Below are 365578 nucleotides of genomic sequence, written 5' to 3'. Positions count from 1 at the left end.
GGATGCTCGACACCAGCATCCTCTTCAATATCGAAGGCGACGGACAGAAATCCGTCGGCGCTAAAGTCGCCGCAAGCAAGAAATTCTAAAAATACGAAGGCGTTCAGTGGAGTCATCGAGGAGGCCGGCGCAACGTCCGGCCTCAAATCACTTGAGGGAAGCTGAACACACGCTTCTGACCCTGAGCGTTAAAGCATCGATCGCGACGTCTCTTTCCTTCACCAGCCCGTAATATGCGTGAGGTCGAGAGGGTGAAAATATGCCGTCTCGGGAAGTTTGTTCGACCCGAATGGAACAACGCTTCAAGGCGATGTCTCATCGGCCCCAATCAAAGATATTATGCTCGTAAAGAGGACAACCGGCCGGCTCGCAAGGCAAGCGGCTACCCTTTGGCGTGCGAGCAGGCCATAAGGAGGAATCTCCGGCGCTTTCGGTCATGTATTTTAAATTTATACAACCAAATAACCTGATGATAATGTTTATTATTCGCCATTTTTTGCACTCATCTTTCAACCTTCAGTATTTAAAAAAACTATTAAAAATACCCTGAACTTTTATACCTATGATGGTCAAAATTTTTCTTGCTTTTATCGCATTGATTGAGTGATGATAGCATTCGATATAATTAGAATACACACGGGGTATGGTATGACAGAAGTCTTTCTCGGCCAGATTATGCTCGCAGGATTTCAGTTCGCACCCAAGGGCTTTGCCCTGTGCAACGGCCAGATCCTCCCCATCGCACAGAACCAGGCCCTGTTCTCACTTTTGGGAACTTATTACGGCGGGGATGGAATTCGAACGTTTGGCCTGCCCAACATGCAGAGCCGCACACCAGTTGGATTTGGATCATCCGTCGATTCCTCGTGGCAACCCGCACCTTACGAGATTGGTGAGCTCGGCGGTGTCGAGAATGTGACGTTGCAGCAGCAGCAGCTGCCGCAGCACGTTCACGTCGCGACCGGAACGACCGGTACCGGCACGGTGCGCAGCCCGAGCAATGCACTCTATGGAACCAACAGTGCGAATATCTACGGTCCTTCCGCCGGAGCTCAGGTTGTTCTGGCGAACCAGACCGTGACTCCGGCCGGCAACGGCCAACCTCATGCGAATTTGCAGCCCTACGACGTGATCAATTTCTGCATTGCGCTATCGGGAGTTTTTCCGTCCCGCAATTGATCATCGCCCGTCAACCTACTGCTCGGAGGAATAACCATGAGCATGCCCTATGTCGGAGAAATTCGGCTCTTTGGCTTTTCGCGCGTGCCCAACGGGTGGCTGCCGTGCAACAACTCCTTGCAGCCTATCTCCGAATATGAAGCCCTGTACACGCTTATCGGCACGACTTATGGCGGCGATGGAACAACAACGTTTGCGACACCGAATTTGTGTGGCCGCGTGCCGATCCATCAGGGCACCGGGCAGGGCCTTTCGACCTATGTGATCGGTCAGGCTGCCGGCAGCGAGAACGTCACGCTTCTATCCATGCAGATGCCGTCGCATACGCATCCGTATCTTGCCACCACAGGCCTTGCGAACAGCAAGACGGTAGGCACGTCGTTGGAACTCGCCGCGGTGACCGGAGATACAATGTATGCCTCGGACATAAGCGGAGCCACTCCGATCATTACATCACAACTGGCAACGCAGGCAACGGGATCGACGAATCCGCATGACAATGAGATGCCGACGCTAACGGTGCAGTATTGCATCGCATGGGCAGGCGTCTTCCCCACACAGGGCTGAACCGCGCGCAATCCACCAAGGACATTGCTATGACACAACCTTTTCTCGGCGAGATCCAACTGTTCGGTTTCAACTTCCCGCCCTACCGTTGGGCATTCTGCAATGGCGCGACGCTCCCTATCCAGCAAAATACCGCGCTTTTTTCTCTGCTTGGCATCCAGTATGGCGGCAACGGCACCAGCACATTCCAACTGCCGAATTTTACCAACCGTGCCGGCTGCAACCAAGGTCGAGGGCCAGGCCTGACGCCGCGTACCGCGGGAGAGAACTTCGGCAGCAACAACATAACGCTGACACAGGCGGAAATGCCGGCGCACATGCACTCCCTAACCGTGTTCAATCAGGGCGATACGGCCAAGCGCGCCGCCGCACCGAGCACCGGCGCGGGCCTCAGCTTGCCGAATTCGAGCACTCCGTTTCTGCCCAGCGCCCAGCCGAATGCGCAGTTCGCGCCGAACGTCATTGGCATTGGAGGCGGAAGCCAGCCGCATGAAAATCGCCAGCCCTATCTCGCGGTCAACTTCAGCATCGCGTTGGCAGGCGTATTTCCATCCTTCGGTTGATGTTTGCCCAGTGACAGGCCCGCTACCGGAGTTTCCCGCGCGAACAGGCCATGACAGGCTTCGGATTACCGGCTGTATCCTGCGCCCTGCAACGCTGGATGATCTCCCGTTTCTGCGCCAGCTATACGGCTCGTTTCGGAAGGACGAACTGGCTCACGTGCCGTGGCGGCAAGAGGACAAGCAGGCATTTCTCAACCAGCAATTTGATCTCCAGCATCGCTATTATATTATCGCGTTCCCACAGACAGACTTCCTGATCATCGAGAAGGACGGCATCCCAATCGGTCGCCTTTACGTCAATCTCAACGCGGAGATGTGGCAGATTATCGATATCGGGTTCCTGCCGGAATGGCGCGGCCTGGGTTTGGGCTCTGCAGCGCTGAAAGCTATCCAGAGTGCGGCATCAGCAGGCAAAAGCCTGGGCATCGCCTTGCATGTCGATCGAAACAACCCGCGTGCATACGAGCTTTATCAGGCTCTCGGATTCAAGGCCGTTGACGCCACCGAAACCCACATAGGCATGGAGTGGCGCTCGCACCACCTCCTGCCGGAGCGGACGGATCAATCGGCAGACCTCAGTTGAAGACTGCCTGATAGATGATCCCGTCCTTGTCCCTGGCAACCGGCACCAGGAAAATGTCGAGAATTCCAAGGGTAGAGTTGTTCAGCCGGTAGATCTGCTGCGGCAGCAGTACCTTCGACTCGCTACGGAACAGAAGCGCGAACGGTGCTCTCGTCATCCCCGGAAAGCCGCGTTCGGGCAGGGGCCTTGCCTCCGTCAGCGTAAAGGCGACGGATCCAGTGCCCATATCGATTTCGAACCCCTCCCCGACACAGCGGGCGAAATGATCCAGCGTTACAATCCCCATCCCAACCCCAATTGCTCGTTTCTTTGATTGTCGAGCCTTACGATTAATAGCCTTCATCGAAATCTATCAAGAGATTGGGGAGAAGCAAGTAACTCCTCGTTTATTCAGCGGTTTCGCGCTGTATAGACGAAGTTGGCCGATCGGAATCATCGCTCCGCGGGCAAGTTCTCAAAGTTCTATAGAGTGACGCCTATTATCCGGAACTGCGATGCGCGGCGACATGCCTGCGCGAGGGAACATTGCCATCAACGGTACCGACCTTATCTGCGTGAGGAGCTTCGCTCGGGATATGGAGCTTTCCCGACGGCCAGGTCACCACACCTCAATTCACTTCATCATCCCTCAAGGGGAAAGACCCGAATTGCGATAGGCTTCGATACATTGGTCGAAGATCGCGATATCGCCCCTGCCGCGCGCGATCAGTTGGGCGCCCTCGATCGCCGCGAAAATTGCGGTAGCGTGGCTTTGCTTTTCCTCGGCCGTGGCCTTCGGCCTGTGGCGCGAGAGCACCTTGGTCAACCAGTCGATGTTGACCTCCGCGAAGCGGTCCACCTCCACCCGGACGGCATCAGGAAGATCAACATATTCGGCCGACATGATGCCACAGAGGCACATGCGGTTGTCTTTCTCCAGGGCGGCACGAAACACAGCAGTATATTTCGCAAAACACTCGTGGATGTCGAGCGGTTCATCCAGAAGGCTGTTCAGGAAGGCCGTTGCCACATCTGTATATCGCCTGGCGAGCGCAGCGCCCAGATCGCCTTTGGTCGGAAAATGATAGTGAACCGAAGCACTCTTCACGCCCACGGCAGCCGCGACATCCCGGAAACTCAGCGCGTTGTAACCACGGTCCTGCACCATTAGGCGGGCCGCCTCCATGATCATCTCGCGGGTGTCTTGCACATTCATCAAAACCTTCCTTCCGTCTATCAACTGATAGATAGCACTTGACGGGGCCGTTTAATAGGTATCTGCTGCGCCTATCTACTGATAGATAAAGGAGAGAAAAATGAAGATCTATGACCGTGAGGGCTTCCCCAACCCCGCACGCATCCGCATCGTCCTGGCCGAAAAGAACCTGGACTCGAAAGTCGAGTTCGTATCCGTCGATCTGATTGCGGCGGAACACAAGCAACCCGCGTTTCTCGCGAAAAACCCCGCCGGGACTATCCCAGTCCTCGAACTGGATGACGGCACACTCATCGCCGAGTCGACCGCCATCACCGAATATCTCGACAACCTCGATGGCAATCCCACCCTGACTGGAACGACGCCTCTAGAGAAGGCAAGCATCCACATGATGCAGCGCCGAGCTGAACGCGAAATCACCGATGCCGTGGGTATTTACTTTCATTACGGGACACCGGGCCTCGGTGAGGCGCTTCAACGCTACAAGGCGCCCGAATGGGCGGCACGCAAGGAATGGGCGGAAAGACATCGCGAACAGGTGATTGCCGGCATGTTGTATTTCGACGGCATCCTCAGCACACGCCCATTCGTCGCCGGCGCGAAATTCTCGATGGCTGACATCACAATCTTCGCGGGGCTGATACACGCAGACGCCGCCGGCATATCAATCCCCGAAAAGGCGACTTTCCTGAAGGCCTGGCGGGCAAAAGTCTCGGAATTGCCGAGCGTCAAGAACCGCAGCGGTCAGCACTTCGTGGCGGAGGATCTGCGTCGCTTCGGCCTCTGATACAGGACTGCAATAACTCGAGTGCCCCCGATTTTCTGGCGCAACGACAGCCAACGAGGATTACTTCTCGAAACCTCGCCGGCCTCTCCTCGGAGAAAGTATCTTCTCTCTCCGAGTATTGAATTCTCAGCTGACATAAATGGGGGCCGGTTGTTCAGACCGGCCCCCAATTCGCGTTCATGAAATTTGTCGATCTCGACTACAAAAGCAATGGCTCCTTAAGATGCATCTGATGCTGATGGCATTTTCGCCCTTAACTACTTTGGTTAGACCAGCAAGATCGTTCCAGAAACGCAACAATGTTCCAAAGCCGGATCAGGCGAAATGCAGTCGAGCCAAGGCACCGGCAGCGAGCCGCAGGCACTCCCCTCCCATCGGGCCGAGGCGGGTTCAGTCGGGTCTTTCGTTGACGATGGCAATATGGACGTCCATAATGGCGGCATGTCGAGACCATCCAATCGCGAAAAAATCCTCGAAGAAGGACTGAAGGTCGTGCATGAGCGCGGCTTTGCCTCCTCTTCCGTGCGAGACATCGTCACTGCCGCCGGCGTGCCTTTGGGCTCTTTCAGCAATCATTTCGCGTCCAAGGATGCCTTTGGACTGGAAATTGTCGAACGTTACTCCACCCATATTCGGAGTCTCATCGGCGAAACCCTGCGCAACGACGCCGAGCCGCCCCTGGCGCGATTGCGGGAATATATCGAGCGCGGCAAGGCCAAACAGAATTGCGATGGCGGCACACAGGGCTGCCTGCTCGGAAATTTTGCGGCCGAAACGACCACTGCTTCCGATGCCATACGGCAACGGCTGAACCAGATTTTTGCCGAGTTGACCGATGGCGTCACCTATTGCCTGGAAGCGGCAGTGAGCGCGGGCGAAGTGCCCGCCGATCTCGATTGCCGGGAAATCGGTGGCTTCATCGTCTCCTCCCTGCAAGGCGCGATGCTTCTTTGCAAGGCAGAGCGCAGCGTGGCTCCGATCGAACGGTTCCAACATGTCCTATTCTCGGTGATCCTCCGGCCGCGACGAGGCTGACATGACAAATATGTACGTACGTCCTTTTTGACTTGACCAATACGTACGATCGTACGTATTGGAGAGACGGCGCCCCCCACGCCGCCTCTCAACGATCCAGTCAAAGGATTTTCCATGCCCTCTCCTATCGTTCTCATCACCGGCGCACTCACCGGCATCGGCCGCGCCACAGCACTGGCCTTTGCGCAGGAAGGCGCAAGTATCGTCGTGTCCGGTCGCCGCGATCAACTCGGTCACGAACTTGTTGACGAGCTTCGCGGCCTCGGCGCCGAAGCCGAATACATCCGTACAGATGTCCGCCGCGATGACGAGGTGAGAACCTTAGTCGACCAGACAGTTTCGCGTTTCGGACGCCTCGATGTCGCCGTCAACAATGCCGGCACGGAGGGCACTTTTGGTCCCGTAAGCACCCAGACGGAGGAGAATTACGCCGCAACCTTCGACACGAATGTCCTCGGCACGCTGCTCAGCATGAAGCATGAATTGCGGGTCATGCAGGTGCAGGGATCCGGCAATATTATCAACGTCTCCTCGGTGCTCGGCAAAATCGGTACGGCCAATGGCTCGGTCTATGTCGCGAGCAAGCATGCGGTCGAGGGACTTACCAAGTCTGCCGCACTGGAGGTGGCGACCGCGGGCATCCGCGTCAACGCTGTCGCGCCAGGCCCGATCGATACCGGCTTCATCGACCGCGTCACGGGCGGCTCCCAGGAGCGGATGGACTATATGAAGGCCTATGTGCCGATGCGCCGTCTTGGCCAATCAGAAGAAGTAGCCGCCGCGATCCTGTTCCTTGCGTCGCCTAAAGCCGCATTCCTGACTGGCCATTCGTTGGCGATCGATGGCGGCAAGCTCGCGGGCTAGGCTCCATCTTGGCACCCAATCAGGCCATCCATCGGTAGAAATCGAGACCGAAGGATTTGGGATGTTCGTCCTGTGCGCATTGAGGTTTGTCGTGCTGGTGACGCTTTGCGTCATCAGTGAAGAGAAGGCGCCCCGATCCATCGACGGAGGTAACCGGATGACAGTGTCGCCACATAGAGGCCTCAAGCTCTCCGTTCTCGAAAGTCGAGCAGCGAACATCTGCAAGCTGTGATGCAGGTAAGATACATCAGAGTAATCTCGAAGAGTCTATTCGACAATATACTACCCATGGTATATAAGTAATATCAAATACAACAAAAAGATTAAACTCAACTTCATAAAATACATTGCAACGCACATGAGTCGACCGACTGCCAAAGTAAAATAATATTACAGAAATATATTTAATAATAATTGACTAAAATTGCGATCTTAATAATCTGTTGAGGATTTATATTTGCGCGGCTTCTTAGAGCACAGCGGAGGTGTTTTGCATGAGTGTGCTGGGAACAATGCCCGAGGGGCTGACTTGCCGTCCGATTGAAAAGGCCGATTGGCAGGGCGTGATAGATTGCCTGCGGAGAGGCTTCCCCGATCGCTCGCGCCAGTACTGGCACAATGCACTCAGCCGCATTGATGATATGCCGGTGGTTGGTGATTTTCCGCGCTACGGCTACATCCTTGACCACGCCGGAACGGTTGTTGGCGCGATGTTGACCCTCTATTTTCGACATGCGAATGCGGATGGGGAATCCATTCGCTGCAACCTCTCGAGCTGGACAGTCGACACGGATTTTCGTGCCTATGCAGGCAAGCTGATCATGGCCGCCCTGCGTCAACGGGATGTAACCTTTCTGAGCGTTACCCCTGCTCCGGTAACACGCAAGGTCGTAGAAGCATTGCGTTTCAAGCGCTTTGCCGATGGTCAACATGCGTTCCTGCCCGTGCTGAGCCCCGTGCGGGCAAGGTCTCGCGTGGTTAAGGTCCATGCCGACGCACCGGAATTGCTTCAGTTGCCGGAACACGAGCGACGCATTCTTTTGGAGCATACCGCTTTGGGATGCGATGCCCTGATGTGCATAATCGACGGTTCGGTGCATCCATTTGTGTTCAAGGCCCGTCGCGTGCTGAAAGGCTTCATCCCTGCAAGTCAGGTCATCTACTGCCGATCGCATTCCGACCTCAGCCAATGTGCCGGTGTACTTGGACGATACCTGCTGAGGCAGGGCAAAATCTTTTGCCTGGTCGATGCTCGAGCGCCGGTTCCGGGATTGGTGGGGCGCTATTTTGCCGAAATCGGCCCAAAATATTTCAAGGGACCGAATTTGCCAGCTCCGGGTGATCTGGCTTTCACGGAGTTTGCCCTATTTAACGAATGAACATACCAATGAAGGCCATACAGCAATCTGGCGCGCACCCAGAAGCCCCCTCGCCGCGTCAATTGCCAACTACCCGCCGGCTTCAATTGTCGGCCCCCGGGGTCGGAAACCGGCCCGGAAAATCCGAATGCCCATGCACGCTTGCCGGGCATTCCTATGATTATAGCGAGAGAGAGGGCGCTATGGAAACGACTGACCTGCAGGCATGCCGGATCGAAGAAGCCGGCATTTGGACCTGGAGCATCGAGAGCGACCTGGTGTTTGCCGATACGGCGGTCGCAAAACTCTTTGGCATCGATCAGGAAGAGACGCTGCATGGCCTGCCAGTCGAACGCTTCCTGACGCGTATCCATGTTTCGGACAGGCCGCGTATCGCGAGAAAACTCAGCCAGGCCATCATCGGCGGGCAGCCATATCGGGAAGAATATCGCGTGGAGGATTATCGCGGCACGATCCGTTGGGTCATGGCCCACGGCCGCTGCTTTCGCGATCGATCTGGAAACCCGGTACAGTATGCAGGCATCGTTCACCCGATAGAATATCCCCCGAACCTCAAGGTAACTACCTAGATCTGCTCAGCACCTGTTCGGCAGGAGCCTGTATGAACAGGATTCACATCTTGTAGCAGCCGCACGGTCGAGGTTGCTGGATCTCGTCAGCTCCGAGCAGCTGCTGATCACGGGCATGCATCTCGGCGAGTTCGGTTTCGCGCGCATCGAGAAAACAGGCGAAAACTATCGCGTTATTTATCAGAGGCTTTCCCGAGAAAAGTTCCAAAGCGAGCCGCCGGAGAAGATCTCACGCTCTTGCTCATCTAGACAATCGAAGAAATGGCGCTGAACAACGCCATGTTCAGCGACTTCAGCCTGTCATCCACCGGATCGGGTTGCGAAGAAAACTTCACGATCACCACCTCCGAGCGAGGGTTCACGAAAAGCCATTGTCCATGAATGCCCAGAGCGAAGAACGCGCCATCTTCGTTTCCGGTCTGATACCACTGATTGCGATAGGAACCTGAAGGAAGCCAGTCGGCGAAATTGCCGGTTGTCCAGGCATCACGGCTGCCGCCGTTTACAGTATCCCGAACCCACTCAGATGGAATTATCCGACGGCCTTCGACCTCACCTTCGCGGCGGACAAGTTCGCCAAGGCGGGCAAAATCGCGAGCCGTAACAAACAAGCCGCCGCCGGCACGCGCTGTCCCCTCGCGATCGACCGTAACAAGTGCATTCGATCTGGCGCCGAGCGGTTGCCAGAGCTTCTGTGACAACAAATCCGCAAAACGAAGGCCGGAGGCTCGTTCGACGACCAGACCGAGCGCATCGGAATTGGGCGAGCAATAGAAGAACGGTCCGCCGTGATCCCTCTGCGCCTTTTTCAAGGAAGCAAGGAAGGAGATCACCGTTTCAACCGGCTCGCCATCGAGCGCGGGATCAAGCAGCCCCGCCCGACGATACCGCGCAAAGTCGCCCCTTGGGTCGCTGTAATCCTCGTTGAAAACGAGGCTCGTGCGCATGTCGAGCGCATGTCGAACCTTCGCATCGCCAAAGGCTGACGTCGCCAACTCAGGAACATGACGGGCGATTGGCTCATCTGGATCCAGAGTGCCTTCGCCCGCCAGGATCCCGGCCAGCATGCCGGTAACCGACTTGCTTGACGAAAACAGTATGTGCCTCGACCGGGTCGTGAAACCGGGAGCATGGAATTCCGCGACGACAACGCCTTTCTTCATGACGACAAGGGTGTCGGCATAGGTTTCCTGAAGAACCGCGGAAATGCTGATCCTGCGGTCGCCGATCGGTATTTCCTGTGACGTCAGCCAGGTCTCATCGACCTTGGGTTCTTCGACGCCGTTGTCCGTCGCCGGCACTTCCGCTGTTGGTATAAATTCATGAATGTTGCGAAACGCCCAGGTGTTGAAAGGCCTGTTGCGCCAATTTTCCAGACTGACGCTGTCACGCCGAAACCCGTGCTGTTTCTCGAATAGTTGAAGCATTGCTTTCCAATCAATCCATACGGATCATAGCACCGTAGTTTACGTTGACGGCAAGGTTGCCCGATCATTTAGCGTCTGAGTTTCTGGCTCCTGGAGATAGACCCCCAGGAGCATTTGCGGCGCGAGATGCAACGCCTGTTAACCAAACCATTTGTCGCAAATTGCCTTGTAGCGCCCATCCGCCTTCATCGCGGCCAGCTGGATATTGGTTGGCGCCACCAATGGGCTGCCCTTCTGAAACCCGATACCGACATTCTGGCCAGCAAGGGTCGGCTGGATGACCTTGACCTTACCCTTGCCGGCCGTCTTGGCATAGTAGAGCAAAAGCGGAGTATCGTAGATAACGGCATCGGTTCGGCCGGCTTGCAGTGCCAGGAGCGCATTGTTGATGCTTGGAAGCTGCTCGAGCGTGGCATTCTTGAGATTGTTCTTGATGTAGTCGACGGCGATCGTACCCGTTTCCGTGCCAATTGTTTTGCCGTTGAGATCAGCGGGCGATTGAATGGAATTATCGTCCACCCGCGCCACGGCGACGAGACCACTGTCATAGTAGGGGTCCGAAAAATCGATGACCTGCTGACGAGCAGGCTTGATGAAAAGCTGAGAAACGATCGCGTCGATATTGTTGGTCTGCAAGGCGGGGATCAGCGCGCCGAACTCCATCGGCTGTATCCGCCATTTTCGATTGAGACCTTTGGCAACCTCCGCCCAAATCTCGACGTCAAAGCCTGTATACGTGTCACCCTGCTTGAATGCGAATGGCGGAGCACCAACGTTCGAACCAACGATAAGCTCGGCATCTTCCGCTTTGGATATCCGGGCGAGTGAAATTGCCGGAATGGCGGCAAGACCAAATTTGAGCAGCGAGCGACGATCCATTTTCTTGTTCCCTCTGTGGTTAGGACCAGTGGACGTGTTCGGACTCTGAAAATGGCCGATATATGCTCTCCGTCACTGGCAACCGGCACTCTATTCGGAACACTCGTCGCAGATCGCCGCCAAACGGGCCGAATTTATTGACCGAGCGGGCCAAAACGAAGGAGCTTTGCCCATGGGCCCCGGTTGGATCTTTGACATGGAGACCGCACAGCCACGGCTCGCGCTTGATCGAACCTGCGAGGCGAGGCGGTGCCGATTCCTGTTGATTTTCGCTTGTTCACGCTGCTAGCTTGCTAGGCTGACATATAGAGTGCGCAAATGCTGCGATCATTTGAACAGGTTTCCCATCCCAGCGACGCTAATCTTTTGATTTCCGCCGACGAAGAGTGTGCCGCTCTTTCGGTTGGGGGCGATTATGCGATGCCATGGCATTGGCATGATTGCTTGATGTTTATCTTGCCAAGCCGCGGAACCGTCGAACTCAAGCACGAGGACCGGCGTGATGGCGCCTGGCTATCGCAGGACCGGTTTGCCGTCATACCCTCCAGCCGCGCGCATGAGACACGAGCTGGTATAGGCGGACAAAGCCATGTCGCCGTCTACGTGACGAATGACAGCCTGCGCAAATTCGACAGCAAAATCGGCTCGCTCGGCGAGTTTTACAGGCGGACGCGCAGCACGGCGCTAGTCGCGCGGTCACCGACATTGCGCGCGATACAGGAGCTGGCGATACGCAAGGATACAGGCCCCTACGCAAGCTCTATGATACGTCATTCCTTCTCCTCTGCATTGATTCTGCAGTGTATTGCCGACGTCATGACCGGGGATATCCTGCCCAATGCCTCCCATCAGGATCACGGCATGGCGGTTGTCGAGGATCTGAAAACATATCTGCTAGAACATGCCGACGAAAACATTCCGCTCGACATGCTGAGCGAGCATTTCAGGATCTCCAGGCGCCACATCACACGCCTGTTTCGCGAAAGAACCGGGTTTTCGATTGGTGAGTTTCAGCTGCAGACGCGACTGAAAAGGGCTCGGCAGCTTCTCGTCGAGACAAACTTGCCGGTCGGAGAAATCGCCTTCCGAGTCGGGTTTGAAAGCGGCGCCGCGCTGGCCCGGGCAATGCGACGCGAGAACGGACTTTCGCCATCGAATATCAGGACTGGCTTGGCCCATTAGATCAATTTTTAAGGCCCGTTGAGCCGCGCTTATAAGCGATCGGCATGTTTTATCCTGACAGCTCACGTTGCATGCGAGGGCAGGATAGGCAATGCAGACCAGTGATAAGGTTCAAGTCGTCAGTGTATTTGCCACGGGGCCGCAGGGCGGTAACCCGGCGCCGATCGTTGTTGACGCAACAGGCATGACGGACGTGGAGATGCAGTCCGTCGCAAGAGCCTATGGTCACGAAAGCGGCTTTGTTCTTCCGGCTTCCGCAGACACGGAATGTGACTTCGATTTCCGTTTTTGGGTGCCCAATCACGAGATGTCGATGTGTGGGCATGCCACTATCGGATGCGTATGGCTCCTTGATAGTCTCGGCAGGCTGCCGCGCCCGGAAGTCTCGATATCGACGAAGAGCGGAAAGGTCGAAGCACGCGTTCTCGGCCATTCCGAGCAGGGCGCCGAGGTGGAAATTTCGCAGCCGGCGGGGATCGTCGAACCCCTCCCCGACGAGCGGACGCAAATCGCGGATATCGTCAGCGTGCTCGGCATTCAAGCATCTGAGCTTGCGGACTACCCTATCCAGAATGCTCGAACCAGCCGGGTAAAAACCCTCATTCCATTGAAAAGCGAGGCCGTGCTTTCGAGCCTGCGTCCGGACTTTTCTAGAATGGAGGATGTGTGCACGCGCATTGGCTCGACCGGGCTCTATCCCTACGCGGTTCTCGACCATGCGAGACAGATATTCGACGCAAGACAATTCCCGCAATCATCGGGCTATCCTGAAGATGCGGCGACCGGCATTGCCGCATCCGCCCTTTCGTTCGGGTTGCTGGAAAACGGGATTGTGGAACGATCTGACAGGCAGATCACGATCCGCCAGGGACGCGCCATGAAACGCCCATCCGCCATCTCCGTTCGCTTTCACATGGATGATAGCGGCCCGAAAGGATGCTGGATCGGCGGTGCCGTTCGGATTGGCGCCTGAATGCGCGGCCTCATGGAGAACAATCTTCGCGCTCGCCTTGGCGAACTGGGTTTGCAGCTTCCCGAAGCGCCGAGGCCACGGGGCAAGTATGTCGGCGTGACGGTCCATAACGGGATAGCCTATGTGAGCGGTCAGGTCAGCCGCCTCGGGGACGACGTGATTTGTGGACCCGTCGATGAGAACACCTCTTCTCACACCATAAAGCTTGCAGCCGAGACCTGCGTACTGCGGGCTCTGAGTGCCTTGACCGCAGTCGAGAATGCCTATGGTTTCGACCGCATATTGTTCATGCGGGGCTATATAAACGCAGTTCCCGGCTTCACCGCCCATTCCGCCGTGCTGGATGCTGCGTCCGAGCTTCTCCACGCCATTTTCGGAGAGCAGGGAGTTCACTCGCGATCGGCGGTGGGCGTTTCCAGCCTGCCGAATTGCGGGCTTCTGGAAATTGAATTGGTTGTCTCGCTGATAGCCAATCCTCCGCGGGATGCAGGAACCGCCTTACCGAAAGTAACCCAATGCCTTTGACGGGGGATTTCTCATGACGTTCGATTGGAGCGCAGTGGTATCCGCCCTGCCAGATTTGCTCGACGGGCTAAAGCTCACGATCCTGATCGCCATCGGCGGCCTGGCGGGCGGCATGGTGCTGGGCACGCTTACCGGTGCCGTATTGACCTATGGCGGTTGGCTGGCTGTCGTGCCGGCACAGATCTATGTCGCGTTGATCCGCGGCACGCCCATCGTTGTCCAGGTCATGTTCATCTATTTTGCATTGCCGATCATGATGGGAATCCGCATCAGCGCGACAAGCGCCGCCATCATAACGCTGATCGTCAACTCGGGTGCCTACAATGCGGAGATCGTTCGCGGGGCACTGGACGGCGTCCCCGTGGGGTTGAAGGAGGCCGGCCTTTCCATGGGGCTGCGCTTCCGCACTGTTCTGGCCCATGTCATTGCACCCCTCGCGTTCCGCCGCGCGCTGCCGGCAATGGGAAACCAATTCGTCAGCGTCGTCAAAGACACCTCGATTTTCCTCGTTATCGGCGTCGGAGAACTCACCCGCCGCGGACAGGAAATCATGTCGGAAAATTTCCATGCCGTGGAAATCTGGACCGCCGTAGCCGCGATCTATCTGATTGTCATCAGCATTCTTGCATTCAGCCTGCGTCTGGTCGAACGAGGAGCGCGCCTGCCATGAGCATGATCGAGTTTAAGGACACCACCAAGAAATTCGGCACCCACCTCGTTCTGGATCCGATCAATCTTGCCATCGATCGCGGCGAAGTGGCAGTCGTGATCGGCCCGTCCGGCTCCGGTAAATCGACGATGCTCCGATGCATCAATGTTCTGGAAAAAATCAGTGGCGGAGACCTCAAGGTCGATGGCATCAGCGTGCTGGGCTCTCAAAGCGACATACGGCGGATCAGGCTCGAAGCCGGAATGGTCTTCCAGCAATTCAACCTGTTTCCGCACCTGACGGCGATAGAGAACGTGATGTTCGGACCAATTCGTGCAAGAGGCCGCACAAAGGCAGAAGCAAGGGACATAGCGGCATCGCTGCTGGAAAAAGTCGGCCTTGCCGAACGGATGAAGCATTATCCTTCGCAGTTGTCCGGAGGACAACAGCAACGCGTCGCAATTGCACGGTCCCTGGCCGTTGGCCCGAAATTGATGCTGTTCGACGAACCCACATCGGCGCTAGACCCCGAATTACGCGAGGAAGTTCTCAAGGTCATGCAAACCCTCGCCGTCGAAGGAATGACGATGGTCGTCGTGACCCATGAAATCGGCTTTGCGAGGCGCGTCGGATCAAGATTGTTGTTCATGGATCGCGGTCAACTGGCCCACGACGGAAGCCCGAACGAACTGCTGACGGAGCCGCCCAGCGAGCGGTTTCGAGATTTCCTGCGGCATGTGCATTAATTCAGCCATCGGCGTTCTTCAAGAATCGCTTAGCCATTTCTCTGGATTGAGAATGTCCAAGACCCTGCTCTCCACCGGTAGAAATCCGCACCGGGTCTCGCACGCTATCGCGTGGAGGTTTACCCAGAGCAAAGCTGTTCCTGGGAAGCCAGGAAATCAACGAATGTGCGAACCTTGGCGGAAAGGAATTTCCTGCTTGGATAGACGGCGTACAGGTTCACATAAAACGTCGTGACATCGGGAAGCACCTCTTCCAGCCGGCCATCGGCGATATCGGTTTGCGTCATCCAGGTCGGCAGGAAAACCAGCCCCATACCCTCCAGCGCAGCCTGATGAAGCATTATCTCGTTTTCGCTCTGCATCACGATGCGGAACTTGAGCGCGCCGGCATCTTTTGAGCTGTTCACGACCACGCTGCCTATCTCACCCATTCCACTATAGAGCAGGAGGGAGTGGCCATCGAGGTCGGCTTGCCGCTTCGGACGAGTTGCGCGCGATAGATAGGCGGGCGATCCGACCAGATGAAAGGCAACCTTCGCCAAGGGCCGCGAAATCAGGCTGGGATCAAGACGGTCGGGCAGCGTTGCACGCAGCGCAAGATCGAAACCCTCATCGACCAAATTGACAATTCGACCACTGATATCGATGTCCAGCCGAACATCCGGGTAGCGGCGATGGTAGTCGGCGAAGGCGCGGGCAATCAAAGTATTCGCGATCCAAACGGGTGCGCTCAACCGAAGAGTACCGCGCGGCAGGACCGTGACATTGCTGACGGCCGCCTCCACCTCGTCCAGCCCGTCGAGCATCTGCTTTGCGTAGTTGAAATAGAGCGTACCGCTTTCTGTCAGGCTTACGCGACGGCTGGTCCGATTGAGCAGCCGGGTGCCCAGCCGGCTTTCCAAATGCATCAGATGCTTACTCGCCATCGCAGGTGAAAGCTTCAGGCGCGTCGCAGCGGTGGAGAAGCTTTTAAATTCGGCGACGACGACGAAAACGCGGAGGCTCATCAAGGTATCCATAGATCATCTACCTATAGGAAACGGTTCTTCAACAAAAGCCATCTTGATCAACAGAGATGAAAAGCTCACTTCTGACGGCAGAACGCTGACGCCCCACTCGCTTACCCGGCTTCATCGAACCAATTTGCCGCCGGGCTTGTGATGACCGGCCACTATCCATTCTTTTTGATGGGCCATATTCATGCAGGGCATTGCGACAATATTCGATAATCCTATCGTGATGATGGTGGTTGTCGGGCTGGCGGTGGGGCTGGCCGGCGGTATCCTGGGCTGCTTTTTTACTCCCATCGGCCGGTTGACACCTGCGTCTGTATTTTTAGCCAGCTACTATTCCGCCTATGGCACGATCCCGGATTTTCCGCCGATCGCTTCTACGGGAAAAGTTTTCTATTCAGTGATCGGCCTGGCTGCTTTCGGCCTCCTCTTCGACTATGGCCTGAAGAAGCGCCCTGTGGCCGCCGCCAGTGCCGCGATCGCGCCGGCCTTGCTGATTGCATGGATCGGCTACAACCGATTGACGACTGCGTTCAGCGCCGAACTGGCGGTGATCGCCCTCCTCTTCATCATCGTCGGTGCCTTTGCTTTTCTCTGGGTGCGCGCGATCGATTCCGCCCCGGCTGACGCAAGCCGTGGGCCGGTGGCCAGCATCTCGATATTGCTGTCGCTTGCTGTGGGATATGCGCCGATTGCGCTCGTCGGCGGCTCGTCAACGGGCCTGGGCCTGTTCGCCGGATTTGCCGCAGGCCTTGGAGGCCTCGGTCTTGTTCAATTCATCTTTCCGTCAGCGTCTCTCGGCTGGACCGGCATCCTGTCAGGTCTTGGAGCGGTGCTGGCGTTTAACGACAGTGTCACACTGATCAATGGCAAGATGGATTTCGCGCTTCTGATCCTGCTTTGCCTGTCTCTAATCCTTGGCCAGCTGGTTGGGCTCACGCTTCCACGCAATCAGGCGGGAGTCCCACGCCTGAGCCAGATCGTCGTCGGAATATCGACGCTCATTCCGAGCATCGCCGTCGTGTGCCTTGCCTATCTTCGTCACGCCGACGCTTTCCATCCGTAGTCCAACCCCACCCCCATAAGGATTAGTTGAATGAACAAGAAATTCGCACTGGCGCTTTTTGCCTTTTCGTCGATCGCCGCTCCTGCCTTCGCGGCGGATTACGCGATCGATCCCACCCATACGCACGTCGCCTTCAAGATCGACCACGTCGGCTTCTCGCACGTACTCGGCTACTTCGCCACCGTGGCCGGCACGCTGAGCTTTGATCCGGCGAATGCTGGCGCCTCCAAGCTCAACGTAACAATCCAGGCCGACAGCCTGAACACCAACTTCGCGCAGCGCGATACGGACCTCAAGGGTGCCGACTGGCTGGACACTGCAGAGTTTTCAACTATCACCTATGTCGGCAAGACGTTCACGAAAACCGATGACACGCACGGCACGATCGCAGGCGACCTGACCATTCGCGGCGTCGCCAAGCCAGTCACCCTGAACGTCACGCTCAACAAGATCGGCGTTCATCCCATGACCAAGGATGACGCCGTCGGTTTCGATGCTACGGCGACATTCAAACGCTCGGACTTCGGCATAAAGACCTATCTCCCCTATATCGGCGATGACATCACCGTCGACATCTCCACGGAAGCTCACGCAGCAAAGTAACAATGCTCCAGTGTCGGAGCGCTTCTTGTGAGGCGTTCCGACGCTGAATCTGGTGCCACTGACGATGTCACCGAAGGCGCTCGCGCAGCCTGGCATGCACCTGGACATTGGCCAAACCGCGCAGGCGATCACAGGCTAAACGCTTCCAGCGTCGAGGGATGAAACAGTTCCTCCGCCGTCAGCAGCCTCGAAGACAGGCCCTGGCGGAAATGGGTGGAGAGGAATGCATCCAATGTCTTGCGATTGTTCGGCACGCCGTAGGACCAGTAGTCCGGGCCCATGAGGTTTTTAACCGTTTCGAGGTGATCCTCGACGAAGGGCATGGTGACCTTGGTCGCCGACGTGTCCTCCAGCTCGGCCAAGGCGAACTTGCGCGCCGCTTCAAAGGCCTTGAAAAGAGCGCCCGGGACAAACGGATATCGATCGGCGATCTCCCGGCGAACTCCCAGAATGTGCATGATCGGAAAAATCCCCGTTCGCCTGAAATAGGAGCTGGCGGTGTCGATCGTATCCGCAAACAGGCGACGTATTTTCGGATGTCTTTCCTGATAGCATCGCGGCGCGCGCGGACCGATGAAACCGTCTATATCTCCCGAAAGAAGAAGATCGTTCAGAGACCTGCCCTCCGGCGCCGCTTCAATATGGATATCGCCGGGCAGCTCAACCTTGATTTTCTCCGGCCTGCCTGGTGTGTCCATCCCGCCGCGAACCCATCTTATTTCAGAGGGCTTCACGCCGTAATCGTCCTCAAGCAGGGCCCTGACCCAAACATTGGCGGTCAGCTGATATTCGGCAAGACCGATGCGTTTTCCCCTGAGATCTGCGGGCGCATCGATATTTCTGTCGGTGCGAACATAGATCGAAGTATGCCGGAATGCGCGTGAGAGAAAGACCGGAACGGCGAGATAACGATCGTCGCCACGCGCAAGCGCAACACAATAGGATGAAAGCGACAGTTCGCTGATATCAAACGCCTCATGGCGAAAGGACCGGAAGAACATCTCCTCCGGCGACAACACGTTGAAGACCGGGTCGATGCCGTCAATCAACACACGCCGGTCCAGCAGAGCGCGAGTACGGTCGTAATTGCCCATGGCAAGCGACAGAGAAAGTCTGCTCATCGGAAGCTCCTATATGATGGCCGCGATGCCTGTGCGATTGCTCAATCGGCCAATGCGGGCGTTCCGAGTGGATCAGTCTTCGAGCCCGGCAACCGAAGGATCATGCAGGCGAGACCACTTATGCAGGCGCCGCCGGCAATGATCGCAAAGATGGCAGGCGGGCTGAAGGTGGCCGTCACGAAAAAGCCGATCAAGAGTGGTCCGCAGAAGGAGCCAAGCCTCCCGGCTGCTGTGGCCCAGCCCACGCCGGTGGAACGAATGGTGCTTGGGTAATAGACTGCGCCAAGGCCGATCAGACCGGAACTGCCGCATCCCATCAGGAGGCCAAACAATGCCTCTGCGATGAAAACCCCGGAAAACATTGGCGCAATCAGGCCCACTGCCGCATAGGCAACCGCTCCGCCGATGATGCTGACGGCGAGCACGATCTTGGGGCGAAAGCGCGTCATGAGATAGCCAGCACCTGCCGAGCCGAAGATCGAGCCGAAATTGTAGACGGCCATAGCCAGCGAGGACTGTTGAACCGGAATGTCCTGCGACTTCAGAAGCAGGGGTGTCCAAGCGGAATTCGTCACGAGGATCATGAACACGAAAAAGAAGGCGATCCAGAACAGGATCGTGCCGGGCCCCCGGCCCTCACTGAAAAGCTCGGAAACGCTGGTGGAGCGATCCGCAGCTTTCGAATAGAGAAACTCCCGCACAGCGCCGAAGTTATGGCGTGGAAAGATCCACGTCATGACCGACGCAATGCGTTGTTCGCCGCGGCGATTGTTGATGAGCCATGCCACAGATTCAGGCATCAGGACCGCCAGAGCGACGGCCAGCGCGATCGGCAAAAGGCCGCCCACCCAGAAGATCGAATGCCAGCCGTAAGTCGGGATCAGATGTGCACCGAGAAGGCCGCTCACCACGCCGCCAAGCGGAAAGCCTGCCCAGACCAGGCTGACGATCGCTGCACGCCGAGGGCTTGGCACATATTCACTCGCCAGAGCGATGAAGCTTGGCATTGCGCCTCCAAGGCCGATACCGGTCAGAAAGCGATAGGCCAGCAGCTGGGAAAAGAACTGCGAGGACGCGGTGGCCAGTGTGAAGAGGCCAAACATAAGCGTCGAGCCGATCAGGACACGCTTGCGGCCAACGCGGTCTGCGAGCGGCCCCAGAAACAGCGCGCCAAGCGCCAGACCCGCCAAAGCCGAGCTGAATACGGCGCCGAAGCTGGTTGGGGCAATGTTCAGCTCCGCCCCTATTCCAGCAGCGGCGAGCCCTATCGATTGAACGTCCATCCCGTCCAGCAGGGCGACACCGGCGCATAGCGCGATTATTGCCCATTGCCGAGCCCCGATCGGCTCGGCATCTATCAATGCTGCGACATCAATTGCGCCTGCTTCGTTCATGATTTCCTCCCACGGATCAAAATTTTCGTAAGCGCGCTCAGCTTTTTTCGTGCGAGCTTCCATCCAGATTTTCGATGATGGTCTCAAGCACGCGGCGAGCCGTTTCCGCATCGCGCGGATTGATCCGGGCGAGCGCCAGGTTGTTGTTCAATATGCCGTAGGGCACGAGCGTCTTTTCGAGGTCGCGGCCCTTCTCGGTCAGCTCCAGATGAATCTTGCGCCGGTCTTCGCCACGAATGCGCTGGATGCATTCCTTGCGCTCCAGAGCGGTCAAAGTGGGCGTCAGTGACGCCTTGTGTACGCGCATGCGCTGGGCGAGTTCGACCTGGGTCATGCCCTCCCTTTGCCAGAGAACGCGCAGGATAGCCCATTCGGCAACGTTCAGATCATAAGGCGCCAGCTCCTCTGCCAAGCACCTGACGAAAGCGCGATGGGCGTGGCGAACAAGGTAGCTAAGGCTTCGTTCCGTCAGTTGTCCGGGAACGATGTCTTCGAGATCGTCCCTGATTTCCGCGCCGATCACCTTTTTCATTTTTTCCTCTCTCCCGGATTGCCCAATGAGCAACGTCCCGCTAAATATCGTAAGGTACCATACGGTATCAATAGATACTATTTTAGGTCAAGTGAGATGAGAACTGATTTTGAAAGCACCGTTGCGAATCTGGTCGATGCAAATCGCATCCTTTTCAATGAGGAGGTTGTCGACGGATTCGGCCATGTGAGCGTACGGCACCCCGACCGGGCAGATCGCTTCCTGATCTCTCGCAGCCTTGCCCCGGCCCTTGTGACGGCCAATGACATAGTCGACCTCGATCTGGACGGAGAGTCAGCGAACTCCGAAGGACCGAAACTCTACCTCGAGCGCTTCATCCATGCCGCAATTTACAAGCGACGCCCGGATGTTCATGCGGTGGTTCACAGTCACAGCGCGACCTTGGTGCAGTTCGGAATTGTCAGGGGGCTTCGGTTGCAGCCCGTTTGCCACATGTGCGGCTTTCTTGGCGCGGGCGCGCCCGTGTTCGAGATCAGGGAAGCGTTTGGAGATGGCACCGATTTGCTGATCCGTGATGCCGAACGAGGGAGCGAACTTGCTAACTCCCTGGGCGACCACGCAGCCATACTCATGAGGGGCCACGGTTCCACCGTCGTCGGCGGAAGCTTGCAGGAAGCAGTGTTTCGATCTGTCTACCTTGAAAAGAACGCGAAAATTCAATCGGAAGCAATGAAGATGGGAGACATCGTGCCCCTGACGCTGGCCGAAGCCGAGGCAGCCGATGCCGCCAACTTCGCGCAGATCGGCAGAGCTTGGGATCTCTGGAAACGAGCCGCCGACAATCGATGAAGGTCCAGGCGACTCTTGAAGTCTCCGCCTGGAACTCTCCAAACCCGCAATCACCACCTCGCCGGTCTTGCCCAGTGGAAAGGTGCGATCGACGAGAGCAGGCGTGCCTCAGCGCAGAACGGCCTCCGCACGCGCAAGTGCCGTCGAAAACCCGTTGAGCGAAATGCCGAACGAGACTGGATTGCCTTTGTCGGCGACGATCGCGTGGACATGCAATATCTTGCCGGTCTTGAGCAGAGCGAGCCGCAAGGCGTCGATCTCGAGTTCGACGACGAAGCCCATCGGCAGGGCCGTGCGGAACGGCACGGCGGGTGCCGGGCTGTGCTCATCGATCTGCAGGACGATGCCCTTCTGGAACAGGAGACCGAATGGCAGGACGAGCGTACCCTTGATCCGCCCGGCTTCTGGCCGCAACTCGATGAGGAGCAACCGCTGGCGCGTGTCGTTGTGGATCTGTTCCTGGGCGATGACGCAGGTTTTCTGGGCCCCGGTTTCGCCCGGCTGAACGGAGCCGATGAGCAGCCAGTCGCCGTGGATTTCACGCACGGCATCGGCTCCGCCGGGCAGGCGGACTGTTGGGGTGGCGACAATCGGATTGGGAGCGATCTGGTCGGTCATGGGAAACGTCTGTCCTTTTTGATGGAATGCGAGCATGCCTGGTGGTGGCGAGCGCGTGCCAGCGCACTGGAGAAACCACTGAGCGGAATGGAGAAATTGACTTCCTCACCTGTGTCGGCTGTCGCCATCACATGCAGGCGGTGGCTGGACATCAACAGCACGGTCATAGCCTCGTCAAAGTCCAGATCGACGAGAACACCGTTGGGCAATGCCGTCTGGATTTGCCGGGCAGGCCCCGGTTCACTCTCCTCGAATTGCAGCACGACGCCGGGCTCGCGCATCAAGCCCGACGGCAGCAGGAGCGAGCCTGTCACACGCCCTTTTCTGGGGCGCAGCTCAATCACCAGCAGGCGCTTACGTGTTTCCTCGTCAAGCTGCACCTGTGAGATCGTACAGGACGCTTCATGGAGTAAGCTCTCCGTATCGAGCGGGGCAAAGACGGTCCATTCGCCGTGGACTTCTCGCAGGGAGCGCGGGCGAGCGGCTACGCGGGTGGTATCGGCGGCCATCTCAAATCTCTCACTTGGTCAGCTCGCCGACACGGGCAAGTGCTGCGGAAAAGCCTTTCAAGGAGACCTTGAGTGCGACCGGCTGAGGCGGCGCGAGCGCCGTCGCGCTCAGATTGAGATTGGTTCCAGTCTTGAGCTTTGCCGCCTGCCCGGCATCGAAGCTGATCGATGCAAGGCAGCCCTGCGGAATACAGGTCGAGAAGGCGGCCGGACTGCCCGCCGGGGCATCGTCGATCCGCACGGTCACGCCCTGGGCGAGCGCCAGGCCGAACGGCATCAGCAGCGCTGCCTGCAGTTTGCCATCGGCGCTATTGGCGACTTCGATCGTTAGGACGTTCTGGCCGGTGTCCTTGTTGCTCTGGACCTGCCGCATCACGCACTGCGTCGCATTGTTTTCCGCCCGGCAGGCGACAATCCAGTCCTGATAGGTTTCGACGAGCGAACCGGCGCCACCGGGGAGCGGTGCCGCCGGGGCCGAGGCAGCGGCAAGCAGAAGGCCGACAAGGGCAGCCGATCCGGCAACGGCTCGTGACTGTCGCTGAAGATTGTCGATGATTGTCACGTTGCAAATTCCTTCTTCAAATGCGGATTGCGTGGGTTTGCCGAGCGCCCCACCACTGACTTCCAGCGCATGGCAGCCACACAGGTGGCTTTGCGCGAGAGCCGAACAAGACACGGGTTCATCTTGTGGTTACGGCGTCGGCGGCTGAACGATGCAGCTCATTCCGTCCCCAAAGCAGACGACGCTTCCGGCGAAGCGCGGATCGGTCAGGAAGTCCCGAGTGCCATCATCCGCAAAGGAGAAGGTGTCTTTCTCGCCCCCCGGCACCGGCGGCAGCGGATCTGTGCCCGGTGCATAGGATCGCGGCACGATCGCACTCGCCAGATCCGTGGTCGGGCTCGATGGCGCTGCCGTTACCGTCAACAGGCCGCCGACGAAGCTGACATCATAGTTGGCAGAACCGGCAAGCGTCCCCTGACCAATGGCATAGCTGCCGGGGGCGGAGCGCCGGTCGGCCGCCGAGAAAAGTGCCCCGGTCAATCGATCGCCATTGACGAGACCAGCCCCGCCGATCGTATAGGCGAAGGTCGGATTGGCGGCACCGGTTACCCGGCTGGCATTCGAGGCGATGACGCTGATCAGGCGCGGGGTGATGGTCAAGCCGGCGGCGGTGTAGCTGATCGTATAATTGGCGTTGCCGAGCGAACCAAGTTCTATGGCATAGGTGCCGACACCAGAAGTAGCCGTTGCCGGGCTCGCAAGGCTGCCCGAGAAACTGTCGCCATTGATGAGACCGCCTGCGACATAGGTGAAGACCGGGTTGGCATCGCCATAGGTGCGGATTGCGCCGTTGGCCACGACGGTGATGGCGCGCGGCGTGACCGCAAGTGTGCCGCCAAGGAAGGTCAGGTCGTAATTGCCGGAGGCGGCAAGCGAGCCCTGGCCGATGCCGTAGCTGCCAACGCCTGAATTCGCCGTGGCCGACGTTGCCAGTGTGCCGGAGAGGCTGTCGTTGTTGACCAGCCCGGCGCCGCCGACCGTGTAGGAAAACGCCGGATTGGCATCGCCGTAGATGCGGGTGGCATTGCCGGCCGCAACCGTGATCGCCCGCCTGCTGACGGTAAGGTCGGCACCGGTGAAGGTGAGCGCATAATTGCCGGAGGCGGCAAGCGTCCCCTGCGTGATGGCATAGGCACCGACATTCGAGGTGCCAGTGGCCGAAGTCACAAGATCTCCCGACAGCGTATCGTTGTTGACGAGGCCTGCGCCGCCGATCGTGTAGCTGAGGAGCGGGTTGGCATCGCCATAGGCGCGGCTTGCCGCATTGGCGCTGACGGCGATGGCCCGTGGGACCACCGTCAGACCGGCGCCGGTATAGCTTATGGCATAGTTTGAGTTGTCGAGCGTTCCCTGGGTGATGGCATAGGTGCCGACATTCGAGGCCGTGGTCGCACTCGTCGCCAGCGAACCCGACAGGCTGTCGCCGCTCACCAGCCCCGCCCCGCCGATCACATAGGAAAGCGCCGGGTTGGCATCGCCATAGGCCCGGCTGTCGCCATTGGCGGCGACCGTGATCGCACGGCGGGCGATATCGGCGAATGTCGTGGCAGTTGCATCCGCCAGCGTGTAGTTGGCCGCATCCGTGCCATCAAGGCTGAGCCCGGAGATGCTGACTACCTTGCCGTTGCCGGCATTGGCATCGGCGAAGGCGCCGATCGCGCCGCTGCCAAGCGTCAGGTTGTCACCCAGAACCTTGCCGTTGAAGGCTGCGTTCGAGGCATCGAGTGTAGCACCGGTCGTGCCGTCATAGGTCTTGTTGCCGGCCGTAATACCACTGACCGACGAGATCACCGCTCTGGCGATGCTGGCCGTATCGGTGCCGCCGATCAGTGTATAGTTCGACGCCAGTCCACCGCCGCTGCCATTGCCGAGACCCAGCGAACCGAGCGCGACGGCCTTGCCGGATCCGGCATTCTTGTCGGTCATCGCACCGGTGCCCGACAGCGTCAGCGTCTGGCCGACCACCAGATTGGACAGCGTGAAGATCGACGCATCGAGATCCGCCGATCCGTCGTAGGTACGGCTGCCCGACAGTGAGATGATCCGCTGACCGATATCGGCCAGCGTCGTGGCCGTCGCATTGGCCAGCGTGTAGTTGCCGGCATCCGCGCCGGAGAGGCTGAGTCCGGAGATGCTGACCACCTTGCCGGTGCCGGCATTGGCATCGGCGAAGATGCCGATCGGAGCGCCGCCGAGCGTCAGCGTGTCGCCGGTGACCTTGCCGTTGAAGATTGCACCGTTAGTGTTCAGCGTCGCATTGGCGGAGCCATCATAGGTCTTATTGCCGGCGGTAATGCCGCCGATCGAAGAGATCGCCGCCCTGGCGATGTTGACGGTATCGAGGCCGCCAGCCAGCGTGTAGTTCGAGGCAAGGCCGCCATCGCCGTGGATGCTGTCGCCGAGCAGAAGCGAGGCGAGTGCCACGCCCTTGCTGGAGCCGGCATTCTTGTCCGCCATCGAGCCGGTGCCTGTAAGCGTCAAGGTCTCGTTGCCGACGAGGTTCGACAGCGTGAAGATCGAAGCATCGACATCGCTGGAACCGTCATACGTACGGCTGCCCGAAAGCGAGATCACCCGCTGGCCGATATCGGCTGTGGTCGCCGCCGTGCTCGAGGCGAGTGAATAGTTGCCGGCATCGGCGCCACCGAGGCTCAGGCCCGTTATGTTGACGGTCTTTCCGCTCCCTGCATTGGCATCCGCGAAGGCGCCCGTGCTGCCGCCAGCCGTCAGGCTGTCGCCAGAGACCATGCCGTTGAAGATGGCGCCTGATGTATTCAGCGTCGCGATGGCCGAACCGTCATAGGTCTTGCCACTCGCGGTGATGCCGGTGACCGACGAGATCACCGCCCTGGTGATATCAGCCGTATAGGTTCCACCCGACAGAGTATAGTTCGAAGCGAGGCCGCCGCCCGTACCATTGCCGAGGGTGAGCGTGCCGAGATTGACGTTCTTGGCCGTGCCGACATTCTTGTCGGCCATCCTGCCGATGCCCGACAGCGACAGCGTCTCTCCGGTCACCAGATTGGAGAGCTGGAAGATCGATGCTGCGAGATTGGAAGAACCATTATAGGTGCGGCTGCCCGACAGCGAAATCACCCGCTGGCCGATATCGGCTGTGGCTGTCGCCACGTTCGAGGCCAGCGTGTAGTTGCCGGCATCTGCCCCCAGAAGGCTGAGCCCGGAGATGTTCACCGTCTTGCCCGATCCGGCATTCTGGTCGGAGAAGGCGCCGCTGAAGCCGGCGTAAAGCGCAAGCGTATCGCCCGCCACCATGCCGTTGAAGACCACACCCGACGCGTCGAGCGCCACGGTCGTCGCGCCGTCATAGGTCTTGTTGCCGGCGGTAATGCCACCGATGGAGGAGATCACCGCCTTGGCGATGTCGACCGTGTCGGTGCCGCCGGTGAACGTATAGTTCGCGGCAAGTCCACCGCCCGTGCCATTGCCAAGCGAGAGTGAGCCGAGCGCCACGCCCTTGCCCAGGCCGGCATTCTTGTCGGCCATCGAGCCCGTGCCCGACAGCGTCAGCGTCTCGCCACTCACGAGGTTCGACAGCGTAAAGATCGAGGCGGCCAGATCTGCGGAGCCGTCATAGGTTCGGCTGCCCGAGAGATTGATCACGCGCTGGCCGATATCGGCTGTGGTCGTCACCGGGTTCGACGACAGTGTATAGTTGGCCGCATCGGAACCATCGAGGCTGAGGCCGGAGACCATCACCGTCTTGCCGGTCCCTGCATTGGCATCGGCAAAGGCGCCGGCAAAACCGCTACCGAGGCTCAGATTGTCGCCCGTGACCTTGCCGTTGAGGATCACGCCGCTGGTGTCTAGCGTTGCGCCGGTCGTGCCGTCATAGGTCTTGTTGCCGGCGGTGATTCCGCCGACGGCGATAACCGCCCTGGCGATGTCGGCGATGTCGGTGCCGCCGCTCAGCGTATAGTTCGAAGCAAGGCCGGTATCGTCGCCCAGTGCCAGCGAACCGAGCGTCACGCCCTTGCCCAAACCGGCATTCTTGTCGGCCATCGAGCCGGTGCCGGACAGCGTCAGCGTCTCGCCGTCGACGAGGTTCGACAGCGTGAAGATCGAGGCATCGAGGTCGCTGGAGCCGTTATAGGTACGGCTGCCCGAAAGCGAGATTACTCTCTGGCCGATATCGGCGAGTGCTACGGCCGTCGTCGTGTCCAGTCTGTAGTTCAGGGCATCGATGCCACCCAGTGTCAGGCCCGAGATTGTCACCGTCTTGCCGGTCCCGACATTCTGGTCGGAGAAGGCACCCAGCGCAGTGGCGACCGTCAAATTATCGTTTGCGATCACGCCGTTGAAGATGGCACCCGATGTATTCAGCGTCGCTGTGGTCGAACCGTCATAGGTCTTGCCATTGGCAGTGATGCCGTCGATCGAGGATATGATGGCGGGCGTTATGGTGGCAAAAGTGTTGTGGCTGGTGATGGCGAGCTGGTAATTGCCGGCATCCGCGCCGGTTATGTAAAGTCCATCGACGGCGACCGTCTTGGAAATGCCTGCATTCTTGTCGGAGAAGTTGGCACTCGTGTAGGCCACATGCATGTCATCGGTGTTGACCGCCGGGATAGTGGAGATATTGACCGTGGCTGTTGTCGTGCCGTCATAGACCTTGCTGCTGGCGGTGATGCCGGTGAAGAACACATAGGCCTTGGCGATATCCGCAGTCGTCGTCGCGGTGTTCGAAGCAAGCGTATAGTTGCCCGCATCCACACCGCCAAGCGAAAGCCCGGTAATACCAACTGTCTTGCCGATCCCGACATTCTTGTCCGAGAAGGCGCCGGTGGCGCTACCGACCGTCAGGACATCGTTCGCGATCATGCCGGTGAAGCCGGCGCCTGACGTGTTCAGCGTCGCGTTGACGGTGCCGTTATAGGTCTTGTTGGCGGCAGTGATGCCGGTGATCGAGGAGATGCTGGCCTTCGCGATATCCGCCGTCGTCGTCGCGGTATCCGAAGCAAGCGTGTAGTTGCCCGCATCCGTGCCGCCGAGCGAAAGCCCGGTGATGCCAACGGTCTTGCCGGTTCCCGCATTCTTATCGGAGAACGTGCCGATGGACGTCGCAACCGTCAGCGCGTCACCCGCAACCATGCCGGTGAAGCCTGCGCCGGAGGTCACAAGCGTCGCAGCGGTAGTGCCGTCATAGGTCTTGTTATCAGCGGTGATGCCGGTGATCGAGGCGATGCTGGCCTTCGCGATATCCGCCGTCGTCGTCGCAGTGTCGGAGATGAGCGTGTAGTTGCCCGCATCCGCACCGCCAAGCGAAAGCCCAGTGATGCCAACGGTCTTGCCGGTCCCGGCATTCTTGTCGGAGAAGACGCCGATGGCCGTCGCAACCGTCAGCGCGTCACCCGCGGCCATGCCGGTGAAGCCGGCACCGGAGGTCACCAGCGTCGCGTCGGCTGTGCCGTCATAGGTCTTGTCGTCGGCAGTGATGCCGGTAATCGAGGCGATGGTGGCCTTGGCGATGTCGACCGTGCCACTGCCCAGAATATAGTTCGAGGCCAGGCCGGTATCATCGCCGAGCAGCAGCGTGCCGAGCGAGAGTGCCTTGCCGGTGCCGACATTCTTGTCGGCCATGGAGCCCGCGCCAGCCAATGTCAGGGTCTCGCCGTTGGCGAGATTGCCGAGCGTCAGATTACCAGCCGTAACATCGGTGCTGCCGTCATAGGTGCGACCGCCCGTGAAGCTCAGCACGCGCTGCGATATCGTCAATGTGCCGCTATAATCGACATAGGCCGTGCGGGGACCGGTCTCCGTCACCGAGACGATGTTGGGGTCCGAATAATTATAGGTTCCGGCGTTCGTCGTAGACGCGATGGCGTTGCCCCAGGTGAGTGAAACATTGCCTGTGCAGACTCCCGTCAGCGTCGCGCCGGTGATTCTGGTATTCGAGTCACCATAGGTACGCGTGCCGTTGCCGATCGAGACATAGTCATCGTAAAGCCCTGTGCTGAGCGCGCGCAGCATCATGTAGCCATCATTCGCGCCGCTCGTCGATTTGCCCCAGACACCGGCAAAATCCCAGCCAGCATTGATAAAGCTGAAGGGATTCTGCATCTGTGCTGTGGTAAGGCCGGTCATTCCGGCCGAGGAGCCGGTATTGATGCCCGAGGCTTGTCCGGTCATGGCCATGTCCCAGAACGAAGCCGTGACGGTTCCGTCGTTCTGGCCGATCAGCCCGCCGCCGGCTCCGTTAACGGCGCCAATCGCGTAGCTGTTGCTGATCGTGGCAGCGGCGTAGTTCCCGCCTACGAGCCCACCTACAGTGTCGGTGCCACTAACAGCACCGCTGGCATAGGCATTGGTGATCGTGCCGCCGTTGTCGCCCGCCAGACCACCTGCACGACTGCCGCCGCTGACGGAGCCGGTGGCATAGGAGTTGTTGATCGTGCCCCCCCTATCCGAGTTGCTGCCCACCAGCCCGCCCATACCGATAGCGCCGCCGCTGACGGCACCGGTCGCATAGGCGTTGATGATCGCGCCAGAGTTGTAGCCAACCAGCCCACCCACAAAGGCGTTGCTGCCGCTGACGGAGCCGGTGGTATAAGAACTGCTGATCGTACCGATGTTCATGCCAACCAGCCCGCCGACGTCAAACAGGCCGGAGACCGTAGCAGTGCTGTAGGAATTGCTGATCGTGCCGTAGTTCCAGCCGGCCAGCGCGCCGACGTCGGTGCGGACACCAGCGACCGATCCGCCAACGAGCCCAAGATTGCTGATCGAGCCTGCCGAGACTGAGAACAAACCAACTTGGTCGTAGCCGGTCACGGTGAGGGCGTTGATGGTGTGGTTGTTGCCGTCGAAGCTGCCTCTGAACATCGTGTTGATGTTTCCGAGTGGCACCCAGCCGCCTGTCGACCAGATGCCGGAGGCGTTGGCGCCCGACGTCTCGCTGGCGTCGATATCGTTGGCGAGCGTATAGTTGCCCGTAAGGTTTGCACCGATCAGCGCAAGCTGATGGAGATTCCAGATGCTGGCCACACCGTTCGAATCCGCCGTCGCGGCCTCCGAGCGCAGGATAGGGCGCATGTCCCCGGCCTGATACCAGACACCTCCGAAATCCCAGCCGGAATAGCTCGACGCGCTACGCGCCTGCCCGGTGGTGAGGCCTATCGCCGAAAACGTGCCCGAAAAGGACTGGCCGTAACCACTGGATCGGCCGGTTGTAGAGACATCCCAGAAGCTGTTGGTGATGGTGCTGTAGAAATTTCGGCCCACCAGGCCCCCAACAGCGACACTCCCGTTAACCGCGCCGGAGGCGTAGGCATTGTCTATGGTGCTTCCGGAATCATTATAGCCCACCAATCCGCCGACATATGTATTGCCGCTTACGGCGCCAGTGGCATAGGCAAATTTGATTGTGCTATCATTGAAGCCGGCCAGACCACCAGCATAGGTATTCGAGCCGTAGATTGCGCCGGTGGCGTAACTATTGCTGATCGATCCATGATTGTGACCGACCAATCCACCGACATCATAGTTGCCGAAGGTGGAAGTAGTGGCGTAACTGTTGCTGACCGAACCGGAATTCCATCCTGTCAGCCCTCCGACATATTGCATGCCGTTGACCGTGCCGGTCGCATAAGCGTTACTGATCGTGCCGGTATTGTTACCGACCAATCCTCCCGTATAGGAGTAGCCGTAGACAGATTCGCCGATCAGCCCGATGTTTTGGATGGTTCCCGCCGAGTTACCGAACAGCCCGAGAAAACTAGCCGCTCGACTGATCACCAGGCCGGTAATGGTGTGGCCCGCACCGTCAAAGACGCCGGTAAAGGCGGTGCCGTAGGTGCCGACGGGCACCCAGCCGCCGGTCGACCAGATGTCGGCAGCATTGGTGCCGACCGCGGCGCCCGCGTCAATATCGACCGCGAGTTTGTAGTTACCCGCCAGATTCGCGCCCATCAGCGCAAGCTGGTGCAGGTTGGAGATGGTGACGACGCCGTTTGCGTCGGCTGCCGCCGCTTCCGAACGCAGGATCGGGCGCAGGTCTCCGGACTGGTACCAGTAGGCGTTGAAATCCCAGTCCGAATAGTTCGACGCGCTACGCGCCTGCGTCGAGTTCAGGCCGCTGATGCCGGAGGTGAAACCATTACCAACACCTGACGACTGCAGGGTCGTGCTCATATCGAAGTAAGACGCCACGACCGTGCCGCTGTTCCCACCGACAAGGCCACCTAAATTGCCCATCCCCGAGACCGCGCCGGATGCATAAACCTGGTTCATCGTACCGAAGTTCATGCCGAGCAGGCCGCCAACATTCATGCCTCCCGAGACCGAGGCAGTCGAGTAGGATAGGTTGATCGCACCTGTATTGTAACCAACGAGGCCGCCGGTATGAGTCGCCCCTGAAACGCTGCCGCTGATATAGGACTGGACGATCCCGCCGGCGTTCGAGCCCGCGAGCCCGCCGGTCATCGATCGGCCCGAAACACTGGCGTTGACCAGGCCAAGACCAGAGACCCCACCGCCCTGGCCGATAATGCCGAACAGGCCAACGGTGTTGGTGTTCGGCCTATTTATGGTCAGCCCGGTGATCGTATGGCTCGCGCCGTCGAGACTACCTGTAAAGGTGATGTTACCATCGCCGATGGGATCGAACCCCGCACCATTATTCCAGATCGCGGTACCCGAGGCGTCGATGTCACCCGCAAGCTTCCATTTGGCCGAGAGATAGTCACTGGATGAGCCAATGCCTTGAAGGCCATAGACATCCGCGACCGTATAGGGTGTGGCGCTGGTCCCATCGCCGCCGGTGACGCGCAGGAACGACGTGCCGTCGGTGATGCGGAAGTCCTGCGCGGAGAAGGCAGGCAAGACGGCGCCGTTCTGCACCCAGCTTCCCGATGCGAGGATGAAGGCGCCGATATCCACCGCAGCCATCGTCGTGATCGTGCCGCCGGACGACACGATCAGCCCGCTATTATGTGCCGAGATCGCAGCATTGATGTTGATATCGGAGGCCGCCGCAAGCGTCAGCGTCGTCGGTGCATTCCAGGCGATCGGCGCGGCTATGGTGATGGTACCGGCCTGCGGATTGTTCGCATCCGACGACGATCCGGTCGTCACTCTGACATTGGCGGTTGCCAGCGCATTGGTCAGCGTGTTGACGTTGATGATGCTGTCATTGCCGGTGGCATTGAAACCGCCATCGGTGTTGCTGCCCGTCCCTGTCGAGATCGTTACATTATAGGGATCGAGCAGCAGATTGCCGAAGGCGCCTTGGGCTGCGGTCAGATCGGTCAGGCCGGTGTAGGAGAGTTTTGCCTTGCCAGAGACTTCGACCTCGCCGCCATTTCCGGACAACGTCCCACCCTTCGCCGTGATCGTGCCGGCAAAGCGGGTGAGATCGTCCGACCACAGGACGATATTGCCGCCATTGCCCGCTGTGATCGCGTCAGCATTGATAACCGTGTTGGCATCAACCGTCAGCGTCTCGGCCCGCTGCAGCGCGCCCTTGCCCTGACGCTCGCCGCCGATATTGACCGTGCCGCCGCCCGTCTTGCCAGAGGCATTGATCTTTGCGCCGGCAAGCGTGATCTTGCGGCCGGTCACCTGCACCTTGCCGCCCGCGCCCTTGGCGTTGCCAGCATCGATCCGGCCGGAAACAGCAACCTCGCCATCGCCGCCAGACAGCACGATATCGCCGCTGCGGCCCGACACGCCCTTTGCCTCGATCGTGCCGGACATGTTGACCGCTTGCCGCGCCATGTCCTTGGCCGCCGCCGCCGTCAGCTGTACCGTGCCGCCCCTGGCGGAAATCCTGCCGCTATTGCTGACCAGTGCCTGATTGCCGCCTGCCTTGGTCGGCACCGCCACCTGCAGGAAGCCGTCGCCGGACAGATCCAGTGTTGCCTGTTCGCCCGAGCCAAGTGCGGCCTTGCCCATCGGCACGGTGATCACACCGGAGTTGGCGACCGAGCCGCCGATCAGCGCCATGTAGCCGCCGCGGTTGATGGTGATCGTGCCGGCATTCGTTACCGGCGCCGACGCGCCATTGCCGGTAAAGGTTCTTTTTCCAGACATGAAGTCGTCGTCGGAAATGCCGAGCGTCGAGGCGACGAACGCGCCCGTCTTCACCGTGCCTGAATTGGTAATGGCGATGCCGTTCGGATTGATCAGGTAGACCTGGCCATTGGCATTGATCTGCCCGGCAATGGTCGAGCTTGTCTGGCCGGTGACGCGGTTGAGGATAGCGGCATTCGCATCCGGCTGAACGAAAGTAACGCGGTTACCCTTGCCGACGTTGAAGCTCTGCCAGTTGACAACGGCGCTGCCGCTGGTCTGGGTGACCGTCAGCGCACCTGCCGATGGCGTGCCGATCGAGGCACTACCCGCCGCCACCTGTCCGCCTGTCGGCAAGGACTGCGCCAGCGCCACCGTCGAATGCACCAGGGCCGTCGAGGCGAGCAGCGCCACAAGGCGGGTCTTATGCGAAAGCGTCATGCGGGTCATTTGTTTGGTCATTGCCATTGCCCTAAAACTGAAATGCCGCCGAGACGGTGAAGCGGCTATCGTCATCGCCATCGCCGAAGCGCTCGATGCGGCCATATTCGAGATTGACGTTGGTGCTGTTGAAGCTCGCCTGTTCGGCCGCCGCCAGTCGCAGGCCGATGCCGTAGGCTGCCCCACGCGAAAAGCCGCTTTCCAGGACCGTCGGATTGAAGAGCTTGACGCCGCCATAGGCGCCGAACACGTAAGGCGAGATCACCACCGCGCCGGCCGTGCTGTTGCCATCCGGAAGGTTGGTGCCCTGCTGGGCCGGCAAATCGGGCCAGCCGAACGGCAGGGTGAAGCTGCTCGTGAACGGGAATTGCGCCTCGGCGCGCAGCACGAAACCGGAATCGCCCTGCATGGCCCCAACCGGGAAACTCGACAGGCCCGCGGACGAAACGATACCGATCTGTTCGGAATTAAGCAGCGGCTGACCGAAGGAGGTCTGTGCCCTTGCCCGCAAATCGAAGGTCAGATGCTCGGCAACCGGCTGGCGATAGCCGAGCGTCACTTCGAGCTTCTGGAAATCGTCATCCGCTCCCTGGCGCGACAGCGGCGTACCGCTGGCGCTCGCCTCGGCCGCACTACGCGCACCAAGTCCATCGATGCCGAAGGAGCCGGTCAGGCTTGCGCTGACCAGCGCATCGCCCGACACATACCAGGAAAGATCGGTGCCGGTGCGCAGGATGCGCAGCCGGTCTTTCGACAGGCTTATGCCGCCGCCATTGAGCAGCTCCAGCTCTTCGTTCTGTACGTCCAGGCCGCCATTGAGGTTGAGAGTGAATTCCCGCGAACGGATCAACGGATAGGCAAGCCGCGCCGAATAGCGGGTGAAGTCGGACATGAACTGCAACCCGAACAGGCCGGCCTCCGGCGTCGTGCGCGAGGCGGTCGCCTCCAGGTTCAGCGTCAAGCCGTCGATGCCGATCGGCAGCGTCACGCCGCCGGCCAGCGACCGGTTGCGCGGCGAGCCGGTGAAATAGCCCTCGTCGCCGCCGAAACGCGGCGCGCCGGAGGCTCTGAGATAGAAAAGCTCACCGAAGCCGAACACGGAATTGAAGTCGAGACCGACGCCGGTGTTGTAGTGGCCCAGGGCCTCGGTAGAATTGTTGTCTGCCGAAACGAAGCCGGTCACCGGCTTGTAGCGCGCCTCGATCGTCAGCACGCTGCCGCCGGGCTGCGTGCCGCGCGACAGCGTCGAGCGCAGCACCGTGCCGGGAAGATCGCCGGCCAATAGCAGCTGGCGCTCGATCTCGTCGTTGGAAATCCCCTTCTTGCCCACCAGCGGTGCCAGCATTCTCGCGACGCGCTCACGGATATTGTCGGGAAGGTGTGCTGTGTCGATGGTTTCGAGGAAGCCATTGATAACGACGATGCGTAACGCCGCTCCGTCGGTCAGGCGCTGGGCCGGCAGCACCACGCGGACCAGACCGTATCCCTTTGCCGCGTAGGCACGCTCGAGCTGACCGGCTGCCTCGAACAGGGCAGCGGCAGTCACCTGCTTGTCCGTCAGGCTGTTCGTCACACGTGTTTCGTCATCGGCAAAGCCCGGGAGCCCGCCTTCGATCCTGACGCTCTTCAGCCGTACGGTGAGCTTCTCGGCGCCCTTCGGCGCAACGGGGCCTGAGGCCTCGGGAATGACGATGCCGCTGCTCTGCTTCTGCAGTTGCGGTTCAAACGTCTGCGGTGTCACCTGCGATGCTGTCTGGGCGAAGGCAACGCATGCCGGTGCCGTCACCGCAACGCCTACGGCCAGCCCCCAAGATCGCGCGAAACGGTATCCGAAAATCAAAACGAACCTCTATTCATCCCTTGTCCACGACAACCGTTTCCAGTCGCCGTGGAATTCCCTCTGGAGCGGTTTCAGGCCGCTCGCTGTTCTCTCAATGCGCGCCGCAATGCACGAAAAAATGCCGCCCGAAATGGCCGCAACAACCTCTTCCCCGACCAGAGCTAATCAAAATGGCCGCAGGCGTCAGCATCCATTTTTGACGTGAGATGGCTTGGGAACTTTGCGCAGATGAACCTCCGCAAGTTTGGCCAGGGGAGACAGATTGCCTCATTCGCAATGACGGTCTCCTTGAAATGCCAAGCACCCGCCGGCCAAAGCTTTCGCGAGCGCGCCATCGAGAATGACCAGCTTTTGCGCCTGGAACTGCGCATATTCCTCGTAGAAGCCGCGAGAAATCCAGATCGGCGAATATCCCGGCCGCCCAATCCAGCCCAGCGCTCCGGTCGATTGAGCTTCCGACATCTTCCGGCTCGCATGCGTGTTCGAAAGACCGGTGGATCGGGCGAGATAGGTAATCGAGCGGACATCCGTGAGATACCGGTCATGCCCCGGGAAGCTCTCCTGATCGACACCCGCGATCAGCCGGTCCATCAGCCAGCCACCTGAATCAATCGAGGTGAAGATCCTGTAATGGGGTCCCGGCGCGCGCACCTGCGGACTGAAGAACAAGGCATCCGCCACGATCGGCTGGATCAATGGCAGCAAGCTTTCCCATTGCGTGGAAAAGCGCGCGTATCTTTGCCCGTCATCGAGCAGATCGAGTGCCTGGAAGTGCAGGTTGTACCAGAGCGCCAGGAGAGACAGGGATTGCGGGGATGGTTTGGCCAGTCGACCATGGCCAACCGCCCGATCGTCTATCAGCTGAATCACGCCGTACTTCATGGATTCTTCGAAGAACGTATAGGCTGTGTTGCGGCTCGAGAGACCAAGAAAGGTTCCAAGAAGGCCAAGACTCCGGCGACTGAGGCCTGGCTCTATGTCACCGATGGGCCGGAAAAAATGCGCCATTGCCGCATGGCTTAGAAGCCAGCGCTGCTGTGTCGCAAACAGTGCAGCGGTCCGCGGCGACGTCTTGTGGGCCTCGAACATCCCGGAAGCCAGGAAAAAAACGGCGCGCGGGAACGATTGCTGCGCAATCAGGTTGCCGACGTCGCGAGAGGGCGGAACATTAGCACCCTGCCTTGCGAGAGGCGGCGCTGATGCCGGACGTTCTATAATCTGCTCCATGCGCCCTCCGGCTGGCGCATCAGCCAGCGCAATAATTCCAGGTCCTCGCTTGAGCATGCCGATCCGCGCATTGCCCGGAACCGCGCTGGGGCAGTACCGCCGAGGCTAAAAAACTTCTCACATTCTCAAAATATGAGAAGTAAATGCCTCATCATTTATGACTTGTCAACGACAATGTTTCTCATATTATCCAAATCTGAGAAGCGAAGGGGATCGAATGGCGTATTCGCCAAAAAGGTGGGTATTCTAAAGCGTGAGTCACAAACCTCACCAAAACCACTGGTTCTCCCAAAAGGAACTGAGCGGATGCCCGTAGCCAGACCCATTAGCCCGTCCTACACCCTGGGCGTCCTGACCGTTGCCTGCACCTTGTCCTATCTCGACCGGCAGATTCTTGGCCTTCTGGTGGAGCCCCTGAAGCAGGATCTCAATCTGACGGATGTGCAGATCGGCCTTCTGCAAGGCTTCACCTTCGCCATTGTCCTGGCAGCGGCCGGATTGCCGCTGGGTCGCTGGGTCGATACCGGAAGCCGTGTACGGATTGCCGCCGTCGGAATCGCGCTCTGGAGCATCATGACAGCCGCCTGCGGCTTTGCCGGCAGTTTTGAAACTCTTTTGCTGTGCCGGGCAGGTGTCGCTCTGGGAGAAGCGGCCCTCACGCCTGCCGCCTATTCCCTCATCAGCGATCTGTTTCCAAGCCGGCGACGTGGGTTCGCAATAGGCATTTACAGCTCAGGCGCGTTCATGGGAGCCGGCCTATCACTGGTTTTGGGAGCAACGGTTCTTCATCAGTTGCTGCAGACCGGCAATGGGTTCCTTCTGCCCGGTACGGAGCATATATGGCAGATCGTATTCGTCGTGATCGGGCTGCCGGGTATCGCCATCGCCTTCTGGGTGGCAAGCCTCAGAGAGCCCGCGAGACGCTCCGTGACGAATCCAGGCACGGTACCCGGCGCAGCGGAGGTGCGGTCTTATTTTGCCGACAATCGGGTAGAACTCGCCAGCCTTTATCTCTGCCTGGCCTTCGCGGCGATCCAGTCCTACAGCTATAGCGCCTGGGTTCCCAGCGTGCTGATCCGCACCTTTCACATGCCGCCCATCGCCATCGGCTTCAGTTTGGGGCCGATCTTTATCGCTTGCAGCGTTTCCGGGCTGATCTTTGGCGCGGTGCTGGGCGATATCCTGGTCAGGCGCGGTATTACCGCCGCTCGCCCCATGCTCATGCTCGGCGGGGCGCTTGCCGCGTCCCTGTTCACGGCAGCGCTCCCCTTCGCATCGACCCTGAACACCGCGCTCGTCCTGATAGCCATCGCGTCATTTTTTACCACCATCATCGTGGCAAACGGTCCTCCCGCGCTTCAGGACATCACGCCGGCGCGCATGCGCGGCGTATCCAGCGCGGTCGGCATCATGATCGTCACGCTCATCGGTATGGGCCTTGGCCCGACACTGGTCGGGTTTATCGGTCAGAACATCATCGGCGATCCAAACAAGATCGGTATCGCACTCAGCATCGTTTCGACCGTCGCTCTTGTCATCTCCTCGGCCTTGGCACTGGTGGCGAGCCTCAACTATAGGCTGGAGCCGGACAACAGCGCATCGCCCGCAGCGTAAGGGCCGACGTTCCCCAAGCAATGCCACCTTTTAAGGATTGAGATTGTTATGCTTCCTGCTCTCACCAACGAGAACTTTTGTCAGAAGACCAACAATCCTGATAAGCGCGGCTGGTCGCATATCCAATGCTCCCTATTCTTGTGAGACGTTCACACCGCTCTTATAGAACGCCCCGAGAGAATTTTTGAAAGCGCATTGAATGTCGGCCTACGAAGTCCTGGTTTCCAACATCACCCAGAGTTTTCTCGATCATGGCTATGAGGTCATGACGATGAGCAAACTGGCAAAATGTTGCAATATCACCCGGCGCGGGCTCTACCATCACTTCAGCAGCAAGGAAGAAGCCTTCCAGGCGATGGTCTACCAGAACAACGCCCGCACACGGCAAGACAGTATGCGGGAGGGCGCACGGCTCTTCCTGGCCGGCTCGAATGTGCTTGATATCGTCACGGCTGTTCTTGATGTCCGCTATGGCGATACGAGAAGAAGGCTGGCGCGGTCGCCCTTCGCGCTTGAAGTCAACGACTACGCGTTTCGCCTCTGCCGTCCGGTGATGATTGAAGCTGCAGCACTTTTCCAGGCAGATTTCGCCGCATTGCTCGAACAGACCATAGCGACAGGTCTCCTGGCGCTCCGGCCCACAATCTCGGTCGAAACCCTGGTGCAGCTGCTCTGCGACGGTGCTCGCGGAACCAACCAGAGCTTCTTTGCGCCATTGCCAGAGGAAATTGCCGTGCGCTACCGGGAAATGAGCCAAGCAATCCTTTATGGTTGTGCGGGACAGGCCAAGCTGTAGCGGATTTATCAAAGCTCCCGCGACTGCCACGCGCCCAAGGATAACGAGCGGCGACATCGGCATGGGTGCCACAGAAGCGGGCAAGCGCCCTTTTGCGTGGTCGAAGCTGCCCTAATGTCATACTATCCGGTGACCTTGGCGAGCCCAGTCTATCCGGGGAGGAGCAGAGCGCATGGCTGTCACCGAACCCAAACCAATATCCCGTGCCGCGGCGATGGCCTATGCGATCGGTTTGCCGCTGATGTTGCTCGCGCTCGTCTTTCTGCCGGTCGGACGCCTCGGCTGGCGGCCCGGATGGATCTTCATCGCCTTCCTGGTCGTCATCTACGGTGTGGCGATCTCGGTCCTGAAGCGGGTGAATCCGGCGATCTTCAGGGCACGCAATCGCTTTCAGGCCGGCACCAAGCGCTGGGATGTAATCCTGGTGTCATTGATTTGCTTGGGCATGGTCGCGGAAATTCCGCTCGGGACGCTTGATGCCGGCAGAATGTTGTGGTCGGTCGTGCCGCTTTCCGTCGTCATCCTCGGCTATGCCCTGCTTGCTGCCGGCATCGCGCTCGGTGCCTGGGCGCAGGCGGTCAATCGCTTCTTCGAACCCGGCGTGCGTCTGCAGCGCGAGCGCGGCCAGCATGTCATCAGCACCGGCCCCTACGCATATGTGCGCCATCCCGGCTATGTCAGCGCGATCCTGGTGTTTGCCGGCCTGGCCTTGGCATTGGCGTCCTGGTGGGCGCTGGTACCGGCTGCCTGGGCAAGCGGGCTTCTGGTCTTGCGGACAAGCTGGGAGGATGCATTGCTGCGCGCCGAGCTCGATGGCTATGCCGATTACGCCAGACGTGTGCGGTTTCGGTTGGTGCCAGGCCTCTGGTGAACGCCGGGGCAAACCTTGGCTACCACCTTCGGCGCTGCCTACCCTGTGACATAACCGATAGCATGCTAATCGCATATTGACTGCCAGGGCCTGCTTTGATCTTTTGGCGGGAAAGCACAATGCCTGACGTTCCAACGAGTTGGGGCGTCCGGGAGGAACAGCAGGGCATATGATGATGGAGGCGGTGCGGGCGGTCAGCCTGAAGAAGGTGGCGATTTCGTTTGAAATGGCCAACAAGACCCGGTTCGATGCCGTGTCCGCGACCGATCTGGATGTCGGCGCGCATGAGTTCGTGGCCATCGTCGGCCCGACAGGTTGCGGCAAATCCACACTCTTGAATGCGGCAGCTGGGCTTTTGACACCGGCATCCGGCACGGTCGAAATATTCGGCCAGCCGCTGAAAGCGATCAATCGGCAGGCCGGCTATCTCTTCCAGCAGGATTCGCTGATGCCGTGGAAGACGGTGCTGCAGAATGTTGCGATCGGGCTGGAGATCGCTGGTGTCGCTCCGACCGAGGCAAAGAAGAGCGCTCGCGAATGGCTGGCGCGTGTCGGCCTTGCCGCTTTCGCCGATCGATTCCCCCGCATGCTCTCAGGCGGCCAGCGCAAGCGTGTCGGTCTCGCACAGGTGCTGATCCGCGATCCGAAGCTGCTCTTGATGGACGAGCCGTTCGGCCCGCTCGATGCCCAGACCCGCCTGATCATGGGCGATCTTCTCTTGAAGCTCTGGTCGGAGGATCGCAAGGCCGTCATGTTCGTCACCCATGACTTGGACGAGGCGATCGCTCTTGCCGACAGGGTCGTCATTATGTCCGCCGGTCCGAAATCCCGCATCATCGGCGACTTCAAGGTCACGCTCGAACGGCCGCGCGATATCGCCGAGATCCGGCATGATCCCGTGTTCATTCAGCTGCACCGGGATATCTGGCAGGCACTGCGCGATGAAGTCATGACGGCCTATCTCCAGACCAGCGGAGAGACCGCATGAACCGCTCCCTCCTCCTGTTGCTGCAGATCCTTGTGGCCGTCGTGATCCTGCTGGTCTGGCATCTGGCGACCACCACCACGCTTTTCGGCAATCCGAAGACCGTATCCTTCTTCTTTGCCGATCCCTTGAAGGTGGCGCAGCGCGTCGTGCAATGGTTCGCAAGCGGATCGATCTGGTACCACCTCTGGATCACGCTGTCGGAATCCCTCCTGGCCTTCCTGCTGGGCTCCTTCGGCGGCATCGTTTTCGGCTTCTGGTTCGCGCGCAAGCCGTTGGTCGCCGCCGTCTTCGACCCCTATGTAAAGGCGGCGAATGCGCTACCCCGCGTCGTGCTGGCGCCGATTTTCGCCCTGTGGTTCGGCCTCGGCATCTGGTCCAAAGTCGCGCTCGGCATCACGCTTGTCTTCTTCATCGTGTTTTTCAACGTCTACCAGGGCGTCAAGGAAGTCAGCCAGCCTGTCCTGTCCAATGCGCGGATGCTTGGCATGAACGAGCGCCAACTGCTGCGCCATGTCTACCTGCCCTCGGCATTGTCGTGGGTATTTTCCAGCCTGCATACTTCCGTGGGTTTTGCGGTTGTCGGTGCTGTTGTCGGCGAATATCTGGGCTCGGCTGCTGGCCTCGGCTACCTGATCCAGCAGGCGGAAGGCGTTTTCGACGTGACGGGCGTCTTTGCCGGCATGGTCGTGCTGACGGCCTTCGTCCTGATCGTCGATTGGCTGGTGACCGTGGCCGAACGCCGGCTACTCGCCTGGCGCGGCCAGTAGAACACATAGAATGAGGAAATGGAGGAGGACGACATGGAACGCAGGACATTTCTGATCGCAACGGCAAGCCTTGGCATCGGGGCTTCGCTTAGCGGCATTCTGCCGGCTGCGGCGCAGGATGCCAAACCGGAGAAGCCCGATCTCTTGATCGGTGTCGGCGGCAAGCCGCTGCTCTACTATCTGCCGCTGACGATCGCCGAGCGAAAGGGCTTCTTCAAGGAAGAGGGCTTGAACGTCACCATCAATGATTTCGCCGGCGGCTCGAAGTCGCTGGAAGGCCTGATCGGCGGTTCGCTCGATGTGGTGGCCGGCGCCTATGAACACACGATCCGCATGCAGAACAAGGGACAGGACATCGTCGCGATCTGCAATCTCGGCCGCTTCCCAGGGATCGTCATCGCTGTGCGCAAGGAACTTGCTGGCGAGATCAAGTCCATGGCCGATATGAAGGGCCGCAAGATCGGCGTGACCGCACCCGGCTCATCGACGGCGCTGATGTTCCAATATGCCATGCTGAAGAACGGACTGAAGGTCGACGACGCCTCGCTGATCGGCGTCGGAGGCGGTGCCGGGGCAGTTGCGGCGGTCAAGAGCGGGCAGATCGACGGGCTCTCCCATCTCGATCCGGTCATCGCGCAATTGCAGTATGACGGCGATATCACCGTCCTGCTTGATACCCGCACCGAAGCCGGCACGCGCGCGCTCTTCGGAGGTCCGAACCCGGCCGCCACCGTTTATATCAAGCGCGAGTTTGCCCAGGCCAATCCGATAACGACGCAACGGACGGTCAATGCCTTCATGAAGGCGCTGAAATGGCTCGGGACGGCGAGCCCCGAGGATGTCGCCGGCGTCGTGCCCGAGGAATATCTGCTCGGCAATCGCGACCTCTACATGCAGGCCTTCAAGAATTCGAAGGAAATGTATTCGCCTGACGGCATGGTCACAAAGGAAGGCTATGATTCGATGATGGGCGTCCTGAAGACACTCGATCCGGAACTCGCCAATATTGACGTGCCTTTCGAGAAGACATTCGATCCGACCTTTGCCAAGGCCGCAAAGACCTGATCGACGCAACATCGAACGCGGATAAGTTGAGAACCGGCTCAAGCGAGCCGGCTCTCAATCTCTGGGCGGAATGCCTTAGGCGATGACGGCGCGCTCTTCGCTCCGGGCGTGCTCCTGCCGCAGGCTGCGGGCGGCTTCGACCATGTTGACGAGTGCCGGCTTCACCTCTTCCCATTTGCGGGTCTTCAATCCGCAATCCGGATTGACCCATAGCTGGCCATCCTGAAGACGCCTGCGTGCCAGCGACAGAAGATCGGTCATCTCGCTGACGTCTGGAATGCGCGGCGAATGGATGTCGTAGACGCCGGGGCCGATCTCATTCGGATATTTGAAGTTCCTGAACGCATCGAGAAGCTCCATCTTCGAGCGAGACGTCTCGATGGAGATGACATCGGCATCCATCGCGGCAATGGCGATGATGATGTCGTTGAACTCCGAGTAGCACATATGCGTATGGACCTGGGTCCCATCCGCAACACCGCTTGAGCACAAGCGGAAGCTTTCGACTGCCCAATCGAGATAGGCCTGTTTGTCCTTGTGTCTGAGCGGAAGACCCTCGCGAAGGGCTGCCTCATCGATCTGGATCATCCTGGCACCGGCCTTTTCCAGATCGACGACCTCGTCACGGATCGCAAGCGCAATCTGTCGGCACGTTTCGCTGCGGGCGATGTCGTCCCGAACGAAGGACCAATTGAGGATGGTGACCGGTCCGGTCAACATGCCCTTCACCGGCTTCTGCGTCAGCGATTGGGAATATTCCCACCAGCGAACGGTCATCGGGTTCGGCCGGGAGACGTCACCGAAGATGATCGGCGGACGGACATAGCGCGAGCCGTAGCTCTGCACCCATGCATGCTGGGTGAAGGCAAAGCCCAACAATTGCTCGCCGAAATACTGCACCATGTCGTTGCGCTCGAATTCGCCATGGACCAGCACGTCGAGACCGATTTCTTCCTGCCAGCGGATGGTGGCTTCCGTTTCCTTGCGCAGGAAGGCCTCGTAGTCGACATAGCTGAGCGTGCCCTTGGCGTGGGCCGAGCGAGCCTTGCGAACCTCCGGCGTCTGCGGGAAGGAGCCGATCGTCGTCGTCGGGAAGAGCGGCAGCTTGATCGTTTCCGCTTGCACCGACCGACGCTGCACAAACGCGCTCTTGCGCTGCTTCATGGCGGCATCGACCCCGGCAAGGCGGCCGCGCACCAACGGGTCGGTCACTTTCGGCGAGGAGGCGCGTGCAGCGATAGCCCTGGATGCGGCGTCGACTTCCACTGAAACGGCAGCCTTTCCTTCGGCAAGGCCACGGCCGAGCGTCGCAAGCTCAACGAGCTTCTGGGTGGCGAATGCCAGCCAGCTCTTGAGGTCGGCATCAAGCGCCGTCTCAAGCTCAAGATCGATCGGAACATGCAGCAGCGAGCAAGATGCCGCCACTTCGACGCCTTCGACACCGCGAGCCGCCGCGACAGGCTGAAGGCGGTTGATGATCGACGCGAGGTCCGCCCTCCAGATGTTACGGCCATCGATGATGCCGAGTGACAGAACCTGATCTCTGCGAACGGCCTTCACGACATCATCGAGTTGGCCCGGCGCACGCGTCAGGTCGACGTGAAGACCGGCAACCGGCAGGTCGGTGATAGCAGCCAGATTGTCGGCAAGGCCGCCGAAATAGGTCGTCAGCATGATCTTCAGATCCGGCACCGCCTCGGTCAACGCCTTGTAGGCGACCGAGAAGGCATGACGCTCGCCCTCGGTCAGATCAAGAACGGCGATCGGTTCGTCGATCTGCACCCAATCGGCACCGGCAGCGCTCAGCCGGCGCAGCAGTTCCACGTAGACCGGAAGCAGTTTCGACAGCAGGCCCAGCGGCTTGAAGGTTGCCGATCGGGCCTTGGCGAGCTTCAGGAAAGTGACCGGTCCGAGAATGACCGGGCGCGTGTGAATGCCGAGCGCCCTTGCCTCGAGGAAATGATCGACGGGCTTCTGCGAGGTCAGCGTGAAGTCTTGGTCCTCGGCAACCTCGGGCACCATGTAGTGATAGTTGGTGTCGAACCACTTGGTCATTTCAAGCGCCGGCACACCATGGCCATGATGCGTATGGCCGCAATCGGCATGGCCATCGCCCTGGCTGCCGCGCGCCATGGCGAAGTAGGTCGACAATGAAACGTCGCCGCCCTTCCAGCCGTAGCCGGAGGGGATGGCACCGACCATGACGGCGGTGTCGAGGACGTGATCGTAGAAGGAGAAATCGTTGGAAGGGATGCGGGTGATCCCGCTGTCGCGCTGAAGCGACCAGTTTTCAGCCCGGAGCTTCCTGGCGGTTTCGATGAGTTCGCTCTCGGGAATCTTTCCGGACCAGTAGGCTTCGAGCGCGAATTTCAGTTCGCGATGGCGACCGATACGCGGAAAGCCAAGAGAAGCGACTGGGACAGTTTTGGTTGGCATAGTCATACCCCATTGGTTGTGGGGGCATGGGTCAAGCGGACGCGTGCGGACACGGCCAATATCGGCCAGCCGCAGCAACCACCGGGACACCCCGCCCGTGGACGTTATTTTGTTGTGGCAGGTCTCCTGGCTTACGGGTCGTCACCTTTGTCCGTCTTCCCAAGGCTCATCGCCTCAGTGACATGAATGGACATTGGCTCGCCGCTCACAGTTGCGGGGGCAGCCCCGGAGTAGCCGATCTCTCGACGCACCGGATTCCCTCTTAGCTCTGGAGCGAATAGAGTGCCCCAGAGAAACATAACGCTGGGGATTTCGCACCAAGCGCGCAAAATTGTCAATAGATATAAACAAATCTTTATATGTTTATTTGCTCCGGCTGCTCTCTTTAATCCAACCGGAAGCTAACCCGGATCATCGCGGCTGCGAGGTTGGTTCAAGGACCGGCCTGACCGCATCCACTGGATTTCGTTGCAGAAAATAGGTGGGGGTCCATGGCCGCATGCAGGTCAGAATAAAGCGCCGATAAACGAGGGTTCGAAGCTTGTTCCGCAGATTGGCATTCTTCCGCTGCGCCCTGGCAATAGGCCCGTGCGACTGGAGCTGAATGGCGGCAAAGCCCGCTGCCGACAGTAGCGGGGTCAACTCTTCGGAACGCAGGCCGCTGCCAAAAGGCAAGGCCTCCATGATGCGAGAGTGGCGGCTGCCTAGAGCCCCGTCATAGTTCTGGTCAGCGCCGATGAAGCGGTCGATCAACGAAATCAGCAGCCTGGCAATCTGGCCGCTCGGCTTCGGCTTGGCCCAATCGCCGTCGAAGATCACGAGGCGTCCGCCGGGCTTGAGCAGCCGAAGCCATTCCTTGAAGGTCTCTTCCGGCTGCGTCAGCGTCCAGACGAGATGCCTGCAGACGATCGCATCATAGGCCGCATCCGGTTCCATCGTCTGTTCGGCATCGGCCAGCAGAAACCGAAGACGCGGCTTGCCGGCATGCTTCTTGCGCGCAACAGCGAGCATCGCTTCGGAAAAATCCAGCGCCGTCACCTCGTGACCGAGATCATGGATGAGCCGCGTTACCTCGCCGGTGCCGCAGGCAAGTTCCAGCACGCGCTTTGGCTGGGAGCCAAGTGCGGCGCGGATCGGCCTCTGCCAAGCATCGGCCTCGGGGCCGGGCGCAATCCTGTGGCCGAACGCTAGATCGAAGGTCTCCGATCGTTTCGACCAATAGTCCCTGATTTCTTCCTTGAGGTGGAAATTGGCACCGTCCATCAGATCAGCCCGCCATATATTGAATGTTGCAGCGGCCGTGGACGGTGGACTTCTGGACATGGGCGCGTACGCCGAAGACCCGCTCGATCAGCTCCTGCGTCAAGACTTCCTCCGGCGGTCCGGCCGCCACCACCTCACCCTTTTGCAGCACGGCGAGACTGTCGCAGAACATCGCCGCCAGATTGAGATCGTGCAACGCGACGATGGAGGTCACGTCGAGCTTGGAAACCAGGCCCAGAATGTCGAGCTGATGCTGGATATCGAGATGGTTCGTCGGCTCATCGAGCAGCAATTCGCTCGGGGTCTGTGCCAGCGCCCTGGCAATATGAACACGCTGCCGCTCACCGCCGGACAGGGTCTGCCACAGCTGCCCGGCCCGATCGCGCATGCCGACACGCGCAAGCGCATCGAAGACCGCCGTATCATCGCCGGTGCTCCAGGAGGAAAGCGGGCCGCGATGCGGTGTCCGGCCAAGACGGACGACATCGATGACGGTCACCTGCATGTCGGTGGTCGCCTGCTGCTCCACCAGCGCGACACGGCGGGCGATATCGCCACGCGAAATGGAGGCGATATCATCACCGCCGAGGCGGATGACGCCGCTCTTCACCTTGCGGAGCCGGCAGATCAGCCGCAGAAGGCTGGATTTGCCGGAACCGTTCGGCCCGAGGAGACCCAGCACCTTTCCCTTTTCCACCGTCAGGCTGATGCCGTTGACGATCAGCGTGTTGCCGGCGGCAAAGGTCACCTTGTCGACCGCGATGCTCATGCCGTCCTCCGGGCGCGATAAAGAATGATGGCGAAGGCGGGAGCGCCGAACAGTGCGGTCACCACACCGATCGGCAGGATCTGCTGGGGAATGATGATCCTCGAGACGATATCGGCCCCGACCATGAAGATCGCCCCGCCGAGCGCCGACGCCGGCAACAAGCGATCGTGATTGGGACCGACCATGAAACGGGCCGCATGCGGAATGACGAGCCCGACGAAGCCGATCGAGCCGACAATGCTGACCACCGCCGCCGTCATGAATGCCGTCGTTCCGAGCAAGACTATTTGCGCGCGGCGCACCGCTATGCCGAGCGAAGCCGCGGCATCGGTTCCGAAGACGAAAGCGTCGAGCACCCGGACGTGCGCCATGCAGATCGCAAAGCCGATAATGGCGATCGGCCCGGACAAATAGACATCCGGCCAACGCACACCGCTCATGGAGCCGAGCAGCCAGAACATGACGCCCCTCGCCTGCTCGGCATTGGCCGATGTGGTGACGATATAAGAGGTCAGTGCATTGAAGAGCTGCGAGCCGGCGACGCCACAGAGAATGATGCGCTCGCTGGTGCCGCCGACACCGGCTGCCAGCAGGCCGACAAACAGAAATGCCACAACCGCACCAATGAAGGCGCCGCTGGAAAGAGTGAGTATTCCATAGCCGAGCCCGAGGATCATGATGCAGACGGCGCCCGTGGAGGCACCCGCCGAAATGCCGAGCACATAGGGCTCCGCAAGCGGATTGCGCAGCAGGGCCTGCAGGATCACACCGCTCAAGGCCAGCGATGCACCGGTGCTTGCGGCAACGAGCGCCCGGCTCAGGCGATAGTCCCAGACGATGCCCTGATGAATCCGGCTAAGCGCGAAATCCGTTCCGAGCAGCCGGTTGGCGACCGCCTTGGCGGTCGTCGACAACGGGATCGAAATCTCGCCGATCGAGACCGCAAGGCTGATCATGAATGCCAGAAGCGCCAGCGCAGCCATGGTGAGCGCCAATAGCGCCCACCTCTGCCGCCGTTCTGCAATCAGGCGCATTCTACTCTGCCAGACCGAAGGACTTGATGCCCTTGGCCAGCGTCTCGATGCCATCGATAGTGCGGATGGTCGGGTTCATCGACTGCGCATCCATCATGACGAAATGCTTGTTCTTGACCGCATCGAGCTGGCTGGTGACCGGATCCTTCTGGAGGAAGTCGAGCTTGACCTTCGGGTCGTCGGCGGCGTAGCGGCGGCGATCCATGGTCGCGATGACGATGACGGCGGGATTTGCCTGCGCGATCGTTTCCCATCCCACAAGCGGCCATTCCTCCTCGGTCGTCACGACATTCTTCGCGCCGATCGTCTTCAGGATATAGGCCGGCGCGCTATTCTTGCCGGCGATATAGGCGTCACCGTTCACTTCCTTGCTGGAAAACCAGAACACGATCGGCAGGTTCTTCGCCTGCGCACCGGAGATCGAAGCGACGGCATCGGCCTCGCGCTTCTTCAGCTGCGCGACCAGCGCATCGCCGCGATCTTTAACGTCGAAGATCTCGGCGAGTTCATCGATCTCCTGATAGATCAGGCCCATCGTGAACAGCTCCTTGCGCACGCCGTCACCGCCTTCGGCATTGATCTTGGCGACGCAGTCGGTCGGCGCGATATAGGTGTTGATGCCGAGTTCGGAAAACTGCTCGCGCTTGCCGACCGCGCCTTGCGCGCCGATATGCCACTCGAATTCAGCGCCGACGAAATCCGGTTCCTTGCCGACCACGGACTCAAAGCTCGGATCATTGTCGGCCAGACGCGGGATCTTGGCATTGGCTTCGGTATATTGCGGCAAGACCGGGCCGACCCATACGGCCGTTCCTGCGATCTTATCGGCAAGGCCGAGTGACAGCAGGATCTCGGTCATGCCCTGGCCGATGGAGACGATCTTGGTCGGAGCCTTCTGAAAGGTAACCTGCTGACCGCAATTGTTGATGGTCAGCGGATATTGCGTCGACGCGAAGGCGGACGCAGCAAACCCGCTAAGCCCAAGTGCAAATGTAATGGTCGTCAAAAAATGGCGCATGAAAGGTCTCGATGAGAATGGAAATCTGGCAGCCTCGGCGCAATGGCGCTCAGACAGACCGCCGCCGGTTGCAAAGACCGCAATCAAGGCCGAAAAACGCCTGGTAATATCGAAGGCTCAGGTCAATCATTCTCTGTCCTTTCCAGGCATCCCCGCCCGGTTGATTGGATCGTGATCGACGGCAGGTCTCCTGGCTCGCGAATGTCTGACGATCATCTGCCTTCCCGCGATTTGTCTTCGCAGTGGCATGGCCCTGAAGCCACCTGAGGCGGCCAGCAGGCTGGTCGCACCCGGGATGATCGGCAATCCGCTTACAGTTGCGGGGGCAGCCACGGTCTAGGTCCCTTTTGGGTCGTCCTCACCGTGTTCCCTATTAATCCCCTCGAAGCCTTCCTCGGGGAACCGTCGCATCCAGTTACGCCGGACTGCCGTCCGGCGTCAAGGACACATGGCCACCCCCATGACGATGAAATCATGAGCATTTGCTACAAATCTCAAGATTTTACGCAGCTTCACAATTTCCACACCGATACCGGCACCTGGCCATCGGAAAGGCGACGAAAGCTTCGCGGTCGCCAAGAGCATGAGACATGCTATGCGCTCAATAACATTTCCAATAACACCCTCATGAATTCTCATTTAAACTTGAACACTGAAGAAAATATCAGTACTCTTTAGTGGCTATGTGAATTAATACACGCGGGAGGCAAATGTGGATAATTTGAATTCTGTAAATCTCAAAACTTTTTTGAGGGCGGTAGAAGAGGGTATTGCCGCAGAAGAATTGTCTCGTTCACCAAGAGACACATCGCAAGCAGATTTGGGCGTATTTTTCTCGGATGAATCTCTTACAAGGTGCAGCCCTTGCGGTGAAAAGAATACCACTTTTTCGACTTGCACTAAAATAGATACGCAAACGAATCCGTCGATCAGTTTGGACATGGTAAGCCGCTTTATAACTGCAGACATTGAAGCCTTGAAAGGTGATGGAGTTTAAAAAATCTTCGCCACACTTGTGTGATGATGCCAATCAACAACACGATCGAGTTGGCGGAGACTTGTGGTCTGGCGGTGCTTTCAAGCCTGGAAGCTCGCAGCCACTTTCACTCTCCAAACAATATTTACGGTGGCGACTTGGGATCGTCTTTAGCGGTCGCCGTCGTATCGCAATTTTTTCCAAAATTGGAACGGCGATGCCTAACGGTGTTGGCCGATTTATTTAGCTTACCTCACCCATCTCAGTCAGCCGGCATATTGGACGGGGTAGGAGGGCGAGCTTACGCGAGTGCATTCGCGTTCAAGCACATGAGCAACACAAATGAGATCTGCGAAGGCCAGCTGATCCGGGATCCGGCAACCAATCTTACAGCCTATCCGCTGACCATATCCGATCTCGATCTTCTGCATGGCCGAATTGGCCTATGTGCAGGCTTGGTTCGCCTCTCAGAGGCCCGCAATCAGCCTCTACCGCCCGCGCTTTCAGCGCTCTGCGACGAAATTGTCATGTATGTCGAAACTCAAGGCGACGAGACCTTGATCTCCCAGATGGGAACAGGACTGGCGCATGGGCTGAGCGGAGTTTCGCTTGGTCTGCATATATTGAGCCGAGGCGCCAAGCATTATGCCGCGCAAGTGCAATCTCTTCGTTGCATAGAGATCGAAGATCGCATTTTGGAAACTGATCCAACTTATTCAGCGGCAACAATAGTCACTTCGGCAACCCTGTCATGGTGTCGAGGGATCGCCGGTCATCTCGTCGCCCGGCTCGCAAATTGGAACGCGCTTAGCCTTGCCCAACAGGAAGTCGCTCGGCGAAAGCTTGCTCTGCTCGCAGCATCTACTGAAAACTCGCTTATGAGCTTGTGCTGCGGTTCACTGGGCCAAGCTGAAGTTCTGTTCAAAGCGGCCGAAATCGTCGGGGATCAATCCTTATCAGAGGCGGCCCGGGTTAAGCTCAACAGCGTGATCTCCTCGTTTTGCCTATCGGTACCAACCGATATCGGCGGCATTGGCCTGTTCCGCGGTCTTTCCGGATTATGTTGGGTAATGGGCAGGGCACTCGGAGGTCCCGCCAAACCCAGCCCGCTGTTTTTCCAAATCTAGGCTGGAGCAATCACCTTTGGCGGAGAAACCTCGGATAATGCCTGCAGCAAAGGAAGATTGGTCGAAGACAGCAGACTTTTTAGCTCGGGAGATGGAGAGAGAGCCGACATTTCAGGACACCGCCCTTTCCCCCCTGAGAAAATCGACATTGCGATATGTCTACAGTGAACTCGCACCGTTAGCACCGTCCGATCATGCGCTTGATATCGCAAGATCGGTGACGGGACATATTCTGAGCAGATACGTGGATCTTATGGCATTCACGAGCGCCAAGTTCTCCGTCGAGCAAGACAAAAATATATCTCAGCAGTGGTTGGATGTTCTCCGCGCCTATCCGGCACTCAATCAAGGAATCGCCATTCGGCTGATGCTGACTGTCCGATCTGTCCGCGTCATTCTCGAAAATAGAGAAAGACACCGTCTTCGGCTAAGCGATGACTTCGCGATCGATCCCAGCGATGAGATCGCCAACATCGCGATAGGTTTGGGCGACGCGCACTATGGTGGTGCGACGGTTTCACGAATCCATTTCAAGTCTGGCAAAACACTCATCTACAAGCCACGAAGCGCCTCATCGGCCATGGCATTTCGGCAAATCCACGATCTTGTTTCAGGCAGGCTGCCAGGGGAGCTTCGGTTGCGATTCCCAAAGATACTCCATGGTGGAAACCACACATGGGAAGAAGAGGTCGCGCAGGAAGACTGTCGAACCACCAGTGAGGTTGAACAATTCTATCGCAGAGCAGGTCTGCTTTTGGCGATTTGCCAGCTCTGCCGTTCGGCAGATATGCATAACGAAAACATCATCGCAACTGGACCAAATCCGGTTCCAATAGACACCGAGGCATTTGCCGCACCAAGTCCCTATGGGGTATCTAGATACGATATGCGATCAAAGCTTTGGTTTTCAAAAACCAGCGTGACCGACCTTGCCATGCTGCCTCATGATGTTCTCACAAGCGATGGCTTGTCTCGTCGAGAAAGCACGTTTCACTCTCGTACCGTGAACATTTCGGAGGAGACCTGCGGCCCGAGAATCAACGGACACCGGATACCGATTGAGGATTTCGCGAGTTTTTTTACGGAGGGCTTTTCAGCAGCTTGTGCTTCCATCTGGTATTTGCAGGCAGACTCGAACTGGACATCGCATCTGCGCGATCTGTGCCAATCTCAGCCCAGAATCATATTAAGGCCAACGCAGTTCTACGCGAATATCGCCCGCGAGATCTACGGATGTTACATTGATCTGGATGTCTCTAGCGTTAGACAGAAGTTTCTTGAAAAGTCGAGGGGAACAAGCCCGTCAAAAGAAGTTGAGGCAATCGCCTGCGCCGAAGCTGATGCCATGATGCTCGGCGATATCCCTACCTTTATTCTTGATCGAGAAGCTTTTGACCGCTTGGCTCTTCCTCCTGTATCAACTTCTTTACCCACGCCGCCGGCGTCTTTGTGCGAGTTGAGCGATTTTGCGCCCGACTCCGTTACTCGCGAGACCAATCTCCTTAAACAAGCTCTTGCTATTTGATTTGCAGTGCTTGTCGTTTTTCTCGTTATGAAGTCCGCGGCCTTCTGGGCATGTGTTCAGAACAGCTCTACGCAGTCTCCGCCAGTTCGACGCGATTGCGGCCGCTTGCCTTTGCGCGGTAGAGCGCCTTGTCCGCCGCTTCGAGGACATGCTTGAAGTCGGCCGAGGGTTCATGGGAACAGGCAATGCCCATACTCACGGTGACGTGGATCGTTTCCTGCTCGAACATCAGCACGGTGGTCTCGATGTCGTTGCGGATTTTCTCGGCAAGGTTTCCGGCCGCCCTCATGTCGGTGTTCGGTAACAGCACGACGATCTCCTCGCCGCCGTAGCGGGCTGCGATGTCGGTCTTGCGCACGGTCTGGCGGATCACATCGGCCACCCGCGCCAGAACCGTATCGCCGAAGGAGTGACCCCAGCTGTCGTTGATCTTCTTGAAGTGGTCGATATCGAGCATGATGATCGAAAAGGGAATCCTCCTCGTTCCGGCTTCCTTGCTGCAACGATCGCCCTCGCGCTGCAGGACGCGGCGATTTGGCAACTTCGTGAGCGGATCGAGGCTGGCCTCGTTCTCAAGCGCACGCTGAATGCCGATGCGGTAGCGTTCGCGCTCGAGCAGGTCTGACAGCAGCATAACGCCGAGGATATTGACGATCGTGACGGGAAGCGTCGCGGAAAGTAGAAGTTCTTTCGCGACCGGCCATGGCAGGAAGATGAGAACGACAAGCGATGTGGTCGTTGCCAGACCGAAGAGCGCCGAGCGCTTCCACCCGATGCCGGTCCATTGCCGCGGCACGAGCGTCAGAAAATATCCTACGGTCGCAACGATCAGAATGCCGGCAACACCACCGACGGCGCCGATACCGCCGACAAGGAAGCGAAACACAGCCATCATGATCACCGCAACCACGGTGCCGACCGCACCGCCATAGATCGGCGTGAGAACAAGCAGGATCGAACGACCATCCTGGAAGATGCCGGGCATCCATTGGATCGGATCGCCCATCGACAGAATGCCGCCAAGGCCAAAGAGCAACCCGATGGCGACAGATTTCAAAACGCCGCGCTCGATCGTCCGGATGACCCAGGAATAGGCATAGACGATAATTGCCACTTGGCCCAGGACGCGAACCAACGACGGCAAATGCGTTTGTATTTCCATCAGCATTCCCAATCCTCGCGCGGAGCCGCAATGAATGGCACGCACCGGCTATAGTCGAAGTCAGACCGGAATATCACGCAATCGCTGCGAGATGGTTTATGAAATCTGACGCCCTTCAAAGAAACCGCTCTATCGTGTGAATTGGAACCAGAAACAATCAGCATCGCGATGATCGAACTATTCAAGGGATGCGCATCCGCGCCGCGACGGTCGGGCCTGTGATCTACAAGGCCCGAAGTCTCAGATTTTCCGGAGAGCAGCGTTGGACGGATAGCTCCGATGAGAGTTCATCCGCCAAGCCTATCTGGAGCTTCGCGCCGAATGATCAAGCGCTGCTATGCCAGTGAATGTTTTGGAAAGGGCCAGACCGGAACAACCGGCCGCAGCGGCCCGACATAATTTGTCCGAACACTGCGATCGCAGATCGCATATCCCCAGTTGACCAGCTTCTCGGAGACCTCGTCACCAAGATTGCTGAGCCGAGTGGGCACGGCGGCAAGGGAAGATGCGGCGGCCGCTGAACAAGGCAACGCATCTTCAGGCACAAGTTTCGAGGGATCGGTATCGATACCCCAATAGGCACCGAAGCGGGCATGGGCTTGCGCCGTCACCAGCGCCGCCTCATCGGCGAATGCATCACTGTCTTTGAAACGCCCGATCAGATCGCGCCGGCGAAGAGCCCTTACCTGGTTGTCGGTTACATCCAGTATCCGGCGAAGCTGACTGACCCAGTTGCGGCAAAGCCTGGGATTTCGGCTGAAGGGGGCGCCGCCATCGCTGACGAAGAGGGTTGCGAAGCGTTTCACCAGCGGCTCGACGCCGTGATTGTCGTAGACGCCGCCGTCCGTCAGAATGACGGTCCTGCGAAAATCGCCGATCGACGGCACCGGTCGGCGCGGCGCAGCCGGCCAATCATGGAAACTGCCATCCGCAAAGTTGAGAACCATGGGCGACAGAAAGGGTGGAAACGCCGAGGAGGAGGCAACAGCCCGGGCCAGCGGAAAATCCGGCCGGTCGAGCCGTCCGACAATATAGTCGCCGGCATAGGCCTTGCAGAAGCGCCAGAGCACGCCTGTCTGCAGGTTCGTTGCGCAGAACACGAATTGCGGCTGATCCGGGAGATCCTGAAGGCTGCGGCCGCGAAACAGGTGCTTGTCGTAGGATTTCTCGACTTGTTTTGCCGCTGATGTACCGGGCAGAAGCCCGATAATCGCATCAATGACATCGATCCGCGAACGGGCAAAATCGAGCATCGGGCCGACAAAGACATCGTTCATATTAGCGAACTCAGCCTTGACCAACTCCGGCCAGACGCAGGCAAGCCAGCCGGCGGCGATGGAACCACCGGAAACGCTGGAGATGCGTTTTGCCTGCTGCAGCATACCAAGCTCTGCTAGCCGAATGAAGGCGCCGACGTGAAACAGCATCGCGCGAAAGCCGCCGCCTGAAGCAGCGATGCCGACTCCAGCCTCGAAGCTGTTGCCGTCCCACCGGAATTCGGCTGCGTCCACGGCTTCCCCTTCTGTGGAAAGGGGTATCGCATCGATATCGTTCATCGGTCACACCCTCGGTCGGCGCCGGCGATCGTTGTTGATGTCGTCACTTCGCCTTCAATGCGAGAAGAGCAGGCGATCCTTCATGTCCTGGGAGCCCGCCGTATAAAAACGCCGAAACCAGGCGTCCTGTCCGGCAGCAGGAGGCCGCGCCAGCGTCAAGCTGTTGGGCGCACCGGAATTTTGCATTGCTGCGCGGAAATGAAGGTGATCGAAGATCCGCAGCGCTTCGATTGCATAGGATGTCGCCACCCGCTGGTCCTCGATCATCACGAGGTTGTCGCCGTTGCCGGTTTCGCCGCTGGGAGACAGGTTGGACGATCCGGTGAACACCTTGGCCGTCGGCAGATTGAAGTCGGTCACGACGAACTTGTCGTGCTGATGGATGCCGCTGCCGCCACTCCATTCGGTCTTGAAGGGTTCCGGCGCGTGGCTTGCCAGATAGTTGAAATCCACAAGGCCGACAGAACCGTCGGGCTTGCGGATTTCAAGCCCACCCTCCTTGTCGGAAATGCCGTAGCTGAACACATCCTTGCCCATCAGCCGATCGACCGCCTGACGCACCGGGCCTGAGCGGATCTGATTGAGGAAGGCAATGGCATAGAAGACCGAGGAGGAAGCCTGGTCGATGGCCGCCCCGACGGGGCTGAGCGAGAGATCGCTCGATTTGTGCGGCGAGAAGCAGAAATGCGCCACCGGCATTCCCGCCGCCTGAACGAGGTTCCACTTGCTGCTGAGACTATCCTGCTGGAATGCATCCAGCCCCTGAAAGGCCAGTTCGAAAGCGCGGCCGAAGAACCCGGCCGCATCGCTGGAGTGAAATACCAGCGCATTGTTTGCCTGAATGTAGAGGCCGCGATAACTGAAATTGGTGGAACCGAACAGCACCTTGATCGGCTGGTCGCCGCGCTTGACGATGAAGACCTTGTTGTGTTGCAGGGTCTTGAAATGCATGCGCTTTACGGCATCGGACCCGGCCGAGACGGCAAGGCGCGCGGCGGCCTGCGATTCCGCACTGTCGGCCGGCTTGTGTGATCCCGAATTGTCGATGATGGCACGGACGCGCTTGCCGCAGCTTTCCAGCTTGGCAACGATATCCCGCTCGTTGAAGTCATAGGCAAAGACGTCAATGCTGAGGTCGGGGTCGTTCACCACCTCGTCCAGCAGCCCGAATATGAGGTCATAGGCTTCGAAGCCGAGCCACTGATAGACATCGCCCTGCAGCTTGGTAAATGTCAGCCCCTGATCCGGATCGCTCGGAATGACGTTCGGGTTGTTACCGAATTTGTCGGCATAGGCCTGCGACGATGCAAAATTGCGGGTGAAGCCGATATCGAGATAATCGCTATAGGTCATGCGATCGAGCGAGATCGGAAGATCGGCAACCTGATCGCCGCTGCGCAAGGCGCCCGCCGCGTTCATGTGCAGCTTGGTGACCCGGTAAAGATAGTTGCCGCCGGTCGGATCGTAGGGGAAATGCAGCCAGCGAAACTTCTGGAAGGGTGCGGCGGTCGACAGAAAATTCCGGAAGCCGTCAACGCCCTTTCCGCCGGCACTGGTATAGTCGAAATTGAGCCGGTTTCTCAAAGGCACATAGTCAGCCGAACCGGGGCTTTTCACCTCGATCGCAAAGCCGACGAAATCGTCCTCTGGGTTGGTGACGTCCATGCCGATAAGGCACATGCGCTCACCGCGCCAGAGCTTGACCGTAAGACTTCCTTTGGTACCCGTGTTCGCAAAAGCCATCTCAATCCCCCGATGCGTTTCGATGAAGGTGATGCCTGTTTTCATGCGTGAATGCTGAAGGCTGCGAGGCCTTTTAGGCCAGACTTAAAACGGCTCCGATACCTTGGAGACCGTGGGCGTGCCATGATGGAATTCAGTGACGAGGACCAGGTTGAAGACGGTCGGCACCCATGGATCGGGATAGCTTCCGACCGGCGCGCCGAGCGCCTGCATCAATCCCGGTATATGGCCGTGATGCCAGCAGACCAGGATCGTCTTGCCTTCGAATTTCGGCTTGCTAAGCAGATCTTCAGCCAGAGCCGTATAGTCCTCATCGGCATAGGGCGTATGCAGCTCGAGACCCAAGGCATCGGCGAGAGGCTGGACCGTCTCAACTGGTCTCACGCTATGCTTCGATATGGCAGCGGCAAATATGAAATCGGGAACACCGAACGTTTCGGGATACCAGGTGACGAGTGCCTTGGCGCGGTTCTCGCCGGCAGGCGACAGATTTGGGTCGCCCGGATCATCAGGCTTTTCGGCATGACGCATGATCACTATTTTGACGGGCGCCATCTATTCCTCCCCCAGGCTGCCATCCCGATCCATCACTACCTGAAACTGGATTCACGATATGCGCTCTGCAACCAAGAGCAATGGCAATTTTTGGGCTTAACAAAATTTTCATCCGGCCGCGGCTCTCGAAACGGAAGCTGTGGCAAATGAAAAGCTGCACTTGCTAGAGGGTTCCGGACGTTTAACATCGGTGGCGTCAAGGCCGTTCTGGATGGAAGCGATGCGGCTTTCGTATATGCTTTCGACAGAAGAACGTTCTTCGCGGCTGCCTCGCAACAGCAACACGGGCGCGAGGCGAAGGTCAAGCTTTCAAGGAATTGCGCATGCTTTTGCCGGAAGCAGTACTCATCAATGGTCAAACCGGAAGCGTTTCGCCCGAGACTGGCCGCTACACGAAGCGTTTGAGTGACCTGCGGCAGATCTTTCAGGATCGTACCGCATTGGAGACGATCGTGTCCGAGCGCAACGATCCGATCGTCTACGAAGTTGTCGAGTACAAGAAGGAAGGCAGCGACCTCTTTTTCGGTACTACCACCATGGAGCCCGGAACGGTCGGCGACGAATTCTTCATGACCCGCGGCCACTTCCACAAGCGGCGCGACATGGGCGAGATCTATTACACCCAGAGCGGCCACGGCATTCTTCTGCTGGAATCGAGAGACGGACAAAGCGAGATCGTCCGCATGGATCCAGGGGTCTGCGCCTTTATTCCACCCGATTGGGCGCACCGTTCCATCAATACCGGCGGTGAGAAGCTTATCTTTGTCTGGGCCTGCAATGTCGAGGCGGGCAACGACTACGGCGAGATCCTCCAGCGCGGCATGCGGAAGCTGGTGATCCGCAGAAATGGCCGGGAAGAGATCATCGACAATCCGCGCTTTGCAGAGTAGCGCCGGTAGCAGACACCCCGAAGAGACTGAGCGGGAATGACTGAATGTCGCGAAGCGAACTTCATGAAAACCGCATCGCCTTGCCAAACACATCCTACATCCGAGGAGCCGAACCATGAGTTATCTGGAAAAATTCCGCCTCGACGGCGAACGCGCCGTCGTTACCGGCGGTGGCCGGGCAATCGGCCTCTGCTGCGTGCAGGCGCTGGCCGAGGCCGGTGCGGCCGTGGTCGTCATCGAGCGAAACGAGGCCGATGCGAAGGAAGCGCTTGCCTTGCGTGATAAAGGCTATGATATCGAGCTCAGCGTCGGCGACGTCACGGATTCAGACCGCATCGAAGCGATCGCGACGGAGCTTGCGGATAGCGGCCGTCCCGCGACCATTCTGGTCAACAATGCCGGCATCGGCCAGAGCGGCATCAGTTCGGAAGAGGTCACAGACGCCGATTGGCTTCGCATGATGAATGTCAACGTCAACGGCGTATTCTGGTGCTCGCGATCCTTCGGCCGCCACATGATCGCGATGAAGCGGGGCGCCATCGTCAACCTTGGTTCGATGTCCGGGATCATCTGCAACCGGCCGCAACCGCAAACACCCTACAACGTCTCCAAGGCGGCCGTTCACCATCTCACCCGTTCGATGGCCGCGGAATGGGCACAGCACGGCATCAGGGTGAATGCCGTGGCCCCCACTTATATCGAGACGCCGATGGTTCTGGCGGTCGAGGCCAACCGCGACCGGATTCCAGTCTGGCTGGGCGATACGCCGATGGGTCGCATGGGAACACCCGAGGAAGTTGCCAGCGCCGTGCTCTTTCTGGCCTCCAGCGCTGCAAGCCTGATGACGGGCGCCATCGTCAACGTCGATGCGGGCTTCACCTGCTGGTAGCGGGCAGCAGCGAAGGCTAGACCCTTCGGCAGGAATTGCCGGACACGAATTTCGGCGTCAGAACGAAATCCTGCGGCGGTTCGACTGCGCCTTGAGGGTTGGTGATGCGGTGCATGAGGCGCCGCGCGATGATGCCGCCGAGCGCCAGAGTATCCTGGACGACCATGGTGATGCGCGGGGTGATGACCGAGCTCCATTGCACATTGTCGATCATGGCAAGCGAGATATCTTCCGGACAGCGAAAACCCAGCTCTTGCATGGCCTGTAGCGCCGAGAGCGCGACGGTGTTGTTGGCGCCGAGGATCGCTGTGGGGCGCTCGAGCTGGATGAGCAGGCGCATGGCCGCCTCATAGCCGGCGGTGCGGGTAAACTGGCCGTCGACGACAAAATTCGGGTTAACCTCCACCCCCGCATTCGCCATCGTGTCGGTGAAGCCGCGATAGCGCTCGGTTGCCGTATGCATGTGGCTCGGGCCGGTGATGAAGGCGATGCGCCTGTGGCCGAGTTGCAGCAGATGTTCGGTCAGCATCGCCCCGGCGAGATGGTTGTCGGAGCCGACGAAATCCCGCTCGATCCCCGCCACCTTCTGGTCGAAGCAGACGATCGGAACATTCAATCCAGCGACGAAATCGAGATAGTCCTGGTCATGTCCGGAGGGAGCGAGCGCCAGACCCGCCGTCTTGAGTCCGATCAGATGTTCGACCATGGCCTTTTCGCGCGCCGTCTTGCCTGAGGAGTCGGTGACGAGCACGAAATGATTGTGGTCGAGCGCGTAATTTTCCAGTTCGCGCCGGATATCCCCGAAGAAGGGATTGCCGACATTGCCGACGACGAAGCCGATCATGCGGCTGCGTCCGCGCGCCAGGCTCTGGGCAAGCGGATCGGCAACGAAGCCGACCGCGGCGACCGCATGGCGGATTTTCTCGAGGGTCTTCGGGCTGACACGCGCCGGATTGCTCAAGGCCAGCGAAACCGTCGACACGGATACGTCGGCGAGTTTGGCGACGTCACGAATTGTGGCCATTAAATTTTCGAACCGTTTCTATCGCCTTCAGCCTTCCCGATGAAGGCGAGTTCCTTTGCGAGCTCTTATCACAAATCTAACATTTGTAGGCCCTGAAGCAATATGCGGAAAGAAGATTTCAACAGTGCGCTTGACATCGATGAGGAGAGGATCAATGATTAAATCGAACCGGTTCGATAGAACTGAAAATCTTGGGAGGATAATGTGAGCGACGCAACGATCAGCGGCGGCCTTGATGCGGCCGGCGGCAAGGCATGGTTCGGACATGACCGCTTTGGCATGTTCATTCACTTCGGGCTTTATGCACTCGGCGCGCGCCACGAATGGCTGAAGAACCGCGAAGAGTTCACCACCGAAGCCTATCAGAAGTATTTCGACAACTTCGATCCCGACCTCTATGACGCCCGCGAATGGGCGCGCCGTGCCCGCGAAGCCGGCATGAAATATGTCGTGCTCACCGCCAAGCACCATGAAGGCTTCTGCCTCTGGGACAGCAAGGTCAGCGACTACAAGGTTACCAACACGCCCTATGGCAAAGATCTGATCGGACCCTATGTCGAAGCGCTTCGCGCCGAAGGGCTCAAGGTCGGCTTTTACTATTCGCTGCTCGACTGGCATCACCCGGATTTCCCGATCGACGCGCATCATCCGCAGCGCAATCATCCCGACGCCGCCAAGCTCAACGAAGGCCGCGACGTCAAGCGCTATGCCAAATACATGCGCGACCAGGTGACCGAACTTCTCACCAATTTCGGCAAGATCGACGTTATCTGGTTCGATTTCAGCTATCCTCGCCGCGTCTACAAGGGGCTGCCCGGCAAGGGTCGCGCCGATTGGGAGAGCGAAGACCTGATGAAGCTGGTGCGCCAGCTGCAGCCCGATATCATCGTCGGTGACCGTCTCGACCTGCCGCGCGATGTGGACCACATGCCCGATCTGGTGACGCCGGAGCAATATACGCCGCGTGTGGCGCCGACCGTTGCAGGGCTACCAGTGCGCTGGGAAGCCTGCCACACCTTCAGCGGCTCGTGGGGCTATTATCGCGACGAAACCACATGGAAGGATGCCGGCCAGCTCATCAACATGCTGATCGACACGGTTTCGCTCGGCGGCAATCTTCTGATGAATGTCGGCCCGACCGGACGCGGCACCTTCGACGCCCGCGCCGTTACCGCGCTTGATACCTATGGCGAATGGATGCGGGTCAACGGACGCGCGATCTATGGCGCCGGGCCTTCTGAATACAAGGCGCCGAACGGTTGCCGTTTCACCCAGAAGGGCAACCGCCTCTATCTGCATGTCCAGACCTGGCCCTTCCGCCACATCCATATCGAAGGGCTCGGACGCAAGGTGAAATATGCGCAGTTCCTGCACGACGCCAGTGAATTGCACTGGCTCGATCCGGATGCCGAGGTCGATTCCAATATCGGCGTCGCTGTTGGAGAGGGGATATTGAGCCTCGAACTGCCCGTTCTCAAGCCCGATGTCGTGACGCCCGTCATCGAGCTGATCCTCAAGGATTGAGCCAATTCCTGGCCCGATCACGGATATCGCCATGAGCCGCGAAACCGAACTCATTGCCGCGATGACGCCCTTGATCGCCGACCTGGCAGACGACGGCAATGGCGCCGTCGCACTCGCCGGCTCGCGCGGCAAGGGGCGGTCGGACGAGCAATCGGACTTCGACTTTCGGGTCTATGCCGATGCCTATCGCGGGCCGGAACTTCGGCAGACCAAAGCATGGAAGCGCTTCGAGGGAGCCATGCGCGCCTGGAAGCTCGAAGGGGTGCGGATGGATGGGGTCTGGATGCGCCGCTATGCCGGCGTACAAAACGACCTTGATAGCTGGCTTGCCGGCAGTGCCGTCCCGAAGAATTTCGAGTGGACGATCTGGGGCTACCATCTACCCACGGACCTTGCCAGCCAGCAGATCATTGCCGATCCACGCGGCCTGCTCGCCGGATGGAAACAACAGCTTGCGCAATATCCTGAGGCATTGAGAGCCACGGTCCTGCGCCAGCACATGGAAATCCTGCGCTACTGGGCCAAGGATTATCACTACGAAAGCAAGGTCGCCCGTCGCGATCTCGTCTTTCTCGTGGGGCTGACCGGCAAGCTTGCCAACGCCATTCTGCAGACCGTCTTCGCGTTCAACCGGGCGTATTTTCCGGGCGACGGCTGGAACCTGCCGATGGCAGCCGAATTGGAGCGGCTGCCGCCCGACTTCCTTCAGCGGATGACCGCCATTCTAGAGCCGGGGCACGATCCCGATACCTGGCGGCGACAGCGAACGGCGCTGATCGGACTGATTGGCGATCTGGAGGTTATGATCGCGGCCTGAGGAGGCCGCAAGACCAAGCCGGAAGGGAGCGTCCGGGCATTGAAGACCGTCATTGCAACCATGATCATAAAAAGAGGAGGAACCATAATGAAACATTCAATGATCTTTGCGGCTGCCCTGGCCGCGAGTTCGCTGTTGGCAGCAGGCGCGCAGGCGCAGGATGCCCCTGTTACCATCACCTGGCAGATGTGGGGCGAACCGAACGACGCGCAGCTCTGGCAGCAGCTGGCCGATCTCGTCTCCCAGCAATATCCCGATATCAAGGTCAAGCTGCAGCTTTCGGGCTGGACGGACTACTGGACGCGCCTGCCGGTTCTGGCGGCATCGGGTCAGGTCGCCGATATCGTCTCGATGCAGTCGATGCGCCTGCCGAATTTCTATTCGATCCTCACGCCCCTCGACGACTATGTGAAGAAAGGCGACGTGAAGGTTGCGGATTTCGAGACCTCGATCATGTCCGGCCTTTCGCAAGACGGCAACCTCTATGCGCTGCCCTACGACGTCGGCCCTTGGATGGTGTTCTACAATCGCGACAAATTCGCCGCCGCCGGATTGAAGGAGCCCGCCAACGACTGGACGTTCGACGACTTCAAGGCCGACGCCAAAGTCCTGACCAAGGATGGCACTTACGGCTACGGCACACAGGCCTTCGACTTCATCGCCGGCCCGGTCGCGCTCGGCGCGGACTATTTCAATGCCGACAATGAATTTGACCTGAGCAATGCCGGCTTCGTCGACGCCTTCAGCAAATATGCCGACCTTACCGCCAAGGACAAGCTTTCGCCGGTGTTTGCTTCCGCGGCCGATGCATCTGCTGCAAGCGGCCGTTTCGCCTCCGGCAACGTCGCCATGTATATCGATGGCCCATGGACGCTGATCACCGCGCAGGCCAACGTGAAATTCAAGATCGGCATCGCGCCCTTGCCACGCGGCACCGGCCCCTCGCGCTTCATCACGGCCGGCTCGGGCTGGGGCATCTCCGCAACCAGCCAGCACAAGGATGCGGCGTTCAAGGCACTGCAGGTGCTGACCGGCCCGAAGGCCGCTGAAATTCTGGGTTCAGCGGGACGAGCGCTGCCGGCCCGGCTTGCACAACAGACTTCCTGGTATGACGGCGCGGCCAAGAATGTCAGCGGCACCCGGGAGACGCTGGAATACATGTTCGCCCACACGACTCCGTTCCGTATCAATGAAAAATGGAACCAGTTCGAGAATCTCGTGATGCAATATGTGCCGCTGGCGCTGACCGGAGACTCGAAGCCCGAGGGAGTCCTCAGCGACATCCAGAGCCAGCTTCCATAAGCTCAGGCACCTGGCCGGCCTGCGGCCGGGTCCATCGGCTCGACCGCAGCGCCATTGCCGGAAAGGAAGGCTCACGATGCTGGCCAAACACAGTGACATAATCGCAAGGCCAAGGCCACGCTCGCGCAAATGGTTCAGAGGCGAGGGATGGACGGCCTTGTTCTTCCTGTTGCCGAGCCTGATCGGTATCGTCCTGTTCCTCGTGCTGCCGATCCTGGCTTCGATCGCGCTCAGTTTCACCAACTGGCAATTGCTGGGAACGCCGCGCTTCGTCGGCCTTGCCAACTATGTGCGGCTGTTCACAACCGATCCGCAATTCTGGACAGTCATGCGCAACACGATCTTCTTCACCGTCGAATATCTGGTACTGAACATCATCATCTCGCTCGGGCTGGCGACCTGGATTTCGAGCCTCAGGATCGGGCAACGCTGGTTCCGGGTGATCTTCTTCCTTCCCACCTTCACGCCGCTCATCGCCGTTGCCATGGTCTGGATGCTGATCTTCAGCAGTGGCGGCCTCTTCGACAACCTGATGGCTGCGTTGTCGCTGCCGTTTTCGGGCGTGCTCAATGACCGCACGCTCGCCATGCAGGCCGTCGTTCTCACCTCCATCTGGGCTGGCGTCGGCTACAATACGGTTCTCTTCAACGCCGCACTCGACATGGTTCCGGCAACCTATCTGGAAGCGGCGCGGATCGACGGGGCGACGGCCTGGGACCGGTTCTGGAAAATCCGCCTGCCGCTGATCTCGCCGACACTGTTCTTCGGCACCGTCATGACGGCCATTACATCTCTGCAGGTCTTCGACCAGATCTATGTCATGACCAAGGGCGGCCCGGGATCGTCGACCGCGACGCTCGGCTACGCCATCTTCCAGCGCGGCTTCCAGAACTTTCAGATGGGCTATGCCTCGGCCATCGCCTGGGTGATGTTCGCGCTGATCATGCTGCTGACCGCCCTGCAATTCTGGTTCCAGCGCAAATGGGTGCACTATGACGCTTAACTCCAAAGCCAGGGCACGCCGGAAGCTGGCGTTCGACATCGTCAACCACACCGCACTTGCACTCGTGGCAATCGCCTTCCTCTTTCCGTTCTTCTGGATGGTCTCGAACGCCATACGCTCAAATGCCGAGGTGACGGCCATACCAGTGCATGTCCTGCCTCAAGTTTTCGAATGGGGTAATTTCGCCGCCGCCTGGACCCGGCTGCCCTTCGGCCGGTTCTTCCTCAACAGCGCCGTTATCGCCATTTGCGTGACTGTCATCACCGTCGTCGTTTCCTGCCTTTCGGGCTACGCTTTTGCGCGGCTGAAATTCAGGGGACGCGACACGCTGCTGCTCGGCTATATCGGCACGCTCATGGTGCCGCCGCTGATGCTGATCATTCCCTTGTTTCTGATCGTCAACAAGCTCGGTCTGGTCAACACCTTCCCGGGTGTGATCCTGCCGATCTCCTTCGGCACCTTCGGCGCCTTCCTGATGCGGCAGTTCTTTCTCTCCATCCCCATGGAGCTCGAAGAGGCGGCAAGGATCGACGGCGCCTCGCGGCTGCGCATCCTCGTGAGTATCATCGTGCCGCTGTCGATGCCGGCTATCGGACTTCTGTCGCTGTTCACCTTCATCGGGCAGTGGAACAATTTCCTCTGGCCGCTGATCGTCATGACCGGTGCCGACAACGCCACCCTGCCCGTCGGCCTTACCCTGTTTCAGACGCAACAGGGCACGCAGTGGAACTATCTGATGGCGGGCGCCACCCTTTCCATGCTTCCCGGGATTTTCCTCGCGATCATCTTGCAGAAGCTCATCTACAACAGCATCGCCCTCAACGCGGGCATGGGCGGGCGCTGAAGCGCCTGCAGACTCCCAGGAGCTAGAACAATGGCGAAACTGACGATCCGAAATGCGGTCAAGCGATATGGTGCACTCGAAGTGTTGCATGGCGTATCCGTTGCCGCGCAAGACGGAGAGTTTGTCGTCCTCGTCGGCCCCTCGGGCTGTGGCAAATCCACCTTGCTGCGCATGATCGCGGGGCTTGAAAGCATCAGCGACGGCGAGATCGAAATCGGCGAACGCATCGTCAACGACCTCGAGCCCAATGAGCGCGATATCGCCATGGTGTTTCAATCCTATGCGCTCTATCCGCATATGACCGTTCGCGACAACATGGCGTTTTCGCTGAAGCTCGCGCGCCGCAGCCGGCAGGAGATCGAGCAGAAGGTCAACGATGCCGCCGGCATTCTCGATCTCTCCGCCCTTCTCGATCGCTATCCCCGACAGTTGTCAGGAGGCCAGCGCCAGCGCGTTGCGATGGGCCGCGCCATCGTGCGCAACCCGGCCGTCTTCCTCTTCGACGAACCGCTCTCCAATCTCGATGCTAAATTGCGCGTGCAGATGCGCACCGAGATCAAGACGCTGCACCAGCGGCTGGGCACCACCATGGTCTATGTCACCCATGACCAGATGGAAGCCATGACCATGGCCGACCGTATCGTGGTCATGCGTGGCGGCGACATCGAGCAGATCGGCTCACCGCTCGAAATCTATGATCAGCCCGCCAACAGTTTCGTAGCCGGATTTATCGGTTCACCATCGATGAACTTCATCGACGGGGAGGTCGTGGAGCGAAACGGAGCAGTAGAACTGCAAGCGGCGGAAGGCCTGCACTGGCCGCTGCCGGATAGCGCCCGGGCCTATAGCGGAAAGGCCGTTCAGCTCGGCATTCGGCCCGAACATATCTCGATCGATACGGATGGCTTGCCCGCCAAGATCATCGTCATCGAACCGACCGGCTCCGACACGCATCTGCAATTGCAGGCCGGCTCCCAAGCGATCGTCGCAGCCGTCAGAGACCGCCTTTCGGTATCACCGGGCCAATCCATTCCGCTCAGGATCGACCCGGTAAAAGCGCATCTGTTCGATCCGTCGAGCGGCCAGCGGTTGCACTGAGCCGACTGGCCGAAGGTGAACCGAGCCGCATCCCGCAACACGCCGAAGATTTCCATTCAGGTAATTTACGGCTTGTTTTCGGCCTCGGGAACCTAGCCAAGATTTCAGACCGGGCCTAAAAACAGGGTAGCTTTGAATCGCCTGGAGATAATGCGCATGACCCAACAAGCCCCGAAAACGATCGGCACATGGTATATCGATCCGGATGCCGAGGAGCGGATGGCGGATGGTCATGCGCCAATCTGGCGGCATCTCATCGAGATGATCGTCGAGCGTGATCTTTCAGCCAAGAGCGTGGTTGATTTCGGCTGCAATCAAGGCGGTCTTTTACGCCATCTCTACGCCATCAGGCCCTTCCGAAAGGCGCTCGGCATCGATATCGCCGAACAGTCGATCGCCAAGGCCGAGGCATTCAAGGGCAATCTTCCCGTTCAGCATGCAGTTGGCGGAACGCTCGCCGGCTGGGTCGAAGAGTTCGATCTGGCCATCAGCCACGAGGTGATCTACCTCGTCGAGGATATCGATTCCCACGCAGCGGATATCTGGAAAGCACTGAAGCCCGGTGCCGTCTACTACGCGGTGACGGGCTGCCATACGGACAACCCGCTCTGGCCCAAATGGCGCGAGCTCGTCGCCAAGCGCACCAACACCGTGGTTCAGGATCGTTCGATCTCGGACTATGGGCGTGCTTTCACCAAAGCGGGTTTTGCGGTCTCCGGACGCAAGCTGGAATATGACGGCTTCATTCCCTTCATCGAAGACGGCTGGACGCCGAACTTCGCGGACGCTCTTGATTACTACACTCAGACCAAGATCGTCTTTAGGCTCGTCAAGCCTCTGGCTGTCGCAACCGCGTAAGCTCGACGTCGAAATGCGGCGGATTGTCGGGGCTGACCTGGACGAACCGCCCCTTGACCCGGAAGGTCTTCTCGATCAGGCCGCTTTCAGCTAGCGCCCTTGGCTCGCCGTCAAAGCGCAACTCGCCCTTTTCCAGCAGCGAGATACGGTCACTGACCGCAATGGCCTGATTGATATCATGGATCGCCATGATGACGGTGACGCCCCTCTCGCGGCTCAGCCGATGCACGAGGTCAAGCACCTCGACCTGATAGCCGATATCGAGGAAGGACGTCGGCTCGTCGAGGAGCAATATTCCGGCCTCCTGCGCCAGCGCTGCCGATATCCAGGCGCGCTGCCGCTCGCCGCCCGAAAGCTCCTGCAAGGTCCGATCGGCCAGGCTCGTGAGCCCGGTACAGTCGAGTGCCCATTCTATGGCCTCTTCATCCTTGCGATCATAGGTGCGGAAGAGGCCGACATGCGGAAAGCGTCCTTGCCGCACCAGCTGTGCAATCGTCATCTCGTCGGGAGCCGAGGGCTGCTGCGGCAGAAAGGCCAGTTTCCGGGCGATGGCACGCCGCGACATGCTCGCCACCGCAACGCCCTCGATGGTCACCTGCCCTTGCGCGGGCTTCAGAAGCCCTGCCAGCGCTTGTAGCGCGGTGCTCTTGCCCGATCCGTTCGGGCCGATCAGCGCCCGGATCTCGCCTCGCCTCATCGACAGCTCGAAGTCGCTCAAGGCCTTGCGGCGACCATAGAAAACAGAGAGTTGTGAACAGATAAGCGGCATGAGCGGTCTCAAGGAAGTTTGCGTAACATGGCGAGCAGAACGGGAACGCCGACGATTGCCGTCACCACGCCAATCGGAATCTCCTCGGCCTGTCCGACGAGGCGGCCGATCAGATCCCCCAACGTGACTAAAATGGCACCAAGAACCACGGTCAAGGGAAGGACAAGCGGAAAATGCCGGCCAGCCAGGAAGCGGGCCATATGTGGAACGACCAGCCCGACAAAGACAATCGGTCCGACCGCACCGACAGCACTCGCGGCCAGGGCGCACGACACCAGAAGAACCACCGAGAACTGTCGGCGATAGGCCAAACCAAAGGAGCGGGCGACCTGCGTATCGAATTGCAGAAGCACGAGCGGGCGATAGATCAGAGGCAATGCCGCAAGGCCCGCGACCGTGAACGGCAGCAGAAACAACGCATGGTCCCAGGTGCGGGCATAGAGACTTCCGGACAGCCATTCGAGAATGATTTCGATACGGGCCGATCCCCAGCCCGCAATCAGTCCGATTGCCAGGGCATGAAGGACCGCGCCGATCGCGATCCCGCACAGGGTTATGCGCAGCGCACTGAGCTCCAGCCGAAACGCAAGCATGTAGATGATGCCTCCGGCGATCATCCCGCCCGCAAGGCCGGCGACCGGAAGCCAGGCAATCGGCAACTCCGCGACAGTGTTCTCGCCCGGATTGAAGATATAGACCGTGAACAGGAGGAACACCGTCACACTCAACGTCGCCCCTTGCGATACTCCCATCAACGAAGGGTCGGCGAGCGGATTTCGCGTAATCGTCTGGAGGAGTAGACCGGCCACCGCAAACTGGATACCGGCAAGAACGCCGGTGACGATACGCGGCAGTCGGATGTCGAGGATGATCGATTGTGCCTCGGGCGAGCCTTTGCCGGCCAAAACAGCAAGGACGTCCGCTATCGGGAGATCAACGACTCCGAGGAATACGGAGGCAATCAAGGACAAGAACGCGATCACGAGGGCGATCGACAACATGTTTCCGGGCAATACGGGATTTGCCGGCGCATCCGTCGTCATGAGCCACTACCCCTGAACTGCAAGCGTCCGCGCTGAATGAGATAGATGAACACAGGTCCGCCCAGAAGGGCCGTGATGATGCCGACGGGGAGTTCCTTTGGAATTGCAATCGTCCGAGCCACGAGATCCGCGACCGTTACGATCAGCGCACCGATGGCGGCGCAAAGCCCGATCTCCCATACGGTGCCGCGCGGCTTCATCAAGCGGGCAATATGGGGCGCAGCCAGTCCGACGAAGGCGACGGGCCCCGCAACAGGCGCAATGCCAGCAACCGGACAGACACCCAGCACGAGGAGAACGGGCTTCCAGAAATTGAGCTGCAACCCCATGCCGGCGGCGGCGTGATCGCTGAGCGCAAACATGCCGATCACGCGGTGAAGCGCCAGCGCGCCTGCAATTCCGACGGCGACCCAAGGCAGCATGTAGACGAGATGCGGCCACGACCGCCCCTGGAAGCCGCCCGAGAGCCAGAAAAGAAGAGATGTCGATTGCGGCCCGGTCAACAGCAGAACGTAGATCGTGATCGCTCCGAGAAACAGTGAAATGCTGACGCCGCCGAGCGCCAGATGCAAGGGGCGCCCCTGCCCGCCTTTCGACACCCAGAAGGTGACGGCAGCGGCAGCCAGGCCGCCGGCAAGACCGACAAAAGGGTAATAAGCAGACGATAGCCACGGCAGAAAAACGAAACAGCATACGATCGGGGTGACCGCGCCTGCGGTTACGCCGGTTATCCCGGGATCGGCCAGCGGATTTCTTGTGAGGGTCTGCAGAAGGTAACCGGAAACGGCGAGTCCCGCTCCGGCAAATGCGGCGACGAGACTTCGCGGCAGCCTGAGCGTCCAGACGAGAATGGAATTGACCTTGCCATCCGGCGCGAGCAGGACTTGGGTCGCATCCGCAACGGTCAACATTTTCGCACCCGGCAACAAGCCGAGGAGCACGACCAGAAGGATCGCAGCAACGACGATTGCGATCACCAAGACCGATCTGCGCGCATCCATCATCGCTGCGGCCCGAAGCATCTACTTCTGGATATCAGCCGGAATGATCTTGGCGGCTTCCGCCCTTACATCGACGGCAGGAAATGCATCGGGATAGAGATAGTGTGCGGCCTCGCGCAGCACGATCTCGCGGGCGATCGGACCATTGGTCTCGACCCACTGATCGCCGACGTAGAAAACCCTCTTGTTCTTGACGGCAGTAAGCTCCTGCCAGATCGGGTTGTTTTCATGTGGCCGATCCGGACCAGAGTCATAGATGAAGAGGACTTCGGGATCTTTCTCAAGCATGGTCTCAAGGCTGAGATCTATGCCGAAGGGGCCGCCCGGCGTTTTTGGCCCGGCGATATTGTCGCCGCCGATAGCGGCAACGATGGAGGCGGCGGTGTTCTCGGTGTGGAAGGCAAAAGGCGTCTCCCCGCCCCACATGATGGCGAAGCGCGGATGCGTATTCTTCGGGGCCTTTGCGGCAATCTCATCGAGATGCTTGTGGAAATCCGCATTCAGCTGCAGACCGCGCTCCGGTTTGCCCAAAATCCTGGAGAATTCGGCGATCTCGCGATCACTCTCCGTCAGCAGCTCCATATTGTAAGCGACGTAGGGTGCGATCTTTTCAAGTTGCGGTGCATTGCCGACAGTATAGCGGCGGATCGCAACGATCAGGTCGGGCTTGGCTTGCGACAGCAGCTCGAGATTGGGTTTGGCGCGCTGGCCGATCTGCGCCATCTGCGAGGTCAGCCCAAGCAGGAAGTCGGGCTGGCGACCGGCTGTCATGTAGGTGCTGGCAACCGGCTTTATGCCCAGTGCAAGCGCGACATCGTCGGCAAAATAGGAAATGGCGGCAATCCGCTTCGGCTGAGCGGGCACCTCTACCTTGATGCCGCGGTCATCCGTGATCGAGACGGTTTTCGCATCCTGGGCGGCAACGGGGCCGCCTGCCATCACAGCGAGCAGACCGAGAAGCGATATTATTTTAAGTCGGCTGTTCGCCATCGCAATATCCTCCATCAAACAAGCCAATGGCTTTAGTCAAAAAAGAGGAGTTTTACAATCCAGTTTACTTCGACTTGCGCGAGCATTACCGGCGCTCGCTGATCATATGCTCTGGGACCAGATGGCATGGCAAACCGACCGATCGATACGGTGGTTTCTCACGCCCGCAGCGCCGCGGCCGGGCTAGAGCGCAACGCGCTGAAAGCGGGAACGATAGAGATCAGTCCCGCAACGGCCAGGAAGCCGGCCACGAGCCACAAATCGTCGAAGGCGAAAGCGACGGGTAGACGGACTGCTGTCGATGCGGCGAGCCTCGCCGAGATGACAAGTGCAGCCAGATAACCAAGCAGGATGCCGAGCGCGATCCCTGCCGTAAACAGGATGAAGAGCTCGCCCCATACGATTGCGATGATCGACCGGATCGGCGTGCCGAGCGCTCGCAAAGCGCCGATCTGCCGCCGTCTCGAGCCGACATGCATGACGGTCACCAGCACGATGGCGGCGATAACGATCGCCTGCGTGCCGAGTGCGATTGCCAGCAACAGGCTGCGGGCATCGCCGAGCGTCGCGTAGAGCCTGGTCAGCACCTCGGCGGGGAAGACACCGAGTGTCGCTCCTGTGCGATATTCCTGCCGGAGACGATAGGCGTCGGCAATCGTCTTCGGCTTGACGAGTACGGCGGGAACATCAGGCGTCTGCGCATCGAAATGCTCGTCTAACGGGGCATCGGCATCGACATGACCATGCTCGTGTTCATGTTCACCATCCTGATGATACGGCTCGGCACCATGCTGCTCCGCCTCGTCGCCATCATGGTCATGGTGTTCTTCGCCATGCATGCCGTGCAATTGCCAGACGGCGCGGATCGGCACGAGGATAGCCCGGTCCCAGGCCGTACCTGTCGGCGCCATGCGGCCCGTCACCTTGTAAGCAATGGCTGTATGGGTTTCACCGCCGGTTTCGGCTGTGCCATGCATCGGCTTGATTTCGGCGCCCGGCGCCAGCGTCACGTCCGAGCCCACCACCGCCTCGCCGAGACGCGTGAACATCACGCCCTGCGACAGAGCCGGCGATAGAGACGAGATCAGGCTCGTCGTCGTGCCGACGATCGGGAAGCCATAAGCGGAATCGCCAAAGCCGACGGGTGCTGCCAGTTCGACACGTGGATCATTGGCAAGTCGGCCAAGGACGGCACCATCCATCAGCGGCAGCGGTGCCGGCTGGAGGAAGACGGTTGATAGTGCCAGCTGCGTCTCGCTGCCGGCGGCACCCACCAGCAGATCGAACTTTTCCGCGGCACGGGCGCTGCCGAGCCGGACGGCTCGCTCCTGAAGCGTAACGGTCACGCTCAAGGCGACGGACAAGGCAATGAGGACAACGACAGCAAGCGCCCCGCTCCAGAAGCGCCTGAGGTCGGCGAGAATGAACATCATCATTACGCGGCAACCTCTCGGCTATCTTCCTCGATGCGCCCGCTCGCAAGGCGGATGCGACGGCCAACACGCTCGGCAAGCGAGATATCATGCGTCACGACGATAAGGGTGGTCCCCTCTTCGGCCGAAAGCTGCAGCAGAAGTTCGGCAACCTCATTGCCCGCCTGACGGTCGAGGCTCGCGGTTGGTTCGTCCGCAACAATGACGCCCGGACGCTGCAGAAGCGCTCGTGCGACGGCGACGCGCTGCATCTCGCCGCGCGATAGCGTCTCGATCTTCTGCTGCGGGCGGGCAATGCCAGTGGCAGTGAGGAGGTAGAACGCGCGGTCACGCTCGGCGGGCTTCAGTCGACGCGCAAGGCGGACCGGTAGCACGACATTCTCGACGGCGGACAATCCGGGGAACAGGTGAAAATCCTGCATGACGAGGCCGATATTCCCGGCCCGGAACGCGTCGCGCCTTCCATTGGAAAGACGCGTGATCTCCGTGCCGCTCCAGGAAACACTGCCACGCGTGACCGTCTCAAGGCCTGCAATCGCGTTCACGAATGTGCTCTTGCCGGAGCCGGAGGCGCCCGTGATCGCGAGCCGGCCACCGGCCGGCAGATGAAATTTTTCAATGGCCAGCACCGGCGCGGCCAGACCGGGAAACTGCATTTCAAGACCGGAGATATCAAGCGTCAGCATAGTGTCAAGCCGTCCTGAAGGACGCGTCTCGCAGACGCAATTGGCTGATAAAGCCGGTTTCCGGATCCGTCCACGAGCCGAACTCCAGCACGCCCCGCGCCACGATCGGCGCATTGAACTGCACGAAGGTCTGCTTAGCAGAGAGATAGACGACCATGATATTATCGGGCCAGTCGGCGTCAGAAGAGCAGAACGGGCAGAGCGACATCGGAATTTCCGTCAGGACGAAGAAGGCTGCCTCCGCCTTCAGCGGCGGCGCCATGAAGCCGTTGATGGCGACATGCTTACCGCTCAACTGCTTTACCTTGTCGGAAAATTCGAGGCCGAGCGGACCGAAACTCTTGTAGAGCTCGCCGAAGCCGAGCTTTTCGGAAGCCTTTGCGCGCATGGCAATGCCAGCCATGGGCAGCACGGCAGCGGCGGTCATCAGCGCCCGCCGGCTGATGGAAACAGGCTTGTTCTGAGACATGAAAACCCCATGAAATATGGAAGGACAGGCGGCCGGAAGCCGCCTGTCCGCATTCGCCGATCAGGCGATTTACATCTTCTCGGTGCCGAGCGCGAAGGTGTCGACCAGAACCTTGTAGACGTCGCTCTGTTCCATGTAGCCGCGGAAGCCTTCCGCGCCCGGGCCTGCGGCCTGCAGAACGATATCGTCTACGGCATGGACGCCGCTGTCTTCGTCCTTCGGAATGTTGCCCTGTACGAAGACGGCGCCGGGCACGTCCTTGTAGGCTTCGTTGGCAACATATTCCTTCTTCTCGTTCTGGATAGCCGGAACGAAAGGACCGTCGAGCTTCGGACGGAAGGTCTCGTAGTGATCGGGACCGTTGTTGGCCGCGATGAACAGACGACGGGAAACGTCGACGCGGTCCGGATAGCCGTCGCCATCCTTGTCCTCGTAGTTCGGGAAGCCGGCGGCCGCATAGGTGCCTACCTTCTCGCGCATTTCTGTACCCGGCTTATTATCGTCGACGGTGCCGATGATCGAGACACCATGGGTATGGTCGCCGGTAACGACGATCAGCGTGTCCGGGTTCTTCGTCTGGAACTCGCGGGCAACGGCAACGGCCTTGTCGAACTCGATGGTGTCGACCAGGGCGCGGTCCCAATCGAGCGGATGGCTCATCTTGTCGATGGATGCGCCTTCGACCACCAGGAAGAAGCCTTCCGGGTTCTTGGCGAGCTTGTCGAGCGCAACCTTGGTCATGTCAACGAGGCCCGGCTGGTTCGGGAACTTGTCGACGGTGCCCTTCTTGAGGAATTCGCGGTCAAGCGTGACATCGAGGTTGCCGGTGTGGAACAGGCCGAGCAGCTTGTCCTGGTTCGAGCCGGCCGCGGCAGCCAGTTCGTTCTTGTCGGTGGCAACGGCGTAGCCGGCATCCTTGAAGAGCGCGATGTAATCCTTGTCATCCTTGCGCTTCGAACCGGGCACGCTCTTTGCCAGGAAATAGGCCGAGCCGCCGCCGAGCAGGACATCCGGCTTGACGTCATACATCATGCCTACGATCTCGGCCTTGTCGCCGCGCTTGCGGGTGTGGGAGACGAGCGCTGCCGGCGTCGCGTCTTCGACTTCAGCCGTCGTCACGATGCCGAGCGACTTCTTGCCGGTGCGGCGGAGCGCTTCACCGATGGTTTCGACCTTGGGGTCGTCCAGGCTTGCCGGCGTACGGTCGGCATAGACGCCGAGTGCGTTCACGGCAGACTTGTGACCGGTCATATAGGCCGACATGGTGTTGGCGCTATCGGTCGCGATGGCAGAGGTCGAGGACGTGCCGATAAAGGCGACCGGCGGAATATCGTCCATGGCCAGGCGGCCATTGGCTTTGCCTTCCGTCATGCCCTTGGACATGATGCGGGCGCCGGTGCGATGCGCGACGGAAAGACCGTCGCCGAGCAAGAAGATGATGTTCTTTGCCTTGGGTGCCGCCGACGTGGCGTAGACGTCCCAATTGACCGACTTTTTCTCTTCACCGGCCGAAACCTCGACCTTGTACTGGCCGGGCTTTGCGAGCTTGACGCCGCGCAGGATAAGAGCCGAGCCGAGAACCTTGTCTTCGGCACCCTTTTCCTCGGCGACGAAATCAGCCGCCTTGCCGAAGACGGCGTCATAGCTTTCGCCGTTGACGGTGACCTTCACGTCTTCCGGCTTTACCACCTTGCTGAATTCGACCTTGAAGTCGAAGGGCGAGCCAACGAGTACCGTTGCCCGGTCCAAAGGGTAGACGGTTGCTGCATTCGCCGCCCCAGCCAATACGGTTGCCGACACCATAGAAAGAAGAAGTTTACGCATTTCATACCCCCGCGTCTTGGTTACTTCCTCCTCTCCCTTATAAAGGCCAGATGACAATCACATAAAAAACGGCCAACTTTCTGCAACCGTGAATGAACAAATTCATTCACTAAGGATTGCTGATTGTATGTACAGCATCTAAAAAAGAAGCCACTGGCGCCGGCCCATTTTGACCCGAGCTTTTTCTCAGGGCTTCGCGCGGTCCGGATGCGCCGCCTGAAAGGCGGGCAGTTTGGTGCATCTGTCTTCGATCTCGAGGATGCGCCGGAGATCGGTCAGATCGACGCCCCAACGGCGGCCATTATAGACCTGCGGGACAAGACAGATGTCTGCCATCGTCGGCGTATCCCCGAAGCTGAACGCACCATCGAAGCCGCCCAGCATCGCTTCGAGTTTGCGAAGCCCGGTGACAATAAAATGCCGCATCCACTCCTCGCGGGCGTCGGCCTTGTCCGTTATGGTCGTGACATAGGCTGCGACATGCGTGTTGCATATCGGATGGATATCCATGGCAATCGCGTAGGCAAGCGCCCGCACATGCTGCCGGCCCGCAATGTCGACGGGCATCAACCCGCTCTCCGGGCGAAGCTCGGCGAGATATTCGATGATGGACAGCGACTGCGTCAGCGTGTTGCCATCGATCACCAGCGTTGGAACGAACCCCTGGGGATTAAGCGCCAGATAGTCCGGGCTGTTTTGCTCCCCATCCAGCAGGTTGATCGACACGCTCTTGTAGGTGATCCCGAGCATGTTGAGCGCGATGCGGACACGGTAGCTCGCCGACGATCTCCAGTAGTCGTAAAGGATGACGTCACTCATCGCGGCTGCGGCCCCTCGTATTTTTCGACGGCCTGCTCGATCGCCCCGAAGATCGAATGGCCGGCATGATCCTGCATCTCGATGCGAACCTGATCACCGAACCGCAGGAACGGCGTCTTTGGCGCACCGGTTTCGATGGTCTCGATCGTGCGGATCTCGGCAATGCAGGAATAACCAACGCCGCCGCTTTCGACCGGCTTGCCCGGTCCGCCGTCAAGCCTGTTGGAAACCGTTCCGGAACCAACGATTGTGCCGGCCACGAGGCTGCGGGTTTTCGCGGCGTGGGCAATCAGCTCGCCAAAATCGAAGGTCATGTCGATACCGGCATTCGCCTTGCCGAACAGCCTGTTGTTCAGCGTCACGAGCAGCGGCAGATGCAGCTTGCCGCCATCCCAGGCCTCGCCTAGCTCGTCCGGCGTGACTGCAACCGGGGAAAATGCCGAAGCAGGCTTGGACTGGAAGAAGCCGAACCCCTTTGCCAGCTCCTGCGGAATGAGGCCGCGCAGCGACACGTCATTGACGAGCATCACCAGCCGGATGGCCTGGCGGGCAATGTCCGGACTGACTCCCATGGACACGTCGCCAACGATGACGGCGACTTCGCCTTCCATGTCGATCCCATAGGCCTCGTCGGCGGCCACGATCGGATCGCGCGGCGCAACAAAGCCATCCGAGCCGCCTTGATACATCAGCGGATCGACCCAGAAACTCGCCGGCATTTCGGCATTGCGCGCCTTGCGCACCAGTTCGACATGGTTGACATAGGCCGAACCATCCGCCCATTGATAGGCTCGCGGCAGAGGTGACGCGGCGTCATGTTCGTGGAACCTGATCGTCGGCTGCGCTCCCGTCTCGACACCTTCGGCAATCAGCTGAAGTCTCGGCCCCACATGGTCCCAGTCGTCGAGAGCGGCCTGCAAGGTGCGGGCGATATGACCGACCTCGGAGCAGCGGGTGAGATCGCGCGAGACGACGACTAGCCGGCCGTCCCTTGTGGAGTCCTTCAAAGTGGCAAGCTTCATGGTCCGGTTCCGATGTCAGAGAATGCAGGATCGATCTTCACTTGATGCCCGGAGTGCCGTCGAACCTACGCTCCAGACCGTCCCAGCATTCCAGATAATCGTCCTGCAGGGTTTCCAGTTCGGCCGCGTATTTCGTCAGCTGTTGCGGAAACCTGGTCTCGAACATGAAGGCCATGGTGTGATCCAGCTTCACAGGCTTCAGTTCGCTATTGGATGCCTTTTCGAAGCCGGAAGCATCAGGCCCATGCGGCAGCATCATATTGTGCAGGCTCATGCCACCCGGCACGAAGCCCTTTTCCTTGGCATCGTACTGGCCGTGGATCAGCCCCATGAACTCGCTCATGATGTTTCGATGGTACCAGGGCGGGCGGAAGGTATGTTCGGCAACGAGCCAGCGCGGCGGAAATATGACGAAGTCGACATTCGCGGTGCCTGCTGCTTCGGTCGGCGCCGTCAGCACGGTAAAGATCGACGGATCGGGATGGTCGAAGAGGATCGCGCCGACCGGAGAAAACGTTCGCAAGTCATATTTGTAGGGGATGTAGTTGCCGTGCCAGGCGACAACGTCGAGCGGTGAGTGGCCGATGTCGGTAACATAGAACTTGCCGCACCATTTCACGTGTACACGGCAGGGCACTTCCTTGTCCTCATAGGCGGCAACGGGCGTCTTGAAATCGCGGGGATTGGCGAGACAATTCGCGCCGATCGGCCCGCGTTCCGGCAGCGTGAATTTCGCGCCGTAATTCTCGCAAATATATCCGCGCCAGACCTTCTCGTCGCCCTTGCCCATCACCTTGAACATCATGCCGCGGGGAATGACGCAGATCTCCAGGGGCTCGACATCCATGATGCCCATTTCGGTGAAGACCCTGATCGCGCCAACCTGGGGCACGACAAGCAGCTCGCCATCCGCATCGAAGAAATAATCGTCGACCATGTCTTCATTGAAGAGATAGAGGTGTGCGGCCATCCCGGCTTGGGTCAGGACATCGCCCGCCGTTGTGATCGTCCGCATCCCGTCGAGGAAATTCAGCCTCTCCGTCGGCGCCGGCACGGGATCCCAGCGCAGCTGGCCGAGGGGCAGCGAATGATCGTCCAGGCAGGGAGCCGATTTCCAGAACGGATAGGAGGCGTTCGAAAAGCGCCGGGTGTGGCGCACGCTCGGGCGGATGCGATAGAGCCAGGACCGCTCATTCGTGCCGCGCGGCGCGGTGAAAGGCGAGCCGGAAAGCTGCTCGGCATAGAGGCCGTAATTGCATTTCTGCGGGCTGTTCTGGCCTTGCGGCAGAGCGCCCGGCAGCGATTCCGTTTCGAAGTCGTTGCCGAAGCCGGGCATATATTGCAGCGTCTCCGCCGCCGTGGCCTGACGGTTGGAGGCCTTGGATATTGTCTGGTCCATCACTCAATTCCTCCCGAAAACTGAGGATGACCCGGTGCCGGGCACCGGGTCACCTGGAGATCATTCGGCCGCGGTGCCGATGACGCCGCGCTTGATCTGGTCCGCTTCGATGGACTCGAAGAGCGCGCGGAAATTGCCTTCGCCGAAGCCTTCGTCACCCTTGCGCTGGATGAACTCGAAGAAGATCGGGCCGATGACGGTTTTGGAGAAGATCTGCAGCAGGATCTTCGTCAGGCCGCCATTCACCACACCTTCGCCGTCGATGAGGATACCATGTTTCTTCATGCGTTCGATGGGTTCTTCGTGCCCGTTCACTCGTGCATAGGACATCGTGTAATAGGTCTCCGGAGGACCGGGCATGAAGCGCAGGCCGTTGTCGGCGAGCGTATCGGTCGCCTTATAGATATCGTCCGTTCCAACGGCGATATGCTGGATGCCCTCGCCCTTGTATTTCTTCAGGAATTCCTCGATCTGGCTGGTATCGTCCTTCGATTCATTCAGTGGGATGCGGATCTTGCCGCAGGGCGAGGTGATGGCCCGGCTCACCAGACCGGTGATGCGCCCGTCGATATCGAAGAAGTGGATCTGCTTGAAATTGAACAGATCGCGATAGAAATCCCACCACTTGTCCATATTGCCGCGGAAGACATTGTGCGTGAGATGGTCGAGATAATAGAAGCTGACGCCTTCGGGACGCGGGTCGCGCTCGCCGAACCAATCGAACTCGGTGTCGTAGGCCGAACCCTTCTTGCCATAGGTCTCGACGAAATAAAGCAGCGAACCGCCGATGCCGACGATTGCCGGCACATCGAGTGCCTTGTCATTGCCGTCATAGGGAACGGCACCCTTTGAAACCGCATGGTCGAAAGCATGCTTGGCATCGACAACGCGCCATGCCATCGACGGCGCCGCGGGGCCATGATCTGCGATGAAGCGCGCGGCATGGCTGCCCAGCTCGGCGTTCAGAATGTAGTTGATGTCGCCCTGCCGCCAGACGGTGATGTCTTTCGTCTTGTGCTTGGCGACCGGAACATAGCCCATGCGCGTAAAGAGCTCGCGCAGCTTCTCGGGCTCGGGATGAGCGAACTCGACGAACTCGAAACCGTCGGTGCCGGCCGGGTTGTCGGCGGTGATTTCGGACGGCGGCGCATCATGTGGAAAAGGACCCATTTTCTCCTCCTCAGAGACGGTACTTTGACTGTGCAAAGTATGGACCCAAATTCACGCAAAGTGCTTGCATTCTGCGTGATAAAGGAAAATATTATACACGATCTGTGAGCATTTTGAGAGTTTTGCGCAATGGATGAGCCACTCGATAAACTGGATCTGCGTCTTCTTGAGGAATTGCAGAAGGATGGCAGGCTGACGAACAACGAACTCGGCGAACGCATCGCGCTTTCGCCGTCGCAGTGCTCACGCCGGCGCACCCGGCTGGAGGCGGAGGGCTATATTCGTGGCTATCAGGCCAACCTCGATCGGCAGAAGCTGGGTCTTGATATGCTGGTGGTCATTTCCGTGACGCTTGCGACCCATAACCGGGATAATGCCCGCCGCTTCTCGCAGCTGATCAACGGGCTGCCGGAAGTGCTGGAAGCCTATGCGCTGACGGGCGAGATGGATTATCACCTGAAGATCGCGACCCGTGGGCTCGCCGGCCTCTCGCGGTTCGTCAACGACGTGCTGTTGCCGCACGAATCCGTGCAGCATGTGAAGACGTCGATCGTTCTCGACACGCTGAAGACATTCGAGGGGTTCCCCGTGCCGGTGTCGCAGGGCTGGCATGGCGAGGGCGTGAGATAATAATGGCGGCGCAGTTTCGCCAAGAACGCCCGAGGCCCGGCTCCCGAGCGATTTTTTAAATCCAGCAGCAGCCGCGATGGCTACCTATACCTACCAATCCCCATCCATTCATGCTTGAAGAGAATACCCTTTGGCAAGGACGGGCGAGGATAGGTTTGCATGCTGCGCACGGACGAACAGACACGACATTTCGATGATTTTGCCGACATCCTGCTCAGGTGCAATCACCTCTATCGCCCCAGCCTCGATTCCATTACGCTGCTCAACGCCGTCGAAAGCCGGCGCCAGATCGAGATCTTCGATTATACCAACTCTGCCGATGCCTTCACCCGCGCCTTCGGCATGCGCAATTCGCTGAAATGCCTGCAGGCGTTGACCAGCCTCGGCACCGCGATCCACGACTATCGAAAAGTGTGCGATCTTGGTTGTGGTTCGGGCGCATTCAGCCTCGCCTTTGCCTATCTTGCCCGCAATCCCAATCTTGAGCTTCATGGATTGGACGCGGCGGAAACCCAGCTTTCGCTGAGTGAAGAACTCATGTCGGTCGCCCGGCTTCCGGGAAAGTTTGCATTCGAGCAGCGCAGCCTGCCGGCGCCGATCGGCTACCTCCCCGATCTGACACTCTCCTCCTACTGGTTCTGCGAGAACGAGCACGTCATTTTCGATCCCGCACTGTTCGATCTCACGGTCGGGAAGGAATTGCTTGTTGTCGACTATGAAAAGATTATCGATCACATCACGGCGTTCCTTCCAAGAGGCTTCCGCGTTCTTGGACGATACAGTGCGAATATCGAAGTGCCCGCCGCCCTGACCGAATTCGTCGCCCAGGAAAAAGCAAGCGTCCACAGCATCCATATCGGCCGAGTGCTGGACTAGTAGTTCCGACGAAATTGCTCTCCGATTTACAAAGAGCATTGCCGCCCCTGGAATAGCGAAGATCGGCTCACCAGCTATCTGCCAACCCGCTGGTCCGGGCCCCTCTGGTGAGAGCCGTCGGCGCTCTTGCGATGTCGGACCTTTTCCGACACCGTGCGCCGACTGAGGTTCTCCTTCGTGGAAGCATCACTGTTTTTTGTCGAGTGGCTGGGAAAGCCACTCTGGATGTGGGCGAGCTTTATTGCCCTCGTCATCGCCATCCTCTCCTTCGATCTCGGCATTCTGCATAAGAAGAACAAGGAGATCGGCGTCGGCGAGAGCATCAAGCTCTCCGCCCTCTACATCTCGCTCGGCCTCGCCTTCGGCGCTTGGGTATGGTGGTATCTCGGCGCGGAATCCGGCCTTGCCTACATGACCGGCTTCGTCGTTGAAAAGACGCTCGCACTCGACAACGTCTTCGTCATCGCCCTGATTTTCTCGTTCTTCGCTGTCCCGCGCCTCTATCAGCACCGCGTGCTCTTCTGGGGCATCCTCGGCGTCATCGTGCTGCGCGCCATCATGATCGGCGTCGGTGCGACGCTGGTCGCCGAGTTCTCGTGGCTCCTCTATGTCTTCGCCGCGTTTCTGATCGTCACCGGCATCAAGATGCTGGTCATGAAGGATGCCGAGCCGGATATGTCGAAGAACCCGCTGGTCCGCCTCATGCGCAACCGCTTCAACATCACCGACAACCATCACGGCGAACGGTTCTTCGTGAAGCAGGCCGATCCGCAGACGGGCAAGCTGGTCTGGTTCATCACGCCGCTGTTCATGGCCCTGGTGGTGATCGAAGTCGCCGATGTCATCTTCGCCGTGGATTCGGTGCCTGCAATCTTCGCCATCACGACCGACCCGTTCATCGTCTACACGTCGAACATCTTCGCAATCCTCGGCCTGCGCGCCCTCTATTTCGCGCTGGCAGCGATGATCCACCGGTTCAAATATCTGAAGCCGGCCCTTGCCATCGTGCTTGTCTTCATCGGTTCGAAGATCTTCGCGGCGGACCTGCTGGGTCTGGAAAAATTCCCGGCCGCCCTGTCGCTCGGCATCACCTTTGCGATCATCGCCAGCGGCGTCGTCTGGAGCCTCGTGAAGACACGCGGCCAAGCCGGCGAGGCCTGAGCCAGCAGAGTGCCCGCCAAGTCGGTGGGCACTATCACCCCCGTACCCGAACCGACATTTGAAAAGGACTGGACATGCTCTCCAATCTCATCGCATCCCTCTTTGCAACCTTCGCGCTCGCTCCATTGCAGGCCGAGATCGAGCGGTACGCCACCGCCGCAGGCCAGCCGGTCGAGATCGTCAGGCAGTCGCAGGCATGCCTGACGACCGAAGGGCCGCTGCTGGTAAAGCGCGCCTCGGAAGATATGGTCTGGACCATCTCCACCGTTATCGGCGTCGCCACAGGGTGGAGCGATCCGGTGGATCTGCTCAACAAGAACAACCCGGATTGCGCAGCCGTCATCGGCCTTCTCAAGACTAAGGGCGCCGACGAGGCCTGATAGGCTGCCAGCGCAGCCTCCTCCGACAATTCCATCCAGGGAAAGAGGATGACGGAACAGACAGAAGACGCGGCATCCGCTCGGCTCTACGAATTGGCGAGGCTCGCCCAGTCCCAAGGCGGCATCTCCCTGGGCGAAGTTCTCTGCGCTCTTGGCCGCACGAGCATGGCTTTCACCATTCTCGTTCTCGCATTGCCGCCCATGATCCCCATACCGGGGCCGTTCGGCGTGGTGTTCGGAACCGCCCTTGCCATCGTCGCGGCCCAGATCGCAATTGGCCGCCAGTCCATTTGGCTTCCATCCTTCCTCAGCCGGCGCCGACTGTCGCCGGCTGTCGTGGAGCTGATGGTTCGCTACAGCGCACCGATCCTTGCCAGGGTCGAGGCCATGGTTCGCCCCGGCCGTCTGGCCGTCTTTACAGGCCGGACAATGCAATGGCTGATGTCATTTCCGATCTTCGTATTGGCGGTCGCCATCGCCCTGCCGATCCCGCTCGGCAATTTCCTGCCGGTGCTGGCGCTTATCGTCATTTCCGTCGCCCTGATCGCCCGAGACGGATTGCTGGTGCTGGCAGCTCTGCTGCTATCCGCGCTCGCATTCGTTGCAACGGCCTGGCTGATGCAAATGGCCCTGACCGGGTTGACCGCAATCGCATCCTGAAATGCGGGCTGGGAGCTGCGTCGGAAAGCGATGATAGAGCTGAGGTCGAATTGCCGCACCGTGCTGTAGTGTGGCAATCCGGGTCTTGTCACCCACAACGTCCTCTCCAATTATAGCATCGACATCGCAAGGCTGACCTCTTAGGCGTTGCGTCCAGCAAGGATTAGATCTTCCATGCCTTTCTGCCCCTCGCCATTCACTCGGGTCGCCACACTTGCCGGCGCTGGAGCATTCCTGCTCAGTGCGCAGATTTCAACGGCGCAAGATATGGCTGTTCAGTCGCCATGGCCTGACACGCCGACATCGCGGGTGGAGGCCCTTGCAATCCTGCAAACGCTGAATGCCGATCTTCTCAGCAATGCCAGTGCCACGCTGACGCTCGATCGCTGGTGCGCTGCCCACAAGCTGGCGCCGGCAGGCTCCAAGATCGTGGCACAACGGGTCCGTGGTCAGGACAAACCGGCCGATACCCATATTCGCGAGTTGCTCGCGGTCGGGCCAAGCGAACCGGTCGCCTATCGCCGCGTTCGACTGGCGTGCGGCGATCGCATTCTGTCGGAGGCCGATAATTGGTATGTACCGGCAAAGCTGACTTCCGAAATGAACGAGGCCCTGAACACGAGCGATGTCGCCTTCGGCCGGGCCGTGCAGGCTCTCAAATTCACCCGCACGAACCTGTCGGCGCAATTACTCTGGTCGCCGCTTCCGCAGGGTTGGGAGATGGGGACGGCCCTTCCCGCATCCGGCACGGGCTCTCTCGCCCCGCCCCCCTTCGTTCTCGAGCACCACGCCGTGCTGAAACTGCCCGACGGCACACCGTTCAGTGCGCTGGTCGAGAGCTATACGCGCAGCGTATTGGATTTTCCGGCGCCGCCCGCGCTATGAGCATCGTCGCCGGGCATTTGGTTTAGAAGCGCACCTCAGAGACAAAGCGCACCGCGCTACCAGGCAATCGGGCGTCATGTCATCCTATTGGGAGCTGCCGGGGCCTGCGATTCCACGAGCTGCATGACCCAAAGGTCTTGCTCCAGCCTTGCGCCAAACAAGGAAAAAGCCAGCTTCACACAAGTCATTCTCGTTATCGTGGCGGCATCAGCAACGTGCGAGGAACCAATGAGCATCTTTGGTAGCATGAAAACGGCAGTTTCAGGCATGAATGCGCAGGCAAATAAGCTTAGCACCGTGTCGGACAACATCGCAAACGTCAACACAACGGCCTATAAGTCGGCAACGGCCAGCTTTTCGTCGTTGATCCTGCCCTCGGGCGGCGGCAACTACAATTCCGGTAGTGTCGAGACGAATATCAGCTATTCAGTAACGCAGCAGGGCGACGCCATCTCCACCTCGTCGGGCACTGACCTGTCGATCCGCGGCGCCGGCTTCTTCGTCGTGCAGGCAGCAGACGGCTCGACGGTTCTGACGCGCGCGGGCGACTTCACCCCGGATGCCAACGGCAATCTGGTGAATTCCGCCGGCTACACCCTGATGGGTTATTCCTACGCATCGGGCGCTCCGGCTGTCGTCGTCAACGGCTTCGACGGCCTAGTGCCGATCAACGTCAACCAGAGCGGCCTTGCCAACTCGCCCTCGACTTCGGGCAGCTTTACCGGCAACCTCAATTCGGGTGCAACGGTTGTTGTCCCGAGCGCGACCGAGACATTGCCGAGCGCCAACTTGGCAACGACGACATCGAATACCCAGAAGAGCTCGGTGGTTGCCTATGACAAGCTCGGCAATACCGTCATGTATGACATCTACTATACCAAGACCCAGGCTGCCGACTCCACCGCGACGCCGCCGACGACGGACCAGTGGCAAGTCGCCGTCTACCGCAACGCCGATGCGAATACCTCCGGCAGCGGTTCGTCCTTCCCCTACTCCTCCGGTCCTGTTGCCACCAGCACGCTGAAGTTCGATGCATCGGGTAACATGACCTCGGGTGGCTCATTCACCATCACCGATCCAAAGACCGCCGGGTCGATCACGATGGATCTGACCAAGATGACCCAGAAAGCCTCGGCTTTCGCCTCCACCGGTTCGACCAACGGACAAGCGGCAGCCGCGGTCACCGGCGTCACCATCGACAAGAACGGTGTCGTCTATGCCAATTATGCGAAGGGCGACCCGAAGGCGATCTATCAGATCCCTCTGGCAACCGTCGCAAGCCCGGACAAGCTGTCGCTCCTGAGCGGCAACGTCTATCAGGCCAATGCCGACTCCGGCGTGACGGTCACGAGCTTCGCCAACAGCAACGGCCTCGGCTACATCCAGTCCAACTCGCTTGAAGCTTCGAACGTCGACCTCGCTGGCCAGCTGACCGACATGATCCAGGCACAGAAGAGCTACACCGCCAATTCCAAGGTGTTCCAGACCGGCTCCGACCTGTTGGACGTCCTAGTCAATCTCCAGCGCTGATTTCCGCGCCTCACAGTCAAAGGGCCCTTCGGGGCCCTTTTTGTTTCTGGATTCACGCGGCTGGTTTTGCGGAAGTCTGCGTCGCCAACTGCTCCTCACCGCCATGCCTCCAAATTCAATTGCCCGGCGCCAAGACAACCGTCCGCTCCTTGAGGCCGAAATTCAGCCACATTTGCGCCGTTATGCCCTCGGAATGCTAGGCGAGGCGGTTTGAGCAAGTCTGATGAAAACTATGTGATCTCTATCGTGACTGCCGCCATTTTCCGGCATCGTTAGGGTCTCGTTCAGCAAAGCAGCGCACAACTATGATTTCTGGATCTGAGTACATGTCGGTCAGGCTTGTGGGGCGGGCAGGCTGTCATGCCGCTCTCATCGGCGACGATGTGCGGAGGTCCACGGTGTTTAACAGGAGATCCAAATCAGTGCGGTCGAGACGTGCCCCCCGAAGCATCGCCAGGATGCTTAGCCTTTGTACCGTCGCCATCCTCATTGCCAGCGCGCCGCAGTCTTTTGCTGCGGGACAGCAGTCCGATGTTCCAGCTTGGCTCACGGCCCATATGGGTCAGGGCAACGGTCAGATCGCTCGCCCGGTCCTGCAGAGAGCCCGCGCGCTCTACATGCGCAAGGTGGGTGAAGGAAAGGTCAGGAACCCCTGCTACTTCGCGATGGATGCAACGCGCCCCAACGACCCGAGCGACGGCGGCCGGTTCTACATCGTCTGCGAGGCCAGCCAAACATTCCGTGTCGTTTCATCCGGGCACGGCAGTGGTCGCGATCTCAAGGGTGTTGTTGATTTCGGCAACGGACGCATGTGCGCCAGGAACTTCGGCAATGCCATGGATTCAAACCTGACCACTGGCGGCTCCTATATGACCGAGGAGACGAAGACGACGTTCAAGGGCTATTATCCCGCCTCGCAGACCAAGGACGTGGCCTATCTCCGGACCTTCCTTCAGTTCGATGGCGAGGGTGAGACCGCAAATGCCCGGCAGCGCGCAATCGGCGGCCATGCCGCAGCAAAGGTCGCCGGCGTCTGCATGAAGAAGGATCCGCAAAGCCCATATGCCAACCGTGACGGCTACGTGCCTCTCGGCAAGCTGGTGGAATATGCCGGCGGCCGTAGCGATGGCTGCACCAGCTGGGCAGCATCGGATGCCAACCAGATCATTTCGATGGTGAAGGACAATCCGACGACACTCTACATCTATCCGGAGTCGTCCGATATCAACGCGATCGCAAAGACGGTTGCCGGGGGCCGCTCACCATCGCAGGCGGGGTTGTATTGGAATGACTCCTGCCTGAAACAAATCGGTGCTCCGAAGTTCTGGCCGAAGGAATCTCTAGAGCCGGTCATCGTGCAGTACAAGAAGGATCATCCGGCGCCGCCGGCAAAGCCCATACCGATTTGCCAGTAAGCTGACGTTCTCGATAAACGGGGAGGCAAGAGATCATCCGTCGAACCGACGCTCTCTTCCTTCCTGTCTCCACGAACCTCTGGCAGCCGTTTCCTCAAAACGAGGCGAATAAGCGGGAGGGCATGGACTTTTCTGCGCAATTAAGCGATAAAAGCACAGGGTTTCGGCGATCTATGGGTCTGTTTTCCATATTTTCTCGCCACTGATGTCGAATTTTTCCGATGTTCTACCCGATTGATTTTATTCACTTAAAGTCTTGAAGCTGAAGTTATCGGCAGCTTTGCTTCTCCCAGGCATACGAATGCCATGGAACACCGCCCGCAAAACTGATGTTTCCATCAGCGCCGTCATTGTGTTTCAAGCCGGGAATTGCTCTCGAAGTGAAGCTTTCGCTGAGGGGAATCCTAACGATCTAGGCCAATTTTTGTATACCTCCGGCGGTATTGGCCCTCAGCAGAGACATCAGCATGGGACCGATCGCAAACTCTCCCTTCTGGCTTCGGCGTGTGAGATCGCGGAGATAAGCGCCGGCGGATTTGATATGGGAGGCTCGCTCCAGAATGCAGGCTATCACCGTCGCGGTGTTCTCCGGCCCCAGGATCGCGCAGGCCTGATGGTGGGCCTCAGGGCTGATATCGAGCATGGATTTGACGACGACGGATGCTGTCATCAGATCGCGCCAATTTCCGATCTTGCCGCCCGGACCGTAGGCAGCAATTTCCGGGCATGCTCTCATGACCATGTCGAGGGGAAATGCCTTGACTGCGATAGGCTTATCCTTGAGCCTTTCAAAGTGCTGCTGGGCCATGGCAGGCGAAAGCACGCTTTCTTCAAGCGAGTGATCTGTCGGTGCCTGATGTGGCTGTAGCTTCTGTTCTACCGAAGCCGCGGACAACACAACGTGCTGTTTTTGAGGTAGCGCTTCAGATTCAGATAGGGATTCTGAGTCTGAATTCTGTATGTGCCGCTCATTTTGATAGGGATTGCCGCTTAGTTTTGTTGTTTTTGCGTGTTTTTCCAATCGGTTGACGATTTCGTCGTGCAGTCGGCTGAGTTTTGACAGCAAAGCTTCGAGCTGATTGACGTCGGGTGAGCGCGGAAGATTGTCGATGAGGCTACGGAAGCCGGAATGAACGGCCTCCCACTGGCCCTCGACGCCGTCTGAGAGCGCTGTTTCGATCAACTTGAGGATATCACGCCTGTGAAGGCTGACGCGCTCTCTGAGGCTCTGCAGATGAAGGCGCTCGGCAACGACCTCGGCAGCGAGATGTTCGATCTCTTCCGCGCGAGAAACCAGAGGGGCCAGCGAAAAACCATAGGCCTCGTTGACCTCCCCAGCCCTGCTTCTGCGAGCATAGCGTTTGCCGTTCGGACTATCGCGCCGGACGATAAGCCCAGCTTCGATCAGCGCCGCAAGGTGACGGCGGATGGTTTGCTCGGCCATGCCATGGGCGCGCAGAGACAATTGTGCGTTCGAGGGAAATACGACCAGATTAGCTCCATCCGAGAGTTCATTCTTCGGATAGAAGCTCAGGAGTGCGCTGAGAACGGCAAGCGCTCGGTCCGTTACACCAAGAATAGGCTTGGCTTCGCAGAGCGCACGATGGATCTTCCACTTATCGACCGACTTGGCTGGCCTGGCATGTTCAGCTCTTCTCTGAGCTATCAACATGCCAAGCGTCATCGGCCGCCGCCCAAAGGGCGTCGTCACGTATTCAGTGTCCATTTTTCTTCACCTACGTTGAGGCAAAAGAAATTTGCTCACCAAAACGATGCCAAAGACTCTTGACTGTGATTCGGGGAAATGCGATTCTCGATGTGCTTAAGATCGGAGAAGGGCTTCCACGATGGTATCGTTTGGGGGCCTTTTTCTTTTGCGGCTTACGTTTCCTTTCCTTGCTGGAACTCAGTGAAGAGACCCTTCAGTCTCTCCTGTACAAACTGGTCGAATCCGGGTGCCGCCTTGCTGTCGAAAACAAAGGTGGCGCGCGCTGGGGTTCTCTTGAATGTCACGGGTACGCCGGATATGGCGGATGGTTCAGCAGTCGGCTTTGTGGATGCGGGCTTGCCAATCGCCAGAACCATGGCCTGCTGAAAGCGTTCATCGCTGGACATTTTCCGGCTGTTGTCCGCGGACAACTCGGCGACGATCGGCTCGGAAGCAACACCCTCGAGGCGCTCTCCCAGCTCCAGCCATCGCCTACGGCCAATATCAGGTGCTGGGCCAATCGCGCTGATAAGCGCCAGAGGCACCTGCCGCATGACGATCAGCATCTTTGACAAGGCAGCCTTGTCCACGCCAAGCGCGGCCATGATGATATCTCTACCGAAATCACGTTGCTCAAGCCGCAAGGCAAAGAGAGCCCGTTCGATATAGGACAGGTTCGTGCGCGCACTGTTTTCCTGACCCTGACTGACAACGAGCTGATCGTCGGTAAGCTGACGGACAACGGCGCGCACCTTGATGCGAAGTTCCTTTGCCGCAGCCAGGCGCCTGTGCCCATAGGCAACTTGATAGCGCCCTCTGGCCTCGGGATGCGGACGCACCAGGATGGGTACCTGCTGGCCGTGTTCGCGTATCTGCTCCACGAGCTGACCAAGCTCAACCGGATCGATCTCAAGGCGGTCTGTGACGAAGGATCCATCGATAAGATCCGGGTCGACCTCGACGATGGTCTGACCTTCCGCCAGCTGTCGTTCGAGATCGCTGGCCCGCTCCATCTTCTCGGTGATGTTGCCGAGTGTTCTGGTGATGCCGCCAACGGGACCGCCGCTTCTTGCTTGCGGCAGAAAGCCGGCAATCGGTCGAGTATCCTTTGCCGGAACAGTATCGGCGCGCCCCGTGTTCGGAGCCGAAATTTCAATCAGGTTTTTCCGCGCCATCTATCTATTTCCTTCCCCAGGTGGAACGGAGATGCGTCTCGATCTCGCTGTTCACCAGATTGAGCGATTCCAGCGCGCGATCGTAGGTGCCGCGGGTGAACTGAGCTCGTTCGACTTCGTAGAGGGTTTGTTTGGTGACGCCCGCATCGGCAACGGCCGTCGACTTGACCATGGCATTGTGAAGCATGCGGTTGCCGAAGATGGCTTTCATAAAGCCGGTCATCTGGCTCTGCGGCCCGTCATTCGGTTCGAAACGGGTGACGAGATAGCGCATCCAGTCGTAGCTGGTGCGCCCCCCTGCACTCTCGACCACGGACATGAGTTCGCTGGTCATGGTCAGGAACTGAGACATCGACATGACGTCGAGCATCTGCGGGTGCACGGTGATCAGGATCGAGGTCGCCGCGCAGAGCGCTGACATCGTCAGGAAGCCAAGCTGCGGCGGGCAATCAATAACGACGACATCGTAGAAACTCTCGATTTCCGTCAAAGCCTCGCCAATACGTGCAAAGAACATCGTCTCTGCCCTGCCCGCGGCCATTGCCCGCGGCGTCTCGTGTTCGAACTCCATGAGTTCGAGATTCCCGGGTATGAGATGCATGTTCGGCGTATAGGTCGATCGAACGATGTCTGAGATCGGCCGCGGCGCCTCGTAGCGAATGGCGCCATAGAGCGTTTCGCCCTCGCCTACGTCGAGCTCGGGTTGGTGCCCGAACAGGGCGGACAAGGAAGCCTGCGGGTCGAGATCTATGGCCAGCACCCGGTATCCTCTCAGCGCCAGGTATTGCGCGAGATGTGCCGCTGTCGTGGTCTTGCCGGAGCCGCCCTTGAAGTTCATGACCGAGACGATCTGCAGCTTCTCGGACCCCTTGCGCCGTGGCACGTATTTCGGGGTCCCGTTGCGCTCGTCCAGAACGTGGCGGATCCGATCCATATCATCGGCGGTGTATAGTCGGCGGCCGTTTGCCAGCGGATCAGGCCCATGGCCTTCGGCCGCGATCTGGCGAAGGTAGCCTTCTCCGATACCGATAAAGGCTGCGGCTTCCGCTGGCGAGAACATCCGCATCGTCTTCTGCGACTGAGGCGGGAAGAGCTTGGCCTGATGTTGCTGGAGCTGATACGACAGCTCTTGCGCGTCTGTTGCCAGAAGCGTCGGAAGGTGCTCTTGTTCGTCCTGGAGCAGGGGACTCGGTTGCATGGTCGTTTTCCCAATTAACTGCGCAATTGTGACAGAATGCTACTGAACTACGCAGTTACAATATGCTCCGATTCGTGTCCGTTTTACAAATGCTTAAACAATTGGCATTTTTTCTTGAATTTTCGCTCAGTAACTATGCAGGAAACCCGCATTCGGCCGACCGTAATCTTTGAATATTGAGGCTGCGGGATTGGCGGGCGGGGCTAAACTTGCTCTGCCGGTGGGAGAACTTTCAGTCCGTGGGTAGTCCGCGGACTACTGATCTTGCTGAGCGCGGGATGGGTGCCATGGTTTGGGAAACTAAGGGCTGTTGTCCAAGGCGGATCTGTCCTCATTGGACGGGTAGTCCGCGGACCACATCTTGAGCCGATTTAGTCGCTCCCGCTGCGCGGACTTCTTCATGAGAATGGGAAAGGCAGAATTGCGGGGCCATTCATGGCAACCGCCAGCTCAACGGTTGCCGCTGTTTCGACGACCGCTTTATCGAGCCACGCCATCCGAAAGCTTGCGGCGCCCAAGAAGGGAGGCGCGGATCAGGTCCGCTTTGCTGATTGCCGGCGGTGCCGGCTTGGGTTCGGGGTGGTGGACCGGCGCTTTGGTCTGCGTCTGCCGCAGCGTCGTCAGGCGCTCTTGTGCGGCGACCCTGTCTTCGGCGGATAGTGGTTCAGTCGGATTTCCCGAAATATCATGCCGCATCGAGTCAGGCTGCGCGCAGGCAAAATAATACCGCTTCGAATGGAGAAACGCACTGGTTGCCCGGCGAAGCGACATGACGGGCACATCGGGTTTCAGGAGGGGGCGAATTTCACTCCAGAGGCCGAGCGCGAAAGGACGAACCGGATCGCCGGGCCTGGAGGGCAGGATGTCAATGCGCCGAAGCAGAAGTGTATTGATCGCCTCCGCCTTCTTGACATCGAGCGCGGTTGCCACGATCGGACCATTGTTTGTCATCCAAGGTTCTTCCATGAAATCGTTCCTCTGCCTCGAAATCCATTACGAACTGATTGTGAAGTGATTTTGACGGGGAGCAAAGAATTCACCGCCGATCGCCGATGGCCACACTGAGCCGGTGACCATATATGAAAGGACGGAAGCTCCAGCAAGTTTTGGTTAACGGGATTTTTATAGTTGGGCGGATAGCTTGCGTCTGGCCGCGAAAGGTATTGAGTACGCGGCGCCCATCCTTTCGCAAGTCGATCATTCATAAAGATCCCGTTGCTGGTACCATGGGATGATCAAAGTCCTCGCGCTTCATTGATCGATAAAGACATCGCCATATTCCTCTGGTGGAGGAATGCCACGGCCATTTTCTACGAGATTATCCAAGTTGGGCATCAAGCCAAAGGTGCATAGCGTCGCAGGCTCTTGTGATCTCTCTCGGGGTGAGGGCTATTGCCCGGATACAGGCATCCCAGCCCGTCTGACATTCTCAGTTGATGTGGGAATCGCCGGGTCGCTCCAATCTCACGCATCAGGTTGGAAGAACGGTCGGGACAGTCAGGCCGTCGCACGCAATCTGGCAGCGTCGGTTCGAGCAGACGTCCACCGCGTTCCCGTGTGATCTTGTAGGCAGCCGATCTGCATTCCCTATGGTCCAAGAAAATGTCATTGCGATTTGTGGCTCAAGGACGTTTCAAATATGCCGGGATAACCTGCTCGCGCGCCGCAAGCGCCGGCTTGGTGGATGTTCTTTCGCGCGGTACATAGCGCCTTGAGATTGGTGAGGTGCGAGCCTCGATCGACGATTTGTCTTCTGGAGAGATATCTTGAACGCAAAACTATTCTTGCCTCTGGGCATTGCTCTCTCGCTCTCCTGCGGTTCGAGTGCCCTGGCTTTCGATAAGGCCGCCTTCTTTGACGCGGCGCTCTGCAAGCCAGCCTATACGACAGAGTCGGCCACGAAAATGTACGACGAAGCGGAGAAGCTTGCGAAGGCCGACATGTCGCTGATGACGGCGGCTATTTACAAGTTGCCCGCGGACTTCGGCCGGCAGGGTTTCAAGACCAGTGAACTCGTCTTTGCCGGCACCAGCTTTGGTATTCTGGTCGATGGCTTGCGGGCTGACGATCTTGCCAAGACCTATCATCTGAAATCGGATGATCTCGGCAGTCTTCTTGGAACGGCGACAAAGTCATACGCACGAGCGCTGGCCAAAGCCGATCAGCCATCGGCCGAGATGGGAATCGTATCCGTCGTTGCCCGCGAGTCGGCTGCCTTTCCGGGCAAAACCCTGCTCGCCTGCGAATTCGTGTCAAACGAGGATCGCGAAGCTCTGAAGCAAATTCAGGCGAAATAAACTCGCCGTCCGGCACGTCGAGCTTCCGCGAACGCGGTGATGAGGCGGATACTGGACGGTTTCCCGCATCGCACGGCCTTCGGGACAACGTAATCGTCGCTTGCCGATCATGTGACATCGCACCTAGAGGCGATATCGGCGACGGAAGTTATGGAGACTTTCACTTCGCATATGGAAAAGCGATCAGCTAATTCATGTGGTTAATGCAACCTAAAAAGTGCTGAGATATGCGCCGTCGCTGACGCGCTTCGGCAGCATGGTTTGTCACACGCCAACCAAACCTCCCTTTCGACACCAACTTGATAAAGACGTTGAGTTTTCGACTGCGCTATGTCATAGGCGCTGACACTCCGTATTGCCGCGGCTGCTGAACCCAGGCACTCACGGAGAATAAAATGAACGCGCCATCATTCATCTGCCGCACCAGCAATATTGCTGGGCATGTCATCAGGTCTGTCGTAGCTCACGATGAACCGGAGCAGAATTTCGTACGTTCACTTGCGGATCTTGCCAGTGCTCTGCCAACGCCCGAGGCGCTGGTGCAGAAGCACGCCTCGCTTCGAGCCGTCGTTACGACCCCCGACTTTCATCCCGGCAAACCTGTTCCGGTCGGCGTTGTCGCAGATCTCGAGGGTGCAGTTCTTCCGCACATGATCGGTTCGGACATTGGATGCGGGATGCGTATGATTGTTCTTGAAGATGTCACGGCAGATCAATTGTCGACACCACTTCTCGATCACCATCTCCGCCATCTCTTCTTTGAAGGTGGGCGCGATATCGCTCTGACGGGATTGGATCGGCACGCGATTCTGCGCGAGGGCTTGCCAGGGCTCCTCGATAACTTGCAGCGGACGAGCAAAGGTCTGCTCTCCAAGCTGGATCTTTCTCGAAGGTGGGCCGATCTCGAGCGCCATTCGGACAATGGCATTTTCTCCTGCGACGACATCGATCCAGATTTTGCGGATTATGCGCAGATCGATGACCACCACCGCCGCGACGCCATCCTTGGTACGATCGGTGGTGGGAACCACTTTGTCGAACTCGGCTACGTCGATCACGTTGCGGATGGCACATTCGCTCGAGCTGCGGGACTGAAGTCAGGTTCAGTTGTCCTTGTCGTCCATTCCGGTTCCCTGGACTTCGGGCAGCGAGTGGGCACAGCGACGAAAGAGAGAGGCAGGGCTAAGGCAAGAGTTGGCGAGGATTGGCGGGTGCTCTCCATGGAGATGCAGTCGGATCTCTACCGGAGATACATGAACGGCCACGCAAATGCGGTGAATGCCGCCTTCGCCAATCGCTTCTTTATCGGGTTGGCGGCGGTGGAGGCTGTAGCGCGCGCGTTGGGGCGAGAAGTCGAACACCGTCTCGTATACGACGCTCCGCACAATACCGTCTGGGAAAGCGGAGATATCGTACGCCACAGAAAGGGCGCCTGCCCGGCCAGGGGCTCTGGCGCCATGGCTTCCAGTCCATATGAATGGCATGGCGAGCCAGTCATTCTTCCCGGATCAATGGGTGATGGTACGTGGCTGCTTGCCGGATGCGGTTCAACCGACTTTCTGGAATCGGCTGCACATGGGGCGGGACGTAAGCTATCGCGGCAGGAAGCGCGTTCGAAAACGAACATCAGCGCTGGGCTGCGCGTAATCGGTCCCGTTGACCCTCAAAGCCCGACTTTGCGTGGCAGGCAGGATATCGTGGCCGAGATCCAGGCGCGTCTCAAGGAAGAGGCACCGGCGGCATACAAGCCAATAGACAGTGTGGTGAGACCGATGGCCGAAGCGGGTATGGTAACGAAAGTTGCGAAGATCACTCCGATGATCACCGTAAAAGGTTGATGTACACAGCGCCAACTGGAAAGATGCAGACTTGGGAGTAACGTGCCATCTAGTTCCGACGATCTGTCTGCACTACTGAGCGCGTCGGGACAAAATTGGGGGTGGAATGAAAAGGCTTGTAATTCTGACGGCCATTGCCATGGCTGGTCTTTCGGTGTCTGCGCTGGCCGCGCCGGTCGCGACCAAGAATAGGTACGAGCTCGACAAAAACATGTTGGGCGATCCCGCGGCTCTCAATTGGAACATCGAGGCATGCAGCCACAGTGGCATAACTCCGGAAACGCGGGAGAAGCTTGCAAAACTTATGGGCGTCTCGGAGGCCAATGTTCGGTATGAGTTTTGCCGTCGTATCTTGATGGCATATGCGAAGGGCGCCATCCCCTATGACGACTATGCCCGATTTACCCAAGGCGGCGGCATGGCGCCAAGCATCGCGCGGGCTTTGAAGATCTCGGGTTTGAGACCACTGCCGCCGCAAAGTCGCGGGCAAGGCGAGATTGTCCTTCCGGCGTCAGCGAGAATGGATTCCGGGGAGATGTTCAAGGGGTCCACGATTGCGTTCAACCACAAGGGACGCTTTTCGGTGCAATCATCGAGACGGTCGATGAAATGCACGGGCACCTATGACCTGAACGATCGGCGCCCGACTGTGACCCTTCCATTCAAATGTTCGGACGGTCGCAGTGGGCTCGCCGAAGTCACGAGAGCACCCGACCTAATGTCGGCATGGGGCACGGTGAAACTGTCCGACGGAAGCAAGGGCCGGCTGACCGTCGGTACGGTGCGGAAACACCCGTGACCGGTATGGACGAGCGTTCCCGCGGCTTCCTGCGGACCATCAGGACGAGGCATTGTCTCCAGATGAGTTGCGGCGCTTCGCGTCTATCGCAAACCGCTTTTTGATTCTGTCGACAGGGGTTCCATCCGACAGCGGCACTTGAACGAGCCTGTCATAGGTCTGGAAGCCCATCTTCTCGTAATAGGTAAGTCCACTGACGTTGTCGGCTCGAATGGTCGCATTGATGAATTCGAACCCGAGCTCTTCTGCGGCAGCTCGGGTTGCGGGGAAGAGAGCACTTCCCACGCCGCGCGCACTTGAGTTCATACGGGCAAATGTCGCGATGTCGGCGAGTCCTTTCGGCGGGTCGCCGTACAAGCTCAGAGACTGAAAACCGACGAGCAACCCATCATGTTCGGCAACGTGGCAAACGAGGGCGAACTCGCCATCGATGAACCACTCCGCAAATTCCTCAGCCGAAAGTGGCGTCTCGAGCGCGGTGGTTCCGCCGGCCCGGATGATCTCGTTCAGGAGGCCGGATAGTTCCTCGGCGTCGGCGGTTGCGGCCTTTCGAATATGCATGCCTTTATTACCTCATCTTAGGCTGAGAACGTATTGGCGGCTGGAAAATGCAGGTGATAGCCTCATCCATGGTGCCGTCAACGCGACCTGCGGTGCAACTTTTGAAGATCATCGCTCAGCTCTGCAATTGGAAGCAGCCAGGTAAATCCCTAGCTGAAAGCCGGAGCGATTGCGATCGCCAAACTCAACCGAGCGGTGGCATTTTGAGGCCTTTTTCTACAGATCTTGGGGCACGCGCTATACCGGATCGCGCGCAGTGATCCCCGCTTCCCGGTTCCTTTTTCCTGCGCCTGTTCCCCATTGGGAACGGCTGAAGTCCAATAGAGAGTACTAATTTTGCATCGCACTATTCTTTTGTTGTCTTCAATCTCGTTAAAACATTAATTTCCCAGAAATGATTTCCAATTTTTCTTGATGATTAAAAGTCATACTCATCGAGGGTGAATATCGAGACGTAGATATACTGTTTATTAATTAAGCGCATCTAGCTTTCTTGAGATACAAGCGGTTCGGTCGTGGTTTGCCGCTTGCGGAATATTGTTTCTGTCAAGGCACGCGGGGGGCGGGCCGCGCGATTGCAGCGCCACCCAAGAAGGTGGTGATATGATTTTGAAATCCGCAACTAGCCGCAATATTTTCGCTGTCGCCGCATGCGGCGTGATCGCCACCGTGGCCGCTTCGGCCATCCTGTTCGATTCCGCTTATACGACGATCCGCCGGTCCAGCCTCGACCAGATGCGAGAGATCGCCGACACGACGGCGGCCGGATCCGAAAAGGCCCTGGGATCATCGATCACCGTCGTCAATTCGCTCGAGACCGTGCTTTCAACCATGAAGGAAACGGGCAATGCAAACCGGACGACTGCCGACGATCTCCTGAAGAACATGCTCGAAGACAATCCGGCGGCGCTTGGCGTCTGGACCGGCTGGGAGCCGAACGCCTTCGATGGCAAGGATAAGGATTTCGCCGGCAAGGACGGCAATGATGCGACAGGCCGCTATATCCCATACTGGGTTCGCAGCGGCGGCAAGATTACGCATGTTCCGCTCGCCGACTATACCGTTTCCGGAGCAGGGGACTATTACCAGCTCCCCTTCAACCAGCAGAAGACTGTCGTCATCGAGCCCTATTCCTATGCTATCGATGGCAAGCAGGTGCTGATGACCTCCATCGCCAAGCCGATCATGATCGATGGCAAGCCTGTCGGCGTTACCGGTCTCGACATCGCCCTCGATGACGCCCAGAAAGCCATTTCCACCATCCATCCCATGGGCACCGGCTTTATGAGCCTGGTCACCGGAGGAGGGGGGATGATCAGCCATCCCGACGGCGCGCTCATCGGAAAGAATATCAAGGATGGCGGCGCCCAGACGGCTGGTTGGGACCAGCTGATCGCCAATCCCGGCACCGAACGCGAAATTACCGGTCCCGACGGCAGCATCTATTTTGCGGTCGCCGAACCGGTGAAACTGACCGATGGCATATCCTGGTATGCGATCGTGGCCGTGCCGAAGGCGACCGTATTCGCGCAGGTCGACAATGTCGTGAAGAACGCCATCGCGGTCACCTCGATCGCCGCCGTCCTCCTTGGACTTGCCGGCTGGCTGATCGCCCGGCGGTTCGTTCGCCGCATCGAGAATGTCATCGGCGAAACCGACCGGATCGCCAATGGCGATCTGAATGTGACGCTTAAGGATCGTGAAGCCCGCGACGAAATCGGGGATCTTTCCCGGTCGCTGAATATCCTGCTGGAAAGCAATCGTGAAAAGATGCGGCTCGAAGCCGAGGCCGAAGCCAGCCGCGCGACACAGGAGACGGAGCGCGCCGAGCGCGCCCGCGTCAACGATGCCCAGGAAGCGGAAGTGAAATTCGCTGTCGGCGAACTTGCAGCCGGGCTTGCGCAGCTTTCGGATGGCAACATGACGGCAAGGCTCGACCGGCCGTTCACATCGGCGCTGGATGAAATTCGCGGCAACTTCAATGCCTCGGTCGAAAAGCTGCAGGCCGCGATGATTTCCTTCTCCGAGAATGCATCCGTGATCCAGAGCGGCTCGGAGGAAATCCGCGTGGGAGCGGACGATCTCGCCCGGCGTACGGAACAGCAGGCGGCTTCGGTTGAAGAGACGGCCGCAGCGCTCGAGCAGATCACCACCTCCATCAAGGATTCGACCACGCGCGCCGAAGAAGCCGCAGCTTTGGTCGGCCGCACGAAGGACAATGCCGAACGTTCCGGTGAAATCGTTCACAGCGCGGTCGAGGCGATGAACGGCATCGAACGGTCCTCGCAATCGATCTCCAACATTATCGGCGTCATCGACGAGATCGCCTTCCAGACGAACCTGCTTGCCCTCAATGCCGGGGTCGAGGCTGCCCGCGCCGGCGAAGCCGGTAGAGGGTTTGCCGTTGTCGCCCAGGAGGTTCGTGAGCTGGCTCAACGCTCAGCCACGGCGGCAAAGGAAATCAAGGCGCTGATTCACTCATCCGGCGATCAGGTGAAGAAAGGTGTCAGCCTCGTCGGCCAGACCGGGGAGGCCCTGCGCGCAATCGTTCAGGAGGTCCAGCAGATCGACAGCAATGTACAGGCGATCGTGCAGTCAGCCCGGGAACAGTCGACCGGCCTGCAGGAAATCAATACCGCCGTCAACCAGATGGACCAGGCGACCCAGAAGAATGCGGCGATGGTGGAGGAATCCAATGCCGCGTCCCATACGCTGGCAAGCGAGGTCTCCTCACTCTCGGCCCGACTCGGGCAGTTCAAGCTGGACGGTGCCGCAGGAAAGGTGGTTTCGCTGGGCTCCTCGGCACCGGGCAGAAGTGCAAGCCCCGCCCGAACCGCCGCGGCCACCCCGAGCGCCGGGCTTTCAGGCCAAAGGGCACTGGGCGAGAGACTCCGCTCCGCCTTCAAAGGGGCTGCGCCGGCAGCGGCAGACCCGGCATGGGAAGACTTCTGAGGTTTCCCATGCCCTTCGAAGCGATAAGATTCGGATAGCTACCGCAGCACGTGCCACAGCATCGACCATCTGATTTGGCTCAGACTTCCTTGAGCCAAATCGAGCCCTTCAGGCTTCCGATCAAAGTAGCGCTCGCCTCGTTCAAGCCCAGCACATCGGCGGGGATATGATGCGCCTTGAAACGCTCGACCACCTTGTCGAGCGCGGCAACGGCGGTGATGTCCCAGAAATGTGCTTGTGACACGTCGATAAGAACCGTCATGCCATTCGCTTCTTCTATGTCGAAAGCCTCTACGAACACATCCGCCGATGCGAAAAAAACCTGGCCTGTCACGCGGTAGGTCAGCCGCTTGGCCGAAGCGTCTGTCTCGGTATCGACTTGCAGAAGGCGAGCGACCTTGAACGTGAAGAACACGCCGCTCAAAAGCACGCCAACGGTTACACCCAGCGCCAGGTTCGAGCTGAACACCGTAACGAGGACGGTCAAGACCATCACGGCGCTCGACGTCTTCGGGTGAACGACCATTGCCTTCAGCGACGACCAGTCGAACGTATCGATCGACACCATCACCATGATGGCCACGAGTGCCGCGACGGGAACCTGCGACACCCATGGCTTGAGGAGAACCATCAGGATCAGCAGGAGCGCGCCTGCAAACAAGGTCGAGAGACGCCCGCGTCCGCCGTATTTCACGTTGCTGACCGTCTGGCCGATCATGCCGCAGCCTGCAATACCGCCGAACAGGCTCGCTGCGGCATTAGCGATGCCAAGCCCGGTGCATTCCCTGTTCTTCGAGCTGGGCGTGCCGGTGAGGTCGTCGACGACACTGGCCGTCATCATCGATTCCAGCAGACCCACCATGGCGATGGCGAGCGCCGGCCCGGCGATGATTGTCAGGGTTTCCGCTGTCAGGGGAACGGCGGGCCAGCTCAGGATCGGGAGCGAGTCCGGCAACTTGCCAAGATCGGCAATCGTCATCACGGGCAGCTGCAGGGAGATCGAGACGACGGTCAAGATGAGGATGCAGATCAACGGCGAGGGGATCGCCGTCGTGATCCTTGGTACGAGGTAGATGATCGCGAGCCCTGCGGCGAGCATGGCATAGCCAAGCCAGTCTCCGCCGATGATGTGCGGAAGCTGGGCCCCGAAGATCAGGATCGCCAGAGCGTTGACGAAGCCGGTGCGCACGGACTTCGAGACAAAGCGCATGAGGACTCCGAGGCGCAAAAGCCCGAACGCAATCTGGAAAAGGCCGGCGAGCAAGCCGGCGGCAAAAAGGTAGGGCAGGCCATGGGTATGGACCAAGGGCGCGGCGACAAGCGCGACGGAGCCCGCCGCGGCCGAGATCATGGCGGGACGACCGCCGGTGAAGGCGATGACGATGCCGATGATGAAGGAAGCGAAGAGGCCGACCTGAGGGTCGACGCCCGCGACGAAGGAAAAGGCAATGACTTCCGGGATCAGCGCAAACGTCGCGACGGCTCCGGCGAGCATTTCGCGCGTGGGACTGGCGGACCAATCCCGGCGGATGGATGAGAGTTTCATGTGATGACGGTCTCGCAAAGCATAGCGAACACGCTGGGTGCAGCGGTTTTGGGTGACATGCTGGTTTTGCGTGGTCTGGCGGATCGGCGGCCAGAAGAGCCACCCGGAGTTTCACCGGGTCCGTGGTGAGTACGTTGCTTATGGCCAGAATTTTTCCGCGACGCAACGTGAAATTTTGCCGCCGTCATGCCGGCGCCAGGGCACCTGTGCCGATGCCCTGGTTCTTCGTCCACATAACTCTTGCCTAGGCCAGCTGATCTTTGGCCAGGTGGTAAAAGTACATGGCTCCACGCTCTAGGATGTCATCGTTAAAGTCGTAGGTCGTGGTGTGCAGACCGGCGCTGTCGCCATTGCCGATGAGGACATAGGCGCCTGGAACTCTTTCGAGCAGGAATGAGAAGTCCTCGCTCCCCATCAAGGGAAGGTCGAGCTCGGTAAAGGAATCCTCGCCGAAGTGCCGTTTGATCGTCGACTTTACCGCCTCTGCGGCATCCTTGTCATTGATGGTCGCGGGATAGCCCACCTGCCAGTCAAGCGAGATATCGGCACCGTAGCTCTTGGCCTGAAACGTGGCGATCTGCTCGACGCGTTCGCGTATCTCTTCACGTACCTTCGGGTTCATCGCCCGCATGCTGATCTCCAGCACAGCGGTGTCGGGAATGATGTTGGACGCCGAGCCTGACAGGAAGGCGCCGACGGTGACAACGGATGGCTGGTGAGGGGAAATGTTGCGTGACACCAGCGTCTGCAGCGCCATGACGATGCTGGAGCCGACGACCACGGGATCGACGGTCAATTCCGGCTGTGCGCCATGACCACCCTTGCCCTTCACCGTCAGCGTCAGGACGTCGATCGAGGCGGCAACCGGTCCGGCGCGGGTTGCGAAAGTACCGGCCGGAATGCCGGGCCAGTTATGCAGCGCGAAAACCCGCTCGCAGGGAAAGCGCTCGAACAGGCCGTCCTCGATCATCAGCTTGCCGCCGCCGAAGTTTTCTTCCGCCGGCTGGAAAATGAAATGCACGGTTCCCGAGAAGTTCTTGTCTTGCGACAGCGCCCAGGCGGCACCGAGAAGCATGCTGGTATGGCCGTCATGGCCGCAGGCATGCATGGCGCCGGGATGCTGGCTGGCATAGGGAAGATTGGTTTCCTCATGCATGGGCAAGGCATCGAAGTCTGCGCGGAAACCGATGGCGCGATTGCTGCTGCCGGCGCGAAGGGTAGCGACGATGCCTGTGGTGGCGAGGCCACGCGTTACCTCAAAGCCCCATTTCTGAAGCTGCTCCGCAATGAAATCCGAGGTCTTGAATTCAGACAATCCGATCTCGGGCATCTGATGCAGGCTATGGCGGATCTCGATGAGATCGGGGAGGAAGCCTTGGAAGTCGATATCGTTCATTGTGGTCCTCATGCCATCTGAAGGAATTGACGAAGTCGCGGGGATTCCGGATTGCGCATCATGGTCTCCGGCGCGCCGCGCTCCTCGACCAGGCCTTTGTGAAGGAAGATCACCTCGCTGGAAATATCGCGGGCGAGCGCCATTTCGTGGGTGACCATCACCATGGTGCGGCCCTCTTCGGCCAGCTTCTTGATCACCTGAAGCACTTCGTTGACGAGTTCCGGGTCAAGGGCGGATGTCGGCTCGTCGAAAAGCATCACTTCCGGGCTCATGGCGAGTGCACGGGCAATCGCCGCGCGTTGTTGCTGCCCGCCGGATAGCTGCGCCGGATATTGATCGCGCTTCGGCGTAATGCCGACTTTCTCCATCAACACCTCGGCTTCGGCGATCGCATCCTTGCGGGACGTGCCGAGCACGTGGATCGGACCTTCGATGATGTTTTCGAGGATTGTACGGTGAGACCAGAGATTGAAGCTCTGGAAGACCATGCCGAGGCGGGTGCGGATATGTTCCAGCTGCCGCGGATCGGCCGCATGCAACTTGCCGCCGCGCGACGGTGCCGTGCGGATGGCCTCGCCTGCGACCGAGATTTCGCCCTTGTCCGGCGTTTCGAGATAGTTGATGCAGCGCAGCAGTGTGCTTTTACCCGAGCCGCTGCTGCCGATCAGCGAGATCACGTCGCCCTTGCGTGCCTCAAACGAGATGCCCTTCAAGACCTCGACACTGCCGAAGCTCTTGTGGATGTCTCGCACCGAAAGTACTGTCTCGACCATTTCAATTTCTCCCGAGGCTTTCGAACTCACGCACGAACGGCGCGATAGCGCGTCATGCGGAATTCGACGACGTTCATGATCCGGGTCAGGATGAAGACCACGGCGAAATAGATGATGCCGGCGGCGATCAGCGGTTCGAAGATCAGCAGCGACTGGCGCTGCAGCATCCGGGCCGTCCCCATCACTTCGAGAATGGTGATGGTCGAGGCGAGCGATGTCGTCTTCAACAGGATGATCAGATCGCTTGTGAGAACCGGCAGGCAATGGCGGAACGCCTGCGGCAGCGTTACGCGCCGAAGGATCGTCCATCGCGTCATGCCGATCGAAAGCGCGGCTTCGATCTGGCCGCGCGGGATCGCCTGGATGGCGCCGCGAATGACTTCGGCATTGTAGGATGCCTGGTTCAGGCTGAGGGCCGCGATCGCATACCAGAGGCCATCGCGCAGATAGGGCCAGAGGAAGCTGTGGCGGACCCAGGTGCCGGGCAGGATCTGACCGAGGCCGTAATAGACCAGGTAAATCTGCACCAGCAGCGGCGTCCCGCGAAAGGCGAAGGTGAAGGCGAAGGCAGGCCATGCGAGCAGCCGGTATTTCGACAGGCGGGCAAGGGCTGCAAGCGTGCCGATGATCAGGCCGAAGATGCCGGCCGTTGCCGTCAGCAGCAGCGTGAGCGGCGTTGCCTTGATGAGGGCGGGTAGAAAGGAAATGACGTTGGTGATCGTTTCCATCAGCGATGCCCCCGGTTCAGGTAGTGCTCGATGCGGCTGATCAGGAACACGGACACCAAGGTAATGAGCAGGAAGAGCAGGGCGGTAAGACCGTAAAACAGGATGTATTGCTTTGTGCTCGCAGCTGCGCGGTAGCCGGTATAGAGCAACTCGCTGAAGGAGCCGAGCACCGAAATGATGGCGCTTTCCTTGGTGATGGAGAGCCAGAGATTGCCCATTCCGGGCACCGCGTGGCGCATCATCTGCGGAAGGATGACGCGGATCAGGATCTTGCGTCGGCGCATGCCGATCGACACGGCGGCCTCGATTTGTCCCGGCGGCACCGCGAGATAGGCTGATCTGAGAACCTCGGTCATAAAGGCGCCGGAGACGAAGGCGAGCGCAATGATCGCCGCCCAGAAGGGGCTGAACTGGAAGCCGTCATCGACGAGGCCGGCATATTTCAGGAAACGCTCGGCGCCGCTCGCGACGGAGAAATAGAGCAGAAGGATGACCAGGAGTTCCGGCAGCGAGCGCACGACCGTCGTATAAAGTCCGGCCGCAAAGCGTAGGGATCGATGGTGCGAAAGCTTGCCCGCGGCGCCGAGAAAGCCGAAGCCTACGGCCACTATGTAAGAGATGATCGAGACCTGAAGGGTCATCAGCAGACTCCAGGCGAAATTGCCGCCCCAGCCTTCCGGGCCCCAGCCGAGCAAGTGCCAATATGAGTCCATGCATTCTACCTGCTCGATCCGGCTTTGCTTTTGAAGTGAGCCGGTCGGCCCTTGTTGTTGCCGATAGTGCGGGATCAGGCGCCGTCTGGTCTGCAAGGCTGCGATGAGGCGCTAAGAGCGATTTCGCGACAAGAGCAGAAGGAGGGCGGGTGGCCGCGGCGCTGCGGGCGCAGCCGAAGCCGCGCCCGGTATCACGCCATTACTTCTTGTTGAAGATCCACTTGTCGACCAGCTTCTGCGTCGTGCCGTCCTTGTCGAGTTCGGCAAGCGCCGTGTCGATCTTGTTCAGCGTGTCAGCATCACCCTTGCGGATGGCATAGGCAACGCCTTCGCCAAGCGTGGTATTCTTCGGAACAGTGAGCTTCACTTCATAATCGGCACCGGCATCCGACTTCAGGAAGGTCTGGATGTAGAGATCCGGGATCAGCACGTAATCGACGCGGCCGGCGATGAGATCGGCAACGGAGTTGTCGGCCGTATCGTAGCTCTTGGCCTCGGCGCCCTTGAGGTATTTCGCGACATAGGCCGCCTGAACGCTTGAGGTCTGAACGCCGATGATCTTGCCGGAAACGATTGAGGGATCGATGATCTTGCCCGAACCGTCGGGTGCATCGACGGTGGTGATCTTCGTGCTGTCGGACTTGGCGCCGACGAAGGATGTGCCTTCGGTGTAATATGGCGTGCTGAAATCCACGACCTTGCGACGATCATCGGTGATCGAGAAGGCGCCGATGATGAAATCGACCTTCTTTTCGTTCAGCGACGGGATCAGGCCGTCCCACGCCATCTGCTTGATGTCGCACTTTGCCGTCAGTTTTGCACAGACCGCGCGGGACAGATCGGCTTCGAGGCCTTCCCATTCGCCCGCCGCATTCACCTGCGTGAACGGCATGTAGGGCTCGGGTGTCATGCCGAGGCGGATCGTGTCCTCGGCGTGAGCAAGGCCGGCAGACAAGATAAGTGCGACGCCGGCCGCGATTGTCGATTTGAAGCTATGCATGCTGTTCTCCCAGTTTGATTTTAAGTTTGTTTTATCGGCCGTTGCGGAACCAGCGCAGCGACATGCAGGACAGGCCCGCATCAATCTTTCCGATTTGGGTCGTCTGCAAAGGCACGACCTTGTAGCCGAGCTTGTCGAGCATCTCGATCGTGCGCGGGAAGTCCGAACCGACCATGACGACGTCGTTGACGCGCAATGCGTTGGCGGCGGGCTCTTCGCCTTCCGGAATGATGATTTGCTTGAAATCCTTGAAGACGCCGGAGCGGGCAAGGCGAGCTGTCGAGAGTACGCTTTCGTCGTCGAGCAGCGAGCAATCGGTCTTGAAATGCAGTACGCCTTCTGGCGTCGCGACGATCTCAGCCTTGCGGCCGAGCTTGGCGATGCAGGCAACAAGCGCTTCGGCACCGACCTTGTCGGTCCGCGCGGAAAGGCCGATCATGACGCTCTTCGGCGTCGTCAGCACGTCGCCGCCATCGGCAAAGCCGGGGCTTGGCAGATCGAGGACGGTTTCGAACATGTCGCGAAGCGTCGGGGTGATTTCAGCCGTTTCGCCGACGCGGCTTACCGCACCGGGACGAAGCAGGATCGCGCCTTCCGGGAAGACGAGTGCCGGATCTTCGACGAAGACCGAGTCTGGGAAGGCTTCGAGAGCGGGCAGAACAGTCACTTCGACACCGGCATCGCGCATTGCGGCGATATAGGCATCATGTTCGGCCTTGACGCCATCATAGGTCGGGTTGCCCCGATCGTCGGCGCGAAGGCCGTTGACAACCGAGCGTGAGGGCTGGCGCACGATGACGGAATTGAAGTGATAGACTGATCTTGCTTGCGACATTTCCAAGTACCTTTATTTTCTTGACGGCTTCTCTATCCGGCTCACCCGGCGGCGTAAAGCAATTGTGTGGCTGCCGGATCGCGGCGCGACAGGTGGATGCCGGCGAGCATGCAGCGCACCGATCCACCGGCCAGTTCGATGGTCGAGACATCGAAGGGCAGCAGTTTCGCCGACTGTTCGATGGCCTCGGCCTGGCCTGCGTCGAGGACTGCGTGAGCCCTGGCCGACAATACGACCACCCTGCCGCCTCGACCTTCCAGCTCGATGGCATTGCCGGCGAAGTTCTCGATCTGCTCGATCGAGAGATCGATCACCTTGCGGCCGGTTTCCTCTAACCTTGCGATGATCTCCTGGCGGCGGGCAACATCCGGGATCATCTCGGACCCCAGCAGCGCGAAATCCGTCCCGATGCACATCAGCACGTTCGTGTGGTAGATCGATTTGCCGTTGCGATCGACAGCGTCGAAGACCATCGGCTCGAAGTTGAAATGGGTGCAGAAGCGCTCCAGCGCGACTTCATTGGTGCGGTTGGAGCGGACGGCATAGGCGACGCGGCCGATATGATCGAGCACCATGGCGCCGGTGCCTTCCAGGTAGACATGGTCCTTTTCCAGGCCCGAATAGTCGATGACGTCCTGGACGCGATAATCGGCCTTCAGCATCTCGATCACGTCGCTACGCCGCTCGCTCTGACGGCTCGCGGAATACATCGGATAGATGGCGACATGGCCGCCCGAATGCGTGGAGAACCAGTTGTTGGGAAAGACCGAGTCCGGCGTCGTGGCGGTCTTGTCTTCGAAGACATGCACGGTAATGCCAGCCGATGCGAGGCCTTCGGCCATGCGCGTCACTTCGTCGAAGGCCGCACTCGCGATTGCCGTTGCCGCGCGCCTCTCGTCGTTCGACTGGAACGAGTTGTCGTTGGCGGTCATCGGGTTCGGAGTGAAGTGATGTGGCCGGATCATCACGACTGACTTCGGGGCCTGTACGGAAAGTTTACTCATGCTTCAGGCGACGCTCCGCTGCAAAGTGGAGGCTGACTGGCGAAAAAGCCGCGATGATTACGGGCATTCTCCAGCTTGGCATCACGCTGCAGCTTCGTCTTCGACTTGCCTGGCAAGCCGAGGCTCTGTTTCGAAGCGCTCGCGGCGACGAGAATCCTCGCCGGTCGAGCCAGCTCGACAACATCGCCGACGCCTACAGATTGAACCACGTTTCCAGCCTCCTCAGGAAATTTGATGAGGCAGCGTAGGTAGGCATAGCGTCAGTTGAAATTCGAGAACTGTAGAAATTTTTGCAATAAATCTAGCAAATTGCACTGCCGCTTTGTGCAAACCGTCAGAGATGTTTTTGATTGCTGTGTTGGGGTTTGATCTCGACGACCGCGATGAGCGGCATCCAGGCCCTTGGAAGATCAAAGTCCGGGCGCCTGAGGCCTCTTGTCGAACCTTCCGTCTGACGGTTGGTCGCGCAGAATTGGCGTATCTAAATCCTGTATCAATGGGAACCCGAACAGGTCTGCATCGTTTCTGACAGACGAATTGTCGTAAACCACCAGGAGAATGCAATGGCCGATATCAAGCTGGACAAGGACGTCAACGTTCAGATCGAGGAGCTGCGCAACCAGATTGACAAGCTTTCGACAGACCTCGCCGGCAGGATAGACCTTGCATCGGAACGTGCCGACGAAGCGCTGTCCTCCGCCAAAGCCAAGGTTTCCGACGTTGCGGACATGGCGCGCAGGGAGGGCCGGAACGTGGTCCAGGCCGCAAGGGAAAACCCGACGGCAACAAGCTCGGTGCTCTTCGCGACAGCGCTCGTCGGCTTCTTTGCTGGCCTGGTTGTCGGCAAGCTTGCGGACTGACGTAATCCATCAGGATCTGCCCGTTACGCCTCGGCCTGTCATGGTCAAGACGTAACGATCATGATCGTGCAGATGCCATTACATCTGCGCAGCCCCGCACGGTGATGAGCCGGAGCGGGGTTTTATTTTGGTCAGATATGGTGGGAGTTGGCTGCGCCGCGCAACTACCTTGCTGAAGAAGGCGACTTTCGCTTGGGGCTGGCAAGCAGGCCCTCGCGCTGCAATTTCTTCCGCATGGCTTTGCGATGCCTGCTGATAGCCTGCGCCTTTTCCCGGACACGGCGCTCGGACGGCTTTTCATAGGCGCGCCGTTCCTTCATCTCCCGAAACAAGCCTTCGCGTTGCATTTTTCGTTTCAGCGCTCTCAGCGCCTGTTCGACATTGTTGTCTTTTACCAGAACCTGCATTTTGTTCTCCTTATTGTTGCCGTTGATAAAATGATGGTCGCCGTCAGCCGAGTTGCTCGGCGACCAGCTGCTGAAGCTCCCTGCGCGTCAGCAGGCAGGGATAGGGCTTCCAGTTCTTGTCGTTGGGCCGGTTGCCGGCCTGTTCCCGTTCGCACGGCTTTGCCGCCGCAATCGCGGGCGTAATCTTTGGTGTGTTCAATAGAATTTCCTTCGCCGGCCATCGGCCAGCGTTAATGACAGTGTGTTGTGGGAGCGCCCGTCACGTCACAAGACGGAGTTCAAAGCCTTAGGCTTCGCGGCTACTCGGTGTAGCCAGGGACGCTGTTTCAGCTCGTAAAATGGGTATTCAGAAGTGGCATTGCAAGGACGGGTCATTTCGCCCGAGCTTCAGCCCCAAGCCTTGCATCCGGCGGAAGGCCGCCAAAGGCAGCGCCTCCCAACCACTTGCTCAAGGCGCTCACTTGTTGGTGCGGTCGAGCAGAATGCTCATCTCGTCGAAGCGCCGCTTCCGGTCGGCGTTCGTATCGTTCGCCGAGTAGCAGACATCGGACACGCAGAATCGCGTCAGATGGTAAGGCGGATCGGTCTTGTCGAACTCGCATTCGAAGCTGTCGCTCATATCGGATTTCGCGGTCCCTGGCCGGATCGAATAGGTCAGCCGAACACCGGGTGGCTTCAATTCAGGAAAGGATTGGACGATGCCGACATTGAGATGATCGGTCAGCAGAAAATTCCTGGCGGCAATCTGACATGTATTTTCGAGCTGAGGTGACTGAGCCTCTGCCGCTGCCGGTGCGAACAGGGCAGCGCCCGTTAGGGCCAGCCCTATCATTGTTGCTTTCGATATGATGGCAGATGTGGTGCCGGCAGGGCGCTCTCTACGACGGTTCCGAAATGACGAAGTCTCGATACTGATCGCCGGCATCTCATGTTCCTTTCAAATGCCTGTCGCTGACGCGGCACTGCCGGTTATTGCAGAGCCATGCGCGTCAGCGCTTCACTCGGTTCGCTACCGAACCGGGTAAGGAACGGCCTGTGGCTCTTATGGTTCCCGGAGAGGGTATCGGTTTGGACCCGGCGTGTGGCCTTGGCTCCTGTTGCTTGCTGCCGCCAGTGCCTTTCAGACGCGACCCGTTCGGTGCTGGTCGACGAGATTGCGGCAGGCGCGGATCGTCAGCGCCATGACGGTAAGTGTCGTGCCGGCGATGCCGCTGCCGGGAAAGGCACTGGCGTCGGTGACGATGACGTTGGGTACATCCCAAAGCTGATTATGGGCGTTGAGCACCGAATTTCGCGGGTCGCTTCCCATGCGTGCGCCGCCTGTCTCGTGGATGGCCGCTCCCATGCACATGGTCTTGCGGAACCAGGCGCGGAACATGAAGCGGCTGAATGGATCGGCATCGGGGAAGGCGCCTCGACCCATCTCCCGGAGACCTGTGGGAGAGCCGATGAATTCCAGATCACCGCCGACGCCGCGCACCATGTCGATCAGCACCTCTTCCTGCCGGCGCAGAAGCGCGTGTTCCTCGTCGCCCATTACGCAGCGGATGTGGGGCACAGGAATGCCCCAGGCATCCTTGCGACGCGCATCGAGCGTGATGCGATTGTCGGCATAGGGCAGCATGCGGCCGAAGCCGAAAAATGCCAGTCTTGCGGGCTGGTCGTCGGGGGTTGGCGCCCGGCCGATGCTGCCCTGATAGTCGAAATCATCGCGACCGGCATCGCCTTCCCCAAAACGGGGGACGAAAATGCCGCCGGAGGGATTGTAGAAGGGATCGGTCGGAGCGGAGTCGTCGACCGCCCAACCCTTTGCTTTCGAGAAGGAGCCGAAGGCGAGGCACGGCAGCTGGTCCATAAAATAGCGGCCGAGCGCGCCGGAGCTATTGCCCAGTCCCTGCGGATGACGGTCGCTCGCTGAATTGAGAAGCAGCCGCACGCTTTCGATCGGCGATGCCGAAAGCACCACAAGCGCCGCCCGCACGGTCTCGACCCTGCCGGTAACGCGATCGATGAATTCCGCGCCAGTGGCTTTTCCGCCCGATTGGTCGGTCGTGATGCGGCGGACGATGGCGTCGTGGCGGATGGTCAGCCGGCCGGTTGCCAGTGCTTCGCGAAGCGGCTTCGGCGTGCGCTCGGCATCTGGTGCGATATAGCGCCAGGAAACGACATGCCGCTGCGGCCAACGACCCTCGACCTCTGTCTTGAAGGTCTCCTCGGCCGGCGTCAGCTTTGCCGGATGCGCATAGACGCCATCGGGCAGCGTCTCGACGCCATCCTCATTGCCGTAGAGCCCGAGGCTCGATTCGACCTCGGCGTAATAGGGCGCGAGTTCGTCATAGGATAGCGGCCAGTCCTCGCCTTTGCCGGTCTTCGACTTGATCCTGAAGTCATCGTCGGTCCAGCGCAGCAGCACGCGGCCGAAGCTGTGCAGGCGGCCACCGCCCTGACGGCCACGGATCCACAGGAAGGGCGCATCCTTCGGGGTCGTATAAGGGTTCTTGCGATCGTTGACGAAGAAGTGGCTGAAGCGCTCAGTAAAGAACGCCGCGCGTGCCTGAATGGGCTGGCCTTTCAGCGTCGCGCGTGCCCGCTCCCAGATATTGATGCTGCTGGCGGGTGCCTTCTTGCGGTTCGGATCGAAATCCCTCTGCGTCACCGCGGGACCGGCTTCGAGCAGCAGGACCGAAAGCCCTTGGGCGGTCAATTCCTTGGCGGCAAAGGAGCCAGCGGCGCCGGAGCCGATCACCAGCGCGTCATAGATAGTCTGGGACATGGATAATTTCCGTATGCTGTGAAAGCGGGTTCAGAGACGGGCGCCATCGGCGTCGAAGAGTGAGGCCTTGGCGATATCGAGCCCGGGTGTGATCCTCGTGCCCGGCTGGAGTGCGGCATCGCCCATGATGCGATAGGAGAGGCTTTGTCCTGCCCAATCGAACCACAGCACCGTGTCGGCTCCCATCGGTTCGACGACCGAGACGATGCCAGGGATGGTGGGCCAGCCCGTCGCTGCGCCATCCGGCGCTATATGTTCGGGCCGGATACCGAGCGTGGCTGGACCCGCTTTGGCGGCGGCCAGAAAGGGATAGCTCGTGAGATCAATGGCAAGTCCGTTGCTTTCAAAGATCGGCGTACTTGCCTTGAGCGAAATCTCACCCTTGATGAAATTCATCGCCGGCGCGCCGATGAAGCCGGCGACGAAAAGATTGGTCGGGCGATGGTAGATCTCGGATGGGCTGGCCAGTTGCTGGATCACGCCGTTCTTCATGATGGCGATGCGATCGGCGAGCGTCAGCGCTTCCACCTGATCATGCGTCACATAGATCATCGTATTGCCAAGGCTCTGGTGCAGCTTCTTGATTTCGACGCGCAATTCGTTGCGCAGTTTGGCATCGAGATTGGAGAGCGGTTCGTCGAACAGGAAGACATTCACTTCGCGCACTAGCGCGCGGCCGATCGCGACACGCTGGCGCTGGCCGCCGGAGAGTTCGGAGGGACGGCGGTCGAGCAATTGGTCGAGATGCAGGAGCGATGCGGTGCGGGCAATGCGCGCATCGATCTCGGCCTTGGGAAGGCCCGCGACGCGCAGGCCGAAGGAAAGGTTCTTGCGCACCGACATGCGGGGATAGAGCGCATAGGATTGAAACACCATGCCGATGCCGCGATCCTTAGGTTCGGCCCAGGTGACGTTCTTGTCCGATATCCAGACCTCGCCATCCGTGATGTCCTGCAGACCGGCGATGGAGTTGAGGAGCGTCGACTTTCCGCAGCCGGACGGTCCCAGCAGCACGAGAAATTCACGTGGGGCGATGTCGATCGACAGCTTGTCGATGACGGTATGGTCGCCATAGGCGATCTTGAGATCCTTGACGGAGACGGCAGGCTGCATGGCGTTACCCCTTGACGGCGCCGGCGGCGACACCACGCAGGAACCAGCGGCCGGAAAAGAAATAGATGGCGAGCGGAACGACGGCGGTCAGGATGGTGGCAGCCATGTTCACATTGTAGGCGCGCTCGCCCATGGTGGTGTTGACGATGTTGTTGAGCTGCACCGTCATTGGCAGATTGTCGCGCCCGGCAAAGACCAGGCCGATCAGGAAGTCGTTCCAGATGCCGGTGAACTGGAAGATGGAAGCGACGACGACCATCGGCACCGACATGGGCAGCATGATCTCGAGGAAGATCCGCCAGAAGCCGGCGCCATCGACGCGGGCGGCCTTGCAGAGCTCCTCGGGGATGGCGACGAAATAATTGCGGAACAGCAGCGTCACCAGCGGTAGGCCGAAGATGACGTGGACGAGGACGACGCCGGCTACCGAATTATAAAGGCTCAGATTGGCGAGCAGCCGCACCAGCGGATAGAGGAAGATCTGATAGGGGATGAGGCCGCCGGCCATCAGCAGACCGAATAGAAAGTTTGAGCCCCTGGGCCGCCAGAAGGAGAGAGCATAGCCGTTGATCGCGCCGATGAAGACGGAAATGACGACGGCCGGCACGGTGATCTTCACCGAATTCCAGAAACCGATGCGCACGCCCAGGCATTGCGTGCCCATGCAGGCTCCGGACCACGCCGTTTTCCACGCGTCGAAGTTGATAATGTCAGGCAGGGCAAAAATCCGACCCTGGCGGATCTCCTCCATCGACTTCAGCGAGGTGACGAGCATCGTGTAGAGCGGCAGCAGAAAGAACAATGCGGCCAGGATAAGAAAGGCATAGAGCCCGATCTGGCCGGCCGACAGCCGCGAAGGCTTGGGGCCTCGAGGGTGAAGAGCTACCATCAGCGTGCTCCCCTTCTTCTGGCGCGCATGTAAAGCGCATAGCGAAACGGCGCGACGGCCATGACGACCGACAGCACGAGGACAGTGGCGCCGGCGCTGGCGAGGCCGAGGTTCTGGCGCTCGAACAGATTGTCCATGATGAATTTTGCCGGCACTTCAGTCGAATAGCCGGGCCCGCCGCCCGTCTGGGCGACGATGAGATCATAGGTCTTGATCACGCCCATGGAGAGAAGCATGCCGGAGGCGGCAAGCGCCGGCCCGAGTTGTGGCAGGATGATCGACAGATAGATGCGCCAGACCGGAATGCCGTCGATCTGGGCCGCTTTCCATTGCTCTTCACCGATGCCGCGCATGCCGGAAAGTGCGATGACCATGACGAGGCCGGCTCCCTGCCAGATGCCGGCGAAGACGACCGTGTAGATCGCCATGTCGCGATTGACGATCCAGTCGAAGACGAAGCCCTGCCAACCGAGGGCCCTGACCGTCGCCTGGATGCCGAAGGTCGGGTTGAGCATCCATTGCCAGATGAGGCCGGTGACCACGAAGGACATGGCATAGGGATAAAGGAAAATGGTGCGAAACACGGCTTCGAAGCGGACCTTGCGGTCAAGCGCTGCCGCCAGCACGAAGCCCAGCACCAGGCAGCCCCCAACGTAGAGGAGACCGAAGATCAAGACGTTTTCGAGGGATGCGAGCCATCTCGATGTCCGGAACAGCTTTATATATTGGGCAAAGCCGACATAGTTGGACGACGGAAAGATGGTCGAGTCAGTAAAGGACAGGCGCACCGACCAGACCATGGTGCCGATATAGATGAAGATCGCGGCAATCCAGGTCGGCAGGAGGGCACAGGTCGCGGCAAGGGGACGTCTGCGCTTGGCTTGCATCAGCAAACCCTTTCAAAGGTAAGGAGCAGAGCCGATCGGCGGGGAGTCCCGACGATCGGCTCGTTATGAGGCCTACTCGAAGATCGCGAAGAATTTCTCGGCGCCCGAGGCGCTGTCCTCGGACGGATTGGTCCAGAACTCGTCGACGAAATCGTTGAGAGCGCCGGCCTGTTGCGGCGAGAGGATCAGAGCCTGGTCGGGTACGATCTTGCCTGCGGTCATCAGCTCCAGCCCCTTTTGCGCGCATATGTCGAGCTTCGATTTGTCGACATCGGTACGCATCGGGACCGAGCCTTTCCGCAGCGAAAACTCGACCTGCACGGCCGGATCCATGGCGACTTCGGCGAGCAGGGCCTGCCCCTTCTGGGAGGCCGCATCGGCGATCTTCGGAAAGGAGAAGGAATCGGCGACGTAGACCATGCCGGGTGATTGCGGTGCGAGCATGCAGCCATAGTCCTTGCCAAGCGCCTTGCCGGCGGCAACGAATTCGCCCTTGGCCCAATCGCCCATGAACTGCACACCGGCCTTGCCGGTGATGACCATGGCTGTGGCGTCGTTCCAGTTGCGGCCGGCAGCCCCTTCATCGACATAGGCGCGCAGCTTGCCGAGGATATCGAGCGTCTTCTTCACGCCGTCGACGGATGCGTCGCTCTTGTCCTTGTCGACATAGATCTTCAGGAAGCCGTCGATGCCGACCTGCGTCAGCAGGATCATGTTGAAGACCTTGGATTCCTGCCAGGATTGACCGCCCCAGGCAACCGGCTGGAGGCCGGCGGACTTGAGCTTGTCGAGCGCGATGAAGAACTCATCCCAGCTCTTGGGCTCCTCGGCGATGCCGGCCTTGGCGAAGGCATCCTTGGAATAGAATACCCAGCTTTCGCCATGGGCGTCGCTCGGCGAGAGATAGACCTTACCGTTATAGGAGATGAGATCGAGGATCGATTTCGGCAGGACATCAGCCCATTTGCCGGCTTTCGCCACATCGTCGATCGGGCTCAGAAGTCCCTGATTGACGAAATCGGTATTGGCAAGGCCGATCACCGCCTGCTTGGCAGCCGGCGGATCGCCCGCAACCAGACGGTTCTGGAAGGCGGCATCAGCCGCGCCGAAACCGGCGATGGAGGAATCTTTCCAGACGCCGCCGCGCTTTTCGAACGCCTGCTTGATGACATCAAGGGCAGCGGCTTCGCCGCCGGAAGTCCAGGAGGTCATCACCTCGGCCTGCGGCTTGTCTTCGGCATGGGCAGGAAGAGAGGCCGCAAAGAGCGCGGCTCCCATCAATAGAAGTTTCATTTGGTCTTTCATCGTTCCACCTCTTCAAGAAAGCCCTCTTGGCGGGGCCATTCGTTTTCAGATCATTGTATCAGCGATAGATCGGCAGTAGCGCCTGCCGCACAAGCGTCAGCCCGTTTGCGATGTCGGCAACCGGATCGGCGGCGGCATCGAGCTCGAGAATGGCCCAGCCCTCATAGCCGCGGTCGCGCAGCAGCCTGGCCCAGCCCGGCCAATCGACGCGGCCAAGGCCGAAGCCGCAGAAATATGGGCGATGGCGATCATGGATATGCTCGTCGATAACAGTGTCGGCCGGCATCGGCCCGAGCGCATCCTTCCAATGGGCGATGATGACACGCTCATGGTGACGGTCGACAAGCTGCAGCGGATCAGAGCCGGCAACGATGATATGGGCCGTGTCCGGGCACATATGCACGTAAGCCGGATCCGTCAGCAACATCAGCAGATCGACATCGCGTGCGGCGGCAAAGATCGAGTGCGCCTCGGTGTGGAGTGCCAGCCGCACACCCTTGGCGTAAAGGGTGGCGCCGAGACGGTTGAGGAAATCGGCAATCTTGCGCGCCTGCTCGAAATCGAAAAAGCGAGCCGGCTGTTCGCCGAGCGTCTGGCGAAGCGGCCCGCCGATGACCATGATGTCGCTGCCGCATGCCTTAAGGAATTCCGCGTATTTTTCCGCCTTGTCGATGATGGCGGCCTGCGCCGATGCTTCGGTGAAATCGCCGGCGGCTTCGAGTTCCGCGAAGAAGCCGCTCGCCAGCGTCAACCCGCGCCTGGAAAGCTCAGCGGCGAAATTCTCAACCGAACCATAGGTCTTGGTCGCATCCTGCCAGTTGAACGGCGAGAAGGTCAGTTCGACGCCGGTGACGCCGGAGGCCTGCACAGCGTCGAGAATCTTGTCCCAGAAGACGCGCGGTTCGCTGCGGGACAGGGCGATGATGCCGTCATAATCCTCGACGCCCCAGAAACCGGGGTGGAAGAAGGTGACGAGGTCGACACCAAAGCGAAGTCGTTCCGTTGAGCTCATGAGACTATCCGTTTCGAGAGTAAGGAAAACCGTCTGCGGAAAGGGTTCCGCAGCAAATAATCCATAGTGATTTCAATGCACTGTCTTTTGGCAATCGTTTGCCATGCCTAGATAGTAGACAAGTCGTTTTCATATGCAAGTGATTTTTGGCAAACGTTTGCTATGTGGGCGGGATTACCGTAGCATCCGGCGCAACAGGCATGGGGAAGGACGCGAAAAAGTGAAAGATAACAAGGATATGCCGCCGGAGGAGCATAGCGGACCCTTGATGGCGGATGTTGCCCGGCTGGCGGGGGTGGCGATCTCCACGGTTAGCCGCGCCCTTGCCAATCCCGGGCGGGTGAATGAGAAGACGCGCGCGAAGATCGACGCCGCCGCCAAGCAATTGGGCTACACGCCGAATGCCATGGCCCGGGGTCTGAGGGTCGGCAAATCAAACACCGTCATGATCATCCTGCCCGGCTCGCTTTATTATGGCGTGTCCCAGGTCATTCCGCAGGTCTTGCAGAGCATCAACAGGGCCCTGCTCGAGAACGGCTATAATCTGATGATCGCCAATCTCGGCCGAGACGCCGACTCCGAAAGGCATATTCTCGACCTCGCCTTCGGCGGCACCGTTCGTGGCGCCATCATCCTGTCGTCGAAACTGCCTGAAGTCGATGGGCGATCCCTCGCCAATACGGGTTTGCCGATCGTCTCGATGCTGCTCGACATGAGCGCCGCCGGCCTGCCGAGCGTGGTGACCAACGATCGCGAGGCCGTGCGGGAAGCGACGGCCGAGATGATCAGGCTCGGCCACAGGCGTTTTCTCTATATTGCCGGCCCGGAAGACAATTACCATGACGTCGAGCGTTATGCCGGAGCACTTCAGGCGGTGCGTGAGGCGGGCCTTTCGGAAGAGGCGATCTCCCGGTCAGGCGGCAATCTCGATTACCAGGAGGGCTTCGCGATCGGTACCCAGGCCGCAGCCGATTTCGCCCGGCTTGCAGAGCGGCCGACGGCGGTGATCGCAACCAGCGATGACATGGCCATTTCATTCAGCAGCCGCGTACAGCGTTCGGGTCTGCGGATTCCCGAGGATTTGTCGGTGGTCTCTTTCGATGGCTCGCCGGTCTGTGAATTTTGCTCTCCACCGCTCTCCACCATCTCGCAGCCGTTCGAAGAAATGGGGCAGGTTGCCGTGGCGCGCCTGCTCGACATTATCGGGCAGTCGGAAAAGGAGTGGGAGACACCCATCGTCGTGCGCAGCAGGTTCATTCTGCGGGAAAGTATGGCTCCTCCGAACGGCTGAGGAAGTCCGGCGGCCAGCTCTCAGGCCTACTCGCTCCTTCACATGGGCAAGGTCGGTAAGAGCGGCGTTGATTTACCCGGCATGCCCCTTTATTTCTCACGCTGAAAGAGAGGTCTGCCAGCCATGGATAATGAAACAAGCCTGCGGAACGAGCGCAAGCGCGGCTCCGGCGTCAAGGTGGTCTATGATATCTTGCGCGACGAGATATTGCACCTGGAACTGCCGCCGGGCAGCCCCATCGACGAAGTGCAGCTTTCCGAGCGTTTTGGCATGTCGCGCACGCCGATCCGCGAAGCGCTGGTGCGGCTTGCCGGCGAGGGGCTGATCGATACGCTGCCCAATCGTTCCACCATGGTGTCGCAGATCGACTTCCTGAACATGCATAGCTATTTCGACGCGCTGGTGCTGATGTACCGCGTGACGACGCAGCTTGCGGCGAAATATCATCGGCCGGAGGATCTCGAGATTGTGCGGGCGCGTCAGGCGGAATTTGCCGAGGCCGTCGAGGCACAGGATGCCCTTGCCATGATCTCCACCAATGCCGCCCTACATCTCGCGATCGCCGAGGCGGGTCGCAATCCCTATTTCACCGGTCTTTTCAGTCGCCTGCTCAATGAGGGCCGCCGCCTTCTTCGTCTCTACTATCAATCCTACGACGATCGTCTGCCGCGCCGTTTCGTCGAAGAGCACGACGAAATGATTGCCGCGATTGCTGCGCGCGATACCGAGCTTGCCGAGCGTCTGGCGCGCGAACATGCCGAACAGATCGTCAGCCAGATCCAGAAATTGCTGGTGCGCGGCGACCGTTTGGACGTTGGTCTTTAATCTTGCATATTTCTTGTCGACAAGTTGGATGCAAGGATGTATCTATTCTGCAGCAACGGTGATCCCGGCCGCTGAGGCGGTTGGCGCGTTGCCGACCGCAGCCCAGGCCCCAAGAGGATAGACAGATGACATCCAGCATTTTCTCCGGCGTGATCCCAGCGCTGATGACCCCATGCAAAGCCGATCGCAGCCCCGATTTCGAGGCGCTGGTGAAGAAGGCCAGGGAGTTGATCGCTATTGGCATGTCGGCGGTGGTCTATTGCGGCTCGATGGGCGACTGGCCGCTCTTGACCGATGCGCAGCGCATGGAAGGTGTTGAGCGGCTGGTCAAGGCCGGCATCCCGGTCATTGTCGGCACCGGCGCGGTCAATACGGCATCGGCCGTTGCCCACGCAGCCCATGCCCAGAAGGTCGGCGCCAAGGGGCTGATGGTCATCCCCCGCGTTCTGTCGCGTGGCTCGGTCATCGCGGCCCAGAAGGCACATTTCAAGGCGATCCTGTCGGCAGCGCCGGATCTTCCGGCCGTCATCTATAACAGCCCCTATTACGGCTTTGCCACGCGCGCCGACCTGTTCTTCGCGCTTCGGGCCGAGCATGCCAATCTCGTTGGCTTCAAGGAGTTCGGCGGACCGGCGGATATGCGCTATGCGGCGGAAAACATCACCAGCCGTGATGACGACGTATCGCTGATGATCGGCGTCGACACGGCTGTGTTCCATGGTTTCGTCAATTGCGGCGCAACCGGCGCCATCACCGGCATCGGCAATGTGCTGCCCAAGGAAGTCATTCATCTCTGCCATCTGGCGCAGGCGGCCGCCAAGGGCGATGCCGATGCGCGCCGGCGGGCGCTTGAGCTCGAAGCAGCACTCGCCGTGCTGTCATCCTTCGACGAGGGTCCGGATCTGGTGCTCTTCTTCAAGCACATGATGGTGCTTAAGGGTGACGCCGAATATGAGCTGCATTTCAACGAGAGCGATGTGCTCTCCGACAGCCAGCGCGGCTATGTCGAGGCGCAGTTCAAGCTGTTCAACAGCTGGTACGCTCAATGGAGCACGCTGCCGGGTGCGGTGGAAAAATACAAAGCCTGAAACGGCGGTCTGTCGGTCACCATCTGCCGATAAAATATAAAGGGTCCCGCAAGGGGCCCTTTTTCTGTTTCTAACCGGCTGTTAGGTCGCCCGAGGCAATCCTCAAGCCACGGCGTCGAGGCCCAGTTCCAGCAAGCGATCGAGCTGATGGATTTCCTCTGCAGTCAACGGAATACCGTGTTCTTCCGCCTTGGCTCGAGCGGCAAAGCGGCGCTGCGAGGGAAGGCGCGCACCCTGGCCGGCGATCGCTTCGAAAAGCACTTCGGCGCGGGCCAGCGGATCACCCGGCCGCCCGGCGGAGAAAGCCTCCGGCGAGAAGGCGACGATGAGTTCGCCGTGGCGCGGAGCAAACGCCGTCGAGCCGAGATAGTCGAGCGCCTCGCGGCTGGTGAAGTCACCGATCATGATGCCGGCGAGAAGCTCGATCATCGTGCCAATGGCCGAACCCTTGTGGCCGCCGAAAGGCAGCATGGCGCCGGCAAGAGCCGCTTCCGGATCCGTGGTCGGCTGCCCATCGGCATCGATGGCCCAGCCCTCGGGCAGAGTTTTCCCGGCCCGGCGATGCAGCTCAATCTCGCCGCGAGCCGCCACGGAGGTTGCGAAATCGAAGACGTAGGGCGGGTTGTCGCGGCGCGGCCAGCCGAAGGCGAAGGGGTTGGTGCCAAGCAGCGGCGCCGTACCGCCGGCGGGTGCGACCGTCGAATAGCTCGGGCACATGGCGAAAGCGGCAAGGCCTCGGTCCGTCAGCGCCTCGACTTCAGGCCAGAGGGCGGCGAAATGGGTGCAGTCGTTGATGGCGAGGGCGGCGATGCCGAAGCGGCGGGCTCGCTCGGCAAGCACCGGCACGCCGAGCTCGAAAGCAGCATTGGAAAAGCCGCTCTTGGCATCCACGCGGACGATGGCGGAGTCATCGGCTTGCGCCAGTTCCGGCACAACATCCGGCCGTGCTTTGCCCGCCTTGACCGCCCGCAATACGCCCTCGATGCGGTAAATGCCGTGGGATTTGCAGGCGTCCCGTTCGCCGGCAACGATGACCCGCGCGATCGCACCTGCCTGAACGGCATTGAGCCCGGCCTTCGAAAGGATTGCCACAACGCGGCCTTGCAGTGTTTCGGGCGTCAGGGTGGTGACATCGCTCATTTGAATTCTCCTCTGTCTTGTTTGCCTGCATCATAACGACTGAATTTTAAAATACATAAAGTATACAAAAAATCGACATGCTAGCAAGCGATCCGCCTGGTCGCCGCTTACCCGGTGGAAGAATGGATGGCTGCGAGCGTATAAGCACTATCGCGCCGCCGATTCTCGACTCTGACATCTCACCAAAGAGTGCCGGAGAGTTTGCCTTCCTACCAGTTCAAGGGGTGATCTCATACCCCACGGCAAGCCGGTCTTGCAGCTGGGAAATGGCGAGTATCAGAGCTGCGTCGCAGCAAACCCTCAAGCTTTTCCCGTGACCTTGAAACCGTAAACCATTGGGAGATATCGCTTTTCGCGGCACAAAATTCTTTTTGTATACTACATGTATTTTACGTTTGATTTGCGACCGCAAAAAGCGTTTAGTGGCCGCGGTCGCAAAAAAAGCGGCCGACCACGTTTGGGAGGAACAGGTACTAATGAAAAAAATGGTCATCGCATTCGGCCTTCTGGCCGCCGCTTCCGCCATCACGCCGGCCAAGGCCGACAAGCTGGACGACATCATTTCTTCCGGTACGCTACGCTGCGCCGTGGTGCTCGATTTCCCGCCCATGGGCTCGCGCGACGAGAACAACAATCCGATCGGTTTCGACGTCGATTACTGCAACGATCTCGCCAAGGCGCTCGGCGTTACCGCTGAGATCGTTGAAACGCCATTTCCGGAACGCATCCCGGCGCTGATGTCCGGCCGCGTCGATATCGGCGTGGCCTCGACCTCGGATACGCTGGAACGCGCCAAGACCGTCGGCATGACCGTTCCCTATTTCGCATTCGAAATGGCCGTCACGTCCAATGACAAGTCGGGCATCAAGTCCTTCGAGGACATGAAGGGCAAGACAGTTGGCGCGACCGCCGGCACCTTTGAGGCGATCGCGCTTGAAAAGCAGGTCAAGGAATGGGGTACCGGTGAGTTCCGCCCGTACCAGACGCAGGCCGACGTCTTCCTGGCGCTGAGCCAGGGCCAGCTCGACGCGACGGTTTCCACCTCGACCGTTGCCCAGGCGACCGTGAAATCCGGCAAGTTCCCCGGCATCTCTGTCGTCGGCAAGGCGCCGTTCCAGACCGACTATGTCGCTCTCTTCACCAACCGTGAGGAATACGGCCTCATCAACTATCTCAATCTGTTCATCAACCAGCAGGTCCGCACGGGCCGCTATGCCGAGCTCTATGGAAAATGGGTTGGCGGCTCCCTGCCGGCTCTGACCGTGAACGGCGTCTATCGCTAATCGGATCGCTCTCAACGACGGCGTGGTCTTGATGGCCGCGCCGTTCGACCTTCCGAAAGGTGGACGTTCATGTTCAGCTACACCTTCCACTGGAACCAGGCCTTCAAGGTATTGCCGCAACTGCTCGATGGCGCGGTCGTTACCCTGCAGATCGCAATCCTGTCGATGGCGATCGGTCTTGTCTGCGCCCTGGCGCTCACGCTTTTCAGGCTTTCCGGCAGTCGAGTGCTTACCAGTATCGCCTCGACCTGGGTGGAGGTTGCGCGCAATACGCCGGCGCTCTTCCAGATCTACATGGCCCATTTCGGGCTTGGCAATTTCGGCATTCATCTCAGCCCTTATACCGCGCTGCTGCTCGGCATCGCCTTCAACAATGCCGGATATCTCGCGGAGAATTTCCGCGGCGCGCTGAAGGCCATCCCCGACACGCAGGCCCGCGCCGGACGGTCGCTGGGCATGACTGCGCTTCAGGCCTACCGGCTGATCGTTTTCCCGCAGATGTTCCGTGTCGCCTTCCTGCCGGTTACCAACCAGATGGTCTGGGCGATCCTCATGACGTCGCTCGGCGTTACCGTCGGCATGAATACCGACCTTGCCGGCGTCACCCAGGAGCTGAATGCGCGCTCGTTCCGTACCTTCGAATTCTTTGCTCTGGCTGCGGTGATCTATTATCTGATCGCCAAGGCCGTCACCCTTGCCGCCCGGCTCGCTGCCTGGCGCATGTTCCGCTACTGAGGGAGGCGAGAAATGTTCGATACAGCCCTCACCTGGAACGACCTTCTTTTCCTCGCCAAAGGCGCGGGGATGACACTTCTGGTGACCGGCGTGTCCGTCGCGGCGGGCACGATCCTCGGGATCATCTTCGGGATAATCCGCGTCCAGGCCGGTTCCATCTGGTCGGCGCCACTGACCTTCCTGCTCGATATATTCCGCTCCGTGCCGCTGCTGATCCAGCTGGTTCTCGGCAATGCGCTGCAATCCATCCTGAAGCTCGGCTGGGCGCCGTTCACCACCTCCTGCGTGGTGCTGTCGCTCTATATGGCCGCCTATTGCACCGAAATCGTGCGTGGCGGCATCGCCGCCGTCCCGCCCAATACCCGCCGCGCCGCGCGTTCGCTCGGCATGAGCTGGGCGCAGGATATGCGCTACATCGTGGCGCCGCTTGCCACGCGCGTTTCACTTCCCTCATGGATCGGCCTTTCGCTGGGCGTCATGAAGGACTCGGCGCTTGTCCTATGGTTGGGATTGATCGAGCTGCTGCGCGCCTCGCAGGTTCTCGTCACTCGGCTGCATGAGCCGTTGCTGATCCTGACGATCTGCGGCGCGATCTACTTCATCATCAGCTTCCCGGTTGCCCGCCTCGGCGGTTATCTCGAAAAACGGTGGTCCCCCAATGATTGAGATTGAAAATGTCCGCAAATCCTTCGGCCCGCTCGAAGTTCTGAAGGGGATCGACCTTACCGTGGAAAAGGGTGAGGTGGTCACCATCATCGGGGGCTCGGGTTCGGGAAAGTCGACGCTTCTGACCTGTATCAACGGTCTGGAGCCGATCGATTCCGGTCGCATCCGCATCAACGGTGCTGAAGTGCATGCGAAGTCGACGGACCTGAACAGACTGCGCCGCAAGGTCGGCATCGTCTTCCAGCAATGGAACGCGTTCCCGCATCTGACCGTACTGGAAAACGTCATGCTGGCGCCGCGCAAGGTGCTTGGCATCTCTCGGCGGGAAGCCGAGGAGATCGCGGTGAAACAGCTCACGCATGTCGGTCTTGCCGAGAAGCTTTCGATCTACCTGTCGCGCCTGTCGGGCGGTCAACAGCAGCGCATGGCGATAGCCCGGGCGCTTGCCATGTCACCGGAATATATGCTGTTTGACGAGGTGACCTCAGCGCTTGACCCCATGCTGGTCGGCGAGGTGCTGGATACGCTGAAGATGCTGGCGGAAGAAGGGATGACGATGATCTGCGTCACGCATGAAATGGCGTTTGCTCGCGATGTCTCGGATCGCGTTGCCTACTTCCATCAGGGCGTGATGGCGGAAATCGGAAAGCCCGAGCAGATTTTCGGCGCGCCGCAGCACCCCGAAACGCAGAAATTCTTGGCGAGCGTCCGTTGATGACAAGGCCTGATGTTATCGTCATCGGGGCGGGCGTGATCGGCCTTTCCACCGCGATTGCCGCCCAGTCCCGTGGCTTGACTGTTGTGGTCGTAGATCGCGAAGGACCAGCGGCCGGCGCCTCCGCTGGTAATGCCGGCGCCTTCGCCTTCACGGATATTCTGCCGCTTGCCTCCCCCGGCATCCTGAAGAAGGCGCCGAAATGGCTCCTCGATCCGCTTGGGCCGCTCTCGGTGCCGCCGGCCTATGCGCTCAAGATCGCGCCCTGGATGTTCCGCTTCTGGCGCGCCTGCCAGCCGTCGCGCGTTGCCCACGCGATAGCGGCACAGACAAGCCTGATGGATCTTTCCAAGGTAGAGCTAGAGCCTTTCCTTGCTGCGACGGAGACGCTCTCCATGCTGCGCAAGGAGGGTAACCTTCAGGTCTATGAGAGCGAGGCGGAGTTTCGGGCGTCACTTCCCGGGTGGGAGGTGCGCCGCAATCATGGCATCGAGTTCCAGCATCTGAAATCCGACGAGATGGCGGCGATCCAGCCTGGGCTCGCATCCCGCTTCATCCTCGGCACCTTCACGCCCGGCTGGTATTCCATCGCCGATCCCAAGCTCTATACGCTGGCGCTGGCGCAGCATTTTTGCAGCCGGGGTGGCCTCATCGAAACCGCGGAGATTTCGGCGCTCCGTCCGGTTTCCGGTGGTGTCGAGGTGGTGGCGACGGATGGGAAGGTGCGCGAGGCCCGCAAGGTGGTTCTGGCCGCAGGCGCTTTCTCGCACCGGATAGCCAAAACGCTTGGCGAACATATCCCGCTCGAAACGGAACGCGGCTATAACACGACGCTGCCGGCCGGTGCCTTCGATCTGCGCACGCAGATAACCTTCGGCGGCCATGGCTTCGTCGTCAGCAAGCTCTCGACGGGCATCCGTGTCGGCGGCGCCGTGGAGCTGGGTGGCCTCACGCTTCCGGCGAATTTCCGCCGCTCCGAGGCGATGCTGCAGAAGGCTCGATCCTTCCTGACCGGCCTCAAGCCGGAGGGTGGCGTGCAATGGATGGGCTTCCGGCCGTCGCTGCCTGACAGCCTGCCCGCCATCGGCCGCGCCAGGGCGACCCCGGATGTGCTCTATGCCTTCGGCCACGGCCATCTCGGCCTGACCCAATCGGCCGGCACGGCGCGTCTGGTCGCTGACCTCCTGACGGGGCAGACGCCGCCCATCGACCTGGCGTCCTTCTCGCCGCAACGCTTCTGATAGAGATTTGCAAGGCGATGCACATCGCCTTCTGCATCAATGATGATAGTCCTCTTGCGCATGGATTTATGGTGAAATGAACGACACAGCACCGGCTCGCAGCATCATGGGCGGCACGGCGGAAGGCCGTGTCGTCGCCACGCAGGAAGCGCTGAGCTTCTGGGGCGGGGTCGATCCCGCGACCGGCCGCGTCATTGACGTCCATCATCCCTTGCATGGCGAATGTCTCACCGGCGCGGTGCTGATGATGCCGTCAAGCCGTGGGTCCTGCACCGGCTCCGGCGTGCTGCTCGATATGGCGCTGACGGGCCGCGCACCCGCCGCTCTGATCTTCTGCGAAGCCGAGGATGTGCTGACGCTCGGAGCACTCGTCGCCGCGGAGATGTTCGGCCGGCAGTTGCCGGTGGTGCGCCTGCGGCCGGATATCTTCGCCAACCTGTCACAGGCAAAGACCATCCGGATCGAAGCCGCTGCCATCGTGGCCGACGGTAAGACCATTCCTCTTCTGTCGCCCGCCACCTCGGCACTCTCCCTGACGGAAGCGGACCGCTCCATGCTCGAGGGTGGTGAAGGTGTTGCCGTTGCCCAGGCGATGCGGATCCTGGTTGCCATGGCGGCGCAACAGGGCGCGACATCCCTGATTGATGTGACGCAGGGCCATATCGACGGCTGCATCTATGCAAGCCCTGCCAATCTCACCTTCGCGGAGAAGATGGCCGATCTCGGCGGTCGCGTGCGTGTTCCCACAACCATGAACGCCATCTCCGTCGATCGCGCCAACTGGCGATCGCAGGGCGTGCCGGAGGATTTCGGCGATCCGGCCGCACGGCTGGCGGACGCCTATGTTCGCATGGGCTGCCGCCCGACGTTCACCTGTTCGCCCTATCTGCTGGATAGTGCGCCGGGCGCGGGTGAGGCGATTGGCTGGGCCGAATCCAACGCCGTCATTTTCGCTAACACCGTGCTTGGTGCGCGTACGGCCAAGCACCCGGATTTCCTCGATCTCTGCATCGCGCTGACCGGCCGCGCGCCGCTCTCCGGTGTCTATCTGGATGAAAACCGCAAGGCCACGCGCATCATCGATGTGGAATTGCCGGAGCATCGCGACGATGCCTTCTGGCCGCTGATCGGCTATCTCGCCGGCAAGGCTTCTCCGGATCGCATTCCTATGCTGCGCGGTCTTGCCGCCGGAAATCCGTCGCGCGACGACTTGAAGGCGCTGTGCGCCGCCTTCGGCACGACGTCCGCCGCACCCATGCTGCATGTCGAAGGCGTCACCCCGGAGGCTAACAACGCTCAGCACCCGAACGCCGACCGTCACGCCATTATGCGCGCCGATATGGCCGCCGCCTGGAAGATGTTGAACGAGGGACCGGAGCAAGTCGAACTCGTTGCTATCGGCAGCCCGCATGCGTCGCTCGCCGAATGTCGTGCGCTCGCCGATGCTTTTGCCGGCCGACGCCGCCTGCCTGAGGTGATGGTCATCGTTACGGCGGGACGCGATGTCATCGCCAAGGCGGAGGAAGAGGGGACACTGGCGCGGCTGCGCGACAGCGGCGTGCAGGTTCTGCCCGATCTTTGCTGGTGTTCGATTTCGGAGCCGGTCTTTCCGCCCGGCACGCGGGCAGTCATGACGAATTCTGGCAAATACGCCCATTACGGGCCGGGCCTCAGCGGCCGGATCGTGCGCTTCGGCAGCCTTGCCAATTGTGTAGAAGCAGCCTTGACCGGGCGTGTTCCGGTAGGGGTGCCGGACTGGATTTGACGCCAGGCAGATTAGGCGGAAGGCACTTTGATGAATGCCTTCCGCAATGAAGAGCGGCCGTTCGGCTAGAGGTCCATCGGCCAGGTATCGGAGAGGCGATAGCCGGCGGGGAAGGGGTCATCCGGGTCCACCATCAGCTGATGCGTGCCGATGATCCAGGCGCGGCCTGAGATGATCGGGCTGATCGCCGACTTGCCGTTGAGATCGACGGCGCTGTCGATGCTGCAATGGAATTCCGTATCGATCAGTGAGGTTCCGACGAACCGGTCGCCGATTTTCATCTGACCCCTGGCGTGGAGAACGGCCATGCGCGCCGAGCATCCGGTGCCCGTCGGCGAGCGGTCGATCTTGCCGGGGCGAATGGCGACGGCATTCTTTCCCCAGAGGATGCCATCTTTCATCTGGACCGGATCGGTGATCTGGCAGAAGGAAATATGGCTCCAGTCGTTGACGGGATGGCGGAAGCCGAGCTGCTCGTTGGCCGCCTCGGTGATTTTCACGCCGAGGCGGGCTATGTCACGCGCTTGATCTGGCTCAAGGCTGAGGCCCAGCGACGCCGCATCCACTAGCACGAAACTGTCACCGCCATAGGCCGTGTCCACCGTGATCGTGCCGATGCCCTCGACCTCAAGCTTGGCGTCCAGTCTGTCGGCAAAGGACGGCACGTTGCGAACATGAATGCGTTCGGCCTTGCCGTTGCGGCATTCGGCCTTCACTTCGATGAGGCCGCCCGGCGCTTCCAGCACCATCTGCGTGATCGGTTCCTGCATGGGAATGATGCCGGTGTCGAGCAGAACGGTCGACACGCAGATCGAATTCGATCCGGACATAGGTGGCGTATCGGCCGGCTCCATGATGATCCAGGCCATCTGCGCCCTGGGATCTTTTGGGGGAACCAGCAGGTTCACATGGCGGAAGACACCGCCACGCGGCTCATTGAGGACGAAATTCCGCAAAGTCTCGTCCTGCGCGATCCAGCGTGACTGCTCCCAGACAGTGGCGCCAGGCGGAGGGGCTACCCCGCCGACGATGACGTCGCCAACCTCTCCTTCGGCATGACAGCTCACGACATGGATGACTTTTGATGTGCGCATTGCCATACCTCCTTTGATCAATATCGTATACGTTATCCGAAAATTTAGGATAACGTATACGATATTGAAGATGCGTCAACCCGTGTTCAAAGGCTGAAATGGCGTTGAATCCACGAGCCGAACCGACAGGAATGCGCCCTTGCGCCGCAGAACCAGATCACGATATTGAGGGAAGGTTGCGACTTCAAAACCTCTGCTCACCCTGCGTGCGATCCAAGGAATAATGCCTGCATGCCTCTTAATGTCGAAGACATACCCAATCTGGGAAAGGCGCCGAGCACCTCCGACGTGATCCTGAAATTCATCCGGGATTCCATTGCAGACGGTTCGCTCGATGAGGGAGAGCCCATTCGGCAGGACGACGTCGCCCGCCTCTTCAATGTCAGCAAGATCCCGGTTCGCGAAGCCCTTAAAAGGCTCGAGGCTGAGGGATTGGTGGAGTTTCACCGCAACAGAGGTGCAATCGTCACCAGCGTTTCCGAACCGGAAATCGTCCAGATTTTCGAGGTGCGGGCCATTCTGGAATCGAATGCGCTGAGGCTTTCGGCTCCCTTCATGACGGAAAAGACGTTTGAGAAGGCGGAGGCCTATTGCGACGCATTTGCCAGGGAAGCCGACGTTGCCCGCTGGTCGGAATTGAACTGGCAATTCCACAGCTGTCTTTATGAGGACGCTGAAAGACCCTATCTCGTCAGCACCATAAGGTCCGTCAACGATCGGCTCGAACGTTACTTGCGAGTACAGCTCACCCTGTCGCACGGCAAAGAAACGGCCGATCGCGAGCATCGCGAATTGCTGGCAATCTGCAGGACGGGCGATGTGGAAAAAGCTGCCGGTTGCCTGACTGATCACATCATGGGCGCCTGTCAGTCCTTGCTGCATCACCTACCCGGGCGGCGAGCCTAGCGGCTGACCCTCATCCGCGACCCGCGAATCCGGTCATGATTGCCACACGCCCATATGCCGCCCAAGGCCTACATGGTGGTGATGTATTTCGGATCGAGCGAGCCGCTCACCAAATGACGAAGCGCCACTAGATTCCCGCGAAGACGGCCGCGCCGGTCGATGTAGGGTGGTGGCTTGATCGAGCCGACGATGTTCGAGGCGACGTTGCCGCCCATCAGCTTCAGCGCCCATTTCAAGGATACGGAGCGCTTTTTGACGAGATAGAGCGGGTTGGCGATTTGAGAATATCCAAGGCGCAAGCCGGAGGTACGGCCGACCTTCGCCCCGAGATGAACGCCGCGCAGCCGATTGAAACTGACGATCTTGCCATATGCACGCAGCCGCCGGCAGAGATCGACATCCTCCTGCCAGGCGTAAAGCGGCAGCTCCTCATCGAAATAGACGCGATGGGCGAGGATCGGCTGCAGGCGGAAGGTCATGTTGCAGCCATAGGCATTGTGCGTGGCCTCGATTGTTGGAGCCGGGTCCGGGTCCGGGTCCTCGTTCAAGATCCGGTCTGCCTCTTCAACCGTCAGACCCGGCCCGCCGATGCCGTCATAGATGACGTGTCCGGTTGCCACGACAATGTCTTTGTCTGCCTCAAGCAACGCTTCCGTTTCGGCGAGATAGTTGCTGACGGGAAAGAAGTCATCATCGAAAAAGGTAAGCGCATCCATGCCGGCGGCGGCGTTGATGATGGCGTTACGCTGGGGGCAGCTTCCTTTGGGAGACGAGACGATGCTCACCGGAAATGGCGCCGAGCGCAGGCGCTCCATATCGATATCGTCGTCCGTGGCCGGGCTGAGGAACAGATGGTCTGGCCTGCGCGTCTGCGCAGCCAGCCTGTCGATCATGCAGGCCAATATCGCTTTGCGACCGGACGTCGCCACACCCACGGCAATCTTCATAGCGCTTCTCGTCCACATCAACCCGGATATACAGAAGCATCAACGCGTTAATTCTTGGTTGTGCCGATGGTTGCGCGCATCAGACGCATGGGATGTGCCCATTGCAATGGATGCGGATTTGATCTGAAATAGTATTGGGAGGAGGGCCCAATGACCAATAGCCATCAGATACTCTATCGCGAACGCCTGCGATCCGCCGCGGAGGCCGTCGCTCTGATTCCGTCGGGCGCGAAAATCGCCATGCCCATAGCGGCGGGTCAGCCGCCGGCCATCCTTGCGGCGCTCGCCGAACGGGCAAGGGCCGGAGCCGTCGACAATGTGCGGCTCCATTATCTCCTTTGCACCGGCGTGGCCGGCACCAGCGTTTTTGATTTCGACCTGCGCCACCAGATCATTCCCGTCAGCTATTTTCACGGAGGCGTGGAGCGTGCGCTCGACAAGAGGCGATCGGCTGAGGCCCTGCCTCCTGTCGATTTGGTACCCTGCCATTTCAGCCAGGTGCCGCGCTCGCTGGTCGAGCATGTCGGCGTCGACACATTGATTGCAACGGTCGCGCCAATGGACGCGGATGGCAATTTCAGCCTGGGCGCGAGTACCGACTATGCGCTGACGGTATCGCGCAAGCCGGGCATTCGGCTGATCCTCGAAGTCAACGCCCGGATGCCCTATGTGCGCGGCGATTGCATGATCCCCGTATCGAGCGTGGCGGCGTTGGTCGAAAACGACGTCGGCCTGCCAATCCTGCCCCCGGCGCCGTCCAACCAGGTGGACGATGCCATCGGTGCGATCGTCGCGGGTCTGGTGGAAGATGGCGATTGCCTGCAAATGGGCATCGGCGCCTTGCCGGATGCGGTGTGTGCGCGGCTCTCGAAACATCGCCACCTCGGCATCCATACGGAAATGATGACGGCGGGTCTTGCCAATCTGGTCAGGGCAGGCGTGGTCGACAATAGCCGCAAGCAGACGCATGTCGGCCGCTCGATCTTCACCTTTGCCCTGGGGGATCAGCCGCTCTACGACTTCCTGCACGACAACCCGGATGTCGAAGCCCATCCGGTCGACTATGTGAACAATCCCTTCGTCATCGCCCGCAATGATCGTGCAGTGTCGGTCAACGCCACCATGCAGGTTGACCTGAATGGCGCCTGCAACTCGGAATTCGTCAACGGAAGACAGTTCAGCGCCTCCGGTGGGCAGGTGGATTTCGTGCGCGGTGCCTATGCCTCGCGCGGCGGGCGATCGATCATCGCCTGCCATTCGACGGCGGCGAAGGGGACGATCTCGCGCATTGTTCCAGCGCTGACGGGACCCGTGACCACATCGCGCAACGACACACATATTATCGTGACGGAGTATGGCTGGGCGAACCTCAAGGGCAAATCCGTAGCGGATCGGGCAAAGGCACTGATCGGGCTGGCTCACCCCGATTTTCGCGAGGAGCTGGACAGGGCCGCGCATGCGGCTGGGCTTCATTCGCTGAACTGACGTCGCGGTTTACATATCGACGCGGCCAGGGAGCGGTGTGCACCCTGGCCGTTGCAATCGAGATAATTCGTCTCAGGCAACGAGCTTTTCGCCCTTCAGATGACGCTCCAGGAATGGCAGGCTATCCTGCCCCCAATAGAGCTCGCCCTCGTAGCGGAACGTCGGAAATCCAAAGACGCCGGCCGTCCTGGCGACTTCGTAGTTCGATTTCCAGATGGCTTGCACATCATCCTGTTGCACCCTCTTTTCGAGGGCTGCTCCGTCGAAACCGGCAGCGTCCGCGATCGCCTTGCGAACCGCGGCATCGCCGATATTTTCTGCGCGAACCCAGAAGGCCTCCTGCAGGGCTTTCGTCAGGGTGAACCAATCCTGGCCTTCCAGCTGTGCGGCAAGGACGAGGAGTGCGGCGGGTGTCGGGTCGGAGAGGCCGGCGCGATCATCGAAGTTCAGCGTTTTTCCCCGCAAGGCTGCCCAGCGCTTCAGATCCTTGTACCAATAGACCCGCCGCGCTTCCGGCCGGTTCTTGGACGAGATGGCGCCGTTTTCCTCGACAAGGGGGATGATGAAGGGCCGGATTTCCGCTGAGTATTGTGCTGCCAGTGCACCGAAGGGTTCAAGCCCGATGAAGGCCCAGGGAGAGCCGATGCCGAAGAAGTAGTCGATCGTCTTTGTCATTTTCCATTTCCGTTTTGAATTTGATGAGGTCTCGCGACCTCGTCGGGCAGTGTCAGTGCATCTCGGTCTTTTGGTTCTTGTGGGTCAACCGGCTTTGAGAATGGAATTGGTGGCGGATGTCGCCACGCTTGCAGGCGATTGCGATGCTAGATGTCCGCGCCCCAGCGCGGCGCGGCCGAGAATCGCGATGGCCGTGTCTTCCTGCGGTGCGTGAACGAGAACGGACTGGATATCGCGGAAATGCCGTTCGATGCCGAGATCGGCGCTGAGGCCGGGATTGCCGAGCGCACCGACGGCGAGGCGCGCCGCCTTCAGAAGCTGGCGTCCGGCCAGGAGGCGGGCGCGGATGAGAGCCTCGGGATTGTCGAGGCTGTAGTCCAGCGCATTGAAGATGAGCGCCCGCGCTCCGCCAACGAGAAGATCGATTTCGCCTGCAAGCGAAATGAAGCGTTCGGTGCGGGCGATGGGATAGCCCAGATTGGAAGGGACGCGTTCATGAGCGAAGCGCACGAAAGCTGCCTGAGCCGCCTCGGCGGCACCGAGATAGATTGCGCTCAGCGCCAGCGTCATGCTGGCATGGGCGCGATTGTCCTGCGCACCGCTGCCGGCATCGACGAGATCGAGCACATCTTCGCGCGGGACTTCCACATCGGTGAAATGCACATCATGGGAACCGCTGGCGCGCATGCCGAGGCTCTTCCATGTGTGGATGACCTCGATGCCCGGCAGGCCAGCCGGCACGACGAAGGTGCCGACACGTTGCGGCTTCTCATCCGTGCATGCCCAGACCAGAAAATGCGTGAGCCCGAGCGCGCCGGTGACGAAACGCTTGCGACCGGTGATCGACCAGCCGTTTCCCGTGCGGCGCGCCACGGTTTCAGGCAGGCCGCCGCGCGCCGGCGAGCCAAGGTCCGGCTCGACGCGGGCGGCATTGAGCAGGATGGGGCGGTGCTTGGCCTCCGCCAGCAATCCTCGATAGAGACCTTCCGGCCATCGGTTACGGCCAGCCTCGCCCAAATGCGTGAAAATCGTCATGGCGCTGATCAGCGCCACGGACGGATCGCCGCGTCCGAGGTCGGCGAGGATGCGCGCCACCTCCGGCAGCGAAGCTCCCGCGCCGCCAAAGCGCTTGCCGACGGCGCTTTCGAGAAGGCCGCTTTCATGGACGGCCCTGATCCCGACCCAGGGAAACTCGCCGGTAGCATCGGCGGCCGGTGCGGCATCGGCCAGTTTCTGCACGACATCGGTCAGATCGAACCTGTTCTGGGACACTTGGTTTGGCCTTTCCAATGAGAGCCGCCCGGCAACCTCGGCGTGGGTTTCACCATGTTTTGGCGTCGGTTTTATTGTCTTGAAGAGAGTGAGCCCGCCACCATAGGGATGACGGGCTTACCGAAGGGATTGCGGCCTCGTCAGGCGACGTTCCGTTGGCCTTCCGCCCGCTCCAGCAGGCCGGCCCTGACCAACGGCAGCACATAGCGGCCATAGTCGATGGCATCGTTGAGATTGTCATAACCGCGGATCGAGATCAGTTCTGCGCCGAGATCGACATAGTCCAGGATGGACTCGGCGATGGTCTGCGGCGATCCGACAAGCGCGGTCGAAGCGCCGCGGGCATTGGTGGCGCTGACGGTCGGATACCACAGCGCCCGGTCATGCACGTCACCGCGCGCCGCAATTTCCAGCAGTCGCTGCGAGCCGACATTTTGCGGCGCAGGCGCCGAGGCCGGCACTTTGCCGAGACCCTTGGCGCGGTTGTCCTGCAATGCGACCAGCACCTGCTTGGCTTTCGTCCAGGCGAGTTCATCCGTTTCGGCGACGATCGGCCGGAAGGTTACCCAGATGCGCGGCCGATCGCTGCGGCCGGCCCGCTTGGTTTCGGCATGGATGCGGTCGATCTGCTCTTTCGTTTCCGCCAGCGGCTCGCCCCACAGGCCGAAGATGTCGGCCAGGGCGCCGCCGATGCGATAGGCATCATCGGACGATCCGCCGACCGACACCGGAATGGTGCCGTTGACCGGACGCACCGCGTTGCGGAATTGCTTGAACTGGTAATACTTTCCGTCGAAATCGAAGGGCTCGGGCGATTGCCAGGCGCGGCGCAGGATGTGGATATATTCCTCCAGCCGCTCATAGCGTTGTTCTTTTGTCAGGAAATCGCCTTCCCGTGCCTGCTCCTCGTCACTGCCGCCGGCGATGAAGTGGACGACGGCGCGCCCCTCGCTCAGCTGGTCGAGCGTGGCGAGCGCCTTTGCCGCCACGGTCGGGTAGAGCGTATTGGGACGCAGCGCGATGATGATCTTTATGTTCTTTGTATTGGCCGCGATCGTCGCGCCGATGGTGAAGGGGTCGAAGGATGAGGAATCGTATGGGACCAAGGTGTAGTTGAAGCCGTAGTCATCGAGCGATCGAGCATAGCGAACCAGGAACCGCGGATCGATTGCCGGGCTCGGCAAGGGATTGAGCTCGGTCGAGGCATTGGGGAACGTCACGCTGATGAATTCGGTCGGCATTGTTTTTCCTCTCGTGCGCTATCCGGCACCAATGTCCGAACCTTAGGGGCCGGCACCATGAAAGAGAAAGACCTGTCTTTCTTTAGTCTACTAATTTTATAGAAATTATTTTCTGAAATTGCGCCGCATATGCTGTCAGGCGAGGGAGCCCGGCATATCGTCGCCATGTGAAGAGCTGCAGATCCCGGAATTATTTTCGAAAGAATCGTGAAAAGCAGGATCGATTTAGCCTGCCTACAGACAAAGAGATTGCTACATGCTTCCATCTAGTTGAGCCGTATCCGGCACAATGAAAAACGAGCGCGACCGCCGCGCAAAAAGACATTTAAGGGAGTTCGTCCATGTCGATCATTGCCTCTCGTTCCCGGCTATTGGGGACAGCCATCAGCCTGGCGCTGCTGTTCGGTGCATCAGCCGTTCGGGCTGAAACGCCGCCGAACGTGCTTGTGGTTGCCCAGTCGATCGACGATGCCGTCAGCTTCGATCCTGCCGAAGGCTTCGAATTGACGACGGTACAGTCCTTCAACAACCTCTATCAGCGTCTCGTTCAGTCGAACCGCGAGGATGGCACGAAGATCGAGCCGGCGCTTGCCGCTTCCTGGGCTGCCGGCAGCGACGGCCGCAGCCTGACGTTTGAGCTGGCTGACGCGAAGTTCTCCTCCGGCAATCCGGTCCGCGCGGAAGACGTGATCTTCTCGCTGACCCGGGCGGTGAAGCTCAATAAATCGCCGGCCTTCATTCTGAATGAGCTGGGCTGGAAGCCCGACAATGTCGATGCCGCCATCACCAAGGTTGATGATAAGCATGTGAAGCTCACCTGGTTTGCCGACGTCGGCTCCGGTTTTGCTCTGTCGCTGCTGACGGCGCCGATCGCCTCGATCGTTGATGAGAAGACCGTCGAGCCGCAGGCGAAGGAGGGAGATTTCGGCAATGCCTGGCTGAAGACGAATTCGGCCGGAAGCGGTGCCTATACGATCGCCACCTACACGCCGCACGAGGCGCTGGTGCTGCAGGCAAACGCCAACTCATCTGACAAGCCGAAGCTCGACAGCGTCATCATCCGCAATGTTCCCGATGTCGGCGCTCGCCGGCTGCTGGTCGAGCAGGGTGATGCCGATATTGCGCGCGGCCTTTCGGCTGACCAGATCGAAGCGCTGAAGACCAAGAGCGGCGTCAAGGTTCTCTCGGTGCCGTCGGCGCGCACCGATTATATCCTGCTGAACACCAAGGCCAATCCGACGCTCGGCAATCCGGCCTTCTGGGAAGCGGCGCGCTACCTCGTGGATTATGATGGTATTGCCAAGAACCTGCTTCGTGGCCAGAGCACCGTGCATCAGGCCTTCCTGCCCGTCGGCTTCCCCGGCGCGCTGACGGATACGCCGTTCAAGCTCGATGTCGAGAAGGCCAAGAAAATCCTGGCCGATGCTGGCATCAAGACGCCGTTCAAGGTCGAGTTCATCGTCTTCAACGACCAGCCTTTCCTGTCGATCGCGCAATCGCTGCAATCGACCTTTGCGCAGGCCGGCATCACGCTGGACATCCAGCCGGGCGTGGCCGGCGACATCTATGCCCGGGGTCGTTCCGGCAAATTCGAGATGACGCTGCGCTACTGGATTCCCGACTATTTCGATCCCCACTCCAACGCCAGCGCCTTTGCCATCAACAAGGACAACTCCGCCAACACGGCCGCCAAATATGCCGGTTGGGTCATCCCCGAGCTGACCGACCAGACGCTCGCCGCCGTCAAGGAGCAGGATGCAGCGAAGCGCGTGGCGCTCTATCAGGACCTGCAGAAGAAGATCCAGGCAAGCTCGCCGTTCATCTTTATGCTTCAAGGCAACGATCAGGTCGTGCTAAGCGACAAGGTGAAGAACTATGCCCAGGGTCTCAACGCAGACCAGGTCTACTACGACAAGGTGGAGAAGTAAGTGCCGCAAGCGGCCACACCATCCGATGCCGACATGACCAACTCCCGCCAGAAGAAAACCTGGCGGGAGTTGTCGTTCGTGAGATCGCTTTTCACCTGGGGCTGGTCCTTTGCGCTGACGCTGTTCGGGCTTGCGCTCGTGACCTTTGCGCTGACGCGGCTGTCGCCCATCGATCCGGCGCTGCAGATGGTCGGCGATCACGCCAGCCAATCGACCTATCAGCAGGCGCGCGTCGAGCTCGGGCTCGACCAGCCGCTGCCGGTGCAATTCATTCGCTATGTCGAGGCGGCCTTGTCGGGGAATTTCGGGCAATCGACCTCGACCGGCCAGCCGGTTGCCAGGGATATCGCGCGGACTTTTCCGGCGACGATCGAGCTTGCGACGGCGGCCATCATCCTGGGCGCACTCATCGGATTGGCGCTCGGCATCGCCGCGGCCATGTGGCAGGGGACATGGCTGGATAGCCTGGCGCGCCTCGTCTCGCTTCTTGGCTATTCCGTGCCGATTTTCTGGCTCGGCCTGCTGATGCTGCTGTTCTTCTATGCACGCCTGCATTGGGCGCCCGGGCCGGGTCGTGCGGATGTCGTCTTCCAATATACGGTCAAATCCGTCACCGGCTTTGCGCTGATCGATGCGTGGATTTCAGGCAAGCAGGGGGCCTTTCGCGACGCGCTGGCGCATCTGGCGCTGCCAGCGACCGTTCTGGCCTTTCATGCGCTTGCCGCGATCTCGCGGCTGACACGGGCGTCGATCCTGACCGAGCTTGGGCAGGAATATGTCACGACCGCTCGTGCCAAGGGGGCGAGCCTCGGCCGCATCGTCTTTACCCATATCATGCCCAACATATCCGGGACGCTTCTCATCGTGATTGCCCTTTCCTATGCGAGCCTTCTGGAAGGCGCCGTGCTGACCGAAACCGTCTTCGCCTGGCCCGGCATCGGCCGCTACCTGACGACGGCGATGTTTGCCGGCGACATGCCGGCGATCCTCGGGGCGACGCTCGTGGTCGGCGCCTCCTTCGTCGTCCTGAATGCGCTGACCGATCTCGGTGTCGCGCGGCTCGATGTGGGGAAGAGACGGTGAGCGACATCGTTCAGCATCCGCTTGACGGTCCCTCCTTTGTTCGGCGTATCCTGCGTTCGCCTTCGGCGGCAATGGGAAGCGCGATCGTCCTTCTCATTTTGTGCCTCGCCTTGCTGGCGCCGGTGATCGCACCCTACGATCCCAATCTGCAGGAGACCGTCAATCGCCTGATGCCGCCGAGTGCGGCGCATTGGTTCGGCACGGATGGTTTCGGACGGGATCTGCTGTCGCGGATAATTTATGGTGCGCGATCGACCTTGCTGCTGCTGCTTTTCGTGGTTCTGATCATGGCTCCCCTCGGCATAGCGGTGGGCCTCGTCGCGGGGTTCTTCGGTGGGATCGTCGAGCGCATCCTGATGCGCATCACCGATGTCGTCATGTCGTTTCCGCGGCTGCTGCTCGCCTTTGCCTTCGTTGCGATCATGGGGCCGGGCCTCGTCAACGGCGCTCTGGCACTGTCGCTGCCGAGTTGGCCGGCCTATGCACGGCAAGCCCGCGTCGAAACCGAGCGGTTGCGTCGGAGCGATTATCTCGCCGCTGCCGAAATGGTCGGGATCAAGGGCATACGGCTGCTTTACGGACATGTGCTGCCCCTGGTGCTGCCGTCCGCCATCATTCGTCTCGCCATCGATCTTTCGGGCATCATCCTTGCCGCGGCCGGCCTCGGCTTCCTCGGTCTCGGCGTTCGCCCGCCGACCGCCGAATGGGGCGCAATGGTGTCGGAGGGCACGCAGGTCATCTTCGATCAGTGGTGGGTGGCGGCCGTGCCCGGCTTTGCGATCCTCATTACCTCGCTCGCCTTCAACCTGTTGGCCGATGGTCTGCGCGACATACTGGATCCCCGTCATGTCTGAGCCGCTGCTCTCCGTTCAGGATCTCTCGGTTTCCTTTCCTTCCGAGGCGGGAATGGTCCGTGTCGTCGACGGCATCAGCTTCTCTGTGGAACGTGAGATCGTCGCGCTCGTCGGCGAATCCGGCTCCGGCAAATCGATGACCGGGCGGGCGATCATGGGGCTGTTGCCGCGCCAGGCGCAAGTGCAGGCAAAACGCCTTTCCTTCGAGGGGCGGGATCTCCTGACCCTGCCACCCTCCGGCTGGAACAAGGTGCGCGGCAACGGCATCGGCCTTGTTCTTCAGGATCCGAAATATTCGCTGAACCCGGCACACAAGGTCGGCCGGCAGGTCGAGGAAACCTTGCTGTTGCATACGCGGCTCTCAGCTGCGGAACGCCGCGAGCAGGCGCTGGATATGTTGCACAAGGTCGGACTTCCCGATCCGCAGCGGATCTATTCGAGCTATCCGGCCGCCCTGTCTGGCGGGATGGGGCAACGCGTCATGATTGCCGCGATGCTGATCAACCGGCCGCGCCTGCTGATCGCCGACGAACCCACCTCCGCACTCGACCGCGAGCTTCAGAACCAGATATTGGCGCTCTTGCGCTCGTTGACCGAGGAGTTCGGCATGGGATTGCTGCTGATCAGCCACGATCTGCAGCAAGTGTCGCAATTTGCCGATCGGGTAATGGTGATGCGTGGCGGGCGTATCGAGGAGGAATTGGCCGCCACGGAGCTGGCCAGTGCCGAATCCGCCTATACGCGTGCCCTTTGGGCGGCACGGCCATCGGCACAAACCTACGGCACACGCCTGCCGGTATACGGAGCCGAGAGATGAACGCGCTTTCGGTTTCCGACCTTTCCATCACCTTTTCAGGCGCACGCAAGGCGTTCACGGCCGTGCACGGCGTCAGTTTCGATATTGCGAGCGGCGAGACCTTTGGCCTCATCGGCCCATCCGGCTGCGGCAAGACCACCGTGTTGCGTGCCATCGCCGGGTTGAACGTCAATTGGCAGGGCGCGATTTCCGTTTTCGGCGAGCCGCTTCAATCCGGGAAAAAGATTGCCGGCACCCTGCGCGACAACATTCAGATGGTGTTTCAGGACCCCTATTCCTCTCTGCATCCGCGGCACACTATCCAGCGAATTCTCGGTGAGCCGCTATCCTTGCGGGGCGTAAAGGATGTTGAGGCACAGGTGCGAACGGCGCTAGATCAGGTCGGCCTTCCGGCGGCGGCGAGCCGCCGCTTTCCACATCAGCTTTCCGGTGGCCAGCGGCAGCGTGTTGCCATCGCCCGCGCCTTGCTGCTGCGGCCGAGACTGCTGCTGCTCGACGAGCCGACTTCGGCGCTCGATGTGTCCGTCCAGGCGGGGATCCTCAATCTTCTCAATGATCTCAAGGCGTCGCACGGGATGACCTTCGTGCTCGTCAGCCACGACCCCGGTGTCGTCGCCCATATGTGCGATCGCGCCGCGGTCATGGACGCCGGCGCCATAACGCGGATCATGGATCGCGCCGATCTCTCAAAACTCAGCTAGCGCGCGCTAAGCGATGTCTTGCAAGGACACTGGGCAGGGCGCTTGACCTCGCTTGGCGGCACTATAGTCTGACCCTTAATGTCGGGCTAACCGTGCTTTGCCTGGTCAATGATTGCCGTTGACCGAGACGACATCGGCCGAACTCCTACGCATTCGTCGTGGTCCCATTGGCACGGCCTCTCATAGCTCTATCTGAATATCGAACCGTGAAGTTCCGGCCGAATGCCGGAGATGAAGAACGGGCACACCCGAAGGGAGTTTCGATAATGGCACAGACTGTCGCTGACCAGTTCGTTACAACATTGGCCGCAGCCGGGGTAAAACGTATCTACGGCGTCGTCGGCGATAGCCTCAACGGTCTGACGGATGCGGTTCGGCGACATGGCGGCATCGAGTGGGTCCATGTGCGGCACGAAGAGGCCGCTGCTTTCGCCGCAGCAGCGGAAGCCCACCTGACCGGCAATCTCGCCGTTTGCGCGGGAAGCTGCGGGCCGGGTAATCTGCATCTCATCAATGGTCTGTTCGATGCGCATCGCTCGCGGGTTCCAGTCCTGGCGATCGCAGCCCAGATCCCTTCTGCTGAGATCGGCTCCGGCTATTTTCAGGAGACGCATCCGCAGGAACTCTTCCGCGAATGCAGCCATTATTGCGAGCTTGTCTCCGGTGTTCAGCAGATGCCGCGGGTGCTGGAAATCGCCATTCGACAGGCAATCGGGAAGTCTGGCGTCTCCGTTATCGTCATGCCGGGCGACGTCGCGCTGCAAAAGGCCGAGGGGCCTGAGCGGCTGCGGGTCGGCGGCCTGCTTCCGCGCAAGCCCATCGTCGTGCCGGCGGCAGAAGAGCTGAGCAAACTGGCCGAGCTTCTGAATAGCGACGCGCGCATCACCATCCTCGGCGGCGCGGGCTGCGAGGGGGCTCACGATGCGTTGCTGGCGATTGCCGGGCGACTGAAGGCGCCAATCGTTCATGCGCTTGGCGGAAAGGAGCACATCGAATGGGACAATCCCTTCGATGTCGGCATGACCGGGCTGATTGGCTTTGCGTCGGGCTATTATGCCATGATGGATTGCGATGTGCTGTTGATGCTCGGCACGGACTTTCCATATCGCCAATTCTATCCCGCGGGATCATCCACGCGGATCGCTCAGGTCGATATCCGGCCTGAGAATATCGGCCGCAGGGCGCCCGTCGACCTCGGGCTGGTCGGCGATGTCAGGGCGACGATCGAGGCGCTGCTGCCGCATTTGCAGCAGAAGACGGAGAGCGCCCATCTGGATCAGTCGATCGCGCACTACAAGAAGAGCCGCAAGGAACTCGATGCTCTGGCGACGGGCAAGCCCGGCAAGAAGCCGATCCATCCCCAGCAGATCGCCAAGGCTATCAGCGATCATGCCTCCGAGGATGCGGTATTCACTTGCGACGTTGGCCTTCCGACTGTTTGGGCGGCGCGATATCTGGCCATGAACGGCAAGCGGCGGCTGATCGGATCGTTCCGCCATGGATCCATGGCCAATGCGATGACGCAGGCGATCGGCGCGCAGGCGAGCTTTCGCGACCGTCAGGTGATCTCGCTGTCGGGAGATGGCGGCTTTGCCATGCTGATGGGTGATTTCCTCACCTTCGCGCAGCTTGGGCTGCCGGCAAAGATCGTCGTCTTCAACAACAGCGCATTGGGCTTCATCGAAGTCGAGCAGAAGTCAGTCGGTTTCCTGCCGACGGGCACCGAATTGAAGAACCCGAATTTTGCGGCGATGGCCGAGGCAATCGGCATCAAGGGCATCCGCATCGAAGACCCCGCCGATGTCGACGGCGGCATTGCCGAGGCGCTCGCGCATAACGGGCCGGTTCTGGTCGATGCCGTCGTTGCCCGCACCGAACTGCCGATCCCGCCTTCGATCAGCGCGGAGATGGCGAAGGGGTTCAGCCTCTATATGGTCAAGGCGGTGTTCAGCGGCCGCGGCGACGAACTCGTCGAGCTTGCTCGCACCAATCTCTGGCGTTGAGACAAGGCGGGCGTGGTGAGACGAGGCATCAGCCACGCTCTACCGAGGGTCGGTTTCGCTGAACGGTATTCACCGAAGCGGGATCCAGAGCGGAGAATTCCATGCCTTCAATGCATCGAGGAAGACCTGCAGCTTCGAAGGGATGAAGCGCCGCGTCTGATAGACCGCGTGCACGAAGATTTCGGGTGATGTCCATTCTGGCAGGAGGCGAACGAGTTCGCCGCGCTCGATGCGGTCGTCGCAATAGTTCGACGATAACAGGCCTATGCCGTGCCCCTTGTAGGTGAATGCACTTACGGACTGGAAATCGCGGCTGGAGATCGGTCCCGAAACCTGGACTTTCGCCGATTTGCGGCCGCTGACGAGATGCCATTCGGCTTCGTTGTTGCGGCTGTTCATCAAGACGCACTGGTGCTGACGCAGATCCTCAGGTTCGATGGGCCGGGCGCGACCCTCGAGATAATCAGGCGTTGCGACCACATAGCGGACGCTTTTGCCGAGGCGTTGCGCGATCATCGTCGAATCCTGCAGTTCGCCAAAACGGATAGCTAAGTCGACATTTTCGGCAATCAGGTCGATGAAGGTATTGGTGATGAACAGGTCTATCTGGATGCGCGGATAGCTTTTCAGGAACAATGAAACGAACTCATAGAACGGTTCCTGGCTTAGAACCACCGGCACCGAAATCCGCAGCAGGCCCTCGGGATTCCTCTGGGATTGAACAAGCACCCGTTCGGCATCGTAGAGATTGCCAAGCGGCTCACTGCATTGGTTGAAATAGGCACGCCCCTGCGCCGTGAGGTTCAGTTTGCGCGTCGTCCGCTGCAGAAGCGTCACGCCCAGCTGCTCCTCGAGCGCTGTCAGCCGGCGGCTGACTGTGGAGACCGGCATTCCCAGGGCATGTGCCGCCCGGCTGAAGCTTTCTAACTGCGCTACCTTCACAAAGATCGCGATGTCATTCAAATCGGTCATGCCATTATTTTTGCATGAATGGAAAATTGATTCCAGATATTTCCATCTAATCGCGTAAAGCCGAAATGGGCATATTCCCTCTCACGAGAGCAAGCCAACCACCTCATCCCCTCTCGATCGATCCGGCCCTTAGGGCCGACGCATGGCGGTGAGGTTGCTTTGTGAAACGGAGAACGACAATGGAAATAGCAAAAACGGTACTCATTACCGGTGCCTCGCAGGGCATTGGTGCAGGTCTTGCCAACGCCTTCCTCGATCGCGGCTATAATGTTGTCGCGACATCGCGGCGGGTTAGCGAGACCAACGAGATCAAGGCCTCCGACAGGCTGGCGCGTGTGGATGGTGACATTGCCGATCCTGCCACGGCGCAACGCGTCGTCGAGGCCGCGCTCGGACGGTTCGGGACGATTGACGCTCTGGTTAACAATGCCGGCGTTTTCTTCACCAAGCCGTTCGTCGATTATACCTTCGATGATTACCGCAAGCTGGCCTCGACGAACCTGGAGGGTTTCATCCACCTGACGCAACTGGTCGTGCGCCAGATGCTGGCACAAAAGACCGGCGGCAGCATCGTCAGCATCACCACGCCTCTGGTCGATCATCCGATACTCGGCATCAACGCCTCCGTGGCAATGGCGACCAAAGGTGGTATCGAAGCTCTCTCCAAGAATATTGCGCTTGAATACGCAAAGGAGGGAATTCGCGTGAACACCGTGGCGCCGGGCGTTGTCGATACGCCGCTTCACAAGGACAATCCGCGGGATTTCCTCAACACGATGTCGCCGATGCACGGCATCTCCAATGTCCAGGAAATCGCCGATGCCGTCCTATTCCTGACCGAGGCTCCGCGCATAACCGGGGAGGTGCTGCACGTTGATGGCGGCGCACATTTGGGCAAATGGTGAGCGCGGGCACAGCGCCGGCCGCTGGCGCAGAGCAGCGGCTGAGTGATCTCGGTATTACGCTTCCTCCGCCTCCCACACCGTTTGGCGCCTATGTGGAGGCTGTGAAGATGGGAAAGCTGATATTCCTGAGCGGCATGCTGCCTGTCGTCGATCGCAAGCCGCAATATATCGGCCGCGTCGGCGGTGTGCTGTCGAGCGACGATGGTCGAAAGGCGGCGGAAGCCGCCACCTTGAGCGGGTTGGCTGCCATCAAGGACCATCTTGGGTCGCTCGATAAGGTGGTGGGTGTCGCCAAGCTCGGGGTCTATATTGCGACCGAGGGAGATTTTCGGGACCATCCGAAAGTGGCGGATGGGGCGTCTGAGCTCCTACTCAAGGTCTTCGGCGCAGAGATGCTGTCGGGCCGAGTGGTTCTTGGGGTTGCAAGCCTGCCCCTCGGAATGCCGGTTGAAATCGAGCTTGTCGTTGAGGTTGCGGACTGAAATTTACGCCCCGGTTGGCCATTCGGCTGATCGGGGCGTAGTCTCGTCTATCTTCGTTCAGCCGGATTTGCCGACCTGTGCGGGGCTAGAATGCAGGCGGAAGCGTGTTGAGAAGCACTCAACCTTCGAAGCCGAACCGTTCGACGTCGAAATCATCGTCGTCAAAGCCGGCCGCACTATTCCGGATATCGGCCATATCTTCCTCAAAGAGAATTGGCGTGCTGACAAAGGTCGGAAGCTTCATCTCGACAGCCATGCCTGGAGGTTGGAGCGCCCAAGCCACGATAGCGCCGGTAGACATGGCACCGACGCCACCCGATACGTCCTGTGCGGCGGAGGTGGGCAGGTCCGCCATCGGCTGCATCTTTGCCATGGCGCTGCTGTTCGACTTCTTCGAGTGGTCAGCAAGGAGCAGGTTGCCTGCATCGCTCCGCCCCAGCACAAGGCTCGCCAGAACCATCGCCGGCGGCCTTTCGGGAGCGGCTGTCGGGATCACGGCGATGCTGATCGGTCGCGAGGCCGGCAGTGGCACGGTATAGGTCACCAGGTCGGTGAATGGTGCAATCTTGTTTTCTTCGGCCACGCGTTTGCCGAGTTGAAGCTCCAGCCCGTTGACGGCCCGGCTTCGAGGTGTCGGCAACATGCTGGTCAGAAGGCTCGTATTGGGGGCGGCCGCAGCGGATGCCACCGGCGATCCGGCGTCGTCATCGTCATCATCGACAGCGGGTGCAATCTTGCTCGTGGTCAGGCTTGGGCGCTTTCTCGATTGAGCAATGGCGACTTCATAACCCGGCAACGGCCTGCCATCGGCTGGCACATGAAGTGTCCGGCCATTCGGGAAAAGCTGCGCCAGTTCCGGACGCGACATTCTCGGCCAGGCGCGGACCCTGCCGACATCCAGATGCACGAAAGGGGATCCGGAGTTGGGATAAAAGCCTACACCGCCGATTTGCATCTGCATAGCAATGGCGCGCAAGGTGGCAAGCTTTACGCCGGGGATATAGAAGTCCATCGCCTTGCCGAGCGTGTGCTGGCTGTGCTTTGCGACGCCGGAGCTGCGCGAGCGGTTGCGCAGCATGCCATTTGTCGAGGGGGAGCGATAGGCGGACACGACGTGAATGGTGTCTTTCGCTCCGCTGCGGTTATAGACCTCCCAGACAAGATCAAGCAGTTCCGGATCCATCTTGGTCGGTTCGTTCTTGCGCCAGTCACGCAGGAAGCGGTTGATCTGGGCGAGGCCTCGCGGGTCGTATTTGCCGCCGCGCTTGAAGACGATAGTCGCCCTCTCCCCCGTATGCGTGAAAAACAGCTTGAGGGCGCGGTCGTCAGACGCGGCCTGGGCGGATCCCGCCAGCGCACCGAGCACCAGCATCGCCACCAATGCCACCCGGCAAGCGACGAAGGAGAAGGCCATGGCGAAAGTTGCGGCCGGGATGGAGAAGATCGCTTGATGCACGGATACGACTTTCGCCCTTGCTAATAGACACAGAAATCAGAGGCGCCGCGTCTGCGGCATCGTTGTACCTCCAATTATGGTCAATAAATCCCTAACGGACCGTTTACGGCCGATTGTCCCGAGATATCGCGTGCCTGAGCGACATTCGCATCTGCTGGCGCCGGCTTTTTTGCAAAGGCCGCGGAAGTGCCTCCGATCGCAGATGCAGCTGTGCACAAACATGCAGCTTGTGGCGTTACGATGGCGCCCGAAATAGAAAAATCCATAGCTATGCAAACGTTTTCGCGTGGGTTGCAAACTGATTGCCGAGACAGCATCATCCCGCGCATGAGTGGACAGAATCGATTTGCTCCTCCGTCCAGCGGACAGCAAACCATTAAACGAAGCGACCTGTTGCGGCAGCTCCGGCGTGTCGGGCTGCGCCGTTTGACGACCATCGTGGCGCCGGCGGGTTACGGCAAGACCTCGCTCGCCGTCCAATGGTACGAATTACTCAGGGAAGATGGAGTCAATCTGTGCTGGGTGTCGCTCGATGCCGAGCACACGAGCCAGGAAGCCTTTCTGCTGGCTCTGATCGATGCATTGCAGACGCTTCTGGACGAGGACGGAGCGGATGCGGGCAATCTGCCGGCGGCAGCGCTTCTCTCCGTACTCACGACGAGGCTGCGCAAGATCCCGGGGCCGCTCGTGATCTTCCTCGACGATTATCACTTCGCCCAGACGGATGCCACCGAGGCACTGATGGCGAAGATCCTCGCCGATCTTTCGCTCGAACATGTGAAATTGGTGCTGGTAAGCCGTAGTCCGCCGCGTTTTCCATTGTCGGCACTGCGCCTTCGTGGCGAGTTCAAGCAATTCGGTGTCGCCGAACTCGGTTTTTCCGATGCCGAAGCGCGGGAATTGTTTGCCGGCAAGGGAACCCGCCTGACGGAAGAGCAGGTCGGTTCCTTCAACCGCCGGACCGAAGGCTGGGCCGTCGCGCTGCAGATGGTGAGCCTGCTTGTCTCGGAATCGGAGGAAAGCGACACGATCCTCGCCTCTTTCGATGGCGGCGGCGCGGATATGGGGTCCTATCTCTCCGAGCAGGTCTTCGAACATCTGCCCGAGGAGATCCGCCAGTTTCTGACCGAGATCGCTGCGCTGCCTGCTTTCAATCATTCGCTGCTCGAGGCGGTATTGGAGAGCGGCGAGCGGGTGGGTTGGATCGAACGTCTTAACGAATATGCTCTTCCTGTCACGCTGCTTGCCGGGCCGGGCAACTGGATGCGGTTCCACCCGGTCTTCAACGAATTCCTCAAGCAGACTGCCAGTCGCAGGGGCGTTGACGCCAAACGCGTGCTGAACCGGGCAGCGCGCTGGTTCGAGGTTCAAGGTGACATCGACCGGGCAGTTCAGCATGCGCTTTCAGCCGGCGACGCCAATCTTGCGGCAAGCATCGTGGAGCGAGCCGGCGGTTGGCGGCGAGTCTATGCCACGACGCGCGGCGGCGCGACGCTCTTCCAGGCGTTGAGCGGGCGAGCCTCGGAGATTGATCTCAGCCGGTTTCCGCTCGCTACACTGGGACTTTCGATTTTCAACGCCAAGGCTGCCCAGCTTGCCGCCGCCAATCATTATCTGGTCATCGTGGAGCGTGCTGCCGCAGGCGATGAGATCCTGGCAAAGGATCTGCGCGTGGTGCGCATCCTGCTTGCGCTCTATACCGATCACTGGGCGAGCGCTGCCGATCTTTCCGCGCTGGAAAATGATCTGCAACAGCCTGACGGAATGGAGCTCATCCATCGGGCGCTGGCGCTCAACATGCTTTCCTACAATTTCCTGATCCGCAGCGAGCTTGATCGGGCATTGCACTATGGCCATCTGGCCATTCGCGCCTTTCGCGACGGTGGCGCCGATTTTGGTGCGATGCATCTCTACACGCATATCGGTCAGGCCTTCTTCCTTTCGGGGGATAGCGCAAGCGCACTCTCCGCCTATGACGACCTGATCGCCGAGGCGCAAACCAACATCGCTGCCGGCAGCGATCTGGACGCCGTCGGCCAGGTGTTGAAGGCCGAAATTCTTTCGATGCGCGGCGAAACGGCAGCCGCTGCCGACATGTTGGGATGGGCGCTGCCGCATCTTGAGCGCCATGATACATGGTTCGATCTTCTCGCCGCCGGGTTCATGGCCGAACAGCGCACGCTGCGAATGCGCGACGATGTCCTGGCTGCCCACGCGGCCATGGATCGTATCCGCGCGGTGGCGCGCCGCCGCGGTTTCGACCGGCTTACCCGCCTGATAGATCGCGAGCGGGCAATGCTTCTGATGGAGTCGGGTGATCTCGACCAGGCAATTCGTCATGCCGAGGCCAGCGGATTCGGCATACAGGCGATCACTTCGGACCGCGCCAACATGCTGTCCATTCACCTGCGCGGGGCGACGCCGGCCATTTTCTGGACGCGGGCCTATCTGGCGCTTAGCGAAGTTGCCAAGGCGCGCGAGGTGTTTGACCAGCTTACGACGCGCCAGGCCCAGCGCCCGCATGTCCCGCGCACGATCGAGCTTGCGCTCCTCGAAATAGGGATATTGATTGCCGAGGGCCGCAACGAGGTTGCAGCCGCCCGCCTTTCCGATCTTGTGGTGACCACGCCGCTCGGCGACTACCGCGCGCTTCTTCATCTCGATCGCGCAGCCGGGCTGGAAGAGCTCCGTGCGCTTGCCAATCATCCAAGCGTTGCCACTGTCACCCGCAAACGCCTCCAGACCCTGTTGAATAGCGCCGGTGCAAACCAGCAGTCTACCCCGGACGAGGATCTGTCGTCGTTTACCGGGCGCGAGCGCATGGTGATGGAATTGCTGACCGCCGGGCTTTCCAACAAGGAAATCGGGCGCACGCTGTCGCTTTCCGACAATACGATCAAGTTCCACCTGCGCAATATTTTTGCCAAGCTCAACGTCTCGACGCGCACGGCCGCGGTGACGGCAGCGCGACAAAAGGGCATGTTGAACTGATACCTACCCGAACGGGTAGGGTTCGATTCGTCCACCCACCCATCGGGAAGGCTATCGGGGAAGAAAAAAACACCTAATCTGCGCTCGTGCGAATATAATAACGGGGGTAGATTCGTGGTCATCGTCGATCCAGTGACCCAGGAGATTATCGAGGGTAAGCTGGCTGCAACCGTCGACGAGATGGGCGTTGTGATGGCCCGGACTTCGATGAGCCCTGTGATCTATGAGGTGCTGGATTTCGCCTGCGGTCTGCTCACGCGCGAGGGAGAGCTGGTGGCACAGATGAACGGCATCACGCTGTTCACCGGCACCTTCGGCACACAGGTCAAATCGCTGATTGCGCTTTATGGCGACGATCTCGAAGACGGCGATATTCTGCTCACCAACGATCCCTATTCGGGCGGCACGCATGCCTGCGATTTTGCCATCGTCAAGCCGATCTTTTTCGATGGGCGGATCCTGGCCTATGCCATCAATGTCGCCCATTATCTCGATGTCGGTGGCTCGGTTCCCGGCTCGCTTGCGCCCAACGCCACCTCGGTCTTTCAGGAAGGGTTGAGGCTGCCGGGCGTCAAGGTCGTGCGCAACGACCGTTTCTCCGGCGAGGTTCTGCGCATCATCCGTGAAAATGTTCGCCTGCCCGATATCGCTATAGGCGACCTGACCGCACAGGTGGCCACGGTTCGCGTTGCCGCGCGCCGGATGGGTGAGCTTGCCCGGAAATATGGCGTTGGTATCGTCGATGCTGCATTCGATCATCTTCTCGCAACGAGCGAGAAGCAGGCCCGTGCTGCCATCGCGGCTTTGCCCGACGGGGTGTATGAATCCCTGGACATCATCGACGGTGACGGCGTTACCACCGACCCTATCGAGGTCAGAGTGGCCGTGACCATTGCAGGCGATCGTTTGACCGCCGACTTTACAGGCTGCCCGCCGGCAGTGGCAGGGCCGATCAATTGTGCGGCGGGAGCGCTGCAATCGGCCGTGCGCACCATATTCAAGGCTTTGGTGGCGCCGCAGGCACCTTCCAACGAGGGCTGGTTTCGGCCGCTCGAGGTCATTGCGCCGCAGGGATCGGTTTTCACCGCCGAGAAGCCTTCTCCGACGGGTTGGTATTATGAAGGCTCCGTCCATGCGTCCGAACTCGTCTGGAAAGCGCTTGCCGGGTTGATGCCGGAGCGGTTCTCGGCCGGCTCCTACACGAGCCTCTGCGTCGTCTACATCTCCGGCAAGGATGCGGCGGGACAGCCGTTCATCCATATCGAACCGCAACATGGCGGTTGGGGAGCAAGCAAGGACGCAGACGGCGCAAATGCGTTGATCGCGCTCACCGACGGCGACACCTACAATTATTCCGTCGAGGTCATCGAGGCGCGGTTCCCGCTGATCGTGCGTCGCTACGCGCTCAATCTCGAAGGTGGATCGGGTGCCGGTCGCCGCCGTGGGGGTTTCGGCGTCATTCGCGACTATGAAGTTCTGGCGGACGGCGCATCGGCCTATTGCAGCTTCGGGCGGACGGAAACACCACCCTGGGGGATCGAAGGCGGCGCTCCGGGCACGCCAAATCTGTTGCAGGTGGAAGATTCCGCCGGTCAGGTTAGCAATTTCGGCCGGGAACCGCATATTGCGCTCAAAAGTGGTGATCTCGTGCGCATTATTACCGGTGGCGGTGGCGGCTGGGGCGAGGCACGTTCTCGCGAGGTCGAGCATGTCCGCCGTGACGTCGAAGACGGCTACATCTCCAAGGAGACGGCGCGGAACCTGTATGGATTTGATGAGAGGATGGCAGGATGATCAGGCTGGCGACGGATGTAGGCGGTACGTTTACCGACCTCGTCGGCTATGACGAGCGCACCGGCGAGATTTTCACGGCGAAAAGCCTGACGACCGTGCATGACCAATCCGAAGGCGTGCTGTCGGCCATCGATCTTGCCGAACGGAAGGATGGGCTCTCCACTCGTGATGTCATCTTCTTTGCCCATGGCGGGACGACCGTCATCAACGCGATCACCGAGCGTAAGGGCGTCAAGACGGCGCTTGTCACCACCGCCGGCTTTCGCGATGTTCTGGAAATCGGCCGCGGAAACCGCCCCGATCTCTACAATCTCCAATTCAAGAGCCCGGAACCTTTCGTGCCGCGCAGCCTTCGCTTCGAAGTGCGTGAGCGGCTGGACGCAAAGGGGCGGGTGCTGACCCCGATCGAGCTTGGCGATCTCGAGCCGATCATCCACGAATGCCGGGCGCGCAATGTCGAGGCCATCGCCGTCATCTTCCTCCACAGCTACGTCAATCCCGGCCATGAGATTGCCTGCGCGAAAGCCCTCGCGGAGGCCCTTCCGGATGTGACGATCTGCGCCAGCCACGAGGTCTCCCGCCAGTGGCGCGAATATGAGCGCTCCAATACCGCCGTGCTCAACGCCTATGTGCAGCCGATCATCAAGCGCTACTTCGCAAGGCTCGAGAGTGCTTTGACCGAGCGCGATCTCTCCTGCCCTTACTACGCCATGCAGTCCAACGGCGGTATTTCCACCTTCGATCAGGCGCAGATGAGCCCGCTGACGCTTGTGGAATCCGGCCCGGCCGGCGGCGTCGCGGGTGCGGCGCGCATCGGCACGCTGCTTGGCCAGTCGGAAGTGCTTTCGCTCGATGTCGGCGGCACGACGGCGAAATGCTCCCTGATCCATGACAGTAGCCCGACGCTCGACAGCGAGTACAAGCTCGAACATACCCGCATAGTTCCGGGTTATCCCGTGCAAGTGCCGGTCGTTGACATCGTCGAAATCGGTGCCGGCGGTGGCTCCATCGCCCGTATTGACGAACGCGGCGCGCTGCGTGTCGGTCCCGAAAGTGCCGGCTCGACGCCAGGCCCGGCCTGCTACGGCCGAGGTGGCGACAAGCCGACGCTTTCAGACGCATTGCTGACGCTCGGTATCTTCGATCCGGCAAGTTTTGCCGATGGCCAGATGCAGCTCGACAAGGGCAAGGCCGCTGCCGCAATTGCCACCGTCGCCAAACCGCTTGGTTTGTCGGTCGAGGACGCGGCACTTGCCATCGTCGAGATCGCCCATGCCTCGATGATCAATGCGCTGAAGCTCGTCACCGTCCAGCGCGGACACGATCCGCGCGATGCCGCCTTTGTCATCTCAGGCGGCGCCGGGCCGGCGCTGGCCGCGCGCCTCGGACGCGACCTCGGCGTGCGGATGACGGTCGTGCCGCCACATCCCGGTATTTTCTCGGCCTGGGGTATGCTTGCGGCCGAACCTAGGGCGGATTTCCGCAGCACCTGGTTTTCGCCACTCGTGCCGCAGGCGGTTAGTGATTTGAAGCGCCGCTTCGACGAGCTGAAGCGTGATGCCGTTACCTACTTCGCCAAGGGCAATGGTGCCGACATACGCTATGCCTGCCGGGTGGAAGCCCGGTATCGCGGCCAGGAACACGGCGTTTTCGCTCGTTTCGAGCTCGATGACGATGTCGAAAGCTTCGCAGAGCGCTTCCATGCGGTTCACGAGCGTGCTTACGCCTTCCGCCTTCCAGCTTCGCCGATTGAGATCACCATGATCCATCTGGAGGCGGTACTGCATGGTCCCGTCATTGCCATTCCGAAGCTGACATTGACGGATCGCTCGCTGGACGCCGCCTTCAAGGGCGAACGCCAGGTCTATTTCGGTGGAGAGACAGGCTGGGTGCCCTGCCCGGTCTATGAACGCACGAAGCTGCCGCCGCTGAAGGGTGTCTTTGGCCCGCTCATCGTCGAAGAAGCAACGGCGACATCGCTTGTCGTTGCCGGACAGGAACTTGAAGTGACCGACGAAGGACTGCTGCTCATCCGTGAATCTGATGGGGGAAGCGTCTGATATGGCGATAGCGATCGGTCTCGACCACATCGTCAGGAGCTACGGGCCGGTGCGCGCTGTCGATGACGTGACACTGGATATCAAAGCCGGGGAGTTTTTCACCCTGCTTGGGTCGTCGGGTTGCGGCAAGAGCTCGCTGTTGAAGCTGATCGGCGGCTTTGACAAGCCTACCGCCGGACGCGTTCTTTTTGACGGAAAGGATATGGCGAGCGTTCCCGCCAATCGTCGGCCCGTCAACACCGTGTTCCAGTCGCTCGGGCTTTTCCCGCATATGAACGTGGCCCAGAATGTTGGTTACGGGCTGAAATTGCGCGGGCTTTCCGGTGGTGCGCTGAAGGCCAAGGTCGAGGGCGCCTTGGAGCTGGTCGAGCTTTCCGGCTTTGCGGATCGTGACGTCAATCTTCTTTCGGGCGGCCAGCGCCAGCGCGTGGCTCTCGCGCGGGCACTTGTCATGGAGCCCGGTATCCTCCTGCTGGACGAGCCCCTGACCGGGCTGGACGAACGGCTGCGCCAGCAGATGCGCGACGAGTTCGGCCGGCTTCACAAGCGGACCGGCGCGACCTTCATTCTGGTGACCCACAATCAGGACGAGGCCCTCAGCCTCTCCGACCGCATGGCGGTGATGCACAAGGGCCGCATCGAGCAGATCGACGCGCCGGCACGGTTCTTCGAGGCTCCGGCCAATGCGTTCGTCGCCCGTTTCGTCGGCATCGATACGCTGTTGAAACCCGAGAGCATTTCGATTGCCGGTGACAGGGCCGTAGCCGTGATTGCCGGCCAGAAACTGACTGCAATATTTTCCGGCACTGCGCCAAAGGATGCCCTAGTCGCCATTCGTCCCGACCGGATCGAACTCGTCCCGTTAGTCGAGCGGGCGGATGAAACAATTGAACTTAAGGTTGTCGAAAGCATCTATCGCGGACTCAGCCATGACGTTACCCTTGCGTTCGCCGACAGCCAGCGTGTGGTGGTGACGACCAGCGCCGACGCAATCCCGCCCTTGCCGGGGGAAAGCGTGCGCGTGCGTCTGAAACCGGGTGCCGCGCTCTTGATTGATCGTTCCGGAATGCCGGCCTTGGCTGGAGGCGATGAGTAGAACCCGAATAGCTGAAATACGCGAAAAATAAGGGAAGGGAATGACACGATGAATAGAGGCAATGATCCCGTCTCCTCCGCCTTGAGGAGCAACATGCAGCGACGAGACATGCTGAAGCTCATGGGCGCGGGTGCCGCTGCGCTTTCTGTCGGTGGGCTTGGCGCGACCCGCGCCATGGCCGACGACGCGACGGTTGCGTTCTGGGGCACCGCCACGCTCGATATCGGCGACAAATGGCAGGAATTTACACGCCAGAGTGGCGTTTCGCCCGAATTTACCGATAATGGCAACGATGTCGGCCCGGTCGTCGCACGTCTGGCCGCCGGCAACGCCAATGATCTCTTCGATGTCGGCGGGTTTCAGGGTGGCGCCGAGCGCGAGCTCGCCAAGCAGGGGCTGATTGCCCCCTGGGATGTTTCCAAGATCCCGAACTTCGCCGGCATCTGGCAATGGGCCAAGGATATCCCGACCTTGACCTATGAGGGCAAGCAATACGGCATCCCCACGGTCGTGAATGCCGACTCGATCATCTACCGCCCGGACAAGCTCGGCAAGGTCGACAGCTATGGCGTCATCTTCGATCCGAAGTTGAAGGGCCGGGTCGCGATGGAAGATGCCTGGATCAACAGCGCCATCTTCACCGCCATCTACCTCAAGGGTGCGGAGAACCAGCCGATCAAGGATCCCGGCAATCTCTCCGAATCCGAGCTCGGCCTCGTCATGGAATTCCTGATCAAGCACAAGAAGGACGGCCAGTTCCGTACCTTCTGGAATGGCTGGGAGCAGGGCGTGCAGCTCGTTGCCAACGAGGAAGTCGATGCGATGACAGGCTGGGAGCCGATCGTTTATGAAGGCCGCAAGCGCGGGCTTCAGGTGGAGTATGCCTCTCCGGTCGAAGGCTATGAAGGCTGGGGCAACAACACGGTCCTGCTCAAGGGTGCCGCGGAGCGCGGCAAGGCCGACGTCGCCCACAAGTTCGTCGATGCGCTGCTTGCCGGCCTCTATGGTTGCGAACTGGGCAAGGCGCGCGGCTATCTCGTGCCGACCGACAACAACCTCGCTTATGCCAAGGCGCATCCGGACGAATACAAGGCCGACGACGTTGCCAAGCTTGCCGACCATGTGAAGGCCAAGTTCTCAGGCAAGGTTTATTGGCAGAATTGCCGCCCGGACAATTTCCAACTCTACGAAGAATGGTGGCAGAAGCTGCGCAACGCTTGATGTGATGCGATGGACCGGGGCTGGCCAGTTTTCCCGAGAGGGCAGGCCGGCCCCGAGCCGACGGAGACAACCCGATGAAGCTGGACGGAAGAGGAGGCAGATTATGAAGACATCAGTTCTATTGCTGGCTGCCCCGCTTGCGGTCATCCTTGTGCTTGGCCTTGCGCCGCTGGTTCTCGTCGTCGTCTGGAGCTTCTGCGCCTGGGATTCCGCAACCTACTGGATCAAGCCGGAATTCAGCCTGGCTGCCTATGGCGCCATCCTCGAAGCCGGGCGCTGGAGCGTGTTTCTTTCCACGCTTGGCAAGGCGTTTCTGACGGCGAGCATCTGCCTCCTTATCGCTTATCCCACAGCCTATGCGATGTATTTTCTGGCCGGGCGCAAACTATCCGTGGTGCTTGCGGCGCTTCTGACGATTCCCTTCTTCACGTCTTATCTCATCCGTTCCTTTTCCTGGCGGTTGCTGCTGGGTCGTACCGGTGTCATCAATACGCTTCTCATGCAGGCAGGGATCACGGACGCGCCGCTCGATTGGCTGTTGTTCAGTGATTTCGCCGTCATTGTCGGGCTTGTTGCATCCTATCTGCCATTCGCGACCTTCCCCGTTCTGCTCTCCATGCGTCGCGTCGATACGGTTGCGATGGCCGCCGCTCGTGACCTCGGCGCCGGCTTCTGGACGATGGCGCGCACGGTATTGTTGCCACTGACCTATTCCGGTGTCTTCGCGGGCTTCCTGTTCGTCTTCGTCATGGTCGCGGGGTCCTCGACCGAAGTGCAGATGCTCGGCGGCGCCGGCGCATCCATCGTCTCGATCATGATCAACGACGTCATGCGTGTCGCCAATTTTCCGCTCGCCTTTGCGATCTCGACCCTCATGCTCGTCATCGTCTTCGGATTGGTGCTGATCGGAGACGCCATATTCGGCCTTTCCTCCCTGTTTGAGGATCGCAGCCAATGATCGTCAGAGAGGGAACGAACCCGCGTATCATCATCTGGACGCTGACCATTGCCGGCCTGGCGGTGATCTATGCGCCGCCGCTCTATCTGCTCGGGGTTTCGTTCAATCCGTCCCTGCAGCCGGGGTTGCCGCATTTCTCGGACCTCACCCTGCAATGGTATGTTGCGCTTGGCAGCGAAACCGCGCTCATTGCGGCGCTTGGCCAGTCGCTCATGATTGCGCTTGCGACAGCGGTCATTGCGACGGTGTTGTCGCTCGGTGCGGCCCTTGCCTATCGCGAGCTTCATCGCGGCCGCGGCATCTTGTTCCTGACCGTACTTTTGCCGATGTTCGTGCCTGGCGTCATACAGGGGCTGGCGCTCTCGACGGTCATCAGCCGGGTTGGCGTAAAGGCTTCGGCCCTGACCGTCATTGCCGGCCATCTTTTATGGGCGATGCCCTTTGCCTTCATCGTCATCCTGACGAGCTTTGCCGCCGTCAAGCGGACCTATCTGATGGCGGCCGACGATCTTGGCGCCAGCCGGTTCCGGCAATTCCGCGACATCACCCTGCCGCTTATCCGGCCGGGTCTCGTCAGCGCCTTTATTTTTTCGTTTTTGCTGTCCCTCAACGAATTCACGCGCGCCTTCTATCTGGCGGGGCGGCAAAACACGTTGCCGGTGGTGTTGTTCGGCAAGATGAATGCCGGGGCGTCACCGACCATTTATGCGATGTCGGGGGCAATTTTTCTTATTTCCAGCGTTTGTGTGGTGGTGGTGGCACTGCGCGCGCTGCTCATGCAACGCAGATCGGGTTGATCGATATGAACATGCGACTGACGGACTACAAAATCCGCCTGCCCCTGATCCTCCATGAACGGGAGTATAGAGGATGACACAAGAGTCAAAGCTGATGGCGCTGATCCGCGCCGGAAAAAGGCAAGAAGCGCTCGATATGGTCGAGCGGCTCAAGGCTGGTGTGCAATCTATACCGACCTCGATCAAGGTCGATCGGACCGGTTGCGTGAGCTACTACAAGGGGAACCGCCGTTTTGTGAGGAATACGCAGGGCTGGTGGGAGCTGGCGCCAAAGAAGAAATAGACTGCCGTCACGACGGCATATGCCATTCAGCGTGCTCATTCCGTTGTGTCGCGATGTCATGCCACAAGGCGCGACCCGCCGAAGTCGACCGGTGTCGGTGCTCAAGCCGTTGAAGGGAACAACCCACCCGAGCGCCGCCGCCCTCCTTTTACAGGCCGATTCTTCCGTTAAAGGTCACCAAGATACTGCAATGATGACAATTTATATCAATTAAACCAATATCTTTTAGATGTAAAAACATTAGAAAATAGTATATTTAGAAATATAAAATTAACGCGCGCAATCTAAGGTTTCCTGGATCGTCATCATCATAGATGACCAGCCGATCGAAGGAGCCAGGACCATGATTCGTGTTTCTGATTTCAACAGGGCCAAAGAGGGTACAGCCGCAGTCGAGTTCGCTCTGATCGCGCCGCTTTTCCTGCTTATGCTTCTGACGCTGATTGCTTTTGCAATCTATCTCACCGCCGCCCATTCGCTCCAGCAGCTGACGGCTGACGCCGCGCGCACGGCGGTTGCCGGCATTTCCGCGACCGAGCGAACGCAGCTCGTCCAGGATTTCGTCACGCGCTCGACCATCAACGATGCCTTCCTGACGAAAGACAAGCTGACCGTTACCGTCGCGACCGATCCGGCGAACGCCAATCAGTTCACTGTCAGCGCCAGCTATGATGCGTCCGCTCTTCCGATCTGGAACCTCTATACCTTCGTCATGCCGGATCAGACGATCCGCCGCTACTCCACGATCCGGATTGGAGGGCTGTGATGAAGAAGTTCTTCGAATGGGTCGCCCTCTGCCGCGACAAACGGGGAAACGTCGCGATCACCACGGCGCTCGTCTCACCCTTGATCCTTTATTGCCTCGGGCTTGGCATCGACTACGGCATGATGACACTGCAGCAGCAGCGCCTGCAGCAGCTCAGCGATATCGGCGCCATCACTGCCGCTTCCAATATTACCAGCGCCAACAGCACGCTTCTTGCCAATCTTCAGTCGAACGGCACCGCCGCGGCTCTTGCCACGGGTAGCAACTATCTGACATCCAACGGGCCCATCACCTCTGCCGCCGCCAATTCAGGGCAATATGAAACGCTGGCCAACATGGTTCTCGGAACCTACAAGGCAGATACGTCGATCGCCCCCGCGAACCGTTTTTCTTCGGGTAGCACTCCAGCCGATTCCGTGAAAGTGACACTCACTCAGAAGGCCCTGATGCCTTTCTCGTCGGCCTTTGCGGATGCGCCGACGCTCAGTGCAACAGGCACCGCGACGAGCGAACGCCTGGCCGCCTTCTCCGTCGGGTCGCGACTGGCAAGCCTCGATGGCGGTATTCTCAACCAGCTTCTCGGGACGCTTCTCGGAACGAAAATATCCCTGAAGCTCGTTGATTATCAGTCGCTCATCGGCGCGAAGATCAATCTCCTGAGCTTCCTCAATCTTCTGGCGACGGACCTCAATCTCACGGCACTCAGCTACAATGATTTGTTGGCCACCGACGTCACATACGACAAAATTCTCGGCGCGCTCGGCAAATCCACGAACCTTTCGCCTGCGGTCGTTACCATCATCAACAATTTGGGTAAGACGCTCGGCAAAACGAATGTCACTCTCAAGCTCCAGGATCTCCTGAATCTTGGACCCGAAGGTAAAAATATCGTCGGAACAGGCCCCAATCTGTCCGTCAACATGAGCGTGATGAATTTCCTGTCGTTGACGGCCATGGCCGCCAATCAACAAAGGCAGATCTCCATTGACCTCGGGGCTGCCCTGCCTGGCCTCCTGACGGCTACGATGACATTGGCGGTCGGCGAGATCGCGCAGCAGACGCCATCCCTGGCAGTGGGCGCGCCAGGCGCTATCGTCCGCACGCCGCAAGTGCGTGTCATGGTCGACGTTGCCGTCACGGGATTGTCGATCATTGCTGGGCTGAAGCTCAGAATACCGCTCTATATCGAACTGGCACCTGCCGAGGCCAAGCTCGCCTCGATCACCTGTGTCGGCGGCAATATGCCCAACGCCGTCGTCGGCATAGACGCCGTGCCTGGGGTTGCGGAAATAGCTCTCGGAGATGTGGACCCCACGGCCTTCGTGAATTTCGGCACCAAGCCCAGGGTCACGCAGGCCGCCATCATCGATTCCCTGCTGCTGCGGGTCCTTGCCAGCGCGCAGATCGACATCGCCAATATGAGCCCGACGCGGGTGACGTTTCAGCCTTCGGAAATCTCCAATGGTACCATCAAGACGGTCTCGACCCGAGATGTCGTGACGTCGCTGATCTCGTCGCTGCTGAAGAACACCAACGTCACCATCCAGATTCTCATCATCACCATCGGTACGCCGAGCGGAATATTGTCCGCTCTTGCCGATACGCTTTCCATCATCACGGCCCCTGTCGACCAGCTGCTCTACAACCTGCTGGGGCTTCTCGGCATCGGTGTCGGGCAAGCGGACATACAGGTCACCGACGCACGCTGCCTGGCGCCTGTACTCGTACAGTAAAGGCAGGCGTGATTGGCAGCAGGACCGAGCATCGATGCATTGGCATCGGGCTCGGTCTAGCGCGCTGCTATTATCCCGACGCGAGAAATGTCGAATGCGTGATGATGCGCAATCGAGGCCGCGCCGATCGCCCCTTCGTAGGACCCCAGCGTGGAAAGCATCACCGTCGGGGCGGGGATGCCGGTGACGATGCCGTCGCGCACGCCCTGCGAAATCCTGTCGATGTTTGCTTCCGCGAGCGTGGCTACGGGGCCGCCCAGGAGAACAATGCTCGGATTGTAGAGATTGACGAGCGAGACGAGGCCGAGAACGAGCCAGTGCACGAAGGAATCCATTGTCTCGATGGCCCGGGCATCATTGCTGCGCGCAGCTTCGACGATTCTTTTCGGAAGATGCGCAAGCTCGATATCGGAAAGACTATGCGCTCCCAAGAACTGCTGGGCGATGGCGCCAAGGCCGATCTTGCTTTCCAGGCAGCCCCTGTTTCCGCAGCTGCATTGCGGACCGTCATCCGAGAGCCTGAGATGACCAAACTCGCCGGCCGTACCGTTTGCTCCCCTCAGCAGCCTGCCGTCGACGACGACCGCACCGCCGCAACCCGCATCGAGCTTCAGAAAGAGGCTGCAGCTATTGGGCAGGGAAGGATCGTTGTAGGTGCAGCCGAAGGCTCCGGCATTGGCGTCGTTCTCGATGAAAAACGGCAGGTCGATCAATTCGGAAAGGAGGCTGGGGAAATCGATATTGCGCCATCCGACGATCGGCAGGTTCACGATAAAGCCGTCGGAGCGGACGATGCCGGGAAAGGCAATACCTATTCCTTTGAGGCGCTCGCGATAGATCGGATTGGCCTTGAGCCGGTTGACTTGCCGCGCAATCTCTCCGGCGACCTGCTCGGGAGACATCTGGTTGTGAAACGGTATCTCGCTTGCGTCTATGACTGTGGCTGCCAGGTCCAGCAGGGCGAAACGCAATATGTCGACGCCGACTTCGACACCGAAGAAGAATGCGCCGGAAGCATTCAGGGTGACACTGGTTGCCGGCCTGCCTGGCTCACGATTGGTCTGCCGGCTGGCAACAGGCGGCTGGATGTCCTGGACGAGGTTTTGTTCGATGAGGTTGTTGACCAGGCGGGTCACGGTGGCGGGCGTGACGGAGAGGTGCCGCGCGATCTCGATCCGGCTGGCCTGTCCCTGGACCCGAAGCATGGTCAGGATAGTCAACTCGTTCAGATATTTCGCTATCGTCTGATCTGCCAACGCCCCACCGTCCAATTTTCCCGTTGATTCCAGCCTATATCAGCATCCAGAAATTCCGTGTGCTTTTTCAAAAATATTTTATTTCTTTTGTAAAAAAATGATAGAAGGGAAATGAGGATGGTTGAGCTGGCGGGGAGGCCAGCCTGCTCGATCTATCGAAGCGAGGAGTTATCGATGCCGGCTAAGAATGAACGACGTCTTCGCATAGGCGTGCTCGGTGCGGGCCAGATTGCCCAGGCGGCGCATTTTGAAAGCTGCACCAAGGCCGTCAATGCGGACCTCTACGCCATTTGCGATGTCGCTGACGATCTGCGCCAGCGGATGGCGATCACCCATGGGGCCGAGAACACCTACGCCGACTATGACAGGATGCTGGCCGATCCCGATCTCGACGCCGTCATCATCGCGACGGCCGATGCCTTTCATGTGCCGGCCTCCATCAAGGCTCTGCAAGCGGGCAAGCATGTGCTGTGTGAGAAGCCGGTCGGTGTCACCGTCGAAGAGTGCCGTGAGCTGAAGACAGCCGTCGAGACGTCGGGAAAGATTTTACAAGTCGGGCATATGAAGCGCTTCGACGCGGGATTGCAGGCGGCCAAGAATTTCATCCGCGACGAAATGGGTGAGATGGTTGCGCTCAAGGCATGGTACTGCGACAGCACGCATCGCTACCCGATGACCGATGCGGTCCAGCCGCTGATCGTCACCAGCGCCAATGCCAGAAAGCCATCGGTCAACCCGAAGGCGGATCTCAGGCGTTATTACATGCTGGCGCATGGATGCCATCTGATCGATACGGCACGCTATTTCGCCGGCGATATCGTTTCCGTCCATGCCAGGCTATCCGAGCGCGGCGGCATCTGGTGCTGGTTCGTTGATGTGGAGTTTGCCTCGGGCACGCTCGGCCATCTCGATCTCACCGTTCAGGTGCGCATGGACTGGCACGAAGGTTTCCAGATCTACGGCAAGAATGGCAGCGTCCTCGGCAAGACCTATAACCCCTGGTACTACAAATCGAGTGAAGTGGATATTTTCCGGGAAGCCGACGGAGCGACCCATCGCGTGCTTGGCGCCGATGGCCATTTCTATCGCCGGCAGGTGGAGGGCTTTGCCCGCACCATTCTGGATGGCGCGGCAATGGAGGGAGCCGATATCAATGACGGGCTCGCCTCGGTGCAGGCGATGGTCGCCATTGCCCGCTCGGTCGAGAGCGGCAAGGCGGTGGCGCTTGCCGACGTGACGGGCGGTGTATGATGAGGCTCGGTATTTTCGCCAAGACCTTTGACGGCACGGATCCCGCAACCGTTCTCGGGGCCGTGGGCGATGCCGGCTTTTCGGCTAGCCAATATAACATGGCGTGCTCAGGCCTTGCCTCAATGCCTGACGAAATCAGCGATGAACAGGTCAGGTCGATTGGCGAAGCGGCCGCAAAGACTGGCGTGGAGATCGTCGCGGTTTCCGGCACCTACAACATGATCCATCCAGATGTCTCCGTGCGCCAAGTGGGGCACCGGAGGCTGGAGGAACTTGCCAGGCATTGCGCGGGGATGTCGACCGGTCTGATAACGCTCTGCACCGGCACGCGCGATCCCGTCGACCAATGGAGAGCGCATCCCGACAATGATCTGCCGGATGCCTGGCGGGACCTGCTGGAAGCAATGGAAACGGCGCTCGAGATTGCCGAGCGCTATGACATCAACCTCGGTATCGAGCCGGAACTGGCCAATGTCATCAACTCGGCGGAAAAGGCACATCGCCTGATTACCGAACTCGGTAGTCCGCGACTGAAGATCGTCATGGACCCGGCCAATCTCTTCGAGGTCGCAACGCTGGAGGAGCAGCGGTCAACAGTATCGGCCGCCATCGATCTTCTCGCCGACCGCATCGTCATGGCCCATGCGAAGGATCGCAATCCGGACGGCAGCTTTGCGACTGCCGGTAAGGGCGTACTCGATTACCCGCATTATCTGGGCAGGCTGAAGGCTGTTGGTTTCGATGGCAGTCTGGTAACCCATGGTCTCTCGGCCACTGAGGCAGCGGGCGTGGCAACCTTCCTCCAAGACATTCTTTCGGGCGCATCGGCTGGAGACGGACGATGAACAGCATGGCCTCGTTTGAAACAAGGGATGGCACGTTACTCAATGTCGATCTTGCGGGTGCTGGCGCTCCCGTCATCTTTCAGCATGGATTGTGCGGGGATAGCCGACAGACCGAAGAGGTCTTTCCGCTCGATCTCGGTTTTCGTCGGATCACCATTGAGGCGAGAGGTCACGGCCGCTCCCAGCCCGGCAATCTCGATCGTTTGTCCGTCGCCACCTTTGCCGATGACGTAGCCTCCTACATCGAGACGCAGATCGCCGCGCCGGTCGTGCTTGGCGGCATCTCCATGGGGGCTGCGATTTCGCTGCGTCTGGCGGTCACGCGGCCCGATTTGGTGCGTGCCCTCGTCATTGCCCGGCCAGCATGGGTAACCCAATCGGCGCCGGAGAATATGGCTCCGAATGCGGAGGTTGGGCGCCTCTTGCAGACAATGTCGCCCGAGGATGCCAGAGCCGAGTTTCTCGCCGGCAAGATCGGGCAGCGGCTGGCCGGTGAGGCCCCGGACAATCTCGCATCGTTGCTGGGCTTCTTTTCGCGCCTGCCACATGACGTCACCGCAGCTTTGCTGACGGCCATTTCCGGCGATGGGCCTGGCGTCACGGATGCTCAGGTGCGTGCGATCACCGTGCCGACTCTCGTCATCGGCCATGAGCGTGATGTCATTCATCCGCTCGCCCATGCGCAGGCTCTCGCGGAAATAATCCCCGCTGCATACTTCGTCAGAATCACACCCAAGGCTGAAAACCGCTCGCAATATCTGGCCGATTTCCGGATGGCGATGAGCAATTTTTTCAAGGAACTGACAGACAATGACTAATCCCTCCAAGAGCTGGATTGCCGATCTTCCCCGCGATCGACTGATCGGCGAATTCTCCGTCTGGTCCGCCGATCTGGTCCACCTTGCCGATGATCTCACACGCGTCGATCCCTATGTCGATGTCCTCCATATCGACGTTGCCGATGGTCACTTCGCTCCGGCCATGTTGTTCTTCCCCGATCTGGTCGCCGGCGTGAGAAAGGTTTCCTCGCGCCCGATCCATGTTCACCTCATGGTGGCAGACGATATCCTTCTGCCGCAGATCGAGCAGTTTGCCGACGCCGGCAGCGATCTGATCAGTATTCATCTCGAAAACGAGGCTGTCGCCGATGCGGCGCTGGATCTGCTGGATCGTCGCGGCATAGCCGCCGGCATGGTGCTCAAGGTCGAGACGCCAGTCTCGCTGGTGGAGAAGTACGTTGCGCGCCTCGATTTCCTGACGCTTCTCGGCACGGCAATCGGCGTCAAGGGGCAGGGTCTGGACGAGCGGGCAGGCGAACGGCTGCAGCAGGCCAAGCGGCTTATTGATGGATGCGGTGCGACGCACAGGATCGTTCTTGCGGCCGACGGCGGTATTCGTGAGCACACGGTTCCGTTGTTGCGTCAGTCCGGAGCGGAGACGGTCGTTCTCGGCTCTCTCGCCTTCAACGCCCCGTCGCTGCAGGACAGAATGGCGTGGCTGCACGCACTTTGACATGGAGCGGCTGATGAGCCGGTTTGCGATCGGAATTGATTTGGGCGGGACGCAGGTCCGCGCTGCCCTGGTGGATGAGCTCGGCAATGTCCTGCAGCGCGTCGAGGATCGGACGGATGCGGACGCCGGCCCGGATCCCGTTCTCGGCCAGATTGGCAGCCTGACAGACCGGTTGCTTTTGACCTGCGATCCCGGCGCCATAGTCGGGATCGGCGTATCGGCGCCGGGGCCGCTCGATACGGAGACGGGAACGGCGCTGGAGATTCCGACGCTGCGCGGCTTCTCTAATTATCCTTTGCGACAGGAACTGCAGAAGCGCCTTCGATTGCCCGTCCGCCTCGAAAATGATGGTATCGCGGCGGCAATCGGCGAGTGGCAATTCGGTGCCGGCCGCGGCATCGCAAACCTCGTCTATGTCACGGTCAGCACGGGTATTGGCGGTGGTGCAATCGCGGACGGCCGCGTCGTGCGTGGCCGCAAGGGAATGGCCGGCCATGTCGGGCATATGTCAATCGCGCCCGACGGCATTGTCTGCCCCTGCGGGAACAAGGGCTGCTTCGAGGCCTATGCCTCCGGCACGGCCTTTGCCAAACGGGCGCGAACAAGGGCAACGGAATGCAGCGAGACCTTGCTCGCCCAAAATGGTGAAGTCGTTGACAGTCGTAGCATCTTTGCTGCCGCTGCCGCTGGCGATCCTCTCGCCAACAGCCTCGTCGACGAGGAGGCGGAAATTCTCGGTCGAGGCTTTACCAATCTCATTCATATCTTCAGCCCGGAAATCGTCATCATGGGCGGAGGGCTGTCGGATCAGTTTGATCGTTTGCGGCCGGGCATCCAGTCGCATGTCTCGCAATGGGCAATGCCGGCCTTTCGCGACGTTGAAGTCGTTCGTGCGGCACTGGGGCAAAATTCCGGACTGATTGGAGCTGCTGCCCTCGCCTTTATCGCCTAGCGCTTCCTCGTCATAATCGGTCGCTCTTCAAAGGGGACACGCATTCGATTGAATTTTGACGCGTCATGGAACTATGACCAGCGCGGCTCCACAGATTGCCGATCTAGCCTCGCGCAAGGTCTGGTTGCGACTATGCGCGCCGGGGCTAATGTTGGTGAACTGCGCGTCTGTGGGGGACGATCCATGATTTCAACCTATCTGGGCTATGTAACTGCGACCAAGGACATGGCATCAACGCTTGCGCGCATCGCCAAGCAAGCTAGCGTCAAGAGCGATCAGCAATATTACGACACTCACATCGGCAACATCAAAAACGTCGATGACTTCCTCAAGGATCACAAGCTATACAGCTATGCGGTGAAGGCCTACGGTCTCGAGGATATGGCCTATGCCAAAGCCTTTCTGAAGAAGGTTCTGACGAGCGATCTCAGCAACAGCAGCAGCTTTGCCAATAAGCTCACAGACCCCCGTTATCGGCAGTTCGCGGCTGCCTTCAATTTCGGCGCGAATTCAAGCAAGCAAACGGCTCAAAGCGACACGCAGAAAACCGATACGATCGGGCTTTATGAGCGATCCTTCGCCAACGAAACGACGCTGGCTAAGAATGAGAGCGCTTTTTACAGCAAATGGATCGACAAGGCGACCAATGTCGACGACATCGTCGGCAATATCAGGATGCGGGACTATGTCCTGACGGCTCATGGCGTTAATCCGGACAATGTCTCAAAGAGCTTTCTGAAGTCGGTCCTGACGAGCGACCCCAACGATCCGAATAGCTTCATCAATACCGCGAGCAATTTCTCGTCCGCTTCTGTCCAGTCAACCTATAAGCTCATCGCATCGCAATTCGGCTTTAAGCCGGACGGGACGCTTTCCGGAGCAACTGCGCAAACTGCACAGCAAAAAGAAGCTCTGATATCCCGTTACAACAATATGGTGCCGACCCTGCTGACGTCGGCTTCAGCCGACAGCAATGATCAGTATTATCGCCAGCAAATTGGCAAGGTTGGATCGATCAGCGATATCAGCGGCGATAACAGGCTGTTCTCCTATCTCAAGACTGCCTATGGGCTTAGCGCGACACTCACGCCAACACAATTCAAGCTAGCCTTTACCAACAAAGACTATGCGGCCGTTATGGATATGACGGAAATGGTTTCCTCGTTCAACTTTGCCGCCGATGGGTCGCTTCCGGCCGGCCAGCCGGCGCAGTCGGCCGACGGCATCACGGCTGCCTCGAAGAAGTACATGGCGCACTATGCGGATGCCCGTGCGGTCTTGTTGAAGGATGCCGAGTCCCACTACAAGACGGTAGTCGGCAAGATCAAGACGATTTCCGATTTCTTCGCTGCCAATGATACCAAGGACAAGGATCTTCCAACGATCCAGGACATGGCGCTCCGCGCCTACGGGATCGACAAGGGCGAGGTTACTAGAGACCAGCTGCGGAAGATATTGGAGAGCGATCCTTACGACAGCAAGAGCTACGTCAACTCCCTCAAGGACGATCGATTTACCGAACTGGCGAAGGCATATAATTTCGACAGCAAAGGCAACCTCCGCTCGTCGGTGGAGGCTCTGCCGCAAGCGTCCATCAACAGCTTTATCTCGGCCTATTCGAAGGCGAAGACGTTTGGTTTGACGGGCCAGATGCGCGAGAAGGCTGTCAAGGACGCCAAGGACGCGGCAACCGACTTCAGCAAGTCGATTGTCGGCGTGAAAAGCGTGGATGAGCTCCTGGCGGACAAGAAGCTGACGGATTTCATTCTCGTTGCCAATAACATCGATCCCAAGACGGTCGACAAAGCCACGTTGAAGAAGGCTTTCGCGGCAGATCCGGAGGATGCAAAGGGATTTCTGAACACGCAGGCCGGCCAGCAATTCAAGGCGATGGTCAGCGTCTTCAACTTCGACGCCAAGGGAAATCTGACCAACGCCAAGATGGAGGCAAGCCAGAACAAGGGTGCACGCCTTGCGACCGACAACCTCTATCTTCACCAGACCCTGGAAACCCAGCAAGGGGCTTCCAACGATGGCGTCCGGCTTGCGCTGTATTTTCAGCGAAAGGCGCCGCAGATCAATTCCGTCTACGACATCATGTCGGACCCTGCGCTCTATAACGTGATCAAGACCACGTTTTCCTTGCCCGCCTCCATATCCAATATGGATGTGACCCGTCAGGCGAAATATCTGGAAAAGCTGGTCCCGATCAAGGATATGCACGACGCCGGCAAGGTGAATACGCTCCTGAAGCGCTTCTCCGCCGTTTACGATGCGACGAACGGCGCCAACACGGCGTCGCCCGCTTCTGCGATCCTCAACCGAGGGTCGGGGATTGGCATGAGCGGAGATCTGATGTTGTCGATCGCCCAGCTCAGATCGCGGTAATACGGTCGCTTAGGCTCGGCGGCGATGCGACGGCAAAGCTCAGCGAACTTCGAATGCACCCGTAAAACCATGTGCGCCGCGAGCAACCCGCGGCGCTAGATCTATCGATTGGACCGCCGAACTACGAACGCGGCGCTGCCGCTCCCATCCGTCCATATTGCTGGATCAGCTCCACAAGCCGGTCGTGCGGAATGGCCTGGATCCGAAATCGGTCATAGGGCGTGCCGCCCATCTCCTCGGCCGCCAGCATGGCGTTGACGACTGCCTCTTCGACGCTGTCGACCGCGGCCATGTAGACAGGGTCCAGAGGTTCGTCGTTGACGATTTCCAGGGAAAGATGGCCACTGGCCCTATGCGCCATCGGGTGGGCGTTCGCGATCGAAAAAGCCAGAAAGATGTCGCCGGAATTATTGCCGCCCGGCGTCCCGTTGCGGCCGATGCCGATGGAGGCGCGGCGCGCGAGACGCTTGAGTTGATGCGGCGCCAGCGGCAGGTCGGTGGCGATGACGACGATGATGGAACCGCGCTCCTGAAGCTGGCTTTGCGGCGTGCCGTCCCGCATATGCCGGCCGACGGGCACGCCTGCAATCGTCAACCAGTCGCGCTGGCCGTGGTTGGCTTGCACCAATGTGCCGATCGTATAGGTGCGTCCATCGAACTCGATGATACGGGAGGATGTGCCCGTTCCGCCCTTGAAGCCGTAGGTGATCATGCCGGTGCCGCCGCCGCAATTGCCTTCCTGAACAGGGCCAGCCGTAATGCTGTCGAGGGCCGCCCGTACATCGGCCTCGCTGACATGCAGTCCATTGATGTCGTTCAGTGCGCCGTCATAAGTCTCTGCGACAACGGGCATGATCCAGAGGAAATCGTCGGTTTGATAGGTAGAGGCATAGCGGTCGATCATCCATTTTATCGTGGCATGATGCGCTATGCCGACGCCGTGCGTGTTGGTGATGACGATGGGCCCGAGAAAGTAGCCGCCGTCCTCGATCCAATGCGTGCCGGTCATCTCGCCATTGCCGTTGAAGCGATGCACGCCGGCATAGACGGGGACGGGCGTTTCGGACTCCATATGCGGCAGGATGGCCGTCACTCCGGTACGTGTCGGCCGTTTGCGGCCGGTACGTGGCTCGTTCTCGATGATCGTCTGAAAGCCGACGCCGATGCCGGCGACATCGGTAATGGCATTGTTGGTGCCGGTGCGGCCGGTAAAGGGCAGGCCAAGCTCACGGCCGCGCGGTTTGCGGATGGTTGTTTTTGTTGTCATGTCATTTCTGCCGGGAGCGAAGATAGAGGCCAAGCGAGGCCACGAGGAAGGAGAAGGTTAGCATCATCACGGCGATGGCGTTGATCTCGGGCTTGATGCCGCGACGGAGCATGGCGAAGATGAACATCGGCAACGTCGTTACATCGACGCCGGCTATAAAATAGGTGATCACCAGGTCATCCATCGAGATGATGAAGGCAAGCAGCGCCCCGCCGAGTATGCCCGGCATCAGCTGCGGCAGCACCACGCGGCGGAAGGTCATCCACTCGTTGGCGCCAAGGTCCGCAGAGGCATTCTCCAATGTCCGATCCATGCCGGACAGACGTGCCGCAACGACGATGAACACATAGGACGTCAGGAAGGTACATTGGCCGATGATGATGGTCATCAGGCCGAGCTGGATACCGGCACTGACAAAGAAGATCAGAAGCGCTATGCCGAGCACGATATCCGGCATCAACATCGGCATGAACATGGCGACCTGATAGAAGCGTTTGCCGAGAAAATTGAAGCGGTGAAGCGCGATTGCCATGGCAGTGCCGAGCACCGTCGAGATGACCGTCGTCGAGACGGCAATCTTCAGGCTGTTGAAGACGGCGGCGAGCAGCTGATCGGTCGATTCGATATAGAGGGCGCTCTCCGAAACTGCAGTCTTGAAGCCGAAGACCTGCGCGTACCAATCCGTGGTGAAGCCGCTCCAGCTCATCATGTTGACCGGGTTCGCATTGAACGAATAGACGGCGATCAGGACGAGGGGGATATAGATGAAGGCGAAGAACAGCATCGTATAGAGTGCGAGGCCGCCGTTGAAGAGGGTGCGTGCGATCTTCATTGAGCCCTCCTCATACTGACAATGCTGCGGTCGCATTGCGGCGGCCGGAGACGATGACATAGGCGACGAGCAGCACCAGCATCACGGCCATGACCATCATGGCGAGCGCCGAGCCGAACGGCCAGTTGCGGGCGGAGAGGAACTGCGCCTCGATGAGGCTGCCGAGCATCATCACCTTGGCGCCGCCGAGAACCGCCGGCACGACGAAATTGCCGAGTGCGGGAATGAAGACGATGATCGAGCCGCCGATGATGCCCGGCGTGGTGAGGGGCAGGATGATGCGGAAGAAGGTCCGGATCGGGCCTGCACCGAGATCGAGCGATGCCTGAATGAGCCGCCAGTCGAGCTTCTCGATGCTGGCATAGACCGGCATGAACATGAACGGAATGAAGACGTAGACCATGCCGAGGATGATCGCGCCATCCGTATAGATCATCTCCAGCGGTGCGGAGATCACGCCTGTCGCCATCAGTGTGTTGTTGATCAGCCCGGTCGGGCGCAAGATCATCACCCAGACGAAGAGCCGCACGATAAGGCTGGAAAAGAACGGCAGGGTGATGAGGAAGAGGCAGAAGTTCTTCCATTTGTCCGGTAGCCGGCTGATGTAGAAGGCGGCGGGGTAGCAGACGAGAAGCGTCGCCGCCACCGTCAGCGCCGCAATCCGGATCGAGCGAAGGAAGATGGCGATATAGACCGGATCGTATTCCTCGAATTGCGGATTGGCGAAGCCGAGGATGCGGCCGAAATTGTCGGGGTAGAAGCTCCATTCGACGCCGCCATAGAGGCCCGGCGTCAGGAAGCTCGTTACCATCATGATGCCAAGGGGCACGACGAAGAAGATTAGCAGAAAGAGCGTCACAGGCCCGAGCAACAGCCCGAGCTGGAAACGCCGGCGCGCGGCAATCGTCATCAGGCTGCCTCCCTCGCGGTGATCAGGTGGACGCTTACCGGATCATAGTGCCAGCGCGCCGGTTGGCCTGTGGCAAGCGAGCTGACAGCGCCCCGTTGCGCGGCTGGAATCTGCGCCACGAGCCTGCGCCCGCCCGCCGTCCTGCCGAAGACTTCGAAGGACGAGCCGACATAGACGATCTGCTCCACGGTGACGTCGATTGCCGGGCAGGTGTCGGCGGAGCTCGAGAGGAAGAAGTTCTCCGGACGGATCAGAGCGACGGCAGGTCCCATGTCCCCGGACTTTGTCGTGGAGGCGTGCCTGATCGCGGTGCCTTCGCTGGTCATGAAGTTCTGGCCGTCGCTGCTGCCTTCTAACAGGTTGCTCGCTCCGATGAAGCTCGCCACGAACGTATTGGTCGGGTGGTCGTAGATCTCCAGCGGCGTGTCGAGCTGCTGGATCCGCCCGTCCGCAAGCACTGCGACGCGATCGGACATGGTCAGCGCTTCCTGCTGGTCATGGGTCACGAAGATGAAGGTGATGCCGAGTTCGTGCTGCAGGTTCTTGAGCTCGAGCTGCATCGTCTCGCGCAGGTGGCGATCCAGCGCCGAGAGCGGTTCATCGAGCAGAAGCACCTTCGGGCGGGCGACGATGGCGCGGGCAAGCGCCACGCGCTGCTGCTGGCCGCCAGACAATTGCCGTGGCAGGCGGCCTTCCAGGCCCTCCAGCCCGACCATCTTCAATATTGCCCGCACCCGTTCCATGCGTTCGGATTTGCCGACGCCGGCAGCCTCCAGGGCATAGCCGGTATTCTCGCCGACGCTCATGTGCGGGAAGAGCGCGTAGTTCTGGAAGACCGTGTTTACCGGCCGGCGATAGGGCGGCCGATCCGTCATGTCGTCGCCGTCGATCATTATGCGCCCGGCATCGAGTTCGACGAAGCCGCTGATCGCCTGGAGCAGCGTGGTCTTGCCGCAGCCGGATGGCCCGAGAAGTGTGATGAATTCATTGCGGCCGATCTCCAGATCGATGCCGTCAAGTGCCTTCACCTGCCGACCCTCGGGAGTCGGAAAGGCCTTTGCGGCTGATACCAGCCGCACTATTGCATCTCGCATTCGTCGTTCCCCGAAATGTTATTAAATTAACTCTTGCGTGATTTAGATATGTTGATATCATTTTTTCGTCGAAGTCAACGCCCTCAACGCGATCGGTTAAAGCTTCCACCAAAGCCCGAGCCGAGCGCGCCGAAGGGACAATAATCCTACCAAGGGGAACAAAAATGATGATTTTGAAAGGCGTCTTCAGGCGCCTGGGTCTTGTTGCGCTGACGACACTGCTGCCGACTGCGGTCCTTGCCGAAGAGCTCAACATCTATAACTGGGGCGAATACATCAATCCGGCCGTCCTCCAGAAGTTCGAGGAGGAAACCAAGATCAAGGTCAATCTGTCGACCTATTCCTCCAACGAGGAAATGCTTGCCAAGATCCAGGGCGGCGCGACGGGCTATGACATCGTCTTTCCGTCGGTGCACATGCAGGAAATCATGGCCAAGCTCAATCTCCTGGAGAAGACCGACATCGATACCTATGAAGGTTTCAAGAATATCGATCCCCGCTTCCTGCGCGCCAAGAGCGACCCGAAGGGCGAATATTGCCTGCCTTATGCCTTCGGCACAGTCGGTATTCTCTATAACCGCAGGGTGCTCGGGAAGGATATCACAGGCTGGAAGGATCTGGTCGCGACGGTGAAGGCCAAGCACCTGAAATTCACGCTGCTGGATGATATGCGCGAGGTGCTGGGCGTGGGGCTGATGCTCAATGGCCATTCGGTCAATTCGACCAAGCCGGACGAGCTGCAGCAGGCGGCCGATACCGTGATCGAGATGAAGCCTTACGTCGCAGCCTTTACCTATGATTCCCGCCCGATGGTCGAGTCCGGCGATATTGCCGCCGCTCATTTCTTCGTCGGTTCGATGATCAACGTCTTCGGCAATCCGAAGGATCTGGGCTACGTCATCCCGGAGGAGGGCGCCACCATGTATCAGGAAGACATGTGCGTGCTGAAGACCGCGCCGAACAAGGCCAACGCGATCAAGTTCCAGCAATTCTACACGCGTCCGGAAATTGCCGCGCTCAACGTCTCACAGCAGACCAACGGCACGCCGAACGTGCCGGCGAGGCAATTGACGCCGGAAAACATCAAGAATAGCAAAGAGATCAATCCGACTGACGAGACCATGAAGCGCCTGCAGATCTTTGACGATCTTGGTAGCGGTCTGCGCCAGTTCGATCGCGCATGGACGAAGGTCAAGACGGCCCAATAATATCGCGAAAGGATACTCCGTCCGGTTTCGGGCGGAGCTTCACTGGAGGGAAGATTGTCGAAGGATATTCTGAAGCTCGTGCAGAGCGCTGACATGCGCAGGTCGAAATCCGACAAGCTGATCTCCAGCTATATCGAGCGTAACATCGCCGAACTTCCCTTCGAGACCGCAAAGTCCATTGCAGCAAGGCTCGATATCTCGCAGATGACCGTCGGTCGTTATCTGCGGCGGCTCGGCTTCGATGGTCTCGATGAGTTGAAGACGGCCCTGCGTCGCGGCGGCCGCTCGAATCCGGCCTGGCAGATCAAGGGCTCTCTTGACCGTTTCCAGGAAGACCTGCGGGATGGCAAGTTTCTCGCCGGCCTTTTGCAGCAGCAGGTCGACAATCTCGGCATGATCTATGAGCTGACGACTGCGCCGCAATGGCAGCAGACGGTCGATGCCTTGATTTCCGCAAGCGAAGTCTATGTTGCCGCCTATCAGAACGTCCGGGGCATCGCGCAGTACTTTGCCGCGCAACTTTCCTACACCCGGCCACGCGTCGCCTTCATGGATGGCCTCAACGGCACCTATTCCGAACTGCTTGATGGTTCCGTGGATGGCCGCGTGCTCTTCCTTCACGACGTCCGTCGTTTCGCATCCAAGGCAAGGCCGCTGGCGGAAGAGGCACGCCGCGCCGGCGTCAAGGTGATCTTGCTGACGGATGAATTCTGCCCCTGGGCGGAAGAGGTGTCGGATATCTCGCTCGTCATACCCGGCTCGCATGGCCCGCTCTGGGATGGAGCCGCGACCATGACCGCCGTGATGGATCTTCTGTTGAGCAATATCCTCGTCGTCCTGCGTGGCAAGGTGGATGAGCGCGTCGAGCTTCTGACCCGTCTGCAGGACGTGTTCGGCGATTTCGAGAGCTGATAACAGGCTGTGAACGTCCTGTTCCTGGCACCGATCGCGGCATGGTTTTGAGAGCCGAAACATGCTTTGATCGGCTCCATGAACATACATGTCTTTCTGTGCCGTGCTTTTCCGCTGATCATGGCGGTCACCTTGGGGATGAGTTCGGCTCAAGCGCGAGCCTCATCCGAAACGGCTCCGGCTCCGACCAAAGAGCAGTTGCAGCAAGCGCTCGACAGGGTGAAACCAGGCTCTCCTCGTATCCGTGAATTCCTCGGCTGCATTCCTGCAATGGGGCAGCCGGCGGCGGTTCGTCTCTGCGCGCTGACCGCAGAAGGGCGGGATTTCGTTCAAGACTTGCCATTTCGATTTGCCGGCGGGCGATGGGAGGTCGTGTTGGATCAAACGGCGGCACCTCCGGAAATCGACGGCGCCTGCGCACCTCTGGACATCGCCCAGGACGCGCTTCGCAAATTGCGCGGGGATGCGAAGCTGCGGGTTACCAGCGAGGTTGATGATGGCGCGGGCATTTTCACCACGCAACGCGGCATGCTTCGCAACAAGAAAGGGCCATACCGTCTGATGTGTCGCTACGAGGTCGCCGCAGGCTCCGGCAAGAAGGACCTTGTCATCGCCTATGTCTGGCATGACGGCACGCGCTATGTCGTCGATTCCGATATCGAAGTGTGGCCGGATGACTAGCGGCAGCCGGTAGCTCGCGAGCGCGAACTACCGTCAACGGCAAGTCGTACCGGGCTGCTACGCAGCGTCGAGCGCGGACGCGAGGTCGGCGATCAGATCATCGGGATGCTCGATGCCGATCGACAGGCGAATGGTTGAGTCCAGGACGCCGATACGGTGCCGTACGTCCATAGGCACGCCGGAATGTGTTGTCGTCGCCGGATGCGAGGCGAGCGATTCCGTGCCGCCAAGGCTGACGGCGAGCTTGAAGATTTGCAGTGCGTTCAGAAATTTGAAAGATGCCGGCTGGCCGCCCTTGATATCGAAGGAGAAGGTGGAGCCTGCGCCGCTGCACTGGGCGGCGAATGTCCGGCCCGTCGGCGATGCCGGATCCGCATAGGAGAGATAGTGGATCTGTTCGACCTTCGGATGGTCGCGCAGGAAATCGGCCACTGCGCGGGCATTGCTGTTTGCCCGCTCCATGCGGATCTGCAGCGTTTCGAGCGAACGGCCGAGCATCCAGCAGGAATGCGGATCGAGCTGCGTGCCGATAGCGCCGCGTAGCGCCTTCACCTGTTTCATCACGGCTTTCGAGCCGAGTGCCGCACCGGCGATCAGGTCGGAATGGCCGCCGACATATTTGGTTAGCGAATAGAGCGAGATATCGGCGCCATGTTCGATCGGGCGCTGGAAGACCGGACCCAGCAGCGTGTTGTCGCAGGCTATGATCGGCGTATGGCCCTGCTTCTTGCCGATGGCATCGGCCACGCGGCGGATAACGGCGATATCGACCAGGCTGTTCGTCGGGTTGGCAGGCGTTTCCACGAGAATGACCGAGACGCGGCCCTTTGCCATCGCTTCCTCGGCACCCGCCATGACAGATGTGTCGCTGACGCCATCGGCAAAACTCACGGCTGAAACGCCGAGATTGAGGAATGTCTTGGCGATCAGCGTTTCCGTGCCGCCGTAGAGCGGCTGTGAATGCAGGATCGCATCGCCGGGGCGCACGAATGCGAGCAGCGTCGTGGCAATGGCCGACATGCCGGAGGAAAACAGCGCGCAGCTTTCCGTCCGCTCATAGACGGCGAGCCGGTCCTCGACGATCTCGCTGTTCGGGTGGTTGAAGCGCGAATAGACGAGGCCGACGCCCGTGCCCTTCGGCGGCTCGTTGCGGCCGGAGATGTAGTTGAAGAAATCGCGCCCGTCCTCTGCCGATTTGAAGACGAAGGTGGAGGTCAGGAAAACAGGAGGCTTGACCGCACCCTCCGAGAGTTCCGGATCATAGCCGTAATTCAGCATTTGCGTTTCGGGATGCAGCGCGTGATTGCCGATATGGGTTTTCGACGGGTGCGGCGCGGTCATGGCGGTCTCCTCGGCCGATGATATTGAATTTTAGAATCGCATTATACATCACTTAGGGTACAGGCTTGCTACCCGCCACTGTCTATGAAGCGGCGTCGATATGAAGGGCGAAAGATGCTGACATTATCCACTCTGCGCATGGCTATCCGGAAAACGACGGAAAGGTCGCAATATTAGCCGCCACTGTTCGTCTTGGCACAGTCTCATCCCAGGTTCCGAGAGCTCGCCACCTTTCGGCGCGCGCAGTCTGGGCAGCAGAGCGGTGCATTTCTCAACCCGGCGGACGTCTATCGACGAGGACGTCCGGCGGCGAAGTGCGCGATGAAAACCAGTGAGGTTTGCATTTTGAAATCAAGCGTTCGAAAATTCATGTTTAGCGATCTCCAGAAAATCGATGGTTACATCGATCCGCCGGATGCGCTTGTCTTCCTGTCGTTGATCGAGAAGCAGAGGCAAGAGAAACTGTTTGGCGGTCTCGTCGAGATCGGGGTCTATTATGGGCGGTCTTATTTCCTGCTGCGCAAAATCAGTGCTCCCGACGACAATGTGCTTGCGATCGACCTCTTCGACATCGAAGCGGACGGCGCGCAATACCAGCGCTTCCTCGACAATGGCCGGTCGCTTGGCATTCCTGTCGACGAAGAGCTTGTCATAGCTGGCGACAGCACCCTGCTCGATCCGCAGGCGATCATCGACAAGGTTGGGCAGGTCCGCTTTTTCAGCATCGATGGCGGACATTTGCTTCGTCACATCGTTGCCGATAGCCGCCTGGCCAAGAGCGTGCTGGCCGATCACGGCATCATCGCTTTCGACGATACGTTCAATCCCGCCTGGCCGGAGGTGACGATCGGCGTTGCGGACTTCCTGCGCAGGAACAGCGACACCTTCACCGCCTTCTGCATGACGAAGTACAAGACCTATGTCTGCCGGCGGGAATTTCATGAGGTCTATCGGGCCGCGGTCAGCGGGGCGCTGCACCTCAAGCCGTTCGAGCATGCCGAGTTGGATTTTCTCGGCTCAAAGGTGATCAGGCTGCACAATCCGCTTAACCGGAGGGTCGCCTATGAGGTCATGCAGCGGCTGGGCATGGGCGCCCTGTCCGAATGGGCCTATCGCCCCGGCTGACCGTGAGCCGGCCCTAGGGCTTTGACGGGTCCGTCGGAGACGGACCCGTCATCGTTCCTCGTCAGTAGATTTCCGGCACGTACATTTCCGGCGGCACCGGCGTACGGTGGTAATCGGCGTTGCGCATCCGCTCCGGCAGGATGATTTCCGGCTTCGGCACGTTCTCATAGGGGATCTGGGTCAGGAGATGCGCGATGCAGTTGAGGCGCGCCCTCTTCTTGTCGACGGCATGCACGACCCACCATGGCGCCTCTGGAATATGAGTGCGTTCCAGCATCTCTTCCTTGGCTTTGGTATATTCTTCCCAATGCACACGGCTCTGCAGGTCCATCGGCGACAGCTTCCACTGCTTCAGCGGATCCTGAATGCGCATGCCGAAACGGAATTCCTGCTCTTCGTCGGTGATCGAGAACCAGTATTTGATGAGGATAATGCCGGAGCGCACCAGCATGCGCTCAAAGTCCGGCACGGAGCGGAAAAATTCTTCCAGCTCTTCCGAAGAGCAGAAGCCCATGACGCGCTCGACGCCGGCGCGGTTGTACCAGCTGCGGTCGAACAGCACCATTTCACCGGCAGTCGGCAAATGGGCCGTATAACGCTGGAAATACCACTGATGACGCTCGCGCTCCGTCGGCGCCGGTAGCGCGACGACGCGGCAGACACGCGGATTGAGGCGCTGGGTGACGCGCTTGATGGCGCCACCCTTGCCGGCGGAATCGCGGCCTTCGAACAGCACGACGACCTTGAGTTTCTTGTATTGCACCCAGTCCTGCAGGCGAACGAGTTCATGCTGGAGACGAAAGAGTTCGCGGAAATAGACCCTGCGGTCGAGCGTCGCGTCGGTTTCTTCTCCCATGCCCTCGGCGACCAGTTCGTCCAGCCGGTCTTCCTCGAGTTGCAGCTCGAGTTCTTCGTCGAAACTATCGACAATCTCGTCCTTGATGCGGCTCAGCCGGTCCTGAGTGTCATCGGTCATTGCGCGCTCCTGCTCTGTTTTCATGTTGGTGCTGACATATTTCGACCGCAAGGAGCCGGCCTGGCCATATGGTCGCAGCCGGCTCAAGTGGCAATCCTACTCGGCAGTCCAGCCGCCGTCGACGGAAAGCGTCGTTCCGGTGATCTGCTTGGCGGCATCGCCGCATAGAAACACGGCGATTGCCGCCACTTCGTCGACCGTCACGAATTCCTTCGTCGGCTGGGCGGCGAGCAGTACGTCGTGCTTGACCTGCTCTTCGGTCATGTTGCGTGCCTTCATCGTCTCCGGGATCTGCTTTTCGACGAGCGGGGTCCAGACATAGCCCGGAGCGATGGAATTGACTGTGACGCCATCCCGCGCAGCTTCAAGCGCGATCGTCTTGGTGAGGCCGGTGATGCCGTGCTTGGCGGAAACATAGGCCGACTTGAACGGCGAAGCCACCAGCGCATGCGCCGAGGACGTGTTGATGATGCGGCCCCATTTGCGAGCCTTCATGCCGGGAATAGCGGCCTTGATTGCATAGAAGGCGGCCAGCAGGTTGATGCGGATGATCGCTTCCCATTTGTCGTCGGGGAATTCCTCGATCGGGGCGACGAACTGGATGCCGGCATTGTTGACGAGAATGTCGAGGCTGCCGAAGGCTTCCTCGGCTTCGCGCACCATCGACGTCACTTCCTCGCCGTTCATCATGTTGGCGCCGGAATAGCGGCATTTCACACCGAAATCGGCCTCGATTGCTGCGCGCTCCTTTTCGATCGCATCGGCATCGCCGAGACCGTTGATCGTCACATTCGCGCCCTCGGCGGCAAAGGCGCGCGCGATCGCAAGCCCGATACCGCTCGTCGAACCGGTGACCAGCGCATTCTTCGAAGTCAACGAACCCATAATGCTACTCCCGCAATCTCTATGACATGGTTGAGTAAATGGAAAAATGCCGAGATGGGCGCACACTGCCAGCGTCATATGTCGCTTTGATAACAGCGGTTGGCCAGCCTCAGGGGCAGTCGGCTGGCGGCTTGACACTTCACTGTCACGCAACCGTGCAAGTTTCGCCGCGGGCGCCGGACTATTTCCTCCAAAGACGGAAAATACGATGAAGGTCGAAGACATTCTCAAGCATGCCTATGCAATGCCGCTGACCAATCCTTCCTATCCCCCGGGACCCTATCGGTTCTTTGACCGCGAATATATCATCATCACCTACCGCACGACGCGTGAAGCCCTGGAGGCAGTCGTGCCCGAGCCGCTCGAAATCGACGAGCCGCTGGTGAAATACGAATTCATCCGCATGCCTGATTCTACCGGCTTCGGCGATTACACCGAGACGGGGCAGGTCATCCCGGTCAAATATCGGGGCCAGGCCGGCGGCTATGTCCATTCCATGTATCTCGACGACGATGCGCCGATCACCGGCGGCCGTGAAATCTGGGGCTTCCCGAAGAAGCTCGCCAATCCGAAGATCGTCAATGAAGGCGAAGTCATCGTCGGCACGCTGCATTATGGCAGCGTTCTCTGCGCGACGGCAACCATGGGCTACAAGCACAGGCAGATCGACCAGGGACCGCTGATGGCCGCTCTTTCCGAGCCCAATTTCCTGATCAAGATCGTGCCGCATGTCGACGCCACGCCACGCATCTGCGAGCTGGTGCGCTACTACCTGACCGACATCACCATCAAGGAAGCCTGGGCCTCGCCCGCCGCGCTCGACCTCAGGCCGCATGTCATGGCCGACGTCGCGCGGCTGCCGGTTCTGGAGGTGGTTTCGGCTGTCCATTTCACCGCCAATCTGACGCTTGGGCTTGGCGAAGTCGTTCATGACTACCTTGCCGAGCGCAGGTAGCAGAGCCCTATTTTCCTTTTGCTGGAGACGGACCGTGCTCAAACGAAACACCAAGGCCGCAGTGCCGACCATTCAGGAAATCGCCACGCAATATGATCGCGTCGCCCTGGTATTTCAGGGCGGTGGCGCGCTTGGCGCCTATCAGGCTGGTGTCTACCAGGCGCTGGCCGACGCGGGATGCGAACCGACATGGCTTTCCGGCGTCTCCATCGGCGCCGTCAATGCCGCGATCATCGCCGGCAATGAGCCGAGCCGCCGCCTGCAGCGCCTTGAGCAGTTCTGGCAGATCATTTCCGGCCGCAAGATCTGGGCCTACACGCCGGAAGGCGACGTGTTCCGCGACATCCGCAATCGCACCAGCTCATGGATGACCATGACCATGGGCCAGCCCGGCTTCTTCAAGCCGCGTTTCCCCAATCCCTGGCTCGAACTGCCGGGCGCGGAAGGAGCCACCAGCTTCTACGATTCAGCCGAGCTGAAAAAGACGCTGGAGATGGTGATCGATTTCGACGTGCTGAACGACGGCAAGAAGCGCTTCAGCGTCGGCGCGGTCAATGTCAGGACCGGCAATTTCGTCTATTTCGACACCGACAATATCCGCATCGAGCCGGAACACATCATGGCAAGCGGCGCGCTGCCGCCCGCTCTGCCGGCCATCCGCATCGAAGGCGAATATTACTGGGATGGCGGCATCGTCTCCAACACGCCGCTGCAATATCTGCTCGACCAGGAGGAGGATCGCAGCTCTCTGGTGTTCCAGGTCGATCTGTTCAGCGCCCGGGGTGTCCTGCCCCGCAGCATGCCGGACGTGCTGTCGCGCCACAAGGACATCATGTATTCGAGCCGCACCCGGCAGAATACCGACAATTTCAAGCGCATCCACGGGCTGAAGATGAAACTGCTCGGCGCGCTGAAGCGCGTCCCGAAAGACCAGCTGACCCCGGAAGAAGAAGAGCTGATCGCCGATTATTCCAACTCCGGCGTCGTCAACATCGTCCACCTGATCTATCAGCACAAGAATTACGAGGGTCATGCCAAGGACTATGAGTTCTCCGGCACCTCGATGCGCGAGCATTGGGACATGGGTCTGGAGGATACCAAGCGCACGCTGCGCCATACCGAATGGCTGTTGCCGCCCTTCAGCGACGACGCCGTCGCCATCCACGACCTGCATCGCGAAGATCCGGTCTGAAACGGCGGGGCTGCAACCGATCAGGATATTAAAAAAGCCGGCTGAGCATTAGCTCCGCCGGCGTGTTTTTTTATAATTTTCGCAATGTATTAGCTCGCCTGGCCCGGCAAGCTATCCCTGTTTGAGCCGGAGCCGATGGGCTGTCTGCTTGGCGCGGTTGCCGCACATGGCCATGCTGCACCAACGCCTGCGATGGCCGCGCGTATGGTCGACAAAAAGCAGCGTGCAGGCGTGGCCCTCGCAGGCTTTCACATCCGAGAAATCTTCGGTACAGACGAAGCGTCCCAGCGCTTCGCCGATCGGCAGCAGTAGGGCCTCGGGCGAGCGCCATTTACGCCTGGACTGAAAGTCGAGGCCTCCGCCATCCTCTCTGGCCAGAACGCGGTTGAAGCCTTCATCCCGTTCCAGCAGCCGGTTCAGGGGTTCCAGCTCCTCCAGGGCCTCCGGCGTCAGCGGCCGGCCTTTATGCTCACGCACGAAATTCCTGAACCATTCACGCAGGGTGCGGGCCTGGTCGGCGACCTTGTCGAGTTCTCCCGGTAGCGCCTGCTCGCGCATGGCCTTCAGCGTTTCCGGCGGCACCAGTCCAGCCTGCTCCAGCCAGCGAAGCAATCCTTCGCCATCGTCGATCCAGTCGATCGGCGCATCGATGGGTGTGGCCACCGAATTCAGGAAATCCAGCCCCATCGCGTCGCCGACGAAAATTGCGGGAGAGTGGTTGTCCATCCTGGCTCCTGTTCCCGCGGCCGAACGCAGCCGCCGCGCTGTCTCTCAAAATCACGAACAATGCATAACCTATCAAAAGGCTCTTGACAAGTTATGTGTGCTAGACGTAACCCTATAAACACACTTAGAGAGGTTACTAAAGTTCAAGCGAAGGGGAGAAGGCAGATGTCACAACAGAAGGCGTCCTCCGAGAATGTCGATATTGTCCTCGTCCACGGTGCATGGGGAGACGGCTCGGGCTGGGCGAAAGTCATCGCACCGCTAGTGGCTAATGGATTTTCGGTGACGGCTGCCCCGCTGCCATTGACCTCGCTGGCCGATGATATTGCCGCGCTGGAGCGCGCCTTGGAGCGGGTGGCAGGCCCGGTGGTTCTGGTCGGCCATGCCTATGCCGGGGCAGTTATCGCCAGCGTGGCAAGCGAGAAGATCAAGGCATTGGTCTATATCGCTGCGCTTGCGCCGGATGAGGGTGAAACGGTCGCAGACGTGTTCTATCGCGGCGAACCTCATCCGCAGGCGCCCAAGTTGGCGCCGGATGCGCACGGGTTGATCTATCTGCCTCATTATGCTTTTGCCGCCGCCTATGCGCAGAATGCGGGTGATGAAGATCTGGCCGTTCTCGCGGCTGCCCAGCGTCCGATTTCACTGGCCTGCATCACCGTTCCTCTGGCGCGTCCGCTCTGGAAAGATCGCCCTTCCTGGTTCCTGATCGCCGAAGAGGACCGGATGATCAGCGCTGCCAACCAGCACTTCATGGCCGAACGCATGCAGGCAAAGCAGCGCTCGTTCCGGGTCGATCACACGCCGATGACGACGGCACCGCAGGCAGTTGTCGAGCTCATCCGCGAAGCAGCGGCTGCTGCGATCGGCGTGTGACTGAAGATAGAGTAACCACTGAAAGTCGAATTAACAGGTTAATGAAAGGACCTTGTCATGACCAACGTCAGCTACCGCACCATCAATGTCGATGGCGTCAAAGTCTTCTATCGTGAGGCAGGTACGCCGGGCGCGCCAAAGCTTCTGCTGCTGCACGGCTTCCCGAGCTCCGGCCACATGTTCCGCGATCTCATCCCTCTGTTGGCCGATCGCTATCATATCATCGCGCCGGACCTGCCGGGCTTCGGACAATCCGATGCGCCGAAGGGCAGCAACACATTCGACAGCATCGCAGCAACGATCGACCGCTTCACCGAGATCGTCGGCTTTGATCGCTATGCCGTCTACGTCTTCGATTACGGCGCGCCGACAGGCTTCCGTCTGGCGGTCAAGCACCCTGAACGGATTACGGCGATCATCTCGCAAAACGGCAATGCCTATGAAGAGGGCTTGAGCGAAGGCTGGAATCCGATCCAGGCCTATTGGCGGGATGCGTCGGAGGAAAATCGCAATGCGCTGAAGCCTTTCCTGGAGCCGGGTTCGATAGCCTGGCAGTACACGCACGGCGTTCCTGATACATCCAAAGTCTCCCCCGACGGCTATTCGCTCGATAGTTTCTATCTTGCCCGGCCGGGCTCGGAGGTGGTGCAGCTCGATCTCTTCGGTGACTACAAGAGCAACGTAGCGCTCTATCCGACGTTCCAGAGCTATTTCCGCACCCACAAGCCGCGCTTCCTGGCGGTCTGGGGCAAGCATGATCCGTTCTTCCTGCCGCCGGGCGCAGAGGCCTTTCGGCGGGATATCCCGGATGCGGTCGTCAAGTTCCTCGACACCGGCCACTTCGCGCTAGAGACGCATGCGGCAGAAATTGCCGCTGAAATCCGCGATTTCCTTGGCTGATATCGTCTTCCTGCCCCGCCGGCGCTTCCGTCGGCGGGGTATGGGCAGACCGTTGCTCTTTCAGATGCAGGAGGCATCCCATGTCCAGTTCAGTTGCTATCGTCACCGGCGCCAGCCAGGGTATCGGCCAGGCTACCGCCATCCGTCTCGCAAGAGATTTTTCTGCGCTTGTGCTTGTCGCCCGCAACAAGGCCAATCTGCTTGACACGGCCAAGGCCGCCGAGGCGGCCGGTGCGAAGACGCTTGTCATCGATGCCGATTTGGCAGAGTCGGCGGCCGCGCAGGCGGTGGTTGATCAGACGCTTGCCGCCTTCGGCCGGATCGATGCGCTGCTCAATATCGCCGGTGCCGTGCCGCAGATCGACCTCTTCGACATGACGAATGAGCAATGGGATAACGGCATGGCGCTGAAGCTGCATGGAGCGCGCAGGCTCACCATCGCCGCCTGGCCGGCTTTGAAGGAGGCCAAGGGTTCGGTCGTGCTGATGTCCGGCAATTCGGCGCTCTTTCCGAAGGCACCCTATGCAGCAGTCGGCACGATCAACGCCGCCATTGTCGCCTTGGCAAAGGCCTTTTCCGATCGCGGCATCACCGATGGCGTTCAGGTCAACAGCGTCCTGCCAGGCCCCGTCATGACCGGCCGCCGCCGATCCTATCTCGACCATTGGGCACCTCTGCACGATATGACCGTCGAGGAGGCAACGGCCCGCTTCCCGCAGGAAGCAGGCATTGCCCGCTATGGCGAACCGGAAGAGATTGCCGAACTGATGGCCTTCCTCGTCTCTCCGGCTGCGCGCTGGATGACCGGCTCGGCCCTGCGCATGGATGGCGGGGAGGTGAAGTCGATCTGAGGAACTGGCCTCAGCGCGCCTTGTAGCTGACCGAAATCTTGGCATTCGCCAAAGCGGTTTGGGCCAGCTGCGCGGCGTCGAGACCGAGCGAGCCGATCTGCAAGGGCTTGTCGAACGTGAGATCGAGGGTGAAGAAGCCCGTCGGGTGCGGCAGATCCTGCACGAAACGGAGCAGGGCCTTCTTCGAATCCGCGTCGATCTTGCTGTCTGGAAGGGCCTGTAATGCAATCGTGGCAGTGCCACGCAATTGCTCGATACCCTGTTGAGGATCCTCAGATCCCGCCATCTGCTGCAGGAATGCGGCAAGTGATGGAATGGCCATGCCCTCGAACAGGCCCTGATTGTCGAGCCGGAAACGCAGATGCGTCAACCCGGCCGAGCCATTCTGGATCAAGGCTTGCGCATCGGCGTCTTTCGGGAGTGTAAGTTCGGCGGACAGCGCCGCCTTTCCGGTGCGCAGATTAACGAGCTCCAGATTCTGAATGTCGAGGTAACCATCCTTCGGGTCGAAGCGGAAGGAGCCCGATGCATCCATCGGCCATTGCTGAACCGAGCTGATGTAGTTGGCAAAGGCGTTGTCAGTCAGCGGGGTAAAACGTGCGCCCTCGATGGAAAACCGGCCCCAGCCCGGCACATGTGCTGGCTTGGCTCCCATGCTTTTGGCGAAATCAACAAGGCCGTCGCCCTTGAATTCTGCCCGGTCGAAAGACCAGCCGATCCTGCTGCCGGTTTTGAAGACCCCATTCGTCACCGCACAGCCATCGCGCAACTCGGAGACGGCAAAGCCATCCCCGTGCTGGATGACGCCGCTGCCCTCGATGAGGTCGGCACATGGCGTCTCGGCGGCCATCGCGGAAAGAGGGGCGAGCGAAAGAAGGAGGGGCAACAGGAGGATGGGGCGCATTTTCTTGTCTATCCGTTTTAGACGATGGGCAAATACGAAGCCGCGCCATGTTTGCGGCTGGGCCGTACATGTCAAGTCACGATGCCCCAACCATTCGCATTGCAAGTGGATTGGCACCCCTTCGCCTAGGTCGTCGTTTGTCCCTTGTCTGTCGCGCGTATGAGATCGGCCGCCTTTTCCGCCAGACAATAGGTCGCCGCGACCGTATTGGCCGAGACGATGCTCGGCATGATCGAGGCATCGACGACACGCAGGCCCTCTACGCCGTGCACCCGCATGGTGGCCGGATCGATCACCGCCCGCTCGCCGCGTCCCATGGCGCAGGTGCCAACGGGGTGGAACAGCGTGCCGACGCGCTCGCGGATGAAGGCATCCAGCGCGCCGTCGCTTTCAATGTCTGGGCCAGGGTCGATCTCGGCATCGAGGTGGGGCGCAAAGGGCGCTTGTGCAGTGATCTTTCGAGCGAGCCTGATGCCCTTGCGAAGCACCTCCATCGTGCTATCACCGCGAAAGAAGTTGTAGAGGATCGACGGCTTCTCGGCGGGGTCGCCGCTTCTCAGCGCCAGGCGGCCGATGCTGCCCGGGCGAAGCTGGCAGACATGCAGGAGAAAGCCGTGGCCGGTGAAGCCGGATGCCGCCTGCGTGTTGGCCCTGCCGGTGCAGAAGAAAAGCTGGATATCGGGCCGGTCGCTTGCCGGATCGGTACAGATAAAGCCGCCGCCTTCGCCCGTCGTCGAGGAAAACAGACCTCGCTTTTTGAAGATCCAGTTCAGCACATGGCCGATGTTGCGCGGCAGTGCCCGCCAGGAAATGCCATAGGGCGCGATGGATTTGGCGTGATATTCGATCGTGACGTCGATATGGTCCTGCAGGTTTTCGCCCACGCCAGGCAGATCCGCAATCACCGGGATGCCATGACGCGTAAGGTCCCTGGCGTTGCCTATGCCCGACAGCATCAGCAGGTGCGGCGAGACGAAGGAGCCGGCCGAGAGGATGACTTCGCGAGCGTCGAGCGTACCTTGCTGGCCGCCGCGTCGGAAGGCGATGCCGGTGGCCTTCCGGCCGTCGAACATCACGCGCGTAACCTCGGCCTCGCTCATGACGGTGAGATTTGGACGGTGGCGCACGGGGTCGAGATAGGCGCCTTCGGCGGTAACCCGCTCGCCGCCCTTCTGCGTGAAAGTATAAAGCCCGGCGCCGTTTTGGCGCGCGCCATTGAAATCGGCATTCAGGGGATGGCCTGCCTGCTGGGCAGCTTCCAGGAACACCTCTGCCATCGGATTGACGCTACGCAGCGGTGCGATGTTCAGTGGGCCGCTTGTGCCGTGATAGGCGGGATCGATTTGGCTTTCGAGCAGCCTGTCACCGAAGCGGATGTGCTTGGCTGAACCCGGCTGAGCCAGGATCTCGAAACGCTCCAGCTTGCGGAAATAGGGCAGCAGATCGTCGTAGCCCCAGCCGGGATTGCCGAGATCGCGCCAATGGTCGAAATCCTCGCGCTGGCCGCGGATGAAGATCTGTCCGTTGACGTTGGTGGAGCCTCCCGTGCCCTTGCCGCGTGGCAGGGCCATGGAGCGGCCCTGCAGGCCTGGCTCAGGTTCGGTCTCGAACCAAGACATGAGTTTCGGGCCACCGAGAAAGGCGAGCGCCGGCGCCATGAAGGTGACCATGGCAAGCGGAATGCGCACGATGGCCTTGCGAGCATTGCGGTCCGATCCGGCTTCGACAAGGCAGACGCGCGTGGTGGGATCTTCGCTCAGCCGATTGGCGAGCACGCAGCCTGCGGCTCCGCCGCCGACAATGATGTAGTCGAATGCGGCCAAGGCTCAGATGTCCTGTGTTTGCGGCAGGATGACGAGATCGCGAATGGTGACGTTGGCCGGCCGCGTCAGCATGTAGAGCACAGCATCGGCAACGTCTTCCGAGCGCAAGCCTTCGCGCGCCGCGACCTTTGCGTCTATGGCGGCCGGGTCCGTATAGCCCCATAGTTCGTTGAGCACGACGCCGGGCGCCACGGAGCCGACGCGGATATTGTGCTTCATCGTTTGCCGCCGCAGGCCATGCACGAAGGCCTGAATTGCATGTTTCGAGGCCGAATAGACCGGCTCCCAATGGATTGCCTGATGTCCGGCAACCGAGGAGGTGACGACAATCTGGCCGCCACCCTGGGCGATCATGCCGGGCAGCACGGCGCGGGCCAGCCGGAAGACCGAATTCACATTGATGGAAATGAGTGCGTCCCAGGCATCCGGATCGCCTTCGGCGACGTCGCCGGGAATATAGAGGCCGGCATTGGGGAGCACGATGTCGATCCGGCCGAAGCGCGCGATCGTCGCATCCACGACTTGGCTGACAGCTTCAGGTTCGCTGAGATCTGCCGGCAGGATAAACGCATCGCCGACCACTTTGTTTGCCACCGCCGCCAGCTTTTCGGAGGAGCGCCCGACGAGTGCGAGTTTTACGCCCTGCTCGCCAAGCGCCAGCGCAGTGGCACGTCCAATGCCCGAACTCGCGCCTGTGACCAGCGCCACCTTGCCTTCAAGTTTCTGCCCCAAGATGTCCTCCTCCATCGCGGGATCTTGGAAAATCCCCGATGAAGGGCAGCCTAGGAAGGCCTCTTCTGCCCGTCAATAAAAATGTTTTCTCGCGTAAATTTTTATGCTGTGCGAGGTCGGGAAGTGAGCATTAGGCAGACAGCTTCCGACCCTCGGGCTTTGTCTGATCGGCACGTCCGCTATACGGCAGGATACGGCGCAGGACCTCCTGGGCGAGAGCCTTGGCATTCTGCTGCGCCTTGTCGAGATTGCTCACGCTTTCCGGGTCGATCGAATAGAGGGTCTGGCCGTAGCCGAAGACTTCGCGATAGGCCGCGCGTTCGATGATCGGCGTGGACAGCACATGCACGCGCCGGCTGGACAGCAGCTCCTTCACCGATTGCAGCGCGCGCGTCGTCACCATCGGATTGACGCGGGTCAGCACGACAGAGTGAGGAATGCGGATCTCGGCGCGATCATCCAGATATTGCAGCAGTTCGATGACGTTGGTGGCGCCCTCCGCATCCATGGCGGAGCCCTGTACGGGGATGAGCACATAGTTCGAATAGCCGAGCGCCTGCGCGAGAAGCGGGCTGCGCGCGCCGGGCAGATCGATGAGAAGGAAATCGACCTCATCGCGCAGCTTGCGCGCATGCTGGCCGAGATTGCCGGCCGTCACATAGGGAATGACTGAAAGCGTGGATGGTGCCCTGTCGCCCAACCGCTCATACCATTTGGAAATCCAGAGCTGCGGATCGGCGTCCAGAACAGCGACGGAAAAGCCCATTCTGGCGAGTTCGCAGGCAACGATGACGACGGCGGTGGTCTTGCCGGCGCCGCCTTTGGTATTGGCGAAGGTCAGAACGGCCATGAGGGCTCCCTGGGCTGATCGGTTTGGCAACTCAGTGCGGTGGGCGAGGGGCTGTCATGGCTTGCCGAGATCGTTACGCATTTATGGTTAACAAACCATTTTGAATGCGGCTGCAACCGGGCCGACGCTGCTTTGGGCATCATCAATGCCGCTTGTCGGCGGCCAGGATTTCGCGCGCGATCTGATCCAGCGCCACGGTGCGGTCGACACCGCCATGGGCGATGGCTTCCTTGGGCATGCCGAAGACGACGGAGCTCTCCTCGTCCTGGGCGACTGTGAAGGCACCCAGCTCATGCATCTCCTTCATGCCGCGAGCACCGTCGTCGCCCATGCCGGTCATGATGACGCCCATGGCATTGCCGGCGGCTGAGCGTGCTGCGGAGCGAAAGAGAACGTCGACGGAGGGCCGGTGCCGCGAAACGAGCGGACCTTCCTTGATGGCAACGACATAGCGTGCGCCCTGCCGCTCCAGCAGCATATGCTTGCCTCCGGGTGCGATCAGCACATGGCCGCGCAAGACGGGATCGCCGTGTTCGGCTTCCTTGACTTCGACTTCGCAGAGGCTGTTCAGGCGCTTGGCGAAGGCAGCGGTAAATTTTTCCGGCATGTGCTGGACGATAACCATGCCAGGCGTGTTGGCCGGCAGCGCCACGAGCAGTTCGCGCAGCGCCTCCGTCCCGCCCGTGGATGCGCCCACACAGACGACCATCTCGGTGGTCTTGGCCATGGCGCGGCCGGTCGGCGGGGGAAGTACGACATCGGCCGTCAGCTTGGCCGTCGGCTCACTGGGGACGATTACCCTTCGGCGGGATGTGCCAAGCCGGGCTGCCGCAGCGCCCTTTACCGTTTCCCGGATCGCCGCGGCGGCCTCGGCCAGGTGGTCGGCGGCGGCGATCTTGGGTTTCAGGATAATGTCGACAGCGCCGGCTTCCAGCGCCTGCATCAGTGTCTCCGAACCGGCCTCGGTCAGGGAAGAGCACATGACCACGGGGATCGGTCGCTGCGCCATCAGCTTGCGCAGGAAGGTGATGCCATCCATGCGCGGCATCTCGACATCGAGTGTGATGACGTCGGGAATTTCCTCCTGGATCTTCTTTGCCGCCATGAAGGGATCGGAGGCGACCCCCATGATCTCGATATCCGGATCCGCCGACAGCACCTGCGTCATGACCTGGCGGACACTGGCGGAGTCATCGACGATGAGCACGCGGATCTTCCTGGCCATACGCTTCAGACCTTTCTGAAAACGGTGTTGGCCACCTGCTTTACCGGCAGGTTGAGCCCGCTGATCGTTTCGGAATGGCCGACATAGAGGAAGCCGCCCGTCACCAGCTTTTCGCAAAGCCTCGACAGCACCTTTTCCTGGGTCGGCTTGTCGAAATAGATCAGCACGTTGCGGCAGAAGACGATATGGACCTTGTCGCCGATGTCATAGGCTCGGTCCATCAGGTTGAGGCGGCCGAAACCGATCTTGGCGCGCAGTCTCGGATGGATGCGAACCTCGCCGCGATCGGGATCACGGGCTTCCATGACGTAGCGCGAGCGCTTCTGCCGGTCGACCGGATCGATCATGCCGCTCGGATAGACGCCCCGGCGCGCGGCCTTGAGGACGTCGGTGGAAAGATCGGTGGCAAGAATGCTGTAGTCCGGCGCGCCACGAGCCTCGCGATAGTCTTCGATGACCATGGCGATCGTGTAGGGTTCGGCACCCACCGAGCAGGCGGCACTCCAGACGCGCAGGCGGCTATGGCCGGCCGCGATCAGTTCCGGCAGAGCGGATTGTTCCATGTGCTCGAAATGCTTCGGCTCGCGGAAGAAGTCCGTCTTGTTGGTCGTGACGGCGTCGATGAGGTGAATGGCTTCCCGATCGATGCCGCCGCGCTTGAATAGAAAGTCGCAGTAATCATCGAGATCGACGATCCCGGTCGCTCTCAGGCGTCGCCGCAATCGTCCCTCGAGCATGGTGCGTTTGCCGGGCGGCATCTTGATGCCGCTATAGTCGTAGATATAGCGGGCAAGCTGGTCGAAGTTCCGCCGGCTTAGCCCGTTGTCTCCGTAGTCTCTCGCATCTTGTGCTGGCACGTTATGTCTCACTCAAACAGCCGCGAACTCTGAAACGCTTCGACCGACGCCCATCAACGATACCTTGTCGGATGACGAGAAGAGCTTGGCGAGGTCGATGATGACGACGAATCCGCTTTCCCGGCGCACCACGCCCGCAATGTATTCGGACGGCCAGCGCACCCCGATATCGGGGGCGCTTTCGATCGCTTGGTGCTGGAACGAGGTAACCTCGAAGACACGATCGGCAACAAGACCGAGGGTGAGCATCTTGTCGGCAATTGGCACATCGATGACAAGGATGCGGGTATGCGGGGTCTTTGTCGTTCCGGACATGCCGAGGCGCAGGCGCAGGTCGATGACCGGCACGCCCTGGCCGCGCACGTCGCGCAGCCCGAGCAGATAGTCAGGCCCATGCGGGATGCGGAAGGCATCCTGGTGATCCAGAATCTCCCGGACCACCACGACCGGCACGGCAAAGCATTCATCGCCGAGGCCGAACGTCACATATTGAGCTTCGGTGCTGGTTGCAGCCATTTACGCGCTCTCCTTGAAATCATTGTCATCGGCGTCTGGTCCGCCCATGGACATGTCTAGGCTGAAGCCCTTGAGGCGGGCCTGCTGTGCAGCAACGCTGTTGTCGGTACGGGCAGCCGGCGCGCGGGCAGGTGCCGCCTTGGCGACGGGCTTCGCCCTGGCCGGGCTGATCGCATGATGGACAGGTGCCTGGGCGGCCTGGACCCTGCGGACATTGGCCTGCTCGACCTTGAAGAAGGCGATGGACGCCTGCAATTCCTCGGCCTGCGCGGCAAGCTCTTCCGAGGTTGCTGACATCTCCTCGGAAGCGCCGGCATTCTGCTGCGTCACCTTGTCGAGTTGCTGGATGGCCTCATTGATCTGCGAGGCACCGATATCCTGCTCGCGGCAGGCAGCCGAGATTTCGGCCACCAGTTCGGCCGTCTTGCGAATATCGGGAACCAGGCGCGAGAGCATGTCGCCGGCTTCGGTTGCGACCGTGACGGTCTCGCCCGAGAGGCTGGAGATTTCCGCTGCTGCCGCCTGGCTGCGCTCGGCAAGCTTGCGCACTTCCGAGGCGACGACGGCAAAGCCGCGGCCATGTTCGCCAGCACGGGCTGCTTCCACTGCGGCGTTGAGGGCGAGCAGATCGGTCTGGCGCGCGATTTCCTGAACGATGGAGATCTTCTCGGCGATGGTGCGCATGGCGTTGACGGCACGGTCGACGGCCTGGCCGCTGACTTCCGCGTCCTTGGCGGACTGACGGGCAATCTTTTCCGTCTGGGCGGCATTGTCGGCATTCTGCTTGATGTTGGCGGCCATCTCCTCCATGGAGGCAGAGGCTTCTTCGGCCGAGGAGGCCTGTTCGGTGGCGCCCTGCGACAGCTGCTCCGAGCCTGCCGATAGCTGCTGGCTGCCAGACGAGACGTTGTCGGAGGCAGACAGCGCGTCGGTCACAACGCCGCGCAACCGTTCGACCATCGACTGCAGCGAAAGGCCGAGCGTATCCTTGTCCGACATCGGCTTCGGCTTGACCGTCAGGTCGCCATTGGCGATCTGATCGGCAATGGTTGCGGTGTTGCGCAGATTTCCGGTCATGACATTGATGGTGTTGACGAGGTCCTTGATCTCGTCGTTGGTCTTGATCTCGATATTCTGATTGAGATCGCCGATCGCAACGCCTTCGGCAACCGCCTGGATCTTCTTGAGGCCGCGGTTGATGCCGAGCGCAATCCATGTGGCGATGATAGTCGAGAGCACGAACATGACAGCCAGCGAGGTCAGCAGGAGATTTCGCGCGAAGGCATACTGGTCGTTGGTCGAAAGATCGGTTTGGTGCAGGTCTTCAAGAATTGCCTTGTTGACGGTCTCAAGGGCATCCTGGAGCAGATCGCTTGCCTTGCGTCCGTCACCCATGGAGAGTGCCGCAGCCTTGCGGTTGCTTTCATCGGTATTTTCCGTCGCCAGCTTCAGGATCTGGTCGTCGATCTGCTTCCAGGCCGGGTACTGCTTGGAAAACTCGACAACCCTATCCGAGATTGCCGGGTCCTGCGACAGCTTCTGGACGAGCTGTTCGATCGCCGCTTCTTTCTCGTGAACGGCGTCGATGTAACCCCCGATCGCCTGCGGATCGGTATTGAGGATGGCGTTCTTTTCATTGCGGATCGCATCCAGCACGGCGCTGGAAAGATCGCCGGAATTGCGAAGGTTGGTCGCCGGTCCCTGGACGATATCGGTAATGGCGGAATTAAGGGAAGACAAGCTCACGATGGCGAGGACGGACATGCCCGTCGACAGCAGGATAAGAAAGCCGAAGGCGAGGGCCAATTTAAGTTTGATAGTAAAGCGCATCTCTGAAGTGCTCCTGAAAATGGAGAGATTTGAAGGTCGAAAAGTCAGACGGGGAGCCGTCTTGATGCGCGAAGACCGATACATTCACCCTTCCGCGAACCGGAACCGGTTCTTGAGGCCTGCGGTAGCATTCGCCGGCCTTTGATCTGGCGCCCTTCAGAGCCAGATCCTGTTGGTATCAGGCAGCCGTTCAGGCGCTCTGACGAAAGTCGCTGTCATCGGCGTCCGGTCCGCCCATGGACATGTCGAGTGAGAAGCCCTTGAGGCGAGCCTGCTGTGCGGCAACGCTGTTGTCAGTGCGGGCAGCCGGCGCGCGGGTCGGTGCTGCCTTGGCAGCAGGCTTTGCCCTGGCCGGGCTGATCGCATGATGGACGGGTGCGTGCACAGGCTGAACCCTGCGGGCATTGGCCTGCTCGACCTTGAAGAAGGCGATCGAGGCCTGCAGTTCCTCGGCCTGCGCGGCAAGTTCCTCTGACGTTGCCGACATCTCCTCGGAAGCGCCGGCATTCTGCTGCGTCACCTTGTCGAGTTGCTGGATGGCCTCATTGATCTGCGAGGCACCGATATCCTGCTCGCGGCAGGCAGCCGAGATTTCGGCCACCAGTTCGGCCGTCTTGCGAATATCGGGAACCAGGCGCGAGAGCATGTCGCCGGCTTCGGTTGCGACCGTGACGGTCTCGCCCGAGAGGCTGGAGATTTCCGCTGCTGCCGCCTGGCTGCGCTCGGCAAGCTTGCGCACTTCCGAGGCGACGACGGCAAAGCCGCGGCCATGTTCGCCAGCACGGGCTGCTTCCACTGCGGCGTTGAGGGCGAGCAGATCGGTCTGGCGCGCGATTTCCTGAACGATGGAGATCTTCTCGGCGATGGTGCGCATGGCGTTGACGGCGCGATCGACGGCCTGGCCGCTGACTTCCGCGTCCTTGGCGGACTGACGGGCGATCTTCTCCGTCTGGGCGGCATTGTCGGCATTCTGCTTGATGTTGGCGGCCATCTCCTCCATCGAGGCGGAGGCTTCTTCGGCGGAAGAGGCCTGTTCGGTGGCGCCCTGCGAGAGCTGCTCCGAGCCTGCCGACAGCTGTTGGCTGCCAGACGAGACGTTGTCGGAGGCAGACAGCGCATCCGCAACGACCCCACGCAGACGCTCGATCATCGAGTTGACGTGGCCGAGCAGGTCGCCGATTTCGTCTTTCGTGCTGATGACGGCAAATTCGGTCAGATCGCCTTCGGCGACGGTCTGGACCGTCCTGACGGCGCGGTTGATGCCCCTGTTGATCGAGACGATGATCCACATCGCCGAAACGAATGCGAGGATCGATGCCGTCGCGGCAATTATGATCAAGATCGAGCGTGCATTCGCATAGGCGCTCGCAGCATCCTGATCCGCCTGCTTCAATCTGGCCCGTTCGGAATCAAAGACCTGCGCCAGCACATTATCGATCTTGCTGCTGGTGTCGCGGGCGTCGGTCGTGGAAATGTGGAGCGCGCCGGCACTGTCGCCGGCCAGCATCATGGCGCGGATGCGGTCATCGGCATTGCGCCAATTGGCCGAGAGATCCTTGATCTGCGACCAGAAGCCCATGTCCTGTGCCGTGGTGTTGGCGAGGATCTTGGCAAGATCGGTATCGAATTCCGCGCGTGCCGCATCGCTCTTTGCGATATAGCCTTTGGTCTCTTCAGCCGATGCGGATGACAGCATGTTCTTCTGCTGCCGCAGCTGTTGCAGGACTGTTATGTCGAGGTTCTGCGCGAGACGCAGACGTTCGGCGGGGCCGGTCAATGTATCGGACCAATTGTCGTTGACCTGGCCGAGTGTGGTGATGCTGTAGACGGCTGTGCCAAGAAGCATGGCGATCACGACAGCAAACGTTAAAAGCAGCTTGAGCTTGATCGTAAAGCGCATCTGGTGGCCTCCTTGCCTGAAAATTCTATGCGGTTGCTCTGACCGCGCCTGCCCGTTGCGAAGAAAAGATCGCCTGCAGGTTTGGGATGATGATGAATTCGCCGCCGCGCTTGACGAGGGCGTGGACATAGTCGGGACGCCAGCGCATACCGACGATGGGGGGTGGTTCGCTCGCCGATCGGGCAAGCTGCGTGACCTCGTGAACCTTGTCGGTTCGTATGCCGATCAAGCTTCTCTCGCCGTCGATCTCCAGTCCGGTCACGACGATGCGGCTGTCGATCGTCACGTTACCAGGCTCCATGCCGAAGGCGACGCGGATGTCGGCAAGCGGGATGACTTTGCCGCGGAAATTGATGACGCTGCCGACAAAGGGCAGGCTGCCGGGAACATTGGTTTCAGGCAGCAGGTCGAGGATTTCCTGAACGACGACCGCGTCGATGGCAAAGGTTTCGCCATTGAGGCTGAATGTCAGGACGGAGAGTTCTTCGGCGTCTTTCCAAAAGGCGCGATAGTCCGATTTTACATCTGCTTCGATCATCCTGCTGCCCGCAATTGCGCCTCCTGATGTTGTCCGGCGGCGATCAGGTGGACGACGTCGAGGATCAGGGCCACGTTGCCGTCGCCGAGAATGGTCGCGCCTGAAAAGGTGGAGACGTGGTCGTGGAGTTTCGACATCGATTTGATGACGGTCTGATGGTCGCCGATAATCTGATCGACGACGAGGCCGACCCGCTGACTGCCGGTCGAAATGACCACGACCTTCTGATAGGGGTCTGGCTCGGTGCCGGTGCGGAACAGCTCGCGGAGCCGAAGGAAGGGCACCAGGTCGTCGCGCAGCGAGATGAAGCTGCGGCCGCGCGAACGCAGGTCCTGCTCGACCGAAAGCTCGAGGCATTCCTCGACGGCGGTCAGCGGGATCACGTAACGGCCGTTGCCGACGCGAACGAGGAGGCCATCGATGATGGCAAGCGTGAGCGGAATTCTCAGGGCAATATCGGAGCCCTTGCCGAACTCGCTTGCGATATCGATCGACCCACGCAGCGTCTCGATCGTCTTCTTCACCACATCCATGCCGACGCCGCGGCCCGACAGGTTGGTGACCTTTTCGGCCGTGGAGAAACCGGGCTGAAAGATCAGCTGCAACAGCTCCTTGTCGGCAAGCTGGGCGCCGGGCTGGATGAGGCCGTTGGCTTCCGCCTTGGCGCGGACCTTCTGTCGGTCGATGCCGCGTCCGTCGTCCTTGATGGAGATGATCACTTCGCTGCCGGTCTGGTGGGCCGAGAGGATGACGCGGCCGCTTACGGGTTTGCCGGCAGCGATGCGGTCCTCCGGGCTTTCCAGCCCATGGTCGATGGAGTTGCGCACGAGGTGCACGAGGGGATCGGCGAGGCGATCTATGACGGTTTTGTCGACCTCGGTGCTTTCGCCCTCGGTGATCAGCTCGATATCCTTGCCGGTTTCCCTGGCCAGATCATGGACCAGCCGCCGGAAGCGGCTGAAGAGGCTCGTGACCGGCATCATGCGCAGGACCATCATCGTGTCGCGCAGCTCTCCGGCCAGTCGTTCGATCTCTTCCGAGACTGAGCGCAGGCCAAGATCGGCAGCCGAATTCGCCATCTGGCTGAGACGTGACTGGGCAATTACCAGTTCTCCGACCCGATCCATCATCTCGTCGAGCCGCAATGCCGGAATACGGACATTATCGGCCTGCTTCTGCCCCTTTGCATCCGCAGGCTGAGGCTTGCCCGTATCGGGCTGGCTGGTGACCTTCGGCGACACCTCGGTGATTGCCTTCTGCGGGCTTGAGGTGACAGGGGCTGGGCTTTGCTGCTGCGGAGGCTGGAGTTCGCGAAGCTCCATCGTCATGTCGTCCATGACGAAGATGAAGACATCCTCGATCTCGGAGCGAGGCTTGTCGGTCGTCAGCTGAACCGTCCAGCCCATATGGAGGTCACGCGGATCGAGATCCTGAAGCGCCGGAATGGCATCGATATTGGCGTCAACATGGCATTTGCCGAGTTCTCGCAGTTCATCGAGAAGACCGAGCGGATTGGTGCCGTTGGCCATGGAGTTTGCTGGCAGACTGAACTTCAGAAGCCATGTCTTGGCACCGCTGATGGCCGTGCCGGAAGTAGCAGCGCCTACCTCCGTGGGAGCTGGCGCGGATGCTGTGGAGGCGCCATTGGCGCCAACGGCAAGACGCAGCTTCTCAAGGAGCACGGAGCTCATCGCCTCGTGATCACCATTCGGGTTTTCCAGCAGCGCCTGCATGTGGCCCTGCGCATCGAGAACCGCGCCAACCAGTTCCTTTGTGGCGGGCGCCTCGCCCTTGCGGACGCGATCGAAAGCCGTCTCGCAATGATGGGTGAAGGCAGCCAATTGGTCGAATCCGAACATGGAGCCCGACCCCTTGAGGGTATGGAGACCCCGGAAGACGGTGTCGATCTGAGCCCTGTCGCCCAGATCGCGCATCAGATCGAGGAGGCCGGCCTCGATCAGTTCGAGCTGCTCGGCGGCCTCCGTCCTGAAAACGGCGATCGGATCGAGATCGTTCATCTGCCTAGAACCTTGCGTACGATCTTGATCAGCGTTTCAGGATCGAAGGGTTTTGTCAGCCAGCCGGTGGCGCCGGCGGCCTTTGCCTGCTGCTTGAGATCGCCGTCCGATTCCGTGGTCAGGAAGATCACGGGCGTTCCCATATAGGCCGGCAGCTGCCGCAGGCCGCGGATCATCGTCAGGCCATCCATGTTCGGCATGTTGAGATCGGTGACGATCAGGTCGAAGCTGCCGGTCTTCATCTTGCCGAGGCCATCGGCGCCGTCGACTGCTTCGGTGACGGCATATCCGGCGTTGGTAAGGGCAATGCGCGTGGTCAGCCGAATGCTGGCGGAGTCATCGACGGTGAGAATATTTGCGCTCATGCTGCTTTTCCTTCTAGCCAGAAACTGTCTTTTTGCCGGTCTCCGCAGAGGAGGCCCGCGCGTTGCAGGACGGTGAGAAAATTGCCGTCCGCGGGTTTGCTCAATGCAAGTGCCACGCCCGCGTGGTCGGCTGTTTGCCGTGCGGACAGAAGCAATTGCGGTAGGGTAAGATCGATATCCTCATTGCCGTCGACGTCGATGGTGAGGGAGCGGCTGAGTGAGGCGGCCTCCTGGAGGTAGACCTGGATAATGTCTCTCACATTGGCGATGGTCTTGATGGTCAAGGGGCCATGAAGATGCAGAATTTCCGCCTGTCCGCTCATGCTGTTCCTCGCGATAGCTGAAGTGTGGCAGCCGCCGTCACGGATGCATTGTCGTCGTGCTGCGGTTCGAAGAGGCTCTTGATATCCGTCCAGCGGCGGCAGAAGGCCGCGACGCAGGCGGGGTCGAAATGCGTCCCGCTGCTGTTGACGATCTCGCGGAATGCGTCGGCCATCGGCCATGCCGCCTTGTAGGATCGCTTCGAGCAAAGGGCGTCGAAGACGTCGGCTATCGCGACGATGCGCGCCTCGATCGGGATGGAAGCGGCCGAAAGACCTTTCGGATAGCCGGTGCCATCCCATTTCTCGTGATGGCTTTCAGCGATCCTCTGGGCTGTTTGAATGAGTTTGCTGGAACTGTCGGCGAGGATTTCGCCGCCAAAGCCCGTGTGTTTTTGCATCTCCCGGCGCTCTTCGGCGCTCAAGGGACCGGGCTTCGAGAGAATGGCGTCCGGCAGGCCGATCTTGCCGACGTCGTGCAGAGCGCTCGCAAGAAAGATCGTGCGGCATTGGCGCTCGTCCAGGCCGACTTCCTCTGCAATCATGCGGGCGATGATCGCAACCCGGTCCAGATGATCTGCCGTCTCGCCGTGCCTGCAGGCGATCGCCTTTGAAAGGCGCCAGATGATTTCTTCCTCGCGCCTTTCGACGCGCTTCATTGCGGTGTCGAAATCGTGCTGCAATGCGGCCGCCTTGGCCGCGAGTGCCAACCGCTCCTCGCCGATGCTGAGAATGTTGCGGACGCGGATCGTCAGCTCCGTCTCGTCGATCGGCTTGTTCAGGAATTCGGTCGCGCCCGCCTTCATCGCGGCCAGCTTGATATCGGCCTCCTTGCGGGAAGTGATCATGATGGCGGGGACATGTGTTGTAAGTGGATTCTTACGCAGATGCGCAATGACTTCGATGCCGTTCATGCCGGGCATCATGTAGTCGACAAGAATGAGATCCGGTGTCTTGCTCTCGAGTTGATCGATGGCATCGGCGGGATGGAGGAACGACAGTACCTCGCTGCCTTTGATGGCTTCGACCGCTCGACAAAGCGTGGCCACAACTGAAGGACTGTCATCTAATACGAAGATGCGCATAGCTACCCCGCGGAGCGTCCGCGGCACAGGCGCGGATCTACTCACGATTTATCGGCTTGGATGTTTTGGAGACCTTTCGAAGGAAAGGGCCGCGTCACAATGATTGTGAATCTTGGCTGAAGTAACGAAATCGTTAAATGGCTAACGGTGCGTTAAACCCACCCTCGGAGGGTGGTTATTTGCATAATTAATTGCGCTAAAATGATAAGGCTGCGCTTTTCTGATACTAAATATTCTCGGGTGAGAGGTGACGACGGCTGACGCGCGTCGATGATGGTGGGACGCCATAAAGGGCGCGATAGCGGGCCGCGAAATATCCCATATGGCTGAAACCCCAGCGTGCGGCTATGTCGGATATATTCTCGTCAAGATCGCCGTGAAGCAGTTCGTGATGGACCTGCTGAAGCCGCAGCCGCTGAACGTAATTCAGAGGCTTCATGCCAACATTCTGCTGAAAGGACAGCTGCAGGCTACGCACGCTCTGTCCGGCATTCCGCGCTATATCCAGCACCGTAAACTCGTCGCCCAGATGGTTTTGGATCCAGTCCAGCGCCCGCTTCAAGCTGCGCGGGCGGGCCGTCTGGATAACCGTTTTCTGCGTCGCGCGTGGCCATAGTTGCATGAAGGCCGTGATCAGGGCTTCCTGAAAAAGGGATGCGCCCAAGGGGGAAGCGGCAAAGGGATGGTCCCCCGGCTCCAGCAGCAAGGCTGTCATACGGTGGATGGTGCGCACGCCTTTTGCTGAGATATCGGCGGCCGCGTCGAGACGCCTGAAAAATGACTCGGGATCATCATTTCCAACGTCGATCAATGGCAGGCAAAGAATGCGGGGTATGGCAACCGCGATCTTGCGGGCGCCTCTGGAGGCCCTGAGCCTTGTACGGCTGGAAGATTGCAGCATGAAGGTTGTTCCCGCCGCCGCCTTGACCTCCTCTTCCTCCGTTTCGATGTGAAAGACACCGCTCTCGACGAAGTGCAATTCGATGCGGTCGGAAGGCTGAAACAGGTAGTTGATTTCATAACCCGTTTCCGAAGACGTCTTCCAGGCAACCATGTCCCGGATTGTCGACAGCGTGACTTCGATATGGAAATGCTGGCTCTCCGGTGCGCGATCCAGTTCGACGGAGAGGTCAGCAGCCGTCAGCCTTTCCTGTAGCTCCACAGGGTCGCGGGACGACCATCCAAATTTGTCGACGGCAATGTTCATCTTTGTTAAATCAACTTTTGCGCGCTATTGTGTAAATAAAATTACAGGTGGAGTGCCGTTCGGCAGGCAGCATTGATGCGCCCGGTGTCAGCTATAGAATGCCGGTCTTGCCCAGAGCTTTAGCCGGCAATGCACCGAAAGCAGTCTTTTCCGAATAGGTTTTCTTTCGGCTTCGATATTAACTCCATCTTTCTTAGTTCGCCTTAGTTTCCCCGATAAGGTCTTAGGTGGGGTCCAAATAGTATGGCGTATGCAGCGACGAGCCGAAAATTTGCAACTTCTGCGGATAGCTTTGTCGACCGCCTGGAAAGCGCCCGATTGCAGATCGAGCAGCGTTTCCTGGATGGCGGCGCGGTTCTGATCACGGTGACGGAAGCCCTGGCCAAGTTGGTCGGTCTGCTCGAGCACATCGGCAATTCGCTAAAGGAAGAAAATGCCGCGGAAGCCACCGGTCGTCTGCTTCAGACGGTTGAGCTGCTGCATGAATTGCCGCCCGCCGAAGTGCGCCGTCAGGATTGCGTCGCATCCATCGGTCGAACCGGCCGGCTCCTCGCGGAGCATGTCCTCTCGATGGAGGAAACCCTGCGTTACCTGAGGACCTTCGCCGCGACCGCAAAAATCGCCGGCGCGAGAATTCCGGATTTCTCCAGCTTCGCCAGCGAGATCGTCGAGCGTATCGAATTCGCCTCCAAGGAGGTTCGGGCCCTGTCGCTGCAGATCCGCTCGCTGGAGGCGCAGATCGAATCCGCCGCCGCCAGCGAAGACAGCTCGCTGGGACAATATCTTGATGGCATTCCATCCATTGCCAAACGCCTCATGTCGAACGCCGAGGAAATTCAGGTCCAGCGCCGCAACCTGTCCGAACTGGCCGACAGCGTTTCCGGCCTTGCGCGGAAAATCCAGAACAAGGTCGCCCACACGCTCTCCGCCATGCAGATCGGCGACATCACGCGGCAACGGGTCGAGCATTGCCAGGCCGTTCACTCGATCACGGACGCCTATCTCGCCTCGGAAGCCTCGGGCCTTTCTGCTGCGGATCGGCAGCGTCTTCTTGAACTGGCCATGACGCTCAATTTCGAATTGCTCAATGAGACGACCAAAGGCTTTGATCGGGAGACGGTCAAGATCGTTGAAAATATTCGCAGCTTCAGCGGCGACATTCGAACCCTGCTCGATCTCTACCAGACCATGATGGCGCAGAGCGGAGACGACGGCAGAAGCCCGATCAATGCGCTGCGTGGCGATCTTTCCGCAGCCCGGGGCGTGGTCGATCGCATCGATGCCGCGGCAACAGGCGCAAACCGGTTGAGCGAAAAGACGTCGGAGATGGTCAAGGAACTGACCACCAGCATCCTCACCATCCAGCTCGTGCGCCGCGATATTCAATACATGGCTCTCAACACCAATCTGCGCTGCGGCAAGCTTGGCGAGGAAGGGCGTGCCATCAACGTTGTCGCCGGCGAACTGCGTTCCTTCGCATCGCTGCTTGACGAGGATGCGGAGAAGATCCTGACCGGGCTGGGCACGCTCGAGACCCAGGCGACCGGTTTGAAAGACTGGCGGCAGGCCACGGAGCGGGAAGAGACATCCGGCCCTGGAGCACATATCGACGCGGCACTGCTGCATATCACTGAGGCTGGGGCCTCCATGGACACGAATGTCAGGGAGCTTCGTCGCTGCGGCGAGGACATGACATCGCAGGTCGCCGAAATCGTCAACAGCCTGGATTTCCGGGCCGGAATTGGCGAAACACTGGCCTCCTGCGCGCAGGAGGCCGGCCAGGCGCGTCGCGCGGTCAAGGATCTTAAAGGGCTGGAAACGCCCTTGACGGGCCTTTCCGAGCGCATCTTCAAGATCTACACCATGGCTGCCGAACGTGAGATACATGCGAGCGTTTTCGGCGTGGTAGCTCCAGTCGCGGAAAGCGCATCAGCTTTGGCAAATGACGACGAGTTGTTCGCGGACGCTCTCTTCTAGCAGCGGACCAGCTCATAGCCCCGTCATCGGCGGATCTTATCTGCGCACCTCTTTGTAAGCTGCCGCTTCCCGCTTCCGGCACTGCTCATGATAGGCTGACGTTGTCCTGACACTCCCTTGACAATTCCCGTGCAGACGGTTCGGCACAACCATAGTTGCCGGGCTTTTGCATGAATCAGAACACGTCGATCGCTGTCGCGCCAGAAGGCGCAATCTCCAGCATTCCGCTTCGCGGCACGGCGCCGCCAATTATCGGTGAGCCGCAGCAATCCCGATATTTCCTGTTGTGGAGACTATTGACGTTCGGCCTGCGGGTGCGTTGGAAGCGTGCGCTTCTGCTTTGGCTTCGCTTTGCCGCCAATCCGCTCCTGACCATTCGATGGTGGCGCTTCATCGCGGCGTTTACAGCCGCGCGGGGATTTCCTCCTCCGCATGATGAATTGCTGCAGAAGCCATTGTCGAAGTTTCTTGTCTTCGGCATGGGCAGTTCGAAACGGCTTACGCTTCTGATGGACCATTTCTGGATTGCCGAACGGATCCTGTCGCGCGAGAGCATGATAAGCCTTTGGCGTGGCGAATGGCTGGAGATGGGTACGGTCCCCGGCCGCAGCGAAACATATGCATGTTTCATTGCGCTTGCTGACCGCAGCGGCGGGCGTCATGAGGGTGCATTTGCTATCAAGCTGCTGCGCCTGCGGGACCAGGCCGTTCTTTGTACGGCGCGGTTCATGTTTCTCCGGGAGGGCACGGAAGGTCGCTACACATTCGTCGTCGGCAGCATGCAGGGTCCGCGCAATGCGAAGCAGCAGATTGTCGAGGTGACACGCGATCTGTCAGGCCTGCGTCCGAAAGAGGCGATGCTGATCGTGCTGCAGGGGCTGACCATCGAGGGCGGTGCGCCACACTTCCTCGCCGTCTCGCAGGACAGGCATCCGATCCACTATCGCCGTGGAAGCCGGCGCTCCATGATGGTGTCGAATGTCGATGCCTTCTGGGCAGAACGCTCCGGTCAACCGGAAGGCACTTACGGCTTTACTGTTCCGCATTCCAAAATCTACGGAGCCGATAAACGCAGCCGTAGCAAGTTGTGGTTCTACAATATCGGCGAACTCTTCCATTAGGGGATGAGCGGGCCTCGGCATCAAAGGCTGGATGAGCGCTAGGCGCTCTTCTTCGTCAGATGGATCGTGACCATCGCTCCGCCTTCCGGCCGGTTGGCGAATTCGAGGCGCCCGCCATGGGCAACGACGATCGCCTGCACCACGGAGAGACCCAGCCCGGTGCCGCCTGTCGCACGGGAGCGGGAGGGGTCGCCGCGCCAGAACGTGTTGACGGCGACGGCATCCATGCCCTCCGGAAATCCGGGACCACGATCGAGAATGCGGATGACGATGCTTTCGTCGGGCAATTGCCTTGTCTCACATCGCAGCCACCCGCCGTCTGCAGCGTAACGGCAGGCATTTTCAAGCAGCGCCAGAACGGCCTGGCGTATCCGCGGAGAATCCGCCGATGTCCAGGCAGGTTGCAGGTCGGTCTCCACCTGAAGCCTGCTCGCATCCAGCATCGGCTTGGCGGAAGCAAGGACACCCTCGACGAGCTGAGATACGTCGATCCGCTGGCGCTCCATGACGAGCTTCTGGCCGATGGCCAGCGACAGGGTGCGCAGATCCTCGACGATCCGACCCAGGCCTTCGACCTGAAGAAGGAGATCGGATATGATCTTGCGGTCCATCGGAAAGATACCGTCAATCATGCTCTGCAACGATCCCTGCAGGATCGTCAGTGGCGTCCGCAGCTCGTGGGCAACCGCCATGTTGTTGAAGCGCAACCTCTTTTCCATGGTCTCAAGGCCTGTCGCAAGCGCATTGAAGGTCTCGACAAGGCTCGAAACCTCGCGTGTGCTGTGATGAGATGCGGCCACGCGGACCGAGAAGTCACCGGATTTGAGGCCCTCGGCGGCAGAGGTGAGGTCGGCAAGGGGACGCACGAGCCGACGCGCCAGATATATGCCGATCAGCGCGCAGAATAGGGCCGAAAGCAAACCGCAGATCAGGACCGACATCAGAACCTTGAAATCCGTCGGCTCAGCCAGTGTATTGAGATGATCGAACAGGATCTTGAGGGAATCGCCGTCAGGAACCTTGTTCTCGCCCAGCATCTTGTAGGCGGCCGCGGCCCGGGGCGGCAGACCGTCGGTGATCGTCTTTTCCAGATAGTTGGCATACCAGTTGACCCCCAAATATGTCAGGCCAACGCTCAGAAGCAGCATGATGGCTGTGACGATGGCAGTGAGGGTGGCAAGCGGCAGACAGGGAAATCTCTGTTTCTTCATCTCGGATCCGAAAAACGATAGCCAATGCCGCGCACGGCAGGGAAAAAGCCCTGCTGCCCCATATCCTCGAACTTGCGCCTGAGATTGGAGATATGCGTATCGACGGTGCGCACCAGGGCATCGCTTTCCGGCAGGCAGGCATCGAGAATATCGGCTCGGGCGAAAGCCTGGGTCGGATGCCGGATCATATAGGCAAGAATCCGGAATTCGCTGAGTGTCAGGGATAGCGGGATGCGGGACCCGTCCCTGTTGACGAAAACGGTGTAGCTGCTGAAATCCACTTCCATGTCGCCGAAGCGGCGAACTGTCTCGGCACGGTTTCCCTGTGTCCGACGCAGAACCGCCCTGACACGGGCGACGACTTCCTGCGGGTTGAAGGGTTTGACGACATAGTCATCGGCACCGAGCCTCAGGCCGCTCAGCCGGTCGATGTCATCGGCAATGGCGGTGACCATGATGACCGGTGTCGAGCCGGCCTGGCGCAATCGGCCGAGCACCCCGAAGCCATCCAGCTTCGGCAGGCGCACGTCGAGGAGCACGATATCCGGTTTCAGGAGAGCATGATGCTGAAGCGCGGTTTCGCCATCGGCGGCACGCACGGTTCGAAAGCCATCCCGCTTCAGATAGCCTTCCAGTATCTGCGCGATTGCCGGTTCATCCTCCACGATGAGAACGAGACTGTTGTCCACCTTAGCGCCCTGTGTTTCTTTTGTTTTCGGCTTTGCCGCTGAATTCGCACTATCGCGAACAAAACCGACTTCCGCAATTTCCAAACAGCTTTCCGACGGTCCAGAGGCCGATTCTGAACACGGCCTTGATCCGATCTTCGCCATTTCTTGACAATCGGGTTTCACCTTGCCGCCATTCCAGCCTCGGGAGATACGGCATGTGGAAATTTGCATTGCATCCTTGGAGTTCTACCTCCAGTGGGTCGCGCCTGCGTCAGTCTGAGCCATACGCAAATACCGATGGAGGTCTCGCCGTCATTGGCATGTTGATCGTGTGGACCAGCTTCATCTTCGTGGTCTTCCCCATGCTCGATCTCGCGGTGACACGCCTGTTTGCCCATGGGCGGGTGTTCTGGCTGATGGAGAACCCCTTTCTGAAGGCAGTAAGGGACATAAGCCGCCAGAGCCAGATCTATCTCCTTCCCGGCATGGCGCTGCTCATCGCGCTGCGTGCCTTCCTGCCGGGGCGACTTCGCATTTGCCCTCCGCACAAACCCCTGTTCGTGCTGCTGAGCTTTGCCGCCGGGCCGCTGGTCATCGTGCAGATATTGAAAATGATCATCGGGCGGGTTCGCCCTCGCGAGCTTGTGGAATTCGGCGGCACGGCGGACTTCACGCCGGTATGGCAGTTTTCCGCTGCATGCACACGCAATTGCTCCTTCCCTTCGGGTGAGGCCGCTGCCGCTGCGGCTGCTCTTTCGCTGCTTGTTTTCGTGCCCGCCAAACAAAGGTGGATCGCCGCGGCGATACTGACGCCCTGCCTTCTGTTCGTTGCGTTCAACCGCGTCATTTTCGGCGCCCACTTCCTGTCGGATGTGATGCTTGGCTGGCTGCTGACAATGTTTGCCATGACCTGGATCTGGCGGTGGGTGGATGCCAATGCGAGAGCGATCGATCGCTTCTTCACGCGCCTGGTGGTGAGGTGAGCCTGATCGACATGCGGGAGGCGTGTGTTCGCCCGCGCATGACGTCTACCCGTCATCACTGACCTTTAAGCTAGCCGTAGAACCCGCAGATTGTGTCCGCCAGGACACAGGGCGACACCAACCGAGCGGATATTACAGGCCTTAATACAACGTTTGTTCACCTTTTCTTCGTTTAGGAGTTACCTATTTATCGCTGGCTCAGCCGTCTAATAGGACCGAGGTTCGGTGCGGGCTGACATGCAAGGGCTTGGGGTCGGGTCTTTCGGGTGAGAGTGACGGGATGGTGTTGGTAGATTGGGCGCTGGGCGGTTTCGCCGACATTGAACGTCGATGTATGGGGCGCACGCGCAAGTGCCAATACGAGCCATGGATCGTGCTTGCCATGGAAGGTTTCGAGCGGGAAATGCTGGCTTTTTACCGGCGCTCGCAGTTCAAGATCATTCACAAGACCGCCGCCTGAGCGCGAAGGTCAGGCATATATCTATCATCACTAAATGATGTCCGCTGGCGGCCTTGCCGCGTTCAGGCGCTATGCTAGTCTTCCGGTAGATTTCCCGTGCGGAGAATTTCCAGATGATTGCGGTGCGCGAACCGATCCTGCATCCCGTTCCGATCGATGAACTGAGACCCACGCAGATCACTGTCGGCATGCGAGAGGTCAGAGCCAAGCGAAAGGCCTGGCGCACCAAGGCCGAGGCGGACGGCAACAAGGCCGGTGAATTCCTTGGAAATCACATGATACCCGCCGTGCGCGGTCCACGCGGCCGGTATTATGTCATCGATCACCACCACCTTTCTCTCGCGCTCCTTGAGGAGGGTGTGAAGGATGTGCTGGTGACGACCGTCGCGGATCTCTCCCGGCTTGATCGTGATTCCTTCTGGTTCGTGATGGATTGCCACGACTGGATGCATCCCTTCGACGCGGAAGGAAAACGGCGTGGCTATGAGGACATTCCGAAAAGCATCAAAGGGTTGGTCGACGATCCCTATCGTTCTCTGGCCGGCGAATTGCGGCACGTGGGCGGCTATGCCAAGGATACGACGCCGTTCAGCGAATTTCTCTGGGCGGATTTCTTGCGCCGCCGTGTGAAGCCGAAAGATCTCGAACGGGATTTCGATGCATCGCTGACAAAAGCGCTCAAGCTTGCCAAAAGCAAGGATGCCGATTACCTGCCCGGCTGGTGCGGCATGGTGCCCGAATAATCTTTTGTCTGCTCCGCGTTCTGGCCAGAACGCGGAGGCAATTTGGCGATCTCGTAAATCCCGACAGGCTGACGCTCGGTTAGCCGAGCCACATGGACAGTTCGATGTCCTCGGCGAAAGGTGTCGAAGTGTAGCCGTTCTCGGGCGAGCGCACCCGTGCGAGATATTCCGGGCAGAAGTCTGCATTATCAGCAATGATCAGCGCACCCGGCCTGAGACGGCTTTCCACCAGGCTCAAGACTTCCGGATAAAGTGCCTTGGCGCCATCGAGCAGCAGCAGGTCTATGGCCTCGGGAAGGTCGGTGCTCAGCGTTCGCAGTGCGTCCCCTTCGCGGATTTCCACCAGATCGATGAGGCCGCCGGCCGTCAGATTGTTGCGTGCCCGCACTACCTTGGAGGGCTCGAACTCAGTGGTGATCAAGCGGCCGTCGCCATTATCCCGCAGCGCGGCCGCGAGGTAGAGGGTCGAGATGCCGAAAGAGGTTCCGAATTCGACGATCGTCCGGGCTCGGGTGCTGCGCGCCAGCATGTAGAGCAATGCGCCGGTCTCCCGCGAAATGGCGAGCGGAATATCCTTCATGTGGGCGTAGAAATCGAGGTAGTCGGTCTTGCTCCGCACAAGGCGCGCGCGCTCCTCGGAGGAAAGCCCGGTCCAGTAGGCGGCAGCCGAAGGCGTTGTTGCGGGTGATGCTGCGTCGGCTTCCTCGAACAGGCGATCGAGCAATGATGCAAGCGGCGCAGTCGTCAGGGTGGTCATGAATATCTCCATTTTCAAAAGGCTTTTGGTTCGGAGGAAAAATACGAATAAACCATCGCGTTTTCTATTCGCGTTGCCGGGGAGCGCCACGGGAGGTCCGTCATTCCTTTGAAATATATGGAAAAATCAGGTGCAGTGAGCTGCCGTACGACGCTCGTCCCTCCGGATTTTGAGGAAAGAGTTCGCATTTCGAATGGGGTATACATCTAGCGCGCAGGATCAGATGGCAGCGCAAGCAGGCTTCGCTGAGAGTGATGTAGGTGGTCAGAGTGAGAATAGAACCATCATCTTCTCATGCCACGCCGGCCGGCCGAAAAACTATGACGTCGCTCTCATGCTCGATGTGCGCGGACGGGCCATTTTCATTTGCGGCATCGAGAATTGGTCGAGGGAAGGCCTTGCAGACGGAACGGTATGATGTGTTTAGGCGTTTCACCGCAACTTGGGGGCACACGGCCAATAGGCGCTAATCGGGTAGCCTTGTCGCCATATGGATTGCCGCGACAAGGCACTCCTTCCTATCAAGGCACCCAACGCACGTGATCAAACCGGCGGGAATGAAAAATGGAGAAATGGCTCCTCCTATACAATTGCCAAACATACGGTGTCGGCAATTCGATGCAGCTGCTTAATCCCGACATTACGATCGATGCCGTCGACAATCACCTATTCATGCACAATGTCGACAAGTTCGTGGAAGCGGTGCCGACCTACTCCAGGATGATCATACATCCATACTTCCAACGCCTGGATTTCGACTTCTCGCTCGCGCAAAACCTGACTCTTCTTCCGTCCATCAGTTTTGACGCCTATCACCCTGATCTCTGCTACGCTCATTCAGGCGCCGAGGTCGATGGTCCGATGAGTGTGTACCACTCCACGATCGTATTGGCTGCCTATCACATCGGACTTTCCATCGAAGCAACGCGCAAGCTGTTTCGTAGAGACGTTTTCGAGAAATGTGGTTTCTTCGATAGATGGGAGGCGAGCCGCTCGCGTTTACTGAGAGATTTTTCCGAGGTTGGCCTGGATATCTCCTCGGCTTTTCGGAGATGGTCGCGCACTGAATCCTTCATGTATTCCCTGAACCATCCCAAAGTCCAATGCCTCTACGATTTAGCGCGCATGTTCATGCAACATCTCGGCGTCGAAACCCGGGAGGGTCGGGTGCTGCCGCCCGACAACCTTGTGAACGGCCCCTGTTATCCGATTTACCCTGAAATCGGCGAAGCTCTGGGCGTCAATGGTTCCTACCTTTTCAAGGTAGCGGGTGAATATCGGCTGATATCGCTGGAGAAATTCATAGAGTTGAGTTTCGCGACTTACGCAAGCCACCCTGCAGGTTCCATTGTTGCGGCCCCCCAATTTCGGAAGAGTTACGACAAGGTCAAGGCGGCCATAGTCGAAGCGGCCGTCGCCGCATAGCCAGCCGAATCAAGCGGCAGCTGACACGCGTCTCCGGCGTGGCCGGGGATCGAAGCTGCTGTCACTGCTTTCAACTCTCCTATGATTTCGATCCCGACAACTCGGGGCCTTCCTGGATGATTGACAGGCAGGATAGTTGCTCTCAGCCGTAATGATCGGCCTCCTCGTCGCTTCGCGCCTAGCTGCATGCTTGCGTTGCGCTTGAAATGCGACTAATTCGTCAGTTTTATCATTCCTATTGTCCGTTATCGACATGACCGATCGACCAAGAGCCCAGATTTCCTCTCGAAAGCTGCCGAAGCAGGCTCGCTCGACGGAGCTCGTTGCCACGATTTTGCAGGCGGCGGCTCAGGTTTTGGCGAAGGAGGGGGCGCAACGTTTCACCACGGCGCGTGTAGCGGAGAAGGCCGGTGTCAGCGTCGGCTCGGTCTATCAATATTTCCCCAACAAGTCGGCAATCCTCTTCCGGCTCCAGAGCGATGAATGGCGACAGACGACCGATTTGCTGCGCGATATCCTTGAGGATAAGGGGAGGCCGCCGCTCGACCGGCTGCGTGCACTCGTTCATTCCTTCATCCGTTCCGAATGCGACGAGGCGGCGATTCGGGTCGCGTTGAGTGACACCGCTCCACTCTACCGCGATGCGCCGGAGGCTCATGAGGCGAGAGCATCGGGTGACGTTACTGTCCTGCGCTTCATGCAGGAGGCATTGCCTGACGTCTCCGAGGAGGCCCGTGCTCTGGCGGCGGATTTGATCACGACGACGCTTGCAACGGTCGGAAAGCAATTCTCGGAGACGCCGCGAACTCCGGCCGAGATCGACGCCTATGCGGATGCGATGGCGGATATGTTTTGCGCCTATCTCGAAAGTCTCAAACGCGAATAGGGCAATGTTCGCAGCATGGCCCTTCGTTGCGGCGACAGCGGTCATGTTGACACCCGCTCGGCAAGTGACTATGGGAAAGGCCAGCCAGTCATTCTGGCCGTAAGCGTTTGACGTCAAGCAACGCACTCAACGACCCTCGTCGGTCGGAGTGCGTTTTTTTGTGCCTCCGCCGATCGAGGAAAGCCTGGAGATCATCATGGCTTTCCAATCGATACGTGATCCGGCGCACGGCCGCCTGCTGCTGCTGAGTGCCATTCTCTTCACGTCCTATCTTTGTGTCGGCATGTCGCTTCCGATCGTGCCGATCTATGTCACCGGGAAACTTGGGCTCGGCAATGGCTGGGCCGGGCTCGGGGTCGGCATCGCCTTTCTTGCGACCATCGTGACGCGAGGCTATGCCGGCAGCCTGTCGGACCAGCACGGCGCCAAGGTCGCGGTGGTGCGCGGGCTGGCCTTTTATGCCGCAGGAGGGCTGACCTCACTGGGCGCCGGCCTGCTGATCCCAACGCCGTGGACATCCTATCTGCTTCTCATTGCCGGCCGGCTGCTTCTGGGGCTGGGCGAAAGCCTGGTTGCCGTCGGGGTCATTGCCTGGGGGATAGGCTTCGTCGGGCCTGCGCGCTCGGGCAAGGTGCTGGCCCTGGTCGGCGCGGCCATCTACGGCGCCCTTGCCGTTGGCGCTCCGCTTGGGCTGGCATTGCTTGAGCGGTTCGGATTTGCCGGCTCCATGGCGATCGGCGCCGTCCTGCCATGCCTCGGGCTATTGGCGATCTGGCGACTTCCAGGCGTTGCCGCCCATCCCGGCGCAGAACGCCCGCCATTCTGGAGCGTGGTCGGCAAGATCTGGCTGCACGGGTCGATCGTATGCCTTCAGGGCATAGGCTTCGCCGCGATCGGGGCCTTCTTCACGCTCTACTTTATCGATCGTGGCTGGAGCTATGCCGGGCTGGGGCTGACTGCCTTCGGCTGCGGTTTCGTTCTGGTGCGTTTGCTCTTCGGCCATCTGCCGGATCGCATCGGCGGGCTGCCGGTCGCGGCCGGGTCGCTTGTTGTCGAGATCGTGGGGCAATTCCTGATCTGGAACGCGACAGATCCAATGCTTGCCCTGGTCGGTGCGTTTTTGACAGGTCTCGGATGCTCGCTGGTCTATCCGTCCATGGGGCGTGAGGTCGTGCGTCTTGTCGAGCCAAATCTGCGCGGCACGGCTCTGGGCGGCTTCTCGGCCTTCCAGGATCTTGCCTATGGCCTGACTGGCCCCCTGGTGGGATTGCTGGCCGACCGGGCCGGATATGACAGCGTCTTCCTGATCGGCACGGTTGCCGCATCGGTCGGCCTGCTGATCGCCCTCTCCCTGCTGCGAGCGCGGGCAACGGCGTTCAGTTGAGCGAAAGCATGGTCCCCGCCGCCTGGCCGGGGACCATCCGGTTCACCTCATGCTGATACTGGCTTTACGCTGATAGTGACCTCGGCTGGCCAGGTTACGTAATAATATTTGCCGTTGAGATTGCCGAAGAAGGCATTTTGCCCGGTCGGCTTGTCGACGTAGCTTCCGTCGCCCGTCCGTGTAAAGCTTCCCTTGTCGCTTCGCTTCAGATGGTCCTTCAGAAACTCGTTCCAGTTATCGGTTGCGATCTTTTCCGGCTTGGCGGCCTTGCTGGTCTTGTCATCCGGATTCCAGGCATCGATCTCGACGCCCTTGGTCGGATCGGACACGGACAGGGTACCGTTCTTGAGGGCAGTCAGCATCGCCTGTGCCTGTTTGCCGTTGACGGGATCGTTGACAGAGGCCTTCAGCTTCGCGGTGAGGGCCTTCATGAAATCGCTTGATGTGACGTCGTTGGTCGCCTTCGGAGCGGTCTGCGGCGTCGTGGTCTTCGTCGTGCCATTGTGCCTCTGCAGTCCCTCTAGAAGAGTATTGAGCTTGCTGTTGGAATGGACCGAACTGGAAGAGCCGCCTGCGAGCAGGCTCGTCGATCTCGTTGCTTGCGATGTGTCGTCGTCAACGGCGTTCCCAACGCGCAACGTCCGCAAAGCGAGCTGCGTGTTGTAAAGCCGCAGCGAATTGATGTTGTTCACCATGCCGATATCTCCTGATCTGCGCCAACGGCACGGCGGTGCTCGTTTGACGTAGGCCCCCAAATCCCGAGAGGACGCATGCGTCACCCCGTTGCAAGCCATATCTTCCCTGGCTTGCACGAAGCTAGATTGCAGACCCTGCGTTGTATCGGGAGGATGGATCGGCGGTGAGATGCCGGTGTATGTCTGGAGGGCTCTTATGTAGAGGCTCAGCCTGCCCAGGTGGCAGCCGTATCCTGCACGAAATGGCCTGATGATACTTCCTGATAGCTGCGTTTCGGCGGCACATAGTCGTGGGGCCGGATCGCGCTTTTGATTTCTTCGCGCTGGGCTTGCGGCTGCATACCGCGCCGCGTGGGATCGGGGATCGGCACGGCCGAAATCAGTCGGCGGGTATAGGGATGCTGCGGATTGTCGAAAATGGCGGCGCGCGGGCCGATCTCGACGATCTCGCCCAGATACATCACGGCGACGCGATGGCTCATGCGTTCGACGACAGCCATGTCATGCGAGATGAAGAGATAGGCCAGACCGTGTTTGTCCTGCAGGTCGAGCAGCAGGTTCGAGACCTGCGCCTTGACGGAAACGTCGAGGGCGGAAACAGCCTCGTCGGCGATGATGAATCTCGGATTGAGGGCCAGCGCCCGGGCGATGGAGATGCGCTGCCGTTGGCCGCCGGAAAATTCATGCGGATAGCGGCTGGCAACGGCGGCCGACAGGCCGACCTGATCGAGCAGTTCGGCGACACGATCCCTCGCTTCTCGCCGGCCCATGAGCTTGTGCGACAGCATGGGCTCGATGATGGCGGCGCCGACCGTCATGCGGGGATTGAGTGAGGCGAAAGGATCCTGGAAAATGATCTGCGCCATGCGGCGCATGGTCCGCAGTTCTTTGGCTCCCGCCTTGGTCACGTCCTTGCCGTCGATGGCAACGGAGCCGGCCGTCGCCTCGATGAGGCGCATGATCGTGCGCCCGGTCGTGGACTTGCCGCAGCCGGATTCGCCGACGAGCGAGAGCGTTTCGCCCGGGCGAAGATCGAAGGAGACGTCTTCGACGGCGTGAACGCGGCCGTTCGGCAGATCGAAGCGGACAGCGAGATTGTCGACTTTGAGGATTGGCGCGATGCTCTGCGCCACCGGCTTCATCTCGCGGCCTTCCGTGGCCTCGCCGGTCTTGGCGTCGACCTCCGGAAAGCGCCGGGGAGCTTCAGTCTCGCCCATGGTGCCGAGGCGCGGGATAGAGGCCAGAAGCGACTTCGTGTAGATTTCCTTCGGTGCCGCAAAAATATCCGTCGTGATACCGGTCTCGACCATGTCGCCGCGGAACATGACGACTGTGCGGTCGGCCACTTCCGCCACCACGCCCATGTCATGGGTGATGAATAGGACGGCCATATTCTCTTCGCGCTGCAGCTCGCGGATGAGGTGGAGGATTTCGGCCTGGATGGTGACGTCGAGCGCCGTAGTCGGCTCGTCAGCGATCAGGAGTTTTGGGCGGCAGGCGAGCGCCATGGCGATCATGACGCGCTGGCGCATGCCGCCGGAGAATTTATGCGGATATTCGTTGAGCCGCGACTTTGCCGCAGGAATGCGCACGCGCTCCATCAGCCTCAGGGCCTCGGCCTCCGCCGCCTTCCAGGAGAGGTTCTGGTGCAGCACCAGCGCCTCGGCGATCTGGTTGCCTATCGTGAAGACCGGATTGAGCGAAGTCATCGGCTCCTGGAAGATCATGCCGATGGAACCGCCGCGAACCGAACGCATTTCCGCTTCCGAAACGGTGAGGAGATCCCTGCCCGAAAGCAGGATCTTGCCCTCGCAGCGCGCCTTGCCCGGAGGCAGCAGGCGCATGGTCGACAGCGCCGTCACGCTCTTGCCCGAGCCCGACTCACCGACGATGGCGACGGTTTCTCCGGCTGAGACCTGCAGATTGATGTTGCGGATGACCGCGCGCCAGCCTTCGGCCGTCTTGAACGAGGTCGTCAGATTTTCGATCGAGAGAACCGGTTGGATCGTGTCAGCCATGATCAGCTCTCCTTTGCCAGGCGCGGATCGACAAGATCGCGCAGGCCGTCACCCAGCAATTGCAACGATAGCACCGAGAAGACGATGGCAAGGCCGGGGAAGACCATGAGCCAGGGTGCGTTGTTCATGAATTCACGGCCGGAAGCGAGCATGGTTCCCCAGGTCGGCATGTCGGAGGAGACGCCGACGCCGAGGAAGGAAAGGCTCGCTTCCGCAAGCATCGCCGAGGCGAAGACGAAGGTTGCCTGCACCAGAATGGGTGATGCGAGATTGAGCAGGACATGGCGGCCGAGGATCTGCCAGGTCGGCAGGCCCATCGAGATGGCGGCTTCGATATAGGGCAGTTCCCGCAGAACCAGTGTCGAGCCGCGGACGATGCGGGCAAGTCGCGGCGCATAGGTGATGCCGAGCGCCAGGATCACGGTTACCAGCGATGGCCCCAGTGCTGCGACGAGCGCGATGGCAAGGAGAATGTCGGGAAAGGACATCATTGCGTCGAGCAGCCGCGAGATCGGCGCGTCCAGCCTGCGGAAATATCCGGCGATGACGCCGAGGAATACGCCGAGCAGGGTGGAGATGCAGACGACACCGAGGCTGACCAGCAGCGAGATACGGCCCGCGAAGATCGCGCGGGAGAAGATATCACGCCCAAATTCGTCGGTGCCGAAGATATGGGCTGCCGACGGGGCCTTCAGCTTGTTGATGATCGAAAGCTTGTTCGGCGCGTAAGGGGCGATCCAGGGCGCCAGGATGGCGGCTACGATGACGATGAGCAGAATGATTGCACCGAACAACATGGCGCGGTTGCCGAAGAGGCGGCGCAGGCTCGAAGCGAAGGGAAGGGTGAAGGAACCGAGCGTCATAGGCGCACCCTCGGATCGACGAGAATGTAGAGCATGTCGACAATGAAATTGATGAGCACATAGATGGCCGCGACCACCAGAAGCGCGCCCTGGATCACCGGATAGTCGCGCCGTAGGACGGCGGAGACGACAAGATTGCCGACGCCGGGCAGACCGAAGACAGTCTCGGTGACGACAGCACCAGCGACAAGCATGGCGACGGAGAGGCCGATGACGGTGATGATCGGGATCATCGCGTTCTTCAACGCATGCTTCAGGATGACTCGGCCTTCGCTCGCGCCCTTGGCGCGGGCTGTGCGGACGTAGTCGTCGCCGAGCACGTCGAGCATGGCGGCGCGGGTAAAGCGGGTGATCATCGCCGAATTGACGACGCCTAGCGTGATCGCCGGCAGGACGAGATGATGCAGACGCTCGAGGAAGTCGGTATCCGGGCCGCCATAGCCTGAAGCCGGAAACCAGCCCTGGCCAACGGCCAGGATCTGGATCAGCATCAGGCCGAGCCAGAAGCTCGGAACGCTCGCCGCGACCATGGTGAGGACGACGACGATCTGATCGAAGATCGTTCCCCGCTTCACCGCCGAAATGATCCCGACGGGAAGCGCGATCGCCGTGGCGATCAGAATGGAAAACAGCGTCAGGAAGAAGGTCGGCTCGGCGCGAGCCGCCAGCGCCTGCGTGACCGGCTGGTTGAGAAAGATCGATTGCCCAAGGTCGCCCTTGAACAGGCCCAGCACGAACTGGCCGTATTGAATGAGCAGCGGTGCATCGAGCCCCATCTTGGCTCGCAATTGTGCGATGTCCTGCGGCGTGGCGTCAGCGCCCAGCATGACGGCAGCCGGATCGCCCGGGGTGACCCGGACGATGATGAAGACGACCGTCACGACAAGCGCGAGCACGATCACCATGCCTCCAAGACGTCGCAAAAGCGCCTGGGCGATCTTTGCCATGTGCCTTAGCCTTATTTCTTCGGGGTGACATTCCAGAAATGCGGCCAATAGGTCGGCGTATAGCCGGTGACCGATGCGGAAATACCCGAAAGGGCGTTGAAGTTGCCGACCTTGTAGAGAGGTGCGTCATCGTAAATGACGGTCTGGATACCTGCCCACGCCTTCTGCTTCGCGTCGTCGCTCGTCGCGTCCATGTAGGTCGAGACAGCTTTGGCCTTCTGGTCGGAGACGTACCAGCCGGGATAGCTGTCCGTGATCGTGTTGATCGTCGTCGGGTCGCCGGGGAAGTTGGAGTGGGTGATGAAGATATCCCATTCCTTCGGGTCGGCGCGGCGGGTCGTCAGCGTTGCCCAATCGACGACCTGCATGTCGACCTTGAAGCCGGCAGCCTCCAGATAGGCCTTGGCGACCTCGCCGATCTTGTAGTGGAATTCATACTGGCGGCTGGTCAGGAGCCGGATCGGCGTGCCGTCATATCCGGCATCCTTCAGCAGCTTTGCCGCCGTGTCGGGATCGCCATCGCCGTAACGGACGATGCCGGCATCGGTGTGCCAGAAGGACCCCTTCGGGAAGAAGGCGCCATCGACGCTGAAGAAGCGCTGGTCGTTGAAGGCGGCGAGCATCATGTCGGAAGAGTTGAGCGCCGCCTGCACGGCCTGGCGCAGCGGCTTCTTGGTCAGCAGGCCCTGCTTCATGTTCATGTTGAGCGACACCCAGCCAGTATTTTCGAAGATGACGGGCTTGGCATTGCCGCTCTTTTCGATGCGGTCATAGGCGCTGACGGGCAGCGAGTCGGCAAAATCGAACTGCCCGGAAATCAGGCCTTCGACGCGGGTATTGGCGTCCGGCACCGGCACGAAGCGGATTTCCTTGGCGACAGCTTCGCGCTTGCCGGCATAGTTGTTCGGCTCACCCTCGGGCGACTTGTAGCCATCGAAGCGCACGAGCTGCGTATATTGGTCCGGCTTGCGTTCCTTGAGCATGTAGGGGCCGGTGCCGATGAAATCGGTAAGGGTATCCGCAACCTTGGCGGCGGGCATGATGATCGAGGACTGCGAAAGGGTGGCGAGCAGCGGCGCATAACGCGACTTCAGCTTGAAGACCACGGCGTGATCGCCATCGGCAGTCAGGCTGTCGACGATGGTGGCAACTTGCTTGCCCTTGGAGTTGACGTTCATCCAGCGCTTCAGCGAGGCCACGACATCCTCGGAGCCGAAATCGCTGCCGTCATGGAATTTCACGCCTTCGCGCAGCGGAATGCGGTAGGTGAGGCCGTCTTCGGAAATCGTCGGCTGAGCGGCTGCAAGTAGCGGAACGGACTTCCATTGGGCGTCATAGGTATAGAGCGTCTCGAAAATATGCTGGTCGACCGTGAGCACGATATCGGTCGGGGTCTGCATGGCATCGAGGGTGGGCAATTCGCCGATGGTAGCGACGGTCAGAACGCCATCCGAGGTCTGGGCGATCGCCAGATTGCTGGTACCGGCAAGCATCGCCAATGTGATCAGAACCAATGCGCTTTTCATCATCATCCCCTTTTATTGTCAGCCGCCCCTTCAGGGCCGTCGCTCTTGTCAATCAGCATGCATCCAGCCGGCTTTCATCCGGTCGGATGTCAGGTTCAAGGCATGGCGGTTCGCTAAGGCGTTGGCCGCTGCTCGCATGTCGCCGCGATGTTCCGTCGGCTCATGGTGATCGAATATGGGCAGCATTCAGCCCCGGTTGACTTTCGGAAGGCCTGCTACTGCGTGTTCACCCGTTTGATATTTAGTAATGTAATTTTTTTTCTTAATAACGACATGACAACCGGCCTTGTCAACGGGTTTTCGTTCATACGCTCATTTCCATGTAAATTATTTTCGTAAATCACCAGTTTTACACACGGATTTTCATGGATCTGATTGCCCTTAAATAGCGGGCTGGGCTGCAGATCTGCCGCACGATGACGTCGCCGCGGAGCATCACTCCGCGCGAGATCCACATGTCGCGCAGATTCGGAATCAGCCACGCGGTACGTGTCTGAAAACCATTTCGAATCTGCAGGCTTTCGGCAAAGTGGTGGGAAAAATCGGATGGCTGGGATACGACAGAGGCAAGCTGCTTCTCGCCGTCATCGTAGCGACCGGCGTCTCGCGGATAGCGATTCACCGGCGGGAGAGCAGATTTGATCGGCAGGGCGCATGGGGCCACGGGGTGAGATCGCGGATGCCATGCCAAATGCCAAGGGTCCAGGACTTACAGAGCCTGCGGACCTTCTTTCGGCATGCCCTGGAAGGCCCAGGAGGATATGGCGCTGTCGGCACGGCGCTCCTCGACGTCGAATTCGCTGATCATCAGGCTCGACAGGATGACCGCATTGCGCGTTTGCGCCGCGAAACTTCTCTCGTAGCGGGCGGGAGCGAGTGCATATGTGCCGAAGAGGCCGACCTTGCGTCCCATGAAGTCGGTTTTCTCAAGAAAGCTCATCACCGGTGGGGCGACGGTGTTCCACCAGACCGGCCCCCCGACCAGGATCAGATCATAGTCCGATACGTTGGGGAGATCACCTGACAGTGGCGGAAGCTCGCCGGTTTCGAGTTCGTATTTCGACTGCGCCGCCATGCGCTGCAGGTCGAGAGGGTAAGGATGTGCCATCGGAATCTCGAAAAGCTCGCCGCCGACCAGCGTCCGGATCTTTTCGGCAACGGATTTCGTGTGGCCCATATAGGAGTAATACACGACCAATGTCCTTGGCGCCTCGGCGGCAAAGCTCCATTTCGGGGCAGTGGCGACTGCCACCATCGAGGTGAGCATGGTGCGGCGAGAAAGTTGCATTGGCTTGCTCTCTTTTCTCAATTGGCTTCGACGATACAAGTGCGTTTGATCCGTATCCGTCACGCGCAATCTATTGCCTTGGCGCCGAGGCGCTGCTGAATGGCATTGGCCTTTGAGCCGGTGGCCGGCGGTGATGCGAAGCGCGCATGACCTCGTCGAGACGCCGTGCCAGGATAACCGGGTCGTTTTCGCCTTCATCCGCAAATCGCATCAGCTCCCGTGCGGCGGAGATCGCCGGTGGGTCGGAAAATGTCAGCTCATGGTGATAGCAGAAGGCTTCCAGCACCCGACGTAACGTTGCGATTTGCGATAGCTCCATAGCCAATTCCATATCCTCCAGTTGGGTTCGACATTATCGACCAAGCGAGTGAATCTCGAAAAGCAGGATAGGCGGAGCATGTCTCAGCTTTGTGCCGAAGATGTAAGCGCGTGTCGCCGCGCGGCGGGTGTATGTGCCATCAGCATGCAGCCGGGCCTGTGATGGCAACGCCAGACTTTCGTGGAGATGGGGCACCCTGCTCCGCAAGGGACCGCTCAGACTTCCGTCATCCTCATATCGGTGGATCGCCCCTGCCACGCCGCATCATGCGAAGGTTTGCCGGCTGCGACAAAGCTGCGACAGCATGATATGTATTTGGTGGTGCGCGGCATATTTTTACGACAACTGAGGCGCAATCTGGTGGTCCGACGGAGCTCGGTATCCACCGGTTACAACTGCTCGGTCGTTGTGAAACTTTGATACACTTTTTTCGATGCGAGCCGGATTGGGCTTCTGTAAGGTGAATCAATACCCTGGAAATGGCCCATGCAAAAAGCAGCACATATCGCAGTCGTCGATGACCATGCGGACATAAGAGACCTTGTCGGCCAATATCTTGAGCAGCACGGTTACAGGACAAGCGTGGCAGACAGCGGCGCCGCCCTGCGGCGGATCCTAGAGCGCAACGGCGTTGACCTTGTTGTTCTGGATATCATGATGCCCGGCGAGGATGGGCTATCCGTCTGTCGTCATCTGCGTGCGACGACGGAGATTCCGATCATCTTTCTGACTGCCATGACAGAGGATACCGACCGCATCATCGGCCTCGAGCTCGGCGCAGATGATTATCTGGTGAAGCCGTTCAATCCGCGCGAGCTTCTGGCGAGGATCAGGGCCGTCCTGCGCCGGGCAAACAGCCTGCCGCAGCAGCAGCGGGAAACGCTGAAGAAGGCGAAGGTCGTGCGCGTCGGTCATTGGCGCATCAATATGGGCCGGCAGGAGCTTTCCGGAGACGATGGCGTCGGCATTCCGCTGAGCACGGCCGAATTCCGGCTTCTGAAGGTCTTCCTCGAACGTCCCGGCATGGTCCTCAGCCGCGAGCAGCTTCTCGATCTGACCGTCGGGAGGACGGCTGACATTTTCGACAGAAGCATCGACAATCAAGTGAGCCGGCTGCGCAAGAAAATCGAGCCCGATCCGAAGAATCCCTCGGTCATCAAGACGCATTGGGGCGGCGGCTACAGCCTGTCGGTGGATGTGGGGTTCGAATGATCTATTGGTGGAGGAGGAGCCTTGCGGCGCAGCTGATCGGATTTACCCTGTTTGCCCTCGTGGTGTCGCAGGCTCTGACATTCGTGATTTCCTGGGACGAGCGCACCAAGGCGTTGCATGCGGCCATGAAGGGGGAGTTCTTCAGCAGGTGTGCCTCGATGACACGGCTGATGGAATCCATACCCAAGCCGTTGCGCGAGCAGGCTCTTCTCGCCAGCGAAACCAGCTATTCCCGGTTCTGGCTTTCCCCGCAGGAGCCTGACGATGCGAATAGATGGCGCGTGCGTGCGGCAAACGAGCTTACGCGTCCGATAGAGAATTTCATCAATCTTGGCGGCAAGTACGGCATACGCTCGAATTCCGATGTCGCGAATTTGGCGTCGGGGGAGATAACGGAGGCAAATGCGGCCGAGGGCTGGGCTGCGCCGCCGCCTGTTCTATGGAGCCTGCCGCAATCTGCCAAGTTCCTTCACTTCGACGACCACAACGGATACGGCCTGGCTATCAAGCTCAACGACGGCGTATGGCTGAACACGGCTTTCTACAAGAAGGTCGGGGACGGATGGTGGGATTCGAAGTCGCTGACGTCCCTGGCTATCACCGCGCTGATCCTGTCGCTTATCGGTGTCTTCATTGCCAGTCGCATCGCACGTCCATTGCGGCGTCTCGCGGTCTCCGCGGAAGCCTTGGGGCGGGGCGAAAACCTGCCGCCACTGCCTGAAGAGGGGCCTGACGACATCAGGCGCACCGCCGAGGCATTCAACAAGATGCAGCAGCGTCTTCATCGCTTCGTCGATGATCGCACGAGAATGCTGGCCGCGATCGGCCACGATCTGAGGACGCCACTCACCTCGCTGAGATTGCGGGCCGAATTCGTGAAGGATGCCGATGTGCAGCAGAAGATGCTCTCGACCATCGACGAGCTTCAAGGCATGACGGAGGCTGCCATCTCCTTTGCGCGCGGCGAATCCACCACCGAGGAGACACGCGCGATAGAGCTGGAGGCACTTGTCGGCAGTATCTGTGACGACCTTGCCGACCTTGGCCTGCCCGTGGAATATATCGAAGGGCCGAAGACGACCTATCGCTGCCGACCCGACGGGCTACGTCGCGCCGTTCGCAATCTTGCGGAAAATGCCGTGCGCTATGGCGGCCATGCCAAGGTTTATATCTGCCATTCGAGCGCTACCATCGACATCATCGTCGAAGACAACGGCCCCGGCATTCCCGAGGAAATGAAGGAAAAGGTCTTCGTGCCGTTCTTTCGGCTCGAAACATCGAGGAACCGGGATACGGGTGGCGTCGGCCTTGGGCTTTCGATTGCCCGGGCCGTTGCGCGCCAGCATGGCGGCGATATTCTCCTTCAGCCGAACAATCCAGGCCTCAAGGCCATCATATCGCTGCCGCAGGAAGGCCATGTGCGCGCATCCTTGCGGACGAGCCGAAGAAGAAGACGATCGCCTAAGCTGGCGGAACAGGAAAGCTAACGCGCTTTCGCTTTCCCTCGAATCGCGAAAGCGCTCTATCTCTTTGTTGCTACGCATTCCGGACGGAAAACCGCTGCGCAGTTTCCTGGAAATGCTTGGAGCCGAAAGTCCACACGATCCTTCCGGCCCAATATCGCCTATCGCATCTGCAGCACGATGGGGCTGCTGCTTGCCGGGTCGGTGTGTGCTCGCAAGGCTTTCACATCATCGGCCACGACCGGCCCGCCGTGATTGCCCCAGGACGACCGCACGAATGTCAGGACGTCGGCGACCTGCTGATCGGAAAGCTGCTGCCTGAACGGAGGCATGCGGTAGGCGTCCGGAATGCCGCTCGCCACGACGCGGCCGGAGCCGTTCAGGGTCACGTTGATCTGTGACGCATTTTCCTTCGCAAGCGACGAGGTCGAACCGGCAAGCGGCGGAATCCATGGCGCTTTCCCGCGACCGTCGATGCCATGACAGAAGCTGCATTTGGCGAGGAATGTCTGCGCGCCGGGGTTCTGTTGACCGGCAGGCACGGACGGGCTGTTTGCGGTGGCCTCGACATATTGCCAGGGTGTCCCGTCGCGGGCGGGGTCGCCGGGCAATGACTTCAGATAGTGGCTGATCGCCCTCAAGTCGTCGTCGCTCATGAACTGCGTCGAGTTGTTGAAGGCATCGGCCATGGAGCCGAAGACAACGCCATGCTCGTTCCTGCCGTTCTTGAGGAAAGCGTAGATATCCTCTTCGCTCCACCGTCCGAGGCCGGTATTGGGATCGGCGCGCAGGCTCGGTGCGTACCAGCCGTCTAGAAGAGCGCCGGAGAGATAGAGCGGGCTGCTCTCATCAAGCGCCTTTTCCGCCATGGTGATCGCTCGGGGCGTATGACAGCTGCCGCAATGTCCCGGTCCCTGGACCAGATAGGCGCCGCGATTCCAGCTATCATTGCCGGCGGTCTTGGGCTGATAGGTTCCAGGCTCGGTGAAAACGGCGTTCCAGAGTGCGAGCGGCCAGCGCATGTTGAGCGGCCATTTGATATCTGAAGACTTGTTCGCCTGATGCACCGGCTCGACCCGGTTCATGAAATAGGCATAGAGCGCGCGAACATCTTCGTCGCTCATCTTCACGTAGGAGGGATAGGGCATCGCGGGATAGAGGCGCTGTCCATCGCGCGCCACGCCGTGGCGAACGGCACGGTCGAAATCGGCGAGCGTATAGTCGCCGATGCCGGTTTCCTTGTCCGGTGTTATATTCGTGGTGAAGATGGAGCCGAGCGGCGTCCCCATCTCCAGGCCTCCGGAAAAGGGAGCGCTTTTCGGCGTGCTGTGGCAGGCAACGCAGTCACCCAGGCGAGCGACATATTCGCCCTGTTGAAGCAACTGCTCCGATGGCGCTTGCGCTGCGGCGACGTTGTCGAAGGGAGATGCCGGCTTGCGGGTGACGAACCAGGTGAGGCCGCCAGCGACAAGTACGACGATCAAGAGAAGGACCAGAAGAAATTTCCTCAAGGGTGTGCCCTCATGTCTTTGCTTCGGGATTTCGTATTCGGCCATAAAGGGAGCCAAGCACGCCGGCTCTCGGGCCAAGAAAGGACCGGGAGCCGAAACTGTGCCAGGCGCAGCGTTAGCCGCGCCTTAGCTTTCAAAGGTGTAGTTGGAGAGCGGCATGCTGCGTATTCGCTTGCCGGTCAGCGTGGAAACCGCGTTGGCCACCGCCGGCGGAATGGCGGGAAGCCCCGGTTCGCCGATGCCGCCCATCTCTGCTCCGCTTTCGACGATGCGAACATGCACGCGGGCCATGCGGTCGGGCGGCAGGATCGGATAGAGATCGTAGTTGCGCGCCACGGGCTCGCCGTTCTTGTAGACGGCTTCCTCCATCAGCACCTGCGACAGTCCAAGCGCCGAGGCCGAATTGATCTGCGCCTCGATGATCGCCGGATTGACGATGCTGCCGGGATCGATTGCCTCCCAGACATCGTGAACGACCACCTGTCCGTTGCGGATCGAGACTTCGGTAATCGCCGCCGTATGGCTGCCGAAGGGAGATGCCATAGCGACGCCGCGCGCACGGCGCGTGCCGTCTTCCGCCGTGAACGGCCCTCGCTTCCAGCCGCCGGAGAGATCGCCGACCGCTTTCAGCAGCTTGCTCAGCCGCTCATTTTTCGCCAGCAGCTTGGTGCGCAGCTCGTAAGGGTCCTGCCCACCCTTGTCGGCCAGTTCGTCCAGGAATGTCTCGTAGAAGAAGTCATTCATGGAATTGCCGACCGAGCGCCAATAGGCGAGCATCGTCGGGTTTTTCACATAGATCTGGGCGATACGGTAGTTCGGGATGGCGTAGGACTTGCCGGTTAGACCCTCCAGCGCCGTCGGATCCAGCGAGTCCTCCTTATGACCGAAAACGCCCTCGGTCGGTCCCTCGCAGGCGCTGATGGCTTCAAGAGCAATGGGCATGCCGGAGGCGTCGAGCGCGCCCCGGAAGCGCACCGCCGCCATCGGGCGCAGCGGATCGCGGAGGAACTCCTCTTCGCGGCTCCAGATGAGCTTGACCGGGCGTCCGACCGCCTTGGCAAGCTGGATGGCCTGCGGATAGGGATTGGCGGAGGGATAGAGAAAATGTCGCCCGAAAAAGCCGCCGAGAAGCGGGCTGTGGACCGTGACTTTCGATCCGTCGAGGCCGGTCAGCTTGGCAATATCGGCCTGGAATTGCTCCGGCGCCTGATTGGGCATCCAGACTTCCAGAGAGCCGTCCGGATTGAAGCGCGCCAGGGTGGAGGGTGGCTCCAATTGTGCGTGATGCACATACTGGCTCTTGTAGGTGGCCGAGACGACGGTCTTTGCGCCCGAGAGAACCCCGGCGGTATCGCCGACATTCTCCGCATCCTTGCCGGGACCCGGCTCGTTTGCCAGCCGATCGCTGAAGGCCACCGTCGAGAAGTCCGCAGGCATCTGGCGAAACGCCGGATTGGCATCCGGGCCGGGCTCTTTCCAGTCGACCTGGGCCGCTTCGGCCGCGCGTTTCGCATTCCACCACCGCTCGGCAACCACGCCGACAGCGCCTTGCAGATTATGGACGGAATGAACGCCAGGCATTGCGCGGAGCTGGTCCTCATTGCGGATCCGTCCCACGATCAGGCCAAGGCGCGGAGCATGCTGGACGGCGGCATGCAGCATGCCGTCGACCTTGCAATCGATCGCGTAGATCGCCTTGCCGGTTGACTTGTCGTAGACATCCAGACGCTCGACCGGCTTGCCGATCCAGCGGAACTGGCTCGGATCCCTGAGGGCAACGCTGGCAGGGTCAGGCACAGGAAGATCCAACGCCTCCGCTGCAACATCGCCATAGGCAAGGGAGCGTCCGGAAGCAGCATGGATTACGCGGCCTGGCTCCGTCGTCAGTTCGCCGATCGGCGCATCCAGGCGCTTGGCGGCTGCCTGCAGGATCATGTTGCGCGCAAGCGCGCCGAGCTTGCGCATGGTCTCGTAGCTGGTGCGCACCGACATGCTGCCGCCGGTGATGCGCATCTTGCCGTGAATGACCAGATAGTCGCTGCCTGTCGGAGCGTTTTCGACGACGAACATTTTCGGATCGACATCAAGCTCTTCGCCGACGATCTGGGCCATCGCGGTAAAGACGCCCTGGCCGCCTTCGACGAAGGGGCTCATGAAACGCACCGTATTGTCGGCGCGTATTTCCAGAAATGCGGGAACGCGCGTGCCCGGAGCCATGGCCGCTGCCGCCTGCTGCGCTCTGGCAGTACCGACCGGGACGCCGAAGCCGAGGACGAAGGCACCCGCCGCGGCCCCGGCGGAGGCAAGAAGAAAGCCACGGCGTGAGATGTTGACCGGAGATCCGGTCGGGAATTCATCTTCAGGAACAAGGTTGGGGCTGGGCTCGGTCATAGCGTCTCTCCTTCTTTCGAGGAGAGGTCTTTGACGGCCGCCTTGATCGCATTGTAAGTTCCGCATCGACAGAGATTGATCATCGCCGCGGCAATCTCGTCATCGGATGGGTTGGGGCTTTGCTTCAGGAGCGCGGTCGCCGCCACGACCTGCCCCGATTGACAGTATCCGCATTGCGGAACCTGGTGCTTCACCCAGGCGGTGACCACACGCTTGCCGATCGGGTCGTTCTCAAGGGCCTCGATCGTGGTGATCTGGCGTCCGACGACACTATCGAGTGGCGTCACGCATGAGCGCACCACTTCTCCGTCCACCAGGACCGAACAGGCACCGCATTGCGCCAGCCCGCAACCATATTTGGTTCCGGTCAGGCCCAGTTCGTCGCGAATGATCCAGAGGAGCGGCGTGTCTCCATCCGATGTGACTTGATAGGAATGGCTATTGATCTGAAGATTCATGAAGCGTCTCCTGAGGCTTTCGATTGCGAACCCTCAATGTCAGGCGCTGTTCGATGATCTGAATGCTCAACAAGCGGATGACGCTAGGCTCAGGCTCACAAGCCGGGACTATAACACTGAAGCGGCTTCATCAGAAACACTAGAGTGTGATTCATCATAGGATTTAGCTGTCCCATTCATAAGTCATGGAACGGGCTGCGTTTCATAGGGCGTCAAGGGTCCGGAGCGCCGGACCCGTCATGGCCGAAAACGGCGGCCGGCCGCTCCGGCAAGGTCAATATTTGACCGGTTTAACGCATGATCGTGCAGCTGTGGTCCTGCACATCCTCGCCACCCATGCCGGGCCGGGCAACGTCCGTCAGCACGATGAAGCCGGGGCCATCGGTGAAATTGGCGCCGACAACGACGAGATTATGGTCACCCATTTCCTTTGCCGGGTCCTTCAGCGTCTTGGCGAGGGCGGTGAACGGATTGAAATCGCCCAAGGTCTCGCCTTTGACCCGCAAAGCGGCAAACTGGTGACCGGCGACGGCATCGGGAAGGGGTGCCCATTCGGTTCCGATACGATCCGCATCCGCCTTCAAGGCCGCGCGAGCATCGGCGCTCAGGCAATCCATGTGGATGTGCAGCTGGTTCTGCGAGCGGGCTTGCTCGGCATTGATGGCGAGGCTCATCCCGTCGCGCGGAACGGCATGCGGCAATCGGGCGTCGACATCGCCGTGCTCAGCCCAGGCGTCGGCGAAGTAGTTATGTGTCGCGGGGTCGAGCAGCGCCGGGCTTTCCATGCCGGTGATCTTGTCCGTGGGGATCAGGAGAGTTTGTGCGACGCCTCTCAGGTCCTTCAATATGGCATAATGCTCGGTGGTGTTGACCGAGAGGCATGGAGCTGTCTGTACGACGCATTTGTCATGCACGATTTTCCACAGGACGTCGGAATCGGCAAAGGCAGGGGCAAAGAGAAGGGGAAGAAAGGATACGGCAAGAGCCGTGACGCGGCGCGAAAGTGTCATGCACGAAATTTCCCTTGTTCGAACAGCTCGGGCATTCCTGGAAATGGCCTGAAACATAATCTCAAGCTGTGAGGTCGTTATGACGGTATGATGGCGAAAGCCCAAGTCGATGGCGGGATCGGCGCCGCAAAGATGCCGATATCAGTCTCGCTTCATCGTCGCCTAATGCCGCCTTCAGCTTGGTTGCCTAAATGGCAGGGGCCGGGGAAACCATGCCTCGCCACAGGGTTGAAAGGTCGCGACCGTAGCCAGTCCCGTGACCCTTCAAATGCCTGCGACGAGGTGTTCGCAATGCTCGATCGCCGCAATCCTGCCGCGGAGCAAAATCATCAGGAGCTTAAAATGGGTATCGGAAAACTGATTGAAGAAGTAGCGGGTGCTGTCGCAGCCGAAGATGCCGTGGATGCTGTCGACCCGAATGCGGGTTTCCTGACCAAGGCCGCCGCCGCCGTCGCGGGCTTCGAAGGCGTGAACAAGCTGACGGACGTGCTGAAGGAAAAGGAACAGGAGCCGGGCGCCGAAAATAGCGGCGACCAGAACGGCTAACCGCCGCGCTGCTGACCTGTTGCGGTGATATCCGCAATCAGTTTGAAAGCCGGGCTTGTCTCGGCTTTTTCTGTTTTTATATTCTCCGATGCGTTGCCATTTCGGCAACGGAAGCGCCGAAAATCAGCGCTTCTTCAGAACGCTGTTGTTTGTCATAGTTTGCCGAAAGCGCCCCTGAGAGCGTGCGAGGCGGAACTTATGGCTTACGTAATCACAGAGCCCTGTATCGATATCAAGGATGGCGATTGCACCGTCGCGTGTCCGGTGGACTGCATCTACGAAGGTGGGCGGATGTTCTACATTCACCCCGAAGAATGCATCAATTGCGGGCTTTGTCTTTCCGTCTGTCCGGTCGACGCTATCTTGTGGGATCAGGAAATGCCTGCCGAGCGGCAGATCCTTCGCGATGTGAACCGTGATTTCTTTGCCGATGCCGTCACCGGCTGGGGCGCCCCCGGCGGTTGGGACAAGAGCCGAACGACTAGCCAGGATCATCCCTTTGTCGCCGCCTATCGCGTACCTTCTGAAAACCGCCTGTGAGACCATGTGAGGAGCCTTCTCGTGACGAAAACCCGGATTGCCGGCGTGATTGCCGCCGTGCCGACGCCTTTTGATCATCGTGGTGATATCGACAGCGACGCCTTTATCGAACATGCCCGCTGGTGCCTCGAAAACGGCTGCGATTTCCTGAACGTGCTGGGAACGACCGGCGAGGCCAATTCGCTCTCGGCCTCGCAGCGCAGTGCGCTGATGACGACCGCGGCTCGCGGGCTGGATGGCGCCAGAATGATGGTCGGCACTGGCACGCCGGATCTGGAAACCACTGTCGCGCTGACGCGCAGGGCCTTCGATCTCGGTTTCTCAGCCGCGCTCGTCCTGCCGCCCTATTACTATAAGCCGGTCGATCAGCACGGACTATTCGTCTGGTTTGCAGAGCTTATCCGCCTGACGGCCGAGACGCCGATTGCGATCTATCTCTATAATTTCCCGCAATTGACCGGCATCGAGTTTTCGCCAGCGCTGTCTGCCCGGCTTGCGGAGACCTTTCCCGAGCGGGTCCATGGCATGAAGGACAGTTCCGGCAATCTCGCCTATGCGCGCGAACTTGCCAAAATTGCCGGTTTCGCAGTCTTCCCAAGCACCGAGGCCGCGCTCGCCGATGCCAGACGTGACGGCTATGCCGGATGCATCTCCGCCACCGTCAACATCGATCCCCGCTCGTCGCAACAGCTATGGCGTGATCAGGACAATCTCGCGCTGCTAGAGCAGGTTCGCGGCCTGCGACAGGCCATTGCCGCTCACCCCCTCATTCCTGCGGTCAAATATCTCGTCGGCAAGCGCAGCGGAAATGCCGGATGGAGCAGGGTGCTGCCGCCGCAATTGGAGATTACCGATGAGGCGAGGCTCGAGAGCCTTAATGCCTTGCGGATCGGTGCGCTGACTGAGGGATGACGTTGCCTTGGTCCGGTATCAGGAGATGCCGGGCCACTCGGCATAGTAAGCGCGCGTCGCTTCCGATAAGGCTCGGACGAGCGGTCGCTGTTTCTCCAGTCGTGGCAGGTCGGCTTTTGCCTGTGCCTGCAACTCGCGCAAGGCGGCGTCGAAGTCGATGCCGGTTAATCTGCCGTCGCTCATGACCTCGCGGCCCGAAACGATTAGCCCCTTGGCATATCTGGCGCTCATGCGTGCCAACAGAACTTCCGCCTCGTCGACATCGTCAAACAGGGCGTCGGCAGTCAGCGTCTGATAATCAACGATCGTGAAGTCCTCCGCCTTTTTGGCGTTGATGACTTGGGCGCCGACATGGATGGCGGCGTCAAATAGTTGCGAGGCCGTCAGCCGCCGCGTCAGCTCGCGGCCACCGTGCAGGAGGTAGAGCAGCCGCATTTCGCGCCAGAGATCCTGATCGTCATCGAAACCGGTGCCGTCGAGGCCGATGGCGAAGGCGGGACCATCGGATGCGGCTATGGGCGCCACGCCCGAGCGGAGGCGCAGATTGGCGGTGGGATTGCTGACGAGCTGCACGCCACGTTCGGCAAGAAGCGCGCATTCATCTGGGCGCAGCTGGACGCCATGCGCAACCGCCAGGCGCGGCGACAGGAAGCCTATTCTATCGAGGTAATTGACCACTCCTTCAGGAAAACGCCGGTCGAGCCATAAGCGCTGACGCGGGCTTTCAAGCAGATGCATATGGATGCGCCTGTTGTGCGCGGCAGAGGCCTCGGCAATTGCCTCAAGTAGCGCGTTTGAGCACCATTGCGGCCCGATGGGGCCATATTGCACATCGACCAGCGGATTGGAGTTTGCCGCCGCAACCGCCTCGACTGCTTCGAGCTGCCTTTGGATCGGAGCATAGGCCGGAATGGTTGTCTCGAGCGCGTGCCAGTCACTCGCCGGCAGAAGGGGTTTGAGCCTTTGCGGCCCGCCATCATAGGCCCAGGCATCATGGTCGAGCAGCGGGCAGGAGAGCCCAAGCCGAATGCCGATGTCGCCTGCAGCGCGCATGACATCCTTTGCCTCGTCAACCAGGCGATCGACATTCAAGGAGTTGTGGCAATGCATGGTGGCACCGACGCCTGTTTTCGCAAGCCGGCCAAAGGCGACGAGCGCTTCGAGATAGGGATCCGTGCGGGGGCGCAGTCTCAGCCCTGGTATCCACACTTCCAGTGCGTCGTCGATCGCGCCGAAATCGAGGGTGCGGATGCCATAGCCATGATCGTGCGCGTTGACGGGCGAGGGCAACACCAGATCGCCGGATTGCAAGCCAAAGGGTTGAAGTGCCTGCGGCAGTTCTGCCCCATCCGCGACCCTTCGGGCAGGCGCTTCACCGGGATTGAGCAGCAACCGCACGGACATCACTCTCTTCCCCTACCTTGAGACTACCGCGTTTATCTTCTCGCCGAATTTCGCCAGTTCCTCGCCCATCGACTGGGCGACGACCTCGGTTGCGTGGGTGAGCTGGCGGCGGCGTGAGACGACGATGCCGACTTCGAGATTCTGGAGCTTCGATCCGGCGATCGGGAGCGCCACGGCATCGCCCGCTTCCAGCTCGCGCAGCAGGCCGAGCGGCGTGAAGAAGGCGACACCTTCGCCTGAAAGGATCATCGGTTTCAGCATCATCTGATTGTTCGTCGCAACGAGTGTGCGGCCGACGCGGTTGAGCGCGCCGAGCTCGACGGCGATCATCGAGCTCATGACTTCGTTATCGAGCTGCAGCAGCATGTTGAACTGCGCGCATTCCTGCAGCGTCACGGATTTCTGCCGCGCAAGCGGATGGGTCTTGGCGACGATCGCCATCAACGGCATGCGCACGCCGTGGATCAGCTTCATGTCGTGCGGCCGGGCAAGGTCGAAGGTCACGCCGATATCGACGTCACCCTCGGCGAGGAAGCGGAAGATGTTGTTGTAGTTGTCGGTGCGAATGCGGAAGTCCACGGCCGGGTGCTTCTTGTGGAAGCCTGACACGAATTCCGGCAGGAACTGGATGGCAAGGCTGTCCAGCGCGGCGATGTGCACACGGCCCGTGCTCTTGCCATGAAGATCGCCGAGATTGGATTTCATGATCTCGTATTCGTGCAGGGTGTCCTTGGCATGCCGCAGCACGATCTCGCCGGCCGATGTCAATCGCAAGCCATCGGAGAAGCGCTCGAACAGCGGCGTACCGAGCTCGTCCTCCAGTTTCTTGATCTGACGGCTGACGGCGGAGGTCGCGACATGCAGCTCCTCGGATGCTTTGCGGATCGATCCCGAACGTGCGACTTCGGCGAAATACTTCAGAATGCTGGCATGCATGGATGGCCCTCGGCAATCTCGAAGCTATAACATGCCTATCTGCCGCGCCAAACGGGAGCACGCTTCTCCTGGAAGGCTGCGACCCCCTCCATGGCATCCTCGCTTTTTAGCGCCTTGATCAGGGCCGGTGTGCGCAGCGCCTGCGCTTCGGCAGGCCCAAGATGCGCGGTGCGGTTCACCGTCTGCTTGATGGCGCGCAGCGACAGCGGTGCGCAGGCGACGATATCCGCGACCCAGCGATCGACAGCAGCATCAAGCTCCGCGGCCGGCACCACCTCGTTGACAATGCCGCAGTCCGCCATTTCGCGTGCGCTGAATTGACGTCCGGTCAGCATGACGGCCATGGCGCGATTGAAGGCGATCTTGCGCTGCAGCAGGATCATACCGCCATCGAGCGGCATGCGGCCGACGCGTGCTTCCGGTAGGCCGAAGCGGGCCGTTTCCACAGCCACGACGATATCGCAGCCAAGCACCATCTCAAACCCACCGCCAAGCGCATAGCCATTGACGCGGGCAATGACCGGCACGTCGAGCGAGCGGCGGAAGGCGAGACCGCCAAAGCCGTTCTCGCGGCCGACCGCCCAATAGTCGACCCCGGAACTACCGCTGCCGCCCTTAAGGTCGGCGCCGGCGCAGAAGGCCCTTTCGCCCGCGCCTGTCAGGACGACACAGCTGATGTCGTCACGCCGTTCGATCTCCGACCAGATCGCCTCAAGTTCTCTCTCGGTTCCGGCATCGACAGCGTTCATCCGCTCGGGCCGGTCGAGCGTGACGCGGGCAACGCGATCTTCTACGGAGAAGGAAACGCTCATGCCGCGTCCCCCTGGAGCCCGGAAAGCGAGGCCAGAATTTCATCATTGTGTTGGCCAAGCTGTGGCGGCGAAATGCGCACGGTGACGTGGGCGGCGGACATGTCGATCGGCGAGCCGATCAGCCGGATCGGGCCTGCGGCCGTCTCGCCCGCCTCGAGGATCATCTTGTTGATGATGGTCTGTTCGTCCTTGAGCGCCTCCGGCAACGAGCGCACCGGCGCGCAGAGAATATCGACGCCTTCCAGCCGCTCGATCCAGTGCGCCGTGCTGTTTTTTGCGAAATTGTCGCGGAAGATCGCCTGCAATTCCGGCCGCCGCGCCATCTGGGCGTCGAAATCCTTATAGTGCGGATATTGGGAAAGGTCCTCGATTTCCAGTGCCTCGCAGATGTCGCGCAGCGGATTGGGCTTGAAAGCGCCAACCATCACGATGGCGCCATCCGTGGTTTCGAAGACACCGGTCAGCGGGAATGCACCCCAGTTCAGATCCCTTTGCCGCATCAGATGCGTCGTGCCTTCCTGCATCTGCATGGCGATCATGGAATTGTAGAGGCTGACAGCCACCTGCTGGCCTTCGCCTGTTTTGTCGCGCTGCAGGAGGGCAAGCAGGATGCCCTGGACGAGATGCATGCCGGCCGAATAGTCGGCGAGCGGCGTGGCGTAGATTGACGTCGGATGGCTGTTGTCGGACTTGCGACGCATGACACCTGAGACGGCCTGTGCCAGCACGTCCTGTCCGCCCTTGTGCTGATAGGGGCCGGTCAGTCCGAAGCCGGTGCCGACGGCGTAGATCAAACGCTGATTGATCTTCTTCAGGTCCTCGAAACCGAAGCCCATGCGCTCCATGACCCCAGGCCGGAAGTTGTTGACGACGACGTCGGCCGTTTCCAGCAGCGTCCGCACGGATTTCTGTGCCACCGGGTCTTTCAGGTCCAACGCCAGGCTCTTCTTGTTGCGGTTCAGCGAGCAGAAGACGGGATTGTTGAGGCCGTCGGGATCGGAGCCGAGCGACCAGCGCGAGAGATCGCCGATCTTGACCTTCTCGATCTTGATGACCTCGGCGCCGTAATCCGCCAGAACCTGCGTGCAGGACGGTCCGAGCATGACCTGCGTGAAGTCGATCACGCGGATTCCGTCGAGTGGTAAGGTCGTCATTCTGCAGCCTCCAAATATGTTGCGTTCTCCGAGGGAATATCGCCGGGGTCGGCGCCTTGGGCTCGCATCTGCTTCTGTATTGCGCTGATATCGGCCTTGCGAACGATCGTCCCGGTATTGAGAGCAACGGTTGCCGCAACGCCCGCAGCCTCGCCCATCGCCATGCAGGGCGGGATTTCGCGGCTGGCCTTCTGTGCCTGTGGCGTTGCCGAATAGTGCCGACCGGCGACGATCAGCTGATCGATCTCTTTCGGCAGCATCGATCGATAGGGGGTGTAGTAATCGCGGCCGCGGCAGACCGTATCGGCGAAGTGACGGCGTGACATGACGTCATCCTTGGTGACGACATAGGCGCCTTCCAACTGCCGGGTCTGGCGCACGCCGGTCTGCGGTGCGAAATCGACAACATAGGCATTCTCGAAGCCGGGCATCTTCTGACGCGCAAATTCGAGCAGTCGGGCGATGCGCGAGCGGCCTTCGATTTCGGCCTTGGCCAGGTCGGCCACCTTCAGGCCGCTCAGCGTCGGCATATGCGGGCAGTTCAGCCAGACAACGCCTGGCAGCGGGGTCTTCAGCCACCAGAAGGACCAGCAACCGCCGATCAGCCGCTTGGCCTCGTGATCGAGCAGCTTGAAGGCCTCGGGCTCTTCCCGTTCGAAGCGCTCGGCCGCCTCCGTATTGACGCCGCCCCAGCGCGAAACCGTGGTCAGGATGAAATTGGATTCGATGTGCGCGGCTCCGGCGCTGGCTGCTACGTCCAGATCGCCTGTCGTGTCGATGACAACATCGCCGAGAATGGCCTGCATGCCTTCTTTCGTCTGGCAGATCACGCCCTTGATTGTCCGATCTTCGACGATTGCCGAGGAGAACCAGCTATGGGTCCGGAGCTTGATCTTGGCTTCGCCGATCATGTCGTAGGCGGCGCGTTTGAAGGCGTCTGGATCGAAGGCCGCGGAAAAGCAGATCGGGTGCGGCATCGCCTGGGTGTGGAAGTCGAAAAGACCCCAGCGTGCCCAGCGCTGCCAGGCCTCCGGTGTTTCTCTGAACTCGATCAGGCGATCACGGTCGGTCGGCGTCACACAAAGGCCCCAGCGCTTCATGCGCTCGATCATCTCCATGCAGATGCCGCGCACCGTGATTTCGAGCTCGTTGATCATATCGTCGAGCACCAGCACCATGCCGCCGGCGGCGAGACCGCCGACATAGGGATAGCGTTCGAGAAGCGTGACGCTGGCGCCGTTCCTTGCGGCTGATACGGCTGCTGCGATCCCGGCCGGGCCGCCGCCGACCACCACCACATCGGAGCGATCGACGACAGAGATATCCCGTGCAGGCTGATGAATAACCTGTGTCATTGGTGTTTCCTTGATGTTGTTCTTGAGCGTTTAGTGCTGGCCGGCCGGCTTCCAGCGGACCATCTTCGCCTCGGCAATCGACACGATGAAGAAGAGGATCACGGCGAGCAGAGCGGCAATCACCACCGTCGCGTAGAGGAGCGGCGAGCGGAAATTGTAGGTTGCCTCGATGATCAGCGCGCCGAGCCCGAAGCTGGAGCCGATCCATTCGGCAACGATCGCCCCCATGACGCTGCTGGTCGCCGCGATCTTCAAGGCCGCAAAGAGGAATGGCAGGGAGCTTGGAAGGCGGACCTTCCAGAGGATTTCGGAGTTGCTGGCCGAAAGCACCCGCATGAGATCGAGCATGGCGGGGCTCGCGGCGCGAAGTCCCTGAACCATGTTGACCAGCGTCGGAAAGAAACAGATGAGGCCGGCAATGATGATTTTCGGGGCGACGCCGTTGCCGAAGATCAGCACGAGGATCGGCGCAAGCGCGATGATCGGGATCGCCTTGACGAAGACGGCGATCGGATAGAAGGCCTTCTCCGCGGTAGCGTTGTGAACGAACCAGATCGCCAGCATGATCGCGACGAGATTGCCGAAGATGAAACCGAGAACGGCTTCGAGCAGTGTCGGCAGGAGATTGCGCATGAGTGTCGCGGCATTGTCGTGAAAGGCGTAGAGGACGTCGACCGGGGCCGGCGCCATGAAGGTCGGGATCTTGAAGATCCAGATGACCGCCTGCCACAGCACGATACAGCCGAGGGCTGCCAGGATCGCCGGCATGTTCGAGGAGAGAACGCCAACGGTGGCATCGAGGATCGCCACCTTGCGCGGTGCCTTGGCGATCCCATGGATTTCGGAGTGCACGGCGTTGCTCATATGCATTCCTCCAGCAGCTTGCGCAGATGTGCTGTCACCTTGATGAAATCGACCGTGTCGCGCATGGAAAGCGCGCGGGGATAGGGAAGATCGACCTTCATGAATTCCTTTACCCGGCCGGGATGGGCCTGCAGCATCAGCACATGCTGGCCGAGGAACACCGCTTCGGGAATGGAATGCGTTACGAAGACGATGGTCGTGCCCGTTTCCCGCCAGATACGCAGCAGTTCCTCGTTGAGCTTGTCGCGGGTGATTTCGTCCAGCGCGCCGAAGGGCTCGTCCATCAGCAGGATGCGCGGCTTGGTCACCAGCGCGCGGGCAATCGCCACACGCTGGCGCATGCCGCCGGATAGCTCATGCGGCAGGGCGTTTTCACGCCCCTTCAGGCCGACGAGAGCGAGCAGTTCCATGGGATCGGCATAGGAGCTCTTGTCATGCTTGCCGACTTCGAGCGGCAGACGGACATTGTCGATGACGCTGCGCCAGGGCAGCAGCGTTGCTTCCTGGAAGACGAAGGCGAAGTCGCGGCCTTCGCGTGCCTGGCGCGGTGGCCGCCCGAACACGGAGACCGAGCCGTCGCTGATTTCGACAAGGTCGGCAATACAGCGCAGCAGGGTCGATTTCCCACAGCCCGACGGCCCGAGCATGGTGACGAACGAGCCTTCGGCAATATCGACTGAGACATTCGACAGCGCGGTGAACTCGTTGCCCTTGTCGCCGAAGCGGATGTCGAGGTTACGAATGGAGACGGCAAGCCTTGCTGTTTCGGCAACCGGCAGCGGCTGTTTGATGGTGGCGGCGCTCATCATGGCGTTCACCCGATCTGTTTGCGGATATCGGTGGTCGCGTCGAGGATCGCCATGGTGGCGACGTCGTCGACAGTCGGAACCGCGCCGGCAAATTGCTTCAAATCGGCATAGGCCTTGATCTGGGCTGCCCAGTTGTCCTTGTTCATGGCGCCCCAGCCGGTCTGCTTGGTGCTGTCGCCAAAGGAGAAGTCGATGACGGGGCGGACTGCCTCGAGTTCGCTCGCCTTGTCGAGGTTGGGATAGGCGTCGACCAGCATGTCGACGGCTTCTTCCGGATGGTCTCGGACATAGCCCCAGCCCTTGGCGGCGGCCGTGGTGAAACGCACCAGCACGTCGGAATGCTTGTCGAGCTGCTCGTCGGTCGTGTAGTAGACGTTGGCGTAGAGCTGCAGGCCGGCATCCCAGAGCATCATGTCGACGCGCTCGTCGCCCAGCACCTTCAGCGCATTGGTATTGGTCACCCAGCCGGTCACGGCATCGGCTTGTCCCGTGAGCAACTGGTTCATGTCGGAACCCATGTTGACCATCTTCACCTTGTCCTCGGGAATGCCGTTCTGGGCAAGGAGAGCGCGCAGCAGGATGAAGGCTGTCGGTTGGGTGGCGATCGTCTTGCCGATCATGTCCTTCGGCTCGCGGATCGGCGCTTTCTTCAGCGAGAAATATGTAAACGGATGCTTACGGTACCCGGCCAGGAAAGCCTTGACGGGCATGCCGGCCGAGCGCGCGAGCATCACGGATGGGCTGGAGGAAATCTGGCCGATGGTGGATTGTCCGGCGGCGACGCCCGCAACACCATCGACATTCGGGCCTCCGGGCACGATGGTGAGGTTGATGCCCTGTTCGGTGAAGAAGCCCTTCTTCTGCGCCGCAACCTCACCAATCAGACCGTTCGAGGCAAGCCAGCCGAGCTGCATGCGAACTTCGGCGACATCGGCCGCCTTGCCGGCGCGGATACCGACGAAAGTCTGCGTCGCGGCGAGCCCGCCGACCAGAGCAGCATTGGACAGGAAACGACGGCGATTCATCATGAATTGAGACATTCTGATAGTTCCCCTGTTGATCGGGCGATCGGACTTTTCGTCTCGTTATCCACCGATGCGGGGATGATGGGGGAATTCAGCGTTCTAATAAAGAACAATTATGCGCACTATCGATTGCCGAAAAGGCAACGGTAACGATCATCCGGAAGAGAGATCGGTGATCGCACGCGATGGGGGCTTTGAGCCTTGATGCGAGACTATCGTAGCCCATGCAGGCTGCGCTGGAAAAAACTTCTCCGATTTAGCCGATAAAAAATATGGGATGGCTTCTTATCGAATTGGACTCTGCCATTCTCCCTGCGTCGCGAGATCGCGATAACGATCAAAACTGGGGTCAGTGTTCCCAAGCACAGACCTCGTCCAAACGAACCGGCGCCCGCACGGTGTGACCAACAGGAAGACAATTCATGACTTACCACCCCGATCCGGAACGCTATGACTCCGCCCATTTCCGCCGGGTTGGCCGGAGCGGCCTGAAGCTGCCGGCAATCTCCTTTGGCCTCTGGCACAATTTTGGTGATACGACACCGCTCGATGCGCAAAGGTCGATCCTCTTCAAGGCCTTCGATCTCGGCATCACGCATTTCGATCTCGCCAACAATTATGGTCCGCCCGCTGGAAGCGCCGAGATCAACTTCGGCCATATCCTGAAACAGGACCTCGCCTCCTATCGCGATGAGCTGATCATCTCGACCAAGGCAGGTTGGGATATGTGGCCGGGTCCCTATGGTCGCGGCGGCGGCTCGAAGAAGGCGCTGCTCTCCAGTCTCGACCAGAGCCTCAGTCGCCTTGGCCTCGACTATGTCGATATTTTCTATTCCCACCGTTTCGATGCCGAGACGCCGCTGGAAGAAACTGCAGACGCCCTGGCGCAGGCCGTCCGGCAAGGCAAGGCGCTCTATGTCGGCGTCTCCTCCTATTCCGGCAACAAGACGCGCGAAATTGCCGCCCTTCTCAAGGAGCGGCAGGTACCGCTGCTGATTAACCAGCCGGCCTATAACCTGTTCAACCGCTGGATCGAGAAGGATCTGATTGCGGCTTCCGACGAAGTGGGCGCAGGTATCATTGCCTTTACGCCGCTTGCCCAGGGATTGCTGACGAACAAGTATCTGAACGGAATTCCAGAGGATGCGCGCGTCAACCGTCCCGGCGGCGATTTCCTGCGGCCGGAACATTTGAAGGAAGAGAACATCGACCGCGCACGGGCGCTCAACGAGATCGCCAAGCGCCGGGGACAATCGCTTGCCCAGCTTGCCATTGCCTGGGTCCTGAGAGATCCACGCGTCACCTCGGCGCTCATCGGCGCAAGCTCCGCGCGTCAGGTGGAAGAGAATGTGGCTGCACTCAACGACCTGACATTCAGCCCGGAAGAGCTTGCGGAGATCGATCGCTATGCCGTGGAAGGCGGCATCAATCTCTGGGAAAAGCCATCGCACGACGAAGTCGTCTGAGCAGCAAAAAATCCGCCCGAAGCGCAAGCTTCGGGCGGATCACGGTTTAGGTTTCGCAGGCCTGAGAGCACCCCTCAGCCGCCATATTCGATGATTTCCAGGCCGGCATTGTAATCCGTCGCGTAGATCAGCCCGTTTGCGTCGACGAAGACATCCGCTGATTGGATCACCTTCGGCCGTCCCGGGCGCCGATCTGTCATGGCCGTCGGTCCGGTCGGGACGAGAGCGCCCGTTTCGACCGGGTGATAGGGATCGGAGATATCGAAAGCGCGGATGCCGGCATTCTGCCAGGTGGCGAAGATCAGCGTTTCCGAGACAAACGAACCCGGGCGGTTTTCATGGAGATTGTGCGGACCGAAATGGCCGCCCTTCCGGGTGTAGTCGATCTCGTCGGGGATCGGGAAGGTCGAAATGCTGATTGGATTTTCTGGCACGCGGATGTCGAAGATCCAGGTGTGCTTTCGCCCGTCCTCCTCATTGTCGAGCACTGCCTCATCCGCCACCACCAGAAGCTCCCGGCCGGGAAGCGGCAACGGCGAGTGCGTTCCGCCGCCATAGGGCGGGCACCAGTTGTGATGCTTGATGAGCTTTGGCGCGGAATGATCCCTGATGTCGAGAAGGGTCAGTCCGCCATCGCGCCAGCAGGCATAGGCGGTATCGCCGTGGACCAGTGCGTGGTGCAGTGCATAGCGCTTGCCGTCGCCCCAATTCGGCGTTTCACCCGCTGCCCGGTTCATGCCGGGAAGCCACCATTGGCCGACCAGTGTTGGCCTTGTCGGATCGGCCATGTCGATGGTGACGAAGATGTAGTCGGTAAAGCCGTCCAGCAGTGCGGAAGCATAGGCATAACGGCCGCCGACATACCAAAGGCGATGAAGGCCGACGCCTTCGACGTCAAGCTGACCGATCTTCCGCGGCCTGTCGGGGGCGGAAATATCGAAGACGCTCATGCCGGCAGTCCATGCACGATCGCGCTTTCTGGACGCCACCGTCTCTCCGACCGATTGGGTGTAGTAGGCCTTTTCGTCGGTAAAGGTCTCCACATCGGCAAAGAGATCCAGCGCGTTGATGACAAGCAGCAGGTCGCCATGGGTCTGAAGGTGAATATTCCAGCTGTTGGCCGGGGCCGGCAGATAATTCACTGTCCGCGCATTCCTGGGGTCGCGCACGTCGACGATCGAAAAGCCTTGCGACCAGGGATGCGCGACATAGGCGTGCCCGCGATGGACCATCAATTGCAGCCCGTCGCCGCGACCGCCGATATCGCTATGACCGATCAGCGTCATGTTGCGGGTAAAATCCGGTTTGGGCAGGTCGATCGATGTCATGTGTCTTCTCACATCATCCGAAGAACGAGAAGCGCCGCCCTGACGGGCGGCACATTTGCATGAAGGCAGGCTCAGATTAATTCTTGACCGCCGGAATCCAGGGCGCAGTTGCCGCATCGCTCTTCAGGAAGGCCGGAAATTTCTGCTGCAGCTCTTCGATCGTGCCGATCTTGTTGTTGATCAGATCGTCCCGGGTAATGAGCGTCGGCTGGAGAAGAACGGAGCGGCCCGGGGACTGGCCGGCAATGGCAAGAGAAACCGCGCGAACGGAGACTTCGCCGACAACGGCGGCGTTCGTGGCAGCCGTGGCAACCCAAGCGCTATCCGGCTCGGTGATCAATTGAATGTCGGCCGTGGAGATGTCGACGCCGTAGATCTTGACCTTGCTGGAGACACCAAGCTCGTCGATGGCGAGCTTTGCGCCCTTTGCGAATTCGTCCCATGGCGTGAAGATCACCGAAATCTCCGGATTTGCCCGCAGGACTGCCTTCGTCTGATCGGCGACCGAGGCTGGAACCGTGTCATTGACCACGCCCCATACGGCCTTTTCCTTCAGATTGTGCTGAGCGATGAAATCCTTCCAGACGCCGTAGCGGCGGTCGAGCGGTGCAAAGCCGGCGACATAGACGGCGCCGCCGGTAAAGCCGTCGCCCTTATCCTTGACGGCCTGATCGAGCACGAGCTTTGCCATGTCCTTGTCGCTCTGCTCGATTTGCGGGATCTGCGGATTGTCGAGGTTCACATCATAGGCGACGACCTTGATGCCCTTGTCTAGCGCCTCTTGTGCGACATCCTTCAAGGTTTCTGGCCGTCCGTTATTGATGATGATGCCGTCGACACCGAGATTGATCGCCTGTTCGATGAGGCTGCGTTGCGTATCATTGTCGTTGCGGGCCTGCGAAACGGTGAGGTTCACGCCGAGCGCATCGGCTTGCCGCTTCACGCCAGCCTCGAACGACTGCAGCCAGTCGCCACTGCCGAGGAAACTCACGACAGCGATATTGACGGTCTTTTTGTCGAAAGGAGCGGGCGCTCCGACAAGCCCTGTTGCCGATGCCGTCATCGTAAAGAGCGAGCCTGCAATCAGGGTGGCCGCGATGGTGCTGAATAATTTCATCGTTGAAAATCCATTAGGTTTTAGAGTTGGAGTAGAAATTTAGCGGCTATCAGGCCTTGGCGCGGCTGATCCCATAGGTAAGTGCAAGCGCACCGACGAGAACAGCGCCCTTTATGAAGTCCTGCGTGTAATAGGGTGCGTTCAGCATCGTCAGCCCGTTGAGGAGCACGCCGACGAAGACCGCGCCAATTGTCGTGCCGAGAACATTTGGCCGGCGCAGGCCGAGGACGGCAAAACCGATGAGGGAGGCGGCCACGGAATCCATCAGCAGCGAGCCACCGGACGAGACATCGCCACGGCCGACGCGGGCGGCAACGACAATGCCGCCGAGCGAGGCAAGGACGCCTGACAGCACATAGGCGAAGGTCTTCAAGCGAGCGATATTCGCCCCCGCCAGCCGCGTCGCGGCTTCATTGCCGCCGGTTGCGTAGAGCAGACGCCCAAGCCGTGTGCGCTCGGTCAGAACATGAAGCACGAGCGCGACGACGAGCATGAGGATCACGGGCAGCGGAATCGTGCCGAACAGGCTGGAGCGGCCGATAGTCAGGAAGGCCGGGTCGACCTTGCCGGTCGCCACCGTGCCATCGGGCAGGATCAGCCCCACTGAAATCGAGCGTCCGGCCGTCGGGATGAGCTGGAGGCCGGTTAAGAGGAACATGGTGGCAAGTGTGGCAAGCAGATCCGGCACTTTCAGCTTGACGATCAGCAGGGCGTTCGTAAGCCCGACCAATGCGCCGAAGGCAAGCACCAGCGGCACGGTCTGATAGGCGTTGAGATCAAGCACGATCATCGCATAGCTGGCGGCCATGACGCTTGAGGCGGCTACCGCTCCGACGGATAGATCGAAACCGCCGATAGCGAGTGTCACGGTAACGCCCGCGCCGATAATGGCGACGACGGAAACCGCCTGTAGGACGCTCATCAGATTGTTGATGTTGATGAAGGCCGGTTGGGCAAAGCTGAAGATGAGGAAAAGGGCAAAGAGCAGGAAAAACACCGCGCCTTTGCGCACGAGTTCTCGCGGCGAGATCGGGACGCTCGCCGATTTGCTCTTTTCCTCGATCTGGGCGGTACCTTCACTCATCAGACGTATTCCTCATTCTGCCGGCCGCCGGCGGTCGCGGAAGCGACGTCCTTCAGGCTATGATGTTCCATCACCAGCACGCGGTCGGCGACCTCAAGTGCTTCCTCCGGATCGGAAGTAGCGATCAATGTGGCGCGGTCGCTATGGGCGCGTATGGCCGCGATAATGTCCTGACGCGCGCCGACATCGACGCCCTGGAAGGGCTCGTCGAGGAGCAGCAGCCGGCTCGGCTCTGCCTCCCAGCGAGCCAGTACGACCTTCTGCTGGTTGCCGCCCGAAAGCGACCAGACCGATGCGTCCGGGCCTGCCGCCTTTATGCCAAGTCGCCTGATTGCCGTTTCCGCTTCGCGGGTCTCTCGTCCGGAAAAGAGGAAGCCGGATCGGTACCATTGGCTCAGATGCGGCAGGCTGATCGTGGCGGCGATGCTTTCTCCCGGCCAGTCGGCGGGCATCAGCGAGGAGCGATGTCGATCTTCCGCCGCCATGACGACGCCGCGCGCAATCGCCTCGGTGGGCGATGTCGGCCTATACGGCGCGCCGTCGAGGAGTGCTGCGCCCGTTGCGAAGCGCTCTATGCCGAAAAGCGTAGAGAGAAGCCGGCTCTTGCCCGCACCCAGAACGCCGGTGATGGCGACGACTTCGCCTGCGTGCAGCTTGAGATCGAAGGGGGCGCTGTCGGCGAGAAGCCGTACACCCCGAAGTTCCAGCGCTACGCGGTCGAACTGCTCGCGGCGATGGGGGCGCGCCGCTTTCATGGATCGGCCGATCATGGTCTCGATGGCGATGTCGAAATCGATCGGCCTTGCGAAGGCGCCGACATTGCGGCCGCCGCGCAGCACCACGACCCGATCGGCAAGCGCATCGAGGTCGGCGGTGCGATGGGAAATATAGAGAATGCCCAATCCGCGGGCTTTCAATTGGCGGACGATGTCATAAAGCCGCGCCGTTTCTCGCGCGGAAAGGCTGGCTGTCGGCTCGTCCAGGATCAGTAGTTGCGCCTTGTTTGATAGGGCGCGGGCAATCGCGACCATCTGCCGGTCGGCGGTGCCAAGATCGCCGAAATCCCGGTCAAGCGGCAGGTCGAAACCGGCTTCTTGGAGAATGGCTGCCGCCTTCCTCCGGACGGAGCGTTTCGACAGGAAGAATGCTTGGCGTCCGTCAACGAACTGGTTGAGCAGAAGGGCATCGGCAACCGATAGGCCTGCGACACCGACAACATCGGTCGATTGATGCACGGTGACGATGCCTTGAGCCGCCGCCTCGGCCGGACTATGGGCGCGATAGGGTTCGCTGTTCCATAGAATGGTACCCGAATCCGCCTGATGAAGGCCGGAGAGGATCTTCACCAGCGTCGACTTGCCGGCGCCGTTGGCTCCCATCAGGGCAACGATCTCGCCACGGTCGAGGGTCAAGGATGCGTCGGCCAAGGCTTGGGTTGAGCCGAAGGCAAGAGACAGGTTTTGGATAGTCAGCAAAGTCATGAAGGCAGTGTCGTTGATGATCCGCGACAGCAGTAGGCTTCTGCTCCTCGATCACAAGAAGCGGCCTTGCTTTCATCACTCATTCTATAGAAAAAATTTCTTTTTGCGCAGATGTAAGCCGTTGGCGCATAGAGAGAGGCATGAAGGGATGCCCGGCGCGGCATGCGCGCCGGGCATCCTCGTTGCGTTACTTGATGGTGTTGAGATCGATGCCCTTGGTCTCGCGAATGAAGATGAGGCCGATGACCAGCGTCATTGCGGCGACCGCAATCGGATACCATAGCCCATAGTAGATATCGCCCTTGGCGGCGCTCATCGCAAAGACCGTTGCCGGAAGCAGGCCGCCGAACCAGCCGTTGCCGATATGATAGGGCAAGGACATGCCGGTATAGCGGATGCGGGTCGGGAACATCTCCACCAGGATTGCCGCAATCGGGCCATAGACCATGGTCACGTAGATGACGAGAATGGTCAGGATGGCGATCGTCAGCGGCCAATTGATCGCCGAGGGATCGGCGACCATCTTGAAGGCGCCGCCATTGGGGATCGTATAGACCGGCATGTCGGTTGCGCCGCCGGCCTGGTCCGCCGTCAAGAGCTTCGCCTTGATCAGATCGGCGACGGGCGTGACGGTCTTGTCGCCGGCCCGCACCGTTGCCGCATTGAGCCCGAGTTCCGGATTTGCGGCAATGAAGCCATCAAGCTTGGCATCCGGCACCTTGGCGGGATCGCGCGCCAGCGGGAAGCCGGCCTTCTGCAGGGCGAGGTTCATGTCATGCGTGAAGGCTACGCTCTTGGCCGCAGCGGCGGCTCCTGCGGCGACGGCGTCGTAGGAAGCTATGGTTGCGTCGCCCACCTTGACGGTTGCTGGCTGCCCAGCCGGGCCGTCAACCACCGTGTATGGAACCGAACTCTTGGAGAGGAATGATGTCGCAATATCGCAGGAATTGTTGAATTTCGCCGTTCCCACGGGATTGAACTGGAAGGTGCAATCGCCCGGTGCCGCCGTTACGGTGGCGCGGACGGTTTGTTCTGCCTGGGCAAGGGCTGGATTTGCCGCGCCGGTCAATGCCTTGAACAGCGGGAAATAGGTAAGGATCGCCAGGGCAAGGCCTGCCATGATGATCGGCTTGCGGCCGATCTTGTCGGAGAGCCAGCCGAAGAACACGAAGAAGCCGCTGCCGATCAGAAGTGCGATCGCGATCATGATGTTGACCGACTGGCCATCGACCTTCAGCACGTTCTGCAGAAAGAACAGCGAATAGAACTGGCCCGCATACCAGACGACGGCCTGGCCGGCGGTGAGGCCGAGAAGGGCGAGCAGTGCGATCCGGGCGTTCTTCCATTGTCCGAAGGCTTCAGACAGCGGCGCCTTCGAGCCCTTGCCCTCTTCCTTCATCTTCTTGAAAGCCGGCGATTCACTCAGAGATAGCCGGATCCAGACGGAAATGCCGAGAAGAACGAAGGAGAGAATGAAGGGAATACGCCATCCCCAGGCGGCAAAAGCATCCTTGCCAAGCCAATTCTGCACCACCAGGATCACGATAAGCGACAGGAACAGACCGAGCGTTGCCGTGGTCTGGATCCACGAGGTGTAGAAACCGCGCCGGTCATTCGGCGCATGTTCGGCGACATAGGTGGCCGCGCCGCCGTATTCACCGCCGAGCGCCAGGCCCTGCAACATGCGCAGCACGATCAGGATGACCGGTGCCGCGAAACCCCAGCTGGCCGAGCCGGGCAAGATACCCACGAGAAAGGTCGACAGACCCATGATCAGGATCGTGACCAGGAAGGTGTATTTGCGGCCGACGAGATCGCCGATCCGTCCGAAGACCAGCGCGCCGAAGGGCCGGACGAGGAAGCCTGCGGCAAACGCAAGCAAGGCAAAGATGTTGCGGGTTGCCTCCGGGTAGTCACTGAAGAAGGCTGCGCCGATGAATGCGGCCAGGGACCCGTAGAGATAGAAGTCGTACCATTCGAACACTGTACCGAGCGAAGAGGCGAAGATGACCTTCTTCTCTTCCCTGGTCATGCCTCGACTCGTCGTCTCGGCCACGGACGTGGTTGCCATTACTAGATCCTCCCAATTGCACCAGGGACATCGTCAAAAGACCTGTCTCATGTCCCCCATGATGACATTACGCAGGACCTGTCCGCGGGCTTGCCGCGGAAGGTCGCGCCAGTGGGTGCTCTCCGGATTTCCTCCCCCAGGAGATCACGCACCTGATGCGTTTGTGAGTGTTGGCTAAAAATTGAAAATTGCAATGCCTGCAACTTCCGTCGCTTATGGAAAACTGTGCGTAAACTATCAAGAAATACGAATATGTTCCGCGTCCTTATCGCCACGGCGGATCGTGGCCCGAAAACCGTGGTCCGGGCATGTTTGCGGATGTCGCGGCCTGGAAGATCCGACGGGCTGATCCCTTGATTCCCTTGGGCCGTCTCAGGCAGTCTGCAACTGCAGGCGGCGCATGGGCGGAAAGGCCAGGGCGATCGCCGCGGCACCCAGACCCACCATCGACGATCCGATGAAGAGCCAGGAATAGTTGGCAAAGGTATCGAATATCCAGCCGCCGATGAGAGGGCCGGCTGCCATGCCGATGCTCGACAGCATCGAGACGGCCCCGAAGACCGTGCCGATGACACGCGGCCCGAAATATTCCCGCGCCAGCACCGCATAAAGCGGCATGACGCCGCCATAGGCGCTTCCGAAGACCACGGCCAATGCATAGAACTGGTCAAGTTCGCTCACCAGAAGATAGGTGGCGAGTGCCGCCGCCTGCACCAGGAGACCGGCTATCAGCACTGGTTTGACGCCGAGCCGATCGGCAAGCGTGCCGTAAAGAAGGCGGCCGCCGAGACCCGCCAGGCCTTCGACACTATAGATGCTGACGGCGGCCATCGGGCCTACGCCGCAGATCGTGGCATAGCTCACCATGTGAAAGATCGGACCGGAATGGGCCGCGCAGCAGGCGAAGAAGGTGGCGCCAAGGACGAGGAATTGCGGCGAGCGGAAGATCCGGCCAAGCGGCAGGTTCTTTTCTTCCATCTGCCCGTCGACTGTCGAGGCTTCGTCGACAACCGGTGCCCGCCGCACCAGCAGTGCCGCCGGTATGAGCAGAACCCAGGCCATGATGCCGATCACCAGCATGGCGAAACGCCAGTCATAGGCGGAAATAAGGTAGCGGGCGAAGGGCGATATCGTCATGGGGGCGACCCCCATGCCGGCCGACACCAGCGATACGGCAAGGCTTCTGCCCTTGTCGAACCACGCCGTCGTCGCCGCGATCATCGGCGCGAAAAAGGCGCTGGCGGCAAGACCGACGAGAATGCCGTAGGTCACTTGGAATTGAAGAAGGGAGCCGGCCCTGCTTGCCAATACCAGCGCAAGCCCAAGCAGCAGCGCACCGGCGATGACGACGACGCGAACGCCAAAACGATCGCTTGCTGCACCCCAGGCGAAGGCGCCCAAGCCCATGACGAGAAAGTTCAACGTCATTGCCGCGGCAATGCCGGCACGCGACCAGCCGGTATCGGCGGCGATGGGCACCTGGAAGATTGCCAGGGAAAACATCGCGCCGAGCGCTACGCAGGTCATCAATGCTCCGGCGCCGACAATCACCCATCGATAAGAGGAATTCATCTCCCGCACTCCCTTTCAACCGGCTCGACCCGCGACCCGAAGGTTCTCACGATCATGCCTCGCCTCATCTCTGGAATAAAGACGATTGAGATCGATCGATTTCGACATTGCCGCTTTGGAAATTTTCAATTGGCTGCTGCGCGAGATTTGCGCGGTCGCGACGAGCTCTCTGAGCCGGGCAAACGATGTGCCTAGCGGAGAATTTAATCCTGAGCTCATATAGGGCTGCTAAGAGTGCCGCAGCAATGCCGAATGAAACTGCCCCGCGCCAAAGCGGCCGGCGGCAACTGCGAATGACATACAGCCCTCACGCAATACCGAACCAGATCTTCAAAGTCGTGGAGCGGAATATTCAATGGCTCATATCGTCATCATCAATCCGCGTTTCGAAACCTCCTATTGGGGCATGGAACACGCTCTGCCCCTCTTCGATGCGAAGGCAAACCTTCCGGTGGCTTGCCTGCCGCTATTGGCGGCTCTGACGCCCGCGGACCATAGTGTCACCTTGCTGGATGAGAATGTCGAAGCAATAGATTTCGGCCTGTGCGAGAAGGCCGACATCGTCGCACTGACGGGGATGATCGTCCAGCGCTTCCGGATGACCGAAATCCTGACCGAACTCAAACGACGCAATTGCTTCACAGTCGTCGGCGGACCTTGGGTGACCGTCAAGGAAGACTATTTCGGCAACCTCGTCGATGTCTGCTTCATCGGTGAGGCGGAGGAGACCTGGCCGAAATTCCTGGGTGAATGGGAGCAAGGTCAGCACGCACGGCGCTACGAGCAATCGGACAGGACGGATATGAGCAAGGTGCCCGTGCCGCGCTTCGACCTGCTGAAGATGGATGAGTATGCGGTTGGCAGCGTCCAGTTCTCGCGGGGCTGTCCGTTCACCTGCGATTTTTGCGATATCATCGTCGTCTTCGGGCGCAAGCCCCGCATCAAGGAGAGCGTACAAGTCATCGCCGAGATGGAGGCCTTGCTGGCCTCCGGCATGGATACAGCCTTTATCGTCGACGACAATCTGATCGGCAACAAGAAGGCGATCAAGGAGGTGTTGCGTGATGTCGTCACCTGGCAGGAGCGCCATCATTATCCGATGACGTTTCTGACGGAAGCGTCGATCGACCTGGCCGACGACGCCGAGCTGATGCAGCTGATGGTCGACGCCAATATCCGTGTCGTCTTCATCGGCATCGAGACCCCGAACGAGGAGGCGCTGCGCGAAACCAAGAAGCTCCAGAACCTGCGCAAGGGCGGAACGATGTTGGAGAAGATCCACACGATCCAGCAGACCGGCATGGAGGTCTGGTGCGGCATGATCCTGGGCTTCGACAGTGACGATGCGACGATTTTCGATGCGCAGCGCGTCTTCATCAAGGATGCACGCATCGTTAACGCCATGATCGGCATGCTCGCCGCCATTCCGAAGACGCCGCTCTATACCCGCCTTGCCAAGGAAGGGCGGCTCGATCACGACGATCCGCCAGCCTTCGGCACAAACGTCATTCCCCTCAATCTTTCCCGCGAAACGCTGCGGGATGGCTATCTCTCCGTCCTCAGCGACCTGCATCAGCCCTCGGCCTATTTCGACCGTCTGGACGCGCTTTATATCGACGCCCGCATTGAACCGGAAAGTACGCGCTTACGATACCTGCGTCGCCACCCGTTGCGGCTGATCGCTCTTAACGCAACATGGGCGCTGGAAGCGCTCGGCATCTTTGTCCGATTGATGCGCCGGGTGAAGGAGGCCGAACTGCGAGCCGTCTACCGCCGGCGCTTTCTCAAGCTGGTGCTTCACCGCCGCTCACCCGTGGTCATGCAGATCTACGCGATCAAATGCGCCATGCATTATCACGCTCATATCATGGTCCAGCAGATGCGCTCGGGCGGTGGTATCGTCAATTCGTTCTAGCCGCGCTTTGCTACCGAGCGGGTCATGCTGGTAGAGGCGGACGGTCTTCAGGCGGTGACGTGGGTCGCTATTTGCCTGATGTCGATCGGGGCATGTATTGTTGCGTCTGCGCAACACATTGGCCGAGACATCTGCAATTCGAAATTGTGGGGGTTGCCGATTTCAAGATCTCGCGTATGATACGCTCATCCGCAAATCAAACAAGGAGGCGTGACATGCATTATACCCAAATGTTTACATACGTCTCCGGCGGAATGATCTCGACTGGTTTGGCATGTGTCATGCCAACTGCACGACGAGCTTTCATCTAAAGCTTAAAAGGCTTTATCTGCCGCCGCTTAGGCGTTTTCCCGTTAAACCTATATGACTTGCTCAGGGAATGATTTGGTGCGTCCTCGACGTATCAGCTCCTGAAGCCGGTCGCGCTTCAAGAGGACCTGGCTGCGTGATTGCGCCAGGAAAAGACGATGACTCATTCACAATTTTTAGTTGCTGACAACTTAACGGCAACGATCGATGAACTGTGCCAGGAATTCGGTGCGTGGAAGACCGCGCGTGCCCTGCTGCTCGTCATCTGGAGGCAGCACCAGACGCGCAAATGCGTATCCGAACTGTCCAACTACCAGCTTCGCGACATCGGTCTTCCCGAGCGGGAGGATACTCTGGGCCAGCCCAAGTTCCTGCCGCTGCATCTGCGCCATTTTGCTTGAGTTCGAGTGGATGGCGCGGCTTGTTTCCCTGCATTCAACCTCTGACCGGAGACCTGGAAACGGTCTCGGGCTCGAAGGTTCGAAGGCGTGGAATTTCATGATTTACGTCGCCGGATCGATCGATCCCGTGCGCCGTAGGTTACCAATGAACCATTGCTGTCGCAAAGGGCAGGGTAGGGCAATCGATGCTCTGCCCTGCCGTTTTGCGGCAATGAGTTTTACCGGCGTCGGCGGTTATAATGTGACCCGAGCAGATATCGGTTTCTGCGCGTCGCTGATCAGCCCGCTTTCGAGGCGACACAGCATATACGGTCTTTGCTGATTATGGCTTTGTTGCTGGCCAAGCCGCCAAGCGGCTCAGCCCATAGCGAAGATCCAATCTCTATACGGTCAGGATCGCGTAAATAACGCCTCTGTTTTCGCCGCGCATGATGACACTGTCGGCAATCGGGTGCCGGACCTTGTCGATGATCGATTGGACTTCCCTGTCCGTCCGCCAGATCAGCGGCCAGTTCATGAAGGTTTCCATATAGCCTTCGACACCGATATCCTGCGCGAAGTTCGCCAGAAGGAACTTGCCGCCGGGCTTCAGCATCTGCAGGCAACGTTCCGTCAGCTTCACGGCGACGTTTTCGGCGAGATAATCATAGAGGCCGGCTGCATAGATGAAATCGAATGTTCCGAGCTTCTGCGCGCGTCCGAGAATGGTACGAACAGATCCGTTGACCGCTTCGATGCAGCTTCCATGGTAGGTCGAGGTCACGGTTCCGACGCTGATGGGATCCTGGTCGAGCGCAACCCAGCGCTTGAGCTTGTCAGCCTTCAAGGCATTGGAGAGTTCCGCCTCGCGAAGATGCCCGGCGGCGATCGCCAGGATTTCCGCATTCTCCTTTTCGCTGGCCACGGCATCGACATGCGCGGCAAGAAGCTCACGCCTTTCGCGCACGGCGACCGCGGACGGCGCCATTCGGGTGAAATTGTAAACTTCAGCACCAAGTGGCGAAGCCTCCGTCACCTGGGCGGCGACGGCCGGATGCTCGTAAATGAAGTCCAGCAGCTGGGCGTCACCGCTATAACCGCGCGGCTTCTCGAAGGACCATCTGGTTAAGGGATCCTGAAGCAGAAACGACGAGACGGGATGCACCTGCGCCAGGGAAGCAAGATGATCCCAGATCAGGGGCGTCGATCTGGTCTTCAACGTCTGCAGACGTTCGACCAGGGCCTTCATGGTTCCCTGAACCGGCGCATTCGCCTCAAATGCCTGCTGTGCCAAAGAAAGAATAAGGGCAAGTTCGGCCTCGCCCTCCTTCATCTGTTCGGTTGTAAAATTATTAACCTTCGACCTCGTGTGTTCGGAGATCGATTGCGCCGTCACAAGGCTATAACCATCGAGAGCTGTTTGAAATTGTGTCAATTTTAAATAATCCCGTGAATAATATGCAAACCATATCGCACATAAAATGTGAGCGCTATGGTTTTGTTAATGGGACTGCTGCAACGCTGTCGGTATCAAACGGACCAAATTAGCTGCCCGGTAAAGCGAGCGATTTGTTCGGTGGAACGACGCAGGGCTTGCCGCGGTGGACATGAAGTCTCAGCTAACTCGGATTATGGGGAACATGCGTCTATTGTCGGGAGGAAGCGATCTTGGCCGGGGAAAGACACGCCCGACGAGCGGTCCGGCCGGACTTCGCACCCTTTACAAAGACTATAGCAACGAGACGCGCCGCAGCCTAGCTCGCAGCGGCCTGTGGCTTGCCGTACCTGTTTACGTTCTTTTCCTGATAACCGACCTGATCTTCACCCCCGACGTGTCGAGTGTGACGATCCCGGCGCGCTTCTTCATAGGCGGTGCTTCGCTTCTCATTCTGGAGATCCAGTTCGCGCGCCAGCGTCGGGCCGGGGAGCTTGAGGCCACCTGTGCGGCCGCCGTGGTGCTGGGATATGTGGTGTGGCTCGTGCCGACATTGCAGACCACCAATGCCGAGGCCTTTTCCTATTACGCCGCCTTCGGCGCCATCTTCATGATGGGCGTCAATCTGTTCTTCAGTCTCGAATTCGGCCTGGCGATCGCGTCATCGGGGCTGATCTTCCTCACCTTCCTGCTGTCGCTCATCGAGTTTCATTATAGTCCGGCCTACAGCCTGGCCTTCACGACCTTCTATCTCTGCTGCTTTGTCTTCACCTCCTATGTGAACTGGAAGCTGAACAAGGAGCGCTTCAACGTCTTCCTGAATGCCAGGGAGGCCGAGCTGCAGCAGCGCCAGGCAAGCGAGCGCGGCGAAGCTCTTTTGCGCCTGTCGATCACGGATTCGCTGACGGGCATGGAAAACCGCCGGGCTGCCGATATCCGTCTGAAGCAGTTCTGGGAGCGCTGGCGCCAGGATGGCGCCGCTTTCGCCGTTCTGCTTGTCGACGTCGATTTCTTCAAAAAATACAACGATTATTACGGTCACCAGGAAGGTGACCATTGCCTTGTCACGGTTGCCAATGCCCTGGCGGATATTGTCGCGCCGCTGGGAGCAACGGTCGGGCGATATGGCGGTGAGGAGTTCATCGTCATTCTCGATGTGGAACGCAGCGCAGAGGCGCTAGGCCTTGCGGAAGCGATATGCCGGGGGATCGAGGCGCTTGACATAGTCCATGCTCAGCGGCTCGACGGCTTCAGGCATGTGACCGTCAGCGTTGGGGCGACGGTTACGCGGGATCTGGCCGGCGCGAAGCTCGAGAACGTCATCAACGAAGCCGACCGGGCGCTTTATTCGGCAAAGGCGAGCGGCAGAAACTGCGCGAGGGTCTTCGACCCGAACGAGTTGCCGGGCGGCGATGCGAGCGAAAATATTGCGGCGATACTGAAGATCGCCATCCAGCAGAACCTCGTCTCGCTGGTCTACCAGCCGATCCTTTCTCTGGAGACCGGAGAGATCGGCGCCTATGAATCATTGATGCGTCTGCAATTGCTCGATGGGTCGAGCTCGTCTCCCGCGATCTTCATTCCGATAGCCGAGCGTACCGGCGCCATCATAGACCTTGGCTACTGGGCGATCAGAAGGGCGTGCTGCGAGCTGTTGACCCGTGATATCGTCGATACCGTTAGCATCAATGTTTCCCCGATCCAGCTGCGGGCTCCGGGCTTTGCCGCGCAAGTGGCCGGCATTCTCGCGGAGACCGGTGTTTCCGGGCATCGGGTGGCATTCGAGATTACTGAAGGTGTCGACCTCGAAATACGCTCCGACGTTCTCGACAGCATTCAGGATCTCAAGAAGCTTGGCATCAAATTCTGGCTGGATGATTTCGGCACAGGCTTTGCAGGCCTGTCCTGGCTTCGCCTGATGGAATTCGAAACGGTCAAGATCGACAAATCATTCCTGCACGATGCTGCCAACAGCCCGGGCGCCAAAATTCTTCTCGAAGACATTATCGGCCTCGTGCGCAATCGCGGGCATCGTATCCTCGTCGAAGGCGTCGAGAACGAAGAACAGCTAGAGCTCGTCAAATCCTTTGGGATCGATGCGGTTCAGGGTTACCATATCGGCCGGCCGGCGCCGCCGCTCAAGCATCCCATGGCCGTAAGGCAGACTGAGCGCCGGCGCTTGCAGGCATCGGCTTGAACGTCTGGTTCGTGCCGGGGCGACCGAAAGGGTAACGCGCACGATGAACATCGACCTCTCCGAGATCTATCGAGGCTATATCGCCTGTCTGAACCAGCAGGATTGGCCGAACTTGGGGAGCTTCGTCCATGACGAGGTGCACTATAACGGCACGCGCATCGGGCTGTCCGGCTATCGCGAAATGCTCGTGGGCGATTTCAGCGCCATTCCCGATCTTCGCTTCGAGATCCTCCAGCTGGTTTGCGAGCCGCCATGCGTCGCAAGCCGTCTGCATTTTGATTGCACGCCGAAGGACTTGCTGTTCGGCTTGCCGGTCAAGGGCCGGAGAGTCCAGTTTTCGGAAAACGTCTTCTACGAGTTTCTCGATGGGCGCATTCGGAACGTCTGGTCGATCATCGACAAGGCCGCTATCGCTGCCCAGCTTTAGGCCAAAGGCAGGTTCCGAGAGGGGCCAGCGATAGAGAACTACCTCCGCTCAAGACTAAGAGCTATGAAACCCGCGAGGAAGGCGGCGATGCCGCTTGCGACGATGGGGCCGAAATAGCTGCCGGTGTGATCGAAAATGAAGCCTGCGGCAGTGGGACCGATCAAGGCCGCGATGCCGACGGCCGTATAGAGATATCCGATTACGGCACCGATATTGCGGGTGCCGAAGAGATCGGCCGCGACAGCGGGATAAAGACCGACACAGCCGCCATAGCTCATGCCGAAAGTTACTGCAAACAGTGCCAGCTGGATCATGCCTGATGCCGTTGCCCACAGGGCAAAGGAGGCGGCGACGGCGAATGTCAGGGCCGCGAGAAGCTGGCGGCGGCCGAGGCGATCGCCCAAACCCGCCAGAAAAAAACGCCCGACGACGTTGCCGACGCCGATAAGGCCAACCAGAGTGGTGCCGTCTTGAATGGAAAGACCCATGTCCTGGGCGGCTGCGACGATATGGACATAGGGGATGAAGGTGCAAAACGACGACAGAACAAGCACGAGATAGAAGAGGTAGAACCGGCTGTCGCGCCATATTGCCGGTGCGTTTGCGTAGGTACCCCCGAGGCTCGGGGATGGGTTCGCATTGTCCCGTCTTTTGCGGATGACCATTGCGGCCGGCAGTCCACAAGCGGCAAAGAGGCATGCAAGCGCAATGAAACATCCCCGCCAGCCGATCGATGGAAGAGCCAGGCCGATGGCAAAGGGCAGGATCAGGGTGCCGAGGCCGATCCCGGCCGTTGCGATGCCCGAGGCCTGGCTTCGCTTGCGGACGAACCAGGATTGCACAGCGCCAAGGGCCGGCACGTAGGATAGCCCGATCCCAAACCCGACGCCAAAGCCATACCAAATATAGAGCGACAAAAGAGATCCGGCACGGCTGGCGCCGATATAGCCAAAGATCATTGCCACCAACCCCAGCAGGACAAGCCCGCGCGGCGACCACCTGTCGGCAAGCGGGCCGGCGACTGCGCCCAGTGAATAGAACAGGAAGGCCGATATCGAAAAGACAAGCGCGGTCTCGCCGCGAGAGGCGTTAAATTCGGCCGCGAGCCCCGGGAAGGCAGCGGAGAAGGAATAGGCCGCCCCGAACGTCACGGCGGTCAGGACATGCGTGGCGGCAACGACCTTCCATCCGTCCCGGCTATCGGCCTCATCATGGTCACGCAAGACGGCAAGTTCGGACATCATCGAGCTCGGTAAATTTGGCTGCGGTCCAATATGGCGCACGACACCGTGCCGGAGAAATGAATAGCGTTGATGCTGTTCATTGATTTCGTTGATCGATCCGCGTGCCGCTTTGGCTATTCGCGAATAGCCTGGGAGGAGGCCATATCGGTTTCGATGAAGATGCATGAACGGTCTGCCGTCTGCAGCAGCGTGTCGGCGACGCTTCCGTAGGAGAGGCCGCCGCTTGCCCGCTTGCTGACGCCGAGCACGATGAGATTATATTTGCCGCTGCGCGCATGGCGAAGGATCGACAGCTCGGGCGAAGGTCCTTCCTGAACGACCTTCTCGACATCAATGCCATAGTAGTCGGCAATCGCGCCGACCTTCTTCAGGACGTCTCGCTGGTCATCGCCGCGATCGCTGATGCGTGGAATGGCGCGGGCTTGCCGTGGCTCCACGATCAGCAGAATGGCACAATGGGCATTCGCCGCCTTGGCGATTGCAAGTCCGAATTCGGCCGCCCTGATGGAGCGCTCCGTCCCGCTGACCGGCAGCAGGATTCGCAGATCTTGGGGCCGTTCGGGAAGCGTCCCGCGCGCCGTGACGATGGCGGGCGTTCCCTTGAAGGCCGATGTCATGATTTGCAGCGCATCATTGAAGCGGCCGTCCTCGCCCGTAGATGGCTCTATGCCGGTGAATAGAAGATCGTGGCCCGCATCCGAGGTGTCGCCGAGCACGGTCTCCAGTTCGCCATCCTTCTCCCTGACGGTGATGTGAATATCGCCCGCGGATGCTGCATCCTTGTCTGCAGGCCCCGAAGAAATGAGATCGGTCGCGCATTGGCGCAGATCTTCTGCAAAGGACTTCGCCTGCGAGGTTTTTGCGGCGTCGGCCTTAGCCTCATTGCCGTCCCGCGTTTCATCCGCTGCGCGTACGTCGAGAACGGTGACCGGCATCTTGCGTGTCACCGCGAAGAAGGCAGCGAGCCATGTCGCCAGACGACCACTTTGTGAGCCATCGACGGCTAGCAGGATACGTTCGAAATTGCCGAGGAAGCTTTCGCTTTCGAATTGCTCGCGTTCAAGCCGGTCCCGCTCCTCCTCACGCAAGGGCAAACGCGCCAGCGCCCAGCGCAGCGTCGGTGGCATGGCCATGGTGGTGATGACGGCCATGGCGACGATGACGGAGAAGAGCTTTTCATCCAGCACGCCGACAGAGAGGCCAATGGTCGCGACGATCACTTCCGTCGATCCGCGGGCATTCATGCCGCAGCCGAGCGCCAGGGCTTCGGACGCCGAATAGCCGCCGATCTTGGCGGCGGCGAACGCCCCGCCGAATTTGCCGATGCTGGCAATCACCACCACGGCGGCGGTCAGCAGCAGGATGGAGGGGTCGGCGAGCACGGTGAGATCGGTCTGCAGGCCCGTCAACCCGAAGAAGACAGGCATGAACAGCGCCGTCGTCAACCCACGAAGCTGCACGTCGATCTGGCGTGTAAGGATCGGGGATTCGCCGACGAGAATGCCGGCGACAAAAGCGCCGAGCACCGTATGAACGCCGATGAGATTGGTGATGATGGCCATCCCGCCCATGACGGCGATGATGGCGCTGAGCACGGGCAGGTCGCTGCGAAAATTGTCGTTCGTCCAGCGGATGATTTCGAAAACGATCCGCCTGCCGATGGTGAAGCTGACGGCCATGAATGCTAGCGTGCCGATAATGCTGGTTGCCAGCGTTGTGAGATCGACCGTGCCTTTTTCCGCTATGCCGAAGGTCACCGCGATGATCACCCAGCCGATGGTATCGTCTATAATGGCGGAGGCGACGATGAGCTGGCCGATGTTACGGCGCATGAAATCCATCTCGCGAACGACGGTGGCGACGATCTTCACCGAGGAAATGGAAAGCGCGGTCCCAAGGAACAGCGACGTGACGAGCCGTTTCTCAGGATCGGGAAGCAGGGCGTCCGGGATGAACTCGCCGAGCGCGAAGCCGGCGACAAAGGGGATGACGATCCCGGTCAGCGAGACGCCGGCCGCGGATCTGCGCAGGCGCTTTGCCAGGCCAAGGTCGGTCTCCATGCCGGCGAGCAGCAGCAGAAACAGGATGCCGAGCTGCCCGACGGCATCGGCCATGCTCTTCTGGGTGCCATCGGTGGGAAAGAGGCTCGCCTGCAAATGCGGGAAGGCCAAGCCGAGGAGAGAAGGGCCGAGAATAATGCCCGCGATGATCTGACCCATGATCGACGGCTGGCCGATGCGCACCATCAATTCGCCGAGCAATCGGCCGAAGACCACCAGGATCACGATCTGAACCAGAAACAACCCTTCAGAGGGGTGGCTGGCCTTTTGGCCCTCGGCCGCAAAGGCCGATTGCGCGATCGACAGCGACAGGATGGTGGCAATGAGAATGATAAGGGCGTTTGACGGAAATGATTTCAGGAAATTCTGGCGTGCCGGCATGGACTGGTCCCACTGAGTAGCAGGAAAACGCGCCAAAGCTGTTGCCGTTCCCGATGAGATCGGTCATTGACGCCTTTCATTTGCACGGCGTTCGGGGCGCGCCGCAAGCAAGATCCGCCGCATCTGCTGCGACGGACCAAAGCTCACCGGAACAATCAGACGCGTTCCAACGCGATGGCAATGCCCTGACCAACGCCGATGCACATGGTCGACAGCGAATAGCGGCCGCCGATTTCCTTGAGCTCAAGAGCGGCGGTGCCGGTGATGCGTGCGCCGGACATGCCAAGGGGATGGCCAAGGGCGATGGCGCCGCCATTGCGATTGACGCGGGCATCGTCATCGGCGATGCCGAGTTCGCGCAGGACGGCAAGCCCTTGCGAGGCGAAGGCCTCGTTGAGTTCGATAACGTCGAATTGTTCCTGCCGCATGCCGAGCCGGGCCATCAGCTTGCGCGAGGCCGGAACGGGGCCGATGCCCATGATGCGCGGGGGAACGCCGGCAGCCGCTCCGCCGAGGATGCGGGCAATCGGGGTCAGGCCGTATTTCCGAGCGGCTGCTTCCGAAGCAATGATAAGGCCGGCTGCGCCGTCATTGACGCCGGACGCGTTGCCGGCGGTTACCGTGCCGCCTTCCTTCTTGAAGGGCGTGCCGAGCTTGGCGAGCGTTTCAACCGTCGTGGCGCGCGGATGCTCGTCCTTGCCGACGACGATCGGATCGCCCTTGCGCTGCGGGATCGTGACTGGTGTGATCTCCTTGGCAAGACGGCCGTTTTCCTGGGCTGCCGCTGCCTTTGCCTGCGAGCGAACGGCAAAGGCGTCCTGGTCTTCGCGGCTGACCTTATAGTCCTCGGCAACGTTTTCGCCGGTTTCCGGCATGGAATCGACGCCATATTGCTTCTTCATCAGCGGATTGATGAAGCGCCAGCCGATGGTGGTGTCATAGATCTCGGCATTGCGCGAAAAGGCGCTTTCGGCCTTGGGAATGACGAAGGGTGCACGCGACATGCTCTCGACGCCGCCGGCGATCATCAGTTCTGCTTCGCCAGCGCGGATGGCGCGGGCTGCGGCAATGACGGCATCCATGCCCGAGCCGCAAAGGCGATTGATCGTCGTGCCGGGAGCCGCAATCGGCAGGCCGGCAAGCAGGGTCACCATACGTGCGACGTTGCGATTGTCTTCGCCGGCCTGGTTGGCGCAGCCGAAGATCACGTCGTCGACGGCTTCCCAATCGACCGAGCTGTTGCGCTCGGCCAATGCCTTCAGCGGCACGGCGCCGAGGTCATCGGCGCGAACGGAGGAAAGTGATCCGCCGAAGCGGCCGATCGGGGTACGGATATAGTCGCAAATAAAAGCTTCGGTCATCAGGCGGCCTCATGGGCTTTCTTGGTTCGCGCGTTGATGTCGCGCAGGACGGAAAGTTCGGTATCGGTTGGCGGCGGTGTCTCGATCACCTCATTAGCAAACTTGATCGCCCAGCCGCAATTCTCCGATATCTTCTCTCGGCTAACACCCTTGTGGATCGACACGACAGTCAATTCCTTGGTCACCGGATCAGGCTCGAGAATGCAGAGATCAGTGATAACGCGCGTCGGTCCCTTCGTCTTCATGCCGAGGCGCTCACGGTGATTGCCGCCTTCGCCGTGACCCATCGAGGTGATGAAGGGCAGCTTTTCAACAAAGCCGCGATTGGAGAGCGCCATGGTGATGAAGATCTGGCCGCAATTGCTGGCGATTTCCGGCGCGCCGCCGCCGCCCGGCAGGCGGACCTTCGGATGGTCGTAAGGGCCGACGACCGTGGTGTTCAGATTGGCGAACCTGTCGATCTGCGCCCCGCCGAGAAAGCCTGTGGTGATGTGGCCGCCCTGCAGCCAATAGCGGAACATCTCAGGCACCGCGACGGTGAAGAGCGCGGTATCGCAAAGCTCGCCATCGCCGATCGACAGGGGCAGCACATCCGGCTTGGTGCCGACGGTGCCGCTTTCATAGATAAGCGTGATATCGGGCGCATGCGTCAGCCGCGCGACGTTGCAGGCGGCCGATGGCGCGCCGATGCCGACGAAGCAGACATCGTCGTTGGTCAGCGCGCGGGCGGCGGCAATGGTCATCATTTCCGTAGGCGTAAAATCGCTCATCTTGACCTCCTTACGCCGACTTGGCCGGCGTCTTGCCGGCATATTTGGCAAAGTCTTCGGGGCTGGCCCTCATCACATGCTCGTCGATCCAGGCCAGAAAACTGTCCCGGTCGCGGGCGATTTCGTCCCAGGCGATATAGAAAGCGTTGGAACGCTTGTAGTAGCCCTGCGCATAGGAGGGGAAGGCTCCACCAGGCACTTGGGCGACTGCCGTGACCGCCCAGGTCGGCAATACGACGGAATTGGGCGAGGCCGGTTTCAGCTCGTCGACGATTTCCTCGACCGTGACGATCGAGCGCTTGGCGGCAAGTACGGCTTCCTTCTGCACGCCGACGATGCCTTCGAGCAGCACATTGCCCTTCCGGTCGGCACGCAGCGCATGAATGATGGAAACGTCGGGCCGGATCGCCGGAACGGCGGCCAGCACTTCGCCGGTAAAGGGGCAGGTGACGCTCTTGATATTCGGATTGACCTTCGGAAGATCGGCGCCGATATAGCCGCGCAGCATGGCAAAAGGCAGGTTTGCCGCGCCGGCCTCATAGGCGTTGGCCATGGCGGCATGCGAGTGCTCTTCGATCTCGAGCGGCTGCGGCCACTGGTTCTCAACGGCATCGCGGAAGCGATGGAGCGAACCGACGCCGGGATTGCCGCCCCAGGAGAATTTCATGCCCCGAGCCGCCCCGACGCCGATCAGCTGATCGTAGAGAATGTCCGGTGTCATGCGGATCAGGTAGAGGTCCTTCTTACCCTGGCGGATGACTTCGTGGCCGGCGGCATAGGGAATGAGATGGGTGAACCCTTCCATGGCGACGGTGTCGCCGTCATGCACATTCTCCGCCACCGCCTGCGAAAGCGATAGGATCTTCGCCATAGGGCCTCCTCAAAAAATGCTGTTCTGTTGCCGTCAATAAGCGCCTTTGGACGGTGATCGTCAATTAATTTGTGCGATATTTGACTTTTGTTCATATATCGCACAAAATGACTTGCAGAATAGGAGATGCGGAATGCGCGAAACGGATTTCGTCAGCGGCTTTGCAAAGGGTCTGAAAGTCATCGAAGCCTTCGGCGAAACGCGGCAGCGCCTGACGATCGCCGAGGCGTCGAAGCTGACCGGGCTTGACCGCGCCACTGTGCGCCGCTCTCTGCTGACGCTCTCCGAGCTTGGCTATGCGGTCTATGATGGAAAATTCTTCACCCTGACGCCGAAAGTCCTGCGGCTCGGCCATGCCTATCTGGCGGCGACGCCCCTGCCGATCATCATCCAGCCCCATCTCGATCTGCTTTCCGAGCGGGCAAGCCAGAATGCTTCCGCCTCGGTGCTCGATGGAACCGAGGTCGTCTATATCGCCCGCGCCTCGCAGCGCCGGGTGATGTCGATCAACCTGACGCCCGGTAGTCGCCTTCCGGCCTTCTGCGCCTCGATGGGGCGCGTCCTGCTTGCGTCCCTGTCGGAAAGCGAGGCGCGCGCCGTTCTCTCACGCACCGATCTCACGGCGAATACGCCGAATACCAAGACGGATCCCGATGAACTGATGGCGGAATTCCAGCGGGTGAGGGCGCAGGGCTATGCCCTCATCGACCAGGAGCTGGAAATCGGCCTTTGCTCTATCGCCGTTCCGATCGAAAACGACCACGGCAAGATCGTGGCGGCGATTAATATCGGCGCGCCGGCTGCCTATGTGGCGGCGGCCGAGATGGTGGAGCGTTTTCTGCCGCTGCTGAAGGAAACGCAGAAGGCGCTGCGGCTGGTGCTGCCGTAATCTTTAGGGCCGACGGGGCCATCCTCGTCCTTCGACAGGCTCAGGATGAGGATGGAGCGAGCGGCGCCTTTGATGACGGCTTGTGGTTAGCTGGCAGCCACGCCGGAGGATTAGCCCTCACCCTGAGGAGGCCCAAAGGGCCGTCTCGAAGGGCGAGGGCGGATGTTGGCCTCTATTTTCCGCCCATTGCTATAGGCGATCACCCAGCTCACATCCCCAGCTTTTCCCGCTCCTCGATACGCCAGGCGCGCGGCGTTTCCCCGGTCTGCTTGACGAAGAACCGGGAAAAATAGGCTGGGTCGGCGAAGCCGAGGCGAAAGCTGATTTCCTGGACGGTCGCGAAGGTGAAGACCAGTTCGCGTTTGGCCTCATCCAGCAGCTTGCGGGTGATTAGCTCGTGGGCGCCATGCCCGGTCTTGCTGCGGACTATACGGCTGAGATGGGCGGGCGAAATGCCGAGCGCCTCCGCATAGAAGGCAGCTGGTTTGTGCGAGCGGAAATGATGCTGGATGAGGCCTTGCAGCATCTCCATCCGCCGCTCGCTCTCGTCGCCGGCATTTGATCCCTCGTCGGCCCTTTGGGCAATGCGCGCCGTCAGCAGCAGTGCAGACGTCAGATAGGCTTCGAGCAGATCGTTGCGGCCGTTGCGATGGCTGGCAAATTCTTCGCCCAGCCGCCGCAGGGTGCTTGCGACGTAGGCGGCATCGGCATCGCTCGTATCGAGCAAGGTCAGATGCGGATCGGCGAGCCATGTGCCCAGTCGGCTCCGGTCGCCCGGAGAAGTCTTCAAATGCGAGATCAGCACCGTGATGACGAAGCCGTCGATGTCCCTGGAAAATCGGAAGCCGTGATTGAGATGAGGCGGCACGGTGATGACGGCGGGCGGCGAAATCATGTGGCTGACGCCATCGAAGACCGCGTCGCCTGATCCGGCATCTATGTACAAGATCTGAAAGAAGCTCTCGTGCCGGTGCGGGCGGATCTCCCAGTGATGGAGACTGCTGCGCGACGGTATAGTCTCGCAATGCAGCCAGAAATCCGGCTTTCGGCCGGTATTTTCACCATAGAGCTCATAGGTCGGCACGTTCCTCGTCATGGCTCTTCTCCTCCGCCATGTTCGGTTTGTGCAATTTCCTGAACGAATTGTCCATTGCGGGCGTGTCGTGCGCCGGACAGACTTAGGTGAAAGACACGCATGGGAGGAAACGATGCGCACCCAAGTCGCCATTATCGGTTCAGGTCCGTCCGGGCTGCTGCTCGGCCAACTATTGACGGAAGCCGGCATCGATAACGTCGTTCTCGACCGTGTCGGCAAGGATTATATCCTCGGTCGCGTCCGCGCCGGCGTTCTGGAGGAAGGCACCGTTTCGCTGATGGACAAGGCGAAATCCAGCGCGCGCCTGCATGCCGAGGGCCTGCCGCATGACGGCTTCTCGCTCGCCTTCGATGGCCGGGATCATCGCATCGATCTTCATGGTCTCACAGGCGGCAAGCGGGTTCTCATCTACGGCCAGACGGAGATGACCCGCGATCTGATGGCCCATCGCGAGGAAAGCGGCGCGCAAACCATCTACAATGCCGCCAATGTCCAGCCACACGGTTTCGATGGCGATAAGCCCTATCTGACCTATGACAAGGATGGCATCTCCCATCGCATCGATTGCGATTTCATCGCCGGCTGTGACGGGTTTCACGGTGTCAGCCGCAAGTCCGTTCCGGAAAAATCGATCCGCAATTTCGAAAAGGTCTATCCCTTCGGCTGGCTCGGCGTGCTGGCTGAAGTGGCGCCTGTCAATCACGAATTGATCTATGCCAATCATCCGCGTGGCTTTGCTTTGTGTTCGATGCGCTCGATGACCCGCAGCCGCTATTACATTCAGTGTCCGCTCGACGAGAAGATCGAGGATTGGACCGATGACCGCTTCTGGGACGAATTACGCCGACGCCTGCCGGCCCATCACGCCGAGGCCCTGATCACCGCGCCATCCTTCGAGAAGTCGATCGCGCCCCTGCGCTCCTTCGTGGCGGAACCCATGCGCTTCGGCCGGCTTTTCCTCGTCGGCGATGCCGCCCATATCGTCCCGCCGACCGGCGCCAAGGGGCTCAATCTGGCGGCAAGCGACGTGCACTATCTGTTTTCGGGGCTTGCCGAGCATTATCAGGATCGTTCGAATGCCGGGCTTGAGGCCTATTCCGCCCGCGCGCTCGCCCGGGTCTGGAAAGCCGTGCGCTTTTCCTGGTGGATGACGACGATGCTGCATCGTTTTCCCGACACCAGCGATTTCGATCAGAAGATCCAGGAAGCGGAGTTCGATTACCTCACCCATTCCCGCGCCGCATCGACGGCGCTTGCCGAAAACTATGTCGGCCTACCGTTCTGAGTCGATTCTAGAGCTTCTTGGCGACTTCACTTGCCGCCTCGCGGATCGTCTGCATCAGGATCGACATTGGCAGGGTGGGGATTGCGTCGGTGCGCACTGTCAACCCGACCGGTCCTTTCGTCTCGCTGGTGTCGATCGGCAGCAGGGCCAGCAGGCCGTCATCGACATCGCCGGCCACGACGCCGGCTGAGATGATCCAGATGGCGTCGCTGGCGCGAACGAAGGCGCGGCCGAAGGAGTCGGACACGGTTTCGATCTGATTGGGCAGTCCGCCGGCGCCGTTGGCGATCAGAAAACTCTCGACGAAGGGACGGATGATCGAGCCGCGCGTCGGCATCAGGAGCGTATAAAGGCTGAGATCGGAAAACAGCGATTGCTTTGCCGAAAGCAGGGGATGACCGGCCCGAACGGCAAAGACCACCTGCTCGGAGTAGAGATGTTCGAAGGAGAAGCCGGTCATGTTGTCCGGGCTTGCCAGGCGGCCGACCACGAGATCGAGATCGCCGATACGCAGTTGCTCCAAAAGCACGGCGTTTTCGCCAGTGACGATCTTGATGCGGCTCCAGGTCTCCTCGCGGAGAAACAATTCCATCGCTCGCGGCATGATGCGCGTCGAAACCGTCGGCAGCGCGCCGATGCGGATTGGCGGCGCCTCGCCGGACCGCTCCTGCGATACGGAATCCAGCCCCTGTCTGAGGGCCGAGAGTGCCGCGCCGGCGTGGCGAAGAAACACTTCGCCGTACCGAGTGATGCGGATGCCGCGCCCGTCGCGTTCGAAAACGGCGACACCAAGCGCTTCCTCCAACTCGCGGATCGTTTTTGTTACCGCTGGCTGGCTGATATTGAGCAGGCCGGCCGCCTTGATCACGCTTTTCTGGCGCGCAACCTCGACAAAGGTCTGCAGATGGCGGAATTTGATGCGCGCGTCGAGCATGCTTATTCATAACCTTGGAGTTATCGTAGAGCGAAGAAATATCATTTTACCTAACCAGATTATACATCCAATCTCGCCGCCGAGGAGATTTCCAGTGCAGTTTGCCCGCATCAACGACATCACGATCCACTATCAGATCATCGGTGGCCCCGCCGACAAGCCTGTTCTTGTCTTTGCCAATTCGCTCGGCACCGATTTCCGGATCTGGCGTGACGTGATTGTGCGCCTGGCCGGCGATTTTCCCATCGTGCTCTACGACAAGCGCGGCCACGGCCTCTCCGATCTCGGCCAGATGCCCTATTCGATCGAGGACCATGCCACCGATCTTGCCGGTCTGCTCGATTTCCTCTCGGTCAAGGATGCCGTGATTTGCGGCCTTTCCGTCGGCGGGCTGATCGCCCAGTCGCTCTATCAGCGGCGCCCGGATCTGGTGCGGGCGCTCGTGCTCTGCGACACAGCCCACAAGATCGGCACGGCCGACAGCTGGAACGCCCGCATCGCACAGGTCGAGGCCTCAGGCATCGAGTCGATTGTCGATGTGGTCATGGAGCGCTGGTTCACGCCCGCGTTCCGTCGTCCGGAAAACATCGCCTTTGCCGGCTATTGCAACATGCTGATCCGCCAGCCTGCGGCGGGCTACGCCGCGACATGCGCTGCGCTCCGCGACGCCGACCTGACGGAAGCAGCCAGCAAGATTGCCGTACCGACGATCTGCATCGTCGGCGATCAGGATGGCTCGACGCCGCCCGACCTCGTGCTGTCGATGGCCAGGCTCATTCCGAATGCGCGCTATGAAATGATCAAGGACGCCGGTCACATTCCCTGCGTCGAGCAACCCGAGGCGTTGACCGAAGTCATCCGTGCCTTCATCGACGTCGTCCTGCGTGGAGAACAAGCCCCATGAATGACCCCACCACGCCATCCCAGCGCTATCAGCAAGGCATGGCGACCAGACGGGCCGTGCTCGGCGACGACCATGTCGACCGTGCCCAGCAGGGAGTAACGGAGTTCGATCAGCCCTTTCAGGAGCTGATCACGGAAGCAGCCTGGGGGCATGTCTGGTCGCGTCCGACGCTCAGCCGGCGTGAGCGTTCCATCGTGACAATAGCGCTTTTGGCCGCGCTTGGTCAGGACGATGAGGTGGCCATGCATGTGCGCGCCACGCGCAACACCGGTGCGACACGCGATGACATTTGCGAGGCGCTCCTGCATGTGGCGATTTATGCCGGCGTGCCGGCGGCGAACCATGCGATCAAGATCGCCAAGCAGGTTTTTGAACAGATGGACGCCGAAAGGGCGGCTTGAAGCGAGGCAGACATGTCCGACAGAACCAACAGCAAGCCCGAAACGGGCGCCTTCTTTGCCCGGGACAGTGCCTGGCATCCGCCGGCCTTTGCGCCGGGATACAAGACATCGGTCTTGCGTTCGCCGCAGCGCGCATTGCTTTCGCTCGACGGCACCATTTCCGAAATCACCGGACCGGTGTTCGGCCATTCCATATTGAACGAGCTCGACAACGATCTGATCCATAATTTTGCCAGACCCGGCGAAAGCGCCATCGGCGAGCGCATCATCGTGCATGGCCGCGTGCTCGACGAACGTGGCCGGCCGGTGCCGGGTGTGCTGCTCGAATTCTGGCAGGCCAATGCCGGCGGGCGCTATCGCCACAAGAAGGAAAGCTATCTCGCGGCGATCGATCCGAATTTCGGCGGCTGCGGCCGCGCGATTACCGATGAGCAAGGTCACTACGCCTTTCGCACAGTCCGTCCCGGCGCCTATCCCTGGCCGAACGGCGTCAATGACTGGCGCCCGGCTCATATCCATTTCTCAGTCTTCGGCCATGGCTTTGCCCAGCGGTTGATCACGCAGATGTATTTCGAGGGTGATCCGATGATCTGGAAATGTCCGATCGTCGGGACCATTCCCGACAAGCAGGCCATCGAGCAGCTGATCGCGCCGCTTGACTGGGGCAATACGATCCCGATGGATGCGCGCGCCTATAAATTCGATATCGTGCTGCGCGGTCGTCGTTCGACCCTGTTCGAAAACCGGCTAGAGGGCAACTGATGGTACAGGAACTTGGCTATCTGAAGGAAACGCCGTCGCAAACGGCGGGTCCTTACGTTCATATCGGCCTTACTCCCAACTACAGCGAAATCGGCGGCGTCTATGACGCGGATCTCGGCACCTCCATGGTCAACGACAAGACGCATGGCGAGCGTATCACGGTTGTTGGACGCATCCTCGATGGTGCCGGCGGGCTGGTCAAGGATGCGGTCATCGAGATATGGCAGGCCGACAGCGCCGGACTTTACAATAGTCCCTCGGAACTGCGCGGCACGGCCGATCCCAACTTCACCGGCTGGGGTCGTTGCCCGACCAGTTCGGAAGACGGAACCTTTCGCTTCGAAACGATCAAGCCCGGCCGCGTTCCCTTCAAGGACGGCCGCAAGATGGCGCCGCATATCACTCTTTGGATCGTGGCGCGCGGCATCAATATCGGCCTGCATACGCGCATGTATTTTCCCGAGGAAAGCAGCGCTAACGCCGAGGATCCATTGCTTGCCCGCATCGAGCATAGGGATCGTCTGGCAACGCTGATCGCCACGAAGGAAGGCTCCGTCTATACCTTCGATGTGCATTTGCAGGGAGACAGGGAAACTGTTTTCCTCGATATATAGGCCATGAGTATTTCCGCCTTCGATCACCCTTTTCTGGCCGGCCTCCTCGGTGACGCTGAGGTTTCAAGCTATTTTTCGGCAAAAGCCGAGATCCGCGCCATGCTCGATTTCGAGGCGGCTCTCGCCAAAGTCGAGGCGCAGCACGGGTTGATCCCGCAGGCATCCGCGCAGCGCATTGGCGAGGTCTGCGCCAGTTTCGAACCCGATCTCTCGAGCCTGAAGGCAGCAACGGCAACGGACGGGGTCGTCATTCCGGATCTCGTCAGGCAGTTACGCAAGGCCGTCGGCGAGGATGCCGGCAGCCATGTCCATTTCGGCGCTACCAGTCAGGATGTCATCGACACAAGTCTCATGATCCGCCTGAAGGCGGTGGCTTTCCTGTTGAGCGGTCGTCTTTTTGCGGTGTCGGCGGGGCTTCAAAAGCTCAACGATCAGTTTGGCCCGAACAGGCTCATGGGCAGGACCCGCATGCAGGCCGCAATCCCGATTACCGTGTCCGACCGGCTGCGCGCCTGGCGCCATCCGCTCGAGCAATATCGGGAGCGGCTGACGCAGGAGAGTTTTCCCCTGCAGTTCGGCGGTGCCGCCGGTACGCTCGAAAAGTTCGGGCCGAATGCGGAAGACATACGGGCCTCGTTGGCGCAGGCGCTCGGCCTGACCGATGAGCCGCAATGGCAGAGCCAGCGCGGGCGCATTGCCGAATTTGCGGGACTGCTGTCGATGATCTCGGGTAGTCTCGGCAAGATTGGCCAGGACGTCGCGCTTCTGGCGCAGGCCGGAGATGAAATCGAGCTTGCTGGCGGCGGCAGCTCTTCCGCCATGCCGCACAAGCAAAATCCGGTTGCGGCGGAGACATTGGTGACGCTGGCGCGATTCAACGCCGTCCAGCTCGGCGGCATTCATCAGTCGCTCGTTCACGAACAGGAGCGTTCGGGTGCTGCCTGGACGCTGGAATGGCTTCTGCTGCCGCAGATGGTCGTGGCGACGGCTGCATCCTTGCGTCAGGCGTTGCAATTGCTGGGGATGATCAAACGCTTGGGAGCGGCATCCTGAGCGACGTACTATACTAAAATCATAACCCGTAAATTATGGATTGAAGCATTTATTTCATTTTACATCACCATTTCGTATGAGAAATTGGCGATGGTCGAGGTTTGAAGATTGGATGCGGCCGGGAATCCGCGCTGCCGGGAGGAGAAAAAGAATGAAACGGTTTGTCTTGGCCGCCATCGCGGCCGTTGCCCTTGGCGGCGCTGCTTATGCCGATACTATCAAGGTCGGCGTCATAGGACCTTTCTCGGGGCCGTTTGCACTGCAGGGAAAGAATTTCAAGGCCGGTATCGATGCCTATATGGCTGTCAACGGCAAGAAGGTCGGCAATGACGAGGTGGAAGTGATCTACCGTGACGTGCCGCAGGCTGACCCCGCTCAGTCGAAGGCGCTGGCGCAGGAACTGGTGGTCAAGGAGAAGGTTCAGTATCTCGCCGGCTTCTATTTCACACCGGATGCGATGGCGGTAACGCCGATCCTCAAGCAGGCCAATGTGCCGATGGTCATCTTCAATGCCGCAACATCGGCGATCGTCACCAAAAGCCCGCTTGTCGTGCGCACCTCCTTCACCACTTGGCAGACATCGACGCCGATTGCCAAGGTCGCCTATGACGGCGGCGTCAAGAAGGTCATTTCGGTTGTCAGCGATTACGGCCCGGGCGTCGATGCCGAAAACGCCTTCAAGGCCGGCTTCGAAAAGCAGGGCGGCGAAGTGGTGCAAGCAATCCGCATGCCGCTGTCGACCAACGATTTCAGCCCGATCATGCAGCGCATCAAGGATTCCGGTGCGCAGGGCGTCTTCGCCTTCCTGCCGTCCGGCCCGACGACGCTCGGCTTCGTCAAGGCCTATAATGAGAACGGGCTGAAGGCCGGTGGTATCAAGCTCTTCGCGCCGGGCGACCTCACGCAGGAATCCGACCTGCCGGCGCTAGGTGACGCGGCCCTCGGCATGCAGACCACGTTCCACTATGCGATTTCGCATGACTCGCCCGAAAACAAGGCCTTCGTTGCTGCCGCCGACAAGGCGATCGGCAATCCGGCCGAGCTGACATTCCCGGCTGTCGGTGCCTTTGATGGCATGCACGTCATCTACAAGATGATCGAGGCGACAGGCGGCAAACAGGATGCGCAGAAGGCCGTCGATGCCGTGAAGGGCCTCTCCTGGGTCAGCCCGCGCGGTCCGGTCACCATCGACGCCGAAAGCCGCCATATCACGCAGAACATCTATCTGCGCGAAGTCGCCAAGGGCGATGACGGCAAATACTACAACAAGGAGATCCAGACCTTCGAAAAGCAGGGCGATCCCGGCCTTGCGGCAGCGAAGTAGGACGCTCTCACCGCTAGCTCCCATCTGAGCGGAATTTGCTTCTGCTCAGATGGAGCCCGAAGGTCGGCGCCACAACAACCGGACCAGTCATATCAATGCAAACCGTGCTCAGCATAGCAGTCGATGCCCTCGCTTACGGCATGGTGCTGTTCGTGATTTCCATCGGCCTCTCCGTCACCATGGGGCTGATGCGCGTCGTCAATCTCGCCCACGGCGCCTTTGCGATGATCGGCGGCTATATCGCCTCCTATGCGACGCGCGATCTGGGGCTTGGCTATGGTGTGGCGGTGTTGCTGGCCGTGGTCGGCACCGTCATCATTTCGATCCCGATCGAGCGGCTGCTTTACCGGCGCATCTACGGCGCACCGGAACTGACGCAGGTGCTGATGACCATCGGCATCACCTTCTGCATTATCGGCATTGCAAACTATGTCTTCGGCCCGACCTTGAAGACCATACCTCTGCCGGGTAACCTGCAAGGGTCCGTCGACCTCGGCTTCCGCACCATCGGCACACATCGCATCTTCGCGATCGTCTGTGGTCTCATCGTCGCACTGGCGCTTTGGTACACGATCGAGAAGACCTCGTTCGGCGTGAAGTTGCGCGCCTCTGTCGACAACGCCTCGATGGCGGCCGCCCTCGGCGTGCGCACAGAGATCGTCTACGCCGTCAGCTTCGCGGTTGCCGTCGGGCTGGCCGCCTTCGGCGGCGTCGTGGGTGCCGAGTTGCTGCCGGTCGAGCCCTATTATGCCTTGCGTTATATGGTGACTTTCCTCGTCGTCGTCTCGGTCGGTGGCGCGGGCTCCATTTCCGGCGCGCTCTTCGCCTGCCTTATCCTCGGCTGCATCGATACAACAGGCCGCTACCTCATGCCCGAATATGGCGAGTTCTTCTTCTATCTCGCCGTCATTGCCATCATCTGCGTCTTCCCGCGCGGCTTTGCCGGGAGGATGAAGTAAGATGGCGCTGACGACCCTGGAAAGAGAGGCAATTCCCGCCGTGACCAGACATCGTACCCTTGGACAGGATGTGATCGCGGTTGCCGTGATCCTGGTTTTGGCCGCCGGCGGCTTTCTGTTGTTTCCGGATAATCTGGCGCTTCTGACGCGTTTGATCGCCATTGCCCTCTTGGTTCTGTCGCTTGATCTTGTCACCGGCTATTGCGGCGTGGCAACCCTCGGACATGCCGCGCTCTTCGGGGCCGGTGCCTACGCAGCCGGCATTGCGTCTGCGCATTACGGCATCAACGATCCCCTGCTGATGACGCTTGCCGGCATCATCGGCGGTGCGGTCGCCGGGCTGGTCTGTTCGGTCGTCATTCTGCGGGCGCATGGCCTGCCGCAGCTCGTGTTGTCGATCGCGCTGATCTACCTGTTCCATGAATTCGCCAACAAGGCCTCGAGCTGGACCGGCGGTAGCGACGGGCTGTCAGGCATTTCCCCGGACCCGCTGTTCGGCAGTTTCGAATTCGATCTCTACGGCCATACGGCCTATCTCTACGGCGTCGCGCTCTTGCTCATCGTGCTCGTGTTGCTGCGCGTCCTCGTGCGCTCGCCGTTCGGCATGCTCTGCCGCGGCATCCGGCAGGATCCCTTGCGTATCCGCGCCATGGGCGCTTCGCCGAAGGTGGCGCTGATCAAGATGTATGTGATTTCCGGTGCCGTTGCCGGCGTCGGCGGTGCATTGACGGCGATCTCGACCCAGGTTGTCGGGCTGGACAGCCTGTCGTTCACCCAGTCGGCCGAGGCGCTGGTCATGCTGGTGCTCGGCGGCACGGGATCGCTGTTCGGTGCGCTCGTCGGCACGCTGATCTTCATGCTGTTCGAGGACTATGTCTCCGCCGCCAATCCCTTCCACTGGCTGACGATCGTCGGCGCACTGCTGATCCTCGTCGTCCTCTTTGCGCCGAAGGGCATTTACGGCACTGCTGCCGCCTATCTCGCCCGCCGCAGGGAGGTGCAGTCATGAGCGCGATCTTCGAGGTCAAAAATCTGAAGAAAGCTTTCGGCGGCTTGACGGTTACGAATGATGTCAGTCTGTCGATGGCGCCGGGGGATCGCGTCGCGCTGATCGGTCCGAACGGCGCCGGCAAGACCAGCTTCGTCAATCTCGTCACCGGCAATCTGCCGGCGGATTCCGGCGAGGTACGCATTGCCGGTCAGAACGTCAACAAGGTCGATGCCATCGGCCGAGTCCGGCGCGGCTTGGTGCGCTCGTTCCAGGTGACGCGGCTGTTTCAGGACATGACCCCGGCCGAACATATCGGCATGGCGGTCCTGCAGCGCACCGGCCGCTCCGGCCGAATGTTTGGCAACTTCCTCTCTATGCCAGACGTAATGGCCGAGGCGAAGGAGTTGCTCGGCACGCTCGGTCTGGCCGGACTGGCGCACCGTAAGGTCAGCGAAATTGCCTATGGCCAGCAACGGCTGCTCGAAATCGCCGTCGCGATGGCCCTGAAGCCGAAGGTGCTGCTGCTGGATGAGCCCGCCGCCGGCGTGCCGCAAAGCGATACCGGCCGGATCGAACAGGCGCTTGCCGATCTGCCGCCCGATCTCGCCGTGCTGATGATCGAGCATGACATGGATCTGGTCTTCCGGTTTGCCAAGCGCGTGGTCGTGCTGGCCGCCGGCACCATCATCTTCGACGGTTCGCCGAAAGACGTGACGCAGGATGCGCGTGTGCGCGAAGCCTATCTTGGGAGCTACGCCAATGCCGGCCACGCCGCTTGAAGTGGAAAATCTGTCGGCCGGCTATGGTCCGACGCGGGTGCTGGAAGGCGTTTCCTTTGCCGTGCCGGCCGGTGGTCGGCTTGCCGTTCTTGGCCGCAACGGCATGGGCAAGAGCACGCTGCTGGCGACCCTTGCCGGCCAGACGCGCCGTTACGAGGGCCGCATCCGGCTTGGTTCGGCCGAAATTGCCGGACTGCCAAGCGCCAGACGCGCCCATCAGGGCCTCGGTTATGTGCCGCAGACGCGCGATGTCTTCCCGACGCTGACGGTGGAGGAAAATCTCTCTGTCGGGCTGAAGGGGCGGCCGAAAAGCGCGATACAGGAAGCCTACGACATGTTTCCGCGCCTGAAGGAGCGGCGAAAGAACCTCGGCGGCCAGCTGTCCGGCGGCGAGCAGCAGATGCTGTCGACCGCCCGCACGATCCTCGGTCGCCCCTCTGTGCTGCTTCTGGATGAGCCGTTGGAAGGGCTCGCGCCCGTCATCTGCGAGGAACTGATGGCAGCCTTCGCCGAACTCGCCAAAACAGGCGATATGACCATTCTCCTAGTGGAGCAACGCATTCAGAGCGCGCTCGACTTTGCCAGCGACGTCATCATTCTGGAGCGGGGGCGGCTGGCATGGAAGGGGACACCCGCGGCGCTCGCGCAGGATCATGATGTGGTCGAGCGCCTGCTTGGTGTCGGTGGCTTGCATTAGCGGCAGCCTTTTGTGCTGCTGACACCATTAGGGCTCTGGGTCCAACTCGACTGCTTCGCGCAAATAACCTTCCGGGTCGCTGACAAAGCGAGCGGCCTCGGACTGCGTGATGGCTCGAATGAGCGCCCCACTACGGGGTCTGATGATCCCTCCGCTCCTGGTCGCGAAAACGCAGTTGAACTCGCGAGCCAGCGCGCAAATGCTGCCAACCAGCGCTAGGGATAGGTTAGACACATCCAAGCGAAACTGAATCTGTTCAATCGCGGTGCCTTCAAAGGCAATCTGTACATCATCTGTCTTATCATCTCCCCAGATGCGAATATCGGAGGCCCAGGACTGGCCTTCGGGCAACATCATGCCGACACGCTCTGAAATCGCATCGATGGTTTGCTGGGAAAAGTTCAATTCTATCGCGTCAAGCTGGTCGCGGCTCATACGGGCCGCGGCCACCCCGCTGATGGTGGTGGCCGATGACGGGATAAGGTTAAAAACGAACTGCCGTAGCGCCATGTGAGAAATCCTAGTCGTGCCTCAAATGTCCCGCAAGCGGATCGTATAATGGGTGGTGGCTTCCATAGGTTCTGTATTCTGATTCAGCGTCAGTTGACGCGGAACCGTATTCGGGAATGAAGGCTACAGCATGCGTCAACATCTATTGACGACAAAACGTTGATAATTTATCGATATATTGTCATCGTTACGGGCGTAGTGCTGTTGGAGGCGGATTTGTCGGAGAACATTTCGGGTCGTTGGGATTTCTGGATCGATCGCGGCGGCACCTTTACCGACGTCGTCGGGCGCGATCCGTCTGGTGCCCTCCATGCCCGCAAGATCCTCTCGGAAAATCCCGATGCCTACCGTGATGCCGCCGTGCACGGCATTCGACTGCATCTCGGTTTGGGCAAGGGCGATCCGATCCCCGCCGATACGATCGGCGAAGTGCGCATGGGTACGACGGTCGCCACCAACGCGCTGCTGGAGCGCAAGGGTGAGCGGCTGGCACTCGTGACGACGAAGGGTTTCCGCGATGCGTTGCGCATCGGCTATCAGGAGCGCAAGAAGATTTTCGCGACCGAGATCGTCAAGCCGGAAGCGCTTTACGAAGAGGTTGTCGAGATCGACGAGCGCGTGCTGGCAGATGGCACAGTCGAGCTTGCTCTGGATGAGAAGGCAGCGGAAGCGGCATTGCGCGAGCTTCTTGCCAAAGGCTACCGCTCCGTCGCCATCGTCTTCATGCACGCCTACAAGTTCCCAGCCCATGAAGCGGCAGTCGCCCGCATCGCCCGGTCCCTCGGTTTCGAGCAGGTTTCCGTCAGCCATGAAGTGTCGCCGCTGATCAAGCTCGTCGGCCGTGGCGATACGGCCGTCATTGACGCCTATCTGTCGCCGGTCCTCGGACGTTATATCGGCCAGGTCTGCGACGAACTCGATGTCGAGCGCACCGGCGCGCGCGTCATGTTCATGATGTCGTCAGGCGGGTTGACGGCGGCTGATATGTTTCAGGGGAAGGATGCCATCCTGTCCGGCCCGGCCGGCGGTGTCGTCGGCCTTGCGAAAACGGGCGAGCAGGCCGGATTCACCAATGTCATCGGTTTCGACATGGGCGGCACGTCCACGGATGTGGCCCATTTCGACGGCGAATATGAGCGCGCCTTCGAAACGGAAGTGGCCGGTGTGCGCGTACGAGCGCCGATGATGCTGATCCACACGGTTGCTGCCGGTGGCGGCTCCATCCTGCATTTCGATGGCGACCGCTTCCGTGTCGGCCCGGATTCGGCAGGCGCCTTTCCGGGGCCTGCCTGCTATCGCAACGGCGGCCCGCTGGCGGTGACCGACGCCAATGTCATGGCCGGAAAGCTTTTGCCTGAGTTCTTCCCGTCGATCTTTGGCCCAAATCAGGACCAGCCGCTCGATGTCGAGACGGTGCGCGGCAAGTTCGCCGAACTCGCCGCCCGGATCGGCGATGGCCGCAGCCCGGAAGATGTGGCCGACGGCTTCATTCGCATCGCCGTTGCCAATATGGTCGAAGCGATCAAGAAGATCTCGGTGCAGCGCGGCTATGACGTGACGCGTTATGCCCTCAACTGCTTCGGCGGCGCCGGCGGACAGCATGCTTGCCTGGTCGCCGATGCGCTCGGCATGAAGAGCATTCTCCTGCATCCGATGTCCGGTCTGCTTTCGGCTTACGGCATGGGGCTTGCCGACATCAGGGCGACACGCCAGAAGGCGCTCGGCGTTGCCCTTGATGAGGCAGCACCGTCAGCCGTTGCTGCGCTGGGTGGCGAACTGCGCGGCGAATGCGTGCCCGAGCTTGAAACACAGGGTGTCCCTGCGAGCGAAATCAAGACGGTGCAGCGCGCCCATATTCGCTATGCCGGCACTGACACTGTTCTGGCCGTCGAGACGACATTTCCTGAGATCGATGATCCCGCGCGCCTGCGTGGCGAGTTCGAGACACTGCACAAGCGGCGCTTCGGTTTCGTCGCCGAGGACAAGCCGCTGGTCGTCGAAGCGGTCGAGATCGAAACCATCGGCGGTGCGGCCGCCGATATCGCCGTTCAGCGCGATGAAGCGGGCGAGGGCGAGGCGGACGCAGCACGGCGTGCCTCTTTCTATTCCGGTGGCGCAAGCCATGACGCCGCGGTCGTTTTGCGCCAGGCGATCCTACCCGGCCAGACTGTCACGGGTCCTGCCATCATCATCGAGCCGAACCAGACCATCGTCATCGAGGATGGCTGGCAGGCGCAGCTGACCGCCAGGGACCATATCGTTCTCAAGCGCATCAAGGCCCTGCCGGAGCGCAGCGCCATCGGCACCAAGGCCGACCCCGTCATGCTCGAGATCTTCAACAATCTCTTCATGTCGATTGCCGAGCAGATGGGCATGACGCTGCAGAACACGGCCTATTCAGTCAACATCAAGGAGCGGCTGGATTTCTCCTGCGCCGTTTTTGACGCGGAAGGCAATCTCGTCGCCAACGCGCCGCATATGCCCGTGCATCTGGGCTCCATGGATGCGTCCGTTGCAACGGCGATCCGTGAGAATCCCGTCATCCATCCGGGTGACGTCTTCCTGATCAATGCGCCCTATAATGGCGGCACGCATCTGCCAGACCTTACGGTCTGCACTCCGGTCTTCGATGATGCTGGCAAGCGCATCCGCTTCTGGGTCGCCAGCCGCGGTCATCATGCCGATATCGGTGGCATCTCGCCGGGTTCGATGTCGCCGCTTGCGACCCATATCGAGGAAGAAGGCGTCTATATCGACAATTTCAAGCTGCTCGATCGCGGGCGGTTCTGCGAGGCGGAGCTGGCGAAGCTGCTGACGGGTGCCCGCTATCCGGTGCGTACGCTCGCCCAGAACGTCAACGATCTGAAGGCTCAGGTCGCCGCCAACGAGAAGGGTTTGGCCGAGCTCAAGAAGATGATCGTCCATTTCGGGGAGGAGGTCGTCGACGCCTATATGGGTCACGTCCAGGACAATGCTGCCGAAAGCGTGCGCCGCGTTCTCGACCGCTTACCGGATGGCGAATTCAGCTATGAGATGGATCAGGGCTGCAAGATCGTCGTCAAGATCTCGATCGACAAGGACAAGCGCGAGGCAACGGTCGATTTCACCGGTACTTCGCCGCAGCGCGCCGACAATTTCAATGCGCCGCAGCCGGTGACGCGCGCTGCCGTGCTCTATGTCTTCCGTGTTCTGGTCGAGGCCGATATTCCGATGAATGCCGGTTGCCTGAGACCGATCCGCATCGTCATCCCCGAAGGCACCATGCTGACGCCGAAATATCCGGCCGCCGTCGTTGCCGGCAATGTCGAGGTGAGCCAGGCCGTGACCAACTGCCTGTTCGGCGCGGTCGAAACGCTTGCGGCAGCGCAGGGTACGATGAACAATCTCACCTTCGGCAATGATGCCTATCAGTATTACGAGACGATCTGCTCGGGTGCCCCGGCCGGCCCCGGTTTCCATGGTGCCGATGCCGTGCATACGCATATGACCAATTCGCGTCTGACCGACCCCGAAATCCTGGAAACCCGCTTTCCGGTGGTGCTCGAGGATTTCCACATTCGTCCCAACTCGGGCGGTCAGGGCAAATGGAATGCCGGCAACGGCACGCAGCGCACCATCCGCACCCGCGAGAAGCTGGAATTCGCCGTGCTCTCGGGTCATCGCCGCGTCGCGCCCTTCGGCGTCAAGGGCGGCGAGCCGGGCCAGACCGGGCGCAACTATGTCCGGCGCAATGACGGCACGATCGATGAGCTGATCGGCTCTGCCCATACGGTGCTTGATGCCGGCGAAGCCTTCACCGTGGTTACTCCCACGGGTGGCGGCTATGGCAAGCGGGACGAATAGAGGCGTTGCTGCGTCTGCAGATGCATTGATCCGGATCGAAGGAGTTTTCGGGTGACTTCTGAGGAAAAGAGTAGACCGCGCGAACTGATCGTCTCGTCCGCACATCTTGCGGACGGCAGTTCGCCTGCTTTGTCCGAGCTCGAATATGGATCGATCCTGTTTTCCCACGCTTTCAATCGGTGGTTGGTGCGTTGCATGGCCGCCGCCGGCGTGCCTGGTCTTTCGCCGACGGAGATTCTGATCATCCACTCCGTCCGCCATCGTGACAGGCCGAAGACGCTTGCCGATCTGTGCCTCGTGCTCGATATCGAAGATACCCATGTCGCCAACTATGCCATCAAGAAGCTGGAGGCGGCCGGTCTTGTCAAAAGCGGCAAGGCCGGCAAGGAAAAGACGATACGCGTCACCGACAAGGGTTTGGAAGCGCTGAAGCGCTACACCGAAATTCGCGAGCGCTTGCTGGTGGAGGCGACCAAGGTTTCCGGGCTTTCGCAGGACGGCCTTTCCGAGATTGCCTCGCATCTGAGGGCGCTCTCGGGCTATTACGAACAGGCCGCGCGATCAGCAGCGACGCTGTAGGGCAATGGCAAGGACGAAAGTCCCTCGAAAACCTTCATGACGTATTGCTAAAGTTTATTTTTCCCCGATGGTCTAAAGCCTGAAGCGAGAGCTGCCCGGGACGCAAGTCACGGGGGACTTATCTATTTCATCATCTCGTACCTATATTAGGTCTATGCGATCCACTGTCGGGCGTCCGACCAGGGATCTGCATCGAGCAAACGATATGATCCTGTTTTTACCACGGTACAACTTTTGGAAAATGCTGGCTTCGCATGGTGGCAAAAGTGTGCTTTTTTTGACCGAAAGGGGAATGGTGTAAAAACTTCCATGAACAACGATAGTTTCGAGCTGAAATTTTGGGGCGTGCGGGGAAGCATACCTGTATCGGGACCGGAATTTGAGCGGTACGGCGGGAATACGTCGTGCATAGAGTTAAGACATGACGGCAGGCACATTCTCTTCGACGCCGGAACAGGGCTGCGCGAGGCGGCCGTATCGCTTGCAAAGGAGGGGGTTCGCAACATCGATCTCTTCTTCACGCACTCGCATTACGACCATATTATCGGGCTGCCTTTCTTCAGTGCCATCTATGATCCGAGGGTCAGCGTCGATCTCTGGTCGGGCCATCTGGCCGGCAAGACGACGACCCGGCAGATGATCGGCCAGTTCATGCGACCGCCATGGTTCCCCGTCGAACCCGATATCTGTCGCGCGACGATGAACTTTCGCGATTTCACCGCCGAGGACACGCTAAAGCCGCATCCGGGCATCGTCATGCATACGGCTCGGCTGAACCATCCCGGTGGTTGTATCGGTTATCGCATCGAATGGTCCGGCCGGGTGATCGCCATGATCTACGATACTGAGCATGTGGCCGGCAAACTCGATGAGACCGCGCTTGCTCTGATGGCCGATGCCGATCTCGCCATCTATGATGCGACCTATACCGAAGGGGAGATGCCGAAGCATCTGGGCTTCGGACATTCCACCTGGCAGGAAGGCGTCAAGCTTGCCAAGAAGGCCGGCGTCAAGCGCCTTGCCCTCTTTCATCATGCGCCGGCGCGCACCGACGCCGAACTGGACGAGTTGCAGCGGGATGCGCAGAAGAGTTTTCCCGGCGCGTTCATGGCCTTTGACGGGCAATCGCTACAGCTCTGAATGCTTCCGTGCGACGCCCGGATCCGTAAATGGCGGCTAACGCACAAAATTGCCGACCGGCCGCCATTCTATGGCGGCATGGCCGGCCGTTTCCTCAAACAATGCCTCGACGAAAGACCATGCGACGGTGTCATGCACCAGATGGTGCGTCATCACGCCGATCGGCTCGTCATTGCCGTTGAAGCGGTTCTGGAGCTCTTCCACCAGCCGCGCGATCAATCCCTCATGCGGAAGGCCGCCGCGCACGCCGTGCCACCTCATGATGTCGATATGGGTGTTGACCAGCGTGATCGGCGCCTCCTTCGCCAAGCCGAAGACGGAGACGGCGCGGTATCCGAAGGGCGCGAGATGAGGCAGCAATGCATCGTCGATGCGGTTCCAAGGCGGCACCAGCATGGCCAGAAACTGCGCGGGATAAAGCGCCTTCAACTTGTCGAAGCCGCGATGCAGCTCATCGAGCACAGCAGCCTGTGGCCGATGCAGGCCGAGTTCCTGCTTCTTCGTCTCATCCGGCGCATAGTTCTGATGCATCCAGCCATGGACGGTGACGGTGACGCGGTTTTGGCCTGCCAGGCGTTCCGCTAGCGGCTCTCCGGTCGGTCCGGGGATGACGGCCAATGCCATCGGCACATCGAAGCGATCGGATAATGACAGCAGCCGGTCGAGGGCAGGGGTGGGTTCGATGGCGTCGTCGTCCCGGAACCAGAACTTCGCCTTGCGTCCCGCCTCGGTCCAACGGCGCAACTCATCGCGCAAGGGCTGCCAGTCGGCTCTATCGCTCATAATAGGTGTCTCCCAGATGTTTCCGAAGAATGGTTTCAAGCTGCTTCGATGCCGCGCCCAGGGAGCGCTCCTCATGCACGAAGCGGTGCGCTGCCTTGGCCATGCTCCGCCGCTGCGCTTCGTCGTTCAAAAGCCGCGCGATGGCATTGGCGTAGGCTTCGACGTCGCCGGCTGGTGTCAGCAGTCCCGTTACGCCGGCCCTGACCACTTCCGGCACGCCCGCTGTCGCTTGCGCCACTACGGGCAGACCTGCAGCTTGCGCCTCAAGATAGGCGAGGCCATAGGCCTCGTTATTGCCCGGCCAGACATAGATCCCGGCGGTCGCAAGCTCCGCTGCAATCTCCGGGGCCGTGCGCTCTCCGCGCCAGATGATCCGGTCGTCAGCGAAAGTTGAAAACAAGGCTCTTACCTCGGCGCGCATCGGTCCGTCGCCGATAATGGTCAGCGTCCAGTCCTCATTGCGGATGAGGTCGAGCGCCTTTGCCAGCATGACATAGCTTTCGAATTTGTCGCCTTTGCGCAGCATGGCGACGCTGATCATTCGCCGCGGGTCTGGGGGTGAGGGTGGCTGTGCAAACAGGGATGTATCTATGAAAGGCAGGAAGCGTTCGTAGCGACCATCGGGGATCGCATCCACAAGGCCGACCCGGTCCCGCTCGGTGAAGCACAGATTGACGGCGGCCAGGCGCACAGCATTGGCGATCAATCGCTGGTTTTCGCCCCAGCCATTGTCGTCATGGCGCCTGGAGTAAGAGGCTTCGGCGGTGACATAGGGAATACTGAGGTGTCCGGCGATTGGTGGGCCGATAAGATCCGGCGTCTTGTAGTAAGGGTGATAGGTGAACCAAAGGTCGGGTAGCGGCTCGCCTTGCCAACCGTCGAGCAGCCGGCTCACCTCACCCTCTGCCTGCCGGGCGATCTCGCCGCGCGGTCCTGCGTCCGGGGTCGCCGTAAAGCTGCGCAGCTCCGATGCGACTTCGACCCGGTGCCCGGCCATTCCAAGCGCCGCCATGATCTGCCGCGCCATCAGCCGGTCGCCCGAGGGCACCGGATGAGTGGGAGATTTGAGCGGAGCGTAGAAGGCGATCTTCATGCTGTTGTCACACGGTTGACAATTAAGTGATGGCAGGAGCCCGGATTGTGAGAGGATTGCCCGAATTTCGACCGGTTGCGTGACAATAAGGTCCCTGCTTCAAAAAGCCGCATTCTCGACAGTGCGCGGCGTTGCGGCTAGATGAATAGGCGATAACCGTTTTCGCTTCTGTTGTGAACGGACAATATACATTGGGTTCGATGACCATCGAGGCAAGAAAGCCAATCATTTCCGACCGTCTCGTGCGCAAGTTCCGCCTTGGCTCCGGCTTGATCGTTTTCAGCTTTGTGATCATGCATCTGGCCAATCATTCTCTAGGCCTCATTTCCCTTGGCATGGCCGAGCGTGCACAGCACTGGTTCATGGCCGTGTGGCGCAATCCCGTCGGCACGGTTCTCCTTTACGGCGCGCTGATCGTCCATATCATGCTCGTCCTGCGGCTTCTCTACAGGCGCCGCACATTGGTCATGCCCCCCGGCGAGGCTTTCCAGATCGTTACCGGCCTGCTGGTGCCTCTTCTCCTCATCGATCACATCGTCGCCACGCGCATCGTGCATGATGTTTACGGTTATCACGATACCTACAAGGCGATCGTACGCACGCTGTGGCTGACATCGCCGTCGAGTGGTGTACGCCAGGCGTTTCTGCTTGTTATCATCTGGGTTCACGGCTGCATCGGCGTTCACTTCTGGCTGCGTTTTCGCCCCTGGTACATGGCGATCTCCCCGGTATTGCTGTCCTTCGCCATCGTTCTTCCGATTCTCGCCCTGCTCGGTTTTGCCGCCATGGGTAAGGTCGTTACGCATGAGGCAGCACAGGAGGATGAGCGCGGCTATCCTGGCGGCTATTACAGCGACGTGCGCAGCCTCGGCGAGAGGGGCTCCGTTCCAGGCAGTCAGATCGCCGATGCCCTATGGCCTTACCGCGCCGGATTTTACGGGGCTTTCAGCCTGTCGATCGTCGGTCTTTTCGGCTTCCGCGCACATCGCCGGATGCGCGAACGCCAGTTTCAGGTCGCCATTCGCTATGCGGGCGGCGAGGTCGTGCAGGCGCCCCGCGGCTTCAGCGTGCTGGAGGCAAGCCGTCTTGGCGGGATCCCGCATTATTCGGTCTGCGGCGGCAAGGGCCAATGCTCCACCTGTCGCGTCCAGATCATCGAGGGTGCCGAAAACCTGCCGCCGCCTGAATCAATGGAACAGAAGACGCTGAACCGCATCGGCGCCACGCCGGATGTCAGGCTGGCCTGTCAGCTGCGGCCGACGGGAAATGTCAGTGTCGTGCCGCTGCTAACGCCCATGGCCGAGGCGACGATCCCGGTATACACGCAGGCCGCAAGCCCCGGTCGCGAGCGTGATATCGTCGTGTTCTTTTGCGACCTTCGCCACTTCACCGCGCTGACGGAAGAACGTCTGCCCTTCGACATCGTCTTCCTGCTCAACCGATATTTCGCGATCGTCGGTCGCATCATCGAAGAAAATGGCGGCCGGATGGACAAGTTCATCGGCGATGGCGCCATGGCGCTCTTCGGTCTTCGCACCACGCCCAAAGAGGCAAACCGTCAGGCGCTGAAGGCAGCGGCGGCGATCCTGCGGGAAATCGACAAGCTCAGTGCCGAATTGGCGGACGAGCTGGCGGCACCTCTCGAAATCGCCATCGGTCTTCATACCGGTTTGGCCGTGGTCGGTTCGATGGGATATGGCAGCGTCAAGAACGTGACGGCAATCGGCGATACCGTGAATGTTGCCAGCCGTCTGGAAAGCGTCGCCAAGGAGTATAACACCGCGCTTGTCTTTTCGGAGCCGGTGGCCCGGCTTTCGGAAATCGATGTCGACGGTGTCGAGAGCCGCGAGATTGCCGTTCGAGGCCGTGGCGAGCCCTTGCGCGTCTATATCGTCTCGAAGGAGGCGAGCAGCCGCTTCGCCTGAGGCTGCGGGCTTGGCCGCACCGCGTGATATCACCCGTTTGCAACGCAAGAGCGCTGGTGTAGGGAAGGCGCATGTTCGACCGCAAGATCCTCACCAGAAAATATTGGCGGCGCGCCTTTCGCAACAAGCGGGATGCGATTGCCACCCGTCTGTTCGACACGCGCCTCGGCCGCGATATTCTCGTCAGCGCGCTTGGGCCGCGGGTCAAGAGCATGACGGTCGATTGCGGCGACCATATCCTGAGCTTTTCGCCGGCTGACTACATCGGTCGCAAGGTTTTTCGCAAAGGGCATTTCGAGCGCGATCATGTCGACCGGTTGTTGAGCGTGCTGCGTGAGCGCGGCCTGTTGCGCAAGGGCACGACCTTGTTGGAGCTCGGCGGCAATATCGGCACGCAGACCTGCTATTTTGCACTCAGCGGGGTTTATGGCCGCATAGTTACCGTGGAACCGGACCCTCGTAATTTTCGGCTGCTGTCGGCGAACATCGCCGACAATCGGCTGCAGGAGATGGTCACGGCGGTCAATTGCGCCGCCGGCGATCGCGGCGGGCAGCTCGATTTCTACCTTAACCACAAGAATCACGGCAAGAGCAGCGCCTTGCGCCAGAGCGCAAGCGACGAAAGGATCTCGGTTCCCGTCCGGCCCGTCACCGACATTCTCCTCGAGGCAGGCGCAGATCCGGCCGATGTCGGGCTGATCTGGATGGATATTGAGGGCTATGAACCCGTGGCCTGCCGATCGATGCAGGCGCTGATGGCCCGCAAGGTGCCGCTCTACATGGAATTCACGCCGGCCTTCTACGGCAAGGCTCAAGCCGAGGCATTCGTCGGCGATCTTGCCAGCCACTACAGCGAATGCCTTGCCTTCTTCGAAGACCGGGAACAGGCCATGAAGGTCATCGATCTTCCGACCGAAGGCGAGCAGTTTGATGTGCTGTTTTTGCGCTGAACCTATTTGCGTCGATAGATGAAATAGCGCCCTTCCTTGACACTGTCGGGTAGCGGCAAGGGCTGGAGATCGGGGTGTTCGAGAGGCAGGCCGCTGACCGCAAAGCCGCCTGGCGCCAGCACGCCGGCCATGGTCTGTGGAAGCCAAGTCAGTGTCACGGCATCCTTGTCTTCGTAGCCGGTGCCGATATCGGCATGGGCAAGCGAGGCGCCTGAGCCAATGAACTCGCTCGCCGTATCCTTGATTTCACCGAGAACAAGATCGTCCGCTGCAGGCATTGACGGGCCATAGGCGTTGACGGCACGATCGAAGGCTACGATGCGGCGATCGGTGAAAAGTTCGCGCAGATGGTCGAAGGTGCGGCCATTGCCGAGGCCGAGTTCCAGCACGGGGCCCTCAAGCGTCCTGACATCATCGGCTACTGCGTTGAGGATGTCGCGCTGAGCGCTCAGGCGGCGAATGAAACTATCCAGGCGGCTCATCGTATCTGTCTTATCCTTGGCGTTCTGATGCCTCTTGCCCAGTCGACCTAGCACGGCCCACCTCGTCGCGTCGACCGCCGGCTGGTTTTTCGGCACATTTGCTGTAGGGATAGATTGTCGCGGCGCTCGTGAAAGGGGGAACTGTCATGGTCGAGCCATCCAACGATGATTTCTTCCATAGATTGGCGGTTTTCACGCGTTTCGAGGGCGTTACCGACAGCAACAATTACAGTCCTCTTCCGGATGGCTGGCTGCTGGCTGTCGCCGATATCGTCAGCTCGACAAAGGCCATTGCCTCCGGTCACTACAAATCCGTCAACATGGCCGGCGCCAGCGTGATTTCCGCCGTGCTCAACGCATTGGACAAGGGCGATTATCCCTTCGTTTTCGGTGGCGACGGCGCCCTGGTCGCCATTCCGCCGTCGGGAGAGGCGCGGGTGCGGCAAGCGCTGGCGGCGGTGCGAAGCTGGGTCAAGGAAGAATTGGAGCTCGACCTGCGCACCGCGCTCGTGCCGATGTCGGCGGTTCGCAGCGAAGGGCTGGATGTGATGGTCGCTCGCTTCGGCCCCAGCGAATATGTCTCCTATGCGATGTTCCTGGGCGGCGGCACGAGCTGGGCTGAAAAGCAGATGAAGGCCGGCAATTTCATCGTCGAGGCGGCAGCGCCGGAGGTACGGCCGGATCTGACGGGCCTATCCTGCCGCTGGAATCCGATCAAGGCCCATAATGGTGAGATCGTCTCGATCATCGCGGTTCCCGGCGAGAGTGGCAACAGCGCGAAGTTCCAGCAGCTCGTCGCCGATATCATCGCCATTTCCAGGGAGCAGAGCCGCGATGGCCATCCTGTGCCGGCTGAAGGTCCGACGACGGCGCTGGTTTTCGGTGGTATCGACATGGAGGCGCGCGCGCTGGCATCCGTTGCCAATCGCTGGCGGCGCAAGCTCGCCATTGCCGCCCAGATCGGCCTCGTCTGCATCCTCGACAAGTTCAAGCTTCGTATGGCGGTGTTCGACCCCAAGGTCTACAGGAGCGACATCGCCCTGAATTCCGATTTTCGTAAATTCGACGACGGCCTGAAGATGACCATCGATGTCGATGCGGTGCAGCTCTCGCATATTGAAGCACGGCTGCGTCAGGCCGAGGCGGAGGGTGTCTGTCGCTATGGACTGCATCGGCAGGACAGCGCCTTGATGACCTGTTTCGTGCCGACGCCGCTGATGCGCGACCACATGCATTTCATCGACGGGGCAAGCGGCGGTTATGCCATGGCCGCCATGGCGCTACGCGGCAAGGGGGTCTCCGAGCTCGCCGCCGGCGAATGATGTTCTCGATGCCGGAGTGGCGCGGCATTTTGCCGGCTATTTCATCGTCGAGGCAATTTTATCGTCTCAACTCGCTTTTTTCCCATTGTTTCAGCGGTATGTTCGCCTTATCTGAAAGAGAACAAAACGAGAGTCGGCGATTTTCGCGGCTGTGTTCTGCTGGACTTCCTGGGCGCCGGGCGCGGGGAAGTATGGCAAAATCCTTTTTGGTGTCGGCACAAATCGGGTTGCCCGAACAAGAGTGCCGCCGCCTCATATCATTGTTTCATCCGACCTGAGCCGATAGGCCGGAAGGCGTCCAAGCGGTTACTCCGGGGATTGGCGCCGGCTGCGTTGCTGGGGCGGAGCATTGATTGTAGCAAGATAGGCCGCGGGGAATAATGACTATTCATTCGACTGTTTCCGACATTCTTCTCGATAAGGTTGCAGAGTGGCTCACGCAGGCGGCGTTGACGGGTGAAAACCTCGAAAACATCGTTCGCGGCTTCTGCGAACGCATGGCGGCGTCCGGACTTCCGGTTGCGCGGGTGCACCTGACCTTTTCGATGCTGCATCCGCTCTACGACGCGCTCGGTTTCACCTGGCGGCGGGCCGGCGGGTTGACGATCGAGGGCTACCGGCATGTCAACGAGAAGCCGGAGCGCTTCGTGCAGAGCCCCTATTTCTACCTTCTGTCCAACAATCTTCAGCATTTGCGCCGCCGGATCGATGTGGATGGCGCCGTGGAGTTTCCGATCTTCGACGATCTGCGCAAGGAGAAGGTGACGGATTACCTGGCCTTCGTGCAGACCTTTGGCGCCGGTTCGGTACAGGGCATGATGGGCTCCTGGTCTACCGACAGCATTGGCGGCTTCAGCGAAGAGATGATCGGCGCGCTGATGCGCATGCAGAACCATCTCGCAATGGCTGCCAAGATGGCGGTTCTTGGCAGGCTCGCCAACAACATGCTGACGACTTATCTGGGTGGCGATGCCGGCAAGCGCGTCTTGAACGGCCAGATCCGCCGTGGTGACGGCGAGACGATCCGTGCCGCACTGGTCATGGGCGATATGCGGCAATCCACTGTCTATGCCGAAAAAGAGGGGCGGCAGGCCTATATCGATACGCTGAACGAATTCTTCGATGCGATCGCCGCGCCGTTCAACCGCAATGGCGGCGAAATCCTGAGCTTTCTCGGCGACGGATTTCTCGCCGTCTATCCCTGCGGCCGGCACAAGGACCCGTCCAGGGTTGCGTGTGAGGCGGCACTCTCGGCCGTCTTCGAGGCTCAGCGCCGCGTCATCGCCTTGAACAAGGATCGCCAGGAGCGCAGCCTGAGCGAAGTGCGCTATGGTATCGGCCTGCATGTCGGCAACGTCATGTTCGGCAATGTCGGATTGAAGGATCGCCTGACGTTCTCGGCCTTCGGCGCTGCCGTCAATGAGGTGGAGCGGCTGCAAACATTGACGAAGAAATATGCGACGGAGGTCGTCGCGAGCCAGGCATTTTCCGGCTATACCGACTGCGAATGGGGGACACTTGGTGAGGAAAAACTGAGAGGCGTGCGCCAGCGCTTCACCGTCGTCTATCCGAAGGCCGCCTCCGTTGGGGCCAGTCCGGCAGCGATTTTCGACGAAGCTGCGCCGGACGGTCTGTCAGAGGCCGAACAGGTCATTCTGTTGCACAGGGATGCCAAGAAGTTCGAGAGCCGTCTTCAAGTCGAAAACTTCGCTTCGTAACCTTCACGGCCCGCCAGTTCAGCATAAGCCGATATATCACTGGAAAGACGACAGTTTTTTAACAGTCTCCCCACCACTTTGACCAGCTAGACACCCGTTATGGCCTACGTTAGTGTGCCGTATAAGGCCACAAAGGTCATGTGAGCGGGAAGTAATATGTATGGCGTCAGGGACTGATCTACTGCGTATTGAGAACCTCGACGTTTCGTTCTCGCTGTATGGGGACAAGCTGGACGTGGTCAAGAGCGCCAGCTTGAGAGTACTTCCAGGCAAGGTCACGGCATTGGTCGGCGAATCCGGTTCCGGAAAGTCGATCATCAGCCAGTCGATCATGGGAATTCTGCCGACCCCTGCAAAGGCGTCGGGCCGCATTCTGTTCACCGATCCACTCGACGGCAAGACGACTGATATTCTGCAGCTGCCGCGTGATGGCGCGGAAATGCGCAAGCTGCGCGGTGCTCGCATGGCCAAGATTTTCCAGGAGCCGATGACCTCGCTGTCGCCGCTGCACACGGTCGGCAATCAGATCAGCGAGGCGCTGCGCATCCACAGCCCGGGCATCAGCAGGACGGAACAGCGCGAGAAGACCGAAGAGATGCTGAGCCTCGTCGGCTTTCAGGATCCCTACCACACCTTCGACATGTATCCCTTTCAGCTCTCGGGCGGGATGCGCCAGCGCGCGATGATCGCGATGGCGCTGATCTGCAACCCGGCGCTGCTGATCGCCGACGAGCCGACCACGGCGTTGGATGTTACCATCCAGGCGCAGATTCTGGGTCTGCTGCGCAATCTCCAGAAGACGCTCAACATGGCGATGCTCTTGATCACCCATGATCTCGGCGTCGTCGCCAACATGGCCGATGAGGTCGTTGTCATCTATCATGGCGAGATCATGGAAGCCGGTCCCGTCGAGGAGATCTTCCGTCGACCGCAGCATCGCTATCTCAAGGCCTTGATGACCGCGGTGCCGCATTTCGACATGAAGCCGGGAGAGCGGTTGAAATCCCTGCGCGATGTTCCCGTCAATCTCGGAACATTTTCCGGCAAGAAGAAGCTTCTCGTTGGCGATACGAATACCACTGCTACCGCGCCCGAGGTGCTGCTCAGCGTGCGCAATCTGACGAAAACCTTCAGCTCCAAGGCCGGTGGCCTGTTCGGGCGGCGGGATGGCGCGAAGTTTCGCGCGGTCGACGATGTCAGCTTCGACATCCGCCGCGGCGAATGTCTTGGGCTGGTCGGCGAAAGCGGCTGCGGCAAGACGACGGTCAGCAAGATCCTGATGCGGGCGATCACCGCCGACGTCGGCTCGGTGAGCTTTGACGATGGCAGTGGCAAGATCGATGTCCTCTCCGTCAAGGGCGGAGAGCTGATGGATCTGCGCACCAAGATACAGATGGTTTTCCAGGACCCCGTGTCGTCGCTCTCTCCGCGCATGACAATTCGCAATATCCTGAGCGAACCGCTGGAGATCCATGGGCATGGAGACCACGCCGAGCGCAAGGAAAAGGTCAAGGCGCTGATGCAGGCGATCGGGCTCGATAAGCATTATCTGAGCCGCTATCCCCACAGCTTCTCCGGTGGCCAGCGCCAGCGCATCGGCATCGCGCGTGCCCTGGCCCTCGGGCCGAAGCTGTTGATCCTGGATGAGCCGGTTTCCGCGCTCGATGTTTCGGTGCAGGCACAGATCCTCAATCTTCTCAAGGATTTGCAGAAGGAACTCGGCCTGACCTATCTGTTCATTTCCCACAATCTGGCGGTTGTCGATTACATGGCCGACCGGATTGCTGTGATGGCGCGGGGCCGCATCGTCGAAATCGCGCCGCGCGAGATCATTCTGCGTGATCCCGTTCATCCCTATACGCGCTCGCTGCTTGCAGCCGTCCCGTTCCCCGATCTCGATCGTCCGTTGGATTTCTCCGCGGTGAACAGCGAAGGGCCGGTAGCCAGACAGAAATGGGGACCGCAATTTTCCGAAGGGGGGGATGCGGACCTGGCCTATGCGGATCTGGGCGGAGGGCATTTCGTTCGTGCGCGCCGAGGCGCCGATATCGAGGAGCTGCGCACATGGTAACCCGCCGAACCTTTCTCGGCCTGCTGGCCTCGACCGTGCTTCCGGCGCCTGTTATCGCGGCGGATGTCGACAACGAGCCCGATTATCTGGCCGATTGGCTCAGGGCAGGCCAGATGCCGCATCTTGCCAAGCGCCTGCCGAAATTTCCGCGCATCGTCAACGTCGCCGCGATGGGGCGAACGCCGGGCCATTATGGCGGCTCGGTGCGCACCATCATCGGCAGCCAGAACGATCTCCGTTTCATGACGGTCTACGGCTATGCCCGTCTCGTCGGCTATGACCGGACGCTGACGTTGCAGCCGGATATCCTGGAATCCTATTCCGCGATCAACGATACGGTCTTCACCTTCAAGCTGCGTGACGGACATAAGTGGTCCGACGGACATTCCCTGACGGCGAATGATTTTCGCTATTGGTGGGAGGACGTGATCCTCAATAAGAAGCTGACACCCGGCGGCGGCGCGCTCGAACTGCGCCCACACGGCAGCCTGCCACGTTTCGAAGTGCTTGATGAGCTGACGGTGCGCTATTCATGGGATGATCCCAATCCGGATTTCCTGCCGAGCCTCGCCGCCCCGCAGCCGCTCGTCATTCTCGGGCCCAGCCACTACCTGAAGCAGTTCCATGAGAAATATCAGGATAGCATTCGTCTTTCCGCGCTGATGCAGGAGAAGCGGGTGAAGAAATGGCAGGATCTCCATATCAAGATGGGGCGATCCTATCGCCCGGAAAATCCCAATCTGCCTGTCCTCGACCCCTGGAGGAACACGACCGCGCCGCCAGCCGAACAGTTCGTCTTCGAGCGCAACCCGTATTTCCATCGCGTCGATGAGAATGGCCGGCAGTTGCCCTATATTGATCGCTTCATCCTGAACATCAGCTCGTCGGCGATCATTGCCGCCAAGACCGGTGCCGGGGAAAGCGACCTGCAGGCGACCGGGATCGATTTCAACGATTACACCTTCCTGAAGGAACGCGAGAAGCTTTATCCCATCAAGGTCAATCTCTGGAAGGCGGCGCGCGGTTCGCGCGTAGCGCTCTTCCCGAACCTCAACAGCGCTGATGCCGTATGGCGGGACGTGCTGCGTGATGTCCGGGTGCGGCGCGCATTGTCTCTGGCGATCGATCGGCACGAGATCAACATGGCCGTCTTCTACGGCCTTGGAACGGAAAGTGCGGATACTGTCCTGCCGGACAGCCCGCTCTACAGGCCGGAATATGCGGCTGCCTGGATCTCCCATGACCCGGATCAGGCCAATGCGCTGCTGGATGCGGCTGGCCTCGACAAGCGCGACGAAGACGGGACCCGCCTTTTGCCTGACGGTCGCCGCATGGAGATTACCGTCGAGACGCCGGGTGAAAGCACACTGGATTCCGATGTGCTGGAGCTTGTCACCGATCATTGGCGCAAGGTCGGCATTGCGCTTTTCGTCCGCGTTTCCCAGCGTGATATATTCCGCAGCCGCGCCATGGGCGGCCGGATCCTGATGTCGCTGTGGTATGGCCTCGACAACGGTGTGGCGACAGCCGACATGAATCCCGGCGAACTTGCACCGACGATGGACGACCAGATGCAATGGCCGCTCTGGGGCATGTATTATCTCTCGCGCGAGACCCAGGGGGTGGCGCCGGATGTGCCCGAAGCCGCGGAGCTCGTGAAGCTGCTTCGCGAATGGGAAACGGCGGCGTCTTCCTTCGAGCGCGCCGAGGTCTGGCACAAGATGCTGGCGACCTATACCGATCAGGTTTTCTCCATCGGCCTGATCAATGCCACGTTCCAGCCGATCGTGCATTCGGCCCGCATGCAGAACGTGCCTGAAAAGGCGCTCTACGGCTTCGATCCCACCTGTTTTCTCGGCGTCTACATGCCGGATACCTTCTGGATGAAGGAGGATCGACCCAATGCTTAAATACATTCTCTGGCGCATTGCGGTGATGATCCCGACACTGCTGGTGATCTCGATGCTGGTCTTCACCATCATCCAGTTGCCGCCGGGCGATTTCTTCGAAAGCCAGATCGCCGAGCTGCGCGCCCAGGGTGAGACGGCAAACCTGCAGGAGATACAGGACCTTCGTCACGAATACGGGCTCGATCAGCCTGTGGCGGTGCAATATGTGCGGTGGGTCGCCGGCATGCTGCATGGCGATTTCGGCTATTCCTTCGAATATCAGCTGCCGGTATCGGATGTGGTCGGCGATCGCTTGTGGCTGACCATCCTCGTGTCGATGACGACGATCCTTTTGACTTGGCTGATCGCGTTCCCGATCGGCATTTATTCCGCCACCCATCAATATAGCTGGAGCGACTACAGCCTGACTTTCCTCGGGCTGCTCGGCATCGCCATCCCGAATTTCATGCTGGCGCTGATCCTGATGTATTTCGCCCAGGTCTGGTTCGGCGTGTCCATCGGCCATCTGATGGATCAGCAATATCTGTCGCAGCCGATGAGTTGGGAAAAGGCGCGCTCGATCCTCTCGCATCTCTGGATCCCGGTCATCATCGTCGGAACGGCGGGTACGGCCGGTATGATCCGCCGCCTTCGCGCCAACCTGCTCGACGAGATGCAGAAGCAATATGTCATCACCGCGCGCGCCAAGGGGCTGCATCCCTTGAGAGCGCTGGTGAAATATCCGTTGCGCATGGCGCTGAACTTTTTCGTGGCTGATATCGGGTCGATTCTTCCCTCGATCATATCGGGTGCTGAAATCACCGCCATCGTGCTGTCGCTTGAAACGACAGGCCCGATGCTGATCAGGGCCTTGCAGAGCCAGGACATGTATCTTGCCGGCTCCTTCCTGATGTTCCTGGCCTTTCTCAACGTTATCGGGGTGTTGATCTCCGATATCGCCCTCGGCTTTCTCGATCCCCGTATCCGCTTGCAAGGCAGGAGCACAAAGTGAACGTACCCCTGCCAAGCCCCGGCGCACCCATGGAGCATTATGTCTCGAGCGCGGATTTCGATCCGGATCAGTTCGAAACCATGTCTGCCGGCCAGACGCGCTATTACATGGCCTCGCAAAAGAAGCTGATGTGGTGGAAGTTCAAGAAGCACAGGCTGGCGCTTGCGTCCGGCATCTTCCTGCTGCTGTGCTACGGCACGATCCTGATTGCGGAATTCCTGGCGCCCTACGGGCTGCACACCCGCAATGTCGATTATATTCATTCGCCACCGCAGGCCATTCACCTTTTCAACAATGGCGAGTTCGTCGGGCCGTTTGTCTATGGCCGCAAGATGACGCTCGATATCGATACGCTGCGCAGGGTCTATACCGAAAACCCCTCCGACGTGCAGCCGATCCGCTTCTTTTGCCGCGGCGATGCCTATCGTTTCTGGGGGCTGGTTGATTCAAACGTCCATGTCGTCTGCCCGGCCGTTGGCGGCCAGATGTATCTGCTCGGAACCGACCGGCTGGGCCGGGATGTGCTGTCGCGCATCATCTATGGCGCGCGCATCTCCCTGACGATCGGGTTGATCGGCATTGCCATCAGCTTCGTCCTCGGCATCGTCATCGGCGGCCTGGCTGGCTATCATGGCGGGATCTTCGATCTTCTCGTGCAGCGGGTGATCGAGGTGTTGCAGTCCCTGCCGAGCCTGCCGTTATGGATGGCGCTGGCGGCGATCATGCCGGTGAGCTGGAGCCCGATCATCGTCTATTTCGGCATTACCATCATTCTCGGCATCCTCGACTGGACGGGACTTGCGCGCGCGGTGCGCTCCAAGCTTCTATCCCTGCGAGAGGAAGACTATGTTCTTGCCGCGCAGCTGATGGGTGCGCCGACCCGGCGCATCATCGGCCGGCATCTGGTACCGGGGTTCATGTCGCATCTGATCGCGACGGCGACTATCTCGGTTCCAAGCATGATTCTCGGCGAAACAGCCCTCAGTTTTCTCGGATTGGGCCTGCGTCCGCCGATCACGAGCTGGGGCATTCTGTTGACCGAGGCCAAGAATGTCAGCGTAATCGCCTTTTATCCATGGCTGCTTTTTCCGATGATCCCAGTGATTTTGGTCATTCTGGCGTTCAACTTTTTAGGAGATGGCTTGCGCGATGCCGCCGATCCCTACAAATAGCAGGGTGAACGGCAAAGACAGGATTGCAATTCGAGGAGCGGACGTGGATGTCGCGTGCCGACATACCACGTACATGACTTTCATCCCCCAGAGGTTTTGCCCATGAAGCGGCGCTTAGAAGATGCTCGAATCCTCATGTACAGCCACGATACGTTCGGTCTCGGCCATCTCAGGCGATGCCGGACGATCGCGCATGCGCTTGTCGAGGATTATCGCGGGCTGAATGTGCTGATTGTTTCCGGCGCAACCATCGCCGGTGCTTTCGACTACCGGTCGCGCGTTGATTTCGTCAAGGTGCCGAGCGTCATCAAGCTGCGTGACGGCGAATATACGTCGATGGCTAGCCATGTCGCCCTTCAGGAAACGCTGAAGATGCGGCAGTCGATCATCCGCCACACAGCCGAGACCTTTCAGCCCGACGTATTCATCGTCGACAAGGAGCCCCTGGGGCTCAAGGGCGAGGTCGAGGAAACGCTGACCTATTTGAAGTCGCGCGGCACGACGCTGGTCCTGGGCATGCGCGATGTCATGGACGCGCCGCACCTGCTTGAGGCAGAGTGGAAGAAGAACAACGTCCTGCAGAAGATCGATCAATACTACGATCGCGTGTGGGTTTACGGCCCGCCGGATTTCCATGATCCGCTTGTCGGCCTCGAGGTGCCCCCAGGCGTCCGTCGGAAGATGGAGTTCGTCGGCTTTCTGCAGCGCAGCGTTTCCTCGCTGGGGACGAAGTCGGAGCATGTGCCCGACGAGGACTACATTCTGGTGACGACAGGCGGCGGCGGCGATGGCGCTGATCTGGTCGATGACGTCATCAGCGCTTTCGAGCAGGACAGTTCGCTCACGCACAGGACGCTGATCGTCCTTGGGCCCTACATGCCCGCCAGGGAGCGCAATCAGCTGCTGGAGCGCGCCGGCAAGATTGCCTGTCTTCAGGTGATCGAGTTCGACAACAAGATGGAAGAGCTGATCGCCGGCGCCAAGGCCGTCGTCGCTATGGGTGGCTACAACACCTATTGCGAGATCCTGTCCTTCGACAAGCCTGCCTTGATCATCCCGCGCACGCGGCCGCGCGAGGAGCAGCTGATCCGTGCGCAGCGGGCAAGCGAACTGGGGCTGGTCGATATGCTGCTGCCGGAAGAGTCTGCCGATCCAAAGCAGCTCGCCGCCGCCCTGAAGCGCCTGCCAAACCGCGCGCCACCCTCGGCAAGCAGCAGCAACATGCGCCTCGAAGGGCTGGTGCATATTTCGCACACGATCGGCGAGTGGTTTGATGATCGTGAGCGCTACCCGCCGCTATCGATCGTTGCCGAATAGGTTATCGGAACGTATTGATGCGAAAGAAAATACTGGTGGTCCTCAAGGGCTATCCCCGCCTGTCGGAAACCTTCATCGCGCAGGAATTGCTCGGGCTGGAAAAAGCCGGCTTTGACCTGACCTTGATTTCGATGCGCAAGCCGACGGACAAGAAGCGCCATCCGGTTCACGACGAGATCAAGGCGCGCGTGGTCTATCTGCCGGAATATCTGCACGACGAGCCGTTGAGGGTGCTGCGCGCTTTCCTTGCCGGCATCGGCAAGCCCGGCTTCAAACCGCTTTTCAAGCGGTTCTGGGCCGATCTGAAACGGGACCTAACGCCGAACCGCGTGCGTCGTTTCGGTCAGGCATTGGTGCTGGCACATGAATGGCCAGACAATGGCGAGTGGCTGCATGCGCATTTCATCCACACGCCGGCTTCCGTCACCGCCTATGCCAGCATCATGACGGGCATTCCATGGACCTGTTCGGCCCACGCCAAGGATATCTGGACTTCGCCGGACTGGGAGCTTTCCGAAAAGCTTGGCCGAGCCCGCTGGACAGTGACCTGCACGCGCACCGGTTTCGATCATATGCGTGGCCTGACCGAGATGCGCGATAATGTGCATCTAAGTTATCACGGCCTCGATCTCGATCGTTTCGGCTCCTTTGCGGGCGAGCATTCCGCGCGAAACGGTTCGGAGACCGCCGACCCGGCTCTTATCCTCAGCGTCGGTCGCGCGGTGGAGAAAAAGGGCTATGACGTGCTGCTGAGGGCGTTGGCGCTATTGCCCGGTGATCTCAACTGGCGCTTCACCCATATCGGCGGTGGCGATGGACTGACCAAGCTCAAGGCACTCGCCGAAACGCTCGGGATTACCGATCGCATCACCTGGAAGGGGGCGCTGGCACAGGAAGACGTGCTTGCGCATTATCGGCAGTCGGATATCTTCGCACTGGCATGCCGCGTCGCCGCCGATGGCGATCGCGATGGTCTGCCGAATGTGCTTGTGGAAGCGTCCAGCCAGCGCCTCGTCTGCGTCTCCACCAATATTTCCGGCGTTCCCGAATTGCTGGAAGAGGGGGAGAATGGTTTCGTCGTTCCATCGGAAGATCCGCAGGCTCTCGCCGTGGCATTGGAGCTCGCCATCCGCAATCCGGCGCTGCGCCACAGGCTCGGGGAGGCGGCCGAAAGGCGGGTGCGCGAACATTTCGACTACCACGCCAGCATTCGGCAGTTGACGGGCCTGTTCGAGGAGCAGTGGCAGAAGGAAGATCAATGGCGGAAATCCGCATGACAGAGGCAAAGTCTCCTTCCTTGCGCGTTTTCTTCTATGTCCAACATCTGCTCGGCATCGGTCACCTAGCCCGAGCCAGCCGCATCGCCAGCGCCATTGCCAGGGATGGCGGCCAGGTGACTGTCGTCACCGGCGGCCTGCCGGTGAACGGCTTTCCCGGCAACGACGTGACCTCGGTCACGCTGCCGCCGGTTGTCGCCAGCAGCGCCGGCTTCTCCGGGCTTGCCGATCAATCGGGCAACCCGGTCGATGAGGCATTTCTGGCGCATCGATCCGCCCTCTTGCTCGAGGCATTTCGGCAGGCGTCGCCTGATGTCGTTATCATCGAAGCGTTTCCCTTCGGGCGGCGACAGATGCGCTTCGAGCTGCTGCCGCTGCTCGATGCCATCGCCAAGGCCGATCCGAAGCCGAAGCTCTACAGCTCGGTGCGCGATATTCTGCAGCAGCAGAAGAAGCCGGGACGCGATGAAGAGACAGTGGGGCTGCTTCGCGATCATTTCGATGGCGTTCTCGTCCATGGAGACCCTCATTTCGTTCGGCTGGAAGAAACTTTTCCGCTGACCGAAGCCATTGCCGACAAGATCGTCTACACCGGCCTCGTTGCTCCGAGCCTGCCGCCGGAGCCTGACGAGAGCTTCGACATTGTCGTTTCGGCTGGCGGCGGGGCTGTCGGACGTGACCTCATTCGCACCTCGCTGGAGGCTGCGAGCCGCGTGGCGATGGACCGCCGCTGGCTATTGGTGACCGGGCCGAACCTGCCGGAACAGGATTTTGCCGATCTTGCCAGGGATGCACCCGGAAATGTCGAGCTGGTGCGTTTCCGCCGGGATTTTCCGTCTTTGCTGAGAGGGGCCGAACTGTCGATTTCCCAGGCCGGCTACAACACCGTCGGCGACCTCCTCGTCACCGGCTGCCGCGCCATTCTAGTGCCCTTCACGGCCGGCGGCGAGACGGAACAGTCGGTTCGGGCCGAGCGGCTGGAAAAGCTTGGTCTGGCACTCACCCTGCCCGAAGCGGGATTGACGACGGACTTGCTTGTGGCCGCCGTGGAGACGGCACTGTCGCGGCCCAAGCCGCACAACCCCGATATCGACCTTGATGGTGCGGCCAGAACCTCGGCCGTCCTTGGCGAAGTCTGCCGAAAAATGACGTGACGCGACAGTCGGGCTCTCCTGTCGTTTTATGCTCCTAGATTCCTGCAATCTTGTGATATAAATGAAGAAATGATGAATCGGGGGGAGCGTGGACGAAAGACCGGGCGGCGTCTCTTTTCTCAATGGGGCCACGCATCCGCAACAAACTATCCCGCAGTTCTGCAACAGCAGTGCCGGCATCTGGCCGGCGCTGGGCCTTTGAATTTGAAAGCCTGCTATAAGCGATGGAAAAAAGCCTAGCGCGTTATATTTGGTCGAATACCCGGCTGGAGCAGATTTGGATACTGCTGGTCGTTGCGGCTTCGATGATCCCTTACTTCCTGTCCTTCGACCTGCCCAAGCAGATCGTCAACGGACCGATCCAGGGTAAGGGCTTCGAGCATCCGGGCGACACGCAGACTTTCATGCATGTCGCCTTCGACGTGCCGTTGATCGGCCATATCGAAGTGTTTCAGGGCGTGCAGCTCACCCGCATATGGATGCTGATCGCGCTGAGCCTGGTCTTCCTGGCGCTTGTCGTGCTCAACGGTCTCTTCAAGCTCTATATCAACACCTACAAGGGCCGGCTGGGCGAGCGCATGCTGCGCCGCATCCGTTTCGAGCTGATCGATCGCGTGCTGCGATTCCCGCCATCCCATTTCAAGCGGGTGAAGCCTGCCGAAATCGCGACCATGATCAAGGATGAGGTGGAGCCCATGGGCGGCTTCACCGGCGACGCTTTCGTGCAGCCCGCGTTGCTGGGCGGCCAGGCAGTGACCGCTCTCATCTTCATCATCATGCAGAATTTCTGGCTCGGCATGATCGCGGCTGCCATCGTCGCCGTGCAGGCGATCGTCATTCCACGCATGCGCAAGCGGCTGCTGGAACTCGGCCGCCAGCGGCAGCTGACGGCGCGTGAGCTTTCCGGCCGTGTGGGCGAGATTGTCGACGGTATCGGCACGATCCATGCCAACGACACGACCAATCTGGAGCGCGCCGATATCGCGCACCGGCTCGGCCTGATCTTCTCGATCCGCTATGATCTTTACCAGTGGAAGTTCATGGTGAAGTTCATCAACAACTTCCTCGCGCAGGTCACGCCCTTCCTGTTCTATCTGGTTGGCGGCTTCCTCGCCTTGCAGGGCCGGTTGGACATCGGTCAGCTGGTCGCCGTCATCAATGCCTACAAGGATCTGCCTGGCCCCCTCAAGGAATTGATCGACTGGGACCAGTCGCGCCAGGACGTTCAAGTCAAGTACAATCAGGTTGTCGAGCAGTTCAGCGTCGAGAACCTGATCGATCCGAGAATCCAGGTCCTGTCGCCGGCACCCGCCGGCCGCATCACCCATGCTCTGGTTGCGACCAACCTGACCGTTCTCGATGACAGCGGTGCCCGCGTGCTCGATCATGTTTCGGTCGAGATTCATCCCGGAGAGCGGGTTGCGATCGTCGGCGACAGCGGCGCAGGCGGCGAGTATCTCGCCGAAGCATTCGGCCGGTTGGTCTGGCCCGACAGCGGTCGTGTCTCCATTGACGGCCGCGATCTGCTTGAGTTGCCGGAGTCCCTGACCGGGCGGCGCATTGCCTATGCGTCCTCCGAGACCTTCTTCTTTCACGGTACTTTGCGCAGCAATCTTCTCTATGCCCTGAAGCACGCGCCGCTCATCCCGCCGGTCTATACCGACGAGGAAGCGACCAAGGCCAAATGGCGGATGAACGAGGCACGCCGCGCCGCCAATCCGGAGCTGGATCTCGATGGCGATTGGGTCGATTATGCCGCCGCCGGCGCGACCGGGCCGGACGATATCTATTCGGTGATCCGTCCGGTGCTCGACGCCGTCGCCATGTCCCAGGACATCTTCGACATGGCGCTCCGTTCGAGTGTCGACACCGCGACGCATCTGGATCTGACGTCGCGCATCGTCGAACTTCGGCAGGCCCTGCGGCTGAGGCTTCAGGAAGAGAAGCTCGAAGAGCTCGTCGTACCCTTCCAGTTCGATGCCTATAATCTGCAGGCGACTGTCGGTGAAAATCTGTTGTTCGGCACGTTGAAGCGGCCGCAGATGACCAACCGCAAGCTTGCCGCACATCCGTATTTCCGGCAATTGTTCGAAGAGACCGGCTTGATTTCCGACCTTTACGACATGGGCCTGGAGATTGCTGAAAACGCCGTCGAACTCTTCACCGACCTACCGCCTGACCATCCCTTCTTCCAGCAGCTCACCTTCATGACGGCGGAAGACATTCCGACCTACGAGGCGCTACTGCAGAAGCTGAATGGCAAGGGTTATGAGGCGGCGACAGCCGATGAACGCTCCGCGATCATCCGTCTCAGCTTCTCCTACATCGAGCCACGCCATCGTTTCGGTCTCTTGACGCAGATGCTCATGGAGAAGATCGTCCAGGCGCGGGCGAAGTTTTACGAGAATATCCCGGCCGATCTTGCCGGCGTCATCGAACGTTACGATCCCGAGCGCTTCACGGCCTCCGCGACATTGATGGACAATGTTTTGTTTGGCCGCATCGCGCATCAGCAGGCCAATGCGCCGGAACGCGTTCATCAGATCATGTACGAGGTCTTCGAACGTCTCGGCATGCATGACAGCGTCTTGTCGATCGGTCTGGATTTCGATGTCGGCTCCGGCGGCAAGCGCCTGACGAATGTGCAGCGCCAGAAGCTCAATCTTAGCCGCGCGCTTCTGAAACGTGCGGATTACATTATCTGCAATCGTCCGCTGCCGGCGCTCGATCACCGGGTCCAGGATCAGATTGCCCGAGCTGTGCTGGGTGAACTCGGCGGCGACGGCTATGCACCGGCGATCATCTGGGTCCTGTCCAACCCTGGCTTTGCCGAATTGTTCGATCGCGTTCTGGTCTTCGACCACGGAAGTCTTGTCGAAAGTGGCTCGACGACCGATCTTTTAGAAAAAAATGGTATGTTCAAAGAACTGTTATCGTAATATCCTATCTCGACAGTGGCGACTGGGGCCGAACACTGGGGGTTTTGAAGTTCATGCTTCTGAAGGATGAAGTTGAAATGCTGAAGCGGGTGCCGATTTTTTCGCGCATCGCGCCTGCGAAGTTGAAACTTTTGGCGTTCACGTCGGATCGCGTCAGCTACAATGCTGGCCAAACTCTGTTTCATCAGGGCGATCAGGGCGATGCAGCCTATGTTGTTCTTTCCGGAACTGCTGATATTCTCGTCGATAGCCCCGCCGGCGAGATCAAGGTTGCCGAAGTCGACCTCAATTCCATCGTCGGTGAAATCGCAATCCTGTGCGATGTCTCGCGTACCGCGACCGTAAAAGCCACGTCCCGGCTGGAGGCGCTGAAGATCAGCAAGGAACACTTCCTGAAGCTGCTGAGCGATTTCCCGGAAATGGCCGTGGAGATCATGCGTGTTCTGGCGGATCGTCTGAACCACACGACCTCGGAACTAACCGCCGTTCGCAGCCGGTTGACCCATCCGCAGCCGGTATCCACGCATTAAGACTGGCCCAATCCTCGGTCGAGCTTCTCGTAAATGCCGGTCGTCCGGATCGACATCAGGCAGCAAGGATTGATCGCCCTTAACCGGCGAAAACCCAGATCGGAAACGCAAATCCGACCCCGCCTATGGGGATGGTTGTCCATCCCCGCCACGTCGACCGTCAAATCAACCCACGCCGCGCCAGATTGCGCATCAGATGTGATGCGCCAAAGGTCCAGGGCCGGCATTCCGTCGACAGCAGCACGCGGTTCTGCAGGGCGCCCAGCTTTTCGTTGGAGATGGTGACGATATCGCCGACCTTGTGGGTGAAGCCCTGGCCGGGCGTATCACGGTCCTCGACCGGCGCGAAAAGCGTGCCCATGAACAGCACGAAGCCATCCGGATACTGATGATGGCGGCCGATGGTCTGGGAAACAAGGTCGAGAGGATCGCGACTGATTTCCTTCATCGATGAGCGGCCGTGCAGCACATAGCCGTCTTCGCCCTCGACCTTGAGGTCTAGATCGGCATTCCGCACGTCGTCCAGACCGTAAGTCTCGTCGAACAGACGGATGAACGGACCGATTGAGCAGGAAGCGTTGTTGTCCTTGGCCTTGCCGAGCAGCAGGGCGGAACGGCCTTCGACATCGCGCAGGTTGACGTCGTTGCCGAGCGTAGCGCCTCTGACCCGGCCCTGGCTGTCGACGGCAAGGACGATTTCCGGCTCGGGGTTATTCCACTTGGAAATCGGATGCAGGCCGACATCGGCCCCCGGTCCGACCGAGGACATGACTTGCGACTTGGAGAACACTTCCGCATCCGGGCCGATCCCGACTTCGAGATATTGCGACCAGACGCCTTCCTCGATCAGCGCGGCCTTGACCTTCGCGGCTTCGGGCGAGCCGGCTTTGAGGTTACGCAAGCTGTCGCCGATCAGAGCCGTGACTTTGCCGCGGATCGCCTCGGCAAGATCCGGATTACCGGCGGCGCGCTCCTCGATGACGCGCTCAAGCATCGAACGGGCGAAGGTGACGCCACAGGCCTTGATCGCCTGCAGATCGATGGGAGCGAGAAGATGGATGGCCGAGAGATCGGCTTTGGCAGCCAGGAGCGCATCAAGTTTAGCGACGGCCTCGCCCTTCTGTGCGCGGACAAAGGCAACCGGATCGTCTTTCTCCAGAAGGTCGCGCATGGTCGGCACTTCCTTCGAGGTGATGTCATAGACCGTTCCGTCCCGAACAGTGACGAGGGCAGGACCTTCGACATCGGGGCGCCAGATGCGTCCGACGAAAGTGCCGGTGCTGAAAATGTCTGAGCTGGCCATGTCTTTGATCTCCCTTAAAACCTCGATCCGTTTCTAGCGCAGTCGCTCCGGCTTTGCCATCCGGCAAAGGCCTTGAATTCAGCGCGTTTTGGACATTCACCTTTTCCCGGCAGGCCAAAAATGTAAGGCCCCGCGGCAGCGCCGCGAGGCCCTTTGGGCCGCCAGCCGGGAGAGAGTGGCTTTATGCGGCCTGTACCTTGCGATTGCCGCGTGCCCATTCGGGCAGCCAATCGCCATGGGTCGCCAGCAGCTCGTCGACCAGCGACCAGATCTGGTCGAGATCGAGCTCGGCGGCTGTGTGCGGGTCCATCATCGCGGCATGGTAGATGTGCTCGCGATTCTCGGTCATCAGGGCTTTAACCGTCAGCTCTTGCACGTTGATGTTGGTGCGGATAAGCGCCGTCAGCTGCGGCGGCAGGTCGCCGATATAGGTCGGCTGAATGCCGGAGGCATCGACCAGGCAGGGAACCTCGGCGGCGCAATTGTTCGGCAGCGAGGTGATGCAGCCATTGTTGCGGACGTTGCCGTAGATGACGGAGGGTTCGCCAGTCCAGACCGAGTTGATGATCGAGGAGGCATACTCCTTCGATTGCTTGACCTCGATCTTCTCGGCCGAGCGGTATTCATCGGCCTGGTTCTTCCAGCGTGCCACCTGCTCGATGCAGCGCTTCGGATATTCGTCAAGGGGAATACCGAACTTTTCGATCAGATCCTCGCGGCCTTCCTTGATGAAGTAAGGCGTGTATTCGGCGAAGTGCTCGGAGCTTTCGGTGACGAAATAGCCGAGACGGGTCAGCATCTCGTAGCGCACCTTGTTCGGGCAGCGCGGGTTCCAGCCGGGCTTCGGCGCGCGGCCCTCGCGATAGGCACGGACGAGATCGGGATAGAGATTGCGGTAGGAACCGTCAGGCTGCCGATGCTCGAATGCGAGGTAGAAAGCCATATGGTTGATGCCGGCCGAGCGATAGCGGATCTCGTCATAGGGAATGTCGAGATCGTGAGCCAGCTCCATCGCCGTGCCCTGTACCGAGTGGCAGAGCCCGACCTGCTTGATGGTCGGATACTTCTCGCCGATCGCCCAGGTGTTGATCGCCATCGGGTTTACATATTGCAGCATGACCGCATTCGGGCAGACGGCGAGCATGTCCTCGCAGATCTTCCAGAGATGCGGCACGGTGCGCAGGCCGCGCATGATGCCGCCGACGCCTAGCGTGTCGGCGATCGTCTGGCGCAGGCCATACTTCTTCGGTACCTCGAAATCGGTGACGGTGCAGGGCTCGTAGCCGCCGATCTGGAAGGCGACGACGACGAAATGAGCGCCGTCTAGCGCCTTGCGCTGATCCGTGAAGGTTTCAACCGTGGCCGGGGCACCCAGCGTCGAAGCGAGCTTGCGGGCAACGATGGCGCTTTCGTCCAGCCGCTGCGGATTGATATCCATCAGCGCGATCCTTGCGCCCGCGAGGGCCGGACGCTGCAGGACGTCGCCGATGATGTTTTTCATGAAGACGGTCGAGCCGGCGCCGATGAAGGTGATCTTGGGAGTTGCGGTCATTTCAAAATCTCCTGATGCTATGAAGCTACCTCGAACGCCGCTTTGACGAGGCGTTCGGTGTAAGCGGTCTTGGGATGGGACAGAACCTCTTCGACCGGCCCTTCCTCCATGATCTTGCCGTGCTGCATGACGATGACGCGGTGGCAAAGGGCGCGGACGACCTTGAGGTCGTGTGAGATGAACAAGTAGCTCAGACCCCGCTCGTCCTGCAGCTTGCGCAGGAGGTCGATGATCTGTGCCTGGACGGAAAGGTCGAGCGCCGAAGTGGGCTCGTCGAGCAGGATGAACTCCGGCTCGAGCGCGATGGCGCGGGCGATCGCAATGCGCTGGCGCTGGCCGCCGGAAAATTCATGCGGGAAGCGTGAGAGGATATTGGCAGGCATGCCGGCGCTGACGAGCGCGTCCTTCACCCGTTCCAGCCGCTCGGCCCTGTTCGCGCCGATATTGTTGACCACCAACCCTTCGCCAATGATCTGGCCAATGGTCATGCGCGGATTGAGCGACGAGAACGGGTCCTGAAAGACGATCTGCATGCGCGAACGCAGCGGCCGCATTTCAGCGCGCGAGCGGCCATGGATCGGTTGCCCGTCGAAGAAGATTTCGCCGCTATCGGCATCGATGAGGCGCAGTAGCGCCTGGCCGAATGTGGTTTTGCCCGAGCCGGATTCACCGACCAGTCCGAGCGTTTCGTGGCGACGCAGTTCCAAGTTCAGGCCGCCAACGGCGACAAGCTCGCGCATGTCAGGCTTGAAGAAGCTGCCATGCCGGAGCATGAAGGCGACCTTGACGGCTTTGCCTTCGAGCACCGTGCCACAGTCCGGCGGCAGTGGCTTTGCCTGTCCGCGTGGTTCCGAGGAGAGAAGATGCCGGGTGTAGGCATGTTGCGGGTTCGCGAATAGGGCTTCGGTCGTGTTGTGCTCGCGCATCTCGCCATGCTGCATCACATAGACATAGTCGGAAAACTGGCGCACCACCGTCAGGTCATGGGTGATCAGGATCACCGCCATGCCAAGCTGCTTTTGCAGATCGCGGATCAGGTTCAGGATCTGCGCCTGCACGGTGACATCGAGCGCGGTTGTCGGTTCGTCGGCGATCAGCACGTCCGGATTATTGGCCAGTGCCATGGCGATCATGACGCGCTGGCGCTGGCCGCCCGAAAGCTGATGCGGATACTGCTTCAGCCGGGCTTCGGGATCTGGGATCTGCACCTGCTTCAGCAGGTCCAGCGCCTTTTTCTCGGCTTCGCGGCGGCTGACCTTGCGATGGACGCGGATGGCTTCTACGATCTGGCCGCCAATCGTATAGATGGGATTGAGCGAGCTCATCGGCTCCTGGAAGATCATCGAGATGCGATCGCCGCGAAGCTGCCGGCGGGCACGTTCCGAGAACTTCAGCACGTTCTTGCCATCGTAATGGATGATGGATTTGTCCGAGACGACGGCGCGCTTGGTCAAAAGGCCCATTACGGTGCGCGCCGTCACCGATTTTCCGGAGCCGGATTCGCCGACGATGGCGATGGTTTCCCCGCGATAGAGCTGGAAGGAGATATCCTTGACGGCATCGACAATGCCGTCCTCGACCTTGAATTTGACGGCGATATTGCGTGCGTCGATGACCGGAGCGACGGCCTTTTCGCCGGCGTCGAGCCTGAGGTCGGGAGCGAAGGAGTTGACGAGTGCGAGAGCCATTATCGTTCTCCTCTCAATAAGGGTCGATTGCGTCGCGCAGTCCGTCGCCGAGCGCATTGAAGGCGAAGACGGTGACGAGAACGAAGGCGACGGGCGAGAGGATCCAGGGGTAGGAACCGATGACCGAATAGGTCGAGGTGTCCTGCAGCATCAAGCCCCATGAGATCAGCGGCGGTTTGACGGCAAAGCCGAGGAAACCGAGGAAGGATTCAAGCAGAACCACGCTCGGGATTGCGAGCGTCACCGCGACGATGACATGGCTCATGACGTTGGGGAATATGTGCTGCAGGATGATGCGCCGGTCGGTTGCGCCGACTGCCATGGCGGCCCGCACATATTCGATCCTTGCAAGTGCCAGCGTCTTGCCGCGTACCTCGCGCGACATCTGCGCCCAGCCGAGCGCCGACATGACGACGATGACGAAAGCAAGGAAGACATTGGTTGGCGCCGTCACGGGGATCAGCGAGGTCAGCGCCAGATAGAGCGGCAATTGCGGGAAGGCGAGCACCACTTCGACGAAGCGCTGGATCCAGGCATCTGTCGCGCCGCCGAAATAGCCGGAGATCATCCCGACCGTCGTGCCGACGATGGTGACGATGGCAACCACGGTCAACGCAATCATCAACGAGATCCGCGAGCCGTAAATGGCGCGCGACAGCACGTCCCGGCCGAATTTGTCAGTGCCGAGGAAGTGCACGGGGCCTCCATCGGTCGTGCCGAAAAGGTGCCGGTCGCCGGGGATCAGGCCAAACAGATAATAGGGGTCGCCCTTGACAAAGAGGCCGAGCAGACGCGGATTGTCATAGTCCGGTCCGACGATCGGCTGGAAGGTCACCGGGTCGAGGTCGCTGGTCTCGACCAGAGCGTAGACACGGGGCTGGAAGACCAAATTGCCGCCCTTGTCATGAAAGCTGATGACCTGCGGCGGCGCAAAGCCGGTATCGGTCGCCTTCGGATCGAGCGGCGCGACGAATTCGGCAAAGATCGCCATCAGCAGCAGCAGGATGACAAGCACGAGGCCGCTCATCCCGGTCCAGGACCGCTTCAGGCGCCGCCAGACCAGTGCGCTGTAGCTTTCATTACCGCGCTTGTGCTTGATCGTTTCATCCGGTGGGGGCGGGGAGTTGCTGAAGGCAAGCATTAATGGATCCCTCCCTGTTGACGCACGCGCGGATCGAGCAGGGCGAGCAGCATGTCGGCGATGATGTTGCCGATGATGAGGGTTGCCGAAAGCACCATCATGAAAGTGGCGGTGACATAGACGTCACCGACCGCCATCGAGCCGACGATAGCCGGCCCCACCGTGGGCAGGGTAAAGATGATCGCGGTCTCGATTTCGCCTGTGAGCATGTAGGGCAGAACGACGCCCTGATACATGACCAGCGGATGCAGCGCGTTCGGCACGGCATGGCGCATGACGACGGCGCCGCCGGAAAGACCCTTGGCGCGTGCGGTCTCGACATATTGGGCATTCAGCGTATCGAGCAGGTTGCCGCGCATGACGCGCATATTATAGGCGAGACCGCCGAAAGTGGCGATGGCGACGACCGGCCAGACATGTTTGACGAGATCGACGAACTTGGCCCAGGACCAGGGCGCACCGCCATATTGCGGCGAGAAGAAGCTGCCGATTTCCGAGACATTCAGCTGGAAGACGAGGATATAGACAATGATCAGCGCCATCAGGAAGCGCGGCACCGTCATGCCGAGAAAGGAGATGCCGGACAGCAGCGTGTCGATCCAGCTATATTGCCGCGTTGCCGCCCATATGCCGAAACCGATGCCAAGAATGGATGCCAATATGTGGCAAACCAGTGCCAGGGCGAGAGTGCGCGGCAGCCGCTCGCCGACGACATCGGCGACGGGCTTGTTGTAGAACATGCTGTAGCCGAAATCGCCTCTGGTGACGATGCCGCCGATCCAGTTGACGTATTGGACCACCATCGGCTTATCGAGGCCATGTTCGCGGCGATAGATCTGCGCCTGCTCGTCGGCTTGCGCGAAGGATGCGCCGCCCTGGTTCATCAATTGCGAGCGGATATAATCGGCATAGTCGCCCGGCGGCGCCTGTATGATGGCGAAAGTCACCACGCTCAGGATGAAGAGCACGGGTATGGCTGAAGCTATTCGCACGAGCAGGAATCGTAACATGGGACGGTTCGCTTCTCTTGTCGCTGGCGGCTGCCTCGATCCGTCGGGAACGGCAGGGGCCGGCTGTGTTCAGTTCGGCCGGCGGTCTGTCCGCCGGAATGCATGATGTTTGATTGGCAGCCGGCGGATGGCCGGCTGCCGCACCTGGTTGCTGGCCGACCTTATTTGATCGGGCCGGCGCTGCCCGGCGCACCCGGAAGCTGCTGCGGGAACAGCTCGTACTTGCCCTGCTTGTCAGCGGCTACCCAAAGGCGCTCGCGGATGATCGAGTCTTCAGCCCAGTTGAACAGGAAGATCGGCGTGCCCGGAGGAACGTTCGAGAAGCGCTTGTTGATGATCAGCGCGCCCGGATATTCGGTCAGGCCGATATTGTAGAGATGCTCGGTCGAGATCTTCTGGAACTGCTTCATCAAGGCCACGCGCTCGTCGTTATCCTTCGAGGTGGTGAACTTGTTGACGATATCGACCATGTCCTTCTCGAATGGCATCAGGTCCAACTCGCCGCTTTCCGGAGCACGATGGTTCCAGCTTGTGCGCGGACCGACCGGGGCGAGCTGTTCGGTGTTCTGCACGACCGAGGCGAGCTCGGTGCTGTTGCGGCGAACCATCCAGTCGAAGCGGCCGCCATAATTGGCGTCGTCACGCTTGGGGCCGGCGAGGGCATTGATGATCACCCGGAGCCCGAGCTTCTCCATCTGGCTGACGACACCCTCGGCAAGGCTCTTGTCGGTGGTGTAATCGCTGGTGACGAGCAGTGTGATCTCGACGTCCTTGCCGCCATTGACGCCAGCCGGGAAGTTGACGATGCCGTCGCCGTCGGTGTCCTTGAGGCCGGCCTTTGCCAGCTCGGCCTTTGCCGCAGCAAGATCGAACGGATAATAGACGGTGGAATTGCGATCATAGAAGCTGCTGCCGGAGGAGAGGCCACCCGGATAGATCGCCGTGAACGGACCCTTGACCAGCGAGTCGCCGATCGCCTTGCGATCCAGCGCCATGGTAACGGCTTTGCGGAAATCCTCGTTGCGGTTCAGCTCGCGGACGGCCTGTCCGCGTGCGTCCGGGGCACCCCAGCCATTGGCGGAGAAATTCATCTGCAGGTTATAGCCGATGAGGCGAGGGCCGAAGGCTAGACGTGCGGGCGCATCGGGCTGCGCTGCCCGCTTCAGCGAGGCGACGAAGTTTTCCGGCTGTTCGAGGTTCGACAGGTCGGCCGAACCGGCAACTGCCTGTACGTCGCGGTCCGCCCAGGTCGAAAGCTTGTAGTGCAGCTCGTTGAGATAAGGCAGCTGATTGCCCTTCTCGTCGACCTTCCAGTAGTAAGGGTTGCGGCGCATGACGATGATATCGTCGGGGCGATATTCCACAGGCACCCAGGCGCCCATGACGGGCATGTTCATGAATTCCGGCGGGAAGGCATTCTTGAACTGGTCGTAGGTATTCTTGGAATATTTCGGATGCTGTGGCTTCAGGATATGCGACGGGCCTGGGCAGAAATTGGGGTAGGCCATCGTGTAGAGATATTGCTTCGGGAAGGCGTCCTTGAAAGTCCATTCGACCGTGTAGTCGTTGACCTTCCTGAGGGTCGTTCCTTCGCCGAAAGCTTCCGGGGACGCGCCGCCGCCGAGGGGCGAGACGTTCGGATCGACAACCTCATCTTCCCAGTAGAACATGATGTCATCGGCGTTAAAGGGCACGCCGTCGGACCATTTCGCGCCTTCGATGAGGTGCATGGTGAGCTTATGGCCATCCGGCGACCATTCCCAACCCTTGGCTAGGTTCGGTAGCGGTTCGGTGTCCTTGGCTTCGACCTGGAAGAGCGGCGCGGTGCGCGTCAAGCACTCGGAAAGGCCGATATCGATGCCGCCCCAGCCCTGTGTCTGGCCGGCGCCATAGTTCCAGCCTTCCGGCCGGCCGCCGATGACGTGGCGCAGTGTGTCGCCGTAGACACCGATGCCGTCAGGCATGTTGCCGGTCTTGTAGACCAATGGCTCTTTCGGCAGGCGATCCTTGACGGCCGGCAGCTTGCCGGTCTTGACGAAATTGTCGGTGACCCAGGCGGGCTCGTGATAGTCCGGTAGCGCCTTGAACTCCAATATGGAACTGCGCTCGACATATTTGATCTTTCCTTCCGCCGGGAAGACCGGTGGAACGGGTGGCACTGTCGGCTCGGCTGCGTAGGCGCTGATGGCGATCGCCGATGTGGCAATCGTCAACGCGGCTAGAAGGCCGATCGGTCGAAAATGTCTCATCTTGTTCTCTCTCCCTCTTTTGCGTGCGCTCTGTTCGAGACGCCGCACTCCTCCAGTACGAGGGGAAATGATCGAGACGCGGCGGTCGATCTCATCCGAGATCCCCGCCGCATGCTCATTTCCCGAACTCTGCCTGCGTCAGCCGGCCTGTTTCAGCGCGGCTTTCTCGACCCGCAATTCCTCGATAGAGCGGACGTTGCGGCTTGCCGCACCCTTCCAGTCGCGCGTCTTCACCGTGCTGCGTGACAACCGCTCCTTGGCTCCATCAACAGCATGCGCATATTGCGGCAGCCAGCGTGCCTGGGCGACGACCATTTCGTCGACCATCTGCCAAACCTCCTCAGGAGTGGCGATGGCACCGACCAGTGGATCGTGCAGGACGGCAAGCTTCAACAAGTCGATGTCGCCGCTGATGGCGGCATGCACCGACATGCGCTGGACGTTGATCGACGAGATGCAGGTTGCTGCACATGCCTCCGGCAATGTGATGCCCGCCACCATGTTGATGCCGAAGCGGTCGACGAAGCCGGGGGATTCGATGATGGCGTCGCTTGGCAGATTGGTGATGACGCCATTGTTCTTGACGTTGAAATGGCCGCGATAGACGCGGTTGGTTTCAAGCGCTTCGAGGATATGGCTGGCATGTTCGTTCGACCGGTGGGCGGGATCGATCAGCTGGGAGGCGCTGTCGAGGATCTGCTGGAATTCCGTCTCGAACCAGTTGCGCGTCTCGGTGGAGTGGCGCAGATAGCCGCCGGTCTCGCCATGGATCCAGTCGGACATGTCGATCCACTTGTTGATCTCGTCCGGCCGCTTGCGATACCAGGGCAGGTATTCGGAGAGATGCCCGTTGCTTTCGGTGGAATAGACGCCGAAGCGCTTGAGCACGTCGATGCGCAATTTCTCCTGCTGCGAGAAGACCGGATGTGCCTCGAAGGCAGCGATCAATTCATCCTTGCCGATCTTGCGGCCGTTGAGGCGCAAATCGACGAACCAGGTCTGGTGGTTGATGCCCGAGCAAATATAATCGAGTTCGCTCTTGTCCTTCGCGCCGAGCACTTCGGCGATCTGTTCGGCGCCATGCTGGACGCCGTGGCAAAGACCGATCGTGTCGACCTTGCCGTATTCGATGGCCGCCCAGGTGTTCATCGCCATCGGGTTGGCGTAGTTCAGGAACTTGGCGCCCGTCTCGGCGACTTCACGGATGTCCTTGCAGAAATCGAGAATGACCGGGATGTTGCGCTGGCCATAGAGAATGCCGCCGGCGCAGATCGTATCGCCCACACACTGGTCGATACCGTATTTCAGCGGGATGCGGATATCTTCGGCATAGGCTTCCAGGCCACCGACGCGCACGCAGCTGATAATATAGCGCGCGCCTGTAAGTGCTGCACGGCGATCCGTTGTCGCGGTCACGCGCGTCGGCAGCTTGTTGGCTTCGACGATGCGATCGAGGATCGCCTTGATCATCGTCAGATTGTGCTCACTCATATCCGTCAGCGCGAATTCGACGTCGCGGAATTCCGGCACGCAGAGAATGTCGGTAAACAGTTTTTTCGTGAAGCCGACGCTGCCGGCACCGATAATGGCGATTTTGAAACTCATGATCCTCACCTTCAAGTCGATCGAACAAGCAGCAACAGGGATTATGACAGCATTTTCGTCCTATGATCGCGGCGGTTGCGAGACAGGGACGAAATCGTGATTTTCCTCCGTCCGCCGATCCTCTTTGGCGGGCAAGTGCTGTTTTCTGGCGGGATTATGCCTATAATCACCGGGCCGACCAGAGAACAATTATGCTTTCAAGGGTAATTTTGTGCTGCAAAAATTGATCGACAACGGACAGGTCATGCGGACGGTTTCGCTGCCGCGCGGGCGCCACCGGCTGCATGCCATGCCGACCAGCGCCGGATATGAGGTGAGGGACAACGAGACTTACGATTGGGATGGGCGCCGTCGCGGCCAGACGCCCTTCACGGTGCTGCAATACACGATCAGCGGCACCGGCCGGCTGCGCTATGAAAACCGCAATTACCGCGTTGGCGCCGGCGATACGCTGCTGGTGCTTGTCCCTCACAACCATCGCTACTGGCTGGAAAAGGGCGAGCGCTGGGAATATTTCTGGATATCGATGAACGGCGAGGAGGCGCTGCGCATTCATCGCCTCATCCTTGCGGCAGCCGGCCCCGTTCTAAAATTGCAGCCGGCGACCATCGACCATCTTGCCGATTGCAGCCTGCGGCTCGTCCAGGGCGCCAGGACGCCGGCCGCGGCCTCGGCGCTGGCCTATGAGGCGGCCATGGCGCTCTACGACGATGTCTTCGGCTCGCACGCCTTTACAGCGGATCGCTCCGCCATGCAGATCGTCATCGACTATATCGACGCCAATCTCGACAAGCCGCTGCCCGTCAGCGAGCTTGCCAAGGCAAGCGGTCTCAGTCGTGCCCATTTCTCGCGCGTCTTTGCCGAAAGCGAAGGCGTGCCGCCGGCGGAATTCGTGCTGCAGCAGCGCATGCAGCGCGCCGCGAAACTGTTGACCAAGGCCGCCTTCATTCCCGTCAAGGAAGTGGCGATCATGACGGGTTTCGACGATGCCAATTATTTCTCCAAGGTGTTCCGCCGCATCTACGGCATTAACCCCACGGAGTTTCGCACGACAGGCATGTATGCCGCCGTGCGCAGCCCCAATGAGGAATCGAAGAACGGGCGAGGCCGATAGCGGGTGTGGTGTCCTCGCTCTCCCGGAAATTCGAAATCCGTCAACCGGTCGCATTGCGCGACTGCGGCGAGCCTGTATAGATATCGCCCCGCGGCACCATGCCTGCCTCGCCGCGCGCCTGATTTTCCAAGCAACATGTGTTCGTCCCCGATGCGACGGGCTTAATCGATAGGACTGAATATGCGCTCAGTTGTTGCCTTCAACGAATCCTGGACGTTTCGCCAGGGGTTCTCTTCCGCCGATGCCGGTCGCCCGCAGGAAGGCGAGGCTGTCACTTTGCCGCATACGGCTGTCGAGTTGCCCTTCAACTATTTCGACGAAAAGTCCTATCAGCGCGCTTTTACCTATCAGAAGATACTGGTTTGGGAGGAGCGGTTCGCGGAGCGCGAGGTATCGCTGGTTTTCGATGCGGCCATGGCTGATGCTGTCGTCTATCTGAATGGCGAGGAAATCGTTGCTCACAAGGATGGCTATACACCGTTTGAAGCACGTTTGACCGGCCGACTGCGACAGGGTGAAAACCTTCTCACGGTCAAGATTGATGGCAGTGAAAACCCGGAAATCCCGCCCTTCGGCGGCCGTATCGACTATCTGACCTATGCCGGCATCTATCGCGACGTCTGGCTGAAAGTTGCCGCTCCCGTATCGATTGCCAACATCAAGGTCGAAACCGCCAACGTGCTCGCCGACTTCAAATCCGCGACCGTGCGCTGCGATTTCGCCAACCCGCAAAATCTTGCTTTCAAGGGCACGGCAACCGTCACGTTGCGCGGTCCCGCCGGCACGGTGCTCGCCTCCGCACGGGGCGAAACCTCCGGCGAAAGCGTGACCGTTACGTTCGATCGTCTGGCGGATATTTCGCTTTGGGATCTCGACAATCCCACCCTCTACACAGCTGAAGTCGAGCTTGCGACCGAGCATGGCGCTGACAATCTCACCACCACCTTCGGTTTTCGCGCGGCCACCTTTACTGCCGAAGGCTTTCTGCTGAATGGCAGGAAGCTGAAGCTGCGCGGGCTGAACCGTCACCAGGCTTTCCCCTATGTCGGCTATGCCATGGGCCGTTCGGCGCAGGAGCGCGATGCCGAAATCATGAAGCGGGTGCTGAAGTGCAATATCGTGCGCACCTCGCATTATCCGCAGTCGAAATGGTTCCTCGAACATTGCGATCGCATCGGCCTTCTGGTCTTCGAGGAAATCCCCGGCTGGCAGCATATTGGCGGCGAGGAATGGCAGCAGGAATCGATCCGTAACGTGCGCCGCATGATCGAGCGCGACTGGAACCACCCCTCGATCATCATCTGGGGCGTGCGCATCAATGAATCCCAGGATTCCCACGATTTCTACGCCGAGACGAACCGGCTGGCGCGCGAACTCGATCCGACGCGCCAGACGGGCGGCGTTCGCTACATTACCGAGAGCGAGATGCTCGAGGACGTCTACACGATGAACGACTTCATCCTCGGCAACGAGGAACTGCCCGGCGCCAACCGGCCGCGCACACCGCTGAGGCCCCAGCAGGAAAATACCGGTCTTTCCAAGGATGTGCCGTACCTGATCACCGAGTTCGGCGGTCACATGTATCCGACGAAGATCTACGATCAGGAGCAGCGTCAGGCCGAGCATGTGCGCCGGCATCTGGAGGTGCTGAACGCCGCCTATGGCGATCCGTCGATCTCCGGCGCCATCGGCTGGTGCATGTTCGACTACAATACCCATAGCGATTTCGGCTCGGGCGACCGCATCTGCTATCACGGCGTCATGGACATGTTCCGTGAGCCGAAATTCGCTGCCTACGCCTATGCCAGCCAGTGCGAGCCTTCCGAAGAGATCGTCATGAAGCCGGTGACGATCTGGGCGCGCGGTGAACGCAACATCGGCGGCGCCCTGCCGCTGATCGTTCTGACCAATTGCGACGAGGTCGAGCTTCGTTACGGTTCGCTTACCAAGCGCCTCGGGCCGGATCGCGAAAGCTTCCCGCATCTGCCGCATCCTCCTGTCATCTTCGATCATCGCTCCTTCACGCAGGATGAACTGGGCGTATGGGGGATGGAATGGGAGGATGTGCAGTTCACCGGCTATCTCGGCGGCAAGCCGGTGGCGACATTGACGATGGTCGCCAATCCGCTTCCGACCACGCTGCAGGTCGAAGCCGATGCCGATACCTTGCGCACTGCCGAGCGTGATACCGTGCGCGTCATCGTGCGCGCGCTGGATCAGGCCGGTTCGCGTCTGGCCTTCCTCAATGATGTCGTCACGATCAGGGTTGATGGCCCGGCGAAGATCATCGGGCCTGAGACGCTGCCTTTCCAGGGTGGCACCACCGGGTTCTGGCTTCAGGCAACGGGTGACGCCGGGCCGATCACTATCGAGGCATCCTCCTCACGCTTTGCCGGACAAAGCCTCAAATTGACGGCTGAATGAATGTCGGGCTCCGGGATCGGCCGCGTCCGGGCGGCCTATCCCGGGACTTCGCCCGCGCTCAGCGGGATCGATTGCATTAGCGTCTGTCTTGCCGAGGCAAGGTGAACGCGGCATGCAGCATCGATCCGTTGCGGATCGCGCGATTGCAGCGCTTCGATATAGTCGAGATGCTCGGCTACGGCGCGGGCGTTGCGTTCGCGGGCAAACGCCTTGTTCCACTGGAAATGATAGTGAAACACGATGGCGATGACATCGTAGAAATCGGCAATGAAGCGATTATTCGAGGCGCGATGGATGAGCAGGTGAAACTTCTCGTCGAGGCGTGAGAAATCGCGATAGTGTGTGTCAAAATCCTTCAACAGTTTATGATGCTCTCGTTCGATGGCTTTCAGGTCTTCCCATGCCTGATGGCCGGGCGGCAGGCGGCCGAATTCGGCGGCGGAATGCAGTTCGAACATTTCGCGGACGTCGGCCAGTTCCAGGGCGAATTCGCTGGTGAAACCCTTCAGAGTCCAATGGCTATTGGGTCGCTTCTCGATCAAGCCGAAGCGGCTGAAGCGAATGAGGAATTCGCGAACGACGGAGGTGCCAGTGCCGATTTCGCGCGCCAGTTCCAGCTCGTTGATCTGCATGCCCGGCTGCGCCTCGTCGGACATGATGCGCATCATGAAGCTGCGCTCGATGATATCGTGCAGTGAATCGGTTTCTTCCTTGGGGAAGAGATCGGCCTGTGTCGGCTGACGGAGAACCGTCTTCTGCCGTTTGTTCCAGAGAATGATGCCGGCGTCACTTAGACGCATGAGGATCGCCCGCGCGGTACTGCGGCTAACGCCGAGTTCGGCGGCGATATCGGGCTCGCTCGGAAGCTCGGTATCGGGCTTCAAGCGCGCCGTGTAGCGATTATACGCCTCCTTGAAGAGCGTGTTTTGTCTTGCCATTTCCCCCTCGCGTATCGTCGCCGCTCTTTGTTGGCGGCGCTGTCTGAACCATGTTCGAATGGCAGTCAATTGCAGGAGTTTATCGAGGCCGTCCCAACCGCCTTCCTCCAAGACGTCAGGCGATTTCCTCGTTGACACCAAAATGTTTATTGTAGATAAAAAACAAAATCAATTGGCGGATGGAAGGGAGTTGTCCATCACGTCAATAGCCGGAAAGGGATGCGGGCGACCGGTTGGATCGCTCGGCTGCCGATCTGGCAAGATGGAATAGAAGTCATCACAAGGGAGAGGTGATGCAGACAAGGACAATCGGCAGGACGGGCCTTGAGGTCACCGAGATCAGCTTCGGTGCGGCCGCATTGGGCGGGCTTTATCGTGCCTGCCCGCGCGACCAGGCGATGGAGACCTTGCAGGCTGCCTGGGATAGCGGCATTCGCTATTTCGATGTCGCTCCCTGGTATGGTTTCGGCCTGGGCGAACGGTATGTCGGCGACTTCCTGCGTGCTCAACCGGAAAACAGCTACGTGCTTTCGACCAAGGTCGGACGGCTGATGCGTCCGGTGCCGACCGACAAGGTGCCGAATTACGGCTATGTCGATCCGCTGCCGTTCGATGCAGACTATGACTATTCCTATGATGGCATCATGTGGTCGGTGGAGTTCAGTTATGCTCGTCTGGGCCTCAACCGCATCGATATTCTCTATGTCCACGATATCGGCGGCTATACCCACGGCAAGGCGCTGAACGAGCATTATCTCGGCCAGCTCCTTGGCTCCGGATTGAAGGCGCTCGAGGAGTTGAAATCATCCGGGACGATCAAGGCCTATGGTCTCGGCGTCAACGAGATACCGGTCTGCCTCGATGTCATGCATGCAGCCGATATCGACTGTATTCTTCTTGCCGGCCGTTATACCCTGCTGGACCGTTCCGCGGTGGCGGAGCTGTTGCCGCTTTGCGAGAAGAAAGGCACTTCCCTCGTCGTGGGAGGCATATTCAATTCCGGCATTCTGGCGACTGGTCCAGTGCCCGGCGCGCATTTCGACTATCTGCCGGCGACGCCGGATGTCTTGGCCAAGGTTGGAGCGATGGAGGAAATCGCCTGCAAGCATGGCCTGCCGCTTGCCCAGCCGGCAATTCAGTTCGCGCTGCGCAGTCCGTGCGTGGCATCCGTCCTGATCGGTACGGCAAAGGCTGGAAGTCTTGTCCGCAACATGCAGCTCGTGGAGCCCAGGCTTCCCGACAGCATCTATGCGGAATTTGAAGGATTGACCCTGGTTGCACCTCCGTTGGGAGACGAGGCTGTCCGGGTGTAGGCAGTAAATGGGAGCTATCGAGCCGTCGGGAGAGTCGGCTTCGAGGAGGAGAAAGCCTGTTTTGGCGTCGGTGGCAAATGCCCCTGCGCGATGTGTGATGCCCTCGGGCATTGCGATGCCGAGCCGTAAGCGTTCAACGGCCGGTGTGCAGGAGAACAGAGCGCGTTGAGAGGAGAAGCAGATGAATATTGCCAAGTCACTTCTATCCCGCCGCGGTTTTACCGCTCTTGCCGGCGCCGCCTTGATCGCAACGGCCATGCCCGTGCAGTCCTTTGCGGCCGACGTGACCATTCCGATCATCGTCAAGGACACGACGTCCTTCTACTGGCAGATCGTTCTTGCCGGTGCACGCAAGGCCGGTAAGGATCTCGGCGTCAAGGTGCCGGAGCTGGGCGCCCAGGCTGAAACCGATGTCAACGGTCAGATCAGCATTCTTGAAAACGCTGTCGCCGGCAAGCCGGCAGCCATCGTCATCTCGCCGACCGAATTCAAGGCGCTCGGCAAGCCGGTGGACGAAGCTGCGAAGTCCGTTCCGATTATCGGTATCGACTCCGGCGCCGACTCCAAGGCTTTCAAGTCGTTCCTGACCACCGACAACGTCCAGGGCGGCCGTATTGCTGCTGATGGCCTTGCCGCTGCGATCAAGCAAATGACCGGCAAGGAGGAAGGCGATGTCGTCATCATCACCAACACGCCCGGTGCCGGCTCTCTCGAACAGCGCCGCACAGGCTTCCTGGATCAGGTCAAGACCAAGTATCCGGGCCTGAAAGTCGTCGCCGACAAGTATGCTGACGGTCAGGCAACGACCGGCCTCAACATCATGACTGACCTGATCACGGCAAATCCGAAGATCGTGGGCGTCTTCGCCTCGAATCTGATCATGGCGCAGGGTGTCGGCCAGGCGATTGCTGAAAACAAGCTCAGCGACAAGGTCAAGGTCATCGGTTTCGACAGCGACGACAAGACCCTTGGCTTCCTCAAGAGCGGCGCCATTGCCGGTCTCGTCGTGCAGGACCCGTACCGCATGGGTTACGACGGCATCAAGACCGCTCTCGCCGTCTCCAAGGGCGAAAAGGTTGAAGCCAATGTCGACACTGGCGCGAACCTCGTGACCAAGGCCAACATGAGCGAACCGAAGATCGAAGCCTTGATCAACCCGAAGGTCAAGTAAAGCTCAGAGGCTGCGGCCGATTCGTCGGCCGCAGCCTTTCTGTCTGTCCGTCTTTCGGGCGGCCGCGCGGAAATGCGAGAGGGAGGAGAGCCCATGACGAGCCTCGAAGAAATCAGCCATCGGCACGATGACAAGGTCAAGACGGAAGCAAGTCGCGTTCCGGCCGGCTCGCCTATTCTCGAACTCAAGGGATTGCAGAAGCGCTATGGCTATGTCGAGGCGCTGAAGCCTGCAACGATAACATTCCTGGCGGGTGAAATCCACGCAATTGTCGGCGAAAACGGCGCCGGGAAATCAACGCTCATAAAACTCCTGACAGGCGTCATCACCAGGACATCAGGCGAGATATTCTGGTGTGGCCATCCGGTCGCCCTTGCCAATCCCAATGAAGCCATCGCGCGCGGCATCAATGCCGTGCATCAGGAGGTCGTCCTCTGCCCGCATCTGACGGTTGCGGCCAATCTCTTTCTCGGTGACGAGGTCAATCGCTTTGGCCTGATGCGCAAGAAGCAGATGGTTGCGATGGCGCAGACGGTGCTGGATGATCTCGGCTTCGGACTGCCGGCCGCCGAACTGCTGAGCTCTCTGACCATTGGCCAGCAGCAGCTGGTCGCAACGGCAAGAGCCGCGATGCGCGGCACACAGTTCCTGATCTTCGACGAGCCGACCGCCTATCTCACGCGCAAGGAATCGGCGCAGCTGTTCAAGCTGATCCGCCGCCTGCAGAGCGAAGGCGTGACGATCGTCTATATCAGCCACCGCATGGAAGAGGTCTTCGAACTGGCCGATCGCGTTTCCGTACTTCGCGACGGCACCCATGTGGGCACGCGCGCGATCGGCGAGACCAATGAGGACGAGCTGATCAAGCTGATGATCAATCGCTCGATCGAACAGATCTACCACAAGGAAGAAATCGCGATCGGCAAGCCCATTCTTGAGACGCGCGGCCTTTCCGGTCCCGGTTTCGAGGATGTCTCGCTGACTGTGCGCGCCGGGGAGATCGTCGGGCTTTACGGGCTGATCGGCGCTGGCCGCAGCGAATTCGCGCTCGGCCTCTATGGCCGTCAGCCGGTCACGGCGGGTGAAATCCATTGGGAGGGGCGCAAGGTCCAGATCCGCAACGAACGGGACGCGATGGACCTCGGCATCGCGCTTGCGCCGGAGAGCCGCCGCGATCAGGGGCTCTGCCTCAATCTGCCGATCGGCCTCAACATCAATTTGCCCGTCTTCGGGCGGCTGAGCCGTGGTCCGATCATCAACAACAAGAGCGAAGCCGCGAATGCCGACAAGCAGATCCGCGATCTCAGCATCAAGACGCCTAGCCGCCGGGTTCTGGTTTCGGCCATGTCCGGCGGCAATCAGCAGAAGGTCGTCATCGGCAAATGGCTGAGCCACGGCGCCAAGCTTTTCATTTTCGACGAGCCGACGGTGGGTGTCGATGTCGGCACCAAGGCGGAAATCTATCGGCTGTTTGCCAAGCTGCTTCGCGAGGGGGCGGGGATCATCGTCATATCCTCCTACCTGCCCGAGGTTTACGAGCTCGCCGATCGCCTGCATGTGTTCCGCCACGGCCAGCTGGTCGCCAGTCATGATTTTCACGCTGCCACGCATGAGGAAGTCCTCGGCGAGGCCATCGGCGTCTGAACGATAAGATCGAAAGAGGGAGAACAAGAATGGCCGCGAACACGACAGAAGGCCCCGCCGTTGCGCCGCGGCGTAAGATGAACATCCTCTTCAGCCTGACGCTGATCCTGCTCCTGATTGCGCTATGGATCGTGCTCGGCTTCTCGACGGACGTGTTCTGGACGCAGCTCAACATCACCAACCTGGCACGTCAGGGGTCGATGACGGCGATCCTTGCGCTGGGGCAGACCTTCGTCATCATTACCGGAGGCATCGATCTTTCCGTCGGCGCCATCGTCGGCTTCTGCACGGTCGTCGTTGCCTGGCTGCTGCAAGCCGGAGTTCCGGTCTGGGCTGCTATCCTCATTACCCTGCTGTTTGGTGTGCTGATCGGAGCTTTCCATGGTTTCGGCATCGTCCGCATGGGGCTGCCACCCTTCATCATTACACTGGCGACGCTGACGTCTTTGCGTGGCATCGGCCTGCTGATCACCAACGGCTCGAGCATCAACATCGTCAATGACGCCTTCACAAACTTCTCGGTTGCCGACTTCCTCGGTATTCCGAGCCTGTTCTGGATGGTGATCGTGGTAGCGGTTCCCGCCGTCGTGTTCCTGCATTTGAGCCGCTGGGGCCGTTATCTTTTCGCTGTTGGCTCCAACCGCGAGGCGGCGCGCCTGTCCGGCGTCAACGTCAACGGCATGATCTATCTCGCCTATATATTGTCTGGAACCTGCGCTGCATTGGTCGGTGTTCTGCTTGCTTCGCGTATCGCCATCGGCAACGCGACGCAGGGTGATGGCTGGGAGCTGCAGGCGATCGCATCGTCTGTCATCGGCGGCACCAGCCTGTTTGGCGCGATCGGCTCCGTCTATGGCCCGCTGATCGGCGCCTTCATCCTGGCAACCATCAACAATGGCGCCAATCTCCTGAACCTGAACTCTTTCTGGCAGCGCATCATCACCGGCGTGCTGATCATCGTCATCGTCTATTTCGACCAGCTGCGCCGCCGGCGCAGCCCGTGATCCGTTTTGCCTTGGCCGGAGAGCATCCGGTCCAAGAACTCAGGCTGGCGAAGGCCTTGCTCTTCGCCAGCTGACGTTTCTGAGCAGATTGCGCAACGGCTTTTCGACCAGTTCATAGGCAAGGATACCGAGGAGCGTTCCGGCTATCGCGCCGATGAAGGCAGCGACATCGGATGGGATCGGCGTGGAAGCTACAAGTTTCGCGATGACGGAGATGGCGAGCGTGTGCCAGAGATAGATCGAATAGGAGCTGTTGCCGAGATAGGTGAGCGGCGGAATTTCCGGCAGCTTGCCGCCACGTTCGATCGAAACCATGCCAAGCACCAGTGCGATTGCGAGCGGACCACAGGTGATCTCGTTGAATTCCAGGCCGAATATCTCAATGGCCGCGAAGCCCGAGAGCGACGCGATGACGAGGGCAAGGCCGAGGCCGGAGCCTGGAATACTTCCGCTCAGCCACAACCGACCGAGAATGGCGCCAGCCACGAATTCCAGAATGATCGGCCTCGTATAGGTGGCGAGCATCGAAGATTGCGGATGGAAGATGGCGCCGGCAATAACGAAGGCGGCAAAGACGCCGATCATGCCGGCAAGACGGAAGCGCCTTGGCAGAAACAGGCTTGCGGCAAACAGGACGTAGAAGAACATCTCGAAATTCAGCGTCCATCCTTGCACCAGCACGGGCCAGATCTCGCCATTGCTCGGCGAGCGGATCGGAATGAACAGCAGCGACCCGAGGATATGACCGGCGGTGAGCCGCATGTTCGGAAACAAGCCGGCAACCGCGCCGCCGATCATGATCGCGGTGACGATCCAGTAGGATGGCGCGATGCGTTGCAGGCGGTCGACGAGAAAGCGCAGCGGCGTCACGGGCCGGCGCTCGCTCATGGTCCACATGATGAAGCCACTGATGACGAAAAAGACGTCGACGCCGGCTGCTCCGATGCGGAAATGGCCGCCGCTGCGCTCGGCCGCGTGAAACAACACGACTGCAAGGGCCGCGAGAGCGCGAAGATATTGTATGCCGTAGAGCGTTTTCATCGGCCGGTCCGGGGCTCCCAATTCGCCGGCGGCGCAAATTCCATCCGGTCATAGGAAACGAGGGGATCGGCCTTTGGCACACGCGCTCGCATGGACAGCTTTCCCGCGGTGAAATAGAACAGGAAAGAGCCGACGTGATACGGGTTCAGAATGTCGATTTCGACGAAGGAACGGATCAGAAGCAGCGTCGCCACCCCGAGCAGCACATAGGATTCATCGTTCCTGTCATCCCTGAGGAAGCGGTTGATATGGCCGACGAACGCCGTCAGCAGTATCGACGCCAGCAGAAAGACACCAACAAGGCCGGTTTCGACTGCCGTCTCGATATAGGTGTTGTGGAAATGGAAGCCCGCGCGTGAGCCGATGAAAAACTCCTCCCATAGGCGCTCTGGCTCGGAAAACCCCTGGACCCAATAGGCTTGGTATCCCACCCCGAAGAAGGGATTGAGCTGCGCGGCCGCAATGCCCTGCTGCCAGAGATAGGTGCGGCCGGTCAGCGTCGAATCCTTGCCGAACAGGCCGAGTATCAGGTCGACGGCGCCCAGATAGACGCCGGCAACCGCCAGGATGACGCCGGAAATGGCGACGGCCGCAAACAGCCTCTTGCGTTGCCGTGGCGACAGAAAAAGAATGACGCGCAGGCTGACGCAGAGCATCACGATCAGCGCGGTCGTCAGCACTGAGGTCGCCGATGCCGAGGCGAGCAGGCAGTAGGCTGACAACAGGCCGGCAATGCCGCCGCCAACCAGCCAGATCCGGCGCTCGCCGAGAACGAAGACGGCAGCAAAGGCGAAATAGATGCCGAGAGAGGCGTAGAAGCCGAGCTGGTTCTTCGAATCGAACGCGCCGACGAAGCTATAGGTGCCATCGATCGGATCGTACGCGTAGTATCCGAAGAGGATCGAATAGAGGAGCACGATCGCCGTGCCGGCAATCGCGCCGCGCGTCAGCGTGCGGATGTCGAGCGTGCGCATGGCAACCAGGGCGCAGAAGATATGCGTCGTATATTGGATCGCCGCGCGCGCCGTCACCGAAGGCACGGCCGACCAGAAGATCGACAGGCAGGTGAAGACGCCGAAAGCATAGAGCCAGAGCTGCTTCTGGTAGCTGCCGAGCGAGCTGCGATAGTCGATCAGGACCAGCGGGAACCACAGGGCATAGTAAAGCAGGATCGAGGCCTGCCCGAAACGCGACGAATAGGCGAAGACGAAGAACGACAGGGCAATCGCCACCGTGCCATAGGTGGTATTGCTGCCTTGACGAACGAAAACCGATTTGGCTATCCGCATCGATTTTCCTTATCGCATGGCAAGACCGGTGCTGACCTTGATCAAGTCACCGGGCAGCACCTGGGTGTTCTCCTGGGCGGGGATTTCCTTCGTCTGGCCGTTGTCGTCGCGAATGATCGTATAGACGATATTCACGCCTTGCCCGCTGGAATCTAGGTTGCTGGCATCAGCCGACTGGGCGACCGCTTCCTGCATGAGGGACTGGCTGGTGGAAAGCTTCAGCTGCAGCGTTTCCAGTTGCGTATCGGTATCCTGCATGTCCTGAGCCAGGGATCCCTGCCAGTCGTTGTGCAAGGTTATCTCGTCCTGGTTGGCCTTGTTGATATCCTGCTTGGCTTTCAGGGACGTCGTCTCGGTATCGAGAAGGGTGGCTTCCAGATCTGAGACGCGCTGCTCGGCCGAAATCCGGCGGGAGGCAAGTTCCAGGCCCCTGTCGGCAAGGCTTTCGACCTTGTCGCGGTCGGCCTTGGCCAGTTCCAGCTGACGGCTCTGCGTATCGGTCTTCTTCGCGAGAGTTTCCACTTCATTTTGCAGAAGCGTCTTCAGATCTTCGAGGGATTTCAGTTGCGTCGTCATACGCTGGCTGCGTGTCTGCATCAGCGCCTTCTCGCTTGCGAGCAAGGCTGTCGTTTGCGGCAATTGCTTGAGTTCCATAGGGACATCGATCTCGTCCTTGCCGGTCAGTTCGGCCAGGAGACGAGCCTTGCGCATCAACAATCGTCCGCGCTCGGCCATATAGACGACGGCATCGCCCTTGGCGTTGATGAAATCGCGCGCAAAACGCTGTCCGGCATCGGCGCGGCGCATGCCGCCACCAAGGCTCACGGCCTTGATCACGGTCAGGTTTGGCGCGAAAGGAAATTCGCCCGGATTCTGAACCTCTCCGGAGAGATAGATCGGCCGGAACTGCGACATCTCGACGGAGGCCGAGGGGCGATCGCGCAGGCCGAACTGCTTCTGCAGGCCGATGCCGATAGCTTCGGCGATCTCATCCGTCGTCTTGCCCGTGGCGGGCAGATCGCCAATGAAAGGGATGGAAACTGAACCGGAAGGGCCGACCGTATAATCGCCCGAGACCACCGACCAGTCGCGGATGGTACCCTCGGCAGTCTGCCATTCGGCGACGCGCACATGCAGCTTGTCCATCACACCCAGATGATAGCCTGGAAGGTTATCGGCCTGTGCGACGCCTGAAATTGCGCAGACGCCGAGGACAAGGAGAGCCGTGTATCGGACTGATGTGTAAACGCGAGCGAGCCTCTTGGAAGGCTGAAATTCAATCATGCAGGATTCTTCCCTGTTACTAGATCGCAGTCCCGCAGACACCGGAAACCGCAGGATGTCTCCCGCGGTCGCTGCTGGTCTTCGTCAATAGCTGCCACGCGACAGGCATACTGCCGGAATGGTCTTGGCGATGATCATCATGTCGCTGCTGAGCGACCAGTTCTTGACGTAATGCGTGTCGAAGGCGACACGGCTGGCATAGGAGACGTCGTTGCGGCCGCTGACCTGCCACAGGCCGGTCAAACCCGGGCGCGACTGCAGATAATAGATCGCCGCGGTCTCGTAGAGTTCGAGCTCGTCTTCCACGACCGGGCGTGGGCCGACGACGCTCATCTCACCGCGGATGATGTTGATCAGCTGCGGCAGTTCGTCGAGGCTGAGCTTGCGAAGCACGGCGCCGACAAGGGTCACGCGGGGGTCGTTCTGCAGTTTGCGTGTGGCGCGCCATTCCTCCATCGCTTTCGGATTGGCGTGCAGATAGGCCTGCAGCACCTTGTCGCCATCGACGACCATGGTGCGGAATTTGAGGCAGCGGAAGCTCTTGCCGCTGTGGCCGACACGGCGATGGCCGTAGAAGGCGGGACCGCGGTCAGAAAGCTTTACCAGTAACATCAGCATCAGGAAGAGAGGGCTGATGAGCAGCAGAGCGGTCATTGCGGCAGAGACGTCGAAAACGCGTTTCAATACTCCACCAGTTGGCGGAAAGACGTCGCTTTCCACGGCGCTGAAAAAAGCCGATGTGGCCGATCTCGTCGCAGACTTCATAGAGAAAGCTCCATTCATGTTGGCGAAATTGGTCGGGAATTCTCGGACGCGTAGTTAGAGCTGTGATGGCAGGAGTGTAGGTGGCGATTTGGACTTTTTAAGCCAAACTTTTGTAGCGATATGATATGACGGTATATAATTACCGCATTTGTGGTGGATTGAATCAAATCAGTGATTTGCTATGTATGAGTTCTACTGTATCAGCATGCGTATAACGGCCATACTGATAGCTCTCCGGCATCGTCGATAATGCTTTTGGACGATGTTATAGGTGCCGAGGGACAAGCTATTCATTATCATCGTCTTCCTTTGCCTCAGGTCACTTTTGATCCGGCGTACGAAAACTTGATTTCGCATTTGCTTTAGTGCGATGCAGCAATATATTGCGCTGCACATACTGCGCAGCCTCAGCGCCCAGACTTTGTAATAAAAGTTGATTGAATTGTTGGGGAATTAGGTCCGCCTCAAGGCCGTTACGCCTCCCGAGGATTGCATGAATTGGGCAGATCATCCTGTGGGTGCAGACAAGAAAACCAACAAATTCAATTGTAATTATAATCGCTGCGTAGTTTTAACGAGCCCGGCGTTAGGGTCGTATCAATTCGTAACGGATCATCGTGACTTGGTTGAATCTCAATGAATCATAAAATATATTTAGGCTTCAGGTCTGATAAGGGAGGAAAGACCTTGATCGCTTTTTTTCTAATGTACGAGCGGGCGAGGTAGCACTATGTATGCGCCGCGCGTTTTCGTGAGCATGCTGGGCACGCTGGTGGTCTTTGCCATCGCGACTTACTTTCTGACGAACTCCCTCTCGACGACCCTGATCGAAACGGCCATTTGCGCCGTCCTCCTGCAGATCGGATATTTCATCGGTGTGCTTTATCTCGTCTGGAAAGAGCGCAAGGCGCTCGATGCTGCGATGAGAGAAGACAAGGCGACCATTCCGATCGGGGAAGACACGAAGGTTGGTGGGTTGCCCGCCCCCAGCCTCAATCGCTCGGAGCCGTTCAATCCCTGACACAATGGTCAGGCGCATCTTTTGACCGCCGACAGGTTGTCGGATTTCAGCCATGTCCTAAGTCTCCGGCAGAACCAGTGGAGACCGACGTGGCTGACAGTGCGGAAAAGAGCGTCTGCGTAATCATCGCGGCAAAGAATGCCAGCGACACCATCGGGCTTGCCATAGCCTCGGCCCTTCGGGAGCCTGAGGTCGCCGAAGTGGTTGTCATCGACGATGGGTCGAATGATGGTACTGCGGCGGTTGCCGCGAAAGCGGATGACGGCAGCGGTCGGCTGCTGATCCACGAATTCGAGAAAAATCGCGGTCCTGCGGCCGCACGCAATCACGCCATCGAGATCTCCAAGGCCCCATTGATCGGCATTCTCGATGCCGACGATTTCTTTTTCCCCGGACGTTTCAGCTCGCTGCTTGCCCGCGATGATTGGGATTTTGTCGCCGACAATATTGCATTCGTCACTGCCGATACTGTTCCCGACGCCCATGCAAGGCTCGATCATTTCGATGCCAGGCCGCGCTTTCTTAATCTCGTTGCCTTCGTGGAGGGCAATATTTCCAAACGCGGCGTCCGTCGCGGCGAGATTGGTTTCCTGAAGCCTCTGATGCGCCGCTCCTTCCTGGATGCACATGGCTTGCGCTACAATGAGGCGCTGCGGCTGGGTGAGGACTATGATCTCTATGTGCGGGCTCTGGCCAAGGCAGCGCGCTACAAGATCATCCATAGCTGCGGTTACGGCGCCGTGGTGCGCGGCAATTCCCTGAGCGGCAGCCATAGAACCGAGGATTTGCGCCGGCTTTACGAGGCAGACCGGGCGATCTTGGCAAAGGGCGGCCTTTCGCCGGCAGATGCCGCGATGATCCGCCGCCATGAGCGGCATATTCGCGACCGCTACGAGCTGAGGCATTTTCTCGACGTCAAATCGCAGTCGGGCATGGCTGCGGCTGCCACCTATGCCCTTCGCCATCCCCTTGCCGTTCCGGCCATAGTAGGTGGAATACTTGCCGATAAAACCGAACGCTTCCGCAGGGGAGGCGCGCCAATCGCGCATTCCGGAGCGAACGGCCTGCGTTATCTTCTGCAGGCCGCTCCGGAGTAGGTTTCGCCGGGTCTAAAGGTAATCGCGGCGCACGCCTTCGATCACGTTCAGCAGGCGCTCCTTGCAAGCGGCAAGCGCGCCATCCTTGCTCAGTTGCGGCTTTGCCTTGCTCGCCTGCCAGAGAGCGAGCGCCGAAGGCATGGCAAGCGCCTGCTTCGCCATCACTCGAAGCGGGGTCTGCTGAGGATCGGCAAGCAGCACGGTTTCGCCGTGTCGCTGCTTTTCCAGTTCTGCGGCGGCCTGCTGATTGCGCTCAAAACCAAGGCCCCAGAAGCGGGCGCCCTTGGCGATCGCCTCGGCGCGGGTGGAAACCGGAATGTGCTTCGGTGCATAGGTGACCCCGAGCGATTGCGCCCAGTCGTTCCATTTGAAGCTGTTGATGGAGCGCGACGAGCTGACGGCAATCCACGGCACGCGGAAAGCATCGGCAAGGATCGCGCCGTGCATGGATTCGGCAACGATGAGCTCGGATGTCGCGAGCTCACGGATGACGGCCTTGGCCTCGCCGCGAGGATCGAGGTAGGAAAGACCGACCGTCTTGCAGATTTCGGGCCAAAGGCCGGCTGCTGCCGACTCCCAATGGGGAATGAAGGTGCGCCTGCCCGATTTCGGCAGGTTCTGAAACTCCGGCATCTCGGTAACGAGTACGGCCGGATCGACGATGCCCATTTCGACGGGCAGCCCGACTTTCTGTGCCGTCAGCGGACCACGCACGCAGCGGACGTCCCATTTCGATTTGTCGCTCGTATCGGGAAGCGAGCCGTAGCCGAAACCGCTGCCGATGACGAGTTTATGGCCCTCGGCCGGCAATATCTCCGTATTGAGGACGGTTCCGACGCCGACCAGCAATGTCTCTTCGTGAGCATTGCGAAGGCCGGGAAGCAGGAAATCCCAGAGCCAGAGATTGAGGTCGTCACCGAAATTGCCATGGGTGGATTCCCAGTGGAACGGCTTCATGCAGGACTCCTTGCTGATCCAGGTGATAGCGGGGCACGCCGTGGCTCTTCGATGTGGCATGCGCAGCCAATGCTGCGCTGCAAAATCTAGGGCGCTAGTTTGCCCACGGCAAGGCGCATGGCACTTTGTAAAATTGCCGGGTCGCGCAGGGCCCATTTGGCCAGCAACCCGAATTGCGGCATTTGCCGCTGTTTCACCTGTCGCGCCTGGCTCCAGAGCGCCTGGCGGCGGGCACGATTCTTGTACTGCCTGATAGCGGCGACATCCTGCGGCCGGCGTGAAAATCTCTGTTCCAGCGTATTCAGCGCCGTCCAGGTGTTGAATTGCTGACGCAGGAATTGCGGGGAGTCATTGTCGATGCTGTGAAAGATATTGACGCCTTCGCCGCGCAACGCACCGGTGTTTTCACACAGGATGACCCGCTTGGCCGCGAGGATGCAGTCGCAGAAAAACAGGATGTCTTCGGCAGCCAGTCGCAATGTCGGTTCGAAGCGAATTTTCTCGAAGAGCGGCCGGCCGATCACCATGCAGGACATGTGAAGAAAGCTCCAGTCCTGCAGCATGACGCTGGCGATATCGGGGATCTCGATGACCGAAGGTTTCTCCGAAAGCCGAACGTTTCCGGGCGATTTGCCGAGTTCGGCGATACCGAAATGATAGGAAAACTCATCGCCTCCCTCGATGGAATCCCAGTAGCAATCGGCGTCGTGGCGCGTCAGTGCTTCGAATGCATTGCCGAGATGATCCGGCGCCCATTCATCGTCGGAGTCGAGAAATGCCACGAACCTGGTTCCGGCCGGCACATTATCGAGGCCGGTGTTGCGCGCACCGCCCGGACCGCCATTCACCTGACGGATCACCTTGATGCGTGCCCGTTGTTCGCTGCTCAGCGACTGTAGCTCATTGTCTGCCGGAAGCGGCGATGCATCATCGACGATGAGGACATCGAAGTCCTGAAACGTCTGCTGAGAGATCGATCTCAAAGCGCGCTGCAGAACGCCTGTCTGCTTCTGATAGAACGGAATAACAATCGTGATTGACGCCATCTTCCCGCCTTTACGGTTTTAAATCCAGGAGCTTGCGGCCTCATCCGCTGGGGACGCAACCATCGGCTTTCAGCAACATCCACAACGGTTTCGGGGGTCGTTTGACCGCTGGTGGATGCTGCCGTGACGCCAACAGGTAGCGTCGATTTGATGCGGAGCAATGTCAGAGGCAGCGTTTTATCGAAGATTGTCAATGAAGGGCTTGCCTGTCTGCCGCGATCGATCAATCCTTGCCGTCATGGGCGATGCGCCGTTCGAGCGCCTTTGAAACCGCTCGCAGGTTGGATCTCTTGCCCGAGAGTTTCTCGATCGCGGCGACGACAACGTCGGCCGCCACGTAGTCCGATTTATGCCCGAGATTATGGATGACGATCAGTGTCGAGCCGCCGATATCGCGGGCGAGGTGCCGCGCATGAATGTCTGTGGAAACGGTGTTGTCCGCATCGCCCGCGATGATAACAGTCGGTGCCTTGATCTTGCGATAGCGAGGCGAGGCACCTTTCGCCCAATCGCTCAGGGCGGCAATTTCCCGGGCATTGTGTTGAAAAGCATCCGGCCGAAGAGCCTGTAGTGCCCTGGTCGCCTTGATGTACCCGGCGGGGCGTTGATTGGGGGCAAAAACGGCTTTCGTTGCGCTGTCGATCGTGAGGACTCCGATAGGGGGCACGATGAGCGCGCTGAAGAGCAGACCGGTCAGCGGTGGTCGGGCAGCGCCATAGTACCAGGCGATGCCGCCTGGCCAGGGATAGACAACTGGCGACAGGAAAACGAGGCCCGCAACCTTATCCGGATGACGAAGGGCAAAGGCGGCGACGACAGCGCCGCCGAAGGAATGCCCGACCATAATCGCCCTGCCGATGCCACGAGCTTTCATCAGGCGCGCGATCGCGTCCGCCTGGGCATCGGGCAGGATAGTCTCCGCACCGCCCGCATCGGAACCGCCATGACCCGGACGATCAACGAAAAGCAATCTGGCTCTGCCCTCAAGCTTGCTGCGGAAAGATAGAAGCGGATCGTAAAGACTGGTGCTCGCGCCGTGAATGAAGACGATCGGCGGCAGGTCCGGTGCCGCACCAGCCTCGATCAGGATGCTGTTCAGTTTGAAGCCACCGACATCGATACGTTGCTGCTGCCCGGCCAAAGTCTCCGCGTTGCCGGCATTGGCCAGTGTTGCGAATGAAAAGAATAGCCAGAAGACGGCAGCGGCCGTCGGAAAGGGAAAGGTGGACATTACGCCTCGAATTCACGTCTCGGGATCTCTCTGATGGACATACGAGCAGGATCGGAATTCGGTTTCACGGGCGGCAGCTGAATACGGCAAGCCCTGGTCATCGACAGGCATATGGATCTTGCAGCCATAGGGGGAGCGCTGCAGCAAGGCTTTCCCATCAAGATTGCAACACTGTCGCATTTTGGTCATGCTTCGCCTCTCAAATTCTGCTGCGCTGCAAAAAATCTTCACCTTCCGTCAAAAAAATCGAGGCGGGGCGAACGCCTCGTCTGAAGCCGTCGCTAAAATATCGGAAGATGCTTAAATGCTTCTGCCTGCAGATGTTTTTTGGCGTTTAAATCGGTTGTTTCACGTTTGAGACGGCATCAGACGACGTCTTTTGCCCGTCATGAAATATTGGTTTCCGCTCATTTTTGCTGCGCTGCCATATTCCCTTTCCCACCAGCGCCCTAGGTTATCGTCTGCGAGCTTTGATCTGCTCTCATTGAAACGGCCGCGTGGGGGATGCGGCCCGAAGAAGGGGTGACAGACATCGTGAATGTGACTGCCAACGTGTCTTCGCGGATAAATCTCATGCGTATCGTGCTCATATCCGGCATTATCTTTGTCCATATACCGTTCGATACGCATAGTAGCCCGTTCAACGGTGCTTATGGTCTTTTCGACTGGCTGCGAGTGTTTCTGCGCGACAGCCTGTTTCGGGTCGGTGTGCCCTGCTTGAGTGCAATTTCCGGCTATCTGTTGTTTCGCAATGGACCAGCATCGCTGAATTATGGAAAGACGATCGCTCGAAAGACAAAGACGGTCATGCTCCCGTTCTTTCTATGGAACTGTGCTTTCTTTGCCTTCGTCTTTGCTCTTCAGTACTATGGCATCGGCGATGGTTATCTTCCTGATCTGTCGGAATCCAGTCCAAGAACATTGTCGACGCTTCTTTTTGCAATAGATGGTGCGCCGATTAATCTTCCGCTTTATTTCCTGCGCGATCTATTCGTTTGTATCCTTCTGTCACCTGTTCTTGCGTTTCTCATTCGGCGCGCTCCGTTGCCGACGCTGTTGTTTCTTCTTCTGCTTGCGGCGTGGCCGATATCGATCGGTATTGTTCTGCGAAACTCTATCCTGTTCAGCTTCAGCTTCGGCATTTATCTGGGCATATACCGTGTCGATGTTACGATGATGGACCGCTATGCTGCCTTGATTGCTCCTGCTTTTATTGCGCTTGCTGCCATTCTCGCGACGGTTGCCTATATGGCGGGGCCTGGCCTGCCATTGTGGCTTGAAGTCAGCCGCAATCTGATGATCCTTGTTGGCATACCCGGTTTTTGGGCACTCTCGGCAATCCTGATCAGAAGCCGCGTCGGGCAGGGATTGGCCGGAACCGGCGGATTGAGCTTCTGGATCTTCTGCACCCATTATCCCCTGCTGTTCTGTCTCTGGGTCCTCTGGAACCGCAGCGGCAGTGAGCACTATCCCATTTTCTATCTCCTGGCGGCGGCAAGCACCCTGCTTCTGCTGCCCTTGAGCAATGGCATGGCGCGTCACGCCCTGCCGTCTTTCTACAACCTGCTGACCGGCAGCCGGGCTCGGCCACAGGCCGAACTCCTTGCTACCGGGAACCGTACCGCCGATGACCGGCGCGTGCGCTCCGAGCAAAGGTGATGCTATGATGACATCGACAAGCAAAGCGCAAAAACTGGGTCTCGTTTCCCTCGCTCTTCTGGGCGCCTGCTTCATTCCGCAGGTTGCTTCGGCACAGGATGATCAACCGACCGGCGGATCTTTCGTTGACAATTTCCAGCGTCTGGACACCAGCCGCTGGTATGTTTCCGATGGCTGGAACAACGGGCCGCATCAGAATTGCACCTGGTCGCGAAAGCAGGTCAGCATCGAGGATGGCACGCTCCAGCTAAAGCTTACCGAGGGCAAGACCGGTCAGCGGAACTATGCCTGCGGCGAAATCCAGACCACCCAGCGTTACGGTTACGGCACCTATGAGGCGCGTTATCGCACCGCGACCGGCTCGGGCCTGAATTCGGCCTTCTTCACCTATATCGGCCCGACCGACAAAAAGCCGCATGACGAGATCGATTTCGAAGTGCTTGGCAAGAATGCCGGCCAGGTGCAGGTCAACCAATATATCTCGGCCAAGGGTGGCAACGAGAAATTGGCTCCGGTCGCCGGTGGTGCGGACCAGGGCTTTAACGACTACGCCTTCGTCTGGGAGAAGGACCGTCTGCGCTATTATGTGAACGGCAAGCTCGTTCAGGAGGTCACCGATCCTTCCAAGATACCGAGCAATGCTCAGAAGATCTTTTTCAGCCTTTGGGGCACGGACACGCTGAGCGGCTGGATGGGCAAGTTTGCCTATACCGGCGAGCCTGCGACCATGCAGATCAAGCGCGTCGCCTTCACCAAAGCCGGAGAGAAGTGCCTCTTTCCGGAATCGATCACCTGCAAACTCGACTGAGCCAGGCCGGTTGCCCAGGGGATGGGCGACCGGACGTAATGCCATGATGCAACACCAGCCACACCATGCCTCCGGTTTCGGCCGGTCGCGAAAGCGGAAATCTTGATGCTGCATATTCTTTATTTCGTCCACGATCTCGCCGATCCTGCCGTGCGCAGGCGGGTGCTGATGCTTCAGGCCGGTGGGGCACTGGTGACGCTGGCAGGCTTCCGGCGTGACGACAACGTGCTTGCTGCCATCAATGGCGTCGAGCCGATTGAGCTCGGCAGGACGAAAGACGCTCAATTTGCGCAGCGTGTGACTGCGGTCGCGAAATCGGCGTTGAAATTGCGGAATGCCCTGCGCTCGGTGGCGCGACCGGATGTCATTATCGGTCGCAACCTCGAAATGCTGGCCCTTGCCAATCGTGCCAGATCCGTTTTCGGCGGCGACATGCCCGTCGTTTACGAATGCCTGGATATCCACCGGCTGCTGCTTGGCGACGGGATGCTGGGGGGAGCGCTTCGCAGCGCCGAGCGCCATTTCGGCGCACAGGCTGCATTGCTCATCACCAGCTCGCCGGCCTTTGTCGAACGTTATTTCCGGCCGCGTTCCGGCCTGCATCTGCCGATCATGCTGCTCGAGAACAAGGTTCTGGCGATCGAGGCCGCAACAACAAATAACATCGTCTCGGCGGCGCGGCCGCCGATTGCCGGCAAGCCATGGAAGATCGGCTGGTTCGGCGCGTTGCGCTGCCGCAAGTCTCTGGCTTTGCTGGATGACTTCTCACGACGGATGGAGGGCCGCTTCGAAATCGTCCTGCGTGGCCGGCCGGCCCGCTCGGAATTCGACGATTTCGACAGCTTCGTGCGCGATGCGCCCTTCATGCAGTTCGCAGGCGCCTACAAGAACCCGGAGGATCTCTCCGCGATCTATGGCGAAGTCCAGTTCTCCTGGGCCATCGACTTCTTCGAAGAGGGGCTGAATTCCAGCTGGCTGCTGCCGAACCGCCTTTACGAGGGTGGGCTTTATGGCGCCGTGCCGATTGCCATGGATGGCACCGAGACGGGACGGTTTCTTGCTTCCCGAAAAATCGGCCTCGCGCTCGACAAGGCCGACGCCTCGCATCTCGTCGCCCTTTTCGACGGTATGGACGAGCAGTGCTATCTCGCGGCCTTCGACGCCGTGGCGGCGCAGGATCGCAAGCAATGGATGATCGATCGTGCCGACTGCCAGGGGCTGGTGCAGCGGCTGGCCGCCCTCACGCGTGCCAACGAGCAGATCGCTGAAATACAGGCCCTCCCACAACTGCATCGCAATAGAGGTGGATTGCAATGATGACTGGAAGCTCAAGGGATATGCGTTGCGTAATCGTTATTCCTTGCCTCAACGAGGAAAAGCACATCGAGCCGCTGATCGGCAAACTGGGGCAGGCGCTTGATGACCTCGATGCGCGGATCGTGGTTGCCGATGGCGGCAGCACCGACCGCACGCGCGAGATCGTCAGGGAGATCACGGCCAACGATCCGCGTGTTCTTCTGATCGACAATCCGAAGCGCTTGCAGAGCGCGGCAATCAACCTTGCGATCGAAACCTTCGGTGACGGATATGATTATTTCATCCGCATCGACGCCCATGGCGATTATCCGGACGATTACTGCCAGACGCTGGTTCGGGAGGCCGACGTGACCGGAGCGGATTCCGTCGTCGTCGCCATGCGCACCATGGGCTTCAGCGCCTTTCAGAAGGCAACGGCAGTTGCGCAGAATTCCAAGCTCGGCAATGGCGGCTCCAAGCATCGCGAGGGCGCCAAGGGGCATTGGGCCGAGCATGGCCATCATGCGCTGATGCGTGTCGCGGCCTTCCGCTCCGTCGGCGGTTATGACGAGACCTTCAGCCACAACGAGGATGCCGAGCTCGATTACCGGCTGCACAAGGCCGGCTTCCGCATCTGGCTGACCGACAAGACCGCGATGACCTACTACCCGCGCTCCAGCGTCCCGACGCTGTTCCGGCAATATCTCGGCTATGGCCGCGGCCGCGCCCGCAATATTCTCAAGCATCGCAGCATGCCGAGCGTGCGTCAGATGCTGCCGCTTGCCGTCGTGCCGATCTTCATCGGTGCTTTTCTGGCGATCCTCAACTGGATCGCAGTCATTCCGCTCAGCCTCTGGGCTGTCGCCTGCATCGCCTATGGCTTCTGGATCGCGGTCGGCCAAAAGAACCCCTATGGCCCGCTCGCGGCCATTTCCGCCATGGTCATGCATTTTGCCTGGTCTATGGGTTTTTGGATGGAGGTCCTGAGCTTTCGGAACCGAAGGGTGGCTTCATGACGCAAACCCTCCGCCGTCCGATCAGGATTGATATTGCCGTCTGCACCTATCGTCGCGCCGAGCTGGATCAGACGCTGCTGTCGCTCGCGGTGCTGACCATCCCCGCCGGCGTCATCGTGCGCATCATCGTTGCCGACAATGATGTGACGCCGAGCGCCCGCGATCGCGTCGATGCCATGCGCGCTGCCGTTCCGTTCGAGATCGCCTATGTGCATTGCCCGGCAGCGAATATCTCGATCGCCCGCAACGCCTGCCTGGACAATGCGGCCGGTGATTTCGTCGCCTTTATCGATGACGATGAGACGGCCTCGGAGGATTGGCTGGCGGAATTGCTCGTCATGGCGGATACGACCGGTGCCGATGCCGTTCTTGGCCCCGTAAAGGCTATCTATGGAAATACCGCGCCCACCTGGATGCAGCGTGGCGATTTCCATTCGACCCTGCCTGTCCGCGTCGCGGGTGAGATCCTCACGGGTTATACCTGCAACGTCCTGCTGCGTCGCAGCGCGCCCTCGCTTGTCGGACGTCGCTTCAATATTGCGCTCGGTCGCACCGGCGGCGAGGACACCGAGTTCTTTACTCATATGCACAATGCGGGCGGCCGGATCGCCTTTGCTGAAGACGCGCTGGTTCAAGAACCTGTGCCGGAGAAGCGCGCCACGGTTTCCTGGCTTGCCAAGCGCCGGTTCCGCATGGGCCAGACGCACGGCCGCATGTTGCTGGAGGCGGCAGCAGGCTCGCGGCACTGGCGCGCGATCGCCCTTGCCGGCACGAAGTCCGCCTATTGCTTTGTCGCCGCCGTACTGCTCGTCGCCTCTCCGATCAAGCGGCATCGCTACGGTTTGCGCGGCATCATGCATGCCGGCGTCGTCAGCGGGCTCTTCGGGGTTCGCGAAATCGAGCAATACGGAACTATGGAGAAGGCACCGCAATGACGGATTTCATCCCCGATGTCAGCTTCGTCATCGCTGCCTATAATGCCGAGGAGACGCTCGCGCGTGCCATCGACAGTGCGCTCGCCCAGGGCGCCGTCAGCATGGAGGTGATCGTCGTCGACGATTGCTCGACCGACAGCACGCGAGATATCGCCGGCAATCATCCCGATCCGCGTGTCCGTCTCGTCGCCCTGGCGCGCAATGGCGGCCCGGGTGCTGCCCGCAACGCCGGTCTCGATGCGGCCCGTGGCCGCTGGGTGGCGGTGCTCGATTCCGACGACGCTTTGCGCCCGGATCGCATGGCGCGGCTGATTGCCCGGGCGGAAAAGGCCGAGGCCCAGATCGCGGTCGATAATCTCGACGTCATTCGTGAAGATGTCGGAACGATCGTTCCGATGTTTCCCGAGGCGTTGCTCACCCGCCTGCCGGTGCTGACGCTGGCGAAATTCATCGCCTCGAACATGATTTTCCGTTCCGAGCACAATTTCGGCTACATGAAGCCGGTCTTCGAACGCGAGTTCCTGGCAAAGCATCGCCTGCGTTTCGATGAGCGGCTACGGATCGGCGAGGATTATATTTTCCTGGCCTCCGCACTTGCCAGAGGCGGCGTCTGCGTCGTCGAGCCGATGGTCGGTTATCTCTATTACATTCGCGAGGGATCGATATCGCGCGTTCTCAAAAGAGAACATGTCGAGGCCATGCTGGCCGCCGACGCCAGGTTCTTTGCCGAACATCCCTTCGGTGCCGCCGCGCTTGCCGCACAACGGCGGCGAACGCGCAATCTGAAAGAGGTCAAAGCCTTCCTGATGCTGGTCGCGAGCATCAAGGAGCGCGAACTGCCGAGCACCCTCAAGATTGCACTCCTCAATCCGCGTGCGATGCGTCATCTGAGCATGCCCGTTGCCGCGCGACTGCGCCGTCTTGCCGCGTCCCTGCGCGGCGGCCGCCAGCAGACACCCGCCTCTCAACTCTCCTCGCCCCTGCCCAATATGGGCGCAGGCCCTCACTCTAACAAAGGATGATAGAGCCATGGACCCCAAGCACCGTGTGAGAAAAGCAGTCATTCCGGTTGCCGGCAACGGAACCCGGTTCCTGCCCGCGACAAAGGCAATGCCGAAGGAGATGCTGACGATCGTCGATCGTCCAGTCGTGCAATATGCCGTCGACGAGGCGATCGAAGCCGGCATCGAGCACATCGTCTTCGTCACCAGCCGCAACAAGTCGGCGATCGAAGATCACTTCGACGATACGCCCGAATTGATTTCCTCGCTGCGGCTGGCCGGCAAGAGCCATCAGGTCAGCGAGCTGGAACGCCTCCTGCCGCGGCCGGGCTCCGTCAGCTTTACCCGTCAGCAGGCGCCGCTTGGCCTCGGCCATGCCGTCTGGTGCGCCCGTGACCTGATCGGCAACGAACCTTTCGCGCTGCTGCTGCCGGATATGCTCTGCTATGGCATGCGCGGCTGCATGGCCGGCCTGATGGACCTATACAACGAAGTCGGCGGCAATATCGTAGCCGTTGAGGAATGCGCCCCCGAAGAGACGTCCAAATACGGCATCATCGGCAAGGGCTCGGCGGTGCGTCACGGCTTCGCCGTGACCAAGATGGTCGAGAAGCCACATCCCTCGGAAGCGCCTTCAAACTTTTACCTCAATGGTCGTTATATCCTCCAGCCTGAGATCTTCGATATTCTGGCCCGCCAGGAGCGCGGCGCCGGCAATGAAATCCAGCTGACCGACGGCATGCTGCGCCTCTCCGAGACGCAATCCTTCCATGCCCAGGTCTATAACGGACGCACATTCGACTGCGGGTCCAAACACGGCTTCATCGAAGCGAACGTCGCCTTTGCGCTCGCTCGCTCCGATATCGGCGGCCTGGTTTATGACTCGATCCGCAACCTGGTCGTCTCGCACGAAGCGCAGATGACCGCTGCTTAAGCCTGTTCACGTTCTGGCCCGCGGCCGTCGAGGCCGCGGGTCACAGCTTATTATCCATTCAGGCTTCTCCGACTAAGGTGGTCGCCATGCATCAGAAAAACTTTACTTTCCACAGCGCTCACTCCCAGGCTGAGCAGCATGACGGCTTCATCGATCTCGATCGGCTGATGGCGATCGTGACGCGCCGCATCCGCACCATCATCTTCGCAGTGGCTGCCTTTGTCATACTGGCCGTGGCCTATCTGCTGACCGCCACGCCGAGCTACACGTCGATGACGCAGATCCTGCTCGACGAGAGCATGACGAAATATGCGGAGAGCCAGCCGCCGGTCGCCAGCAGCCAGCAGGCGGACATGGAGATCGCCAGCGCCGTCGAAATCCTGAAATCGAACGAGATGGCCTTGCGCGTCGTCGATACCGCGGGGCTTGCCGACAACAATACGCTGCTCAATCCACCACAGTCGCCGGCCGCTCTGCTCAAGTCGGGCGCGGGACTGATTGCCAGTATCTTCAAGGTGGGGCGTACGCCCATGACCCCGGAAGAGATGCGCGAAGCGCAGCGCCAGAAGGTCGCTGCCGTGCTGCAGGATGGTCTTAAGGTAGAACGCGTGACACGAAGCTCGGTTGTCGCCGTCTCCTTCAGTTCGACCGACCGGCTATTGGCCGCCAAGGTAACGAGCGCCTATGCCGAGGCCTACCTGACCGACCAGCTGAACGCCAATTTCGACGCGACGGAACGCGCCTCCGTCTGGTTGCAGGAGCGCTTGAACGATCTGCGCCAGCGTGCGCAGGAAGCCTCGCTCGAAGTCGAGAAATACAAGGCCGACAATGGCCTGACCTCGACCGGTGGCGAGTTGATGTCGGAGCAGCAGATTTCCGATCTCAACAAACAGTTGATCATCGCCCAGGCCGATACCGCCAGCGCGGCGGCACGCTACAATCAGTACAAGTCGATCATCGACCAGGGTCCCGACAACGCCGTCAAGAATGCGACCATCTCCTCCAGCCAGACCGATACCTCGGTCCTGCAGGACCTGAAGACACGTTATCTTGCCGTCGAGAAGCGCGAGCAGGATGTTACGCAGAATTTCGGCGCCAACCATCCGCAAGCCATCGCGCTCAAGGCCGAGCGGCAGGACATTACCCGGCAGATCTATCAGGTTCTTCAGCAGCTGACCGCCAGCTACAAGAACGAGCTTGAGGTCGCGCAGTCCCGCTCCGCCTCACTTCGCGAGAGCATCGAGGGCGTCGTCGGCAAGAATTCGGAAGCCAACAAGTCTCTGGTGCATCTGAATGAGCTGAATCAGAAGGCGACAGCGCTGAAGACGCTCTATGAATCCTATCTCGGCCGCTTCGAAGAGGCGACGCAGCAGCGATCCTTCCCGATCGCCAAGGCACGCGTCATTTCGGTTGCCGGCGTGCCGACATCGCCGTCGAGCCCGAAGAAGACGCTTGTCCTGGCGCTCTCGGTGATCCTGGGGCTGATGGCCGGTTGCGGTGTCGCCGCATTCCAGGAATTCCGCGACCGCTTCTTCCGCGTCGAAGCGGATGTGCGCTCCGCGCTCGGATTGAAGTTCCTCGGCTATCTGCCGCTGCTTGGCCAGCAGGGCAACGGCAAGAAGAAGCGCGGCAAGATCAACGTCGGTCAGGAGCCGGTAACCGCCGAGGAGGCGGAGCATGGCGTCACCTTCGAACGGATGATGCGCATCTCCGTCGAGGCGCCGCGCTCGATCTTCGCCGAGACATTGAGAAACGCCAAGCTTGCCAGCGACGTCATGCTGCAAGGTCGCACCGATCGTGTGATCGGCGTCGTCTCGGCGCTGCCGGGCGAAGGCAAGTCGACGACGGCGGCCAATTTTGCCGCCCTCCTGGCCAGCAGCGGCAAGCGTACGCTGCTGATCGACGCCGACTTGCGCAATCCGGGCCTGAGCCGCACGCTGAAATCACCGCCGCAGGCCGGGTTGATCGAGGCCGTGCTCGGCGAAGTGCCGTGGACGAATGCCGTGAAGGTCGATCCGCGCACCAAGCTTGCCATCCTGCCGGTCGTCGTGCGTGATCATCTCCTGCACACCAGCGAGCTGCTGTCGTCGCAAGGCATGCATCATCTCATGGAAAATGCACGCAAGATGTTCGATTATATCGTTGTCGATCTGGCACCGCTGGGGCCTGTCATCGATGCCAAGGCTTTCGCGCCGCAGGTCGATGCCTTCCTGCTCGTGACGGAATGGGGTGCCACGCCGACCAAGCTGGTGCGTGACGTTCTGGAGCAGGAGCCCCACATCAACTCGCGCATCCTCGGCGTCATCCTCAACAAGACCGACATGTCGGAACTGCCGCGCTATAGCGATTTCGGCGGAACCGAACGCTACCGTCAGAAGTATGTGAGCTACTACACCGAAGCGCAGCCGCGCGCGCAGGTGGATGCGTAGTTATCCTAAGCCCCGCCTGCCTTGAGGCGGGTTCTGGCCAGGGCATGTTCACGCCAGATCGTGAATATGCCCGCCGCCACCACGATTATCGCGCCTGCGATCATCGTGGCGCTCAGGCTTTCGCCGAATATGGCAACGCCGATGATGGCGGAGAAGACGAGCTGCAGATAGGTCAGCGGCTGGATCACCACCGCGTCCAGCAGATCGTAGGCGCGGATCAGGAAATAGTGGCTCGAGATGCCCGTCAGGCAAAGTATGCCCATGAAAGCCCAGTCCTGCGGCGCCAATGTCGTCCAGAAAAACGGGCCGATGCAGCTCATCACGATGCCGCCGACGACGCCTGTGTAGAAGAAGCTGGTCTTGGCGCTGTCCTCACGGCTGACATATCGGGTGAGGACCACGTAAAGCGAGAAGAGCAGCGCACCGGCAAGCGGCATCAGGAAACGTGTCTCGAAGAGGCCGCTTTCAGGCTTCAGGATCAGCAGGACACCGACGAAGCCGACGCAGATTGCCAGCCATCGCCGCCAGCCGACCTTCTCGCCGAGGATGGGTATGGACAGCATGGCGACTATCAACGGCCCGGACGACAGGATCGCTTGCGAACGGGCCAGGCCGACCATGACGAAGGACGAAATAACGACGACGATCTGCGCTGCAAGCAACAGGCCGCGCGCGATTTGCAGCACAGGCCGCCTGGTCCTGACGGCCGTGCGAAGACCACCCGGCGAGCGCGAGGCCAATGCGATGGCAAAGAGCATGAAGGCCCAATAACGGATCATCGCCACCAGAAGCGGCGGATAGGCGCTGACCAGATGTTTCGAGATGCCGTCCTGTATGGCGAATATGCTGATCGCCAACAGCGTGAAGACATAACCGGCTGTGTTGGATTTCATTGCGTTTCGAAGAAGATGTGCGGACCCCGGAGACGCCGGTCGCCCGACGCAGCGTTCACACTAGGTCATTCGCTTTCGCAATCATAGGGCTTTGCCTTCGTCTTTTGCCCATGCACTGCGGGCAGGATCAGCTCTTTTTGCGATCCGCGACAAAAGCGGTGAACCCTTCGATGAATTTGGCGAGGTTCTGCTTCACCTTGTCGTCTACGATCCCGCCTTCGGCGTCGAAGACGCTGCCGGCGCGCGATACCATCAGCCGGCCGCCGAACCATGGATCGGCGCCGAGCGTGCGCAGCACCGTTAGCCAGGCGTTCTGGCTGAGGATGGTGCCGAAGTTGCCGGGAGAGGCGCCGAGAACAGCAATCGGTTTCGCCCCAAAAACAAGGGCGATATCGTTGGAAGGCCGGCTCATCCAGTCGATGGCGTTCTTGAACACGCCCGGGAGCGAGTTGTTATACTCCGGTGTAAACAGAATCAGCCCATCCGCCGATATCGCGAGGTCCTTGAGTTCCTGCACCTTCTCGGGGATGCCTTCTGCGGCTTCAAGATCGGCGTCGTAAAGCGGTACGCCGTGAATGGTGCGCGCGACGAGATCGACGCCGCTCGGCGCCAGTTCGACGGCGGCATGAAGCAGGGCCGTGTTGAAGGAGCCTTTGCGAAGGCTGCCTGATATGCCGAGAATCTTCATCGCATCCCCCTGTGTCCGTTTAAGCGAGACATTTATCGTTCGGGGCCGTTCGTCAAGGGTTGGCGGCGATCTTGCCTTGCTTCATGCCGCAAGCAGGGACTTCAGCTTGATGCCGCTTGCCTCCAAGGCACCGGGATCAGGATGCGCGTGAGCGGCGATCAGCATTTCTGCGAGACGGATATCGCGCGCGACGGCATTGCCGCGGCCAATGCCGCTCGCGGCAAGAAGCCGACCGCTTTCGTCGAGATGAAAGAGAATGAATGCGCCATCGCCAAGATCGCGGCGGATATGCGTGGTTGCGCCCTCGGCGAGCCCGGCGATCTGCAATGTCAGGTCATACTGGTCGGACCAGAACCATGGCACGGCGGAGATTTCCGCGCCTTCTCCCAGCATGTTGGCGGCGGCCAGGTTTGCCTGCTCCTGCGCATTACGCCAGGATTCGAGCCGAACGCGTCGTCCGCCATAGAGCGCCAGCGGGAAGGAGCAGCAATCGCCGGCGGCATAGATATCAGATACCGAGGTCTCCAGTCGTTCGTTGATGGCGATACCATTGTCGATCGTCAGCCCGGCTGCCTCAGCAAGCCCGATATTCGGCGAGGCGCCGATGCCGACGAGCAGCAGGTCGGCAGGGATCATTTCACCATTGGCCAGCCCTATGATGACCTTGTCCGTCTCTTCTCGCACGCTCCGGATCGTTTCGCCGCAACGAACATCCACGCCCTCCAGTCGGTGGCGTTCTGTAATCGCCTGAGCGATTTCCTCCGGCACGCCGCGCTTCAGCACGCGCGGCAGACCTTCGATGACCGTAACGTCGGCACCCCGCATGCGCGCTGTTGCCGCCAGCTCGAGCCCAATGAAGCCACCGCCGATAATGGCGATGTGCCGCCCCGGGTGAAGAGCGGCATGCAAAGCCACCGCATCCGCGTGGGTCCGCAGCACGCGGATACGGTCGGAAGTGCCATCAGCGCCGGGCAAGCCGCGCGCGGTGGCTCCGGTTGCGAGCAAAAGCTTGTCGTAGCCAAGCATGTGTCCGTCTGAGAGCCTGATTGCTTTTGCGACGGGATCGATCGCTGTCACCGTCGTATCGAGCCGGAGGTCGATCGATTGCTCCTGGTAACGCTCCGATGCCGCGACGAATTTAGGGTCAGGTGCCTGACCCGATCCGTCTTTCGAAAGCGGCGGGCGTTCGTATGGGGCGATGGCCTCGGCACCGATCAGGGTGACGTCGCCGTCAAAGCCTTTTTCTCTGAGAGCGAAGGCCGCGCGAGCACCGCATTCTCCGGCCCCGACGATGACGAAATGCGCCACGATTGCCTCCTCAGAGTCCGATGAAAACGGTGCCGTCTTCGACCTTGACCGGATAGGTCTGCAGGTTGACGCAGACCGGCGCGCCCTTGGCCTCGCCGGTCCTATAGTCGAAGCGGCCATTGTGCTTAGGACATTCGATGATGTTGTCCATGACCAGACCATCGGCAAGATGGATCTTTTCATGGGTGCACAGGCCGTCGGTGGCGAAATAGTCGTCCTCGGGGCTGCGATAGACGGCAAAGGTTCGCCCGTCATGGTCGAAGCGGATGACATCCTCTTCATCGATCTCGCCTGTGGCGCAGACTTCGATCCAGTTGTTGCTCATGTTTTCCTCCCTTGGAATGCCGTTATTATTGGGCTGCTGCCGGTAGTTCACTGTGGAATTCCTCGCGATAAGGCCGTGCCGTCGGAGGCAGTTCACGCTTCAGGAAGTAGTCCTCATTGCGTAGCTGCCGCAGGAAGGCCGGGATCATCTCGCGGTAGCCGGACCACATGGATGGGTTGGCGGCTGGCAGATCATGCTTGATCATCGCGTGCAGCTTCGGCAGGGCGTGATACGGTACCATGGGGAACATGTGATGTTCGACATGATAGTTCATGTTCCAATAGATGAAGCGGCTTACCGGGTTCATCATGACGCTGCGGCTGTTCAGCCTGTGGTCGACGACGTTGTCGGCAAGGCCGCCGTGTTGCAGCAGGCCCGTCAGAACATGATGCCAGGCGCCGTAAAGCCGGGGCAGGCCGATCAGCATCAGCGGCAGGATCGAGCCCATGGCAATCGCCGCCGCAATGGTCACGACATAGATGGCGAGCCAGATGCGGGCGATGCGGATGGCCTTTGGCTGCTCCATCTCGGGAATGAAGGTCTTGTCGGCGGCGCTGACGACGCCGGCTGAATTGCTTAGCATGTCGACCATTGCATACCAGGCATCGAGGATGCCGAAGAAATTCAGGACAAGGCGGAGGAGGTCCGGCGGGCGCATGACGGCAATCTCCGGATCGCGGCCGACGATGACCGTATCGGTGTGGTGGCGGGCATGGCTCCAGCGCCATGTCACCGGATTACGCATGATCATGAAACAGGCGATCTGATAGACCACATCGTTCATCCAGCGGGTCTTGAACGCCGTGCCGTGGCCGCATTCGTGCCAGCGGCTATCCGAAGCGGAGCCATAAAGCACGCCATAGGCCAGAAAAAACGGGATGCAGATCCATGAGCCCCAGAAATAGATGCCGAGGGCTGCAAACAGAACCATGCTGCCGAGCCAGATGATGGTGTCGCGGATCGCCGGTGCGTCGGAACGTTGCATCAGCGCCTTCATGTCCTTGCGCGGGATATCCGTGTGATACCATTCGGCGGCGGCAAGTCCGGTTTCCACCGCCCTTTTGCTGCTGGCGCCAAGCAGGCTGTAGTCCCGTTTGATTATCTCAGTCATCGCCATCTCCCGCGGCACGCAACAGCACGCCGCCCTCATGTCGAAAACGATAGATCGAGTTTTCGCTTGCCTCAATGAGGGAATGATGGAATCTATCAAAACCTATCAAATTCTGATGTCATCGATGATGACATATGTCAGGAGCAGCCATGCGTCGCCCCACCATATCGGATCTCGCCAAGGCATCTGGCGTTAGCGTCGCCACCATCGATCGCGTCCTGAACGGACGTCATCGCGTGCGGGAGGAGACGGCAAGACGGGTTTATGAGGCGGCACAGGAAATCGGCTATCATGCCGTCGGTCTCCTGCGTCAGCGCGTTTTCGAAGACCTGCCGCAATATCGCCTGGGTTTCGTCCTACAGAAACCCGTTCAAGCCTTCTACCAGGCTTTCGCCAAGGAGGTCGTCGTGGCGGCGCAGGCGGTCACGACAGCCCGGATCAACGCTCTTGTGGATTTCGTGCCGGCCTCGACGCCAACGGCTATCGTCGAGAGACTGAAGGCGATGGCTGCGCGCAGCCAGGCGATCGCGCTCGTTGCGCCGGATTATCCGGCCGTTACGGCTGCAATCGAGGAGCTGAAGGAAAAGGGCATCGCGGTCTTTTCCCTGCTGTCGGATTTTTCCACCACCGCGCGGCAAGGCTATATCGGCGTCGATAATCGCAAGGTGGGGCGCACCGCCGCCTGGGCCATCGCTCGTTCGGCGCGTCGGCCTGGCAAAGTCGCCTGCTTCGTCGGCAGTCATCGCTTTCTTGGCCACGAGCTGCGCGAGATCGGCTTTCGGAGCTATTTTCGCGAGAACGCGCCGGAATTCGAGGTGCTTGATACGCTGATCAATCTCGACACGCCGGAGATCACCCATGAAGCGACGCTCGATCTCCTGCAAAAGCATCCTGATCTCATCGGTTTCTATGTCTGCGGCGGCGGCATGGAGGGCGCGATTTCAGCAATCCGCGAAGAGCATCTGGCGGGCAAGCTGATCGCGGTCGTCAATGAACTGACGCCAGAATCGAAGGCGGCGCTTGCCGACGATGTCGTTACCATGGCGATCGGCACGCCGCTCCCGGCTCTGTGCCAGGAATTGATGAGCCTGATGATGAAGTCGATCGAAAGCGATGCAACGGCCATCCCCGGACAAAGCGTCTTGCCCTTCGAAATCTTCGTCTCGGAAAACATCTAGCAAGAATGATGTAATTCTATCATTTCTGGGATAATTCTATCAGAGATGATGGTGATGGCCGATGGATTGCGATCATGAATCTCGCTAGTCCTTCGCTGGCTGGTGCGAGGGGTCGAGATATCTTTCCCGGCCATCGGTCTTGAGGAGGAGTGCCCATCATGAGTTCCATTCGTTTCGCGCTTAATCATATGTGCGCGCCGTCGCTCCCCCTGGAAACGTTCTTTGCCGCTGCAAAGCAGCTCGGCATCGAGAGCGTCGAGATCCGCAATGATCTGGCCGGAAATGCCATCCTGGACGGCACGCCGGCCTCAGCCGTCAAGGAGCTGGCCGCGCGCTATGGGTTAACGATCATTTCGATCAACGCTCTACAGCGCTTCAACGAATGGACCGAGGAGCGCGCGAACGAGGCGGCCGAGCTGATCGCCTATGCGCGCGATTGCGGTGCCCGCGCCCTGGTGCTTGTTCCGGTCAACGACGGCAGCGGCCGCGAGCCGGACGTGCGCCGTGCCAATCTCCGCAAGGCGCTATCGGCGCTGAAGCCGATGCTGGAGGCTGCCGGCATCATCGGCCTCGTCGAGCCGCTCGGCTTTGAAATCTGCTCTCTGCGACGGAAGAGCGAAGCGGCCGAGGCCATCGAGGAACTCGGGGCAAAGTCGACCTTCTGCCTGGTTCACGATACCTTCCACCATCATCTGGCCGGCGAGACTGCGATTTTCCCTGAGCTGACGGGCCTGGTGCATATTTCCGGCGTCAGCGATCCCGACGTATCGGTTGCCGACATGCGCGATCCCCATCGCGTTCTGGTCGATGCCAGCGATCGCCTCGACAATGTCGGGCAGCTGCGAGCGCTGCTGTCTGCCGGCTATGCCGGCCCTGCATCCTTCGAACCCTTTGCCCCGACAGTTCATGCTTTGACGGAGCCCGTCGCGGCGATCAAGGAAAGCATGGCCTACATGACGGGGAAACTCTGAAGGCCGCAGTTGTCCGCGGGCAACTGAGCCGTGCTCAGTCGTGCGAATGTGTGCCCGAGTGATGCGGACCATGTTCCGATGGAATGAGATGCAGGTTTCCGAAGCGCACACCGCGTTGGGTGATCACACTGTCGGCAAAGCTCTGTATCTCATCCGCCTTGCCCTTTAGCACCGAGACCTCAAGACAATCATGTCCGTCGATGTGGACGTGAAGGGTCGAGACCGAAAGGTCATGGTGGTCGTGCTGCGCCGTCGTCAGCCGGCGCGACAGGTCGCGGGTCTCGTGCTCATAGACATAGGTGAGCGCCGCAAAGCAATTGGCTTCGCCATCGATGGCTGGTTGCGCGCGCGTAACGGCATCGCGAACGAGATCGCGCAGCGTTTCCGAGCGGCTTGCGTAACCACGCTGCACACTGATCTTATCGATCGTCTCCAGAAGATCATCATCGATGGTGATGGTAATGCGCTGCATGTCGTGATCCTCTTTTGCATGTCGACCTGTCGAAATCGACTAGAGGAAATTTCGGCATGTTTTGCAACCAGGTGCGTCGCTATTGCCGGCCACGGAAACGGCGCTGATAGGTCGGATCGTAGAGTGAGCTCTCACGGAAATCGCTGGCGCCGAGCGATGGGCCGACGAAGATCAGGGCGGTCCGCTCGATTGGTTCCGCCGCCACCTGCGCCTCGATCGTGGCAAGCGTGCCGCGAAGGATCCGCTCGTCCGGCCAGGAGACCTTGACGACGATCGCAACCGGGCAATCCGCACCATAAAGCGGCGTCAGATCCTCGACGACTTTTGCGAGCGCATGGATCGCCAGATGGATGGCAAGCGTCGCGCCGGTGGCACCGAATTTCTCAAGTGTTTCATTGTTCGGCATCGGCGAGGCGCGACCGGAAACGCGGGTGAGAACGAGGCTTTGCGCAACGGCAGGGATGGTCAGTTCGCGTCCGAGCGCGGAGGCGGCGGCGGCGAAAGCGGGAACGCCTGGCGTCAGCGTATAGTCGATGCCATGCTGCTGAAGCCTGCGGATCTGTTCGGCGACCGCGCTCCAGACGGAAAGATCGCCGGAATGCAGGCGTGCAACATCCTCGCCGGCAGCTGCGGCCTTCAGATATTCGGCCTCGATCTCGTCCAGCGACATTGGCGCGGTGTCGACGATGCGGGCGCCGGGCGGGCAATATTGCAGCAGCTCCGGCGAGACGATCGAGCCGGCATAGAGGCAGACCGGGCATTTGCCGATCAGGTCGCGACCGCGAACCGTGATCAGGTCCGCAGCTCCTGGGCCTGCGCCGATGAAATGCACCGTCATTGCTTTACCTCGTCTCTATTCATGGCTTGATCCAGGACCATTGCGTCACCGGCATGGCCGGCCGCCAGCCGGTCATGTGGCCGACGGGAGCGGCCCGGGCGATATCGATGCGGATCAGGGAGCCACCGCGCCGTGCGTGCTCGGTGAGCAGAATGGCTTCCATCTCGGTCGTGACCGCATTGGCGACCAGTCTGCCACCACGTCGCAACTGGCTGATGGCGGCGTCGAGCACACCTGCGTCGCTGCCGCCGCCACCGATGAAAATGGCATCGGGCGTCGGCAAGCTCGCAAGCGCGTCTGGCGCCTCGCCCTCGACGATGGTGAGGCCCGGTACACCGAAATTCGCCGCGTTGCGGCGCATCCGAGCAACACGTTCGCCGGAGGCTTCGATGGCGATGGCGCGCAACGATGGGTCGGCAAGCATCCATTCGATGCCGATCGAGCCCGAGCCTGCACCGATATCCCACAGCAGCTCGCCACGACGTGGCGCCAAAGCAGACAGCGTCACCGCGCGTATTTCCCGCTTGGTGATCTGGCCGTCATGCTCGAAAAGCTCATCGGCAAGACCGGCAACTACCGGCAGGATGCGGGCGCCGTCGTCGGCCTTGACCTCGATGCCGCAGATATTGAGGTCGTTGATATCGGCCAATGCAAAGTCGACTGCTATTTGCTGCGAAACCTTCTCCTGCGGACCGCCGAGCGCCTCGAGAACCGTAAGCGTAGACTGACAGAAGCCTGCCGCGACCAGCAGGGCGGCTAGATCGGCCGGGCCTTTGCCATCGGATGTCAGCGCCAGAATCTTGCGGCCCGGATGCAGATGCGGACGGATGAGATCGATCGGGCGTCCGTGCAGCGAAAGGGTGGTGATATCCTGCAGGGGCCATCCAAGTCGTGAAGCCGCAAGGCTGAAGGAGGAGGGCGCGGAAATGACTGTCATTTCGACGGCGGGGATCTGCCGCGAGAGCGTTGCACCGACGCCGTAGAAAAAGGGATCACCGGAGGCGAGCACGACGGTCGGCCTACCACGAAGGGCGAGCACCGCATCCACAGATTTTTCGAACGGGCTCAGCCATGGCCGGGCCTCGCCGGTGATCAGCGGCTGCATCAATTCGATATGGCGCACGCCGCCAAAAACGACCGGGGCAGAAGCAATCAACCGTTTGGCCTCGTCGCCAAGCCCGGCTGGACCGTCCTCGCCGATGCCGATAAGAGTGAGCCAGCGTTGAACTGAAGGTGTCTCAGCCATGGGCAAGGCTCGCATTCTGATCCTGGGCGGCACGACGGAAGCCCGTGCGCTGGCGGCAGCACTTGCTCCCCGCGCCGATCTCGATGTCGTCCTGTCGCTGGCCGGCAGAACCGCCGATCCGGCTCCACAGCCGGTTCCGGTGCGCAGCGGCGGCTTCGGCGGCGCGGAGGGTCTTGCCCGTTATCTCCAGGACGAAGGGATCGATCTGATGATCGACGCAACCCATCCCTTCGCGGCGCGCATCTCCGCCAATGCCGCACAAGCGGCGGCTCAAAGTGATGTTCCGGCCTTTGCGCTGCGTCGCTCGGCCTGGGTGCCTGTCGAAGGAGATGACTGGCTTTTCGTTCATAGCGTCCCGCAGGCCATCGCGGCTCTTGGCGCGACGCCCAAGCGAGTGTTCTTGGCGACCGGGCGGCAGGAGGCTCACTATGCCGATGCCGCTCCCTATCACCACTATTGGGTCCGCAGCGTCGATCCGGTTGACCCGCCGCTGACGGCGCCCGACGTCTGCTACATCCACAGCAGGGGGCCGTTTCGGCTGGAGGATGAGCTGGAGATGCTGCGCAAGCATGGCATTGATGTGATCGTCGCCAAGAATAGCGGCGGCGATACCACCTATGCGAAGATCGAGGCTGCGCGGCAGCTTGGGATCAAGGTGATCATGATCGAACGCACCGAGGCAACCGGCCTGCCGGCGGTCGAAACACTCGAAGCTGCGCTCGATCGGATCGATCATCTCGTCTCTTCCCTGATGAAGCGCGGCGTGTAGACCAGATCCGGGTGTCCTTCGCGGGCAATGACGCGCGTCTCGGCCGAGCCGATGATGACGCAGGTCGCCATATCAGCCTGCGACGCCTCAGCATCCGCCAGCCGTGCAATTGTCAGCCGCTCATCCGGGCGCCCGGCGGCGCGGCCAAAGATGACGGGCGTGTCTGCAGGCAATGTGGTCCGCAGGATTTCGAAGGCTGTGCCGAGCTGCCAGGGCCGCGCTTTGCTGATGGGATTATAGAGCGCAATGACGAGACCGGCTTCGGAGACGGCACGCAGCCGGCTTTCGATAATAGGCCAGGGCTTCAGATTGTCCGACAGTGAAATCGCGCAGAAATCGTGTCCGAGCGGGGCGCCGATACGCGCAGCAACGGCGAGCATGGCGGTAATTCCCGGCACGACGACGAGGTCGATGGAGCGCCATTCTTCCGGCCCATGATCGATTGCCTCGCAGACTGCCGCTGCCATGGCAAAGACGCCGGGATCGCCGCCCGAGACGACGCAGACATTGGCTCCCGCTACAGCGCGCTCCAGCGCCGCCTTGGCGCGGTCCAGTTCCTCGCGATTGTCCGAGGCATGGCGGATCTGATCGGCGCGAAGCGTCAGGCGATCCAGATAGGGGCCATAGCCGAAGAACTCGGTAGCATCCGCGACAGCTGCTAACGCTTCCGGCGTGGTCTGTTCGGGATTGCCGGGCCCTGTGCCGATGACATAGAGGCGCCCGCTCATGGCCTGTTTTCCCATCCGGGGACCAGCACCAGCGAGAAGTACGGCGCCTCGGCATCGTCGCGGCTTGCTAGCGGCGTCATAGCCCCGTTCGCCATCGTGCCGCGCTCAACATAGATGGCCTCGTTCAGCCGGCCAGCCAGTTCCAGCGCGCGGCGGATCTTCGGCAGGTTGCGGCCCACCTTCATGATCACGGCGGCCTGCGTATCGCCGAGGCGGCGGGCCAGTTCGGTCTCCTTCATCGTTCCCGGCAAAACCGAGAGAACGTCGTCTCCCTGCACCATCGGCAGGCCGGCAAGCGACCAGCAGCCGGACATGGCGGTGACGCCGGGTATGACCTCGGTCGGGAAGCGATCGGCCAGGCGCACATGCAGATGCATGTAGGAACCGTAGAAGAGCGGGTCGCCTTCGCTGAGCACGGCAACTGTCTTGCCCTCGCGCAGTTGCGCAGCCACCATCTCGGCGGAGGCATCGTAGAAGGCAGTGATCTGCCTTCCATATTCCGGTGCGTCCTTGTCGATCTCCGTCGTGACGGGATAGTAGAGCGGCAGCAGCGTCACATCTGCCTTCAGAAATTCGCCGACGATCGCCTTTCCGTTGCCGCCTCTGCCCTGCTTGGCGAAGTAGGCGACTACGTCGGCGCGCTCCAAGGCCCTGACGGCCTTGACGGTCAACAGTTCCGGATCGCCCGGACCGGTGCCGACGCCGATCAACTGTCCACTGGATGATGTGCTCATAGGCCTGGCCTCGCCAAAGCATTGAGGGCAGCGGCCGTCATGGCGCTGCCGCCGAGGCGGCCGCGGACTATGGCAAAGGGAACGCCGTAGGAATTCTCCGCAAGGGCATCCTTGGATTCCGCCGCGCCGACGAAGCCCACGGGCATGCCGATGATGGCTGCAGGCTTCGGAGCGCCGTCCCGCAGCATTTCCAGGAGGTGGAAGAGAGCAGTCGGCGCATTGCCGATGGCAACCACAGAACCGGCAAGGCGTTCGGCCCATAGATGCATGGCGGCAGCCGAGCGTGTGTTGCCGATCGATTTTGCGATGTCGGCGGTGCGCGGATCCTGCAGCGTGCAGATCACCTCGTTGGCAGCCGGCAGACGGGCACGGGTGACGCCGCGGGCGACCATTTCCGCATCGCAAAATATCGGTGCGCCGGCAGATAGCGCCTTGCGGGCAGACGAGACAAAATCGGGGGAGAAAAGAAAGTGTTTCGCCGCTTCCACCAATCCGCAGGCATGGATCATGCGGACAGCGACATCGGCCTCGGCTTCGGGAAAACGCGACAAGTCTGCTTCGCTGCGGATGATCGCGAAGGAGCGTTCATAGATCGCATCCCCCTCGCGGATATAGTCATAGTCAGGCATTTCTATCCCTGTCGTAAAGCCGTCGCGATTGCGTCCCGGCCGAGCCGTTTAAGACACTGCCCGGCCGATTCGCCAGCAGCTTTGTTGTTTCGCACCAGTTTACCGAGTTCGGCCAGTGCTGATTTCAGCTTGTCCCTGCCGATGTAGGTCACCGGCTCGCTCGATGCTGACCCATTTACGACAATAGCATAGCCCGTTGCAGCCCCGATGATCGTAAGCATCGCCTGACCCGGATGGGCGCAGCCCTTTTCGCAGCCCGACAGATGCACGTCGAGGGAACCGTCGAGCAATTCGGGGGCGATGCCAACGAGATCGGTCGCGGCCTGTCTTGTGGCATAATGAGCGGAAGCACAAGCGCCTGCGCCGGAACAGGGGATAGCATAGTTCGCCGGATCATCGGCGCGGGTTCGAAAGCCGCAATCAGTTGCTGCCGTGCGCAGCTGTTCAGCTGCACTTGATGACAGCCCCAGTAACAGTATCGCATGTTCGGGCGCCGTACGGATCTCACTGACACCGGCTCTCTCCGCAACGGCGAGAAAGCGGCGAAGCTGCGCCGCATGCATCTGGCCGAAGGATGGGCGTAATCCGAGGACGTTGCGCTTTGCATCGAGAGAGATAAGGCCGACGGGGGAGATGGATGGGTCTCGCACATCGTGTCCACGGGAGCCGTCGAAATGAAACAGGGCACGCAGGGCCTCTGCATCGAGGTCGCGGCCACGAGCGCCAGGCCCGATGTTTCCGAGGGTTTGCAGCAATGAGATCACGGCTGCGATCGCCTGTTCATCCGGGAGTGCCGCCGCAATCGGCTTGGCCGTTATGGCCGTACCGGATATTGCAAGAGTCCAAAGAGGTGGGCTATCGGCGGAGATTTCCGCTCGCAGCCGGATGTCGGCCGAGAGCCCGTCCAATGTCAGCCGCCCACCGCCATCGATGATAACAGCCAGTTTGGCCGCGAGGAGCGGCCTTGGGCGAAGCGCCTCGATCGCCTGCCGGAGACGGCCGGCCAAATCACGGACGTTGGCGATCTCGATCGGGTCCAATCCGCTAAGCGGCGGCAACTCTATGGCAACACCACTTTCTGGAACGATGCCGGCGCTGTTGATATCGGCCGCCAGCCCTTCCATGCTCTGCGGGGTCATGCCGCGCAGCTGTAGATTGCCGCGTGCGGTGATCTCGATCAATCCGTTGCCGTGTGCCTCGGCGGCATCGGCCAGCGCGCGAAATTGGGTGACGGTCAATCCCGGCGTTGCCGGGCGAAGCCGCACGAGCAGGCCGTCGCCCGTTGGCATCGGCGCACTCAGCGAAGGGCAGGCGCCACGGACCATGGAGGGCAGCGGCGATGCAGCGGCACGCGGTTCGGCGTTCTCTTGCGAGACGCACGCTTGCCCTTCCATACTCTGCCCTTTGGTCGCAACCATGAGACTGTCCTTCATAAAGGACATTTCCTTGCACAAAGGAGATCGGCGAGCAAATGAATTGGCCTCTCGTTGCTCATTCCCGATCGTCGAAATCGTGCCCCTTGCGCATGAGATAGATGTCCATGATCCATCCGTGTCTGGCGCGCGCCTGCTCACGTGTCGAAAGGATGTGTTCGGAAACATCAACCAGCCTGCCGGCAATGATGATCTCGTCTTTCGTTCCGAGATAGGCTCCCCAATAGATATAGGCGTCTGGGTCGTCGATCTTGCTGAAGGCCTGTTCGCCATCAAGCATGACGACGGCGGTTTCGGCTACGTCCGGAAAGCTCTCGGCCAGCCGCCGGCCCGTGGTGATCTGTACCGGCTTGCCGACGAGGTTGAGCGGAATGCGGTGGCTTGCTGTCAGCGCCTGAATGCTGGTGATGCCGGGAATGACGCTGTAATCGAGTGCCACCTTGCCACGCCCGCTGACCCGGTCGATGATGCGCAGCGTGCTGTCGTAGAGGCCCGGATCGCCCCAGACGAGGAAGGCAGCGCTTTCGCTGTCCGTCAAATGCTCCAGAAATAGCCGCTCATAAGTCGCCGAGATGGCTTCGTGCCACTCGTCGACACTCTCAACGTAGCTGCGATCGGCCGTCTGGCGCGAGGGCACGTCATAGTCAACGAAGCGCGTCGCGTTGTTGGTGACATAGCGATGGCAGATCTCCCGGCGAACGTCGGCAAGTTCCGTCTTTGCCGCGCCCTTACTGGGAATGAAAATGACATCGGCAGCGTTCAGCGCATTGATCGCCTGCACGGTCAGATGTTCGGGATTTCCCGTGCCGATACCGACGATGTGAATATACCGCATATGTTTTTCCTCGCTCGAGCGCTGTTTGCCGGAAGCGCCTGATCATTTCAAGAGGAAGCCTTCAGGTCGACTGTCGGTCGAAGGTCCAGCGGTTGACCATGTAGGCCCTCGGCGGCGTGCCGAGCACGCGCCGGAACATGGTGGTAAAGGCGGCCACGCTTTCGTAGCCAGCTTCAAGCGCCACGTTGGTAACGGGCTGCCCCTCGGCCAGTCGCGGCAGGCAGGCAAAGACGCTTGCCTGCTGGCGCCAGGTCGTGAAGCTGATACCGGTTTCCTTGCGGAACTGCCGCGTGAACGTCCGCCGACTCATGGCAAGCTTCTCGGCCCAGTCGTCCAGTCTAGCGTTCGGCGATGGGTTGGCGAGGTAGTCGCGGCAGAGCGCGGTCAGCCGGCGGTCAGAGGGGAAGGGGAGGCCCAGCGGCCGTTCGGGCAGGGTGGCGATTTCCTCGACGAGCAGCGACAGGACCAGCTTGGCCTTTCGGTGGCTGGCCGGTGCTTCCCCCAAGCGAATGGCCTCCAGCAGCAGGCTGCGGGCGAGATCCGTGACTTCGACGACGCGCGGAGCCTCCTCCTTCGCAGGCTGGCCGCGCGGCATCACATAGACGGATTTCATGCTGACATCGCTCAGGATCTCGATCGAATGTTCGAGGCCGACTGGAATGAACAGGGCATGGCCGGGAGGCACCATCCAGCGGCCCCGCGCCGTCATGATCAGGGCGACGCCGGCGAAGATGCAGAGCAATTGCGTGCGCCGATGATGGTGCCAAGGAACGGTGTAGCCCTGTGGTGGCTCGGCGCTGTGAACGAGCACATCCGCAGGTGATTCCTCCATCCAGCGCATGTTCTGCACATGGTCTTTGTCGAGGGTCGCCAGCAACTGCTTCGATAGCTTTTCCATATTGGCCCAATCGCGAAACTATTGGACCAAAACACGAAAGAAGGACAACGGCAAGCCGTGTAAAAGGCGGATCAAACACTATGGTCGGCGGACGTCGCCGACGCTGGAAGGAAATCCCAATGGTTGCGGCGTTTTCGGGTACGCAAACCCGATTCGAGAAGACGACGATCTCGATCGTGGTGGCTGTCAGCACCTGCCACTTGCTGAACGACATCATGCAATCGCTGCTGACGTCGCTCTATCCGATGTTCAGAGAGAATTACTCACTCGATTTCGTCCAGATCGGCCTGCTGACGATGATGTTCCAGATCACCGCGTCGCTGCTGCAGCCGGTGGTCGGCATCGTGACGGACAAGTGGCCGATGCCCTATTCGCTGCCAGTGGGCATGGTCAGCACATTCTTTGGCCTCGTGTTGCTGGGCTATGCCGGCAGCTTCGGCATGTTGCTGATCGCCGCCAGCCTGATCGGCTTCGGCTCGGCCGTCTTTCATCCCGAAGCCTCGCGTGTGGCGCGTCTCGCCTCCGGCGGCCGTCATGGTCTGGCGCAATCGCTGTTCCAACTCGGCGGCAATGCCGGTTCGGCCATCGGGCCGTTGATTGCGGCCTTCTTCGTACTTCAACATGGCCAGAAGAGCGTCGCCTGGCTTTCGGTGCTTGCCGTTATCGGCTTCATCGTTCTGAGCTGGGTCGGCACCTGGTTTGTCAACCATCGTCGCCAGCAATCGGCGCGCCCTGCGCCGAGCCGCACCTTGCCGATCGCCCGCAACAAGGCGATGTGGGCGCTTGCCATCCTCATCCTGCTGACGGCGACGAAGAACGTCTACATGGCGAGCATATCGAGCTACTTCACCTTCTACGTCATCGAGAAATTCCACCTCGATGTCCGCGACGCCCAGCTGATGCTGTTCCTCTTCCTCGGCTCTGTAGCCGTCGGCACGATCATGGGCGGCCCGGTGGGTGACCGTCTCGGCGCACGTTTCGTCATCTGGTTCTCGATCCTCGGCGTCATCCCCTTTGCGCTGTTGATGCCCTATGCGGATCTGTTCTGGACCTGCGTCCTGACTGTGGTGATCGGGCTGATCTTCGCTTCGGCCTTCCCGGCGATCGTGGTGTTTGCACAGGAGCTGATCCCCGGCCGTGTCGGACTGATCGGCGGCATTTTCTTCGGCTTTGCCTTCGGTGCAGGTGGCTTGGGTGCGGCAGCGCTCGGGGATTTTGCCGATACGCATGGCATTTCCTTCGTCTATACGATCTGCTCCTATCTGCCACTGCTCGGCCTGTTCACGATCTTTTTGCCCCGCATACCGCGGCATTGATCCAAGCAGGCAGAGCTGATGGCTCTGCCTGCTTTCTTGTTTATTCAGGACAAACTTATCTCCAGGTCGGTGATTTCTCCGATCGGCCCTGGCTATCCGACATGCCTTCATCCTAAGTTGCGCACGCGTCGCTGGTGGGAGGCCGTTGAGTGCGCGTGGACATCAAGTCGGCCGGGAGGGTGCGCTGACGCTCTGGTTTCCTTTCGTACGCGACACATATGCACCCTGACAGTTCATCCCGATTTGCGTTGACATCGAACCCGGTAGGACAGCCATGTTTCTCAGCCTCGCCCAGCGTCTGGATCGCCTGAAGGTACGTACTGCAGAGCTTGACCATTGGCGGGAGCGTAGCACGCTAGGCATCGAGGGCTGGACGTCCGACGGCGAGGGGGTTGCCATCGGTCAGGCCTGGCCGCATCGAAACGGCGTCGTGCATTTTGCCGCGCAAGCCAGCGTACCGGCCGATTGGCCTCTTGAGGAGACACGTCTGCAGCTCGATCTCGGCGGGGAAAGCCTGATAACGCTCGACTTTGGAGAGGGGCAGCAGGAGAGCTTTGGTCTCGATCCCTATCATCAGGAATTTCCGTTGAAGGGCCGCAATCTGGCGATCAACACCGACAGCGTTGCCCGCTTTCCCTTCGGTGAGCCGAACCGACAGCCGAAGCTGAACCGTGCCCGCCTCGCCTGGCTGGATCTGCCAGTCCATCGGCTGCATCTCCTGCTGCGGCAGATCGCCGAGGCAATCGGTGCGCTCAGTGAGCACGAGGTCGTGCCGCATATGCTGGATGCCGCAGAGGCGGCATTGCGCAGCCTCGATTGGCCGTCCGCCACCGAGCCCTATATCGCGCGCACGGCCGGCGCCGAGGGCCAGCGAAAGATCTGGGAATTGCCGGAGCTCATAGAGAGCCCTTCAGCACTCTCCAACCGTGAACGCCAAAGCGTGGCAGAAGCCTATGAGCAATTGCTGGCCCGCTTGAGTGCTCTTCAGCAACGTTACCCTCAGAACGGTGAGTTGCTGCTGACCGGCCATGCCCATATCGATCTCGCTTGGCTCTGGCCCTACGACGAGACGCGTCGGAAGATGCGCCGCACGTTTCATACCGCTCTGTCATTGATGGAGCGTTCTCCCGATTTCCGCTTCAACCAGTCGACGGCGCATTACTATGCCCAGATCGAAGCCGACGATCCCGAGCTGTTTGCTCGGATCAAGGAGAAGGTTGCGGCGGGCTCCTGGGAGGTGATCGGCGGCATGTGGGTCGAGCCGGATACGAACATGCCGACAGGCGAAAGCCTGGTTCGGCAGATCCTCTACGGCCAGCGTTATTTCGAGAAGACCTTCGGTGCGCGCCATACCATCTGCTGGCTGCCGGATTGCTTCGGCTTCTCCGGCGCTTTACCGCAATTGCTGCGCCAGGGCGGGATCGAAAGCTTCTTCACCATCAAGGTCAATTGGAGCGAAACCAACAAGTTTCCCTATGACCTGTTCTGGTGGGAGGGGCTGGATGGCAGCCGTGTCCTCGCGCATGTCTTCGACAATCCGATGGAAGGCTATAATGGCTTCGTCCGACCGGATTGCTTTCTGCCGACCTGGAAGAATTTTCGCGGCAAGACGCTGCACGATACTTCGCTTCTGGCGGTCGGTTATGGCGATGGCGGCGGCGGGGTGACGCCGGAAATGGTGGAGCGGGAGGAGCAATTGCGCGCATTCCCGGCAATCCCCAAAGCGCGATGGGGCAAGGTGGCGGATTTCTTCACCAGCGCCCATGTGACTGCAGGGGAAAAACGACTGCCTATCTGGTCCGGCGAGATTTATCTCGAATTGCATCGCGCGACGCTGACAAGCCAGAGCGGGGTGAAACGGCTGCATCGCAGGGCCGAACGAGCCTTGATCACGACCGAGACCGTGTCGTCCATCGCGCATATGGCCGGAGCAGCGTCACCGACCAGCCTCGAGGCCGAATGGCGCGTGACGCTGAAGAACGAGTTCCACGACATACTGCCGGGATCGAGCATCCGCGAGGTCTATCAGGATGCGGAGCGGGAGCTTTCCGGGGTCATAGACCATGCCAAGGCGGTTCAGCGGCAGGCTATGGAAGCGATTGTTTCGGGCTTGCCGAAGGGTGCCGTCGCGGATGCCGTCGTTGTCGTCAATCCGTCGCTCGACGCTCGGCCGTTCAATGCCGTGCTCCCCGATGGCTCGATCGTGTCGGCCGGCGACAGCATTGAACCCTTGTCCATCCGTGTATTCGACCGCGCAGCTTTGAAGCCGGCGGTGGGATTGCAGGCTTCAGCGGATCGGCTTGAGAATGAGCATCTTGCCATTGTTATCGGTGCCGATGGGGCCGTCCAGAGCCTCGTCCACAAGGCGAGCGGGCGCGAGGCGCTGGCAGAACCGGCCAATCAGCTCTGGGTCTATCCCGTCGACAAGCCGCGTAATTGGGACGCCTGGGATATCGATGCCGACTATGCCGAGGCCGGCGTTCGGCTCGATAAGCCCGAGAGCATCGAGCTGGTTGAAGAAGAGCCTCACAGAGCTTCCATCAAGGTAGTTCATCGCTATCGCGATTCCAGCATCGTGCAGCACTATGCGTTGACCGCCAATTCGCGAAGGCTCGACATCGAGACCAGCATCGACTGGCACGATCGTCGCACGCTGCTGCGTTCGTTGAGCCCGGTGGCGATCCGCTCGCAAACGGCGACATTCGAATGCGCCTATGGTGTCGTCAGCCGCCCGACACACACCAATACCAGCTGGGATGCGGCGATGTTCGAGGCGGTTGCTCATCGCTTTGTCGATCTGAGTGAGCCGGATTTCGGCGTCGCATTGCTCAATGATGCCAAATACGGCCATAGCGTCCGCGATATTGTGCTCGGCATCAGCCTGGTGCGCGGGCCGATCTATCCCGATCCGCTGGCGGATGAAGGCGAGCAGAGCTTTACCTATGCGCTCATGCCGCATGCCGGCGAATGGCACAGCGGCGGCGTGCGCGAGGAAGCGGAGGACCTGAACCAGCCCTTGATCGTTGCCTCGGCTGCGAACCTGGCCGAGACGTCATTCACGGCACTTGATGTGGCGGGAGTGCCTGTCGCGCTTTCGGCCATCAAGCCGGCGGAAGACGGCGACGGGCTGATCCTTCGCCTCTATGAGCCGGCCGGCCGTCGGGGCAGCTTGTCTGTTCAAGCGGCGAACGGCTGGCGGGTTGGCGATGCCGTCACGCTGATGGAAGAGCCGCAGGTCCGTGATGCCGGCTCCGACATCCTGCCCTTCGAGGTCAGGAGCTGGAGACTGATCAGGCGATAATAGCTGCGTCGCGAGGCAGGCCTCAGGCGTAGCGGCTGATGGCAAGATCGGTCGCGTCGATATCCGGCTTACGGCCGCTGACGAGGTCGCTGATGACGCGCGCCGAGCCGGAACTCATGGTCCATCCGAGCGTGCCGTGCCCGGTGTTGAGGAACAGTCCCTTGACCTTCGTCGGTCCGATCACCGGCGTTCCGTCCGGGGTCATCGGCCGTAATCCCGACCAGAAGGATGCTTTGGCGACATCGCCGCCGGGGAAGAGATCGGTGACCGAATGTTCGAGCGTCTGTCGGCGGGGAAGGCCGAGATCATTGGTATAGCCGGAAATCTCGGCCATGCCGCCAACGCGGATGCGATCGCCGAGACGGGTGATGGCGATCTTGTAGGTCTCGTCCATCACTGTGGATTCCGGAGCGCGCGAGGCATCGGTGATCGGGATGGTCAGCGAATAGCCCTTGACCGGATAGACGGAGAGCCGGATGCCGAGCGGCTTTAGCAGTAGCGGCGAATAGCTGCCGAGCGCAACGACGACCGCATCGGCGTCGACGCGCCCGCGATCCGTCAGGACGCCACGCGCCTGGCCACCTTGTACGTCGAGGCCCTTGATCGTCGCTCCATACTGGAACTGGACTCCCAATTCGATTGCCTTGGCGGCCAACGCGTTGGTGAACTTGAAGCAATCGCCCGTTTCGTCCTTCGGTGTCAGCAGGCCGCCGACGATCTTCTCGCGGACATGCCGGAGCGCCGGCTCGACGCGGATGCAGCCATCGGGATCGAGCACTTCATAGGGGATGCCGTCAGCGGCCAGAGCCTTGACGTCCTTGGCCGACGCATCGAGCTGATGATGGGTGCGGAAGAGCTGCAGCGTGCCCTGCATGCGCTCGTCATAGGCAATGCCGGTTTCCTCGCGCACCTGGGCGAGCGAGATGCGGCTATAATCGGCGAGCCGCAGCATCCGGCTCTTGTTGATAGCATAGCGTTCCGAGGTGCAGTTCGACAGCATCTTGACCAGCCATGACAGCATGGCGGCATCGACCTTCGGACGCAGGATCAGGGGTGCGTGGTGCATGAACAGCCACTTGATCGCCTTCATGGGAATGCCGGGCGCGGCCCAGGGCGAGCAATAGCCGAAGGAGACTTCACCGGCATTGGCAAAGCTCGTTTCCAGCGCCGGGCCTTGCTGCCGGTCGATGACAGTGACCTCGTGTCCCGCCTTGGCGAGCTGATAGGCGGATGTCACGCCGATGATGCCGGCACCCAGAACGACGACTTTCATGATGTCCCCAGTGAATTGAGCAATAGGAAGCTCAGACGTATCGCCTGTTGTGGCGATGTCCGAGACTGGTCAGGATCTCGTAGGAAATCAAGCCGGCATCGCTGGCGAGATCCTGCAAAGTCTGATGATCTCCGAGGATTTCCACCAGGCTGCCGAACGGGAGCGTGCCTTCGGGCAGGGCGCTGATATCGATTGTGGCGCTGTCCATCGATACGCGTCCGACGATCGGCAGGCGAATGCCGTTGTAATAAACCGCACCGCGATCGCTGAGGCTGCGGGGAAGGCCATCGGCATAGCCGGCCGCAATTGTCGCAAGCCGGGTCTGGGTCTTCGTTACATGCACGCCGCCATAGCCGATGCGAGCACCGGCAGGTACGGTTCGCGTCTGCACGACGGCTGCATCGAACCGGACGACGGGCTCCATTGGATTGGCGACGCCGCTGGT

At 59.9% G+C, this 365578-nt stretch carries 321 protein-coding genes, 2 riboswitches and 1 other annotated feature (1 of these 324 running past the window's edge); of the genes, 159 read left to right on the top strand and 162 right to left on the bottom strand.

Going from position 1 to position 365578, the window contains the following annotated elements; genetic code table 11:
* The first annotated feature begins 648 nt into the window (after nt 1-648).
* From A6U86_RS23860 to A6U86_RS23845, 4 genes are read left to right on the top strand one after another with little or no spacing between them, the layout of a single operon-like run.
* Entirely contained in the window at nt 649-1179 is a 531-nt protein-coding gene (locus tag A6U86_RS23860) for a phage tail protein (RefSeq protein ID WP_068395960.1), read from the top strand.
* Between the two features lie 36 nt (nt 1180-1215).
* Nucleotides 1216-1746, top strand: coding sequence for a phage tail protein (locus A6U86_RS23855; protein WP_068395957.1), 531 nt, complete (start codon nt 1216-1218; stop codon nt 1744-1746).
* 29 nt (nt 1747-1775) lie between these two features.
* Nucleotides 1776-2309, top strand: a complete 534-nt coding sequence (locus tag A6U86_RS23850; RefSeq protein WP_068395955.1) for a phage tail protein — start codon at nt 1776-1778, stop codon at nt 2307-2309.
* Nucleotides 2236-2892 (top strand): GNAT family N-acetyltransferase, encoded by a 657-nt coding sequence (locus tag A6U86_RS23845; RefSeq protein WP_083196956.1) that lies wholly within the window; start codon nt 2236-2238, stop codon nt 2890-2892. Before A6U86_RS23850 ends, A6U86_RS23845 begins: the two co-directional genes overlap by 74 nt.
* Here the strand turns inward: A6U86_RS23845 and A6U86_RS23840 are convergent.
* A complete protein-coding gene (locus tag A6U86_RS23840) occupies nt 2885-3178 on the bottom strand; it encodes a hypothetical protein (RefSeq protein ID WP_068396136.1) in 294 nt (97 codons plus the stop codon). The two genes, A6U86_RS23845 and A6U86_RS23840, sit on opposite strands and share 8 nt — an antisense overlap.
* Before the next feature lie 342 nt (nt 3179-3520).
* Complete coding sequence (locus tag A6U86_RS23835; protein ID WP_068395952.1) at nt 3521-4087, bottom strand: TetR/AcrR family transcriptional regulator; 567 nt, start codon at nt 4085-4087, stop codon at nt 3521-3523.
* A 100-nt stretch (nt 4088-4187) separates the two neighbouring features.
* Here A6U86_RS23835 and A6U86_RS23830 point away from each other — a divergent pair, with 100 nt between their 5' ends.
* The 5 genes from A6U86_RS23830 to A6U86_RS23810 all read left to right on the top strand — a co-directional run bounded on the left by A6U86_RS23830 (nt 4188) and on the right by A6U86_RS23810 (nt 8721).
* Nucleotides 4188-4874 (top strand): glutathione S-transferase family protein, encoded by a 687-nt coding sequence (locus A6U86_RS23830; RefSeq protein ID WP_068395943.1) that lies wholly within the window; start codon nt 4188-4190, stop codon nt 4872-4874.
* A 324-nt stretch (nt 4875-5198) separates the two neighbouring features.
* Nucleotides 5199-5909 carry a TetR/AcrR family transcriptional regulator gene (locus tag A6U86_RS23825; protein WP_244510066.1) on the top strand — a complete coding sequence of 237 codons (711 nt, stop codon included), beginning with the start codon at nt 5199-5201 and terminating at the stop codon, nt 5907-5909.
* A 114-nt stretch (nt 5910-6023) separates the two neighbouring features.
* Entirely contained in the window at nt 6024-6773 is a 750-nt protein-coding gene (locus A6U86_RS23820) for a glucose 1-dehydrogenase (RefSeq protein ID WP_068395940.1), read from the top strand.
* A 494-nt stretch (nt 6774-7267) separates the two neighbouring features.
* Entirely contained in the window at nt 7268-8152 is an 885-nt protein-coding gene (locus A6U86_RS23815) for a hypothetical protein (protein ID WP_244510064.1), read from the top strand.
* A 182-nt stretch (nt 8153-8334) separates the two neighbouring features.
* Nucleotides 8335-8721, top strand: a complete 387-nt coding sequence (locus A6U86_RS23810) for a PAS domain-containing protein (RefSeq protein ID WP_068395935.1) — start codon at nt 8335-8337, stop codon at nt 8719-8721.
* A gap of 245 nt (nt 8722-8966) precedes the next feature.
* On the opposite strand, the gene A6U86_RS23800 is transcribed toward A6U86_RS23810, so the two are convergent.
* Both A6U86_RS23800 and A6U86_RS23795 read right to left on the bottom strand, forming a co-directional pair.
* Nucleotides 8967-10148, bottom strand: coding sequence for a serine hydrolase (locus A6U86_RS23800; protein ID WP_068395929.1), 1182 nt, complete (start codon nt 10146-10148; stop codon nt 8967-8969).
* Nucleotides 10149-10286: 138 nt separating this feature from the next.
* On the bottom strand, nt 10287-11027 hold the full coding sequence (locus A6U86_RS23795) for a transporter substrate-binding domain-containing protein (protein WP_068395927.1): 741 nt from the start codon (nt 11025-11027) through the stop codon (nt 10287-10289).
* Between the two features lie 447 nt (nt 11028-11474).
* On the opposite strand from A6U86_RS23795, the gene A6U86_RS23790 reads away from it, so the two are divergent.
* The 5 genes from A6U86_RS23790 to glnQ all read left to right on the top strand — a co-directional run bounded on the left by A6U86_RS23790 (nt 11475) and on the right by glnQ (nt 15102).
* On the top strand, nt 11475-12209 hold the full coding sequence (locus A6U86_RS23790; RefSeq protein WP_158008776.1) for a helix-turn-helix domain-containing protein: 735 nt from the start codon (nt 11475-11477) through the stop codon (nt 12207-12209).
* Nucleotides 12210-12300: 91 nt separating this feature from the next.
* Nucleotides 12301-13182 (top strand): PhzF family phenazine biosynthesis protein, encoded by an 882-nt coding sequence (locus tag A6U86_RS23785; protein WP_068395921.1) that lies wholly within the window; start codon nt 12301-12303, stop codon nt 13180-13182.
* Entirely contained in the window at nt 13183-13707 is a 525-nt protein-coding gene (locus A6U86_RS23780) for a RidA family protein (RefSeq protein ID WP_198929085.1), read from the top strand.
* Nucleotides 13708-13720: 13 nt separating this feature from the next.
* The gene (locus tag A6U86_RS23775; RefSeq protein WP_068395918.1) at nt 13721-14377 is read left to right on the top strand and encodes an ABC transporter permease subunit; all 657 of its coding nucleotides are present in this window, start codon (nt 13721-13723) and stop codon (nt 14375-14377) included.
* Nucleotides 14374-15102 carry a glutamine ABC transporter ATP-binding protein GlnQ gene (gene glnQ / locus A6U86_RS23770; RefSeq protein ID WP_068395914.1) on the top strand — a complete coding sequence of 243 codons (729 nt, stop codon included), beginning with the start codon at nt 14374-14376 and terminating at the stop codon, nt 15100-15102. The genes A6U86_RS23775 and glnQ overlap by 4 nt, the downstream gene beginning before the upstream one ends.
* Before the next feature lie 119 nt (nt 15103-15221).
* On the opposite strand, the gene A6U86_RS23765 is transcribed toward glnQ, so the two are convergent.
* Nucleotides 15222-16121: a LysR family transcriptional regulator gene (locus tag A6U86_RS23765; RefSeq protein ID WP_068395911.1), complete on the bottom strand. Its 900-nt coding sequence runs from the start codon at nt 16119-16121 to the stop codon at nt 15222-15224.
* Between the two features lie 181 nt (nt 16122-16302).
* Here A6U86_RS23765 and A6U86_RS23760 point away from each other — a divergent pair, with 181 nt between their 5' ends.
* Together A6U86_RS23760 and A6U86_RS23755 are read left to right on the top strand one after the other, a co-directional pair.
* Nucleotides 16303-17181 carry a hypothetical protein gene (locus A6U86_RS23760; RefSeq protein WP_068395908.1) on the top strand — a complete coding sequence of 293 codons (879 nt, stop codon included), beginning with the start codon at nt 16303-16305 and terminating at the stop codon, nt 17179-17181.
* 30 nt (nt 17182-17211) lie between these two features.
* A complete protein-coding gene (locus A6U86_RS23755) occupies nt 17212-17784 on the top strand; it encodes a YceI family protein (protein WP_068395906.1) in 573 nt (190 codons plus the stop codon).
* 128 nt (nt 17785-17912) lie between these two features.
* Here the strand turns inward: A6U86_RS23755 and A6U86_RS23750 are convergent, their stop codons facing one another.
* The 3 genes from A6U86_RS23750 to A6U86_RS23740 are packed head-to-tail and all read right to left on the bottom strand — an operon-like array spanning nt 17913 to nt 20831.
* The gene (locus A6U86_RS23750; protein ID WP_083196954.1) at nt 17913-18905 is read right to left on the bottom strand and encodes an ABC transporter substrate-binding protein; all 993 of its coding nucleotides are present in this window, start codon (nt 18903-18905) and stop codon (nt 17913-17915) included.
* 41 nt (nt 18906-18946) lie between these two features.
* Nucleotides 18947-20299, bottom strand: a complete 1353-nt coding sequence (locus A6U86_RS23745) for an MFS transporter (RefSeq protein WP_158008775.1) — start codon at nt 20297-20299, stop codon at nt 18947-18949.
* 37 nt (nt 20300-20336) lie between these two features.
* Nucleotides 20337-20831, bottom strand: coding sequence for a MarR family winged helix-turn-helix transcriptional regulator (locus tag A6U86_RS23740; protein WP_083196964.1), 495 nt, complete (start codon nt 20829-20831; stop codon nt 20337-20339).
* Between the two features lie 96 nt (nt 20832-20927).
* On the opposite strand from A6U86_RS23740, the gene A6U86_RS23735 reads away from it, so the two are divergent.
* On the top strand, nt 20928-21641 hold the full coding sequence (locus A6U86_RS23735; protein ID WP_068395900.1) for a class II aldolase/adducin family protein: 714 nt from the start codon (nt 20928-20930) through the stop codon (nt 21639-21641).
* A 108-nt stretch (nt 21642-21749) separates the two neighbouring features.
* Here A6U86_RS23735 and A6U86_RS23730 read toward each other — a convergent pair whose 3' ends face one another.
* From A6U86_RS23730 to A6U86_RS23705, 6 genes are all read right to left on the bottom strand, one after another.
* Nucleotides 21750-22259, bottom strand: coding sequence for an invasion associated locus B family protein (locus A6U86_RS23730; RefSeq protein ID WP_068395897.1), 510 nt, complete (start codon nt 22257-22259; stop codon nt 21750-21752).
* Complete coding sequence (locus tag A6U86_RS23725; protein WP_068395894.1) at nt 22256-22768, bottom strand: invasion associated locus B family protein; 513 nt, start codon at nt 22766-22768, stop codon at nt 22256-22258. The genes A6U86_RS23730 and A6U86_RS23725 overlap by 4 nt, the downstream gene beginning before the upstream one ends.
* Nucleotides 22769-22778: 10 nt before the next feature.
* Entirely contained in the window at nt 22779-23261 is a 483-nt protein-coding gene (locus tag A6U86_RS23720; protein WP_068396120.1) for an invasion associated locus B family protein, read from the bottom strand.
* A 198-nt stretch (nt 23262-23459) separates the two neighbouring features.
* A complete protein-coding gene (locus A6U86_RS23715) occupies nt 23460-33818 on the bottom strand; it encodes a YDG domain-containing protein (protein WP_083196962.1) in 10359 nt (3452 codons plus the stop codon).
* Nucleotides 33819-33828: 10 nt separating this feature from the next.
* Nucleotides 33829-35583 carry a ShlB/FhaC/HecB family hemolysin secretion/activation protein gene (locus A6U86_RS23710; RefSeq protein WP_068395888.1) on the bottom strand — a complete coding sequence of 585 codons (1755 nt, stop codon included), beginning with the start codon at nt 35581-35583 and terminating at the stop codon, nt 33829-33831.
* Between the two features lie 321 nt (nt 35584-35904).
* A complete protein-coding gene (locus A6U86_RS23705; protein WP_068395885.1) occupies nt 35905-36864 on the bottom strand; it encodes a hypothetical protein in 960 nt (319 codons plus the stop codon).
* 306 nt (nt 36865-37170) lie between these two features.
* Here A6U86_RS23705 and A6U86_RS23700 point away from each other — a divergent pair, with 306 nt between their 5' ends.
* The 6 genes from A6U86_RS23700 to A6U86_RS23675 all read left to right on the top strand — a co-directional run bounded on the left by A6U86_RS23700 (nt 37171) and on the right by A6U86_RS23675 (nt 42965).
* Complete coding sequence (locus A6U86_RS23700; RefSeq protein ID WP_244510062.1) at nt 37171-38478, top strand: MFS transporter; 1308 nt, start codon at nt 37171-37173, stop codon at nt 38476-38478.
* A 199-nt stretch (nt 38479-38677) separates the two neighbouring features.
* Complete coding sequence (locus A6U86_RS23695) at nt 38678-39274, top strand: TetR/AcrR family transcriptional regulator (RefSeq protein ID WP_068395882.1); 597 nt, start codon at nt 38678-38680, stop codon at nt 39272-39274.
* 172 nt (nt 39275-39446) lie between these two features.
* Nucleotides 39447-40145 carry an isoprenylcysteine carboxylmethyltransferase family protein gene (locus A6U86_RS23690; protein ID WP_174073601.1) on the top strand — a complete coding sequence of 233 codons (699 nt, stop codon included), beginning with the start codon at nt 39447-39449 and terminating at the stop codon, nt 40143-40145.
* 169 nt (nt 40146-40314) lie between these two features.
* A complete protein-coding gene (locus tag A6U86_RS23685; protein ID WP_068395878.1) occupies nt 40315-41133 on the top strand; it encodes an ABC transporter ATP-binding protein in 819 nt (272 codons plus the stop codon).
* The gene (locus tag A6U86_RS23680) at nt 41130-41900 is read left to right on the top strand and encodes an ABC transporter permease (RefSeq protein WP_068395876.1); all 771 of its coding nucleotides are present in this window, start codon (nt 41130-41132) and stop codon (nt 41898-41900) included. Before A6U86_RS23685 ends, A6U86_RS23680 begins: the two co-directional genes overlap by 4 nt.
* Nucleotides 41901-41933: 33 nt before the next feature.
* Nucleotides 41934-42965, top strand: coding sequence for an ABC transporter substrate-binding protein (locus A6U86_RS23675; RefSeq protein ID WP_068396112.1), 1032 nt, complete (start codon nt 41934-41936; stop codon nt 42963-42965).
* 75 nt (nt 42966-43040) lie between these two features.
* Here the strand turns inward: A6U86_RS23675 and metE are convergent, their stop codons facing one another.
* The 5 genes from metE to A6U86_RS23650 form a co-directional block, all read right to left on the bottom strand.
* The gene (gene metE, locus A6U86_RS23670; protein ID WP_068395873.1) at nt 43041-45401 is read right to left on the bottom strand and encodes a 5-methyltetrahydropteroyltriglutamate--homocysteine S-methyltransferase; all 2361 of its coding nucleotides are present in this window, start codon (nt 45399-45401) and stop codon (nt 43041-43043) included.
* Between the two features lie 98 nt (nt 45402-45499).
* Nucleotides 45500-45706: riboswitch (cobalamin riboswitch) on the bottom strand.
* A 106-nt stretch (nt 45707-45812) separates the two neighbouring features.
* Entirely contained in the window at nt 45813-46664 is an 852-nt protein-coding gene (locus tag A6U86_RS23665; RefSeq protein ID WP_083196950.1) for a class I SAM-dependent methyltransferase, read from the bottom strand.
* 4 nt (nt 46665-46668) lie between these two features.
* Complete coding sequence (locus A6U86_RS23660; RefSeq protein WP_068395870.1) at nt 46669-47433, bottom strand: ABC transporter ATP-binding protein; 765 nt, start codon at nt 47431-47433, stop codon at nt 46669-46671.
* Nucleotides 47430-48467 (bottom strand): iron ABC transporter permease, encoded by a 1038-nt coding sequence (locus A6U86_RS23655; protein WP_068395867.1) that lies wholly within the window; start codon nt 48465-48467, stop codon nt 47430-47432. Before A6U86_RS23655 ends, A6U86_RS23660 begins: the two co-directional genes overlap by 4 nt.
* Nucleotide 48468: 1 nt before the next feature.
* Complete coding sequence (locus A6U86_RS23650; protein WP_068395864.1) at nt 48469-49485, bottom strand: ABC transporter substrate-binding protein; 1017 nt, start codon at nt 49483-49485, stop codon at nt 48469-48471.
* A gap of 162 nt (nt 49486-49647) precedes the next feature.
* A riboswitch (cobalamin riboswitch) is annotated at nt 49648-49907 on the bottom strand.
* Nucleotides 49908-50197: 290 nt separating this feature from the next.
* Between A6U86_RS23650 and A6U86_RS35290 the strand changes: the two genes are divergently transcribed.
* Genes A6U86_RS35290 through A6U86_RS23635 form a run of 3 tightly spaced genes read left to right on the top strand, consistent with a single transcriptional unit; the run spans nt 50198 to nt 53113 of the window.
* On the top strand, nt 50198-50482 hold the full coding sequence (locus A6U86_RS35290; protein WP_141683792.1) for a hypothetical protein: 285 nt from the start codon (nt 50198-50200) through the stop codon (nt 50480-50482).
* Between the two features lie 26 nt (nt 50483-50508).
* Complete coding sequence (locus tag A6U86_RS23640) at nt 50509-51588, top strand: lanthionine synthetase LanC family protein (RefSeq protein WP_158008774.1); 1080 nt, start codon at nt 50509-50511, stop codon at nt 51586-51588.
* 37 nt (nt 51589-51625) lie between these two features.
* Nucleotides 51626-53113 carry a type 2 lanthipeptide synthetase LanM gene (locus tag A6U86_RS23635; protein WP_068395857.1) on the top strand — a complete coding sequence of 496 codons (1488 nt, stop codon included), beginning with the start codon at nt 51626-51628 and terminating at the stop codon, nt 53111-53113.
* 67 nt (nt 53114-53180) lie between these two features.
* Here A6U86_RS23635 and A6U86_RS23630 read toward each other — a convergent pair whose 3' ends face one another.
* The 4 genes from A6U86_RS23630 to A6U86_RS23615 form a co-directional block, all read right to left on the bottom strand.
* A complete protein-coding gene (locus A6U86_RS23630) occupies nt 53181-54275 on the bottom strand; it encodes a diguanylate cyclase (RefSeq protein WP_068396110.1) in 1095 nt (364 codons plus the stop codon).
* A 335-nt stretch (nt 54276-54610) separates the two neighbouring features.
* Entirely contained in the window at nt 54611-55831 is a 1221-nt protein-coding gene (locus A6U86_RS23625) for a patatin-like phospholipase family protein (RefSeq protein WP_083196949.1), read from the bottom strand.
* A 54-nt stretch (nt 55832-55885) separates the two neighbouring features.
* Nucleotides 55886-57574, bottom strand: a complete 1689-nt coding sequence (locus tag A6U86_RS23620; RefSeq protein ID WP_068396108.1) for a phospholipase D-like domain-containing protein — start codon at nt 57572-57574, stop codon at nt 55886-55888.
* 84 nt (nt 57575-57658) lie between these two features.
* The gene (locus tag A6U86_RS23615; protein WP_068395855.1) at nt 57659-58129 is read right to left on the bottom strand and encodes a histidine phosphatase family protein; all 471 of its coding nucleotides are present in this window, start codon (nt 58127-58129) and stop codon (nt 57659-57661) included.
* A gap of 323 nt (nt 58130-58452) precedes the next feature.
* Between A6U86_RS23615 and A6U86_RS23610 the strand changes: the two genes are divergently transcribed.
* Both A6U86_RS23610 and A6U86_RS23605 read left to right on the top strand, forming a co-directional pair.
* Nucleotides 58453-59019 (top strand): glucose-6-phosphate isomerase family protein, encoded by a 567-nt coding sequence (locus tag A6U86_RS23610; protein ID WP_068395852.1) that lies wholly within the window; start codon nt 58453-58455, stop codon nt 59017-59019.
* Nucleotides 59020-59134: 115 nt separating this feature from the next.
* Nucleotides 59135-59908, top strand: a complete 774-nt coding sequence (locus A6U86_RS23605; protein ID WP_068395849.1) for an SDR family NAD(P)-dependent oxidoreductase — start codon at nt 59135-59137, stop codon at nt 59906-59908.
* Between the two features lie 16 nt (nt 59909-59924).
* On the opposite strand, the gene A6U86_RS23600 is transcribed toward A6U86_RS23605, so the two are convergent.
* Nucleotides 59925-60932 carry a LacI family DNA-binding transcriptional regulator gene (locus A6U86_RS23600; RefSeq protein ID WP_068395846.1) on the bottom strand — a complete coding sequence of 336 codons (1008 nt, stop codon included), beginning with the start codon at nt 60930-60932 and terminating at the stop codon, nt 59925-59927.
* Between the two features lie 204 nt (nt 60933-61136).
* Here A6U86_RS23600 and A6U86_RS23595 point away from each other — a divergent pair, with 204 nt between their 5' ends.
* From A6U86_RS23595 to A6U86_RS23565, 7 genes are all read left to right on the top strand, one after another.
* Nucleotides 61137-62456, top strand: coding sequence for an alpha-L-fucosidase (locus A6U86_RS23595; RefSeq protein WP_068395844.1), 1320 nt, complete (start codon nt 61137-61139; stop codon nt 62454-62456).
* A 31-nt stretch (nt 62457-62487) separates the two neighbouring features.
* Nucleotides 62488-63273, top strand: coding sequence for a DUF4037 domain-containing protein (locus A6U86_RS23590; protein WP_068395841.1), 786 nt, complete (start codon nt 62488-62490; stop codon nt 63271-63273).
* Nucleotides 63274-63360: 87 nt separating this feature from the next.
* Nucleotides 63361-64575 carry a sugar ABC transporter substrate-binding protein gene (locus A6U86_RS23585; RefSeq protein ID WP_068395838.1) on the top strand — a complete coding sequence of 405 codons (1215 nt, stop codon included), beginning with the start codon at nt 63361-63363 and terminating at the stop codon, nt 64573-64575.
* Nucleotides 64576-64651: 76 nt separating this feature from the next.
* The gene (locus tag A6U86_RS23580; RefSeq protein WP_068395835.1) at nt 64652-65578 is read left to right on the top strand and encodes a carbohydrate ABC transporter permease; all 927 of its coding nucleotides are present in this window, start codon (nt 64652-64654) and stop codon (nt 65576-65578) included.
* Nucleotides 65568-66422 carry a carbohydrate ABC transporter permease gene (locus tag A6U86_RS23575; RefSeq protein ID WP_068395832.1) on the top strand — a complete coding sequence of 285 codons (855 nt, stop codon included), beginning with the start codon at nt 65568-65570 and terminating at the stop codon, nt 66420-66422. Before A6U86_RS23580 ends, A6U86_RS23575 begins: the two co-directional genes overlap by 11 nt.
* A gap of 30 nt (nt 66423-66452) precedes the next feature.
* On the top strand, nt 66453-67520 hold the full coding sequence (locus A6U86_RS23570) for an ABC transporter ATP-binding protein (protein ID WP_068395830.1): 1068 nt from the start codon (nt 66453-66455) through the stop codon (nt 67518-67520).
* Nucleotides 67521-67676: 156 nt separating this feature from the next.
* The gene (locus tag A6U86_RS23565; protein WP_068396106.1) at nt 67677-68378 is read left to right on the top strand and encodes a bifunctional 2-polyprenyl-6-hydroxyphenol methylase/3-demethylubiquinol 3-O-methyltransferase UbiG; all 702 of its coding nucleotides are present in this window, start codon (nt 67677-67679) and stop codon (nt 68376-68378) included.
* Here the strand turns inward: A6U86_RS23565 and A6U86_RS23560 are convergent.
* The 12 genes from A6U86_RS23560 to hppD all read right to left on the bottom strand — a co-directional run bounded on the left by A6U86_RS23560 (nt 68350) and on the right by hppD (nt 81003).
* Entirely contained in the window at nt 68350-69147 is a 798-nt protein-coding gene (locus A6U86_RS23560; protein ID WP_068395828.1) for an ABC transporter ATP-binding protein, read from the bottom strand. The two genes, A6U86_RS23565 and A6U86_RS23560, sit on opposite strands and share 29 nt — an antisense overlap.
* Nucleotides 69148-69155: 8 nt before the next feature.
* On the bottom strand, nt 69156-70148 hold the full coding sequence (locus A6U86_RS23555) for an iron ABC transporter permease (protein ID WP_141683796.1): 993 nt from the start codon (nt 70146-70148) through the stop codon (nt 69156-69158).
* A gap of 38 nt (nt 70149-70186) precedes the next feature.
* Nucleotides 70187-71191: an iron ABC transporter permease gene (locus tag A6U86_RS23550; RefSeq protein WP_068396104.1), complete on the bottom strand. Its 1005-nt coding sequence runs from the start codon at nt 71189-71191 to the stop codon at nt 70187-70189.
* A 21-nt stretch (nt 71192-71212) separates the two neighbouring features.
* Nucleotides 71213-72181, bottom strand: coding sequence for an ABC transporter substrate-binding protein (locus A6U86_RS23545; RefSeq protein WP_068396102.1), 969 nt, complete (start codon nt 72179-72181; stop codon nt 71213-71215).
* Between the two features lie 158 nt (nt 72182-72339).
* Nucleotides 72340-73617 (bottom strand): ABC transporter permease, encoded by a 1278-nt coding sequence (locus A6U86_RS23540; RefSeq protein ID WP_068395823.1) that lies wholly within the window; start codon nt 73615-73617, stop codon nt 72340-72342.
* Nucleotides 73617-74300, bottom strand: coding sequence for an ABC transporter ATP-binding protein (locus A6U86_RS23535; RefSeq protein ID WP_068395820.1), 684 nt, complete (start codon nt 74298-74300; stop codon nt 73617-73619). Before A6U86_RS23535 ends, A6U86_RS23540 begins: the two co-directional genes overlap by 1 nt.
* Nucleotides 74301-74304: 4 nt before the next feature.
* Nucleotides 74305-74769: a hypothetical protein gene (locus A6U86_RS23530; protein WP_068395816.1), complete on the bottom strand. Its 465-nt coding sequence runs from the start codon at nt 74767-74769 to the stop codon at nt 74305-74307.
* 69 nt (nt 74770-74838) lie between these two features.
* Nucleotides 74839-76593: an alkaline phosphatase gene (locus tag A6U86_RS23525; RefSeq protein WP_068395812.1), complete on the bottom strand. Its 1755-nt coding sequence runs from the start codon at nt 76591-76593 to the stop codon at nt 74839-74841.
* Nucleotides 76594-76779: 186 nt separating this feature from the next.
* Complete coding sequence (gene maiA, locus A6U86_RS23520; protein ID WP_068395809.1) at nt 76780-77412, bottom strand: maleylacetoacetate isomerase; 633 nt, start codon at nt 77410-77412, stop codon at nt 76780-76782.
* On the bottom strand, nt 77409-78434 hold the full coding sequence (locus A6U86_RS23515; RefSeq protein ID WP_068395805.1) for a fumarylacetoacetate hydrolase family protein: 1026 nt from the start codon (nt 78432-78434) through the stop codon (nt 77409-77411). The genes maiA and A6U86_RS23515 overlap by 4 nt, the downstream gene beginning before the upstream one ends.
* Nucleotides 78435-78471: 37 nt before the next feature.
* The gene (hmgA, locus tag A6U86_RS23510) at nt 78472-79833 is read right to left on the bottom strand and encodes a homogentisate 1,2-dioxygenase (protein WP_068395802.1); all 1362 of its coding nucleotides are present in this window, start codon (nt 79831-79833) and stop codon (nt 78472-78474) included.
* A gap of 60 nt (nt 79834-79893) precedes the next feature.
* Complete coding sequence (hppD, locus tag A6U86_RS23505) at nt 79894-81003, bottom strand: 4-hydroxyphenylpyruvate dioxygenase (protein WP_068395798.1); 1110 nt, start codon at nt 81001-81003, stop codon at nt 79894-79896.
* A 129-nt stretch (nt 81004-81132) separates the two neighbouring features.
* Between hppD and A6U86_RS23500 the strand changes: the two genes are divergently transcribed.
* From A6U86_RS23500 to A6U86_RS23465, 8 genes are all read left to right on the top strand, one after another.
* Nucleotides 81133-81633 carry an Lrp/AsnC family transcriptional regulator gene (locus tag A6U86_RS23500; RefSeq protein ID WP_068395795.1) on the top strand — a complete coding sequence of 167 codons (501 nt, stop codon included), beginning with the start codon at nt 81133-81135 and terminating at the stop codon, nt 81631-81633.
* Nucleotides 81634-81792: 159 nt separating this feature from the next.
* Nucleotides 81793-82509, top strand: coding sequence for a methyltransferase domain-containing protein (locus tag A6U86_RS23495; RefSeq protein ID WP_068395791.1), 717 nt, complete (start codon nt 81793-81795; stop codon nt 82507-82509).
* Between the two features lie 225 nt (nt 82510-82734).
* Nucleotides 82735-83670: a TerC family protein gene (locus A6U86_RS23490; RefSeq protein WP_068395788.1), complete on the top strand. Its 936-nt coding sequence runs from the start codon at nt 82735-82737 to the stop codon at nt 83668-83670.
* Between the two features lie 74 nt (nt 83671-83744).
* Nucleotides 83745-84050: a hypothetical protein gene (locus A6U86_RS23485; protein WP_068395785.1), complete on the top strand. Its 306-nt coding sequence runs from the start codon at nt 83745-83747 to the stop codon at nt 84048-84050.
* Between the two features lie 48 nt (nt 84051-84098).
* On the top strand, nt 84099-84710 hold the full coding sequence (locus A6U86_RS23480; RefSeq protein WP_068395781.1) for an exopolysaccharide biosynthesis protein: 612 nt from the start codon (nt 84099-84101) through the stop codon (nt 84708-84710).
* A 174-nt stretch (nt 84711-84884) separates the two neighbouring features.
* Complete coding sequence (locus A6U86_RS23475) at nt 84885-85595, top strand: hypothetical protein (RefSeq protein ID WP_068395778.1); 711 nt, start codon at nt 84885-84887, stop codon at nt 85593-85595.
* Nucleotides 85596-85823: 228 nt separating this feature from the next.
* The gene (locus tag A6U86_RS23470; RefSeq protein ID WP_068395775.1) at nt 85824-87125 is read left to right on the top strand and encodes a flagellar hook protein FlgE; all 1302 of its coding nucleotides are present in this window, start codon (nt 85824-85826) and stop codon (nt 87123-87125) included.
* A 458-nt stretch (nt 87126-87583) separates the two neighbouring features.
* Complete coding sequence (locus A6U86_RS23465) at nt 87584-88540, top strand: murein L,D-transpeptidase catalytic domain family protein (RefSeq protein WP_198929084.1); 957 nt, start codon at nt 87584-87586, stop codon at nt 88538-88540.
* Between the two features lie 412 nt (nt 88541-88952).
* On the opposite strand, the gene repC is transcribed toward A6U86_RS23465, so the two are convergent.
* From repC to A6U86_RS23445, 4 genes are all read right to left on the bottom strand, one after another.
* On the bottom strand, nt 88953-90266 hold the full coding sequence (gene repC / locus A6U86_RS23460; protein ID WP_068395768.1) for a plasmid replication protein RepC: 1314 nt from the start codon (nt 90264-90266) through the stop codon (nt 88953-88955).
* A gap of 155 nt (nt 90267-90421) precedes the next feature.
* Nucleotides 90422-91423, bottom strand: a complete 1002-nt coding sequence (gene repB / locus A6U86_RS23455; RefSeq protein WP_068395765.1) for a plasmid partitioning protein RepB — start codon at nt 91421-91423, stop codon at nt 90422-90424.
* Between the two features lie 4 nt (nt 91424-91427).
* Nucleotides 91428-92621, bottom strand: a complete 1194-nt coding sequence (repA, locus tag A6U86_RS23450; protein WP_068395763.1) for a plasmid partitioning protein RepA — start codon at nt 92619-92621, stop codon at nt 91428-91430.
* Nucleotides 92622-93101: 480 nt separating this feature from the next.
* A complete protein-coding gene (locus A6U86_RS23445; RefSeq protein WP_068395760.1) occupies nt 93102-93587 on the bottom strand; it encodes a ProQ/FINO family protein in 486 nt (161 codons plus the stop codon).
* Between the two features lie 800 nt (nt 93588-94387).
* Between A6U86_RS23445 and A6U86_RS23440 the strand changes: the two genes are divergently transcribed.
* From A6U86_RS23440 to A6U86_RS23425, 3 genes are all read left to right on the top strand, one after another.
* Nucleotides 94388-94918: a hypothetical protein gene (locus tag A6U86_RS23440; RefSeq protein ID WP_198929083.1), complete on the top strand. Its 531-nt coding sequence runs from the start codon at nt 94388-94390 to the stop codon at nt 94916-94918.
* A 395-nt stretch (nt 94919-95313) separates the two neighbouring features.
* Nucleotides 95314-96756, top strand: a complete 1443-nt coding sequence (locus A6U86_RS34855) for an RtcB family protein (RefSeq protein ID WP_083196948.1) — start codon at nt 95314-95316, stop codon at nt 96754-96756.
* A 106-nt stretch (nt 96757-96862) separates the two neighbouring features.
* Complete coding sequence (locus tag A6U86_RS23425) at nt 96863-97555, top strand: hypothetical protein (RefSeq protein ID WP_068395748.1); 693 nt, start codon at nt 96863-96865, stop codon at nt 97553-97555.
* A gap of 39 nt (nt 97556-97594) precedes the next feature.
* Here A6U86_RS23425 and A6U86_RS23420 read toward each other — a convergent pair whose 3' ends face one another.
* Complete coding sequence (locus A6U86_RS23420; protein ID WP_068395745.1) at nt 97595-98116, bottom strand: GNAT family N-acetyltransferase; 522 nt, start codon at nt 98114-98116, stop codon at nt 97595-97597.
* Nucleotides 98117-98719: 603 nt separating this feature from the next.
* Here A6U86_RS23420 and A6U86_RS23415 point away from each other — a divergent pair.
* Nucleotides 98720-101068, top strand: coding sequence for a methyl-accepting chemotaxis protein (locus A6U86_RS23415; RefSeq protein WP_068395743.1), 2349 nt, complete (start codon nt 98720-98722; stop codon nt 101066-101068).
* 79 nt (nt 101069-101147) lie between these two features.
* On the opposite strand, the gene A6U86_RS23410 is transcribed toward A6U86_RS23415, so the two are convergent.
* The 9 genes from A6U86_RS23410 to A6U86_RS23370 form a co-directional block, all read right to left on the bottom strand.
* Nucleotides 101148-102614 carry a SulP family inorganic anion transporter gene (locus A6U86_RS23410; protein WP_068395740.1) on the bottom strand — a complete coding sequence of 489 codons (1467 nt, stop codon included), beginning with the start codon at nt 102612-102614 and terminating at the stop codon, nt 101148-101150.
* Nucleotides 102615-102683: 69 nt separating this feature from the next.
* Nucleotides 102684-102739, bottom strand: a sequence feature (sul1 is cis-regulatory element that is thought to sense ions involved in sulfur or methionine metabolism; They are found in Alphaproteobacteria).
* Between the two features lie 119 nt (nt 102740-102858).
* Entirely contained in the window at nt 102859-104010 is a 1152-nt protein-coding gene (locus A6U86_RS23405; RefSeq protein ID WP_068395737.1) for a M20 aminoacylase family protein, read from the bottom strand.
* Nucleotides 104011-104018: 8 nt separating this feature from the next.
* On the bottom strand, nt 104019-104783 hold the full coding sequence (locus A6U86_RS23400; protein WP_068395734.1) for an ABC transporter ATP-binding protein: 765 nt from the start codon (nt 104781-104783) through the stop codon (nt 104019-104021).
* A gap of 26 nt (nt 104784-104809) precedes the next feature.
* Nucleotides 104810-105511, bottom strand: coding sequence for an ABC transporter permease (locus tag A6U86_RS23395; RefSeq protein WP_068395731.1), 702 nt, complete (start codon nt 105509-105511; stop codon nt 104810-104812).
* Entirely contained in the window at nt 105511-106224 is a 714-nt protein-coding gene (locus A6U86_RS23390; protein ID WP_068395728.1) for an ABC transporter permease, read from the bottom strand. The genes A6U86_RS23395 and A6U86_RS23390 overlap by 1 nt, the downstream gene beginning before the upstream one ends.
* Nucleotides 106225-106423: 199 nt before the next feature.
* A complete protein-coding gene (locus A6U86_RS23385; RefSeq protein ID WP_068395725.1) occupies nt 106424-107224 on the bottom strand; it encodes a transporter substrate-binding domain-containing protein in 801 nt (266 codons plus the stop codon).
* 31 nt (nt 107225-107255) lie between these two features.
* Complete coding sequence (locus A6U86_RS23380) at nt 107256-108059, bottom strand: dimethylarginine dimethylaminohydrolase family protein (RefSeq protein ID WP_068395722.1); 804 nt, start codon at nt 108057-108059, stop codon at nt 107256-107258.
* Nucleotides 108060-108100: 41 nt separating this feature from the next.
* Entirely contained in the window at nt 108101-109063 is a 963-nt protein-coding gene (ctlX, locus tag A6U86_RS23375) for a citrulline utilization hydrolase CtlX (protein WP_068395719.1), read from the bottom strand.
* Nucleotides 109060-109272 carry a hypothetical protein gene (locus tag A6U86_RS23370; protein WP_068395718.1) on the bottom strand — a complete coding sequence of 71 codons (213 nt, stop codon included), beginning with the start codon at nt 109270-109272 and terminating at the stop codon, nt 109060-109062. Before A6U86_RS23370 ends, ctlX begins: the two co-directional genes overlap by 4 nt.
* Nucleotides 109273-109626: 354 nt before the next feature.
* Between A6U86_RS23370 and A6U86_RS23365 the strand changes: the two genes are divergently transcribed.
* Complete coding sequence (locus A6U86_RS23365) at nt 109627-109923, top strand: hypothetical protein (protein ID WP_068395710.1); 297 nt, start codon at nt 109627-109629, stop codon at nt 109921-109923.
* Nucleotides 109924-110087: 164 nt separating this feature from the next.
* On the opposite strand, the gene rpsU is transcribed toward A6U86_RS23365, so the two are convergent.
* From rpsU to A6U86_RS23325, 9 genes are all read right to left on the bottom strand, one after another.
* Nucleotides 110088-110330 (bottom strand): 30S ribosomal protein S21, encoded by a 243-nt coding sequence (rpsU, locus tag A6U86_RS23360; protein WP_068395707.1) that lies wholly within the window; start codon nt 110328-110330, stop codon nt 110088-110090.
* A 43-nt stretch (nt 110331-110373) separates the two neighbouring features.
* Nucleotides 110374-110529: a hypothetical protein gene (locus A6U86_RS35680; RefSeq protein ID WP_198929082.1), complete on the bottom strand. Its 156-nt coding sequence runs from the start codon at nt 110527-110529 to the stop codon at nt 110374-110376.
* A 258-nt stretch (nt 110530-110787) separates the two neighbouring features.
* Nucleotides 110788-111162 carry a hypothetical protein gene (locus tag A6U86_RS23355; protein WP_068395703.1) on the bottom strand — a complete coding sequence of 125 codons (375 nt, stop codon included), beginning with the start codon at nt 111160-111162 and terminating at the stop codon, nt 110788-110790.
* Nucleotides 111163-111450: 288 nt separating this feature from the next.
* Nucleotides 111451-113103, bottom strand: coding sequence for a GMC oxidoreductase (locus tag A6U86_RS23350; RefSeq protein ID WP_068395700.1), 1653 nt, complete (start codon nt 113101-113103; stop codon nt 111451-111453).
* A gap of 30 nt (nt 113104-113133) precedes the next feature.
* Nucleotides 113134-114216, bottom strand: coding sequence for an ABC transporter ATP-binding protein (locus A6U86_RS23345; protein WP_068396099.1), 1083 nt, complete (start codon nt 114214-114216; stop codon nt 113134-113136).
* A gap of 4 nt (nt 114217-114220) precedes the next feature.
* Nucleotides 114221-115105 (bottom strand): carbohydrate ABC transporter permease, encoded by an 885-nt coding sequence (locus tag A6U86_RS23340; RefSeq protein ID WP_068395697.1) that lies wholly within the window; start codon nt 115103-115105, stop codon nt 114221-114223.
* On the bottom strand, nt 115105-115992 hold the full coding sequence (locus A6U86_RS23335; protein WP_068395695.1) for a carbohydrate ABC transporter permease: 888 nt from the start codon (nt 115990-115992) through the stop codon (nt 115105-115107). The genes A6U86_RS23340 and A6U86_RS23335 overlap by 1 nt, the downstream gene beginning before the upstream one ends.
* Nucleotides 115993-116064: 72 nt before the next feature.
* Complete coding sequence (locus A6U86_RS23330) at nt 116065-117297, bottom strand: ABC transporter substrate-binding protein (protein ID WP_068395692.1); 1233 nt, start codon at nt 117295-117297, stop codon at nt 116065-116067.
* 58 nt (nt 117298-117355) lie between these two features.
* Nucleotides 117356-118309, bottom strand: a complete 954-nt coding sequence (locus tag A6U86_RS23325) for a sugar phosphate isomerase/epimerase (RefSeq protein ID WP_068395689.1) — start codon at nt 118307-118309, stop codon at nt 117356-117358.
* A 220-nt stretch (nt 118310-118529) separates the two neighbouring features.
* Between A6U86_RS23325 and A6U86_RS23320 the strand changes: the two genes are divergently transcribed.
* The 3 genes from A6U86_RS23320 to A6U86_RS23310 all read left to right on the top strand — a co-directional run bounded on the left by A6U86_RS23320 (nt 118530) and on the right by A6U86_RS23310 (nt 121513).
* The gene (locus A6U86_RS23320) at nt 118530-119600 is read left to right on the top strand and encodes a LacI family DNA-binding transcriptional regulator (protein ID WP_141683791.1); all 1071 of its coding nucleotides are present in this window, start codon (nt 118530-118532) and stop codon (nt 119598-119600) included.
* Nucleotides 119601-119723: 123 nt separating this feature from the next.
* A complete protein-coding gene (locus A6U86_RS23315; protein WP_068395684.1) occupies nt 119724-120425 on the top strand; it encodes a GntR family transcriptional regulator in 702 nt (233 codons plus the stop codon).
* A 125-nt stretch (nt 120426-120550) separates the two neighbouring features.
* Entirely contained in the window at nt 120551-121513 is a 963-nt protein-coding gene (locus tag A6U86_RS23310) for a dihydrodipicolinate synthase family protein (protein ID WP_068395682.1), read from the top strand.
* A 102-nt stretch (nt 121514-121615) separates the two neighbouring features.
* Here the strand turns inward: A6U86_RS23310 and A6U86_RS23305 are convergent, their stop codons facing one another.
* Nucleotides 121616-122653, bottom strand: coding sequence for an Ldh family oxidoreductase (locus A6U86_RS23305; RefSeq protein ID WP_068395680.1), 1038 nt, complete (start codon nt 122651-122653; stop codon nt 121616-121618).
* 476 nt (nt 122654-123129) lie between these two features.
* Between A6U86_RS23305 and A6U86_RS23300 the strand changes: the two genes are divergently transcribed.
* The 6 genes from A6U86_RS23300 (at nt 123130) to A6U86_RS23275 (ending at nt 129058) form a co-directional block, all read left to right on the top strand.
* Nucleotides 123130-123936, top strand: a complete 807-nt coding sequence (locus tag A6U86_RS23300) for a transporter substrate-binding domain-containing protein (protein WP_068395678.1) — start codon at nt 123130-123132, stop codon at nt 123934-123936.
* Nucleotides 123937-124005: 69 nt separating this feature from the next.
* Nucleotides 124006-124671, top strand: coding sequence for an amino acid ABC transporter permease (locus A6U86_RS23295; protein ID WP_068395676.1), 666 nt, complete (start codon nt 124006-124008; stop codon nt 124669-124671).
* 12 nt (nt 124672-124683) lie between these two features.
* Entirely contained in the window at nt 124684-125337 is a 654-nt protein-coding gene (locus A6U86_RS23290; RefSeq protein ID WP_068395675.1) for an amino acid ABC transporter permease, read from the top strand.
* A complete protein-coding gene (locus A6U86_RS23285; protein WP_068395673.1) occupies nt 125330-126052 on the top strand; it encodes an amino acid ABC transporter ATP-binding protein in 723 nt (240 codons plus the stop codon). The genes A6U86_RS23290 and A6U86_RS23285 overlap by 8 nt, the downstream gene beginning before the upstream one ends.
* Entirely contained in the window at nt 126052-127293 is a 1242-nt protein-coding gene (locus A6U86_RS23280; RefSeq protein WP_068395671.1) for an FAD-binding oxidoreductase, read from the top strand. The genes A6U86_RS23285 and A6U86_RS23280 overlap by 1 nt, the downstream gene beginning before the upstream one ends.
* A gap of 76 nt (nt 127294-127369) precedes the next feature.
* Nucleotides 127370-129058 carry an aconitase X gene (locus A6U86_RS23275; protein ID WP_068395669.1) on the top strand — a complete coding sequence of 563 codons (1689 nt, stop codon included), beginning with the start codon at nt 127370-127372 and terminating at the stop codon, nt 129056-129058.
* Nucleotides 129059-129123: 65 nt separating this feature from the next.
* Here A6U86_RS23275 and A6U86_RS23270 read toward each other — a convergent pair whose 3' ends face one another.
* On the bottom strand, nt 129124-130152 hold the full coding sequence (locus tag A6U86_RS23270) for a proline racemase family protein (protein ID WP_068396096.1): 1029 nt from the start codon (nt 130150-130152) through the stop codon (nt 129124-129126).
* Nucleotides 130153-130383: 231 nt separating this feature from the next.
* Here A6U86_RS23270 and A6U86_RS23265 point away from each other — a divergent pair, with 231 nt between their 5' ends.
* Nucleotides 130384-131058 carry a GntR family transcriptional regulator gene (locus tag A6U86_RS23265; protein WP_068395667.1) on the top strand — a complete coding sequence of 225 codons (675 nt, stop codon included), beginning with the start codon at nt 130384-130386 and terminating at the stop codon, nt 131056-131058.
* Between the two features lie 68 nt (nt 131059-131126).
* Here the strand turns inward: A6U86_RS23265 and A6U86_RS23260 are convergent, their stop codons facing one another.
* The gene (locus A6U86_RS23260; protein ID WP_068395665.1) at nt 131127-132005 is read right to left on the bottom strand and encodes a glycosyltransferase family 2 protein; all 879 of its coding nucleotides are present in this window, start codon (nt 132003-132005) and stop codon (nt 131127-131129) included.
* Nucleotides 132006-132155: 150 nt separating this feature from the next.
* On the opposite strand from A6U86_RS23260, the gene A6U86_RS23255 reads away from it, so the two are divergent.
* On the top strand, nt 132156-133490 hold the full coding sequence (locus tag A6U86_RS23255; RefSeq protein ID WP_068395663.1) for an acetyl-CoA hydrolase/transferase family protein: 1335 nt from the start codon (nt 132156-132158) through the stop codon (nt 133488-133490).
* 72 nt (nt 133491-133562) lie between these two features.
* Here the strand turns inward: A6U86_RS23255 and A6U86_RS23250 are convergent, their stop codons facing one another.
* The 3 genes from A6U86_RS23250 to A6U86_RS23240 all read right to left on the bottom strand — a co-directional run bounded on the left by A6U86_RS23250 (nt 133563) and on the right by A6U86_RS23240 (nt 136678).
* Nucleotides 133563-134165, bottom strand: a complete 603-nt coding sequence (locus A6U86_RS23250) for a 2-hydroxychromene-2-carboxylate isomerase (RefSeq protein ID WP_068395661.1) — start codon at nt 134163-134165, stop codon at nt 133563-133565.
* 84 nt (nt 134166-134249) lie between these two features.
* On the bottom strand, nt 134250-135437 hold the full coding sequence (locus tag A6U86_RS23245) for an acyl-CoA dehydrogenase family protein (protein WP_068395659.1): 1188 nt from the start codon (nt 135435-135437) through the stop codon (nt 134250-134252).
* Between the two features lie 140 nt (nt 135438-135577).
* The gene (locus A6U86_RS23240; protein WP_068395657.1) at nt 135578-136678 is read right to left on the bottom strand and encodes an LLM class flavin-dependent oxidoreductase; all 1101 of its coding nucleotides are present in this window, start codon (nt 136676-136678) and stop codon (nt 135578-135580) included.
* Between the two features lie 341 nt (nt 136679-137019).
* Between A6U86_RS23240 and A6U86_RS23235 the strand changes: the two genes are divergently transcribed.
* From A6U86_RS23235 to poxB, 6 genes are all read left to right on the top strand, one after another.
* Nucleotides 137020-138606, top strand: coding sequence for an ABC transporter substrate-binding protein (locus A6U86_RS23235; RefSeq protein WP_068395655.1), 1587 nt, complete (start codon nt 137020-137022; stop codon nt 138604-138606).
* Complete coding sequence (locus tag A6U86_RS23230) at nt 138607-139689, top strand: ABC transporter permease (RefSeq protein ID WP_141683790.1); 1083 nt, start codon at nt 138607-138609, stop codon at nt 139687-139689.
* A complete protein-coding gene (locus A6U86_RS23225; protein WP_068395651.1) occupies nt 139686-140543 on the top strand; it encodes an ABC transporter permease in 858 nt (285 codons plus the stop codon). Before A6U86_RS23230 ends, A6U86_RS23225 begins: the two co-directional genes overlap by 4 nt.
* Complete coding sequence (locus A6U86_RS23220) at nt 140536-141360, top strand: ABC transporter ATP-binding protein (RefSeq protein ID WP_068395649.1); 825 nt, start codon at nt 140536-140538, stop codon at nt 141358-141360. Before A6U86_RS23225 ends, A6U86_RS23220 begins: the two co-directional genes overlap by 8 nt.
* Nucleotides 141357-142061, top strand: a complete 705-nt coding sequence (locus tag A6U86_RS23215) for an ABC transporter ATP-binding protein (protein WP_068395647.1) — start codon at nt 141357-141359, stop codon at nt 142059-142061. Before A6U86_RS23220 ends, A6U86_RS23215 begins: the two co-directional genes overlap by 4 nt.
* 266 nt (nt 142062-142327) lie before the next feature.
* Nucleotides 142328-144064, top strand: coding sequence for a ubiquinone-dependent pyruvate dehydrogenase (gene poxB, locus A6U86_RS23210; protein ID WP_068395645.1), 1737 nt, complete (start codon nt 142328-142330; stop codon nt 144062-144064).
* Nucleotides 144065-144133: 69 nt separating this feature from the next.
* Here the strand turns inward: poxB and A6U86_RS23205 are convergent, their stop codons facing one another.
* Nucleotides 144134-145036, bottom strand: a complete 903-nt coding sequence (locus A6U86_RS23205; RefSeq protein WP_068395643.1) for a LysR family transcriptional regulator — start codon at nt 145034-145036, stop codon at nt 144134-144136.
* A 179-nt stretch (nt 145037-145215) separates the two neighbouring features.
* Here A6U86_RS23205 and A6U86_RS23200 point away from each other — a divergent pair, with 179 nt between their 5' ends.
* Nucleotides 145216-145941, top strand: a complete 726-nt coding sequence (locus tag A6U86_RS23200; protein ID WP_068395641.1) for an SDR family NAD(P)-dependent oxidoreductase — start codon at nt 145216-145218, stop codon at nt 145939-145941.
* Nucleotides 145935-146423 carry a RidA family protein gene (locus A6U86_RS23195; protein ID WP_068395639.1) on the top strand — a complete coding sequence of 163 codons (489 nt, stop codon included), beginning with the start codon at nt 145935-145937 and terminating at the stop codon, nt 146421-146423. The genes A6U86_RS23200 and A6U86_RS23195 overlap by 7 nt, the downstream gene beginning before the upstream one ends.
* 118 nt (nt 146424-146541) lie before the next feature.
* Here the strand turns inward: A6U86_RS23195 and A6U86_RS23190 are convergent, their stop codons facing one another.
* Nucleotides 146542-147879: a DUF882 domain-containing protein gene (locus A6U86_RS23190; protein WP_244510060.1), complete on the bottom strand. Its 1338-nt coding sequence runs from the start codon at nt 147877-147879 to the stop codon at nt 146542-146544.
* 393 nt (nt 147880-148272) lie between these two features.
* On the opposite strand from A6U86_RS23190, the gene A6U86_RS23185 reads away from it, so the two are divergent.
* The 10 genes from A6U86_RS23185 to A6U86_RS23140 all read left to right on the top strand — a co-directional run bounded on the left by A6U86_RS23185 (nt 148273) and on the right by A6U86_RS23140 (nt 161578).
* Nucleotides 148273-150870, top strand: a complete 2598-nt coding sequence (locus tag A6U86_RS23185) for a LuxR C-terminal-related transcriptional regulator (protein ID WP_244510058.1) — start codon at nt 148273-148275, stop codon at nt 150868-150870.
* Between the two features lie 114 nt (nt 150871-150984).
* A complete protein-coding gene (locus A6U86_RS23180; protein WP_068395635.1) occupies nt 150985-152664 on the top strand; it encodes a hydantoinase B/oxoprolinase family protein in 1680 nt (559 codons plus the stop codon).
* Entirely contained in the window at nt 152661-154724 is a 2064-nt protein-coding gene (locus tag A6U86_RS23175; RefSeq protein ID WP_068395633.1) for a hydantoinase/oxoprolinase family protein, read from the top strand. Before A6U86_RS23180 ends, A6U86_RS23175 begins: the two co-directional genes overlap by 4 nt.
* Before the next feature lies 1 nt (nt 154725).
* Nucleotides 154726-155820, top strand: coding sequence for an ABC transporter ATP-binding protein (locus tag A6U86_RS23170; protein ID WP_068395631.1), 1095 nt, complete (start codon nt 154726-154728; stop codon nt 155818-155820).
* Nucleotides 155821-155868: 48 nt separating this feature from the next.
* Nucleotides 155869-157041, top strand: coding sequence for a PotD/PotF family extracellular solute-binding protein (locus A6U86_RS23165; RefSeq protein ID WP_068395629.1), 1173 nt, complete (start codon nt 155869-155871; stop codon nt 157039-157041).
* Nucleotides 157042-157144: 103 nt separating this feature from the next.
* Complete coding sequence (locus A6U86_RS23160; RefSeq protein WP_068395627.1) at nt 157145-157999, top strand: ABC transporter permease; 855 nt, start codon at nt 157145-157147, stop codon at nt 157997-157999.
* Nucleotides 157996-158796, top strand: coding sequence for an ABC transporter permease (locus A6U86_RS23155; protein WP_068395624.1), 801 nt, complete (start codon nt 157996-157998; stop codon nt 158794-158796). Before A6U86_RS23160 ends, A6U86_RS23155 begins: the two co-directional genes overlap by 4 nt.
* A 73-nt stretch (nt 158797-158869) precedes the next feature.
* Nucleotides 158870-159079, top strand: coding sequence for a hypothetical protein (locus tag A6U86_RS23150; RefSeq protein ID WP_068395622.1), 210 nt, complete (start codon nt 158870-158872; stop codon nt 159077-159079).
* Nucleotides 159080-159422: 343 nt separating this feature from the next.
* Nucleotides 159423-159845: a TadE/TadG family type IV pilus assembly protein gene (locus A6U86_RS23145; protein ID WP_068395620.1), complete on the top strand. Its 423-nt coding sequence runs from the start codon at nt 159423-159425 to the stop codon at nt 159843-159845.
* The gene (locus A6U86_RS23140) at nt 159845-161578 is read left to right on the top strand and encodes a pilus assembly protein TadG-related protein (RefSeq protein ID WP_068395617.1); all 1734 of its coding nucleotides are present in this window, start codon (nt 159845-159847) and stop codon (nt 161576-161578) included. Before A6U86_RS23145 ends, A6U86_RS23140 begins: the two co-directional genes overlap by 1 nt.
* 56 nt (nt 161579-161634) lie before the next feature.
* Here the strand turns inward: A6U86_RS23140 and A6U86_RS23135 are convergent, their stop codons facing one another.
* A complete protein-coding gene (locus tag A6U86_RS23135; RefSeq protein WP_068395615.1) occupies nt 161635-162834 on the bottom strand; it encodes an ROK family transcriptional regulator in 1200 nt (399 codons plus the stop codon).
* 174 nt (nt 162835-163008) lie between these two features.
* Between A6U86_RS23135 and A6U86_RS23130 the strand changes: the two genes are divergently transcribed.
* The 6 genes from A6U86_RS23130 to A6U86_RS23105 all read left to right on the top strand — a co-directional run bounded on the left by A6U86_RS23130 (nt 163009) and on the right by A6U86_RS23105 (nt 169782).
* Nucleotides 163009-164085 (top strand): Gfo/Idh/MocA family protein, encoded by a 1077-nt coding sequence (locus tag A6U86_RS23130; RefSeq protein WP_068395613.1) that lies wholly within the window; start codon nt 163009-163011, stop codon nt 164083-164085.
* Nucleotides 164085-164930 (top strand): sugar phosphate isomerase/epimerase, encoded by an 846-nt coding sequence (locus A6U86_RS23125; RefSeq protein ID WP_068395611.1) that lies wholly within the window; start codon nt 164085-164087, stop codon nt 164928-164930. The genes A6U86_RS23130 and A6U86_RS23125 overlap by 1 nt, the downstream gene beginning before the upstream one ends.
* Nucleotides 164927-165748, top strand: coding sequence for an alpha/beta fold hydrolase (locus A6U86_RS23120; protein ID WP_068395609.1), 822 nt, complete (start codon nt 164927-164929; stop codon nt 165746-165748). The genes A6U86_RS23125 and A6U86_RS23120 overlap by 4 nt, the downstream gene beginning before the upstream one ends.
* Complete coding sequence (locus A6U86_RS23115) at nt 165741-166442, top strand: ribulose-phosphate 3-epimerase (protein ID WP_068395607.1); 702 nt, start codon at nt 165741-165743, stop codon at nt 166440-166442. The genes A6U86_RS23120 and A6U86_RS23115 overlap by 8 nt, the downstream gene beginning before the upstream one ends.
* A 13-nt stretch (nt 166443-166455) precedes the next feature.
* Nucleotides 166456-167394: an ROK family protein gene (locus A6U86_RS23110; protein ID WP_068396090.1), complete on the top strand. Its 939-nt coding sequence runs from the start codon at nt 166456-166458 to the stop codon at nt 167392-167394.
* A 183-nt stretch (nt 167395-167577) separates the two neighbouring features.
* The gene (locus A6U86_RS23105; RefSeq protein ID WP_068395605.1) at nt 167578-169782 is read left to right on the top strand and encodes a DUF1217 domain-containing protein; all 2205 of its coding nucleotides are present in this window, start codon (nt 167578-167580) and stop codon (nt 169780-169782) included.
* 121 nt (nt 169783-169903) lie between these two features.
* On the opposite strand, the gene A6U86_RS23100 is transcribed toward A6U86_RS23105, so the two are convergent.
* The 4 genes from A6U86_RS23100 to A6U86_RS23085 are packed head-to-tail and all read right to left on the bottom strand — an operon-like array spanning nt 169904 to nt 173885.
* A complete protein-coding gene (locus tag A6U86_RS23100; protein WP_068395603.1) occupies nt 169904-171049 on the bottom strand; it encodes a P1 family peptidase in 1146 nt (381 codons plus the stop codon).
* A 1-nt stretch (nt 171050) separates the two neighbouring features.
* The gene (locus tag A6U86_RS23095) at nt 171051-171881 is read right to left on the bottom strand and encodes an ABC transporter permease (protein ID WP_068395601.1); all 831 of its coding nucleotides are present in this window, start codon (nt 171879-171881) and stop codon (nt 171051-171053) included.
* Between the two features lie 10 nt (nt 171882-171891).
* Nucleotides 171892-172791 carry an ABC transporter permease gene (locus A6U86_RS23090; RefSeq protein WP_068395600.1) on the bottom strand — a complete coding sequence of 300 codons (900 nt, stop codon included), beginning with the start codon at nt 172789-172791 and terminating at the stop codon, nt 171892-171894.
* On the bottom strand, nt 172791-173885 hold the full coding sequence (locus tag A6U86_RS23085) for an ABC transporter ATP-binding protein (RefSeq protein WP_068395598.1): 1095 nt from the start codon (nt 173883-173885) through the stop codon (nt 172791-172793). Before A6U86_RS23085 ends, A6U86_RS23090 begins: the two co-directional genes overlap by 1 nt.
* 164 nt (nt 173886-174049) lie before the next feature.
* Here A6U86_RS23085 and A6U86_RS23080 point away from each other — a divergent pair, with 164 nt between their 5' ends.
* From A6U86_RS23080 to A6U86_RS23070, 3 genes are all read left to right on the top strand, one after another.
* Complete coding sequence (locus A6U86_RS23080) at nt 174050-175093, top strand: spermidine/putrescine ABC transporter substrate-binding protein (protein ID WP_068395596.1); 1044 nt, start codon at nt 174050-174052, stop codon at nt 175091-175093.
* Nucleotides 175094-175147: 54 nt separating this feature from the next.
* Nucleotides 175148-176005 (top strand): MurR/RpiR family transcriptional regulator, encoded by an 858-nt coding sequence (locus tag A6U86_RS23075; protein WP_068395594.1) that lies wholly within the window; start codon nt 175148-175150, stop codon nt 176003-176005.
* Between the two features lie 375 nt (nt 176006-176380).
* Nucleotides 176381-176686, top strand: coding sequence for a hypothetical protein (locus A6U86_RS23070; protein ID WP_141683789.1), 306 nt, complete (start codon nt 176381-176383; stop codon nt 176684-176686).
* A 57-nt stretch (nt 176687-176743) separates the two neighbouring features.
* Here the strand turns inward: A6U86_RS23070 and A6U86_RS23065 are convergent, their stop codons facing one another.
* Nucleotides 176744-178027: a cystathionine gamma-synthase family protein gene (locus A6U86_RS23065; protein ID WP_068395590.1), complete on the bottom strand. Its 1284-nt coding sequence runs from the start codon at nt 178025-178027 to the stop codon at nt 176744-176746.
* A gap of 345 nt (nt 178028-178372) precedes the next feature.
* Between A6U86_RS23065 and A6U86_RS23060 the strand changes: the two genes are divergently transcribed.
* Nucleotides 178373-179152, top strand: a complete 780-nt coding sequence (locus A6U86_RS23060) for a class I SAM-dependent methyltransferase (RefSeq protein ID WP_068396086.1) — start codon at nt 178373-178375, stop codon at nt 179150-179152.
* Between the two features lie 61 nt (nt 179153-179213).
* On the opposite strand, the gene ppk2 is transcribed toward A6U86_RS23060, so the two are convergent.
* Together ppk2 and A6U86_RS23050 are read right to left on the bottom strand one after the other, a co-directional pair.
* Nucleotides 179214-180128: a polyphosphate kinase 2 gene (gene ppk2, locus A6U86_RS23055; RefSeq protein WP_068396083.1), complete on the bottom strand. Its 915-nt coding sequence runs from the start codon at nt 180126-180128 to the stop codon at nt 179214-179216.
* 96 nt (nt 180129-180224) lie between these two features.
* Nucleotides 180225-181013 carry a 3-hydroxybutyrate dehydrogenase gene (locus A6U86_RS23050; RefSeq protein ID WP_068395588.1) on the bottom strand — a complete coding sequence of 263 codons (789 nt, stop codon included), beginning with the start codon at nt 181011-181013 and terminating at the stop codon, nt 180225-180227.
* A gap of 208 nt (nt 181014-181221) precedes the next feature.
* Between A6U86_RS23050 and A6U86_RS23045 the strand changes: the two genes are divergently transcribed.
* Both A6U86_RS23045 and A6U86_RS23040 read left to right on the top strand, forming a co-directional pair.
* The gene (locus A6U86_RS23045) at nt 181222-181968 is read left to right on the top strand and encodes an acetoacetate decarboxylase (protein WP_068395586.1); all 747 of its coding nucleotides are present in this window, start codon (nt 181222-181224) and stop codon (nt 181966-181968) included.
* Between the two features lie 34 nt (nt 181969-182002).
* The gene (locus tag A6U86_RS23040; protein WP_068395584.1) at nt 182003-183160 is read left to right on the top strand and encodes a patatin-like phospholipase family protein; all 1158 of its coding nucleotides are present in this window, start codon (nt 182003-182005) and stop codon (nt 183158-183160) included.
* A gap of 111 nt (nt 183161-183271) precedes the next feature.
* Here A6U86_RS23040 and A6U86_RS23035 read toward each other — a convergent pair whose 3' ends face one another.
* The gene (locus A6U86_RS23035) at nt 183272-183886 is read right to left on the bottom strand and encodes an ABATE domain-containing protein (protein WP_068395582.1); all 615 of its coding nucleotides are present in this window, start codon (nt 183884-183886) and stop codon (nt 183272-183274) included.
* A gap of 165 nt (nt 183887-184051) precedes the next feature.
* Here A6U86_RS23035 and A6U86_RS23030 point away from each other — a divergent pair, with 165 nt between their 5' ends.
* From A6U86_RS23030 to A6U86_RS23020, 3 genes are all read left to right on the top strand, one after another.
* Nucleotides 184052-184762 (top strand): alpha/beta fold hydrolase, encoded by a 711-nt coding sequence (locus tag A6U86_RS23030; RefSeq protein ID WP_068395580.1) that lies wholly within the window; start codon nt 184052-184054, stop codon nt 184760-184762.
* Nucleotides 184763-184819: 57 nt separating this feature from the next.
* On the top strand, nt 184820-185662 hold the full coding sequence (locus A6U86_RS23025) for an alpha/beta fold hydrolase (RefSeq protein WP_068395578.1): 843 nt from the start codon (nt 184820-184822) through the stop codon (nt 185660-185662).
* Between the two features lie 80 nt (nt 185663-185742).
* On the top strand, nt 185743-186513 hold the full coding sequence (locus A6U86_RS23020; protein ID WP_068395576.1) for an SDR family oxidoreductase: 771 nt from the start codon (nt 185743-185745) through the stop codon (nt 186511-186513).
* Nucleotides 186514-186523: 10 nt separating this feature from the next.
* On the opposite strand, the gene A6U86_RS23015 is transcribed toward A6U86_RS23020, so the two are convergent.
* From A6U86_RS23015 to A6U86_RS22945, 15 genes are all read right to left on the bottom strand, one after another.
* The gene (locus A6U86_RS23015) at nt 186524-187417 is read right to left on the bottom strand and encodes a hypothetical protein (protein ID WP_068395575.1); all 894 of its coding nucleotides are present in this window, start codon (nt 187415-187417) and stop codon (nt 186524-186526) included.
* Nucleotides 187418-187542: 125 nt separating this feature from the next.
* Nucleotides 187543-189240, bottom strand: a complete 1698-nt coding sequence (locus A6U86_RS23010) for a GMC family oxidoreductase (protein ID WP_068395573.1) — start codon at nt 189238-189240, stop codon at nt 187543-187545.
* A 3-nt stretch (nt 189241-189243) separates the two neighbouring features.
* Nucleotides 189244-189972 (bottom strand): SDR family oxidoreductase, encoded by a 729-nt coding sequence (locus tag A6U86_RS23005; protein WP_068396078.1) that lies wholly within the window; start codon nt 189970-189972, stop codon nt 189244-189246.
* Nucleotides 189973-190102: 130 nt separating this feature from the next.
* Nucleotides 190103-190822 carry a ParA family protein gene (locus A6U86_RS23000; RefSeq protein WP_068395572.1) on the bottom strand — a complete coding sequence of 240 codons (720 nt, stop codon included), beginning with the start codon at nt 190820-190822 and terminating at the stop codon, nt 190103-190105.
* 142 nt (nt 190823-190964) lie between these two features.
* Nucleotides 190965-192047, bottom strand: a complete 1083-nt coding sequence (locus A6U86_RS22995) for a chemotaxis response regulator protein-glutamate methylesterase (protein WP_068395570.1) — start codon at nt 192045-192047, stop codon at nt 190965-190967.
* Between the two features lie 5 nt (nt 192048-192052).
* Nucleotides 192053-192904: a protein-glutamate O-methyltransferase CheR gene (locus A6U86_RS22990; protein ID WP_083196945.1), complete on the bottom strand. Its 852-nt coding sequence runs from the start codon at nt 192902-192904 to the stop codon at nt 192053-192055.
* 12 nt (nt 192905-192916) lie between these two features.
* Nucleotides 192917-193420, bottom strand: a complete 504-nt coding sequence (locus A6U86_RS22985; RefSeq protein WP_068395566.1) for a chemotaxis protein CheW — start codon at nt 193418-193420, stop codon at nt 192917-192919.
* Nucleotides 193421-195250, bottom strand: a complete 1830-nt coding sequence (locus tag A6U86_RS22980; protein ID WP_068395564.1) for a methyl-accepting chemotaxis protein — start codon at nt 195248-195250, stop codon at nt 193421-193423.
* Between the two features lie 190 nt (nt 195251-195440).
* Nucleotides 195441-197150 carry a methyl-accepting chemotaxis protein gene (locus A6U86_RS22975; protein WP_068395562.1) on the bottom strand — a complete coding sequence of 570 codons (1710 nt, stop codon included), beginning with the start codon at nt 197148-197150 and terminating at the stop codon, nt 195441-195443.
* 25 nt (nt 197151-197175) lie between these two features.
* Nucleotides 197176-197688: a chemotaxis protein CheW gene (locus A6U86_RS22970; protein ID WP_068395560.1), complete on the bottom strand. Its 513-nt coding sequence runs from the start codon at nt 197686-197688 to the stop codon at nt 197176-197178.
* The gene (locus tag A6U86_RS22965) at nt 197685-199706 is read right to left on the bottom strand and encodes a chemotaxis protein CheA (protein ID WP_068395558.1); all 2022 of its coding nucleotides are present in this window, start codon (nt 199704-199706) and stop codon (nt 197685-197687) included. Before A6U86_RS22965 ends, A6U86_RS22970 begins: the two co-directional genes overlap by 4 nt.
* On the bottom strand, nt 199703-200071 hold the full coding sequence (locus A6U86_RS22960) for a response regulator (RefSeq protein WP_068395556.1): 369 nt from the start codon (nt 200069-200071) through the stop codon (nt 199703-199705). The genes A6U86_RS22965 and A6U86_RS22960 overlap by 4 nt, the downstream gene beginning before the upstream one ends.
* The gene (locus tag A6U86_RS22955; protein ID WP_068395553.1) at nt 200068-200394 is read right to left on the bottom strand and encodes an STAS domain-containing protein; all 327 of its coding nucleotides are present in this window, start codon (nt 200392-200394) and stop codon (nt 200068-200070) included. The genes A6U86_RS22960 and A6U86_RS22955 overlap by 4 nt, the downstream gene beginning before the upstream one ends.
* Nucleotides 200391-201476 carry an HD domain-containing phosphohydrolase gene (locus A6U86_RS22950; protein WP_068395551.1) on the bottom strand — a complete coding sequence of 362 codons (1086 nt, stop codon included), beginning with the start codon at nt 201474-201476 and terminating at the stop codon, nt 200391-200393. The genes A6U86_RS22955 and A6U86_RS22950 overlap by 4 nt, the downstream gene beginning before the upstream one ends.
* Before the next feature lie 226 nt (nt 201477-201702).
* Complete coding sequence (locus A6U86_RS22945; RefSeq protein ID WP_068395549.1) at nt 201703-202683, bottom strand: AraC family transcriptional regulator; 981 nt, start codon at nt 202681-202683, stop codon at nt 201703-201705.
* A gap of 318 nt (nt 202684-203001) precedes the next feature.
* Between A6U86_RS22945 and A6U86_RS22940 the strand changes: the two genes are divergently transcribed.
* Nucleotides 203002-204660 carry a hypothetical protein gene (locus A6U86_RS22940; protein WP_141683788.1) on the top strand — a complete coding sequence of 553 codons (1659 nt, stop codon included), beginning with the start codon at nt 203002-203004 and terminating at the stop codon, nt 204658-204660.
* A gap of 170 nt (nt 204661-204830) precedes the next feature.
* Nucleotides 204831-205781, top strand: coding sequence for a DUF535 family protein (locus A6U86_RS22935; protein WP_068395545.1), 951 nt, complete (start codon nt 204831-204833; stop codon nt 205779-205781).
* Nucleotides 205782-205819: 38 nt separating this feature from the next.
* Here A6U86_RS22935 and A6U86_RS22930 read toward each other — a convergent pair whose 3' ends face one another.
* Together A6U86_RS22930 and A6U86_RS22925 are read right to left on the bottom strand one after the other, a co-directional pair.
* Nucleotides 205820-206992 (bottom strand): ATP-binding protein, encoded by a 1173-nt coding sequence (locus tag A6U86_RS22930; RefSeq protein ID WP_068395543.1) that lies wholly within the window; start codon nt 206990-206992, stop codon nt 205820-205822.
* Nucleotides 206989-207681 carry a response regulator gene (locus tag A6U86_RS22925; RefSeq protein WP_068396075.1) on the bottom strand — a complete coding sequence of 231 codons (693 nt, stop codon included), beginning with the start codon at nt 207679-207681 and terminating at the stop codon, nt 206989-206991. The genes A6U86_RS22930 and A6U86_RS22925 overlap by 4 nt, the downstream gene beginning before the upstream one ends.
* 197 nt (nt 207682-207878) lie before the next feature.
* Between A6U86_RS22925 and A6U86_RS22920 the strand changes: the two genes are divergently transcribed.
* The 3 genes from A6U86_RS22920 (at nt 207879) to A6U86_RS22915 (ending at nt 209849) form a co-directional block, all read left to right on the top strand.
* Nucleotides 207879-208646: a phosphatase PAP2 family protein gene (locus tag A6U86_RS22920; protein ID WP_068395541.1), complete on the top strand. Its 768-nt coding sequence runs from the start codon at nt 207879-207881 to the stop codon at nt 208644-208646.
* A 280-nt stretch (nt 208647-208926) separates the two neighbouring features.
* Nucleotides 208927-209106, top strand: a complete 180-nt coding sequence (locus A6U86_RS35285) for a hypothetical protein (RefSeq protein ID WP_141683787.1) — start codon at nt 208927-208929, stop codon at nt 209104-209106.
* 113 nt (nt 209107-209219) lie between these two features.
* Entirely contained in the window at nt 209220-209849 is a 630-nt protein-coding gene (locus A6U86_RS22915; RefSeq protein WP_068395539.1) for a ParB-like protein, read from the top strand.
* A gap of 79 nt (nt 209850-209928) precedes the next feature.
* Here the strand turns inward: A6U86_RS22915 and A6U86_RS22910 are convergent, their stop codons facing one another.
* Nucleotides 209929-210606: an O-methyltransferase gene (locus A6U86_RS22910; protein WP_068396072.1), complete on the bottom strand. Its 678-nt coding sequence runs from the start codon at nt 210604-210606 to the stop codon at nt 209929-209931.
* Nucleotides 210607-211170: 564 nt separating this feature from the next.
* On the opposite strand from A6U86_RS22910, the gene A6U86_RS22900 reads away from it, so the two are divergent.
* From A6U86_RS22900 to A6U86_RS22890, 3 genes are all read left to right on the top strand, one after another.
* Nucleotides 211171-212031, top strand: coding sequence for a WcbI family polysaccharide biosynthesis putative acetyltransferase (locus A6U86_RS22900; RefSeq protein WP_068395535.1), 861 nt, complete (start codon nt 211171-211173; stop codon nt 212029-212031).
* 253 nt (nt 212032-212284) lie between these two features.
* The gene (locus A6U86_RS22895) at nt 212285-212917 is read left to right on the top strand and encodes a TetR family transcriptional regulator (RefSeq protein ID WP_068396069.1); all 633 of its coding nucleotides are present in this window, start codon (nt 212285-212287) and stop codon (nt 212915-212917) included.
* 196 nt (nt 212918-213113) lie between these two features.
* Entirely contained in the window at nt 213114-214301 is a 1188-nt protein-coding gene (locus A6U86_RS22890) for an arabinose transporter (protein WP_068396066.1), read from the top strand.
* 47 nt (nt 214302-214348) lie between these two features.
* Here the strand turns inward: A6U86_RS22890 and A6U86_RS22885 are convergent, their stop codons facing one another.
* From A6U86_RS22885 to A6U86_RS22850, 7 genes are all read right to left on the bottom strand, one after another.
* Entirely contained in the window at nt 214349-214996 is a 648-nt protein-coding gene (locus tag A6U86_RS22885; RefSeq protein WP_068395533.1) for a hypothetical protein, read from the bottom strand.
* Nucleotides 214997-215202: 206 nt separating this feature from the next.
* Nucleotides 215203-217014: an ABC transporter ATP-binding protein gene (locus A6U86_RS22880; protein ID WP_068395531.1), complete on the bottom strand. Its 1812-nt coding sequence runs from the start codon at nt 217012-217014 to the stop codon at nt 215203-215205.
* A 2-nt stretch (nt 217015-217016) separates the two neighbouring features.
* Nucleotides 217017-217877 (bottom strand): ABC transporter permease, encoded by an 861-nt coding sequence (locus tag A6U86_RS22875; protein ID WP_068395528.1) that lies wholly within the window; start codon nt 217875-217877, stop codon nt 217017-217019.
* Nucleotides 217874-218815, bottom strand: a complete 942-nt coding sequence (locus A6U86_RS22870) for an ABC transporter permease (RefSeq protein ID WP_068396063.1) — start codon at nt 218813-218815, stop codon at nt 217874-217876. Before A6U86_RS22870 ends, A6U86_RS22875 begins: the two co-directional genes overlap by 4 nt.
* 20 nt (nt 218816-218835) lie before the next feature.
* Nucleotides 218836-220350 carry an ABC transporter substrate-binding protein gene (locus tag A6U86_RS22865; protein ID WP_343287078.1) on the bottom strand — a complete coding sequence of 505 codons (1515 nt, stop codon included), beginning with the start codon at nt 220348-220350 and terminating at the stop codon, nt 218836-218838.
* A 709-nt stretch (nt 220351-221059) separates the two neighbouring features.
* Entirely contained in the window at nt 221060-221638 is a 579-nt protein-coding gene (locus tag A6U86_RS22855; RefSeq protein ID WP_068395522.1) for a flavodoxin, read from the bottom strand.
* Nucleotides 221639-221708: 70 nt separating this feature from the next.
* The gene (locus A6U86_RS22850; RefSeq protein ID WP_141683786.1) at nt 221709-221957 is read right to left on the bottom strand and encodes a hypothetical protein; all 249 of its coding nucleotides are present in this window, start codon (nt 221955-221957) and stop codon (nt 221709-221711) included.
* Nucleotides 221958-222443: 486 nt separating this feature from the next.
* Between A6U86_RS22850 and A6U86_RS22845 the strand changes: the two genes are divergently transcribed.
* Nucleotides 222444-223169: a response regulator gene (locus A6U86_RS22845; protein WP_068395517.1), complete on the top strand. Its 726-nt coding sequence runs from the start codon at nt 222444-222446 to the stop codon at nt 223167-223169.
* Entirely contained in the window at nt 223166-224656 is a 1491-nt protein-coding gene (locus A6U86_RS22840; RefSeq protein WP_068395515.1) for an ATP-binding protein, read from the top strand. The genes A6U86_RS22845 and A6U86_RS22840 overlap by 4 nt, the downstream gene beginning before the upstream one ends.
* Before the next feature lie 137 nt (nt 224657-224793).
* Here A6U86_RS22840 and A6U86_RS22835 read toward each other — a convergent pair whose 3' ends face one another.
* The 4 genes from A6U86_RS22835 to A6U86_RS22820 form a co-directional block, all read right to left on the bottom strand.
* Nucleotides 224794-226143 (bottom strand): cytochrome c, encoded by a 1350-nt coding sequence (locus tag A6U86_RS22835; protein WP_068396060.1) that lies wholly within the window; start codon nt 226141-226143, stop codon nt 224794-224796.
* 126 nt (nt 226144-226269) lie between these two features.
* On the bottom strand, nt 226270-228534 hold the full coding sequence (locus tag A6U86_RS22830; protein ID WP_068395513.1) for a xanthine dehydrogenase family protein molybdopterin-binding subunit: 2265 nt from the start codon (nt 228532-228534) through the stop codon (nt 226270-226272).
* Nucleotides 228531-228992: a (2Fe-2S)-binding protein gene (locus A6U86_RS22825; RefSeq protein WP_068395511.1), complete on the bottom strand. Its 462-nt coding sequence runs from the start codon at nt 228990-228992 to the stop codon at nt 228531-228533. The genes A6U86_RS22830 and A6U86_RS22825 overlap by 4 nt, the downstream gene beginning before the upstream one ends.
* Nucleotides 228993-229282: 290 nt before the next feature.
* Entirely contained in the window at nt 229283-230002 is a 720-nt protein-coding gene (locus A6U86_RS22820) for a CDP-diacylglycerol diphosphatase (RefSeq protein ID WP_068395509.1), read from the bottom strand.
* 90 nt (nt 230003-230092) lie between these two features.
* Between A6U86_RS22820 and A6U86_RS35920 the strand changes: the two genes are divergently transcribed.
* The 3 genes from A6U86_RS35920 to A6U86_RS22805 all read left to right on the top strand — a co-directional run bounded on the left by A6U86_RS35920 (nt 230093) and on the right by A6U86_RS22805 (nt 232000).
* Nucleotides 230093-230548, top strand: a complete 456-nt coding sequence (locus A6U86_RS35920; protein ID WP_244510055.1) for a hypothetical protein — start codon at nt 230093-230095, stop codon at nt 230546-230548.
* A 198-nt stretch (nt 230549-230746) separates the two neighbouring features.
* A complete protein-coding gene (fdxA, locus tag A6U86_RS34850; RefSeq protein ID WP_083196943.1) occupies nt 230747-231088 on the top strand; it encodes a ferredoxin in 342 nt (113 codons plus the stop codon).
* 21 nt (nt 231089-231109) lie between these two features.
* The gene (locus tag A6U86_RS22805) at nt 231110-232000 is read left to right on the top strand and encodes a dihydrodipicolinate synthase family protein (RefSeq protein ID WP_068396056.1); all 891 of its coding nucleotides are present in this window, start codon (nt 231110-231112) and stop codon (nt 231998-232000) included.
* 18 nt (nt 232001-232018) lie between these two features.
* On the opposite strand, the gene A6U86_RS22800 is transcribed toward A6U86_RS22805, so the two are convergent.
* The 8 genes from A6U86_RS22800 to A6U86_RS22765 are packed head-to-tail and all read right to left on the bottom strand — an operon-like array spanning nt 232019 to nt 240374.
* Nucleotides 232019-233404, bottom strand: coding sequence for an amidohydrolase family protein (locus A6U86_RS22800; protein ID WP_068395505.1), 1386 nt, complete (start codon nt 233402-233404; stop codon nt 232019-232021).
* Nucleotides 233405-233416: 12 nt separating this feature from the next.
* The gene (locus tag A6U86_RS22795; RefSeq protein ID WP_068395504.1) at nt 233417-234340 is read right to left on the bottom strand and encodes a LysR family transcriptional regulator; all 924 of its coding nucleotides are present in this window, start codon (nt 234338-234340) and stop codon (nt 233417-233419) included.
* Between the two features lie 35 nt (nt 234341-234375).
* Nucleotides 234376-235152, bottom strand: a complete 777-nt coding sequence (locus tag A6U86_RS22790) for an enoyl-CoA hydratase-related protein (protein WP_068395502.1) — start codon at nt 235150-235152, stop codon at nt 234376-234378.
* Nucleotides 235149-236306: a CaiB/BaiF CoA-transferase family protein gene (locus A6U86_RS22785; protein WP_068395500.1), complete on the bottom strand. Its 1158-nt coding sequence runs from the start codon at nt 236304-236306 to the stop codon at nt 235149-235151. Before A6U86_RS22785 ends, A6U86_RS22790 begins: the two co-directional genes overlap by 4 nt.
* Entirely contained in the window at nt 236303-237661 is a 1359-nt protein-coding gene (locus tag A6U86_RS22780; RefSeq protein WP_068395499.1) for an FAD-dependent oxidoreductase, read from the bottom strand. The genes A6U86_RS22785 and A6U86_RS22780 overlap by 4 nt, the downstream gene beginning before the upstream one ends.
* A gap of 30 nt (nt 237662-237691) precedes the next feature.
* Nucleotides 237692-238525 carry an ABC transporter permease gene (locus A6U86_RS22775; protein WP_068395497.1) on the bottom strand — a complete coding sequence of 278 codons (834 nt, stop codon included), beginning with the start codon at nt 238523-238525 and terminating at the stop codon, nt 237692-237694.
* Nucleotides 238522-239334 carry an ABC transporter ATP-binding protein gene (locus A6U86_RS22770; RefSeq protein WP_068395495.1) on the bottom strand — a complete coding sequence of 271 codons (813 nt, stop codon included), beginning with the start codon at nt 239332-239334 and terminating at the stop codon, nt 238522-238524. The genes A6U86_RS22775 and A6U86_RS22770 overlap by 4 nt, the downstream gene beginning before the upstream one ends.
* A 5-nt stretch (nt 239335-239339) precedes the next feature.
* Nucleotides 239340-240374, bottom strand: coding sequence for an ABC transporter substrate-binding protein (locus tag A6U86_RS22765; protein ID WP_068395493.1), 1035 nt, complete (start codon nt 240372-240374; stop codon nt 239340-239342).
* 407 nt (nt 240375-240781) lie between these two features.
* Between A6U86_RS22765 and mgrA the strand changes: the two genes are divergently transcribed.
* Nucleotides 240782-241825, top strand: coding sequence for an L-glyceraldehyde 3-phosphate reductase (gene mgrA / locus A6U86_RS22760; RefSeq protein ID WP_068395491.1), 1044 nt, complete (start codon nt 240782-240784; stop codon nt 241823-241825).
* Between the two features lie 74 nt (nt 241826-241899).
* Here the strand turns inward: mgrA and A6U86_RS22755 are convergent, their stop codons facing one another.
* The 6 genes from A6U86_RS22755 to A6U86_RS22730 form a co-directional block, all read right to left on the bottom strand.
* Entirely contained in the window at nt 241900-243153 is a 1254-nt protein-coding gene (locus tag A6U86_RS22755) for an LVIVD repeat-containing protein (RefSeq protein WP_068395489.1), read from the bottom strand.
* 76 nt (nt 243154-243229) lie between these two features.
* Entirely contained in the window at nt 243230-244270 is a 1041-nt protein-coding gene (locus tag A6U86_RS22750) for a substrate-binding domain-containing protein (RefSeq protein ID WP_068395487.1), read from the bottom strand.
* 49 nt (nt 244271-244319) lie between these two features.
* Nucleotides 244320-245354 (bottom strand): ABC transporter permease, encoded by a 1035-nt coding sequence (locus A6U86_RS22745; RefSeq protein WP_068395485.1) that lies wholly within the window; start codon nt 245352-245354, stop codon nt 244320-244322.
* Nucleotides 245354-246835, bottom strand: coding sequence for a sugar ABC transporter ATP-binding protein (locus A6U86_RS22740; protein WP_068395483.1), 1482 nt, complete (start codon nt 246833-246835; stop codon nt 245354-245356). The genes A6U86_RS22745 and A6U86_RS22740 overlap by 1 nt, the downstream gene beginning before the upstream one ends.
* A 187-nt stretch (nt 246836-247022) precedes the next feature.
* Entirely contained in the window at nt 247023-248906 is a 1884-nt protein-coding gene (locus A6U86_RS22735; RefSeq protein ID WP_068395481.1) for an MFS transporter, read from the bottom strand.
* A 372-nt stretch (nt 248907-249278) separates the two neighbouring features.
* Nucleotides 249279-250478, bottom strand: coding sequence for an MFS transporter (locus A6U86_RS22730; RefSeq protein WP_068395479.1), 1200 nt, complete (start codon nt 250476-250478; stop codon nt 249279-249281).
* A 355-nt stretch (nt 250479-250833) separates the two neighbouring features.
* Between A6U86_RS22730 and A6U86_RS22725 the strand changes: the two genes are divergently transcribed.
* Together A6U86_RS22725 and A6U86_RS22720 are read left to right on the top strand one after the other, a co-directional pair.
* Nucleotides 250834-252393, top strand: coding sequence for a radical SAM protein (locus A6U86_RS22725; protein ID WP_068395477.1), 1560 nt, complete (start codon nt 250834-250836; stop codon nt 252391-252393).
* 467 nt (nt 252394-252860) lie between these two features.
* Entirely contained in the window at nt 252861-253103 is a 243-nt protein-coding gene (locus A6U86_RS22720) for a DUF1127 domain-containing protein (RefSeq protein WP_068396053.1), read from the top strand.
* Between the two features lie 382 nt (nt 253104-253485).
* Here A6U86_RS22720 and A6U86_RS22715 read toward each other — a convergent pair whose 3' ends face one another.
* Nucleotides 253486-254517: a class I SAM-dependent methyltransferase gene (locus A6U86_RS22715; protein ID WP_068395475.1), complete on the bottom strand. Its 1032-nt coding sequence runs from the start codon at nt 254515-254517 to the stop codon at nt 253486-253488.
* A gap of 196 nt (nt 254518-254713) precedes the next feature.
* On the opposite strand from A6U86_RS22715, the gene A6U86_RS22710 reads away from it, so the two are divergent.
* Nucleotides 254714-256714: a bifunctional diguanylate cyclase/phosphodiesterase gene (locus A6U86_RS22710; RefSeq protein ID WP_198929081.1), complete on the top strand. Its 2001-nt coding sequence runs from the start codon at nt 254714-254716 to the stop codon at nt 256712-256714.
* Between the two features lie 43 nt (nt 256715-256757).
* Nucleotides 256758-257141: an ester cyclase gene (locus A6U86_RS22705; protein WP_068395472.1), complete on the top strand. Its 384-nt coding sequence runs from the start codon at nt 256758-256760 to the stop codon at nt 257139-257141.
* A 38-nt stretch (nt 257142-257179) separates the two neighbouring features.
* Here the strand turns inward: A6U86_RS22705 and A6U86_RS22700 are convergent, their stop codons facing one another.
* From A6U86_RS22700 to A6U86_RS22680, 5 genes are all read right to left on the bottom strand, one after another.
* Entirely contained in the window at nt 257180-258382 is a 1203-nt protein-coding gene (locus tag A6U86_RS22700; RefSeq protein WP_068396047.1) for an MFS transporter, read from the bottom strand.
* 116 nt (nt 258383-258498) lie between these two features.
* On the bottom strand, nt 258499-260826 hold the full coding sequence (locus A6U86_RS22695; protein WP_068395470.1) for a cation:proton antiporter: 2328 nt from the start codon (nt 260824-260826) through the stop codon (nt 258499-258501).
* A gap of 155 nt (nt 260827-260981) precedes the next feature.
* Entirely contained in the window at nt 260982-262187 is a 1206-nt protein-coding gene (pcaF, locus tag A6U86_RS22690; protein WP_068395468.1) for a 3-oxoadipyl-CoA thiolase, read from the bottom strand.
* Nucleotides 262187-262957 (bottom strand): CoA-transferase subunit beta, encoded by a 771-nt coding sequence (locus A6U86_RS22685; RefSeq protein ID WP_068396044.1) that lies wholly within the window; start codon nt 262955-262957, stop codon nt 262187-262189. Before A6U86_RS22685 ends, pcaF begins: the two co-directional genes overlap by 1 nt.
* Before the next feature lie 10 nt (nt 262958-262967).
* A complete protein-coding gene (locus A6U86_RS22680; protein WP_068395466.1) occupies nt 262968-263828 on the bottom strand; it encodes a CoA transferase subunit A in 861 nt (286 codons plus the stop codon).
* Nucleotides 263829-263961: 133 nt separating this feature from the next.
* Here A6U86_RS22680 and A6U86_RS22675 point away from each other — a divergent pair, with 133 nt between their 5' ends.
* Nucleotides 263962-264717 carry an IclR family transcriptional regulator C-terminal domain-containing protein gene (locus A6U86_RS22675; protein WP_068395464.1) on the top strand — a complete coding sequence of 252 codons (756 nt, stop codon included), beginning with the start codon at nt 263962-263964 and terminating at the stop codon, nt 264715-264717.
* Between the two features lie 208 nt (nt 264718-264925).
* Here A6U86_RS22675 and A6U86_RS22670 read toward each other — a convergent pair whose 3' ends face one another.
* The gene (locus A6U86_RS22670; RefSeq protein ID WP_068395463.1) at nt 264926-265813 is read right to left on the bottom strand and encodes a helix-turn-helix domain-containing protein; all 888 of its coding nucleotides are present in this window, start codon (nt 265811-265813) and stop codon (nt 264926-264928) included.
* A gap of 112 nt (nt 265814-265925) precedes the next feature.
* Between A6U86_RS22670 and pobA the strand changes: the two genes are divergently transcribed.
* Nucleotides 265926-267098, top strand: coding sequence for a 4-hydroxybenzoate 3-monooxygenase (gene pobA / locus A6U86_RS22665; RefSeq protein WP_068395461.1), 1173 nt, complete (start codon nt 265926-265928; stop codon nt 267096-267098).
* Nucleotides 267099-267105: 7 nt separating this feature from the next.
* Here the strand turns inward: pobA and pcaQ are convergent, their stop codons facing one another.
* A complete protein-coding gene (pcaQ, locus tag A6U86_RS22660) occupies nt 267106-268032 on the bottom strand; it encodes a pca operon transcription factor PcaQ (RefSeq protein WP_068395459.1) in 927 nt (308 codons plus the stop codon).
* A 94-nt stretch (nt 268033-268126) separates the two neighbouring features.
* Between pcaQ and pcaD the strand changes: the two genes are divergently transcribed.
* The 10 genes from pcaD (at nt 268127) to A6U86_RS22610 (ending at nt 276516) form a co-directional block, all read left to right on the top strand.
* A complete protein-coding gene (gene pcaD, locus A6U86_RS22655) occupies nt 268127-268936 on the top strand; it encodes a 3-oxoadipate enol-lactonase (RefSeq protein WP_068395457.1) in 810 nt (269 codons plus the stop codon).
* Nucleotides 268933-269337 carry a 4-carboxymuconolactone decarboxylase gene (pcaC, locus tag A6U86_RS22650; protein WP_068395455.1) on the top strand — a complete coding sequence of 135 codons (405 nt, stop codon included), beginning with the start codon at nt 268933-268935 and terminating at the stop codon, nt 269335-269337. The genes pcaD and pcaC overlap by 4 nt, the downstream gene beginning before the upstream one ends.
* 12 nt (nt 269338-269349) lie before the next feature.
* Nucleotides 269350-270099, top strand: coding sequence for a protocatechuate 3,4-dioxygenase subunit beta (gene pcaH / locus A6U86_RS22645; RefSeq protein WP_068395453.1), 750 nt, complete (start codon nt 269350-269352; stop codon nt 270097-270099).
* The gene (pcaG, locus tag A6U86_RS22640) at nt 270099-270713 is read left to right on the top strand and encodes a protocatechuate 3,4-dioxygenase subunit alpha (protein WP_068395451.1); all 615 of its coding nucleotides are present in this window, start codon (nt 270099-270101) and stop codon (nt 270711-270713) included. Before pcaH ends, pcaG begins: the two co-directional genes overlap by 1 nt.
* Before the next feature lie 3 nt (nt 270714-270716).
* On the top strand, nt 270717-271766 hold the full coding sequence (locus A6U86_RS22635) for a 3-carboxy-cis,cis-muconate cycloisomerase (RefSeq protein WP_068395449.1): 1050 nt from the start codon (nt 270717-270719) through the stop codon (nt 271764-271766).
* Between the two features lie 151 nt (nt 271767-271917).
* A complete protein-coding gene (locus tag A6U86_RS22630) occupies nt 271918-273090 on the top strand; it encodes an ABC transporter substrate-binding protein (RefSeq protein ID WP_068395447.1) in 1173 nt (390 codons plus the stop codon).
* Nucleotides 273091-273185: 95 nt separating this feature from the next.
* On the top strand, nt 273186-274049 hold the full coding sequence (locus tag A6U86_RS22625; RefSeq protein WP_068395445.1) for a branched-chain amino acid ABC transporter permease: 864 nt from the start codon (nt 273186-273188) through the stop codon (nt 274047-274049).
* Nucleotide 274050: 1 nt separating this feature from the next.
* Nucleotides 274051-275058: a branched-chain amino acid ABC transporter permease gene (locus A6U86_RS22620; protein WP_068395443.1), complete on the top strand. Its 1008-nt coding sequence runs from the start codon at nt 274051-274053 to the stop codon at nt 275056-275058.
* Nucleotides 275055-275819 carry an ABC transporter ATP-binding protein gene (locus A6U86_RS22615; protein WP_068395441.1) on the top strand — a complete coding sequence of 255 codons (765 nt, stop codon included), beginning with the start codon at nt 275055-275057 and terminating at the stop codon, nt 275817-275819. Before A6U86_RS22620 ends, A6U86_RS22615 begins: the two co-directional genes overlap by 4 nt.
* The gene (locus A6U86_RS22610) at nt 275800-276516 is read left to right on the top strand and encodes an ABC transporter ATP-binding protein (RefSeq protein WP_068395439.1); all 717 of its coding nucleotides are present in this window, start codon (nt 275800-275802) and stop codon (nt 276514-276516) included. The genes A6U86_RS22615 and A6U86_RS22610 overlap by 20 nt, the downstream gene beginning before the upstream one ends.
* A gap of 27 nt (nt 276517-276543) precedes the next feature.
* Here the strand turns inward: A6U86_RS22610 and A6U86_RS22605 are convergent, their stop codons facing one another.
* Complete coding sequence (locus tag A6U86_RS22605) at nt 276544-277026, bottom strand: hypothetical protein (protein WP_068395437.1); 483 nt, start codon at nt 277024-277026, stop codon at nt 276544-276546.
* A gap of 216 nt (nt 277027-277242) precedes the next feature.
* Here A6U86_RS22605 and A6U86_RS22600 point away from each other — a divergent pair, with 216 nt between their 5' ends.
* The 3 genes from A6U86_RS22600 (at nt 277243) to A6U86_RS22590 (ending at nt 282588) form a co-directional block, all read left to right on the top strand.
* Nucleotides 277243-280869 (top strand): hydantoinase B/oxoprolinase family protein, encoded by a 3627-nt coding sequence (locus tag A6U86_RS22600; RefSeq protein WP_068396039.1) that lies wholly within the window; start codon nt 277243-277245, stop codon nt 280867-280869.
* A 51-nt stretch (nt 280870-280920) separates the two neighbouring features.
* The gene (locus A6U86_RS22595; protein WP_068395436.1) at nt 280921-281448 is read left to right on the top strand and encodes a winged helix DNA-binding protein; all 528 of its coding nucleotides are present in this window, start codon (nt 280921-280923) and stop codon (nt 281446-281448) included.
* Between the two features lie 309 nt (nt 281449-281757).
* Nucleotides 281758-282588: an MBL fold metallo-hydrolase gene (locus tag A6U86_RS22590; protein WP_068395434.1), complete on the top strand. Its 831-nt coding sequence runs from the start codon at nt 281758-281760 to the stop codon at nt 282586-282588.
* 36 nt (nt 282589-282624) lie between these two features.
* Here the strand turns inward: A6U86_RS22590 and A6U86_RS22585 are convergent, their stop codons facing one another.
* Together A6U86_RS22585 and A6U86_RS22580 are read right to left on the bottom strand one after the other, a co-directional pair.
* Nucleotides 282625-283371, bottom strand: a complete 747-nt coding sequence (locus tag A6U86_RS22585; RefSeq protein ID WP_068395432.1) for a polysaccharide deacetylase family protein — start codon at nt 283369-283371, stop codon at nt 282625-282627.
* Nucleotides 283361-284464 carry a glycosyltransferase family 4 protein gene (locus A6U86_RS22580; RefSeq protein WP_068395430.1) on the bottom strand — a complete coding sequence of 368 codons (1104 nt, stop codon included), beginning with the start codon at nt 284462-284464 and terminating at the stop codon, nt 283361-283363. The genes A6U86_RS22585 and A6U86_RS22580 overlap by 11 nt, the downstream gene beginning before the upstream one ends.
* 200 nt (nt 284465-284664) lie before the next feature.
* On the opposite strand from A6U86_RS22580, the gene A6U86_RS22575 reads away from it, so the two are divergent.
* Both A6U86_RS22575 and A6U86_RS22570 read left to right on the top strand, forming a co-directional pair.
* Nucleotides 284665-286389 carry an adenylate/guanylate cyclase domain-containing protein gene (locus tag A6U86_RS22575; protein WP_068395428.1) on the top strand — a complete coding sequence of 575 codons (1725 nt, stop codon included), beginning with the start codon at nt 284665-284667 and terminating at the stop codon, nt 286387-286389.
* Between the two features lie 71 nt (nt 286390-286460).
* Entirely contained in the window at nt 286461-287339 is an 879-nt protein-coding gene (locus A6U86_RS22570) for an FkbM family methyltransferase (RefSeq protein ID WP_068395426.1), read from the top strand.
* A gap of 2 nt (nt 287340-287341) precedes the next feature.
* Here the strand turns inward: A6U86_RS22570 and A6U86_RS22565 are convergent, their stop codons facing one another.
* Nucleotides 287342-287821, bottom strand: coding sequence for a class I SAM-dependent methyltransferase (locus tag A6U86_RS22565; RefSeq protein WP_068396036.1), 480 nt, complete (start codon nt 287819-287821; stop codon nt 287342-287344).
* Between the two features lie 146 nt (nt 287822-287967).
* Here A6U86_RS22565 and A6U86_RS22560 point away from each other — a divergent pair, with 146 nt between their 5' ends.
* The 11 genes from A6U86_RS22560 to A6U86_RS22510 all read left to right on the top strand — a co-directional run bounded on the left by A6U86_RS22560 (nt 287968) and on the right by A6U86_RS22510 (nt 304222).
* Nucleotides 287968-289143 carry a DUF3095 domain-containing protein gene (locus A6U86_RS22560; protein ID WP_068395424.1) on the top strand — a complete coding sequence of 392 codons (1176 nt, stop codon included), beginning with the start codon at nt 287968-287970 and terminating at the stop codon, nt 289141-289143.
* A 380-nt stretch (nt 289144-289523) separates the two neighbouring features.
* Nucleotides 289524-290861, top strand: coding sequence for an adenylate/guanylate cyclase domain-containing protein (locus A6U86_RS22555; RefSeq protein WP_068395422.1), 1338 nt, complete (start codon nt 289524-289526; stop codon nt 290859-290861).
* A 160-nt stretch (nt 290862-291021) separates the two neighbouring features.
* Nucleotides 291022-292932: an ABC transporter ATP-binding protein gene (locus tag A6U86_RS22550; protein ID WP_068395420.1), complete on the top strand. Its 1911-nt coding sequence runs from the start codon at nt 291022-291024 to the stop codon at nt 292930-292932.
* Entirely contained in the window at nt 292926-294842 is a 1917-nt protein-coding gene (locus A6U86_RS22545; protein ID WP_068395418.1) for an ABC transporter substrate-binding protein, read from the top strand. The genes A6U86_RS22550 and A6U86_RS22545 overlap by 7 nt, the downstream gene beginning before the upstream one ends.
* Complete coding sequence (locus A6U86_RS22540) at nt 294835-295833, top strand: ABC transporter permease (protein WP_068395416.1); 999 nt, start codon at nt 294835-294837, stop codon at nt 295831-295833. The genes A6U86_RS22545 and A6U86_RS22540 overlap by 8 nt, the downstream gene beginning before the upstream one ends.
* Nucleotides 295834-295862: 29 nt before the next feature.
* Nucleotides 295863-297005, top strand: a complete 1143-nt coding sequence (locus A6U86_RS22535) for an ABC transporter permease (protein ID WP_068395414.1) — start codon at nt 295863-295865, stop codon at nt 297003-297005.
* A gap of 102 nt (nt 297006-297107) precedes the next feature.
* Complete coding sequence (locus tag A6U86_RS22530; protein WP_068395412.1) at nt 297108-298322, top strand: glycosyltransferase family protein; 1215 nt, start codon at nt 297108-297110, stop codon at nt 298320-298322.
* Nucleotides 298323-298339: 17 nt separating this feature from the next.
* Nucleotides 298340-299599, top strand: coding sequence for a glycosyltransferase family 4 protein (locus A6U86_RS22525; protein WP_068395410.1), 1260 nt, complete (start codon nt 298340-298342; stop codon nt 299597-299599).
* Nucleotides 299596-300753: a glycosyltransferase family protein gene (locus tag A6U86_RS22520; RefSeq protein ID WP_068396033.1), complete on the top strand. Its 1158-nt coding sequence runs from the start codon at nt 299596-299598 to the stop codon at nt 300751-300753. The genes A6U86_RS22525 and A6U86_RS22520 overlap by 4 nt, the downstream gene beginning before the upstream one ends.
* A 224-nt stretch (nt 300754-300977) precedes the next feature.
* Nucleotides 300978-303692, top strand: coding sequence for an ABC transporter ATP-binding protein (locus A6U86_RS22515; protein WP_068395408.1), 2715 nt, complete (start codon nt 300978-300980; stop codon nt 303690-303692).
* A 53-nt stretch (nt 303693-303745) separates the two neighbouring features.
* A complete protein-coding gene (locus A6U86_RS22510) occupies nt 303746-304222 on the top strand; it encodes a cyclic nucleotide-binding domain-containing protein (protein WP_068395406.1) in 477 nt (158 codons plus the stop codon).
* A gap of 160 nt (nt 304223-304382) precedes the next feature.
* Here A6U86_RS22510 and A6U86_RS22505 read toward each other — a convergent pair whose 3' ends face one another.
* From A6U86_RS22505 to A6U86_RS22475, 7 genes are all read right to left on the bottom strand, one after another.
* Complete coding sequence (locus A6U86_RS22505; RefSeq protein WP_068395404.1) at nt 304383-305525, bottom strand: fumarylacetoacetate hydrolase family protein; 1143 nt, start codon at nt 305523-305525, stop codon at nt 304383-304385.
* 181 nt (nt 305526-305706) lie between these two features.
* The gene (locus A6U86_RS22500; protein WP_068395402.1) at nt 305707-307077 is read right to left on the bottom strand and encodes an alpha-glucosidase/alpha-galactosidase; all 1371 of its coding nucleotides are present in this window, start codon (nt 307075-307077) and stop codon (nt 305707-305709) included.
* 17 nt (nt 307078-307094) lie between these two features.
* Nucleotides 307095-308765: an ABC transporter ATP-binding protein gene (locus A6U86_RS22495; RefSeq protein ID WP_068395400.1), complete on the bottom strand. Its 1671-nt coding sequence runs from the start codon at nt 308763-308765 to the stop codon at nt 307095-307097.
* Nucleotides 308766-308778: 13 nt separating this feature from the next.
* A complete protein-coding gene (locus A6U86_RS22490) occupies nt 308779-309906 on the bottom strand; it encodes an ABC transporter permease (RefSeq protein ID WP_068395398.1) in 1128 nt (375 codons plus the stop codon).
* Nucleotides 309906-310916, bottom strand: coding sequence for an ABC transporter permease (locus A6U86_RS22485; protein WP_068395396.1), 1011 nt, complete (start codon nt 310914-310916; stop codon nt 309906-309908). Before A6U86_RS22485 ends, A6U86_RS22490 begins: the two co-directional genes overlap by 1 nt.
* A 161-nt stretch (nt 310917-311077) precedes the next feature.
* The gene (locus A6U86_RS22480; protein WP_068396030.1) at nt 311078-313165 is read right to left on the bottom strand and encodes an ABC transporter substrate-binding protein; all 2088 of its coding nucleotides are present in this window, start codon (nt 313163-313165) and stop codon (nt 311078-311080) included.
* Nucleotides 313166-313303: 138 nt separating this feature from the next.
* Nucleotides 313304-314770 (bottom strand): alpha-glucosidase/alpha-galactosidase, encoded by a 1467-nt coding sequence (locus A6U86_RS22475; protein WP_068395394.1) that lies wholly within the window; start codon nt 314768-314770, stop codon nt 313304-313306.
* 211 nt (nt 314771-314981) lie between these two features.
* On the opposite strand from A6U86_RS22475, the gene A6U86_RS22470 reads away from it, so the two are divergent.
* Complete coding sequence (locus tag A6U86_RS22470) at nt 314982-315884, top strand: AraC family transcriptional regulator (protein WP_068395392.1); 903 nt, start codon at nt 314982-314984, stop codon at nt 315882-315884.
* 180 nt (nt 315885-316064) lie between these two features.
* Nucleotides 316065-318308, top strand: a complete 2244-nt coding sequence (locus tag A6U86_RS22465) for a glycoside hydrolase family 2 protein (RefSeq protein WP_068395390.1) — start codon at nt 316065-316067, stop codon at nt 318306-318308.
* A gap of 35 nt (nt 318309-318343) precedes the next feature.
* On the opposite strand, the gene A6U86_RS22460 is transcribed toward A6U86_RS22465, so the two are convergent.
* Nucleotides 318344-319246 (bottom strand): GntR family transcriptional regulator, encoded by a 903-nt coding sequence (locus A6U86_RS22460; RefSeq protein ID WP_068396027.1) that lies wholly within the window; start codon nt 319244-319246, stop codon nt 318344-318346.
* A 293-nt stretch (nt 319247-319539) separates the two neighbouring features.
* On the opposite strand from A6U86_RS22460, the gene A6U86_RS22455 reads away from it, so the two are divergent.
* The 4 genes from A6U86_RS22455 to A6U86_RS22440 all read left to right on the top strand — a co-directional run bounded on the left by A6U86_RS22455 (nt 319540) and on the right by A6U86_RS22440 (nt 324378).
* Nucleotides 319540-320559: an aldo/keto reductase gene (locus A6U86_RS22455; protein WP_068395388.1), complete on the top strand. Its 1020-nt coding sequence runs from the start codon at nt 319540-319542 to the stop codon at nt 320557-320559.
* A gap of 181 nt (nt 320560-320740) precedes the next feature.
* Nucleotides 320741-321730 carry an ABC transporter substrate-binding protein gene (locus tag A6U86_RS22450; RefSeq protein WP_068395386.1) on the top strand — a complete coding sequence of 330 codons (990 nt, stop codon included), beginning with the start codon at nt 320741-320743 and terminating at the stop codon, nt 321728-321730.
* 93 nt (nt 321731-321823) lie between these two features.
* Entirely contained in the window at nt 321824-323374 is a 1551-nt protein-coding gene (locus A6U86_RS22445; RefSeq protein WP_068395384.1) for a sugar ABC transporter ATP-binding protein, read from the top strand.
* A 29-nt stretch (nt 323375-323403) separates the two neighbouring features.
* Nucleotides 323404-324378, top strand: coding sequence for an ABC transporter permease (locus tag A6U86_RS22440; protein ID WP_068395382.1), 975 nt, complete (start codon nt 323404-323406; stop codon nt 324376-324378).
* Between the two features lie 39 nt (nt 324379-324417).
* Here A6U86_RS22440 and A6U86_RS22435 read toward each other — a convergent pair whose 3' ends face one another.
* From A6U86_RS22435 to A6U86_RS22420, 4 genes are all read right to left on the bottom strand, one after another.
* Nucleotides 324418-325419, bottom strand: coding sequence for an acyltransferase (locus A6U86_RS22435; RefSeq protein ID WP_068395380.1), 1002 nt, complete (start codon nt 325417-325419; stop codon nt 324418-324420).
* A complete protein-coding gene (locus A6U86_RS22430; protein WP_068395378.1) occupies nt 325416-326708 on the bottom strand; it encodes an O-antigen ligase in 1293 nt (430 codons plus the stop codon). The genes A6U86_RS22435 and A6U86_RS22430 overlap by 4 nt, the downstream gene beginning before the upstream one ends.
* Nucleotides 326709-326717: 9 nt before the next feature.
* Nucleotides 326718-327992, bottom strand: a complete 1275-nt coding sequence (locus tag A6U86_RS22425) for a polysaccharide biosynthesis/export family protein (protein ID WP_068395376.1) — start codon at nt 327990-327992, stop codon at nt 326718-326720.
* Nucleotides 327993-328076: 84 nt separating this feature from the next.
* Complete coding sequence (locus tag A6U86_RS22420; protein ID WP_068395374.1) at nt 328077-328757, bottom strand: sugar transferase; 681 nt, start codon at nt 328755-328757, stop codon at nt 328077-328079.
* A 730-nt stretch (nt 328758-329487) separates the two neighbouring features.
* On the opposite strand from A6U86_RS22420, the gene A6U86_RS22415 reads away from it, so the two are divergent.
* Nucleotides 329488-329778 carry an exopolysaccharide production repressor protein gene (locus A6U86_RS22415; RefSeq protein WP_068395372.1) on the top strand — a complete coding sequence of 97 codons (291 nt, stop codon included), beginning with the start codon at nt 329488-329490 and terminating at the stop codon, nt 329776-329778.
* Nucleotides 329779-329867: 89 nt separating this feature from the next.
* Nucleotides 329868-330875 carry a glycosyltransferase family 2 protein gene (locus A6U86_RS22410; RefSeq protein WP_068396024.1) on the top strand — a complete coding sequence of 336 codons (1008 nt, stop codon included), beginning with the start codon at nt 329868-329870 and terminating at the stop codon, nt 330873-330875.
* Between the two features lie 12 nt (nt 330876-330887).
* Here the strand turns inward: A6U86_RS22410 and A6U86_RS22405 are convergent, their stop codons facing one another.
* From A6U86_RS22405 to A6U86_RS22395, 3 genes are all read right to left on the bottom strand, one after another.
* Nucleotides 330888-331832: a polysaccharide pyruvyl transferase family protein gene (locus A6U86_RS22405; protein ID WP_068395370.1), complete on the bottom strand. Its 945-nt coding sequence runs from the start codon at nt 331830-331832 to the stop codon at nt 330888-330890.
* 86 nt (nt 331833-331918) lie between these two features.
* Nucleotides 331919-332878, bottom strand: a complete 960-nt coding sequence (locus A6U86_RS22400) for a glycosyltransferase family 2 protein (RefSeq protein ID WP_068395368.1) — start codon at nt 332876-332878, stop codon at nt 331919-331921.
* A 223-nt stretch (nt 332879-333101) separates the two neighbouring features.
* The gene (locus A6U86_RS22395; RefSeq protein WP_083196942.1) at nt 333102-334109 is read right to left on the bottom strand and encodes an alpha/beta fold hydrolase; all 1008 of its coding nucleotides are present in this window, start codon (nt 334107-334109) and stop codon (nt 333102-333104) included.
* Between the two features lie 573 nt (nt 334110-334682).
* Here A6U86_RS22395 and A6U86_RS22390 point away from each other — a divergent pair.
* The 8 genes from A6U86_RS22390 to A6U86_RS22355 all read left to right on the top strand — a co-directional run bounded on the left by A6U86_RS22390 (nt 334683) and on the right by A6U86_RS22355 (nt 344187).
* Nucleotides 334683-335768, top strand: coding sequence for an acyltransferase (locus A6U86_RS22390; protein ID WP_068396018.1), 1086 nt, complete (start codon nt 334683-334685; stop codon nt 335766-335768).
* Nucleotides 335769-335772: 4 nt separating this feature from the next.
* Nucleotides 335773-336576: a glycoside hydrolase family 16 protein gene (locus tag A6U86_RS22385; RefSeq protein ID WP_068395367.1), complete on the top strand. Its 804-nt coding sequence runs from the start codon at nt 335773-335775 to the stop codon at nt 336574-336576.
* Nucleotides 336577-336681: 105 nt separating this feature from the next.
* Nucleotides 336682-337893 carry a glycosyl transferase family 1 gene (locus tag A6U86_RS22380; protein WP_068395365.1) on the top strand — a complete coding sequence of 404 codons (1212 nt, stop codon included), beginning with the start codon at nt 336682-336684 and terminating at the stop codon, nt 337891-337893.
* Entirely contained in the window at nt 337890-338888 is a 999-nt protein-coding gene (locus A6U86_RS22375; RefSeq protein ID WP_083196941.1) for a glycosyltransferase family 2 protein, read from the top strand. Before A6U86_RS22380 ends, A6U86_RS22375 begins: the two co-directional genes overlap by 4 nt.
* On the top strand, nt 338885-339823 hold the full coding sequence (locus A6U86_RS22370; RefSeq protein WP_068395361.1) for a glycosyltransferase family 2 protein: 939 nt from the start codon (nt 338885-338887) through the stop codon (nt 339821-339823). Before A6U86_RS22375 ends, A6U86_RS22370 begins: the two co-directional genes overlap by 4 nt.
* On the top strand, nt 339820-340845 hold the full coding sequence (locus tag A6U86_RS22365; RefSeq protein ID WP_068395359.1) for a glycosyltransferase family 2 protein: 1026 nt from the start codon (nt 339820-339822) through the stop codon (nt 340843-340845). The genes A6U86_RS22370 and A6U86_RS22365 overlap by 4 nt, the downstream gene beginning before the upstream one ends.
* Before the next feature lie 7 nt (nt 340846-340852).
* The gene (locus tag A6U86_RS22360; protein WP_068395358.1) at nt 340853-341758 is read left to right on the top strand and encodes a UTP--glucose-1-phosphate uridylyltransferase; all 906 of its coding nucleotides are present in this window, start codon (nt 340853-340855) and stop codon (nt 341756-341758) included.
* 86 nt (nt 341759-341844) lie between these two features.
* Nucleotides 341845-344187: a polysaccharide biosynthesis tyrosine autokinase gene (locus A6U86_RS22355; protein ID WP_068395356.1), complete on the top strand. Its 2343-nt coding sequence runs from the start codon at nt 341845-341847 to the stop codon at nt 344185-344187.
* 5 nt (nt 344188-344192) lie between these two features.
* Here A6U86_RS22355 and A6U86_RS22350 read toward each other — a convergent pair whose 3' ends face one another.
* The 5 genes from A6U86_RS22350 to A6U86_RS22330 all read right to left on the bottom strand — a co-directional run bounded on the left by A6U86_RS22350 (nt 344193) and on the right by A6U86_RS22330 (nt 348512).
* Entirely contained in the window at nt 344193-345080 is an 888-nt protein-coding gene (locus A6U86_RS22350) for a DMT family transporter (protein ID WP_068395354.1), read from the bottom strand.
* Nucleotides 345081-345207: 127 nt separating this feature from the next.
* Nucleotides 345208-345768 (bottom strand): NADPH-dependent FMN reductase, encoded by a 561-nt coding sequence (locus A6U86_RS22345; RefSeq protein ID WP_068395352.1) that lies wholly within the window; start codon nt 345766-345768, stop codon nt 345208-345210.
* A gap of 81 nt (nt 345769-345849) precedes the next feature.
* Nucleotides 345850-347076 carry an NAD(P)/FAD-dependent oxidoreductase gene (locus tag A6U86_RS22340; RefSeq protein WP_068395350.1) on the bottom strand — a complete coding sequence of 409 codons (1227 nt, stop codon included), beginning with the start codon at nt 347074-347076 and terminating at the stop codon, nt 345850-345852.
* Between the two features lie 10 nt (nt 347077-347086).
* Nucleotides 347087-347401: a MocE family 2Fe-2S type ferredoxin gene (locus A6U86_RS22335; RefSeq protein ID WP_068395348.1), complete on the bottom strand. Its 315-nt coding sequence runs from the start codon at nt 347399-347401 to the stop codon at nt 347087-347089.
* A gap of 25 nt (nt 347402-347426) precedes the next feature.
* A complete protein-coding gene (locus A6U86_RS22330) occupies nt 347427-348512 on the bottom strand; it encodes a fatty acid desaturase family protein (RefSeq protein WP_068396015.1) in 1086 nt (361 codons plus the stop codon).
* A 149-nt stretch (nt 348513-348661) separates the two neighbouring features.
* Here A6U86_RS22330 and A6U86_RS22325 point away from each other — a divergent pair, with 149 nt between their 5' ends.
* The gene (locus tag A6U86_RS22325) at nt 348662-349690 is read left to right on the top strand and encodes a LacI family DNA-binding transcriptional regulator (RefSeq protein WP_068396012.1); all 1029 of its coding nucleotides are present in this window, start codon (nt 348662-348664) and stop codon (nt 349688-349690) included.
* Nucleotides 349691-349848: 158 nt separating this feature from the next.
* On the top strand, nt 349849-350661 hold the full coding sequence (locus A6U86_RS22320) for a TIM barrel protein (RefSeq protein ID WP_068395346.1): 813 nt from the start codon (nt 349849-349851) through the stop codon (nt 350659-350661).
* Nucleotides 350662-350695: 34 nt separating this feature from the next.
* Here the strand turns inward: A6U86_RS22320 and nikR are convergent, their stop codons facing one another.
* From nikR to A6U86_RS22305, 3 genes are all read right to left on the bottom strand, one after another.
* The gene (gene nikR / locus A6U86_RS22315; RefSeq protein WP_068395344.1) at nt 350696-351133 is read right to left on the bottom strand and encodes a nickel-responsive transcriptional regulator NikR; all 438 of its coding nucleotides are present in this window, start codon (nt 351131-351133) and stop codon (nt 350696-350698) included.
* A gap of 79 nt (nt 351134-351212) precedes the next feature.
* Nucleotides 351213-351971 (bottom strand): precorrin-4 C(11)-methyltransferase, encoded by a 759-nt coding sequence (cobM, locus tag A6U86_RS22310; RefSeq protein ID WP_068395342.1) that lies wholly within the window; start codon nt 351969-351971, stop codon nt 351213-351215.
* A 19-nt stretch (nt 351972-351990) separates the two neighbouring features.
* A complete protein-coding gene (locus A6U86_RS22305; RefSeq protein ID WP_068395340.1) occupies nt 351991-353232 on the bottom strand; it encodes a bifunctional cobalt-precorrin-7 (C(5))-methyltransferase/cobalt-precorrin-6B (C(15))-methyltransferase in 1242 nt (413 codons plus the stop codon).
* Between A6U86_RS22305 and A6U86_RS22300 the strand changes: the two genes are divergently transcribed.
* Entirely contained in the window at nt 353216-353986 is a 771-nt protein-coding gene (locus A6U86_RS22300) for a cobalt-precorrin-6A reductase (RefSeq protein ID WP_068395338.1), read from the top strand. The genes A6U86_RS22305 and A6U86_RS22300 overlap by 17 nt on opposite strands.
* On the opposite strand, the gene A6U86_RS22295 is transcribed toward A6U86_RS22300, so the two are convergent.
* From A6U86_RS22295 to A6U86_RS22270, 6 genes are all read right to left on the bottom strand, one after another.
* Nucleotides 353950-354714 (bottom strand): precorrin-3B C(17)-methyltransferase, encoded by a 765-nt coding sequence (locus tag A6U86_RS22295; protein ID WP_068396006.1) that lies wholly within the window; start codon nt 354712-354714, stop codon nt 353950-353952. The genes A6U86_RS22300 and A6U86_RS22295 overlap by 37 nt on opposite strands.
* Nucleotides 354711-355448 (bottom strand): precorrin-2 C(20)-methyltransferase, encoded by a 738-nt coding sequence (locus A6U86_RS22290; RefSeq protein WP_068395336.1) that lies wholly within the window; start codon nt 355446-355448, stop codon nt 354711-354713. Before A6U86_RS22290 ends, A6U86_RS22295 begins: the two co-directional genes overlap by 4 nt.
* Nucleotides 355445-356077 (bottom strand): precorrin-8X methylmutase, encoded by a 633-nt coding sequence (locus A6U86_RS22285; protein ID WP_068395334.1) that lies wholly within the window; start codon nt 356075-356077, stop codon nt 355445-355447. Before A6U86_RS22285 ends, A6U86_RS22290 begins: the two co-directional genes overlap by 4 nt.
* Nucleotides 356078-356079: 2 nt before the next feature.
* Complete coding sequence (gene cobG / locus A6U86_RS22280) at nt 356080-357510, bottom strand: precorrin-3B synthase (protein ID WP_083196959.1); 1431 nt, start codon at nt 357508-357510, stop codon at nt 356080-356082.
* 58 nt (nt 357511-357568) lie between these two features.
* Nucleotides 357569-358345, bottom strand: coding sequence for a precorrin-6A synthase (deacetylating) (gene cobF / locus A6U86_RS22275; protein ID WP_068395332.1), 777 nt, complete (start codon nt 358343-358345; stop codon nt 357569-357571).
* A 61-nt stretch (nt 358346-358406) separates the two neighbouring features.
* Nucleotides 358407-359243 (bottom strand): helix-turn-helix domain-containing protein, encoded by an 837-nt coding sequence (locus tag A6U86_RS22270; protein WP_068395330.1) that lies wholly within the window; start codon nt 359241-359243, stop codon nt 358407-358409.
* A 119-nt stretch (nt 359244-359362) separates the two neighbouring features.
* Here A6U86_RS22270 and A6U86_RS22265 point away from each other — a divergent pair, with 119 nt between their 5' ends.
* Complete coding sequence (locus tag A6U86_RS22265; RefSeq protein WP_068395327.1) at nt 359363-360559, top strand: MFS transporter; 1197 nt, start codon at nt 359363-359365, stop codon at nt 360557-360559.
* A 274-nt stretch (nt 360560-360833) separates the two neighbouring features.
* On the top strand, nt 360834-363860 hold the full coding sequence (locus A6U86_RS22260; RefSeq protein ID WP_068395325.1) for a glycoside hydrolase family 38 C-terminal domain-containing protein: 3027 nt from the start codon (nt 360834-360836) through the stop codon (nt 363858-363860).
* 22 nt (nt 363861-363882) lie between these two features.
* Here A6U86_RS22260 and A6U86_RS22255 read toward each other — a convergent pair whose 3' ends face one another.
* Both A6U86_RS22255 and alr read right to left on the bottom strand, forming a co-directional pair.
* A complete protein-coding gene (locus tag A6U86_RS22255) occupies nt 363883-365133 on the bottom strand; it encodes a D-amino acid dehydrogenase (protein WP_068395323.1) in 1251 nt (416 codons plus the stop codon).
* Nucleotides 365134-365164: 31 nt separating this feature from the next.
* Nucleotides 365165-365578, bottom strand: the 3' end of a protein-coding gene (alr, locus tag A6U86_RS22250) for an alanine racemase (RefSeq protein ID WP_068395321.1). It continues 720 nt past the right edge of the window; 414 of the gene's 1134 nt are visible here — the last part of the coding sequence; its start codon lies beyond the right edge, outside the window; it ends in the stop codon at nt 365165-365167.

Origin of the sequence: Rhizobium sp. AC27/96 (genome assembly GCF_001692325.1) — a bacterium.
Taxonomy (GTDB): domain Bacteria; phylum Pseudomonadota; class Alphaproteobacteria; order Rhizobiales; family Rhizobiaceae; genus Rhizobium.
This window is presented reverse-complemented; position numbering and strand designations above follow the sequence as displayed.

Coding starts and splice junctions, on each gene's coding strand:
- A6U86_RS23745 (WP_158008775.1), bottom strand. CDS start 20,299: ATGAACGAAGCAGGCGCAATTGATGTCGCAGCATTGATAGATGCCGAG.
- A6U86_RS22520 (WP_068396033.1), top strand. CDS start 299,596: ATGACAGAGGCAAAGTCTCCTTCCTTGCGCGTTTTCTTCTATGTCCAA.
- A6U86_RS22360 (WP_068395358.1), top strand. CDS start 340,853: ATGGACCCCAAGCACCGTGTGAGAAAAGCAGTCATTCCGGTTGCCGGC.
- A6U86_RS23065 (WP_068395590.1), bottom strand. CDS start 178,027: ATGACCGCGCCGCACCCGTCGAAAACCCATATCGGCAATCACGCGCTG.
- A6U86_RS22795 (WP_068395504.1), bottom strand. CDS start 234,340: ATGCATGCCAGCATTCTGAAGTATTTCGCCGAAGTCGCACGTTCGGGA.
- A6U86_RS23380 (WP_068395722.1), bottom strand. CDS start 108,059: ATGTCGCAAGCAAGATCAGTCTATCACTTCAATTCCGTCATCGTGCGC.
- A6U86_RS22550 (WP_068395420.1), top strand. CDS start 291,022: ATGGCGTCAGGGACTGATCTACTGCGTATTGAGAACCTCGACGTTTCG.
- A6U86_RS22350 (WP_068395354.1), bottom strand. CDS start 345,080: ATGAAATCCAACACAGCCGGTTATGTCTTCACGCTGTTGGCGATCAGC.
- A6U86_RS23775 (WP_068395918.1), top strand. CDS start 13,721: ATGACGTTCGATTGGAGCGCAGTGGTATCCGCCCTGCCAGATTTGCTC.
- A6U86_RS22390 (WP_068396018.1), top strand. CDS start 334,683: ATGCGTATCGTGCTCATATCCGGCATTATCTTTGTCCATATACCGTTC.
- A6U86_RS23735 (WP_068395900.1), top strand. CDS start 20,928: ATGAGAACTGATTTTGAAAGCACCGTTGCGAATCTGGTCGATGCAAAT.
- A6U86_RS23580 (WP_068395835.1), top strand. CDS start 64,652: ATGCTGGCCAAACACAGTGACATAATCGCAAGGCCAAGGCCACGCTCG.
- A6U86_RS23255 (WP_068395663.1), top strand. CDS start 132,156: ATGACCAATAGCCATCAGATACTCTATCGCGAACGCCTGCGATCCGCC.
- A6U86_RS23515 (WP_068395805.1), bottom strand. CDS start 78,434: ATGAAGCTTGCCACTTTGAAGGACTCCACAAGGGACGGCCGGCTAGTC.
- A6U86_RS22430 (WP_068395378.1), bottom strand. CDS start 326,708: ATGCGGATAGCCAAATCGGTTTTCGTTCGTCAAGGCAGCAATACCACC.
- A6U86_RS22295 (WP_068396006.1), bottom strand. CDS start 354,714: ATGAGCGGGCGCCTCTATGTCATCGGCACAGGGCCCGGCAATCCCGAA.
- A6U86_RS22970 (WP_068395560.1), bottom strand. CDS start 197,688: ATGATCGAAGCAGATGTAAAATCGGACTATCGCGCCTTTTGGAAAGAC.
- A6U86_RS22750 (WP_068395487.1), bottom strand. CDS start 244,270: ATGAAATTATTCAGCACCATCGCGGCCACCCTGATTGCAGGCTCGCTC.
- A6U86_RS23760 (WP_068395908.1), top strand. CDS start 16,303: ATGCAGGGCATTGCGACAATATTCGATAATCCTATCGTGATGATGGTG.
- A6U86_RS23100 (WP_068395603.1), bottom strand. CDS start 171,049: ATGACAACAAAAACAACCATCCGCAAACCGCGCGGCCGTGAGCTTGGC.
- cobF (WP_068395332.1), bottom strand. CDS start 358,345: ATGCGGTATATTCACATCGTCGGTATCGGCACGGGAAATCCCGAACAT.
- A6U86_RS23815 (WP_244510064.1), top strand. CDS start 7,268: ATGAGTGTGCTGGGAACAATGCCCGAGGGGCTGACTTGCCGTCCGATT.
- ppk2 (WP_068396083.1), bottom strand. CDS start 180,128: ATGACCGATGACACTCAGGACCGGCTGAGCCGCATCAAGGACGAGATT.
- A6U86_RS22985 (WP_068395566.1), bottom strand. CDS start 193,420: ATGGCTGCAACCAGCACCGAAGCTCAATATGTGACGTTCGGCCTCGGC.
- A6U86_RS23020 (WP_068395576.1), top strand. CDS start 185,743: ATGTCCAGTTCAGTTGCTATCGTCACCGGCGCCAGCCAGGGTATCGGC.
- A6U86_RS22620 (WP_068395443.1), top strand. CDS start 274,051: ATGGCGCTGACGACCCTGGAAAGAGAGGCAATTCCCGCCGTGACCAGA.
- A6U86_RS22720 (WP_068396053.1), top strand. CDS start 252,861: ATGACTCATTCACAATTTTTAGTTGCTGACAACTTAACGGCAACGATC.
- A6U86_RS23335 (WP_068395695.1), bottom strand. CDS start 115,992: ATGCAAGCCAAGCGCAGACGTCCCCTTGCCGCGACCTGTGCCCTCCTG.
- A6U86_RS22855 (WP_068395522.1), bottom strand. CDS start 221,638: ATGCAACTTTCTCGCCGCACCATGCTCACCTCGATGGTGGCAGTCGCC.
- A6U86_RS23600 (WP_068395846.1), bottom strand. CDS start 60,932: ATGGCCACAATTCGTGACGTCGCCAAACTCGCCGACGTATCCGTGTCG.
- A6U86_RS23825 (WP_244510066.1), top strand. CDS start 5,199: ATGCAGTCGAGCCAAGGCACCGGCAGCGAGCCGCAGGCACTCCCCTCC.
- A6U86_RS23025 (WP_068395578.1), top strand. CDS start 184,820: ATGACCAACGTCAGCTACCGCACCATCAATGTCGATGGCGTCAAAGTC.
- repA (WP_068395763.1), bottom strand. CDS start 92,621: ATGCAACCGAGTCCCCTGCTCCAGGACGAACAAGAGCACCTTCCGACG.
- A6U86_RS23410 (WP_068395740.1), bottom strand. CDS start 102,614: ATGAAACTCTCATCCATCCGCCGGGATTGGTCCGCCAGTCCCACGCGC.
- A6U86_RS23525 (WP_068395812.1), bottom strand. CDS start 76,593: ATGCGTAAACTTCTTCTTTCTATGGTGTCGGCAACCGTATTGGCTGGG.
- A6U86_RS22735 (WP_068395481.1), bottom strand. CDS start 248,906: ATGGCAACCACGTCCGTGGCCGAGACGACGAGTCGAGGCATGACCAGG.
- glnQ (WP_068395914.1), top strand. CDS start 14,374: ATGAGCATGATCGAGTTTAAGGACACCACCAAGAAATTCGGCACCCAC.
- A6U86_RS23625 (WP_083196949.1), bottom strand. CDS start 55,831: ATGAACGATATCGATGCGATACCCCTTTCCACAGAAGGGGAAGCCGTG.
- A6U86_RS22850 (WP_141683786.1), bottom strand. CDS start 221,957: ATGGAGCTATCGCAAATCGCAACGTTACGTCGGGTGCTGGAAGCCTTC.
- A6U86_RS23305 (WP_068395680.1), bottom strand. CDS start 122,653: ATGAGCGATGTCACCACCCTGACGCCCGAAACACTGCAAGGCCGCGTT.
- A6U86_RS23330 (WP_068395692.1), bottom strand. CDS start 117,297: ATGAAAGACCAAATGAAACTTCTATTGATGGGAGCCGCGCTCTTTGCG.
- A6U86_RS23540 (WP_068395823.1), bottom strand. CDS start 73,617: ATGATGATGTTCATTCTCGCCGACCTCAGGCGCTTCTGGAGCGGGGCG.
- A6U86_RS23265 (WP_068395667.1), top strand. CDS start 130,384: ATGCCTCTTAATGTCGAAGACATACCCAATCTGGGAAAGGCGCCGAGC.
- A6U86_RS23050 (WP_068395588.1), bottom strand. CDS start 181,013: ATGGGTTCGTTGACTTCGAAGAATGCGCTGGTCACCGGTTCGACGAGC.
- A6U86_RS23095 (WP_068395601.1), bottom strand. CDS start 171,881: ATGAAGATCGCACGCACCCTCTTCAACGGCGGCCTCGCACTCTATACG.
- A6U86_RS23220 (WP_068395649.1), top strand. CDS start 140,536: ATGTCTGAGCCGCTGCTCTCCGTTCAGGATCTCTCGGTTTCCTTTCCT.
- A6U86_RS22345 (WP_068395352.1), bottom strand. CDS start 345,768: ATGAAGATTCTCGGCATATCAGGCAGCCTTCGCAAAGGCTCCTTCAAC.
- pcaG (WP_068395451.1), top strand. CDS start 270,099: ATGGTACAGGAACTTGGCTATCTGAAGGAAACGCCGTCGCAAACGGCG.
- A6U86_RS23810 (WP_068395935.1), top strand. CDS start 8,335: ATGGAAACGACTGACCTGCAGGCATGCCGGATCGAAGAAGCCGGCATT.
- A6U86_RS22820 (WP_068395509.1), bottom strand. CDS start 230,002: ATGACACTTTCGCGCCGCGTCACGGCTCTTGCCGTATCCTTTCTTCCC.
- A6U86_RS23175 (WP_068395633.1), top strand. CDS start 152,661: ATGATCAGGCTGGCGACGGATGTAGGCGGTACGTTTACCGACCTCGTC.
- A6U86_RS22915 (WP_068395539.1), top strand. CDS start 209,220: ATGATTGCGGTGCGCGAACCGATCCTGCATCCCGTTCCGATCGATGAA.
- A6U86_RS23080 (WP_068395596.1), top strand. CDS start 174,050: ATGATGATTTTGAAAGGCGTCTTCAGGCGCCTGGGTCTTGTTGCGCTG.
- A6U86_RS23280 (WP_068395671.1), top strand. CDS start 126,052: ATGACAAGGCCTGATGTTATCGTCATCGGGGCGGGCGTGATCGGCCTT.
- A6U86_RS22330 (WP_068396015.1), bottom strand. CDS start 348,512: ATGACTGAGATAATCAAACGGGACTACAGCCTGCTTGGCGCCAGCAGC.
- A6U86_RS23385 (WP_068395725.1), bottom strand. CDS start 107,224: ATGCATAGCTTCAAATCGACAATCGCGGCCGGCGTCGCACTTATCTTG.
- A6U86_RS22480 (WP_068396030.1), bottom strand. CDS start 313,165: ATGAGACATTTTCGACCGATCGGCCTTCTAGCCGCGTTGACGATTGCC.
- A6U86_RS22335 (WP_068395348.1), bottom strand. CDS start 347,401: ATGAGCAACAACTGGATCGAAGTCTGCGCCACAGGCGAGATCGATGAA.
- A6U86_RS23785 (WP_068395921.1), top strand. CDS start 12,301: ATGCAGACCAGTGATAAGGTTCAAGTCGTCAGTGTATTTGCCACGGGG.
- A6U86_RS22965 (WP_068395558.1), bottom strand. CDS start 199,706: ATGAACGATCTCGATCCGATCGCCGTTTTCAGGACGGAGGCCGCCGAG.
- A6U86_RS23680 (WP_068395876.1), top strand. CDS start 41,130: ATGAACCGCTCCCTCCTCCTGTTGCTGCAGATCCTTGTGGCCGTCGTG.
- A6U86_RS22380 (WP_068395365.1), top strand. CDS start 336,682: ATGCTGCATATTCTTTATTTCGTCCACGATCTCGCCGATCCTGCCGTG.
- A6U86_RS23610 (WP_068395852.1), top strand. CDS start 58,453: ATGCTTTTGCCGGAAGCAGTACTCATCAATGGTCAAACCGGAAGCGTT.
- A6U86_RS23575 (WP_068395832.1), top strand. CDS start 65,568: ATGACGCTTAACTCCAAAGCCAGGGCACGCCGGAAGCTGGCGTTCGAC.
- A6U86_RS22440 (WP_068395382.1), top strand. CDS start 323,404: ATGGCCGCGAACACGACAGAAGGCCCCGCCGTTGCGCCGCGGCGTAAG.
- A6U86_RS23605 (WP_068395849.1), top strand. CDS start 59,135: ATGAGTTATCTGGAAAAATTCCGCCTCGACGGCGAACGCGCCGTCGTT.
- A6U86_RS23235 (WP_068395655.1), top strand. CDS start 137,020: ATGTCGATCATTGCCTCTCGTTCCCGGCTATTGGGGACAGCCATCAGC.
- A6U86_RS23590 (WP_068395841.1), top strand. CDS start 62,488: ATGAGCCGCGAAACCGAACTCATTGCCGCGATGACGCCCTTGATCGCC.
- A6U86_RS22255 (WP_068395323.1), bottom strand. CDS start 365,133: ATGAAAGTCGTCGTTCTGGGTGCCGGCATCATCGGCGTGACATCCGCC.
- A6U86_RS23470 (WP_068395775.1), top strand. CDS start 85,824: ATGAGCATCTTTGGTAGCATGAAAACGGCAGTTTCAGGCATGAATGCG.
- A6U86_RS23420 (WP_068395745.1), bottom strand. CDS start 98,116: ATGCATATTCGAAAGGCCGCAACCGCCGACGCCGAGGAACTATCCGGC.
- A6U86_RS22495 (WP_068395400.1), bottom strand. CDS start 308,765: ATGGCTCTCGCACTCGTCAACTCCTTCGCTCCCGACCTCAGGCTCGAC.
- A6U86_RS22680 (WP_068395466.1), bottom strand. CDS start 263,828: ATGGCGAAGATCCTATCGCTTTCGCAGGCGGTGGCGGAGAATGTGCAT.
- A6U86_RS23145 (WP_068395620.1), top strand. CDS start 159,423: ATGATTCGTGTTTCTGATTTCAACAGGGCCAAAGAGGGTACAGCCGCA.
- A6U86_RS23400 (WP_068395734.1), bottom strand. CDS start 104,783: ATGGTCGAGACAGTACTTTCGGTGCGAGACATCCACAAGAGCTTCGGC.
- A6U86_RS23045 (WP_068395586.1), top strand. CDS start 181,222: ATGAAGGTCGAAGACATTCTCAAGCATGCCTATGCAATGCCGCTGACC.
- A6U86_RS35285 (WP_141683787.1), top strand. CDS start 208,927: ATGGTGTTGGTAGATTGGGCGCTGGGCGGTTTCGCCGACATTGAACGT.
- A6U86_RS22385 (WP_068395367.1), top strand. CDS start 335,773: ATGATGACATCGACAAGCAAAGCGCAAAAACTGGGTCTCGTTTCCCTC.
- A6U86_RS22630 (WP_068395447.1), top strand. CDS start 271,918: ATGAAACGGTTTGTCTTGGCCGCCATCGCGGCCGTTGCCCTTGGCGGC.
- A6U86_RS23860 (WP_068395960.1), top strand. CDS start 649: ATGACAGAAGTCTTTCTCGGCCAGATTATGCTCGCAGGATTTCAGTTC.
- A6U86_RS23000 (WP_068395572.1), bottom strand. CDS start 190,822: ATGGCCGTTCTGACCTTCGCCAATACCAAAGGCGGCGCCGGCAAGACC.
- A6U86_RS22880 (WP_068395531.1), bottom strand. CDS start 217,014: ATGGCTGACACGATCCAACCGGTTCTCTCGATCGAAAATCTGACGACC.
- A6U86_RS23620 (WP_068396108.1), bottom strand. CDS start 57,574: ATGGCTTTTGCGAACACGGGTACCAAAGGAAGTCTTACGGTCAAGCTC.
- A6U86_RS23205 (WP_068395643.1), bottom strand. CDS start 145,036: ATGACCGATTTGAATGACATCGCGATCTTTGTGAAGGTAGCGCAGTTA.
- A6U86_RS23085 (WP_068395598.1), bottom strand. CDS start 173,885: ATGCGAGATGCAATAGTGCGGCTGGTATCAGCCGCAAAGGCCTTTCCG.
- A6U86_RS22875 (WP_068395528.1), bottom strand. CDS start 217,877: ATGACGCTCGGTTCCTTCACCCTTCCCTTCGCTTCGAGCCTGCGCCGC.
- A6U86_RS22355 (WP_068395356.1), top strand. CDS start 341,845: ATGCATCAGAAAAACTTTACTTTCCACAGCGCTCACTCCCAGGCTGAG.
- A6U86_RS22800 (WP_068395505.1), bottom strand. CDS start 233,404: ATGTCCGTGCGGTTGCTGCTCAATCCCGGTGAAGCGCCTGCCCGAAGG.
- poxB (WP_068395645.1), top strand. CDS start 142,328: ATGGCACAGACTGTCGCTGACCAGTTCGTTACAACATTGGCCGCAGCC.
- mgrA (WP_068395491.1), top strand. CDS start 240,782: ATGACTTACCACCCCGATCCGGAACGCTATGACTCCGCCCATTTCCGC.
- A6U86_RS22605 (WP_068395437.1), bottom strand. CDS start 277,026: ATGGCGCTACGGCAGTTCGTTTTTAACCTTATCCCGTCATCGGCCACC.
- hppD (WP_068395798.1), bottom strand. CDS start 81,003: ATGGGTCCTTTTCCACATGATGCGCCGCCGTCCGAAATCACCGCCGAC.
- A6U86_RS22540 (WP_068395416.1), top strand. CDS start 294,835: ATGCTTAAATACATTCTCTGGCGCATTGCGGTGATGATCCCGACACTG.
- A6U86_RS23105 (WP_068395605.1), top strand. CDS start 167,578: ATGATTTCAACCTATCTGGGCTATGTAACTGCGACCAAGGACATGGCA.
- A6U86_RS23195 (WP_068395639.1), top strand. CDS start 145,935: ATGGTGAGCGCGGGCACAGCGCCGGCCGCTGGCGCAGAGCAGCGGCTG.
- A6U86_RS23390 (WP_068395728.1), bottom strand. CDS start 106,224: ATGGACTCATATTGGCACTTGCTCGGCTGGGGCCCGGAAGGCTGGGGC.
- A6U86_RS23560 (WP_068395828.1), bottom strand. CDS start 69,147: ATGCCGCTTATCTGTTCACAACTCTCTGTTTTCTATGGTCGCCGCAAG.
- A6U86_RS23655 (WP_068395867.1), bottom strand. CDS start 48,467: ATGCGCCTGATTGCAGAACGGCGGCAGAGGTGGGCGCTATTGGCGCTC.
- A6U86_RS23715 (WP_083196962.1), bottom strand. CDS start 33,818: ATGACCAAACAAATGACCCGCATGACGCTTTCGCATAAGACCCGCCTT.
- A6U86_RS22415 (WP_068395372.1), top strand. CDS start 329,488: ATGTATGCGCCGCGCGTTTTCGTGAGCATGCTGGGCACGCTGGTGGTC.
- A6U86_RS22885 (WP_068395533.1), bottom strand. CDS start 214,996: ATGGTGAACAACATCAATTCGCTGCGGCTTTACAACACGCAGCTCGCT.
- A6U86_RS22955 (WP_068395553.1), bottom strand. CDS start 200,394: ATGAGCGGACAGGCGGAAATTCTGCATCTTCATGGCCCCTTGACCATC.
- A6U86_RS23845 (WP_083196956.1), top strand. CDS start 2,236: ATGAAAATCGCCAGCCCTATCTCGCGGTCAACTTCAGCATCGCGTTGG.
- A6U86_RS22900 (WP_068395535.1), top strand. CDS start 211,171: ATGGAGAAATGGCTCCTCCTATACAATTGCCAAACATACGGTGTCGGC.
- rpsU (WP_068395707.1), bottom strand. CDS start 110,330: ATGCAGGTTCTGGTAAAAGACAACAATGTCGAACAGGCGCTGAGAGCG.
- A6U86_RS22825 (WP_068395511.1), bottom strand. CDS start 228,992: ATGAATCTTCAGATCAATAGCCATTCCTATCAAGTCACATCGGATGGA.
- A6U86_RS23415 (WP_068395743.1), top strand. CDS start 98,720: ATGATTTTGAAATCCGCAACTAGCCGCAATATTTTCGCTGTCGCCGCA.
- A6U86_RS22285 (WP_068395334.1), bottom strand. CDS start 356,077: ATGCCTGACTATGACTATATCCGCGAGGGGGATGCGATCTATGAACGC.
- A6U86_RS23115 (WP_068395607.1), top strand. CDS start 165,741: ATGACTAATCCCTCCAAGAGCTGGATTGCCGATCTTCCCCGCGATCGA.
- A6U86_RS23395 (WP_068395731.1), bottom strand. CDS start 105,511: ATGGAAACGATCACCAACGTCATTTCCTTTCTACCCGCCCTCATCAAG.
- A6U86_RS23465 (WP_198929084.1), top strand. CDS start 87,584: ATGCTTAGCCTTTGTACCGTCGCCATCCTCATTGCCAGCGCGCCGCAG.
- A6U86_RS22695 (WP_068395470.1), bottom strand. CDS start 260,826: ATGCCGGCACGCCAGAATTTCCTGAAATCATTTCCGTCAAACGCCCTT.
- A6U86_RS23260 (WP_068395665.1), bottom strand. CDS start 132,005: ATGAAGATTGCCGTGGGTGTGGCGACGTCCGGTCGCAAAGCGATATTG.
- A6U86_RS23090 (WP_068395600.1), bottom strand. CDS start 172,791: ATGACGATTGCCGCGCGCCGGCGTTTCCAGCTCGGGCTGTTGCTCGGG.
- A6U86_RS22370 (WP_068395361.1), top strand. CDS start 338,885: ATGACGCAAACCCTCCGCCGTCCGATCAGGATTGATATTGCCGTCTGC.
- A6U86_RS23830 (WP_068395943.1), top strand. CDS start 4,188: ATGAAGATCTATGACCGTGAGGGCTTCCCCAACCCCGCACGCATCCGC.
- A6U86_RS23315 (WP_068395684.1), top strand. CDS start 119,724: ATGGATAATGAAACAAGCCTGCGGAACGAGCGCAAGCGCGGCTCCGGC.
- A6U86_RS22560 (WP_068395424.1), top strand. CDS start 287,968: ATGGTCGAGCCATCCAACGATGATTTCTTCCATAGATTGGCGGTTTTC.
- A6U86_RS22490 (WP_068395398.1), bottom strand. CDS start 309,906: ATGCTTGCCTTCAGCAACTCCCCGCCCCCACCGGATGAAACGATCAAG.
- A6U86_RS23570 (WP_068395830.1), top strand. CDS start 66,453: ATGGCGAAACTGACGATCCGAAATGCGGTCAAGCGATATGGTGCACTC.
- A6U86_RS22420 (WP_068395374.1), bottom strand. CDS start 328,757: ATGAAGTCTGCGACGAGATCGGCCACATCGGCTTTTTTCAGCGCCGTG.
- A6U86_RS23165 (WP_068395629.1), top strand. CDS start 155,869: ATGAATAGAGGCAATGATCCCGTCTCCTCCGCCTTGAGGAGCAACATG.
- A6U86_RS23495 (WP_068395791.1), top strand. CDS start 81,793: ATGCTGCGCACGGACGAACAGACACGACATTTCGATGATTTTGCCGAC.
- A6U86_RS22305 (WP_068395340.1), bottom strand. CDS start 353,232: ATGCGAGCCTTGCCCATGGCTGAGACACCTTCAGTTCAACGCTGGCTC.
- A6U86_RS22290 (WP_068395336.1), bottom strand. CDS start 355,448: ATGAGCACATCATCCAGTGGACAGTTGATCGGCGTCGGCACCGGTCCG.
- A6U86_RS23545 (WP_068396102.1), bottom strand. CDS start 72,181: ATGGCGAACAGCCGACTTAAAATAATATCGCTTCTCGGTCTGCTCGCT.
- A6U86_RS22365 (WP_068395359.1), top strand. CDS start 339,820: ATGACGGATTTCATCCCCGATGTCAGCTTCGTCATCGCTGCCTATAAT.
- A6U86_RS22400 (WP_068395368.1), bottom strand. CDS start 332,878: ATGGCGTCAATCACGATTGTTATTCCGTTCTATCAGAAGCAGACAGGC.
- A6U86_RS23120 (WP_068395609.1), top strand. CDS start 164,927: ATGAACAGCATGGCCTCGTTTGAAACAAGGGATGGCACGTTACTCAAT.
- A6U86_RS22785 (WP_068395500.1), bottom strand. CDS start 236,306: ATGACGACCTTACCACTCGACGGAATCCGCGTGATCGACTTCACGCAG.
- repB (WP_068395765.1), bottom strand. CDS start 91,423: ATGGCGCGGAAAAACCTGATTGAAATTTCGGCTCCGAACACGGGGCGC.
- A6U86_RS23240 (WP_068395657.1), bottom strand. CDS start 136,678: ATGCCGACCGAATTCATCAGCGTGACGTTCCCCAATGCCTCGACCGAG.
- A6U86_RS23445 (WP_068395760.1), bottom strand. CDS start 93,587: ATGGAAGAACCTTGGATGACAAACAATGGTCCGATCGTGGCAACCGCG.
- A6U86_RS23350 (WP_068395700.1), bottom strand. CDS start 113,103: ATGTCCCAGACTATCTATGACGCGCTGGTGATCGGCTCCGGCGCCGCT.
- fdxA (WP_083196943.1), top strand. CDS start 230,747: ATGGCTTACGTAATCACAGAGCCCTGTATCGATATCAAGGATGGCGAT.
- A6U86_RS22510 (WP_068395406.1), top strand. CDS start 303,746: ATGCTTCTGAAGGATGAAGTTGAAATGCTGAAGCGGGTGCCGATTTTT.
- A6U86_RS22830 (WP_068395513.1), bottom strand. CDS start 228,534: ATGACCGAGCCCAGCCCCAACCTTGTTCCTGAAGATGAATTCCCGACC.
- A6U86_RS23795 (WP_068395927.1), bottom strand. CDS start 11,027: ATGGATCGTCGCTCGCTGCTCAAATTTGGTCTTGCCGCCATTCCGGCA.
- A6U86_RS22460 (WP_068396027.1), bottom strand. CDS start 319,246: ATGGCAAGACAAAACACGCTCTTCAAGGAGGCGTATAATCGCTACACG.
- A6U86_RS23730 (WP_068395897.1), bottom strand. CDS start 22,259: ATGACCGACCAGATCGCTCCCAATCCGATTGTCGCCACCCCAACAGTC.
- A6U86_RS22500 (WP_068395402.1), bottom strand. CDS start 307,077: ATGACCGCAACTCCCAAGATCACCTTCATCGGCGCCGGCTCGACCGTC.
- A6U86_RS23615 (WP_068395855.1), bottom strand. CDS start 58,129: ATGGCGCCCGTCAAAATAGTGATCATGCGTCATGCCGAAAAGCCTGAT.
- A6U86_RS23800 (WP_068395929.1), bottom strand. CDS start 10,148: ATGCTTCAACTATTCGAGAAACAGCACGGGTTTCGGCGTGACAGCGTC.
- A6U86_RS35920 (WP_244510055.1), top strand. CDS start 230,093: ATGGCGAAAGCCCAAGTCGATGGCGGGATCGGCGCCGCAAAGATGCCG.
- A6U86_RS23015 (WP_068395575.1), bottom strand. CDS start 187,417: ATGCGCCCCATCCTCCTGTTGCCCCTCCTTCTTTCGCTCGCCCCTCTT.
- A6U86_RS22910 (WP_068396072.1), bottom strand. CDS start 210,606: ATGACCACCCTGACGACTGCGCCGCTTGCATCATTGCTCGATCGCCTG.
- A6U86_RS22450 (WP_068395386.1), top strand. CDS start 320,741: ATGAATATTGCCAAGTCACTTCTATCCCGCCGCGGTTTTACCGCTCTT.
- A6U86_RS22950 (WP_068395551.1), bottom strand. CDS start 201,476: ATGCGCATCTTCGTATTAGATGACAGTCCTTCAGTTGTGGCCACGCTT.
- A6U86_RS22455 (WP_068395388.1), top strand. CDS start 319,540: ATGCAGACAAGGACAATCGGCAGGACGGGCCTTGAGGTCACCGAGATC.
- A6U86_RS23325 (WP_068395689.1), bottom strand. CDS start 118,309: ATGAGCTCAACGGAACGACTTCGCTTTGGTGTCGACCTCGTCACCTTC.
- A6U86_RS23565 (WP_068396106.1), top strand. CDS start 67,677: ATGACCCAACAAGCCCCGAAAACGATCGGCACATGGTATATCGATCCG.
- A6U86_RS22995 (WP_068395570.1), bottom strand. CDS start 192,047: ATGGCCAGGAAGATCCGCGTGCTCATCGTCGATGACTCCGCCAGTGTC.
- A6U86_RS23750 (WP_083196954.1), bottom strand. CDS start 18,905: ATGAGCAGACTTTCTCTGTCGCTTGCCATGGGCAATTACGACCGTACT.
- A6U86_RS23250 (WP_068395661.1), bottom strand. CDS start 134,165: ATGACAAAGACGATCGACTACTTCTTCGGCATCGGCTCTCCCTGGGCC.
- A6U86_RS22525 (WP_068395410.1), top strand. CDS start 298,340: ATGCGAAAGAAAATACTGGTGGTCCTCAAGGGCTATCCCCGCCTGTCG.
- A6U86_RS22580 (WP_068395430.1), bottom strand. CDS start 284,464: ATGAAGATCGCCTTCTACGCTCCGCTCAAATCTCCCACTCATCCGGTG.
- A6U86_RS22575 (WP_068395428.1), top strand. CDS start 284,665: ATGACCATCGAGGCAAGAAAGCCAATCATTTCCGACCGTCTCGTGCGC.
- A6U86_RS23150 (WP_068395622.1), top strand. CDS start 158,870: ATGACACAAGAGTCAAAGCTGATGGCGCTGATCCGCGCCGGAAAAAGG.
- A6U86_RS23355 (WP_068395703.1), bottom strand. CDS start 111,162: ATGATAGGGCTGGCCCTAACGGGCGCTGCCCTGTTCGCACCGGCAGCG.
- A6U86_RS22755 (WP_068395489.1), bottom strand. CDS start 243,153: ATGACATCGATCGACCTGCCCAAACCGGATTTTACCCGCAACATGACG.
- cobG (WP_083196959.1), bottom strand. CDS start 357,510: ATGAAGGACAGTCTCATGGTTGCGACCAAAGGGCAGAGTATGGAAGGG.
- A6U86_RS22920 (WP_068395541.1), top strand. CDS start 207,879: ATGTGGAAATTTGCATTGCATCCTTGGAGTTCTACCTCCAGTGGGTCG.
- A6U86_RS23850 (WP_068395955.1), top strand. CDS start 1,776: ATGACACAACCTTTTCTCGGCGAGATCCAACTGTTCGGTTTCAACTTC.
- A6U86_RS23780 (WP_198929085.1), top strand. CDS start 13,183: ATGCGCGGCCTCATGGAGAACAATCTTCGCGCTCGCCTTGGCGAACTG.
- A6U86_RS23425 (WP_068395748.1), top strand. CDS start 96,863: ATGAAAAGGCTTGTAATTCTGACGGCCATTGCCATGGCTGGTCTTTCG.
- A6U86_RS23535 (WP_068395820.1), bottom strand. CDS start 74,300: ATGCTGACGCTTGATATCTCCGGTCTTGAAATGCAGTTTCCCGGTCTG.
- A6U86_RS23110 (WP_068396090.1), top strand. CDS start 166,456: ATGAGCCGGTTTGCGATCGGAATTGATTTGGGCGGGACGCAGGTCCGC.
- A6U86_RS22745 (WP_068395485.1), bottom strand. CDS start 245,354: ATGAGTGAAGGTACCGCCCAGATCGAGGAAAAGAGCAAATCGGCGAGC.
- A6U86_RS22515 (WP_068395408.1), top strand. CDS start 300,978: ATGGAAAAAAGCCTAGCGCGTTATATTTGGTCGAATACCCGGCTGGAG.
- pcaH (WP_068395453.1), top strand. CDS start 269,350: ATGTCCGACAGAACCAACAGCAAGCCCGAAACGGGCGCCTTCTTTGCC.
- A6U86_RS23765 (WP_068395911.1), bottom strand. CDS start 16,121: ATGGATACCTTGATGAGCCTCCGCGTTTTCGTCGTCGTCGCCGAATTT.
- A6U86_RS23665 (WP_083196950.1), bottom strand. CDS start 46,664: ATGGACGGTGCCAATTTCCACCTCAAGGAAGAAATCAGGGACTATTGG.
- A6U86_RS22980 (WP_068395564.1), bottom strand. CDS start 195,250: ATGCGCTTTACTATCAAACTTAAATTGGCCCTCGCCTTCGGCTTTCTT.
- A6U86_RS23855 (WP_068395957.1), top strand. CDS start 1,216: ATGAGCATGCCCTATGTCGGAGAAATTCGGCTCTTTGGCTTTTCGCGC.
- A6U86_RS23215 (WP_068395647.1), top strand. CDS start 141,357: ATGAACGCGCTTTCGGTTTCCGACCTTTCCATCACCTTTTCAGGCGCA.
- A6U86_RS22780 (WP_068395499.1), bottom strand. CDS start 237,661: ATGACACAGGTTATTCATCAGCCTGCACGGGATATCTCTGTCGTCGAT.
- A6U86_RS23705 (WP_068395885.1), bottom strand. CDS start 36,864: ATGGAGCAGATTATAGAACGTCCGGCATCAGCGCCGCCTCTCGCAAGG.
- A6U86_RS23030 (WP_068395580.1), top strand. CDS start 184,052: ATGTCACAACAGAAGGCGTCCTCCGAGAATGTCGATATTGTCCTCGTC.
- A6U86_RS23675 (WP_068396112.1), top strand. CDS start 41,934: ATGGAACGCAGGACATTTCTGATCGCAACGGCAAGCCTTGGCATCGGG.
- A6U86_RS22945 (WP_068395549.1), bottom strand. CDS start 202,683: ATGAACATTGCCGTCGACAAATTTGGATGGTCGTCCCGCGACCCTGTG.
- A6U86_RS22725 (WP_068395477.1), top strand. CDS start 250,834: ATGGCTCATATCGTCATCATCAATCCGCGTTTCGAAACCTCCTATTGG.
- cobM (WP_068395342.1), bottom strand. CDS start 351,971: ATGACGGTGCATTTCATCGGCGCAGGCCCAGGAGCTGCGGACCTGATC.
- A6U86_RS23695 (WP_068395882.1), top strand. CDS start 38,678: ATGTCGGCCTACGAAGTCCTGGTTTCCAACATCACCCAGAGTTTTCTC.
- A6U86_RS22635 (WP_068395449.1), top strand. CDS start 270,717: ATGAGTATTTCCGCCTTCGATCACCCTTTTCTGGCCGGCCTCCTCGGT.
- A6U86_RS22685 (WP_068396044.1), bottom strand. CDS start 262,957: ATGAGCGATTTTACGCCTACGGAAATGATGACCATTGCCGCCGCCCGC.
- A6U86_RS23200 (WP_068395641.1), top strand. CDS start 145,216: ATGGAAATAGCAAAAACGGTACTCATTACCGGTGCCTCGCAGGGCATT.
- A6U86_RS22625 (WP_068395445.1), top strand. CDS start 273,186: ATGCAAACCGTGCTCAGCATAGCAGTCGATGCCCTCGCTTACGGCATG.
- ctlX (WP_068395719.1), bottom strand. CDS start 109,063: ATGAGTAAACTTTCCGTACAGGCCCCGAAGTCAGTCGTGATGATCCGG.
- A6U86_RS22710 (WP_198929081.1), top strand. CDS start 254,714: ATGGGGAACATGCGTCTATTGTCGGGAGGAAGCGATCTTGGCCGGGGA.
- A6U86_RS23475 (WP_068395778.1), top strand. CDS start 84,885: ATGCCTTTCTGCCCCTCGCCATTCACTCGGGTCGCCACACTTGCCGGC.
- A6U86_RS23155 (WP_068395624.1), top strand. CDS start 157,996: ATGATCGTCAGAGAGGGAACGAACCCGCGTATCATCATCTGGACGCTG.
- A6U86_RS22435 (WP_068395380.1), bottom strand. CDS start 325,419: ATGAAAACGCTCTACGGCATACAATATCTTCGCGCTCTCGCGGCCCTT.
- pobA (WP_068395461.1), top strand. CDS start 265,926: ATGCGCACCCAAGTCGCCATTATCGGTTCAGGTCCGTCCGGGCTGCTG.
- A6U86_RS22845 (WP_068395517.1), top strand. CDS start 222,444: ATGCAAAAAGCAGCACATATCGCAGTCGTCGATGACCATGCGGACATA.
- A6U86_RS23640 (WP_158008774.1), top strand. CDS start 50,509: ATGCCAATCAACAACACGATCGAGTTGGCGGAGACTTGTGGTCTGGCG.
- A6U86_RS22265 (WP_068395327.1), top strand. CDS start 359,363: ATGGTTGCGGCGTTTTCGGGTACGCAAACCCGATTCGAGAAGACGACG.
- A6U86_RS22670 (WP_068395463.1), bottom strand. CDS start 265,813: ATGACGAGGAACGTGCCGACCTATGAGCTCTATGGTGAAAATACCGGC.
- A6U86_RS22260 (WP_068395325.1), top strand. CDS start 360,834: ATGTTTCTCAGCCTCGCCCAGCGTCTGGATCGCCTGAAGGTACGTACT.
- A6U86_RS23585 (WP_068395838.1), top strand. CDS start 63,361: ATGAAACATTCAATGATCTTTGCGGCTGCCCTGGCCGCGAGTTCGCTG.
- hmgA (WP_068395802.1), bottom strand. CDS start 79,833: ATGGACCAGACAATATCCAAGGCCTCCAACCGTCAGGCCACGGCGGCG.
- A6U86_RS22770 (WP_068395495.1), bottom strand. CDS start 239,334: ATGATGAGCGCCGCCACCATCAAACAGCCGCTGCCGGTTGCCGAAACA.
- A6U86_RS22890 (WP_068396066.1), top strand. CDS start 213,114: ATGGCTTTCCAATCGATACGTGATCCGGCGCACGGCCGCCTGCTGCTG.
- A6U86_RS23555 (WP_141683796.1), bottom strand. CDS start 70,148: ATGTTGTCGATCGCCCTCGTGATCGCGTTCTTGTCCTTGATTGCCTCC.
- A6U86_RS23310 (WP_068395682.1), top strand. CDS start 120,551: ATGACATCCAGCATTTTCTCCGGCGTGATCCCAGCGCTGATGACCCCA.
- A6U86_RS22765 (WP_068395493.1), bottom strand. CDS start 240,374: ATGTCTCAATTCATGATGAATCGCCGTCGTTTCCTGTCCAATGCTGCT.
- pcaQ (WP_068395459.1), bottom strand. CDS start 268,032: ATGCTCGACGCGCGCATCAAATTCCGCCATCTGCAGACCTTTGTCGAG.
- A6U86_RS22325 (WP_068396012.1), top strand. CDS start 348,662: ATGCGTCGCCCCACCATATCGGATCTCGCCAAGGCATCTGGCGTTAGC.
- A6U86_RS23340 (WP_068395697.1), bottom strand. CDS start 115,105: ATGGTAGCTCTTCACCCTCGAGGCCCCAAGCCTTCGCGGCTGTCGGCC.
- A6U86_RS22585 (WP_068395432.1), bottom strand. CDS start 283,371: ATGAGCGATAGAGCCGACTGGCAGCCCTTGCGCGATGAGTTGCGCCGT.
- A6U86_RS34855 (WP_083196948.1), top strand. CDS start 95,314: ATGAACGCGCCATCATTCATCTGCCGCACCAGCAATATTGCTGGGCAT.
- A6U86_RS22535 (WP_068395414.1), top strand. CDS start 295,863: ATGGAGCATTATGTCTCGAGCGCGGATTTCGATCCGGATCAGTTCGAA.
- maiA (WP_068395809.1), bottom strand. CDS start 77,412: ATGAGTGACGTCATCCTTTACGACTACTGGAGATCGTCGGCGAGCTAC.
- A6U86_RS22320 (WP_068395346.1), top strand. CDS start 349,849: ATGAGTTCCATTCGTTTCGCGCTTAATCATATGTGCGCGCCGTCGCTC.
- A6U86_RS22545 (WP_068395418.1), top strand. CDS start 292,926: ATGGTAACCCGCCGAACCTTTCTCGGCCTGCTGGCCTCGACCGTGCTT.
- A6U86_RS23835 (WP_068395952.1), bottom strand. CDS start 4,087: ATGAATGTGCAAGACACCCGCGAGATGATCATGGAGGCGGCCCGCCTA.
- A6U86_RS22705 (WP_068395472.1), top strand. CDS start 256,758: ATGAACATCGACCTCTCCGAGATCTATCGAGGCTATATCGCCTGTCTG.
- A6U86_RS22960 (WP_068395556.1), bottom strand. CDS start 200,071: ATGAGCGCAAATATTCTCACCGTCGATGACTCCGCCAGCATTCGGCTG.
- repC (WP_068395768.1), bottom strand. CDS start 90,266: ATGGACACTGAATACGTGACGACGCCCTTTGGGCGGCGGCCGATGACG.
- A6U86_RS23270 (WP_068396096.1), bottom strand. CDS start 130,152: ATGCGCACATCAAAAGTCATCCATGTCGTGAGCTGTCATGCCGAAGGA.
- A6U86_RS22465 (WP_068395390.1), top strand. CDS start 316,065: ATGCGCTCAGTTGTTGCCTTCAACGAATCCTGGACGTTTCGCCAGGGG.
- pcaF (WP_068395468.1), bottom strand. CDS start 262,187: ATGACCGAAGCTTTTATTTGCGACTATATCCGTACCCCGATCGGCCGC.
- A6U86_RS22570 (WP_068395426.1), top strand. CDS start 286,461: ATGTTCGACCGCAAGATCCTCACCAGAAAATATTGGCGGCGCGCCTTT.
- A6U86_RS23550 (WP_068396104.1), bottom strand. CDS start 71,191: ATGGATGCGCGCAGATCGGTCTTGGTGATCGCAATCGTCGTTGCTGCG.
- A6U86_RS23530 (WP_068395816.1), bottom strand. CDS start 74,769: ATGTCTCAGAACAAGCCTGTTTCCATCAGCCGGCGGGCGCTGATGACC.
- A6U86_RS23345 (WP_068396099.1), bottom strand. CDS start 114,216: ATGCAGCCTGCCGTCTCCGTCAAGGATCTCAAGATCGCCTATGGCGAC.
- A6U86_RS23125 (WP_068395611.1), top strand. CDS start 164,085: ATGAGGCTCGGTATTTTCGCCAAGACCTTTGACGGCACGGATCCCGCA.
- A6U86_RS22935 (WP_068395545.1), top strand. CDS start 204,831: ATGAATCAGAACACGTCGATCGCTGTCGCGCCAGAAGGCGCAATCTCC.
- A6U86_RS22740 (WP_068395483.1), bottom strand. CDS start 246,835: ATGACTTTGCTGACTATCCAAAACCTGTCTCTTGCCTTCGGCTCAACC.
- A6U86_RS22270 (WP_068395330.1), bottom strand. CDS start 359,243: ATGGAAAAGCTATCGAAGCAGTTGCTGGCGACCCTCGACAAAGACCAT.
- A6U86_RS23365 (WP_068395710.1), top strand. CDS start 109,627: ATGGCCGATATCAAGCTGGACAAGGACGTCAACGTTCAGATCGAGGAG.
- A6U86_RS23130 (WP_068395613.1), top strand. CDS start 163,009: ATGCCGGCTAAGAATGAACGACGTCTTCGCATAGGCGTGCTCGGTGCG.
- A6U86_RS23630 (WP_068396110.1), bottom strand. CDS start 54,275: ATGGAAATACAAACGCATTTGCCGTCGTTGGTTCGCGTCCTGGGCCAA.
- A6U86_RS22555 (WP_068395422.1), top strand. CDS start 289,524: ATGACTATTCATTCGACTGTTTCCGACATTCTTCTCGATAAGGTTGCA.
- A6U86_RS23290 (WP_068395675.1), top strand. CDS start 124,684: ATGTTCGATACAGCCCTCACCTGGAACGACCTTCTTTTCCTCGCCAAA.
- A6U86_RS22865 (WP_343287078.1), bottom strand. CDS start 220,350: ATGAAAAGCGCATTGGTTCTGATCACATTGGCGATGCTTGCCGGTACC.
- A6U86_RS22895 (WP_068396069.1), top strand. CDS start 212,285: ATGACCGATCGACCAAGAGCCCAGATTTCCTCTCGAAAGCTGCCGAAG.
- A6U86_RS23295 (WP_068395676.1), top strand. CDS start 124,006: ATGTTCAGCTACACCTTCCACTGGAACCAGGCCTTCAAGGTATTGCCG.
- A6U86_RS23300 (WP_068395678.1), top strand. CDS start 123,130: ATGAAAAAAATGGTCATCGCATTCGGCCTTCTGGCCGCCGCTTCCGCC.
- A6U86_RS23170 (WP_068395631.1), top strand. CDS start 154,726: ATGGCGATAGCGATCGGTCTCGACCACATCGTCAGGAGCTACGGGCCG.
- A6U86_RS22395 (WP_083196942.1), bottom strand. CDS start 334,109: ATGTCCACCTTTCCCTTTCCGACGGCCGCTGCCGTCTTCTGGCTATTC.
- A6U86_RS22790 (WP_068395502.1), bottom strand. CDS start 235,152: ATGAGCGTTTCCTTCTCCGTAGAAGATCGCGTTGCCCGCGTCACGCTC.
- A6U86_RS22700 (WP_068396047.1), bottom strand. CDS start 258,382: ATGTCCGAACTTGCCGTCTTGCGTGACCATGATGAGGCCGATAGCCGG.
- nikR (WP_068395344.1), bottom strand. CDS start 351,133: ATGCAGCGCATTACCATCACCATCGATGATGATCTTCTGGAGACGATC.
- A6U86_RS22615 (WP_068395441.1), top strand. CDS start 275,055: ATGAGCGCGATCTTCGAGGTCAAAAATCTGAAGAAAGCTTTCGGCGGC.
- A6U86_RS23275 (WP_068395669.1), top strand. CDS start 127,370: ATGAACGACACAGCACCGGCTCGCAGCATCATGGGCGGCACGGCGGAA.
- A6U86_RS23485 (WP_068395785.1), top strand. CDS start 83,745: ATGCTCTCCAATCTCATCGCATCCCTCTTTGCAACCTTCGCGCTCGCT.
- A6U86_RS23285 (WP_068395673.1), top strand. CDS start 125,330: ATGATTGAGATTGAAAATGTCCGCAAATCCTTCGGCCCGCTCGAAGTT.
- A6U86_RS23790 (WP_158008776.1), top strand. CDS start 11,475: ATGTTTATCTTGCCAAGCCGCGGAACCGTCGAACTCAAGCACGAGGAC.
- A6U86_RS22485 (WP_068395396.1), bottom strand. CDS start 310,916: ATGTTACGATTCCTGCTCGTGCGAATAGCTTCAGCCATACCCGTGCTC.
- A6U86_RS23650 (WP_068395864.1), bottom strand. CDS start 49,485: ATGCGCCATTTTTTGACGACCATTACATTTGCACTTGGGCTTAGCGGG.
- A6U86_RS22590 (WP_068395434.1), top strand. CDS start 281,758: ATGAACAACGATAGTTTCGAGCTGAAATTTTGGGGCGTGCGGGGAAGC.
- A6U86_RS23840 (WP_068396136.1), bottom strand. CDS start 3,178: ATGGGGATTGTAACGCTGGATCATTTCGCCCGCTGTGTCGGGGAGGGG.
- A6U86_RS23405 (WP_068395737.1), bottom strand. CDS start 104,010: ATGAACGATATCGACTTCCAAGGCTTCCTCCCCGATCTCATCGAGATC.
- A6U86_RS22475 (WP_068395394.1), bottom strand. CDS start 314,770: ATGAGTTTCAAAATCGCCATTATCGGTGCCGGCAGCGTCGGCTTCACG.
- metE (WP_068395873.1), bottom strand. CDS start 45,401: ATGCCAACCAAAACTGTCCCAGTCGCTTCTCTTGGCTTTCCGCGTATC.
- A6U86_RS23660 (WP_068395870.1), bottom strand. CDS start 47,433: ATGAGCATCGCGGTCGACAAGGTGACCTTTGCCGCCGGCAACACGCTG.
- A6U86_RS23700 (WP_244510062.1), top strand. CDS start 37,171: ATGCCCGTAGCCAGACCCATTAGCCCGTCCTACACCCTGGGCGTCCTG.
- A6U86_RS23140 (WP_068395617.1), top strand. CDS start 159,845: ATGAAGAAGTTCTTCGAATGGGTCGCCCTCTGCCGCGACAAACGGGGA.
- pcaC (WP_068395455.1), top strand. CDS start 268,933: ATGAATGACCCCACCACGCCATCCCAGCGCTATCAGCAAGGCATGGCG.
- A6U86_RS23740 (WP_083196964.1), bottom strand. CDS start 20,831: ATGAAAAAGGTGATCGGCGCGGAAATCAGGGACGATCTCGAAGACATC.
- A6U86_RS23820 (WP_068395940.1), top strand. CDS start 6,024: ATGCCCTCTCCTATCGTTCTCATCACCGGCGCACTCACCGGCATCGGC.
- A6U86_RS22930 (WP_068395543.1), bottom strand. CDS start 206,992: ATGAAGAAACAGAGATTTCCCTGTCTGCCGCTTGCCACCCTCACTGCC.
- A6U86_RS22775 (WP_068395497.1), bottom strand. CDS start 238,525: ATGAGCAACGCCGTGCACTCCGAAATCCATGGGATCGCCAAGGCACCG.
- A6U86_RS22530 (WP_068395412.1), top strand. CDS start 297,108: ATGAAGCGGCGCTTAGAAGATGCTCGAATCCTCATGTACAGCCACGAT.
- A6U86_RS22610 (WP_068395439.1), top strand. CDS start 275,800: ATGCCGGCCACGCCGCTTGAAGTGGAAAATCTGTCGGCCGGCTATGGT.
- A6U86_RS23160 (WP_068395627.1), top strand. CDS start 157,145: ATGAAGACATCAGTTCTATTGCTGGCTGCCCCGCTTGCGGTCATCCTT.
- A6U86_RS22300 (WP_068395338.1), top strand. CDS start 353,216: ATGGGCAAGGCTCGCATTCTGATCCTGGGCGGCACGACGGAAGCCCGT.
- A6U86_RS22375 (WP_083196941.1), top strand. CDS start 337,890: ATGATGACTGGAAGCTCAAGGGATATGCGTTGCGTAATCGTTATTCCT.
- A6U86_RS22505 (WP_068395404.1), bottom strand. CDS start 305,525: ATGGCCAGCTCAGACATTTTCAGCACCGGCACTTTCGTCGGACGCATC.
- A6U86_RS23490 (WP_068395788.1), top strand. CDS start 82,735: ATGTGGGCGAGCTTTATTGCCCTCGTCATCGCCATCCTCTCCTTCGAT.
- A6U86_RS23755 (WP_068395906.1), top strand. CDS start 17,212: ATGAACAAGAAATTCGCACTGGCGCTTTTTGCCTTTTCGTCGATCGCC.
- A6U86_RS23685 (WP_068395878.1), top strand. CDS start 40,315: ATGATGATGGAGGCGGTGCGGGCGGTCAGCCTGAAGAAGGTGGCGATT.
- A6U86_RS23035 (WP_068395582.1), bottom strand. CDS start 183,886: ATGGACAACCACTCTCCCGCAATTTTCGTCGGCGACGCGATGGGGCTG.
- A6U86_RS22975 (WP_068395562.1), bottom strand. CDS start 197,150: ATGCGCTTTACGATCAAGCTCAAGCTGCTTTTAACGTTTGCTGTCGTG.
- A6U86_RS22425 (WP_068395376.1), bottom strand. CDS start 327,992: ATGATTGAATTTCAGCCTTCCAAGAGGCTCGCTCGCGTTTACACATCA.
- A6U86_RS23635 (WP_068395857.1), top strand. CDS start 51,626: ATGCCTGCAGCAAAGGAAGATTGGTCGAAGACAGCAGACTTTTTAGCT.
- A6U86_RS22405 (WP_068395370.1), bottom strand. CDS start 331,832: ATGAAGCCGTTCCACTGGGAATCCACCCATGGCAATTTCGGTGACGAC.
- A6U86_RS22730 (WP_068395479.1), bottom strand. CDS start 250,478: ATGAATTCCTCTTATCGATGGGTGATTGTCGGCGCCGGAGCATTGATG.
- A6U86_RS22675 (WP_068395464.1), top strand. CDS start 263,962: ATGCGCGAAACGGATTTCGTCAGCGGCTTTGCAAAGGGTCTGAAAGTC.
- A6U86_RS23690 (WP_174073601.1), top strand. CDS start 39,447: ATGGCTGTCACCGAACCCAAACCAATATCCCGTGCCGCGGCGATGGCC.
- A6U86_RS22565 (WP_068396036.1), bottom strand. CDS start 287,821: ATGAGCCGCCTGGATAGTTTCATTCGCCGCCTGAGCGCTCAGCGCGAC.
- A6U86_RS22840 (WP_068395515.1), top strand. CDS start 223,166: ATGATCTATTGGTGGAGGAGGAGCCTTGCGGCGCAGCTGATCGGATTT.
- A6U86_RS23725 (WP_068395894.1), bottom strand. CDS start 22,768: ATGGCCGCCGATACCACCCGCGTAGCCGCTCGCCCGCGCTCCCTGCGA.
- A6U86_RS22445 (WP_068395384.1), top strand. CDS start 321,824: ATGACGAGCCTCGAAGAAATCAGCCATCGGCACGATGACAAGGTCAAG.
- A6U86_RS23500 (WP_068395795.1), top strand. CDS start 81,133: ATGGATGAGCCACTCGATAAACTGGATCTGCGTCTTCTTGAGGAATTG.
- A6U86_RS23480 (WP_068395781.1), top strand. CDS start 84,099: ATGACGGAACAGACAGAAGACGCGGCATCCGCTCGGCTCTACGAATTG.